Origin of the sequence: Saccharothrix tamanrassetensis, from assembly GCF_014203665.1 — a bacterium.
In the GTDB taxonomy this organism is placed as follows: domain Bacteria; phylum Actinomycetota; class Actinomycetes; order Mycobacteriales; family Pseudonocardiaceae; genus Actinosynnema; species Actinosynnema tamanrassetense.
Window position 1 is genome coordinate 112,320 of the sequence record NZ_JACHJN010000001.1, and the last position, 461,373, is coordinate 573,692.

Consider the following 461,373-nt stretch of genomic DNA (forward strand, 5'->3'; position numbering starts at 1 on the left):
TCGTCCTTGAACACGTAGCCCAGCACGCTGATCGGGACCGACCCGATGATCACGTACCAGGCCATCCGGTAGTCGTCGGTCTTCCGCGCCGCCGCGCTGAACAGGCCCTTGAACCACGCGCCGATGAAGTTGCCGATGTCGCGGGCGAAGTAGATCAGCACGGCCAGCTCGGTGCCCAGCTGGATGACCGCGGTGAACGACGCGCCCGCGTCGTTGCCGAAGAACAGCGTCGACACGATCCTCACGTGCGCCGACGAGGAAATGGGCAGGAATTCGGTCAAGCCTTGGACGAGTCCGAGGACAAGGGCCTGCAACCAGCTCAACTACCCACTCCTGCCAGATCCAGAGCTTCGGTCGCGGTGCGTAGCGCCGCGATCCCCTGATCCAGATCTTGCAGCATGGGCGAAAGGGTGAGTGTGGTGACCCCTGCTTCGGCGTACGCCCGCATCCGCTCGGCGATGCGCTCCTTGGGGCCGAGCAGCGACGTCGAGTCCAGGAACTCCACCGGCAGGGCGGCCATCGCGCCCGCGTAGTCCTTGGCGAGGTACCTGTCCTGCACCTCGGCGGCCTCGGCGGCGAAACCCATGCGCACCGCGAGGTCGTTGTAGAAGTTCTTCTCCCGGCTGCCCATGCCGCCCACGTACAGCGCGGCGTAGGGGCGCACGTGGTCGGCGCAGGCCCGCCAGTCGTCGCCGACGGACAGCGGCACGGTGGGCACGACGTCGAACCCGTCGAGCGTCCTGCCCGCTTTCCGCCTGCCCTCGCGCAACGCGTCGAGGGAGGCGGCGGAGTGCTCGGGCGAGAAGAAGACCGCCAGCCAGCCGTCGGCGATCTCGCCGGTCAGCTCCACGTTCTTCGGGCCGACGGAGGCCAGGTAAACCGGGATGTGCTCGCGGACCGGGTGCACGGTGAGGGTGAGCGCCTTGCCGGGGCCGTCGGGCAGCGGCAGGCGGTAGTGCTCGCCGTCGTAGCGCAGCCGTTCCCGGCGCAGCGCGGCCCGGACGATGTCGACGTACTCGCGGGTGCGGGCCAGCGGCTTGTCGAAGCGGACGCCGTGCCAGCCCTCGGAGACCTGCGGCCCGGACACGCCCAGCCCCATCCGGAACCGGCCGCCGGACAGCGCGTCCAGGGTGGCGGCGGTCATCGCGGCCATGGCCGGGGTGCGGGCGGGGATCTGGAGGATCGCGCTGCCCACGTCGATGCGCCGGGTCTGCGCGGCCACCCAGGCCAGCACGGTCGGCGCGTCGGAGCCGTAGGCCTCGGCGGCCCACACCACCGAGTAGCCCAGTCGGTCGGCTTCCTTGGCCAGTTCGAGGTTCGCGGAGTCGTTGCCCGCGCCCCAGTACCCGAGGTTCAGTCCCAGTCGCACGGGATCGGACCCTACCGGTGGGTAACCGGGTGCGCCAGGGCGGTCCGCGCCCACGGCGGAGGTTGTCCCCCGACCGGGTCGCCGCGCCACCCCGAGGAGCCGCTCGATCCGAATGGCCGACCGGCCCGAATACCGGACCATCGCGGAATTGCCGGAGAATGCGATCCCGGCCATTTCCCCGCTTACCCGTGCGGGTGAACACGGGCCGGCGGCGCGGCACCGCGCGCCGCCCGCCAGTCGATCGACGATTAGGCTCACCGGCGTGGAACAGCGATACCTCGGCCGCAGCGGACTGCGGGTGTCCCGGATGGCCCTGGGCACCTTGACCTGGGGTCGGGACACCGACGCGGACGAGGCCGCCACGCAGCTGCTGGCGTTCACCGAGGCGGGCGGCACGCTGGTGGACACCGCCGACGTGTACGTGGAGGGCGAGAGCGAGCGCATCCTGGGCGGCCTGCTGGGCGAGGTCGTGCCGCGCGACGAGCTGGTGATCGCGACGAAGGCGGTGGCGCGGCGCAACGACGGGCCGTTCGGCGGCGGTGCGTCGCGGGGCGCGCTGCTGGGCGCGTTGGAGGGTTCGCTGCGCCGGCTGGGCGTGGAGCACATCGACCTGTGGCAGCTGCACGCGTGGGACTCGGCGGTGCCGCTGGAGGAGACGCTGTCGGCGCTGGACACCGCGGTGGCGTCGGGCAAGGTCCGCTACGCCGGGGTGTCGAACTACTCGGGCTGGCAGCTGGCCACGGCCGCCGCGCTGCCCGGCCACACACCGATCATCTCGACGCAGGTGGAGTACTCGCTGCTGGAACGGGGCGTGGAGCGGGAGGTCGCGCCGGCCGCCGGGCACCACGGCATCGGGCTGCTGCCGTGGGCGCCGCTGGGCCGGGGTGTGCTGACCGGCAAGTACCGCAACGGCACCCCGCCGGACTCGCGGGGCGCTTCGTCGCACTTCGCGGGTTACGTGGAGCAGCACCGCACGGAGCGGGCGGCGCGGATCGTGCAGGCCGTGGCGACGGCGGCGGACGGTCTGGGCACCTCGCCGCTGTGCGTGGCGCTGGCGTGGGTGCGGGACCGGCCGGGTGTGGTGGCGCCGGTGGTGGGCGCGCGGGACACCGGGCAGCTGCTGGGGTCGCTGACCGCCGAGGACCTGACGCTGCCGCCGGCGATCCGGGCCGCGCTGGACGACGTGAGCGCGGTGGAGTTCGGCTACCCCGAACGCCCGATGGGCTGACCCGCCTCCCGCTTCCCCGCGGGCTCCGGCGCCGCGGTCGGGCGATTCAGATCAGCACCTCGTCGACCAGCCTGAACCACTCCCGCACGTCGGTGACCTGGTCTTCCAGCCAGGTCGCCACGTCGGCGGCGAGGTCGAGCGCGCGAGGTGTGCGGACGCGTTCGGCCAGGTGCTCGACCAGGCTCTGGATGCGCCGCACGGGCGGCGGGTGGCTGCCCGCGAACGGCACCGCGAGGCCGAGCTCGTCGGCGAACCGGTCGGTGATCTCGTGCAGGAACGGCACCAGCAGCAGCGCCGCGACCAGGCACGGCTCGTGCACGTCGAGTTCGCGCGGGCTGAGGTCGTCCAGGCTGTGCAGCATGACCATGGCGGCGATCCGGTCGGCCTCGTGCTCCCGGGACCAGCCGACGGACTGGGCGTCCAGCACGCCGACCGGGGTGTTGGGGTCGGTCCAGCGCCGGGAGTTGACCAGGTGCCCGGCCAGCACGTGCCCGACCTCGTGGGCGATGACGAACTGGGTGGCGCGCCGCAGCATCAGTCCCACCAGGGCCGAGCGCTGCCCGGACAGCTCGGGCAGGGGTCTGGCTTCGACGGCCCCGTTGCCGTAGAGGTAGGCGTTGAGGGCTTCGGCGAGCGTGTAGGACGCCTGCTCGGCGGTGAGCAGGGGTGGGGTGCCGTAGTTGGGCAGCGCCCCGGTCATGATCTTGAGCACGGCGCCGGCCAGGTCCGGCAGGGCGCTGTTGACCAGCACCAGCACGCCACGGCCGGGCACCGGGACGCACAGGCCGTCCAGGGTGCCGGTGGGGAACACGCCGGCGAGCACGGGCGTGGTGACCGTCCAGCCGGCGGCGCGGGCCAGGTGCAGCACCTCGGGCAGCAGGGCGTCCAGGGTGCGTTGCAGGTCGTGCAGGTGGCCGTGCCGGTAGGCGGCGGGGCGGACCCGCACGTCGGCGAGCCGGGCCACCCTGGTGGGCAGCGGTTCGGCGGCCACCTGGGTCCAGGTGTGGTAGCGGTGGCCGGTGTCGGCCACCCTGGGCACCGCGTCCAGGTGGTCCACGACACGCCTGTTCCGCAGCAGTTCCACGTGCCGCCCACGCAGCTCCTCGACCGTCATCGCGTCGCCTCCCGTTCACCTGGGATAGTCGCGAAAAGGCCGGTTAGGGTACGGGTGCGGCCCGACTACCACTCTCCTGGACCAACGACAACACCCTCCCCCCTGCGTGACGATGGTGGTTTCGTGATGGATGCTGGGAGGACTTGTCGCGTTCGGGTTAGTGGAGGTTCGACGTTGCGCCGACTGGCCGCGGTGGTGCTCACCGGAACCGCGTTGCTCTCCGGCTGCACGACCGAGCAGAACTCCGGTGACCCGTTGCAGGTGGCCGCGACGCTGGAAGCGGCGACGCCCGCCGTGTCGCCGCGGCAGTCGGACTCCCCCGCCGGCACGGTGCTGCCGCTGGCCGGGGCCACCGCCGTGGCGGTGTTCGGCGGTCAGGTCGCGGTGGCCGTGGCCGAGCCCCCCTCGGTGCTGCTCTACCCGCTGGACGCGTTGGCCGCGCCGCGGGTGGTGCCGCTGCCGGGGGTGGCGGAGCGGCTCGCCGTCGTGGGTGACGCGCTGGAGGCCCCGGTGCCGGGCCGCGGTGTCGTGGTGACGGTGCGGGCGGACGGGTCGACCGCCGAGCGGGGGGTCGACGGCGGGCCGGTGGACGTGGCCGTGGTGGCGGGCAGGACGTTGGTGGCGCGCCGGGACGCGAAGCTCGTGGGTGTGGACCACGAGGTGGTGACCGGGGTGTCCAGCCCGGACCGGGTGGTGGCGGCGGGCACCGACGCGGTGGTGCTGGACCGGCCGCGCAGCGCGGTGTTCGACGTCGACCTGGACGGCCCGGAGGGTCCGCGGCTGGGTGCGGGTTTGCGGGCGGGTGACGGCGCGACGTCGATGGTGGCCGACCGGTTCGGCCGGGTGCTGGTGGTGGACACGCGCGGCGGCGAGCTGATGGCGTTCTCGGTGAGCCCGCTGATCATGCGGCAGCGCTACCCGGTGCCGGGCGCGCCGTACGGGATGGCCTACGACGAGCGCCGCGACCTGGTGTGGATCACACTGACCGGGCTCAACCAGGTGGTGGCGTTCGACGTCGCGGGGGGCGAGCCGGTGGAGAGGTTCCGGTTCGCCACGGTCCGCCAGCCGGATTCGGTGGCGGTGGACCCAGGCAGCGGGCGCGTGTTCGTCGCGTCCGGGGACGGCCAAGGGATGCAGGTGATCGGGATATGAGCGAAGGGGTGGTCGACGGGGATTGGGAGTACCGGCCGCTGCGGCTGCCGGCCGGTGTCTCCCGTCGCACGGCGACGACGCAGCTGACCCTCCACGCCGAGTTCGCGGGCTGGGAGCTGTCCAGGACGCTGCTGTTCGGCGACGGCTCGCGCAAGGTGTGGCTGCGCCGCAAGCGGACGGCCGCGACCTTGCCCGGGGTGATCACCTAGTCCCGGACCTGCGGTGATCCGCGCCCGTCCCACGGGCGCGGATCACCACCACGCCCGTGGTACCACAGCTGTGGTACTCGACGGTCGTGTGCCGGTCGAGGTGGTCAGGTGAGTTCGGAGAACGCGGCGGCGGGGTCGCGGTCGGCGGTGCCGGTGGGGTGCCACTCGCCGGCGCGCGACCGGTAGGGGTACCAGCGGCCGTCGCGCCCGTAGCGCAGTTGCCGGTCCCGCACGGTCCACCGGTTCCGCCAGGTCTTCGCGGCGGGCAGTTCCCCGCCTTCCCAGGCCGCGCGGGCGCGGGCGGCGTCGGCCTTCGCCGGGGTCCAGGCCTCGTCGAGCACGTCGAGCCCGGCCGGTCCGCCCTGGCGCCACGCGTCGAGTTCGCGCGGGTGGGCGTCGAGCCGGTCGGCGAGCACGGGCAGGGCGGCGGCCATCCGGATGCGGTCGCGGCGCTCGTCGAGCACCGGTCGTTCGCCGGTGAGCAGCAGCTCGCGGGCTTTGCCCGCCGCGTCGGCGACCAGCAGGGCGAGCACCTCCACGTCGAGGCCGGGTGCGGGTTCGAACTCGGGCAGCGGGCCGAGGTCGGCCAGGGGCGGGTCGTCGGGCAGGTCGGCGGGTTGCCGGGCGTAGGCGTCGACGGCGAGGACCCCGGTCGACGGGCGGGCGCCGGCGACGACCTCGTCCTGGTCGCGGCCGCGCAGCAGGAGCAGCACCCACGGGTCGGCGTCGAGCAGCCAGGAGGCCTGGTGGCACAGCGCGGCGGCGTGCCTGCAGGGCAGTTCCCAGCCGGGGCAGGTGCACTCGGGGTCGAGGTCGCCGATGCCGGGCAGGAGCCCGAGGCCCGCGTCGGCGGCGGCGTCGGCGAGTTCGCGGGGCATCTCGCGGTCGAGCAGGGCGGCGAGGTGGCCGGCCTTGGCGGCGATCTGGCCGAGGAACCGGTGCCACTCGGCGTCGGTGAACGGCGCGAGCCGCACGGTGGTCTGGTAGGTGTCCTCGGTGTCGTAGACGGCGGCGGACAGCCTGCCGGGGCTGACGGTGATGGTGCCGACCAGTCCGGCGTGGGCGTACTTGCGGCCCTGCCGCAGCGGGGCCTGGTCCAGGGAGGTGTCCTCCACGGCCTGCAGCCAGGCGCGGCCCCACCAGGACCGGGCGCGGCGCACGCCCTTGCCGAACGCGGGGAAGCCCTTGACGCGTCCGCTCATGCCCTCAGCTCCACCAGGTTGGCCAGTTCGTCGTCGGACAGTTCGGTGAACGCGGCTTCGCCGTGGGACAGCACGGCGTCGGCGAGTTCGCGCTTGGTGCGCAGCATCTGCGCGATGCGGTCTTCGATGGTGCCCTCGGCGATGAGCCGGTGGACCTGGACCGGGCGGGTCTGGCCGATGCGGTAGGCGCGGTCGGTGGCCTGGTCCTCCACGGCGGGGTTCCACCAGCGGTCGTAGTGCACGACGTGGTCGGCGCGGGTGAGGTTGAGGCCGGTGCCGGCGGCTTTGAGGGACAGCAGGAACACCGGGTTCTCGCCGTCCTGGAAGCGGCGCACCATGTCCTCACGCGCGGGCACGGGGGTGCCGCCGTGCAGGAACTGGCTGGGGATGCCGCGTGCGGCGAGGTGCCTGGCGATGAGCCTGGCCATGGCGACGTACTGGGTGAACACCAGGACCGCGCCGCCCTCGGCGAGGATGGTGTCGAGCAGTTCGTCGAGCAGTTCGAGCTTGCCGGAGCGGCCGGCGAGCCGGGGTTCGGTCTCCTTGAGGTACTGCGCGGGGTGGTTGCAGACCTGTTTGAGGCCGGTGAGCAGTTTGACGATCTTGCCGCGGCGGGCGATGCCGTCGGCTTCGGCGACCTCGGCCATGAGCTCCCGCACGACCGCCTCGTAGAGGGCGGCCTGTTCGCGGGTCAGCGCCACCGGCTGGTCGGTCTCGGTCTTGGGTGGCAGCTCGGGTGCGATGCCGGGGTCGGACTTGCGCCGGCGCAGCAGGAACGGCCTGATCAGCGCGGCGAACCGGTCGGCGGCGGCGCGGTCGTGGTCGGCCTCGATGGGCTTGGCCCAGCGGGCCTTGAACCGGGGCAGGGTGCCGAGCAGGCCGGGGGTGGTCCAGTCGAGCACGGCCCACAGCTCGGCGAGGGTGTTCTCGACCGGGGTGCCGGTGAGGGCGACGCGGGCGGCGGCGGGGATGCGGCGCAGCGCCTTGGCGGTGTCCGACGCGGGGTTCTTGACGTGCTGCGCCTCGTCGGCGACGACCAGGCCCCACTCGACCTCGGCGAGCCGGTCGGCGTCCACCCGCATGGTGCCGTAGGTGGTGAGCACGAACCCCTCGTGCGCGAGTTCGCGGCGGGTGCCGTGGTAGCGGCGGACGGGGACGCCGGGCGCGAAGCGCTCGATCTCGCGCTGCCAGTTGCCCAGCAGCGACGCCGGGCACACGACCAGGGTGGGTCCGCTGTCGCGGTGCAGGTGCAGGGCGATGAGGGTGACGGTCTTGCCCAGGCCCATGTCGTCGGCCAGGCAGCCGCCCAGGCCGAGCGAGGTCATCCGGTCCAGCCAGCGCAGGCCGCGGAGCTGGTAGTCGCGCAGGGTGGCCCGCAGCGCGGCGGGCTGCCCGACGGGTTCGTCGTCGAGCAGGGCGAGCTTGGCGCGCAGCTCGTCCAGCCAGCCGGTGGCGGCGACGCGGACCTGCTCGCCGTCGATCTCGGTGACGCCGGTGAGCGCGGCACCGAGGGCGTCGATGGCGGTGACCGGCTTGAGGTCGCGTTCGCGGGCCTTGCGGGCCAGTTCGGGGTCGACCAGGACCCACCGGTCGCGCAGCCGCACCACCGGCCGGTGCGCTTCGGCGAGCCGGTCGAGCTCGTCCGGGGTGAGCGGGTCGTCGCCCAGCGCGAGCTGCCAGTTGACGGTGGTGAGCTGGTCGGGGCCGAAGAACGCGGGCCGGTCCCGGTCGTCGCCGAGGACGACCTTCGCGGACAGGTCGCGCAGCAGGTCCTTGGGCCAGTGCACGTCCACGCCGGCCGCCGCGAGCCGCACCGCGCCGTCGCGCAGCAGCTGCTCCACGTCGGAGTCGAGCAGCGCCACCTCGTCGGGCACGGGCAGGTCGAGCAGCCGTTCCAGGGGCGGGAAGGCGCGCGCGGCGCGGCGGATGCCGACCATGGCGTCGGACTGGGCCCGCCGGTCGGCGCCGGCCCACAGCAGCGCGGCGTCGACCACCGCGGTGGGGTCGGCGAGGCTGTGCACCTGGACGACGGCGCGGAACGAGTCCAGGCCCTCGATGCGCAGCGAGATCCGCACGCCCTGGTCGGCCCAGTCGCGCAGGTGCGGCACCTGCTGCGGGGCCGGGGAGGCGAACGCGGGCGCGCCGGCGGCGCGCACCGCGGCCGCGCCGCGCGGCATGGTGTCCGCGACGGCGTCCAGGAAGGCCCGGACCAGGGGTTCGGCTTCGGCGAGTTCGAGCGGGTCGCGGCCGGGCAGCGGCACGGCGCGGGCGTGCGCGGGCATGGCGTCGGCGAGGTCGCGCACCCGGCGGGCGTCGGCGGCGTCGAGCGGGCCGAGCCGCCAGGCGTCGAAGTCGCCCTCGGTGACGGCGGGCCGCACCCGGCCGCGGGCGACCAGTTGCAGCGCGACGACGACGGCCGCGCCCCAGAACGCGGCGGCCGGGTGGGCGTGCGGGCTGCGGCGGGCTCTGGACAGCACCGGCACGGCCTCGGCGACCGCCAGCCGCAGGGCGGCGACCTGCCGTTTCGTGCCGTCGGGCTGGGCGATGGAAAGTTCCCCGAAGGCCGGTGCCACCGCGTCGGGCTGCTCGCCGTCGGGCAGGTGGTCGCCGTAGAAGGCCATGGTCGACATGCGTGGCGGGTCGGCGGGTTCGAAGACGACCGCGCACCGTTCGAGACCTGTGTTCAGTGCTCCCCCTTGGCTACTCAAGTTTGAGTATAGACCAACTGCCGGGTCCGCCCGGCGAACCGCGGTCGCCCGCCATCGGGTACGCCCCTGCTTCGAGGCGTTCCAGCAGGCCGCGCGTCCACGCCACACCGCTGCCGGCGGTGTGCTCCCACAGCCCGAACAGCTCCCGCACGTGCGCCGGCTCGCCCCACCCGGCGGCCTGCTCGCGGGCGGTGTCGCGCCTGGACTCCAGGGCGGCCAGCCGCTCGTGCAGCAGGGCCACCGCGTCGGCGCGGGTCAGCGACGGCAACAGCGCCAGCCCCGCGGCGAGCATGTCGGGCCGGGTCTCCGGGCGGCGCAGCGCGTCGCGCAGCAGCCGCCGGAACTCCTGCTCGCCCTTCGCGGTGAGGACGTAGTCGGTGCGCGCGGGCGGCACGGTCTCGTCGGTGAGGCAACCGTCCTTGGTCAACTGCTTGAGCGCGTGGTAGATCGAACCCCACTTGACGTTGGCCCACTCCCCCGCGCCCCAGGACATCAGGTCGTTGCCGATCAGGTAGCCGTGCGCGCGGCCGTAACCGCGCACCACGCCGAGGACCAGCAGCCTCGTCGCCGACATCGTGCTCCTGCTCCTGCCGTATTCCGGTTCCGCGATCAGGGTAGGCCGGGCGAGGATGGGCCCGTGCCCCGGCAAGGTGATCACCGGGGCGGTGCCGTCGGAGAAGGAGTTGGTGGTAGTGATCAGCCTGCGCCCGCTGGACGACGAAGGCCTGGAGCGGCTGCTGGCCGTCGCGGTGGCCGACGCCGACCCGGAGGACGTGATGCCGCCGGGCTGGACACCGGACCGGACCGAGGAGTTCCGCGAGTTCTACCGCGGCTTCCGGCGCCACGCCTACGAAATCGTCGAACGCGACCGCACGCTGGGCATGATCCGGCTGACCGACACCGGGCAGACCGGCCTGTGGGTGGCCCGCTCGGCACGCGGCGCGGGCGTCGGCGTGCAGGCCGTGCGCCGGGTCGTCGACCAGGCGTGGGCGCGCAGCATCCGCACCATCACCGCCGAGACCACCACCGGCAACACCGCCGCGCTCAAGGTGCTCAAGCGCGCCGGCGCGACCGTCGAGGTCGACGGGGACGCGGTGCGCGCGCGGATCGCGGTGCCGGTCGAACCGGCCACCGACATCGCCGACCCGACCCGGCTGGTGCTGGAGTACCTGGACTTCTACCGCGACACCCTGCTGCGCAAGCTCGCCGGCCTGTCCGACGAGGAGCTGCGCACCAGCCGCGTGCCCTCCGGCTGGTCCCCGCTCACCCTGGTCAAGCACCTCGCCCACGTCGAACTGCGCTGGATGCGGTGGTACTTCCGCGGCGAGGACGTCGAGCACCCGCGCGGCAACCCGGCGGTCGACGACGCCGAGTGGACCGTGGAGGACGGCGACACCACGGAGAGCATCCGCGACTTCTACCTGGCCCAGTGCGCGCGGTCACGGGAGATCACGGCCGCCGCCGGGCTGTCCGACCGCGCCGCGAGGTGGACGTGGGACGGCGCGCCCACGCCCACCCTGGCCTGGATCCTGTTCCACATGCTCCAGGAGTACGCCCGGCACGTCGGTCAGCTCGACGTGGTGCGCGAACTCACCGACGGGGTCACCGGGGCGTAGTGCCGACCACGACGGTCGCGTCCACGTCGTCCGACCGCGCGACCGTCGTGGCGAACCCGGCTCGGCCGAACGCCGCCACCGTGCCCGCCGCCTGGCGTTCGCCGGTCTCCACCAGCAGCGCCCCGCCGGGCGCCAGCCACGCCGGGGCCTCCGCGATCACCCGCCGCTGCACGTCCAGCCCGTCCCGACCGCCGTCCAGCGCGACCAGCGGCTCGTGGTCGCGCGCCTCGGGCGGCATGGTGCCGATGGCCGCGGTGGGCACGTACGGGGCGTTGGCCACCAGCACGTCCACCCGGCCCTTGAGCGCGGCGGGCAACGCGGCGTACAGATCACCCTCGAACACCCTGGCGGGATCGAGGTTGCGCCGCGCGCACCGCACCGCGGCCGGGTCGACGTCCGCCGCGTACAGCTCCACCGACGCCACGGCCGCCAACGCCGCGCCCACCGCGCCCGTGCCGCAGCACAGGTCCACCACCACGGCGCCGGCACGGGCCAACGGCACGGCCTGCTCCACCAGGAACCCGGTACGGGTGCGCGGCACGAACACCCCGGGCTCGACCGCGATCCGCAGCCCCCGGAACTCCGCCCACCCCAGCACCTGCTCCAACGGCAGGCCCGCCACCCGGCGGTCCACCGAGGCCGCCAGCGCGGCGGCCGTGTCGGCGGCCTCGACCAGCAACGCGGCCTCGTCCTCGGCGAACACGCAGCCCGCGGCCCTCAGCCGCGCGACGACACCGGACAACGACGACTCATCGACGAACAAGGGAACGCCTTCCGCATCTCCACGGGCGTCCCGCCCCTCACCGGCACCCGGCACCCGGCAGGCACGACCCGACCACCACAATTACGGAAACGGGTCTCACCTCCCCGCGCTCGCGACCGACAGGCCCGCGAACCCTATCCCACCGATCGGGCGACGGCGGCCTCGATGCCGTCCAGCAGCACCTCCAGGCCGACGGTGAAGTTCCACTCGGCGTGGCGCTCCAGGTACGGCGTGCAGTCGTCGTCGGCCGCGGGCGGATCCAGCTCCCCGAGCCACGCCACCAGCGGGAACTGGCGCTCGAACGGCGCGGAGAACTCCTCCACCAGCGGCGACCGCGCGTACCACCACTCCTCGTCGGAGACCCCGGTCTCGCGGGCGGCCCGCCGCGCGTCGGCGATCACCTCCGCGGCACCGCGCACGAACTGCGTCACCACCCCGACGACCCCGCGCAGCACCGACCGCTCCAGCCCGGTCTGCCGCAGGATGCGCAGCAGCGTCTCCAGCATGGTGAACTCGTTGGGCCCCAGCACCGGCCGCGCCTGCGAGACCTGCAACACCCACGGGTGCCACAGGTAGAACGCGCGCACATCGCCCACCCACGCGGTCAGCGCCGCCCGCCACCCCTGGTCCGACGGGTACTCGGTCGGCAACTGCCCCAGCACCTTGTCGTACATGAGGTCGAGCAGCTCCGCCTTGTTCGGCACGTAGGTGTAGAGGGCCATCGCGGTGCGCCCCAACCGCTCCCCCACCGCGCGCATGGACAGCGCCGACATGCCCTGCTCGTCGGCCACCGCGATGGCGGCGTCCACGATGGCGTCCACGCTGAGCCCCGGCTTCGGCCCCGGCCGCGACCCGGCTTCCGCCGAGCGCCACAGCAGCGACATCGACCGGCGCGGGTCACCTTGTCCGGCGAACACCACCACTTGCATCTCCTTACGCCATAAACTAACCTGTCCGCGACTTTACGCCATAAACAAAGCAGGGGGAAGCAAGCGCATGGCAACGGCGGCCGACAGCCACGACCTGATCGAAGTACGCGGCGCACGCGAGAACAACCTCAAGGACGTCAGCGTCGACATCCCCAAACGACGCCTCACCGTCTTCACCGGCGTCTCCGGTTCCGGCAAGTCCTCCCTGGTGTTCGGCACCATCGCGGCCGAGTCGCAGCGCCTGATCAACGAGACCTACACCGCGTTCATCCAGTCCTTCATGCCCAACCTCGGCCGCCCCGACGTGGACGCCCTGCGCAACCTCAGCGCCGCCATCGTGGTCGACCAGGAACGCATGGGCGCCAACTCGCGCTCCACCGTCGGCACCGCCACCGACGCCCACACCATGCTCCGCATCCTGTTCAGCCGCCTGGGCACCCCGCACGTCGGCACCTCCGGCGCGTTCAGCTTCAACCTCCCCGAAGGCATGTGCCCCGACTGCGAGGGCCTCGGCCGCGCCTCCAGCATCGACCTCGACGAACTCGTCGACCGGGACAAGTCCCTCAACGAGGGCGCCATCAAGGTCCCCGGATTCCCGGCGGACAGCTGGTACGTGCAGACCTACGGCGCCTCCGGGTTCGTCGACCCCGACACCAAGCTCAGGGACTACACCGAGCAGCAGTGGGCCGACTTCCTGCACAAGGAGAACACCAAGGTCAAGATCGGCAAGAGCAACATCACCTACGAAGGACTCGTCCCCAGGGTGCAGCGGATGTTCCTGTCCAAGGACCGCGAGTCCATGCAGGCCCACATCCGCGCCTTCGTGGACCGCGCCGTCACCTTCACCGCCTGCCCCGCCTGCGGCGGCACCCGCCTCAACCAGGCCGCCCTGTCCTCCAGGATCCAGGGTGCCAACATCGCCGACTGCTCCGCCATGCAGATCAGCGACCTCGCCGACTGGGTCGCCAAGATCGACGACGACTCCGTCGGCCCGATGATCGCCACCCTCCGCGACACCCTCGACTCCCTGGTCGAGATCGGCCTGGGCTACCTCAGCCTGGACCGCCAGTCCGCCACCCTCTCCGGCGGCGAGGCCCAACGCGTCAAGATGGTCCGCCACCTCGGCTCCGCGCTCACCGACGTCACCTACGTCTTCGACGAACCCACCGTCGGCCTGCACCCCCACGACATCCAGCGGATGAACGACCTGCTGCTGCGCCTGCGCGACAAGGGCAACACCGTCCTCGTCGTCGAGCACAAACCGGAGACCATCGAGATCGCCGACCACGTGGTCGACCTCGGCCCCGGCGCGGGCACCAACGGCGGCGAGATCCAGTTCACCGGCACCGTCGCCGCACTCCGCGCCTCCGACACCCTCACCGGCCGCCACCTCGACCACCGCGCCCGCCTCCGCCCCGACACCCGCCGACCCACCGGGCACATCCCCATCACCGGCGCGAACCTGCACAACCTGCACGACGTCAGCGTCGACGTGCCCCTCGGCGTGCTCACCGTCGTCACCGGGGTCGCCGGATCCGGCAAGAGCTCCCTCATCCACGGCTCCCTGGCCACCCGTGACGACGTCGTCACCGTCGACCAGTCCCCCATCCGCGGCTCCCGGCGCAGCAACCCCGCCACCTACACCGGCCTGCTCGACCCCGTCCGCACCGCGTTCGCCAAGGCCAACGGCGTCAAAGCCGCCCTGTTCAGCGCCAACTCCGAAGGCGCCTGCCCCAAGTGCAAGGGCATCGGGCTGGTCTACACCGACCTCGCCATGATGGCCGGCGTCGCCACCGTCTGCGAGGAGTGCGAGGGCAAGCGGTTCACCCCCGAAGTCCTCACCCACCTGCTGCGCGGCCGCAACATCAGCGAAGTCCTCGCCATGTCCGTCGCCGAAGCCCGCGACTTCTTCACCGAGAAGCAGGCCAGGGCCGTCCTGGACCGGCTGGCCGACGTCGGCCTGGGCTACCTGTCCCTCGGCCAGCCCCTCACCACCCTGTCCGGCGGCGAACGGCAACGCCTCAAACTCGCCATCCAGATGGCCGAGAAGGCGTCCACCTACGTCCTGGACGAACCCACCACCGGCCTGCACCTCGCCGACGTCGACAAACTCCTCGCCCTGCTCGACCGGCTGGTCGACGACGGCAACACCGTCATCGTCATCGAGCACCACCAGGCGGTCATGGCGCACGCCGACTGGATCATCGACCTCGGCCCCGGAGCGGGCCACGACGGCGGGCGCATCGTGTTCACCGGCACCCCCACCGAACTCGTGGCCGACGCCGACACCCTCACCGCCCAGCACCTGCGCCGCTACGTCGCCGCCCGCCCCTGAACCCGGTCGGGGCATCGCCCGGCCGCCACCGGCCCGGCGATGCCCCGACCGGCACCACACCCGGTCCGACCAGCACCGACCCGAGGAACGCCGTGCCCCTCCTGCACGTCACAGCAACCCACCCGGTCACCCCGCACGTCGTGCGCGTCCGGTTCACCGGCGACGGCCTGGACGACTTCCCCACCTGGCCCGACCAGCAGCTCAAACTGCTGATCCCCAAACCCGGCCACCCCGTCCCCGACCTGCCGGCGGACCGCGACGACAAGTACGGCACGGGCTGGTACCAGGCCTACCAGTCCATCCCCGAACCCGAACGCCCCTGGATGCGCAGCTACACCGTGCGCGACCACCACCCGGACACCCACGAGATCGACATCGACTTCGTGCTGCACGCCGACGCGGGCCCCGCCACCCGCTGGGCCGCGACCGCCCGACCCGGCGACACGATCGGCCGCTACGGGCCGTCCGCCGCCTACCGCACCCGGCTCGGCAGGTTCGACTGGATCCTGCTGGCCGGCGACGAGACCGCCATCCCGGCCATCGCCGGTCACCTCGCCGCACTCCCCCACGACGCCCGAGCCGTCGTCCGCATCGAGATCAGCGACCCCGCCGAGGAACAGCCGCTGGACACCGCCGCCGAACTCGACCTCCACTGGGTGCACCGGGGCACCACTCCGCCCGGCCACGGCACCGGCCTGCTCAACGCCGTCCGGGCCGCCCCGTTCCCCGACGGCGAGGCGTTCGCCTGGATCGCCGGCGAAGCCGGCACCGTCCGCGCCATCCGCCGACACCTCATCGGCGACCGGGGCCTGGACAAGCGCCGGATCGACTTCGCCGGCTACTGGCGGCTCGCCCTGACCCAGGACGACGCCCCCACCGAGGAAGACCTCGCCGAAGCCCGCGAACGCGTCGCCGACTGAAGACGCCCCGGTCATCTCCGGTGACCGGGGCGTCGGCCTTACCGCCGGCATCCTCCTCGACAGCCCCTTGCCGGGCTCCCTTCGAGGTTCTTGCGCTACCACGACGAGCGGTTCGGGGCGGTTGATCAACTCTTCGCAGCTCAGTGCGTTGTGTGAAGTAGGAGGTCGACTTCCTGCAGGTAGATCGACGAGTGATTAATTCCAGTCTTCACTGAAGTTATGGAATAGATAGATCATCGGATGCCGAAAAGGTTGCCGCTCAGTGGAAGTCGCCCCTGTTCGCGGGGCGCCCGGTCGCGCAGGCTGCTCCCATGCGCACACAGATCGCCATCGTCGGTGCCGGTCCTGCGGGGTTGCTGCTCTCGCACCTGCTGTCGTTGCGCGGCATCGAGTCCGTGATCGTGGAGAACCGGTCACGCGCGTACGTCGAAGCCCGTATCCGGGCGGGCGTGCTGGAGCAGGACACCGTGGACCTGCTGGTGGACTCCGGCCTCGGCGACCGGCTGAAGTCGCAGGGGCTGCGGCACGACGGCATCCACCTCCAGTGGCCGGGCGAACGCCACCGGATCGACTTCCACGCGCTCACCGGCCGGTCGGTGTGGATCTACGGCCAGACCGAGGTGGTGAAGGACCTGCTCGGGGTACGTGCCGACGCGGTGCACTTCGAGGTGACGCAGACCGCTCTGCACGACGTCGACTCCGACCGCCCGAGCGTGTCGTTCGTGGACAGAGACGGCGTGGCGCACGTGGTGGAGGCCGACATCGTGGTCGGCGCGGACGGGTTCCACGGCGTCAGCCGTCCGACGATCCCCGCACCGCTGCGCCGCACCTGGGAACGCGACTACCCCTACGGCTGGCTGGGCATCCTGGCCGAGGTCCCGCCGTCCACCGACGAGCTGATCTACGCCTGGCACCCGCGCGGGTTCGCCATGCACAGCATGAGGTCGCCGCAGCTGAGCCGGCTCTACCTCCAGGTGGACCGCGCGGAGAACGTCGAGGACTGGTCCGACGACCGGATCTGGGACGAGTTGCGCACCCGGCTCGGGCTCGACGGCTGGACGCTGGCCGACGGCCCGATCGTGGACAAGGGCATCACCCCGATGCGGAGCTTCGTCAGCACACCCATGCGCCACGGCCGGCTGTTCCTGGTCGGCGACGCCGCGCACATCGTGCCGCCGACCGGCGCGAAGGGCCTCAACCTCGCGGTCGCCGACGTCGCGGTGCTGACCGAGGCGCTCGACGCGTTCTTCACCGAGCGCCGCACCGACCTGCTGGACAGCTACGAGGAGCGGGCGCTGCGCCGGGTCTGGCGGTGCACGCACTTCTCGTGGTGGATGACCTCCATGCTGCACACCTCCGGCGACGACCTGGACCAACAGCTGCAACTGGCCCAGCTCCGCTACGTCTGCTCGTCGCAGGCCGCCGCGACCAGCCTGGCCGAGAACTACGTCGGACTCCCCCACGAACTGGCCCGCTCGGGCTCCTAGTCCCGGGCACCCTGTCCCCGGGACACCTTTCCCTGGGACACCTGTCGTCGGGCACCCTGTCTTCCGGGTGCCTAGTCGACGGGGGTCACGGTGCCGAGGCCGCCGTCGACCCGGATGCGGTCGCCCGTCCGGATCCGGGTGGTGGCGTTGCCGCAGCCCACGACGGCGGGGATGCCCAGTTCGCGGGCCACGATCGCGGCGTGGGACAGCGGGGCGCCGACGTCGGTCACGACCGCCGCCGCGCGCGGGAACAGCGGGGTCCAACCGATGTTGGTCACGGTGGTCACCAGGATCTCGCCGGTTCGCAGGGCGTCGCCGTCTTCGACGGAGGCGATCACCCGGGCCACGCCTTCCGCCACGCCCGCCGCGCCGGGCAGGCCCGAGACGCTGTCTCCCGGTGGTGTGGCGGAGGCGTCGTGGACGTCCATCCGGCGGTTCGGGTCGGCCGCCCACGAGACGGGGTCGAAGTGGCCTCTGATGATCGTGGGGTACGGCGGCAGTGCCCGGTAGCGCTCGTAGGCCTCGCGCCGGGCCTGGATCGCCGATGCCGGGCGGTCGTCGCCGCTGAGCACGGCGAGGGTCTCCTCCAGGGACAGGAAGAACACGTCGTGGCCGGTCAGTTCGGCGGCCCGCACCAGGAAGGCCCGCAGGACGCCGAACCCGCGCACCATCTCGGACCGGGCGCGTTCGCGGCGTCTGGTGGTCTCGGCGAGGGCGTCGAGCCTGCGGCCGAGCCGGGCCGCCTTGGCGGGGTGGGCGGCCACCAGCCGCTGCCGGGCCGCGTCCCGTGCCGCCGCCTGCCGGGCCAGCAGCTCCCGCGGGTCGGGGGTGTCGGTGGCGAGTCGGCGGTCCAGCCAGGCGGGGTCCTCGGACGGACGCGGTGCGGACACCTCGTACTCGTCGGCGAAGCGGTGGCCCCAGTCGCGCAGGTAGGTGGCGCGGTCGATCTCGCCGCGCCGCAGGCGGGCCAGGCCGAGCAGCGGGCCGAGGCTGGCGAGGTCGCCGGACGCCCCGTGCGCGCCGGTGAGCAGTGCGGTGGTGTCCTGTTCGCCCACGAGGCGGCCGAGGTCGCGGCGCAGCCTGGCGTTCGTGCCGATGCCGCCGCGGGCTCCCGCGTCGTACATGCGGACGTCGTCGCGCAGGAAGGTGTCCAGTTCGGACTGCCACAGCGCGCGCAGTTCCGCCGTGGTCGAGGCGGCGGTGATGCGGGTGCGCAGTTCCTCGGCGCGGGCCGGTGCGGAGGCGATGAGGCCGTCGATGCGTTTGGCGTATTCGCGACTGGTCTTGACGAACGGCACGGCCGCCGCGATGGCCGCGCTCAGGGTCGCCGGGCGGTTCAGCGGCAGCCGCGGCACCTCGACGCCGTCGGGGATGCGGCCGAAGGTGTGCACGGCCAGCCGTCGCATCGTGCCGCCGAGTCCGAGGGCCGTGCCGACGGCGAACGCGGCGCTGAGGTTGAGGTAGAACCGGCCGCCGATGTTGCCCGTGGTGGGGTGGCCGCCGATCGGCGGCTGGGCGAGCACCTGGACGATGGACCAGGTGGCGGGTGTCATCACGCTGGGCACGGCTTCGCCGAGGTTGGCACACGTCCACAGGTAGTCGCCGCGCAGGCTGTCGTTCCAGACTTCCTCCAGCGCGGTGATCGGCCGGGCCTGGAGGATGGCGAAACGGCCTTCGCGCAACGCCCATTCGACGTCCACCGGCACGCCGTACAGGTCCTGGATGCGGGTTCCCAGGGCGGCCAGTTCGAGTACCTGCCGGTCGTCGAGCAGGTCGCCTCCCGACCGCACTGCACCGTGGGAGACCACGTACGTGTCCGGCGTGATCTCGCCGCCGACGAGTGCCTCGCCGAGGCCGGGAGCGGCGTTGACGACGGTCTCGTCGCGGGCTCCGGTGACCGGGTTGGCGGTGAACAGCACGCCCGCCGCGTCGGCGGGTACGAGTTCCTGCACCACCACGGCCATCGCGGTGTCGGTGATGCCGTTGCGGGCCCGGTAGTCGACGGCCCGTTCGGTCCACAGTGACGCCCAGCAGCGCTTCACCGCGTCCAGCACGTCTTCGCCGCGCACGTCCAGGAAGGTGTCGTGCTGGCCCGCGAACGACAGGTCGGGCAGGTCTTCGGCGGTGGCCGACGAACGGACCGCCAGCGGCGCGTCGGGCAGGGCGACGAGGATCGCGTCCGCGATCTCCCGCGGCATCTCCTTCGCCGCGAACCCGGCGGCGGTCGGATCGCCGGTGTCGAGGCCGTGGGCGAACACCCGGTAGGCGTGGGTGGTCACGTGGAAGCCGCCGGGCACGGGCAGGCCGGCGCGCACGAGCCGTGCCAGCGATGCGCCTTTGCCGCCCACCGTCGCGAGGTCGGCTCCGGGATCGTCCAGCGGCAGCACGAACGCGTCGGTCCCCATGCCGCGATCCTGGCAGGCCGTTGCTGAGAGCGCGTCGCGACCCTGTTGTCACGCAACACCGGACATCGGTGCGGTGTCGGTGTTCCAGGCTTGAAGCAGTCGTTCCGCTGGTTCCCGGCGCGCGGGTGGGGACGTGGAACCCCGCGCGCCGGGGTTGATTCACAGGCCGGTGGTGAACAGCAGGCGGTTGACCGTGCCGCCGGTGCCGCCGCCGTTGACGACGCCGGGTGTGGCGTTGGTGTTGAGCCAGTTGTGCACGGTCGCCGGGGACGCCTCGCCGAAGCGCGACTTGTACAGCGCCGCCACGCCCGCGACGTGCGGGGTGGCCATGGAGGTGCCGCTCATCGAGCCGCTGCCGCCGGTGCGCAGCGTGGAGGTGATCGAGCTGCCGGGCGCGTAGAGGTCGACGCAGGATCCGGTGCTGGAGAAGGAGGAACGGGCGTCGGTGCGTTCCGAGGACGCGACGACGGAGGCGGTCTCGACCTTGCGCGGCAGGCGGTCGCACGAGTTGCCGCCGGTGTTGCCCGCCGAGGTGGCCAGGAAGACGCCGGAGGAGATCATGGCGCGGATGGCGGTCTCCAGGCTGGCGGTGGCCGGGTAGTTCCAGGAGGTGTTGGCCACGGCCGGGCGCTGGGCGTTGCGGGTGACCCAGTCGACGGCGTTGAGCGCGGCGGTGGTCGTGGTGCTGCCGGCGCAGTTCATCATCTTCACGCCGTGCAGCCGGACGCCCTTGGCGACGCCGTAGGTGGTGGAGCCGATGGTGCCGGCGACGTGGGTGCCGTGGCCCTGGCAGTCGGTGTTGTCGGTGTCGATGGCGTTGTAGTCGAACGTGGCGCGGCCGCCGAAGTCGGCGTGGCCCGGCGTGATGCCGGTGTCGATGATGTAGGCGTGCACGCCGGAGCCGTTGACGTTGTAGGTGTAGCCGGCCGACAGCGGCAGGTTGCGCTGGTCGACGCGGTCGATGCCCCATGACGGCGGGTTGGCCTGGGTGATGTCGAGCGCGTCGGTGACCAGCATGTCCTGTTCGATGAGCTTGACCGACGGGTCGCGGCTGAGCTTGCGGAGCTGGGTCGGGGTGAGCTTGGCGGAGAACCCGGTGAACGCGGCGTCGTACACGTGGGTCGGGGTCACGCCCGCGGTCGCGGCGGTGGCCGGGCCGTGGGCCCCCGCTCGTCGAGGGTGACGATGTAGGTGTCCTCGACGGGTCGGGCGGTGGCGGTGGCCGCCGGGACGAGGATCGGCGCCTGGTGCGCGGCGGCGGACGCGACGCCGGTGGCGAGGCCTGCCGTGGTGACGGCGGCGGCGAGCAGGGCGAGGGTGGTGGTGAAAGGACGCACTGGTCGGCTCCTTCGGGTGATCCCCGGGCGGGTGCGCTCCGGCGCAGGGTTGACGGAGCGGACAGTCACTCGTCCGGGGTTCAATCGAGGAGCCTGACCTGCCTTTTATGCCATGGTCAACAGAGGTCGGCCGAACGGCCGCCGGTGTGCTCACGCTCGGTGGGGACGACCGGGGATCGGTGGGGTGGGCGTCCGTCTTGCGGCGGTTCGGGCGGGGCCGATCGGGTCACGGCCGCCCGGTTCGGAGCGGTTCGGTTCGGAGCGGTTCGGTTCGGGGCCGTTCGGTTCGGGGCCGATCGGGTCAGGGCCGATCGGGTCAGGGCCACCTGGGTCAGGGCGACGCCGATCAGGACCACCGCCATCCCCGCGATGATCCGCGGTGTCAGCGGTTCGCCGAGCACGATGGCGCCGAGCGCGACGGACACCACGGGCAGCAGGTAGCCGACGGTGGCGGCGCTGGTCGCGCCTTCGTCTTCGATGATGCGGTAGTTGAGCACGAAGGTGATGCCGGTGCCGAAGATGCCGAGGACGACCACGGCGATCAGCGCGGTGGCGTTCGGGTGGGCGGGGCCGGATGCCGGGAGGGCGAGCGCGCTCAGGCCGGTGGCGGTCATCAGCTGGGCGGCGGAGATCGCCATGGAGCCGCCCCTGCCGACGAGGTTGCGTCCCATGTAGGCGAACGCGACGGCGTAGCTGGCGGCCGCGCCGAGCAGGGCGAGTGCGCCCCAGCTCGCCAGGCCGTGCTGCTGCCACGGCGCGAAGATGAGCAGGACGCCCGCGAAGCCGAGGACGAGGCCGCCGACGCGGGTCGGGGTGAGCCGGCCGCGTTCGCTGCCGATGACCAGGCCGATCAGCAGTGACCACAGCGGGGTGGTGGCGTTGAGGACGCCGGCGACGCCGGAGTCCACGGTCTGCTCGCCGATGCCGAACAGCAGGAACGGCACCGCGTTGCAGAACAGCGCCGCGACGACCAGGTGCCCCCAGGTCACCGGGTCGCGCGGCAGCTTCTGGCGTTGGGCGACGGCGAGGACGAGCAGGACCGACGCGCCCAGTGCGCAGCGGATCACGGTGAGCTGCACGGGGGTCAGGCCGGTGAGGGCGAGTTTGATCCACAGGAAGCCCGATCCCCACAGCAGGGCCAGCAATCCCATCCGCACCATCGATTTGCTCGACACCCGGTCCACGGTGCCTCAGCAGTCGCGTTAAGAAAAGTGAAGGCTTGTGGAGTCACGTTAAGCGTTGCTACACGATTCGGTCGTCGGAAGCCCGGATGGCCGATTGACGGCGGTGGGAGCCTGGCTGCGTTTGTTCTTCCGGGGGAAGGGTTTTCGGATGAGACGCGTGTTCGTGGCTCTGTTGTGCGGTGTCGCCCTGCTGGTGCCGATTCCCGCTTCGGCCGGGGTCGACCGCGCGGATGCGGCGGCCGGGTGGTTGGCGCGGCAGATGGTGGCCGGCGAGCGGTTCGAGGTGGAGTTCGACGGGGTGCGCTACCCCGACCAGGGTCTGACCATCGACGCGGTGTTCGCCTTCGCGGCGGCACGGGCGTCGCGGGGCTACGCCGACCGGGCCCTGGCGTGGTTGGCGCGCCCGGAGGTCTCGGGCGGCTACCTCGGCACCGGGGGCGAGGCCTACGCGGGTGCGCACGCCAAGCTGTTGCTGGCGGTGCTGGTGGCGCGCGAGGATCCCCGGGCGTTCGGCGGGGTCGACCTGGTCGCCGGGTTGCGGGGCTTGCTGGCGCCGTCGGGGCGGTTCTCGGACCGGTCGGCGTTCGGGGACTTCAGCACGGCTTTCAGCCAGTCCTTCGCGGTGATCGCACTGGACCGGACGCGGGAGGGGGCGCCGGTCGCGGCGGTGGACTTCCTGGCGGGCACGCAGTGCTCGGACGGCGGTTTCCCGGTTCGGTTCGGGCAGTCGCCGTGCGTCGGCGATGTCGACGGGACGGCGATGGCGGTGCAGGCGCTGCTGGCGGCCGATCGGCCGGTCGACGCGCGGGAGGGGTTGGCCTGGTTGACCGGTGTCCAGCAGTCGTCGGGCGGCTTCGGCGCGCCGGCCAACGCGAACAGCACGGGGTTGGCGGCGCAGGCGTTGGCGGCGGGCGGCGAGGTGCACGCGGCGCACCGGGCGCGGTCGTTCCTGAAGTCGTTGCAGGTCGGCTGTGCGGGAACGCCTCAGACCCGGGGCGCGATCGCCTATGACGCGTCGGGGTTCGACCCGGCCACCGCGGTGCGGGCGACCGCCCAGGCGGTTCCGGGTCTGACCGGCACGCCCTTCCGCGCGTTGCGCGGCGGCGGGGTGGCCGGTGCTCCGACCCTGTCCTGCTGACCGACCGTCCTGCTGACCGACCGTCCTTCCGGCCCACCGACCTGCCGACCGGCGACCGGACCGGACCGGGGACGCCATCGGGTCCGCCGGCTGCGGCCGATCGGAGCGGGCGACCCGCCGAGGCGGCAACGCTGCCGTCGGCGGGTCGCCCGCTCCGGGACGTCAGCGGGTGTGCACCATCAGCGCGTCGACGCCGTGCACGATCGACGCGGTCCGGTACATGGGCGCCTCGTCGGCCATGCGCAGGTTCGGGAACCGTCGCAGCAGGGCCGGATAGGCGGCCCGCAGCTCGATCCGCGCCAGTTCCGCGCCGACGCAGCGGTGCGCGCCGTACCCGAACGCCAAGTGCGCGGAGACCTTCCGCGCGGCGTCGAAGTCGAGCCGTTCCAGGCCTTCCCGGTTGGCGGCGTTGAGGGAGACCACCACCACGTCGCCTTCCTTGATCTCCGTGCCGCCGATGTCCAGGTCGTGCTTGGCGAACCGGGGGAAGGCCACCTGCACCACGCTGAGGTGCCGCAGCAGTTCCTCCACCAGCGGCCCGACGGCCTTGTCGTCGTCGCGCATGGCCGTCCGCGCCGCCGGGTCGCTCATCAGCACGATCGCGCCCAGCGCCAGCATGCTCGCGGTGGTGTCGAAGCCGCCGGTCAGCACGCCGTCGGCGAGTCCGGCCAGTTCGGCGTCGCTCACCGAGTCGCCGTGCTCCCGGATGATCATGCCGATCAGGCCGTCGCCGGGGTTGCGGCGCTCGCGCCGGACGATCCGCTCCATGTACTTGAGCGACTCGGAGATCGCGCCCAGCGCCGAGCCCGCCCCGCCGAACAGGTCGAACCGCGCCGCCGCGAGCTCCTGGAACCGGGCGCGGTCCTCGTAGGGCACGCCGAGCAGCTCGCAGATGGCCAGCGACGGGATGGGCAGCGCGAACTCCTTGACCAGGTCGACCGGGCCGTCGGCGGCGGCCATCGCGTCCAGGCGTTCGGTGACGATCTCGTCGATGCGCGGCACCAGGCGCGACAGCCGGCGCATGGTGAACTCCGGCGTGAGCAGCTTGCGCAGCCGGGTGTGGTCGGGCGGGTCGGCGAAGCCGAGGCCGCCGGGAGTCTGCTCGATGCGCCCGACGGCCGCGCCCAACCGGGCGTAATCATTGCTGAACGCTTCTGTGTCGGAAAGCACCTTTTTCGCCTCGGGTTGGCCCGTGACCAACCACACCCTCACCCCGAACGGCACCGGCAACCGGTGGACCGGGCCGGACTCCCTCATCCGCTCCAACTCGGCGGCCGGCACCACCCCGTCCCGCTTGAGCGGGACCAGCGCCCGGTCCGGGAGCAGCGACAACGCGCGCGAACCGATCCTGCCCATGACCCACCGCGTGACCGAACGCCGTGCGACCCACGCCACCAAGCCGTCGCGCACCGACGCCAGAGTCGCCATCCCACACCCCTCTTCCCCAGGTTGATCCGACCGACGGTAACCGTACGGACGAGCGGGCAGCATCGCGCCACAGGCGGATTGACACGCCAGGCCCGGTGAGGAGACGATCGGCAATCGCGCACGACGCGGGGGAAGCCGGTCGGAATCCGGCGCTGACCCGCAACGGTAGGTCCGAGGACGGACGAGCCCGAACACCCGCCGTGCGCGCAACGCTCCCGACACCGTCGAGGTCCACGGGTCGGAGCCTGGGGAGGTCGGTGACGGCTGTCCGGGGTCCGCTGTGCCGTGCGCCCGGAAAGGCCGAGCCATGCCGTTGAGACGGACCGCCGCCGTGGTCGCCGTCGCCCTGTCCGCTCTCGCCGCCTCCGCCGTCCTGGCCGTGCCCGGCCACGCCGGGCCGGTCACCGCGCGGCCCGCCGAGGCGGCCGCCGGGTGGCTGGCCCGGCAACTGGTCGACGGCGAGCGGTTCGAGACCGTGATCGACCCGGACACCTTTCCCGACCAGGGGCTGACCATCGACGCGCTGCTCGCGTTCGACGCGGCCGGGGTCGCGCAGGACAACGCGGCCAAGGCGCTGGCGTGGCTGGCGCAACCGGAGGTGATCGGCAGCTACGTCACCGACGAGGAAGGCTCGCAGTACGCGGGCTCCTACGCCAAGCTGGCGCTCGCCGTGCTCGCGCAGAGCGAGGACCCCACGGCGTTCGGCGGGGTGGACCTGATCGCCGGGCTGACCGCGTTGCAGGCCCCGTCCGGCCGGTTCACCGACAAGACCTCCTACCCGAGCGACCTCACCAACAACTTCTCCCAGTCCATCGCGGTGATCGCGCTGGAGCGGCACGGCAGCGCGCCGCGGGCCGCGGTGGACTTCCTGGCGGGCAGCGCCTGTCCGGACGGCGGGTTCCCGTTGAAGTTCGCCCAGCCCACCTGCACCTCGCAGGTCGACGCCACGGCGATGGCGGTGCAGGCGCTGCTCGCGGCGGACCGCCCGGCCGTCGCCGCGAAGGGCGTGGCCTGGCTGGCCGACCACCAGCTCGCCGACGGCGGGTTCCCGGACAACGGCCTGCCCGGCGACCAGGGCACCACGAGCAACGCCAACAGCACCGGGCTGGCCGCGCAGGCGCTGCGGGTGGGCGGGCGCGGCGACGTCGCCGACACGGCCGTGGCGTACCTGACGAAACTCCAGGTGGGCTGTTCGCACGGCCCGACGACCGGCGCGATCGCCTACGACGCCAAGGGTTTCAACGCCGGCAACGCCACCCGCGCCACGGCTCAGGCGATCCTCGGTCTGGTGGGGGTGAGCCTGGCCGAGGTCTCCTCGGCGGGCGACCGGCCCGCCGCGCCCGTGCTCGACTGCCCCACCACCACTACCACCACGACGACGACCACGGCGACCACGGAGCCGTCCACCTCGGACACCACCACCACGACGACAGCCGCCGGTGTCGTCGTCTCCGGTGCCGGCGACCTGGCCCGCACCGGCGTCCCGGTCGGCCCGGCGCTGTGGATCGGCACGCTGCTGTTGGTGGCCGGCGCGCTCGCGATCGCACTGGGACACAAGCGAACCACGACGGTGAAGGAGAAGCAGCGATGATCCGCAGGCTCTTGTCGACGCTGGCCGTGCTGGCCGCCACGGGTGCCGCGCTGGTGGCGGTCTCCCCCGCCGCGCAGGCCGCGGCGTGCCCGGGCACCAGCGGGGTGACCGTGGTGGTCGACTTCACCGCCTTGGGCGGCACGGTGCAGACGGCGTGCGCGCCGGGGGATCCGGCCACCGGGTTGGCTGCGCTGACCGGCGCCGGTTTCAGCTACGGCTTCCTGCCGCGCCAACCCGGGTTCGTGTGCCGGATCAACGCCCTGCCCAACCCGTGCAACGGTGCCCCGGTGACGGCCTACTGGTCCTACTGGCACGCCCAGCCGGGCGGCACCTGGTCCTACAGCACCTCCGGCGCGGCCGGCTACGACCCCGCACCGGGCAGCGTCGAAGGCTGGGCGTTCGGCGCAGGTCAGGCCCCCGCCACCGCGCCGTGAGGCGGCGTATCCCGCTGATCGCGGCCGGTCTGCTGCTGGCGGGCACCCCGGTGCCCGCCGCGGCGGCGGCCGACTGCGCGGGCGTCACGGTGGTGGTGGACTTCGGGGCACTGGGCGGCGGGATCCGGACCGGCTGCGCGGCCGGTGACCCCGGCAGCGGCCTGGCCGCGTTGACCGGCGCGGGGTTCGGCTACAAGTCGGCACAGCGGTTCGCGGGGTTCGTCTGCCGCATCGACGAACAGCCCGCGAGCGACCCGTGCGTCAACGCCTCGCCCTCCGGCGCCTACTGGTCCTACTGGCACGCCGGACCGGGCGGGTCGTGGGCGTACAGCGACATCGGTGCGGCCGGCCACGACCCGGCCCCCGGCAGCGTCGAGGGCTGGGCGTTCGGGGCGGGCGGGCAACCCGGCGTCGCGCCACCGGCACCCGCTCCGGCGAACCCCGAACCCACCCGCACCCCGCCGCAACAACCACAACAACCAGGGCAACCGGGGCAACCTGGACAGCGAGTCCAGCCCGGTCGGACCGCGCCGGCCCAGCCCGGACAGACCGGCGAACCGACACAGACCGGCGCACCGGCCACGACCACGACCACCCCACCGGCCACGACCACGACGGTGGCGTCGACCACCGGCGAGTCGTCGGCCACCCCCACGACGCCGGGCGTCACACCGTTGGCCGCCGACCAGCGGCCGGATCCGTCCGGCGGCACGACCGGGCTGCTGGCCGGCATCGCGGCCATCGCCGCACTGGGCGGGCTGGGCTGGTGGACGGTGCGCAGGCGCCGCCAGGCCGGGTCGTGAACCGGGCACTGCACCCCGGCGCGTGGTGGCTGTGGGCACTGGGGTTGGCCGCCGTCGGCAGCCGCACCACCAACCCGCTGATGCTCGGCCTGGTGATCGCGATCGCCGGGTTCGTCGCCGTCACGTGCCGCCAGGACACCCCGTGGGCGAGTTCCTACGGGGTGTTCCTCAAGTTCGGGCTCGTCGTGATCGGCATCCGGGTGGCGTTCCACGTCCTGCTCGGCGGCATCGGCGGACCGACCGTGCTGTTCGCCCTGCCCGAGGTGCCGCTGCCGGACTGGGCACGCGGCATCCGGCTGGGCGGACCCGTCACCGCCGAAGGCCTGGTCTTCGCGCTGTACCAAGGACTCCAGCTCGCCACCCTGCTGTGCTGCGTGGGCGCGGCCAACGCCCTGGCCAACGCCAAGCGACTGCTGCGGTCGCTGCCCGCCGCCCTGTACGAGGTGAGCGTGGCGGTCGTGGTCGCCATGACCGTCGCACCACAACTGGTGGCGGGCGCCCGATCGGTGCGCCGGGCCCGGGCGCTGCGGGGCGAGGCGGTGCGCGGCATCCGCGCGGTCAAGGTGCTGATGGTGCCGGTGCTGGAAGACGCGTTCGAACGGTCCCTGGTGCTCGCGGCGGCGATGGACTCGCGCGGCTACGGCCGCAACGCCGGGCTGCCCACGTCCACCCGCCTGCTCACCGGGGCACTGGTGCTCGGCGGCCTGATCGGGCTGTGCGTCGGCGCCTACGGGCTGCTCGACGGCAGCGCGCCGACGGTCGCGGGCGTGCCGATGCTGGCGCTGGGCACGGTGCTCGCCGTCGCCGGACTCCGGACGGGGTCGCGGCGGGTGCGGCGCAGCCGGTACCGGCCCGACACGTGGGGCGCCCGCGAAGCCCTGGTCGTCGGGTCCGCCCTGGTCGCGGCACTCGCGACGGTCTTCTCCCCCGCCGGCCTGGGCGGATCCGCGCTCTCCCCCGCCACCGTGCCGCTGGAGCCGCCCCAACTGCCGCTGCTGCCCGCCCTCGGGCTGCTGTGCGCGCTGGCACCCGTGCTGACCCCCGAACGGAAGACACCGTGATCCGGTTCGAGAACGTCTCCGTCAGCTACCCGGACGCACCCGGCCCGACCCTGTCCGAGGTGGACCTGCACGTCCCGGAAGGCGAACTGTGCCTGGTCGTGGGCCGCACCGGATCGGGCAAGTCCACGCTGCTGCGCGCGGTCAACGGCCTCGTCCCGCACTTCACCGGCGGCACCCTCACCGGCCGGGTCCTAGTCGACGGCCGCGACACCCGCACCCACCCGCCGCGCGAACTGGCCGACGTGGTCGGCCTGGTCGCACAGGACCCGCAAGCCGGGTTCGTCACCGACTCCGTGGAGGACGAACTCGCCTACTCGATGGAATCACTGGGCCTGCCCAACCCGGTGATGCGCAAGCGCGTCGAAGAGACCCTGGACCTGCTCGGCCTCGCCGACCTGCGGCACCGCCCACTGGCCACGCTCTCCGGCGGACAGCAACAACGGGTCGCGGTCGGCGCGGCCCTCACCGCCCACCCACGCGTGCTCGTGCTGGACGAGCCCACCTCCGCCCTCGACCCCGGCGCGGCGGAGGACGTGCTGGCCGCACTGCACCGACTGGTGCACGACCTGGCCATGACCGTGCTCATCGCCGAACACCGACTCGAACGCGTCGCCCAGTACGCCGACCGCGTGGTGTGGCTGCCCGGCGACGCCAAGCCCGTCGCCGGCGACCCCGGCGAAGTGCTCGCCGGCGCCCCGGTCGCACCACCCGTGGTCCGGCTGGGACAACTCGCCGGCTGGCGACCGATCCCGGTGTCCATCCGCGACGCCCGCCGCCTCGCCGGACCACTGCGCGAACAACTCGGCCCACCACCCACCGACCACCCGGCACGCCACACCGCGACCCCGTCACCGGCCGGACACCGGACACGCAACGGCCGCACCGCCCCACCAGCCGACACCCACACCGGACCCGACAACGGCACACCACTGTTGCGCGCCGAAGACCTGAAGGTCCGGTACGGCACCGTGGAAGCCGTGCGCGGCATCGACCTGAGCGTCGGCGAAGGCGAACGAGTCGCCGTGATGGGCCGCAACGGATCAGGCAAATCCAGCCTGCTGTGGGCCTTGCAGGGCACCGGCAAACGCTCCGCCGGCACCGTGTCCGTCAACGGCACCGACCCCGCCGACCTCAAACCCGGCCCACGTCGCCGCCGCATCGGCCTCGTCCCACAACAACCCGCCGACCTGCTCTACCTGCACACCGTCGCCGCCGAATGCGCCCAGGCCGACCGCGAATCCGACCAACCCCGCGGCACCTGCCGGGCAGCACTCGACCGCCTCACACCGGACATCCCCGACCGGCAACACCCACGCGACCTCTCCGAAGGACAACGCCTCGCCCTCGCCCTCGCCGTGGCACTCACCCCCCGACCACGCGTCATCCTGCTCGACGAACCCACCCGGGGCCTGGACTACCCGGCCAAGACCCGCCTCGCCGAAGCCCTCCACACCCTCGCCGACGAAGGCCACGCCATCATCCTCGCCACCCATGACGTCGAATTCGTCGCCGAATACGCCACCCGCGTGATCGTGCTCGCCGAAGGCGAAACCGTCGCCGACGGCCCCACCGGCGAAGTCGTCACCGCCTCACCGACGTTCTCCCCGCAGACCGCCAAAGTCCTCGCACCCCTGCCCTGGCTCACCGTCACCGACGTCGCGACCGCCCTCGCCACCCGATGACCGCCCCCGTCCGCCTCCGACCACGCGCCACCGCCGCCCTGGTGATCTCCGGCGCGATCGGCATCGCCGCGTTCGGCTGGCCACTGCTGCTCACCCCCGACGCGGGCCTGGCCCACGGCACCGACGCCCCCTGGATCTTCGCCCTGCTCCTGCCACTGGTCCTGGCCGTGGTCCTGGCCGAGATCAGCGAAGGCGGCATGGACTCCAAAGCCGTCGCCATGCTCGGCGTGCTGTCCGCACTCGGCGCGGCGATCCGGCCACTGGGCGCCGGCACCGCCGGCATCGAGACCGTGTTCTTCGTCCTGGTCCTCGGCGGCCGGGTGTTCGGGCCCGGCTTCGGGTTCGTGCTCGGCAACACCATGCTGTTCACCTCCGCCCTGCTCACCGGCGGCATCGGACCCTGGCTGCCCTACCAGATGCTCGGCGCCGCCTGGGTCGCCCTGGGCGCCGGCCTGCTGCCACCCCTGCGAGGACGGGCGGAACCGGTCCTGCTCGCCGCCTACAGCGCGGCGGCATCCCTGGTCTACGGCCTGCTGCTCAACCTGTCGTTCTGGCCGTTCGCCCTGGGCGCCGGCAGCACCGGCCTGTCCTTCCAACCCGGCGGACCCGTCGTGGACAACCTGGTCCGACTGCTGGCCTTCAGCCTCGCCACCTCCCTGGGCTGGGACATCGGCCGCGCCGTCACCACCACCGTCCTGGTGCTGATCACCGGCCCCGTGCTGCTGCGCACCCTGCGCCGCGCCGCCCGCAAAGCCGCCTTCGACTACGACCGCGGCAGACGGGCGGCCACCTCCGCCAACGCGTCCAACACCTCCGCGCCCACCACCCCGGACACCGACTCCGCCTCGGCGATCGTGATCGTCGACCCGTCCCGGTCCGAGCCGTAGTTGCGGCCGGTGAACGCGACGTCCGCCAACTCCAGCGCGGCACCGCCCAACGGGCGCACGTCACCGCTGCCGTGCTCGTCGATCAGGCCCTTGAACCCCACCGCGTCACCCCGACTCGCGAACCCCACCCACACCACGGAGATCACCGCCGAGTTCCCGGCCCCGTCCCCCACCGCGAACAGCATCCGGTCCATCGACGCACACCGGTTGACCCGGAAGTACTCCTGCACCCGCCCGAACGACGACACCACGCACTCCGCCCGCTGCCTCGCCGTCTGCCGCAACCCCCGCATCCCGAACTTCTGCCACGCCCCCTCCGCGTCACCCCGCTTCGCCGCCTTCTGGCCCTCGGCCTTGCGCACGGACACGCTCTGACCACCCGCACCGCCACCGCCGCCCGCGCCACCGAGCCCGCCCGCGCCACCGGCGTTGACCGCGGTCAACGCGACCACCCCCGCCAACACCAACGTGCCCGCCGCACCACCGCCCTTGCCCTTGCTGCTGCCACCACCCGCGCCGCCGATCCGACGCCCACCAGACCCCGCCATCCCAGCCCCTCCCCATGAAGGGACAGGTGTAGCAACCCCGGCCCGCGACTTCTCCCTGATACAGCGGACTACCGGCAACGCGTCCGAACAGACCGCCCCGACCTGCCGGGATCAACGACGACGCGCCGCCACCAGCAGCACCAGACCCACCACCGACATGACAAGACCGATCCCGAACGCGCTGCGATAGCCGAACACCTGCGACAACGCCAACAACGGCCCGGCCAGCATCGCGCTGATCTTCGCCGTGTTCGTGAACAGCGTCGTCGCATACCCCGGACGATCCGGAACCAGGTCCTGGAAGTACGAGATACCCACCCCCATCACCGCCGCGATGACCACCGCGTGCAACGCCTGCGCCACCGCCACCTGCCACGTCGCCTGCGTCACCAACATCACCGCGTAGTACGCCAACGCCACCGCGCCACCCGCCAACACCAGCAGCCGCTGGTTGATCCGGATCGCCAGCGCCCCGAACCCCACCATCAACGGGATCTCCAACGCCGCGCACAAACCAAGGACCAACCCCGCATCACCCGTCGTGCCGTGCAGCACATCGGTCACGTACAGCGGCATCGCCAGCACGCTCACCGCCGTCGCACCCTGCAACAACACGAACGCGCACGCCGCCAACACGATCTCCCGCCGCGGCCCCGACCGGTCCGCCGCACCGTGCGTCGACTCTCCCCCGCCCAACTCCGGCAGCAACACGAACGTCACCGCCGCACCCACCAGGTACACCGCCGCCGACACCAGGAACAGACCGGTGAACCCGCTGAAATCGATCAGCAGGGCCGCCACCGGCGGACCCGCGACCCACGACACCGACACCATCATCCGCAGCGTGCTGATCGCCAACGGCGCCCGCGCCGAACCCGTGCGCTCCAACGACTGCCGCGCGTACGCGAACATCTGCGGCATCACCGACGACGCCACCGCCGCCAACGTCAACGACACCACCAGCAACAGCCAGTAGTTCCGCAACACCGCGAACAGGCCGAACGACACCCCTCCCGCCAACGCCCCGAACACCATCAGGTTGCGCCGCACCGCGCGCGCGTCGGACAGCCGGCCGATCACCGTGCTGGTGACCAACGCGGCCAACGCACTGGTCAGCAGGAACGCGCCGACCGCGAACGGACCGGCGTTCAGCTCCTTGATCAGGAACAGCGACATGAACGGACCGGCCAGGGCGTAACCCACACCGGTCAACAGGCTCACCGTCAGCAACGGCAGGAATGGCCGGGAACGGGACGGGACAGCGGTTTCGCTCGTGACAGCCACGCCCGCCATACTCCACAGCCACCCCGGCCACGGCGAAACCGATTTCCAGTACCCGGACGTGAGAGCCGACACAAGACCCGGGACCGGCCTCGTTTGGGACTTCGCCGCAGCGGGTAAGGCCCGAACGTGGACCATCAAGACGACAACAGGAACGCCGAGAACGAGCTGGACCCGCTAGCGGTCAAGCGGCACATCCGCCTGGTGATCGCCCGCCTCCGTGAACGCCTCACCACCGCGCGCAACCACGGCCTCATCGAATCCATGCGCGGTGACAGCCCGTTCTCCTCGCGTGATCAGCACCCTTCTCCGGGCCAGTGACCGGACGCTCGACGCATCGGCGGCATCGGCGGCAAGTGATGATTTTTAGTCAGCACTGAAGTAATTGAGAGAATAAAAGGTCAGCGGACGGCGGTGGCCACCAGCACCGCCATGTCCAGCGGCAGCGGGCGGATCACGGTGAGTTCGAACCCGTTGGCGCACAACAGGTTCCGGTACTCCCCCGCGGTGCGCTCCCGCCCGTGCACGTTGTTCACCATCATGTGCACGTCCCACGCCAGCGGCAGCTGTTCCAGGTGGTGCTCCGCGATCGGCCGCTCCACCAGGACCAACGTCGCGCCCGGCGCAGCCGCCGCCCGGATGTTGCCCAGGATCGCCGCGCAACGGCCGTCGTCCCAGTCGTGCAGGATCCGCGACAGCAGGTACACCGCTCCCCCGGCGGGCACTGGATCGTGGAAGAAGTCGCCCGGCACCAGGTCGACCCGGCCGCCGCACCCGTGGTCCCCCAGCACGGCCCGCGCCGATTCCATCACGTGCGGCCGGTCGAACAACACGCCGCGCAGACCCGGCGCGGACCGCAGCACGAACGCGAGCAGGTGCCCGTCCCCGCCCGCCACGTCCACCACCGTGCCCTCCGACGGCAGGTCCAACGCCCCCGGCACGATCTTGAGGAAGCTGGTGCCCGACGCCATCGCGCTCTCGAACAGCCGCGCGTCGTCCGGGTGCTCGGCGAAGTGGTCGAACGGATCCGCACCGAACACCCGGGTGAACGCCGACTCCCCCGTCCGCACGGTGTGCTCCAAGGCCCCGAACGACCGGTAGAACAGCCCGCCGTACAGCCGGGCGAGGTCGCGCTGCGAGCCCTCGACGTCGCTGCGCAGCATCGCGCCCAGCTCCGTCGACGACCACGAGTCACCGTCGAACGCGAACACCCCGAGGCTCGCCAGGAACCGCAGCACCCGCCGCAGGTTGTCCGTCCGCGCACCGGTCCGCGCGGCCAGCTCGGCGGTCGACTTCGGCCCGTCCGCCAACAGGTCCGCGACACCGAGTTCGGCGACCGCGGCCAGCGACCGCGTCCGCCATGCCCCGCTCATCAGGTGCAGCATGTCCCGCTTCACCTGATCCGGACGGCCGAGATGCCGCAGCAGCAACGGCTCCCGCTGCCCCGGCACGGTCAGCTCCATCCGCCGCGGACCCCGGAAGTGCAGGACCGTCACGTCCGCGTGCTTGTCGTAGCCGCCACCGTCCGCCGTCAGGCCCGCGTCCACCAGCGACTCGTAGATGCCGCGCAGCACCACGTCGTCGTCGCTGGTGGCACGGAACCCCAGGCGCGACTCGTCCTCCTGCCCCGGCACGTCGGGAAGACCGCCGCACAGCACGGACAACTCCAGCCGGCGTGGCCCGCCCCCGACCACGCCGTGCACGACCCGCACGTCCACGTCGTCCCGGTTCAGCCGGCGCGCCAGTCGGTCGCGCACCACGACGTTCGGCACCGGGTCGCCTGGGGCCACGCCCAGCCGCACCAGATCCGCCCCGACCCCGTCCGCGGAATCCGCCGCGAGGAGCAGGGCGCTGTGCACGAAATCCAAGTGGCGCGCCAGATCGGTGTCCGGCAGGACCGCGTCCAAGGCGTCCTGGGTGTCGGTCGCGCGGATGAACGCGATGGCGTCCGCGACACGGCGGAGGTCCTTCTCCCGCAGCGTGAAGCGCGCGCCGGAGGTCCATGAGGACACGGCTGTCCCTTTCCCGAGTGGATGACCGGACCGGCCCCCGCCCGGATCGGGCGGGGGCCCATGGGAGATCGGCCGCGGTCAGCCCATGACGCCTTCCCGGTGCGCGGGGCGCTGATCAGGCCGGTGGTCCACGTCGCACCAGCGCACCAGTCCCGCGATCCGGGGTTGGCCGTCGTGCCGCCATTGCATGCTCGCCCGGCTCATCGCGCCGGGCTCGGCGACCCGGCTGACGCCGACTCGGGCCAGTTCCCCCGCCACCCGCCAGAACTCGTCGCCCACGGCGCCCAGGCCCACGTTCTGCAAGTGCTCGGCGTACGGGCGCATCGCGTCCACCGCGGCGTCCAGGTCGGGCACGGCGACGATCCGCGAGACGCGGTTGCCCGCGCCGCTGAGCGGCAGCAGCACGTCGTCCAACACGACCGTCCACTCCAGACCGCCGGGTGCCGCCCACACCTCGCTGCCGACCGAGCTCGCCGCCCGCCACTCGGCGACCAGCCTGCGATGCTGCAACACGGTCGCGTCGTGGTTCCCGGGTGTCCCGGGTGGACAGTCGGCGGCAGCCCGGCGCATCGCGTCGGCCACGTGCTCGGCGACCGCGCGGGCGTGCTCGGCCACCACCAGGTAGACCTGCGGCGACAGGCAGGCGTGCTGGTCGAAGTCGCTGCAGTCGGCGGCGATCCGGCGCGCCACCTCCGCCGGGCCGTGCAGTCGGAAGTACGCGTCGCTGATGACGCCGAACGACAGCTTGTGGCCGTGTTCCTCGTAGACCTGGTGCGGGGCGACCTTCGCCCGGATCGCCGCGCACGCCTGGTCGCTGCCGTACGCGATGACGGCGTCGGCCTGCTCCAGCGCGGCGGACATGGTGGCGTCGTCGTCCCGGTCCCAGTAGGTCGCCACCACCGCGTCGGCCAGCCGTGGCTCCACGTCGTGCAGCGTGCGCAGGAACGCGGCGGTGAAGCCGGGCTCCTTCGCCGGGATCTTCGCGATGACGCTCGACTTCACCATCAGCGCCCGCACCAGCGAGCGGGCGGGCAGTCCGGGGACGTTGCCGGAGAACACCGCCAGCACGGTCCGGGGACCGATCGCCATGGTGTCGCCGCGGAAGCCGTCGAGCACCTCCGGGTCACCCAGTTCCCGTTCCAGGGCGGCGATCAGGGACGCCGTGCGCAGGGTGCCCACTTCGGCGTCCAGCGCGCGGTCCACCGTTTCCGACGACATCCCGGTGACCCTGGTGGCGGCGTCGACGGCCGCCCGGCGTTCCGGGAAGTCGCGTTTGGCCCACCGCTCGGCCGCCACGTCGATCGCCGCCACGATGCGCCGCACCGGCAGTTCGCGCAGTCGTCCGTGCGCCCGGCGCAGTCCTTCACCGGTGCCGGTCCAGTCGGTCGGCCGCAGGCCGCGCCACTCGTGCGCGCCGGAGGACAAGGTGAAGGACTCGGTCGCGGTGTCGCACCACTGCGGGATCCAGGACACGCTCATCGTCACCGACCTCCGGTCATCTCGTCCAGCGACAGCGAGCAGCCCCGGCTGGTGCTGCCCGCGATCCGGCCGGCGATCGCCACGCCGTCACCGGTCGCGATGCCGACGTCGCCGGTCAGCAGCACGTGCGGGCGGTCCAGCAGGGACAGGTCGGTGATCTCCAGCAGGCCCTGCCCTTCGGTGACGAACTCGCGGGTGCGCGGGTCGCGGACGCGGGGACCGCCGAACAACCGGTACGCCTTGGGCCGTTCGCCGAGCGGGCCGACCGGGACGTCCGCGGCGTCGTAGTGCTGGTTGGCCAGCTCGGTCATGCCGAAGATGTTGCCGAACTCCTCGATGCCGAACACCCGCCTGACGGCCGCCCGCAGGTCGTCCACGCCCATGACCCGCGACCTGCCCTTGAAGCCGCCGCCGTCGAACATGCGCGAACCGGGCGGCAGCTCCCAGCTGCGCCCCTCGGCTTCGAGGCGGTCGCAGATGTTGACGAACGCGAAGCTCGCACCGACCAGAACCACCGGCAGTCCTCCGGCGACGGCCGCGTCCAGGGTCTTCGCCAGCAGTTCGTAGTCGACGCCGTCCGCACCGATCACCGAGGTGCTCAACGCCGGATCGCCGCAGCTCTCCTGGATGCGGGCCATGTCGAACGCGATCGCCATGTCCGGCGCGGCTTCCTCCGTGGGCGCGAACCGGACGACGACCGGTTTGTCCGCGTCGGGGATGAGACTGCGGCGGGCGTTCGCCTTGACCGCCAGGCCTTTCAGCTCCAGGCCCAGCCTGGTGTAGCGGACGGTGCCCCGGACCGAGCCGGTCGTGCCGCTCGTGCGGAACACCCGCACCGCGGGCTCGTCGGGGAACAGGTGCGGCCCGCCGTCCTTGTAGGCCGCGTCCGGCACCCCCACCCCGGCGCCGACCTGCTTCCAGTACCGCGCCACGTCGGGCGCGTTGGCCGCGGCCAGTTCGACGAGTTGCTCGCGGATGGACTCGGGATCGCCGACCTGGTCGGTCACGAGCAGTGCCATCTCCTCGAACAGCCGTCCGATGTGCGGATCGTGGTGGGCAACGGTCATCGACTGCCTCCATGCGGTCGAGAGCATCCCGACAACGAGTCGGGCGGAAGTGGTGACACATCCCCAGATGGGTGCTGCGATGCACCCTGGTGTCCATCCCGGCCGGGCAGCGACTCCGGCACGCTAGCAACGCGGCCCCAAAGCCAACAAGCGACGTCCCCTGAACGCACTACCCCTCAGTTTGCGGATAACAGGCAGTAGCGGCTTGTCTCGCTTCGTCACAGAGAGCAGTGTTATGACCCGGTCACCGATGACCTGCTGCGACGCTTGCGGGAAATGGCATGTCAGCACCGAATTCGTCGCGGTGAGGTCGAATTACCGCGGCGATCGCGTGTGATAGCCCTCTTGGAGCCCGTTATGCCGCCGAACGCGCGGGGAGGGCCGATGTGGACTGTCCACATGCCTTACAAAGCCGGATACTCCGCACGCACATCGCCACCGAACAGCTTCCAGTAGAAACCGTTCATCCGCGCGGCGGCAGGCGCGTGCCGGATCAGGATCTCGGCCACGGCCGGCGGCACGCCGTCCGGCAGGTCACCGCCGGCGCACCGGAGTACGCATTCGTTCCGGGCGACGGGAGGTTCACCGGCCGGCACCACCACCCCGCACACCTCGGTCACCAGCCAGTTGACCAGTCGCATGGCGGCGTAGCCGGCGTCGTGCGTGGCGTTGCGCCGGACGAAGTCGCGCTCGTCGGTCGACAGGTCGAAAGCCGGTGAGGTGGCCAACCCGAAGTCGGTGAGGTAGATCCGCTCGCCCTCGGTGCGCATGTTGCCGAAGTGCCCGTCCATGTGCAGCAACTCCCGGCCACGCAGGAAGGCCACGGTCTCCGAAAGCTGCCGCTCGACCGCGGCGGCCTTGCCGGTCGGGTCCTCGGCCAGCCACTCGGCCATCGGGTGCGGGATGTACTCGCAGAACAGCACCAGGCTGCGCGATGCGGTGGCCAGCGCTTCGAGGCGGGCGCGCACGGCCGGGCTGCCGTCCAGCACGGCGACCACCGCGTCGATGTCGGCGTGCTCGGCTGCGACGGGCGGTCGGTCGGGCACGACCCGCCAGTGGAACAGCAGTGGGAACGACTCCGTCTCGCCGGCCAGCACCGCGTCGGTGACGACCACGTTCGCGGCCAGCTCGCGCCACGCGCCGAATCCGGGTCCGGCGATGCCGTACTGGCAGAACGTCGGCAGGTCGAACAGGTTCGCGGTGGAACCGGGACGGGCGAACTCCCGGTCGGTCAGCGGGATGCGCTTGACGAACACCGCCACGCCTTCGACGTCGAGCACCGCCGAACCGCCGCCGACGCCCACACCGCCGGCCCGCCCGGTGTCGACGAGCGCGGCGAGTCGGACGTCGGTGAGCGAGGCGAAGAAGGCGGAGAGTCTCTCGTGGCGCGCACGCCGGGGAGGCATCATCCCACGATCATCCCAGCGGCTGAACGTGCCTTCCGCGGTCGCGACGGTCCGCGCGGCGGGTGAGGTCCTCGACCGGCCGCCGCTCGGCGGTCGGGCGGGCCGTGGCAAAGCGCCGGCAACGGTGTGCCGACGCTGACATGCGCCTGCCCGGTCGCTGACATCCCGGACGTCGATGCTTCCCCACGAGAACGCCGAGGGAGGAACGATGAGCTATGCCTTCGAGGCCGAAGGCCTGGTCAAGCGGTACGGGAAGACGACCGCGCTGGCCGGTGTCGACCTGGCGGCGCGGACGGGCACGGTGCTGGGGGTGCTGGGGCCCAACGGCGCCGGCAAGACGACGGCGGTCCGGATCCTGGCGACGCTGCTGCGTCCCGACGAGGGCCGGGCCGCCGTGGGCGGGCTGGACGTGGTGAAGCACGCCGCCGAGGTGCGCGGGCTGATCGGCCTGACCGGGCAGTACGCGTCGGTGGACGAGGACCTCACCGGCACCCAGAACCTGGTGCTGATCGGCCGACTGCTGAACCTACGCACCGCCGACGCCAAGGCGCGGGCGGCCGAGCTGCTGGCCGACTTCGACCTGGTCGAGGCGGCCGGGCGGCCCGCCAAGACCTACTCGGGCGGTATGCGACGGCGACTGGACCTGGCCGCCAGCCTGGTGGGCCGGCCGGACGTGATCTACCTGGACGAGCCCACCACCGGGCTGGACCCGGCCAAGCGGGACGACATCTGGCACGTGGTGCGCACGCTGGTCGCCGACGGCGCGACCGTGCTGCTGACCACGCAGTACCTGGAGGAGGCCGACGCGCTGGCGGACGAGATCTCGGTGATCGACCACGGCCGGGTCATCGCGCACGGCACGCCCGCGTCGCTCAAGAGCGTGGTCGGCGGCCAGACGATCCTGGTCCGGCCCGCCGACCACGACCGGCTGTCCGACGCCGCCGCCGTGCTGGCGGCGGTGTCCGGGCACCAGCCGGAGTCACCGAGCCGGGGCGTGGTGACCGTGCCGGTGGACGGCGACACCGCGTTCACCGAGGTGGTGAAGCGGCTGGACGTGCTGGGGATCTCGGTGACCGAGCTGTCGCTGCGACTGCCCAGCCTGGACGAGGTGTTCTTCAGCCTCACCGGGCGGCACACCGGAACGGAGGAGGCGGCATGACGCTGATCGCGGAACGCACCGTGCCCGCACGGGCCGGGCACCGGCCGTTCGGGCTGGCCAGGCACAGCCTGGCGCTGGCCAGGCGGAGCCTGATCAAGACCGTGCGCACGCCCGAGCAGCTGCTCGACGTGACGCTCCAGCCGGTCATCTTCGTGGTGCTGTTCGTGTACCTGCTGGGCGGCGCGGTGGCCGGTTCGACGCACGACTACCTGCAACAGCTGCTGCCCGCGATCATGGTGCAGACCACCGTGTTCGGCGGCATGGCGACCGGCGTGAACCTCAACACCGACATCGGCAAGGGCGTGTTCGACCGGTTTCGCAGCCTGCCGATCGGGCGGTCCGCGCCGCTGATCGGTTCGGTGCTCGGCGACCTCATCCGGTACGTGGTGGCGGTGGTGTCGCTGCTGCTGTTCGGCACCCTGATGGGGTTCCGGGTGGAGACCGGGCTGCTGCCCGCGCTCGCCGCGTGCCTGCTGGTGATCCTGTTCGCGTTCTGCCTGAGCTGGGCGTTCGTGCTGGTGGGGATGCTGGCGCGGCAACCGGGCGCGGTGCAGGGCATCGGGTTCCTGGCGCTGTTCCCGCTGACCTTCGGCACCAGCATGATCGCGCCCGCCGAGACCCTGCCGTCGTGGCTGAGGTCGTGGGTGGAGGTCAACCCGGTCACGCACGTCATGAACGCGGCGCGGGGGCTGATGGTCGGCGGACCGGTGGCCGGTCCGGTGCTGTGGACGCTGCTGTGGTCGGCGCTGATCGTCGCGGTGTTCGCGCCGCTGGCGGTCCGGGCCTACCGCAGGCGGGCCTGAACGCGGCCCGCGGGTGGCCGCCGCCACCCGCGGGCCGACCGCCGACCCGGGGCGGGGCTCGGCGGGGTTCGCCGATCAGGACGCCAGAGGCGGGGCACCGGTCCGGCCGAGGCGGGCGAGGGTGATGGCGTCCTCGCGGTCGAGCGCCACCCCCGAGGCGTAGGCCAGGTCGTACGCCGCGTCGCCGATGTCGGCCCGCAGGCGTTCGGCCAGGCGCACGACCTCGGGGTTCAGCGCGTCCGGGGCCCCGCGCAGCCGCTCGGCCGCGCCCAGCAGCTTCGCGGCCCCGGTCGCGTCGTGTGCACCGGCCCTCAGCGCGGCGGCCGCCACCGCCACCTTCGCCATCACCGGCATGTCCTTGGACGACAGCGCCTGGTCACCGGCCTGCCGCACGAGGTCGGTCGCGGGATCGCCGCGGTCGATCGCCAGGTAGGCCTGGGCGCACAGCACCAGGGCGGTGAACTGCGGGATGACGAACGGCGCGTCCGCCAACGCCACGACCGCCGTCTCGTACTGCCGGGCCGCCTCCGCGAGGTCACCTTCGCGGCGGGCCAGGTCGCCGAGCAGCAGCCGGGCGAACGCCACCCCGCGCGCCGACCACGGCTGGGGTTTCGCCGCGGGCCGGGTCAGGTCCAGGCACTCCGCTCTCGCGCGGGCCACGTCGCCCTGCTGCACGCGGGCGGTGGCCAGCAGGATCCGCTCGTGCGCGGCGTCGTCCCCGGGGTCCAGCTCGCGCAGCAGCCGCACCGACTCCTCCAGCGCCTCCACCGCCCGGGCCGGGTCGCCGAACGCCAGGTGCGCCTCGGCCACCCCGGTCAACGCCTGGGACAGGCCGAACCGGTCCCCCACCTCCCGGAAGCCGGCGATGGCGACCAGGGTGTCCTCGCGCGAGCCGGCCATGTCGCCGATGTTCTCGCGCACCGCGCCGCGCACCATCCACAGCATCGCCCGCGCCCACGGGTCCGGGTGCGCCAGCCGGGCGTCGATGGCCTCCACCGCGCCCGCGGTCTCGTCCAGGAACAGGCCCACCATCGGCTCCAGCAGCACCAGCACCGGGTGCGTCGGCTCGGCGTGGGAGGCCAGTTCGCGCAGCCGCCCCGCGTGGTCGTCCAGGTTCTGGAAGCCGCCCGAGATCGCGTCGTTGACCAGCAGGAACGCCGAGACCACGTGCCGCGCGACGAGCGCGGACTCCCCCGGCACGCCGAGCGCCAGCCGGAACCAGCCGACGGACTCCGCCCGGTTGCCGCGCATGGTCCAGAACAGGCTCATCGCCGCCGCCAGCCGCACCGCGGTGTCCGCGTCCCCCCGGTCGGCGGCGAAGTGCAGGGCCGCCAGCAGGTTGTCGCGTTCGGCCTCCAACCGGGCGATCCAGGCCAGCTGCTCCCCGGAGCGCAGGTGCGGTTCGGCGGTCTCGGCCAGGTCCCGGTAGTACTCGGCGTGCTCGGCCCGTGCCGCGCCGATGCGCCCGCTCTCGCCCAGGCGCTCCAGGCCGTACTCGCGGATGGTCTCCAGCATCCGGTGGCGGTTCCCGTCGACGGCGTGCAGCAGCGACTTGTCGACCAGCGCGGTGAGCAGGTCGAACGCGTCCTCGCCGACCAGGTGCTCGGCGGCCTCCAGGTCGACGCCCGCCGGGAACACGGCGAGGCGTTCGGCGAAGTCCCGTTCGGCCTCGTCGAGCAGGTCCCAGCTCCACGCCACCACGGCGCGCAGCGTCTGGTGCCGCGGCAGCGCGGTCCGGCTGCCGCCGGTGAGCAGGCGGAACCGGTCGTCCAGGCGGGCGGCCAGCTGCTCGGGCGAGAGCGACCGCAGCCGGGCGGCGGCCAGTTCGATGGCCAGCGGCAGGCCGTCGAGCCGGCGGCAGATCTCGGCCAGCGCCGGGGCGTTGTCGTCGGTGACCGCGAAGTCGGGGCGCACGGCGGCGGCGCGTTCGGCCAGCAGCCGCACGGCGGTCGGGGCGTCCAGCGGCGGCACCGGCACGATCGCCTCGCCGAACACGCCCAGCGGCTCGCGGCTGGTGGCCAGCACGCGCAGCCCCGGGCACCGGCCCAGCAGCTCCTCGGCGAGCCGGGCGGCGGCGTCGACCAGGTGCTCGCAGTTGTCCAGCACGACCACGGACTCGGTGCGGGACAGCGTCTCCACCAGCCGGCCCACCGTGTCCAACTGCTCCAGCGGGCGGTCCACCGCGCGCTGCCCGCGCAGGCCCAGTGCGCCCAGCACGGCCGTCGGCACGTCCGCCGGGTCGGTCACCGGGGCCAGTTCGACCAGCCACGCGCCGGCCGGCAGGCGGGCGGCGGCGGTGGTGGCGAGCCGGGTCTTGCCCGCGCCGCCGGGGCCGACCAGGGTGACCAGCCGGTGCCGGGTGAGCAGCTCGTCTACCCGGTCCAGGTCGGCGGACCGGCCGACGAAGCTGGTCAGCGGCATCCGCAGGTTGCCCGCGCGGGGGCGGTCGGGCGGCTCGGCGCGCAGGATCTCCTGGTAGGTCTCGCGCAGTTCCGGTCCGGGGTCGGCGCCCAGCTCGTCGGCCAGCCGGCGGCGGACGTCCTCGTAGGCGGCGAGCGCCTCGGCCGGGCGGCCGGCCGCGAACAGCGCCCGCAGCAGCAGCGCCTGGAGCCGTTCGCGCAGCGGGTGGCGGGCGGCGAGGTCGGTGAGGTCGGCGACCAGGTGCTGGGCGGGCCCGCAGGCCAGGTCGGCCTCGGCGGTGTCCTCGAACGCGGCCAGCCGGGTCTCCTCCAGCCCGGCCACGTGGCCCACCGCGAACGGGACGCCCGCGACGTCGGCCAGTGCGGCGCCGCGCCACAGGTCCAGGGCTTCCCGGCCGAGCCGGCGCGCGGTCGCCGGATCACCGGAGGTGAGGGCACGTCGGGCGGCGCGGGCCAGCCGGTCGAACCGGTGCGCGTCCACCGCGTCCGGCGGCAGGTCCAGGCAGTAGCCGCTGTGCGCGGACCGGAGGGCGGTCGGGTCGGGCAGGGCGCGGCGCAGCCTGGACACCAGGGAGCGCACCGCACCCACCTCGTCGGCGGGCTTGTCCTCGGGCCACAGCGCGTCGGCGAGCTCCTCCACGGTGACCACGCGCCCGGCGCCCAGCGCGAGCCGGATCAGCAGGGCCCGCACCCGCGTGCCGCCGATCTCCACCGCCACGCCGTCGGCGGTCACCGCCAGCGGTCCCAACACCTCCACCCGCATGGCCCAACTGTGTCACGGCCGCCCGGCTCGACCCGCCGGGGGCGCCGGGCGCGGGCGTCCGGGCAGCAATGCGGCCGACATCGTGAACACATCCCACAATGCCCGAGTAGCTTTCAGTAACACCGCTGATCGCCACCCGATCGAGCGGCTTCACTTCACGCACAGTGACCAAAACGCTGAAATGATTCGTCTTTCGTCGGACCGGATCCGCGCGGTGTCGGCAGGTGGCGCCTCCGGCGCCCGGAGCAGGCAGGAGCACTCGAATGCGGGCCGTAGCATTCGACGTGACCAATGAAATCCACCGCGACCGACTATAAGTCGGGCTCATGATCCGCAGTAGTGCGGCTTCCGGACGAACGTCCGACCATTCTGGCCGTAACGATGTCACCAGTCGGGCTAACGAAGCGTCATAGCGCACGATATCCGCGCTATGGGGACCGATTCCACACCGGCAGTACGAGTCGACCCCCATACCCCCGACGCAAACCACCCAGCCACCTGGAGTGCCGGATGAACAGCCGAGTGGTCGAGCTCGAATCCGTCCTGTCGCGACCCGCTCCGGACCGGAGGGAGGCGCGGCACCTGGCGATCGAACTCGCCGACACGCTCGACACCACCACGGCCCGGCGGCACGTCGACCGCATCCTGCGCTGTGTCGCCGCGCTGACCCGGATCGGTTCCGCCGACGCCGGGGAGGAACTGCTGGACGCGATGCTCGACCTGATCGAACCGGGCAGCGAGGAGGCGGCCAAGGTGCGCGACCAGCGGGCCCTGGTCGCGGTCGCCCAGGGCCGGACCGACCTGGTCGGCAGGCACATCGCCGGCCCGTGGACCGGAACGCCCTCCGGCGCGATGGCCACCACGCGGATCCTCCCCGAGGGCGGCAGGTGGTCGGGTGACGGCAGCACGCTCACCCTGGCCGCCGCGATCGGGGTGGGCGTCGCCCGCGCCCGGTCGGAGCGGATGCCCGCCGCGGTCGGCGACCACGTCCCCGCCGCGCCCGAACTACTCGCCGACCCCACCGCCGACCCGGACGCGCTCGAAGTCGACCTCCACCGCAGCACCGCCCTGGTCGGTGCCGACCACCCGCGCACCCTCGCCGTGCTGATCAGCCTCCGCTCGGCGCGCTTCCAGATCGCCCGCGACCAGGGCGGCACGGAGCTGGTGGGCGAGGCGCTGGCCGACCTGCGGGAGGCCACCGACCGCGCGGTCGCCGCACTGGGACCGCACCACCCGCAGTCCCTCGTCGCCCAGTCCAACCTGGCCTCGGCCGAGTTCGAACTGGCCCGCGTGCGGCGGTCCGCCGCACAGGCGCAGCTCGTGCTGCCCCGCCTGCGCGGCGCGGCCGACCTCGCGGTGGCCAAGCTCGGACCGGACCACCCGCACGCCCTGGTCGCCCAGTCCAACCTGGCCGCCGCCGAACTGGAGGTGGCCAGGCTGGAGGGCGCGCACGCACAGGCCCGGCGCGCCCTGGACACCGTGCGCACCGCCGCCGGCCGGGCCGGCTCCCTGCACGGTCCCGCCCACCCGGCGGCCCGGCTGCTCGCCCGCCAGCTGCGGGTCTGCGAGGCGCACGCGGGCGAGTTCGGTGCCCGGCGCGCCCTGGAGGACGTGCACGTGCCGGTGGAGGAGGCGGCCCGCCTGCTCGCCCGCTCCGGCCCGGCGATCCCGCTCACCCGCAACGCGGTGCCCCGCCAGTTCCCGGTCCGGACGACCACGTCGACCGGCGCCCACCTGGCGACCGACCCCCAGTGGCCCGACGAGAGCCTGCTCGGGCGGCTGCGCGACCACACCCGGCAGGAGCTGCTGACCGTCGGCACGGTGGTCCGCTACGCCGCCGACCGCGAGCTGATCGAACAGGACGCGCACGACACGCACGCGTTCCTGCTGCTCGACGGCGTGGTCAAGGTGCAGGTCACGGACGAGGCCGGGGACACCGCCGTGCTCGCCATCCGGGTGGCGGGCGATTTGGTCGGCGAGATGGCCGCGCTGGACCACAAGCCCCGCTCGGCGACCGTCGTGACCTGCGGCGACGTCGTGGCGAAGCTGATCACCAGCGCGGAGCTGACGGCGTTCCTGCACCGCCGCAACGACATGTTCGTCGAGCTGATCAGCGTGATCGACGACCAGCTGCGCTGGGCGAACAAGCGCCGCCGCGACTTCCTCTCGCACACCGCCGCCGAACGGGTGGCGCGGGTGCTGGCCGAACTGGTCGGCTCCTACGGCCGCGAGGAACGCGGCGGGTGGACGCTGGGGATCCCGCTGACCAAGGTCGAGCTGGCGTCGATGGCCGGCATGAAGCCGCGCACGGCGGAGAAGGCGTTCAGCGACCTGCGCAAGGCCGGTGTGGTGGTCAGCCACTACCGGCGGGACGTGCTGGTGCCCGACCTGGACCACCTGCGCAGGTTCGCCCGGTTGACCTGACCCCACCCGGGCCCGGCCGTGCGCGACCCCGTGGATCCGGTGACGGCCTCCCGCACCGGATCCACCCGGGCCCTAGGTGCGCACCAGCCCCGGCACCGGCCCGAAGGTCAGGCACATGTGCAGCGGGTGCACGCCCCAGGTGTCCATCGCGTACATGGCGAGGATGCCGCCGGTCACGATCGACTCCGGCGTGGCGGGGCCGCTCAGCGACTGCCTGCCTTCCCACAGCGGGAGGTCGGCGGGCGGTGCGGGCGCGGTCTGCACGACGGACAGCTTCTCCCCCTCGTAGTCCTGCACCACGAGCATGACGAACGGCTCCTGGAGCTCACCGTCGTGCTTGCCCGGCTCGACCGTCACGCACTCACCGCGCTCGGCCGCCGCCGCACTGGCCTGACCGACCCAGCGGAACGCCTCCAGCAGGGTGTCCTCGTTCAGGCCCGCACTCGCCTCCTGACCGCTCACCCGCGTCAACCCGGCGACACCGGCCGCGATGCCGCCGTCGTCCGAGCGGTAGCGGTTGAGCAGGACGATGCCGGAGGAGGACTCGTCGAGCGCCACCAGGTCCCGGAACCTGTTCTCCGCCAACGGGGTGCGGGCCAGCGCCCCGCGGCCGAGCGTGGCCAGGACCTCGGCCGGGTCGTTCATCCGCCAGAACGTGCACTCCTCGCCGATCCAGAGCGGCAGGTAACCGCCGATCGGGATGCCGGGGACGACCGTGGTGATGGTGGAACCGACCGCCGGACCGGGTGGTGCCGGTGCGGGCGCGGGCGGTGCGGCATGGGTGGGCGGCGCGGCGTGCTGGGGTGATGCGGCGTGCTGGGGCGTTCCGGCGGGGCTTGGCGCCTGGTGCGCGGGCGGTGCGGCGTGCGCGGGTGGTGCGGCGTGCTGAGGTGGTGCGGCGTGCTGGGGCGCGGCGGCGTGGTTCGGCGCCTGGTGTGCGGGTTCGGCGGAGTCCGGCGCCTGGTGGGCGGGCGGGGCCTGGGTGGGCGCCGGTGCCGCCGGCGGCGCTTGAGGTGCGGCTTGCGGGCCGGGCGGTGGTCCTTGCGGGGCCGGGCCGGGGAACGGCGGCAGGGTGGCGAACCTCGGGTCCACGGTCGCGGTGCGGATCACGTGGTGGGCCCAGGCGCGGACCCTGGTCAGCGGGTGGTCGGCGAACTCCGGGTCGTAGCGCGGGTCGTCGCCCGCGTGGAACGGCAGCCGGCCCTTCAGGTGCGGTGCGTACGGGTGCGGCATCAGCCACTTGTCGAAGCCGATGCGGGCCACCAGCACGGCTTCCCGCACCCCGGTCATGCCGCGTTCCACCGCCTGCGTCTGCAACACCGCGCTGCAACCCGCGCGGGGCACGGTGAAAGACCCGACGAACACCTGACCGTTCTGCTGGTCGGGGATCGGCAGCTTCAGCACCTGGAACAGCGCGGGCACCCCGCCGAGCAGCAGGGTGTGCGCCTCGATGAGGCAGCCCGCCTCGCCGTAGATCACCGCCAGGTCGTGCCGGAGTCTGGGCAGGTCCTCCAACGGCGCGGGCAGGTCCGGCACCAGGTCGAAGTACTGGAGGTTGACCCGGTCGCCGGTGGCGGGGTTCAGCCAGGTGGTCGGGTCCTGCTGTTGGAGGCCGGTCGTGTCGAATGCGATGGGCACGCACTGACCCTATTGGTGCGCTACCCGGCTGTCCGACGGGTAGCGCGCATCCGGAGCCGGTGCGGCCGGATCACCGCGGACGCGGCGGGTCGGGGAGCCGGTTCGCGGGGCACGTGCGCCAACCGCCACCGGGCGGCGATCGACGCCAGTGCCAGGGTCGCTTCGACCAGGCTGAAACGGTCGCCGATGCACTTGCGGGCACCACCGGCGAACGGCAGGAACGCGATGCGCGGCGGCGCCGGTCGTCGCGCCGCGTCCCAGCGGTCCGGGTCGAACCGCTCCGGGTTCTCGTAGAGGTCGGCGCGGTGGTGGATGAGGTACGGGCTGTACACCACCACGGTGCCCGCCGGCAGGACGTGGTCGCCCAGCTCGGTGTCCGCGGTGACCTTGCGGGTCAGCAGCCAGGCCGGCGCGTACAGCCGCAGCGTCTCGGTGATGATCCGGCCGGTGAACGGCAGTCCGGGCAGGTCGTCGTAGGTCGCGATCCGCCCGCCCAGCACCGCGTCGACCTCGGCGTGCAGGCGGCGCTCCACGTCGGGGTGGCCGGCGACCAGGTGCAGCGCCCAGCTCAACGCCGTCGCCGTGGTCTCGCTGCCGGCCAGGTGGAAGGTCATCACCTGGTCGACGATCTCGTCGTCGGACAGCGTCCGGGCGTCGCCGGTGGACTCGCTGTCGCCGGCCGACAGCAGCGCGGAGAGCAGGTCCCCGCGGTCGCCGCCGACCGCGCGCCGGTCCGCGACGATCGCTCCGACGGTCTGCCGCATCCGGGCCCTCGCGCGCCGGAAGCGGCGGTTGCGCGGCAGCGGCACGCGGGTGAGCACGTCGGGCATGAACATGCGGGACAGGACGCCCTCGGCCAGGGCGTCCGCGTCCTGCTGCGACCGACGCACTTCGGCCGGCGTCAAGGTCCCGGAGAACATGGTGGCGGTCAGCACGTTCGTGGTGAGCACGGTCATCTGCGCGTACACGTCCAGGATGTCGCCGTCGCGCCACGCGTCGACCCGTTCGGTGATCTGCGCGGACATGGTCCGGGCGTACTCGGGCAACCGGCCGGGGTGGAACGCGGGCTGGAGCAGCCTGCGCTGCCGCCGGTGGTCGGCGTGGGGGCAGAACGCCAGGTTGTTGCCCACCACCTCGCGGGCGCGGTCGACGAACGGCCCGCCTTTGTCGAACGTCCTGTCGTCCACGAACACCCGGTGCGCGAGTTCCGCGTCGCACACCATGACCGCCTTCACCGGACCGAGCGCGATGCGCACCAGGTCGCCCTGCTCGGCCAGGGACGAGAGGAACCCGGCCGGGCCGCGCAGCACCGACAGGGCGTGGCCGACCAGCGGGAGCGCGCCACGGGCTACCGGGATCGGCGGTGCGACGGGGTGGCTCACGGGAACTCCTCGGCAGCGGCGGATGTCCGAGTCGTCCGTGCGGGCCCCCCGAAGCCGTCCCCCGACCCCACCGCCGGACCTCTCCGTCCAGGCTCGCACCGAAGCGCCCGCCGTCACGAGGCCCGTTGGGGTGCGCCCGCTACACGAAAGAGTGAACGCGCCTGCCGCCCCCGGGACGCGCCGGCTGTGAGGATCCGCACCCGGGCGAACGGAAACACCGCCGGTAGAATCGGTTCAGCATCTGTTCGATCGGTCGCGGTCGCTGTCGACACGGGACGTGTCCACAGGAGTGATCCCACGATGACGACAACCACCACCGCGTCCACCACCGGCCACCGGGGCGGCACCGCCGCGATGAGCGCACTGGCGCTGGGCGGGTTCGCCATCGGCACCACCGAGTTCGCCACCATGGGCCTGCTGCCGCAGATGGCGGACACGTTCGACGTCTCCATCCCCACCGCCGGCCACGCGATCAGCCTGTACGCGCTGGGCGTCGTGGTCGGTGCGCCGCTGATCGCCGGCCTCGCCGCGAAACTGCCCCGCAAAGGACTGCTGATCGGCCTGACCATCGCGCTGGCGGTGGGCAACGGGCTGTCCGCGATCGCGCCGAACGCGGGCCTGCTGGTGCTCGCCCGCTTCGTCGCCGGCCTGCCGCACGGGGCGTACTTCGGCATCGCCGCCGTGGTGGCCGCCGCGCTGGTGCCACCGGAGCGGCGCGGTACCGCGGTTTCCCGGATCATGGTCGGCTTGACGCTGGCCAACCTGGTCGGCGTGCCGGTCGTGACCGCCGCCGGGCAGCGGGTCGGGTGGCGGGCGGCGTACGTCGCGGTGGCCGTGATCGCGGTCGTGACGACGTTGGCGGTGGCCCGGTGGCTGCCGCACCTGCCCGCCGCGCGGGACGCGAGCGTGACCGCCGAGCTGCGCGCGTTCCGCCGGCCGCAGGTGTGGTTCGCGTTGGTCACCGGCATGATCGGGTTCGGCGGCATGTTCGCCGTCTACTCCTACATCTCGCCGCTCACCACCGAGGTCGCCGGACTGCCCGGCGGCGCGGTGCCGTGGGTGCTGGCCGTGTTCGGGCTGGGCATGACGATCGGCGCCGCGGTCGGCGGCCGGTTCGTGGACCGGTCGGTGATGGGCACCGTGTTCGGGGCGCTGGTCTCGGTGGCCGCCGTGCTGGCGGTGTTCGGGCTGACCGCGCGGTTCCCGGCGGCGGCGATCGGCTCGGTGTTCCTGCTCGGCTTCGCGTCCCAGATCCTCGCCTCGGCGCTCCAGGTGCGGTTGATGGACGCCTCCCCCGACGCGCCGTCGCTGGCGTCGTCGTCGAACCACTCGGCGCTCAACATCGCCAACGGCGCGGGTGCCTGGCTCGGCGGTCTGGCGATCACCGCCGGCTGGGGCTACCCCGCCACCGCCTGGGTCGGCGTCGCGCTGAGCCTGGCGGGCTTGGCGGTGGCCGGGCTGTCCGTGCTGGTCGCACGCCGCTGAAAAAATCTTCCCGCCATCGGGAACAGGAAAGTTGAGTCGCTCGTTGTCAAGGTCGAGCGGCGACGATGTCGCCCCACCCGACCTGATGGGAGTGGAAGGAGCCTGTGACGATGTTGATGCGCACCGACCCGTTCCGTGAGCTCGACCGGCTCACCCAGCAGTTCTTCGGCGCCAACGGGACCAGCACCCGGCCGGCCACCATGCCGATGGACGCGTACCGGAGCGGCGAGGAGTTCGTCGTGCAGTTCGACCTGCCCGGCGTGTCCGCGGAGTCCATCGACCTCGACGTGGAGCGCAACGTGCTGACCGTCCGGGCGGAGCGGCCCGGCAACGGCGACCGCGAGTACCAGGTCGCCGAGCGCCCGCGCGGCGTGTTCAGCAGGCAGCTGTTCCTGGGCGAGGCCCTGGACGCGGACCGGATCCGGGCGAGCTACGAGTCCGGGGTGCTGACCCTGCGCATCCCGGTCGCCGAGCGCGCGAAGCCGCGCAAGATCTCGATCAGCTCGGATCCGGAGGCCAAGCAGATCGACGCCTGACCGACCGGTGGTCCCGGAGGGTGCGCTGCCCTCCGGGACCACCGCTTCCTCAGGGCGACGCGGTCTCGAAGACCACGTCGACGAAGAAGTTCACGCCGGCCGCCACCTGGTCCGGCATCCCCGCGGTCCCGGAGCCGAACAGTCCGTTCCGCGTCCCGTCAGGGGCCGTCAGCGGAGGCGAGTCCACGCCCTGACCGCTGAAGTAACCCGTGGTCCTGGCCGGGTGGGCACTGGGCGTGTAGCTGCCGACGTAGCTCGTCCCCGCGGTCACCGGAACCGGCGTGGCGAACGTGAGCGTCTGCCACCCCCTCTCGGTCTCCCCCGTGAACGTCCCGGTGGCGAGCCGGGTGCCGTCCGACGCCCACAGCGAGCCGGTGTGCGTACCGGTGTTCCACCCGGTCTTGTAGAACCGCACCCCGGTGATCACGCCGTCGACCGTCGGGCTGAACCGGACCCCGACGTTGTAGACGTACACGTAGGGAACCCAGTCGAGATCCGGTACCAAGGCGTCGCTGAACAGCGTGCACGGACAGGTCTGGGTGGCCGTGGTGGTGAACCGCCACGTCACCGGAACCAACGTGTGGTTCGCCGTCTCGTCCGCCGCCCGCACGCTCACCGAGTGCCGCGTGTTGGCCGACAGCTTCGCCTTCGGCGTCCAGATCACCGTGTGCCCGTCGCCGGTCCGGGCCGGCGTGCCCTCCAGCCTCGCCCCACCGCCGTCGGTGACGGTGAACGTGGTGTTCGCCAGGTCGATCGGCTCGTCGAACGTCGCCGTGACCGGACCGTCCAGGTCCACCTCCGTCGCGTCGTTCAACGGCGTGTGGCTGCTGTTGACCGGCGGGACGGTGTCGCCGCTGAACGTGTAGACGACGTCCACCCAGTAGTTGTTGCCCTGGTGGGTCTTCGTCGGGAACCCGCTGCCCTCCAGGTACACGCCGTTGGGGTTGTCCCAGCTGTTCTGCGGCGCGGACAGCGGGGGCGAGTCGACCCGTCGTGGCTGGTAGTAGGAGTAGTCGACGGCGAACCGCCCGCGCGGCGCGGTGTACGAGGCCACGTAGGTCGTCCCGGCGCGGACGTCGACCGGGGCGGCGAACGTCAAGGTCTGCCAACCGGCCGCCGTCTCCCCGGTGAACGTGCCGGTCGCCATCCGGGTGCCGGTGGCGGACCACAGGGAGCCGGTGTGCGTGCCGGTGTTTCCGTCGCCCTTGTAGAACTTCACGCCGCTGATGCGGCCGTTGTAGGTTGCCTTGAACCGGACGCCCAACTCGTACGCGTTGCCGTCGGCGGCCGATGTCGTGGTCGGCACGGTCGCGGCGCTGAACAGCGAGCACGGGCAGGGCGCCAACGCCTCCGTGGTGATCGACCACGTCGCCGTGGTGGCCGTCGCGTTGCCGTTGACGTCCGCCGCGGTCGCGTGCACGGTGTACCTGGTGTTCGCGACGAGCGCGGCGCTCGGGGTCCAGACCACGGTCTTCCGGTCGTCGGACAGCACCGCCCTGCCGGTCAGCTTCACGCCGCCCGGATCGGTGAGCCACACCTGCGGCGACGCGGGGTCGATCGGCTCGTCGTAGGTCAGCGAGACGGATCCGCCCACCGGCACGCCGGTCGCGTCCGACGCGGGGGTCCTGGCCTCCAGGGTCGGCGGGGTCTGATCCCCGTTGAAGCCGCTCCGGTAGACCACGTCGACCCAGTAGTTGTTCTTGTTGTGGCTGGTCCCGGGGAACCCGCCGCCGTAGCGGAAGACGCCGTTGCCGCCGTCCACGCCGTGCGCCAGCGCCCGGATACCGCCGTAGGCGGCCTGCGTCTCGAAGAAACCGGGATTGACCGCGTAGCGGCCGTGGGGTGCGTAGTACGACACGACGTAGGTGGTGTTCGCCTGCACGCTGACCGGTGACAGGAACGTCAGGGTCTGCCAGCCGGTGGTGGTCTCGTCGGTGAACGTGCCGGTGGCCAACAGCAAGCCCGTGGACGACCAGAACGACCCGGTGTGCGTGCCGGTGTTGCCCTGTCCCTTGTAGAACCTGACGCCGAGCACCTCTCCCCGACCGTTGAACTGGACCTTGGTGCCCACTTCGACGGCAGCGGTGTCCACGGCGGCCGGCTCCACGGGCGACGCGAAGTCGTCCCACACCGTGCACGGGCACCCCGCCGGACGGGGAGAGCCCGTGGTGAACACCCAGTTGTACGCGGCGGCCTGGTTGCCCGCGGCGTCACGTACCCGCGCCGTCGCCGTGTACGACGTGCCGGCGGCCAGGGCGGCGGACGGGACGAATCGTGCCACCGTGCCGTTGACGGATGCCGTGCCCGCCACCGGGCCATCGGGGCCGTGCAGGGTGAACTCGACCGAACCCGGGTCGACGATCTCGTCGTACGTCACGCTCACCGCGGGGCTCAGCGGCACGCTGCCCGCCCCGCCGACGGGATAGGTGGACGCCAGGCCCGGCGCACGGGTGTCGGCTCCGGGCTCGGGTGCCCACACCACGTCGACCCAGTAGTTGCGGTGCTGGGACGTCGAATTCGGGAAGCCGCCGCCGCTGCGGTACACGCCGTTGCCGCCCTCGCCCGTCCCGGACTGGAGGGCGGTCAACGGTTCCAGGTGCCGGGCGGACGTGGCGAAGTAGTCGGTGTCCGCGGAGAAGTGCCCGGTCGGCGACAGGTAGGACACGACGTAGGTCCGGCCGCCGTCGACCGCGACGGGGGCGGGGAACGTCAGCGTCTGCCAGCCGCTCGCGGTCTCGTCGGTGAACGTGCCGGTCGCCAGGCGCTCTCCCGCGGTGGTCCACAGGCTGCCGGTGTGGGTGCCGGTGTTGCCCGGCCCCTTGTAGAACCGGACGCCGCGCACGTAGCCGGCGGAGGCGGCCCGCCATCGGACGCCCAGCTCCAGCGCCGAGGCGTCGGCGAGGTCGAGCGTGCTCGGGGTGTCGCTGTCGGACCACAGGCCGCACGGGCAGACCCTGGCCGCGACGTCGGGCGTGGCGGAGGCCGTGCTCACGGATTTCTGCGCGGCGTCCAGCGCGCGGACGCGCAGTTGCGCCTGCCCGGAGGCGTTCGGCGTGTACGTGTGGCTCCACGACACACCGCCGGCCTGCCAGGTGGCCGCCCGCCACAGCGAGCCGCCGTCCGTGGACACTTCGACGGCAGCGACGTCGGCGGGTTCGGTGAGCGTGCCGGAGAACGTGTAGGGCGCGCCGACAGTCGCTCCGCCGGGTACTCCGGTGAACTCGACCGCAGGCGCTGCCGCCGGCTCCGCGACCGCCGACGGCGTCGACGGCGTCGGGGCTACGAGGATTGCGGAGAGGACGACGACCGCGAGCAGCCGAGCCGACGCCGCTTCGGATCTGTGCCGGAAGGCACTGAATAAGGACATGGGATTCCTGCCTGTTCCCCGAGGCCGTGCGGCCCTGGTTCCACGCCGGGGATCGGTGGGGCGGCACGAGCCGTTACCGGGCGGCGTCGGTGCGACGACCTGTCGGAGGCCGCAGAAAATGCTTGTGCCACAACAAATTTCACCGGGGATCCCGACCGGACGGCATCGCCCGCGCCCTCGGGCACCACCTGCACGGCCCAAGCCGGACCGGTCGGTGATCCCGTTCCCGCAGTGCCCGCTTCGCCCGGCGTACCGGGCTGTTTGCCAAGCTGGACAGGTGACGATCACCACCGCACTGGCCGCCCTCACCGCCGGAGAACCCGACCGCGCCAGGGACCTCGCGTCCACCGTCGACTCGCCACTGGGCCGCGCGCTGACCGCGTACCTCACCAGTGACGCCGACGGGACCGTGTACGACCAGCCCGCCGCGTTCAAGGCGTTCATCAACGGTGGCGGCAACATCGACCTGTACGAGGCGGTCACCTCCGCGCTGGCCGACCTCTACGACCGGGCGCGGCCGGCGTCCCTGCTCGACATCGGCTGCGGCGACGGTCGGGCGCTGCTGCCCGCGCTCAACGCGTACCGGCCGTCCCGACTCACGTTGGTGGAGCCGTCCGCGGCGTTGCTGGACGTGGCGGTGCGGGGCGTGCCGGACGGCATCGAACTGGACGCCCGCAACACCACCGTCGAGCCGTTCGTGACCTCGGGCGGGCAGTTCGACGTGGCCCAGTCGACGTTCGCCCTGCACGCCCTGCCGCACGAGGTGCGCGACGAGGTGCTGTCCGCGCTCGCGCCGAAGGTCGGCGTGCTGGCGGTGGCGGAGTTCGACGTGCCGGATCTGGCGCCGGACGACCGCCTCCGGTTCCTCGCCGAGACCTACGAGCGTGGTCTGGCCGAGTACGACGCCGACCGGGACCTGGTCGCCCAGGGCTTCCTGATGCCGGTGCTGACCGGGCAGTTGCTGCCCGGGGCGGTGCGTTCCACCTGGGAGCAGCCGGCAGCCCGGTGGGTCGAGCAGGTGACGCGGGCGGGTTTCACCGACGTGCGGGTGACCCCGCTGTCCGACTACTGGTCGTCGCCCGCGTTCCTCCTCACGGCCGCCGGAGCGGCTCGACGTCGATCCACGGGCCGGTAGGCCATCCTGGACCCATGCGGAGGTCCGGCTTATCCGGCGCGGTGTGGGTGGTCCTGGGGTGCGCGTCGCTGGCGGCCGTGCTGGGCGGGGCGGTGTGGTTCCTGGCCGGCCGGACGCTGGCCGACGCCGACAGCTGGGCCAGTGTCGGCGGGCTGGTCCTCGGGCTGGCGGTCGGCGTGCCGGGACTGGTCGTGTCGATCGCCTCGCTCCGGGTGGCCCGGCGCCAGGCCCCGGCCGCGCCCGTCGACCGGCTGCTGGAGGAGCTGGCCACCGCGCTGGGCGTGGAGTGGCGGCGCGAACGGGGCGTGCGCGACCTGAACGACCTGCTGCCGGTGCGCTGGTCCGGGGTCGCGCCCGGACTGGTGGACCGGCCGGAGCGCGTGTTCGGGTTCGGGTTGGACGACCCGGGCAGCGCATCCGCACCCGACCCGACGGGTCGCGTCGACGAAGCCGTGCGGGCGTTCCTCCGGCTGCCGAACCGGCGCCTCGTGGTCATCGGCGAACCGGGCGCGGGCAAGTCCGTGGTCGCGCTCGAACTCGCGCTGGGCCTGCTGGCCGCCCGCTCCCCCGGCGACCCCGTCCCGGTGATCCTGCCGATCGCCTCCTGGGATCCGGCCGCCGAGGAGCCGGACGCCTGGATGGCGCGCCGCATCGCCGACACCTACCCGGCGCTGGGCGCGATCGAGGCCGGCACGACGTTCGCCGGGCACCTGGTCCGGACCCGCCGGGTGCTGCCCGTGCTCGACGGCCTGGACGAGATGGCGGAGCCGTCCCGCGCCGCCGCCATCCACTCCGTCAACCGGTGGGTGCCGAGGTCCGAGCCGTTGGTGCTGACCTGCCGCTCACAGGCCTACCGCGCCCTGTTCGACACCGACTCGCCCCGGCCCGCCGAACCGCTCGCGGGCGCGGCCGTCGTGGAACTGGAACCCTTGCGCACCGAGGACGTGATCGCCTACCTCCGCGACGCCACGCCGCAACGCCTGACCGCCAAGTGGGATCCGGTGTTCGAGCACCTGGAGCGCGAACCGGCGGGTCCGCTCGCCGCCGCGCTGTCCACTCCGCTGATGGCCACGCTCGCCCGATCCGCCTACAGCCGCACCAACGCCGATCCGGCCGCGCTGCTCACCGGGCGGCTCGGCAGCCGGGCGACGGTCGAGGACCACCTGCTGGAGCGCTTCGTCCCGGCGCACTACCCCGACGGCGACGCGAAAGCCCTGCGGTGGCTGCGTTCCCTGGCGTGGCAGCTCGAACGGCGCGGCCGCCAGGACATCGCGTGGTGGGAACTGCCGCAGGCGTCGTCCCGGACGGCGTTCGTCATCGTGATCGCTCTGCTGTTCACGCTCATCGGCCTGGTGGACAAGCTGTTCGTGGACGACCCGATCGTGCTCCGCGCCGCACTGGCCACCGGCCTCGCGGTGGGCGTCGGATCGGTGCTCGCCGGCCGGGCGTGTCTGCCCGCCCGCACCGGGCTGCGGCTGCCCACGACCGCCGGAGAGGCGAGCCGCGCCCTGCGGGCGATCGCCACCGGGCTGGGCGCGAGCGTCGCGGCGGGGTTCGGGTTCGGCCTGGTGTACGGCTACGTGACGCTGGTGTTCTCCGGCGACGACGCGCTCTACGACGGCATCATGGCGGGCTTCGCGATCACGACCGTCGTCGCGGTGCCGCTGTCGCTGGTGATGCTGATGACCGTGCCCGCCGACATCGCCCGGGCCGCGACACCGCGCGCCACCCTGCGCTCGGACCGGGCCCGCACGCTCCTGGTCGCCGCGACCGCCACGCTGTCGACCGGGCCGATGCTGTGGCTGGGGACGGCGCCGTGGATCGGGGTGTTCGTCGGTCCGGCCATCGGCCTGACGCTGTGGGTCAGGTCGGCATGGGGCTCGCTGGGCGTGCTGCGGGTCGCGACGCTCGCGAGGTGGCCCAGCCGCCTGCCGGTACGGGTGCTGGGGTTCCTGGACGACGCCCACCGGCGCGGGGTGCTGCGCCAGGTCGGTGCCACCTACCGGTTCCGGCACGTGCGGCTGCAGGAGCACCTGGCGCGCACGCACCCGTACCGGAGGGACCGGGCCGGTGGCCCACAGGCGGGGATGAAGTCCTTGTACGCGATCGCGGCGGCGGTCGGGCTGGGCGCGGCGGTCGTCCTGTACTTCCCGGCGTTCAGCCTGTCGGAGACGTTCCTGGTGCGCGTGGTGGCCCTGTGGCTGTTCCCGCTGGTCTTCGGGTGCTACGGCCTGATCGGCGAGTGGCTCGCGAAACACGCCGCCGGCAAGCCGCTCGGGCAGGCCACCGGCGCGCTGGTCCAGCGGCACGGGCGGTGGCTGCTGCCGTTCGTGTTCCCGTTCCTGCTCCTGCGGTGGCGCAGCCGGGTGCTGGTGACCACGGCCGTCACCGCGTACTGGGTCGTGCTGGTGCAGTTGTTCCTGGTCGCCGTGTTCCCCTGGCTGTGAGCACGGCCAGCTGAATACTGTCCGTCTGTCCGAATCACCGGTGTTCGCCGAATCGTGTCGCCCGCCGCCACCAACCGGAGTAATTGTCCACCCGGGGCGATGGACAACCCATTCGGGCGACTGTACACGGTCAAATAGCCGATGCTAGCGTCGTCCACGATCACCACCGACGAATAATACCCGCCACAAAAATCGATCCAGCCCCCGATTCGCATTCGCCGGTGATTCTGTGCGTCGACGCATTCCGTTCGCGGGAGAACACCGGACGCGCGCACCCACGAGGAGAGCCTTCGCCCATGACCACAGTCGCACCCGGTGTTCTGCGCACCGACTACCAGCGGTCCGTCGCGGCGTACTGGAACGCCGAACGCGACCCGGTGAACATCCGGCTAGGCGAAGTCGACGGCATCTACCACCACCACTACGGCCTTGGCCCTTACGACAAGTCCGTGCTGGAGGGCCCGGAGGACACCCGTGACGCGCGGGTGATCGCCGAGCTGCACCGGCTGGAGACCGCGCAGGCGGACTTCCTGCTGGACAGGTTCGGCCCGGTCGGCCCGGAGGACCGCCTGCTGGACGGCGGGTCGGGGCGGGGCGGCACGAGCATCATGGCCAACCGCCGGTTCGGCTGCCGGGTGGACGGCGTGTCCATCTCGGAGAAGCAGGTCGAGTTCGCCAACGAGCATGCCCGGCGGTGGGAAGTGGCGGACAAGGTGCGCTTCCACTTCCGGAACATGCTCGACACCGGTTTCGAGAGCGGCGCTTTCCGCGGTGTGTGGACCAACGAGACCACCATGTACGTGGACTTGTTCGACCTGTTCGGCGAATTCTCCCGGCTGCTCGAACACGGCGGCCGGTACGTCTGCATCACCGGCTGCTACAACGACGTGACCGGCGGGCGTTCCAAGGCGGTCAGCCAGATCGACGAACGGTACACGTGCAGCGTCCACGCGCGCAGCGAATACTTCAAGGCGATGGCCGCGAACAACCTGGTGCCGATCGAAGTGGTCGACCTGACCCCGGACACCATTCCGTACTGGGAGCTGCGCGAGCGGTCCTCGGTCGCGACCGGTGTCGAGTCGTCGTTCCTGACCGCGTACCGCGAGGGCAGCTTCCACTACCTGCTCATCGTGGCCGACCGCGTACGCGGCCGGGCCTGACGCACACCCGCCCGGTGGGGCCGCACGCCCGGCCCCACCGGGGCGCGAACGTCACCGGCGGACGGTCCTCGTGGGGATCGACTGGGCGTTCACCGTCGACGCGGGCGGACCGGCCACAGCGCGTCGCTCATCCACTCCAGTGGCAGCGCCCGGTTCGCCCACACCTCGAGCAGCGGCCACCGGGCGTGCACCTCGGTCGGTCTTTCTTCGACCGGACGGGAATCGCCGATCAGCGGCCCGCCTGCGCGGCGGTGGCGGTCGAACCGACGCGGTCGGACAGCAACTGCCCCGGCCACTCCCCCACTTCGAACGTGCCGACCGGCGTGAAACCGTTGCGCCGGTAGTACCGCACCAGCCGCCCGTCGCCGCCCGCGTAGCAGTCGACCCGCACCAGCTCCACACCCAGTGCACGCGCCTGCGCGCGGGCGTGGTCCAGCAAGGCCCCGCCGACACCACGACCGGTGAAAGCGCGGGAGGTGACCAGGAGCCTCACGTACAGCTCGGGTTCGCCGGCGGGCGGCACGTAGTCCGGCGCGGCCGGCGAGTGGATCAACGTCCCCGCCGGTTCGCCGTCGACCTCGGCGATCCACACCGTGTCGTCCCGCACCCGGTCCGCGATCTTCCCGGCCCGCTCCGGATCGGCCGACCACGGCCGACTGCCCCACTGCCCGGTGCGCCCGGACGCTTCCAGCCACGCCACCGCACCGTCCAGCATCGCCATGACCGCGGGCAGATCGGCCGGGCCACCTCGACGAATCTCCACCAGCTCCCCCCTCCACAACGGTTCCCCGGCCACCCTACGTCCTCTCAGGACAGGAGCCGGTGGCACAGCACTGCGATGGCCCCGGAACGGGTTCGGCAGGAAGCGCCGGATCGACACCGACAGCGGGGACTCGTTGCCGAGCACGCCCGCGCCCGCCGTCCCGTACAGGGAAGCCTTGTCCCGCACCGGATCGGCCATGCCGAGCCGCTGCGCCACCAGATCCCGCCACCCATGGAGCCCTCGACCACCCGTGCCGCGCGTTCGGCGTCCATGCGCTCGACTCCGGGGCCGCAGAACGGGTTGCGGGATCCGCCCGGTGGCTGCCATGCTCGTGCCATGTCGGAACGAAAGGGCGTTGACGCCCTCGCGCTGTGAGCGCTCGCCGCGGGCGCAAGGCCCGCACCTCCCCGGTCCTGACGGACCCGGACCACTTCATCGAGATCCGCACTGCCGAAGACCGCGCCGAAGACCGCGCGGCCACGATCCGCGCAGCCGAAACCGGCGCCGAGTGGCTGCGCCACGCGTTGTGCACCGATCCTGCCGATCGGCCTGCCGCCGAAGAAGCCATCACGGGCCTCTACCGCCTGCTCGACCGCCCACCGCCCGGGTTCGTCTGGGTGGACTCGCCGCACGCGGCCGTCGAAGTGCTCCCACCACAGGCCGACAGGGTCTCCTACCGCGGCCCGTGGCTGCTGGAGAACGAACTCGCCACCCTGGTGTCGAACCTGAAGCAACGGCTCGCCGACCGGTGCGGCGGACGCCGCCACGACCTGCCGGTACGGGACGTCCTCAGGCGGACGGTCGCCGAGTCCGTCGCGGGACTGATCCGCAGAGACCTGCCCGCACGCCTCGGTCTCCTCTGGTACGGCCAGCAGGAGGCCGACTGGATCGCGCACTACGACGCGCACCGGCCGAACGCGCGCTTCCGGCCGGGTGACGAGGCGCAGCTGGACCTGTGGGCGGCAGTCGCGCGGTCCTGCGGGTGGTGGTGGCCGCGCGAGGGCGTGTGCGTGATAGCCGAACGCCCGTCCGCGATCCACACCGAACCCCTGGACGACGGGCTCCGGCTGCACCACGACAGCGGACCGGCCGTCGAGTTCCGTGACGGTTGCGCCGTGCACGTCTGGCACGGCACCCGAGTGCCGTCATGGGTCGTCGACGACCCGAGTGCGGACCGGATCGACGCCGAGGCCAACGTCGAGGTCCGGCGGTGCGCGATCGAGCGCATCGGTTGGGAGGCCTACCTCGACCGGGCCGGCCTGCGCCTGCTCGCACGGGCACCCGACCCCGGCAACCCGGGCAGCGAACTGCAGCTCTACGACCTGTCCCAGTGGCAGGGCGCGCGGACCCGGCTGCTGCCGGCGGTCAACGGATCCCTTGAGCGGGACGGCACCCGACGCCGGTACGGGCTGGGCGTGCCGCCGTGGTTCGACGACCCGGTCGACGCGGCCGGCTGGTCGTACGGGCTCACCGGAGCCCAGTACGCCGGTCTCCTCCGCCGCACTTGACTCCCGGCATCCGCCCCTCCGCGACCACAGGTGATCCCGTGAACCTCGCAGAACTGCTGCACCGCACCGACCTCGAAGTGCTGGAACACCTCGAACGCCAGGTCGAGATCCCCGTGCTGGACGGTCTCCAGGCCCATGGCGACCTGATCGTCATCCCGCTGCACATGGTCCCGGTCGTCCGCGGCACCGTCCTGGTCGCCGACTGACCCGGTGCCGGGCGGGCCCTCGCGACGGGGTGCCCGCCCGGCGAGGGTGCCTGCGGCGGGGAGGAACGCTCGGGTAACGTCTTCGGCAAGACCTTGGACGGGGGGCGCCCATGGCCGACGACACCTTCGCACCACCCGGCGCAGCGGATCTCTTTCCGCCGGAGATCTTCGGGTGGGTGACCAAACCGATGCTGCTGGTCACCTTGTCGACCGTGATCATCGCAACGTTCTTCCGGATCACGACCCGGAAATTGGCGCTGGTGCCGAGCCGGCTGCAGTTCGCCGCCGAGTCGCTCTACGACTTCGGGCGCAACTCGATGGCGCGCGAGCAGATCGGCGGTCAGGACTTCCGCCCGTACGTGCCGTTCATCGTGTCGCTGTTCACCTTCGCGCTGGTGAACAACATCTTCGGGATCATCCCGTTCATCCAGTTCCCGACCATGGCCCACTTCGGTTTCCCGGCGGCGCTGGCGATCCTGCTGGTGTACCCGACCTACCACTTCGTGGGCATCCGGCGGCACGGCCTGCGCGGGTACCTGAAGAACCAGTTCGTGCTGCCCGGCGTGCCGAAACCGGTGCTGTGGGGCCTGCTGATCCCGACCGAGGTCATCCTCAAGTTCTTCTTCGACCCGATCACCCTGGCGATCCGGGTGTTCGCGGCGATGTTCGCGGGCCACCTGCTGGTGGCGGTATTCGTGGTCGGCGGTGAATTCCTGCTGCTGGAGGCCGGACCGCTGCTCAAGCCGGTGTCGCTGATCAGTTTCGCCCTGGCCATCGGCATCACCCTGCTGGAAGCGCTGATCCAAGTGCTCCAGGCCTACATCTTCGCCATGCTCAGCGCCCACTACATCGGCCGCGCTCTTGCCGAAAGCCACTGAAACGTCAGGTCGGCGACAGGTCGTTTCGGTACCGTGGTGTTCGGGGAGGGGTCGACGTGCAAGACGGTGACGGCTTATCGCGTGCACTCCTGGAGATGGGTGATGCGGCGGTCCTGGTGCTCGACGCCGGGGACCTCGGCGTCCGCTGGGCGTCGCCGGCCGCCGAGCGGCTGTTAGGCGGCGCGTCCGGGCCGCTGACCGGCCTGGTGGCCGCCGAGGACGCGCCGGTGGTCGGCGCGTTCCTGCGCTCGGTGGTGGGGCGACAGGGCGCGTCCCGCTGCACGTGCGCGGTGCCGGCCGACCGGCGGGTGGACCTGATCGCCCGGGACCTCAGCGACACCGAGGTCGGCGGGGTGGCGGTGGTCGCGCTGGACGTGACCGGCTGGGCCGCGTTGGCCGACGGGTCGCACCGGCCGGACACCGACCCGCTCACCGGGCTGGCCAACCGCACCGGCATCCTGCGCAGGCTGGAGCAGGCGATCCGGGACGCGCCGGCGCAGGGGCCCGGTCCGGTGCTGCTGTTCCTGGACCTGGACCGCTTCAAGGCCGTCAACCGGCACGGGCAGGACGTCGGCGACGAGGTGCTGCGGGTGGTCGCGGCACGGCTCGACGCGATGGTCGACGGCCGCGGCTCGACGGCGCGGTCGGGCGGCGACGAGTTCGTGGTGCTGCTCGACCGGACCACCGAGGACGCGGCCGTCGAAGCGGCCGGGCAGATCGCGGCGGCGATCGGCACACCGGTCCGGGTCGGCGACGTCCTCGTCACGCCGACGGTGTCGGTCGGCATCGCGCGACTGCACGGCGGACAGCGGCTGGACGACCTGCTGTGCCAGGTGGACCTGGCGCTGTTCCGCGCGAAGTCGGCCGCCGGGCCGGTGGTCTACCGCCCGGAGCTGGACGACTGGGTGCTGGCCCGCAAGCACGAGACGCAGCGGCTGGCCGAACGGCTGGAGCAGCTGCACCTGGAGAACCAGGCGCTGGCCGAGGCGGCGACCATCGACCAGCGCACCGGCCTGCCGAACGCGGCGGCGTTCGACGCCGACCAGGCCCGCCGGCACCGGGCCGGTGAGCGGTACAGCCTGCTGATCGTCGACATCGACTGGTTCCACAGCTACAACAACCACTACCGCTACCTGGCCGGGCACGAGGCGCTGCGGGCGGTCGGCGAGGCGATCCGCCGGACCGCGGGCCGCTGCTTCCGGTACGGCGGCGAGGAGTTCGCCGTGCTGCTGACCGCCACCGGGTACCGGGACGCGGTCGACGTCGGCGAACGGATCCGGGAAGCGGTGCAGCGGCTCGGCATCGAGCACCGCGCCACGCCGACCGGGGTGGTCACGGTCTCGGTCGGCGTGGTGGAGGCGGCACCCGGCGCGCTCCCGACCGACGTGGTCGAGCGCGCGAACGTCGCGCTCCTCCAGGCGAAGGACGCCGGCCGCAACCGGGTGGTCGGGTTCCGCGGCGGGTGCCCGCTGCGGGTCGGCGGCTGACCCGACGGCGGCCGACCCGCGAGCGGCCTGCCGGACGACAGCACGACAGCCGACCGGACGACAGCCGGTCGACCGGAAACAGGCCCACCGACGGCCTGGCCGGCGGCGGCCGACCGGTCGGCCGTCGGTGCTGACGGTGGCCGACCCACCGGCGCCGGGCCTACCGGTGGTCCGCCGCGTGCGGCTGCTCGGTGAACACCTCCACCTGCGGCAGGTCGTGGCCGAGGCGGTCGCGCTTGGCCGTCAGGTAGCCGATGTTGTGCCGGTTCGGGGGCATCAGCAGCGGCACCCGCACCGACACCGGGATGCCGTGCTCCTCCAACGCCCGGACCTTGTCCGGGTTGTTCGACATCAGCCGCACCGACCGCACCAGCAGGTGCCGCAGCACCCGCGCGGCCGGGCCGTACTCGCGCACGTCGACCGGCAGGCCGAGGGTGGTCGCGGAGTCCAGGGTGTCCAGCCCCTGCTCGTCCTGCAACACGTGCGTGCGCACCTTCGCGACCAGACCGATCCCCCGCCCCTCGTGGCCGCGCAGGTACACCAGGACGCCGCTGCCCTCCCGGACGATGGCGTCCAGCGCCGCGTCCAACTGCTCGCCGCACTCGCACCGCATCGCGCCGAAGATGTCGCCCGTCATGCATTCCGAGTGGACGCGGACCAGCACGTCCTCCCGCATCCGGATCACGCCGAACACCAGCGCCATGTGCTCGTGGCCGTCCGCGTGGAAGGCGACGGCGCGGAACGTCCCCCGACGCGTCACCAGGTCCGACTCGGCGACCTCGTCCTCACCGAAGGCTTGCTCGTACATCCGGCCCCCTCATCACCCGACACCCGGCCGAGAGGTCACTACGCTCGACCGGGAGTTGCACCGTAGTTCGCTCACCAGCCGGAGGTCACCCTGTTCAGCATCACAGTCCGCGACCACGTGATGGTCGCCCACAGCTTCCGCGGCGAGGTTTTCGGTCCGGCACAACGCTTGCACGGAGCAACGTTCGTCGTGGACGCCAGGTTCAAGCGGCTCGACCTCGACGGGGACGACATCGTCGTCGACATCGGACTCGCCACCCGGGAACTGCACGCGGTGCTCGCCGACCTGAACTACCGCAACCTGGACGAGGTGCCCGCGTTCACCGGGGTCAACACGTCCACCGAGTTCCTGGCGAAGTACATCGCCGACCAACTGGTCGACCGGGTCCACGAAGGAGCACTCGGCGAAGGTGCCCGCGGGCTGGCCGGCATCGAGGTCACCCTGCACGAGTCGCATGTGGCCTGGGCGAGCTACGAACGGTCCCTGTGACCGGGTACTTCGTCGTTCCCGGCGGCGTGCACGACCCCGGCGCCCCGAGCGGCGGCAACGTCTACGACCGGCGGGTTTCCCAAGGGCTGGACGTGGTCGCCGTCGCCGGGTCGTGGCCGCGTCCGGCCCCTGAGGCGCGCGCCCTGCTGCACCGGGTACTCGCCGGGTTCGAGGACGGCGCGGTGGTGCTGATCGACGGGTTGGTGGCGTGTGGCGTTCCCGACGTCGTGGTGCCGCACACCGGTCGGTTGCGGATCGCGGTGCTCGTCCACCTGCCGTTGGCCGACGAGACCGGTGTGGATCCGGCGGTGGCCGCGGAACTGGATGTCGCCGAACGGGCCTGTCTGCGTGCGGTGGACGCGGTCGTCGCGACGAGTCCGGAAGCCGCGAAACGCCTGACCCGGCACCACGGGCTGAAGCACGTGCACGTCGTCGCTCCGGGCACCGATCCCGCACCGCCGGCTCCCGGGACCGACGGGATGTCGGGCTTGCTCTGCGTGGCGTCGGTGACCCCGCGCAAGGGGCATGACGTGCTGGTCGAAGCGCTCGCGCGAGTCGCCGACGTGCCGTGGCACTGCGTGTGCGTCGGTCCGGTTCCGCCTTCGGCCCACGTGACCCGGCTGCGGGAGCTGATCGCGCGGCACGGGCTCGGCGACCGGGTGAGACTCGTCGGGCCGTTGAACGGCGAGCCGCTGGAACGGGCCTACGCGGCAGCCGACCTGTTCGTGCTGCCGTCCCGCGCCGAGACGTACGGGATGGTGGTGACCGAAGCCCTGGCGCGCGGGATCCCGGTGGTGGCGAGCGCCGTGCCGGACGCCCTCGGGGATGGTGGGCTGCTCCTGCCGCCCGGCGACGTCGATGCGCTGTCCGACGCCCTTCGGCAGTGGTTCCACTCCGAGGACCGGCGCCGCCGGCTCCGCGACGCGGCGGCGCGGCGACGGCCGGAGTTGTCCACATGGGACGAAACCGTCCGGGGCCTGGACCGGGTGCTGGCTAGTCTGCGGCCATGACCTCCTCTGGCTTCGCCCCGGAATGGCTCGCGCTGCGCGAAGGAGCGGACGCCGGCGCCCGTGCCGTCGAGCTGGCCGACCGGGTCCGCGACCTCGTGCTGAACCGGGACCCGGTCGTCATCCGTGATCTGGGGTGTGGCACGGGATCGATGGGACGATGGCTCTCCGGGCGGCTGGGCGGTCCGCAGCACTGGGTGCTGCACGACCGCGACCCGCGCCTGCTCGACGTGGCGGCGGCGACCGTGGGCGGGCCGGACGTGACGGTGGAGACGCGGGAGGGCGACCTCGCCGCGCTGAGCGCCGCCGACCTCGCGGGCACGTCGCTGGTGACCGCGTCGGCGTTGCTGGACCTGCTCACCCGTGACGAGGTGAACGGGTTGGCGGCGGCCTGCGTAGGAGCGGGTGTGCCCGCACTGTTCACGCTCTCAGTCGCCGGCCGGGTCGAGTTCGACCCGGCCGAACCGCTCGACACCCGGTGGCAGCAGGCGTTCAACGCCCACCAGCGGCGCGTCGAGCACGGCCGCCCGCTGCTCGGGCCGGACGCCGCAGCCGCCGCCGAAGAGGCGTTCACCGCGCTCGGGGCACGGGTGGAGACCCTCCCGAGCCCGTGGCGGCTCGGCCCGGGGCAGGCCGCGCTGACGGCGGAATGGCTGCGCGGGTGGGTCGGCGCGGCCGTCGAGCAGGAGCCGGGCCTGGCCGGGGAGGCTGCGGCCTACCTGGAGCGCAGGCTGTCCGACGGGCCGCACGTCGTCGTGCACCACACCGATCTGCTGGCGGTGCCGTCGTGACGCGATCTGCGGCCGTCGTGCGGGACCGGACGGTGACGGTGTGACGCGGCCGTGGCTGCGGACGGTGACAGTGTGACGCGGCTGTGGCCGTGGCTGCGGCTGGTGGCGGCGGTCGGGATCCTGGTGGTGCTGGGCCGGCGGCTGGGCACCGACGCTTTCGTGGACGGGTTGCGCGCGATCAGCCCCTGGTCGGTGCTCGCGGCGCTCGGCATCGGGCTGGTGACCACGGTCCTCAGCGCGTGGCGGTGGTGCGTGGTGGCGCGCGGGCTGGGGCTCCCGCTGACCCTGGGCGCGGCCGTCCCGGACTACTACCGGGGGCTGCTGCTCAACGCCGTCCTGCCCGCCGGGGTGCTCGGCGACGTGCACCGGGCGGTCAGTCACGGTCGTCGGTCCGGTGACGTCGGGCGCGGGGTGCGGGCGGTGGTGTTCGAACGGTTCGCCGGGCAGGTGGTGCTGGCCGGGATCGGTCTCGTGGTGCTGTGCACGCAGCCGGTCGCGATCGGCCTCCTGCCGAGCCGCGGCACGATCCTCGTGATGGCGCTGCTGGTCGCGGGTACCGCCGTGGTCGCCGGGCGCTCCGGGAAGGTGCGCCGGGCGCTGTCCCGGGCCTGGGCGGACGCGCGGAAGGCGCTGCTGTCCCGGCGCGCCCTGCCGAGGGTGGCCGTGCTGTCCGCCGCGACCGTCGTCGGGCACATCGCCCTGTTCGTGGTCGCGGCACGGGTCGCGGGCTCCACGGCGTCGCTCGGGCGACTGGTGCCGCTGGTCGTGCTCGCCCTGCTGGTGATGGCGATCCCGGTCAACGTGGGCGGGTTCGGGCCGAGGGAGGCGTTCCTGGCGGTGGCGTTCGGCGCGGCCGGGCTGGGTGCGGCGCAGGGGCTCACCACCGCCGTCGTCTACGGGGTGCTCGCGCTGGTCGCCGCGCTACCCGGTGTGCTGGTGCTGTTCCGCGGGTCAGAGCACCGCGAGGTACTGCCCGAACGACCCGGTGAGCGACCTGAGCAGGTCCTCGCCCTTGCGCGCTGAGGCGAGCGACGGTCTCCCGACCACACCCGACTCGGAGTACCGCGCCAGGCCCGTGGTCAGCAGGTGCCGACGGTCATCGGCCAGGTGGTCGCCCGTCTCGTAGCCGGGGCCGACCAGCTCGGGATCGACGTGCAGGAGGACGGACGTCTCCAGCTCGCCGGCGTGCATGTCGCTGCCCGAGGACGTCTCCAGCCCGGCGGCGGCACGGGCCGCGTGCCAGTCGGCGCGGCCGGGGAACAGCGCCAGGCCTGCGGACTCCTGCACCACGTTCGCCAGCACGTAGTTCCCGCCGTGCGCGTTGACCAGGACCAACCTGGTCACGCCGGACCGGCGCAGCGACTCGGCCACGTCCGTGACGACCGCGTACAGCGTCCGCGCCGAGATGCTCACCGTGCCCGGCCACGCGGCGTGCTCGTGCGAGCACGAGATCGTGATCGGTGGCAGCAGTTGCACCGGGTACGCGGCGGCGATCTCCCGTGCGATGGCGCACGCGATGACGGTGTCGGTCACCAGCGGCAGGTAGGGGCCGTGCTGCTCCAGGCTGCCGATCGGCAGCACCGCGACGTCCGCCGCGGCGTGTCGCACGTCGGCGGTCGTGGTGCGCGGGAACAGGTCACCGGTCATGCGCACGACCGTAGCCAACCCGGTGGCACAGGGCCGGGATCTCGCCGCCGGCCAGTTTCGGCAGCACGTCCGGCAGGTCGTCGAAGTCGCTGTCGCCGGTGATCAGGGCGTCGAACCGGGGATCGGAGAGCAGGTCGAGCGCCAACGCCATCCGCTCGGCGTAGCTGCGGTCGGGGCGGGCCACGGTGCCGACCTGGCTGCTGCGGACGGTGAGCCGGCGGGAGTGGAAGAACTCCCCCAGCGGCAGGCCGACCCGCCGTGAGCCGTACCAGCTCAGCTCGACCACCGTGCCTTCCGGCCTGAGCAGCCGCAGGGACGTCTCCAGCCCGGCGTCGGTGGCGCTGGCGTGCACGACCAGGTCCAGGCCGTCCGCGGCGTCCTCGGGCGAGGCGAAGCCCACGCCCAGCGCGTCGGCGACCGTCGACCGGGCCGGGTCGGCGTCGACCAGCTGCACCCGCGCGCCGGGGAACCGGGCCAGCACGGCGGCCACCGAGCACCCGACCATGCCGCCGCCGACCACCGCGATCCGGTCGCCGACGAGCGGTTTGGCGTCCCACAGGGCGTTCACCGCCGTCTCCACGGTCCCGGCGAGCACGGCCCGTTCCGGCGGCACCGCGTCCGGCACGGGCGTGACGGCGTCCTCGGGCACGACGTAGTGCGTCTGGTGTGGATAGAGGCAGAACACGGGCCGGCCGAGCAGTGCGGGCGGTCCCTCTTCGACGACCCCGACACTCAGGTACCCGTACTTCACCGGGAACGGGAAGTCCCCGCGCTGGAACGGCGCACGCATCGCCTGGTACTGGCTCTCCGGCACTCCCCCCTGGCCCACCAGGGTCTCGGTGCCCCGGCTGACGCCGGACCAGAGCGTGCGCACCAGGACCTCGCCGGGCGCCGGACCGGATACCGGTTCGGAACGAATCTCACTCTTCCCCGATGAAGTGAACCAAAGGGCCCGCGCGGCGCGTGTCATCCGGCAACCTCCGAAAACGCGGTCATGAAGGGCATGATGATCACACTTCCGCACAACACCGCGCCGGCCGTCCCCGAACAGGTGGCGTGGATGGGCGGTCAACTCCTCCTGCTGGGCCTGCTCGGAGCCACGGTGGGGCTCGGTCCGCCGGGCTGGATCGTCGGCCTGGCGCACGGGTCGGGGACGTGGGCGCTGCTGGGCGCGGCGATGCTGCGGTCCGGCGTGCGGTCCCCCGGTCCTGCCGACCGCGTGACGCTGGCCAGGGGCGTGCTGGTGGGTGGCGTGACGGCGCTCGTGGTCGACGGGGGCGGGACGACCGTCCTGGTGGTGTTCGCGTCCGTGGCGCTGGCACTGGACTTCGTGGACGGACGGGTAGCCCGGCGCACCGGCACCGCGTCGCCGTTGGGCGCGCGCTTCGACATGGAGGTCGACGCGTTCCTCATCCTGGTGCTCAGCGTCCAGGTCGCGTTCGCGTTCGGGCCTTGGGTGCTCGCCATCGGCGCGATGCGCTATGTCTTCGTCGCGGCGTCGTGGGTCGCGCCGTGGCTGTGCGGGGAGCTTCCGCCGAGCTTCGCCCGCAAGGCGGTGGCGGCCGTGCAGGGCGTCGTGCTGGTCGCCGCCGCGTCCGGGATCGTGCCCTTCGCTGCCGTCCTCGTCGGACTGGCGCTGGCCGCACTGGCGTGGTCGTTCGGCCGCGACGTGCTGCGGCTCCGGCGGAACAGGGTTCCAGTGGCCACCGCGGCCGTACCGGCGAAGGAGTACTCCCGTGTCTGACCAGGCGGGTGCCGCGCGTCTCGGCAACACCGGGCGCGGTCGACACCGAAGTCTTCCCGTCGGCGAACGGGGACGCGCTCCTGCCCGCGCTGCTGTCGGTGGCGGCGGCGGTGATCGCGTGGTTCCGGAGGGACACCGTCGTGGCGCTGCTCGCTCAGGTCGCGCCGGACCGCTTCGGGAAGTAGCGCAGCACCGCGACGTCGCCCAACGCGGCGACGTCCGCCAAGTGGAAGCGGCGGGCCGGTCCGCCGGGGAACTCGGCGGGCAGCACGAACCGCGGCGCGGTCGCCTGGCCGATCAGCATCGGGGCGACCGCCACCCGGATCTCGTCGGCCAGGCCCGCCGCCAGGAACGCCGTGTGGGTGCGCCCGCCGCCCTCCACCATCAGCCGGTCCACGCCCCGGTGACCCAGGTCGTCCAGCAGGGTGGCGAAGTCGATCGACGCGCCGAGCGAGACCACGTCGGCCAGGCCGGCCAGCTTCTCCGACACCAGGCAGCCGCCGGCATCCGTGGTGTAGACGAGCTTCTCGCCGCCGTGGTGCCAGAACCGGAGATCGGGCGACAGCGCGCCGGAGTGGGTGACGGTCACCTTCAGCGGGTACTCGGGGCGGCCGGCCGCGACCCGTGCGGCCCGGCGTTCGGCGCTGTTGACCAGCAGGCGCGGGTTGTCCCGGCGCACGGTCTGCGCGCCGACCAGGATCGCACCGGACTCCGCGCGCAGGCGGTCCACGTGGTCGAAGTCCTCGGCGTTCGACAGCGGGAACCGCTCGTCGCTCCGGTCGTCGATGTAGCCGTCCAAGCTGACGGCGACGCTCAGCAGAACATGCGGGCGGGTCACGGGCCCACCGTACCCACCGTTGAACCATTTGCCCCGACCGCACGTTCCACCATCGACGACCGGGGGAGGGTGTAGATGACGGCGGACCGCGTGCCGTGGCGTCGGATCGCCGCCCGCGTGCTGACCGGGCTGGCCGCGCTGCTGGTCTTGGTGGTACTCGTGGCGCCGAACGACCTGGACCGCTTCACGGTCGGCGCGTTCCTGCGCCTCCCGGTGGAGGGTCTGCTGGGTGTCGTCCTGGTGCTCGTGCTGCCCGGTCGGGCGCGGTGGGTCGCGGTGGTGGCCGGCGGGGCGTTCCTCGGGCTGGTGGCCGTGGTGAAGCTGCTGGACATCGGGTTCGACCTGGTGCTGTTCCGGCCGTTCGACCTGGTGCTGGACTGGCCGCTGTTCGGCCCGGCGGTGGAGTTCGTGGAGGTGACGGCGGGCGGTGCGGGCGCGCTCGGCGCGGTGGTCGGTGCCGTGCTGCTGGCGCTCGTCCTGGTGGTGCTGGTGACGATGGCGGTGGTGCGGCTGGCCCGACTGGTGTCCCGGCACCGGCTGGTGTCGACGCGGGCCGTCGTGGTGCTCGCGGTCGCGTGGATCACGCTGGCCGTGCCCGGTGTGCCGGTGGCGTCGAACAGCGCGGCGATGTTCGTCTACGAACACGCCAGGCAGGTCGACGCCGGGCTGCACGACCAGGAGGCGTTCGCCGCCGAGTCGGCCGTGGACGCGTTCCGCGACACTCCCGGCGACCGACTGCTGACCGCGTTGCGGGGCAAGAACGTCGTCGTCGTGTTCGTCGAGAGCTACGGACGGGTCGCGGTGGAGGACCCCGGCATGGGACCGGCGGTCGCGCAGGTGCTCGACGACGGCGCGCGCCGCCTCCGGGACGCCGGCTTCTCGTCCCGCAGCGCGTTCCTCACCTCGCCGACGGCGGGCGGCGGCAGCTGGTTGGCGCACGCCACCCTGTTGTCCGGCCTGTGGATCGACAACCAGCAGCGCTACCGCAACCTGGTGAGCAGCGACCGGCTCACCCTCAACGGCGCGTTCCGGCGCGCGGACTGGCGGACGGTCGGCGTGATGCCCGGCGTCACGCGGGCGTGGCCGGAAGGCGGGTTCTTCGACTACCAGCACGTCTACCCGGCCGCCGACCTCGGCTACCGGGGACCGCGCTTCGGCTACGCGACCACACCCGACCAGTACACGCTGGCCGCGTTCGAACGGACCGAGAGCGCCTCGGCGACGCCCGTGATGGCCACCATCCCGCTGGTCACCAGCCACGCGCCGTGGGCGCCCATCCCGAAGCTCGTCGACTGGCAGGACGTCGGCGACGGCTCGGTGTTCGGCGGCATGCCCTCCGGCGACGCCGCCCCGGAGGCGATCTTCAGCCGCGACCCGGCGCAGGTGCGCACCGACTACCGCCGGTCCGTCGAGTACTCGCTGAGCACCCTGGTGTCCTACGTGGAGAACTACGGCGACGACGACCTCGTGCTGCTGTTCCTCGGCGACCACCAGCCCGCGCAGGTCGTCACCGGGGGCGACGCGAGCCGCGACGTGCCGATCACCATCGTGGCCCGTGACGCCGCCGTGGTCGACCGGATCTCCGGGTGGCGGTGGGACGAAGGCCTCAAACCCGGGCCACAGGCCCCGGTGTGGCGGATGGACGCGTTCCGGGACAGGTTCCTGACCACCTTCGGCCCCGCGTCGGGGCCGTGAGCGACTTCAGTCCCGGGCCGGGCCGTGCCGTGAGCGTGAACGGGGCCGGTGCGATCCGGTGAGCATGGTCGGTGAGGATGGTCATCGCCACGAACGCGATGCCGGCACGCCTTTCGCCTGCCCTGGCCCCACGGTGGAGCGGCCGGTTCAGAGCCAGTCTGCTTCGATCCCGCGGGCACGCAGCGTCTCCAGCGCCTCCTCGTTGCCCGTGTAGAACAGTGTCATCGACTTCAGGTTGGGAAAGTGCCGCAGGTCGGCGAACTCGTCGACGTCGAACAGCCCGTCCTCGCCGTCCCAGTTCGGCGCGATCTCCAGGTAGATCTCGTTGCCGCCGTCCATCTCGATCTCGGTGATCTTCTCCGCGAGCTCGACGGGGACCTCGAGCGCCTCGAAGTAGGCCAGCGCCTCGGGCACCGCCTCGACGCTCCCGCCGTCGTAGGTGAAGCCCTGCTCGGCGGCGTACTCGCGCAGGTCGAACCTCGGCAGGAGGTCCTGGTTGTACATCAGCTCCTGGACGACGGCGAGCTTGAAGTTGGTGTCGGCGAACGGAATCGGCTGGCTCATGTCCGAACCATATAGGCGGTGATGACACCGCCATCCGGGGAGTCGTCTCGTTCTCGACCCACCCGGCGGTCGAGGGGTGACGGTGACGGAAATGGCTCGTTGCACAACTGGTCGCCGGCGGCAGCGCAGACCGGTCGGACACAGCAGCCGGTGCGTCAGCGTTCGACCGGCGGGTTGGCACGCGGGCGGAGGCGGCCCATCGGCAGTGGCGGGGCCGGCAGGCGTCCGCCGTGGTAGCCCTCCACCGCTCCGAAGCGGTCGGACTCCGCCTGCCACTCGTCGCGGAACCGGGCGATCTCGTCGTGGTCCCGGCCGACGAAGTTCCACCACATGACGATCTCCTCGCCGAACGGCTCGCCGCCGAGGAGCATCACGCGGGCCGGGGTGCTGCCCGGGTTCGCCACGTGCAGGGTGCCGGGGCCGGGGCCGACGTAGCCGAGTGCGGCGCGCGCCAAGCCGGTGCCGGCGAGCTCCACCCGGCCCTGGTCGACCAGGACGCCGTGTTCGAACGACGGGTCGACGTCGAGGGCCAGTCGTGCGCCCGGGTCCAGCACGAGTTCAGCGCCCAGCAGCGGCGTGAAGGTCGGCACCGGGGACGTGTCGCCGGCGAGGGTGCCGAGGAAGACGCGGGCCCTCGCACCTTCCAGGGCGATCGGTGCCGGCACGTGGTGCCGGAAGTCGCGCGCGGTGTCGCGGTGGGCGTCGGGGAGGGCGATCCACAGCTGCACGCCGTGCAGGACGGTGGTTTCCGAGCGGGAGACTTCGGAGTGGCAGATGCCGTGGCCGCCGGTCATCAGGTTCAGCTCGCCCGGTCGCACGACCGCGTGCACGCCGAGGCTGTCGCGGTGTTCGATCTCGCCGCTGAACAGCCAGCTCGCGGTCTGGAGGCCGGTGTGGGGGTGCGGTGCGACGTCCATGCCACCGCTCGCCGACACGTCGTCGGGACCGTAATGGTCGGCGAAGCACCAGGCGCCGATCATCGACCTGGCCCGCTGCGGCAGGGTGCGCCGCACGGTCATCGCGCGGGGCCCGCCGAGCGGCACCTTGCGCGGCTCCAGGACCTCGACCTCGGACTCCCGGCCCGACGTGGCGACGCACACCACTTCCGTGGGGTTGCTCTCGGCGTTGCTCATCGGGCGGGCCTCGATCGAGTCGTCACCGGACCATCGTAGGGGCTGCGATCGGGGGGACGCGCCGATGGCGCTTCCCCCCGATCCGGGGTCGTGCGGGGAACTCGACGTGTTCGGTCGGCGGGCTCGTCCTGGCGCGTCGGGAGGTCAGCCGAGCCCCCGCACCACGGTCCCCTCCGCCCGCAACCGCCGCAACGCCTCGGCGGGCGCCACCTCGCCGGGTACGGTCCGCGCCGCGATGGCCCCGCTCACCGTCGCGGTGGCGAACGAGGTGCCCTTCCACGTCGCGTAGCCGTCGAACTCCACCACGTCGTTCGACCGCAGCAGCACCTTCCCCTTCAGGTAGGTGCTCACGACGCGGTCACCGACTGCGGCACACCCCACCCAGGGCAGGTCGGGGCTGTAGGGGGCGGGGTTCCCGTCGGCCGTGGTCGCACCGACCGCGACCACCCCCGGCAGCGCGGCAGGCCACGTCGGCGAGGTGCGGGTGATCCCGTGCCGGATGCCGGGCACCGCGCCGTGGTTGCCGGCCGCCGCCACGACCAGCATGTGCGGGCTGAGCCGTTCGATCGCCCGTTGCACGACCATGGGGACGATGCCGTCGTGCGAGCGGGTGCCCATCGCGAAGTTGACGATGTCCACACCGTCCTCCAGGAACCGCGCCATCCCGACGACCGTGTCCCACGTCGTCGCGCGGCCGTCGGAGTCCAGCACCTGGCGCACCACCATCGTGGCCTTCGGGGCCTGGGCGGCGATCAACCCGGCGACGAACGTGGCGTGGCCGTCCTCCCACGGGATGGGGCCAGTCGGGTGGTCCTCCAACACAGCGGCGCTCTGCGAGGTCTCGAAGTGGCCGTCCAGGTCGGGATGCCGGTACAGCACGGTGTCCAGCACACCGATCCGCACCCCGTCGCCGGCGTCCGGGTCCACTTCCGGGCGGTCGGGCGCGGCGGCCGGCTCCGGGTCGAAGTCACCGGCCATGGACTGGGTCTGCGGGTACGCGCCGAACTGGTGGCTGAGGTGCCGGTTCTTGCCCAGCACCGGGTTCCAGCCGCCGCACTGCGCGGCCAACCGCCTGCGCAACTCGAACAGCACCGGGTCGACGTCCATGACGAGCACGGTGCCGGCTTCCGCCGAGTACCAGAGCTGCAACAGCACCAGGTCGAGCGCCCCCACCTCCGCCTTGCGGGCGTGCTCGACACCGAGCGCGTCGAGCGCGTCCTCCACGATCCCGACCTCCCGGAGGTCGACGATCAACTCGTCCGCCACGGCCGTCGTCGGCACTTCGGGCAGGTAGAAGGTCATGACGTTCCTCTCGGTCGGGTCTCCGCTCCAACTCCGATGCCGCAACCCCCCGCTCTGATGCGTTGGCAGGCGGTGCGCGTACCGGGCAGGCTGGGCACATGCCGCCGCACTCCGCCGTCCACGAGGCACGCGAGGCGGTGCGGCTGGCCGACACGGACCCCGGCCGCTCCCTCCCCGCCGCCGAACGCGCCGCCCGCCGCGCCGCGCGGGAAGCCGACCGCGAGGCGTCCGCGCTGGCCGAGCAGGCCTGGGGGCACGCGCTCCAGCAGTGCGGGCAGGTGGACGAGGCCATCGTCCACCTGCGTCGGTCGGTGCGCCATGGTTCGTCGGCCGGACTGTCCGATCTCGCCGCCGAAAGCCGTATGAAGCTCGCTTTCGCGTTGGCACAACGAGGTGACACCCGTTCCGCGCTGCGTGAGATCGACGCCGCGCTGACCGTCCTCACCGGACACGCCGGCGCGAAGGCACGCGCCCAGCGAGCGGTGATCCTCTACCACGTCGGGCGCCTGGACGAGGCCTACGCCGACTACCGGACGGCGGCCCACGTCCTGCGCCGCGGCGACGACCGCCTGGCGCTGCAACGCGTGATGATGAACCGGGGCGTCCTGCAGGCCGAGCGCTACGACTTCGACGCGGCCGAACGCGACCTGGCCGAGGCCGACGCGCTGGCCCGCGCACTGGGCCGCGACCTCGTGGTCGGGATCATCGCGGAGAACCTGGGTTTCGTGGCGGGTCTGCGCGGCGACGTCCCGACCGCCCTGGAACGCCTGGAACGGGCGGAGGACATCATCGGCCGCCACGGCGGCCAGACCGCGCCGGTGCTCCAGGACCGGGCGGAGCTGCTGTTGTCGGTCGGTCTGGTGTCCGAGGCGCGGCACACCGCCGAGCGGGCCGCCGAGGCGTTCCGCCGGGAGAACCGCAAGCTCAGGGTGCCGGAGATGCTCCTGCTGCTGGCGCAGGCGGCGCTGGTGGAACGCGACTGGGCGACGGCGGCCGAACACGGCGGCGGTGCGCTGCGCGCGTTCACCCGGCAGGGACGGCCGCAGTGGGCCGCGCTCGCGCGGTCCGCCGTGCTGCGCGCCGAACTCGGTGCGGGCGCGCGGGTCACCGTGCGCCGGGCCGAGACGATGGTGGCGACGCTGGCAGCGGGTCGTCCGCTGGCCGCCGTGCAGGCCCGCCTGGACGCCGCGCGGCTGGCGGACCTGCGCGGACGTCGCGCCGTCGCGACGACTCACCTCACCGAGGCCGCGCGGGCGCGCCGCAGGGGGCCGGCCGCCCTGCGCGCCCGCGGCTGGTACGCCGAAGCCCTGCTCCGCGAACGGGCCGGCAACCCGCGCGGCGCGTCCCACGCGGCCCGGACCGGCCTGCGCGTGCTGGACGAGCACCACGCCGCCCTGGGCGCGAGCGACCTCCGCGCCCACTCCGCGACCCACCGCGCCGACCTGGCCGACCTGGGCTTGCGGGTGGCCCTGGCGGGAGGACGGCCGGCCGCCGTGTTCGAGTGGGCGGAACGCGGCCGCGCGAGCCGCTTCCTGCACCGCCCCGTGCGGCCACCCGACGACCCCGAACTGGCGGAGCTGCTCCCCCGCCTGCGCGCGGTCACCGCGGAACTCGAACGAACCCCGGGCGGCACCCGCCTGGCGAGTCGACAGGTCGACCTGGAACGCCGGATCCGCGACCGGAGCCGCCTGCTGCGCGCGGACCCGACCTCACCCACCCGCCAGGCGTCACCCCGTGACCTCGCGGAAGTCCTGGGCGACCGCGCACTCGTCGAGTACCTCCAGGTCGGCGACTCCCTGCTGGCGCTGTCGCTGGTGGACGGCCGGCTGCGCCTGCACACCCTCGGCCCGGCCTCCGAGGTGGCCGACCTGCTCGACCGGGTGCCGTTCGCGCTGCGCCGCCTCACCCGGCCCGGCAACGCCAAGCCCGCCGAAACCCTGCTGCGCGGCACGGCGAGCCGACTCGACCGACTGCTGCTGGCCCCGACCGACGTGGGCGACCGCCCGCTGGTGGTCGTGCCGACGGGGGTCCTGCACAGCCTGCCGTGGTCGATCCTGCCGTCCTGCGCGGGCCGACCGGTCGCGGTGTCGCCGTCCGCCGCCCTGTGGCACGAGGCCGCGACCCGTCCCCCGCTCGGCGGCGACGTCCTGGTGGCCGGCGGACCGGGCCTGCCCGGCGCCCGGGAGGAGGCGACGGCCGTCGCGTCGATCCACGGCACCACCGCGCTGCTGGACGAAGCCGCGACCGTCGACGCGGTGCTGACCGCCCTCGCCACCGCAGGCACCGCGCACCTCGCGGCGCACGGCGTGCTGGCGGCGGACAACCCGTTGTTCTCGGCGCTGCGACTGCACGACGGTCGGCTCATCGTGCACGACGTCCAGCGGTTGAAGCGGGTTCCGGACACCGTCCTGCTGGCGGCGTGCGACGTGGGGCGGTCCGTCGTGTGCTCGGGTGACGAACTGCTCGGCCTCAGCGCGACCTTCATCGAACGCGGAGCAGCCCGCGTCATCGCCTCGGTGGTCCCCATCCCCGACACGGAGACGAGACCGCTGATGACCGCCGTCCACCGCCGACTGGCGTCCGGCGAGCCCCCGGCCGAGGCCTTGGCCGCCGCGCAGCGGGAGGTGTCCACCACCGACCCGGCCGCGTTCGCCGCCGCAGCGGGGTTCGTGTGCATCGGCGCGGGCTGACGACCGATCAGGCCGACGAACCGGTGACTTCGTCGATCCAGTCCCGGTAGTGGGTCACGTCGGTGAAGATCGAGGGGCCCGCGCCGCACCGGTCGGTGGTGTTCCGGCTGGACAGCCCGACCAGGGTCTCGGACAGCCGGGCGATCTGCGGGCCGCCGGAATCGCCCCGGCAGTTGCCCGAGTTGCGGTTCGGGCTGTTGGTGCACAGCTCCCCGGCACGCTGACGCCCACCGCAGTCTTCGGCGTCCAGGACCGAGGTGTTGAGCCATTGCAGGGTGACCGGGAACCCGCAGGTGGCGAGCTCGCCGCGGTCCGGGCAGGTGGAGCCCCAACCGAGGATCCGCGTCAGCTTCCGGGACTCGGCCGCTTCCTCGTCGGTCGCGATGCGGATCGGCTGCTGCGGAGCAGACCCGACCAGCTGCAACAACGCGATGTCGTGCCCTTCGGAGACGTCGTGGTACCCGGGGTGGACGACGATCTGGCCGACGTCGACCACGCTTCCACCGATCGTGCGGTCCTGGCTGCCGACCCGCACCTGCAGTTGCGCGGGCTGGTCGACCTCTACGCAGTGCGCCGCCGTGACCATCCAGTGCGGGCTGATCAGACTGGCGCCACAACTGTGCGATCCGTCGGCGGAGTACTGCAAAGAACCCATGAACGAATACAGCCGCGCGGACGGTGATCCGTTGGCGATTCTTCGCGCACCACCGGTAACACCCGGTTGCGCCGCCCCACTGCCGACCACCGTCGAACTCGAAATCGCGATGATCGAGGCGAGAACAGCCACCGACCGTCGGACCTTGCCCATGTGAGTACCACTTCCCTTTCCATGTTTCCGATCGTGTGATCAATCCGGGGATCGGCAGGGGAAGGGTAGGGGTGTGAGCGTCGTCCCGCCTCCCGGCGAGCGGTGGTCACTTCGATCGAGTGACGACCCGGACCGTTCTCAGCCGGCCGGTTGCCAGGGCGTGAACGAGCCACCGAGTCCGGTTCGGGTCGCGGTGTGCAGGCCGCCGTCCGGGCCGATGTACAGCGCCACCAGCCGATCCTCGCCGTCCACGGCCGCCGCCGGGTAGTCCAGCGGCCGGCCGCCGACCGCCGTCCACGACCCCGTCGTGTCCGTCGTCACGCCGCCATCCGCGCCACGACCGACCACGACCGGCTGCCCGAACGCGGACACCGCCGCCAACGCCCCGGGCCCACCCGGACCGGGCCCCCGCACCGGGCCCGACCACGTGCCACCCGATCGGGTTACGCGGGCGAGCTCGCCGGTGTCCGCCACCGGCACGACGACGGTCGTCCCGGCCGGTCCTCCGACCGCGACCGGCGGACCGCCGGGTGGCACGGCCGGGAACGAGGGCTGCCAGTCGCCTGCCCAGTGGACGACCGCCTTCGTCGTCCACCCGAAGACCTCCGGTGCCCCGTCGGCACCCGGCACGGCGCTCAGCCCGTCCTGCACGTCCGCGCCGCCCAGCCTCGTCCAGGCACCCCACCGACCGTCGCCGTCCTGCTCGACCCGGCTGACCCCGCCCCGGCCGTCCCGGACGAACACGGCCAGCCGCCCGTCCCGGTACGGGGCCACCGCCGGCGTGCCGACCCGGTTGTCGCCCGGATCGGGGCTGCCCAGACCGGTCCACCCCCGGTCGTCGCGGCAGGTGAGTTCCCGGTTGTCCAGCCGCCGCCCGCACACGGTCAGGCCGCCCCGACCCGCACCCACCGCCAGCCCCGCGGCCAACGGCCCGTCGGGGCGGTCCGGACCGGTGCCCTCCCAACGGTCCCCGGTCTGCCGCCAGCCCACGACCTGCCGACCCTGCACGGCGAACGCGTGCAGCCCCCCGTCCGGCCCACGACCCACCCACGAGGTGCCGCGGTCCCAGCGGTAGTACATGCGGCGCGGCCAGCGGTCGTAGGCGGTGGGGCCGTTGGCCAGCTTGTCGTGGCGCTGGTAGACGGCGAAGTGGCCGATCTTGTCGTTCTGCTGCTCCGGGCTCAGGTTCACCGGGGCGGACTCGATGTTGTAGTCGCGGTAGCCGAGCTGGGTCAGGCTCGGGCGGCCCGGCGACCGGCGGTAGACGCGGGCGGCGGCTTCGGCGAAACGCGCGCTCATCACGTGGTCGGGGTGGTCGTGCCAGGGCTGCCAGAACGGGTAGTCCGGGTCCGGGTCGCTGTCCTGGGTGCGCAGCACGGTGGGCCGGAACTCGGCCATCAGCCTGGCCAGCACGCGGATCAGGCCGTTGCCGGTGTACCGGGAAGGGGTGGTGACCTGGCCGCCGGTCGGCAGCAGGGAGTCCACCGCGTACCAGCCGCGCCGGTCCTCCCACAGCCTGCGCAGCGCGCCCCGCCCGCCGTTCGCCCGCGCGTCGGCGTCCTCCGGCAGGTTGAGGAAGACGAGTGACACCCGTGGCCGCGCCTTCAGCGCGTACCGCTCGGCCGTGCGGCCGTCGGCCAGGGGCAGCGTCGCGCCCTCCCACTCGTCCGGGACGCCCGCCATGTTCGCGTAGGCCGCGCGGGCTCCGGCCTGGCGTGACGCGGAGTAGCCGTTCGCGTCCGGCTCCTCGGCTTCGCCGGCGGTCAGGAACACCGTCATCAGCCGATTGCCCGCGCGCACCGCGTCGCGCACGTCGGGGTTCATGAAAAGCAGATCGTCGTCGTGGTGCGCCACCACCTGAAGGTGTGCGACCTCGTCGATCGCCGCAGGGGGTGCGGTAGGGTCGCCGCAGGCCACGAGCACCGCCGGCACCATTGCCACGAGCAGTGCGAACGGCCTTGTACGTGTCATAACCCGAGTGCCCCCATCGCATTCCACCCCTGCTGCGGCGGACAGGCTACCGACAGAAAGGCGACAGCGCGGAACCGGTGACGAGAATGACGCCGAGCAACGGACGAGGGCTGTGCGGCGTCGGTAACAGGGTGGGGTCCGTGTCGACGGTCGGATCGACACGGATGGGGTCTTGAGGGGTTTCGAGGGGACTTGTGCGCATCTCGGTGGTGGTCCCGTGCTTCAACGAGGAAGCCGGGCTGGAAGATCTCTACGCGGCGCTGACGCGCACGCTCCCGGCGCTCGGCGAGGACTACGAGGTCCTGCTGGTGGACGACGGCAGCACGGACGGCACGCTCCCGCTGCTGCGCCTGCTCGCCCAACGCGACCAGCGGTTCAAGTACCTCGCGCTGAGCCGGAACTTCGGCAAGGAAGCCGCCATGCTGGCCGGGCTCGGCCACGCCACCGGTGACCTGGTGGCCATCATGGACGCCGACCTCCAGCACCCGCCGGAGCTGCTGGAGCGGATGGTCGGCCTCATCGGCGCGGGCTACGACCAGGTGATCGCCCGGCGCTCCCGGCGCGGTGAGTCGCCGGTGCGCAAGCTCGTCTCGACGCTCTACTACAAGCTGATCAACAAGGTGATCGACGTCGAGCTGCAGAACGGCGTCGGCGACTTCCGGGTGCTCAGCAAGCGCGCGGTGCAGGCGCTGCTGTCGCTGGGCGAGTACAACCGGTTCTCGAAGGGGCTGTTCTCCTGGATCGGCTTCGACACCGCCGTCATCGACTACGACAACGTGCTGCGGCAGAACGGCCGCAGCAGCTGGACGTTCCGCAAGCTGTTCAACTACGGCATCGACGGCGTGGTGTCGTTCAACTCCAAGCCGCTGCGCGTGGCGATCTACCTGGGCGCGCTGGTCACGGCGGTGGCGTTCGGCTATGCGATCTGGGTGCTGGCCCACGCCGTGCGGCACGGCGTGGACGTGCCCGGCTACGTCACCCTGATGTGCGGTGTCCTCGTGCTGGGCGGCCTGCAACTGCTGTTCCTGGGCGTGATCGGCGAGTACGTCGGCCGCATCTACTTCGAAACGAAGCGCCGGCCGCACTTCCTGGTCAAGGAGTCGGCGGGCGCCGGGCACACACCGGTCACGCTGCCGCTGGGCCCCGAGGTGGCCGAGCACGCGGCCGAGGCCATGGGCAAGGTCGTGATCGGGCCGTTCACGGAGCGGACCACGCGGTGACCGGGAAGCTCGGGCGGATCGTCCGGTTCGGACTCGTCGGCGTGCTCAACACGGGCGTCTACTACGGCCTGTACCTGCTGCTGCGCCAGATCGTCCCGTACCTGGCGGCGCACGTCGCCGCCTTCCTGCTGGCCATGGTCGGCTCGTACTTCCTCAACTGCTACTTCACGTTCCGCACGAAGCCCTCGCTGCGGACGTTCCTGCTGTTCCCGCTGTCCAACGTGACGAACTTCGTGGTCACCACCACGGGGTTGTACGTGCTGGTCACGTGGCTGCGGGTGGATCAGGGGATCGCGCCGCTGCTCGCGTCGGCGGTGGCCATCCCGTTCACGTTCATCGTCGCGCAGCTGGTGCTCCTGGGGCGCCAGGAACCGGCCGCGCCACTGGTCAAGGAAGAGGAACGGACGTCGTGACGACGCTGGTCCGCCGACCGGCCCGGGGTCCGCTGGTCGCGCTCGGAGTTTGTGCCGCCGTGGTGCTGATCGCGCAGATCCCGTTCCTGCGCAACCGGCTGTTCTACGTGTGGGACGACAGCGCGGTGCAGTTCCTGCCCACCTGGCACCACCTGGGCGATCGGCTGCTGGACGGCGACTGGCCGCCGCTGCTGGACCTGGACAGCTGGATGGGCGGCAACATCGCCGCCGAGGCGCTGTTCGGCATCTGGAACCCGGTGAACCTGGCGAACTACGTGCTGGTCTCGCAGTTCGACGACCTCGCGGTGGCCGCGGTGGTGGTCAAGAGCGAGTTCCTCGCGCTGCTGGCGCTGGGCGCGTACCTGCTGTGCCGGGAGTACGGCGCGGGGCGCGGCCCGGCCGCGGCGATCGCGATCGCGCTGCCGTTCAGCGGGTTCACCCTGTACTACGACGCCGCGACGTGGGCGGCCGGGCTGATGGCGTTCACCTGGCTGCCGTTCACCTGGTGGGCGGCGCGCCGGGCGGCGCGCGGCGCGGGCAGCCCGCTGTGGGCGTTCCTGTTCGGCGCGCTCGCGGTGACCACCGGCAACCCGTACGGCCTGCTGGGCGTGTGCGTGGTGATGACGGCGCTGCTGGTCGAGTCGTGGCTGAAGCGGGACCGCGGCGCGCTGGTGCGGCTGTTCGTGGTGGGCGGGCTGGTCGCGCTGCTGGTACCACTGGTGTACCTGCCGCTGCTGGGCAGTTCGGCGGTGACCGTGCGGGCGGGCCAGGGGTTCGCCAGCGACGGCGTGCTCATGCCCCGGCTGTCCGAGCTGCTGAACATGAGCGTGATCAGCCACCAGCCGATGATCAAGGGCTTCGGGCACAGCATCCGCATGTTGACGCCCAGCGTGTTCTTCGCGTGGTTCGTCGTGCCGTTGCTGCCATGGCTGCACTGGGGGCGGATCCGGGCGCGGTGGCGTCCGCTGACCGGTGCGTTCGTGGTGGCGGCGCTGTACCTGCTGCTGGCCCTGGGGCCGTCGAACCTGTGGATGTTCCGGTTCCCCCTGCGGCACCTGGAGGTCGTCTACCTGGCGTTCGGCGTGCTGTTCGCGGTGCTGCTGACCGGTGGACCCCGGATGGACCACGTGCGGCAGCGGCTGGCGTTCACCGCCGTCGCGCTGCTGCTGCCCGCCTACCTGGCGTTCGCGGCCGGGTCGTGGCAGTGGCGGCATCACCTGATCGCCCTCGCGCTGTCGGCGGTGGGCACGTCGCTGGTGCTGTGGCTGGCCCGGCGCGGCCGGGCGGTCGGCATGTACGGCGTGCTGGTCGTCGGTGTGGCGGCCGGGTTGTTCGCGCAGACGTCGTGGTTCCCGTTCAACGGGGACGTCGCGGTGCACCACTACTCCAGGTCGATCCCCGAGCTGAAGGCGCAGACGCCGCCGCACAAGGGCACGACGTTCCCGGTGGGCACCGCGCTGCCGGGCAACGTGGGCCTGGTCGCCGGGCTGTCGTCGGTCGGCTCGTACACCGGCATGTCGTTCCGCGACTTCTCGGCGGCGGTGTGCATGGTCTACCACGGCGGCACGTGCGCGGGCAGTTTCGACCGGATCTTCGCGCCGACCACCCTGGACGGCCGGGCGCTGGTCGACCTGATCCGGGTGGAGAGCGTCGTCGTGGAGAACGCCATCCGGCCGGACGTCCAGCCGCCGCCCGGCTGGCGGGTCTCGTTCCGGTCCGCCCAGGAGACCGTGCTGAGCCGCGAGCAGCCGCTGCCGTGGCCCGGTGGACGGCTCTCGCACGCCACGGCCGGCGTGCGGGTGAGCGAGGACGTCGCGCCGGACGACCGGGACGAGTCGGTGCGGTTCACCAAGCCGCGCGGGCAGGCCGGTGCGCTGGCGTTCGCCCGGCTGGCCTGGCCCGGCTACCGCGCCGAGCTGGACGGCCGGGAGCTGACCACCCGCCAGGGGCCGGCGGGGCTGCTCGTGGTGGACCTGCCGGCGGACGTCGACAGCGGGCGGCTCACCCTCCGGTGGACGCCGCCGGGGCTGCCGCTGGGCAGCGCCCTCGCCGTGCTGAGCCTGCTGTGCGTGGTCGCGTACGCCGCGTTCACGTGGCGGCGGACCCGGCGCGACCGGATCGAAGTGCCCGAGGAACGGCCGAAGGCCGCCGAGCTGTCGTCCACGGGGGTGTGACGCGGCGCGGTGACGACCGGCGTACCCCTCGTCCGCCGGTCGTCACCGCGTCCTCCCCACACGCGAGGTCGGGCGCGGTGGCCGTGCGAAAGTACGGCGACGACGACGCGGTCGAGCGCCAGGATGCGCACCGGCACTTGTCGATCCGAGTACGGATCGAGTCCCACCGGGTACGGTGAGCCGGTCGGCACGAAGGCAGGTGACGGGTTTGACCGATTTCGCCACGAACGCCGCCAGCACTCCGCAGGACCGCCTGGAACAATTCCAGACGGTCGCGTCGAGCGCGTTCGCCCCGTTGGGAATCGTCCCGCACGACATCCGGCGATTGCGCGCCCGGATCCGCGCCGAACTCACCGGCGGGCTCCTGGTCTCGGACATCAGGTCGTCCGCCTGCACGGTGAACCGGCATTTCCGGCACATCAGCTCGACGGACAACGACGTCTACAAGATCGTGTTGCAGGTCTCCGGCCGAATGGTGGTCTCGCAGGACGGGCGGCGCAGTGAGATGCTGCCCGGCGACATCGCCATCTACGACACCACCCGGCCCTACACGCTCGAACACCGCGCCGAGACGCTCGGCCGCGAGGACGAGTTCCGCACCATCGCGATCGCCTGCCCCCGGCCGTACCTCGCACCGAACGCGGCGACGTTGCGGCAGGTCATCGCCCTGCCGGTGCCCACGCGCCGGGGCGTGCGGCGGCTCGTGGCCGGGTTCTTCACCGGTCTGGCGGACGAGTTGGGCACCGACGTGGCACTGGGTGGGATCCACCTGGCCGATTCCCTGGTCGACATGATCGCGATGACGTTCACGGGCCGGGATGTGGTGGTGGAGAACGGCCGCTCCGGGCTGGCCGACCGGATCACCGCCTATTGCGAGGCCAATCTGGCGGACCCGAACCTGTCACCCCGGATGATCGCGCGGACGCACCGGATTTCGGTGCGTTACCTGTACCGGCTGTTCGCCGAACAGGACCGGCCGCTGTCCGCGTGGATCCGGAGTCGGCGGCTGGAACGCATTCGGCAGGACCTGGAGAATCCCCGACTGGCCGGTCGCACGGTGGCCGCCATCGCGGCCCGCTGGGGGCTTTACGACGCTCCGCACGTGAGCCGGACATTCCGGGCGGCTTATGGGATCAGCCCGTCGGACTACCGGCGGCACGCGCTGAGGACCTCGGAGATCGCGACGAGACGCGCGGTCGACTGAGCCGCCACCCGTCGGGCAGGCGGGAGGTCGGTCTCACGAGGGCTGCGGGACGCTGCGGAACGCGATCGCCACGCCCAAAGCCGCCTCGGACGGCACGAAGAGGTCACCCGAGGCAGCACGCCGGGTCGGGAACCCGCCCTCGTGGAGCAGGCGCTCGACCGGCGCCTCGTCCCGCACACCGACGGTGAACGCCACCAGGGCGGGCAGCGCTACGGGCCGCTCCCCCGGCAGCAACGACCCGAGGTCGCCCTCCGTGACCAGGACCAACCGCGCCGCCCCGAGGTCGAACACCCGTGTCACGCCGTCCTGCTCGGCGGTGCGGTCGAGGTAGGCGGCGTAGCGGGCTTCCACCGCGGCCAACTCGTCGGCCGCGACGCACAGCACGGCCTCCAGCAGCGACACCGCGCCGTTGGGGTGCTCCAGGAGCCGTGTCCCCTGGATCTCCGGGTCCAGGTCCGCGACCACACCGATCCGTCCCTCGGCTTCCAGGCCCGGTCGCGCGCCGTCGATCTCCAGGTACCGCACGGCCTCCATGCGGACCCCGTCGTCGGTCTTCACCGGGCGCTGCACGGTGTTCACGCCGCCGTGCCGCACCTCTCCCCCGATCAGGCGCGCCGCCGTGGCATCGACGTCCGAGGAGGAGAACATCAGGATGTGCACGCCTTCGAACCGGTCCAGGCACACCGCGAGGTTGGCGCTGGTCGCGCCGATCCGCCCCAGCAGCACCGGCAGCACGTCCGGCGGTGCGACCAGCGGCACGAGCTTCGCGTCCTCCGGGATCCTGGAGTCCTCGCGCACATGGGTCGCCAGTTCGAGGAAGTTGCGAGGGAAGTCGGCGTGCGTGTTGGCCGCGCCCAACGGCACCGGCTCCGCACCCCCATGCGGCGCCATCGTCGGGTAGCCGGGCGGTGGCACGACGAATCCGAGCCTCCGGTACAGCGCGAGCGCTTCGGTCATGTCACGCACGACGTGCCCGACGTGGTGCAAACCGGTGATGTCGGAACCCATATGGACCAAGGTAGACGGATTCCGTCGTCACCACTGATAATTGCTACTTGCAGGACTTGCGGAGGATCGTGCCCGAGGTGCCGGGCAGGCTCACCGTGGACACCCTCCAGCCCCGTTCGTCGAGGTGGGCCTCGTCCAACTCCACCTTGACGGCGGCGGACTTGCTCGGGTTCGCGTTGACGATCACGGTGCCGCAGGTGAAGTCGCGGCGGAACACGTTGGGGGCCACCGGCCGGTAGGGCTCCGCGGCCGTGCCGATGTCCCAGTCGTACATGGGGTGGCGGGCGGTCGGGTCGCCGTAGCCGTCGGTCTGCTCCATCTCGGCGATCGCGGCCTTGTTGCCGACGGCCAGGTAGTAGCTGGCCATCGCGTACCGCAGCGGACCGTCCTGGCCCTGTCCGAAGTGCGGCTGGACCCAGGTGATCTTGCCGCGCTCCTCGTTCGAGGCGAGCTGCGCGACCTGGCGGCTCCACCCCCGGTCGTACTCGGCCAGCAGGTTGTTGTTGCCGAACACCAGCCACCACTCGTCGAAACCACCGTCGAGGTGCTCGGTGTAGGCGTCCCAGGCACCGTCGTAGAGCCGGGCGTTGGACAGGTTCGCGACCGTCGTCAGCCCGGCCTCGGCGAACCGGCCCTTCATGTTGGCCAGCATCGACGTGTAGGCGGCCTGGAACGCCTCGTTCGTCGGGTACTTCTCCGGGCACACCTTCGGGTGGTAGGCGTCGCACGGGAACAGCGCGTTGTCCATGAACACGCCGTCGAACCCGGTCTCCTTGGCGTCCGCGATCACGTTGGTGGCCCAGGCGTCCTGGTAGGCGGTGTTGCCGATGTCCATCTGCCAGTGCCCGCGGTACCCGTCGTACTCGAACCGCTTGCCGTCCGACTTGCGCAGGAACCACTCGGGGTGGTTCTTGTCGGCGACGCAGTACCCGACACCGGCGGGCAGGTACTTGTCGTCCACCCCGTTCCGGCAGGCGTAGCTGCGGGTGGAGGAGAGATCCTTGTAGACGAACACCTGGACCTTCGGGTTGCTCGCCTTCAGCTTCTTCAGCAGGTCGCCTTCCCAGGCGTTGAGCACGATGTACTTGTGCCGCTTGGCCTCGGCGGCCAACATCACGTCCAGGGCCGGCGTGCTGTTCAGGTGCAGCCAGAACGACTCCGCGTCCCCGACCCCGACGTATCCGCTCTGCACACTCGCAACGACGTCCTGCGCCGCTTGCACCGCGTCCTGACCCGCTTGCACCGCATCTTGTACCGCTTGTAGCGCGTCGCTGTGGTCCGCCTCGTGCGGTACCGCACCGACCGCCGCCGTGGGCGCGACCAGCAGCGCCGCCACCACCCCCAGCACCCCGAGCCCGCGCAGCCGTTTACGGCTGCCCCCGCCTCCGGATCCGGTTGGAAAACTGGTCATGTTCACCTCGCCGATAGCGCGTCGCACGAACCCGCCACGCGGATCCCGCGACCCGAGCCGCTCGACCGGGAGACCACCGACGAACACACCGATGACGCAGGTCGGTTCTCGCTCCTCGGTGGCAGTCATCGCAACCGACCTGCGCGGCCACCCGTCCTCTGTGGAGCGGATACCCCGCGCGCACGGACCGAAACACCACGTGACGGAACAGTCTGTCCTGGTGATCGGTGGACGGCTGTGGATCTACATTGGACTCACGGCGTCCAGCCAAGCGCGGCGGGCGACGGCGTGGGTGAACTCGCGGACGTGCAGGCCCGCTCGCAACCACGCGACGGGGAACGCATCGCCCGCGTCGCGCACCACACGGCCGAACGCGTCGCGCTCCCGGTCGCGGCAGGCCGCGGCCAGGTCCGCCAACAGGTCGGCGGTGGCGGTGAGCCCGTTGCCGGACAGGGAGTGCACCTCTCGCGACGCCGAAGAGGCGGCCACCACCGCCCGACCGCCGAGGGTCACCCGGTGCAGGACGTTCTCCAGTGGGCGCAACGGTGGCGGGACGCGGTCGGTGGGGGCGGGCCGTGGCGGCAGGTCGGCGGTGGACCGGCCTTCGACGTGCGACCGCTGCAACCGGTCCAGGCCCAGGTCCACGTGGTGGTGCAGGTCGGCGGGCAGGGCGAGGTCACCGGACACCGCCAGGGCGAGGGCCGTGCCCGGACGGTCGGGAACCAGGCGGGCCACCACGCGGAGCTCCAGCCCACCCGCTCGGGCGAGCACCCGGAGGTTCTCCCGGGCGCGTTCGCCCTCGCCGATCAGGTCCAGGTGGCCGGTGTCGGCGGCGAGGCGCAGCGCGTTGCCCGCCGGGCCCTGCACGGTTCCGGCCAGGAACAGCAGATCAGCACCCGCTGGACGGTGGGTGTCGGGGCGGGTGCCGGCCTCGAACGCGCGGGCCAGTTGGTCGCCGAGTGGTCGCGCCCACAGGTCCGTCAACGGCGAGGCGTCCCAGCCGGTCCCGGACGCCGCCACCGCGCGCACGGACTTCCCCGCGCCGAGGCGGTGGTCGGGCGAGGCCGTGCCGCCGGACAGCAGCAGGCCTCCCCTGCCCAGTCGGCGGTGGGTCAGGCCGGACTCGCCGATCGCGACCGGGCCGTCGGCGGCGGCGGTGATCCGTTCCGGTCCGCCGGGCATGATCGCCGGGACGGTCCACAGGACACCGGAGTCGTCCACCAGGTGGGTGACCACGCCGCCGTAGCCGGAGGTGGTGAGCACCGGTTCCGTGCACAGGCCGTAGAGGCGCAGGGCACCGATCGGGCGGTACTCGCGTCGGGCGGTGCCGCGCAGTTCGGTGGTGGCTTCGGTGGCGGTGCGCAGGTCGTGGCACAGCAGGAGGAGGTCCACCAGTTCGGCGGTGAGGGTCTCGCGGTCGAACGACGAGTCGCCGGTGCGCGCGGCGGTCAGCGCACTGGCGATGCGCAGGCCGCCGGCTGCCGCCCGGTGCAGGCCGGCGACCCGTGCGGTGTGCACGGCACGCAGGAGTTCCGCCCGCGCCACCGCGCCGCTGCCGGTGGCTCCGGCGCGGAGGACCGTCGTGCCCGCTTCCCAGAGGGACGTCGCGGCGGCGCGCTCGTTGGCGCGGACCCCGGTGGGAGGGTCGGACAGCGGGTCGGTGGTCGGGAGGGTCACGCCTGCGGCTGGTCTGCCGGCTGTTCCGGCGGTACCCGCGGAGTCGCCGCTGGTCGAGTTGGCGGCTGCGGGGGTGTCCGCTGTCGGTTCGCCTGCCGCGAGACCGTCTGTCGTCGAGTCGGGTGCTGCGGAGCCCGGTGCTGAGGAGTCCGGTGCTGCGGGATCCGGTGCTGTGAGGTCGGGTCCTGCGGGGTCGGCGATGGGTGCGGCTGCTGCGGCGATGCCTCGGTGCAGGCAGCGCGGTGCCAGCAGGCAACTGCACGTCAGGTCGTCGGCGGCGGTGAGCACGCCGCCGTGCAGCGTCCAGGTGAGCGCCGTGTCGGCGTCCAGCTCGGCGCGTGCCGTGCCGCCGTCGATCGTCACCTCCCAGGTTTCGGCGCGATCCAGGGATGCGTCGATGCGCTTGCGCAGTCTCGGCGGCAGGGCGTCGAGCACGTCGGCCACCACGGCGGGCGCCACCGGGGGCAGGGTCGTCCGCGTCATCCGCGCACCTTCTCCCCCACCCAGCGGGCCAGTTCCGGCGGGCTCAGCGCGGCCACCGGCATCCCGGCGGCCACCAGGGCGGACGCCACGGAGGTCGAGTAGCGCGCGGTCCCCCGGTCGTCCAGGCTCGCGCAGCCCAGCACGGTCACGCCCGCTGTCACCAGTTCGCGCACCTGTCCCACCAGCGACGCCACCGGGCCGCCTTCCTCGAAGTCGCTGACCAGCACGACCATCGTCCGTTCCGGCACGGTCACCAGGGTGCGGGCGTGGCGCAGCGCCCCCGCGATGTGCGTGCCGCCGCCGACCCGCACCTCCAACAGCAAAGACAGCGGGTCGGCCACCCGTTCGGTGAGGTCCACGACCTCCGTGGAGAACGCCAGGAAGTGCGTCGACAGCGACGGGACGCCGGCGAACACCGAGGCGGTCAGCGCGGACCAGACGGTGGAGGCCTCCATCGAGCCCGACACGTCGACCACCAGCACCAGCCGCCAGTCCGTCGCCCGGCGGCCCCGGGTCCGGAACACCGGGCGTTCCGGGACGACCACCACCCGACCGTCCGCGGCACGGCGAGCGGTGGCGAGGTTCGCCCGCAGCGTGCGGGGCAGGTCCAGCCGGCCGCCCGGCCTGCGGGTGGGAACGGGGAGCTGGATGCCGGTCAGCGCGGGGCGGATCCGGCTGGCCAGTTGCGCGGTCAGCTCGCGGACCAGCCGGTGCACCAGCGGCCTCAGCTTCGCCAGGGCCTGCTCCGACAGGCCGCCGGCGAGCGACAGCACGTTGCGCAGCAGTTCGACGGACGGCCGCACCGTGCCGGGATCGATCTCCAGCGCGGCCTCCAGTCGCCCGCCCTCGGCGGCAGCGGCCAGCACCTCTTCCCGGACGTGCTCGCCGAACAGTGCCCGCAGCTCGTCGGACCACTCCCGGACGTCGGGGAACGGCGAGGACAGGTCCGCGCCCAGACCGCCCGTGTCACCGGCTGCCGCGCCCTCGCCCCGGTCACGGCCGTACAGCTCGTCCAGCGCGGCGGCGTACCGGGCGCCACCCGCCGGGCGTTCCCCACGGGCGCCGAGCACCAGCCGCCACCTCACCGGAGCGGCGAGCGCGCCGGCGTCGTCCACTGTGGCGTCGGGCGACGGTTGGACGTGGTCTTCCGTCCGTGGCGGTGAGTCCTTTCGGGTGTCGCCCCTTTGTGCACTATCCACTGTGGACAACAGTGGTCGTGTCAGGCCGTGGGTGCGCAGCGCGTCCAGGGCGGTGTGTTCGGCGGCCAGCCACACCGCGAGGAGTTCCGGGTCCGGTGCGCCCACCACGTCCACCCGGTCACCCGTGCGTTGCTCGATCACGGCGAGCACGCGCGCCCGCGCGGCGGGGCCCACCGAGGTGAACGCGCCGCGGAGCGCGGGCAGGCGGTCCAGGAAGTCGCGGTCGGTGAGGCGTTCCACGCGGTCCAGCAGCGGGGCCAGTGCCTCGGTCGTCTCCAGCAGCGGGGTCGCCGCCGCCAGCACGCCGGTCAGGCCTCGCCGCAGCACGGTTCGCCGGTCCGGGGTGGTCGCGGTGTCGATCCAGGACGCGACCCGCTCGCCGAGTTCGCCCGGCGGTGCCAGACCGAGCAGCACGCGTGCCGCACCGGCCGCACCGGCGATCAGGGGCGCGCCGTTGTCGGCCAGTTCGCGCAGGGTGGCGGCCAGCCGCACGCCCGTGCCGTGGGCGTCGTGCCGCTGCCCCAGTTCCACCAACGCCTGGGCGTCCGCCGGGTCCTCGGAACCGGCCAGGCCGGACAGCTGCGCCACCGCCGCGGTCTCGAGTTCCCGCGCCAGCAGCGGGTGTCCGTCCAGCACGTCCGGGCCCGTACCCGGGACGTGGCCCGCGCGCAGCCGGTCCAGCAGGTCCAGGCCGGACAGCAGGTCACGCAGGGTGCCGGCGGACGGCAGCACGGTCCCCGCGTCGGCCAGCAGGTCGCCGACCAGTTCTGGCAGGCCGCACGCGGCCGCGTCGGCGAGGTCCGCCAGCACGTCGGCCGGCGTGTGCCCGCCCTCGCGCTCGCGTTCGGCCCGCCGTGCCCGGAGGCGCCCGTGGGCGGCCAGCGGCAGGGTCGCGCCCCAGAGGCCGGCCACCGGCAGGGTGGCGGCGGTGGCCGGGGTCCAGGTCACGGTCCAGCGGGTGGTCAGCGCGTCGCCGCCGCCCACGCCGGTCGTCGCGGTCTCCTCGCCGTAGGACACGCCCAGCACGGCCAGCCGGCGCAGCGTCAGCTCACGACGCGCGTCCAGCTCGGACCGCAGCGGGTCCAGGCGCAGGGCGGCCGGCTCGCGGGAGCCGGGGCCGGGTAGCCGCAGTTCGGCCAGCAGTGACTCCACCGCCGGGGCCAGGCCGGAACGCGGGGTGCCGGGGGCGAGCACGCCGGTGCGCCGCCCCACCAGGACGTCGCCGGCAGCGCGGGCCACGATCCGACCGCGCCCCAGCGGTTCGGCGTGGGTCAGCACGGTCTGGACGGCTTCGACGACCTCGCCCCGGCCGGGTGCGGGCAGGCCGCGCAGCCGGGCCAGGTCGACGGCCAGGCGCAGTGCCTCCCGCGCCTCGCCGGGACCGGCCGGGTGGCCCAGTTCCCTCACCCGTGCGCAGATCCGCACGATCACCGACGCGGCGGCGGCCTCCACGGCGGACGGGTCGCCCGCCGCCTCCAGCACGGCCTGCTGCCACTCCGGGTCGCGGATGCCCGCCGGGTAGCCGGAACGCTCGTCCAGCAAGGCGAACCCGTAGGGCACCAGGGACGTCACCACGTCGGAGCCGGCCGGGCGGTCGACCGGCGCGGTCGGGCCTTCGAGCAGCGCCGAGGCGTGGAAGGAGCCGATCACCGCCGCGCAGCGGCGGTCGCCGACGTCGGCGACCGCGTGCCGCATCCACTCCTCGCGGCGCAGGTCGAACGGGTCTACCCCGGAACCGGTCTCGGCGTCGCGGCGCAGGGCCCACCCGACCAGCAGCGCCGCGCGCCGCACCGCTTCGGCGGTCTGGCCGGGGGCCGTCGCCTCCACCAGGCGGTCCCACAGGTCCTCCCCGTCGCGGCCGGTGATCGCTTCGCGCAGGGCGTCGGCCAGCGGTGAGGAGCTGTCGCGGGACGGTTCGTAGCCCCCGCCGCGGGCGGCGAGCGGGAGGTCGCAGGGCCGGACCTCCACGCCGTTGCGGTACGCCCAGCGGATGGCCGCCAGTTCGGGCGAGAAGTCCGCGAACGGGTAGAAGGCAGGCCCTCCCCCGTCGCGGCGTGCGCCGGAGAGCGCCACCGGTGCGGTGAGGTCCGGCGCGGCCAGGTGCGGCAGCCAGCCGCCGAGCTCCTCGGGCAGCTCGACCAGCAGCACCTCGGGGTCGGCCGCCGCCAACAGGTCGGGCACCACGGCGGCGAGCGCGGGCGAGTGGTGGCGCACGCCAATCAGGAACGGCTCGCGGTGGCCGGCCAACCGGTCGGCCACCACGAGGTCCGCGTCGACCGGGTGCCCGAGCGGCCGGAGGTCGTCCGCGGTGTCCGGTTCAGGCATCGAGGACGTCCCGGAGTTCCCACAGCCTCCGCCAGGTGCGGGCGCCGGTCTCGGCGCGGCGGCGGACCGCACCGTCCCAGTAGCCGAGCAGCCTCGCCGCGTCGCTCGGGTCGTCCTTGCGGACCACGCCGAGCAGGTGGCCGGGCAGCAGGGACAGCGGGTCGCGGTCGCCGGGGAAGTAGGCGTCGGACAGGCCCAGCGCGGTGGCGACCGACACCGCTTCGGCGGTGCTCATCACGGTGGACGGCCGTTCCACCGCCCAGCCTTCCTGCGACACCCCGTTGCGCAGGTCCCGGAACGCGGTGACCAGGACCTCCAGCACCACGTCGTCCACCGCGAAGGACGCGTCGACGCGTTCCAGCGCGGCGGTGGCCTGCCGGCGGACCAGCGCGGTCTCCGCGGCCAGGTCGCCGATGGAGCCCACCGCTTCGAAGTTGAAGCGGCGCTTGAGGGCGGCCGACATCTCCGACACGCCCCGGTCGCGCAGGTTGGCCGTCGCGATCACGGTGAAGCCGGGTGCCGCGTGGACGGTCGCGCCGTCGGTGCCGGACAGCTCCGGCACGGCGATCCGGCGGTCGGAGAGGATGGACACCAGGGCGTCCTGCACCTCCGGCAGGCACCGGGTGACCTCTTCCACCCGGACCACGCCGCCGGTGCGCATGGCGGTGAGCACCGGGGACGGCACCAGGGCTCGCGGGCTGGGGCCTTCCGCCAGGAGCAGGGCGTAGTTCCAGCCGTAGCGGAGCTGGTCCTCCGTGGTGCCGGCGGTGCCCTGCACCACCAGTTGGCTGGTGCCGCAGACGGCGGCGGCCAGCAGTTCGGACAGCATGGACTTGGCGGTGCCGGGCTCGCCCACGAGCAGCAGACCCCGTTCACCGGCCAGCGTGACGACCGCGCGTTCCACCAGCGCCCGTTCCCCGACGAACTTGGGGCTGATCACCATGCGGTTCGGCAGGCCGTCGACCGGCTTCGGCAGGGCCAGCGCGTCGCCGCTGCCGGTGACGAACGTGACGGCGGCGCCCGGGGTGAGCCGCCACCCCGGCGGGCGGCGGCCCTCGTCGTAGGCGGCCAGGAACGCCAACTCCTCGGCGTGGGCGTCCTCGGCCGGGTCGACCTGGCGTGCGGCGGTCACCTGCGTCCTCCGGTCTTGAGTTCCTCGTAGGCGGGGGCGTCGCCGTCCTGCACCCGTTGCCAGGCACGGGCGAAGAGGTCGGCGACCGGTTCGCGGGGCGCGATCACCCCGACCGGCTGGGTGGTGAACCCGAACATGGGTGCCTTCCACGACTCCAGGGGCAGGTGCGGGCTCGCCAGCGCCAGCCAGCCACCGGGCAGGAACAGCGAACGGCCGGCGCGGGCGCGCTTGGCGGTGAGCACCAGGTCGGTCTCGGCCAGCGCGGCACGGGCCTTGCGCAGCCGGGCGGGTTTCCAGCCGGTCCAGCGGGCGACGTTCGCGTCCGTCGGGTCCGGCAGCGCGAGCAGTTGCAGGTACAGCAGCGCCGCGTCCTCGTCCAGGCCGAGCCTGCCGGCCGCCTCCGCCACCAGCGCCTGGTCCGGGACCTGGTGGTAGGCCGCCGGGTCGCCGGTCGCGGCCACCGCGCAGGCGGCGGTCAGGCCTTCGTCGGCCAACTCGTCCAGCGCCCGCTGGAGGTGCCAGGAGTGGGTGAGCTCCAACAGGGCGGTCAGCAGGTCGCGGTCCTGCGGGCCGATGAGGCCCGGACGGACGGCCACCCGGAAGAAGTCCGCGCGCGTGCCGATCACGTGCAGCCAGGTGCCCACGTCCACGACCGCGCCCTCCGCCGGCAGGTCCACGCCGAGCAGCCCGCGCAGGTCGTCGCGGCCCAGCCAGCCGCTCGGCTGGAGCACGAAGCCCGGGTCGGCCACGCGCTGCCTGGCCAGCGACAGCGCCGCCGGCAGGCTCGGGCGCAGCTCCGAACCCGCCGGGAGGCGGTAGGCCAGCCACCGCAGCACCTGCGGCACGGCCCGCAGCGCGGGCTCGGTGAAACCGTCGGGGTGGCGAACCGCCAGCGAGGTGCCGTCGAACCGCATCTCGGCGTCGGTGGTCAGCCACGCGGTGTGGTCGGGGTCGACCACACCGGTCACGTACTCGCCCGCGTCGGACAGCGGCAGCAGCTTCGCCGCGTCGACCAGCACCTCGTCCGGCACCGGGCGCCGGCGGCCCTGTTCGGCCACCCAGACGGCGGCGACGGCGTCCACGTCCGGGCCGGTGGTCCACAGGTCGGCCGGGTCCTCGGGCACGGCGGCGGCCAGCAGCCGGCGGCGGAACGCGTCGTCCAGCGGCCGGAGGCGTTGCTTGGCGGCCTTCGCGCCGGCGGCGGACAGGCCGAGCAGGTGGCGATCGGCGGTGCTCAGGTAGTTCGCGTCCCACCGGTCCACGCCGGGCATGCCGGCCAGCAGCACGGCCGCCTCGGCGGTGCCCAGGCCGGTGCGTTCCGACAGGGCGGTGACCGCCTCGGCGGACCACGGCACCGGGCCGCGTTCGGCGAGCACGGTCAGGAACCGGTCGACCCGGTCGCGGCCGAACGGCGCCCGCACGTCCTGCGCGAACTCGACGTGCCAGCCGCGCGGCAGGTCGAACGTGCCGGGGGTGCGGGTGAACTGCACGCCTTCATAGCGGTTGGTCACCCTGTGCCGCCACTGCTCCTTGAACACGGCGATGAACCCGTCGCGCACCGGGATCACCCGGTTCAACGGCTTCGCGTCACCTTCGGGCACGGCGAAGCCGACCACCCGCCAGTGGCCGGTGCCCTCCGCCAGGCCGCTCTCGCCCAGGCAGCGCAGCACCACCGCCAAGGTCCCCCGCCCGTTCTCCGGGACGAGCGGGGACGCCGCGCGGTACGCCAACGCGCCGAGGTGGGGCAGGGCCTTGAACCAGTCGGAGCTTCCGGACTCGGGCAGCGCACGGCCCTCCGGCTTCGGCTGCGCGGCGGTCTCGGCCAGGGCCGAGAGCAGTTCCGGCAGCGCCGTCCGGACCCCGGCCCCGGCGCGGCCGGAGCTCTGACCGCGGAACCAGCCGAGGGCCGACTCGACGTCCTCCTCGCTCACCACCGGGCCGGCCGGGGCGAACGCCGACTTGTCGACCTTCCGCGCTCCGGCGGCGATCTCGGCGTAGCCGGCGTAGTGCCGGGCCAGCTCGGCGGCGTGGCGGACCACCGCGAGCACGCCCGCGAGCAGCGCCGGGTCGGTGAGGCCGGGCAGTGCGACGGCCACCGTGGCGGCCAGGTCGTCGCGTTCGCCGCGGAGCAGCGCGGACAGCCGCTTGAGCCGGCTGCGCTTCTCCCCGTTCTCCGCGAGGGCGGCCGCGATCATCGCGTCCACGGACTTGCGGGTGACCGCGCGCAGCGCGGCGGAACCGGCCTCGTCGCGGGGCCGCAGCACGTGCCACCACTCCACGGGCACGACCAACGGCGTGCCGGCGGCGTGCTCCGGGTGCGTGCTGCCCACCGAGACCATGCCCAGCGTGGTGCCGTTCTCGTCCAGCACCGACACGGAGTTGCTGTTCCGGCTCACCGTCAGCCGCGCGCCACCGGGCAGGGCCAGCACGCCCACCGGGCAGCGGTTGCTCCTGGGCAGCCGCACCCGGCGGCCGTCCACGCCCTCGCCGAGCCAGGAGCCGTCCGCCTCGCGGCGCAGCCGCCAGCCGTGCAGGCCGTCCGCGACGCCGAACGGGCTCGCCGCGGTCGCCGGGACGGCGGGCCGCAGGTCGCTGCCGTCGAGGCTGAGCGCCGCACCGTCCGCGGCGAAGTCCTCCAGGAACCGGGGCAGGCTGGTCCGACCCGTCTCGCCGGTCGCGGGGTCGACCTCGACCCAGCGCCAGCCCTGGTCCAGGTACAGGCTGGTCCACAGGGAGGTGCCGTCGCCGAACGCCGCGTGCCCCTCGGGCACCTGGGTGTCGCCGGGGTGCACCGCGCGCCGGCCCCCGAACCGCGCTCCGTCGGTCAGGGCGATCGACGGCCGCACGCCGTCGCGCCGGTGGTAGGACTGGATGCCGCTCTGCGGGGCGAACACGCGGTCCGGCGCGTCGCTCCAGTACGCCAGCTCGTGGTCCGGGCCCGGCCACCGCACCAGCAGCCTGCCGTCGAACCACCACGCGGTCGGTTCGAAGCCCCACTGCCCGCGGGCGTCCATCGGGATCCGGGAGACGTGCCGGGCGAGCACGCCGTCCGGGCCGACCACCACGAACGTCTCGCCGCGCCGCAGCACCAGGGCGGGCCAGCCCTCGCCGCACACCACCACCTTCTCGTCGGAGGCCTTGCCCTCCGCCAGCTCGGCGACCGCCTCGTCCAGCGCGGGCCAACCCAGCTCGTCCAGCAGGCCGGCGCGCAGCGTGGCGTGCAGGGCGGCGCCGACGTCGGTCGCGGCGATCGCCTCGGCCGCCTCCGGGACGTCCGCGAACGCCTCGGGCAGCCGCACCACGGCAAGCGCGGCCAGCTGGTCCGACAGCTCGGGCAGCCCGGCGAGGTCGCGGGCGGCGCGGCGGCTGATCCACTGCCGCAACGCGATCCGCAGCCCCGGCACGGACATGAACCCGGTCAGCGTGTCGACCGTGATGTCCCTCCGGCGGGCGAGGTTGTTGGCGTAGTCGATCAAACCCTTGGCCAGCGGGCGGCCGAGCAGCTCCGACTCGGCGAGCGCGGTCAGGTCGCGCCGGCCCTCGCCCTCGTCGGCCAGCCAGTCGGCCACGTTGAGCATGAAGCCGTCCCGGTAGTGGGGCACCAGTGGCACGCCGTGGGAGACCAGCACGTCGAGCAGGTCCAGCTCGCCCTGCCGCCAGCCGATCAGCGCGCGCACCGGTACGGCGTCGGCGGCCAGCCGCGGCGCCATCGCCTCGGCCAGTTCCAGCAGCGCCCGCGACCGCTGCACCGTCCGCCAGCCGCCGCTGCGGACCGAGACCACCGACGACAGCCACTCGGCGGCGTCGACGGCACCACCCGGCTCGACCAGCGCACGGCTCGCTCCGCACGCGTCGAGGATCTCGAACCAGGTGTCCAGGACCGACGCCGATGCGGGCAGGAACGCCAGCAGGCGCGCGCGCACCTCGTCGTCCCGGGTGGCCAGCGCCACCAGTGCGTCCCGGTAGGACTTCCAGAACGCGACACCGGCACGGCTGATCGCGGAGCTGTCCAGGACCGCCCGCAGCAGCCGCTCGTCCTCGGCCTTGACGTTCCGCTTGGCGGCCTTCGCCAGCCGCCGCAGGTCCTCCGGCATCCCGGTGTACGGGGGCAGGCCACCGCGCGTGCGCTCCACGCACAGCGTCACGAACAGCTCGTAGGCGGCCTCCGGCTCGTGCTTGCGAGCCAGGCCCTTCGAGTGCGCGGACAGCGCCTTCGCGGTCAGCGCACCGGCGAACGCGAACTCCAGGAACACCTCGCGGGTCCGCTCCGAGTCGACCGCGAGGTCGTGCACCTCCTCCGCCTCGCGCGCCTTGCCGAACATGCTCGCGGCGTAGGTGGTGTTGCCGTGCTGGAGGAAGATCCGGCCCGCCTGCTCGTAGAACGTGGGCAGGAAGTGCGGCGCGGACCGGCCCAGCATGTCGCCCAGGGCGGTGAAGCCGTCCTTGGCCGCGCCCGCCCGCGACTTGGCCGTGCGGGCGAGCCGTTCGACGTCCTTGACCAGGTTGAGCGCGTGGTGGGCGTTGGCCGGGTCGTTGATCAGCGCCCAGGCCGGGAAGCCGAGGGCGCTGCGCCGCCCGGTGCCCACCTCGGCGGTCCGCGCGGGCCCGCCGAACCCGAGGTACTCGCAGGTCAGGTCCTCGGCCCGGCCCAGCACGGCGGGCACCAGCCGCACCACGACCCGGCCTTCCAGACCGGGGTGCGCGTAGTGCCGGGCGGTGATCGTGTCGCGGTCCTCGCCGGCGGCGGCCGTGCCGGGCAGCACCGCGCCGGCGGAGATCAGGGCTTTCTCGGACTCGCTCACCGGGCCACCGCTTCCTCTACGACGCGCCCGGCGTGGATCGCCGAGGCCATGCGCATCCCCTCGGACCACGCGACCGGTCCGACGTCGGACAGGGGCAGCGCGGTTCCGTCCTCCGCGGTCCACCGCAGCTCGCCGGTCCAGGTCTCGCCCTCGGGGTAGTCCGAGCCGAGCCAGAACCGCGCCTCCACCACCCGGCCGGCCTCGAACGCGGAGTACACCGCGTCGCCGCCGCGCACCGGGTAGCCCAGCGTGCGGCACCGCCCGAGCGCGTGGTTGAGCTGCTCGAACCGGCCGCCGGAGAACTCGTCCACCGAGGACTTCCCGGCCGGGTGCGGCCGGCGGTCGAACGTCTGCCGGAACAGCTGCTGCACCTTCTGCTCGACGCCCAGCTCCGCGCCGAACTCGCGCAGCTCCGCCAACTCCTCCAGGAGCACCGGGTGCGGGATCGACACGACCTCGGGGCGCAGCCGGACGGTGTCACCGTCCACAGTGACCACACCCAGGCCGCGCTCGGCGTCCGCGTCCCGCAGGAAGCCGACCTCGCCGTCCGCCACGACCACCAGGTCGCGCAACGCACCCGCCCACGCCTCGTCCGCCCAGACCTCGACGACCAACGACGTCGGCACCGGCAGCGAGCGCACCATCCAGCCGTCCACGGCGGACAGACACTCCGCCTCGTGCCGTGCCAGCCACTCCGACAACTGGCGCAGCTGCACGACTTGCGGATCGTCCTTGATGGACGCGGGCACGGAGGACAGCTCCTTGCCCTTGTTGTTGCGGGCCTGGACGCGCCCACGTTCGCCAAGCCGCACCTGGTAGCCGGAAGCGGCGTCCAGCCAGCCCACGGTTCCTCCCGGAAGTCGTTCTGGAAACTCGATTGGCGGGAGGTTAACTACGAGCACCGACAAAAACCGTGGACCAGCGGTTTCGCAACCCTGCCGTGATCAACGGTCCGGAGTCCGAACGCGACTGTCCGCTGCCCCGCGCCCGGCGCGGGACCTAGTCGGGCCGGGTGCCGCGGTAGCGGTCGCGCAGCAGCACGACGTGCTCGCGCAGGACCTCCAGCGGCATCCCGCCGGCCCACGCCGCTGGTTCGGCCGCGCACTCGTCCACCATCGCGAGCAGCCGGCCGAACTCCTCCTCGCACGTGTCCGAGCCGTTCTCCCACAGCGTGGTGACCAGGGCGAGCTGCGCGCTGACCGACTCCGCGTCCGGGCGGCCGAGCAGCTGCCCGCGCAGTCGGATCACCTCGCGGTAGCTGTCGCCGTCCCGGCCGCCGAGACCGACCTGCGTCTTGAGCTGCGCCACGTCGTGCAGGCAGGCGATGGTCAGCGGGTCCTTCTCCCCCAGTCGTTCCCGGCAGCCGTCGGCGAGCGCGGCGAACTCGTCCAGCACCACCAGCGTCGGGTGCTGCTCCCACTTCAGCCAGGCGAGCTCCCGGCGGATCGCGACCACCTCGGGGTGCCAGCGGCCGAGGTGGTGGCGGCGCACCTCGGCGGCGGCCTCGAACTGGCCCGCCGACCGGGAGTACGCGCCGGTGAGCCGGGCGAAGCGGGCCAGCTGGCAGGTGAGCTTGCTGGCCATCAGCTCCCACGCCAGCGGACGGCGCAGCGCGCCCGCCTCCTCGGCCACCCACGCCACGGTGTGCTCGCAGTGCGGGCTGAGTACCGCCCAGCAGGCCAGCTCCGCCGCCGTGGTGAAGGTCAGCCCAGAGGTGAAGCCGTCCAGCACGGACAGGCACAGCGCCAGGTAGCCGGGCAGGTCGTCGCGCACGTCGTCCTGGTGCCGGTTGGCCTCCCGGATCACCGGGTGCAGCCACACGCACTCCAGGGTCGCGGTCTCCGAGCGCGGGTCCACGAACTCGGCGCGTTCGACCAGGCTGAGGTTGACCAGACCGGCGACGGTCGCCTCCACGTCCCGCGCGGTGATGCCCCGGAACAGAGGTGTCTCGGCGAGCACGCGGGCGTCCAGCAGGAAGCACGGGATGGCGGCGGACGCGAGGCAGGACAGCCAGCGCAGCAGCCGTCGCGCCCAGTGCAGGCCGCGGTCCTCGAGCAGGTCCAGGGACAGCTCCCAGGTCCGGTTGAGCAGCCGCCGCTCGTCGGCCTCCGCGCCGAGCCGGTGCAGCCGGTCGATCTCCGGGAACCGGTCCCGGAACACGCGTTCGTACTCGACGTAGTTGCGCGGCCGGTCCAGGCCCGGTACCTCGGGGACCTCCTGCGCGGCGGTCAGGTAGCGGCCCGCCAGGTGCAGCGCGAGCGGCATGTGGCCGAGCCGGGCGGCCAGGTCGCGGGCCTGGGCGGACGAGCCCGCGGCGGGCGAGCCGGCGTTGAGCAGCTCCGCCGAGGCGGCCGGGTGCAGCGGCCGGATCTCGTGCCGGACCGCGGTCGGGCCCCACGCCTCGCGGGACTTGTCCCTGGTGGTGACCACGATCGTGCCGCACGAGCGGCGCAGTGCGCGGATCCAGCCGGTGCCGTCGCCGAACGGGCCCTGCGCCTCCAGCAGCCGCACGTCGTCGGCGTTGTCGATGATCAGCAGCCACGGTCCGGGCGCGGCCTCCAGCGTCCGGTTGAGCAGGTCCGGCGCGGACCGACCGCCCGACCAGGCCCGCAACACCTCCTCCAGGTCGGCGCCGGCGTCCAGGGCGACCTCCCGCAGCCCCGCCACCAGCCCCGGTCCGGTGGACGCGTCCACCCACCAGACGCGGAAGTCCGGGTCACGCCGCCACAGCCGCCGGGTCACGCCGAGCGCGATCGCGGTCTTGCCGTAGCCGCCCGCGCCGTGCAGCACGATGAGCGCGCCGTCCGCCCTGGTCGCGGACGCGGTGAGGTCGGCCAGGACGGCGTCGCGGCCGTACAGCCCGGAGGTCAGCCTGCCGATCGGCGGCTTGATCGACACCAGGCCCGGCTGCGGCTCGCCGTTCGGCGCGGTGCCGATCGACAGGCCGCCGTAGACGTTGCCCACCTGGAGCAGGGCGTGCGCGTTCCCGCCGGCCAAGGAGTTCGCCACCGAAGGACCGCCACCCGAATCTTCCACTACCACCCGATGTTCTCCTGCGGGCGCCGAAGCAATGGGGGACAAACGAGGAATGGACCCTGATCAAAGGGCATCCTAAGGCAGCACCGGCGCTCGGCCGATACCCCGCGGGAAAGGGAAATAAGGTAACTTCCGCAACATTGCGGAACCACCCGGTCGACACCGGGACCGATTCGGTGGTCTACGCACCTCACCGCCGTGAACAACGGGCGGAGCGGTGCCGTCGGCAGACGACAATCACCCGGCGAGACCACTCGAATGAGTGAACTGACATCGCTCGCAGATCAAGCGGGCGGCACTTCCGGCGGTCGGCAGACGGACGCACCGACGTGATCGAGGGGTGCATATCCGTGGTTCCCGCCGCCTCGCCGCACCACCGACACGGCCGACACCTGGGGAAATCCCCCTCACCGGGAAACGCATGTGCAGCCGCACACCCGGATGCACGTTCGCCGGCCGGACAGAATGATCTTGACCGGTTTATTCTGGAATTTGATGTGGAGACTCCACATAGGTCAGTCTGCGCGCCATGACGAACGCACCGCCGGCGCACGGCGCCTGGGCGGAACCGGCGAACCCGGCGACCCTGCCCGAGCCGCTGCGCGGACTGCGCGCTTATCTGCCCGACCCGATGCCGGTCGACCCCCACCTGCCCACCCGCACGCACCGGAACCTGGCCGAGACCGAGCACGCGCTCGGCAGCCTGAACGAGAGCGCGGAACGGGTGGCCGACCGGTCGATGCTGGTGCTCAGCGGCCAGATCCGCGACGCCCGCAGCTCCGGCGCGATGGCCGGCGAGAACGCGGACCTGGTGGAGGCGCTGATGTTCCAGCTGTTGTCGGTGCGTGCGGCGGGCGACGGCACGGCGATGGCCGAACTGCTCGACGAACACCCGATCGGCAGGTTCATCCTGGCCTCCGCCCACGGCTCCGCGCGGCTGGCCGCCGGGGCGCCGATCGGACCCGCCCTGCTGGGCGAGATCAGCGCCATCCTCACCAGGTCCGACCCGCGCGACCTGGACACGGGTCTGCGGCAGCACCAGGGCTGGTTCGGCGGGCGGACCGTGCGGGACGCGTACCTGCTGACCGTCCCACCCGGCGAGCCGCTGCGCGCGGCGCTCGCCGAGTGGTCGGCCGGGATCCGCGCGGACGGCCCGCTGTCCCGGGTCGCCCGGATCGCGCTCGCCCACCTGCACCTGGAGCTGATCCAGCCCTACCCGGAGGCGAACGGCCACGTGGCCAGGCTGTTCAGCTCGCTGGAGATGGTGCGCACCGGCCTGCTCCGCGACCAGATCCTGCCGATGTCGTGCTGGCTGGACACCCACTACCGCGAGTACCACGAGCGCATCCGGGCCGTGGTGCACGGCGGTCCGCTCCACGAGTGGATCGACTTCTTCGCCACGGGCCTGCGGCGGACCGCACTGGCGCAGGTCGGGCTGATCGGCGAGCTGGACGCGCTGCGCCGGTCGCACCTGGCGCTCGCGCCGCGCCCGCCGAGCCTGCACCGGGTCGCCGGCGACCTGGTGACGTCCCCGATGCTGACCCACCGGACGCTGGTCGACCGGTACGGGATCACCGTCAAGACGGCCACCCACGTCACCCGGCAGCTGGTCGACCTCGGCATCCTCACCAGCCTGGAGGACCGCGTCTACAACAAGGTCTTCGTCTGCCGGCCGGTGATCCGGTTGCTCACCACCGAACGGCCCGTGGCCGAGTCCGCCCGCGACGACGACGCGTTCTGACCCGTCACCGTTCCGGCAGGCCGGCGCGTAATCGGCGCACCCGGTCCGCCGCCGCGTCGTCCACGTCGACCAGCAGGCTCAGCGCCTCATCCAGCCGGCGCAGCGCGACGCCGTGCTCGCCGAGCCGCCACAACGCCCGTCCCAGGTCCTCCAGCACGTCGGCGCGTTCGACCGGCGAGGAGTCGGGCAGGTCGTCGTAGAGCCGCATCGCCTGGTCCAGCCGCTCCGCCGCCGCGTTGGGCCGGCCGGAGGCCAGCAGGGTCACCCCGGTCGCCGCCAGCGCCCGCGCCCGGCCGTGGCGGTCGCCCCGTTCCAGGTAGTCCGCCGACAGCTCGCGGTAGCAGTCCAGCGCGAAGTGCAGGTGGCCGGAGCGGTGGTAGATCCCGGCCCGCCGCCAGAGCGCCGCCGCGATGCCGTCCGGCGCGCCGATGCGGCGGCGGGTCCTGGACTCCCGGATGCCGTGCTGCTCGGCGGTGACGAAGTCGCCCGCGTCGGCGAACCACCGCGCGCTCGCCGCCAGCAGACCGGCCAGCGCCTCGGGCCTCCGGGCCTCGATCGCCGCCTCGGTGCTCCACCACGACAGCTCGCTGCCCCACGCCGGTCCGGCGTCGCCGGGCGGCAGCGACCACACCCGCGCGGCCAGCGCCACGGCCAGTGCGTAGCAGCCCGCCCTGGTGTTCGCCCGCACGGCGGCGGTGAGCAGCGGGCGGTGGCGGGCCAGCCAGGCGGACGCCTGGCTCCGGTCGGCGAACTCGACGGCCGGCAGCACCACGCCCGCCACCTCGTAGTCGAACTCCGCCCGCTCGACACCGGCCAGTGCCGCGCAGGTGTCCAGGGCGACCAGGAGGTCCTCACCGATGCGCCGGGCCACGACGGCGTTCCGGAAGGGTGCGGTGTCCGGTGCGGGGCGCAGCGCGAACCGGCCGTCGCCGGCGGGGACCAGCCGGGCGGGGCCGTCGTCCAGCGGAACGCCGACCAGGTCGGCCAGCACCTCGTCCACCGACCAGAGGTCCACGTCCGCGCCGACCGCGAGGACCCGGGTGGGGAGTTCGTCGGCCTCCAGCACGCGGAAGCTGTGCAGCAGATCGATGCGGATCGAGGGACTGCCCGACGTTTGGCTCACCCGCAACAACTCCTCAGCCGCCCCCGTGTCCCTCCCGTCATCGGATCCCGCCCGCCCTGATCATGCAGTCTTCCGGCGGCCCGTGGTGAGCCGATCCGGTGGTGCCCGCGCCGGGGTCATCCTGACCAGCGGTTCCGGGTCGGCGCGGTCGGGCGGGGCTCGACAACTTCAGCCATACGGGCTACCGCTTCCGGGGGACGGATCGGGACGGGTACCGCTGAACGGGCCAGGAAGCGACAGGCCGTTCGGCCGCCCTTCCGGGTGCCGCAGCCCACCGGGTCGGGTTCGCCTCGACTTCCTGGACGCGATCTGGCTGGGCCTGCCACTTCGGCCCCAGCGCCACCGGCTCAGGCCACGCGCCCCATTCCTCCAGCAGTCCCGCGACCTCCGACACGAACCGGGGCGGGAGTTCGGTCGATCTCACCGCCGCGTCGACCCGTCCGGCGTCGGTCTCGGGAGTGGTCAGGACCTCGCGGTCAGCGCTTTCCGCCTCCGACTCCCGGTACCCACGCGGAGATCGCTTCCGTGAGCGACATCACCAGGGTGAGCGAGAGGACGGCGGCGATGGATCTGGCACGGCTGGACCGGCGCGCGCCGTGGAAACGGCGTGGCATCGGGTGTTCCCCCCAGGTTGTGGCCCCGCCGGCCGGGTCGGGAAACCGAGCGGGGCTCTGTTCCGCTCACCCTGGCAGCGCTCCGCCGGGGCCGGCAGTACTCCATAAGACCGACCCCGGCACGTACGGTGGACACCGAGAGTGTCGTCGGCGGCGAGGAGCAAGAACCCATGTCGGAGCGGTCCCGGACCAAGAGCGGTCGCGTCCTGCGCACCGAGCAGCTCGCGCCCCACATGATCAGGGTCGTCCTCGGCGGCGAGGGGCTGGCCGGGTTCGCGGTGGGCCCGTTCACCGACAGCTACGTGAAGCTCCAGTTCCCGCAGGACGGCGCGGCCTACCCGGAGCCGTTCGACCTGGCGGCGATCCGCGAGTCGCTGCCCCGCGACCAGTGGCCACGCACCCGCACGTACACGGTGCGCCGCTGGGACGCCGAGGCCGGCGAGCTGTGGATCGACTTCGTCGTCCACGGCGACTCCGGTCTGGCGGGTCCGTGGGCCGCCAAGGCCCAGCCGGGCGACGTGCTGCACTTCGCCGGTCCGGGCGGCGGCTACGCCCCGGACCCGACCGCCGACTGGTACCTGCTGGCCGGCGACGAGAGCGCGTGGCCCGCGATCGCGGCGGCGCTGGACGCACTGCCCGCCGGGGCCGTCGCGAAGGTCTTCGCCGAGGTGGACGGTCCCGACGACGAGCAGGACGCGCCGTTCGACGTGGTCTGGGTGCACCGCGACGGCCGGCCGCGCGGCGAGGCCGTGGTGGCGGCGGTGCGCGCGCTGGACTTCCCGCCGGGGCGCGTGCACGCGTTCGTGCACGGTGAGGCCGCCATGGTCAAGGACCTGCGCGGCTACCTGCGGGTGGAGCGGGCGGTGCCGCGCGAGCAGCTCTCCATCTCGGGCTACTGGCGGCTGGGCAAGGACGAGGACGGTTGGCAGTCCACCAAGTCGGACTGGAACCGCCAGGTCGAACAGGAACAGGAGCGGCAGGCGTGAGCGACGCGGTCAAGGGTCCGGCGAGCTACTTCCCGTCCATCGAGGAGAAGTACGGCCGGCCGATCCCGGAGTGGCAGGACCTCATCCGGTCGTCGCCGCTGACCAAGCACATGGACCTGGTGTCCTGGCTGAAGACCGAACACGGCCTGGGCCACGGGCACGCCAACGCCCTGGTGGCCCACACCCTGGCCGAGGGCGCGAACTGAGCGCTGTCCGTGCGCCAGGACGACCAGGCCGCGCAGACCCGTCGACCCGCGCCGGTTCCGGCCGTCGGGGTCTCGGCCGTCAGGGTTTCGGGATGGCCACCGCCGTGTAGGTGGTGTTCGGCGTCGGCGTGGTGGTGAACCTGCCGTTGGGCAGGTACAGCCGGTCCTGGTACGCCGCGGCCGTGGTCGGCACGTCGAACCTCGGGTCGGTGACCCGGCGCAGCAGCGTGCCGCTCGCCCCGGTCGGGTCCAGGCTCACCGCGGCCACCCGGTTGACCCGGTTCTCCACCACGTAGAGCGTGTTCCCGTCGCGCAGCAGCCCGTCGGTGTTCACCAGCGGACCGCCGTTCACGGTCACCGTCCTGGTCACGCCAGTCGCCGGGTCGACCCGGAACAGCTTGCCGGTGTTGTGCTGGGCGATGATCAGCCCGCGGCCGTCCGGGGTGGTCTCGATGCCGTTGGCGTTCGTCCCGGACTGGTAGGCGATGTCGCCGCTGAGCCGGATCACCTCGGCTCGCGCGGGCAGCGCGCCGTCCGGCCCGAACGGCACCTTGTAGAGCACCGCCGTGAGCGAGTCGGTGAACCACGCGGCCTGTGGCGTGAGGACCACGTCGTTGACGAACGTGGACCGGGTGCCGAACCGGAACGTGGCCAGCGTGGTGCCGGTGCGGGTGTCGACCACCCGCGCGTCGCCGCCACCGCCGCCCGCGACGAACAGCCGGCCGCGCTCGTCGACCTTGAGCCCGACGGCGGCCGTGCCGGTGCCCCGGACGAACTGCTCGCCGCGTCCGGTGGTCAGGTCCGCCCGGTAGATCGCGCCGGTGCCCATCGAGCCGAAGTAGGCCCACCGGCCGCTGATCGCGATGCCTTCCGGGCGGAATCCGTCGGGGAGGGGGATGGTCGTCGGGTCGGCCGCCGCCGACGCGCCCGGAGGACCGAACGTGAGCAGGACGAGGGCGCAGGCCAGTGCACGACGAGCAGATCGCATCGGATGTCCTTTCGCCGGAGCGCCCAGTCCAGTCTCACGGGCTCCGCAGCACCACGCAGTAACCCAGCGGAACCCTTTCGCTGCGCGGCGTGGCCCACGTCGTCAGTCGGGCACCCTCGCCGCGCCCCCGGCCACCCGTCCTCAGCACCACGGCGACACGGTTGTGGCCCGGCCGCGACCTCGGGCCCCTTCCTCCGCCCGCTACCGCCGGCGCGACGCCCGGCGCGGACCCTCGGCCGGAGGATACGCGCTGGTCACTACCGCCGTCCGGGTTCACCTACACGAGTGGATTGGTCCCCGATGGACCGTTCCCGCCAGCCGGGCGAAGCCTGCTGTGCTGCACTCGAATCACAGCACGTCCCCGAGCAAGGAGAGCCGTCATGTCTGTTCACACACCAGTCCGTCCGGTCACGACACCGGAGGACATGACCGAACTGATGACCGCGGCGGTCACACCGGAAGCCGCGATCGCGGACCCGCCGCTGTGCGTCCCGTCCGCTGCCGGGCTGCTCCTCGCGCTGCTCCTGCTCTCGCCCGGCAAGCCGAAGTAGTCCGGCAGCAGTGACGGCGGAGAACAGGGTCGGTCGTCCGTCCTACGCGGACGCGGCGGCCGCACTGGCCGGCCACGTGCTCGAAGCACTCGGCGAGGGAAGTCCGGCGCACGTCGCGGGATTCCTGGACTCGTGCGCCGAGCACGTGGCCGGCCTGGGCGCGGTCAGACTGGTGGGCGCCGACGTCTTCGCGCCCCAACTGCTGCTGGGCAGTCCACTGGAGACGCGGGACGTGGACGCGGTCGCCGACGCGTTCGACGCGTTCCCGCCCGTGCACCGGCCGGCGACGCGCGAGCAGCACGTGATGGCGTGGCGCGACTGGACCACCACTCGGCTGCTCACCCGGCTGGCCGACGGTCCGTCGCCCGCACCCGGCACCGCGCAGCCGGTGGCCGACACCCCCGGTGACCCGGTCGACGTCCTGGGACCGGCCGAGCAGTGGCAGCGCTGGTCCGTGGCGGTCGCCCAGCTGTCCATGCTGGCGCTGCCCGGCGCGGACGGCCCGGTGGTGGAGGCCGTGTCCGGTGAACCGCTCGCGCTGGCCCGCGGCACGACCCGCGCGGTGCTGCGCCGCGACCACGCCACCGCCGCCCGCCTGGCGCGCTGGGTGGCGCTGCTCCGCGACATCGTCCCGCTCGATCCCGTGGCGCTGGTGGAGCACCTGAGGCTGCACGCGGGAAATGACGCGAGACTGCTGCTGGACCTGGCCGTGGCACGCCACCTGGCGAAGGGCACGTGATGGCTGTCGACCCGGTGGCGGGCACCGCGCACGAGGTGGCCGCCCGCGCCATCACCTGGCTGCACGCGAACCGCGCCCTGGGCGCCTTCGCGGACAACGCCACCGCGGACCTGGACGATCCCAACAGCGTCTACAAGCCGCTGGGCGAGGCGGCGCTCGCGGCGTCGCTCGTGCTCCGCGAGGGCGTCACCGGCGGCACGCAGTTGCGGCAGGCCCGCGAGCTGCTGGACTTCTGCTGGGACGAGCTGCGCCGCGGCGACCTGCTCTACGAACGCCAGCTGCGGCACACCATGCTCACCGATCCGCTGGAGTGCTACGCCCCCTTCGCCCGCGCCGGGCGGCGCCACCACGCGCTGGAAGAGGTGCTGGCGCACACGTCGGCGGTCGACGCCATCACCGAGCTGGTGCCGAACCGCCGACTCGCCGTGGCCAACGGGCACCGCGTCGTGGGCATCCCCCGCGACGACGACTGGGATGCGCTGACCCGGGCCACCTGGCTGGGCAGCACACCGGCGCCGTGGGCGATCGACTGGTTCACCGCGTACTGCGCGACGCACACCGTCTTCCACCTCACCGACTGGGGCGCCCGCCCGCACGGCCTTCCCGAGCACGTCGCCGACTACCTGGCCGCGTGGCTGCCGGTGTGGGTCGACGTGTGGGCCGAGGCGTGCCAGTGGGACCTGGTTGGCGAACTGCTCATCGTCGGCGCGTGCCTGCCGGAGCCCCGCGTGGACGCCGCCGAGTGGGAGGCGTTCGCCGCCGTGCAGCACGCGGACGGCCTGGTGCCCCGCGACGGCGAGCCGGTGGCCGAAGACCCGTCGGAGCGGTTCCGCGACCACCAGCACACCGCCGTGGTCGCCACCGTCGCGGGCACGGTCGCGCTGTCCCGGCTGCTCGGCTCCGACGCGTGACCGAGGTGGACTTCAGCGGCCTGCTGACCACCGCGGCGGGCACCGCCGTGGCGGTCCACCGGGACGGCGAGGACGTGCTCCTGGTCGCCGGCACCACCTCGCTGGACCGCCCACAGCCGGTCGACGCGACCACCCGGTTCGAGATCGGCTCGCTGACCAAGGTGTTCACCGCGTTGCTGCTGGCGGAGATGGCGCGACGCGGCGAAGTGCGCCACGACGACCCGGTGGACCGCTACCTGGGCACGCGCCTCGGCCCGGCCGCCACGCTGGAACGACTGGCCACCCACACCGCCGGGCTGCCCCGCCTGCCGCCCGGCCTGCTCAGGACGGCCGTTCCCGGGTGGCGCACCAACCCTTACCGCCGCTTCGGGCCGGCGGAACTCGCCACGGCACTGCACCGGACCCGTCCGACGCGGAGCCGACCCGCGCAGGGCCACCGCGTGCGGTACTCCAACTACGGCGTCGCCATCCTGGGCTTGGCACTCGCGCGAGCCGCCGACCGGCCGTTCGAGGACCTGCTGGCCGAACGCGTGACGCGCCCGCTCCGGCTGACCGACACCGGGTTCGACACCGCGCCGCAGGCCACCGGCTACCTGCGCGGCCGGCCGCGCCCACCGTGGGAGATACCCGGCCTCCCCGCCGCCGGGGCACTGCGCTCGTCCGCCCGGGACATGCTCGCCCTGCTCACCGCCCTGCTCGACCGGCGGCCCGCGACCCTGGCCGCCGCGCTGACCGACGTCGTCACACCACGCGTCGCGGTGTCCGCCGACGACCACCTGTGCCTGGTGTGGAACCTGCGCCGGTACCCCGACCACGACCTGGTGTTCCACTCGGGCGCCACCCGCGGGTTCACCGCGTTCGCCGGCTTCAGCCCCCAACGCCGCACCGCACTGGTCACCTTGACCAACGTGGGACCGACGCTGCGCTCGCCGTTCGTGCAACGCTCCTACGACGCCCTGCGCGCCCTCAGCGCCCGACCTGCCGGACAAGCCCCACCGGCGACGGGGCACGGCTCGCAACCCGCCTCGGCATGAGCACCGCGTAGCACCGGACAACCGTCTCAGAAGTCGAGGAACCCGGGCACGACGAGGGTCGCGTGTCCCTGATCGTCGAGCGCACCGTAGAAGTAGATCGCCCCGTAGCCGAACGGGTGGTCGCCGAACAGGAACTCCCCCGCCGGATGATCCCCGTGCGGCAACCCGTCGTCCTCCACCTGGAACAGGAACCGGTACCCGTCCGCCTCCACCACCGCCGCGTACGTCGGCTCGTTCTGGATCAACCGCGGCACATCCGCGATCCGCACGAACGCCGCCGCCTCGTCATCGGCTTCGACCGGCACCAGCGCCGCACTGCCCAGTCCCGGGTGGACACCGCGCCCACCGTCCCCGCGCGGAGACGGCGGGTGCAGCACCGCCTTGGCACCGATGTCCGGGTACTCCACGTCGTCGTCGCCCACCGTGAAACCACGGCGCAGCAACACCGACAGCTCACGCCCGCCCGACCACGGCGCCACACCCGCCCCGATGGTGAGCACGTAGTCGTAGCGGTCCAGCAGATCGCCTTCCAGGGCAAGGCAAGCCGGCGCCGCACCACCCGCACGCGACCCGGTGGAGGTGTCGTACGGGGCCACGTCGAGCGCAACGGGAAGCACGGCCGGAGCCTAGCCGCGGTCACCGCGGAAATCGTGAGGCAGGTCGGGCGTCCCCCTCCCGGTCGATCCGCTGTTCGGGTGGTGAACACCCGGGACATCCCGCGCCTCGGCGACCGGCGTGCATCCTGGGAGACCGAGGGATGGGGGGACGGGATGTCCTACACGGCGGGAGCGGCGAGAGTCGACCTGACCCCTCCCCTGACGATTCCGTACCTCGGCGGGATCCCCCGGCACTCGCCCTACTTCGGGGTCCACGACGCGCTGCACGCCCGCGCCGTCGCGTTCGGCGAGGTGGGCGGCGAGACCGTCATCGTGATCGCGGTCGACGCGCTCGGCATCAACAACGACATCCTCGGTCCCGGCCGCGACTTCACCGCCGAGGTGCGCAGCGCCGTCGAGCAGGCCACCGGGGTTCCACCGACGCACGTGATGATCGCCAGTTCCCACACGCACTCCAGCCCGGAGACCGGGGACGTGCGCCCGCTGCTGGACACCCCCGGCGCGGACGCCTGGCTCGCCGAGTACGCCGACCAGCTCGTCACCGCGGCGGTCCAGGCCTTCGAGGACCGGCGACCGGTCACCGCCCGACGCGGCAGCGGTGACGTGGTGCGCGGCACGCTCGCGGTCAACCGCGGCTCCTGGGCGTACCCGGACCCGGCCGCCGCGCCGGACGACCCCGAGGTGTCCGTGCTGGTGCTGGAGGCGCCGGACTGGTGCGCGGTGCTCTACAACTTCGCGACGCACCCGGTGATCGTGCAGGTGCAGCCGTACGCGTCGGCCGACTTCCCCGGCGTCTCGTCGGACTTCGTCGAGCGCAACGTGCCCGGCTGCCGCGCCGCGTTGTTCCTGCAGGGCGCCTGCGGCAACCTGGCGCCACCACCCGATCCGCTCACCCACGACGGCTGGGCGTGGCGGTCGCCGTTCGACGCGGAGTACGAACTGGTGCCCGAGAACGTCCGGGACGCCTTCGCCCACACCGAGAGGCTGGGCATGGCGCTCGGCACCAGGGTCGTGGAGATCGTCCAGGGCGCGGACGCACCGGTGTCCGGTCCGGTCGCCGCCCTGGCGGAACAGCTCGACGTCGCGTCGCGCGAGCTGCCCGAGCGCGCGCCGTTCCAGGAGGAGCTGGACGCGCGCACGCGGGCGCTCGCCGACGCCATCGCCGCCGACGCCCCGAAGGCCACCATCGTCGCGCTCACCGAGCAGGTGCAGGAGACCGAGGAACAACTCGTCGCCATCGACCGGGGCACCGACCCGATCTCGGCCGAGGTGCAGGTGCTGCGCCTCGGGGACGTCGCGCTGGCCGGACTGCCCGGCGAACCGTTCGTGGAACTGGGGCTGGCCCTCAAGGACCTGTCCCACGACGAACGCCACGTCGTGCCGGTGGGGTACGCCAACGACTACCTCGGGTACCTGACCGACCCGGACGCGTGGGACCGGCCGATCTACGAGGTCAGCCTCGGCGCGTGGACCCGCATCGGCCGCTTCGGCGGCTCCGGGCTGACCGCCCTGGCCGCGGACCTGGTCGACCGGCTCTGGTCGTGAGCCGGGGCGTCAGGCGTTGACGAGGCGGTCGACGGCTCGCGGCAGGATCGCGTGCAGGTCGTCCAGCGCGCCCTGCGGCCCGTCACCGCGGAACGTGTACACGCACGACACCAGGTTGCCGCGCGCCAGGAACGCCGCGCACATCCAGTAAACCTGGTCGGGCTTCCTCACCGACGTGCAGAAGCCCAGAAAGCCGTCGACCCCCGTCGGGCGTTCCACGGACTCCGACTGGGTGATGCGCACCTGGCGGTCCCCATCGGCCCACTCCGCGCAGTCGCGGGTCGCGGCGGTGAGCCGGGACAGCACCTCCGCGCCGGTCGCCTCGGAGTAGCCGACGACGGTCTGGCGCAGGGCGATGCGGCCCCCGTCCCACTCCCGGAACAGACCGGGGGTGTAGCCGGACTCACCGTCGACCTTCGCCGCGCACGGCTTGGGCATACCGGAGACGGCGTACCGCTGGTCCGTCGGTGCGGCGACGCCGTAGTCGGTAAGGCCGTCACGCGGGATCGCGGCGCGTTCGACCAGCGCCGGCAGGCGGTCGATCAGCGACGGCGCGCTCGACGTGGTCACCGGGGCCGAGGTCGTCGGCGCCGACGACGGAGCGGGCTCCGGTGCCGGTGTCGGACCACACACCACCAGCACGCCTGCCAGAACGCAGACTGCCGCCGGACCCCCCATGATCTTCATGTCGTCACTATCGCCAGTCCCTTGTGGACGTTTCAAGTAGTCGGCTACGTCACACGGTCAGGGCATACGTCGCCACCGGCTGTGGGCGATGGTCTGCCGGTGCAGGCGGCCGACACTGACGGTGTGGGTTGACGCAGCCGTCCACGGGAAGCCTTCACGGAGTACAGCGGGAGGTGTCCCAAGTGGATGGTGAGATCGAGCTGCGGGTCGACGGGCGTACCAGGCGCCTGCGCGTGGAGAACAGGACGACGCTGCTGGACGCGCTGCGTGACGGGCTCGGCGTGACGTCACCCAAGAAGGGTTGCGACCACGGGCAGTGCGGGGCGTGCACGGTGCTGCTGGACGGTCGGCGGGTCGTCACGTGCCTGACGTTCGCCGTCGCCCACGACGACGCTGTCATCACCACGGCGGAAGGACTGGCGGCCGACGGGCTGCACCCCGTGCAGGAGGCGTTCATCGAGCGGGACGCGTTCCAGTGCGGGTTCTGCACACCTGGCCAGGTGTGCTCGGCGGTGGGTGTGCTGGCGGAGGTTGCGGACGGTCATCCCAGCGCGGTGACGGCGGACCTGATCGGCCCGGTCGAGCTGTCCGATGAGGAGGTTCGCGAGCGGATGAGCGGCAACCTGTGCCGGTGCGGCGCGTACGTGAACATCGTCGACGCGGTCCGGGACGGTGCGCGGTGATCCCGTTCGACTACCGGCGCGCAGTGGACGTCGACAGTGCAGTCGGCGCGGTCACGGATCCCGAGGTGGCGTTCCTGGCGGGCGGGACGAACCTGGTCGATCGGATGAAGCTCGGCGTCGCCGCGCCCCGCGTGCTGGTCGACATCAACCGGCTGCCGTTGGACGAGGTCGAACAGCTACCGGACGGCGGGCTGAGGATCGGTGCGACGGTGCGCAACAGCGATCTGGCGGCCCACCCGATCGTGCGACAGTTTTATCCCGTCCTGTCCCGCGCCCTGCTCTCCGGCGCGTCCGGGCAGCTGCGCAACCTCGCGACGACCGGCGGCAACCTGCTGCAACGCACCCGGTGCTCGTACTTCCAGGACGTTTCCACGCCGTGCAACAAGCGGGAGCCGGGCAGCGGCTGTTCGGCCATCGGCGGCTTCACCCGGCAGCACGCGATCCTCGGCGCGTCGGAGCACTGCGTCGCCACGCACCCGTCCGACATGGCGGTGGCGATGGCTGCGCTCGACGCCGAGGTGCTCGTGCGCGGTCCGGCTGGTCATCGCGTGGTGCCGGTGGTCGACCTGCACCGGCTGCCCGGTGACGAACCGCAGCGGGACACCGTGCTCTCGCCCGCCGACTTGATCACCGCTGTGGATCTGCCGCCGTTGCCGCCGGGCTCCCGGTCGCTGTACCGGAAGGTCCGCGACCGGGCGTCCTTCGCGTTCGCGCTCGTGTCCGTCGCGGCCGTGCTGCGGGTCGAGCAGGGCGTCGTGCGGGACGTCCGGATCGCGCTCGGCGGAGTGGCGCACAAGCCGTGGCGGGCGCGGCGCGCCGAGGACGTGCTGCGCGGCTCGCCGGTCGGTGACGACGTGTTCCGCCGTGCCGCCGAGGCCGAGCTGGCCGATGCGAAACCGTTGGGCGACAACGCGTTCAAGGTGCCGCTGGCGCGCAACACGGTGGTGTCCGCGCTGCGTGAGCTGAGCCGGGAGGAACGATGACGGAACTGCCGCGGCCCCGCGTGCTGGGCCGGTCGCCCCGCCGGGTCGACGGGCCGGCCAAGGTCACCGGCACCGCGCCCTACGCGGGCGACCAACCGGTGCCGGATCCCGCGTACCTGCACCTCGTGCAGTCCGACGTGGCCCGCGGCGTGGTGACGTCCGTCGACACCGCTGCCGCGCTGGAACTCGACGGCGTGCTCGAGGTGCTGACCCCGGACAACGCCCCACGCCTGGCCTCGACCGACGACGCCGAGCTGGCGGCGTTGCAGTCCCACGAAGTGAGCTTCCGCGGCCAGGTCGTCGCCGCCGTCGTGGCACGCACACCCGAGATCGCCCGACACGCGGCGTCACTCGTGCGCGTGGAGATCGACCGCCTCCCCCACGACACGCACCTGAGCGCCGACCGCGACGACCTCTACGCCCCGGAACAGGTGAACGGCGGCTTCGACACCGACACCTCCCAAGGCGACCTCGAACGGGGACTGGCCGCAGCGTCGTTCACCCTCGACCAGACCTACTCCACCGCTTGGTACAACAACAATCCGATGGAGCCGCACACCACCACGGCGGTGTGGTCGGACGGCGAACTGCTCCTCTACGAATCCACGCAAGGCGTGCACACCACGCGTGAGTCCGCTGCGACGACCCTGGGGTTGGCGCCGGAGCGGGTGCGCGTCGTCTCGCCGCACGTCGGTGGCGGGTTCGGGTCCAAGGGCACCCCGCACGTGCACACGATCCTCACCGCGATGGCGGCCCAGGCGGTACCCGGCACGCCGGTGAAGCTGGCCGTGACCAGGCAGCAGATGTTCTCCCTCGTCGGCTACCGGACACCGACGATCCAACGGGTGCGCCTCGGCTGTGACGACGACGGGCGGCTCACGGCCGTCGCGCTCGACGCGGTGGGCCAGACCTCGCGCATCAAGGAGTTCGCCGAGCAGACCGCGGTGCCGAGCCGGATCATGTACGCCGCACCGCACCGCCGCACGACCCACCGGCTGGCCGAGCTGGACGTGCCGGTGCCGGCGTGGATGCGCGCGCCCGGCGAGTGCCCCGGCATGTTCGGACCGGAGGTCGCCGTGGACGAGCTGGCGATCGCCTGCGGCGTGGACCCGGTGGAGTTCCGCATCCGCAACGAACCCGACGTGGAACCCGAGTCGGGCAAGCCGTTCTCCACCCGCAACCTGGTCGCGTGCCTGCGGGAGGGGGCGGAGGCGTTCGGCTGGGCGGACCGCGACCCGAGGCCGGGTGTCCGGGAGGAGTCCGGCTGGCTGGTGGGGACCGGGGTGGCGGCGTCGCTCTACCCGGTCAACCGGTCGCCGGGTTCCAGGGCCACGATCCGCTGCACCGCGCCGGGGCGCTACCGGGTCGAGATCGGTGCGGCGGACCTCGGCACCGGCACGTGGACCTCGCTCGCGCAGATCGCCGCCGACGCGCTGGGCGTCGACTTCCCCGACGTGGAGCTGCGGATCGGCGACACGGCACTGCCGAAGGCGACCGTGGCGGGCGGGTCGTCCGGCATGACCTCGTGGGGTTCCACGGTGGTGGCGGCGGCCGAGGCGTTCCGCGCGAAGTTCGGCGACCGGGCCGGGGTCGGTGACGAGGCCGGTGCGTCGATGCCGGAGGACGACAGTTCGGACGAGTACGCGATGCACGCGTTCGGCGCGCAGTTCGCCGAGGTCCGGGTGCACGTCGACACCGGCGAGGTGCGGGTGCCCCGGCTACTCGGCGTGTTCGCCGTCGGACGCGTGGTGAACCCGCGGTTGGCGCGGTCGCAGCTCATCGGTGGCATGACCATGGGCCTGTCCATGGCGTTGCACGAACAAAGCGTGCTGGACGAGCGGTTCGGGCACGTGGTCAACCACGACTTCGCCGAGTACCACATCGCCACCAACCGCGACGTGCCGAACGTGGAGGCGCGCTGGATCGACGAACACGACCCGCACACCAACCCCATGGGCACGAAGGGCGTCGGCGAGATCGGCATCGTCGGCACCGCCGCCGCGATCGTCAACGCGGCCCACCACGCCACCGGCATCCGGGTCAGGGACCTGCCGTTGACCTTGGACCACTTCCTGCGCTGACCCGGACGACGAACGGTGGTGCGCCCCCAGCGGGCGACTACGACGGGACGACTACGACTTGGGCGGCTCCGAGGCGGGCGGCTCCGAGGTAGGTCGGGTGAGACCCAGCTCGGCCGACTCCTCCTCGTCGGCGAACTCCGGATCCCGCCACTCCTCGGCCCGCGTCGGCCCGCCGGCTCGCAGTTCGTTCTCGACCTCCTGCTTGAGCTTGTCGTCCAGCTTCGGGCCGTGCTGTGCGCTGCCTCGTTCCACTTCGACACCTCCTAGTCGGAACGCTCGGTGTACCCACACGGCGGCCGATTCCACCTCTCCGCGGGTTGCATTCGCCTGAGCGTGACCCGTCCGCGCGGAGGATCTCGGGCAGTTCGAACCTGTGTGCGCCCGCCGGGTTAGCATCGCGTGCTTACCGGGGTGGCCGACGGGGGAGGCGACGAGTGGTTCGCGGGTCGTCTGACGTCGACACGTCGGTCGCCGGGGTGGTCGAAGCCCGGTGGGGCGTCCGTCCCGAACCCGCGATCGCCCGGTACGGCGAGCCCGGCTGGCAGTGGTCGCCGATCCCGGTGGAGAAGCGGTGTCCCCGGTGTGACGGGGAGTTGTACGGGCTCTACCGCTCGCACCCGCATCGCGGCAAGCAGCAGTTGCAGGCCGCAGTGGTGTGCGTGCGGTGCCCGGCGTCGTTCACGTTGCGCGCGTTGCAGTTGTCGCAGCGGTCGGTGCTGGGCGAGCTGCGGCCGGAGGCGGTCGCCCGCCGGGCCGCCGAGGACGCCCAGTTGGCGGCGTTGGCGCGGGAGACCGTGCCCGAGGTGCGGCGCCCGGCCCCGGTCGACGAACCCCCGGAAACGCCCCCGGAACCCGAACCCGACCAACCGGAGGAACCGGAACCCGGCGAGGAACCGGACCGACCGGTCGAACCGGTGCGTCCGGAAGAACCGGCTCGACCGGAGGAAGGGCCGGCCGCACGACCGGCGCGGCGGATGTCCACCACCGTCATGGCGGCTCGGATCAGGTCGATCCTGGCCGGGTCCGAGGCGGTGCCGTCGGCCCCGGACGACCTGCCCGCGCTGCCGCCCGCCCTGGTCGACGCGGCCGGCGCGGAGCCGGTGTGGTGGTGCAAGACCACCGATCCGACGCTGAAGCCGCCCGCCGGCGTGACCGGTGGGCGCGTGATCATGCCGGACCGCCCGGAGTTCGACGGCCTGCGCGCCCTGCTCACCCAGGAGGGCGTGCCGCACCGGTCGATCCGGCACTGGCTGGAGCAGGAGACGGTCTCTTCGCTGAACGACCGCCTGCACGCCACCGCGTGGCTCTCCGAGGTCGGCGGCATCGTCCCGGAACGCTGCGAACCGGTCGGCGACGCCAAGGCGATGGCCGCCCGACTCGCCTTCGACCTGCTGTGGGACCTGCACGAGCCGACCCCGGCGAGAGCACCCGACCCGACGCCGGTGGACCGGCTGGTGCCGCCGGAGTGGCTGCCGTTCCTGCCGTTCCCGGTGCTCAACCCCGCCCAGGCGCAGGCCGCGCCGCGCATCCTGGACGACGACTCGCACCTGCTGATCACCGCGCCCACCGGAGCGGGCAAGACCGCGATCGGGATGCTGGCGGTGCTCAAGACCATCCTGGAGGAGGGTCGCAAGGCTGCGTGGCTGGTGCCGCAGCGGTCGCTGACCGACGAGCTCGACCGCGAGCTGGAGACCTGGCGCGCGCAGGGCCTGCGGGTGGAACGCCTCTCCGGCGAGTACGCGGTCGACGTGGAACGGGTCCGGGCGGCGGACCTGTGGGTGGCCACGACGGAGAAGTTCGAGGCGATCTGCCGGGCGGCGTCGCTGCAGGCCGCGCTGGGCGAGGTCGGCTGCATGGTGGTCGACGAGATCCACCTGCTCGGCACCCCCGGCCGGGGCGCGCTGCTGGAGGCGCTGCTGGCGCGGGTGCGCGGGGCGGACTCCCCGGTGCGGATCGTCGGCCTGTCGGCGACCGTCTCCAACGCCGCCGAGGTCGCCGAGTGGCTGGAGGCGGAGCTGGTCGCGACCGGCTGGCGGCCGTCCCGGGTGACCTGGCAGCTGCCGACCGTGCCCGCCGGGTCCGGGTACGCCGCGAACGCCCGCCTGCGCGAGCAGGTGGTGATCGACCTGACCGCCCGGCACACCGCCGAGCAGGGCAGCGTGCTGGTGTTCTGCGGCTCCAAGCGCAACGTCCGGTCCACCGCGATGGCGATCGCCGCCGACCGGGGCGCACCGGTCCACACCGTGGCGGCGGACGACGTGGACGGGTTGACCAAGGTGTGCGCGGAGGTCGGCGTCCGCCTGCACTACGCCGACTACGAGCACAAGCACGCCGCCGAACGGGCCTTCCGGGAACGTCAGGCGGACGTCCTGGTCGCCACCTCCACGGTCGCGGCGGGCGTCAACCTGCCCGCCCGCGCGGTCATCGTCCGCGACACGACGGTCGGCGGCGACACCATGGACACCTCGATGGTGCTCCAGATGTTCGGCCGGGCGGGGCGGATCGGGGCCGGGGAGACCGAGGGCTGGTCGTACCTGGTGGTGGACGAGCACCAGCGGGCGGCGTGGCAGACCAGGCTGGTGGCCGGGTACTCGGTCTACTCGCGGATCCACGAGAGCCTGCCCGACCACGTGCTGGCCGAGGTGTTGCAGGGCCGCATCACGAGCCTGGCGGACGCCGAGGCGTGGTGGGTGGAGACGCTGGCCTACGCGCAGGGCGACGACGCGCTGCAACCCGTGCAGGACGCGGTGTCGTTCCTGGTCGACGAAGGCCACCTGACGGCCCGGCCGGACGGCGCGCTGGCGATCACCGACCTGGGCCGCCTCACCGCCCGGATGATGGTGTCCACGCACGCCGGCCACCGGCTGCGGTACGCGCTGCGCCTGCTGCCCGTGCCGCCGGACCCGGACGCCGCCGAGGACGCGCTGACCCTGGTGCTGTCCGTCGCGGTGCGCGACCTGGCGGCCATCCCGGTGCCCGACCAGGTCCGGCCCGCCGTGGCGACGGTGATCAAGGCGGGCGGGCGCACGTCCCGGATCACCCACACCGCGTCGGTGAAGGGCCTCGGTTCGCAGACCACCACCGCACCCGGCGACCTGGCCCGCGCCGGGCTGCTGCTGGCCACCCGGTCGCCGCACCTGTTCGCGCACGCCAGGCCCGGCCGCCGGGTCGCGGCGGGCATCCCGCTGTCCACCCTGTACCCGGTGTTCGAGCAGGCCCCGCGCTACCTGTCGTGGCTGGCGGCGCAGGGCGTGCTGGGCACCGTGCACCCGTGGATCGCGATCGTCGCGGCGGACCTGGACCACCGGCTGCGCTGGCGGCACCTCGCGCCGGGGCGCGGCGGGGGCCGGCTGCTGTGGCTGTGCGAGCAGATGGCCACCCGTGCCCGCGCCCACGACCTGGTGCCGGAGATGTGGCGCTCGGCGGTGGCGCGTGGCGTCCGCTCCCCCGACTGGCCGCCCGGCCGCCCACCCGCCGAATGCGAGCTCGACCAGGCCGGTTACACGGCCCTGCTCCGGGAACGCACCACCACCGCGTCGCTGACCGTCCACGACGACCACGCGACGGTCGCCGGCACGGTCGCGGCGGTGGCCGTCACCTGGCGCGGCAAGCACCACAGCCCGCCCACCGCCACGAAGGCGACCGTGGACCTGGCCTTCCCCGATGCGCCGGACGAGCCGGACACGGGCGTCGCGGTGTTCACGCGGCGCGGCGACTACCGCGCCACCGGCTGGCTGTCCTCGTACGACGCCCTGACCGCGGACGACCCGCCACCACCGCCCAAGCCGTCCCGCCGGGGACTCGGCGCGGTACCGGGTCTCGGGGCCCGACGACCGGGCTGACAGCCGCACGGCTTCGGCCGCCTCCTGCTGCGCCGGGACGTGCTCGCCGCCACCCGCGCGGACAGCTCAGCTCGCGGGACGGGTCATCGTCGCGATCTCGGCCGACACGGTGATGGGGGTCGCCGGGTCCGGTGGTCTGACGGTCGGTGCGGACACGATGCGGATGGTCGCCACCGTGCCGGCGGTCCGGACGCAGTACAGCGACGCCCGAACCCGCACCCACGCGGTCGAGTAGCCGGCGGCCGGACAGGCGCGCGGGTCGGCGGACGTCGTCTCGGCGATCTCGGCGTCGGCGGGCAACAGGTGGCACCACGTCCAGCGACCGTTGCGGGGATCGGCTCCGGCCCGAGGACCAGCTCCAGCGGCGTCACCGGAGCAGCCGGCGGGGTGGACGTCGGCACGTTCGGCGGCAACTGCGACGGCCGTTGGCCGGGAGGCCGCTCCGCGGTCGGCGTGGTGCTCCGCGCGCGGGTCGCCGGCACGGTGGTGGTCAGCACTGGGGTAGTCGACGCAGCGGTGATCGACACAGGGCCGGTCGGCGACCGCCTCGGCGTCAGGAGCACCGGCGCGGCCGTGGTGAAGTACCACGAACGGCGGCGACGGTCATAGGTACGCCGACACCTTCGACAGCACCACGTCCGGCGGGTCGACCGCCGAGTCGACGACCAGGTGCGGCTCGTCCCAGCTCTCCCAGAGGCCCTTCATCCGCAGGACGTGCTCCCACGACACGGTCGGGTGCCAGCCGGGGATGCCCCGCACCCGACCTTCGACGCGTCCGCGCTGCGCCCGTTCGTCGGAGCACACGCACTCGACGCCCACGAACTCACCGCCCAGGCTCTCCGCCCGCAACCGCAACCGCGACCGGGTCTCGCGGCGATGGCCGGTCGCGTCCACGATCACGTCCAGCCTGAGTCCCAGCCGGCGTGCCGCCGTTCGACCGGCCCGCCCACGGCCTTTATCAGGCCCAGGACCAGGTGCTCGGGCCGCACCGCGATTTCGGCCAGCCGGTCGGCTTCGGTCGGACGACGCCGCTGTCGGCCGTGGACTCCGGCGAGAGCGGATCCGGCACGGTGGCATACCGGGAGCTGTCTGCCGCGCGCCCCGGCGACGCCATCGGCCTCGGCGAGGCGGGCCAACAGCTCACCGACCACGACCGACCGGTCTGGTGCGATCAGCGCGGCTGCCGATTCGTGCAACGGGAGGTCTGCCACCCGCCGCAGCCTAGTGTTCGACACGTCGCCGGCCGATTCCCGAGGGCAGGAGCGTTCGGCCATGGTGCGTTCATCTCGAAGTCGCTTGTATGGGTTACAAAGCGCGCGCCCATCGTCGAGGTTGGAGGCCCCGTGGCCCGTCCGGTCCGTGTGCTCGCAGGTCTGTTGGCCTGCGGCGTGAGTATGTCGGTTCTGTCGCCCGCCCAGGCGAGTGCGCCGGAACGGTTCCAACGGGTCGACACCATGTCGGTGTTCCGCAACAGTTCGGCGGGTGAGCACACCGCGGCCGAAATCGCGGCGGCCACCGCCGACGGCCGGACGGTGGTCTACACCGATTCGCCGGCCCGGCGGATCGGGTTCACGAAGCTCCGCAACGGTGAGCTGACACCGGACGGGGTGCTCGCCGTGCCGGGTGAGCCGACGTCCGTCGACATCGTGGGACGGTTGGCGTTGGTCGCCGTCAACACCTCCGAGTCGTTCACCGCGCCGTCCGGTGTGCTGCTGGTCGTGGACCTGGACGGCCGCGCGGTGGTCGCCTCGCACGACCTCGGCGGGCAGCCGGACTCGATCGACATCGCCAAGGACGGCCGCTACGCCGCCATCGCGATAGAGAACGAGCGCGACGAGGACGTGGACGACGGCGAGATCCCGCAGGCCCCCGCCGGGTTCCTGACCATCGTCGACCTCAAGGGCGCACCGACCGGGTGGACGCTGCGCAGGGTCGGGTTGACCGGCATCGCGGAGGTCGCGCCGACCGACCCCGAGCCGGAGTACGTGAGCATCAACGGCCGCAACCAGGTCGCGGTCACGTTGCAGGAGAACAACCACATCGCGATCGTGGACCTGCGGTCCGGCGCGGTCGTCAACCACTTCTCCGCCGGTTCCGCCACCGTCCACCGCGTGGACACCGCCGACGACGGCCGGATCGACCCGTCGCAGACCATCACCGCCGCCCGTGAACCGGACGCGGTGGCGTGGCTGGACGACCGCACGCTCGGCACCGCCGACGAGGGCGACTACCGGGGCGGCTCGCGCACGTGGACCGTGTTCGACGCCGCGTCCGGTCAGGTCGTGCACTCGTCCGGGAACGAGCTGGACCAGGTGGCGATCCGCCAGGGCCAGTACCCGGACGGCCGGTCCGACAACAAGGGCGTCGAGCCGGAAGGCCTCGCGGTGGCGACGTTCGGCCACCACCGGTACGCGTTCGTCGGCATGGAACGGGCCAACCTGGTCGCCGTCTACGACGTGGACGACCCGCGCCGGCCGAGGTTCGTCCAGGCCCTGCCGACCGGCGTCGGCCCGGAAGGCCTGCTGCCGATCCCGGCCACCGGCACGCTGGTGGTGTCCGCCGAGGAGGACGCGGCGAAGGACGGCGTGCGCTCCTCGCTGAGCTCCTACCGGCTGACCCGCACCCCGCCGGCCGTGTCGTTGCAGCGCAACCAGGGCGCGCCGTCGATCGTGTCCGACGGCATCGGCTTCGGTGCGCTGTCGGGCCTGTCCGGCATCCCCGGCGACCACCGCAACGTGGTGGCCGTCACCGACTCCGCGTACACCCCGACCCGCGTGCTGACCGTCGACACCCTGTCGGCACCCGCCCGGGTCCGCGCCGAACTGACCGTGACGAAGGACGGCGAGCCGGTCGGCTACGACGGCGAGGGCATCGCGGCCCGCCGGGGCGGCGGCTACTGGCTGGCGGCCGAGGGCGACGGCAAGAAGCTGCCGAACCTGCTGGTGGAACTCTCCCCGTCCGGGGCGGTGGTCCGCGAGGTGCCACTACCCGCCGCCGTCGCGGCGACGGCCACCGGCAACGGCTTCGAGGGCGTCACCACCACCGGCCGCGGTGGAAACGAGCAGGTGTGGCTGGCCGTGCAGCGGGAGTGGAAGGCCGACGCGCCCGGCCTGACGACCCTGGCCCGCTTCACGCCGGCGACCGGCGAGTGGGCGTTCGCGGCCTACCCGCTCGACGCGGCCCCGGCGGGCGGCTGGGTCGGCCTGTCCGAGATCACCGCGCTGGACGACCGCACCCTGCTGGTCCTGGAACGCGACAACCAGCGCGGTGACGCGGCGGTCACCAAGAAGGTCTACCGGGTGGACATCGCGAATCTCACCCCGACACCCGCCGGCACGCCCAAACCCGTCACGACCAAGCGCCTGGCCCGTGACCTGCTGCCCGCCCTCGGCGCGGACGGCGCGGCGATCCATGACAAGGTCGAAGGCCTCGCCGTGGTGGGCTACGGCCCGATCCGCCGCCTCGTCGGCGCGGTCGACAACGACGGCGTGGACGACGCTCCCGGCGAGTCGGTCTTCCTCCGCCTTGGCTGGATCCGCTAGGGCACCGGGGGAAGCTCGGCAGCAGGGCGGCGGCCCGGCGGTCAGGTACCCGACTTCCACTCGTCGTGGTACTCGCCGAACACGGTGTGCAGGTGGTGTCCGATCTTGAGGTAGTCCAGGTCGTCCAGGTTGGCCAGGGACACCCGGACGGACCACGCCGGGCCGTCGAAGCCGCCGCCGTTGAGGAGCACGACCGACGCGTGTTCGGCCAGCCGGAACAACGGGTCGATCGGTTCGTAGGTGGATTCGAGGTGTGCGGCGAACTCCGCGCCGTACACGCGTTCGGCTTCCGCCAGCAGGTCGAGTTCCAGGTAGTAGCCGGCCCGTTTCGGGTCGTCGGCGATCTTCATGCCGGCGCCCTCGACGAGCAGTTCCAGGCGGGTGCGGACGATCTGCTGGACCTTCGCCTTGTACGCCTTGCCCTCGTCCTGCATGGCGAACAGGGAGAACAGCGCCAGCTGCACCTGTTGCGGCAGGCCGAGGCCGGCGGTGTGGTTGAGGGCCACCCGGCGGGAGTCCGCCACGAGGCGGTCGATGAACCGGATGCCTTCGGGTCGCAGGGAAAGGGTGGCGTAGCGGGCCCGCAGCCTGGCGCGTTCGTCCTCCGGCAGGCGGGTGATCAGGTCGTCGACCACGTTGTCGTCGTGCAGTCCGATCAGGCCCAGCCGCCAGCCGGTCGCGCCGTAGTGCTTGGAGTACGAGTAGACGAGCAGGGTGTTGCGCGGGAGGTCGGCCGCGATGGTGCGGAAGCCGTTGACGAACGTGCCGTAGACGTCGTCGGTCACGATGAGCAGGTCGGGGTTGTCCTTCTCGACGATGCCCTTGATCTGGTCGCGCACCCGGTCGGACAGCGCCAGCGACGGCGGGTTGCTCGGGTTGACCAGGCACACCAGCCTGATCGACGGGTCGGACAGCTTGGCCACCTGGTCGGCCGGGTAGCGCCATTCGCGCACACCGGCTTCCACGAACAGGTCGGCGTGGATCAGCTCCACCTCGAACCGGTACTCGTCCAGGGCCGGGATCTCGATGTACGGCGTGAAGATCGGCACCATCAGCGCGATGCGATCCCCCTTGCGCAGCACGCCGTTCGCGATCAGCGAGTCGAAGATGTAGCACATGGCGGCGGTGCCGCCCTCGGTGGCGAACAGCTTCAGCTCGGCGTCGGCGGGCCGGCCGTCGAACAGCTCGTCGTGCAGGTAGGCGCGCGCCACCTGTTCGGTGTGCGCCAGGATCCGGTCGGGCACCGGGTAGTTGTCGCCGGTGATGCCGTCGGTCAGCTCGTGCACCCAGGCGTCCGGGTCGAAACCGAAGCGCTCGACGCCCGACCGCACGGAACGGTCCAGCAGGTCGATGCCGGGGAGGTCCGGGTGCGCTTTGACGAACGCCCTGAAGCGCTCGGCGATCCCGTCCCGCGCGGGCATGCCGCCCAGGTTGTCGGCCGTCCACACCCGACGGCTCTCCGCCAGCGAGAAGTGGCCCAGCGCGTAGAACGCCTCGCGCGGACCGGTGGCGATCCAGTTCGGGTTGCCCCGGCCCGCGTTCAGCATCAGCAGCGCGGACCGGGTCTGCTGGTCGTCGTGGTGGTGCTCGGCGAGCCGGATGAACTCGCCCTTGAGCTCGAACGGGCTGAGCCCGGCCAGCTTCTCCATCTCGGCCCTGGTGTAGGACGACTTCGGCATGTCTGGCGCCTTTCTGCCGGCGTGCGGTCGACGGACTCGGTGGTTCCGGTCGGGTCGGCCCGGTCGGTCGGGTCGGGTCGGTCGTTCCGGTCGGCTCCGTGGTGCGGCCGGACCGGGTGGTGTCGCGGCGGTGCGGCGGGTTCAGTGGTGCAGCAGGACGATCACGGCGCCCCAGATGGTCAGCAGCACGTTGCCGACCGCGTAGGGGATCGTGTAGCCAATGGTGGGGATCTGGCTCCTCGCGGACTCGTTGACGGCACCGATGGCGGCCGTCGTGGTCTGCGCGCCGGCGAGCACGCCCATCAGGATCGGCAGCCGGAGCTTCAGCAGCCAGTACCCGACCGCGAAACCGACCAGCAGCGGCACGACGGTGGCGACCGCGCCGAGCAGCAGCAGGCCCCACCCGGCCTGCGCCAGGCCGCTGGTGAAGCTCGGTCCGGCGTTGATGCCGACCACGGCCACGAACAGGCACAGCCCGAGGGTGTCCATGAACCACTGCGCCCCGCCCGGCACGTTGCCGAACGTCGGGTACTTCGCCCGCAGCCAACCGAACACCAGGCCCATGATCAGCGCGCCGCCGGAGGTGGACAGGCTGATCGGCACGCCGCCCGCGTGCAGCGCGGGGATGCCGATGCAGCCGCCGAGGAAGATGCCCAGGCCCACCCAGGTCATGTCGGTGGCGAAGCTGGTCGGCACGGGGGTGCCGAGTTCCTTCGCCGCCGGGACGACCAGCCTCTGCGGGCCGGTGAGCAGCAACGTGTCGCCGCGTTCGAGGCGGGTGGACAGCCGGAAGGGGTACTTCGCGCCCGAACGGTGCATCTCGGTGACGAACACGCCCACCATGAACGGCTCGCGGCGCAGCTCGGCGATGCTCTGCCCCAGGTGCTTCTTCGAGCCCGCGACCACGTGCAGCGTCTCGGTCCGGTAGCCGAGCAGCTCGACGTCGTCGGCCTCCGGCCCGATCTCCCGCTCCGGGTCGAACGCCACCACGTCGCCGCGGATGGCGCTGACCGCGACCACGTCACCTTCGGCCAGCACGGTCTGCTGGTCCTGCGGCAGCAGCGCTCCCCCGCGCCGGACCCTGGTGAGGTAGATCCGCCGGCCCAGGGACGCCTGCTGCCGCTCGAAGGCCTCGATGGTCGTCCCCACCAGCGCGGGGTGCGCGACCGTGAACGCCCGCAGCACGACCTCGTAGTAGCCCTCGCCCAGGTCGGGGTCGTCGGTGCCCGCGTCCAGCTCGCGCGCCAGGTCGGCGCTCTCCTTCGCCAGGTCCCGCCCCACCAGCCGGGGCAGCACGTCGGCCAGCAGGATCGCGCACAGGACGGTGCCCAGCGGGTAGGTCACCGCGTAGCCGATGGCGACCAGGTTCTGCTGCTCGGTGACCTGCTCGGCGGACAGGCCGGGCAGGCTCCCGATCGCGTCGCCCGCCACGCCGATGACCGCCGACTGGGTGAGCGCACCGCCCAGCAGGCCGGCGCTCAGGCCAGGCCCGTAGCCCAGGAGCGCCGCGAACAGCCAGCAGACCAGCAGGCCCGCCACGCACACCACGAGCGCCAGCAGGACCTGGGGCAGCCCGTCCTTGCGCAGGCCCCGGAAGAACTGCGGACCCACCCGGTAGCCCAGGGCGAACAGGAACATGATGAAGAACAGCGACTTCACCGTGCCGTCGACCGGGACCTCGAACGCCCAGCCCAGCGCGAGCCCGGCGAGCAGGCAGCCGGTGACCGAGCCCAGCGCGATGGCGCGTCGCCTGATCCGGCCGAGCAGGAAGCCGGCCGCGACGGTCAGGAACACCAGCAGTTCGGGATACGGCTTGAAGATCTCGTCCCTGAGAAAGCTCATGTGTCCTCCGTGGAGCGTCCATCGAGGACGCCTCTCGCAGGCTAGGTCGGAGTTCCGGGACGCGCTGAGGGCATCGCCTGTCCGGGTGAACGCCGACGGTCCCCTGCCGGCGTGATCGACGCCGCCGGGGCATAGTCCGAACGCAGCGGAACCCGACCACCGGCGGGCTGCGACCGGAACTCTCGGCGTGAGGCGGGAACCGACATGGACTGGTTGAGGCACTTGCTCCAGGCGACGCCGGAGATCGCGCTGTTCGTCTGCCTGGCGCTCGGCTACCTGCTCGGCAAGCTGCGGGTCGGCCCGATCCAGCTGGGCGGCGTCTGCGGCACGCTCATCGTCGCGCTGGTCGTCGGACTGCTCGGCGTGTCCCTCGACGACCAGGTGCGCACGATCGCGTTCGCGCTGTTCATCTTCGCGCTCGGGTTCGGCGGCGGCCCGCAGTTCTTCGCCAACCTCAACCGGTCCGGGCTCAAGCTGGGCGTGCTGTCGCTGGTCGAGGCCGTGACGGTGGTGGTGCTGGTGCTCTCGCTGGCGTCGCTGCTGGACCTCGACGTGGGCACCGCGTCCGGCATCCTGGCGGGCGCGGCCACCGAGTCGGCCGTGGTGGGCACGTCCACCGAGGCCATCGGCAAGCTCGGGTTGCCCGGCGAGGCGAGCGCGGCGCTGGCGGGCAACGTGGCCACCGCGTACACCGTCTGCTACCTGTTCGGGCTGATCACCATCGTGCTGTTCACCAGCGGGCTGGCCCCCGCGCTGATGCGGATCGACCTGCGCGAGTCGTCCCGCGGGCTGCTGCACAGGCTGGGCGGCGGTGACGACGAGCCGGGCACCTCGCCCGCCCTGCCGGGGCTGGTCGGGCGCGCGTACCGGGTCGAGCAGGCCGCCGGGTGGACCGTCGCGCGGTTGGAGGCGGAACTGCCCGCCCGGGCCACCGTGGAACGGGTGAGCCGGGGCGGCGCGGAGCCCTCGGTCGGCCCGGACCTGGTGCTGGCGGCGGGCGACCTGATCGTGGTGGTCGGTGAACGGGCGGCGTTGATCGACGCGGAGTCCAGGATCGGGCCGGAACGCACGCGGCCGGAGTCACTGGGCAAAACCACGCTGGAGACGCGGGAGGTCGTGGTGACCTCGGCCGACCGGCCGCTGGGAGAACTGCGCACGCGCGGGGTGTTCCCGACCTCGCTGGCCCGCGGCGACCACCGGATGCCGCTGGCCGACCGCACGCAGGTGCGGCGCGGCGACGTGGTGACCCTGGTCGGCCGCCCGGCCGACCTGGACGGGGCGACCGAGCGGATCGGCTACGCGGTGCCGCGCACGATCGCCACCGACTTCGTGTTCCTGGGTCTCGGTGTCACGCTCGGGATGCTGATCGGCAAGCTGACCGTCCACCTCGGCTCGGTGCCGCTGTCCCTGGGCACCGGCGGCGGCGCGCTGGTGTCCGGCCTGGTGTTCGGCTGGTTCCGGTCCCGGCACCGGGCGATCGGCAGCTTCCCGCCGGCCGCCGCCACGCTCACCAAGGACCTGGGGCTGGCCACGTTCATCGCGGCCACCGGCCTGGCCGCCGCGCCGCAGGCCGGTCCGCTGCTGGCCGAGTACGGGGTGATGCTGCCGTTCGCCGGGATCGGCATGGTGCTGGTGCCCGCGCTGCTGTCGCTGTACGTGGGCCGGAAGCTGCTCGGGATCGAGCCGCCGATCCTGATCGGGGCGATCGCCGGCCAGCAGTGCAGCACGCCCGCGATCTCGGCGGTGACCGGCGTGGCGGGCAACTCCGTGCCGCTGATCGGCTACACGGTCACCTACGCGATCTCCAGCATCCTGCTCCCGCTGACCGGTCCGGTGGTCGTCGGGCTGATCGGCTCGTGAGCGTCACGGCTCGGTCGACGCCACGACGAGGCGCACCGCCTCCGGCAGCGAGCCGAGCCGCCGGACCCCGGGCGGCACCGGGGTGGACTGCCAGCCACCGCCCGCCACCGCCGGCAACGTGTCGAACCGTTCGAGCAGCAGGGCCAGCGGCACCCTCCGGGCCAGCTCCGCGCGGTGGGCCCAGACCACCACGACGGTGGGGCGCAGTTTGTCGACCGCGTCCACCAAGGCCTGCGGCGGGACGCGGGCGCCCAGGTTGCGCCAGGTGCGGCCCCGTTCGGACAGCGCGGCGGCCAGCGCCTCCAGCGGCAGCGTGTGCTGCTCGTCCGGCGCGCACGCCAGCAGGGCGGTCAGCCGGCCCTCCCGTTCGGGGTAGGGGACGCCGCGCAGGGCGTGCACGATGCCGGCGCCGGTGACGTGCTCGACCTCGACGCCCCGGCCCCGTTCGGCGGCCTTGCGGCCGAGGTCGACCAGGATCGGCTGGAAGACCTGCCGCCACGCGTCGACCACGCCGTGCTCGGCGATCAGGCCGAGCGCCAGCTCGCGCATCAGCGGCTCGTCGAGCCGCCGCGCCGCCCTGGCGAAGCCGCGCCGCGCCGATCCGGCGGACACCCGCCCGATCCCGGCGCGCCGGTCCGCCGCGACCTCGGTCGGAGCGGCTCCGCGCAGCACCATGGCGGCCGCGGCGGCGGGTGCGAGACCGCCGGCCGTCATGACCACCATGCGCCGCAGCAGCTCGACGTCGGCCGCGGTGTAGCGGCGGTGGTTGCCCTTGGTGCGGATGGACGGGCTCAGGCCGTACCGCTGGTCCCAGGTGCGCAGGGTGGTCGGCGAGATGCCGAGCATCGCGGCCAGCGCCCGGGGCGTCCACTCCGCGCGCGGCGGAACACCGCCGTCAGTCACCACGCCTCTTTCCCGACACCGGCTCGACCCTTGTCCTCAGTGGATGGTCGCGTAGCCGGGCGCGGACCTCTCGGCACCACCCGGGTAGGTCTCGTCCGACACCCGTGACTCCCTGATCGGTCCTTCGGCGGCGGAGCCCTGTCCGGTTCGATGCGCGCCGACCAGGTGTCCCCGCGCGGAGCTGCCGCACAGGTAATTCTAAATTCGATTCAGAAGCGTTGCAACTTAGAGCAGAATGGCTGCTCACGCCGGGTAAAATGACTACCCTGTCGGGTGCGGAGGGGGTCCGGTGAGCGAGTCACCAGTTTTACGTCAAGCGGTGCGCGCGGACGTGCCGCGGATCGCCGCGTTGATGCGGCAGTCTGCCACCGGACCGGCGCGGGTGCGGGTGCGGGCGATGTTCGTGCGCGACGACTGGACCGGCCGGGGCTTGGGTCGCGCGATCCTGGCCCGGTGTGAACGGGCGGCCCGCGCCGAGGGGTTCCGGTCGCTGGTCCTGATGGCCACCCTGCCGGGCGTGCCGCTCTACCAGTCGTACGGGTTCCGCGAGGTCGGCCGTACCCTGATGCCCCTGCCCGACGGCGTCGAGCCGGCCGGTGCGTCGATGGCCTACCCGCTGGACTGACACCGGTGCTGTGCGCCATCTCGCAACGCGGGACCTGCGACAGGTTCGCAGATACACTACAAGCGTAGACAATTCGCCGTATCCGAGGAGCACGATGCCCAAGGTCATCGACCACGACGCACGTCGGGAGCACATCGTCGACGTGACCTGGGGCCTGATCGTCCGGGGTGGCCTGGAAGCCGCCACCATGCGCGAGATCGCCACCGCCGCCGGGTTCGCCAACGGCGCGCTGAAGCGCTACTTCGCCAGCAAGGACGCCTTGGTGGAGGCCACTTTCGACCGCGCCCTGTCCATGGTGCACGCGCACATCGCCGGTTCGACGGCCGACCGCTCGGGCCTGGAAGCGTTGCGCGCCATGTGCTACGGCGCGATGCCACTGGACGCCAAGCGGGTGACAGCGGGCCGGGTGCTGCTCGTGTTCTGGCAGATGTCGTTGTCCAACAAGGCTTTGCACGACCGCTACCTGGAGCACCTGCGCGGCTGGCGCGGCCTGCTGCACGAGCACGTCCAGCGGGGCCGGGAGGACGGCGACATCCGCACGTCGACGCCCGACGAGCAACTGGTGGACGAGATCGTGCTGATGAACGCCGGCGCGAACGTGATGAGCCTGGTCGGTCCGCGCTACTCGACCAAGAAGCTCCAGAAGCAGCACCTGGACTCGTTCTTCGAGCGCATCACCCAGCCGTAGCCACCCCGCGCACCGGTCCGCCCCGCCGGGTGCTCGGCGCCGGACGCTCGACGGGGCGGACCGGTGCGGTCAGAAGACGTCGGTGAGGAACGCGGTCACGTCCGCGTGGGACACCGGGGAAGCCGGCAGGTCCGTGTGGAGGCCGTAGAAGCCGTGGACCTGACCGTCGTACCGCTTCAACGTCGTTGCCACACCGGCTCTTTCCAGTCGGGCGGCGTACTGCTCCCCCTCCGTCCGCAGGACGTCGTACTCCGCGATCATCACCAGCGCGGTCGGCAGCCCGGTCAAGTCCACCGCCCGTGAGGGCAGCAGGTGGGGGTCGTTCAGGTCCGACGGCGATGAGGCGTACTGCCGGAAGAAGAACCTCATCGCGTCGGCGGTCATCCCGAAGCCCTCGGCGCAGTCCGCATAGGACCGCGACCCGTCGTCGGGGTGCGCCGTCACGGGGCAGACGAGGACCTGTGCCGTGATCCGGGGCCCGCCGCGATCCCGGCTCAGCATCGAGATCACGGTGGCCAGGTTGCCGCCCGCGCCCTCGCCGCCGACGGCGATGCGGGAACCGTCGATCCCGTACTTCCAGCCGTTCGCGGCGAGCCACGTCAGCACCGCGTAGCAGTCCTCCGGCGCGGCCGGGAACGGGTGCTCGGGGGCCAGTCGGTACTCCACCGACGCCACCGCGACGCCGCCGTCCCGGCAGACGCGGCGGTTGGGGATCTCGTTCTCCTCCAGGCTGCCCAGCGTCCAGCCGCCGCCGTGCAGCCAGACGAACAGCGGCACGGGCCCGGTCACCTCGGGCAGGTAGAGCCGGACCCGCAGGTCGCCCGCCGGTCCGGGGACGGCCAGGTCGGTGACCGAGCGGACCTCGGCCAGGTCGTCGGGCGGCACCAGCCCGGCGGCGAACGCGGCACGGAGCTCGGCGGCCGTCTGCGGCGCCGTGCCCGCGGGTGGCGCAGCCGTGGCCGAGAGCATCTCGGCGACGGCGGGGTCGAGCGGCATGGCTCGGGACCTCCTGGTGGGGTGGCTACCAGGAGCCGTCGGCGTTGACCGCGCGGTCGGTCCACAGTGGATCGAGCGCGGCGCGGAGTTCCGCGCCGTGATCGGCGGCGAGGCGGAGCGCGCCGAGGTTGTCCTCCAACTGCGACAGCCTGCTGACGCCGAACAGCACGTTGGCGACGGCGGGGTTGGTCAGGCAGAACGCGATGGCGACCTGGGCGGCGCTCGCGTCGTACCGGGCGGCGACCTCGGCCACCTTGTCGGCGGCCTCGCGGATGGCGTCGCGGATGCCACCGGGGTCGGCGCCGATCTTGCGCTCGGGGAACTTGCGCCCGGCGAGGATGCCGCCCTCGAAGATGTCGGAGGCCTGCAACGCGAGCCGGCCGGAGGAGAAGTAGCCGCCGTAGAACTCGCCCTCGGCCATGGTGCGCCGGGCGATGCTGTACTTCAACTGGGCGAACGCGGGCGGTGTCAGGCCTTCCCGCTCGGCGAACTCCAGCGCGGTCGCCAGGTCCGAGGCGACCCAGTTGTTGACGCCCCAGGTGTCGAAGCGCCCGGCGCGGATCTGCTCGGCGACGTCGGTGACGATCGACGGGATGTCCGGCGGGGACATGTAGTCGCCGACCACCACGCTGTCGGCCTTCTCGATCCCGATGCGCTCCAGCGAGGTCGTCATCTGCTGCTCGAAGCTCGTCGTGGGGTACTCCCACAGCCACAGCTTCCCGCACAGGTGGTAGTCCTCGCGGGCGATCCCGGCGGCGCGCACGGCTTCGCCGAAGATGATGTCGGTGCGTGCCTGCTCGGCGTGCGGACCCATGTTGTAGTGCGCGACGTCGAACAGCGTCACGCCGGCGTCGACGGCGCGCCGCAGCAGCGCGACGGCGTCGTCGAAGTCCATCCGGTCCCAGGTGTTCCACGAGCCGAGACCGAACAGCGGCACCTGCGGGCCGCCGGGCCCCAACTGCCGGACCGGTACGCGGGCTGCCTCACCCATGAGCACTCCTCACTGACCACGGGAAGTTTCGGTTAGTCTACATACATAGACTAAAAGCCGGGAGATCCCCTTTAGCGGTGCCTATACTGTCACCGCTTCATCTACACCTGTTGACGGAGGACCACCGTGCCCACTCCCCCGCCCGCCGACCTCGTGCTCACCGGCGGCACGGTGCTGACCTTCGACCCGGACGACCGCGAAGCCGGGGCGCTGGCCGTCGCGGACGGTTCGGTGATCGGCGTCGGCGACGTCGGGCACCTCGTCGGCCCCGACACCCGCGTGGTGGACCTGCACGGCAGGACCGTGCTGCCCGGCATCAACGACTCGCACCTGCACGCAGCGTGGCTGGGCGCGCTCTGGCCGGACACCCTGCTCGGCGGCGGGGGCATGGGCGGCGAGCAGGCCGGGGAGTCGGCCGGACCGCTGGTCGCCGACGCCGAGGCGCGGCGGGCGGCGATCCTGCGCGCCGGCGAGGTCGTCTCCCGGCTGGGCATCACCAGCTACACCGAACCCGGCCTGGGCCCGGGCGAGGACGGGGGCCGGACCGGCTGCTTCTCCGCCGCCGTGCTGGACGAGTACACCGCACTGGCCGCCGCCGGCAGGCTCAACGCCCGGGTGACCGTGCTGCGGCTGTTCGGCGAACTGGACGGACCCAGCTCCCTGGCCGACTTCGAACGCGGCCTGGCCACGCCCGCCCCCGAAGCCGATCCGCGCTGGCTCAACGTGACCGGCGTGAAGATCTTCGCCGACGGCATCCCGCCGATGCGTTCCGCGTGGACGCACCGCTGCTACCACGACGGCACCTCCGGGCACCTGTTGGTGGACGGCGCCCAGGACACCGAGCGGGAAGCCAACCTGCGTCGGATGATCGACCTCGCGCACCGCGCGGGCGCGCAGATCGGCGTGCACGCGACCGGCGACCGCTCGATCGAGACGGTGGTCTCGGCGATGGCCGACGCGATCGCCGCGCACGGCCCGGCGGGCAGGCACTACCTGATCCACGGCGACCTGGTGTCCGCCGACGTGCTGGCCCGCCTGCCCGGGCTCGGCATCGGCCTGAACACCCAGCCGGGCATCGCGGCCGCCACCGGCCCGTGGCTGGCGGCGGCACTAGGCGACGACGCGCTGCGCGAGGCGTGGCCGCTGCGCGAGGCCTTCGCGCACGGCGTGCCGGTGTGCCTGAGCTCGGACGCCCCGGTGATCGAACCGGACTGGCGGCGCTGGGTCGCGGCGGCGGCGGAGCGGATCGGCGCCACCCCCGGCCCGGAGCTGATGCGCCGGCTGCTGCGCGCCTACACCGTGAACCCGGCGGTGCAGGACGGTGCCGAGTCGTGGAAGGGCTCGATCGAGGTGGGCAAGGTGGCCGACCTCTGCGTGCTGGAGGCCAACCCGCTGGAGCTGGCGCCCGCCGACCTGCCGCACGTCGGGGTGGCGATGACCGTGGTGGGCGGCCGGACGGTGTTCGAGCAGTCCTGAGCCGCGCCGCCGGCCGGTCCTCACCTGCCCGGCCGGCCGGTCCCTGCCTAGGCCGCCGGCCGCTCCGGACCGGTGGCCATGACGACGGCGGAGCGGGTCGTCCAGCCCAGCGCGGTGTACAGCCGCTGCCCGTCGGCACTGGCGAGGAGGATCCCGGTCCGCGCACCCCGTGCGGCGGCTCCGGCCGCCAACGCGCCCATGACCACGCTGCCGAGGCCGCGCCGCCGGTGGTCGGGATGCGTCTCGATCTTGTCCGCGATCGCGTCCTCGCCGACCAGGGCCGCCAGGCCGCTCGCGGCGACCTGGCCGGACTCGTGCCGGACCTCCGCCGTGAGCACCCGGCCGTCGCCCGTGGTGACGCACCGGTAGGGCGCGGCGGCGCCGGGTGCGGGGTGGTCGGCGAGGTCGCGGATCATGAACGCCTCGCGGGTGTCGCGGACCCGGAGCCCCGCTGCCCGCAACGTCCGCTCGACGTCCTCGGGCCGGCTCGTGGGGACGGTGAGCCAGGTCGGCTCGGTCCGGGCCGCCACCTCGCGGGCGAGCACCGGCAGCGAGTCCGGGTCGTCGTCGGCGCGCAGCGCGAAGACCTCGCTGTGCCTGCCGGGCAGCCCCAGTGCGAAGCACAGGCCTCCACCGGTCTCCTGCGGCGTCTCCCAGCCGCGGCACGCCTGCCACCCCCGCGCCCAGCGGCGGACCAGGTCGGCGATGGCCGCGTCGGTGCGCGGTGATGCGTGGCTCGTCATCGTCACCCTCCCCGGCCGCCGATCCTATGGCAGCACGGGCCCGGCCGCGCGGAGGTCAGCGAGCCGGCAGGACGGCCAGTCGCCCGTGGGCGGCCCGGTCGCCGGACGCCCCGGACAGCGCCCGCCGGGCCTCGGCGAGACTGGCCCGGACCGGGCCGGTCAGGTCGGTCGACTCGGGATCGGGCACCGGCACCAGCGCGTCCAGCCCGGCCCGGAGGTCTCCCAGCACCGCGTGGCAGCGCGCGATGTGGGCGCGAACCAGGATCTCCAGGTCCCGCGAACGGGACGCGGGCGAGGCGGCGCACTGCAGTCGCAGCGAGCGGTCCAGTTCCGTCAGCGCGTTCTCGGGCCGGTGCAACGCCAACAGCGTCGCGCCGGCCAGGTACGACTGGACTTCGGGACCGATCACCAGCATCGGGTGCCTGCCGTCCGCCGCGTCGGAGCCGGGCAGGGCCCGCCAGTCGGCGAGCGCACGCCGGGCGTCGGCGTCCATCCGGGCCGCCGCCCACGCCCGCGCCTGCTGGAGCAGCAGCAGTGCGTCGAGACCGTCCGCCGCGCGGTAGGTCGTGCCGTCCACGGCGAGCTGGGCCGACTCCACGAAGTGCCCCAGCCAGTACGACTGCCGGGCCTGCACGGCGCGGACCCAGCGGCGGGCGTCGTGCCGGTCGGCCAGGTCCGCCAGGTCCCACGCCGCGGTCGCGTGGTTGTGCGCCGCCTTGCGGTCGTCGAGGTCGTCGGCCATCCACGCCAGCAGCACGCAGCTCTTGGCCGCGTAGGACAGCAGCCGCACGCGTTGCGCCGGGCGCTGCCGCCCGTGCAGCAGTTCGGCGATCCGGTCGCGGAACAGGGTGGTGCGGTGCGCGAGGGTGCTCGGCGGCACGTAGGCGTAGGACTGGCCGATCGCGGACAGCTCCGCCTCGAACCGGTCGAACGCCGCCTCGTCCACGTTGGTGGCGGCCACCTCCCGGGACAGGGTCAGCGACTCGCACGAGTGCCGCACCAGTTCGGTGTGCCGGGCGGGCGGGGCGAGGTCGGGCACCTGCGCCGGTCGCGGGGTGGGCTCGTGGCCCTCCTCGTTCTCCGGCGCGGTGTCGTCGTCCAGTCCGGTCGGCCAGATCACGCTGATGTCGATCGGCTCGTTCAGGTGCTCGGACAGGATCTCCGCCACGGCGTACGGGATCCGGCGCCGGGGATAGGCACCCTTGAGCCAGTGGTAGGGCGCTTTCGGGCTGATCGTGCCGTCGCCGCACCGACGGTTGATCTCCCTCGCCAGTTGCTCCGGCGGCCAGCCGAGGCGGTCCAGGAAGGTCCGGAGGTGGGTCGGCGTCGTCACGAGAACCCCTATTTTCACGGCGGTCACAACGGTCGGTGTCCGGTGCACCCAATGTACCGATGCACCCACGCAGGGTGAGCGATTCGGTCATCCCAGGGCTCCCGTCGCGAAGGTGCGCACCCAGCGCCGCGCACCGGGAGGGTCCGCGCCGAGCACCATCTCCGCGGTTGCCGGGCCGGCCGTCAGACCGTGCCGCTCAGCCCACGTGACCAGGGCCGGACCGCTTGCCGGCAGATCGATCCGGAGCGGTCCGCCGACGTCCCGGGCGAGGTCGGCGACCAGCGTCGCGGCCACCCGCTCGTCGACCGCTACCACAGGTCCCAGCACGTGGGACCGCGCGCCGCGCCAACTCATCCCGTACCCGAGCGGACCGTCCGGGCCGTCGACCACGCGTGCCACCGTCGCCACGGAGAAGAGGTTGGCGAGCACCGCGGGCCGCGACGCGCCCAACGCCGTGGCGTCCAACCGGACCAGCGCGGGCAGGTCGCCCACGTCCGCCGTCCGGCTGGCCGGCCGGCCGGGCACCTCCGGAGTGCCGCTGTACCGGACGTACCCGCCGACCGGGCGGAACCCGGCGGCGCGGTACAGCGGCGCGCCGGCCGGCGTCGCGGTGAGCCACACGGTCGCCGCCGTGGTCCGGTCCACCGCGGACCGGACCAGCGCCGTGCCGACCCCGCGCCCGGCGTGCCGGCGCGCGACGAGCAGCGCGCCGACCGCGGCGAGCGCGGGGCCGTACTCCACGACGGACACCGTCGCGGCCAGGCTGCCGTCCGGGTCCTCGATCCCGTACACGCGGCCGATTTCGAGCAGCAGCAGCCACGCGCGGGTCTCGGCGGCCCAGTCCCGGTCACGGGCCAGGGCCAGGCAGCGCGGCAGGTCGCCGATGCCCAGCTCCCGGACCTCGGCGGCGACCGTCACGGCACCCGTCCCACGACCGCCGCCACCAGACCGAACCACTCGGCCATGTCCCGGCCGTCCGGCGTGGCGTGGAACCGCGCCAGGTCGTCCTCGGCGAGCAACCCGTCGGCCACCAGCACCGGGCCGATCTGCTCGACCGTCGCGCGCAGCCACTCGTGGTGCTGCTCGCCCCAGCCGTCCCAGCCGGCCAGGGACGGCGCGAGCCGCACCGACACGTCGGCCAGACCGAGCCGCGCCACCAGCGCGGGCAGCCGGCGGGTCCACCGCATGTCGCCGCCCTGCGCGTTCATCCGGTCCACCACGGCCTGGACGACCTTCGCCCAGCCCGGGTTGGCCGTCTCGTCCGACGGGAACCAGTAGCCGTCCACGGTGACCAGCCACCCGCCCGGCGCGATCCAGCGCACCAGTTCGGCCAGCACCTCCTCCCGCTCCGGCAGGTGCTTGAGCGCGGAACGGGTGTGCACCAGGTCGAACGAACCCGCCGGGAACCGGTCCTCCCGCGCGTCGAACGCGAGCACCCGGAGGTTGGGCGCGGCGTCCTCGTCCAGGTAGCGCGGGTCGATGTCGGCCGCGACCACCTCGCCGCGCGGGAACCGGCGCGCCAGCCAGTAGGCCACCGAACCGCGCCCGGCGGCGAGGTCCAGGCAGCGCGGCGCGTCCGGCAGCGGCAGCCCCTCCACGGCGGACCGGCTGACCGGGTCCAGCGCCCGCTCCAACAAGAGGAGCCTGTTGTCCTCCAACGGGTTGTCCTTGCTCAGCACACCCGTGCCGTACGGGTCATGGCGCATCGGAACGAACCTCCCCAGTGGACCGCGGCGGGGTGAAGCGCACCGCGGTGACCGCCCAACTGAAACCCATCGCGCTGGTCGCGAACAGCAGCAGGTCGCCCGGCCGCAGCCTGCGGTCGTCCAGCAACGACCGCAGGGCGATGAACACGTCCACGCCGCCCATGTGCCCCAGGCGGTCGTAGTTGAACACGCTCCGCTCCGGGGGGATCCCCAGCTCACCGAGCACCTTCCGGTGCATGTCGCGGTCCCCGTGGTTGACCAGGAACCAGGCCACGTCGCCGACGCCCTGCCCGACGTCGGCCAGCACCCGGTCGGTGAGCTCGGTGAAGTGCCCGAGGTAGGCCGCCGTCAGGCCCGGCCGGTGCGGCTCGCGCCGGATCACCACCCGGTCGTCGCGGACCACGCCGTGGTAGTAGTGCGACCACGTCGGGTCGGTCCGCATCCGCGACCCCAGCACCTCGAACGACACGCCGTCCCGGCCCAGCAGCACCGCGCCGGCCGCGTCGCCGAAGTTGAACAGCTCCTTCGAGCCGGGGTCGTCGTGGTCGACCATGGTGCTGAGCCGGTCCGCGACCAGCACCAGCACCACGTCCGCCCGACCCAGCTCGATCTTGTCCAGCGCCACCGAGATCGCCGTCGCGGCGGCGTTGCAGAAGTTGGCCACCTCGAAGCAGTGCGCGTTCGCGATGCCCAACTCGGCGGCGGCGTGGGCGGCCGGCGACCAGAACGGCACGTCCCACTCCCCCGACCCGGCGTACACCACGTGCGTGATGTCGTCCGGCGCCGCGGCGGAGCGCTTGAGCAGCGCCTTGGCCGCCTCCACCGCCAGGTCGACCGACCGCTCGCCCGGCCCCAGCGCCGGGAACTCCGCGCTGTGCGTGATCCGCAGGACGTCGGGCAGCGGCAGCCCGGCCCTGCGCGCGACCGACCCCAGGTCCAGGCGACCGTCCGGGAAGGCGACCTCGAAGTCGACGACACCGGCCACGTCAGCCCACTTCGATGCTGACCCGGTGCACCGTGCGCCCGACGCCCGGCTCGACGTCGGTCGCGGCGTGCAGGGTGGTGCGGGTCTTCCAGACCACCAGGTCGTGGCGCGTCCAGCGGTGCTCGTAGACCCGCTTCTCGTCCTGGATCAGCTCGTCCAGCAGGTCGAAGAACGCGGCGTTCTCGTTGTGGTCGAAGCCGATCACCGAGTCCAGGTACTCCGGCGCGCCGTAGAGGAACTCGCGGCCGGTGTGCGGGTCGGTCTGCACCAGCGGGTGCTCGACCTTCGGGTGGTGGTGGTCGATCCACGCCTTCAGCTCGGCGACCGAGAGGCCGACGTGGTCCTCCCGGATGCGCAGTCGCTTGGCGACGCTGTGCAGCGCCGTGCGGCCGGCGATCTTCTGCTTCCACTCCTCCGGCAGCCGCTCGTAGACGTCCACCGCGCTGGCGAACAGCGTGTGGCCGCTCGTGCCGGGCACGTTGACGCCGTGCAGCATGGTGTACGGCGCGGGGTCGGCGACGAAAGTCGAGTCCTGGTGCCAGAAGTTGCCCACCCTGGCCACGCCGACCGGGCGGTTGTCGCGCACCTCGTTGGAGGAGATCATGATCTCCTTGATCTCCGGGTGCCGGTAGCGCTCCAGGACGAACGGCACCGGGGTGCCGATCCGCGACGCCAGCTCCACCTGCTCCCGCGGGGTCAGCTCGATACCCCGCACGATGACCAGTTCGTGCTGGTTCAACGCGTCCAGGAACTCGCCGAACACGTCGTCGCGCTCCAGGTCCGCGTACCCGACGCCGGTCAGCTCGGCACCGATGAACTCGGTGATGGGTTCGACTGCCACTACACCCTCCTGACATTCTCCAGCGCGAGACTCTCGTCCAGCGCGTCCACGAAGCGGATGACGTCCTCTTCGGTGCGGTAGGGCGGCACCGTGACCCGGAGTCGCTCCGAGCCGGCCGCGACCGACGGGAAGTTGATGGGCTGCACGTAGATCCGGTGGCCGACCAGCAGCCGGTCGGCCACGCCGCGCACCGCCTCGTTGCCGGGCACCAGCACCGGGATGATGTGGTCCTCACCGTCGATGAACGAGATCCGCCTGCGCCGCAGCTCGTCCTTGAGCAGCTTCGACCGCGCGGCGACGGTGGCCCGCAGGTCGGAGCCCGCCTGCACGAGGTGCAGGCCGGCGGCGGTGGCGTCCAGCGAGGACTGCGGCAGCGAGGTGGTGAAGATGAACCCCGGCGCGTGCGACCGCACGTAGTCCAGTGCGACGTCCGGCCCGGCGACGTACCCGCCGACGGTGCCGAGCGCCTTGCCGAACACGCCCTGGATGAACGTGGGGCGGTCCTCGCCCAGTTCCTCCGTGACACCGGCACCGGTCGGGCCCTTGACCCCGATCGCGTGCGTCTCGTCCAGGTAGGTCAGCGCGTCGTAGCGGTCGGCGAGGTCGCAGATCTCGGTCAGCGGAGCCAGGTCCGCGTCCATCGAGTACACCGACTCGAACACGATCAGCTTCGGCGCCTCCGGCGGGCACTCCCGCAGCGCCGTCTCCAGCGCGTCCACGTCGTTGTGCCGGAACACGTGCCGTTCCCGGCCCGAGCGGCGGATGCCCTCGATCAGCGAACGGTGGTTGGCGGCGTCGGAGAACACCACCAGGTCCGGCACCGCGGCGAGCAACACGCTGAGCGTCTCGAAGTTCGCGGTGTAGCCGCTGGAGAAGATCAGCGCGCGTTCCTTGCCGTGCCACCTCGCCAGCCGCTCCTCCAGGTCGACGTGCGTGGTGCTGGTGCCGCCGATGTTGCGCGAGCCGCCCATGCCGGTGCCGTGGCGGACCGTGGAGGCGACCTGCGCCCGGATCAGCTCGGGGTGCTGGCTCAGGCCCAGGTAGTCGTTGCTGCACCAGACCTCCACCTCGTCCCGGCCGGTGCGGCCGGGGTGCGCGGCGGAGTGCGCGGTGGGGAAGAAGTGCCGGTAGCGGCCCTCGGCGCGCAATCGGGAAATGCCGTCCGCGAAGGTGCGGAGCACCGCGGACGAACGGGTGGCCGTTCCCACCGGGCGCCGCCCGGCGCGCGAATTCGATTCGGCCTCAGCAGTCGTGGACATGTTCCGCCCGCATTCCTGGTAGTTCACCGGAGTTCCGCCGTTCAGCCCATTCCAGATCACCCGGAAAGCGGCACGGCCAGGATAACCAATGTTTCACGGAGTCCCCCTTGAATGTCCGTTCGAATAACGTTTTTACCCGCCGGCCGGACTACCCGGAAGGTGAGTGGGCCGGTCAACTCGGTCAACACCCGGGTCAACTTGGTCAGGGGCGTCCACCAGGAGGGATCGGGGAAAGAACGGCGCGACCCGGCGTCCCACCACCCGGACGGCTGACCAAATTGACCACACTGACCGGCGGAACGTGGCCGCGCGGTGGTCCGAAAGTGCGATGATCCGCCCGGACAGTCCACCGCAGGCATCCACAGAGCGGGTCCGGACGGTTTCGAATGAATGAAGAGCTCTGTTCCCGAGCTATTCCCAGGAGGTTGGACGACATGCCAATCGCGGTCTTCGCGCTGGCACTGTGCGGATTCGGGATCGGCACCACCGAGTTCGTCGTGATGGGCCTGCTGCCCGAGGTCGCGCGCGATCTGGAGGTCGGTGTCACCACCGCGGGTGTGCTGATCTCCGGCTACGCGGTGGGCGTGGTGTTCGGCGGACCGCTGCTGGTGGCCCTGGGCATCCGCGTGCCGCGGAAGCGGATGCTGCTGGCGCTGATGGCGATCTTCGTGGTCGGCAACCTGGTCTCCGCGCTCGCACCCGGCTACGCGCTGCTGATGACCGGCCGGGTGGCCACCGCCGTCTGCCACGGCGCGTTCCTCGGGCTCGCGTCCGTGGTCGCCGCCGACCTGGCGGACTCCGGGCGCACCGCCCGCGCGGTCGCGCTGGTGTTCGCGGGCGGCGCGATCGCCAACGTCGTGGGCGCGCCGCTGGGCACGTTCGTCGGGCAGAACTTCGGCTGGCGCACCACGTTCTGGATGCTCGTCGTCATCGGGTTGGTCGGCTTCGCCGGCATCGCCCGCCTGGTGCCGCACCGCACCGCGTCGACCACGGCGAGCCTGCGCGACGAACTCGTGGTGTTCCGCCGTCCCCAGGTCGCCCTCGGCCTGGCCATGACGGCCCTGAGCATCGGCGCGCTGTTCACGTCGTTCACCTACGTGGCGCCGATGCTGACCGAGGTGACCGGTTACGCGGAGTCCGCACTGACCCCGCTGCTGGTGCTGTTCGGCGTCGGCCTGGTCGCGGGCAACACCGTCGGCGGCAAGCTCGGCGACCGGATCGGCCTCATCCGGACCTTGGCGCTGGCGCTGGGCGCGCTGACCGTGGTGCTGGCCGTGTTCACGGTGACCGCCCACTCGAAGGTCCCGGCCGCGGTCACCCTGCTGCTGGTCGGCTTCGCCGGCTTCGCCACCGTACCGGGACTGATGACCAGGGTGATCGGCAAAGCGGTCGACGCGCCCACGCTGGCGGCGGTCGTCACGGTGTCGGCGTCCAACGTCGGCATCGCGCTGGGCGCGTGGCTGGGCGGCGTGGCCATCGACGCGAACCTCGGCTACACCGCGCCGAACTGGCTGGGCGCGATGATGGCCGGCGGGGCGCTGCTGCTGACCCTGCTGTCCGGAGCCCTGGACCGCCGGGCGCCGCTCGACCCGGCCGAGCCGGTCGCGGCGGAACCCCGTCCGGCGACCAGCTGAACAGCACCCGCCGACCTGTGGCGGGCGGTTCGGAGGCCCCCCAGCTCCGAGCCGCCCGCCACACCCTTGTCCGGACTCGGCACCCGAGCGCACCCGCTGCCTCGGGTGGTCATGCGTCGGACCGCCAGCGGGGCACGCACGGCGGCCGGTAGCGGGCGCACCGGCCGCCGCTGGAACCACGTGAAACTTCTTCGCAAATAGCCGGAAGCGGTCAATGTCCGACTCGGCGCGGCGCCCGGTGAAACCCCGCACTCCCGTCGGACGACGTGAACCCAAATCAAGGGAGAAATGGCGTCGATCCGGACTACGCCTCTCGCAGTAGTTCCGGTTGCTCTCGGTCAAATGACGACTTCAGGCTCTTGACGCCACTTCCGCACGTCCCCGATGATCGAGCGACCGGCCCGGATTGCACACGGCGTTATTCGCCGCCACCGCCGGATAATCAACCGATTCTTCGGAGGAGGTTCCGTGCGCGTTCTCCGCCTGCTCGTCGCGGCGCTCCTCGGGATCTCCGTCGTCGTGGGCATCCGGCTCGCCGATTCGGCCGACCATCGCGAAGCCACCGGGCAGCAGCCCCTCCTCGCGGCTCCGACCACCACGCACCTCCACCCTGACCTGGGGTTCGTGGAAGAGGCGGCACCCGGCGAACCCGTCGTCACGATGCTGCGGACCACCGTCCGCACGGTCGTCGCCGTCCTCGTGACACCGACCGCCGGCCGCGTCGAGGCGCAGGTCGCCCGCGGTCCGCCGAACGGGCGCTGAATCCTTCCCAGCCGCACCGCCGTCGAAATGAAACGCGACCGCGCGGTGTCCCTGTCGCGCCCAGAAAAGGACCCTCCGATGACCGGCCAATCACCTCGAACCCGGCATTCCGGTCGACCGCCCGCCCCGGCGACCCGCGCACTGCCCAAAGCCGACCTGAGATCCGGTTTCCTGGTCGCGCTCATCGCCCTGCCGCTGTGCCTGGGCATCGCGGTGGCCAGCGGTTTCCCACCCATCGCCGGTGTGCTCACGGCCATTGTCGGCGGCATCCTCGGCGGACTGCTCGGCGGTGCGCCGCTGACCGTCAAAGGTCCGGCCGCCGGGTTGATAGTGATCGCCGTCGGCGCGGTGCACGACCTCGGCCAAGGCGACCTCGCGGCCGGCTACCGGCGCGCCCTGGCGGCCGGTGTGGTCGCCGCGCTGGTGCAGGTCGTGTTCGGCCTGGTCCGCGCGGCGGGTGTCGGTGTGGCGATGTCGCCCTCCGTCGTGCACGGCATGTTGGCCGCCATCGGCGTGATCATCATCGCCAAGCAGGCGCACGTGGTGCTCGGCGTGAAGCCGACCTCGGAGACCCCGTTCGGGCTGCTCGCCGAGATACCGCACAGCGCGCTGCACGCGAACCCGTTCATCCTGCTGATCGGTGGGCTCTCGCTGCTCCTGCTGTTCGGCCTGCCGCTGGTGCGCGCCCGCTGGAGCAAGGTGGTGCCCGCACCGCTGGTCGTGCTCGCGGTGGCCATCCCGGTCGGCCTGTGGCTGCACCTGGACCGGCCGCACGACTACTCGTTCCTCGGTACGCACCACCTCGGGCCGGAGCACCTCGTCCGGCTGCCCGGCTCGCTGCTCGACGCCATCACCCTGCCGGACTTCTCCCAGGTGTTCAGCGCCACGTCGATCCAGTACATCGTGATGTTCGCGCTGATCGGCACCATCGAGTCCACGCTGACCGTGCTGGCGGTCGACTCCCTCGACCCGGCCAAGCGGGTCTCGAACGTCAACCGCGACCTGCTCGCGATCGGCACCGGCAACCTGGTCTGCTCGCTGATCGGCGGCCTGCCGATGATCTCCGAGATCGTGCGCAGCAAGGCGAACCTGGACGCGGGCGCGTCGAGCCGCTGGTCGAACGTCTGCCACGGCGCGATCCTGCTGCTGTTCGTGGCGCTCATCCCCGGCGTCGTGCAGACCATCCCGCTCGCCGCGCTCGGCGCGATGCTCGTCTACACCGGTTTCCGACTGGCCTCGCCGAAGGAGTTGCGGCACATCAGCCGGATCGGGTGGGACCAGCTCGCGCTGTTCCTCACCACCCTGGTCGTGACCCTCGCCACCGACCTGCTGATCGGCGTCGCCTCCGGGCTGGTGCTCAAGCTGGTGCTGCACGTGGCGCGCGGCGTGCCGCTGCCCGCCTTCGCACCCCGACCGGAGTCCACCGTGGACGGCTCGGTGCTGCGGATCCGGATCCCCGGCGCGGCGATCTTCCCGGCGCTGCTGCCGGTGCGGAGGCTGATCAGCCGGGCCGGACCGGAGATCACCGAGGTCGTCGTGGACGTGCGCGACGTGACGCTGGTCGACCACACCTTCCTCGTCAGGCTCGATGAACTGGCGCGGGAGCTGCCTTCGGCGAAGCTCACCGTCGAAGGTCTCGACGCGCTCGTGCCCGCCTCGGCCGACCCGCACGCCACCCGCCGCCGGCGGTCGCGATGACCATCACCGCACTCGTGGAGCGCGCCGCGGCACTGCTGCCGGAACAGGGCCCGCTCCAGGCCTTCGTGCACCACAACACCTTGCACGCGTTCGAGCACCTGCCGTTCACCGACGCGGTGACCGAAGCGGCCGGGGTGTTCGGCACCGAGCCGTACCAGAGCGAGGCCGCGTTCCACGCCCACCTGCGCTCCGGCCGGATCACCCCCGACGACCTGGACGCGGTGGTGGCGGCCGAGGTCGTCGACGACGGAGACCCCGTGGTGCCCGGCGGCCCGACGCTGCGCAGGTTCCACGAAACCCGCCTGCGCCACCACGTCGAGGTGCCGCACGGAGCGGCGCTGCACTGGCTGCTCGCCGAGACCGACGCGGTGGACGCCGTCGACCCGCGCTGGGACCTGCTCCGCGCGGTCGCACCCGAACCGGTCGCCCCGGCACCGCACCGACGGCCACGGGACCGGGTCCTCGCCACCACCGGCGTCGACCCGGACCACCTGGTGCACCCGCTGCTGATCCGGCTCACGGCCGCGTTCCTGGACCAGGGTGTCGCGTACTGGTCGATGCCGGCGCGCGAGCACGGCCTGCTGACCGCGTTCCGCGCCCTCTACGGCCGGGCGGGCGGCCCGCCGGACCCGTTCCTGCGCGGACTGGCGGCGTGCCTGCGCGAACAGCGCGGCCGAGACGCCGAACGCACGATCCGCTGGGCGCTGGACGAACTCGGCGTGCCCGAGCAGGACCGGGCCGACGTGATCACCGCGACCCTGCTGTCCTTGCGCGGCTGGGCGGGCATGGTGCGCCAGTTCGAGCTGCGCCCCGACCGCGCCCCCGTGGAGCCGCGCCCGGCCCGGCTGACCGACTACCTGGCCGTGCAGCTCACGCTCGACGTGTTCGCCACCCGGCACGTGCTCGCGACCGCCGAACCCGTGGCGGACGTCGTGGCACGACCGGAACTCGCACTGGTCTACGAGGCGTTCGTGCTGGCCCGGCTGATGGAGGTGCCGCTGACCGGCCGCCCGCAGGCGGCGGCGTGGCTGGCGGTGGTGGACGGGTGCGACGAGGTGGAGCGCCGCCGGCTGCTGCACCTCGCCTACGAGCGGCGGCACCGGGTCGACGTGCTCGACGGCCTCGCCGCCCACCAGCGGGTGTCCGCGCGCACCGGCACGCCCTCGTTCCAGGCGGTGTTCTGCCTGGACGAGCGGGAGGAGTCGGTGCGCCGGCACCTGGAGGAGTGCTGCCCGACCGTCGAGACGTTCGGCTTCGCGGGGTTCTTCGGCGTCGCCATGAACTACCGGGGAGTGCACGACGTCCGGTCGCGCCCGCTGTGCCCGGTCGTCGTCACGCCCCGGCACGCCGTCGTGGAGCAGCCGATCCGGCCCGGCCGGGAACCGCGCCGCATCAAGGCCCGGTGGACGCGCACCGTGTCGGTCGGCAGCCGCACCCTCGCCCGCGGCGGGGTCGCCAGTGTCGCACTCGGCGTGACCGGGTTGGCGTCGCTGGTCGGGCGCTGCCTGTTCCCCCGTGCCGCGCACCGCTGGTCGAACCGGCACGGCACTCCCCCGGCCACCCGGCTGGTGATGGGGTTCCCGGTCGACGAGATGGTGGACATCGTCGCGACCACGTTGCGCACCACCGGTCTGAGCCGCGCCCTCGCGCCGGTCGTGCTGATCGTCGGGCACGGTTCGTCCAGCCTGAACAACCCGCACGAGTCCGCGCACGACTGCGGAGCGACGGGTGGCGGCCGGGGTGGTCCCAACGCGCGGGCGTTCGCCGCCATGGCCAACGACCCGGCTGTCCGAAGTGGACTCGCCGAGCGCGGGATCGTCATCCCCGGAGGTACCTGGTTCGTCGGCGGCTACCACAACACGTCCGACGACTCGATGGCGTACTACGACGAGGACCTGGTGCCCGCCGGGCACGTGGAACCGTTGCGCGCGGCCAAGGAGGCGTTGGGGACGGCGTGCGCCCTGGCCGCCCACGAGCGGTGCCGCCGGTTCGAGTCCGCGCCACCCGACCTCGCCCTCGTCGACGCGCTGCCGCACGCCGAGACCCACGCCGTCGACCTCGGCCAGCCCCGACCGGAGTACGGGCACGCCACCAACGCGGTGTGCGTCGTCGGCCGGCGTTCCCGGACCCGCGGGCTGTTCCTCGACCGGCGGGCGTTCCTGGCCTCGTACGAACCGTCCTCGGACACCGACGACACACTGCTCGCCGGGCTGCTCGCGGCGGTCGGTCCGGTGTGCGCGGGCATCAACCTGGAGTACTACTTCAGCTTCGTCGACCCGGCCGGCTACGGCTGCGGCACCAAGCTGCCGCACAACATCACCGGGCTGATCGGCGTGATGGACGGGCACGCGTCCGACCTGCGCACCGGCCTTCCCTGGCAGATGGTGGAGATCCACGAACCCGTGCGGTTGCTGCTGGTGGTGGAGGTCGGTCCGGAACGGCTTTCCGGGATCGTGCGGGCGAACCCGGCTTTGGACCGCCTGGTGTCCGGCGGCTGGATCCGACTCGTCGCGTGGGATCCGGAAACCGACGCGATGCACGTGTTCCAGGACGGCACTTTCCAGCCGCACGCCCCGGAGCGCACGGCGTTCCCGGTGGTGGGGCGGTCGGTGGAGGTCTACGCGGGCTCGCGCGACCACCTCGGGTGCGCGCACGTGCTGGCGGAGGTCGACGTCCCGGTGCCGGTCGCGTGAACGGGGTGCTGATCGGGGCGGCCGGGGTTCCGCTCGCCGCGTTCCTGTTGCTGGGAACGGTTTCGTGGCTGGGCCCGCCGTCGGGCGAGCGGACCGTGTCGGCGGTGGTCGTGCTGTCCGCCGCCACGTCGGCCGTGCTGCTCGGCGTGACGGCGTGGACCGGGCGGGCGGAGGTCGCGCTCGGCACGTGGTTCGCCGGGTTCCCGGTCGTGCTCGTGGCCGACGGGTGGTCGCTGCCGACCGGGATCCTGGCGGCCCTGCTGGGCGCGCTGATCGGCGCGTTCTCCCGGCGCTACCTGCACCGCGACCCCGGCTACCGGCGGTTCCACCTGCTGTTGGCGCTGTTCGTGGCGGGCGTGCAGGTGGTGGTGCTGGCGGGGACGCTGGACCTGCTGGTCGTCGGCTGGGAACTCACCGGCCTGGCGTCGGCACTGCTCATCGCGTTCTTCCACCGCCGGCGCGGCCCGGTCGCGCACGGGCTGCGGGCGTTCGTCACCTACCGGGTGTGCGACGTCGGGTTGGTCGGTGCGGCCGTCGTCGCGCACCACAGCGGCCCACCGCTCGCGATCGGGTTGCTGCTGCTGTGGGGCTCGATGGGCAAGGCCGCGCAGTTCCCGGTCGGTGGCTGGCTGCCGCGCGCGATGGAGGGGCCGACCCCGTCCAGCGCGATCTGCTACGGCGCCATCTCGGTGAGCCTCGGCCCGTACCTGTTGCTGCGCACCGCTCCCACCTGGTCGCAGGCGCCCGCGATGCCGGTGCTGATCGCGGTCGTCGGCGGCGTCACCGCGCTGCACGCGACGCTGGTGGGACGCGCGCAGACCGACGTGAAGGCGGCGTTGGCGTTCGCGTCGACCACCCAGGTCGGCCTGGTGCTGGTGGAGATCGGCCTGGGTTGGCACGTGCTCGCGTTGGTGCACCTGCTCGGGCACGCGGCGCTGCGCAGCGCCCAGATCCTGCGCTCCCCCAGCCTGCTGCACGATCACCACCACCTGGAGCAGGCGTTGGGCGGGCCCGTGCCGCGCACCGGGGCGTTATGGGAACGCCTGGTGCCGCGCCCGGTCCGGCTGTGGCTGTACCGGTTCGCCCTGGAGCGCGGGTACCTCGACGCGCTCGTGGTGGACCGGGTGGTCGGCGGGTTCGCCCGACTCGTCCGCCGGTTCGCCGCGGCCGACGAGCGCTGGGTGCGACGAATCGCGGAGGCGCGGTGATCGTGTCGGCGGCCGTCGTCCTGGTGTGGGTGGTCGCGGCGGTGGTGGTCGGGGCGGAGGTCGACGCACGGACGGCTCGGCGGAAGGCGGTGTACGGGGCGTCGGCGGCGCTCGTGCTGTCGTTGGCGGCGTTTCCCGATGGGCTGGTGTGCACGGCTTTCTGCCTGGCCGGGGTGCTCGTGGCGGCGCTGAGCCCGGTCGCGTCGCACCCGCCGAAGGTGCTGGCGCGTGCGCTGGTGCTGGTCGCCGCTGCGTGCGCGTTCACGGTGGTGCGTTCGCCGGCGGTGGACGCCGTGCTGTGGGCGTTGACCGCGGTCGTCGCGTTGTCGGCGGCGCGGGACGTGCGGTTGTTCGTCGTGTACCACGCGCCGAGCGTGCTGTTGGTGGCTGCGGGCGCGGTGTTCCCCTCGGCGGCCGGCGTGCTGGTGCTGCTCGGGGTCGCGGTACGCGCGGCGGTCGTGCCGGTGCACAGCTGGTTCCCCCGGTTCGTCGCGCGCACACCGATGGGCGTGGTGGCGGCGTTCCTGCTGCCCACGGGCCTGGTCGTGCCGGACACGCCGCTCGCCGCGGTGGTGGGTGCCGTGACCGCGGTGGTCGGGGCGGTGTTCGCGGTGGTGCAGGCGGACGGGGTGCGGGCGTTGGCGTTCCTGTTGGTCAGCCTGGGCGGCGTGGTGCTGGTGGACGGCACCGGTCCGGCCGCGGTGGTCGCGGCCACCGGTCTGGCGATGACGGTGGCCGCGCTGTCGGCCCGGCGGGACTCGCTGTCGCTGTCCACCCCGGCGGGCGACCTGGCCAGGACACCCCGGCTCGCCGTCGCCTACCTGGGTTTCGGCTTGGCGTCGGCCGGTTTCCCGCTGCTGCCCGGCTTCGCGGACGTGCACCGCCTGCTGACCCACCCCGCGCCGTTCGTGGTGGCCGCCGTCGTGGTGGCCGTGGCGGTCAACGGGATCACCGTGCTGCGCGGTTTCCTGGGCCTGTTCGCCGGTCACCCGAGGGAAAACGGCGAACGCGACCTCACGTCGCTGGAGCACTACGCCGTCGCCGTGACCCTGTCCCTGCTCGCGATCGGCGGCCTGGCCCCCGGCCTGACCGGGTGGTGACGGTCGACCGGGCGCCCCTACCCACGATCGCGACGCCCGGCGCGACCGGGGCGATCACCGCAACCGTCGTCATCCGTCAGTCGCGATCGTCGGAGACCCAGTACTTGTCCTCGCCGCGGTACTCCCAGTGCCCGCGCCGATGCACGCCACCGGGCGCGGCACCCCGCCACATCACCACCAGCACGACGAGACCGAGCACGATGCCCCCCAACCCCAGCAGCGCCACCACCTCACCGCGCGCGATGGCCGCCCCGAACGTCGAGAGGGCCCCGGGAATGCCCGGCACGACCTTCACCACGATCGCGCCCAACACGAACAGCAACGCCCCCAGCATCGTCGTCATCACCACGACGAACGCCACTTTCACCCGGCAACCCCCAACTCATCGGCAACCTCCCCGGTACACCCCGGCCGGCACACCGACCGCCGCCGCAGGTACCCGCCGTCGCGCGACAGGCCCCGACCCCGACGCGGGGATCAGGGCCGGACCGCGACCGCGTCCACCTCGAACTTCATGCCCGGCAACGCGAGCGTCGCCACCCCGAGCAGGGTCTGCGCGGGCGGCTCGGCGCCCCAGACCTCCCCGACCGCCCGCGACCAGACCTCCAACTTGTCCTGGTCGTGGTCGACGATGTAGCTGCCGAGCCGGACGACGTGACCGAAGTCCAGTCCCACCGCCCGCAGCGCGGTGCCGAGATTGGCCAGTGACTGCCGGACCTGCTCGGCGAAGTCGTCGGACACGACCTGACCGTCCGGGCCCGACGCGTACTGCCCGGCGATGAACACCACGTCGCCGGAAGTCGCGGCGACGTGGCTGTACCCGAAGCCGACCGGATCGTGCAGACCCTCGGGGTTGATGATGTCGTGCGGCATGGCACTTCCCTTCGTCTCGTGCTGAACCCTACCCACGGACCGTGTGCCGGACGGCTGCTCCAGGACGTTCCACCAGGGCCGGGACGACGTCTCGCACGTCCACGACCGCGCGGAACCGGTTCGGTTCCGCGAACTGCCGGACTAATCGGGTCGACCATTCGGCATCGGGGGAAATGAATAGCCGATAACCGGTCGTGGTATGGACTCCGGGCAGCGCGGAACACCGATCAGGCGCGATCGGTGCGATTTGACGAATTCGCCCGGAACCCGCGATGATCGGTGTACTCGATTCGTCGCGCCCGACAGGGGGAACCTGCTGGTGTCGAAATTCCTGAACCGGTTTGTCGTCGACGTCAGCCCACTGCGGGAACGACCCGACTACCGGCTCATCTTCACCGGTTACCTCATCTCCGTCCTCGGCAGTCAGATGGCCACCGTCGCCATCGCCTACCAGGTCTACGTGACCACCGGGTCGTCGTGGATGGTCGGACTGCTCAGCGTGGTGGAACTGGTCCCGCAGGTGTTCGGCATGCTCCTGGGCGGTGTGGTCGCCGATCGGATGGACCGCCGCCGACTGCTGCTGGTCCTGCAGTGCGCCTCGGTGTTGACCTCGGGCGGGCTCGCGATCGTGGCGCTGGGTGCCACCACCCCGTTGACGGCGGTGTTCGTCCTGGTGGCCGTGCGGGCGCTGCTCGGTGGCCTGGCGGCGCCGGCGTACACCGCCGCGAGCGCGCGGGCGGCCGGTCCCCGGCTGCTCCCCGCCGCCGCGGCCCTCAACGCCATCGTGATCCAGGCCGGTGTGTTCATCGGACCCGCGATCGGCGGTGTGCTGATCGGGCGAACCGGCCTGCCGTGGGTGTACCTGCTGGACATGGCCACGTTCGGGGCGTTCGCGGTGCTGTTGCTGCTGACGAAACCCGCACCGCCCGAACGGGCCGAGGCCGAAGACCACGGCGCGGGACTGGCCGGTATCGGCCGATCACTGCTGCGCGGTCTCAAATTCACCAAGGACCAGCCCATTCTGCGCGGTGTGATGCTGATCGACCTGAACGCGATGGTGTTCGGCATGCCCCGGGCGCTGTTCCCGGCATTCGGCATGGCCGTGTTCGCCGCCGGGCCGGAGAGCGTCGGCCTGTTGTACGCCGCACCCGCCGCCGGTGCCCTGGTCGCGGCACTGGCCAGCGGCTGGGTCGGTCGGGTGCGCAAGCTGGGCCACCTCACCCTGTACGCGGTCGCCGCCTGGGGTGCCGCGATCGCCGTGTTCGGTCTGGTCACGTCGTTCCCGGTCGCCCTGGTCGTGCTCGCCGTCGCCGGGGCCGCCGACGTGGTGTCCGAGATGTGCCGCAGCACGCTGGTGCAGCGCTCGGTCCCGGACCGGCTGCGCGGCCGGGTCAGCGGGCTGTGGCTGGCCCAGACGAACGCGGCTCCCCGGCTCGGCGACGCCAGGGCCGGCGCGGTGGCCGGCCTGGCGTCCCCGGCGCTGGCCGCCCTGTCCGGCGGCCTGCTGTGCATCGTCGGCGTCGTGCTGTGCGCCTGGCTGCTGCCCGAACTCCGCAAGGCGGTCAACACCGAGGAGGACCCGTCGCCCCGGGCCGCCGAGCCCGCCCCGCACGAGTAGGAACCGCCGGTCGGGTTCACCCCGCCCGGTGCTCCTCCACCGCCCGCACGGCCGACGGCACGTCGCCGTAGCGCTCGGTCAGGGCCGAGATCCAGCGCTCCAGCCCCATCCCCACGCACGCCGAGTAGGCGAACCCGCTGTCCGGCAGGGTGATGTCGCACCGTTCGGCGAAGAAGTTGCGGTGGAAGTTCACCGACGCGATCGCCACCCCCCGCGCACTGGCGAGCTCCTGCTTGACCGGGATCAGCCGCTGCATCGCCGCCCTCGGCCCGTCCGAGTCGAAGAACGGGTCGGTCGCGTTGCGCAGCGCCGCGCCCAGGTCGAGTGCCTCGGCGAACGCGGTCAGCCGCTGCCGGGCCTGCTCGACGAACTCGCCCACCTCGTCGGGTCCGCCGATCCGGATGATCTCCCGCATGGTGAAGCCGAGCAGCCGGTCCAGTCCGACGTACTCGGTCTCCTGCCGGAAGCACCGACCACGGGTGGTGACCGTGACCGTACCGTCCACTGTGGACCCCGAGAGGCCGAAGTAGACGTTGTAGCAGGCCGCGGACGGCAGGACGTACCCGCTGTCGGCGAGCCGTTCGGCGCTCACCGTGTCGCGGTCCGCGGTGTGCCCGGCCATGTCGGCGAGCCCGTCGGGACGCAGCCCGGCCACCATCATGCCCAGCTGGGGAAAGTTGTCGAAGTAGTCGATCCGCTTGAGGTCGGCGACCCGCAGCAGCGGAGGGTAGGACACCTCGTCGGCCCCGAAGTCCCCCGCCCAGTCCAGGAAGCACGCGTCCAGCAGCTCCACCAGCCGGATCGCGTCCGGGCCGATCGTCGCCAGGCCGCCGGTCGCGCCGGCGACCGGCACCAGGCCCTCCCGTTGCGTGGGCACGGTCACCGCACCAGGAAGTTGTCGTTGATCATGCGGAGGGTCCGGAAGGACTCCAGCTGCACGTCGTCGGACAGCAGCGGCTCGCCCCTCAGCTCCTCCACGAACAGCAGGAGGGAGATGAACTCCAGCGAGCTGACGATCCTGCTGTCGATGATGTCCAGGTCGAGGTCGATGTCCTCCAGCTCCGGGTGCTTGTCGAGCACCCACTTGCGCAGTTCGTCGAGACCGCCGTCGTTCATCGTCGTCATCTCCTCAGCGAAGTGGTCCACCGACAGGGAATTCCGGGTCACCGGCGACGCAGCCGCACCGGGAGGCGCGGCGCCCGGCGGAAGATGTGGCCGCTGATCCGGGGCAGCGGACCGACCACCTCGGGCTCCGCGAACCGCTCCCGCAGCGCGCCCAGCAGCGTCTGGAACTCGCGCTCGGCCAGGAACATCCCCGGACACGCGTGCTGGCCGACCCCGAAGGTCAACGCCCCGCGCTCACCGCGCCCGAGCCGGAACCGCTCGGGTGCGGTGAACACCCGCTCGTCCCGGTTGGCGCTGGCGATGGACAGCAGCACCGGGCTCCGCCTGCCGATCGACGTGCCGGCGACCACCAGGTCCGTCGCGGCGAACCGCAGCACGGAGTGCAGCGGCGGCTCCCAGCGCAGGCTCTCCTGGATGGCGGGCGTGGTGGCGTCCGGATCGCGCCAGACCCGCGCCAGCACGTCCGGGGAGCCCAGCAGGCAGTGCACGATGTTCGAGATCGCCGAGACGCTGGTCTCGGTGCCCGCCACCAGCATCAGCATGATGGAGCCGAGCAGTTCCGGCTCCCCGATGCCCGCGGAGCGGGTGGTGTCGGGATCCCGGAGCCGGTCGATGATCGAGCCGGCGGGCAGCCGGTCGCGGTCGGCCAGCAGCGCCCGGAAGTAGTCCTCCACCACCTGCCTGGCCTTGTGCGCCGGTTCGACGTCCCCCTTCGGGTAGTCGAGCACCCGGACGATCGGCCGCATCTGCTCGTAGAGCCACGGCGCGTCGTCCGGCGGGATGCCCATCAGCCGGCACACCACCCCGTACGGCACGGCGACCGCGACCCGCGAGACGAGGTCGACCTCCTCGTCCTCCGGCAGGGCGTCGACCACCGAGTCCACCACCGGCTTGATCACCTCCCGCAGGTGGTCGGCCACCGCCGACGCGCCGAAGAACGGGTTGACCAGCCGCCGCAACGTGCGGTGCGCCTCCCCGTCGGTGTCGAGCATGTTCCGGCCGAACATCAGCCTGCTGGCCCGCAGCGGGAAGTCCGCCGCGAGGTCGGCGCGGGCCAGCCCGTCGCGCACGTCGGCGTGGGCGGCCACCACGTAGCAGCCGCTGGGCTCGGAGAAGTGGACGGGCTCGGTGGCACGCAGGTGCGCGTAGACCGGCCACGGGTCGAGCAGGAACTCGTCCCGGGTGAAGTCGACGGCGTGCGGGGCGCTCATCGCCCGGCCAGTGCCTGGCGCAGCCGCGAGACTTCCACGGTCGTGCCGATCTGACGGGCCAGTTCCTCCGCGAGGGCCACGTCGGCGGCGCCGAACTCCGCCTTCTTCCGCACCCCGGCCCGCACCAGGGTCAGCACCCCGAACACCTGGCCGCGCACCACGAGCGGGACCAGCAACGCCGAGAGCACCCCGCGCTCCTCCGCTTCGGCCAGTGACGCCGCCGCGACCGAGCCGGATGGGGCGTACACCGCGGTCCGGCGCGCGGCCAGGACATCGGGCGTCCGGTCGCCGCGTCCCGCCGCACCGTCGTCCAGGAAGTCGAGCTGCGAGTCGACCACCGCCGGATCGAGGCCGGCCACGTGCTCGCGGGTGGACTCGACCAGCTCTTCCCCCTCCACCAGGGAGATCCGGCCGATGTCGGCCAGAAACGCCACCGAGGCCCGCGTCACGTCCCGCAGGGCGGCTCCGAGGTCCGGGGTGCGGGTCAGCGCGGCCCCGCAGTGCGCGAGGAACCCGAGTGCCTCCTCGGCGGACTTGCGTCCGACGATGTAGCGGATCGCGACGCCCCAGGTCTCCTGGGTGCTCGACGTGCTGGTTGTGGTGGACGTGCCCGCCGTGCCTGGTGTGCCTGCCGTGCTGTTGTTCGCCATGTCCGCGCTCGCTTCCCGCTCAGTCGTTGCGTGGCCAGCCGAAACCGCTCGGCACGGTGAGTTCGGCGTCCGGGTCGTGGTCGGCGAACAGGAAGCAGCGGGTGTTCTCGAACCGGCCGTCCTTGAGCCGCAGCCCGGAGTAGATGACCACCGGCTCCACGCCGCCGTCCTTGCGCAGCAGCCGCGCCCGGAAGTTGATCACCGGTTCGCCCTCGACCAGCCTGCGCAGCAGGTCCTCCACGATCGCCTTGTTCGAGTGGATCTTGCGGACGTGGTGCCCGACGTAGTCGTCCCGGCTCTCCTGGTAGCCCAGCAGTTCGAGCTCGGCCTGGTTGGCGCGCAGGATCAGCCCGTTGAACCCGACGAAGTGCACCCCGGCGGGCGCGCCCTCGAAGAAGTCCTCCAGCTCGTCCAGGCGGGCCGGCTTCTCCTCCGGGGTGAGGCCGGCGAGCACGTCGTCCGCGTCGTGGTTGACCAGTTGCGCGCCCCAGATCGAGGCGTCCTCGTTGGTCCCCGGCTCGCCGTGCACCGCCAGGTGCGGGTTGACGCTGGGCAGCTGCGAGACCAGCCGGCGGCGCACGAACCACCGGGTCGCGGCCAGCCGGCCGTCGACGAACCGGCCGGACACGTCGATCAGCACGTCGCACGTCGAGCCGTCGGCGGTGCGCAGGGCCGCTTCGACGTTGTTCAGCCGCTCGCCGGCCGCCACCCGCTCCAGCACCGACCGGGCCAGTGCGGCGTCGTCGAAGAACTCCGCGAACGTCCTGCCGACGAACGCCTCCGGTCGGTCCAGCAGGCCCACGATCTGGAGCACCGCGATGTTCGCGGACCGGATGGTGCCGTCCTCGCCGGTGATGTGCAGTCCCAGCGGTGCGTTGACGAAGAAGTCCTCCAACTGCTGGAGCCTGGCCAGGTCCTCGGTCGTCTGCTCGGTTGCTGAGCTCACAATGTCCCCTCGTGGTCGGTCGGGTCGGTGTTCGTGGCCTGCGGCGCGTGCTCGACCGCCTCGGCGAGCGCGCGGACCGTGCGGAGGTCGAAGAAGCGCTGGAACGGGATCTCGACGCCGAGCGACTCGCGCACCCGGCCCAGCACCCGCATGGCGAGCAGCGAGTGCCCGCCCAGCGCGAAGAAGTCGTCGGCCGGGCCGACCTGGTCGGTGGCCAGCAGCTCGCCCCAGATCGCGGCGATCGCGCGCTGCACGGCGGTTTCCGGCCGGCCGGCCGGGACCGGCGGCGCCTCCCGGCCGGCCTCGGCCAGCGCCCGGCGGTCGAGCTTGCCGCTCGGGGTCGACGGGAGTTCCGCGACGACCCGGATCGCCGAGGGCACCTGGTGGGCGGGCAGCAGTCGTCCCAGGAAGTCCAGCAGCTCCCCCGGTGTCGGCGCTGCCGACGGCGCGGGCACGACCGCGCACACCAGTCGGGTGCCGCCCGGCGCGTCGACCGCGACGACCGCCGCCCGGGCCACGTCCGGGTGGGTCAGCACGGCGTGCTCCACCTCGGCCGGGCCGACCCGGAACCCGCGGACCTTCACGGTTCCGCCGTCCCGGCCCAGGAACTCGATGGTGCCGTCGTGCCGGCGGCGGCCCCGGTCGCCGGTCTCGTACAGCCGGCCGGGGGCGAACGGGTTCGGCCGGAACCGGTCGTCCGGGTCGAGGTAGCCGTCCGCCAGGGCGGCGCCGCCGACGTGGATCCGGCCCGGCATCCCCACCGGAACGGGGCGCAGCGACGGATCCAGCACGTACACCGAGGTGTTCGCGATCGGCCGCCCGATCGGCACGGTGGCCGCGTCGCCCAGGTCGGCGGTGTCGAACCAGGTGCAGTCCGCCGCGACTTCGGTGGACCCGTACAGGTTCCACAGCGCGGCACCGGGCACCTGGCGGTGGAACCGCCGCACCAGCTCCACCGGCACCGCCTCGCCGCTGGTGATCCAGTGCCGGAGCCGGGGCAGCCGGTCGCCGAGGTCGGGGAACGCGTCCAGCAGCGCGTGCAGCAGCGACGGCACCAGGGTGATCCGACTGACCTGGTGCCCGGCGAGGCTGCGGACGAGCGCTGCGCCGTCACGCACCACGTCGTCGGACAGCACCACCGTGGGCACGCCTCGGAGCAGCCCTCCGAACATCTCCCACTGCGAGTCCACGAACCCGAGCGCCGTCTTGTGGACGCACACCTCGCCCGCCTCGAAGGGCCGTTCGTCCCACATCCACGCCAGGCGGTTGACGGTGGCCGAATGCACGCCGCGCACGCCCTTGGGCCTGCCGGTGGAGCCCGACGTGTAGAGCACGTAGGCCAGTCCGTCGGGCGCGTCCGCCGGTGGCGGCGGGGTCGCGGGTCGACGTTCGAGTCCGGCCGCGTCCACCGCGATCGTCGGCAGGTCGTGTCGTGGCAGGCCGTCCCGGTCGTCCGTGGTGGTCAGCACCAACCGGACGGGTGCGTTCTCCAATGGCCACGCGAGGTGTGCCGCCGGGTAGGCCGGGTCGAGCGGCAGGTACGCCCCGCCCGCCTTCAGCACGGCGAGCACGCTGACCACCGACTCCACGGACCTCCGCTGGTGCACGGCGACCAGAACGCCGCCCTTGATCCCGTTCTCCCGCAGCAGGTTCGCCAACCGGTTCGAACGCTCGTCCACCTCGCGGTAGGACAGCACCACATCCGCCACGAGGGCGGGTGCGTCCGGCGTCCGGGTGGCCTGCTCGGCGAACAGCTCGTGCAGTAGACGGTCCGGTACCGCCAGCGGACGGCCCGCGGCGGACGACGGGACGTCGTCGGTGAGCACCAGCCGCGACAACGGCTCGTCCGGCGCGTCCAGTGCCGCGCCGATGAGGCTGTCCAGGTTGTCGGCGAACCACCCGGCGCCGTCGTCGGTGAACAGGTCCTTGCTGTACTCCAACGCGCAGCGGTAGCCGTCCGCCTCCCGCACGGACAGCGCCAGGTCGAACCTCGCCGTCTCGCGTTCCACCCGCAACGGGCCGACGTCGAGCCCGTCCAGCCGCCACGGCACCGGGTTGGCGTTCTGGTAGGTCAGCATCACCTGGACCACCGGGTCGCGCACGGGATCGCGGTTCGGCGCCAGCCGTGCCACCAGCTGGTCGAACGGCAGGTCCTGGTGCGCGAACGCGTCCACGTAGCTCGCGTGCACCCGCGTGAGCAGGTCGCGGAACGAGGGATCGCCGGAGAGGTCCACCCGCAGCACCAACGTGTTGATGAAGCAGCCGACGACCTTTTCCAACTCGGCCCGGTTGCGGTTGGCCACCACCGTGCCGACCGCCAGGTCGTCCTGCTCGCTGTACCGGTGCAGCAGCGCGAAGAGGCCCGCCAGGAAGAACACGAACGGCGAGACGTCCTCCCGCCGCACGAACTCGTCGAGCCGTGCCGCCCGGGCGCCGGTCAACGTGAACCTGGTCCGACCGCCGCGGTGGCCGCGCCGTGCGGGCCGTGCCAGGTCCGAGGGCGGCGCGCTCACCGGAGGCAGCCCCGCCAACCGTTCCCGCCAGTGCCGGACCAGCCCGTCGAGCGACTCGCCGGTCAGCGCTTCCCGTTCCCAGCGGGCGAAGTCCGCGTACCGGACGGCCGGTGCGGCCGGTGTCCCGCCCCGGTAGCTCTCGGCGAGCTCGCCGGCCAGGATGCCGAGCGACCAGCCGTCGCTGACGACGTGGTGCAGGCACAGCACGAGCGCGTGCCGGTCGGGGCCTGCCCGCAGCAGCCGTGCGCGGAACAGCGGACCCTCCGCCAGGTCCATCGGTTCGGCGACGATCTCGGCCGCGCGCCCCGCCAGGTCGGCCACCTGCTCCACCCGCAGCGGTGTCGGCCGGAACGGCGTCACCCGCGCCACCGGCTCCGAGTCGACCACGGGGAACGTCGTCCGCAGCACGTCGTGCCGCTGCACCAACGAGTTCAGCGCGACCTCCAGCGCGGTGACGTCGAGATCGCCGTCCAGCCGCAGGACGACCGGCATGTGGTACGCCCCCGCGTCCGGGTCGAGCCGGCCGAGCAGCCACAACCTGTTCTCGGAGAAGGACAACGGCCGGTCGCCGGTGTCCGGGAGGGCGCGCAGCGGCGGGAGTCCGCGCTGCCGCGCGTGCACCGCGCGGACCGCGTCGAAGAACCGCGCTCCCCGGCATTCCCGCTGGTCGCTCATCGCCGCACGTTCCTTTCCGGTCGGCGCACCGCGGACTCGAGGGTCCGCCACAGCCGGGGCCAGTCTTCGGTGAAGTACAGGTGCCCGCCCGGCAGCTCGATCAGCTCGAACGACGACGAGGTCCACGCCTGCCACCGCAGGCACGCCTCGGCGGGCACCGCGTCGTCGTCCACGCCACGCAGCGCGGTGATCGGGAAGGGCAGCGGGACGAGATCCGCCTGGTAGCCCGACAGGAGCGCGACGTCCGCGCGGAGCGTGGGCAACAGCAGTCCACGCAGTTCCGGGACCGACCACAGGTCCGACTCGGCACCCGTGCCACGGCGAACCCAGGCGACCAGGTCGTCGTCGTCCAGGGTCGCCGGGTAGGAGGGCCGGGTCGTGGCCGGGTCCGCCGCGCCGCCGACCACGAGCCGGGTCGGCCACGGAGCGTTCGCCGCGACCAGTTCCCGTGCGACCTCGAACGCCAGCACGGCCCCGAAACTGTGACCGTACAAGGCGAACGGCGATCCGCAGACCAGGTTCAGCACCCGTTCGGCGCACCGTGCCGCAGCCTCCGACATGGAGCCGTAGGGCGGCTCGGTGAACAGCTCCTCGCGGCCCGGCAACTGGACCGGCACCACGCGGAGCACGTCGGACTCGTAGTCCTGCCAAGGCCGGTACAGGCCCGCGCCGGCGCCCGCGTGCGGCAGGCACATCAGCTTCGTCCGCGTCATGGCCGGCCCAGTCCGGAGAGCCGTTCGGCGAACGCGCCGGCGAGCGCGTCGAGCCGCCCGGCCCAGCCACCGCGTTCGGGCGCCTGGAACACACCCTGCCACTGCTCGCCGTCCCGGACCTCCAGCAGCACCTCGGCGTAGCCGCCGCGCGGGCTGACCGGCCGTGAGCGCAACCGGGCCGGACCGGCGTCGTGACGGGTGCGCGGCCAGCTCTGGTAGAGCAGCGTGGCCTGGTACAACGGCATCCGCCGTCGAGTCCCGGGCGCGCAGGCCGCGACGATGTCCTCGATCGGCAGCTCGCTGTGCGTCAGCGCGTCCACGGTGGACTGCCAGGTTCGCCGGAGCCCACCGGCACGGCCCGCCCCGGTCAGCCGGATCGGCAGCATGTTGATCAGACAGCCGATCTCGCGCTCGGTGCCGGGCGGTCGGTCCGCGAACACCGTGCCCACGCAGAGGTCTTCGGCGCCGCCGACGTCGCCCAGCGCGGACGCGTACGCCCACAGCGCCACCGCGAACACCGACATGCCCGCACTCATGGCGTGCGCGCGCAACCGGTCCGTCTCCGCGACCGGGCAGTGCCACGCGTGCTCGACCACCGGACCGCGGGTCAGCTCGCGCAGACTCGTCGGTGCGCCGAAGTCGGGCAGCTCCGGCACGTCGGCCAGCCGGTCGCGCCAATGCCGTTCGAGCACGGCCCGCCGGGACGCGGCGATCACCGGCTCCGGGCGGCGGGGCAGCACACCGAGGTCGGCCCGGCCCGAGTCGAGCGCCTGCCGGTACGCCTCGGCGAGGTCGGCGGTGAACACCTGGCCGGACAGCCCGTCGAACACGATGTGGTGCACCACGACGAACAGGTCACCGCCCCGCAGGCCCGCCCGGACCAGCCCGCCCTCGGCCAGGTCGAACGGCACGGCGGTCAGCGCCCCCGGCACGTCGGCGAGGTCGAGTTCCGGTGGCAGCCGCACCAGCTTCGGGCCGTCCGGCTCCGCGTGCACCCGGCGCACCAGCGACGCGCCGTGCAGCACGAACCCGGTGCGCAACGCCTCGTGCCGGAGGCAGACCGCGCGCAGCGCCTCGCCGAGCGCGGCCTCGTCGACCAGGCCGTCGATCTCGACGTGCAGCAGCACGGACCTGGTTCCCGCGCCGAGCTGTTCGGCGAACCAGAACCTGCGCTCGCACGTCGAAGCGGGCCGCGGTGTCACGAGGCGCCCTCCTCGATCGTCTTCACCAGGTCGGACAACGTGGAGTGCCGGAAGACGTCCCGGAGCGCCACGGCGGGGTGCCCGGCCTGGTGCAGCGCGGCGAGGACGCGCACGGCCAGCAGCGAGTTGCCGCCGATCTCGAAGAAGTTGTCCGTGCGGCGCACGTCCCGCCCGAGCACCTGCCGCCAGACCTCCGCCACCGTGAGCCCGACGCCGGTGAACGGTTCCTCGTCGGGTGCCGGCGGGTCGGCCGCGGGCGTGAGCGCGTGCACGTCGAGCTTCCCGTTGGGGGTCAACGGGAGTTCACGGATCACGGTGACGGTCGACGGGAGCAGGTGGGCGGGCAGCCTGCGCTCCAGGTACGCCCTGAGCTCCGCCACGTCCGCTCCGGTCACCGCGTAGGCGTCCAGCCGGGGCGGGTTCCCGGAGGCGACCACCGCCGCCGCCGACACCTGCCGGTGCCCGGCCAGCACCGCCCGGATCTCGCCGGGCTCGACCCGGTGGCCGCGGATCTTCACCTGGTCGTCCAGCCGGCCGAGGAACTCCAGCTCGCCGTCCGGCCGGTAGCGCCCGAGGTCGCCGCTGCGGTACGAGGTGCCGCCGGGGAACCGCCGCGCGGTCAGCTCCGGCCGGTTCAGGTAGCCCGCCGCGACACCCGCGCCGGCGACGTGGAGCTCACCCGCCACGCCGACCGGGACCGGGTGCCCGGCGGCGTCCCGCACGTGCACCTCCCAGCCGTCCAGCGGTCGTCCCACCGACGGTTCGGGCCGGGCGGTGTCGGCGGCGGTGACGTCGCGCAGGGTGCAGTGGACGGTGGTCTCGGTGATCCCGTACATGTTCACCACCCGGCCGGGGAGCGGTCGCCGGTCGAACCACGGCCGCAGTGCCGTGGTGTCGAGCGGTTCACCGCCGCAGACCAGCAGCCGGACCGCGAGGTCGGCGAGCGGTGACGAGGGCAGCAGCATGGCCAGCGCGGACGGCGTCTGGCTGAGCACGGTCACCCGGTGGCGCACCAGCAGGCCGTGGAACTCGGCCGGGTCGCGGGTGGCGTACCGCGGCACGACCACCAGCCGGCCGCCGGTCAGCAGGCAGCCCCAGACCTCCCAGACGGAGAAGTCGAAGGCGAACGAGTGCGACCAGCTCCACACGTCCGAGCCGCCGAACCCGAACTCCCTGTTGGTCGCGCGGATCAGGGCGACCACGTTGCCGTGGGTGACCACCACGCCCTTCGGGTCGCCGGTCGAACCGGACGTGTGGATCACGTAGGCCGGGTCCTCCGGTGAGGCCCGCACGGGTTGTCGCGGAGCAAGGGGTTGCGCCGTGACGTCGACCATGGTCACGTCCGGCAGCACGGCCGTGCCGTCGGTGACCACCACCCGCACCCCGGCGTCGGCGACCGTGAACGCCAGCCGTTCGGCGGGGTAGTCGGGTTCGAGCGGCACGTAAGCCCCGCCGGCCTTCAGCACCGCCAGCAGCGCCACGACCAGGCCGGCCGTGCGGTCCAGGCACACGCCCACCCGGTCACCGCGGGCCACGCCCGCCTCGGCCAGCGCACCCGCGAGACGGGTCGACCACTCGTCCAGCTCGCGGTAGGTGAGGTCGCCGCTCGCCTCGCTCACCGCCGTCTTGTTCCGGAAGCGGTTCGCCCACAAGGCGAACAGCGAGACGACCGTGTCCTTCACCGGACCCACCGGCGCACCACGGCCCAATGCGAGCACCGCGTCCCGTTCCGGACCGGTCAGCGTGGGCACGTCGGCCAACGGGCGCTCGGCGTCGCGCGCGAACCCGGTGAGCACGGTGCGAACCTGCCCGGCGAACCGGCCCACCGCGTCCGGGCCGAACACGGATCGGCGGAAGACCAGCACGCCGTGCATCGAGCCGTCCGCGCGGTCCTTGACGTAGCAGGTCAACGGGAACGGCGCGGCGCCCGGACCGGGCGCGGGCACCGGTTCGCACCGGGTGGTGCCGTCGTCCAACGTCGGCAGCTCCGCTCGCGGCACGACGACCACCTGCGGCCCGCCGCCACCGTGCTCGCCCACCACCAGGGGCAGCGGGAAGTGCGAACGCCGGTAGGCGCGCAGTCCGGACTCGTGGGTGCGCCGCAGGTATCGGCCCACCGTGAGGTCCTCCCCCGCGTCGACCGGGATCAGCACGGTGTTGCCGAAGTAGCCGATCGACGCGGTGTGCCGGGGCGAACGGCCGTTGACCGTCGCGCCCACCACGGGTGTGCGTACGGCGCAGTTCCGGGACAGCACCAGCCCCACCGCCGCCAGGCACGCCGAGTACCAGCTCGCGCCCGCCGCCTCGGCGACCGACCGCACGTCGGCCCACGTCCCGGCGTCCAGGGCGAACTCGACCCGCCCGGCCCCGTCCTGGTGGTCGGGCAGGCCCCACGCGAGGTCGAGCGTGGTCGTGGCCTCGCGCAGCTCCGCGTGCAGTTCGGCCAGCCCTGCCTGGTCCCGCGCGGCGCGTTCGTTCCGGTCGGCGGACCACTCGCCGAAGGTCCCGGGCCGGGGCGGCACGCCGTCGACCAGCAGCCACCGGGCGATGTGCTCGACGGAAGCCTCGTCCACCACCAGGTGGTGCGCGCCGATGACCAGGTCGGCGGACTCCGCGGAGTACCGCAGCAGCACCAGCCGGGCCAGCGGTCCGCGCGCGAGGTCGTACGGCCCGGCGACGACGTCGTGCGGGTCGCGGTTCGGCGGACCGGCGTCGCGGACCTCCAGGCGCACCGGCCGATCGGCCGGGGCGAGGAGGAACCGTCCCCGCTCGGTGACCACCCGCGACCCGAGCACCGGGTGCCACCGGACCAGCGCGGCGACCTGGTCGGCGAGCCGTGCGTCGTCCCGCGGACCGGTCACCCGGTACACCGCGGACACCGCGTACCCGGACGGGTCGGCACCCGCCATTTCGGCCAGGTAAATGCCCACCTGGCCCGGCGACAATTGCCCGACGAAAGACACGCACGCCCCCGTGGTCGACCTGCCGAAAACACCGCTGAAAACTTCTCGGAATACCCGCGAGTCAACCTCGGGTGGAATTTGTCGAGCCCCCACTGTCCACCGGTCGCAACGCTCCGCACCCCGTTCGGCCTGCTGACGGAGCTAGCCGACCCGCTTGGAACGTAGCGACGGCGCGAAAACCTTGTCAAGCTCGTTCCCACCGGGCGAATCGGGGCGACTCCGCCCGCACCGACTCCTGGACAGCCGACGGGCTCCGTGGTACCTGTGGAATACACGGCTCCGACAATTGATCGGGGCGTCCGGGGGGAAATCGTGTCCGTCAGTTTTCCGAATTCACCGGAAACGGCCCGCGGCCATCGGCGGTCCGGCGCGGACCGGGCCTGGGCGGCGCTGGCCGCGTACCGCGACGCGTTCACCTGCTACAGCGCCGCCGTCGCGGCGTCCTCGGCGCTGTCGCGGCCCGACTGGCGCGACACGATCGACCTGCGGCTCACCCTCGCACTGACCGGGGAACCCGCCGGCCTGTTCGGGTTCGCGCACTTCGCTCCCGGGTTCGCCGGGCGCGTGCGGTTGGCCCGCGCCGGCACGGACTCCGCCGACGAGGCGCTCGACCGGATCACCGCCGCACTTCGCCGCGCCGAGCCGGTCGTGATCGCGGGGGACGCCCGGTGGCTGCCCTGGCAGCACGCGCGGGAGTCGGCGCCGCACTGGTTCACCGTGGTCGCCCACCCGGAGGGCGTAGAGGTGTTGGACGCGTTGGCGATGCGCACCGCCCACGGCGAACAACGTCCGACGCGGACCGTCGTGCCGATCGGCGACCTTCCCGGCCTGCTGCTCTCCGTTCCCGTCGGCGACCCGGTGTTCGCGCTGCGCGAACGGTTCGCGCTCGGCGACGACGCAGGCCCTCCCGTGCACCGCTACCGGTGGGCCGAAATCGGCGACGGACCGGTAGGCCCTGCGCCGCAGGGCATCCGGGGACCGGACGCGCTGCGCGTGCTGGCCCGGCACTTCCGCGAGCACGCCACCGAGCCGGACGCCTACCGGCAGGTGGACGACCTGTGGAGCGTCGCGCGCCATCGCGCGTGCGCCGTGCGCCGGGCGGCCGAACTCGGCCCCGGGTCGCACGACTGGACCCAGCGCTACGGCCGTGAGCTCGACCGGCGGTGGGCACAGGTCGCGCCAAGGGCCATGTACGCGGCCATGAGCGGCGGCGCGGGGGCGCCCGCGCTGTCGGACCTGTTGGACGACCTGGCCGAACTGGAGCAGTCGGCCGCACCGCAGCTCGGCGGGTCGACGTGACGGACCTGGTCTCGCACGTCCGCACGCTGGTCGCGGAGGGCAGGTTCGACGACGCCTGGGCGTCCCTGCGTCCCGCGCTGCGGCTCGACGGCGACTACCGGTGGTTCAACCGGGCCGCCCGGCTGCTCGCCACCGCCGCCCGCCACGGCTGGACCCCCGCCTACCGCCGCGAGGCCAGGCTCGCCGTGCTCAGCACGTACGAGACCGCCGAACTCGGCGAGCTGCTGGCGGTCGCGTGCGCGGTCCACGGTCTGCGCCTGGACGTGCACCTCCCGCCGTTCGGCCAGGTGGAACAACAACTCCTGGGGTCGGCGGACGAACTCGTGGCGTTCGCCCCGACCCACGTCCTGCTCGCGCCCAGCACGCACGACCTGTCGCTGCCGGAGCTGGTGGACCGGCCCGAGGCGGTCGTGGACGAGGTCGTGGCGCGGTGGACGGGCGCTTGGCGCAGGGTGCTGGAGTCGGGTGCCCGGCCGGTCCAGCACCTGTTCGTGGTGCCCGACAGCGCGGTGCTCGGCAACCTCGCCCTCGGCACGCCCCGGTCGCGGTCGAACGTGGTCCGCGAGATCAACCGCCGGCTGGCCGACGCCGCGACGCGGCGGCACGTGCTCGTCGTGGACGTCGACCGGATCGCCGCCGACATCGGCAAGAGCACCTGGTCCGACCACCGGATCTGGTACGCCACCAGGCAACCGGCGAGCTACGACGGCCTGGCCGCGACCGCCCGCGGCACCGGCGCGGTGCTCGCCGCCGACGCGGGCCTGGGCTGCAAGTGCCTCGTGCTGGACCTGGACGGTTCGGTGTGGGGCGGGGTGGTCGGCGACGTGGGCTGGGACGGGGTGGAGGTCGGGCCGGGCGTGCGGGGGGAGGCGTTCCGGGCGTTCCAGGACTTCCTCGCGGGCGTGCGGGAGGCGGGCGTGCTGCTGGCGGTGAGTTCCAAGAACGACGAGGCGACCGCGCGGGAGCCGTTCGAGCGCAACCCGCACATGCGGTTGCGGCTGGAGGACTTCTCGGCGTTCGTCGCCGACTGGCGGCCGAAGTCCGAGCAGGTGCGGGACATCGTGGAGGCCCTGGGCATCTCGCCGGAGGACGTGGTGCTGCTGGACGACAACCCGGCGGAGTGCCTGGAGGTCGGTCAGCGGCTGCCCGGCGTCGGCACCGTGCCGCTGACCGGTCCGGTCGCCGACTTCCCCCGGCTGGTCGCGTCGTCGGTGCTGCTCGAACCGGTGTACCGGACCGACGAGGACGCCACCCGCGCCGCGTCCTACGCCGCCCGCGACCGGGCCGAGGTCCTGCGGGCCGAAGCGGCGTCGCTGCCGGAGTTCTGGCGGTCGCTGGAGATGACCGCGCGGGTGCGGCCGGTGTCCGAGCGGACCGTGCAGCGGGCCGCCCAGTTGAGCCGCCGGACCAACCAGTTCAACCTCACGCTGCGCCGCCGCTCCCCCGCCGAGATCGACGCGCTCGGCCGCGACCCGGACTGGATCTGCCTGACCCTCGCCCTGGCCGACCGGTTCGCCGACCACGGCATCGTCGGGCTCTGCCTGGCGGGCCCCGCCGCCGACGGCGAACTGCCGGTGGACACCCTCGTGCTGAGCTGCCGGGTGATCGGCCGCACCGCCGAGCACCACCTGCTGGCCGCCCTGTCCCGGCACGCCGCCGAGCGCGGGATCCGCCGGCTGCGCGGCCACTACGTGCCCGGCCCGCGCAACGCGCTGGTGGCCGACCTCTACGACCGGCTCGGGTTCCGCCGCGACGGGGACGACTGGTGCCTCGACCTCACCGGGGCGCCGCCGATCGACAGCCCTCACATCCGGGAGCAGCCATGACCGCACGACTCCGGGAGATCCTCGTGGACCTGCTGGACCTGGACCGCGAACTCGCCGACACGGACGGGCGGCACACGGTCGAGGACTGGAACTCGTTGGCCCACGTGCGGATCGTGCACGCGTTGGAGACCGAGTTCGCGGTGCGCCTCCCGGACTGGGTGCTGACCGCGGACCGGATCACGGTCGCGGAACTGGCCAAGCTGATCGAGTCCGCATGACCGGCACCGTCCGGTTCACCGACGCGGACGTGGCCGCGTTCGCGTCGGCCTCCGGCGACCACAACCCCCTGCACGTGGACCCCGCGTTCGCCCGCTCGACGCCGTTCGGTCGGACCGTCGTGCACGGCGCGTTGGCCGCGATCACCGTCCTGCCCCGGTTGGGCGACGTCAATGGGGCCCGTTTCCTCTTCCGGGAAGCGGTTTTCACCGACGAGCCGTACCGGATCGACCGCGGCGAGGGCCGGGTGTCGCTGAGCGGCCGAGGACAGGCGGCGCTCAAGGCCACACCTCGCCTCGGCCGGCTGCGTCCCCCACCGTCGACCGGACCAACCGCGCTCCTCCACGACCCGACCACGCGCACGACACCCCGTATGCACAGGGAGATCACGCCCGGCGTCGTCCTCACCGGCAGCTACGAACCGCGGTGGGACGACCTGGCCGCCGTCGCCGGCCGTCCGGTCGGTACGGCGGACCTGGCGCTGGCCTTCGCCGGTTACGCCAGCGGCATGTTGCTGCCCGGACGCGACGGCGTGCTCGCCGAGATCGACCTGCGGGTCCACGCGCCCTCTCCCCCGCGACACGCCCTCGGCTACCGACTGCACGTCGAAGACCACGACCCGCGAAGCGGCCTCACCACGTCCTCGGCGATCCTCACCGCCGGCGGCTCGCCGTTGGCCGAACTCCGGCTGTGCTCGTTCGCCGGCCGTCGTGCGCCGCAACCGACGCTCGACCGCGTCGCCCGACACCTGCGACCGGGTTCCGGTCTGAGCGGCCACACGGTCCTCGTGGTCGGGTGCAGCCGCGGCTTCGGCGCCGCCCTGACCCTCGCGCTGCTCAGCCAGGGCGCGACCGTGCACGGCACCTACGCGGCATCACCACGAGCCGCCGTCCAACTGGCCCTGCACTCCGGACCGCACTCGTCCCGGCTGTGGCTGCACCAGGCCGACGCCACCGACCCGGCGGCGATGAGGAACGTGCTGACGGCCGCCGGCGACCTCACCGGCGTGGTCCTCAACGCCACGCCCCCGCTGCACCCGATCACGCTGTCACCCGACGCGGCGACGGAAGCGAGGCGGCACACGGACCTGGCCATCGCCGCCGCCATGGTGCCGCTGGGCTGTGCGCTGCCCGCTTTGACCCGGGGCTGGGTCGCCTTCGTCTCGACCGAGGCCCTGGCCGCACCGCCCGCGCAGTGGCCGCACTACGTCGCGGCGAAAGCGGCCATCGAGGGGCTCGCGGCCTGGCTGGAGCACAACCGACCGGACGTGGACGCGGTGGTGCTGCGCCTGCCCGCGATGCGCACCGAGCTGACCAACACCCCGGTCGGCCACCTGGACGCCCGAACCCCCGAAGAGGTCGCCGCCCGGGTGGTCCGCCGGATGCTCGATCAGGACTGGGCGACGACCTGCTGGTCGTTCCCCGAGGAGGCCACGATCCGCTGAACGGCCGGGAAATCGGCGGCCTCCAGCACGTCCAGGTAGTCCACTTCACGGGCATGGTTCTCGAACACCTGGACGGCGAACACGGTCGCCTTGAAGGAGTCCCCGCCATTGGCGAGGAAACTCGCGTCGAATCGCGCCTCCGCGCCCAACACCTCTTGCCAGAGCTCACGCAGCCCGTCGACATCCATGACATTCCCCCTCGTCTGCCACCGGATTCGATGCTATATCCCGACGAGAGCGGCCCCGTGCTCCTTTCGGCGGTCATCGCGCGGGATCGGTCAGGACGGCGCGACAGGCGTCTCAGACGATCGTGCGCCCACCGTCGACCATGAGCGTCGCGCCGGTGATGTAGCCGGCCCGGGGCGACGCCAGGAACAGCACGGCCTCGGCGATCTCCACCGGGTCGGCCACCCGGCCGAGGGCGGTGGCCGCACCCTGTTGCTCGGCCACTTCGCCGACCGTCGCCACGACCGTGTCGGTCATGGTGGGGCCGGGCGACACGGCGTTCACGCGCACGCCCCGACCGCCGAACTCGACGGCCCAGGTGCGGGTCAACGACTCCAGGGCGGCCTTGGTCGCGCTGTACACCGCCGCGCCGGACATGCCGATGGCGGTCGCTGCGGTGGAGATGTTGACGATGCTGCCGAAGCCCTTCGCGACCATCCTCGGCGCGAGCGCGGCGGTCAGGAAGAACGGCGCGCGCACGTTCACGTCGAACAGCAGCCCGTACGGTTCCGCTTCCTGCTCGAACGTGGGCGCGAACGGGAAGATGCCCGCGTTGTTGACCAGCACGTCCACCTCCCCCACCTCTTCCGCCAACCGCCGCACGGACGCCAGGTCCGCCATGTCGGCCGCGATGAACCTGGCCCGTCCGCCGTCCGCTTCGAGCGCGGCGACGACTTCCGCGCCGCGCTCGGCGTTGCGCCCGGTCACGACGACCGACGCGCCCGCCGCCGCCAGCAGCCTGGCGGTCTCCCGTCCGATGCCCGTGGTGCTGCCGGTGACGAGTGCGACCTGCTGTTCGAGTTCCATGTCCACCCCGAGGTCCAGATGTTCGTGAACTATCGAACATCAACCTAGCCGCACATGTTCGATGTTCGCAAATCATCGAATCAGCTAGACTCCGGGGGTGCGCCACAAGGACCCCCACCCGCCCGTCGAACGGCTGGTGCTGACCGACGTGATGGCCGCGCTGAGCGACCCGCTGCGCATCGGCGTGGTCCGCCTGCTGGCCGACGAACGGGAACGCACCTTCGGCGAGTTCGACGCCCCGGTGGCGAAGTCGACCCTGAGCCACCACCTGCGCACCCTGCGCGCGGCGGGCGTGACCCGCACCCGCGAGGAAGGCACCCGCTGCTACGTCCGGCTGCGCCGGGCGGACCTGGAGGCCCGCTTCCCCGGCCTGCTCGACGCCGTGCTGGCGGCAGCCGGCCGGGACGCGGTCGGCGACCGCATCCGCCTCCAGGCCGAGGGCTGAGCAGCGGGTCGGCCAGCGACCTCGGCGCCTGCGGGAGCACACCGCCCGGAGGTGTGCTCCCGCAGGCGGTGCGACCGGTCAGCAGATGTCGCCGAGCAGCGCCTCCGCCGCCTCGATGGCCTTCTCCTGGTGCGGCTGCAGTTCCTGCTGGCCCAGGTTGTCGAACCCGAACGGGTCGTCGAACGGCTCCTCCACACCCGCCAGCACCTCGACCACGGCTTGCGTGCAGAACGGCACGTAGGCCTCGTCGTACCCGCCCTCGTGCGAGCACACGATCCGCCCTCCGCACAGCTCGGCCGCCGCGTCCACCAGCATCGTGGCGATCTCGCGGTACGCGCGGGGCGTCAGCATCATCCGGGCCAGCGGGTCCATCGCGTTGGCGTCGAAACCCGCCGCGACCATGATCAGGTCGGGCCGGAACCGGTGCAGCGCGGGCAGCACCACCCGGCGCATCGCCTCCAGGTAGCCGCCCGTACCGGTGCCCGGCGGCAGCGGCAGGTTCAGCGTGTAGCCGAAACCCGCGCCCTCGCCGCGCTCGGTGACGAACCCGGAGTCCGGCGGGAAGACCCGGTCCTGGTGCAGCGACAGGGCCAGCACCTCGGGGTCCTCGTAGAACACCGCCTGCGTGCCGTTGCCGTGGTGCACGTCGATGTCCACCACCGCGATCCGCTCCACACCACGCGAGGCCCGCACGGCCTGCACCGCGACGGCGATGTTGGCCAGCATGCAGAAACCCATACCGGAATCGGGCACCGCGTGGTGGCCCGGTGGGCGCACCAGGGCGTAGGCGTTGTCCACCTCCCCGTCCAGCACGGCCTCCACACAACGGATCACGCCACCGACCGCGAGCCGCGCGATGCCCGGCGATCCCCGCCCGAACGGACTGCCACCGTCACCGGCGTCACCACCCGTGTCGTCGGCCTCGGTCAACCGCTGGAGATGACCGGGCGTGTGCACCAGCAGGAGTTCCTCGTCGGTGGCGGAGCGCGGCGCGAGCCGGGTCAACCGGTCGATCAGACCGCTCGCCACCACCAATTCGTGCGCCCGGCGCTTGGCGTCCGGGTTCTCGTAGTGCCGGAACGGCTGGATTCCCCGCCGCGGATCGGCGGGCACCAGGCCCGCGTGCGTCCCGGTGTCGTGCCACCCGTACAGCTCGTGGTACACGTAACCCGTTGCCATCACTAGATAATGTCGTCGTAACCGCCGGGCGTCTAGCGCTGTCCGAGGGACGTTGCGCAGCGTCTCGGTAGAGGGCGAACGCCGGGGTCGAGCAGACGGTACCGGCCCGTCCACCCGGATGCCCGCAGCCGACTGTCCAAGATGGACAGGATCGGATCACCTTCGAGGATGCCTCGCATAGCCCACCGCCATCACGAAGTCCGCGAACGCGACGGCGGCGTCCCGAAATCCGACTGCAAGCCTGGGCGTGCCTTGCCGGTAGGCCGACACCCGCTGAACCGGTAGTTGTCTGACGGGACGGCATCCGCGACGCTGGGTCCAGTCACCGACGCATGAGGGGGTTACCGGTGCCCACCACGGACTCGTCGTGGCACGACGGGCACAACGAGGTCCGTGACGTGCACGGCTCGCTCATCCAGGCGGGCGCGATCCACGGCGACGTGTACGTCGGGGCGGAACGCGACCACGAGGTGCCCGACATCCCGGTCTTCGTCTCGGTCACCTGTCGCGGGCACGACTGGGTGCGGGTCGACGGCGATCCACCGGAGGAGCTGCCGGTCAGCGGCGGGCACGAGATCAGGGTCCTGGTGCAGGGCTACGGCGCGCGGGCGGTGATCCTGCACGAACTCCGACCGGTCGTCGTCTCCCGGCGGCCGGCCCGACCGGCCACGAGCGTCGGCCCGGCGGCGGTCGGCGCACTGCGGCCACGCGGGTTCACCGTCCGACTCGACGATCCGCCGACGCTTGCCGCCCGGGGCCCCGAGACCTTCCCGTTCACCGTCACGCAGAGCGATCCCGAACTGTTCGTGCTGGCTCCCCACGCCGACGACGAGGTCGAGTGGCGGCTGGAGCTGGACTGGACCTGCGCGGACCGCCACGGCACTCTCGTCGTTCCCGAACAGCCGTTGCGGCTGCACCCCGGGAGGCACGGCGGTCGGCCCCGATCCCGTCCGTGAGAGCGGACGGGGTCGGGGCCGGACCGGCTCCGCTGTCGGGGTACCCGGACGGCGTCACAGCCCCCGTTGCAGGTGCTCGGACAGCAGCCGCACGAACCGGGACGCGTCGGGCAGGTCGCCGCCTTCGGCCAGCAGCGCCATGCCGTGCAGCAGTTCGGCGGTCTCGGCGAGGCCGGCGCGGTCCGGGGTCTCCTCGAACGCCTTGCGCAGGCCGGTGACCAGCGGGTGGGTCGGGTTGAGCTCGAGGATGCGCTTGACCGGCGGCAGGTCCTGGCCCATCGCCCGGTACATCTTCTCCAGGGTCGGGGTCAGGTCGTGGGCGTCGCCGACCACGCACGCGGGCGAGGTGGTGAGGCGGGAGGACAGCCGCACCTCCTTGACCTCGTCGGCGAGCGTGGTGGTCAGCCAGGCGAGCAGGTCGGCGAAGTCCTTGCGGCGCTCCTCCGCGTCGGCCTTCTCCTCCTCGGTCTCCAGGTCGACCTGCCCCTTGGCGACCGACTGGAACTGCCTGCCCTCGAAGCCGGGCACGGCCCCGACCCACATCTCGTCCACCGGGTCGGTGAGGATGAGCACCTCGAAGCCCTTGGCGCGCAACGCTTCCAGGTGCGGCGAGTGCTCCACCTTGGCCCGGGAGTCGCCGGTCATGTAGTAGATGTGCTGCTGGTCTTCCTTCATCCGGGACACGTACTCGGCGAGCGTGGTCTGCCGCTCGGCGTCGTGGGTCGAGTCGAAGGACGCGATGGCGAGGATGGCGTCGCGGTTCTCCGTGTCGACGACCAGGCCTTCCTTGACCGCCCCGCCGAACTCGCGCCAGAACGTGGCGTAGGACTCGGGCTTGTCGGCCATCATGGTCTTGACGGTGGAGAGCACCTTCTTCACCAGCCGGCGCCGCATCAGCTGGATCTGGCGGTCCTGCTGGAGGATCTCGCGCGACACGTTGAGCGACAGGTCCTGGGCGTCCACCACACCCTTGACGAACCGCAGGTACTCCGGCATCAGCTCTTCGCAGTCGTCCATGATGAAGACGCGCTTGACGTAGAGCTGCACGCCCCGCTTGCGCTCCCGCATGAACAGGTCGAGCGGGGCCTGGGAGGGGATGAACAGCAGCGCCTGGTACTCGAACGTGCCCTCCGCCTGCATGCGGATGGTTTCCAGCGGCTTGTTCCAGTCGTGGCTGACGTGCCGGTAGAACTCGGTGTACTCGTCCTCGGTCACCTCGCCGGACGGGCGGGCCCACAGCGCCTTGCGGGAGTTGAGCGTCTTCGGCTCGCCGCCGTCCTCGCCGGCCATCCTGATCGGCCAGGTGATGAAGTCCGCGTAGCGCTTGACGATCTCGGTGATCTTCGCGGTCGACGTGTAGTCGGCGAGGTGGTCCTCGGGGTCCGCCGGCTTGAGGTGCAGCGTGACCGCCGTGCCCTGCGGGGCGTCGGCGACGTCCTCGATGGTGTAGGTGCCCTCGCCGGTCGACTCCCACCGGACGCCCTCGGCCGAGCGCGGGTGGCGGGTCACCAGGGTGACCTTGTCGGCGACCATGAACGTCGAGTAGAAGCCGATGCCGAACTGGCCGATGAGGTCCTGCGCGGCGGCCTCCTGGGACGCCTTCACCCGCTCCAGGAACTCGGCGGTGCCGGACTTCGCGATCGTGCCGATCAGGGCGATCACGTCCTCGCGGGTCATGCCGATGCCGTTGTCCCGGACGGTGAGCGTGCGCGCGTCGCGGTCGACCTCGATGGCGACGTGCAGGTCCGTGGTGTCCGCGACCAGGTCCTTGTCGCGGAACGTCTCCAGCCGGAGCTTGTCCAACGCGTCGGAGGCGTTGGACACCAGTTCACGCAGGAACGTGTCCTTGTTCGAGTAGATCGAGTGGATCATCAGCCGGAGCAGCTGTCGCGCCTCCGACTGGAACTCAAACGTCTCCACGCTCTTCCTCCCTGTCGACACCTTGTCGACCCGACATCGTATCGACACCGGGCCGGTGGTCGTCGAACCGCGGCCGATCACCCGTCCGGGGGTCTCGTCGCCGCTGTCCCGGAGGGCCGGCCGAACCGCGGAGGAAGGGGTGGCGTGCGATCAGTAGGCCATGAACAGGATCTCGTCCCGGGAGTAGTCGTGGCCGGGGTGGTTCTCCTTGAGGTGCTGCTGGGTCTTCGCCACCAGGTCGTCCTCGTCCTGCCCGACGATCCGTTCCCCGCAGGGGCACGTGATGTTGCGCTTCATCGCATCCTCCGCTGCCGATCCACAGTTCGACTGTACTGACCCCGGCACGGTTGTCGACCGGAATCGCCGACTGGTGGACTGTCGGCGGCGGTGCGGCCGGGGACGCCCGACCAGCCCCAGCCCCAGCCCCTGGGTCCGGTGCCGTTCGGCCACGTCGATCACCGCGCCGAGGCCTGCGGATCGCGGCGGTGTCCGTCACATCAGGAACGACGTGATCGTCCGGGTGAACCGGGCCGGGTCGTCCAGCCACGGGAAGTGACCGGCTCCCGACTGGGTGATGAACGTGGCGGCCGGGAACAGTTCGGCGTAGTCGGCCAGGACCTGCGCCGGTCCCGCCAGGTCGAGTTCGCCGGCGAGCAACAGGACCGGCGCGCGGAACGTGGCGAGCGCCGCGCGGGTGGCTTCCGGGTCGAAGGCGCCTTCGGCACCGAACGCGGCGGCGACGTCCGGCTTCCGCCGCTGCTCCATGTCCGCGTAGTGCGCCTGCGCCGCCGCGTCCCACCGCCCGTAGGTGAACGGCGCGATGGCGTCCCAGTCGTCCTCGGTGGCGTTGCCGGCCGCGATCGACTCGAACGCCGTCGCCACCTGCCCGTACCACGGCTCGTCCTGCCGCCGCCGCACGATCTCACGCCGGTCGTCGCTGGTGGCCGTGATGCCCACGGCGATGGTGCTGGGCGTGACGAGGAGCAGCTCACCCACGCGCTCGGGGTGGCGGGCGGTGTACGACGCGGCGAGGTTCGCGCCGCCGGAGTGCGCCAGCAGCCCCATCCGTTCGAGGCCGAGGTGCTCCCGCAGCGCCTCCACGTCGTCGACCAGCTTGTCGCAGCGGCAGGAGGAGAGGTCGTCCGGCGTCTGCGACTCGCCGGTGCCCCGGGGGTCGACCAGGATCAACCGCACGCTCCCGGACAGGCCGCCGAGATCCCCGAGGTACGCCGAGTCCAGCATCGGACCGCCCGGCAGGCACATCACCGGCAGGCCCTGCCCGACCACGCGGTAGGCGAGCCTGGTTCCGTCACGTGCCAAGAGGTGGGGCATCGGCGGATCATCGCAGCGACACCCCACCAGGGCAATGACATAACGGCATGACATAACGCCGGCGTGCCCCCCGGCACCGTCGGCTGCCGGACGGCCGGCGAACCTCCGCCGGCGCGCCGCGCGGGGGTCAGCGTTCGAGCACGACGACGGGGATCACGCGGTCGGTCTTCTTCTCGTAGTCGGCGAAACCCGGTGCGTGGGCGACCATCCCGGCGTAGAGGCGGTCGCGTTCGGCGCGGTCCTGGACGACGGTCGCGGTGGCTTCGAACTTCTCGGTGCCGACCTCCACGGTGACCTTCGGGTTCGCCACGAGGTTGTGGAACCACGCGGGGCTCGTCGGTGCCCCGCCGTAGGACGCGGCGATGACGAGGCGGTCGCCGTCGCGGGTGTAGACCAGCGGCGAGAGTCGTTCCCGGCCGCTCTTGGCGCCGATGGTGGTCAGCAGCAGGAGGTTGCGGCCCTCGAACATCCCGCCGACGACGCCGCCGTTCGCGCGGAACTCCTCGACGACCTTCTGGTTGCGGTCGTTCCTCGTGTCCGTCATGTGGTCGTGCCCTCTCGTTGTGTTCTCCGGTGACCCGCTCCGGTGCGGAGACCGTCGCAGACCACGCCGATGACCGGCTCCAGCGGCCCGCCTCGGCGGGCCATGCAGCCGGTCATCAGCGCCTTGACGTCGGGGTAGGTGATGTCCGCGCGGACGGCGCCCGCCTGCTGGGCCTGGGCCAGCAGCTCGCGCGTGCGGCCGGGAACGTCGAACTCCGCGCGGCCGTCGACGCCGCAGCAGGTGCCGGCCAGCTCTTGGGCCAACGCCCGGTTCGCCGCGCCGACACGTACCAGGGTCGCGACGAACGCGAAGAAGGCGGTACCCGGGTCCGCACGCTCGGCGAGCGCGTCGGCCTCGTCGACCAGGTTCCTCAGCAGGGCGAACAGGACCTCCCCGACCAGGTCGTCCTTGGTGGGGAAATGCCTGCTCACCGTGCCGGTGCCGACCCCTGCCCGCCGGGCGATCTCGTGCACCGGCACCGCCACGCCCTCGGTCGCGAAGACCTGCGCGGCGACTTCCAGCACCCGTGCCCGGTTGCGCCGAGCGTCGGCGCGCAACGGCCGTTCGTCCACCGCGCCCCTCCCAACCGGGATACCCATCCCGATTATAGGACGCGGTCGAGCCCGGGGTCCGGGCGATCGGCGGAGGCGGCTAGAAGATCACGACGAGCAGGAGGATCACGGCGAGGGCGACGGCGATGATGGTGGGGATCGTGGCCGGCGACCTGCGGTAGTGGCTGTCGACGGTGGTGGTGCGGAACCAGCTGTGCGGCACGCGGCGGCGGTGTCGTCGAACCCAGGGCATGTCCTGCTCCCGACCAGTCGTTGTCCTCCGGACGGTGCGCCGCAACGAGAACCGGCACATCGTCGACCGCGCTTTGACCCGGTCGTGGCGCAGGTACCCCACAGCGCCGGCCGCGACACCTTTTCGCTTCGCTGCGCCATTTCCGGCCCGCCACGAGTCCCGGTGGTACCGCCGGTCGGCGGAACGGACTGCGGAATTCGCACGCCGCCGAGCACGGACCTCGGCGAGCGGTCCGACAGTGCGGTGCTCAGACGGGGACGTCGTCGTCCGTGGCGATCGGTTGGCGGTCCGCCCATGCGGTGTGCAGGGCGCGGGTGAAGGTTTCGAGGGGTTGGGCGCCGGAGATGCCGTGGCGGCCGTCGATCACGAAGAACGGCACGCCGGTCGCGCCCAGCCGTGCCGCCTCGCGTTCGTCGGCACGGACCGCGTCGAGGTAGGCGTCCGGGGTCTCCAGGACGCGTCGCGCCTCGGCGTGGTCCAGGCCGGCCCGGTCGGTGATCTCCAGCAGGGCCTCCGGGGTGAACAGGGACGCGCCGGCGCCGAAGTGGGCTTCGAACAACGTCTTCTGCAGGCGGTGCTGGAGGCCGTGGTCCTGGGCGAGGTGCAGCAGGCGGTGGGCGTCCAGGGTGCTGCCGACCTCGCGGTCCGTGCGGTAGGCGAGGCCTTCGCCGCGGGCCAGTCGCGCCACCTGGTCGTCCATGCCGGCTCCGCGCGGGCCGAACTTGTCGGTGAGCATCTTCGGCACGGGTTCGGTGCGGCCGGGCTCGCGGGTCGGGTCGAGTTCGAACGAGCGGTGCACGACCCGGACCCGGTCCCGGTGGTCGAAGCCGTCCAGGGCCCGTTCGAAGCGGGTGGTACCGATGTAGCACCACGGGCAGACGAGGTCGCTCCAGATTTCAACACGCATGGCTCGGGGTTCCTTGTGCACGGGATCGCGGTGGGCAGTCGCCACCTTACACTCACTTTTCCACAGCGCTCACTTTTCCACCGTGCTGCCGGTAGGGTGGGACCGTGACACCGGAGTTCGACGTCTTCGCCAAGGACTGCCCGTCCCGCGAAGTGCTGGAGCACCTCACCGGGCGATGGGGCGTCCTGGTCCTGGCCGGCCTGCGCGAAGGACCGGCGCGGTTCAACGCGCTGCGCCGCCGGGTCGACGGGGTCAGCGAGAAGATGCTGGCGCAGACCCTCCAAGCCCTCGAACGGGACGGGTTCGTCCGGCGCGAAGTCCTGGCCGCCATGCCGCCGAGCGTGAGCTACTCCCTCACCGACCTCGGCGAGGCCACCGCCGACCACCTGCTCGCCTTCATCGACCACCTCGAAGCCCACATGCCGGCCGTGCTCCGGGCACGCGCGGCGGCCTCGCGGTGACGGACACGACGATCTCTCCGGAAAAACGGGCAATGGCGAAACGACTGACCGCAACTGTTCTCCTGGCCGCGCTCACGGCCTGCACTCCCGCGCCGAGGACTCCGCCGTCCACCGAAGCCACGCCCACCGCAGGCCCGTCCGCCGGAGCGTCGTCCACCGCGACTCCGACGACACCCGCGTCCGACGCGGCGTTCACCGACCTGGAGAAGAGGTTCGACGCCCGGCTCGGCGTGTACGCGGTGGACACGGGGTCAGGGCGTGAGGTGGCGCACCGGCCGGACGAGAGGTTCGCCTACGCGTCCACCATCAAGTCGCTCGCGGCCGGAGCCCTCATGCTCAAGCCGCACGACCTGGACAAGCGGATCACGTTCACGGCACAGGACCTGGTGGCCAACTCCCCCGTCACGTCCGAGCACGTGGACACCGGTATGACGCTGCGGGAGGCGTGCGATGCCGCGATCCGGTACAGCGACAACACGGCCGCGAACCTCCTGTTCCGCCAACTGGGCGGACCCGAGGGCCTGAACTCGGCGTTGCGTGCGCTCGGTGACGACACCACGCACGCCGACCGGGTCGAAACGGCGCTCAACGAGGCCACCCCGGGCGACATCAGGGACACCAGCACGCCGCGTGCGCTGGCGACGAGCCTGCGGGCCCTCGCGGTCGGCGACGCCTTGCCGGCGGACGCCCGCGCATTTCTGACCGACCTGCTGCGCCGCAACACCACGGGCGACGAGCTGATCCGCGCGGGTGTGCCCGCCGGGTGGGACGTAGGCGACAAGACGGGTGCGGGCGGGTACGGCACGCGCAACGACATCGCCGTGGTCACGCCACCCGGGCGTGCCCCGATCGTGGTCGCGGTCCTGTCCAGCCGTTCCGCACCCGACGCCGAGTACGACAACGCGCTCATCGCCGAGGCCGCCAAGATCGTGGTCGCCCGCCTGCCCTGACCCGGACTCCTCGAGGAGGCACGGCTCCCGCTCCCGGAGACGGCGGACCCGACAGGCGGCCGAACGGGCTATCTGCCGTCCACATCGCGTGGCACTGTGATGAACGGGGTTTCGCCGCTGCGCAAGGGGAGTGAACGCATGGCACCGCAGGACATCTCGCGCCGCGACCTGTTGACACGCACCGGTCAGGTGGCCGCCGCACTGGGCGTCGTGGGCACCGGTGTCGGGGTCGCGGAGGGCGGGGTCGCGGGAGTCGGGGTCGCGCACGCGGAACAGTCCGCCGCAACCGGGTCCGTTCGACTTCGGCAGGGCACCAGCATCTCGGTCGCCAGGTCCCCGGACGGCAAGTGGCTGGCCACGGACCTGGTCGCCGCGATCTGGGTGCTGCCCGCCGACGGTGGCACGGCGCGCAAGCTGACCGGTGAGCTCCAGGACGCGACGCTGCCGGCGTGGTCGCCGGACGGGCAGTCCATCGTGTTCCAGTCGTACCGGGACGGGAACTTCCACCTGTACCTGGTGGACGTCGGCGGCGGTGAGCCGAGGCGGCTCACCAGCGGCCGGTTCGACCACCGCGAGCCGGTGTTCTCGCCGGACGGCAGGAAGATCGCGTTCACCAGCGACCGCGGCGGCAGCTACGGGGTCTGGCTGCTCGACGTGGCTTCCCGTGACGTCACAGGCCTCACCGGTCCGCCGGACGAGGTCGCCGCGCCGCAGTGGTCGGCCGACGGCACCCGGATCGCCTTCGCCGTCAACGACACCGCCGTCGACGTGCTCACGGTCGCGACCGGCGAACGGGTCCGCGTCGCGACGGCACCGGCGGGTGCCCGGATCTTCGGCGTGGCGTTCGGGCCCGACGACCGCACGCCCTCCTACACGCTAGTGCGCACCGGCCGCGCGGACCTGGTGCTCGGCGACCGGCAGCTGACCACGGGCGAGGACGTCTTCGGGTTCGCCGCGGTGTGGGTCGGCGAGTCCTTCCTCTACACGGCGGACGGCCGGATCCGCCGTCGAGACCCGGCCGGCGGGGTGCGGGACATCCCGTTCGAGGCGACCGTGCCGGTCGCCCCGCGGGTGTCGCACCGACAGGGGCGCGACCTGGACTCCCGGGGATCCAGGCCGGTGCGCGGGATCGCCGGCCCGGTGGTGTCGCCCGACGGCAGGAAGATCGCGTTCCGCGCGCTCAACGCCATCCACCTGGTGTCCGCGCTGGGCGGGAAGCCGCGGAAGCTCACCGACGGCTCCTACTTCGACTCCGACCCGGACTTCGCCCCGGACGGCCGGTCGATCGTGTACTCCAGCGACCGGCTGGGCGTGCCCGCGCTGCGGTTGCGGAACCTGGTCACGGGCGAGGACACGGCGCTGAGCGGGGCGCCCGGTGCCCAGACGACGCCGCGGTTCGCGCCCGACGGCTCCCGGATCGCCTACGTCGACCACGACGGGGCCGTGTGGGTCCTCGACCTGCCGACGGGCGACCGCCGACAGGTCACGCCGCCGCTGTTCATGCCGGGCAGGCCCACCTGGTCGCCGGACGGCCGAGTGCTCGCGCTGGCGGCGGTCAAGCCGTTCTCCCGCCGCTTCCGGGAGGGCACCAGCCAGATCCTCACCGTCGACCTGACCGGTGGCGGACTCCGCTACACCGAGCCGATGCCGTTCCGCTCGATCGCGACCCGGGGCGACGACGGCCCGGTGTGGTCGCCGGACGGGCGGCGGCTGGCGTTCGTCGTGGAGAGCGTCGCCTGGGTGGTCGCGGTCGACGCGTCGGGCCGGTTCCTGGGCGACCCGCGCCAGGTGACGCACGAGGTGACCGACTCGCCGGCGTGGTCGGGGTCGGACTCGTTGGTCTACCTGTGCAACGGCAGGCTGCGCCGGGTCGCGCTCGACGGCGGCGCGGTGCGGACCATCCGGCTGGACTTCTCCTGGCGCAGGCCGAAAGCGCCGGAGCGCACCATCGTCCACGCCGGCGCGGTGTGGGACGGGGAGGCCGACGACCTGCGCCGCGACGTGGACATCGTGCTGGAACGGGGCCGGGTCCAGGAGATCCGGCCGCACCGCGGGTCGGCCGGTGACCGGGTGGTCGACGCGCGGGACCTGGTCGCCATGCCGGGGCTGATCGACATGCACAACCACTGGCACCTGCGCGGTCGCCAATGGGGTGCCAGGCAGGGCCGGCTGTGGCTGTCCTACGGCGTGACGACCACCCGTTCGCCCGGCGACCCGGCGTACCAGATGGTGGAGACCAGGGAGGCGCTGGCCGCCGGGACGCTGGTGGGGCCGCGGTTCTTCGGCACCGGCGAGGCGATCGACGGTTCCCGCGTCTACTACAACTTCATGCGCCCCACGCTGTCGCGCGAGCAGCTCGACCTGGAGCTGAAGCGGGCGTTCGAGCTGGACTACGACATGATCAAGACCTACGTGCGGCTGCCGGTCGACCTCCAGCGGGCGACCGTCGAGGCCGCGCACCGCGCGGGTGTGCGGCTGTCGTCCCACTACCTCTACCCCGCCGCGAACATCGGCATGAACGGCATGGAGCACGTCGGGGCGACCAACCGGCTCGGCTACTCGCACACGGTGAGCCGGCTCGGGCGCGCGTACCAGGACGTGATCGACCTCTTCGTGCGGTCCGGCATGTCGGTGACACCGACGCTGTTCCAGGCCCGTGCGCTCTACGCCGACGACAAGTCCCTGGTGACAGACGAGCGCACGCGCGTCCTGTTCCCGCCGTGGGAGTACGAGCGGTACGTCGCCGACGCGAACGCGGCGGGCACCCCGGCATCACCGTGGTCGCGCGATGCCCTGGCGGGCTGGGTAGACCAGGTGCTGCGCGTGCACCGCGGTGGCGGTCTGGTCATCTGCGGGACCGACTCGCCGCTCGACGCGATCGCCACGTCGACCCACCAGAACCTGCGGGCGATGGTCCAGCACGGCTTCACCCCGCTGGAGGCGCTGACCACCGCGACCCGCAACCCGGCGACCTGGCTGGGGCTGTCCGGCCGGATCGGCACCCTGCGCCCCGGTGCGCACGCCGACATGTCGCTGGTGTCGGGGAACCCGCTGGCGGACATCCGGGCAGCCGCCGCCGTGCGCCAGGTGATGGTGGGCGGGGTGCTGCACCGGGTGGAGGACCTCCTCGCCCCGTTCCGCACGCCGCAGCCGACCGCACGCCGCGATCCGTTGCCGCCGGCGGCCTCCGCCGCGCACAACCACGAGCACTGGTGGCACGAGCCGGAGTGGTCCGCCCACGTGTGCTGCGGCGAGTTCTGATTCCGCACCGCCACGCGTGAACACACTGTCCCAACCCGGTGAAGGATTGCTTTTATTCCACACTGAAGTCATTGATAAAGCTGAGAATAATCGGCCGGCTCCTGCGGGCGGTGGTGGACCGTTCAGTCGTGGTCCGGCCTGCCGGTGAGGCGGTGGTCGGCCGCCTCGATCGCCTCGCCCAGGAACCGCCGCACGTGGCCGCCACGGGCGCGGTAGACGGCACGACGGCCGTCCCGTCGCATCGCGACCAGTCCGGCCAGTTTCAGCTTCGCCAGGTGCTGCGAGACCGCCGGCCGCGCGATCCCGACTGCGGAGGCCAGCGTGGTGACGTCGTACTCCGCACCGCAGAGCAGCCACATCAGCTGGAACCGCGTCCGGTCCGCGAGCATCCGGAAGCCGTCCACGGCGGCGTCCACGTGCTCGCCGGACGGTAGCTGTTGCCAGTCGCGGGTTGTTGCAACGTCGTCGCGTGCGTACATGAGCACGTATGGTGTCACCGCACCGGTCCGCACGCCGGCCGACCGCGAACGCCGGCCGACCCGGAGGGGCCACGCAATGCTCGCTGTGCTGTCCGACCGCACGTACCGCCGGTTGTTCACCGCCCAGGTGATCGCCCTGACCGGCACCGGCCTGGCCACGGTGGCGTTGGGCCTGCTGGCCTACGACCTGGCCGGGGCCGACGCGGGAACGGTGTTGGGCACGGCGCTGGCGATCAAGATGGTCGCCTATGTCGTCGTCGCCCCGCTCGCGGGCCCGTTGGCCGCACGGATCCCCCGGAAGGCACTGCTGGTCTCGCTCGACCTGGTGCGCGCGGGCATCGCGTCGGCGCTGCCGTGGGTCGACCAGGTCTGGCAGGTCTACCTGCTGATCGTCCTCCTGCAAGCCGCCTCGGCGGCGTTCACCCCGACCTTCCAGGCGACCGTCCCCGACATCCTCACCGACGAACGCGACTACACCCGCGCGCTGAGCCTGTCCCGGCTGGCCTACGACTTGGAAAGCCTGCTCAGCCCGCTGCTCGCCGCCGCCGTGCTGGTCGTGGTCGGCTACGACCGCCTGTTCGTCGGCACCTCGATCGGCTTCGTCGCCTCGGCCGTGCTGGTGGTCTCGGCGGTGCTGCCCGCGACACGCGCGCCGGCCTCCGGTCGCGGGCCGGCCGCGACCACCCGGGGCATCCGGATCTACCTGGCCACCCCGAGACTGCGCGGCCTGCTCGCCGTGCACCTCGCCGTCGCGGCGGCCGGCTCCATGGTCCTGGTCAACACCGTGGGCTACGTCCGCGACCTGCTGGGCCGGGACGAGACCGCCGTCGCACTGGCGTTGGCCGCCAACGGACTCGGCTCACTCGCCGTCGCCCTCGCGCTCCCCCGCATCCTGGACCGCTTCCCCGACCGCGCGGTGATGACCCGCGCGTCCGCGATGCTCGCGGTGGCCCTGTTCGTGGCCGCCCCGACGACCGCGCTGCTCGGCGACGGGCGTTGGCCGGCCCTCCTCGTCCTGTGGGCCGCGATCGGCGCGAGCAGCTCGCTGGTGCTCACCCCCGGCGGCCGGCTCCTGCGCCGCTCGGCGCACCCCGCCGACCTGCCCGCGCTCTTCGCCGCCGACTTCTCGCTGTCCCACGCCTGCTGGCTGCTCTGCTATCCCCTCGCCGGATGGCTCGCGAGCACCACGGACATGACCACCACCCTGGGCGTCCTCGGCGTGATCGCCACCGCCGCCACGGCGTGCGCCGCCCGACTGTGGCCCACCCACGACCCGGAGGCCGTCGAGCACGACCACCTCGACCTGGACGAGTACCACGACCACCTCGAAGGCGCGGTCCTCGTCGACGGCTGCCGGCGGCACGTCCACCCGTACCGGATCGACGAACTGCACGCCCGCTGGCCGGCGTGACCGCCACCGCCCGGTCCGGCCGGCCGTGCGGCTGCCGGGTTCCGCGCCACCGCAAGGCCGACCGGACCGAGTCCCACGAGGACCGAACCGACAGCCGAAGCCGCTGGCCTACAGGGACTTCGACAAGGTCCGGCGAGGCAAGGGCACGCGCCGGAGTCGACTCACCCGCCGTCGCCCGGCTTCACGGCCCGCACGCAGTGCAGGAACCCGCCGACCCCGCTCACCGACACGCTCCCGAAGCCCGCCTCGGCGAGCATGGGCGCGATCCGGTCCACCGGGTTGTCCCGCATCACCTCGCCGGCGGTCACCCCGACGAGGTGCCTGCCCAGGCGTCCGCGCGGCGGCCGGAAGTCGGCCAGCAGCACCCGACCGCCCGGCCTCAGCACCCGGAACACCTCGGCGTACGCCCGGCCCCGCGACTCCTCCGGGATGTGGTGCACGGCCAGGCTCGACACCACCACGTCGAACGACCCGTCCGCCGCGCCGAGCGCCTCCGCCCTGCCCACCTCGAACGAGCAGTTCGCCGTCGCCCGCGAGCAGCGCGCCTGCCCGACCATCGGCACGGACGGGTCGACGCCCACCGCACTGCCACCCGGCGACGCCGCCTGGGCCGCCAGCGCGGTCAGGTAGCCGGGTCCGGACCCCAGGTCGAGCACCCGGTCCCCCGCCCCGACGCCCGCGAGCTCCACCAGCCGCCCGAACAAGCGCCGCCGGCGACCGGCGAACACGACCTTCGAGCAGATCTCGTAGGCCAACGCGTGCTTGAGCGCGCCGGGCGCGTCCGCCTGCGGTTTCCCGTGCAGCAGCTGTCCCAGGTGCATCCGCCCACCCCTTACTTAGTCACGACTAAGAACCGTCGGCGCCGAGGTTAGTCGTCACTAAGTAGGCTGGCAAGCGCTCTAGGATGCGGGGGTGACCGAACGATCCGCCCGCCGAACCAGGATGAGCGCGCCGGAACGCCGTGAGTCGATCCTGGCGGCCGCCACCGAGGTGTTCGCCGAAGTCGGCTACCTGCGCGGCAAGACCTCGGCGGTGGCGCAGCGGGTCGGCGTCAGCGAACCCGTGGTGTTCCAGAACTTCGGCACCAAGGCGGCCCTGTTCGCCGCCGTGGTGGACCGCGCCGCCGACCACGTGTGCCGGATGCTCGATCGGGTGACCGAGAGCGCCGTGCCGGTCGCCGGCCTGCTCGAGACCATGTTGGACCCCGACCACCTGCACCACGTGCACAGCGCGGGCACCGTCGGCGCGATCTTCGCCGACGCCTCCGGCGTCACCGGCGAACCGGAGGTCGAGGCCGCCGCGCGGAGGTCCACCCAGCGCTTCGCGACGTCGATCACCGCCGTGCTGGCCCGAGGCCGGGCCGACGGCGAGCTGCGACCGGACCTCGACACCGAAGCCGCCGCCTGGTGGCTGCTGTCGCTGGTCGCCTCCCAGAAGTTCCGGTACAGCACGGCCGCCGACCCCGCCGCCGTCGAAGCCCGGCTCGCCGCCGGCACGCTCGCCTTCCTGCTCGCCTAGCGGTCGCCTGCCGGTCCGTTGCGCGCGGTTCCGGGCCGGCTCAGGGGCGCAGCACGAGGCGGATCGGGTTGCCCTCCTTGCGGATCAGCCGGTCGACCGCCTCCGGCGCCTTGTCCAGCGGCAGCACGTCGGTGATGGAACGGCCGAAGTCGATGCGCCGGTGGGCCACCAGGTTCACCAGCTCGGTCAGGTGCTGCGGCTCGGATCCGTAGTGCCCGCGCACCTGCTGCTGGAAGTAGCTGAACGCCGTGCCGTTCGTGATGGTCAACGGCTTGTCCGTCAGTCCGACCAGCACCAGCCGCCCGCGCACGTCCAGGCAGCCCACGGCCTGCTCGCGCACCGCCGCCACCCCGGCGAAGTCGAAGGCCGCCGCCAACCCCCGGCCACCGTTCGCCTCCCGCACCCGCCTGGGCAGGTCGGCATCGGCCGAGTCGAGAGCGAGATCCGCCCCGAACTCCGAAGCGCGCTCCCGGGCCGCCGGCAGCGGGTCCACCGCGATGATCGGAGCCGCCCCGGCCAAGCGCAGCAGTTGCACCGCGTGGGCACCCAGGCCGCCGGCACCCCACACCCCGACCGCCTCCCCCGCGCGAACCTGCGCGGTGGCCGTGATCGCCGCCCACGGCGTGCTGACCGCGTCCGGCAGGATCGCCGCCTGGTCGAACGGCAGGCTGTCCGGGATGGGCACGACCGTGTCCGCCGCGGCGAGCGCGAACTGCGCCCACCCGCCGTCGTAGTCCACCCCGCGCGTGAAGACGACACCCTCACGCTCCTCACCGGCCTGCAACAGCACGCGCTGCCCCTCCGACACTCCGGTGACCCCGGGCCCCAGCGCCTCGACGGTCCCGGAGACCTCGTGTCCCAGCGTGACCGTGTCACCCTGCAGGAACAACGGCGAGAGGCTGCCGTCGACCAGGTGCACGTCGGACAGGCACACACCCGCAGCGGCCACCTCGATGCGGACCTGTCCCGGTCCGGGCTCCGGCGTGGGCACCTCGTCCACGGACAACGAGTGAGTCTTCACGTTCAACCGGACAGCCAACATGCGGCGACTCCTCGAACCCGACGATCCAGCACAGGACAGCTCCGTCCTACTTTCCACAGTGGACGCCCGCAACCCGGGGCACGCGCGGCGGAACCGAACACCGCCCACACCGAATGCACCTGATCGGGCGAACCACGTCACCCCGGCGGTCCGGAGGGCGACCCACCCGCCGCGTCGATGTCGGCGGTGAGGAAACGCCCGCCGCGCAGGAACAGGAATCCGGCCACGAACGCCGAGACGGCCACCGCGACGGTCAGCGCAGCCCTCGGCCCGTGGGCGTCGGAGATCACGCCGGCGAAGACGGAGCCGAAGAACCCGCCCATCAGGAACGTGAACACCGGCATCAGGGCGAACGCCTGTGCCCGCAGCGCGCGCGGGGTGACCGACGCGACCAGCGGGTGCACCGCCACCAGGGCGATGCCCACGCACACCGAGGCGAGCACGTAGCAGGCCAGCAGCAGGGCGATCGGCCGCAACCACACACCGACCACGATCAGCGCGCCGAACGCCAGGATGGCGGTACCCGCCACGTGCACGGTCCGCTCCGGCCGCCGCCGGTAGGTCCGGTCGAACCGCCGGCCGCCGACGATCATCGCGGCGATGACCGGGATCTGGGTCAGGGTGAAGACCGAGCCCCGCGTCAACGCGTCGAAGCCGTACTCGTCGCCCAGCAGGACCGACATCTGCACCGGCACGGTGTAGAGCGCGAGGCCGAGCACACCGATGCCGAGGCACATGAACAAGAACGTCCGCACCTTCATCATCCGCCGGAACGCGGTGAGCGTCCCGACCGGAGGCTCCACCGGCGCGACTCGTGATCGGTCCGCATCGGACGGTGCGGACCGATCCGCTCGTCCCCGTTCGGGTTCCTCCAGCAGCAGCCCGGCGGCGACCGCCAGCAGCGCGTAGGGCGCGGCGAGCGCGAGGTAGGCCCAGCGCCACGCCTCCGCCGAGTCGCCGGCGGCACCGGCGACGGCACCGGCGAGCACCGGGCCGACGGCCTGGCCGAGCGGACCGCCCATCGCGTACAGCGAGAAGACCCGACCCCGACCGCCCACCGGGTAGGCGTCGGCGATCAGCGAGCCGAACACCGGGTTCGAGTAGGACGCCGCCAGGCCGGTGAAGGTGTAGGCGAGCAGCAGTTGCCAGGTGTTCTGCGCCAGGCCCGCGCCGACCAGCGCCGGCGCGCCGACCGCCGCCGAGACGACCACCAGGTGTTTTCGGCGCACCCGGTCGGCCAGCCAGGCCATCGGCAGCCCGCCCAGGGTGAGCGCGACCCCGGTGAACCCGGCGAGCGCGACCAGCAGCGCGTCGGAGATGCCGAAGTGGTCGCGGATGTCGGGGGCGAGGGTGTTGGTGGCCTCCCGGCTCAGCTGCTCCATCACCACCAGCGGCACGGCGAGCAGGCAGACCGCCCACCCGCCCTGCCGCAGGGTGTCCCGCAGCCGCACGCCCCCGGTGCGGTCGACCGGCCGGTCGTCGGGCGGGACGAGCCCCACCGCGCGGTTCAAGGCGCGGCCTCGGGACGGGGCCGTGCCGCACCGGGATGCGGCACGGCCCGGGTATCGCGGGCGCGCATCAGCGTTGCTCCTGACGGGAGAAGGGTCTGGTGCCGGGGAACCGCGCGACGGGGCGGTCAGAGCCGCCCGTCGAGCCAGTCGAGGGTGAACTCGGACGCGGTCGCCTCGGCGCCTGCCTGGCAGTGCAGCTGGGCCGTGGAGGACGCGTCGAACAGCAGGAACTCCTTGGGACAGGTCAAGGCGTCGTACAGCAGCTCGGCCTGGCCCGCCGAGTAGGCCTCCTCGGTGCCGTCCATGATCAGCGTGTCGCACTCGATGTGCCGGGCGACCTCGCTCAGGTCGCAGGCGTCCAGTTCCCGGAACAGTTCGTAGGGAGTGCTCACCCCGTGCTTCCACTGCGAGTCGCGGACGTACCACTCCACGACGGGCGCCACCGCGCTCACGGCCGCCACCGCGGCGTTGAACGCATCCGGCCCTGCCTCCAACGCGTCGGTGAGCGCGTCCGGCAGCGCCGCCTTGATCGTCGGGCCCCACTGGAGGTAGCCGGGGTTGGCGATGAGGACCCTGAGCCGCTTCTCGAAGGCCGCGGCGCGCGGTGCGAGGTAGCCGCCGAAGCTCGACCCCATCAGCCCGATGCGGTCCGGGTCGACGCCGTCGATGCCGACCGCGACGTCCACGACCGGGGTGATGACCTTCTCCCAGTCGTGCCGGAACGGCAGGCCGTTCACCCGCAGCGCCATGCCCTGGCCGGGGCACTGGACCGTCAGGCAGTGGTAGCCCCGGCGCGTCGCCCCGCGCCTTCGGGCTGCGGTACAGGTAGGACGGCAGGAAGCTGCCCTCGTAAGGGATGCGGACGTACTCGCCCGGGTAGTCGGACAGCGCGAGGTAGCGGTCGTAGCAGTGGTAGCTGTTGAGCGCGTTGGCCTTGGTCCTGGGGTCGTCGGGGTGGCCGAAGTGCATCAGCCCGGCCCGCCAGTACGTCGACGCCCGCAGGTAGGCGCTGCTCGCGCTGACCGCCCGCCCCTCCTTCTCGGCACGTTCCGCGCGCTCCTGGAGCACTTCCGCGCGGGCGGTCCACGCCCGCATCCAGCTCTCCTCGTCGTCGACGCCGATCTCCCGCAGGGCCTCCAGGCACTCGCCCAGGTCGGACATGCCGAACAGCGACATGCCGAGCTGGTGCTTGAACTGGCTGTCCATCACGTCGCTGTCGATGAACCGGAACGAGGTCCAGTGTGGACCGGGGAACAGCGGGTTGACACTGGCCGTGCCGGACGTGGTCATGCCGGTTCTCCTCCTGTGGCGGATCTGCGGTGGGGTGACGGAGGACGAACCGCGCGGTCGCTTCCGCGATCGCCGAACACAGTTCTCCGAGAAGATTCCGGGACGCCTTTTCCGGGCGCACACCGAAGACACGAAACCACCGACCGACCAGGACCTCTGTCCGGTCACGGCGGAACGGTCGTCGCCGCTCGTCCCCCACTACTTCGGAGCGTAGGAGGATCGGCCGCCCGGCACGTCACTCACCACGGGCAGATCGACTACCCCTGCGGAGTGGGGCGCACCGCCCCGACCCGGCCGCCGGGAGGTGGTACCGGACCGACGCGATCGCTGGTTGATCAACGGGTTCGCGTCGGCCCGGGCGGTCCACCTAGGCGGGCCTACCGTGTAAGACACACGTGCGCACACGGCTCACCCCGATTACCCGTTCGCGTCACAAGTACACCTCTGTTGTGACGTCGATTTCCCGGATGTCGCTTACCTGCCCGCGGAGCTTCGAATTGCCGCAACGTCACCGATGACCGAAATGTGCCGGAACGCCGGGAGCGGCACCACCGGTGGGCATGTGAAATGGGGAAGGAGGTCCCGGCCGGATTCGAACCGGCGTGGCCGCGCTGCGGGTGCGGCGCGGCCGTGCGGTTCGTCGGAAGTCGCGTCGATGGCGGGGGTCGGAGGCTGTGCCTAGGCTTGTCACATGACGGACACGGAGATCCACGCGCGGATCAGCGAGCTGGTCGCCGAGGAGCACGAGTTGCGGCAGCGGGTCGTGGCCGGCGAGCTGGCGCCGGAGGAGGAGCAGGCCCGGTTGCGCCAGGTCGAAGTGGCGCTCGACCAGTGCTGGGACCTGCTGCGGCAGCGTCGGGCCCGGCAGGCCGCAGGGCAGGACCCGGACGGGGCGGACGTGCGGCCGGCCGGTGAGGTGGAGGGGTACCGGCAGTAGCCGCTACCAGCGGCCGAAGTGCACGGCCTCCTCGAACGGACGGCGTTTGCGGGTCCAGGCCGACGTGCCCCCGGTCGTGGTCTCCTCGGCTCCGTGGCCGATCGCGACCGCGCCGATCGGCTCGTGGTCGGCGGGGACGCCGAACGCTTCGCGGACCTTGTCGAAGTCGTCCGCGCCGATGCCGAAGTACACCGCGCCGAGGCCTTCGTCGACCGCGGTCTGGAGGATCAGCAGCACCGCCATGCCGGTGTCGATGTGCCAGAACGGGACGGGCCAGTGGTCTTCGCTGCGGTCGGTCCAGCCCTTGTCGGGCTGGGCGTACCGGTCCAGGTAGGCCTCCTTCACCGAGAAGGCGATCACCACCACCGGAGCGGTCTTGACCGACTCGAACGTCCAGAGCCGGACGTATTCGTAGAACCGCGCGAGTTCCTCGCCCCGCAGCACCAGGAACGCCTGGCCCTGCGAGAAACCCGCCGACGGGCCGCGCAGCGCGTTGCGCATGATCCGCCGCACGCTCTCGTCGGACACCGGCTCGTCGGTGAAGCTGCGCACCATGCGCCTGCGGCGCACCACGTCCTGGAACTCCATCTCGTCCCCCCGGTGATCGGTCGTCCTGGTCCGATCGTAGAGCGGCCGGCTACCCCTGGAGGGTGACCGGCTGGAAGTCGTGGCCGATCGGGACGGCGGGACGGACCGGCCGCCGCCGGTCGGGAGGACCCGCCACGACCGAAACCGCATTCTTCGGGAATTTGTCCTTTCCACCGCACTGCCGGCAGCCGTCCTTCGCCTTTCCGAAGTACCGTCAACGCGCCGATACCGTCGATATGGCGCAAAACGTCGTGAACGGTCGGCGGGACCGTCTCCGGAGGCCACGTGGTAGTCCGCAGACGGCATTGTGCAGTGGCGTCGAGCCGCGGTGGTCGACCCGCAGAGCTCGTACACCGGGCAGACGGAGGGTGGCCGCCGACCGTGCGCCGACGTGGCGGAAAGCCGGCGCGCCGACGGTGCCGTCCGGGGTACTTTGCCGCATCCCGCCTGGTCGGACCGGGACGCTCGACGGCCGGCCCGACCAGGCCCCGAAGCCGCGAGGAAGACCCATGCTCGACAGCCTCGTCATCCAGAAGACCCTCCGGGTGCCGACCTCGTCCGGTCCGTCCGGTGACGGTCGTGCGGTCGCGCGCCAGCTCGACGGCGTGCTCGCCCAGGTCGGGTTCAAGGCCTCCGGGGAACTGCTGCGGCACGTGTCCGGCCTCGCCGCGCCCGCCGCGATGGACCTGGCCGTCCTGGTGATCGGCGCGGTGCGCGAACTGGTCGGCGACCACGTCGGGCACAACCCCTACTTCAAGGACTTCCCCCGGGGCGTGCCGGACACGATGGACTTCTGGGTGCGGTCGCTGCGCGAGGCGTTCGTCACGGCGGACGACGGCACCGACCGTTTCGTGCCGACCGACGCCGAGTCGGCGGATGTGCTCGGCACCGGCTGGGTCGACCTGCTCGCCCTGCCGGGGTACGGCCGCACCCGGCACACCTACGAAGAGGTGCTGGCCGCGCACGACGAGCTGATCCCCTCGGTGAAGGACCGGGTCACGGTCGTGCACCTGGGTGGCACACCTGCTCAGGAGGCCCAGGCGCTGTACTTGGCGCTCGCCGGGAGCCCGGTGCCGTTGGGCGAGACCGATCTGGCGCTGCTGGGCGAACTGGCCGCGGTCCGCCTCGACGGCGAGCAGCCCGCCACCATCCCGGTGCGCGAGAACCGGGCCGTGGTCAACGCCGCACGGCTGGCCGCCGCGCGTCCGCTGGTGGCGGTGGACACCGTGACCGACGTGCTGCGGCTGGCGTGCCACGTCTCCGACGGGGACGTGACGCTGCGGGAGCCGACCAGGTTCCGGTCGTTCCGGCGTCCGGAGCGCCGGGGGCTGATGGCCGCGCTGGACGAGGTGGTCGCGGCCGGTCCCGGCAAGCTCGGCGACATCGCGACCTACCGGCGGCGTTGGCAGCGGCTCGGGGAACGGCTGCACCCGCACGAACACGGCTCGTTCCCGCACGCGCAGGACGTGTTCGCGGTGGCACGGGGTGCAAAGCACGTCCGGTCGTCGGCGGGGAAGGTGGAGTCGGCGTTCGCGGACGGCGCCGTCCTCCGCGCGGTGGAACTGCTGTCGGTCGCGCCGGGGATGCTGCTGCGCCGGATCGACCGGGTGCTGCGCTCCTGCGAACCGCACCAGGTCGAGGACGTGCTCGAAGCCGTGGTGTCGGTGATCGGCGGGGTCTCGGGCCGGGTGTTGTGCTCGGTGCGCGAACACCTGGCCAACCGCCCGGCGTCGGGCGCGATGCGCACGTTCGTCAACCGCAACCGCCGTGCCTGGGTGACCGCCGACGAACGACCCCCGCTCGACCCGGTCGCGGCGGCCGGGCTCACCGCCGTGCTCGACGGCGAGCTGCTGCGCAGGCTGCCCGCCCACCAGCGGCTGGTGGTCGACCCCGAGGTGCTCGCACTGGCGCTCCCGTTGTCGGACAAGGAGACCGGCGACGGGTTCGGGGTGGTGCCGAGGGGCTCGGAGACTCCGGTCGACGGCGAGCTGCTGCGGTTCTTCGCGTACTGGCGGCAGCACAGCCGCAGCACCGACCACGACCTGTCCGCGCTGCTGCTCGACGACGACTTCGGCCTCGTCGACCACGTGTCGTGGACGAACTACAGCTCCGACGGCGCCTACTACTCCGGCGACCTGACCGACGCCGCCGACGGCGCGACCGAGTTCATCGACATCCCGTTGGACACGGTGTCGGCCCGCTACGTCGTGCCGCAGGTCGACGTGTTCTCCGGGGAGGGCTTCGACACGGTGGCCGAGTCGATGTTCGGGTTCATGACCCGCGACCGCACCCAGCGCGGCAGGCCGTTCGAAGCCGGCACGGTGCGGATGCGGTCGGCCATGCGCGGTTCCGGCCGGGTGGCGCTGCCGGTGGTGTTCCGCCGCGACGACGACGGCTCGTGGTCGGCGAAGTGGCTGCACCTGTACCTGCGCGGCACGTCGTGGGGCAACCGCGTCGAGGGCAACCAGGGGGTCACCGGGCTGCTGGCACGCGCCGTCTTCCAGCGCGCCTACCTGACGGTGGGGTACCTGGTGGACCGGCTGCGCGCCAAGGCCGGTTCGTACACCACGTGGGCGCCGGGCACGACCTTCACCGAGCCGGTCACGTTCATCGGGATCGAGCGCCCGGAGAACCTGCCCGCGGGCTCGGAGGTGTTCACGCTCGCCACGCTGAAGAACCTGGTGCCGCAGTAGGACCCGCCGGTGCTAGCCTGGCGGTGTGAGGCTATGGGGGAACTTCCTTCTCACCAACTTCGCACTAGTTCCCCCGCTCTCCTCCACCCCCCGCAGACTCGCCCTCCCGGGTGGTCTACCGGGCATGCCCGGGTCCGGACCACGTGGCCGGCGGCGCACAGCGAGGAGATGGGCGGCACATCGGTGCGCCGCCCATCCCCGCCCGCCTGTCGCGGCCCCGCCCGCCGGTCAGGGACGGTCGTCGAGCTCCGCGCGGATCAGCCAGAGGCGGACGGCACCGCGCCGGTCCCGTGGCTGCACCTCGTAGGGCCAGCGGCTGCCGCCCGCCCCCGGCTGGCCCGGTTCCTTCAGGTCCCGCACCCGCCACCCGTTGGCGGCGAGGAACTCCTCCGGCTCGTCGGTGCCGAAGATCCACGGTGTGCCGTCGGCGCGCAGGGTGTCCAGAAACCGCTTGGAGAACGGGCTGTGCAGCAGCCCCCGGCCCAGGATGTCCAACGCCAGCCTGCTGCCCGGCGCCGACGCGCCGCCCAGCGTGGTCAGCAGGCCCGCCGCCTGCTCCTCGGTGAGGAAGAACGTCAGCGCCTCCGCGATCCACAGCGTGGGCCTGGTCGGGTCGAACCCGGCCGTGACCAGGTCCGGCAGCCAGTCCGTGGTGAGGTCGACCGACACCGTGCGGCGTTCGGTGCGCGGCTCGGCGCCCAGCCCGTCCAGCCGCCGCTGCTTCTCCTCGACGAGGGCGCCGTGGTCCACCTCGTACACCACCACGCCGTCCGGCCAGTCCAGCCGGAACGCCCTGGTGTCCATGCCCGCGGCGATCAGCACCACCTGCTCGATGCCGTCCTCGGGCCGGAGCTCGTGCACGCTGTCGTCCAGGAACTTCGTGCGGATCGAGATGAACGGCAGCAGGCCGCCGCCGGCGTACCGGTCGATCAGCTCGAAGCCGCGCGGGGCCGCGAGATCACGGGCCAGCGGGTCGACGAACATCGCGTCGGGTCGTTCCGACTCGACAGCGCGCGCTGCGGCCATCCACTGCGCGGTGAAGGACACCGCCGGCATGGTCGGCTCGGTCACCGGTCGCACGCTCACCCCTCCCCCCGCGCGAAGAACGCCCGGTCGATCGCGGAGACCGACTGGAAGTCGGTCAGGTCGATGCGGTCGAAGTCGATCTCGACCCCGCTGGCGTCCTCGATCACGTAGACCAGCTCCACGAAGGACAGCGAGTCGACCAGACGGCTCTCGATGAGGTTCTCGTCCGGTCCGACCTCGGTGCGCTCCGGGTGCCGGCCGAGAATCCAGTCCCGGACCTTGTCGATCCCCGGTGATGGCATGACCACTCCCCTCGGCAGTGCTCGGTCAGGTGCGACGGCCGCCGCCACCGCGATGGCGTACGACTCGTCGTGGGTGATGCTGATGGCGATGTGCCCGAGTCCCGCCCGTCGGGCGAGGTGGGCCGCCCGGCCGCTGAGCCGCACTTCCGGCCAGCCGCCCGGTCCTCTCAGGATCTCCGTGGTGAGCCAGGGCATCGGCTGCCCGGCGACGTGGAACAGCTTGAAGACCGCTTCCTTGGCCGCGATGCGCCCGGCGACGCCCGACGGGTCCAGGCCGTCCGCCGTGGACGAGAGCCGGAACTCCGACTCGGACAGCAGCCGCGGCAACGCCGGGCTCGCGATCAGCCCGCGCACGCGGTCGAGCGGGACGATGTCGACGCCGATCCGACCGATCGACATGTCACGACGCCCGCTCGGCGACCGCGACCACCGCGTCGAGCGCCGCCCGGACGTCACCGTCGTGCAGGTCGGTGAGCACGGTCAGCCAGCGCTCCAGGCCGAAGGCGACGCAACCGGTGTAGGCGTGTTCCCCGGTGTCGCCCAGCCGGATGTCGCACCGCTCGCCGAAGAAGTTCCGGTGCGTGTTCACCGAGGCGATGGCCAGGCCGCCGTGCTGGAACTCGTGCTTGACCGGGGCGAGGCGCTGCAGCAGCGCACGCGGGCCCTCCGCGGCGAAGAACGGGTCGACGGCGGCCTCCTTGTCCAGCCGGAGGCCGAGCGCCGCGCCGAACTCCCCGATCCGCTCGGTGAACTCGCCGATCACCCGCTGGGTGTGCTCGTACGTGCCCAGCGCGACGATCTCCCGCATCTGGAACGCGGCCAGCCTGCGCAGCCCGCCGTAGTGGTCCTCGTTGCGGAAGCAGCGGTTCACCAGGGTGACCACTGTGGACCGGCCGACCCGCGTCCCCTCGTGGTAGAGGTAGACGCCGAAGCAGGTCGCGTGCGGCAGCCCGTACGCGGCCTCGCGCAGGTCCGCCGCGCCGAACCGGCCGCCGACCGGCTTCCCGGCGTGCTCGCCCGTCACCAGCGGCCCGGCGACCAGCGCGAGGTGCGGGAAGTTCGTGTACACGTCGAACTTCTCCAGGTCGCCGACCGGGTACAGCGGTGGCGCGCTGATCTCGCTCGCGCCCGCCGCGAGGCCCCAGCCGGCGAAGGTCCGGTCCAGCTCGCGGACCAGCGCCGTCTCGTCCGGACCGAGGATCGCGAGCGCGTCGGCCCCGTCCACACCGGTCAACCTGGTCATCGGATGATCCCGGTCTTGCGGAGGTACTTGGCCGTCTTGCGGAACACGCGCTGCTCGGCGTCGGCGAGGGCGGGCGAGTCCAGCAGGGTCCGGCGCAGCTCCAGCGGGCGCTCGATGCCCGCGTCGCGGTAGGCCTGCGGGTTGAACAGCGACTCGAAGCTGTAGGTCATGTACCGGCGGACGTAGCCGGAGACCTCCGCCAGCTCCTGCTCGGTCGCGGTCCGGCGGAAGTCCTCGAACAGCAGCTCGACCAGCTCGCGGCCGAACGCGATGTGCCGGGACTCGTCCTGGTGGTGGATCCGGTTGATGGCCCGGATCGTCTCGTGCAACCGGTCGTCCACCGCCATCCTGGCGTTGTAGTGGTCGACCAGCTCCTCGAAGATCAGGATCCGGGTGAACACCAGCAGGCTGTCCGCTTTGGACGACGACGTCGGGACCTCGATGCCGCCGGCGGGCGCGCGGTAGATCTTCCCCGCGTAGCGGAGGCAGAACTCCGCGAAGAACCACATGTGCTCGTTCTCCTCACCGATGAAGTGGTGGAAGAACTCCGACGGCGTCTCGAAGCCGGTCGTGTGGATCCGCCGGACCACCTCGATGAGCAGCTCGCGGATGCCGTGCACGTTGAGGCTGTAGAAGTTCACGCTCTCGAAGCGCGACAGCGCGAACAGCTGCTCCTCGCGCAACGACCCGGCCACCTCGGTGCCGTGCGTGGTGGTCAGCTCCGGGCTCATCCACCACATGTGCTCGGGGAGGCTGTCCGGCCACTCGAAGAGCCGGTAGGGGTTGTAGTAGTCGTCGACCGACTTCGACGACAGCCGGTCGAGGATGCCGCGGAACCGGTCGTCCTGATCGATGAGATCACTGATCATGAGTGGGATTCCCCCATCCGCACAAGGAATTCTGGTGCTGTGACCGACCCTAGGCAGCGCCGGGGAACCCCTCAATGCCCACAACCGGCGTGGCCGCTACCGGTCACACCGGGCATTCGGACAGCACGGTGGACAACCGTTGCGCCTCAACGGATCCGGAGTCGGCGAGGACGTCGAGTGCCTGGCGCAGCAGGGCCGCGGCCGCGGCCGGGCCGTCCACCCGCAGCGCGATCCGGCCGAGGACGCCCAGGGCCCGGCCCTCGCCGACCACGTTGCCGGTGCGGCGGTTCACGTCCAGCGCGGCACCGGCGTGCCTGCCGGCTTCGCCGTGGCGGCCCAGTGCGAGGTTCGCCGAGGCGAGGACCATCCGCGCCCGCGCGGTCAGCAGGGGCAGGCGGTGGCGTGCGGCGGCCTCCAGCGCGGCCTCGGCGTTCATCAGCGCGGTGTGGTGCGCGCCGAACCGGAGGTCGACGCCCGCGAGGGCCAGCAGCCCCTCGATCTCCGCCTTCGGGTAGTTGATCTCCCGGGCCAGTCGCAGTGCCCGCTCGGCGGGCGTGCGCGGTCCGGTCGACAACCCGGCGGGCACGCCGAGGGACGCCAGTGCGGCCAGCGCCGACGCCTCGGTCCGCCGGTCGCCGGTCTCCCGGGCCAGCTCCACGGCCGCCGTGCCGCACTCGGTCGCCCGGTCGAGCTCGCCGGTCTCGGCGTGCAGGGCGGTCAGGCAGATCAGCGCGGTCACCTGGCCGTACCGCCCGCCGGTCTCCTGGTGCAGGCGCAGGCCCAGCCGCAGGTGCCGGCGGGCGTCGGCCAGCCGGCCGAGGTCGGACAGCGCCTCGCCCAGGTTGGTGTGCGCGTGCGCGACACCGCTCTTCGAGCGGAGCGACTCGTGCACCTCCAACGCCTGCGTGAGGTGCTCGACGGCCTCGTGCGGTCGACCCAGCTCGCGGCACAGCGTGCCGAGGTTGTGCAGGTTCGCGCCGAGACCCGCCTGCCAGCCGGTCCGCCGGTTGAGCCGGACGGCCCTGGTCAGCTCGGCGGCGGCCTCGTCGAGCCGGCCGAGCTCCCAGTGGACGCCGCTGACGTTGCCCCTGGCCGCCGCTTCCGCCTCGGCCCAGCCCGCCGCCGCCGCGAGCTCGATGGAGGCGGTGTAGTGCTCGATCGACCTCGGGTAGTCGCCGGTGCTGCGGTACGCCTGCGCCAGGCTCTGCTCGGCGGCGATCCGGCCGTGCACCGACCCGTCCGCGATCGCGGACGCCGCCGCGGTCCGGGCGACGGCGAGCCACTCGGCCACGTACCGGCGCAACCAGAAGTAGCCCCGCAGCACGTCCGCCAGCTGCCACGAGACGGGCCGGGGGCCGTGCTCGGCGGCGTCCCGGACGACCGCCACGAGGTTGGCGCGTTCGACCTCCAGCCAGGCCAGCGCGCCGGTGTCCTCCTCGAAGTCGACCGGCGGCGCCGGTGCGGCCGGCCGGTCGGGGCGGGTCAGCCGGAGCACGTGCGGGGTGAGCTTGGCGGTCGCGGCGGCGGCCGTGTCCAGGTACCAGTCGAACAGCCGGGCCCGGGCCGCCGCGCGGTCGTCCGGGTCGTCCTCGTCCGTGGCCCGCTCGGCGGCGTAGAGGCGCAACAGGTCGTGGTACTGGTGCCGGCCGCTCGCGTCCACGTCGACCAGGTGCGCCCGGACCAGTTCCGTGAGCAGCCGCCGGGCCCTGGTGTAGCCCACCCCGAGCAGCGCGGCGGCGGCGTGCACCGAGAACTCCGGGGTCTCGACCACGCCCAGCAGCCGGAACAGCGTCCGCACGGCCGGGTCGAGCCGCCGGTAGGACAGGTGGAAGGCGGCCCGCACGGCGGTCGTGGGATCGCCGGCGACGCTGAGCCGGTCCAGCCGGTCGGCGGCGCGCAGCCCGGCGACGCAGTCCGCGATCGGGCTCTCCCCGCCGGAGGCCACCCCCGCGCCGGCCACCCGCAGGGCGAGCGGCAGCCGGGCGCAGAGCGCGACGAGCTCGTCGGCGGCCTGCCGTTCGGCTTCGACCCGCGCCGCGCCGATGATCCGTTCCAACAGCAGCCCGGCCTCCCGCGCGGTGAGCACGTCGAGGCGGGAGACGGCGGCGTCGTTGGTCACGGCGAGGCCGCGCAGGTCGTCCCGGCTGGTGATCAGCACCACGCTGCCCGGACGGCCCGGCAGCAGCGGGCGCACCTGCTCCACCGAGGCGGCGTCGTCCAGCAGGACCAGCATCCGCCGGCCGCCGATCGTCGAGCGGAACAACGCGGTCAGCTCGTCCAGGCCGGCCGGTATCCGCTCGGCGGGCACGCCCAGCGCGCGGAGGAACCGGACCAGCGCCTCGGCGGCCGACACCGCCGCCGTGGGCGCGTACCCGTGCAGGTTCACGTACAGCTGGCCGTCCGGGAAGCGGTCCAGCGCCCGGTGCGACCAGTGCAGTGCCAGTGCGGTCTTGCCGACGCCGGCGGTGCCCGAGACCACCACGACCGGCACCCCGCCGCGGTCCGCCGCCGCGTCGAGGTCGCGCAGCAGCTCCGCGCGGCCGGTGAACGTGGCGACGTCCGGCGGCAGCTGGGTGGGACGGGTCGGCGCGGCCCCGGCGGCACCCGGTTCCAGCGCCGGGTCGGCCCGCAGGATCGCCTGCGCCAGTTCGCAGACCTCCGCCCCCGGCTCCAGCCCGAGGTCCTCGGCGAGCACCCGGCGGACCTTCCAGTACACCTCCAGCGCCTCGGCCTGCCGGCCCGACCGGTACAGCGCCAGCATGAGCTGGGCGTGCAGCCCTTCCCGCAGCGGGTGCTCCGCCACGAGTTCGAGCAGCTCGGCCACCAGCTCCCGGTGCCGGCCGAGCCGCAGCTCGGCCTCCACGCACATGCTGGTCACCACCAGCTTGCGCTCCAGCAGCCGCTCGGCCTCCGCCTGGAGCAGGCGCACCTCGTCCGCCAGCCCGCAGAACGGCGTGCCCCGCCACAGCGCGATCGCCTGTCGCGCCAGGGTGCCGGCGGTGCGGAAGTCCGCGCGCTCGTGGGCCAGCCGGGCCTGGCCGGCGAGCGCCTCGAAGCGTTCGGCGTCCAGTTCGTCGGGGTGCACCTCCAGCGCGTAGCCGGGGCTGCGCAGCGCGACCCGTTCCGGCTCGCCCAACGCGCGCCGGAGCTGGTGCACGTACAGCTGGAGGTTCTTCGCGGCCGAACGCGGTGGGTCGCCCCGCCACAGACCGTCGATCAGCACGGTCGCGGGCACCACCGCACGCGGCCGGCACAGCAGCAGGGCCAGCAGGGTGCGCACCTTGGGTGCGAGCAGCAGCTCCCGCACTCCTTCTTTTGTCACCAGCGGGCCGAGAACCCTGAATTCCACCGCGTTCGACCCCCGGGTTTCCCAGTGAGGCGGAATTTCGGTTATCCGCATTCGTCGCGGCCTGGTCCATACCAAGCCTATACCGGCCGTCAGCACCATTCCGACGTCCGGACTGGGAATGAGCGGAGAACCGAACGCCACAGGGGGAATTCCGTGATCATCGGTAATCGGCGCGAAGACTTCGGGACGACGGGGAACGTCGAACGCACCAGGCTGCCGGACCTGCTGCGCGGAGCGCGCCGGGAGGTGCTGTCCACCCTCACCGGCGCCACGCCGGGGCTCGACACCGGCCTCGCCGAGGCCGTCCGGTCCCTCGCCTATCGCCCGGACCTGCGGGTGCGACTGCTCTGCGCACCGCCGGACGACCGCACCCGCGACCGGGTCAAGGAGCTGATCAGGAGCGGGGTGCAGGTCAAGGTGGCGGGCGACCGGCTGCACGAGTCGCTGCTGATCGACCGGAAGCTGGCCGTGGTGGGCGCGGCGAACACCCGGTCGGCGGACGTGCTGGTGGTGCTGACCGCGCCGTCGGCGGTGTCCGCGATGGTCGAGTCGTTCGCGCCGCGCTGGGCGGCGGCGATGCCGTGGGCGCTGGTCAGCGGCGAGCCGGGCGACTTCGAGCGGTCGATCCTGCGCTGCCTGGTCGCGGGCATGACCGACGACGTGGTGGCGGACCGGCTGGGGGTGTCCGCGCGCACCGTCCGGCGCTACGTGAACGTGCTGATGGACCTGGTGGGCGCGCGGAGCCGGTTCGAGCTCGGTTTCCGCGCGGCCGAGTCGAGCTGGCTGGAACCGGACACCGGCACGCATTTGCGGGTCCGGTTCCAGCCAGACGACCGATTAGTCCCGGTGGACGCCTGACCCCCGGTCTCCGGCGAACCGGCACAGCGCGGCGGTGGCGTCGTCGTGCCGCTTCCCGACGAACCGCCCGTGCGGTGTCCGCCGCTCCGCCTGCCTGGTCAGCGAGATCACCTCGGCGGGCCCGGTCTCGTCCAGCGCCGAGACCAGGTCCCGCCACGACCAGTCGTACCGCTCCACCAGCCTGGTCACGCCGTCGGTGAGCAGGGCGGCGCGCCGGAGCCCGGCCACCGGCACCGTGCCGACCAGCGCGTGCCCGGCCGCCGCCGGGTTGTTGCCCGCCACCCAGAACCCGCCGGGGACGTTGCGGCTGTGGCGCATGTCGGCCCAGGTGCCGGTGTACCGGGCCAACCGGTCGTCGGCGACCGTCGAGACCGTGCCGTCGTCCGCCTCCAGCACGATGGGCGAGTCGCCGAGCACGAGGTAGTCGGCGTGCCGGTCGCGGTGCCGGAGGATGGCCGCGGTCGCCGAGGGGCTGCACAGGTTGGTCAGGTCGCAGGTGTCGGCGTGCGACCGCCCGACGGCGTCGAGGGCGTCGTGCAGGACGTCCGCCAGCGGGCGCGCCGCCGACGCGTCGAGCGCGAGCCGTCGGGCCAACGCGCCGGTCAGCTGCCGGGCGAACCAGCGGACGCCGTGCACGCAGCCGGTGTCCGTGTCGGGCTCGGCCGTGGCGCCGTCCAGGACCACCGCGAAGTCCGCCCCGGCCACCACCGAGTCCTCGTTGACCCCGCTGTCGCCCGCGTCGGTGGCGAAGATCGTCTCCATGGTCAGTCCGCCTCGTAGGCCAGCCACTGGGCGACGGTCCGGATGCCGTCCGCCAGCCGGGCGGACGGCCCCGTCCCGCTCGGCGACGGTTCGCCCGGGTCCGGCAGGTCGATCTCGACCTGCCGGACCACCCGTGCGATCAGCTCCGCGAGTTGGCGGAGGGTGACCGGAGGGTCCACCGCCAGGTCCACGACGCCCGGTGGCCCGGGTGATTCGACCAGCGCCTCCAACGCGTTCCCGATGTCCCAGACGTGGACGAACCGGTACGGACCCAGGACCGGTCCCGTCACCCGCATCGGCTGCATCGTCATCGACCGGAGCACCAGGTCGTTCAGCGGTGAGCCGTCGACCAGGCCCGGCCCGTACGGCACCCCGAAGCGCAGCACCGATCCCCGCACCCGGATCCCGTCCTCGACGGCCTCCACGACCACCTCGTCCGGCTCGACGGCGCCCACCTCGGAACTCACCCGGACCCGGTGTCCCCGGTCGGTCAGGTCGTCGACCAGGGACCGCTTGAGCGGGCTGTCCGCGCCGGCGAAGACGACCCGCCGGCCCGACGTGGAGCGCGCCGGCGCCCGTGCCCCCGCGAACAGGGCTTCCCCGGCCGCCTCCCGCAACGGCACCTGGAGCCGCCGGAGCTCCGCCGCACCGAGGTCGGTGCACAGCCCGCCGGGGCCGAGCGAGTCGAGTGCCCTGTCCACCAACGGGTCCTCCCGCCAGTCCACCCGCGACCCGTGCCGGGCGCCGAGGAGTCCCAGCGCGTACCCGGTGCGCCAGAACGCCTCCAGCGCGTCGTCCGCGACCGCGCCGTCGGCGCGCAGCCGCTCGACCGCCGGGGCGGCGTCGAACTCCTTCCGGCAGTCCTCGGCGTCGACTCCCAGCAGTCGGGAATACCGTTCGTAGCCGATCGTCCGCCACCGGTCGCCGCGCCGGACCGAGCACAGCGCGAGGCCGTACTTGAAGAACGGCACGGCATCGGGTCGCAGGACGTCGTCCGCGCGCCACCGCGCGTCGGGCGCGGGCGCGGCGAAGCACGCGGACATGCGCAGGCCGTGCCGGTCGTTGCCGGAGATGCTGGGGAACTCGCCGTGCTCCACCAGGTTCGGCACGGCCAGGTAGGTGGACGCTCCGACGGACCTGAGGTAGCGCGCCAGGATCACGTCGTCCGGCCACGTCCCGCCGTGCTCGCGGGCGTAGGCCGGGAACCCCGCGGCGATCCCGACCGGCAGGATCAGCGCCACGTTCGCGGTGTACTCGTCGGCCGGGGCGACCCACCGGACGCCCGCCAGCGCGCCCAGCCGGACGGCCGCGCCGTTGCGCGAGTTCCAGGCGTTGAACAGCACGACCGCGGCGTCCGGCATCGCCGCGACGGCCCGTTCCGCCTGCTCGCGGAACCCGTCCGAGAGCCGGGCGTCGTCCTCCAGCACGAGGTGGTGGGTCGAGCCGGCGGGCACCTCCGACCACGCCCTGATCGACGTGCGCAGGCCGGTCGGCGGGCCGTCCGGGTCCGGGTCCGGCACGAGGGTCAGGAAACCCGGCGGCGCGGAGGCGATCAGCGAGCGGGCGGCGTCCAGTCGGCGCGGGTGCGCCATCACCGCCCCGGTCAGCCGGATGGGGCTCATGACGCCGACCACGCCCCTTCGAGGTCCAGCATCCTCCGCAGCTCGTCGATGGACAGCCACGCGTCGTTGGTGTCCGAGCGGTAGGTGAACCCCAGCGACACGGGCAGGCAGTAGCCGGCCGCCGTGTACCCGGTCACCCCGACCGTGGGCAGCACGATGTAGCGGTCCTCCAGCTGCAACGTCCGGTAGCTGTCCTCGGCCGCGATCATCTCCTCGTGCAGCTTCTCCCCCGGCCGCATGCCCACCTCGTAGGTCGGCATGCCGGGCGCGACCGCCTCCGCGAGGTCGGAGATCTTCATGCTCGGGATCCGGGGCACGAACAGCTCGCCGCCCCGCATGGTGGCGAAGCTGTCCACGGTGAACCTCACCGCCTGCTCCGGGGTGATCCAGAACCGGGTCATCCGCTTGTCGGTGATCGGCAGCGTGCTGCCCTCCGCCACCAGCCGCCGGAACAGCGGCAGCACCGAGCCCCGGCTGCCCATCACGTTGCCGAAGCGGACCACCGAGAACAGCACCCCGCGCTCGGACGCCCAGGCGTTGGCCGACGTGAACAGCTTGTCCGCCACCATCTTGGTCGCGCCGTACAGGTTGGTCGGGCTGGACGCCTTGTCGGTGGACAGCGCGACGACCTTGCGCACCCCGCACTCGACGGCGGCCTCCAGCACGTTCTGCGAGCCCTCGATGTTGGTCTTCGCGAACTCGAACGGGTGGTACTCGGCGGTGTCGACCTGCTTGAGCGCGGCGGCGTGCACCACGTGGTCCACGCCCCGCATCGCGCGGATCACGCTGTCCCGGTCCCGGATGTCCCCGAGGACCCACCGCACCCGGTCGTCGGCGCCGAACTCCTGGCGCATCTCGTACTGCTTCTGCTCGTCCCGGGAGAAGACCACGATCCGGTCGGGCTCGTGGTGGGCCAACAGGTGCCGGGCGAAGGCCCGACCCAACGAGCCCGTGCCGCCGGTGACGAGAACGGACGAATTCCGCAGGACACTCACTCTGACCCCCATCGATATCCAGGACGGTCCACTCGGCCCCTCAGCTCCTCAGCCCGCGTCCGGGGCGGTTCGCGCGGTGATCTCCGCCGCGTGCTCGTGGATCCGGCGGACCACCTCGCAGATCCGGTCGACCAGGTGTTCCGGCAGGTGCGAGTACAACGGCACGGCGAGCGCCCGGCCGGCGAGCTCCTCGCTGTGCGGCAACGACTTCCCGCTCGCGGCGAACCGCCGGTACGCGGTCTGCCGGTGCAGCGGCGGATCGAAGTACGCCCTGGTGGCCACGCCCTCGGCGCGCAGCGCGGCGGCCAGGGTGTCCCGGTCGAGCCCGAACCCGGACGCGGAGACGGTGAGGCAGAGGTCCTTGTAGGTGCTGCGCGCGCCGGGCGGGACGCGCTGGAACCCGATCCCCGGCAGGCCGGACAGCCCGGCCCGGTAGCGGTCGGCCAGCTCCTGCCTGCGTTCGATCAGCGCGGGCAGGAGCGGCAGGTGGTGCCGGCCCAGCACGGCGGACAGCTCCGGCATCCGGGCGTTGAGGCCGACGAACCGGCTGTCGTAGTCGCCGGCGTTGCCGTAGTCGCGCCCGACCCGCAGCTCGCGGGCGAGTTCGCCGTCGTTCGTGGCGACGATGCCGCCCTCGCCGGTGGTGAACGGCTTGGTGGGGCTGAGGCTGAAGACCTCCGCCGTGCCGCGACCGCCGACCGGCGAACCGTCCGGGTACCGGCCGCCGAACGCCGCCGCCGCGTCGACCACCAGCGGGACGCCCCGCTCGGCCGCGATCTTGGCCAGCGCGTCGACGTCGCAGGGCGAGCCGAACGTGTGCACGGCGAGCAGCGCGGCCGTCCGGTCGGTCACCTCGTCGGCCACCCGTTCCGGGTCCACCGCGAACGTGTGCGGGTCGATGTCGGCGAACACCGGCTCCAGCCCGTTCCACACCACCGCGTGGCCGCTGGCCATGAACGTGAAGCTGGGCAGCACGACCTCGCCGTGCAGGTCCAGGCACCGCAGGGTCAGCATCAGACCGCTGGTGCAGCTGGACACCAGGACCGCGTGCCCGACCCCGAGGAAGTCCGCCACCTCGCGTTCCAGCTCGGCCAGGTGGCGGCCCTTGGTGACGATCCCCGAGGACAGCACGTCGCGGAAGGTGGCCAGCAGGTCCGGGTCGGCGTCGAGAGTGGGCCGGGCCAGCGGCACCGGGTCGGTCAGGATCGGCGCACCGCCGAGGATGGCCGGTCTGGTCAGCTGCATGGAGGTCCTCCGGGTGATGGGTCACCGGTCGGGGCGGGCTCGTTCGGTGAGGGCTCGTTCGGGACAGGCTCGTTCGGGACAGGCTCGGGCCGGGCTGGCCCGTCCGGAGTGGACTCGTTCGGGTCGGGCTCGTTCTGGGTGGGCTCGTTCGGGGTGGGCTCGACCAGGCCCGCCTTGGCGGCGGTGACGCCGGCCTGGAAGCGGCTGTCCGCCGACATGTCGCGCATGATGACCGCGATGTGGCGGCGCAGCGTGCGCTCGGAGATGCCGACCCGGCGGGCGATGGCGTTGTCGGTGAGGCCGGACGCGAGCAGCGCCAGGATGCTGGTCTTCAGCACGTCCAGCGCGTCGCTGTAGCCGGGCTGCCGGGGGCTGAACCGCATCGCGGACTGCCACGCGTGCTCGTGCACCCGGCAGAGGAACCCGCTGATCGCGGGTTCCTCCACCACCGCCACCGCGTGGCCGTCGCCGTCCTCGTCGCCGGGGGTGAGGATGAAGGCGATCCGGCGGTCGAACACGATGAAGCGCTCGAAGATGTCGCTGGAGGTGCGCACCTCGCCGCCGGCCTCGACCACGTCGCGCAGGTAGGAACGGGTGACGGTGTCGCCGCGCCCGGTGTGCGGGTAGAGCAGCCGCACCCGCGCGCCCCGGCGGACCGCGTCCAGCATGAGCGGTCGGGCGTACCTGGCCTCCGGCGGCTCCTGCGCGATGCAGGTCTGCATCATCAGCACCTCGGATTCGCACTCGTGCGCGGCTTTGGCGAGTCGGGCCCGGATGTCCCGGATGTCCCGGTAGACCCCGGTGGTCGGCCGTGCGGAGGACCCGCGCCGCGCCCGGCCGAAGGCGTCGGTGAACGGCAGCAGTTGCCGCTGGGCGCGTCGCAGGGGCAGGAACAGCTCCACCTGGGCCGTCTCGGGGCTGACCGCGACCAGCGGGTCGCCCTCCTCCAGCAGCCTGAGCCGACGCAGCACGCGCACCGCCCGCTCGAAGTCCGACCGCCGCGCCGCGAACTCGTCGGCGACCGCGGCGAACGCGACTCCGGGGTCGGCGAGGACTCGTTCGTAGACTTCGACGACGAAGGCGTCCACCTCGTCGGGCACGGGTTCGCTGTCCGTCGGGACTCGCATGAGCGCTCCTCGCATCAGTTCACGCGGCGCAGGTTCCTGATGGCGGGCACGGCGAGCAGCAGCCCGGTGCACACCAGCCCCAGCACGGTCGACAGGGCCATCAGCTGCCGTGCGCCGACCAGTTCCGCCAGCGGTCCCGCCAACGAGCGGCCCAGGGCCAGCGCCAGCAGGGAACCCGCGACGTCGTAGGCGTAGACGCGGTTGAGCAGGTCCGACGGGATCTGCGTCTGCACCGTGGTCGACCAGAGCACCTGCCAGTAGGCCAGGCCGAACCCGGCCACCAGCCAGCCCGCGTAGAGCAGCAGCTCCGGCGGACGCAGCGCGGGGACGAACGGGTAGGCCACGAACAACGCCCACCCCAGCGACCCGGCCAGCAGCGGCCGGGCCGCCTTGGTCCGCATCGCCAGCGCGCCGCCCAGCACACCGCCCGCGCCGAACAGGGCCATGCCGATCCCGAGCGCGGTCGAGCCGTGGTCCGCGACCACCAGTTCGGCGGCGACCGGCAGCGAGACGCCGGGCACGAAACACCCGTACACCAGCCAGATCGCGATGACGCCCCACAGCCAGGTGCGGGAACGGAAGTCCTGCCAGCCCTCCACGAGCTGGCGCCAGTACGACTCCGCGGTCCGCACCGCCTCCGCGCGGTCCATCCGCATCGCGACCAGGCAGACCGCGCTGACCCCGTACGTCGCGGCGTAGATGAAGAAGACCGTGCCCGCACCGAACGCGGTCACCAGCGCACCGGCCAGCGCGGGCCCGAGCACGCCCGCGAGCGCCTCCGAGATCCGCAGGACCCCGTTGGCCCGCTGCACGTCGGTGGCGATCTTGGGGATCATGCTCGCCACACCGGGCTGGAACAGGGCGGTCGCGGCACCGCTGATGAACTGGAGCACCACGATGGTGACCAGGTCGGACGCGCCGAGCACGAAGGTGATCGCCATCGTGGCCTGCACGACGACCCGGACCACGTCGGCCAGCACCATCATCCGGCGCGGCGTGAACCGGTCCGCCAGGACCCCGCCCGCGAGCATGAACAAGGTCAGCGCGGCCATCCACGCGCCCAACGCGTACCCGACCCCGGTGATGCCGTGCCCGGCGGCCAGCACGCCCACGGACAGCGCGACCGGCAGCATCCCGTCGCCGAGCATGGACGTGGTGCGGGCGCCGAAGTAGAGCCGGAAGTTGCCGGACCACAGGGACTTCGTGGCCGGATCGGTGACCGGCGTGGTGTCCGAGGTCATCGCGGCCCACCCCGTCCGCTGCTGCTGGAGACGACCAGGCGGGCGCGCCAGCCGCCGGCGTCGGCCGGGTCGTCGGGCGGGCTCGCGCAGACCACGTACTCGTGCGGGGTGATGGCGGTGACCCGTCCGGGCAGCCGTTCCACGCACTGCCGGTGGACGTCCTCGGGGTCCGCCGGACCGGTCAGGTAGCACACCAGCCGGTAGCCGGCGGCCTCGTCGGGCACCGCCTCCACGAAGTGCGGCCGATCGCCGAGGACGTCGGCGAGCAGGCCGCGCACCGCGTCGATCTCGATCCAGCACGAGTCGGCCGGGTACCAGCCCTCGCCGCGCGTCACCGGTCGGAGCGCGGTCGAGCCGGCCACCTCCTTGAGCGGTAGGTCACGTTCGGCGGCGGCGCGCAGCAGCCGCAGGAGGGCGCGGCCGAACTCCGTCACCTCGTCCCGGTCCAGGCACACCGGGTCGACCAGGAACGTCACGTCCAGCTCCTCGTCCAGCCGGTAGACGTAGACCACGAACCGGGACGGGACGTTCTCCGGCGGCAGCCACTCCAGGCTCGCGTCGAGCTCGGCGTCGTCGGTCTCGAGGTCGGTGCCGCCGGGGATCCACACCCAGGGCAGGCGGTTGAGGGCGGACCGCTCGACGTCACCGGTTCCCGTCAACGGGCTCATGTCGTTGAACACGACGTCACGGGCGTAGCTCGCACCGCGTTCCGCCGTGACCCGCGTGATGACGTCCCAGACGACCGCCGGGTCGTACCAGGCGGCACGGTAGGCGGCCAGGGACTGCGCGCGGACGTCGTGCACCAGTTCGTCGAAGGTTCCGGTCTCCGGCACGGGCACGGACAGCAGGGCGTCCTGGGAGATCGTGCCGAACAGGTCGGCCAGCTGTTGGAACGCGCGGTTGCCGTACAGGGAGGTCGTGACACAGGTCGACTGCCCGGTGCGGTGGCAGACCAGCGCGTTGACGGCGGCCAGCAGGATCGTCGAAGCGCTCGCGGCGGTCCGTTCGGAGACGGCCGCGAGGTGTGCCATCACGGCGCGGGACCGGATGCGCAGGCCGGGGTGGTGCCAGTCGGTCTTGGCCGAGGTCTTCGCGGCGGGCACGGGGAACATCGCCTGCGGCACCTCGCGCAGCCGGGCCTCCCAGTACCGGGCCGAGGCCTGCGCGAGTCGCCGCACGAACGGCTTCTGCTCGAACTCCACCACGTCCAGCGGCTGCGGCCCGGCGGGTGGGAGCTCCCGGCCCGCCGTCAACGCCGACCACTCCCGCAACAGGATCTCGCACGTGGCGACGTCCATCGCGGTGTGGCTGACCACCCACACCAGGTGGCGCGCGACGCCGTCCACGGTCACGACCGCCACCCGCAGCGGTGGCGCCTCCTGGAGGTCGAACCACCGGCCGCGGAACCGCTTCGCCGTCCGTTCGGCGGTGGCCCGCGCGTCGCCGTCGGCTTCGACCAGCTCGACCAGCAGCTCACCGGAACCCGCGACGTGCTGTGTCACCTCAGGTCCGAGCCGGTAGGTGGTGCGCAGTGACTCGTGCCGCCGGAGGAGCACTTCGACGAATCCGACGACCTCGGCCGGCGGCAGGTCCGGCACGGGGAACACCATGGCGAGGTTGTTGCGCGTCGGGTCGTCGTCGACGGTGATGGCGCGCAGGATGTTCGCGTGGCCGAAAGCCAACGGCCCGCTCCGTTCCCGCTCGCCCGAGTAGCACGCCGAAAGTCGGTGCATTTCTCACCTCATGAGTGGAGCCGCGGATGACGTCGATGCGTTCGCGTCGCCGAACCAGGCCGAAACTATGGGCGGCCGGTACCGGTCAACCAGCGATTGACAGGTAACGGACGCCCGCGAATGGCCGTACCGGTCCCCACCTGGGGAAATCCGACCTCGATCGTCCACAGTGGAGTACCCGCGTGACCGGAACCGGCCACCGCCGCGACCGACTCCGCGCGGGCTCTGCCGGCCGGGTGTGGTGGGCGGGTGCGGTCGCGCGCGACCGTCCTGGCGCGCGGTTTCGCAGCGCCGGGTGAAGGTAGCTGCCGTTGTCGATCATCCCGCCCGCGCGGCGGAAACCACGTCGCCGGCGGTCGCTTCACGCGGGCGGTGGCTGCACGGGGGCGGAACTGTACGGGGGCGGAACTGTACGGGGCGGAGCTGAACCGGGGGCCGGCCGATCTTCGGGGGCGGAGCTGCACGCGGGCCGGTCGCTCTACGGGGCCGAGGAGCGAGGTCCTCCAGGCGTCACCGGAGCGTCAGGCGGCGCATCAGTCGGCGCATCGAACGCGACGACAGGATCGGTGCGAACGAGGTTCCGTTCGCACCGATCCTGTCCCGCCGGGGGCTACGAGTAGACCAGCGCCGGGACGTCGAAGATCCCGCGCTCGTCCACGTGGCCGCCTTCGGGGGCGACGCGCGAGCCGCCCCAGAACCGCTGGACGGCGGCGAGTTCCTGGGTGTTGGGCCGGGAGTTCTCACACCGCCCGCCGGCCATCACCTTGTCGCAGTTGCCGATGTCCTGCGGGTGGCGCAGGCCGAGGATGTGGCCGAACTCGTGCACGATCACGCGCAGGGTGCCCGCACCGGACTGCTTGATCTGGTTGCGGTAGAAGTTGATCGTGCCCCGCGTGCACCCGACGCAGCTGGCCGTGCCCGGCGCGGACCCGCTCTGGCTGGTGATCACCGTGATGCCGGCGGTGCCCTTCTCCAGCCGGACGCTCGTGACACCGGAGTTCCAGATCTGGGCGGCCTCGTCGACCAGGGGCGCGAGCTCGGCCGACCGGCTCGAGTCGTAGTAGATCGTGCGAACCGCCGAGTCCTGCTGCGACACGGCGGTGGCGGTCGGCATGCCGACCAGGACGAACGCGGCGACGCTGCCGGCGATCGCCATGACGATTTTCGCTCGGAACAAAGGAGCAACTCCTTTTCTCATGCGTGCTGTCCGAACGCCGGCACGCCGTCGCGCCGATCCCGGCAACGGCTCCGACTGATCCGAACGTAACCGCACCGACCGACCTCGGCCAGATAACACCTGCGCATAACGCTCCCCCGACCAACGGACCCGGCGGCCCGGCTTCCCCACGCAGGCGCGGGATTCAGCCCGGAGCCGGGTTTCGCCTCCCGGGGATCACCCACTTGGGGTGGCGTCACACCGGGGAGTCACCGGGTCCGGGTGACCGGTCGCTCAGCCGAAGATCACGTACATCTCGAACGTGCCGGGGCGCCTGGCCGTCGCCTTGTACTGGAAGGTGAACGCGCCACCGGCAGGCCGGGTGGCGGCGGCGGGACGTGGTGACCGAAGGTCTAGACCATTGTCGCGGCACGGCGGGTGGTCGTGGTACCTCCGATCGTCGGATGTCGGTGACTGCCGAATAGCCGCAGCGCCGGTTCCGGGAGACGGCACGGACCTCGCCAAGCCTGCCGGAACCCTTGAACAGCACCGCCTCGGCGGCTACCGCCGCCAACCGGCGGATGCGGTCACCACGTGCTGCGCAACGTGCCCGGCGGGTTACGCCGGGTTGCGCGGGGTGTGGGTCAGGGCTTCTTCGACCGAGCCGGCAACGGTCAGGATCTGGGTCAGGGCCGTGGTCCAGAGCAGGCGGGTCAGGTGGTGGTCGGGATTGACCACCACGACCAGTTCCAGACCTTCGTCCCGCGTCTGGTGGTGCGCCCTGATCAGGGAGGACAGCCCCACCGAGGCCAGCATGCCCACCTCCTGCAGGTCGACCACCAGCAGCAGGGCCTCGGCGCCCTTCGCCTGCTTGATGCCGTCGTCCAAGCCTTCGTCAAGCTTCGCAACGGTGCTCTGGTCGATGTCTCCACCGACGCGCACGAGCACTGCCTGGCCTTCGGCCAGGGTTTCGACCCGTGTCCACGGGCCCGCTTCCTCGGATGTCACGAAGCTACCTAATCACGCCGTGCGGCCGTTGGCAGATCCGTTCAGCCGCCCGATCGGGCACTCGTGCGGTCCTGTCACGCGTAGTCGTGGGCCGGGTGCGGTCGGTACAGGTGCGGGCCGGACCGTCCAAGAGGCAGTTTGCCGAGGTCAGAGCACTTGCGAGGGGGTAAACGGGGCGGTGTCCGGTGTTGTTCGGACGGCGGGCTCGACCGGAGCCGTCGAGCGACGTCGGACCACGCGTCCCGACTGGTCGGGTGGTGGGCGACCACCATCGGCTGATCAAACCGCTGGGCGGTGGAGAGCCTGTCCCCGTTCCACCGCCACTACGCCGTCCGGGCGACCTGAGTGTGCGGAGGGCTCGGCGCGGGAACTGCATCCGTGTTGCCCGGCACGTGGGGAGGCGGTCGTGCGCAGACTACTGGTCACCGCGGTGGTACCCCTGCTGGTGGTCTGCGGGTGCGGCGGGCTGGGGTCGAGCGGTGCCGACGCCCCGAACACGTTGGTGACGATGGGTTTCGGCCTGCCCGACGAGCACGCGACGGCACGGGTGGCGGTGTTCCGCGACGCCAACCCAGGGGTCGACGTGCGGGTCAACGAGGGAGCTTTCGACGAACAGCAGTTCCTCTCCGCGGTCGCGGCGGGCGATCCGCCCGACCTCATCTACGCCGAACGGCGCAAGCTCGGCAGCTACGCGGCCAGAGGAGCGGTGCAGGGCCTGGGCGACTGCGTCCGTGAGCACGGTGTGGACCTCGGCCAGTTCCGGGACGCGGCGCTGCGCCAGGTGACCTACCAGGACGAGGCGCACGGGCTGCCGGACTTCTCCGTCGTCCGACTGCTGATCATCAACAACCCGGTGGTGCGCGCCGCCGGCCTCGATCCCGCCGCGCTGTCCACAACGGACTGGTCCGCCGTGTCCAGCCTCACCGATCGGTTGGCGGTCCTGGCGGACGGGAGACCCGAGCGCATCGGCTTCGACCCCAAGGTGCCCGATTACCTGCCCATGTGGGCCAAGGCGAACGGCGCGGAACTGGTGACCGGCGACGGGTTCGACGTCCGGCTCGACGACCCGCGCGTGGTGGAAGCGGTCCGCTTCACCGCGGACCTCGTCCGGCGGCAGGGTGGCTGGGCCTCGTTCAAGGCCTTCCGGGACACCTTCGACCAGTTCGGGGCGAACAACGCCTACGCCACCGGGCAGCTCGCCGCGATGCCGATGGACTCGTGGTACATCAACACCCTCGCGACCAACTCCCCCGACGCCGACGTGACGATCGCCCCGTTCACCGACCGGCAGGGCGCGCCGCTGACCGAGGCCGGCGGTCAGGCGTGGGCCATCCCCAAGGGCGCCAGGCACCCGGAGCTGGCCTGCCGGTTCCTGGTGACCATGACCGACGCCGACACGTGGGTCGCCGCCGCGACCGCGCGCCGCGACGCGCTGGCACGGACCGGGAAGCCCTACGGCGGCACGTTCACCGCCAACCGGGTGGCCGACGAACGGATCTTCCGCGAGGTGTTCGACCCGAGGGGGAACCGCATCCTCGAACGTGGCGTGCCCCAGGTGTTGTCGTTGCAGGACAAGACCTTCGCGGTGGCACCGAGTCCGGCGGCGAGCGAACTCGTGCGCGCCTGGGAGGGCGGCGTGAACCGCGTGCTCACCGGGCGGCAGAGCCCCGACGAGGCGATGGCGCAGGCCCAGCGGGAAGCCGAACAGGCGCTCAAGCGCGTGGGCGGGAGGTAGTGCCGTGACGACGGTGAGCCGACGCGAGTCGCGGGCCGGGCTGCTGTTCCTGCTGCCGTGGGTGATCGGCTTCCTGGCGTTCACGGCGGGCCCCATGCTGTTCAGCCTCTGGCTGTCGCTGACCCACTACGACATGCTCAAGCCGCCCGACTTCATCGGGTTGGAGAACTACCGCGAGGCGTTGGTCGACGACCGGGTCGCGACGGCGCTGTGGAACACGCTGGTCTTCACCGCCCTGCACGTGCCCGCCCAGATCGTGCTGGCACTCGGCCTGGCGGCGCTCCTGCGCCGGGCGGGGCGGTCGGCGGGCTTCTTCCGCACCGTGCTGTACCTGCCGGTGATGACCCCGCCGGTGGCGCTGGCCGCGATGTTCCTGCTGCTGCTCAACGGGCAGAACGGCGCGATCAACGAGTTCCTCGGCTGGTTCGGCTTCACCGGGCCGAACTGGACGACGGACCCGGCGTGGATCAAGCCCGGTCTGGTGTTGATGAGCCTGTGGACGGTCGGCAGCACCGCCGTGCTGTACCTGGCGGCGCTCACCCGCGTGCCGGTCGAGCGGTACGAGGCGGCTCGATTGGACGGCGCGAGCCCTTGGCGGCAGTTCTGGCACGTGACGCTGCCCGGCATCAGCGGCACGGTGTACTTCACGGTCGTGGTCAACACGATCGCGTCGCTCCAGGTCTTCACCGAGGCGTACACGATGTTCTTCGGCGCCCGCGCGAAGCAGTCCAGCGACGGCGACGCGGCGCTGTTCTACGTGATCCACCTCTTCCGGGAGGCGTTCGAGTCGCTGCGGATGGGCTACGCGTCGGCGTTGGCGTGGGGCTTGTTCGTGGTGATCGCGGTCATCACGGCGGTGCAGGTGCGGTTGTCCCGCCGTTACGTCCACTACGAAGGCGAGCGGTCGTGAAGCGCGTGGCGACGGGGCTCGGGCTGCTCGCGGTCACCGCGGCGTTCCTCTACCCGTTCTGGTGGCTGGTCAGCGCTTCGCTCAAGGACCGGGCGCACGTGTTCGACAACTCGCTGCTGCCGAGCCCCTTCTCGCCGGCCAACTACGTCGAGGTCTGGCGGGCGGTGCCCCTGCTGACCTGGATCGCCAACAGCGTCGCGGTCGGCGTGGCCGCCGCGGCGGCGGCCACGGTCGCGAGCGCGCTGGTGGCGTTCGGTTTCGCGATGTTCCGCTTCCCCGGCCGCAACCTGCTCTTCGGCGTGGTGCTGGCGACCATGATGCTGCCCGGCGCGGTGACCATGGTGCCGGTCTACCTGGAGTGGCACGCGCTGGGGCTGGCCACCACGCAGATCCCGTTGTGGGCGCAGAACCTGTTCGGCGCGGCGTTCTACATCTTCCTGCTGCGCCAGTTCTTCCTCGGCCTGCCCCGCGAGGTGTTCGACGCCGCCAAGGTGGACGGGGCGAACGCCTGGCGGCTGTTCGTCAGCATGGCGCTGCCGCTGGCCCGTCCCGGTCTGATCGTGGTGTTCGTGTTCGAGCTGAAAGCGGCCTGGACGGACCTGATCAAGCCGCTCATCTACCTGCGGGAACCGGAGCTCTACACCCTGCCGCGCGGCCTGAAGACGGTGCTCGACCGGTTCGGCGAGGGCGGTGAGGCGCAGTGGGAACTGGTGCTCGCGGCGAGCACGGTCGCCACCGTGCCGATGATCCTGCTGTTCCTGGTGGCACAGCGGTACTTCGTGCGCGGCACGGTCACCCAGCACGTCGAGCAGTGACACCCGGCGGCCGACTCGGCCCACCGGCCGAGCCGATGGCGCCAGTGCGGAACCCCGCCCGATCGATTCGGGCTCCGACAGCCCGGCCGTCGAAGCCGTCGGCGCCCGGTGGGCCCGCTCCCGCGGGCAGGCCCGCAGGAGGACCGCCACCGGGCGGCCGACAGGGTTCGTCCGCCGTCAGGCGGTGCAGTTCTTCTGGGCGTCCACCCGCACCTTCCGGCCGGTGAACTCCTCCAGGACCGCGATGTTCTCCGGGGCGTAGTTGGTCGCGGTGATCTTGTCGGCGTTGACGCTGCCCAGCTTGCCGGTGTAGGGCGCGGACTTGTCCAGCCAGTAGGCGGTGCGCAGGAACTGGGTCAGCACCAGGTCCCGCAGCTTCGGCTCGTTCTTGATCTTCGCCCAGTAGGTGGGGTGCCGGTCCTTGGCGACGCGCAGGTAGAGCAGCAGGTACCGCAGGTTGGTGGCGGCGATGTCACGGGCGTTGCTGGCCCCGACGCCCTTGATGTACTCCTGCACCACGGTGGCCGCGGGCAGGCCGGTCAGTCCGGCGTTCAGCTCGGCCGTGACGCCCTGGAGCTGGTAGTTGCCCTGCGTCTGGTCACGCAGGTAGATGCCGTCCATGGAGTCGCTGAACTTGTCCTTGATCAGCGGCAGGATCTCCTTGCGGGGGAAGCCGCCGTGCAGCGGGATGGTGGTGACCTGCCGGGAGGCGTCGATCCAGGCCGCGGTGTGCGTGTTCCACCTGGTGCGCGACGGGTCGAGGTCCCACATGTGGGTCTCCTCGTGGATCGCCACCATCATCGACTCGGCGAACGCCTCGAAGCTGTTCTTCTTCACGAACTGGTTCCAGTAGGGGTCCTTGGCCTGGGCGATGGCCAGCGCTTCCCCGCTGGGCCAGCGCCGCTTGTACATGGCCTGGAGGGTCTGCATCCAGTTGGCGGAGTTGAAGGACGCCTTCAGATCGCTCAGATCCGCCCGTGGCTGCCAGGGTTCCTCGTAGCAGTAGGGCTCGGCGGCGGTCGGGAGCGCGGTCGGCGCGGCGGCGGCCGCGGTTCCCGTTCCCAGGGACAGGGCGAGCAGCACGGCCACCACGCGCGCAGTGCGGGTTCGACTCACAGGGACCTCGTTTCGGAGCGAGTGTGCCCGGGCATGACAGGGGGCCCGGCACGGCTCTTTCGTGTCGTCATCGCGGACCGTAGCGACGGTCGTCCCCGGTACCTACTCCCACTACGCCATAACACCGGCGGCGGTCGGGCCGCTCGCCGAGGTCGGCTCACCCGAGCGGGTGGTCCGATCATGACCGAGATCACCCGGACCGGGTATCCACAACGAGGCTCGGACCGCTAGCTTAGGGAAGCCTAAGCAAAGTCAAGTCGGTAAGGGGGGCGTCGGTGGCCTCGACAGCGCACTGGGATCCGGGGATCGAGGGCAAGGTCGCGCTGGTGACCGGAGCCGCCCGCGGTATCGGGGCGGCCGTGGTGGACGGACTGGTCCGCGCGGGAGCCAAGGTCGCCGCCGTCGACATCGACGCCGCCGGGTTGCGACAGGTCGCCGCGGAGTCGGACGGCCGGGTGTGGCCGTTCGCCGCCGACGTCGGGAACTCCGCGGCGGTCGTGCGGGTCGTGGACGACGTGGAGCGCGAGGTCGGCCCGATCGGCATCGGGGTGTCCGTGGCGGGCATCCTGCGGCCGGCGTCGGTGTGCGAGACCACCGACGAGGACTGGGCGGCCACGTTCGCGGTCAACACCACCGGGGCGTTCACCGTGCTGCGGGAGGTGGCCCGCCGGATGGTGCCGCGCCGGAGCGGGGTGCTGGTGACGGTCGGCTCGAACGCGTCCGGCGTGCCGCGGGTCGGCATGGGTGCGTACGCGGCGTCGAAGGCGGCGGTGACGATGCTGACCCGCTGCCTCGGACTGGAACTGGCCGGTTCCGGCATCCGGTGCAACGTGGTCTCGCCCGGATCGACCGACACGCAGATGCAGCGCCTGCTGTGGACCGACGACGAGGGGCCCGCGCGAGTGGTCGCGGGCGATCCGGAGCAGTTCCGGGTCGGGATCCCGCTGGGCCGGCTGGCCGATCCCGCCGACATCGCCGAGGCAGTGCTGTTCCTGGCCTCGGACCGGGCACGGCACATCACCATGCAGAACCTGTTCGTGGACGGCGGTGCGACGCTCCGCGCGTGATCCGCGCGCAGCGGGCGTTGGACTGTTAAGACGAACAAGCGGCCACGCGTCCGTCGCAGTGGCCATGGCGGACGGACGGCAGCGGAGTCGTCCGCCCGGTCGGCGCGCACTTGGTGACAGTGCGGCCGACCAGACGCTTCCGCTGTGCCCGAGAATAAGGTTAGGCTACCCAAAGTTGGAGACGGTGGCGTTCGATCCCACCGCCTGCCGCCCTGCGGTGGGCATCGGAGGCCGGTGGCCGACCTCCGCGGGACCGGCACTTCGTCGCGCGCCCGCGCGGCCGCGTCTCCACCTGCCGCAAGGACTTCGGCCATCCGCCGCCGCGACCGCTCCGACCTCCACGCCGAAAGGGAACCTCGACGTGTCCCCACCTGTTCTGGTTCGACCCCGGCCCGTGCACCGGGCGGCCGACCTGCTGGCCGCGTACCTGCCGGGGTCGTTCTACTACTCGTCGGCACGGGGATCGCTGCTGGCCGACGGCGTGCACGCGACCGTCCGGGCGCACCACGGCACTCGCGCCCACGCGGCGGCGGAGGTCCTCGACGCGGCGGCGGCGGCCGGCCTGGTCGAGCCGGTGGTGACCGGTGCGATCGGGTTCCGGCCCGACTCCGAGACCAGCCTCGTCGTGCCGGCCGTGGTGCGCCGGGCGGGTGCGCCCACCGCCGACGCCGACGCGCCGCCGGCCTCGTGGTCCACCTCCTGGTCGATCACGCCGAAGCCCGAGTCGGCGGGGTACGCCGACGCCGTCCGCCGGGCGCTGGCCCTCATCGACGACGGGGAGCTGCGCAAAATCGTGCTCGCCCGCTGCCTGGAGCTGACCGCGGACGGCCCGGTGCCGGTGCCGAGCCTGCTGGCGCGGCTGGTGCGGGCGGACCCGGCCGCGCAGGCGTTCGCGGTCGACGTCAGCGCGCCGGGCGACCCCGCGCCGCGCACGCTGGTCGGTGCGAGCCCGGAGCTGCTGGTGTCCCGGCACGGCGGCGAGGTGGTGGCCAACCCGCTGGCCGGCTCGCTGCCCCGGGTCGCCGACGAAGCCGAGAACCGGCGGCGGATCGCGGCGCTGCTGTCCTCGGAGAAGGACCGGGCCGAGCACGCGCACGTGCGGACCCAGGTCGCCGAGGTGCTGGGCCGGTTCTGCGTCGACCTGGCGGTGCCCACCGAGCCGGTGGTGATCGGCACGCCGACGATGTGGCACCTGTCGACGCGGATCACCGGGCGGGTCGCGAACCCGGCCGATCCCGGCTCGTCCGCGCTGGCCCTGGCCGAAGCCCTGCACCCGACGCCCGCGGTGTGCGGCGTGCCCACCGCCCGGGCCCGGACCGCGATCGCCGACCTGGAGTCGGAGGACCGGGGCTACTACGCCGGGCTGGTCGGCTGGACGGACCTGTACGGCGACGGCGAGTGGAGCGTCACGATCCGCAGCGCCGAAGTGTGCGGCCGGACGGTGCGGCTGTTCGCGGGGGCCGGGATCGTCGCGGGTTCGGACCCGTCGGCGGAGCTGGCCGAGACGAGCGCGAAGTTCCGCACCCTGCTGCGCGCGCTGGGGCTGGAAGGTGCGGTCGCGTGAACCCCGGCACGAACCCCGGTGTGGACCACGTGCCGTGGCCGGCGGAGGTCGCGGCCCGGTACCGGGCCTCCGGGCACTGGCGCGGGCAGACCTTCGGCGCGTGGCTCACCGCGCTGACGGCCGCCTACGCCGACCGCACCGCCGTGGTGGGCGAGCGGGACGGGAACCCGGTGCGGTGGACGTTCGCCGAACTGGACGAACGGGCGCACCGGATCGCCGCCGGCCTGGTCGGACGGGGCATCCGCGCGGGTGACCGGGTCGTGGTGCAGCTGCCCAACGTGCCGGAGTTCGTGCCGGCCGTGTTCGGCCTGTGGCGGGCGGGCGCGTGGCCGGTGTTCGCGCTGCCCGCGCACCGCCACAGCGAACTGCGGCACTTCGCCGCGCAGAGCGAGGCCGTCGCGATCCTCACCGTCGACCAGCACGAGCGGCACGACCACGCGGCCACCGCGCGCGCCGTGGCCGGCGACGTGGCCTCGGTGCGCGAGGTGCTGGTCGTCGGTTCCCCGGAGTTCGACGACCTGGCGGCAACAGCGCCGCGCGAGCTGCCCGACCCCGACCCGGCGGGCGTGGCGTTCCTCCAGCTGTCCGGCGGCAGCACGGGCCTGCCGAAGCTGATTCCCCGCACCCACGACGACTACCTCTACAGCGTCCGGGAGAGCGCGCGGATCTGCGCGCTGCGCCCGGACAGCGTGTACCTGGCCGCGTTGCCGGTGTCGCACAACTACCCGCTCAGCTCGCCCGGCATCCTCGGCGCGCTGCACGCGGGCGCGGCGACCGTGCTGGCGCCGCGACCCGACGCGGACACCGCGTTCCGGCTGATCGAGTCCGAGGGGGTGACGATCACCGGCGTGGTCCCGCCGCTGGCCGCCGCCTGGGTGCAGGCCGCGGGGCGCACCGAGCGGGACCTGTCCACGCTGGAGGTCCTGCTGGTCGGCGGCGCGAAGTGCGGCCGCGAGCTGGCCGAGCGGATCGGGCCCGCGCTGGGCTGCCGGTTGCAGCAGGTGTTCGGGATGGCCGAGGGCCTGGTCTGCTACACCCGGCTGGACGACCCCGACGAGATCGTGCTGAGCACCCAGGGACGGCCGATCTCGCTCGACGACGAGATCCGCGTGGTCGACCCGGACAACCCCTCGGCGTCCTCGGCCGACGTGGTGGCTCCCGGCGAGGTCGGCGCGCTGCTGACCCGCGGCCCGTACACGATCCGCGGCTACTACCGCGCCGCCGAGCACAACGCCACCGCGTTCACCCCGGACGGCTTCTACCGGACCGGGGACCTGGTGCGGTGCGCCCCTTCCGGGCACGTGGAGGTCGTCGGCCGGGCGAAGGAGCAGATCAACCGGGGCGGCGAGAAGGTGGCGGCCGAAGAGGTGGAGAACCACCTGATGGCCCACCCGGCGGTGCTCGACGCCGCCGTCGTCGCGGTGCCGGACGAGTACCTCGGCGAACGGACCTGCGCCTACGTCGTGCCGGCCGCGGGGTCCACGCCCACCGCCGCCGAGCTGCGCCGGTTCGTGCGGGAACGCGGTGTCGCCGCGTTCAAGGTGCCCGATCTGGTCGAAGTGGTGGCAGCGTTCCCGGTGACCGGTGTCGGCAAGACGAGCAAACGCGAGCTGAGGGCGGCCCTCGCCGCCCTGGCCGAGAAGGGGTGAGGGCGTGTCCCTGCCGAAGATCCAGCCGTACCCACTGCCCACCGCGGCCGAGCTGCCGGCGGGCCGGGTGGCCTGGCGGCCCGACCCGAGCAGGGCGGCGCTGCTGGTCCACGACACGCAGCGCTACTTCCTGGCCCCGTACCAGGGTGCGCCCGTCCCGGAGATGACGGCCAACATCGCCGCCCTGGTCGCGGCGGCCCGCGCGCACGGCGTGCCGGTGTTCTACACCGCGCAGCCGGGACACCAGGAGGCCGCCGACCGGGGGCTGCTGACCGAGTTCTGGGGACCGGGCATCGGCGCGGTCATCGACACCGACCCGCGCGCCGCGGACATCGTCGCCGACCTGGCTCCCGAGCCGGACGACACCGTGCTGGTCAAGTGGCGCTACAGCGCGTTCCAGCGCAGCACGTTCGGCGAGCAGCTCGCCGCGCGGGGCCGCGACCAGCTGCTGATCACCGGCGTGTACGCGCACATCGGCTGCCAGGCCACGGCGGTCGAGGCGTTCATGCGCGACATCCGGCCCTTCCTGGTCGGCGACGCCGTCGCCGACTTCTCCCGCGAACGGCACGACCAGGCCTGCGAGTACGTCGCGCAGCGCTGCGGGGCCGTCACCACCACCGCCGACGCGCTGGCCGCGCTGTCGGCGCCCGTCCCGGCAGGAGCACCACGATGAGCAGCACGTCCCCCTTGTCCGCCGACCAGGTCCGCGCCGATGTCGCGGACCTGCTGGGGTGCGACCCCGCCGAGCTCGCGCCGGACGCGGACCTGCTCGACCTCGGGCTCGACTCGGTGCGCATCATGGGCCTGGTCGAGCGCTGGCGGGCGGCCGGGGCGACCCGGCTGGAGTTCGCCGACCTGGCCGAGCAGCCCGAGCTGGGGCACTGGACGGCGCTGGTCACCGGGGCGGGGGAACGCGTGTGAGCCGCGTCGACCACCGCCACCGGCACCTGGAGCGGATCGCCGAGGTGCGGGCGGGCCGGAGCGCGGAGAAGGTGCCCTACCCGATCCGCATCCGCGAGACCGCCGTGGTGCGCAAGGAGATGGTCGGTTCCGGGCTGCTGCGGGTGACGCTGGGCGGGCCGGGCGCCGCCGGGTTCGAGGCCCACTCCCCCGACGAGCACGTGAAGCTGGTCTTCCCGGATCCCGACGGGACGCTGCGCCTGCCGGAGCCGAACGGGCAGACGCTGCGCTGGCCGCGGCCTTCGCCGACCTCCCGCGAGTACACCGTGCGCCGCTACGACCCGGCCGCCGGCGAGATCGACATCGACGTGGCCCTGCACGACGGCGGGCTGGGTTCGGAGTGGGCGCTGACGGTCGAACCTGGCGAGGTCGTGCACGTCGCGGGACCGCCCGGCGGGCTGATCGTCCCGCACGGCTACGACCGGTACCTGCTGGCGGGCGACATCACCGCGCTGCCCGCCATCGCCCGGTGGCTGGAGGAACTGCCCCGGACCGCCGCGGGCTGGGCGTTCATCGAGGTCGCCGACGCCACGCAGGAGATCCCGCTGTCCGCGCCCGAGGACGTCGAGGTGCACTGGCTGCACCGCGGGGACGTGCCGCCCGGGGTGGGCGGCGTGCTGGAACGCGCCGTGCGCACGGTGTCCGTGCCGGAGGGCGAGCGCGTCTACGCCTGGATCGCGGGCGAGGCCGGTGCGCTCAAACCGCTGCGCCGCTGGGTGCGCGACGAGCTGGGCCTGGCCAAGGAGGACCACGACATCACCGGCTACTGGAAGCGGGGCGTCGCCGACTTCGACGACGACCACGACCACTGACCCCGACCCCGATCCCCGACGCCTGTCCCCTACCCCTGTCCGACCGCCGATCTCCGCCGAATCACGAGGAACACGCATGTCCATCGTCAGATCACCCCGACTCGCCGGCGCGCTGGTGCTCGCCCTCGCCGTGGCCACCGGTTGTGGCTCCGGTTCCGGTGACACCGGCGCCGCCCCCGAAGGCAAGGCCGAGACCAGGGTCTTCAAGGCCGACAACGGCGACATCACCATCCCGGTCTCGCCCAAGCGCGTGGTGGCCACCGGCTACGCGGTGCCCGCCCTGCTGGAGGCGGACGCACCCCTCGTGGGGATCTCGACGTGGAAGCGCGGCCTGCCGCTGATGACCGCGGAGGACCTGGCCACCTACGAGAAGCTGGCGAAGGTCGCGGGCGAGTCGGCGGCCGAGACCAACTACGAGGCCATCGCCGAGGCGCAGCCCGACCTGATCGTGATCGGGGTGCCCAAGCCGGTGCTCGCCGACATCGACCTGGCCCGGCTGGAGAAGGTGGCGCCCGTGGTGGCGATCGGCCCGAACGTGCCGTCCGCCTGGCGCGACCTGTCCCGCAAGCAGGCCGACGCGGCGGGCGCGCTGTCCAAGTTCGACGCGACCCGCGGCGAGTACCAGACCAAGGCGGAGTCGATCAAGAAGAAGTACGCGGACGTGCTGCCCAAGCTCAAGCTCGCCCACGTCGGCGCGTACGGCGAGGTCGCCAAGGGCAACTTCCAGCGTGAGTTCAACGGCTCGTGGGGCACCAACGTCGCCCAGGACGCGGGTGCGAACTACTACGGCCAGGTGAAGGTCAAGGGCGGCGGCGGGCGCGACGTCAGCGAGTACCCGTCGATCGAGGAACTGCCGACGGCGCTCGCGGAGGCCGACGGCATCTCGTACTCCGTCAACGCCGACGGCTCGGTCCCGCCGAACGTGAAGTACGTCCTGGACTCCGAGCTGTGGAAGAACCTGCCGGCGGTCAAGGCGGGCAAGACCTACCCGTTCCGCTACACCGAGGCCGCCACCTACCAGGCCGCCATGAAGACGTTGGACGCGGTCGACCAGGCGTTCGCGCCGCTGCTCACGAAGTGAACACCACGCGCCGCGGCCGGGGCACGCGCGTCGTGCTGCTGGCCGCCGCGCTGGTCCTGCTGATCGGGGTGGCGGTGATCAGCGTCGGGATCGGCGCGCACACCGTCGCCCCCGCCGAGGTCGTGCGGGCGCTGCTGGCCTACGACGGCTCCGGCGACCACACGGTGGTCCGGGACGTCCGGGTGCCCCGCGCGGTGCTGGCGGTCGGCGCGGGTGCCGCGCTGGCCGTGGCGGGCACGCTGGTCCAGGTGCTGTCCCGCAACCCGCTGGCCGAGCCGGGCGTGCTCGGGGTGACCGCGGGCGCCGGGTTCGCGATCACCCTGGGCTCGGCCCTCGGGCTGGCCGCCGCCCCGGCCGCCGAGCTGGGGCTGGCGGTGGCCGGCGCGGTGGCGGCCGCGGTGCTGGTCTACTCGGTCGGGCGCCGCTCGCCGCTGCGGCTGGTGCTCACCGGCGTGGCGCTGAGCGCGGTGCTGGCCGGCGTGTCGCTGGGGCTGCGCCTGCTGATGCCGACCGTGTTCGACCGGTACCGCTTCTGGGCGGTCGGGTCGCTGGCCGGGCGCGAGCAGGCCCCGACCACGCTGCCCATGGTGGCGATCGGCCTGGCCGTGGTCGGCGCGCTGCTGCTGAGCAGGCAGCTCAACGCGGTCACGCTGGGCGACAACGTGGCGCACACGCTGGGCGCGAACGTGGCCCGGGTCCGGCTGTCCGCGCTGGTGATCATCACCGTGCTGGCCGGGGCGGCGACCGCGGTGGCCGGGCCGATCCTGTTCGTCGGCCTGATGGTGCCGCACCTGGCGCGGCGGGCGGCCGGGGCCTCGGTGCCCTGGCTGACCGCCTTCGCGGCGGTGCTGGGCCCGGTCCTGCTGCTGGTCGCGGACGTCGCGTCGCGCGTGCTGCTGCCCACCGGCGAGGTGCCGGTCGCCATCGTGACCGCGTTCCTCGGCGGCCCGGTGCTGATCTGGGCGGTCCGGCGGTACGGGACGGTGCCGCTGTGACCGCCGTGGTGCTGCGCCGGGGCGTGTTCTCGGTGCGGGTCAAGCACCGCACGCTGGTGCTGGTCGGGGTGATGGCCCTGGTCATCGCCGGCGTCGGGCTGCTCGGCCTGAGCTACGGCCCGACCTGGGCGAGCCCGGCGAAGGTGTTCGCCGCGCTGACCGGCTCGGGCGGCGGCTCCGGGGTGGTGATCCGGGAGTGGCGGCTGCCGCGGGTCCTCGCGGGCCTGGTGTTCGGCGCGGCGCTCGGCGTGGCCGGGGCGATCTTCCAGAACATCACCCGCAACCCCATGGGCAGCCCGGACATCATCGGGCTCGACGCGGGCGCGTACACCGGGGCGCTGGTCGCGATCACCGTGCTGTCCGGCACGTCGGCGCAGCTGACGACCGGCTCGGTGGTGGGCGGCGTGCTCGCCGCGGCGGCGGTCTACCTGCTCTCCCTGGGCGGCAGCCAGTCCGGGCTGCGACTGGTCGTGATCGGCATCGCGGTCAACGCGATCCTGACCGCGGTCAACTCGTGGATCGTGCTGCGCGCCGAACTGGAGATCGCCATCGCCGCCGTGGGGTGGAGCGCGGGCTCCCTCAACGGCGTCGACTGGGAGGACCTGCGGATCCCGTTCGCGGTGATCACCGTGCTGCTGGCGGTGCTGGCCACCCGCGCCCCCGCGCTGCACCAGTCCGCACTGGGCACGGCCGTCGCGGTGACCACCGGGGTCCGGGTCGAGCGGCTGCGGCTGCAACTGGTGCTGATCGGCGTCGGCTGCACCGCGACGGTGACCGCCGTGGCCGGGCCCATCGCGTTCATCGCGCTGGCCGCGCCGCAGATCGGTCGTCGGCTGGCCGGTGCGCCCGGCGTGCCGCTGCTGCCCGCCGCGCTGGTCGGCGCGGTGCTGCTGCAGGGCGCCGACCTGGTCGCCCAACTGCTGCTGGCGCCCGTCTCGCTCCCGGTGGGCGTGGTCAGCACCGCGATCGGCGGGTGCTACCTGATCTGGTTGCTCGCCAAGGAGGTGCGGCGATCGTGACCGCACCTCCCGCCGGGGGCTTACCCCTCGACGACCGCCGGAGTGCGCCGGCGGCCCATGAGGGCGCCGGTCCGGCCGCCCGGCACCCCGGCCTGCGCCGAGGACGTCCGGATCCGGCCGCCGGCCGCCGCCTTCCCCCAGTCGCCGCTGTCCACCCGGTCACCGACGCCCTACCGGTCGCCGCTGTCCACCCGGTCGCCGCTGTCCACCCGGTCACCGCTGCCCACCCGGTCACCGCTGCCCACCCGGTCACCGCTGCCCACCCGGTCGCCGCTGCCCTGCCGGTCGGCGCTGCCCTGCCGGTCGGCGCTGTCCACCCCGGTCGGCGCGGACCGCGTGGCCGAACCCCTGAGAACCTAGGAGCGTGAGTTGAGCACCGCCCACGTCCAGCCCCGCACCACCGCGGCCGCACCGGTCGACACGGTCTTCGAGCTGACCAGCGCCCAACTGGGCATCTGGCACGCGCAGCGACTGGAGCCGGACTCGCCGTACTACCTGGTCGGCGACGTGGTGGAGATCTCCGGCCCGGAGCCGGTCGACACCCGGCTGCTGGCCGAGGCGATCCGCGCCACCACCGAGGAAGCGGAGAGCCTGCGGCTGCGGGTCTTCGACACGCCGGCCGGGCCGCGCCAGGAGGTCCGCGACGATCCCGTCGGGCTGCCCGGGGTGGTCGACCTGAGCGGCGAACCCGATCCGGTCGCCGCCGCGCACGCGCTGGTGGACGCCGAACGGCAGCGCGTCGCCGAGGAGTGCCGGGGGATGGTGGACCGGGAGCTGTTCTCGCACACCGTCATCCGGCTGTCCGACCGCGAGGTGTGGTTCACCCAGCTGGGCCACCACCTGGTCTTCGACGGCTACACCGCCGCCATGCTGGCCCGCCGCACCGCCGCGCACTACACCGCCCTGGTCAACGGCGACCCGCCGCCGCCGTCCACCTTCGGCCGGTTCGCCGACCTGGTCGACGCCGACCGCGCCTACCTCGGCAGCGAGCGGTTCGAGCAGGACCGGCAGTACTGGCGCGACCGGCTGACCCCGTTGCCCGAGTTGGCCGACGGCGATGCCGCGACGGCCGGTCCGCCGGAACGCACGCTGACCGCGCGCGCCGTGATCCCGTCCGACGAGGTGGACCTGCTGCGCGCGCTCGCGGAACGCGAAGGCACCACCTGGGGTGAGGCGCTGATCGCCTGCTACGCCGCGTTCCTGCACCGGCTGGAGGGGCGCACGGACGTCGTGTTCGCCCTGCCGTTGATGTGCCGCACGGGCTCCGCGCTGCGCACGCCCGCCATGGCGGTGAACGTGCTGCCGCTGCGGGTCGAGGTCCGGGGCGGCGACGGGCTGGGCGAGCTGAGCAGGCGGGTCGCGGTGGCGATGCGCGAGATGCGGTCCCACCAGCGCTACCGGGGCGAGAACCTGCCGAAGGACCTGGCCGTGCCCGGCGCGGGCGCGCTGCTGCACGGACGGGGCGTCAACCTCAAGGCGTTCGACCTGGCGATCGACTTCGCGGGTGCGACGGGTGTGCTGCGCAACGTCGCGGGCGGGCCGCCGGAGGACATGGGGCTGAGCGTGCTGCCGACCGGGGACGGCGGTCTGCTGCTGGGTTTCGAGGTCGACGCGCGCACCCACGACCAGGCCGCGGTCGAGCGCAAGCTGACCGCGCTGCGCCGGCTGCTGGTCGCGTTGAGCGGACCCGACTCCCCCGCCATCGGCCGGGTCGAGCTGGTCGGGCGCGACGAGCGGGCCGCGCTGCTGGCCCAGTGGGCGACGCCCGCGCTGCCCGGCGTGCCGCGGGACGTGCCCGCCCTGCTGGACGAGCTGGTCACCGCCCGGCCGGGGCAGACCGCGCTGGCGCACGGCGCCGACCGGCTGACCACCGAGGACCTGGTCGGACGGGTGCACCGGCTGGCGAGGTTGTTGCGGGACAGGGGGATCGGGCCGGACGACATCGTCGCGCTCGCGCTCCCCCGCTCGGTCGGGATGGTCGTCGCCCTGCTCGCGGTCCTGGACGCCGGCGCGGCCTTCCTGCCGCTGGACGTCGAACACCCGCCCGAGCGGCTGCGCGAACTGGTCGCCGACGCCGGTTCGGCCCTCGTCCTGGCGGTCGGGGCAACGGCCGACATCGCGCCCGAGACCGTTCCCCGCGTCCTGCTCGACGCCCCCGACACGTCCGCGGAACTGTCGTACCTGTCCGACGCGCCACTGTCCACTGTGGAGCTCGCCGCGCCGCGCGACGCCGAGCACCTCGCCTACGTCATCCACACCTCCGGGTCGACCGGCCGCCCCAAGGGCGTGCTGGGTCGGGCCGGCGGCCTCGCCGCACTGCTGCACCACCACCGGTCGACCACGGTCGCCGAGGCGGAACGGACCGCGGGCAGGCGGCTGCGGGTCGCCCACACGTACTCGTTCGCCTTCGACTCGGCGCTCGACCAGCTGATGTGGCTGCTGTGCGGGCACGAGCTGCACCTCTACGACGCCGAGCTGACCCGTGACGCCGAGGCGCTGCTGGCCGCCTACACCCGCGACCGGATCGACGTCGTGGACACCACGCCGTCGATGGCGGCCCCGCTGGTGGAGGCGGGTCTGCTGGACTCCGACCACCGCCCGGTGCTGCTCGTGCTGGGCGGCGAGGCCACACCGCCCGCGCTGTGGCGGCGCGTCGCCGCGTCCGGTGTCACCGCGCGCAACATGTACGGCCCCACCGAGGCCGCCGTGGACAGCACCACCGCCCGCATCGACGGCGACGCGCCGACCATCGGCTTCCCGTTGGCGGGCACCCGGATCTACCTGCTGGACAACGCCTTGCAGCCGGTGCCGCCCGGCTCGCGCGGCGAGCTGTACCTGGCCGGGCCGCACCTGGCCCGCGGCTACCTGGGACGGCCGGCGGCGACCGCCGAGCGGTTCGTGCCGGACCCGTTCGCGGGCCGCGGTGCGCGGATGTACCGCACCGGCGACCTGGCCCGGTGGGTGCCCGGCCGGGGCGTGGAGTTCCTGGGACGGCACGACGGCCAGGTCAAGATCCGCGGCCACCGCGTGGAGGTCGGCGAGGTGGAGGCCGCGCTGGGGGCGCTGGCCGGGGTGAGCGCGGCGGCGGCCGTGGTCCGCACCGACGCCGGGACGCCCCGGCTGGTCGGGTACGTGGTGCCGGCGGCCGGTGTCGTGGTCAGCCCCGAGTCGGTGCGGTCCACGCTCGCCGAGCGGCTGCCCGACCACCTCGTGCCGGCGGCGGTCGTCGTGCTGGACGAGCTGCCGGTCACGGTCAACGGCAAGCTGGACCGGGCCGCGCTGCCGGCACCGCGCCGGACGGAGACCGGCCGGGCTCCGGGCACCGAACGGGAGCGGCTGCTGGTCGAGACCGTCGCCGACGTCATGGGCACCGAGCAGGTCGGCGTGGACGACGACTTCTTCGCCCTGGGCGGGGACAGCATCACCGCCATCAGCGTGAGCAGCCGGTTGCGCGCCCGCGGCCTGGAGCTGCGACCGCGCGACCTGTTGGCACGCCGCAGCTTCGCCTCGCTGGCCGCGGCCGGCAAGGAGATCGGCGCGGGGCCCGTCCTCGCGCCGGACGAGCCGACCGGACCGGTGCCCGCGCCGCCGATTGTGCGCGCCCTGCTCGACCCGCACCCCGACCTCGGCGTGGTGGCCGGGTACGCGCAGTGGACCGCGCTGCGGGTGGACGAGGACCTCGCCTTCGACGACCTGGTCCGGGGCGTGGGCGCGGTGCTGGAGCACCACGACGCGCTGCGGCTGCTGGTGGGTTCCTCCGCCGAGCTGGTCGTCCGCCCGCGCGGCGCGGTCCCCGCGGGCCCGGTGGTGGGCGAGTTCGTCGCCGACAGCGCCCGCGACCTGGAGGACGAGGTGACCGCGCTGGCCGGGCAGCTGGCCGGCGCGCTCGACCCGCGGTCCGGCGACCTGGTGCGGGTGGGCCTGCTGCGCACCGCGTCGGACCTGCCGGACCGGTTGGTCGTGGTCGCCCACCACCTGGTGGTGGACGGGGTGTCGTGGCGGGTCCTGCTACCCGACCTGCGCGCGGCCTGCGCCGGGGAGGCGCTCGCCCCGGTCGGCACGTCGTGGCGGCGGCACGCCGCCCTGCTCGCCGAGCAGGGCGGGAACGGTGCCCGCCGCGGCGAACTGGACCACTGGCGGCGCACGCTCGACCGCACCCGCCTGGGCGACCGGCCGCTGGACCAGGCCGTGGACACGGTGGCGACCGCCGACCGGACCACCACGACGGCCTCGGCCGAGGTGACCGCGGCGGTCCTCGCCGCACTGCCCGCGGCCTACCGCGCCGGCGTGGACGAGGTGCTGCTGGCAGCGCTCGTGCTGGCGGTGCGGATCTGGCGGCGGGGCGGTGACGCGGTGACCGTCACCGTGGAGGGCCACGGGCGCGAGCAGCTCGCGGCCGGGACCGACCTGTCCCGCACGGTCGGCTGGTTCACCAGCGAGTACCCGGTGCGCGTGCCCGCCGACGCGGTGCGTGCCGACGCCGACCTGGCCGACGCGCTGGCCGGGGGCGACGCCGCCGGGCGGTTGCTGAAAGCGGCGAAGGAGGCCAAGCGCGCGGTGCCCGACGGCGGCATCGGCTACGGCGTGCTGCGCCACCTGGACCCGGTCGCCGGGCCGGAGCTCGCGGCCACCCCGCCGCCCGACGTGCTGCTGAACTACCTCGGCCGGTTCGCCGCGCTGCCCGGCACCGGCTGGCGGCTGCCCGAGCGCGACGCGTTCGCGGTCGTCGAACCGGTGGGCAAGGCACTGGAACAGGTGCTGGCGCTCAACTGCTTCGTGCACGAGGACGACGAACCCCGGATCGCCGTGGAGTGGACGGCCGCCCGCGAGGTGCTGCCGGCCGACGCGGTGGCGGGCCTGCAACGCGCCTGGGACACCGCGCTGACGGCGCTCGCCGCGCACGCCGCGCGGATCGGCCCCGACGGCGGCGGGCTCACCCCGTCGGACCTGCCGCTGGTCGACCTCGACCAGGCGGCCGTCGACGCGCTGGAACGGACCGGTCCGATCGCCGACGTCCTGCCCGCCACGCCGTTGCAGGTCGGGTTGTCCTTCCACAGCCTGGTGCGCGGCGACCTGGACACCGACGTCTACGTCGTGCAGGCGCAGACCCTGCTGCAAGGGGAGCTGGACGCGGGCCGGATGCGCGCCGCCGCCGGGGAACTCCTGCGCCGGCACTCCTCGTTGCGGGTGTTCCTGCACACCACGGCGGCGGGCGATGTCGTCCAGGTGATCCCGGCCGGGGTGAGCCTGGACTGGCGGCAGGTCGACCTGTCGGGGCACGACCAGGCCGAACGCGACGACCTGTTCGAGGAGCACGCCCGCGCCGACCTGGCCCGCCCGTTCGACACCGGCGAGCCGCCGCTGATCCGCTTCCTGCTGTGCACGTTGGGCGAGGACCGGCACCGGCTAGTCATCACCAACCACCACGCGCTGCTCGACGGGTGGTCGATGCCGCTGGTCGGCCGCACCCTGCTGGGCCTCTACGCCGAGCTCGGCGGCGGCCCGGCGGTGCCCGCCGCACCGCCGTTGGCGGAGTACCACCGGTGGCTGGCCGAGCGCGACCACGACGCCGCGCTGGGCGCCTGGCAGGAAGCGCTGGCGGGTGTCGACGAGGGGACGCGGCTGGCTCCGGCCGGGTCGGCGGCCTCGGTGGACCGGCCCGAACGGGTGTGGGTCGGCCTCGGGGTGGAGTTCAGCGAACGGCTGCGCGCGTTCGCCCGCGACCGGGGTGTCACGCCGACGACGGTGTTGCAGACCGCGTGGGGCGTGCTGCTGGGCCGGCTCACCGGTCGGCGGGACGTGGTGTTCGGCTGCCCGGTCTCCGGCCGCCCCGCCGAGGTGGCCGGGGTCGAGTCGATGATCGGCCAGCTCGGCGGCACCATCCCGGTCCGGGTCCGGTGCGCGCCGGCGGACACCGCCGCGCACCTGCTCGACCAGGTGCACGAGGAGAGCGTGGCACTGGCCGACCACCACCACGTGGGACTGCCGGACATCCAGCGGGCGACCGGCGTGGGCGACCTGTTCGACACCATGCTGGTGATGGAGAACTTCCCGCTCTCCAGCAGGCAGCGCACCACGCTCGCGCCCGGCCTGGACCTGGTGGGCGTGGACATCACCGACGCCACGCACTACCCGCTCACCGTCATCGTGATGCCCGAGGACGAGATCTCGCTCGGCCTGGGCTACCAGCCGCACGCGTTCGACGAGGCCACCGTGCGGGGCTTCGGCCGCTGGCTGCGCAACCTGCTGCACGAGATCGTGGTCGACCCGGATCGGCCGATCGCCCGGCTGCGGGCGCTCGACGACGAGGAGCGGGACCGGTTGCTGCGCATGGGCGACGGTCCCGCGCACACCAAGCCGAGGGGCGGCTGCCTGGACGAGTTCGCCGGCTGGGTGGGGCGGCGGCCGGACGCCGAGGCGGTGGTCTGCCGCGACCGGGCGCTGACCTACGCCCAGCTGGACCGGCGGGCGAACCGCCTCGCGCACGCGCTGCTGGCGCGCGGGGTGGAGCCGCAGGACGCCGTCGCGGTCCTGCTGGGCCGTGACGTGGAGATGGTGGTGGCGCTGTTCGGCGTGCTCAAGGCGGGCGCGGTGTACGTGCCGATGGACGCGAGCTACCCGAAGGACCGCCTGGCGTACATGTTCGAGGACATCACGCCGGCGGCGGTGGTGACCACCGGTGAGGCGCTCGCGGTGTTCGGCGGCGCGCTGCCCGCCGAGGTGCCGGTGCTCGGGCTGGACGACCCGGAGACGGTCGCCGGACCGTCCACCTGGGACACCGATCCGGTCGACGCCCGCCGTGACCTCACCGAGGACTCGCTGGCCTACGTCATCTACACCTCGGGCACCACCGGCAAGCCCAAGGGCGTCGCGGTGCCGCACCGGGGTGTGCCGGACCTGATCGCCCTGCAGGAGGACATCGTCGGGGTCACCGAGGGCGAGCGGTACCTGCACTTCGCGTCGACCAGCTTCGACGTGGCGTTCTGGCAGTTCATGGTGCCGCTGCTGTCCGGCGGCACCTCGGTGATCGCGCCGGAGGAGGTGCGGGTGCCCGGCGACGAGCTGCTGGACTACATCGTCGAGCACCGGGTGACCGGGGTGAACCTGCTGCCGTCGTTCCTGGCCGCCATGCCCGACGACCGCACGGTGTCCCCCGACGTGTTCTTCATGGTCGGCGCGGAACGCCTGGACCCCGAACTGGCCCGCCGCTGGGGCGACCGCCGGGCGCTGTTCAACGCCTACGGCCCGACCGAGGTCACCATCAACGCGACGATGTGGCGGTACGAGGCGGACGACCCCGGTCCGCTGCCGATCGGCCGGCCGGACCCCGGTGTGCGGGCGTACGTGCTGGACGGCGGCCTGCTGCCGGTCGGCGTCGGGGTGACCGGCGAGCTGTACCTGGGCGGGCCGAAGGTGGCGCGCGGCTACGTCAACCGCCCGGACCTGACCGCCGAGCGGTTCGTCGCCGACCCGTTCGGCGCGCCCGGCGACCGGATGTACCGCACCGGGGACCTGGTGCACTGGCGCCCGGACGGCCAACTGGTGTTCCTGGGCCGGGCCGACCACCAGGTGAAGATCCGCGGCTTCCGGATCGAGCTGTCGGAGATCGAGACGGTGCTGACCCGGCACCCGGACGTGCGGGCGTGCGCGGTGGTCGTCCGCGAGGACCGGCCCGGTGAGCGCCGGCTGGTCGGCTACGTCATCCCCACCGACGGCGCCGACCCGGACCGCGAGCAGGTGCGCCGGCACCTCGCCGGTGAGCTGCCCGACCACATGGTGCCGACCGCGCTGGTGGTGCTGGACAGCCTGCCGCTCGGCCCCAGCGGCAAGCTCGACCGGGCCGCGCTGCCCGCGCCGGAGGTCCGTGCCGGCGCCCCGGCGCGCGAACCCGCCACGCCCGCGGAAGCCGTGCTGCTCGGGGTGTTCCGGGAGGTGCTGGGCATCGAGGACGTCGCCTTGGACGACGCGTTCTTCGACATCGGCGGCGACAGCATCGTGTCCCTGCGGGTGGTCTCCCGCGCCCGGCGCGAAGGGCTGAGCCTTTCCGCGCGGGACGTGTTCGAGGGGGTCACCGTCGCCGGGATCGCCGCGCGCTGCGGCGGTGTCGACCAGGTCGAGCAGTCGCCCGCGATCGGCGACGCGCCGCTCACCCCGGTCATGCGGGACCTGTTGCGCCGCTGCGACGCGGCCGGCGCGTCCGCCGACGGGTTCTGCCAGTGGGTCGAGGTCTGCGTGCCCGCCGGCGGTGAACCGGCGACGTGGCGCGCGGTGCTCGACGCCGTGCTGGCGCGGCACGACGCCCTGCGCGCCCACCTGGCGGACGCGGGCGAGCCGGTGCTGCGCATCCCCGCGGTGGGTGCGGTGACCGGTGCGGACGTGCTGATCCACGTGCCCGCGACGGAGTCCGACGACCTGCGTGCCGTGGTGGACGCCCACATCGCCGACGCCCGCGCCCGGATGGACCTGCGCACGGGGCCCCTGCTGCGGGTGGTGTGGGTGGACGCCGGTTCCGCCCGTCCCGGCAGGCTTGCCCTGGTCGCCCACCACATGGTGGTCGACGCGGTGTCGTGGCGGGTCCTGCTCGACGACATCGCGCACGCCTACCGCACCGCCACCACCGACGGGGTGGGGCGCGTCTCCGTGCCGGCGCTGCCGAGGCACGGGCAGTCCTTCCTGGGCTGGGCGCGGTCGTTGCGCGAGGCGGTGCCCCACCGGCGCGCGGAGTTGCCGCACTGGCAACGGGTGGCCGACGCGCCCGTCGCACGGCTGGCGGCGTCCGCGCCGGACCCCGTCCGCGACACCGTGGCCACCGCGGTGCACCACCACCTCCGGTTGGATCCCGAGACGACCCGGACGGTGCTGACCACACTGCCCGCCGCCTACCGCACCACGCCGGACACCGTGCTGCTCACCGCGCTCGCCGAGGCGGTGAGCGCGTGGCGCGGCGGTCCGGCGGACCTCCTGGTCGCGTTGGAGGGCCACGGCCGCCCGGAGCACACGCCGGACCTGTCGGGTCCGGTCGACCTGTCCCAGACCGTCGGCTGGTTCACCGCCATCCACCCGGCGCGGATCTCGTTGCCCGACGCGGGCGTGCCGGAGGCGTTGAAGTCGGTGAAGGAGAGCTTGCGCGCGGCCGGCGACGGCCTCGGCCACGGCATCCTCGCCGACGACGGCCCACCGGTCCGGGAACCGGAGATCAGCTGGAACCACCTCGGCCGGTTCCCCGCGCCGCCGGCCGGGGAGACGCCGTGGCAGGCCCCGCCGGACGCCGATCCGCTGGGGTCCGGCGGCGGTGACGACCTGCCGCTGCCCTACCCGTTGATGATCAACTCCCTGGCGCGCGACGACGGCGACGGCGACGCGCTCGGAGTCCGGTTCAGCTGGCCCTCGGCGCTGTTCACCGAGGCGGAGATCGAGGAGTTGGCCGAGTGCTTCCGCCGGGCGGCGGTGCGGATCGCCACCGACGCCGCCGTGCGCGAACGGGCCGGTCTCACGCCGTCCGACCTGCCGCTGGTCGCGTTGGACCAGGCCGCGATCGACGCGCTGGAACGGGACCGCGCGGTAGCCGACGTGCTGCCGCTGACCCCGTTGCAGGAGTTGATGTTGCGGCACTCACGGGCGCACGGCGACGACCCGTACACGGTGCAGGCGGCGTTCTCGCTGTCCGGGGCGCTCGACGTCGAGGCGCTGCACGCGGCCGGGGCCGATCTGCTGCGCCGGCACCCGAACCTGGGCGCGGTGTTCCCTCCGTCCCACGACGTCCAGGTGATCCCGGCCGATCCCCGTCCGGACTGCCGGGTCGTCGACGTGTCCGCCGTGGACGCTGCGGACGTTGCGGACGCCGTCGAGCGGGTGCTGGACGCCGACCTCGCGGAACCGTTCGACCTGGCGGTCGGACCGCCGGTGCGGCTGACCGTGGTCCGGCGCGGTGCCGAGCGCCACGAGTTCGTGATGACCAGCCACCACGTGCTGTCCGACGGCTGGTCGGCGCCGCGCATGCTCACCGAGCTGTTCACCCTCTACGCCGCACGGGTGCGGGGCGACGCACCGGAACGCGCGCTGCCCGCGCCCGTCCCGTTCGCCCGGTACCTGAGGTGGCGGGCCGCCCGCGACCACGCCGCCGACCTGGGCGCCTGGCGCACCGAACTGGCGGGGCTGCCCGAGGGCGACTACCTCGTCGGTGACCGGCCCGAGGCGGTCGGCGCGGCGGACCCGGTGCTGCTGGAGGTGGACGCCCCGACGGTCGCCGCCCTCACCAAGGCCGCCGCGCAACGCGGGCTGACGCCGAACACGGTGCTCCAGGGCGCGTGGTCGGCGGTGCTCGCGGCGCGCTCCGGCCGCCGGGACGTCTGCTTCGGCGCGATGGTCTCCGGTCGTTCCGCCGATGTCGACGGGATCGAGGACATCATCGGGTTGCTGGCCGGCACCGTGCCGGTGCGCGCCCGGTTCGCGGGCACGGTCGGCGACTCGCTGGCCGACCTCCAGGCGCGGCAGCAGGCGATGGTGGAGCACCACCACGTCGGGTTGCCCGCGCTGGAGGAGCTGACCGGGCGCCGGCGGCTGTTCGACAGCCTGGTGGTCTTCGAGAACTACCCGGTGGACCCGGACCGACTGCGCGAACCCGCGCCCGGCCTGGTCGTCACCGGCACCAGGTTCCGGGAGCGGACGCACCACCCGCTGACCCTGACCGTCGTGCCCGAAGGCGGCGGCTGGGCGGGCGTGCTGGGCTACCAGGCCGGGCTGTTCCACGCCGACGAGGTGGCGGCGCTGGCCGCCGACCTGCAGGCGGTGCTCCGGGAACTCCCCGGGCGCTTCGACGAGGACGCCGCCGACTTCCTCGGCCGACAGGCGGGACGGACATGAGCGGGGCAGAGGTGCGGGCCGCCCGCCCGGTGGACGCGGCCCTGTGGCGCACCGCGTTCGTGCTGGTGCTCGGCACGTTCATGGCGACGTTGGACAGCACGATCGTGGCGGTCGGCATCGACGCGCTGGTCGACCGGTTCGACGCCTCGGTCACCGACATCCAGTGGGTCAGCACCGCCTACCTGCTGGCGGTGGTGGCCGCCGTGCCCACGTCGGGCTGGCTGGCGGACCGGTTCGGCGGTCGCCGGACCTGGCTCGTCGCGGTGGCGGTGTTCCTGCTCGGCTCGGTGCTGTGCGCGCTGGCGTGGTCGCTGCCCAGCCTGATCGCGTTCCGGGTGCTCCAGGGCCTGGCCGGCGGGCTGCTCCCGCCGACCGGCCAGGCCCTGCTCGGGCGGGCCGCCGGTCGGGACCGGATCGGCCGGGTGATCAGCGTGGTCGGCATGGTGCCGCTGCTGTCCCCGGCGCTGGGGCCGCTCGTCGGCGGCTCGATCCTCGCCGTCGCGGACTGGCCGTGGCTGTTCTACGTCAACGTGCCGATCGGGGTGGTCGCGCTGCTGCTGGCGCGCCGGCACGTCCCCGTGGTGCCGCCGGCGGAACGGCGCTCGCCGTTCGACTTCCGCGGCGCGGCGCTGCTGTCGCCGGGACTGGCCGTGCTGGTCTTCGGCCTCACCGGGATCGGCCACGGCCGGGCGATCCCGCCCGCGGTGGCCGTGGCTACCGTGCTGGTGGGCCTGGGGATGCTGGTCGGGTTCGTGGTGCACGGGTTGCGCACCAGGCGGACCCCGCTGATCGACCCGCGGCTGTTCGCCCGGCCACCGTTCGGGGTGGCGGCGTTGGCGCTGGTCGTGCTGGGCGCTTCGGTGTTCGGCACGATGTTCCTGCTGCCGCTGTACCTGCAGACCGGCGGAAGCCTGTCGCCGTGGGAAGCCGGGCTGCTGCTCGCACCCCAGGGCCTGGGTGCGGCGGCGGGCTCCGTGCTGGTCAACCGGGTCGTCGACGCGGTCGCCCCGCGCACCCTCGTGCTGACCGGCATCGCGCTCGTCGCGGTCGGCACGGCTCCGTTCACCCAGCTGGGACACGCGCTGCCGGACTCGGTGATCGCCCTGTCGCTGCTGGTGCGCGGCGTCGGCGCGGCGATGATCGGCGCACCCGTGATGAACATCGTCTACAGCAGGATCGAACCCGCCCGACTCCCCCAAGCGGCCGGCGCGCTGAACATGCTCGGCACGGTGGGCGGCTCGATCGGTACGGCGGTCCTCGCGGTGGTCCTCCAGCAGAGGCTCACCGCGCGCGGACCGGACATCCCCCTGGCGTTCGCCGACACCTTCTGGTGGGTGCTCGGCTTCGCCCTCGTCGCGGCCGCCGGCGCGACGAGACTCCCCCGCCGCCACCCGGCCGAGTCCACAGTGGACCGGCAGCACGATGACGAGAAGGGCTCAGCGGATGCCTGACCTGGACACCCTGCCCACACCCGCCGAGGTGGCGGCGGGGCACACGCAGCCCACGCCGGTGGCCGAAGCGGTGGCGCGGCACCGGGAGACCGTCGCCGCGGTGCTCGGCCGCCGCGACCCCCGACTGCTCGTGGTGGTCGGTCCGTGCTCGGTGCACGACCCGGCCGCGGCACTGGACTACGCGCACCTGCTCAAGGCCGCGGCCGAGCGCTTCAGCGACGACCTCGTGGTGGTCATGCGCGCCTACCTGGAGAAGCCACGCACCGTCTCCGGGTGGACCGGCCTGCTCCCCGACCCCACGCTCGACGGCAAGGGCGACCTCGCGACCGGCCTGCGCCGGGGGCGGTCGTTCCTGGCGCAGACGGCGGAGGTCGGGCTGCCCCTGGCCTACGAGTTCGTCGACCCGATGCTGGCGCACTACGTCGCCGACCTGGTGACCTGGGGCGCGGTGGGTGCCCGCACGGTCGCCAGCCAGCCGCACCGCCACCTGGCGTCGTGGCTGCCGATGCCCGTGGGCATGAAGAACTGCGTCTCCGGGCGCATCGACACCGCCATCGACGCCATCCACGCCGCCGGCCTGCCGCACTCGTTCCCCGGCGTGGCGGCCGACGGCCGGCTGACCACCCTGCGCAGCACCGGCAACCCCGACGCCCACCTGGTGCTGCGCGGCGGGCCCACCCCCAACTACGACGCCGCGAGCGTGGCCGCCGCCGTGGCCACCCTGACCGCCGCCGGTCTGCCCGCGCGCGTGGTGGTCGACGCCTCGCACGGCAACAGCGGCAAGGACCACAACCGCCAACCGGCCGTCATCGAGGACCTGGCGAACCAGGTCGCCGACGGCGACCACGCCCTGGTCGGCGTCATGATCGAGTCCTACCTCGCCGACGGCAGGCAGGCCCCGACGATGGTCCCGCTGTCGCCGGACCTCAGCATCACCGACGCCTGCCTGAGCTGGGAACGCACCATCCCCAACCTGGAAACCCTCGCCCGCGCCGCACGCCGGCGGCTGACGGGACGGGGGTGGTGACGGCGTTGGTGACGGCGGCCCTCCGCTGCCGGGTACCGGACTACTGCCCGGCGTCATAGCCGAGCGGGCCGACTCGACGTGCGCGATGTCGTCGCGGGTCCGGTCGCGGATGCCGGTGGCCGGTGACGAGCAGGGCCTCTCCCGGCGCGGTGACTACTGTGGTCCCGCGCCGGTGAGGCCCGCGCGCTGCCGGCGGGCCCGCCGCCGTCACCGGGCAGTGCCACCGCCGGGCAGAACCGTCACCGGGCGGGGGACGTCAGCCTGCCCAGCGCCCAGCGTGCCCAGTCGAGTTCCATGAGGTGGTAGCGCAGGCCGAACTCCGCGGCGAAGTGGCCGAACAGCGGCGGGCCGTCCGCGTCGCCGATCCCCTCGACGTCCGCGACGACCTCGCGCATGTGCGCGACCTCCCGTTCGGCCGTGTCGATGATGCGGCCGAGCAGGTGTTCGGCATCCGGCCTGTCCAAAGAGGACAGCAGGAACAGGCGCAGCGCGTCCTCGTTGCGCACCACCGCGTTCGTCGGCGGCGAGAGCATCCAGTTCCGCAACTCGGTGCGACCGGAACCGGTGATCGCGTACGTCCGCCTGCCGCGCAAGCCCTCGTCGACCACCTCCACCAGGCCTTCGGCCGCCATCCGCTTGAGCTCGGGGTAGATGTGGCTGTGGCTGGCGTGCCAGGCGTACCTCTTCATCGACAGCTCGAACTTCTTGGTCAGGTCGTAGCCGCTCTGGGCCCGCTCGGCGAGCAGGCCGAGCAGCGCGTGACGCAGGGACATGACCACCTCCGCGATTCACTTTAACTGACGGCAGGTACATGTACCGATTGACACGTCAGAACGTACCTGTCAGCGTTGCGCATCCACACCACGAGGGGGACACATGGACGAGCGCACGCCCGCATACCTGAGCGGGCACCTGGCACCCGTGCCCGACGAGATCGACGCGGTGGACCTGCCGGTCACCGGAGCACTGCCCGCCGAGCTGGTCGGCAGGTACTTCCGCAACGGCCCGAACCCGCTGCCGGGCGAGGTCAGCCCGCACTGGTTCGCCGGCCACGGGATGCTCCACGGCCTGCGGCTGCGGGACGGCCGCGCGGAGTGGTACCGCAACCGCTGGGTGCGCACCTCCCGACTGGACGGCGTTCCGCCGGTCGACGAGCGCGGCAACCGCGACCTCGCCGCCGTCACCGCCAACACCCACGTCATCGAGCACGCCGGACGCCTGCTGGCGCTGGTGGAGAACGGCCTTCCGCACGAGGTCGGCCGCGAGCTGGAGACCGTGGGGCCGTGCGACTTCGGCGGTCGGCTGACCACGGCCATGACGGCGCACCCGAAGCAGGACCCGGTGACCGGCGAGCTGCACTTCTTCGGGTACGGCGTGCGGCCCCCGTACCTGACCTACCACCGGCTTTCCGCCGCCGGCGAGCTGGAGCTGAGCCTGCCGGTCGACGTGCCGGGGCCGACGATGATGCACGACTTCGCCATCACCGAGCACCACGTCGTGTGGCTGGACCTCCCGGTCGTGTTCGACATGGCCCTGGTCGGGCGCGCGCTGCCGTACCGCTGGGACGACGACTACGGCGCCCGGATCGGCGTCATGGCCAAGGACGGCGGTCCCGTCCAGTGGTTCGAGGTCGAGTCCTGCTACGTCTTCCACGTCGGCAACGCCCGGGAGGATGCCGCCGGCCGGGTCGTGCTCGACGCGGTCCGCTACGACCGCACGATGTGGGACGGCTTCTGGCCGACGCTCGGCAGCGGTCAGGAGGCGGTGGACACGGCGGCGGCCGGCGGCACGAGCACCCTCCACCGCTGGATTTTGGACCCGGCCTCCGGCTCGGTCGCGGAGGAGCGGATCGACGAACGGGGCGTGGAGTTCCCGACGCTCAACGACGCCCTCGTGGGGCGGGACAACCAGTACCTCTACACCGTCGGCGAGCGGACGATCGTCAAGTACGACACCCGCACCGGCGACGGCGACGAGCACGACCTCGGCGCGGGGTGGCACGCGGGAGAAGCGGTGTTCGTGCTGGCCGCGGACGCGCGGGGCGAGGACGAGGGGTGGCTGCTCTCGTTGGTGACCAACGAAGACACCACCGTGCCGTCCGAACTCCGCGTGCTCGACGCGACCGACGTGAAGGCCGGTCCGGTGGCATCGGTGCACCTTCCGCGCCGCGTCCCGACCGGCTTCCACGGCTCGTGGTTCCCGGACGCCTGAGCCGCCTTCGGGACGACAGCCGACGCACCGGGCGCGGCCGGCCCGTACCGCTGTCCGGTACGGGCCGACCACGGTTCACGGATCCGCAGGGTGCGAACCCTTCGGGATCAGTGGCAGCCGGTCAGGTTCTCCAAGGGAACCCAGCCGGTGGGGTCGTTGTTGCCGTGGCCCTGCGCCCAGTTGTGACCGGCCTTCCACTCGATCTTGCCCGTGAGCCGGAAGCCACCACCTCGCGGAATGGTGTAAAGGATCCGCGTGAATCCGGAATCCTCCCGCACCCAGGTGTTCTGGTTGGTGTTGCAGAGCGACTGGACCGACGGACCGGCGGTCACGGTCGGGGCCGCCGATGCGGTGCCTGCCGCGACGAGAACGCCGGAACCGGCCACCGCCACGGCGGCGAGCGTCACGGCCGCGGACCGGTACGCCCCTTTCACCCACGACATGCGCTTCTCCTCTTCGAGTTCGACTGACAAGGTGTGCCTTTCGATCGATGTCGACCAACTTGGTGGTTCCGCGCCGGAAAGCGCGTCGGTGGCGGTGCGCCCCGGACTGTCACGGGACGGGCACCGCGTCCTCGCCGGTCAGTTCAGGCAACCGCGCGGGAAGAAGCCCCACGCGATGCCGGCGACGAAGCGGTTGTCGTTCCACTTCGCCATCACCCACTGGCGGTCTTTCGTCACATAGCGGACGTCGATGCGCGACGGGGCGCCGGTTTTCGGGTCGATCACGGGAACCGTGCCGAGTCGGTGCCGCGGAATGGCGGCGCCATCGGCTCCGTAGACGGCCGCCGCGCCGATGTTGCCGTAGACCGGGCATTCCGCCCGAGGCGTGGTCGCCTTGAGGCCGCCGCCCTTGTTCGTGCTCCACACCCCGTACTGGTTGCACAGGTTGTCGCGCGGCCGGCCGTCTACGGTCGTGCAGAACACCTGTTCCGAGTGCCACCAGCGCAACGCGTCCGGCGCACCGCCGGGGCGCGCGGACCCGGGGAAGGACGGCCCGTTCGCGCACCGCGTGCTGCTGAAACCGGTCCGCTTGAGGCCCAGCTTGCGAGTGCCGTAGATGTAGGCGCACCCGTCGAAAGAGCCGCCGGAGTAGCCCCACGGCCATCGGGTGATCCCGTCGGTGTTGCCGGCCGAGCCCTCGGCGATGCCGCGCACGTCCGTGTGGTCGGGACCGGGTTTGCGGGTGCCGTCCGCGAAGGTGAAGCCCTCCGCGAACAGGTAGCCCACCATCGGCCCGTTCGCCTTGTAGCTCGCCATCACCCAACCCGGTCCCATACCGGTCTGCGCGTGCGAGTCGGTGGCCGCCGGTTTGACCGCGTTGACGCCGACTCCGGCCGCACCGGACGTGGGCGCCGACAGCACCACCGCCGCGATCCCGGCGGTCACCGCCATGACGAGTCGTGGTGTCCCGATCCGCACCGTCGTTCCCCTTCCGTCGGCCGTGGCTGGTCCGCCGCGGGTTCCCGACCACCGTGTCGGCTGCGACCAGCGGCGTTCCAGAGCCGTGAACACCCCGCGAACAGGACGTGCGCAGACCGCGAACGCCGTGCACGGTGTGTGAACGGTCGTGTGCGGGCAGTACGTCAGAATGACCTTCGTGCGCAATGACGACAGCAGGACGAGACTCGCCCGGTTCGCCCACGAGTTACAGGACTTACGCAGGCAGCGCGGCGGTATCCCGGTCGCCGAACTGGCCCGGCAGGCGGGCTACGGTCGGACCGTCGTGTCGCAGGCCTTCAACGGGAGCAAGCTGCCGACGTGGGAGGTCATCGAGGACCTGGTGCACGCCCTCGGCGGCGACAAGGAGCTGTGGCGCGAGAAGTGGGCCTACGTCAAGGCCGACCCCCAGGCCCCGTTGGGGCACGACGCGGCAACGCCGCCACCCCGGACGGACGACGCGCCTGCGGTACGGCGGCATCGGTGGCCCCTGGTGACCGGGACGTTGGTCGCCGCCGCCGCCGTGGTGGCCGCGTTGTTGCTCATCCGCCCCTGGTCGCGGTCCGGCTCGGAGACCTCCGGGGACGGCGACATGCGGTGCATGGAAGTGGTGGCGCGCGACATCCGCGTGTTCCGCAGCGCCGACAGCGACGAAGCGTGGACGAACTGGCCGCAGGGCACCAAGTTCCGCGCCGACACCCGGAACCGGACGGACAAGCGCTACCGGACCGTGCTGCCCGATGGTCGCGACGGGTGGGTCACCGCGGACAGCAAGTTCATCAGAGCGGCGCAGAACTGCCCTCCCGGACCCTGATCCCGAGCGGTGTTCGCGATCCGAACGACCACGCGGCGGGTGCGGACGGAGTCAGCGGCCCCGTCCACTCGAGACGCGACGCCGACCTCCCGCTCTCCCGCGGCCTCCCCGAGGTTGACTTCGGCGGGCAGGGGCTACCCCGACACGGACCGGTGCGGTGCCGGCCGGGGGCGACCGGCGGGCCGTCCGCACGTTCACCCGGAAGGTGGTTGTCGTGAACAGCGCAGGACCAGGTCAGGACCTCGACCGGACCCGAGCGGGTGACGACGTGCGCTGGCACGCGGTGCTCGGCGGGATCATCGATGCCTCGCACGTGGCGAGCGCCGACGAGTTGGCGGGTATCCTCGGGGAGGCCACCGCCCGGGTCGGGATCTCGGTCCGGCTGTACCTCGTCGACCTGGCCCAGCAGCAGCTGCACCCGGTGGACGCCGGGACCGGGCCGTCGCTGCCGGTCGCCTCGTCCGACGCGGGCCGCGCCTACCGGGAGCTGGAGATCGTGGCCGCCGACGCGCCGCCGCAACTGTGGCTGCCGGTGCTCAACGGCACCGAACGGCTGGGCGTGGTGCACCTGACGCTGCCCGCCGGCGCCGATCCGACCGACCACGGGCTGCGCGCGCGGTGCTGGACCCTGTCCGGCCTGATCGGGCACCTGGTGCAGTCGAAACTGCACTACAGCGACCTGTTCCACGTCGTGCGCCGCACCAGGCCGCTGACCGTGGCGGCCGAACTGCTGTGGCAGCTGCTCCCGCCGCAGACCTTCGCCTGCGACCGGCTCGTGGTCACCGCCTCGCTGGAACCGTACGACCAGGTCGGCGGCGACGGCTACGACTACGCGGTGGACGCCGACCGTGCGCACCTGGCCATCTTCGACGCCATGGGCCACGACATGAACGCCGGCCTGACCACCACCATCGCCCTGGCCGCCACCCGCAACGCCCGCCGCACCGGCCTGGGCCTGGTCGAAGCCGCCGCGCTGGCCGACCGGCACATCCTCGCCCAGAACCCGTCCGGCCGGGTGCGCTTCGCCACCGCCGTCCTCGCCCGGCTGGACCTGGCCACCGGCCGGCTGGAGTACGTCAACGCCGGTCACCCGCCGCCGCTGCTGTTCCGCGACGGGAAGGTGGTCGGCCTGCCCGACGGCCCGGTGCGCCCCCCGCTCGGCCTGGGCCACCTCGTCCCGTCCGAACCGCGCACGGTGACCGGGCAGCTCCGCCCTGGCGACCGGGTGCTGCTCCACAGCGACGGCATCACCGAGGCCCGCAGCCTGGACGGGGAGCCCTTCGGGCACGACCGCCTGGTCGAACTCACCGAACGCCACGAGGCCGCCGGCCTGCCCGCGCCCGAGACGCTGCGCCGCATCACCCGGGCCGTGCTCCAGCACCAGCGCGGTCGGCTCCAGGACGACGCCACCCTGCTGCTGGTGGAGTGGAGCCCCGACCGGGTGCGCGCGCTGCTCCCGACCGTGTGAACAGGGACCGAAATCGGTGTACGCCCGGCCGGCGAGAGGTTATGGCGGTGGCGCACGGGTATTCGACCGGGACGTCGAACGGTCGCCGCTTGGCACCGGGTGCCGGCCGAGGGGAAGGCCGGCGTCAACTCCCGAAGGGACGCTGCCATGACTCACCCATCCCAGCCCCGTCGTGGTGCGATCGTCACCTACCTGAACCCCAACGTCCTCGATCCGGTGGTGTTCGCGCACGGCCTGATCACCGGGCCGCACGTGGTCGACCCGGAGACGCACCGAAACTGGGTGCCCGTGCTGCGGCCCGACCACTCCACGGTCGTGCTGGACACGGCGAACATCGTGGAAGTGCTGCCATCCCGCGACGACCGGGCCGAACCCGGCACAGCCGCCTGACCGACGCCGGACCGCGCGGTCCGCGGCGGTCGGCACCGTCATTCCCGATCGGGTGACATACGCACGGCCAGGTCTGCCCGCCCTACAACGGGTTACTCCGAATACGACGTACCGGCGGAAGCGAACGGGCGAGCGCATCGGAGGAGCGAACATGGTCAATCGACACGCATTCGGGTTCCGCGCGGCGGCGGTGGCGACGGGTCTGGTGTTGTCGACCGCCTTGTGCGTGGCCGTGCCGACCGCATCGGCCGCGCCTCCGACGCCGGACTTCGGGGCGGAGATCGACGGGTACGCGCCGCACGACCCGCAGAACACCTGCGACCCCACGGACAAACCCGGTGTGGTGGAGTTCAAGGACCTCCTGGCCGCCACCTACGGCAACCGCCACTGGGGGATCAGCCGCGCCTGCGACCAGGGGGCGACGAGCGAGCACAAGGAAGGCCGCGCGCTCGACTACGCCTTCAACGTCACCGACGCGACCGAACAGGCGCAGGCGGACGACGTGCTGAACTGGCTGATGGCCACCGACCGGCACGGCAACGCGCACGCTCTGGTGCGCCGGCTGGGGATCATGTACATCATCTGGAACAACCAGATCTGGTCGGCCACGGACCCGCGCTGGACCCAGTACAACAACTGTTCGGGCGACAGCGGCGACCCGACCGCGTGCCACCGGGACCACATCCACTTCAGCTTCAGCCGGCAGGGTGCGAACAAGGAGACCTCCTGGTGGACCGCGCAGGGCGCACCACAGGCGGAACAGGGGCGTTGACCCGTCGCAGGAGCGGTACCGGGGCCGCGAACCCCCGTCACACCTGGGATTCGGCGAGCAGCCGCAGCGCCAGTTCCTTGAGCCGGGGATCGGCGTGCGCGGCGTTGCCCGAGTCGAACGGCGGCTGCGGGTCGTACTCGACGGCCAGTTGGATCGCCTTCGCCACGGTGTCCCCGGCGATCAGCGAAGCCAGGTGCAGAGCCATGTCCACGCCGGCCGACACCCCGGCCGCGGTGATGATCTTCCCGGAGCGCACGTAGCGCTCGGGCCGGTAGGTCACGTCGAACCGGGACTCCAGGTAGTCGGCGGAGGCCCAGTAGGTCGTGGCCTCCCGGCCGTCCAGCAGGCCCGCCGAGGCGAGGACCAGCGATCCGGTGCACACCGACGTCGTCCACCTGCTGTGCCGGTGGATGCGGCGGATCCAGTCCAGCAGCACCTGGTTGCCCATGGCCGCGATCGTGCCCCGGTTGCCCGCGCCGGGGACGAGGAGCACGTCCAGGGCGCCGACCTCGTCGATCGACCGGTCGGCCACGACCGCCACGTCCCCGGTGTCCGTGCGGACCGGGCCTCGCCGTTCGGCGATCATGGTGACCTTCGCGCCGGGCAGCCGGGACAGCACCTCCGCCGGGCCGGTGGGGTCCAGCAGGCTGTAGCCGTCGTACAGCAGGATGCCGATGTTCGGACCGCTCCCCTGCCGCTCGGCGTGCGCGGTCCCCGCGGCGGCCGTGCCGGCGGTGGCGAGGACGGCGGTGGCCACGGATCCCCGGAGCATCGCCCGGCGTGTCGTCGAATGCGTCATGGCGCCGAAGTCTCGTGGCCGGAAGGGGTTCGCGGGCGCGGCATGTCCGGCATCCTGCGGATCGTGTCCCCGCCGACCCCGTAGTGGTCCAGGAACGCCTGCCGGAGCGTCTGCGCCGACCGGAACCCGCAGCGGCGGGCGATCGTCTCCAGCGACAGTTCGCTGGAGCGCACGAGGTGCACCGCCGCTTCGGTGCGCGCCGCCCGGACGGCACGTGCCGGGGTCGTCCCGAGGTGTGCGGTGAACAGGCGCGTCAGGTGGCGGGTGCTCACCCCCGCGCGGGCCGCCAGCGCCGCCGGCGTCAGGTCCTCGGCCAGGTTCCCGGCGATGTGGCCGGCGAGGTCGCCGACCAGCCGGTCACCCGGCGGTGGGGCGGCCAGGAACATGCTGATCTGGGCCTGGTCGGCGGGCCGGTGCAGGTACGACACCAGCTCGCGGGCCACCGCACGCGCCAGCGTCGGTCCGTGGTCGTCCTCGATCAGGGACAGCGTCAGGTCGAGCGCGCTGGTGACGCCGGCGGCGGTGTAGACGTCGCCGTCACGGATGTAGAGCGGACCCACGTCCACGGCGACTCTGGGGTGGCGGGCGGCCAACTGCTCGCCGTACCCCCAGTGCGTGGTCACCCGCCGGTCGTCCAGCAGCCCCGCGGCGGCGAGCACGTAGGTGCCGGTGCAGACCGAGGCGATGCGCCGGCTCCGTTCCGCCAGCCGCCGCACCTGCGCCAGCAACCGCGCGTCCGCCGCCGCCTTCTCGTACCCGACACCGCCCACGACGATCACCGTGTCCAGCCGTCCGGTCACCTCCTCCAGCCCGCGTCCGGCGCCGAGCGCGATCCCGGCCGAACTGCGGGCCGCCCGACGGCCGAGGGTGCCCAGCTCGATCGTGTAGGGAGGGGTCGCGCCGTACCGGTTGGCGATGTCCAGGGCCCCGCTGGGGCAGGCGATGTCGAGGATCTGCGCGTCGTCGTAGGCCACGATGAGCACGCGCCGCCGATTGTCCATGACACCGATGATCACGCACCGCGGAAGACCGGGGCTCACGGTACGGGAGCGGCGCCGGGTTTCGGCAGGAGGAACATGAGCGCGGCGGCGAGGACGAACACCGCGACCTCGCAGTAGAGGACGGTGACGAGCGCGTTGGTGTGGTCGCCGCTCCCGGCGGCGCCGAGGGTGCCGAAGAAGGCCGCGCCCAGCCCGGCGACCCCGAAGGCGCCCCCGAGTTGCCCGGCCGTGCTGACCACCCCGGAAGCGGAACCGGCGTGGGCGGTGTCGACGTCCCGGAGCGAGACGTCCACGAGGGTGGGCGCGACGAGCCCCATGCCCACTCCGGCGACGAACAACCCGGGAACGAGCGCCCACGGGCCGATCGCGGGACCGGACAGGCTCACCGCGAGCACCAGTCCGCTCACGCCCAGGGCCATGACGAGCGCACCGGCGATGGCGCGTCGGCGACCCGGGAACGACGCGAGTGCGCCGGCGGCTCCGGACGCGACGGCGATGCCGGCCGACCACGCCACGAACGTCAGCCCGGTGCGCAACGCGGTGTACCCCTGTCCCGACTGCAACGCGATGGCCAGCACGAAGAAGAAGCCGGTGACTCCGGCGTACAGCGCGACCTGCGCGCACACGCCGCCGGTGAAACCACGGTGGGCGAACAGGCTCAACGGCACCAGCGGGGAGGCGCTGCGGCGTTCGCGGTGGCGCTGGTGTGCGACGAACAACCCGAACACGGGCATCGCGGCGGCCAAGGCCAGGACCGCCCACCAGGGCCAGTCCTGCTGCGGACCCTGCACCAGCGGGTAGAGCAGCAGCAGCAGACCGGCGGTGAGCAACGCCATCCCGGTCGGGTCCGGCCGATCGGCGCGAGGGGCCCGGGAGTCGGGCAGCGTGACAGCCGCCACCGCGAGCGCGGCCAGGCCGATCGGGACGTTGATCAGGAAGATCGACCGCCACCCGAGCCCGAACAGGTCCGCCGTGACCAGGACTCCCCCGAGCAGCGGCCCGGACACGGTGCCGATCGCGGCGGTGGCCCCGTACGCGGCGAACGCCTTCGACCGCTGCCCGACCGGCACCGCGACCTGGATGACGGTCAGGATCTGCGGGATCATGACCGCCGCCGCTGCGCCCTGCGCCACCCGCGCGGCGATCAGCACTCCGGGGCCCGGTGCGAGACCGCAGGCCAGCGACGCGAGCAGGAACCCCGCCACGCCGGCGAGGAACACCGGACGCCGTCCGTAGCGGTCGCCCATGCGGGCACCGGTGATCAGCCCGATGCCGAACGTCAGCGCGTACGCCGCGACGGACCACTCGACCTGAGCGGTGCTCGCGCCGAGATCCGCGCGGATCTCGGGCAGCGCGACGTTGACGATCGTGGTGTCGATCAGGTCCATCGCGGCGGCGGCCAGCATCGCGGTCAACGCCCACCACAGCCGGCGCGGTATCCGCTCCCCCGGCACCTCGTCCCCTTCCGGCACGGCGCCCCTCCCCTCAGATCGTGTAGAGCTAAACAGTACAGAGCTTCACCGTTCAGGTCGAACCGTTTCCGGTAGACTCGACGCCATGGCGCAGGACGACAGGCGGATCACGGGCGAGATCGCCGAACTGGTCGACGACGGGTTCTTCGCCTGGATGGCGACCTGGAAGGCGCAGTCGCTGGCGGCGCGCCGGATCGAGAACGTCATGCGGGACCGCGCCGGGCTCTCGCTGACCTGGGGCGAGGTCCTCTCCCGGCTCGGCGCGGCGGACGACAACCGGCTGACCATGAACGAACTGGCCCGGCAGGTGTTCGTGTCGCGCAGCGGGATCAGCCAGGTCGTCACCGCCATGGCCAAGCAGGGCCTGGTCGAGCGGCGCGGCGACCCGGACAACCTCCGCATCACCTACGCCGTGCTCACCGACCACGGCCGCGCCGTCCTGCGGAACTCCACCACGACGTTCCTCGAGGCCATCCGCGAACACTTCGCCCGCCACCTCAGCCCCGACGAGGCCCGCGCCATCACCGACGCCATGAACCGGGTGACCCGGATCCTCGGCGGCACCCCGGAGACCCCGGACACGACCTCCGCGATCGAGAACCTCCACCGCGTCGTGGGGGCCGATCCCGAAGGCGCCGAGCACCACCGTTGACCGGCGACCTCACCACAGGCACAGGCACAGGCGCCCGCGCCACCGGAACCGGCCGGGTTCACGCCCGCTGCGCACCCGCGTCCACCAGGGTCCGGGTCGTGGGGTGTTCCGGACGGCCGAGCACCTCCGCCACGCTCCCCTCCTCCACCACCTTCCCCTCGCTCAGCACCACGACCCGGTCCGCGTTGCGCGCGATCACCGCCAGGTCGTGGGTGATCACCAGCACCGCCAGGTCCAGCTCGCGCCGCAGGCGGTCCAACAGCGCCAGCACCGACGCCGCCACCCGGACGTCCAGACTGGACGTGATCTCGTCGCACAGCAGCACGTCCGCCCCGGCGGCCAGGGCGCGGGCGATCGCGACGCGCTGGCGCTGCCCGCCGGACAGTTCGCGCGGGAGGCGGGTGGCCAGTTCTTCGGGCAACCCGACCAGGCCCAGCAGCCGATGCGCCTCGGCGCGGGCCTGATCAGGGGTCATCCGCCGCGCGATGCGGGCCACCCGCGCGATCGCCCCGCCGACCGGGCGGCGCGGGTTCAGGGAGCCGGTGGAGTCCTGCGGGATCAGTTGCACGCGGCGGCGCTGGTCGACGGGTCGACACCGCAGGCCGGGTTCCAGAGCCTCGCCGAACAGCGACACGCGACCGGAGTCCGGCCGCAGGACGCCGGTCACGCACCGCGCCAGAGTCGTCTTGCCGCAGCCCGAAGTCCCCAGCAGCGCGAGGGATTCGCCCTCGTGCAGCCGCAGCGACACGTCGTCCAGCACGACCCGCCCGCCACGGGACGCGGTCAGCCCCGACACCTCCAGCGCGACCCGGCCGACCGGCTTCGTCGTGCGCCGGTCCAGCTCGACCCGCAGGTCCGGTGCGGCGGCGAGCAGTTCCCGCGTGTAGGGCGCCGACGGCGCGCGCAGGACCTGGTCGGTCGGTCCGTGCTCCACGACCACGCCTCCGCGCAGCACTACGAGACGATCGGTCATCCGGGCCGCCGCGTCGAGGTCGTGCGTGATGAACACCAGGGCGAGGCCTCGGTGCGCAGCCAGGTGTTCGAGCTGGTCGAGCACCAGTCGGCGCATCGGTCCGTCCAGGCCGGTGGTGGGCTCGTCCAGGATGAGGCCGCGCGGGTCGCCGGCCATCAGCCTGGCCAGCGCCAGGCGCTGCTGCTGGCCGCCGGACAGCTGGTGCGGGTACCGGCGGCGGAACGGCCGATCGCCCGGCAGCCCCACCTCGGTCAGGGTCCGTGCCACGGCGGCGTCCGACCGGTCCGCGGACAGTTCGGTGATCTGCCGTTCCACCCTCAAGGTCGGGGTCAACGCGGACGGCGGGTCCTGCGGCAGGTAGGCCAGGACGCGCCGGCGCAGTCGCCGGATGTCGGCAGGAGACGCCCTCAGCACGTCCTGCCCGGCCACCCGCACCTGTCCGCGCACCACCCGGAGCCCCGGACGCACCGCGCCGACCAGCGCGAGGCCCAACGTGGTCTTGCCCGCGCCGGACTCCCCCACGACGCCCACGCGCTCGCCCTCGGCGACCGACAGCGTCAGGTCCGCCAGCACCGCCGCGCCGGACGCGTCCTCGATCCGCAGCCCCTCGATCGCGATCACCGCAGCACCCGGCCCACGACGCGGTCCAAGCCGAGGTTCGCGGCGACGGTCAGCACGCCGAGCAGCACGGCGGGCACCGCCACGCCCCACGGCGTGAGCCGGATGCCTTCGACGTTCTGGCTGATCATGGCACCCCAGTTCGGTCCGCTGGAGCCGAAGCCGAGGAACCCCGCCGCAGCGGTCAGCGTCACCGCGATCGCCAGCCGGGTGCCGAAGTCGGCCAGCACGGGACGGACGATGTTCGGCAGGATCTCCCGGACGATCACCGACAGGTGCGAATCGCCGGTGGCGTAGGCGGCGACGACGTAGCCGTCCTCCACCGCGCGCATGGTCTCCGCTCTCGTCACTCGCGACACGAACGGCGTGCCCGTCAGGACCACCACCACGGTCATGGTCGCCGCGCCGTAACCCCAACCGTGCAGCAGCACCAGCAGGACCAGTACCGGCGGCAGGCCGAGCAGGAGGTTGTCCAGCCGGGACACCACGGCGTCGGCCACCCCGCCGAAGTAGCCGCCGACCGCGCCGAGCACGAGCCCGAGCAGCGTCGCCAGCACGGTGGCGACGATCGGCACCAGCAGCAGGGGCTGCCCGCCCGCCAGCACCCGGTCGAGCACGTCGCGCCCGGAGTGGTCGGTGCCCAGCGGGTTCGCGGCCGAGGGGCCGGTGTAGGGCAGGCCGACGATCAGCTCCGGATCGGCGGCGAGCGCGGGGCCGAACACCGCGACGCCGAGCACCACGGCCACCACCGCCGCCGCCAGACCCGTGAGGACCCGCCGGAGCGACGAGCGGGCGCGGACCTCCGGCACCCGCACCGGCACGCTCATCGGGCCGCCGCCCGCAGGCGCGGGTCGACCGCCATCACGAGCAGGTCGGCCAGGACGAACGACACCAGGATGATCGCCGCGAGCAGCAGCCCCACCCCTTCGAGCACCGCCGTGTCGTGCTTGCGGACGGCCGCGACCAGGGTCTGCGAGAGGCCCGGGTAGTTGAAGACGATCTCCACCACCGCCGTGCCGCCGAACAGACCGCTCAGCAGCCACGCGAAGGTGTGCGCGCACGGCGGGAGGGCGGCGGGCAGCAGGTGGCGGAACACGACCACCCGCTCCGGCAGACCGGCCAGGCGGGCGGCCTCCACGTGCGGCATCCCGTCGGCGTCGATCACCGCCGCCCGCACGATCCGGCCGGCCCACGAAGCGCCGAACAGCGTCAACGCCGCCACCGGCAGCACGAGGACTTCCGGCCGGTCCAACGGGGTTCCGCCCAGCGGCGGCAACGAGATCGCGGGCAGCACCGGCACCAGGTCGGCGAACACCAGCACCAGCAGCCCCGCCGTGACGAACTGCGGGATGGACACCGCCACCACGGAGAACGCCGACAGCGCCCGGTCGGCCCGGCCACCTCGGCGCAGCCCCGAGATCAAGCCGACGGCCATCGCCAGCGGCACGGTCACCGCGGCCGTGACACCGACCAGCAACGCGGTGGCGCCCAACGGTTCGGCGACGATCTCCACCACCGGCTGCCGGGACACCGCGCTGGTGCCCAGGTCGAGCCGCAGCGCGGCGAACGCCCACTCCGCGAACCGCACCGGCCACGGGCGGTCCAGCCCCAGGGCGGCCCGCTCCCGGGCGACGTCCTCCAGGGTGGCGTCCGGGTCGAGCGAAGCGGTGGCGGCGTCACCCGGCAGCACCTCCGAGGCCGCGAACAGGACCACCGCGACGGCGAACAGCGTCGCCGCGGTGGCCGCCACCCTGCGGGCGAGGAACTTCAGCGCGGTCACGCCGGGCCGGTGGCCTGGTCGAACAACTGCACCGACTGCACGACCCGCACCCCGCCGATGCCCTTGCGCGCCGCGTCCAACTGCTCTTGGAAGCCCCACACGACGTCGCCGCCCTCGTCGTAGAACTCCTTCTGCAACGCGCGGAAAGCCTGTTCGCGCGCCTTGTCGTCGGCCATCGCCTGCGCGGCGGCCAACCGGGTCTGGTAGCCGGCCGGCGGGCCGGTGACGTTGAACGGCGCCTTGGCGTTGGTCACGGCGGCCAGGTGCACGGACGCGGGTCGGTTGACGTAGTAGAACGCCTGGAACGGGTGCTTGGTCAACGTCGTGAGGTCGGCGTAGTACGCGTCGGGAGCCGACTCCTGGAGCGTCAGCTCGACGCCTGCCTCGGCCAACTGCTGGGCGAGCAGCTTGCTGGCGTTGAGCATGCCCGGCACGATCTCGCCGGTGCGCAGCGTCAGCTTGGTGACACCCGCCTCGGCGAACAGTCGTCGCGCCTGGTCGAGGTCCCGGCCGCGGGCGGGCAGGTCGGCGTAGCCTGGCAGCGTCTTGCCGACCACGTCGTCCGCCGGTGATCCCAGCCCCAGCAACGCGTTGTCCACCAACGCCTGCCGGTCCACCGCCAGTCGGACCGCCTTGCGCACCTTCGGGTTGTCGAACGGCGCCAGCTGCTGGTTCATCGCGAACGACAGCGCGTTGGAGTTGGCCGCGCCGCCCCGCCGGATCTCGATGTCGGCGCTGCCCGCCTCGGTCTTCGCACCGGTCGCGCTGACGCTGATCGCGTAGTCCACCTGGCCCGCTTTGAGCGCGGACAGCCGGGCAGCCGCGTCGAGGATGCCGACGACCTGCAACTCGCCCACGGTCGGCTTGCCGCCCCAGTACTGCTCGTTGGCGACCAGTGTGGTGGTGGTTCCGTTGCGCCCCACCATCTTGTAGGGACCGGACCCGATCGGCTTCGCGAACTGCGCGAGGCCGTCCGGGAAGACCGGTGAGAAGACGACCAGCACCGACTCCTTGAAGTCGCCGCGCGGCACCAGCAGCGGCACCTTGACCGTCCGGTCGTCCACCGCCGACATGTTCGCCAGGTCCACCACGCCGTAGACCGACGCGCGGTTGCTGGGCTTGCTGCCCACGGTGCGCAGGCTGTGCACGACGTCGGCGGCCTTGAGCGGCTTGCCGTCGTGGAAGGTCACCCCCTCGCGCAACCGGATCGTCCACGCCGTGGCGTCCGCGTTGGGCTCCACCGACTCGGCGAGCTGGTACCGGTACTCGCCGTTGTCCAGCACCATCAGCGAGTCGTAGACGTGGCGCAGGACGAGCAGCGTCGCACCGATGCTGGACGTGAGCGGGTTGCCCGGCTCGCTGTCGGTCACCTGGTGCGGCGCGCCCACCTTGAGCGTGGCCAGCGGTTTGCCGGCCCCGCCGGACTGCCCCGCGCCGGTGGACGTGCCCCCGCCGCCGCAGGAGGACAGCACGGGCGCGCCGACCGCGGTCACGCCCGCGAGGAGCCCGAGCCTGAACACCGAACGACGATCGAATTCCTGCGCCACTGTTCCTCCAAGATGCCGGTCACGTGGAGCGGTGACTTCGGGAAGACGATCGCCCAGCGGCGTCCGGACCACCGCTCAAAAGGGATCAACCGGTGGCAGCCGGGCTCGCCATCAACGCCATCAGCTCCGGCGTGTACAGCTCGCGCAGCCCCACGATGCCCGCCACCGCGTCGAAGTACCGGGTGGTCAACTCGGGGCTGGTGCCGACCGCACGCAGCAACGCCCGCCGCTTGTCGCGCGCTTCCGCCTGCGCCACCAGCAGAGTCGCGTGGTAGTTCTCCGTCAGCCGGGCGTCGCGCGCGCGCTCGAACTCGGCCAGGGCGGCGTCCAGCCGCACCGGGTCGGGCAGCGCGTCGCCCACGGTGTCCGCGAGCAGGTCCGCCTGCATGAAGGCGTCCGTGATGCCGCGCGCGGTCAGGGAGTCCTTGTGGTGGCCCGCGTCCCCGACCAGTGCCCAGCCGGGACCGTGGGCGCGGCGGAAGTAGTTCTGCTGGTCGCCGGTGCCGTTCAGCCTGCCGACCTGTTCGGCGTCCTCGATCTGCGCGTAGAGCTTGGGCGCGTTGGTCCGGACGTTCGCCAGGTAGGAGTCGAACGCGTTGTGGCGGACCTCTTCGAACCGCTGCTGCGGGTGGTACGCGGCGATGAGGACCGCGTCGTCGTTGGTCGGCACCGCCGAGACCCAGCCCGTGTCGCCCTCGTACATCTCGAAGTGCGTCCTGGGTCCGTGCCAGATCGTGTAGTAGGCGCACGTGAGCGGCGGGTGCTCGACGGTCTTCGGCGCGCCGACCAGTTCGGCCACCGTCGACCGCATCCCGTCCGCGCCGACGACCAGCGCGGCGTGCTCGTCGACCGGTCCGTCCGGTCCACCGCACCGCACACCGACCACCCGTTCGTCGTTCCACAGCAGGTCCAGCACCCGGCAGTCGTCGCGGAACTCCGCGCCCGCCGCGACCGCCGCGTCGACCAGGATCGGGTCCAGCACGGACCGGCGCGGCGCGTAGGCCTCGCGGATGCCGTCGACACCGCTGGCGCAGCCCTCCACCCGGACGTCGCCCAGTTCGTAGACCACGTGGTCCAGGGGCGGGCAGCCGCTGGCCTTCACCGCGTCCAGCACGCCCCACGCGGCCAGCCGCGCGACACCGGGCTGCTGGATGTAGAGCGTGGAGAGCTTGTCGGCCGGGAACTTCCCCCGGTCCAGCAGCAGGACCCGGTAGCCCTGCCGGGCGAACCGCAGTGCGGTCGGGGCTCCGCCGCAGCGCGCGCCGACCACGATGACGTCGTACATGTTCCCTCACCCTCCATCGACGGCACGAGCGAAGACGACGGCGGAGTTGATGCCGCCGAAGCCGAAGCCGTTGGACAGCGCGCGACGCAGCCCGGCGGGCTGCGCGACCGCGCCGACGAACCGGGTGCGGTCGTCGACCGGCCGGTCCAGGTTCACGTTGGGGTGCGCGAAGCCACCGGTCAGCTGGGCGACGGTGGCGACCGCTTCCACCACCCCGGCCGCGCCGAGGCAGTGCCCGGTCAGGCCCTTGGTCGAGTTCACCCACGGCCGCGCCGGCCCGAAGACCGCGTGCAGCGCGGCGACTTCGGTCTCGTCGCCGAGCCGGGAAGCGGTGCCGTGCGCGTTGACGTAGTCGATCCCGTCCGGCTCGACCCCGGCCGCCCGCAGCGCGCGGCCCATCACCCTCGCCTCTCCCGCCGCGCTGGGATCGGCGAGCCGGTTGCCGTCCAGCCCGAGCGCGCAGCCCTCCACGGTCGCGAGGACTTCCGCGCCACGCCGGGCAACCGACTCCGGAGACTCCAGCACCAGCGCGGCGGCGGCCTCTCCGGGCACGAAGCCCCGCCGGTCCCGGTCGAACGGCCGGCACGCGGCAGCGGGGTCGCCGTCCGCTTCGGCCAGCGCACCGAGAACCGCGAAACCCTTGCGGTGCAACGGGGTCATCTCGGTCAGCGCACCCACCAGGACGCAGCAGTCGACCGCGCCGGACGCCACCAGCCGGGTCGCGTGCACGATCCCGACGTTGCCGCTGGCCGACGCGCCGCCCACGGTGAACCCCTCGCCGGTCGCCGCGAACACCTCGCTGAGGGTGCCGACGTGATCGGTGTCCCAGGCGTGCAAGGCGAAACGAGCGGGCAGGTACGCCGGGTTGTCCACGAAGGACCTTCCCAGGTCGTACGCGTACCGGGCGGTCAGGTTGTGACCGGCCACCACCACGCCGATCCGCTCGCCGGGCACCGGGGCCTCCGACAACCGTGCCGCCGTCCACGCCTGCAAGGCCGCGGCGACAGCGGCCTGGACCGGCGGCGGGGCGCGCCTCGCCGAGCGCAACGCCCTGGCGCGCAACGGTCCTTCGTCGAGCGCGTCCGGGAAGGACCACCCGCTGATCGGCGCACCCAGCCCGTCCTCGTCGGCGACGATCCCGCTGCGCCCCGCGCGCAGGGCGGCGGTGAACGACGGGACGTCCGCGCCGATCGAGCAGACGATCCCGGTGCCGACCACCGCCGCCCGGCTCACACGTGCTTCCGGAGCAGGTCGACGATCGCGTCGATGTTGTTGACGTCGCGGAACTCGCCGATCGGCACCACGATCCCCAACCGCTCCATCGCCAGGGTCACCACCTCGGCGCGGTCGATGCTGGTGCAGCCCAGGTCGGCCAGCGAACGGCCCGCGGTGACCTGCTCGGGGTCGACCTCCGGCACGACCTCGATCAGGCTGTCCTTGACCGCGTCGAAGACCGTCACGCCCCCGACACCCCCGCCCCCGGACGGACCCGGCGGGTGAACGGGTGGCCGAGCGTGGTCTCGGTGGCCATCCGGTTGGCCGGGTTGTCGTTGTCCCCGCAGACCAGCACGGAACCCCACCGCTCCAGCGACACCGTGCCGCCGTACTCCTCGATGACCTCGGTGTCCGGGTAGACGTCGACCGACGTGGGCACGTACCGGCCGGCGAAGCCGAGCCGCATCTCCTCGGTGCGGCCGGCGTGCGGCAGCGACGCGTGCATCAGCGTCGACCAGAACATGATCGCCTGGCCGGGGCGCATCACCATGGACACGGCCTTGGACTCGTCCGGCTTCCAGTCCGGGTCGACCTGGAGCTCGCGGTAGTCGTAGCCGAAGAAGCCGCGCCGGACGCCGTCCTTCTCCTTCGAGTTGATGTTGTCCGGGTCGTAGTGCATCTTCTTGGTCTCGTCGTAGAACATCGTCTGGTGGGTGCCCGGGATGAACTGGAGGCACCCGGTCTCCTCGTTCGCCTCGGTGAACGCGGTCCACACGGTCAGCGTGCCGCCGAAGTCCTCGGCGTCGCCGGGCCACAGGATCTGCGGCTTGCCCGAGGCGTTGGCGAACGTGTCGGCCTGGTGCCAGTCGGTGCCCTCGTCGCCGGGGTACTTCGGGAAGAACTCCGAGCGCCAGCACTGCACGTTCGGCCCGAGCACGCTCGCGACCCGGTCCACGACCCGCGGGTGGCAGATGTGGTCGGCCAGGAACCCGTTGTCCAGGTGCCGGTCGTAGTTGGAGATGTTGGTGTTGCCGGACTCGGCCGCCTCGTCCTGGTAGACCGCGTGCGTGCGGTCCAGCAGCCGCAGGCGTTCCCGGCGCCACCGGGCTTTCATCTCGTCGACCTCGTACACCGTGAACGGACCGAAGTACCCGTTCCGGTGGAAGTCGGCCAGCTCCTGCGCACTGAGCGAGAAGTCGTCCATGTCAGCCTCCTACTTCCTGAAGGGCACCGTCCCGGCGCATGGCCCCGGCCACGTCGGCGAGGCAGGTGATCGTGGGTTCGTCCAGCTCGCCACCGGTCAGGGCGCAGCCGAAGCGGTCGTTGACCATCGCGATGATCCGGGTCAGCGCCAGCGACGTGGCGCCGAAGTCGAACAGGTCGCCGTCCACCGGGACGTCCCGGCGCAGCACCTCGTCCGCGATCGCCTTGACCGCGAGCAGCGCGGACCCGTCGGTGGGGCCCGCGCCCGGCGCGGGCGCGGAGGTCAGCTCGCGCAGCGCGTCGAGGTCCGCCTTGCCCTGCGCGGTCATCGGCACGTCGGCCACCACGTGGAAGGCCGACGGGCGCAGGTACCCGGGCAGGTCGGCGACCGCCTCGGCGAGCAGCGCCTCGGTCACCTCGGCGACGTCCCGGCCGGGCGGCGGCGCGACGTAGGCCACCAGCCGCACGTCGCCCTCGCCGAAGTCCTGGGCGGTCACCACGGCGGTACCGACGGCGGGGTGCGCCAGCAGCCGGGTCTCCACCTCGCCGGGCTCGACCCGGTAGCCGCGCACCTTGAGCTGGCGGTCGATGCGGCCCAGGTAGACCAGCTCGCCGTCGCGCACCGCGGCGCGGTCGCCGGACCGGTACCACCGCTCGCCGTCGATCTCGACGAACCGCTCGGCGGTCAGCTCGGGGCGGTCGAGGTAGCCGCGCGCCACTCCCGTGCCGGCGACGTACAGCTCACCGGGTTCACCGTCCGGAACGGGTCGTCCGGCCTCGTCCCGGACCTCCACCCGCACACCGGGCAGTGCCCGGCCGATCGGGCTGACCGACGGGTTCTCCAGGTCCGCGGCGGTGATCCGGCGGTACGTGCCGTGCACCGTGATCTCGGTGATGCCGTACATGTTGACCAGCCGGGGCGACTCGTCGCCGCGCCGGGCGAACCACGGGGCGAGCACCGGCACGTCCAGCCGTTCGCCGCCGAACACCACCAGGCGCAGCGCGAGTTCGACCGGGGCGGGTGCCGCCAGGTCCGCGGCGATCAACTGGCGGAACGCGGACGGCGTCTGGTTGAGCACGGTGACCCGTTCCCGGCGCAGCAGCTCCAGGAACAGCGCCGGCCTGCGCGTCACGTCGGCGGGCACGACCACCAGCCGGCCGCCGAACAGCAGCGCGCCCCACAGCTCCCACACCGAGAAGTCGAAGCCGGCGGAGTGGAACAGCGTCCACACGTCCAGGTCGTCGAACTCGAACAGCCTGCCCGACTCCCGGAGCAGCGCCACCGCGCTCCGGTGCTCGACCTCGACCCCCTTGGGCGTGCCGGTCGAACCGGAGGTGTAGATGACGTAGGCCGGATCGCCGGGTCGGGAAGTGGCGGTCGGGCCGCCGTTCACCACCGGATCGCCGTCCTCGTCGGCGTCGGCCCACAGCACCGGCCCGGACCACTCGGCGAACGCGTCGGCGGTGCGGGTCACCGCCACGGTCAGCGGCACCCCGCTGTCGGTCAGCACGTCCGTGATCCGCTTGGCCGGGTGGTCGGGGTCGACCGGCACGTACGCGCCGCCGGCCTTGAGCACGGCGAGGATCGCGACGACCAGGTCCGCCGACCGGTCGACGACGACACCGACGCGCACCCCCCTGGACACCCCGCACCGGCGCAGCCGGGTGGACAGCGCGGTGGCCCGGACGTCCAGTTCGCCGTAGGTGACGTGTTCCGACCCGCAACTCACCGCGACCCGGTCGGGGACCTCGGCGGCCCGTTTCGCGAACGCGGTGTGCAGGCACTCGGTGACGGCCATGCCTCAGTCCCCCGTCTTGGTGGCGTACATGCCCCAGTGCTGCGGCGTGAGGGCCATGTCGGCCAGGCTGCCCTGGACGAACATGCGGTCCCAGCCGCCGCCGCCCTTCTCGTCCGGGATCCACTGCTTGGTGAAGACCTCGCGGGTTTCCGGGTCGCTCATCGCCCGCACGCCCATCAGCGTGTAGTAGGAGCTCAGCGACTTGAGGTGGATGAAGTGGTGGATGCGGTCGGACTGGCCGAACGCCTCCTCGTACAGGAAGATCGTGGCGTGCCCGGCGAGGGCCTTGTTCCAGCTCTCGCACAGCGCGCGGGAGAACGCCCGCCCCTCGGCGCGGAACTCGTACTTCAGCTCGCCGACGCGGTGCATCACGATGCCGGAGTTCGCGGAGTGGAGCTGCTGCTCGACCGGGACGACCGTCTGCTGCTGCGCGACCGGCACGGTGAACGTGGCCGGGCCGTCGGCGTCGGTGCTCACGCCGTCCGGAGTGGACTCGCTGGTGCCGTACATGCCGAAGGCGGACGGGATGAGCACCGTCTCGTGCAGCGCGCCGTCCAGGAACAGCCGGTCCCACGAGCCGCCACCGCGTTCCGCCGGGATGCGCTGCTTCATGATGATGTCCCGCCACCCGGTGTCCTGGGTGCCCATCCGGATGAGCGTCTCGTAGGCGTGCAACGACTTGATGTGCAGCAGCCAGTGCAGCCGGTCCTTGGTGCCGAACGTCTCCTCGTACACGAACACGCTGACGATTCCCGCGTAGTTCGTGTTGATGTAGTCGGAGAGCTCGCGGGCGAACTGGCGTCCTTCGGAGCGGAACTCGGCGCGCAGCTGGCCGACCCGCTCGACGATGACGCCCGCGTTGCCCGAGTGCAGGATGGCGTCGCGGGCGAGCGACGTCTGGTCCTGCGCCGTCGGCAGGGCGAACGGCGGGCTCGATGTCGCGGTCATCGCGGACTCCTTCGCTGGGTCTGGTTCGACGGGCGCCCGGCCACGCTAGCCACGCCCCGGTTCCTCGTTCTGCTCATTACTGGTCACTCCGTCGGCTCGCGACGATGTCCGCCGCCCGGCGCATCAACAGCTCGGCGATCACGTCCACGTGCCGCAGCCGCCAGTCGGCCAGCTCGGTGCCGTGCACGAGGCGGTTGAACGCCCCGATCGCGGGTCCGGTGTGGACCTGGAAGTTCGCCCGCTCCTCCGCATCGCCGCGCAGGGCGGCACCGGTGGTGTGCGCGAAGTACCAGCGGAACGCCAACGCCATGCGGCGCTTGGCGTCGGCGTCCGCCACCAGCCCGGCCCGACCGGTGTCGCGGTAGTGCCGTTCGGTGTCGCGCCACACCTCGTCGAACGGCTTGCGGAACGTGGTGCGCTCGATGCCCCGCCTGGTCGGCTCGGGCACCTCGTCCCAGCCGCCGTAGCGCTGGTACACCTGGAGGAGCTGGTTGGCGCGGGCGGCGAACATGGTGCCCCGGCGCAGGACCTGCACGCGGGAGCCGAACTCGAACATGTCGCCCGCCGGGGCGTAGGCGGTGTCCTGGACGCCCGCCTGCGCCAGCATGTCCTTGACCTCGTCGGACGTGCCGGCTTCCGGGGTGCACTGGTTGATCGACCCCGTGACGACGAAGTCCGCGCCGAGCACGAACGCGGCGGCGATGGCGTGCGGTGTGCCGAGTCCACCCGCCGCGCCCACCCGGACCGGCTTCGGGTACGGGTACCGGTCGCGCAGCAGCACCATGTCGGGGATCAGGGTGACGGCGTTGCGCGCGTCGGTGTGGCCGGCCGAGTCGGCTTCGGCGCAGAGGTCGCCGGCGACCGGTAGCCGTGCCGCCGCGCGGGCCTCCTCGGCGGTGAGCCCACCTCGGGCGACCAGCTCGTCCAGCACCTCCCGCGGCGGTGGGCGCAGGAACGCCTCGGCGACCTCGGGCCGGGACACCTTGGCCAGCACGTGCCTGGTCGCGGTGGGCGTGCCGTCGGGTGCGGTGTACGCGCCGGCGAACCGGAAGCGCACCAGCGGTGCGGTGATGCCCGTGTAGCCGGCGGCTTCGACGTAGCGGACGTCGTGGCGGACGTACAGGTCGGCGAGTCGGGCTTCGAGGGCCGGGTTGTCCGGCATCGCGAGCAGGTTCATGCCGAACCGGCCCGGACCGGGGTCCGCGGTGAGCTCCCGCAGCACGGTCGCCACCTCGTCGAACCCGAGGCCCCCGGCGCCGAAGAAGCCGAGGAGGCCCGCCTTGCCCATCCGGGCGACGAGGTCGACGGAGCTGATGCCGTGGTACATGGAACCCGCCAGGTAGGCCCGGTTCACGCCGTAGTCGGCGCGGAAGGCGGCGCTGCCCAGGCTCTCCGGGGTGACCGTCCGTTCGGGAACGGGCGGAGCCGCTGCCAGTACGGGACGCCAGAGGCCTGCCAGCACCTTGCCGGGCCCCAGTTCGCGGACCTCCCGCACGTCGTGGTCGACCAGGTACCGCATGGTCTCGCGCCATCGGACCGGCGTGCGCACCTGCAACGCCAGCAGGTGCCCGATCAGGGCCGGGTCGTGGGGGCGCGCGGTCACGTTCGAGATCACCGGGACGCGCGGCGGCGCGAACCGGACGTCCGCCAGCACGTCCTCGAACTCCCGCGCGGCCGGGAGCATGTAGCGGGAGTGGAACGGAGCCGCGACCGCCAGCGGCACGCACCGGCCCGCGCCGGCGGCCCTGATGGCTTTCGCGGCCGTGGTCAACGAGTCGTCGGGACCGGCCAGGACGACCTGGTCGTCAGCGTTGTCGTTGGCGATGTCCACGTCGGTCAGGCCCGCGTCGGCCAGCAGTCCCGGCAGCACGGAGAGATCCGGGCCGAGGACGGCGACCATGCCGCCGGCGACCGTGGTCCGGGCCATCACGTCGCCGCGGCGGCACACCAGCGCCAGTGCCGTCCCGAAGTCCAGGCACCCGGCCGCGAACAGGGCGTTGTACTCGCCGAGGCTGTGCCCGGCCAGGAAGTCCGGCGGACCTTCGTCGTGGACGGCCAGATAGCTCAGCGCGTTCACCACGAACAGGGCGGGCTGCACGTAACGGGTGTCCCGGAGCGCGCTCTCCGAGGCGCACAGCTCGGCCACCGGCACACCGATGACCCGGTCGGCGACCGCGCACAGGTCGGGGAAGCGGTCGAACAGGTCGCCGCCCATCCCCTTGCGCTGTGCGCCCTGACCGGGGAACACCCACGCGGACTTCGGTTTCGCGGACACACCTCACTGTCCGACCGCGACCGGCCCGGCTGCTGCCCAGAGTTGAGCATGGCCGGCGTCGGGCAATCCCGGAGCCGAGCGTGCCCCGAGTCGGGCACGCCCGGGGTTGAGCGTGCCCGGAGTCGAGCGTGCCCGGAGTCGGGCACGCCCGGGGTTGAGCGTGCCCGGGGTTGAGCATGGCCGGAGTTGAGCATGGCCGGCGTCGAGCATGCCCAGAGTTGAGCAGCACAGCCCGCAACCGCCCGCTTAGCGTGCGGCGACACCGTCAGCCGTCGGAGCGAGGGGCCCATGGGCGAGCAGACCGATGCCACCGGCACGATCCTCGGCGTACTGGCCGAGGTGCTGCCGCCCGGTACCACCGTCGACCCCGACACGTCCTTCACGTCGCTGGGGCTCAGCTCGCTGGCCGCCGCGCGGCTGCTGCTGGAGGTCGGCACGGCGCTGGACGTCGAACTGCCCATGGACGCGATCCGGACCTGCGCGAACGCCCGCGAACTCGCCGCGCTGGCACAGGCCGCCACCACCGGGGGCGGGCTCCTGCCGTCGGTGCACGCCGAGCCGGACCGGCGGCACGAGCCGTTCCCGCTCACCCCGTTGCAGGAGGCCTACCTGCTCGGCAAGAGCCTCGGCCCGGACGCGGCCGGGTGCCACGTCTACCGCGAGTTCGACGTCCCGGACCTGGACGTGGACCGGCTGCGCGCGGCGTGGGCGAGGCTGATCGACCACCACGACGCGTTGCGGCTGAGGATCACCCCGAACGGAAAGCAGGAGATCGCCGCGAAGGCCCCGACCTGGACGCTCGTGCAGGGTGACGATGCCGACGAGGTCCGGAACACGCTCTCGCGCAGGGTGTACCAGCCGAACGACACTCCACTGTGGACTCTGGGAGCGACGAAGAACGTCGTACACCTGAGCATCGACGCGTTGATCACCGACGGCACGGGCCTGGAGCTGCTGGTCGAGCAGCTGTGGGCGTGCTACGAGGACCCCGACCACGAGCTGCCGACGAGCGAGTACGGCGTGCGCGACCTGGTGGTGGCACTGGCCGAGCACCGATCCGGAGACGGGTACCGCGCGAGCCTGGACTACTGGGTCGAACGGCTGCGCGACATGCCCGCCGGTCCGGCACTCTCCGCCGCCGAACCCACCGACGACACCCGCGTGCCCCACACCGCCTCGTTGACGCCGAAGGAGTGGGCGGCCGTGACGTCGTTCGCCGGCGTCGCCGGGGTCTCGCCGACCTCGCTGGTGTTGACCGTGTTCATCGAGGCGTTGCAGCGCGCTTGTGCCGACCCGGACTTCTCCCTCGTCCTCACCACGAACAGCAGGTTGCGGCTGCCCGGTGCGGCGGACACCGTCGTCGGGCCGTTCACGTCGACCTCCGTGTTCATCGCCCGCCCCACCACGGCCATGCCCTTGGCCGAGGCCGCGCGGTCCGTGCACGACCGGCTACGCGCCGACCTGGACCACGCCGGCGTGCCGGGGGTCGCGGCGCTGCGCGAGTTGCGGGCGAGGAAGCTGCCGGCCCCGTCGTCGTTGCCCGTGGTGTTCACCAGCCTGCTCGACGTCGGCGGCGGACGGGCCGACGGCCGGTACGCGCTGAGCCAGACCACCGGCGTGACGCTCGACGCGCAGCTGTGGGAGCGCGACGGTGGGCTGCACGTGCGGTGGGACGTCCTGGAGAGCGCGTTCCCGCCTGGGGTGGTGGCCGGTGTGTTCGCCTGGTTCGTCAACGCCCTCCGCTGGCTGTGGCCGGGCGGGACGACCGGTGCCCGACCGCTCAACGACCTCCAGCAGGCGTACTTCGTGGCGCGTTCCACCGAGGGCGTCGGCCCGTGGAGCGGGTGCCAGGTGGTGCACGGGTTCCGGGTCGCCGAGCTGGACCCGCCCCGGCTGGAGCAGGCCTGGCTGGGGATGCTCGCGGACCACGAGGTGCTGCGCACGGTGGTCACCCACGACGGGACGTTGGTCGTCCACGACACCGTGCCGGACCGCTGGCACATCCCGGTGTCGTCCGGGTGGCCGCAGCGGGACATGGTCGGCCGGGCCTACCCGCTGGGCCGGCTGCCGCAGGGCGAGGTGCGGGTGAGCCGCGACGAGGAGGGTGAAGCCACCGTCCACGTCGCGTTCGACCTGTTGGTGGCGGACGGCCGCAGCATCCACCTGATGCTGCGCGAGCTGATGCACCGGTACGCCGACCCCGACCGGCCGGTCGCCGGGTCCGCGCCGTACGCGGAGTACCTCGCCGAACGGCGGGGGTCGGTGGCCGCGGCCCGGCAGCACTGGCGCGACCGGCTCGCCGAGCTGCCGGCCGGCCCCGTGGTGCCGGACACCACCGGCCCGCGCAGGAGGTTGACGGGCACCGTCACCGGGTGGGCGCAGTGCCGAGAGCACGCCCGTGCCCGTGGCGTGAGCCTGGACGCGGTGATCCTCGCGGTCCTCACCGATGCGTTGAGCGCCCACTTCACCGAGGACTTCGCCGTCCCGCTGGTGCGCTGGACGCCCGCGACCGAACGGTTCCGACCGGCCGAGCTCACCGCGCTGAGCTGGGTGCCCCGCGCCGAACCGGGCTCGCCGGTGGAGGTCGCGGCGGCCCGTATCCACCGGCAGCTGACCGAGGACGCCGAGGCGGACGCCGTGTCGGGCCTGACCGAACTGCGCAAGGCGGTGCTGCGCCGCCGCCGGTCCGGCGTCGAGTCCGGCTACCCCGTGGTGTGCACCGGGCTGCTGGAGCTGGCGGACGTGCCGCTGCCCGAGGGCGTCACCGCCGGGCCGTGGCTGACCTGCACGCCGGACGTGGCGCTGGACTGCATCGCCATCGACGAGGGCGACGAGCTGCGGATCTTCTGGGACGCGGCGGAGAGCGCGTTCCCGGAGGCAGTGGTGACCGGGCTCTTCGACGACTACCGCCGGGGGTTGCAGCGGCTGGTGGACGACGCCGAGTGGTCCGCCGACCGTCGCACGGACAGCGAACTGGACCTGGTGGTGCACCGCTGGAACGACACCGCCGCCGAGTTCCCGCACGACGGCCCGGTGCACCTGCTGTTCGAGGACCAGGTGCGCCGACAGCCGGACGCGATCGCCGTGCGCGGGCGGGCCGGCACCACGACCTACGCCGAGCTGAACGCTGCCGCGAACGGCATCGCCGTGCGGTTGCGGGAACTCGGGGTGGGAGCCGGCTCGGTCGTCGGCATCTCGGTGCGACGCGGTCCGATGATGGTCGCGGCGGTGTTCGGCGTCCTCAAGGCGGGCGGTGCGTACCTGCCGGTGGAGCCGTCGCTGCCACCCGCGCGGGCCGCGACCATGCTCGCCGACGCGGGCGCGACCGTCCTCGTCACCACGTCGAACCTGGCTGCGCCCGTCGACGGCTTGGACGTGGTGCACGCGGACCGGCTCGACGGCTCGCTCGCCGACCCCACTCCGGTGACGGACGAGAACGCCACCGCGTACGTCATCTTCACGTCCGGGAGCACGGGCCGGCCGAAGGGTGTCGCGGTGACCCACCGCGCGGTGCACAACCTGCTGCACTGGGCGCGGAAGACGTTCGGCTTCGGGCCTTCTGACGTCGGGCTGTGCGTGACGTCGCTCGGGTTCGACCTGTCCGTGTTCGACGTGCTCGGGCTGCTCGGCTACGGCGCCTCGGTCTACGTGGCCGACGAGGAGCAGCAGAAGGATCCCGCGCTGCTGCTGGACGTGCTGCTGGACGAGCCGGTGACGTTCTGGAACTCCGCACCGACGACCCTGGCGCACGTCGTGCCGCTGATGCGTCCCGGCCCCGGCACCGGGGACCTGCGACTGGTGTTCCTCAGCGGTGACTACACGCCGTTGACCCTGCCGGACGAGCTGCGGGCGTCGTTCCCCCGGGTCGACCTGATCAGCCTGGGCGGGGCGACCGAGGCGACCGTGTGGTCGAACTGGTTCCGGGTCGGGGCGGTGGACCCGACGTGGCGCAGCATCCCGTACGGCCGGCCGATCGACAACGCCCGGTACTACGTGCTGGACGCCGACCTGCGGCCGTGCCGGATCGGTGTGGAGGGCGACCTCTACATCGCGGGCGAGGTGCTCAGCCAGGGCTACCGCAACCGGCCGGAGCTGACCGAGGAGCGGTTCGTGCCGTGCCCGTTCGGGCCGCCGGGCGAGGTGATGTACCGGACCGGCGACCGGGCGGGCTTCCTGCCGGACGGCAACATCAGCTTCCTGGGCCGGGCCGACCACCAGGTGAAGATCCGGGGGTTCCGGGTGGAACTGGGCGAGATCGAACACCGGCTGCGCACGCACCCGGACGTGAAGGACGCGGTGGTGCTGGCACGGGACGAGGGCGGGGAGCGCAAGCTGGTCGCGTACGTCCTGGCGGCCAACGGATCCGCGCCGGGCGTGCGGGAGCTGCGGGCGCACGCGGCCGAGGTGCTGCCGGACTACATGGTGCCCAACCACGTGGCCGTGCTGGACCGCTTCCCGGCCAGTGCCAACGGGAAGCTCGACCGGGAGCGATTGCCGTGGCCGTTGTCCACCGCCGTTGCCCCGATCCCGCCGAACGGTGATCTGCGCCGGACGTTGATCGAGCTGTTCGTGGAGCTGGTGGGAGAGGACATCGACCCGGCGGTCGATCTGTGGGACCAGGGCGCGACTTCGTTCACGATGGTGCAGGTGTCGACGCGGCTGCAGAAGGAACTGGGCGCACGCGTGCCGGTGGCCGTACTGCTGGACAACCCGACGGTCGACGGAATCGCCGCGCACTTCGCCGCCAACCTCGCGCCTTCCACCGCACCGGACGAGCCCGCCGAGCCTTCCGAGCCTTCCGAGCCCGCCGTGCCTTCCGTGCCGCAGCCGGTCGACGTCGACATCCTCTCGACCGAGGCGAAGGCCGAGTTCACCGCCGCCCGCTGGGACCTCCGCGACGAAGGCACAGCCCTACCGCTACCCGACCGGCACCTCCCCACGCCCCTCTACCGCTGGCGCGGTGCACGGCGTGACTTCCTCGACCGCCCAGTCGACTTCGACGACCTCGCCTCCCTCCTCGACCTCCTCCGCCCCGTCACCGACGGGGACCGCAGCCGCAGGCTCTACCCTTCGGCGGGCGACACCTACGGCGTGCAGGTCTACGTCCACGTCCTGCCGGACCGGGTCTCCGGCCTGGCCGAAGGCGTGTACTACTACCACCCCGAAGAGCACGCCCTCCGACTGCTCTCCAACGGCGGGACACTGGACCGCACGGCACACTTCGTCTACAACCGACCGGTGTACGAACGTGCCGCGTTCGAGATCTTCCTGGTGGGTCAGGCGAAAGCCGTGCGTCCCCTCTACGACCAGGACGCGGACCGCTACCTCGCCCTGGAAGCCGGTTACCTGGGCCAACTGCTGATGAGCGGTCAGGCGGCGCGCGACCTGGGCCTGTGCCCGATCGGCGGTGTAGCCGCCGCGCCGATGCGGGAAGCGCTGAAGCTCGACCCGGACCACGTGTTCCTGCAGGCGTTCCTCGGCGGCCCGGTGGAACACGAGAAAGGCGACAAACCCCTCGCCCCCACCGACATCGCCGTGGTGGGCATGGCCGGTCGCTACCCCGACGCCGATGACCTCGACGCCCTGTGGCGCAACCTGTCCGCGGGCCGGTGCGCCATCGCCCCGCCGCCGGCCACCCGCGCCGACGGACCGCCCGGGGGCTACCTGCACGACGTGGACACCTTCGACAGCATGGTGTTCGGCATCGCACCCGCCGAGGCCGCCACCCTCGACCCGCAGCTGCGCCTGCTGCTGGAGGTCGTCTGGGCCTGTCTGGAGGACGCGGGCCACACCAAGACCACCCTCGGCCGCGTCGGCGTGTTCGTCGGCCTGATGTGGCACGACCACCGCCTCGTCGGATCGGACGACTGGCGGGCCGGCGGAGCGGCCCGGATCTCCGGCACAGGCTCGGAGATCGCGAACCGGGTTTCCCACGTGTTCGACTTCCGCGGTCCGAGCCTGGCCGTCGACACCTCGTGCTCCTCTTCCCTGACCGCCCTGAACCTCGCGGTGGACAGCCTGCGCCGGGGTGACTGCGACGCGGCCGTCGTCGGCGCGGCCAACCTGCTCCTGCACCCCTACCACGCATCCGTCCTCAAAGGACTGGACCTCATCGCCGAAGCGCCACCCAGGGCGTTGGACGCCGCGGCGGGCGGCTGGTCACCCGGCGAAGGCGTCGGTGCGCTGCTGCTGCGCCGACTGGACGACGCGAAGCGGGACCGGGACGTCGTGCACGGCGTGGTGGAGAGCGCCTGGGTCGGCCACTCCGGCGGCAGCAGCCGGTTCGGCACCCCGGACGTCGCGACCCTGACCGGCACCCTCGCCGAGGCCGTCCGCCGAGCCGGCCTCACCCCCGCCGACATCGGCTACGTGGAGTGCGCGGCGTCCGGAGCGGCGCTGTCGGACGCGGCGGAGGTCGAGGCGGTCGGACGGTTGTTCGACGCCGGCGCGCACATCCCCATCGGTACGCTCAAACCGAACCTCGGCCACGCCGAGGCCGCCTCCGGGCTGGCCCAGATCACCAAGGTGCTGCTGCAACTACGCGCCCGGCGGCTGGCCCCGACCCTCGTGGCGGACCAGCCGAGCGCACTGGTCGACCTGGACGGACTGCCGGTGCACTTCGTGGACCGTGCCCAACCCTGGACCGACACCCCGTTGCGGGCACTGGTGAACGCCGTGGGCGCGACCGGTTCCGTGGGACACGTCGTCATCCGGGCCGGAGAGGAAACCGCATGACCAGCCCCTGGCTCAAACCGCCCACCACCGACGCACCGGTCCTGCTCTACTGCGTCGCGCACGCGGGCGGTGGCGCGGCGTTCTTCCGACCGTGGCGTGACGCGCTGGCCCCCGACGTCGGCGTGTGCCCCGTGGTGCTCCCGGGCCGCGAAGCCCGGCTGCGGGAAACGCCCTGCACGGCGGTCGACCAGATCGTGCCACCGCTGGCCGCGGCCATCAGCGCCCACGCCGACCGACCGTATGCGCTGTTCGGCCACAGCATGGGCGCCGTCATCGCCTACGAGGTCGCCAGAACGCTCTCCACGCTGCCGGACGGACCGTCCCACCTCTTCGTCTCCGGCCGGCGAGCACCCCACCTGCCCGCCCGGCGTGACCCCCTGCACCCGTTGCCGCACAAAGAGTTCATGCCCGCCGTGGCGGCGATGGGCGGCACCCCCGCGGAGGTGCTGGACCAGCCCGACCTCATCCGGATGTTCCTGCCGGGCCTGCGCGCCGACTTCACCGTCAACGAGACCTACGAACACCGCCCCGGCCCGGCCCTGGACTGCCCGGTCACCGGCCTCACCGGGGACACCGACCCCGAGGTGGACCTGGCCGAGATGCGACGCTGGAACGACATCACCACCGGCCCGTTCCGCCTGCGCGTGTTCCGCGGCGGCCACTTCTACCTGACCGGCCCTCCCGCCGAAGTGGCGAACGCACTGCGCACCGACCTGGCAGCCGCCTGCTGATCTGGTCCGCGGGCTGTTGACCGAGCATGTAGTCGCGAACCCCTTTCGTCCTGGCCACCAGGGTGGGGTCATCGGCCGGCCGGCACGCCTCGCCTTCCCTTTTCCTTTTCATACGGCAAAGCGGTCACGCCCACCGGGATCGGGGCGTGACCGCTTTTCGGACCGGAAGGTGCTACGAGGCGAGCGATCCGACGACGTCCCGCGTGGCCTGGAGGAGGATGCCCATCATGGTGCGCAGCTCCTCGTCGGTCATCGCCAGCGGCGGCACGATGACGATGGTGTCGTTGGGCGCCGAGTGGATGATCAGGCCCAGTTCCTTGCAGCGGTCGGTGATCCGGCCCGCTACGCCGACGTCCCAGGGGAACGGCTCGCGGGTCTCCTGGTCCTCCACGAGTTCGACCGCGGCGAGCATGCCGCACTGCCGGATGTCGCCGACGTGCGGCACGGGGCGGAACTTGGCGAGTTCCTCGGCCAGGATGACCGACATCTCCTGGGCGCGGCGGACCACGTCGTCCTTCTCGAACAGCTCCAGGCTGGCCAGGGCGACCGCGACGGAGAGCGGGTTGCCGGAATAGGTGTGGCCGGACAGCAGCATCTTGCCGTCGCCGCGGAAGGCGTCGAACACCTCCGCGGTGGCCATGGTGGCCGCCAACGGCATGTAGCCGCCGGTGAGGCCCTTGCCGACGCACAGGATGTCGGGTGTCACGCCGTCCGCTTCGCAGGCGAACATCTTGCCGGTGCGGCCGAAACCGACGCCGAGTTCGTCGGCGATCAGCAGCACGCCGTGCTTCTTCGCGATCTCCGCCACCCGGCCCAGGTGTCCGTCACGGGCCACGATCATGCCGCTGACGTTCTGCACGCGCGGCTCGATCAGCACGGCGGCCACCTGGTCGCCCTCGCGCTCCAGCACCTCCTCCAGGGTGTCCGCGCACGCGAGGGTGCAGTTGTCCTGGCACAGGGTGCAGCGGTAGCAGTACGGCTGCGCGAACGCGCTCGTCTCGCGCAGCAGCGGCTGGTAGAAGTTCTTCAGGATGGTCATCTGGCCGACCGACAGCGCGCCCATGGTGTCGCCGTGGAACGCGCCGGTCATCGACACGAACTTGTTGCGCTGCGGCGCTCCCTTGAACACCCAGTACGAGTAGGCCATCTTCATGGCCGTCTCCACCGCGCTCGACCCGGTCTCCAGGAACAGGACCTTGTCGATCCCCTCGGGTGCCAGCCGGACCAGTCGTTCGGCCAGCTCCGCCGCGCCGGGGTGGGTCATGCCGTAGAGCGTGGTGTGGGCGACCTTCGCGGCCTGCGCCGCCAGTGCCTCGTTGAGCTCCGGCCGCTGGTGCCCGTGGATGTTGACGCCCAGGGAGGAGCCGCCGTCCAGGTAGCGGTTGCCTTCGGAGTCGACCAGGTACACGCCCTCGCCGTGGTCGATCACCAGCGGCTTGGTCTTGAGGTAGTCGTCGGTCGGGGTATACGGGTGCCAGACGTGCTGCTGGTCGAGCGTCTGCAGCCGTTCGGTGTCCGTCATCTCCATGTCCATGCGTCGGCGCTCCGTGGGTGGGTGTCCGGGTCGAGACGCCGCAGTCCACCAGTCGCCGGGGGTCCGCGTCTGCGCAGGAGTGCGCAGGTCCGGCTCTGCTCAACTCTGAGCAGAGCCGGCGGCGGGGCGTCGCGATGCTCTTCGGGACCGGGGGTGCGCCCGGCGAGACGAAAGGGGACGCCGTCGTGACGACCTCGGAACACCTCGACCTGATCTCGGCCGAGTCGCGGGCCACGGCTTACGAGACCTACGCCGGACTGCGGTCGGACGCCCCGATCTCCCGGGTGAAGATGCCGACCGGGCAGGACGTGTGGCTGCTGACCGGCTACGAGGAGGGCGTCGAGCTCCTCACCGACTACAACCGGTTCAAGACCACCGCGACCGTCGTGCCGGAGGGCGTGGAGATGCCCGCCGTGCCGGACGCGGTGCTGCGGCTATTGGGTGGCAGCATGGCGGCCCTGGACCCGCCGGACCACACCCGGCAGCGCCGGCTCGTGCAGGCCGCGTTCACGCCGCAGTACGTGGAGAAGCTGCGCCCCGTCGTCCAGGCGATCACCGACCGCCTGGTGGACGACCTGCTGGCCCGCCCGGACCGGAGCGTCGACCTGGTCGAGGAGTTCGCGGTGCCGCTGCCGCTGACCGTGATGTCGAACATGCTCGGCATCCCGCCGACCGACCGCGACCGGTTCCGGCTGTGGTCGGAACTGCTGCTGGGGCTGGACCCCACCTCGGCCCAGTCCGCGCCCAACGGCATGAGCCCGATGGACGTGATGGCCGAGATCGAGCGGTTCGTCGGCTACATCGACGCGCTGATCAAGGCCAAGCGGGCCGATCCCGGCGAGGACCTGATCTCCGGCATGGCGCTGGCCGAGGCCGACGGCGAGCGGATGACCGACGACGAGGTGCTGAAGATGGTGGCGCTGCTGGTCGTCGGCGGCCTGGGCACCACGCAGCACCTGATCGGCAACATGGTGCTGGCGCTGTTCCGCAACCCCGACCAGCTGGCGCTGCTCAGGGCGCAGCCCGAGCTGGCCGCGAACGCGGTGGACGAGATGCTGCGCTACCACGGTTCCATCGAGATCAGCTTCCCCCGCTTCGCCGCCGAGGACACCGTGCTCGCGGGCGAGTCGATCGCCAAAGGCGAGATGCTCATCGCCGTGCTCGCCGCCGGCAGCCGTGACCCCCGCAAGTTCACCGACCCCGACCGGCTCGACATCCGGCGGCACGGGGCGAGCCGGCACCTCGGGTTCGGCCGCGGCGCGCACATGTGCCTGGGCGCGCCGCTGGCCCGGGTGGAGGGCCAGATCGCGCTGAACACCCTGCTCAGCCGGTTGCCCGAGCTGCGCCCGGCGATCAGCCTGGACGACGTGACCTGGCGTGCCGGCATGACGCTGCGCGGGGTGACGGCACTGCCCGTGGCGTACTGACCCCAACGGCCGCCGCCCACCGCCCTCCTGTTCCGGAGGGCGGTGGGCGGTTTCGTGAGCGGCCTCAGGTCCGGGCGTCGATGAAGCGCACCGCCAGCTCCACCAAGTGCTCCTCCGCGCGGAACAGCGACAGGTGGTCGCCGTGCGCGGTGACGTGCAGGGTCGCGTCGGCCAGTCGCCCGGCGACGGCGTGCGACCCGGCGGGGTGGGCGGTTTCGTCGTCCTCGCTGGTCACGACCAGCGTGCGGTGCGGTACGTCGGGCAGGTACGGGCGCAGGTCGGTGGCCATGATCTCGCCGTTGAGCCGGCAGTACAGGTGCAGCAGTTCGGGCGTGGCGTAGGGGTAGACCACGAGGTGCGCCAGTCGCGGCGGGGTGACGCCGAGCATGGTGTGGGCGAGGACCGCGTGGACTCCCGCCGCCTTGTCGGTGCCCCGCGCGGCCATCGCCATGAGTGCCTGGAGGTTCCGCTGGTGGTCGGTCTTCGGGCTTTCGTCGCCGAGGTCGAAGTCGCCGTGCCACAGGCTCAGCGACGACACCCGCTCCGGCTCGCGCGCGGCAGCCACCACGCCGAGGACCGCGCCGCCGCACAGGCCCAGCACGTGCGCCTGGTCGAGTTCGAAGTGGTCCAACAGCGCGAACAGGTCGTCCACCTGCGCCGGGACGTCGACCGCACCGGTGAAGTGGTCGGTGAACAGCCCGCGGGTCTCCCACACCAGGACGAAGTGGTCGCGCGCCAGCGGGCGCATCCAGCCCTCGCACAGGCGCGCGGGCATCCCCGGCGCGGGCACGATCACGACGGCGGGCTTCGTCCGGTCGCCGGCGGCGTAAGCGGGCAGTTCGGCACCGTCGGGCGCACGCACGACCACGCGCGACGCCCACGCGTCGAAGTCCTGCGCCCGCGCGGCTTCGACGTCCGCAGCGGACACTGCGACCGGCTCCGCCAGGTCCAGGTACGCGCTGAGCACCCGTTCGAACGGCCCCAGCCCGTCCACGTCCCCCACGGGCGTGATCGGCGGCAGCCCCAACCGCTCGGCGAGCGCGCCGAGGCCGGGGTCGCCCGACCGGACCCGCACCGGCTGCGGCAGCGCCGACAGCAGGGGTCCTGCCGCGAGGAGGGCTCGCACCAGCTCCACCGGGTTCATGCCGCTCCTACCGTGATCCAGTCGTACTTGCGGTGGTACCCGGTGACCCCGGTGCAGGCGAGCAGCGTGCGGCGCGCACCGACCCGGTCCAGCACGCCGGCGTGGCGGTCCGGGTCGATGCTCTTGTCGGCCACCGGGACGAGGCAGGTCGCGTTCTCCGCCACCAGGTTCTTGTACTCGTCGAAGGTCAGCTCGCAACGCGCGGCCAACTGCTCACCGATCCGCATCCGTCCGACGGCCGCGGTGGACCCCGCGTCGACGACGCCGCTGTAGAACTCCGAGGCGCAGCCGGAACCGTAGGAGTACAGACCGACGCGAACCGGAGCGGTCGGCCGGAGGTGGTCGATCAGGCTGGCCAGCGCCAGGTACACCGAGCCGGAGCAGAGGTTGCCGACCCGGCTCGGGTACTCCAGCGCGGGTGCCACCCGGCGCGCGAAGTCCTCCGCGATGTCCGGGATCCGGTGCTCGCGCGCGAGTTTGCGGTGCGCGGCGCGGACGATCCCGGCGAACGGCGTGTGCATGGCCAGACCGGCGAACGTGGTGGCGAAGTCGACGCCGGAGACCTTGTCCGAGTAGTCGCGGAACGAGTTGGTCAGGCAGTCCAGGTACGCGAACAGCGACCGGTCGGCGTCGGCGATGTCGAACGTCGGCGTGGGCCGGGCGGAGTCGAGGGTCTCGTAGCTGTGGCTGCCGGACGCGCCGAGGTCGAGCGCGAGCACGTGCGGCCGGTCGCTCAACAGCAACGCCGCGCTGCCGGTGCCCATGGCGGGCTCGGTGTACGCCGCCCCCTCGTCGACCAAGGACACATCGGTCGCGATCACCAGGGCCTTGGCACCGGGCGACACACCGGCAGCCAGGTAGCCGCACGCCAACTGCAACGCGCCGGTGGCGGCGTAGCACGCCTGCTTCACCTCGAACACCCGGCAGCGCCTGCTCAGCCCGAGGTGCTCGTGCACGTACGAAGCGATGGACTTGCTGTAGTCCACGCCCGACTCGCTGGACGTCACGACCAGCTCGATCCGGTCCCGCTCCGCCGGGTCCAGCGCGTCCACGATCGGCTTGGCCGCGTTCACCGCGTGCGTCACCGGGTCCTCGAACGGCAGGGCGACGGACTTCTCGGACATCATCAGGTTGTCCAGCCGCGCCGGGTCCAGGCCGCGGCCCGCGAACAGCGCGGGCACCGCGATGCGGGCCACCCCGCAGTAGGTGTTGAGCGCCTCGATCCCGACGTTCATCGCGCCCCCAGCTCGGTCAGGAACGCCACCAGGTGGTCGATGTCGCGCAGGTCGCTGAAGCTGGCCAGCGGTTCGGCCAGGCCCAGCCGCTCCCGGACGCCGAGGATGATCTCCACCCGGTCCACCGAGTCCGCGCCCAGGTCCCGCAGGTGCTGCCGACCGGATATCCGGTCGGCCGGCACGGTCGGCAGGATCTCGGTGATCACCTCGTGGACCACGTCCCGCACCGCCTCGCTCATCCCGCCACCCCCGTCTTCACCTGTTGCACCGCGACGGCGATCAGCCGTCCCGTGGTCCGGTCCGCGAGCACGGCCCGGACCGTCTCGTCCGCGTCCGGCAGCTCGCCGCCGCTCTGGTGGGACAGCTCGACCCTCAGCACGGTGCCCGCGTCGGCGTTGCCCAGGTAGCACACCTTCTGGTCGAGCACGATGCGGTCCAGGAACCCGGTGTCCGTCCCGCCCCGGTGCCGCCACAGCCGCAGCAGGGCCCAGTCCACGATGGAGAAGTAGGCCGCGAAGTACAGCAGCCCCACGCCGTTGAGGTCGCGGGTGACGTCGACCGGGTAGTCCACGGTGAGCCGGGCCCGCTCGTCGGCCGGTGGCGACAGCGCACCGAGCGAGCGGATCTCGTTGTACGCGCGGCGCGGCGAGTACTCGGCGGGCAGCACGGGCAGGTGCTCGTGCCGGAAGTCGGCGGGCGAGGCGCTGCGCAGGTCCTCGTTGCCGCCGGACGCTCCGCGTGCCACCCAGCGGTTGAAGTTCTGCGCGTACAGGCATTCCGGGTCCGGGTGCGCGTAGAACTCGTCGGGGTCGACCCGCCGGGCCGGTCCGCCGCGCCGGATCTCGTGCAGCGTCAGGACGGACTCGCTGCCGAACCCGAACACCCGCGAGTCGACGCGCAGCATGTCCCCGAACGTCAGGCCGCGCACGTGGAAACCCGGGCTGGCGCGCACGTGGTAGTAGTAGAACGCCAGGTAGGTCGGCGCTCCCCCGCCGTCCCGGGCGGTGTAGACGTTGGTCCCGCACAAGGCGCTGACGGTGTCCCACGTCCAGTCGCCGATCTGGCCCACGAACAGCGAACCCGGTCCGCACATACCGGGTCGCACGACCGTCGTGCGGGTCGTCGAGTCGCTGTCGAGCACCTCCAGGTCGCGGGTGGTCAACGCGGTCACGAGGGCACCTCCTGTGTGTCGTGCTCGGCGACGAACGCGGCCAGCACGCTGTTGCACTGCGCCGGGCTGGTCAGGTACGGGAAGTGGCCCGCGTCGGGGATCTCGGTGTAGCGGGCGTCGGTGATCGCGCCGTGCAGCAGGTGCGCGGTCTTCAACGGGATGACGGTGTCGCTGCGCCCCTGCACGACCATCGTCGGAACGTCCACTTCGGACAGCCGGGCGAGCAGGTCCGGTCGGGCGGCGAACACGTCCAGGTAGCGCAGACCGATCTGCGGGTCCATGCTCTCACAGCGCAACAACAACTGCTCGATCCCGGCACGGTCGCGCGCGAGCCGCTCGGACCCGCTCTCCCCGATCGTCCGGTCCAGGTCCTCGGCCGCCACCACGGCCAGCCGGTTGATCTCGCCGACCCGGTTGCCGATCTTGTAGGAGCTGCCGAGCAGGGTCAGGGACGCGGTGTCGCGCGGGAAGTCCAGCGCGTAGGTCAGCGCCACCAGGCCGCCGAACGACGCGCCGACGACGTGCACCGGGCCGGTCACGCCCAACGCGTGGAGCGCGTCCCGTTCCAGGGCGGCGAGGCCGGCGAGCGTGATGTCCGGTGCGGCCGTGGTGCTGCCGACGCCGGGGTGGTGGATGCTGATCACGCGGTGCCGGTCGGCGAGTTCGGCGAACTGGTGGGCGAACACGCCCGCACCGATGTTGAACGGGTGCATGAGCAGCAGGGGCGACCCCTCGCCGGCGGTGAAGACCTCCACCTCCGCACCACCCGCCGGCACGACGTGCCGCCGGACGTCCGGCCGGTGCTCGCGCAGCACCTGTTCGTTGTCGTCACTGGGCTTCTGCCCCTCGCTGAGGGCTCGGCGCACGTCCTCGGGCACCCGTTCGACCGGCTGGTAGACCGCGCGGGCCGCTTCCCCGGCGGTGCGGACGCCGCCGGTGACGAGTTCGACCGCCGTGCCCCCGGCGGCCAGCTCGGCGATCCGGTCGGCGATGGGCTCGACCTCGGCCGGGCCGTACCCGACCGGCACCGCGAGCCGCACGCAGCCCGACAGCTCGCCGACCGACAGGTGCGGCGCGCCGCGGACCCCCGCGCCCCGGTAGAGCCACGCCAGGCAGGACATCACCGGGTGCTCCTGGCCGGCGAACGCGGGCATCCGGGCCACGTCGAGCAGCACGCAGTGCCCGGCGACCGGTTCCACCACCGGCACACCCCGGTCGCGCAGCCCGCTCCACAGCGCCCGCACCGCGGCCATCCGCCGGCGCACCTGCGCGGCCACGCCGTCCCGGTCGGCGACCGCGTTCGCGATCACGTTCCGGGTGGCCAGGTCCACCTCCCACCCGCGCCGCGCCACGTCCTCGCGCAGCCGGGCCGCCAGCGCCTCGTCGTTCGTGGCCAGCAGCCCGCCCGCACCGACGCCGAAGTCCTTGGACAGGCTGAACGTCGCCGTGTCGGCGAGCGCCAGCATCTCGCGGACCACCGGCCACGGGTCGCCGCCGTCGGCGAGGAACATCGCGTTCTCCACGATCCGACTGGCGTCCAGGACCAGGTCGACCCCCCGCTCACGGGTGATGCGGCGGACCTCGCGGAGTTCGTCGAGCCCGATCGGGTAGCCGCCGCCCGCGTTGTTGGACGCCTCCACGACCACGAAGGCCGTGCGGTCGTCGACGGCGCGGGCGATGTCGCCGGGGTCGAGCGTGCGGCCGTCACCGACCTGGACCGGTTCGTAGCCGACGTCGGTCAGCGCGAGCAGCCAGGTGGGGAACACGGCGGTGTGCAGCACGACCCCGCGCCTGCCCGGCCGGCTGCGGCACAGCATCGCCTCGGCCGAGCGCCCCGACCTGGTGGGCAGGACTTCGGCGAACGGCAGCCAGTCGTGCGCGGTGAGCTTCGGCGCGGCGGGGCGTTCGGCGAGGTCCCGCATCCGGCGCGCGATGAAGGCGTCGGCACGTTCGGCCCACGAGTCGGTGAGCAGGTCGACCGGGACGAGGTCGTGCGCCAGGGTGAGCGGGTTGTAGCCGTGCCCGGCGAGGATCGCGCTGCGCCCCGGTTCCGTCGTGGGGTCGGGCGGCGAGCCCGCGGCCTTCACCGGCGCGGCCACCGGAACCTCGGCCCTCACCGGGGCCTGCGGCGGGACGGGGACCGGGCGGGCGGCTGTGCCGCGACCGGCAGGCCGCTCCGGGGCGACCCCGGCCGCCTTCGCCACGGGCGCGGGCGGCGTCACGTCCGGGAACAGGTCGGGGTTGGCGATCATCAGGATGATGTCGGTGACCGACGTGCGGTCCTCGGCGGCGGTCCGGCACAGGTAGATCGGGGTGTTCGTGGGCCGGAACTTGTTCTTGAACCGGAAGTTCCCCTCGCCGAAGATGCCGACCGAGTGCAGCTCCTCCAGCGCCTCCGCGACCTCGGGGTCGGCGTTGGGCGACTTCGCGATCGCCACTCCGAAGCTCGCGCCGAAGCTGAACGCCGTGCAGCCTTCCGCCTTCGTCTTCTCGATGATCTTGACGATGGCGTACTCCAGCCCGCCGGCGGGCATGGTGGGCGGGTAGAACTCCAGGTCCAGCAGGTAGCAACGCTCGGACGGCAGCTTGGTGACGATGATCGCGTTGACCATCTCGTCGTCCACGTAGGTCAGGAACACCCGGTGCCGGGAGTCGAGCCGGCCGGTGCGGATCTCCTCGCGCACCACACCGACGTACGGGTTCACCATCTGCTTGTGGTCGCCCCACGAGTCCATCAGGCCGACGATCCGCAGGTCGACCGCGGGGTCCTCGCCCACCCGGTACTCGTCCACCCGGCACGCGCCGGCCCGCTCGAACCGGCCGAGCAGGTTGCGCAGCCGCTGCATCCGGCCGCCGGCGGTGGTGAAGGACGACAGGTCGTCCAACCGCTGCACCGCCCCGAACGGGGTGGCGGTGATCGGTTCCCCGGCGACCTCGGTCAGGTGCGCGAGGGACAGGAAGTTCGGCCGCAGACCGTTGCGCCGGGCCCAGGCCATCCAGTCCGCCACCAGGTCGTGGAAGTGGTCGGGGTGGCCGACGAAGCTCCAGGCGAACAGGTCGTCGCCGCGCGTCGAGAAGTTGACGTAGCCCTCGCGGGGCGTGTCCACGAACGCGAACGGCGCGATGTCGCGTCCGGCCAGGCCGCCTTCCTTGGCGTAGCGGCGATCCAGGTCGGCCATCAGCTCGCGCAGCGCGGGCCGGTCCGCCAGCGCCCGTTTGCGCACGACCACCGGCTCGCCGTCGACCTCGCCGGGCGTCTCGATGTCCCCCGTGCCCCGCCGCACCGGAGCCGGGGCCGGGGCCGACCCGGCCTGGCCGGACAGGAAGCCGGTGAGCTCGGCCATGGTCGGCCGGTCGAACAGCAGCGTCTTGGGCAGTGCGCCGTACCGCTGCTCCAGTGCGCCGATCACGCGCAGCATGTCGAACGACGTCAACCCGTTGTCGGCGAACGACCGGTCGGGGTCGAGCGGTCGGTCCAGGGCCTCGGCCACGATCCCGCCGACCGGGTCACCGGGTTCGACGATCTCGCCGACCGGGCCACCGGAATCAGCCGGTGCGGCTGAACGCTCCGGTGCAACGGATTCGGCGGGCTCGTCGACCGGATCCAGAGCGTCCACTGTGGACTTGCTGCGAGAAATGAGCGCAACCAGAGCATCCACCGTGTCGTGCTCGTACAACTCGGCCGCGGTCAGCTCGACGTCGAACCGGGCCATCAGCGTCCGGGCCAGCTCCATCCGGAAGATCGAGTCCAGTCCCAGGTCGGAGAACGCGCTGCCCGCGGCGATGTCGCCGGGCTCCGTGCCCAGTACCCGTGCCACGGACTCCCGGATCACCTCGGCCACCGACGTGCCGTTCGAGGTTTCGTTCGAGGTCCCGTTCGACGTGCGGGTCGAGGTCTCGTTCGACGTGCGGTTCGGGGTGCCGTTCGACGGCTTGACAACCCGGGCGGACGCCACCGGGGCGGCTTCCACCACCGGCTCGGGCGCGAACTCCCGCGAGGCCGGCGAACTCCCGTTCGCCCGGATCACCGCCGGGTCGCGCAGCACCAGCTTGCCGGGGGCGACCTGTGCCGGCGCGGCCACCGTCATCGGCACCGGCTTGCCCGCGGTGGCCTTCGGCAGCTGGTCGAACCAGAACGGTGTCCTGGCGAACGGCGGCGCGGGAGCGGAGATCCGCACCGGCCGCACGGACCAGGAGGTGGCCCAGTCGACATCGGAACCGTCGAGCCAGGACCGGGTCAGGGCGTCGTGCACCGGATCGGTGTCACCGAGCAGCACGGACACCGCCTCGGCGTGATCCGCGACCACGGCCGCGAACCGGTGTGCCAGCACCTCGCGGCCGGTCTGCAGGGTGTACGTGACCCGATCGAGGTCCGGGCCGCCCATCAGGAACCGGGCCACCCGCTGCCGGTACTCCGCCAGCGCCGCCTCGGACGACGCCGACAGCACCAACCGCCACGGCCCGGTGCCCACCCCGGCCACCTGTTCCGCCGCGGACTCCAGCACGACGTGCGCGTTCGTCCCGCCGAAGCCGAAGGAACTGACGCCCGCCACGCGGGGCCCGGTCCACGGCTCCCGCTCGGTGACGATGCGGAACGGCGTCCCGTCCAGCCGCAGGAACGGGTTGGGTCGGTGCTGGTGGATCGTCGGCGGCAGCTCGCCGTGCCGCATCGCCAGCAGCACCTTGAGCAGACCCGCGATCCCGGCCGCCGCTTCGAGGTGGCCGATGTTGGTCTTCACCGCACCGACCGCGATCTCCGCGTCCACCCCGGCGAACGCCTTCTTCAGGCCCTCGATCTCGATCGGGTCGCCGAGCCTGGTGCCCGTGCCGTGCGCCTCGATGTAGGACACGCGGGCCGGGTCCACGTCGCCGGTCCGGTACGCCTGCGCGACGACCCTGGCCTGCGCCTCGGGGTTGGGCGCGGTCAGCGACGGTCCGCGCCCGGCGTGGTTGACCGAACTGCCCCGGATGACCGCGATGACCTGGTCGCCGTCGGCCAGCGCGCGGCTCAGCGGCTTGAGGACGACCGCGCCGCACCCCTCGCCGCGGCCGTACCCGTCGGCGTCGGCGTCGAACGTCTTGCACCGGCCGTCCCGGGCGAGCATCCCGGACGAGTCGAACGCCACGAACAGCCCGGGGCTCAGCAGCACGTTCACCCCGCCCGCGAGGGCCATTTCGCACTCCCCGGAGAGCAGCGCGCGCACCGCCCGGTGCACCGCGACCAGCGAACTGGAGCACGCGGTGTCCACGGCCTCGCTGGGACCACGCAGGTCGAACAGGTAGGACACCCGGTTGGCCAGGATGCAGTCGGCCAGGCCGCTCGCGGTGTGCGCCTCGACCGGGACGTCGTGGTCGCGCAGCAGGTCGTCGTAGTCACAGGCGGACACGCCCACGAACAGCCCGGTCTCGGTGCCCGCCAGGTCGGCCGGGCGGTAGCCCGCGTCCGCGACGGCCTGCCAGGCGGTTTGCAGGAACAGCCGCTGCTGCGGGTCCATCAGGGACGCCTCGCGCGGCGAGATCCCGAACTTCGCGGCGTCGAACGAACGCACGTCGTCCAGGAACCCCGCCCGGACGTCCGCCGTGGCCGCGTTGTCGCGCAGGTCGGTCCGGTCCTCGGGCACCGGGCGCACCAGGTCTTCACCGGCGCGCAGCCGGCGCCAGAACGCGTCCAGGTCGGGTGAGCCGGGCAGCACGCCGGCCATGCCGATCACCGCGATGGCGTCGGCGGCGGGCTGAACCGTCACGGGCACGACTTCCTCCTCGGCGACGGGAACCGCGGCGCGCAGGTGGTCGGCGAACGCGGTGAGCGTCGGGCACTCGTAGAGCACGGTCGGCAGCAGGTCCGTGCCGAACCGCTCGTTGACCTGGTTGATCAGCTCGGTCAGCGAGATCGAGTCGAAGCCGAGGTCCAGGAAGGCGGTGTCGGGGTCGACCTCGCGCTCGTCCACGAGCAGGAAGCCGGCGGCGAGCCTGCGCAGCTCGGTGTCCAGGTCCCCGGTGACGACGGCGGCCCGCGGCCGGCCGGACTCCACCGGCCGGACCACCGCGACGATCGGCTCACCGGCCGTGATCGCCCGGTCGAACGCGTGCAGCGCCTCGGCGGTGCCGAGCGGTCGGCTGCCCCAGCGACGGGCGAAGAGCTCCCGCGTCGCATCGTCCACCCGCATCCCGCCGTCCTCCCACAACGGCCAGCAGATCGACACCACACCCGGCGTCGCGGCGGCGTACTCGTCCAGGAACGCGTTGGCGTAGGCGTAGTCGACCTGCCCCAGGTTGCCGGTCCGCGCCGCCACCGACGAGAACAGGACGAAGAACTCCAGCGACTCGTCCCGCAGTGCGCCGGCGAGGTGCCCGACGCCCCGCACCTTCGGCGCGAGCACCGCGTCGATCCCGGCGGCGGACTTGGTGACGGCTCGCGCGTCGTCGTGCACCCCGGCCGCGTGCACCACACCGTCGATCCGGCCGTACCGCGCCTTGACCTCGGCCACCAACCGCCGCACGTCGGACTCGACGGTGACATCCGCCCGGTCCCGTCCGACCACGACAACGGCCTCCGGGTCACGAGTCGCCCGCAGGTGGGCCGTGATGTGCCGCCCGATCGCCCCGCTGCCGCCGAAGATCACGTACACGCCGTTCGTCCGGCGTCGCGGGGCGGGAGGCTCGAACGACACCAGACGCCGCGTCGACCGGGCGCCGTCGGCGTACCGGACCTCGGTGACACGGTCCTCCGGCTTGCCGTCGACGTGCCGCAGGTCGTCCGGCTGCGGTGTGCCACGTACCACCGCGCCCGAGAACCCGCTGTGTTCCAGGGCGAGCGTCCGCAACGCGGCCGACACCGCGACGTACGCGGGCCGGTCGTCGGGGCAGGCGACGACAACCCGGAGCCGCGTGCCACCGTCGTTCGCCAGGACGGCTGTCGCGGCGCGCAGCACGTCGTGCAGCGCGTGCCCGACTTCGTCCGCGAGCCCGCCGGACGCGACCGGCAGGTGCACCACCACGGCGTCCGGTGCCGGCTCGTCGACCCGACCTCCGAAGTCGGGACCGGTGCCCAGGACACGGACGCGCGACGGCATCGGCCCGGTTCGGGGAGACGGCTCCGGTTCCCACTCCGGCCGCAGGTAGACACACGGGTCACTCGGCTCCGGATCGCGCACGGCCGTCCCACTCGGGTCGTCCGCGATGTCCGTGCCGTGTCGATCATCGGTGCCGGCCACGCTCGTGCCGTCCGTGGGGGCCGTCACGCGTAGGTCGTCGACGCTGACGACCACACGGCCCTGGTCGTCCGTGATGCGCAGCGCGAACCGGCGCGTGGCCCCGGTCGCTGTCTCCACCGCGTGCACCCAAGCCCGCGTGGGCAACGGCCCGGCGACGGCCAGCGTCCCCAGACCCACCGGAAGCTGGGCGGTGTCCGGGCCCGGCAGAGCGGCGAGCGCCTGCAACGCCCCGTCGAGCAGCAACGGCAACGCGCCATCGGCCGCGTCCACCAAGGCCAGGCACTCGCGATCGCCCACGTGGACCTCGCGCAGCACCCGCATCCGCTCGCCGTGCTCCAACCCCGCCGCACGCATCCCCGCGTACAGGTCCGCGGGGTCCGCCGAGCCGGGGCAACGGCGCCGGACCTCCATCACGTCGAGCACGTCGGACGACGCACTTCCCTGCTCATAGCGGCCCGAGGCGAACTTGGTCGTGCCATCGGTCACGGAGAAGACGCCGTCCCGCAGCTCGGCACGCGGTGAGTGGTCGTCCGGAAGCACCGGCGCGAGCCACCGAACGTCCCGAAGCACCACCCGGTCACCCAGCTCCGCGCAGACCATCGCCAACGACGCCGCGCCCGGCAGCACGCGCCGCCCGCCGACGCGGTGATCCGTCAGCCAGGGTTCCGCCACCGGCTCCGGCAGCCACAACCGCTGCCGCTCGAAGGGGTACGGCGGCAGCGTCACGCGCTCCGGCCGCACCGGCCACAGCCGCGCCCACTCCACCGGAACGCCGAGGACCCACAGCGCGGCGAGCTTGTCCAGGCGGCGGCGTTCCAGCAGCCCGCCGACGAGTTCCGCCCCGTCGTCCCCGTCGAACAGGGCGCGCTCGGGCGACTGCGCCCCGACCGTGCCGTCGACCACGTCCCCGGATCGCAGTCGCCGCACCAGCTCACCGACATCCGACACGACCACCGCGAGCCGGTGCGCCAACTCGGCCCGGCCGACCTGCGTCGTGTACGCCAAGGACGCCAAGGACGGCGACCGTTCCTCCACGAAGTCGGCGACGTCGGACGCCAAGGTCCGCAACTGCGCCGGAGTCCGAGCGGACAGCAGCACGACCTGCTCGCCCTGATCCGGGATTTCTCGTGGCACAGCGGAGAACTCCTCCACGACCAGGTGCGCGTTCGCCCCGCCCGCGCCGAACGAGCTGACGCCGGCCAACCGGGGCGAGGCCCACGGCGTCGCGGAGGTCGGCAGGGAGAACGTCGGCGGCAGGTCGATGCGCGGGTTGACGGTGTCGAGGTTGGCGCAGGGCGCGATCGTCCCGTGCTCCAGCTGCAACAGCACCTTGGTCAGCCCGGCGATCCCGGCCGCGCCCTCCAGGTGCCCGATGTTCGCCTTGACGGAACCGATCGCGCACCGCGCGTCCGGCAATGCCTTGCGGAGTCCGGAGATCTCGATCGGGTCACCCAGCGCGGTGCCGGTGCCGTGCGCCTCCACGTAGCCGACGTCGCCCGGTGCGACCCCGGCCGCCGCCAACGCCCGGACCACCAGTTCGGCCTGCGCGGACGGGTTCGGCACGGTGTAGCCGGCCGTCTTGCCGCCCGCGTTGACGAACCCGCCCCGGATGACGCCCCGGATCCGGTCGCCGTCCCGCACGGCCGCCGCCAGCGGCTTGAGCAGCACCGCGCCCACGCCCTCGCCCGGCACGAACCCGTCGGCGCGCTCGTCGAACACCTTGCAGGCGTCGTCCTGCGCCAGCATCGTCATGGACGACAACGCGATCAGGTGCGCCGGGTGCAGCACGAGGTTCACCCCGCCCGCGATGGCCATCGAGCACTCGCCCCGCCGCAGGCTCTCGCACGCCAGGTGCACGGCGGTCAGCGAGGAGGAGCAGGCCGAGTCGACCGCGAAGCTCGGCCCGGTCAGGTCGAGCGCGTAGGACACCCGGTTCGCGATGGACCAGTACGCCGAGTGGCCGTCGGTGAACCGGCCCCGGGGCCAGCCCTGCGCGGCGGCGATCCGGCCGTACGAGCCGTACATCGTGCCGACGAACACGCCGGTGTCCCGTTCGCGCGCCGACCCGAGGTAGCCGGCGTCCTCCAGCAGCAGCCACGCGGTCTCCAGGAACAGCCGTTCCTGCGGATCGATCGCGGCGGCGTCGCGGGGCAGGATGCCGAAGAACGCCGGGTCGAACCGGTCCACGTCCTCCAGGAACCCGCCCCACCGGCTGTAGGAGCGCTGCGGGCGACCCTTGCGCGGGTCGAAGTGCTCCCGCCAGTCCCAGCGGTCCGGGGGGACCTCGGTGATGGAGGACGTGCCGGACACCAGGTTCCGCCAGAACTCGTCGACGTCCCGTGCGCCGGGGTAGCGACCGGTCAGGCCGACGACGGCGATGCCGTCCGACTCCGGTACCCGCTCGACCACCCGGGCCGGACCGGTCACGACGGCTGGTGCCGGTGCGATCTGTTCCGGCGCGAACTGTGTCGGTGCAATCTGCGCCGGTGAAGTTTGTGCCGGTGCGGTCTCCGCGACAGCCCGTCGCGAGTCGGTGCCGGCAGTGGTCCCGGCAGCAGGTTCGGCGGGGGCGAGGACCGACGCGAGTTCGGCGGACCGCTCGGCCGCCAGGTGGTCGGCCAGGTCCCCGATCGTCAGGTACTCGAACAGCAGCGTCGCGGGCAGTTCGCCCAGGTCGGCCTCGAACCGCCGCACGATCCGCTGGCTCACCAGGGAGTCGACGCCGAAGTTCTCGAACGTGACGGTCTCGTCCAGGTCGGCGGGCCGGAACTTCAGCACCTCCGCGAACACCTCGCGCACGTACCGGCGCACGGCCGAGCGCGACTGCCCGACACGCGGCGTGGCGACCAGGACGCACTGCTCCTGCTCGTCGTCCGCGACCCCCGGCATACCGACGATCCGGGTGGACAGGCCGACCTCGGCCAGCGCGGCCCGCCACTGCGCCGGTGACAGCAGCGGCGAGTGCGGCAGCCTCCGGTGCGCGTCGGTGAACCGCCACCAGCCGGGCAGCAGACCGAACGTCGCGGTGAGGAAGTCCGACTGCCTGGTGACCTCGTTCACCAGCAGCACACCGCCGGGGCGCAGCAGGGAGCGGGCGTGCCGCAGGCTGCGGACGACGTCCTCCGTGGCGTGCAGGACGTTGGTGGCGAGCACGACGTCGTACGACCCGACCTGGAAGCCCTGCTCCGCCGGATCGCGCTCGATGTCGAGCACCCGGAACGTCGCGGTCGGGAACTCCTCCTCCACCTGCCGCAGGAACGCCGTCGAGACGTCGGTGTAGTCGTAGTGCGCGCCGCCCGCGGCAGGCAGGGCGAACGCCGTCCCGGCTCCGGTTCCCGCGCCGATCTCCAGCACTCGCGGGTTCTCCGCGCCCCGTACGGCCCGGGCCACCTGCTCCGCCAGCAGGCGGTGGTAGAAGTCGGACACGGCCTGCCCCCGGTAGACCGCCGCGACCAGGTTCGTGGAGCCGCCGGGGAACAACACCTCGGTGGGCGGTGTGCGGCCGTCCAGGACGCCGGTCACCGCGTCCGTGCACCGCAGCAGCAGTTCCACGTGCGGGGCCAGGTCCGGGTACCGGCAGAGCACATCCTCGGCGGACGTGTTCGTCGCGGGCTCGGCGACCGCAGCGGCCACGGCGTCCCTCAGCGGTGCGGTGACGGCGGGCAACGCCTTGTCCCGCAACAGCTCTCGGGCCAGCGCGTCCAACTCCCGGAACCCGGCGCTGGACCTCGCGTGGTCGTCGCGCGCGGCGACACCGAGTTCCGCCAAGCCCGCCGGGGTGCCCTTGAGCACGGCGACCTGCGGGTGGTCGCCGGCCAGCACCCGTTCGAGCGCCGCGATCCCGTCGGCGGGCTCGATCGACCCGATGCCCATGGCCTCGAACCGGGTGGCGTAGTCGGCGCGGGCGACCACGCCGACACTGCCCCAGTAGCCCCAGTTGACCACCCGCACGGGAACGCCCGCCCGGTGCAGGGCCAGGCCGTACGAGTCCTCGAAGGCACTCGCGGCGGCGTAGTTCGCCTGTCCGGGCGCCGGTGCGAAGGACAGCGCCGAAGAGAACAGCGCGAGGAAGTCCAGCGGCTCGCCCTTCAGCGCGTCGGCGAGCACCGCGACCCCGGTCACCTTGGGTCGCAGCACCTCGACCAGCGCTTCTTCGTCCATTGTGGACACAGTCCGGTCGCGGAGCGTGATAGCGGTGTGGAAAGCACCGTTGACCGGTCCGAACCGGTCGTGGACCTCGGCCACCGCCCGTCGCACCGCCTCGGGGTCGCCCACGTCGGCGCGCAGGTAGACCACCTTGCCGCCGGACGCTTCGACATCGGCGGCGAGACCGCGGATCCGGTCGTCCTCCGGCGAACGGCCGATCCACGCCAGCCGCGCCCGCCGGGTCCTGGCGAGGTGGCGGCTCACTTCGAAGCCGATCCCACCGGCACCGCCCACGAGCAGGTACACACCGCCGTCACGCAGTGGCGCGGCGGTGGTCGGGTCGGCGACGGGTTCGAGGACGCGCACCATCCTCCGGTCGCCGCGCAGCGCGACGAGGCGGTCGGTGCCGCGTTCCCGCCGGATCGCTCCCGCCAACGCGGTCGCGTCGCCGACACCGACGTCCACGCAGGTGACGGACCACTCCGGGTACTCGGCGGCGAGGGCGCTGGCCAGTCCGACCAGTCCGGCGGAGTGCGGGTGGACCGGCTCGCCGTCCACCGCGACCGCACCCGCCACCACGAACGTCAACGTGAGCCGGCGGCGGCCGGCGCCGTGCCGGAGCAGGTGGCGGACCAGCCGGAACGCGTGCAGCGTCGAATCGTCCCGCTCGGCCGGAGCTGTCGGGTCGTCCGGTCGGGCCAGCACGTAGACGGTGTCGAACTCGCCCTGCGGCAGGTCGCCCAACCTCACTGTGACGGCGTTCGGCTGCGGGACTATCGAACACAGCGCCTTCGCCAGCGGCGCGTCGGCGGCGGTGTGCACCACGACCGTGTCGACGACTGGGTTGGCGGCTAGGTTGGCGACCGGGTTGACGGCGAGGCGACCGGCGTCCGGTTCGGTGGCCGGCGCGGGCCTCTCACGCCAGACCGGGACGTGCAGCAGCCCCGAACGCGCGGTCAGCGGCCGCAACGCCACGCCGTCGAGCCGCGCGCGCACCTGGCCGCCGAGATCGGTCAGCGTCACGTCGAACCGGTGGGCGTCCCGCCGCTCGACGTGCACCCTGGCCTGCTCGGGCAAGGGCCCGTCGACCTGCGCCGAATCCACTGCGAACGGCACCACGGGACGGGTGTCGTCCTGCGGGACGAGCGCCACTATCGCTTGGATGGCCCCGTCGATGATCTGCGTATCGTCGCCGGGACGCGCGGTCAGGGTGGCGATCGCCTCGTCCCCGCCGACACGCAGATCGGTCAGCACGCGGTACGACGGGCCGTAGTGGACTCCGGCGCGGGCGAACGCGGCGTATACGTCCGCGACCGGTCGGGTGCACCGGGCGTCGATCGCCGCGAGGTCCACGGTGGCCCGTGGCGCGGCGGTTTCCCGGCGCCAACCGACAGCGTGCGTCTCGTCGGACTTGAGCGTGAGCTGTTCGTCCGCTGTGAAGGTGAGCGTCCGCGGCTGCGTGACGACGACCGGGCGCAACCAGGTGACCCCGCCGATCCGGGCCGGACCGGCGCCCAGGGCGAGGCACAGGAAAGCCGCACCGGGCAGCACCGGCGTGCCGTCGAGCACGTGGTCGGCGACGACCGGGTCGGCCGGGTCGAGGCGCAGTTCGGTGCCCTCACGCCCGACCCAGAACCGGTCCCGGGCGAACGGGTAGGCGGGCAGCGGGACGCGGCGGCCGTCGGTGGGCCAGGAAGCCTCGCCACCCGCGACCCACTCGTCGGCCTGCTTCCGGAGGTCGGCCGGGGCGGTGTCGTCGGGCGCCCCGCCGCGCAGTTGCCGCACCAGGTCTGCCGTGTCCGCCGCGACGAAGGCCCTGCGGACCGCGAGGTGCGCCCGGCCGAGGGTCAGCGTCGTGGCGACGTCGTGCACGTCCGGCGCGGTACGTTCCATGTGGTCGGCGAGTCGGTCGAGCTGCTCGCCGAGCGCGGTGGGCGTGCGCGCCGACACCGGGACGACGACGTGTCCAGTGCTCGCGCGGTGTTGCCGCACGGGTGCCTCCGCGACCACGAGGTGGCAGTTGGTGCCGCTGAAGCCGAACGAACTGACGCCCGCGACGCGCGGACCCGTCCACTCGGTGAGTTCGCGGACGACGCGGAGGCCGGGGATGGGGTTCTCGACCCGGGGTGTCGGCGGGAGCTGCCGGTGCTTCAGCGAGAGCAGCACCTTCAGCAGTCCGGCGATGCCCGCGCTCATCGTGGTGTGTCCGATGTTGCCCTTCACCGAGCCGACGGCGCAGTCGTCGCCCACGGTCCGGCTCAACGCCTTGACCTCGATGGGGTCGCCGAGCGCGGTACCGGTGCCGTGCGCCTCGACGTAGTTGACCTTCGCGTTCGCCTTGTCGTGCACGCGGCGCAGCAGATCGGTCTGCGACACCGCGCTGGGCGCGGTGATGCCGTTCGTGCGGCCGTCACCGTTGATTCCGCCGGCGAGGATCACGCCGTGGACGTGGTCGCCGTCCGCGAGCGCCTGGTCCAACCGCTTCAGGACGACCACGCCGACGCCTTCGCCGAGCACGATGCCGTCCGCGGACGTGTCGAACGGCACGCAGCGGCCGGTCGGCGACAGCATCCCGGCCTGACTGGTCCACACCTGCATCTGCGGCGTGCACATGACCGCCACGCCGCCCGCGAGGGCCGTGTCGCACTCGCCGGAGCGAATGCTCTCGCACGCCAGGTGCACCGCGGTGAGCGACGACGAGCACGCCGTGTCGATCGCCATCGTCGGGCCGGTGAGGTCGAGGTGGTAGGCGATGCGGGCCGGCAGGATGGAGCTCGACGTGCCGAGGAAGGCCTCACTCGTGCCGCCCTGCCCGGCCTGGTCGAGCAGCCGGGGGTAGTCCCCCGCCGCACAACCGACGAACACACCGCACCGCATCGGCCGGCCGGCGTGCCCGGCGTCCTCCAGCGCCGCCCAGGCCTGTTCGAGGAACAGCCGCTGCTGCGGGTCCATCGCCTCCGCGTCCAGCGGCGACAGCCGGAACAGACCCGCGTCGAACGCGTCGACGTCGTCCAGCAGCGCGGCGGTACGGCAGTAGGTCCTGCCGGGCGCGGCGGGGTCCGGGTCGTAGTGGTCGGTCAGGTCCCACCGCTCGGCCGGGACCTCGCGGATGGCGACGTGGCCGGCGGCGAGGTTGCGCCAGAAGGCGTCCAGGTCGGGAGCGTCGGGGAACCGCCCCGCCATCCCGACGACCGCGATCGCGTCCCCGTTCGGGGGCTTCGGGTCGGGGCTCCGCAGCGTGACGGTGGCGGCCGGCGCGTCCGACTCCGGACCGCGCAAGGTGACCGTCGTCGCTTCCCGCTCGGAGGTCGGCAACGCCACCGTGACCGCCGGGGTTTCGGTCTCGGCGGTCGGCAGCGTCACCGTGACCGCCGACGACTCGGACTCGGGAGTCGGCAGCGTCACCGTCACCGCCGGCGTCTCCGGTTCGGCCGACGCGACGGTCAGGGTGAGTTCCGCCGGCTCGGTCGCGGGCTCAGCCGGCGTGGACCCCGGAGTGGCGGACGAGGTGGACATGGACAAGGGAACCGTGGACTCCGGCGTGGTGGCCTTGTGGGTCACTTCGATCCGCACCGAGGCTTGGTCCGCCGTGGCCTGTTCCCGCATCGCCACCGACTCCCCCGCCGCGCGCAGCACCTCACCGGCCAGCTCCGGCACCGTGGGGTGGTCGTAGACGGCCACCGAGTCCAGGTCCGTGCCGAACCGCCGGTTCAGGTCGCGGACGAGTTCCACCGCGCCGATCGAGTCCAGTCCCAGGTCGGAGAAGCTGCTCTCCGGCCCGATCTCGTCCGGCCGCAGGTACAGCACCGCGCTCAACACCTGCTCGATCGCCGCCCGCACGGCCGCCACGTCCACCCCGGCCTCGCCCCGATCCGGCGCCGTGGCGCGGACCTGAGCCGTGACCTCGACGGGGATCCGAGCCGAGACCTCGGTGTGCGCCGGTGCAGGAGTGGGTGCGGGTGCGGGTGCGCGAGTGGCTTCGGGAGTGGGCGCGGGAGTGTCGCCGGTGGCGCGGAAACCGTCGACCTTCGCGAAGTGCGTGCGCACCAACGCGGCCGAGTCCTCGCCCAGCACGCGCTCGTGCATCCGCACCTCGCTGGCGATGATCTCCGGCAGCTTGCGCAGCATCCGACCGGCCAACTCGTCCTTGAGCATCCGCACGGCCGACGCGGGCTTGTCCGCGATGGACCGCGCCAAGTCCAGTGCCGTCGGGAGCACGTCGTCCTGCGGCACGACGGTGACGTTCGCGCCGCGCCGACGCAGTTCCTCGCCCGTCAGGGACCGCCCGGTCAACAGCATCTCGGTGGACAACGCCGCCCCGAACCGCTGTTCCAACACGTAGGTCGCACCCATGCCCGGCGTGAAGCCGTACTTGGTGAAGTTCGCGCTGTAGACGGCTTCCTCGGCCAACACGACCACGTCGCCGTAGCACGCGAACGCCAGTCCGCCCCCCGACGCGTGCCCGCTCGCGGCGGTCACCACAGGACGGGTGCAGCGCAGCATCCCCTCGTACACGAACGACGCGTCGGTGAACGTGCCACCGCCCTCGGCCAGCGTCTGCAACGCCTCGGGCGTCCCGCCCATGCTGAACACCGAACCGCTGCCGGTCACCACCACCGCGCGGACGTCCTCGCGCCGCTCGATCTCCGCGAACACCTCGCGCAGACCGTCGAGCAAGCCCGCGGTGAACATCGGCGACTTCATCGCGACGAGTGCGACACCGTGGTCCAACACCCGGAACTCCAACTCAGGCCCGTCCACGACGTGCTCCTCGATGACATGCTCCTGGACCGGTTGTCGGACAGGCGTCGGTGCCGCTGCGGGATTCCCGCCGGCCCAGCCGCCCAGCCAGCACCGCTCCTCCGGCAACGGGTAGCCCGCCAGCGGCACGCGGTGCGGTCGGGCCTCCGGGTAGCAGCGCTCCCAGGGCACATCGGCGCCACCGACCCACTGCCGCGCCACGTCGTGCAGCCGTCCGGCGCGGAACAGGGCGACACAGTCCTCACCCGTCGCCGCACCATCCACCACCACATCGGGCCCCGCCTGCTCACCGCGCGCGAACCGCTCCAGCGCCGCCCGCAGCTCCACCACACCCCGCACCACCAGAGCCATCCGCACCGGCATCGCGGTCCGGCCGACCTGTGCGGTGTAGGCGATGTCGAGCACGCCACCGTCCACCGGGACCTCGTCCAGCCGAGTCTCGAGGCTCAGCCCGTCCGGGTCACCGACCAACTCCACCAGGTCGGCCGGCGTCAGTCCCAGGTCTCCGAGCGTGGTCGACGGGTCCAGCGCCTGCTCGGGGACGCCGAGCAACCGGGCCGCCTCACCGACCACAGTGGACTGCCGGGGCAGTCCCCGCGCGAACGCGGCGGCCGACTCCCGCAGTTCCTCGGCGGTACGCGCGGAAAGCACCACGAGCGCCGGTTCGCGCGGCGACGAGCGCGGCGCCGGAACGAACTCCTCCAGCAGCACGTGCGCATTGGTGCCACCCGCTCCGAACGCGCTCACGCCGGCGCGGCGCGGCTCGCCGTGCCACGGTTCGACCGTGCGCTGCACCCGGAACGGTGTGGCGGCGAAGTCGATGTGCGGGTTGAGTTCGTCGGCGTGCAGCGAGGGCACGAGCCGTCGGTGCCGGAACTGGAGCAGGACCTTGGTGAGTCCCGCGACGCCGGCCGCGCCTTCCAGGTGGCCGATGTTGGACTTCACCGAGCCGATGGCGCACGTCCCGGTGCTGCCCTCGAACGCCTGGCGCAGACCTTCCACCTCGATGGGGTCGCCGAGCGACGTGCCGGTGCCGTGCGCTTCGACGTAGCCGACGGTCGCCGGATCCCAACCGGCCTCGGCCAACGCGCGGCGGATCAGGGCGGCCTGCGAACCGGGACTGGGCACGGTCGCGCCCGCCGTGCGCCCCGTGTGGTTGAGCGCGGTCGCCTTGATCACGCCGTGCACGTGGTCGCCGTCCGCGATCGCCTTGGACAGAGGCTTCAGCAGCAGCGCACCGACGCCCTCACCGGGCACGTACCCGGTGCCGCCCTCGCCGAACGCCCGGCACCTGCCGTCCACCGACAGCCACTGGCCCTGGGCGAGCTGGAGGTACTTCTGCGGGTGGACGGTGACGTTCACCCCGCCCGCGAGCGCCATCGTGCACTCACCGCGCCGGATGCTCTCCACCGCCAGGTGCACGGCGGTGAGGGACGACGAGCAGGCGGTGTCCACGGCCAGGCTGGGACCGATCAGGTCGAACGTGTGCGAGACGCGGTTGGCGATGGAGCAGTGCATGGCGTGCGGCGCGACCCCGTCCTCCGCGCCTTCCACCAGCTGGTAGTGGTTCCACATGGTGCCCGCGTAGACACCGACCACCTCGCCGCGCAGCCGCTCCGGCGGGTAGCCGGCGTCTTCGAGGGTGCGGTGGCAGGTGGTGAGGAACAGCCGTTCCTGCGGGTCCATCCGCTCGGCGTCACGGCGGGAGATGCCGAAGAACGCGGGCGCGAACCGGTCGACCCCGTCGATGAACCCGCCCCACCGACCGTAGGTGCGCCCTGGTGTCCCCTTGGCGGGGTGGTAGAGCGCATCGTGGTCCCACCGGTCGGCGGGTACTTCGGTGATGCCGTCCCGGCCGGCCGCGAGGTTGGCCCAGAACTCGTCGAGGTCCGCCGCTCCGGGATACCGGCCGGCCATGCCGATCACGGCGATGGGCTCGTTCGCTGTCGGTTCGGCAGGTCGTTCGACGGGTGCCTGCGTCGACTCCGCGACGACTGGTGCGGGCTCGACCGCGTGCACGGGCTCGACGGCTGTCGCACCTGCCGACTGGTCCACGACTCCGGGCACCAGGGTACGGACGCGGTCCCTGTCGCCGTGCAGCACCAGAACGGTGCGGTGCGGACTCGCCAACAGGCGTGGCAGCAGGTCGAAGCCGGTGGCGGTGGGCATGGGGGTCTGTCCGGTCGTCTCGGCGACCCGGCGGATGACCTCCGGCGGGACGTTCATGCCGCCCTCGGCCCAGAACGGCCACCCGATGACCACGGTCCGCGCCTGGCCTTGCACGTGCTCCACGCACGCGTTGGCGTAGGCGTACGCGCTCTGACCGGGGTTCGGCACGGCCGCCGACGCCGACGCGAACACCGCGACGAAGTCGACGTCGTCCCCGGCAATCGCCTCGTGCAGGTTCCGCAGACCGGCGAGCTTCGGCGCCACCACCGCATCGAGATCGGGTGCACTCCGGAAGAACAGGCCATCGCGGGTGATGCCGGCGCAGTGGAACACACCGTCGATCCGCCCGAACCGCTCCCGCGTGCCGGCCACTGCCCGGCGTACCGCCTCGGGTTCCGTGACGTCCGCCGTGATGACATGAGCCCCGGGCACCGAATCGGCCGCACGACGGGACATCAAGGCGACCCGTGCGTCGTACCGGGAGACCAGGTGACGGGCGAGCAGTCCCGCCAGGCCGCCCGAACCGCCCGTGATCAGGTAGGCCCCGCCGCGGCGCAATCCGTCGCCGTCCTCCGGCGACACCTCCCGCCACCGCCGCACCAGCCGACGCCCGCCGACGTGGCGGACCTCGTGCTCGACACCGGGTGCGCCCAGTTCGGCCTGGACGGCCGCCGCGATACCACCGGGTTCCGCCACGTGCAGGAACCGACATCGCAGGCTGGGCACCTCGGCGGACATCGTCCGCGCCAGCGCGCCCACCGCGTCGTGCTCGGCCGAGTGCTCCGTCGAGACCACGAACACGTCCCGCGGCCCGAGGTCCACCAACTGCCTGGCCAACGACCACAACGCGGTTGCCGGATCCGACGCGACGAGCACAACGGCGGTCGGAATCGACGGCAGGGCGCGCAGATCGGTGGCCAGCGGCACGGCAGCGGTCAAGCCGGGCGGTGGTGCGTCGGCAACCAGCAGGAAGTCCTTCGTGGACTCCGGAGTCACCGCTTGCGGAACCCACTCGTCCACCAGGCACACCGCACCGTCCGACACCGGGATCTCCACGGTGTGGTTGGCCGACAGGTGTCCGGCGAGCGCGTCGATGGTGCTGTGCTCGAACAGCAATGTCGGGTACAGCGGGGTGCCCACCATGTCCTCCAGCTGGTTGGTGAGCTGGAGCAGCGCCACCGAGTCCAGGCCGAGGTCGTAGAAACCGGTGGTGGTCGCGACGTCGGCAGCCGGACGGCCCAGCATCGAGGCCACCGCCGCCCGGAGGTGATCGGTCAGACCGTTCGGCGAAACCGACCCGGGCAGTGTCGAAACCGGTGCCGGCGGTGCGGGTGGCGTCTGCGGTGCGGGGAGAAGCCGGTGGACTTGGCCGGACTCCCGGATGCGCTTGCAGGTCAAGCCGGTGAAGCCCACCAGGAACCGGCCTTGCGCGTCGCGGACCGTGTAGTCGGTCGTGATGACGTCACCGGAGGGCGCAAGGCGTTCCGGTTGGGCCACGTGGACGTAGCAGGTCTCCGGCAACGGCGACGGCGCGCGCAGCTCGCGCACGAACATCGGGACGAACGGGTCGTCGGTGGGCATCGGGACCTGACCGAACCCGGCCAGCGTGGTGGCGTCCAGCGACGCGGGGTGCAGGTGGAACCCGGGGTCCGGGGCCTCGCGGGTCAGCTCGGCCAGCAACTGGCCGCCACCGGTCGACAGGGTACCGCGACAGCGCATCGGGCTGCCGTGCCGGATCTGCTCGCGCAGGGCGCGTTGGTACAGGACGGAAATGTCCTCGCGGTGCACCGCGACCGCCCGCACCGCGTCGAGGTCGATCGGCGGAGGCACCGGGTCGTCGGTGAAGCACACCAGGCCGTGCGCGTTGTCCCGCCAGTCCGACGCCGGTTCGTCGCCGCGCAGCCAGCGACTGCGCACGGTGAACGGCCGGACGCCGTCGCGTTCGTCCTCGATCGACACCAGCACTTCGCGGTCGTGGCCCTCGGTGGTGACGATCGCCTCGGCCAGCACGGTGTCGCGCACGCACAGCCGCCGATGGTCCCACCCGGCCGCCATGGCGGCCCGGTACACCAGGTCGAAGAACACGACCCCCGGCATCACGGACACGTCGTGGAGCCGGTGGTTCTGCATCACGAAGTCGGTGTGGGTGAGCCGCACCCGGCATTCGATCCCAGCCATGTGGTCGCGCCCTTCAGCCGCGTGTGACGAGAGAAAGTCGCATCAGCGAGGCGTCCAACGGTTCCTGCCGCGGTGCGGCAGGAGGAGCCTCGGACGTCGCCTCCAGCCAGAGCCGTCGGCGACGGAACTCCGGCGGTGCCAGCGGAACCCGGCGGGAGGCCGTGGCGGGCGCGGCGCTGACGACCATGTGCGCATTGGTGCCGCCGAGACCGAAGGAGCTCAGCCCGGCGACCCGTTCCACGCCCGCCGGCCAGTCCACCGCCTCGGTGGTCGGGTGCAGCGGCGACCGCGCGAAGTCGAACCTCGGGTTGGGCCGGTCGCAGAACAACGTCGGCGGGATCCGGCCGTGCTCCAGCGACAGCACCACCTTGAACAGCCCCGCCATGCCCGCCGCGCTGAGCAGGTGACCGAGGTTGGACTTGACGCTGCCGACCTCGATCCGCCCGGACGACAGCCCGCCGAACACGTCGTTGAGCCCGCGCAGCTCGATCGGGTCGCCGATCATCGTGCCGGTGCCGTGGGCTTCGAGCATCCCCACCTCCGCCGGCGCGCGACCGGCCGCGGCCAGCGCCTGCCGCACCACGTCCGCCTGGGCGACCGGGTTCGGCGTGGTGACGCCCATGGTGTGCCCGTCGTTGTTGACCGACACCGCCTCGATCACGGCGTGCACCCGGTCGCCGTCCGCGATCGCCGCCGCCAACGGCTTGAGCAGCACCACGCCACAGCCCTCGGCGGGCACGAACCCGTCCGCGCGTTCGTCGAACGTCCGGCACCGCCCGGTGGGCGACAACGCCCGCGCAGCACTCAGGTCCAGGTAGACGTGTTCGTCGAGCAACACCTCCACACCGCCCGCGACCGCCAGCTCCGACTCGCCCGCGAGCAGGCTCCGGCAGGCGGTCTGCAACGCCACCAGCGAGGACGAGCACGCGCTGTCCACGACCAGGTTGGGGCCGCGGAGGTCGAACTGGTGCGCCACCCGCGCGGCGATGAAGTTCTGGTCCGAGCGCAGCACGTCGGCTCGCACCGGCACCCGCCGGCCGTAGTCCGACAGCCGCGCCCCGGCGACCACCGCCACCCGCCGCCCGCGCAGCTCGGCTTGGTCGTACCCGGCTTCGGCGATGCACTCGGCGGTGCCCTCCAGGAACATCCGGATCGCCGGATCGAGGCAGCGGGCCTCGTCGTCGTCCATGTCGAAGTACTCGGGGTCGAACAGCTCGATGTCGTCGACGAACCCGCCCCACTTGCTGATCGTGCGGCCCAGCGCGATTTCCGGCGACCACCAGCGACGGTGGTCCCACCGCGAGGCCGGGATCTCGGTCACCGCGCACCGGCCGTCGAGCAGGTTGTCCCACAGGGTCGGCAGGGTGGTCGCGCCGGGGAACCGACAGGCCATGCCGATCACCGCGATCCGCCCGTCGGCGACAGGCGCGGGCCCCGGCACCGGTCGACTCGTGACCGGGAGTTCCTGCGCCACAGTCGCAACCGGTGACCGCTCCACCGCCGGAACAGGCGGGTGCTCCGCTGCCGGAACGGATGGCTGTTCCACCGCCGCGACCGGCTGCTGGTCCACCACCGGAACCGGCTGCTGGTCCGCCGCCGGAGCCGGTTGCGGTTCGGCGGTCAGGCCCAGGTACTCGCTGAGCCGGTCCAGAGTCGGGTGCAGCAGCAGCGTCGCCGGATCCAGGTGCGTGCCGAGTTGCTCCTCGATGCGCACCAGCAGCTCGCCCAGCAGCACCGAATCCACCCCGAGGTCGCCGAACTCCACCGTCGGGTCCAGATCCGGCACCGGGATGCCCAGCGCCTCGGAGAACAGCCCCACCAGCCACGCCGGCGGTCCGGTCTCCGGCGCGGGAACCACGCCGGGGCGGACGCTCAGCAGCGCCTCGGGATCGGGGGGCGCGCCCAACGGCGGGCAGGGCAGCACGACGGCCCCGGTCGGCAGTGCCAGCACCCGGTCGACCACCCGCAACCCCGCCGCGTCGTCCAGCGGCCCGATGCCCGCCGGCGCACACGGGTTCGGGACGTCCTTCGTAGACCCGGTTTGCGACCACTGCGGCCAGTCCACCGCCCGGAACTCGGTGCGCCCGTCCCGGACGTACGAGCGCACCAGCTCGTCGACCGCCGTGTTCGCCGCCGCGTAGTCCGACACGCCGGCCGCGAGGGCGGGCACGGTGGCACAGACCGACGAGAACACCAGGAAGAACGCCAACCGGTCGGTGGCACACAACCCGGCCAGCGTCTCGAACCCGTCGAGCTTCGGCGCGAGGACCGCACGGACGTCCGCCGGATCCTTGTGCACGAACGCGGGCGCACCCTGACCGGCGACCCCGGCGCAGTGCACGACACCGCGCAACGGCCCCAGCTCGGCGCGGACCCGGTCCAGGAACGCCTCCACACCCGCGAACCCGCCGCTGTGCAGGAGCACCCGCACGCCACGGCTCTCCAGCGCCCGGACGGCGTCCTCGGACCGGCGCACGCCGATCAACGCGATCGCCCGTGCACCGTGGTCGGCGAGGTGCCGCGCGACCAGCGCACCGGTTCCCCTGGTCCCGCCGGTGACGAGGTAGGCCGCGTCCGGATCGCACCGCAGCGGCACGTACGGCGCAGTGACCAGGTCGAGCCGCGGCCGGTACCGCCGCCCCTCCCGGTAGCGGACTTCGCCGAACGGGTCGGGCCGCCCCCATTCCGCCCGGATGTCCGTCTGGGGCCGCCGTGGCGAGTCGGTGTCGAGAACGGTCGCGGTGACCCGTGCGTACTCCGCGCCGAGCATCTTGACGAAGCCCGCCGTGCGGACGTCGTCACCCGCCACGTGGATCACGCGCAGGGGCGAGCGCGGTCGGGCGAGGAGCAGGGCACGCAGGATCGCCAGCCGGGTCTCCCAGTCGGGACCGTCCGGCAGGCTCAAAAGCCCGTTCACCTCGGGCGTGCGGGCGAGGACGGCGGCCAACTCGGCCTCGTCACGCACCGGCAGGCCGCCGAGTTCGGAGATGACCGCAGGGTCACCGCCGACACAGACGAATGGGCCGAGCGGTGCGCCCGGCGAAGGCATGGGGTCCAACTCCCACACCTTCTCGTAGAGCGGGGTTTCACTGGGCGGAACGGGTCCTGCCATCACCGGAGCCACCACCGGCTGCGCCGGCACAGGCTGTGCCCGAAGTACAGGTTGAGGCTGGACCGCAGGTTCGGTCCGGAGCACGGGCTGTGCCTGATGCACAGGTTGGGCCTGCAGCGCGGGCGGGGCAGCAGTCGCGAGTTCCGGCAGCCAGCAACGAACCCTGGCGAACGGGTAGGTCGGCAGATCCACGATGGAGCGTCCCGCCTCGTGCAGCCGTTCCCAGTCCACGGCACCGCCTTCGATCCAATGCCGCGCTATCTCCTCCAGCGACTCGCCCGCTCCCGGCAACACCACGCCCGTCGGGTCCACCGCGGCCGGCGCACGCCCGAGGAGGACCCGAGGATCGGTCCGGTAGTTCTCCAACCGGTCGCACAGCGCAGCGACGTCGTCCACCACGACCGCCAGCCGCTGCCGCAACGGTTCCCGGCCCACTTGCAGGGTGTACGCGATGTCCGCCAGGGACACCCCGGTCCCGGCCAGCAGCCCGGCGGCATACTCGGCGGCCGGGCCGGCATCGCCGGAAGCGATCCGGCGCAACGCCTCCACCAGGTCGACGTGCGAGGGCTCCCGCCGCAGGAACGCCACCAACCGGTGGACGACCTCGGCCAAGCGCTCCTCGTCGTAGCCGGACAGCACCACCAACTGCGGCCCTGGGGACGGGGCAGAGCGGCGGACCGGCGGAGCGGCCACCACGGCGTGCGCGATCGTCCCGCCCGCGCCGAACGAGCTGACACCGGCCACCCTCGGTCCGCGCCACTCGGCGCGTTCCCGCTGCACCCGGAACGGCACGCGGTCCCACTCGACGTTGGGGTTCAGCTCCTCGGCGTGCAGGGACGGCGCCAGGACACCGTGCCTCAGTTGGAGCACGACCTTGGTCAACCCGGCCAGTCCGGCGGCGGCCTCGGCGTGGCCGATCGTCGACTTGACCGACCCGATGGCCACGCTGCCCGCGGGCAGATCACCGTAAGCCCTGGTGAGACCGTCGATCTCGACCGGGTCGCCCAACGCGGTGCCGGCGCCGTGCGCCTCCACGTAGCCCACCTCGGCCGGTTCGGTGCGGGCGGCGCGGAGAGCCCGGCTCACCACTTCGGCCTGGGCGACCGGGCTGGGCACGATGTAGCCGTTGGTGCGGCCCGCGTGCACGACCGCCGTGCCCCGGATGACCGCGTGCACCGGGTCTCCGTCCGCGAGCGCGCGGTCCAGTGGTTTCAGCACGACCACGCCGACGCCCTCGGAGGGCACGAACCCGTCGCCGTGCGCGCCGAAGCTGCGGCAGCGCCGGTCGGACGAGGTGAGCGTCATCCGGTGCTGTTGGATGAACTTGTTGGGGTGCAGGGACAAGCTCGCCGCGCCGCTGATCGCCAGTTCGGTCTCGCCGCGTCGCAGGCACTGCACCGCCAGGTCCAGGGCGACGAGGGCGGAGGAGCACATGGTGTCGACGGTCAGGCTGGGACCGTGCAGGTCGAAGAAGTACGACACCCGGTTGGCGATGCCGCCCAGCGTCGCGCCGGAGTCCTGCGGCGAACCCAGGAGCGTCTGCTCCGCGCCGAAGATCGGGTACTCGTTCCACATCGCGCCCGCGTAGACGGCCACCGACGACCGGTGCCGGTCGCGCAGGCGGGTCCGGGTGTAGCCGGCGCTCTCCAGCGCTTCCCACGTCACTTCGAGGAACAGGCGTTCCTGCGGGTCCATCAGGGCGGCGTCGCGGGGCGTGATGCCGAACAGCAACGGGTCGAACCGGTCCACCTGGTCCAGGTAGCCGCCCTCCATGAGGTGCACCGGCCACCCCGGCCGGGCCCGGTCCGCCGGGTGCGGGGTCACGCAGTCGTTGCCCTGCACCAGGTTCTCCCAGAACCGGGCCAGGTCGGGTGACTGCGGGTACCGGCCGGAGATGCCGATCACCGCGATGTCCGTGCTTTCGTGATCGTCGCGCCGGGACACCGTGGCGGCGGGCTCTTCCCGACGCCGCAGGGTGACCGTTGCGGGTTCTTCCTTCCGCGCCACGGGAACCGGCATCTCCGGACGTGCGGCCGGAACGGTGACCGTCCGTCCGCGCGCGGAGAGGGCGGCGGCCAGTCCGGCGATCGTGGCGTGCTCGAAGAAGAGCGTGCGCGACCGCTCCCCCAGGTCCTGCTCCAGCCGCACGTTCAGCTTGCCGATCAGGTACGACGTCAAGCCCTGGTCGGTCAGCGGCAGGTGGGCGTCGACCGACGCCGCGGGCACACCGGACACCTCGGCGTACACGTCGACCAGGTAGCGCGACAGGACCGACTCGGCCGTCGCCCCGGCCGCAGCGCCCACCGGGGCCGATCGCGGCGCGGGCTCCGACTCGCGGAACGGGTAGGTCGGCAGGGACACCCGGCGGCCGGGCGTCGGCCAGTACCGCCGCCAGGCGATCTCCCGACCGGCCACCCACGCCACGGCCGCGTCCCACTCCGTCGCCGGGTCGGGCCCGTCGACCGCCGGGGAGGCGACCCCGTGGCGCACCCCGTCGTCCGACCCGCCGCGCAGGAACGCGTCGAGCCCGGCGAGCAGTTCGCGCGGATCACGGCAGCGCACGGCCAGCCGGTGGGCCAACGGCATCCGGCCGACCTGCGACGTGTAGGCCACGTCCGCCAGGTCCTGGCCGACCGCGGCGACGTGGTCGCGAAGCCTCTCGGCGGACCGGCGAAGCTGCGCGTCACCGGCCGCGGAGAGGACGACCGCGTGGGCGTTCTCCGTAGGTTGCGTCACGACACCCGCCTGCGTGGGAGGGATTGCGGGCCGACTGATCGCGACCCTCGCCCCACGCTAAGCGGCTGCCCCGCCGCAGGCCGCTCAACTCTGAGCAGCCCCCGGTCAGCCGAGCAGCTCCCGCAGCTTCAGCACCGTCTTCCAGTTGCGCGTGGTGCCGGCGACACCGGTCTTCTTCTCCACGAACGCGTTGGTCAGCTTGCTGCGGCCGTAGCCGTCCGGCACGTGGACGTAGACCTCCCGCCCCACCTGCTTCAGCACACCGGTCTCGCCCTTCGGCGACGCCAGCGCGTCCTGCTTGTCGCCGGGATCGGCGTCGAGGAAGGTGACCAGGAGCTTGGTGAAGTCGGCCTGTCCGGGGAACGGGTTCCCGTCGATCACCGCGTCCAGGTCCTCGGCGCTGCGCAGCACCACGGGGAGATCCCGGCCCAGGTCGGCCGACAGCCCCCGGCGGATGCCGGCCAGCACCGCGTCCTCGTCGGAGGAGTCCGCGCCGAAGACCACGTTGCCGCTCTGGATGTAGGTCCGCACGTCCTGGTGGCCGAGGTTGTCGAACACCCGGCGCAGGTCGGCCATCGGGAGTGAGGTGTTGCCACCGATGTTGATACCGCGCATCAGCGCGACGTACCGCGTCATGACGCCGAATCGTAGTTGGCCCGCGCCGGGGCGCCATCCGACCGAGGCTCAACACTGAGCAGATTCCGCCCCCGAGCGCACGTAGAACCGACGTGTTCGCGGATCGCCGAGGGAGAGGGAAGCGATGACCACCACGCTCGGGCCCGTGCAGGCGCTGCACCAGTCGGGACTGCCGCTGGAGCGGGTCCTGCACTCCACCAACTCCGGGTTCACCCTGCACCGGGTCGGCCAGCTGGCCTACGAGTTCGCCGCCGAGGGCCGCCGGTTCAGCGTGGACCTGCTGAAGTACATCAACACCTCCCAGGAGGGGGTGGCCACCTCGTTCGCCTACGAGGAGGCGTTCGGGACGCGGGACCGGCTGCACTGGTTCATCCACCTGAAGACCCCGGCGGACTACAAGATCCTGCTCGACATGGTCGACCACGACCTCGAGTTCCGACGGATCTCCGACGACGACCGGCTGCCGCACAAGGGCGGCGGCAACTGGGACCGGATGTTCGTCCACCGCAGCCTGCACGAGGACGTCCTGGTGCCGCAGCACGGCATGCAGGGCGAGGACGACGACCACGACACCGGCACGTTCGTCCCGCCCGCCTCCTCGCAGCTGAACCAGAAGCCCGAGGACCAGATCAACTCCGCCACGGCGGGCGCGATCGTGATGCGCACCTCGGACGTGAAGTACGAGTTCCGCGAGGAAGGGCGCATGTACGCCGCGCACTGGCAGCACTACGTCAACGAGAAGCTCGCGGGCCGGGTCACCGCGACGCTCTACGAGCAGACGTGGGGCCAGCAGGACCGCCTGTTCCAACTCGTCCACCTGCGTTCGCCGGAGGACTACCACGCGCTCGCCGCGCTGGAGCGGAGCAAGGAGATGGCCGAGGAGGTCTTCGCCCGGCCGCGGGTGCACGAGTCCAAGGGCGGCGGCACGTGGGACCGGCTGTTCATCCCGGCCAGCATCAAGGACACCCTGCTCCTGCCGCACGCCACCAGCAGCGATGGCTGAGCCGGTCGGGATCGAGGACGTCAACGTCTACGCCGGGCGGGCCTGCCTGGACGTGAAGGCGCTGTTCGAGGCGCGCGGGCTGGACCTGACCCGGTTCGCGAACCTGATGATGGACCGGCGGTCGGTCAACCTGCCCTGCGAGGACCAGGTGACCAACGCGGTCAACGCGGCCAAGCCGCTGGTCGACGCCCTCACCCCGGCCCAGCGGGACGCGGTCGAACTGGTCGTGGTGGCCACCGAGTCCGGCCTGGACTTCGGCAAGCCGATCAGCACGTACGTCCACCACCACCTCGGCCTCCCGCCGGGGTGCCGGTCGTTCGAGGTCAAGCACGCCTGCTACGGCGGCACGGCGGCGCTGCAGACGGCCGCGGCGCTCGTCTCGGCGAGCCCGCGGCCGGACGCGCGGGCGCTGGTGATCGCGACGGACATCGCCGGTCCCGCGTCGGGCGGCAGCTACTGGGAGCCGTCCGAGGGCGCGGGGGCGGTGGCGCTGATGGTGGGCGCGGACGCGGCGGTGCTGCGGCTGGACGTCGGGGCCAACGGCTTCCACACCATGGAGGTCATGGACACGCTCCGGCCGCGACCGGACGTGGACGTGGTGAACTCCGACCTGTCCCTGCTGGCGTACCTGACGTGCCTGGAGGAGTCGTTCGCCGGGTACCGGCGGCGGGTCGCGGGCGCGGACATCGTGGACACGTTCGACTACCTGGCGTTCCACATCCCGTTCGCGGGCATGGTCAAGGGCGCGCACCGGACGTTGTTGCGGCGCACCAAGGGCATGGCGCGGGCGGCGATCGACGCGGACTTCGAGGCGCGGATGGCGCCGTCGCTGGCCTACACGTCCCAGGTGGGCAACCTCTACTCCGGGTCGCTGTACCTGGCGCTGTGCTCGCTGATCGACCACGCGGACTTCCGCACCGCGAAACGGGTGGGGCTGTTCTCCTACGGGTCGGGGTGCGGCTCGGAGTTCTTCAGCGGCGTGGTGTCGGCGCGGGCGTCGACCCGGCTCGCGGCCAGGTCGATCGAGAAGTCGCTGGCCGAGCGCCGGGAACTGACCGTCGACGAGTACGAGCTGTTGAACCGGCACATCGGGTCGCGCGCGTTCGGCGTGCGCGACGCGGTGGCGGACACCTCGCCCTACCAATCCATAGTGGACAGTCACGGTGCCGGTCTGCTGCTGCTGGACCGGATCGAGGACTTCCACCGAAGCTACCGGTGGAGCTGACCGATGGTGCACCGGACGATCGAGGTGCGGGCGGAGGCCGGGTTGCTGCGGATCGCGCTGGCCCGGCCCGAGCGGCGCAACGGCATCGACGACGTGGTGATCGGCGAGCTGAACGCGGCGCTGGACGTCGCCGAGGCCGATCCGGACTGCCGGGCGGTCGTGCTCCGGGGCAGTCCCGGCGTGTTCAGCGACGGCATGAACCTGGAGGCCGCGGCGGGCGGCGGGGCGTCCGACGGCGGCAAGGCGTTCTTCGGGTTGCTGGAGCGCTTCACCACCATTCCGCGCGTGGTGGTCGTCCAGGTCGACGGCCAGGTGGCGGGCGGCGGGGTGGGGCTGGTGGCGGCCGGGGACTTCGTGCACGCGACCGAGCGCAGCACCTTCGCGCTGCCGGAGGCGTTGTGGGGGCTGCTGCCGTGCTGCGTGCTGCCGTTCCTCGTGCGGCGGGTGGGGTTCCAGAAGGCCTACACGGCGACGTTGAGCACGCAGGCGGTGTCGGCGCGGGAGGCGCACCGGATCCACCTCGTGGACGAGCTGACCGAACAGCCCGAAACCGCGCTGCGGCAGTTGGTCTTCCGGCTGACCCGGCTGGACGGCGTGGTCATCGGCGACGCCAAGCGCTACTTCCGCGGCCTGTCCGTGGTGGACGCGCGGGCGGGCGAGAACGCGGTGGCCGAGTTCAGCCGGCTGATGTCGTCGCCGGTGGTGCGGCAGCGGATCTCGGACTTCGTGACCCACAAGCGATTCCCCTGGGAGCGGTGACGTGACGCGCGCGTGGCTCTTCCCGGGCCAGGGCTCGCAGCACCCGGACATGGGCGCCGAGCTGTTCGCCCGGTTCCCCGACCAGGTGGCCCAGGCCGACCGGATCATCGGCGTCCCGCTGCGCGACCTGTGCCGCGACACGGCGGGGACCTACCTCAACCAGACCCGGTACGTGCAGCCGGCCGTCTTCACGGTGTCGGCGCTGGCCGCCCGCGCGGCGCTGGAGTCCGGGACGCCCGACGTGCTGGCCGGGCACAGCCTCGGCGAGTACGCGGCACTGCACGTGGCCGGGTGCCTGGACTTCGAGACCGCGCTGCGGCTGGTCGTGCGCCGGGGCGAGCTGATGGGCGCGGCCACCGGCGGCGGCATGCTCGCCGTGCTCGGACTGCCGCTGGAACGGGTGGAGGCCGTGCTGGCCTCGGTCGACGGGGTCGACCTGGCCAACCACAACCTGCCGGACCAGGTGGTCCTGGCCGGCACCACCGAGGGCGTGCGTTCGGTGATCGAGGCCGTCCGGGCCGGCGGGACCGGTCGGTGCGTGCCGCTGGCGGTGAGCATCGCGGCGCACTCGCGGTTCATGGCCACGGCGGCGGCCGAGTTCGCCGAGGTGCTGCGCGGCGTGCGGTTCGCCGAGCCGCGCATCCCGGTGATCAGCAACGTGACCGCGCAGCCGCACGACCTGGCGGGGCTGCCGGAGCTGCTGCACCGGCACTTCACCCGTCCGGTGCGGTGGTGGGACACCCTGTGCCACCTGGCTCGGACCGGCGTCACGGAGATCACGGAGATCGGGCCGGGCGAGGTGCTGACGAAGATGTGGCACCGGGCCGCACCCAGGCTCCCGGCTCCCGAACCGGTCCCCGTCGCAGCTCGGCGCCTCGCTTCCCACCGCGACGCGACCCCGCCGACCGCGACCCACCGCAGCGCGACCATGCCGACCGCGACCCATCACGCCGCAACACCGCCGACCGCGACCCGGCCCGTCGCGACCGTGCCGACCGCGACCCTGCTCGCCGCGACCGTGCCGACGGCAACCGATCACGCCGTCACCCCGCCGACCGCACCGAAGCAGGCCGCGACCCCGTCCAGTGCGATCAGGCATTCCCCACCCCCGCAGCCCGCAACAGCACCACCCGCGCGCTCCGGCACCGCGCCCGACCCCGGCCGGCTGGGCTCCCCCGCGTTCCGCGCGGGCTACGGCGTCCGGTTGGCCTGCCTGGCGGGCTCCCTGGACCACGGCGTCACCTCGCCCGCGCTCCTCCGCCGCCTGTCCGACGCCGGTCAGCTCGGCTTCCACGGCACTCGCGGCCTCGGCCTCGCGGAGGTCCGCGCCGTCCTGGCCGACCTGCGGGGCACCCGGTTCGGCATGGCGTGGATCGACGACCCGGACATCGCCGACCTCTACCTGGCCCACGACGTCCGCCACGTGGAGGTGACCGACCGGCAGGCCGGCCCCCACCTACTCCGCTTCCGCTTCGACCGCGGCGAACGCCAGGTCCTGCTCCGCACCGACGACCCGAACACCGCCGCCAAGTTCCTGCGGGACCGCGTGGCCACCGACATCGCCGTCGAGGAGGACTCCGCGCTGCCCGCCATCGCGGCGATCCGCGACGCACTGGCCCCCGGCGTCCGGATAGGCAGAGCCGGGGTCGGCACGCCCGAAGCGGTGGCCGCCGCGTTCGTCCTCGGCGCGGACTTCGTCCTCACCACGTCGGTCAACCAGTGCACCCCCGAGGCGGCCACGTCGGACGCCGCCAAGGACCTGCTCGCCGACCTCGACGTCACCGACACCCGACCGGCACCGGACGCCGACCTCTTCGAGTTGGGCGGTCGCAGCCGGGTAGTCCGAAAGGGCAGTCTTTTCGCCGCTCGCGCCGAACAGCTCTACCGGCTGTACGTCAAGCACGACCGGCTCGAAGACCTGCCGGCGCGGACCCGCGAGGAGGTCGAGCGCAACCACTTCGGCCGTTCGCTGGAGCAGGTCTGGGCCGAATCGGCGAGCACCGCCCGCGATGCCAAGCACCGGATGGCGCTGGTGTTCGCGGCGTACTGCCGGGAGGCCACCGCGGCAGCGCTGAACGGAGCAACCCCGCAAAGGTTGAACTATCGGGTGCCCAGCGGCCCGGACATGGGTGCGTTCAACCGATTCACCGCCGGTGGGGCGTTGCGAGACTGGCGACGCCGTAACGCCGACGTGCTCGCGGAAGAGCTCATGGGCGGTGCCGCGGACCGACTGGGCCGGCTCCGCCCCCTGTCCTGATCCCGTCAACCCAGTGAGGAGGTCCCATGGGAGTGCCGGCAACGTCACTCGTCGTCCCGGACCTGCTCCGCCGCCGGGTGGAGCAACAGCCGGACCAGCAGGCGATCAACGTCGAGGGCAAGACCGCCATCACCTACGGCGACTGGGACCTCCGGTCCAACGCCGTGGCGCGCGGCCTGCTGGCACGCGGCCACGGCCGCGGCACGCGGATCGCCCTGCTGTTCGGCGGCAGCGACTGGATCGACTACGCCATCGCCTACCTGGGCGTGCTCAAGGCGGGCGCGACCGCGGTGCACACCAACGACACCTACCCCCAGGCCGAACTGGACCGCAGGTTCGGGCAGTGCGGGGTGGCGGGGATCATCCAGGGATCGGCGCTGCCGCTCCAGCGGGCCGCGCCGGAGCGCTGGGTGGCCACGCTGCGGGACTTCGAGCCGTTGTCCACCGGACCGGTCGACGTGGACGTCCGCCCCGAGGACATCTCGGACATCCTCTACACCTCGGGCACCACCGGCCCCGCCAAGCCGTTCACCAACCCGCACGGCACGCTGACCCACGGCCGCGGTTCGGCGGCGCTGGGCAAGCTGGAGAACCCCGAGCCGCTGCTCGCGCCGATGCCGCTGGGCACCACGTCCAGCTCCACGACGGTCGCCGTGCTGGCCACCACGACGCCGGCGCCGCTGATCGTGTGCCGGCCCGACGAGCCCGACCGCCTGCTCGAACTGTTGGCCGACCACGGCTGCGGCACGCTGATCCTCACGCCGCACACGGCGATCCGGCTCACCGCGCTGCGCCCGCAGGACCGCTACGACCTCGGTACCGTCAAGGTGATCGGCAACGCCTCGGCGCCGATGCCGCCGCGCGTCGCCCGGCAGCTCAAGGAAGCGATGCCGAACGCGGAGGTCTCCAACGCCTACGCGCAGTCCGAGGCGGTGCCCGCGATCGTCATGGGGGTCTGCGACCCCGACCGCCCGATGGCCGTCGGCAAGCCCGCGAAGGGCACGGAGCTGCTGATCGCCGACGAACGGGGCGAGGCCGTGGCGCCCGGCGAGCTGGGCGAGGTCTGGATGCGCAGCCCCGCGCCCAAGCGGCTCTACCTGGACGAGGAGTTGAACCGACAGGTCCACCGGGACGGCTGGACGCGGACCAGGGACCTGGGCCGGGTCGGCCCGGACGGCGAACTGCTGCTGTTCGACCGCATGGTGGACGCCATCGCCACCGGGGGCCGGCTGGTGTCCTCGCTGGAGGTCGAGGCCGCGGTGTACGACCACCCGAAGGTGCGGGAGGCCGCGGTGATCGGCCTGCCCGACCCGGACCTCGGCCGAGCCGTCACGGCGGTGGTGGTCGCCGAGGGCGGGCTCACCCAGGCCGAACTGTCCGAATTCCTCACCGGACGGCTCGAACCGCACCAACTGCCGACACGGGTCCATTCGGTGGAAAGCCTCCCCCGAGGGGGTACCGGCAAGGTGCTCAAGTTCCGGCTGCGACAGGAGCTGGGATGACCCGGCCGGCGCGTTGTCCGCGCAGCGCGGAACAGCGCTGCGCCCGGCCGGCGCAGCGACTCCGGAGCAGGTCCGGCGGTGGCGGCCGAAAAGAAGCGCACCACCACCGGCCGAAGAGGCAGTGAACGCACGACTTCGTCACCGCAGTTTCCGCCGCGATTCACCTGGGGGCACACTTGCCGATTACCGGTATTTCCCGCGTGTTCTGTACCCACCTCCACGACGCCATCCGCAGCGAGCCCTCGTTCGCCGTGCGCACGCACATCCCCAGGGGTGACGCGGTGTACAACCTCGGTGACCAGGACCTGCGCATGTACATCGTGGAGGTCGGGCAGCTGAAGACCACGACGTCGTCGGCCGACGGCAAGGAGTGCCTGCTGTCGATCCACACCAGGGGCGACACGTTCGGCGAACTGGGCCTGCTCGGCGGACCGCGGCAGGAGACCGCGATCGCGATGAGGGACAGCGTCATCCGGCGGATCAACGCGGCCCGGTTCTTCGACATCCTGGTCAACGACGACCACCTGAACTGGCAGTTCACCCAGTTCCTGATGTCCAGGCTGCTCGACCAGCAGCAGACCATCACCCAGCTGGTGACCATGGACAGCGAGCACCGGCTGGCCGCCACCCTGCTGCGGATCGGCCAGAAGCTCGGCCGGCCGCTGCCGTCCGGGCTGCGGATCGAAGCCCGGATCACCCAGGAGGACCTGGCCGGCATGGTGGGCACCACGCGCTCCCGGGTGGGCCTGTTCCTCAAGCACTTCCGGCAGGCCAAGCTGGTCGACCAACTGCCCGGCGGCCACCTGCTGATCAACGAGCCGGCGCTGACCGCCTACGTGGAAAAGAACATCGGCGGCTGCGGTATCTTCGGCGGCGGATCGGCCCGCCCGAGGATCGCCCGGTGCCAACACGTCCACAGTGGACACGGAATCCCGGCGTGAACCATCCGGAATCCCGATCCGGCAACACGCCGCGGCTTGGCCGGCGGTCCGGTGCTTGGTAGGGTTTCCGAGCCCGAGAACTATTTTCGTATTTTCCCGAACCAAGGGGGATGAATGGCTGTCGGACGTCTGGCCGCTGTCACACTCGACTGCGCGAACGTCGAAGAACTCGCCGCGTTCTACGTGGCGGCCGCGGGACTCGAAGCGGTCGAGGTTTCCGAGAAGGGGGCGTTCCTGAGCAACGGCGACGGCGTCGCCGTCGCGTTGCAGCAGGTGGAGGGCTACCGCGCGCCGGAATGGCCCGGACAGACCGTTCCCCAGCAGCTGCACCTGGACCTCGCCGTCGAAGACCTGGCCAAGGCTGAGGCCGAACTGCTCGAACTCGGCGCGTCCAAGCCCGCGGAGCAGCCCGCCGAGGGCAAGTACCTGGTGCTGCTGGACCCGGCCGGCCACCCGTTCTGCGCCGCCGTGTGGTAACCAGCCCGCTCGACGCCGACGCCCTCCGCCGAGGGTGGTCGGACCCTGAAGGGTGGCACGCAACCCCCAGTCGTGCCACCCTTCGCCTTTCCCGCGCGGCGACGCCCGGGTGAGCGCACGACGCGCGCCGGTCGATCACGACCGGCGCGCGTCGCGTTCACGGGCTCACCCGTCCGACCTCACCCGCCGGAGGGAGCCACCTCGGCCAGTCGCGGTCGGAGGTACCTCTTGAGCACCTTGGCGTTGACGCTGCGGGGCAACTCGTCCACGAGCAGGTAGCGGGTCGGGACCTGGTGCGGTGCGAGCGTGCGCGCGGCCAGTGCCTGGACGTCGGGCAGCGCGGTCGGGTCGTCCAGCGCGAGCGCGGCGCCCACCGCGTCCGTCCCGTCCGGCTGCGGCACGTTCATCACCGCCGCCTCCATCACCGCGGGGTGTTCGTAGAGCGCGTACTCCACCTCGATCGTCGAGACGAGTTCGTCGCCGACCCGGATAGCGTCCACCGCGCGGTCGAACAGCATCAGGTCGCCGTCCGGTCCGATCCGGCCGAGGTCTCCGGTCCACGTCCAGTGGCCGACCTGGACGCGCGCGGTCTGCGCGTGGTCGAACAGGTACTTGCGCTTGGGCGCCTGGCTGCCGACCCAGATCCAGCCCAGCTGCCCGTCGGGCACCGGCCGGCCGTGCTCGTCGGTGACCCGCAGCTCGCTGCCGGGCGCGGGCCTGCCGAGCGAGGTCGGCTTGGCCGGGTCGAACGTGTTGACGATGACGCCGGTGTAGGCCTCGGCCGCGGTGAAGGCCGAGTTGACCTTGGCTCCCGGGAACATCTCCAGCAGCTGTCGGGCGATGCGCGGCGGCAGCGGCGCGGCGGCCGTGCCCAGCGTGTCCACACAGGACAGGTCGTACTTCTCGTGCACGTTGGTGCGCACCAGTTTGTGCGCGATCGCCGGGTTGATCATCACCGACGCGATGCGGTACTCCTCGACCAGCTCGGCCATCCGCTCGATGTCCCCGGGCGGGCTGAGCACCAGCGTGGCCGGGGTGGACAGCACGATGCTGGACGTGGTGACGCTCGGCGTGGTGCACACCGGGATCGGCACCATCAGCGGCAGCGGGTCGCCCAGGTGCTTGAAGTTGTCCGGCGCACGGCCGAAGGTCAGGTTGCCGTGCGGCACGCCCAGCGCCTTGCCGCGCCCGGTCGTGCCGGAGGTGTAGAGGATGTCCGACAGGTCCTCGGGCCCGATGCCCACGGAGAGCGGCGAGTCGTCGTGCCCGCCCGCCAGGTCACCCGGCCGGACGACCCAGCCGTTGAACCCCTCCGGGGCGGTCCGCCCGCGGCCGAGCACGACGCCGACCGCGTCGGTCTCCTCCAGCCGCCGCAACGCCTCGGCCGGCTCGACCTGCTCGCCGAGGTGGATCGTGGTGCCGCCGGCGTTCTGCACGGCGAGGTAGGACATGACGTAGTCGATCCAGTCCATGCCACCGAAGACCAGGCCCACCCGCTGCCGGGGCTTGAGCCCCAGCTCGATCAGGCCCCGGGCCCGGGCGTACGCGCCGCGTTCCCAGTCCCGGTAGGTCAGCTCGGTGCGGCCGTCGACCCGCAGCGCCACCTGGTCCGGGTAGTACTTGGCGCGCAACCTCAGCATGTCGGGAACTACAAGTGGCCGCTCCAGGTCGGTCATGCTCGCTCCATCTCACCTCTGGGTCGCCGGATTCTCAGCCGGACGCGGGCGAGGTCGAGCATGGTCGCCCGACGGCGGGGTGTCTGCGCAATTGTGCCCAGCGGACCCGGGAGACCGTGCGGAGCAAGGAGAACGGCCCTCGGCGTCAGCCGACCAGCTCGCGCTCCAGCGGGGTCGGGAAGCGGGTGCGGACGCGGGCGTCGCCGATCCGCTCGCCCAACCGCGCGGCCAGCGCACCGACCTGCTCGGCGCCGTCCGCGCCGATGTCCTCCAGCAGCCGGTAGGCGATCTCGCCGTCCAGGCGGTGGCCCCACGCACCCACGATCCGGCCGTCCCACCAGATCGTGGGGCCGATGTTGCCCGACCGGTCGAACAGCGGGGCCGCGTGCGGCCCGAGGTACCAGTCCCGTTCGACCCAGCCCATCGGCGTCGGGTCCAGCGAGGGCAGCAGCACCGCCCGCGGCTCGCTCTCCGGCACGTCGTCCAGGTCGTCGGCGAGCACGAACCCCGTCCCACCGGCCAGCTCGACCTCGGCCGGTTTCACGGCGGCGACGGCCTTCTTGGTCTCGCCGACCGTCCACCCGGTCCACCACTTGACGTCGGCCATGGTCGCCGGGCCGAACGCGGCCAGCCAGCGCCGCAGCAGCTCCGCGCGCGCCTCCGCCGGGTCGAGCTCGGGCAGCCCACCGGGCAGCCAGCGGTCCATCGGCGCCCAGCGGTAGGTGTTCGTGGTCCACGAACCGGTCGGCCTGCCGCGCACGATCCGGGCGTCGATCGCGAGCATGAACAGCACCCGCGACGAGACGCTCTGCTTGGCCTCGTAAGGCTTCCCGGCGGCCATCACGATCTGGGTGCGCAGCCGGGGCTCGTCCTCGGACAGCTCGGCCGCGGTGGCCTCGCCACGGGCGACCAGGGCGGCGAACGTCGCGTCCTCCACGTCGGCCAGCCAGCTCGCGGCGTCCTTGATGCCCGCGCCTTCCTCCAGCTGCTTGACCAGCCGGCGGCGCTGCGCGACCGCGATGCTCCGGGAGCACGCCGCCTGCACCACGGGCGCGAGTTCGCGCGAGACCACGAACATGGTGCGGCGCATGCCCAGCAGCCGCACCAGGGTCCGCTCCTCGTACAGCGCCTTGCTGATCAGGTCGGTGTCCGACCCGGGCACCCTGGCCAACACGGACAGGTACACGGTGGACGGGTCGGTCGCGTGCAACGCCACCAACGAGTCGACCACGTCCGCCACGTCGGCGGTGCCGAGCGATCCGTCCAACCCCTGCCGCGCGTTCAGCCGCGCTCGCCGCTGCGCGTCCCCCACCCGTCGCATCGAACCCCTTCCGGACCCGTCGCACTCCACTGGGCGAAAGGCACTCTAACGCGTGGTGACGCGCCGCGTGCGCGGCGTCAGCGCAGTGGCACCCTCGCTTCGATCAGGTTGACCATGCTCTCCGTCGGGGTGATGCCGACGAACTCCAGGCCCGCCCGCTCGAACAGCTCGGCGAAGTCCTCCTCGGTGCGCTCGCGGCCGGGCACGATGAGCATCATCTGGAGGTCCATGATCATGGTGAACGCGGCGTCCGGCCCGTCGCCGCGCACCACCTGCTCGATCACCACGACCCGGCCGCCCGGCGCGGCGGCCGCCGCGACGTTGCCGAGCAGCCGCACGCAGTCCTCGTCGTTCCACTGGTGGACCATGTGCTTGAGCAGGTAGAGGTCGGCGCGCACCGGGATCGAGTCCAGGCAGTCCGCGACGACCGCGCTGAACCGGTCGCTCAGCGAGCCGGCGGTCAGCTCGGGGTCGATGCGGGGCAGCACGTCGGCCAGGTCGACCACCATGCCGGTCACGTCGGCGTGCCGCTCCAGCACACCGCGGATGAGGGTGCCCTCGCCACCGCCGACGTCGGCCACGGTGCGCACGCCGGTCACGTCGAGCCGGTCGACCACCGGGCCGACCAGGCCGTCGGTGGCGGCGGCCATCGCGGCGTCGAAGATCACGTGGTCCTCGGGCGCGTCCTCGGCCAGGTAGCTGTAGAGGTCCTTGCCGAACTCCTCGGTGGCCACGTCGGTGCCGCGCACGGCGTCGGCCAGCCTGCGCCACAGCCGCCAGTTCCAGTCCCGCGCGGCCAGCAGGACGACGTCCCTCATGCCTCCCTCGGCGTCCGCGCGGAGCACCCGCGAGACGTCGGTGTGCGCGTAGGTGTCGACGTCGGTGGCGTGGAAGACGCCCAGGGTCGCCAGCGAGCGCATCAGCCTGCGCAGCGCGGTGCGGTCCGCGCCGACCTTCTCCGCCAGCTCGGTGACCCCGACCGGCTCCTCGCCGATCGCGTCGGCGAGCCCCAGCTGTGCGGCGGCCTGCACCACCGCGCTGATGGACATCCCGGAGAGCATCTGGGTGAGGTGGTCGGCCGTGCCCGTGCCGGTGAACACCGCGTCCGCGTGTCCCGCGGGGTCGTTCACTACCTGTTCGGTCACGTGAATCCTCCTATGGCCGGGGCGTCCAGGACACACCGCCGTCGATGGGGGTGAGCAGCCGCCCGCCGGCGCGGACCGCCCTGGGTCGCGCGACGCGGTTCCGGCGGTCGCCGGGGTTCTCAGCCGAGGTCGTAGTCCAGGGTGATGACGCCGGCGCGGGTGCCCTCCGACCGGTACTCGCCGTCACCGGACAGCCCGGCCAGCTCGCCGGTCGCCGAACCCGGCACCACGCTCACCTCGCCACGCACCGCGCCGCTCTCGAAGACGGCGTTGTTCCGCAGCACGAACGTGCCCGACCGGCCGGCGATGCTGCCGGTCACCCGGAACATGCCCATGATGCCCGCGTAGGTCTCGCCGGCGTGCGCCATCAGCAGCTCGGCCACCGCCTCGCCCTCGATGTCCCCGCTCAGCCGGTGGCGCGAGGTCGTCCTGGTGGCCATCACACCGCCGTCCGCTCCGGGCAGCGCGTCCTGGTCCCACGTCAAGATCTCGAAGTCGCTCTTGGCCTGCGTTCCCACTTGTCCCACCCCAACCTCGGTCGGCCTCTGGCGGAGACGAACGTTAGGCCGGTGGTGCCGGCCGGACCGCTCAACAGTGAGCACGACCGGTGTGGCCCGCCGCCGCCCGGGACATTGCCACCGGGTCTACCCGAAATGAATGCACGGCCCCGCCCACGGTTGCCAATGACCGTCATCGGATATTCAAATTAGCCCGATCGGGTGATTGTGGGCGAACCCGCCCGCAGCCCATGAAGCTCCGCCGAGAATGCGTCGTCCGTCACGTTTAGCAACACCCACAACTCGCCTCCGTGACAATTCGGCGACACAGCGCGACGCGTTGACAGGGCCAAGTTGCGCCTGGTAGTCATGGATGTGCCGGTGAAACACGGGGGCTGCTCGGGAGTATCCGACGCATGGTTTCAACCGCACATTTCGGACACGCAATGCGTGTAGAAACCACAATTTACCAAAACCCCGGCCTGAATATTTAGGGGGCAGGCAGTGGAACCGTCGTGCTTGCGCGACCAGATCAAGAGCGACCTCGCCGCGGACAATCACCACCATCCATTGCGGGCCGGCACGACCGGCTATCCGATGACCGCGTTGACCATCCGGGCGGAACTCGCGGACGCCGCGTGCCGGGCGGGTACCGCCGGACCGCAGCACACCGTCCCGCCCGCCGTGCCACAGCCACGACGGGCCCAGGACCAGACCGAACAGCCGCGCACGGCGTCGTGCCGGCCGGGCTCGGAGCGGCGCGAGTCGCTGAGCGCCCGGCTGTACCGATGTCTGCGCTCGATGGAGGCCTCGCTACCCGCCCTGCACATTCCCCAGCACGACAGCCTGTACAACTGGGGGGAACCCGGTGACCAGCTCTACATCGTGGAGTCGGGCTACCTGAAGACGATGACCTACTCCCCGCTGGGGAAGTCGTGCCTGCTGGACATCTACACCCCGGGTGACATCGTCGGCGAATCCTGCCTGTTCAGTTCGGTGCGCACCGAAACAGCGACCGCCATGCTGCCGGTGACCTGCCGCAAGGTGCGCCGCGAGCACCTGCTCGAATCCATGGCCGACAACGGGCTGCGCGAAGAACTGATTCGGCACCTGGCCGGCCGGATTCTGGAGCAGCAGCGCACCATCTCCCTGTTCGTGACCGTGGACAGCGAACGGCGGCTCGGCGCGACGCTGCTGCGGCTGGGCCGCAAGCTGGGCGTCCGCCAGGGCGATCTGCTGCACATCTCGCACCGGATCACGCACGAGGAGCTCGGCGACCTGGTGGGGACGACCCGCTCGCGGATCGGCTACTTCCTCAAGAGGTTCCGGGACCTGGGGTTGATCGACGCGCGGCGGCCCCGGTCGCTGGCGGTGCACGAGCACCGGATGGCCGAGTACACCGAGGACACCGACGCCTGAGCGGTCAGCGCTGGAACAGCTCCAGCGCGATGGCCGGCCGCCCGCCGAACCGCGCGCCGACGTGGTTGGCGAAGCCGGTCATCGGTCCCCGCACGTCGGTGATCGGCGGGTTCATCCCGGACAGGTACGAGGCGTGCGCCTCCAGCGAGGCGATCCCCGCCTCCAGCGTGTCGGTGATGTCCACCGCGTGCGTGGGGTGCGGGGACTGGGCGATCGCGACGTAGCGGACCTGCCACGGTTCGAGGCCCAGGTCGGCGAACACCCACCGGTTGCCCGCGTCGCCCACCGCGTCGATCAGCGCGACACCCGCGTTGCGGTGGTCCGGCGAGTTCCACTTGCCGCTGATGGTGAACTCGTGGTGGTTGAACCCCACCACCACGTCCGGCCGGTGCCGGCGGACCGCCTCGGTGATGTCCCGCCGCAGCAGCAGGCCGTACTCCACCACGCCGTCGGTGTAGTCCAGGAACTCGACGTCGGTCACGCCGACGATCGCCGCGCTCGTCCGCTGCTCCTGCTCCCGCACCAGCGCGGCCTCCGCCGGCTCGACCCCGTCGATGCCCGCCTCTCCCCTGGTGAGCAGCAGGTAGGAGACCTTCTTGCCGGCCGCGGTCCACGCCGCGATCGCACCGGCGGCGCCGAACTCGATGTCGTCGGGGTGCGCCACGACGACCAGCGCCCGCTCCCAGTCGTCGGGCATCGGCTGCAGTTGGTCGGACGAAGGACTGGACATGCTCGCCTCCAGCAACACCGGAACAGCAGGGACAGCGCGACCCGACCGACCTGTCGAACCACCTCCCGGTGGCACGCCGCCCGGCCCGGTCACGTCGCCCGACTCTACGAAGCACACCGCCACGACGCCGCTCAAGGTTGATCGGTCCCCGGCCGGCCGCGTGATCCCGCGTGGCCGTCGTCCTCGTCCGGAGCGCCCGACCGGGTGACCTTCGGACACGCCGAAGGGGCCGGTCGACGACCGGCCCTCCTCGACGTGGCGGTGCTCAGATCAGCCCGGCGTAGAAGTTCCGGATGTCGGCGACCAGGACGTCGGTCGCCTCGTGCGCGGCGTAGTGCCCACCCGCGTCGTTCGCGCCGCCGCCGGCGGTCGCGCCGCCGTAGGAGTTCCAGCTGACGATGTTGGCGTGGTCCCGCTCGGCGAAGCGGCGGATGGACTGGAAGTCACCCGCGAACATCGCCAGGCCGGTCGGGGTGGTGGTCGGCCCGGACGGCTGCTCGGTGGCGTGCGCGTCCTCGTAGTAGAACCGGATCGAGGACGCGCCGGTGCGGGTCAGCCAGTAGATCGCCACGTTGGCCACGACGAACTCGTCGTCCAGGCTCTCGCCGAACAGCTGGGCGTTCCACCCGAGCAGGCCGACCGGGGAGTCGGCGAGCGCGAAGGCCAGCGTCTGCGGCTGCTGGCTGTGCAGTGCGTTGAACGAGAACTTGTTGGCGTAGAACCACTCCAGGTGCTTCAGCGCCGCCAGGTCGGCCTCGTCGAGGCCCTCGAACTCGGCCGGGTCACCGGACGGGAACGAGAAGAGCTGGGTGACGTGCACACCGATGACGCCGTCGGTGTCCAGCCAGCCGACCTCCGGGGAGATCATCGAGCCGCCGTCGTTGCCGACCGCGCCGTACCGCCGGTAGCCGAGCCGGTGCATCAGCTCGACCCAGGCGCGGGCGGTGCGGTGCCTGCCCCAGCCGGTGCTGCGGGTGGGGCCGGAGAACCCGAAACCCGGCAGCGACGGGATGACCAGGTGGAACGCGGGCTGGTCGGCCGACTCCGGTTCGGTCAGCGGCGCGATGACGTCCAGGTACTCCACGATCGAACCCGGCCACCCGTGGGTGAGCACCAGCGGCGTGGCGTCCGGACGGGACGACCGGACGTGCAGGAAGTGGATGTCCTCGCCGTCGATCTCGGTGACGAACTGAGGGTGGGCGTTCAGCCGCGCCTCGAACGCACGCCAGTCGAACGAGTTCAGCCAGTAGTCGGCGAGCCGGCGCACGCGCTGGTTGGGCACGCCGTACGAGTCCGCGACGCCCGGCAGCTCGTCGGGCCACTGCGCGGTGCGCAGGCGGTGCGCCAGGTCCTCCAGCGCGGCCTGCGGGACGTCGACGCGGAACGGGCGGATCTCGGTGCCGGGCATGACCACTCCTCTGGAACGGAATACTTTGTTCCGTTTCAACATAGCGGACCGGAACGATCCGTTCCAGTGCTAATCTGGTGACCATGTCGTCACCCACCGAAGCCGCGGGACTGTCCGGCCGCCGCCGGCAGGCCGCGCTCAACGACGAGGCGATCCTCAACTCCGCGCGCGAGGTCTTCCTGGCGGACCCGAAGTCCCCCATCTCCGACGTCGCCAAGCACGCGGGCGTGGGCATCAGCGCCCTCTACCGCCGCTACCCCGGCAAGGAGGCACTGCTCCGACAGCTGTGCCACGACGGGCTGCGCCGCTACCTCGCCGAGGCGGAGGCGGCGCTGGCCGACCCGGACGGCTGGACCGCGTTCACCGGCTTCCTGACCAGGGTGGTCGACGCCGACGTGCACTCGCTGACCGTCCACCTGGCGGGCACCTTCACCCCGACCCCGGAGATGGGCGCGGACGCCGAACGCGCCGGGCGGCTCGCCGAGGACCTGGTCGAGCGCGCCCGCGCGACCGGGAAGCTGCGCGGCGACATCGTCCTGCAGGACATCGCCCTGGTGCTGGAGAGCTGTGCCGCCATCCGCGTGCCGGACCGGCGGCGCACCACCGAACTGCGCCGCCGGGTGCTCGCCATGCTGATCGACAGCATCTCCCGGACGGGGGCGCCGGACCTGCCGGGCCCGCCGCCCGAAGCCGGGGAGTTCAACTGGCGCTGGCAACGACGACCCTGAACCACCGCGGTCGAATCGACGTCGCCTCCGACCGGTCACGCCTGCGCCCGAAGTCGTGGGCACGACGAGTGGCCGACGCGTGGCGCCCGGGTCGCGCCGTCAGCTGTCGGCGAGGCGGTGCAGCAGGTCGAGCACTCCCGCGCCGGACTGGCCGAGCAGGTCGCGCTCGACCTCCTCCACCTTCACGGCGAGGCGCTTGTGCAGCGTCCGACCACGTGGACTGAGGTACACCCGGACCTTGCGGCGGTCCTCCGGGTCCACTTCGCGGTACACCGCCGCGATGCTGACCAGCTTGTCCACCACCCGGGTCACGGTCGGGCCGCTGGCGGGCGTCCGGGCGGTCAGTTCCGTCATGGTCAGGCTGCGCTGTTCGGCCAGGGCGGCGAGCACCAGCCACTGGTCGAGCGTGAGGCCCTCCGGGCGCAGCACCTGCTCGACGTGGCCGGTCACCGTGCGGACCGCCCTGGTCAGCGCTCTGGTCAGCGGGTCCGGCACCGGCCCTCCTCTTGCGGAACTTGGCACCGATTGTAAGACTTCCAGCTGAAAGTAAAAACCGAGGGTCGAGAGTGTCCGGATGGCAGGAGTCGCCTCGCGAGACGCCCACGCCGACTGGCGTGTCGCCATGGTGATCCCTCTCCAGGGCCCGGCCGGTCTGTTCGGGCCGTCCTGCGAGGCGATCGCCGAACTCGCCGCGCGCGAACTCAACGCCGAGGGCGGCATCCTGGGCCGCGAGGTGTCGTTCGAGGTCGTGGACGGCGGCGGCGAGCCCGCGCGGGTCGCGGCGGAGCTGCGCGACCTGGTGGACACCGGACGGGTGGACGCGGTCAGCGGCTGGCACATCTCCTCGGTGCGCAACGCGATCGCGCCGGTCGTGGCGGGACGCCTGCCGTACGTCTACACGTCGCTGTACGAGGGCGGGGAACGCCGTCCCGGCATCTTCTGCACCGGCGAGACGCCCCGGCTGCAGCTCGCTCCCGCGCTGAAGTGGTTGCGGGACAACATGGGTGCGCGGCGCTGGTTCGTGGTGGGCGACGACTACGTGTGGCCGCACACGTCCGCCGCCGCGGTCCGCCGGTACGCGCAGCAGCTCGACCTGCGGATCGTGGGCGAGGCGTTCGTGCGCCTGGGTGTCGGCGACGCGACCCCGCTGGTCCGGCAGGTCGAGCGGTCCTCGTGCGACGGCGTGCTGATGCTGCTGGTCGGGCAGGACGCGGTCGAGTTCAACCGGCGGTTCGCGGCCCGCGGCCTGCACGAGCGGCTGGTGCGGTTCAGCCCGCTGATGGAGGAGAACATGCTGCTGGCCAGCGGCCTCGGCGCGACCCGCAACCTGTTCGTCTCGGCGGCGTACTTCCGGTCCATGGTGAACGCCGACGCCATGGACCTGCTGGGCCGCTACGTCGGCCTGCACGGGACATCGGCGCCCGCGCTGAACAACGCCGCGGAGTCCTGCTACGAGGGGCTCCGCACGCTCGCGAGCCTGGTGCGCCGGGCGGGCACCGCGCGCCTGCCCGAGCTGAACGCGGCCATCGACGGCGTCGCCTACCACGGTCCACGCGGGACGGTGGAGTTCCGCGGGCAGCAGGCCGAGCAGTACGTGCACCTGGCCGTCGCCGACGGCTACGACTTCGACGTGATCACCCGCCTCTGATCGGCCGGCCGGGCCCCTTGACGAGCCCCTTCCGGCCATTTACCTTCACTTGAAAATATTACAAGTGGAGCAAATACGGAGGCGCGATGAGCAACGTCGGCCTGCTCTACGTCGGTGCCGTGCTGCTGGTCAACGGCATGGCGCTGCTCGGCAAGGTGCCCGTCCGATCCGCCGCCGCGCTGAACCTGTTCGTCGGCGCCCTCCAGTGCGTCATACCGACCGTGCTGATCATCCAGGCGGACGGCGACGCGGACGCCGTGCTCGCCGCGTCCGGCCTGTACCTGTTCGGCTTCACCTACCTGTACGTCGGCATCGTGAACCTGGCCGGGATCGAACCGGAGGGCATCGGCTGGTTCTCGCTGTTCGTGGCGGCGGCCGCGGTGGTGTACGCCGGGATCTCGTTCTTCCGCAACGGCGATCCGGTGTTCGGCGTGATCTGGCTGTCGTGGGCGCTGCTCTGGGCGTTGTTCTTCCTGGTGTTCGGCCTCGGCGAGGAGAGGCTGACCCGGTTCACCGGGTGGGCGGTGGTGCTGCTGAGCCAGCCGACCTGCACCTTGCCGGCGTTCCTCGCACTGACCGGCTCGCTGCGCTCGGACACCGGCACCGGACTGCTCGCCGCCGGGCTGGCCGTCGCGCTGGTCGCACTCGCCGCCGTGCTGGCGGCGCAGCGCAAGTCGTTCGTCCCCCAACCCGTTCTGGCCAAGGAGAGCTGATGCGACACGGAGACATCTCTGCCAGCCCCGACACCGTCGGCGTCGCGGTGGTGAACTACAAGATGCCCCGGCTGCACACCAAGGCCGAGGTGCTCGACAACGCGCGCAAGATCGCCGAGATGGTGGTGGGCATGAAGACCGGCCTGCCCGGCATGGACCTGGTGGTGTTCCCGGAGTACTCGACCCAGGGCATCATGTACGACCCCGGCGAGATGTACGACACCGCCGCCTCGATCCCCGGTGAGGAGACCGAGATCTTCTCCGCCGCCTGTCGCGAGGCCGACACGTGGGGCGTCTTCTCGATCACCGGCGAACGGCACGAGGAGCACCCGCACAAGCCGCCCTACAACACCCTCGTGCTGATCAACAACGCCGGCGAGATCGTGCAGCGGTACCGCAAGATCCTGCCGTGGTGCCCGATCGAGGGCTGGTACCCCGGTGACACCACCTACGTCACCGACGGCCCGAAGGGCCTGAAGGTCTCGCTGATCATCTGCGACGACGGCAACTACCCGGAGATCTGGCGGGACTGCGCGATGAAGGGCGCGGAGCTGATCGTGCGCTGCCAGGGCTACATGTACCCGGCCAAGGACCAGCAGGTGCTGATGGCCAAGGCGATGGCGTGGGCCAACAACTGCTACGTGGCGGTGGCCAACGCCGCCGGCTTCGACGGCGTGTACTCGTACTTCGGCCACTCGGCGATCATCGGCTTCGACGGCCGCACCCTCGGCGAGACCGGCGAGGAGGAGTACGGCATCCAGTACGCGCAGCTGTCCGTGTCGGCGATCCGCGACGCCCGGCACTTCGACCAGTCCCAGAACCACCTCTTCAAGCTCCTGCACCGCGGCTACTCCGGCGTGCACGCGGCCGGCGACGGCGACAAGGGCATGGCCGACTGCCCGTTCGACTTCTACAAGACCTGGGTGAACGACGCCACGAAGGCCCAGGAGAACGTGGAGTCGATCACCCGCGACACGGTCGGCGTCGCCGACTGCCGCGTGGGCGACCTACCGGTCGAGCAACGCAGGCAGTCCTAGGCTTCCCCGCCGTCCCGGTACCGCCCTGGTACCGGGACGGCGGTCCCCCGTGCTGCTCGTGCCGGCGACGGGTCCGTTCGAGGCCTACCCGCCGGCCGTGCTCCGGTCGTTCAGGCTCCGCCCCACACGCGGTCCGGCAGCAGCGTCGGGAGCGAGACAGCGTACGTCCCGGTCGGGTAGCACCGCGTTGCCCGCAGGCACCGCTCCTTGTTCCCCTGCTCGCCGGGGGTGCGGTGAGGTGCCGGAACCAATCGGTGCCACCCGGCGGCCTGGTCCCTCAGCGCTTCCAGAACCGCGCCCGACGCGGTGCGGTGAGCCCTTCCAGGGTGGTGATCGCCTGCTGGAGGCGTCGAGCCGGCTCGGTGGTCGGGGTGGCCAGGGTCTCGGCCAGTTCCCGCAGGGTTCGCACGTGCTCCACGGGTTCGCCCGCCGTGGTCCAGGCCGGGTGGAGGCGGTTGATCTCCGCGGCCAGGTGGGCCAGGGCGCGGTCCGCGTCGGTGGCGTCCGCGCGGCGCAGGACCTCCAGTTCACGAACCACGAACCGCGCCAACGGCTCCGCCGGCGCGGGCCGCACGGGCTGCGGCGGCACGGGCATCGGGCTCGGCGACCGTGGGGGCTGGGCGGGCGTCGGCTCCAGGAACGCGGGCACGTCCGACTCGTGCGGAGCAGGCGCCGTGTCCGCGCGCTTCGCCACTGCCGGCGCCTCGGCGGACACGCTCATCCGGCGCGGCGCGGGAGCCGGCCGGCCGGCGGCGGGCGCACCGGCAGGCGGGGCGAAGTGCGCCGGAGCGGACATCGCGACCGGCGGGGGCGGCGCACCGTAGCCTCCACCGCCGAACACACCGCCGGTCGGAGCCCAGCCGTCGGGTGATTCCACCGGCTGCGTCACGCGGTGGACCTGTCCGGACTCGTTGACCACGCGGGAGTCGACGGCCACGAACGCGGTGAACCTGGACAGGACGCCGAACTCCAGTGACGTCGCCACGATCCGGCGTTCCAGCTCCGCCAGGTCGCCGCGACCCACGACGTACCGGTCTTCCAGGTCGCGCACACGGGCCCGCGCCCACAGCGCGGCCAGGCTCGGGTTGTCACTCGCCACGGCCGTCAACTGCTGCCGCCACCCGTGGTCGCCGGACAGCTCCACACCGCCCGCCTCGCCGGTGTAGCGGCCGGTGACCACCACGGGCGCACCGTGGAACAGGTCGGGAAGCGGCCACGGCGCCAGTGACCCGGCGTCCAGGCCCAGGCCGGCGGACCGCACGGTCAAGCCGGTCAGGACCGGTGCGCCGATGCGCCGGTGGATGCCGCGCATCGCCTCGTCCAGCCGGTCCTCCGACTCGACCAGCTCGAAGCGGCCCGTGGTGCCGGCCAGCCGGTGCAGGAACGCCTCGTTCACCGCCCGGTCGATGCCCACGGTGTGCACGCGCACGCCGGAGAGCGGGGTCGCCAGCTCGCGCAGCAACCGGTCCTCGTCGCCGACCTGGCCGTCGGTCACCAGGACGAGCACGCGTTCCCGTTCCCCGGCCACGCCCAGCAGGTCGGCGGCCTGGTGCAGCGGCGCCGGCATCTCCGTGCCGCCACGGGCGTCCAGGCCCGCCAGGAACTCCACGGCCCGGTAGCGGTTGCGGTCGGTCGCGTCGACCAGACCGGCCGGCAGTCCGCCGGGTGTGTCCACCACGTTGTCGAACGCGAGCACCGCGAACCGGTCCCCCGTCGTCAGGCTGTCGACGATCCGCCCCGCCGCCCGGCGCGCGGCCACCATCTTCCAGCCGTCCATCGAGCCGGAGCGGTCCAGCACCAGCACCACGTCCCGCCCGCGCGTGGCGGCGTCGGACCTGGGCGGCAGCACGGTCAGCGCGAACGTCCCCGCCGTCCCGCCCTCGTCCGGCCGCACGGCCAGCGACGTGCGGACCGCGTCGTCATCGGCGAACTCCAGCCGCAGCAGGAAGTCCCGGTCCACCCGGGAGCCCGGCCGGACCTTCACCCGGAACCCGCTCGCGGTCTGCTCCGTCACGGTGGCGTGCAGGCTCGCCGAGGGCGTCGCGGGAGGCAGGCCCGCCGTGTCGACGTCCACCTCCAGCGACAGTCGCACGGGGTTGGGGAATCCGGGCAGCAGCACCGGCGGGCTGATCCGCGACGCGTCCGGCACCGCGTCGGTGTCCACGGCCACGCCGTCACCGACCTGGCCGCCTTCCAAGGGCGTACCGGGGATGTAGCGGGGCGCGACGACCAGAGGCAGCCGGAACGTCGCCGCGTCGTCCTCGTACGCCAGCGTCCCGGCCAGCGTCAGCCGCACGGTGATCCGCTCCCCCGGCATGACGTTGCCGACGCGGGTGGTGAACACCCCCGGCCGTTCCTCCTCGGCGATGGCGGCGCGCTTGCCCGTGGCGATGGCCTGGTCGTAGTCGGCACGCGCCTCGCCGCGCTCCTTGAGCACCCCTTCGACCACCCGGTCGTCGGCCTCCATCCGCAGCGCGGTCACCGCGGAGCGGGACGGCAGCGGGAAGATGTAGGTCGCTTCGAGGGGCTGGTCGTGCGGGTTGTGGAAGGTCTGCGTGATCGTGGTCTGCGACGCGAGGCCGGTGATCGAGGCGCGCACGTCGACCGCTTCCAGCGGCAGGTTGCCACGCTCGGTGCGCAGACAGCCGAGGCCGTCGTCGGCGGCGGCAGCGGGCCGGGCCACGGCGTCGATCACCTCGATGGGGGTGCTCATTGGTCGTCCTCTCCGGTGGTCGGGTCCAGGCCCAGGCGGGCGAGCAGGTCCAGCAGGGGTGCCGCGGCGGCTTCGATCTCGGCCAACTCCTCCGCGTCGGGCAGCCGCCCGGCGGAACCGAGCACCACGGTGACACTGTCATTCAGGCGGAAGCTCGGGACCACCTCGACAGTGCCGGCGGGGCGCGGTGGCGCGATCGGCGCGGCAGCCGGCCGCTCCTTCCAGAACCCCCCTCCCGCCCGCGCGGGCGGACCGTCCACGCCGGCCAGTCCGGCGAGCTTCGAGTCCGAGGCGCCGAGCGTCAACGACTGGATCTCGGCCAGTGAGTGCCCGGCCGCCTGCAGCTTCTTCACCGCGACGATCTGGAGCAGCTGTCGCCGTCCGTACAGGGCGGTCCGCCCCTTGTGGGCGGTCGGGCGGTCGACCAGTCCGATGGTCGTGTACCACCGGATGGCGCGACCGTTCGGCAACTCCCGCACCCGGCCGCTGCGCTGCCCGTCGTAGTTCTCCGCCAGCAGCGCGGCGACCCGCTCCGGAAGCTGCTCGATCGTCCACAGCTCGTCGTCCACGTGCCCATCGTGCGCGCCCGAACTGACACTGTCAATGTTGCAGTGTCAGACAACAGTCGGTTCGTGAGTGGCGTAGACCGGTCGGCTGACCGACGATCGGAAGACCATGAACACTCGACGTACCAGTCCGTGGGCCGCGCTCAGTGCGCTCTGCCTGGGCTTCTTCATGATCCTGCTGGACACCACCATCGTGTCCATCGCGGTGCCGGACATGCTGCGCGAGCTGGACACCGGGCTGAACTCGGTGGTCTGGGTGATCAGCGTCTACCTGCTCACCTACGCCGTGCCGATGCTGTTCACCAGCCGACTGGGCGACCGGTTCGGCCCCAAGCGGGTGTTCCTGGCGGGGCTGGTGGTGTTCACGTTGTCGTCGCTGTGGTGCGGTCTGTCCGGCACCGCGGAGATGCTCATCGTCGCCCGCGCCGTGCAGGGCCTGGGCGCCGCGCTGATGACCCCCCAGACGCTGGCGTTCATCACGCACCTGTTCCCACCCGCCGAACGGGGCACGGCCATGGGCCTGTGGGGTGGTGTGGCGGGTCTGGCGACGATCACCGGCCCGCTGCTCGGGGGCTTCCTGGTCGACCACCTCGGCTGGGAGTGGATCTTCTTCGTCAACGTGCCGATCGGCGTCGTCGCGGTCGTGTTGACCGTGCTGCTGGTGCCCGACTGGCAACCGCGCAACTCGCACTCGTTCGACGTGCCGGGCATCCTGTTGTCGGCGGCGGGCCTGTCCTGTGTGGTGTTCGGCGTGCAGAACGGCCAGCACCACCAGTGGGGCACCGTCGTCGGCGGCATCACGGTCTTCGAGATCATCGGCGCGGGGGTGGTGCTGCTCGTCGCGTTCGTGCTGTGGCAGCGCTACAACAAGCGCGAGCCGCTGTTGCCGCTGGCCGTGTTCGGCGACCGCAACTTCTCCGCGGGCACGCTCACCGCCGCCACCGTCGGCTTCACGATGACCGGCATGTTCCTGCCGTTGATCATCTACATCCAGACGGTGCTGGGGCTGAGCCCCACCATGGCCGGCCTGCTGACCGCGCCGATGTCGCTGCTGTCCGGGATCGCCGCGCCGTTCGTGGGCCGCGCCTCGGACCGGGTCGACGGCCGCTACCTGGTGATCGCCGGACTCGCCCTGCTCGCCGCGGGCATGGGCATCATCTCGCTCCAGGCCCGGCCGGACACCAGCCCGTGGGCGCTCATCCCGGCGCTGCTGGTCAGCGGACTGGGCATCGGCTGCATCTTCTCGCCGATGAGCAACCTGACGATGAGCAGCGTGCCGCCCCGGCTGGCCGGCACCGCGTCGGGCATCTTCAACACCTCCCGCCAGGTCGGCGGTGTCCTGGGCAGCGCCGCGATCGGCGTGCTGCTCCAGGCCCGGATCAGCACGTCGACCGCGCACGAGGCGGCCGTCGCCGCCGAGCAGTTGCCCGAGCCCTACCGGGCGCCGTTCACCCGGGCCATCGCCGAGGCGGCGGCGGGTGCGGGCGAGTTCGGCTCGACGGGCGGGCAGACCGCCATCCCCGGCCTGCCACCGGACGTCGCCGCGCAGGCCGCCCGCCTCGCCTCCCAGGCCGTCGAAGCGGGCCTGACCGACGCCGTCCGCGCCACGCTGCTCCTGCCGATCGCGGTGCTGCTGCTCGGCATCGTGTCGGCCGCGATGCTTCGCCGCGTCACGCCCCAGCCGGAGACCGCCGGTCGACGGTGACCGTTGCGGCGACCGTCGAGCAGGTGTCGCCGGACCACCGCCGGCCCGGCGACACCGTGCGCACCGACCGCTCAAGCCCGAGGCGTGAGGCCTGACGGTTCGGGTTCGGGCTCGGCGGTTCAGACCGGACGGACCGCCGGGCAGCTCATCATCGTCGTCAGCACTCGCCAGGCGTCGGCCCGCCGTCGTGGCGACCGCGCCCACAGGGCGGTGAAGACCGCCATCCACATCGGAAAGGCGAACAGCGCGAACGAAACCGCGGAATCACAGCACACCATCGTCCTACTTTCGTGGTAGCGGAAGGAAAAAGCGATCGGCTGACCTAGGCGGGCAGCCCGGACCGGCAGCTCGCACCGTGACCGCCGTCCCACAGCGGGAGCTCCGAGTCCAGGACCGCCGAGCAGACCGTCACCCTCGCCGCGTGTTCGAGGAACCTCCGGCGTTTGACGGCCTCGTCGCAATCGCAGTGACGACCCGATCCGGTGGGGCGTTCGTCATGGGCCAGGCCCATGTACCCCTTGGGCACGCCGAGGCCTTCGGCGATCCGGCACAGCGTGTCGTAGTCCCGCACCGGCCGGCCGTCGATGGCCGCCGAGACGTCCTGCGGCGACTGCCCGGTCAACGCGACGATGCGCTCGACCGACACGCCCTGGCGGCGCAGCAGCCGGTAGACCGGGCCGATCTCGCGGCGTGCCAACGCGTCGCGCATCAGGTTCTGCTCCCACAGCTGGGCAGCACACCACTCGGCACCGCCGCGTCGGCCCGTGCCGCGCTTTCGAGCAGGGCGGGACCGGGAACGGTCACGGCGAGCCACTCCCCCCACGCCCACTCCGGCTCACCGCGCCAGCCGGTGCCGCCGACCTCGACCGCCGACAGCCGCACGCCACGCACTCCGTTGTCGGGCAAGGCGTACCCGACGGCGGACGTGTCCGGGATGCGGCAGCACGAGTCGGCCAGGATCGCCGCGATGACCTCGCCACGCGGACCGCCACGCCAGTACAACTCCGCCGAGTCGGGTCGCACCACCGTGGTCAGCCAGGCGGCACCGCTCAACAGCGGCAGCCGCCGCAACACCCCGCTGAGCACCGGCACGGGAAGGCGGTCGTCCGGCTCGGCGCGTTCCCGGTCGTGCCGCTCGTGCCGGGCGTCGCGCCACACCGGTTCACCGTTGCCCGCGAGCTGCCCCGCCACTTCACGCCACCGGGACCTGGTCACGCCGAGCAGCCGGACCGCGGCCCGGCCGTCCAGCACGCGCAGGTCCAGGTGCTCCCGGCCGGGAGCCGGGCGGACCCCGGCGATCCCGATCAGCTGGTCGCCCACCACCGCGGGCAGCACCTCGGCCAGCAGGTCGCCGACCGCCGCCGCCGGCACCTCCAGCGCGAGCGGACCGCCGTCCACCCGCACCCGTCGCACCAGCAGCGTCGGCCGCAGCGCCCGAGCCCGACGGCGCATCCCGGCCATCGTCCGCGTCACCGCCGACAGCACCGCCGCTTCCAGCTCGGCCTGCGCGCGGCTCGGCGCGGACGGCACGAGCAGGTCGCCCGGGCCGCGCCGCCCCTGCCGGCGCACCATGTTGGGCCTGCTGCCCAGGCACCAGCCGAGCTTCTCGTCGTGAGCGGCCGAAGCGCCCACCACTTCCATCGACACGAGAACCCTCCGCGAGCATCGCCCGGCCGACGCTGCCGCACTCCGGGGTTCGACGCAGCTCGACTGTCGTCACGATCGCGGTGGACGCCGTTCGGCGAGCTTCGGAGGCACCCACTCCGTCCGGGCCGGAGGAGCCTCAGCGGCGGCCGCAACCGCCGGACGAGAAGCTACCCCCAAACATGACCCACCCACACCACCACTCGGCCAAGGGTCACCCGATCGTGCGACGTCCCGCCCTCCGAACGCCTCGGTCACCGACCGGACGACCGGAAAGCACCTGATGGCCCAGGACCGTCACCGCTACGGAGACCGAACACTGACTGTGTGTCACCACAACAGCTGTTGCGCACGCACTACATGACCGCCCACCTGCCAGGTCGTGCCCCGCCAAGGTTTCCCCAAACCCCGCCGGTGCACGATCGGGGCGGGTCGGACGTTCCAGAGGGGTACACCCGACTCGGGTCGGGACCGGGTGAGGCCGTGCCGTCCGGAGGGCACCGCCTTCCCGGTCCCCCGCCCCAGTGCGGGTGTGGCCGCCGCCGGCGGAGCCGGGACCATCCACTAGCCCGACAGCGCCGGCCGCCGAGCCGGCACCACCGCGTCCCCCACCGCCACACGACCAGGCACGACGACCGAGGCGTACACGCCGAGCGTCATGTCGTGGTGGGCCGCGATGGTCCGCAGCACCGACGAGTCGCGGCGGCCGGTGTCCGGGTCTACCGACACCACCCCGCACCGCCTGTCCTTGCGGTCCACGCGCAGCACGACGTCCCCGATCGTCACCGTCGTGCCGACCCACGCGTCCTCCGGGAAGTCGCCGGCGGCGTCGATCAGCACGTTCGGTCGGAACCGGCGGGCGTCGGCGGAACCCACGGCCGCCGCGCTCTGGACGGTGAGCAGCGACACCGCCGCCGAGTCGAACACGCCCCGGTCCAGCTTCATGGCACGGCCGCCGAGCAGCGCGGCCAGTCCGGGATCCGCGACGTCGTACTCCGCGCCCGCGGGTGTGCGCACCACGACGTCCGACCTGTCCAGCAGGCGCGGGCGGTACAGCACCAGTTCGGGGCGCCGGCGCAGCGTGAGCCACGGGAAACCGTTGCGCACCTGGCCGTCCCGCACGAAGCCCCACCGGCGGTCGTCCGCCAGTCCGTGCCACGACACGTCGGCGTGTTCCAGGCTCTCGCCCGCCATCGACTTCACCGGGTACCGGTGCACAGCAACCACTCGACCAACCACAGTGGACACTACGCCTCCGCTCGACTGGAGGCGCCCTTGTGCCACGTGCTGGGGTCGAGCGTGGCGGACCAAGTCCGTCGCAGCGCCTCTCGACCCCGTCGCCGGATGCTGGCACACGCCACCGAGCGCGGTCAACCCGGTAAGTGTCACGAGTGCCGGAAGTATCGGACGCCGATACTCCACTGTGGACCGAGTTGGCACGTGAAAAGCAACGCCACGGGGAACCACCGAAGACAAGACGCACAGTTCCGAAAAAAAGGGGGGGTGCGGACCCGGAAGCCGCTTGCGTATGGCCTCCGGGGTCCGCACCACCTCACGGGAAACTCGTGCCACTGAAGTGATCGGCGCCTTGGAGGTCGCCGTCCGCACCCGGCACGGTTTCCCGTCCGGCCCGTCTCGTGCCCGGAGAATCGGGCGAACACCCGGTCGGGAGCGGAACACCGTGAGCGGAGACCCTGCTCTCCGCACGGCACCGCGACCGGGACGAGTACGGACCGTCGAGTGGACGTGCTCAGCCGCTACAGGCCGCGCCGTGGAACAGACCGAAGTCGATGTGCCGACGGGAGCACAACAGCGGGGTGCGGGACCGGACCACCGTTCTCCACCTCCGGCTTCTCCCGGTGCCACAAGCGACCTTATGGCGTGCGAGCCAACCGTAGGCAAGGCCGGTGCCGGGGCACAAGGGCGGTCGGTGAACGTCCACTCCTTGGAAGCCGTTGACATCCCATCCCCCCGCGCACAACAAAAGCAGATCCCGAATCAAGTCGTCGCGACATGGACGATCACGGTCTCCCGATTCTCCACATCACCCGGAATTTCCGCGCCGACCGCGCTGGAATGCTTCGTCACGGCTTTGTCGCGGACCCGCCTCGTCCTGCGCCACCATGGGTGCATGAGCATCCGAGCGATCCTCGCCGGCACCGCCCTGATGACGACCACCCCCGCCGCCCCCGCCGTCCCCGCCGCAGCGACCGCCCTGCACCCGTGCGCTACCGCCGAGCAGCGGTGCGACGGGACGATCCAGGTCCCGTTGGACTGGTCCGACCCGCACTCGGAACGGATCCCGGTCACGTTCGCCCGGGTGCCGCACACCGATCGCGGTGTGCCGTCCGCCGGCACCGTCGCCGGGCTGGCGGGCGGCCCCGGCCCGTCCGTGGTGGCCACCCCGGCGTTCGAACGGACGCTCGGCACCCGACGCCGGACCCACGACCTGCTGGTGGTCGAACGCCGGGGTTTCGGTGGGGCGAACCCCTGGGTGTGCCCGGACATCACGCTCGCCGACCCGGACACGATCAGCCGGTGCGCCGCCCGGATCGGACCACGCACCAGGTTCTTCACCACGGATCAACGGGTGGCCGACATCGAGGCGGTCCGCGCGGCGCTCGGCGTTCCGGCGCTGACGTTGTACGGCTACTCCTACGGCACGGTCGACGCCCAGGCGTACGCGGCGCGCTATCCCCGGCGGACCGCCGCTGCGCTGCTGGACAGTCCTCTGCTCACCGACGCGAACGGTTACGTCACCGGGATCTCGTTCGGCGCCAAGCAGAACGCCGAGGTCGCGCTGTTGTCGGTGACCTGCCGGGAGTCCTTCTCCTGCCGTGCACTACCCGGAACCCCACCGTCCCGAGTGGACGACCTGGTCACACTGCTGAAGCGACACCCGGACCCGAAGGTGCCCCTGTTCGCGGTGTACGGCCTGCTGCGCCAGTCCTCCCCCGTGCTCGGTCGCGAGACCAATGCCGCGATCGCCGCCTACCTCGCCGGCGACCCCACCCCGTTGCACCGGCTGGTGCCACCGCCCGGGGGTGTCGGCGGCGGGCAGGACGCCATCTACCGGCAGGCCACCGCGTCACTCGCCTACCTGTGCGCCGACACCGCGTTCCCGTACGACCGCCTGGCCACGACCGAGACCCGCCGCACGCAGCTCGCCGAGTACCGGCGTGCCCACCCGGAACGACCGCCGCCTCCGAGGCCACCCCCGGTGGTGCGGGCTACATCGAGGACTGGTGCGCCCACTGGCCCACCCCGCGCCCGTCCCCGCCCGTGCCGTCCGGGAAGCCGTACCCGGACATCCCGGTGCCGGCCATCGGCGGCACGCTGGACAGCGACTTCGCGGCCGACGCCAGGGCACTCGCCGGGAAGTTCCCCCGCGGCAGGGCGATGGCGGTGCCGTTCGGCGGTCACTCGGCCACCCTGTACGGCGTCGGCCCCTACGGGGAATGCCTCGCCGAACGGGCCCGCACCTTCATCGCGGACCCGTCGCGCCCCGTCCATTCGACCTGCAGCGCCGAGACCTACCGCGCCCTCGGGCGGTTCCCCCGCACCAGTGACGAGCTGCCGCCGACCCACGTGCCCGGCCTGGCCACCGCGTACGCCACCGCCGCCGACGCCACCGCCCGTCGCAATCCCGGCATCACCCCGCCGCCCACCGCACCACCCCAGCCCGGACTACGCGGCGGTACGGTCACCTTCGACGACCCCGGTCGACGGATCGTGCTCGACGCCGACCGCTACACCGCCGACATCGCGGTGTCCGGCGAGATCCGCCTCCCCGACCCGTCGACCGGCGGCTCCGCGACCGCCGACCTCACCACCTCGGACGGCCACACCTTCCAGCCGGCCTGGCGACCGTTCGAACCGAGGGACGTCGTGGTGGTCACCGGAACGGCGGACGGCGTGCCGTTCACCGCAGCGCTGCGGAACTCGTGAGCCGGCCGGGACACCGGCGCGTGGTGCGAACGCCTCGGCTGACACGTCGGCCAGGACCGCAGCGGCGAAACCGCGGTCCTGGCCGTTCACACCAGGTCGTCAGGCGCCCTTGCGAGCGTTGGCCTCGATGGTGTCGAGGACCTCCGGCCACAGGGGACGCGGCAGGTCGTGGCCCATGTCGGGGAGTTCGAGGTAGGTCGAGCCGGAGATCTCACGATGGGTGGCCTGGCCGCCGCTGACGTTGATCAGGCTGTCCTCGACACCGTGGATGACGGCGGTCGGGATGTCGAGTTCGCGCAGCTTCGGGGTGCGGTCCACGGCGTTCGCGATCGCGGCGAACTGGCGTTTGGCGCCCTGTGGGTGGAAAGCGCGGTCGTAGGAGGCCTCGGCGGACTGCCGGCGGTAAGGCTGCTCGGTGTCGGCGTGGGTCTTCGAGCCGATGATCCGGTAGATGTTCGCGATGTGGTCGATGGCCGCTTCGCGTTCGACGGGCGTGGGTTCCAACAGGGCCAGGGCGGCCTCGAACGTCGGTTGGCCGACCCTGCGGTCGCCGGTGGTGCTCATGATCGAGCACAGGGTGGCGACCCGGTCCGCGTGGTGGATGGCGACGAGCTGCGCGATCATGCCACCCATCGACGCGCCGACCACGTGCGCCCGCTGGATGCCCAGGTGGTCGAGCAGTCCGACGGTGTCGGCGGCCATGTCGACCAGGTGGTACGCCGGTTTGCCACCGGGCTGGATGGTGCCCGCGATCTTGTCCGACAGCCCGCAGTCCCGGTTGTCGAAGCGGATCACCCGGAAGCCCCGCTCGCCGAGCGCCGCGACGAACTCGTCGGGCCACAGGATCAGCTGGGAGTTCAACCCCATGATCAGCAGCAGCGGATCTCCGTCGGCGTCACCCTCGTCGCGGTACCACAGCCGGATGCCGTTGGTGGGTGCGTAGTCACCGGGTTCGTCGGGCATGATCGGGCAGTTCCTCTCGCAGGCGGGATCCACATCGGACGGGCGCACTCGGGGGCTCCTGCTCCGTGACCGGCAGCACCGCCGCTCGATGTCGGCGCTTGCCGCGACTGCACCCCCGCACGCCTTCCGATCAGAGCCTGACGGCAGGACCCGACGGCGACCATGCCCCATCGGGGTGAACTGTCCGTAACCGAAGTACTACCCAGAGCAGTCCCTTGTGGAGCCCCGCGCTTCGGTTCTTCGCGCGTTTAAATCAGTCGCTTGACTTATATCGACGGCCTCGTTTCACTGGCGAGGACGCAAGCCCGCTGCGAGGAGGCCGTCGGTGGAGTCCGAGGAAGTGCCGAGCTACCCCCTTGCCAACCCGACCGCGCTGGAACCGCCCGCCGAGTGGACCGGGTTGCGGCAGGGCCGCCCGGTGGCTCCGGTGACCCTGCCCAGCGGCGACCGGGCGGTGCTGGTGACCCGGTACGCGGACGTCAAGCAGGTGCTGGCGGACCCCCGGTTCTCCCGCACGCTGTCCGCCCCCGACGCCGCGCGGATCTCCGCCGACGAGTCCGGCGGCGTGTTCAACGCGGTTTCGGTCCTCCCCGACTCGGGCGAGGGGCACCGGAAGTGGCGGCAGGCGGTCGCGCGGTGGTTCACCGTCAGGCGGATGAACGCGCTGCGCCCGGAGATCGAGGCGATGGCCGACCGGCTCGTCGACGCGATGGTCGCGAGTGGACAACCCGCCGACCTCAAGGCGGCACTGGGTTTCCCGCTGCCGGTGTGGGTCATCTGCCACCTGCTCGGCGTCCCCGACGCCGACCGCGACCGGTTCTCCCACGTGGTCGGGGGGCTGCGCGACGTGCCGGTACGGTGGTGACCGTGGTGACCGACGTCGACAGGACCCCACGGGCCGAGCAGGTCGGCGCCACCCGCCGCCAGATCCTGGACACGGCCGAACGACTGTTCGCCGAGCAGGGGCTGTACGCGGTGTCCAACCGCCAGATCAGCACCGCCGCCGGACAGGGGAACAACGCCGCCGTCGGTTACCACTTCGGCACCAAGGCAGACCTCGTGCGCGCCATCGTGCGCAGGCACTCGCACCACATCGAGGCGTTGCGCACCGAGCTGGTGGACGCCGCCGGCAGTTCGGCGGACCTGCGCACCTGGGTGGGCTGCCTGGTCCGCCCGGTCACCACCCACCTGGCCTCGCTGGGCGACCCCACCTGGTTCGCGCGGTTCGGCGCGCAGGTCGTGACCGATCCCGCGTTCCGGGGCGTCATGGTCGAGGAGGCGCTGTCGACGCCGTCGCTGCGGCGCGTCGTGGAGGGTCTGCACCGCTGCCTGCCCGACCTGCCCGCCGAGGTGCGCGCGGAACGCGGTGACATGGTCAGCACCCTGATGGTGCACGTCTGCGCCGAACGGGAACGCGCCCTCGCCGACGGCGGCACCACGCCCAGGGCGTCCTGGGAGGAGACCGCGACCGGCCTGGCCGACGCCATCACCGGTCTGCTGACCGCCCCGGTCGTCGGGCGTCCGTAGCGGTTCCCCACGCCCTGCCACCGAGTTGGGCGGATCCGGCGTGCTCCGCGCGAGATGGCCGAGGGTGTGCTCCGCGCAATGACTAAGTCAGTTGCTTGACTCAATTTCCGGCAATCGGTTAGCTGGATTCACCGGCACCGACTCCAGGAGGACGCAGTGGCACGCGGTCAGGTCGACCACGAACCCGATCACCGGATCCCGGTGCCGCACCCGATCGGCTTATCCGTGCGGACGGGCGGACCAGTCGCCGGACCGGCGCGTTGACGTGACGGGGGTCGGGCGGGTGTCGGTGGCCCGTGAGTCGGTCCTGACTTCGGCGGAGCGGCTCTTCGCCGAACGCGGCGTGTCCCGCTGCCCGTGCGCCGGACCGGAGAACCCGCCGGCCGGGGCGACGGGCTCAACCGGTGCCTGCCCTCCCTGCCGCTGCCGGTGCACCTCGAACGCGGCGACATGACCCGCAACCTGCTGTCGCACACCTGCGCGCAACGCGAACGGGCACTCGCCGAGGGAGCCCCGGTGCGCGGGAACACGTGGGAGGACATGGGCGCCGGCCTGGTCGACGCGATCACCGGGCTGTGGCCGGCCCCGGTCACCGCGACCGGCGGGTGACCACCAGCGGCGGGTGACCACGAGCGCAACGGAGAGGAACGTGGGACATGAAGATCACCGTGGACGAGGACAAGTGCTGCGGCGCGGGTTCGTGCGTGCTGACCGCCCCCGACGTGTTCGACCAGCGAGACGAGGACGGTGTGGTGCTGCTGCTGGACCCTGAGCCCGCCGAACACCTGCACGCCGCGGTGCGCGACGCAGCCAACGTGTGCCCGGCGGCGGCGATCACGCTCGACGGGGGCGCGTGAGCCTTCTGTCGAAGGCAGGTTCCCGGAACCGCACCCAGACATCACCGGGAGGAAACCATGACCAGCACGTCGGACCGCACCGCCGAGAGCACGGCCGGACTCCCCCGCTTCCCGATGCCCAGGGCCCGGGGCTGCCCGTTCGACCCGTCGCCCGTCCTGCGCGAACTCCAGCGGGAGACCCCGCTGGCCCGGGTCGAGTTATGGGACGGCAGCACGCCGTGGTTGGTCACCCGGTACGCCGACCAGCGCGCCCTGCTCGCCGATCCCCGCGTGAGCGCCGAGATGGCCCACCCCGACTACCCGCGCCAAGCGCCCGGCATCGGGTCGTTGGGCTTCATCGGCCTGGACGACCCCGAGCACGCCCGGCAGCGCCGCATGGTCGGCGCCGCGTTCACGGTGAAGAAGGTCGAGGCCATGCGCCCCGCCGTGCAGCGGATCATCGACGAGGCGGTCGACGCGCTGCTCGCCGGTCCCAGGCCGGTGGACCTGGTCCAGGCGTTCGCCCTGCCGGTCCCGTCCCTGGTGATCTGCGACCTGCTCGACGTGCCCTACCGCGACCACGGCTTCTTCCAGCGCAGCACCAGGACGCTGGTCCACCGCGGCTCCACGGGCGAGCAGCGCGCGGAGGCGCTGGGCGCGCTGGCCGAGTACCTGGGCCGGCTGCTGGCGGCCAAGCTGGACGACCCGGCCGACGACCTGCTGTCCGGCCTGAGCGCGCGGGTCCAAGCCGGTGAGCTGACCCACCGGCAGGCCACCGAGATGGCGGTGCTGCTGCTCGTCGCGGGGCACGAGACCACCGCCAACATGATCGCGCTGAGCACCCTGTTGCTGCTGCGCCACCCCGACCAGCTGGCCCTGCTGCGCGACTCCGCCGACCCGACCGTCGTCACCCGGGCGGTCGAGGAGCTGTTGCGCCTGCTCAACATCACCCACGGCGGGCGCCGCCGGTTCGCGACGGCGGACATCGAGGTCGCCGGGCAGGTGGTGCGGGCGGGCGAGGGCCTGGTCATGCCCAACGACATCGCCAACCGCGACCCCGCCGCCTTCCCCGACCCGGACCGGCTGGACATCACCCGCGACGCCCGCCACCACATCGCGTTCGGGTTCGGCGTCCACCAGTGCCTGGGCCAGCCGTTGGCCCGGCTGGAGCTGGAACTCGTCTACCGCACCCTGTTCCGACGCCTTCCCGGCCTGCGGCTCGCCACCGACTTCGAGCAGGTCCCGTTCAAGCACGACGGCTTCGTCTACGGCGTGTACGAGTTGCCCGTGACGTGGTAGCGCGGTACGGCAGCGCGCGTCCATCGCCTGCCCCTCGGTGTGGTCGGACCACAGAACCTAGGGTGGACGTCGTGAGAGTCGCGTTGTTCGTCACGTGCCTGGTGGACGGGCTGTTCCCGGAGGTCGGCAAGGCCACCGTCGCCCTGCTGGAGCGGCTGGGCCACGAGGTGGTCGTGCCGGGCGGGCAGACCTGCTGCGGCCAGATGCACGTCAACACCGGCTATGCCCGCCAGGCGCTGCCCGTCATCCGCAACCACGTCGAAGCGTTCGCCGACGCCGACGTCGTGGTGACGCCGTCGGGTTCCTGCGCCGGTTCGATCCGCCACCAGCACGCCGACGTGGCCCGGTCGCACGGCCAAGCGCGCCTGGCCGACGCCGCGGACCGGGTCGCGAAGCGCACCTACGAACTCTCGGAGTTCCTGGTCGACGTCCTGGGCGTGACCGACGTCGGCGCGTACTTCCCGCACCGGGTCACCTACCACCCCACGTGCCACTCGCTGCGGGTGCTGCGCGTCGGCGACCGGCCGTTGCGGCTGCTGCGCGCGGTGCGGGGCATCGACCTGGTCGAACTGCCGGCCGCCGACACGTGCTGCGGGTTCGGCGGCACATTCGCGATCAAGAACGCCGACACGTCCGCCGCCATGCTGGCCGACAAGATGTCGGCGGTGCTCACCACCGGGGCGCGCGTGCTCACCGCCGGCGACTCGTCGTGCCTGATGCACATCGGCGGCGGGCTGAGCAGGCTGCGCGCCGGTGTCCGCCCGCTGCACCTGTCGCAGGTCCTGGCCGGTACCGCGGACCACCCGGCGGAGGTGGCGTCGCGGTGACGTTCCTCGGCATGCCCGCCCGCAACCTGGTCGGCGAACCGTTCCCCGTCGCCGCGCGCGCCGCCCTGGGCGACGCCCAGCTGCGTCGCAACCTGGCCAAGGCCACCGGCACCATCCGCGCCAAGCGCGCGTCCGTGGTCGCGGAACTGCCCGACTGGGCGCAGCTGCGGGCGTCCGGGGCGGCGATCAAGGACGCGGTCCTGGCCGACCTGGACACCTACCTGCTGCGGTTCGAGGCCGCGCTGGTCGAACGCGGCACCACCGTGCACTGGGCCCGTGACGCCGACGAGGCCGCCCGCGTGGTCACCGGTCTGGTGAAGGCCACCGGCACCGCGGAGGTCATCAAGGTCAAGTCGATGGCGACCGCCGAGATCGGCCTGAACGACGCCCTCGCCGACGCCGGCGTGCGGGCGGTCGAGACCGACCTCGCCGAATTGATCGTCCAGCTCGGTGACGACAAGCCCAGCCACATCCTGGTGCCCGCCATCCACAAGGGCCGGGCCGAGATCCGCGACCTGTTCCGCCGCGAGATGCCCGGCGTGGACCCGGACCTGACCGACGACCCGCGCGCGCTGGCCGAGGCCGCGCGCCGCTACCTGCGGCACAAGTTCACCACCGTCGACGTGGCGGTCTCCGGCGCCAACTTCGCCGTCGCGGACAGCGGGGCGCTGGTGGTGGTCGAGTCGGAGGGCAACGGCCGGATGTGCCTGACCCTGCCGCGCACCCTGGTCAGCGTCGTCGGCATCGAGAAGCTGGTGCCCACCTGGCAGGACCTGGAGGTGTTCCTGCAACTGCTCCCCCGCTCCTCCACCGGTGAGCGGATGAACCCCTACACCTCGGTGTGGACCGGCCCCGCGGAAGGCCAGACCAGCCACGTCGTCCTGGTCGACAACGGCCGTACCGCCACGCTCTCCGACCCGGCCGGGCGCGCCGCGCTGCGCTGCATCCGCTGCTCGGCCTGCCTGAACTCGTGCCCGGTCTACGAGCGGACCGGCGGCCACGCCTACGGCTCGGTCTACCCCGGCCCCATCGGCGCGGTGCTGTCCCCGCAGCTCACCGGCGTGCGGCACAACCAGACGCTGCCGTTCGCGTCCTCGCTGTGCGGCGTCTGCTACGACGTCTGCCCGGTCGCCATCGACATCCCGTCGATGCTGGTGCACCTGCGGGAGAAGGTAGTCGACGTCAGAGCCGCAAACGCGGAGTCGGCCGCCATGCGCGCGGTGGCGTGGGCCATGTCGGACTCCGGGCGCTGGAGCCGACTGCTGCGCGCGGGCAGGCTCGGCCGTGCCCTGGGCCGCCGCCGCGACCGCATCGGACGACTCCCGCCGCCGCTGTCCGCGTGGACCGACACGCGGGACCTGCCGCGCCCGCCGCAGCAGACCTTCCGCGACTGGTGGGAGTCCCGATGAGCACCGCCCGCAGCGAGATCCTCGCCCGCATCACCGCCGCGCTGGGCCACCGCCCGCCCGCACCGCCCGTCCCCCGCGACTACCGCCGCTCGGGCAGCCTCGGACCCGGTGACGTCGAACGGTTCGCCGACCGCCTGCGCGACTACCGCGCCGTGGTCCACTTCACGTCCGCCGCGGGCCTCGCCGACACCATCGCCGAGGCCCTCCGGCGCCGGGGCGCACGGCACGTCGTGGCGGCACCGGGTGTTCCCACCGCCTGGGCACCGGACGCGATCCGGTCCGGAGTGGACAGTGCCGCCCTGGAGGGCACCGACGCGGTGATCACCGCCTGCCACGTCGCCATCGCCGAGACCGGCACCATCGTGCTGGACCACGACGCACCGGACCAGGGCATCCGCGCACTCACCCTGCTGCCCGACTACCACCTGGTCGTCGTCCGCCGGCAGCAGGTCGTCGCCGGCGTCCCCGACGCCGTCACCGCCCTGGCCGGCGTCCGGACCCAGACCTGGATCAGCGGCCCTTCGGCGACCAGCGACATCGAACTGGAACGCGTCGAAGGCGTCCACGGCCCCCGTACCCTCGAAGTGGTGGTGACCCGCTGACCGGGTGAGGAGTCGACGTGGCTGTCGGGAGTGGCGGTCTGCTGCTGGGCATCGACATCGGCACGTCCAGCTCCAAGGGAGTGCTGGTGACGCCGCGCGGCGAGGTGTTGGCACGGGCGAGCCGGCCACACCGGACCTCGATGCCGCGCCCCGGCTGGGTCGAGCACGACGCGGAAACCGTGTGGTGGGCGGACTTCGTGGCGCTGAGCCGGGAGTTGACCACCGCCGCGGCGGGCCGGCCACTCGCCGGGCTGGCGGTCAGCGGGATCGGTCCCTGCCTGCTGCCCGCCGACGGTTCGGGCACCCCGCTGCGCCCGGCGATCCTGTACGGGGTGGACACCCGCGCCGAGGTGGAGATCGCCGAGCTGACCGGGGAGCTGGGCGCCGAGGAGATCCTGCGGCGCGGCGGCACCCCGTTGTCCAGCCAGGCGGTGGGGCCGAAGATCCGCTGGCTGGCCCGGCACGAGCCGGACGTCCACCGCCGCACCGAACTGCTGCTGATGGCCGGTTCCTTCCTGGTGCACCGGCTGACCGGGCGCTACGTGCTCGACCACCACTCGGCGAGCCAGTGCGACCCGATGTACGACCAGCGGGCGCTGACCTGGGCGACCGACTGGGCGCGGGTGGTGGCTCCGGGGATCCGGCTGCCCGAACTGCTCTGGCCGACCGAGGTGGCCGGGGTGGTGACCGCGCGGGCCGCCGCGGAAACCGGCCTGCCCGCGGGACTTCCGGTCACCGCGGGCACGATCGACGCTTGGGCCGAGGCGACCGGGATCGGCGTGCGGGAACCCGGCGACGTCATGGTCATGTACGGCACCACCACGTTCCTGGTCCAGGTGCTCGACTCCGCCCGGCCGCACCCCGGCCTGTGGACCACCAGCGGCGTCTTCCCCGGCACCCGGACCCTCGCCGCCGGCATGGCCACCTCCGGCGCGGTCACCGACTGGCTCCGCGAGCTGGTGGGCGCGGACTTCACCACCTTGACCGCCGAAGCCGCCGAGGTGCCGGCGGGCAGCCGCGGACTGCTCGTCCTGCCGTACTTCGCCGGCGAGCGCACGCCCGTCTTCGACCCGTCCGCACGTGGCGTCATCGCCGGGCTGACCCTCTCGCACGGCCGCGCCGAGATCTACCGGGCCGCGCTCGAAGGCACCGCCTATGGCGTGCGGCACAACCTGGAAACCATGCGCGGCACCGGAGCCGAGCCGAAACGGATCTTCGCGGTCGGCGGCGGTACCCGCGGCGGGCTGTGGACCCGGATCGTCTCGGACGTGACCGGGCAGACGCAGTACATCCGCGAGGAGACGATCGGCGCGTGCTTCGGCGACGCCCTGCTCGCCGCCCTGGCCACCGGCCACGAGGTGGACCACGAGACCTGGAACCCGGTCGCGCACACCGTGCGGCCGGATCCGCGGCAGCAGGACCGCTACGACGCGTTCTACCGCCACTACCGCGACCTGTACCCGGCGACCGCCGACATCGCGCACTTCCTGGCCGCCGAGCAGCACGCCGCGGGACCGGGCTGACCGGCGGCCGGTGGACGGCCGATGTGCGGGTCGACGGCCGGCGAGCCGTCCACCCGCACATCGGCGAGGGTGTGCACCCTGCTACCCCCGGAGCCGCCCGAGGGGTGGCACCGGGCACCCGATCCACCCTGTAGGACCGGACATCCCGCTCGTCAGGTCCGTCAGGACGCCACCGGCACGGCGGCCGGGGCCGGCCAGGAGTCCACCGACCACTCGGTGGGCTTGCCGGAGTCCGCGGCGCGGAAGCCACCGGCGAAGCTCCGGTTGACCCAGTCGGCCTCGGCCGCGCTCGGGTTGGGGTTGCGGCAGGCCGTGCCCGCGCTGCCGCCGGACATCAGGATGGTGCAGCTGCCGTTGTAGTTGTCCCGCAGACCGAGCGAGTGCCCCATCTCGTGGGCGACGACGCGCAGCGGGGAGTAGCCCTGGTTGATCTGCAACCGGTCCAGGTAGATGGTGCCGGAACCGTGGCCGATGGAGGCCCGCGAGCCGCCGCCGCTGACCACGTAGATGCGGATGTTGCCGCCGCTGGTGACCTGGCTCATCCGGATGTTGGGCACGTGGCTGTTCCAGATCTGGATCGCCTGCGGCACGTAGGACGAGTACTCGCCGCCGCCGCTGACCGTGATGGACCGGGGCGCCAGGCTCGACGCGGAGGCGGGCGAGGCGGAGGCGGGCGGAGCGGTGAAGGCGACCAACGCGAACGCGACACCGGCCGCCGCAGTGAGAATTCTGCGAAGCAATGCCAACTCCGTTTCTTGGGCAGGGGAAGTCGACCTGCGAACTCTTCGGACGATCGGCCGGGGATTGCAGGGCCACCGGCCGACCGGCAGGACAGGCCCCACCGTACTGCGCGGACGTCCCGCCACAAGGCGATGTCCGCGGTGCGGCAGGGGTCGCCGTACGGTGCGCCGGACCGCGCGGGGTCGGCGCTGGTGGGATGACCGGGACGGGGGTCCGCCGAACCGACTCTGGAAGAACTCTGTATTTCCGGGGAGTGCGCTTGGTACAACTGGGCGTGCCGGAGGTGCGACATGGAGTCAGACGCCCGCACGACGTTCAGCGCTGCGCTGCGATCCGCCATCCGGGGCAGCGGCCTCACCCTGCAAGCCGTCCGGGCTCGCCTGGCCCGCCGCGGGGTCGCGGTGTCCGTGGCGACGCTGAGCAGCTGGCAGTCGGGTACCAACCGCCCGGAGCGCCCCGGTTCGCTGCACGCCGTCACCGAACTGGAAGACCTGTTCGGCCTCCCGCCGGGCGCCCTGATCACCCTTCTGGGACCGCGCCGACCGCGTGGCCGCCGTGCCGGGGACCAGGTCGGGCAGCCGAGGAACGACCTGCTGCCGGAATCGGACGCGGTCGCCCGGATCGTCCAGGAGATCAGCCCGGAGAAGTTCGACGGCATCCGCCTGCTGTACGTGGAGGAGAACGTCCGGGTCGGTTCCGACCGGACGCTGCGCGAGGTGCGGACCCGTTCCGTGGCCGAAGTCCTGCGGGACGGGGTGAGCCGGTGCTTCTCGCTGAACTACGCGGACTCGGCGGACGACCTGGACCTGGTCCGCACGACCGCCGTCGACCGCTGCCGCCTGGGCCGGGTCCGCCGCGACCACGACCGCCGGCTGATCGGCGCGGAACTGCTCCTGGAACGCGCCTACCGCTCCGGCGAGGTGTTCTCCATCGAGTACAAGACCACCACTGGCCAACCGGTCTTCGACGACGAGTACTTCCGCGCCTTCACCACCCCGGTCACCCTCTACGTGTTGCAGGTGACCTTCGACCAGGCCATGCTCCCGGTCCGCTGCCACCGCTTCGAAACGCCGTCCTGGGCCCACCCCAGGGCCGACCGCGAGATCGACCTGGTGGACCGGAGAACCGCCCTGGTGGCGGCGCGCGACGCCCAGCCGGGCATGTACGGCATCCGCTGGGAATGGACCTGACCACACCGCCCGGCACCACCATTCGTCCACTGTGGACAGCGATGCCGGGCGGGGTGGGCGGTCATGCCCAGGGCTTGGCCTTGTCCAGTTCCTCGTTGACCAGTTGCAGGAAGGCCCTGACCTCGGTCTCGCCGTACGGCGGCTCGATGTCCGCCGTCACCGGGTCCGGCTGCCCGAGGGCCTGGGTGATGGCGCGCGAGTACGCCTCGGGACCGTCCACGAAGTACTCGCGGGCGAGCATGGCCTCCACCATGCTCGCCGCCGTGTCGCGGTCCAGGGCGGGTGCCCGGAACAGGCCGTAGATCACCGAGTTCAGCTCGGCGCGGTGGTCGATCGTCATGGTGCTCCCCTTCGGGGTTTCCGGCGACGTGCGCTAGGCGAACATCGGGCGGCCACCGGGCCGCGGACCCTGGAAGTCCCAGATCGGCGGTCGGATGCCGTTGCGGGAGAACTCCTGGGCGAGGTTGGACATGTGCTCGGGGCCGGGCTGGTAGTGGCCGCTCGCCGCGGTGGCGTAGTTGACCCGGCCGTTGGTGACCGACAGCTCCCCCGCCGCCGCCACGGGATGACCGCCCGCCAGCGACGAGTGGTGGAACTGGCCCGGCGCGTGGTGGTTGGAGGCGTACATGTTGCCGTTGCCGTCCATGACGAAGATCGCGCGCTGGCCGCCCCAGGCCGAGGTGCCCGACTGCGTGTCGTACAGCGAGCCGTCACGTGCCCTGCGCAGGTTGCCGTTCGGGTCGACGAACACCCGGTGCGCCTCGCGCTCCTGCGGCGACAGGCGGCGCACCGACCGGCCGGGGAACGGGTTGGCCGGGTGGTTCGGGTCCGTCTCGTGGCGGTACTTGTCCAGCATGGGCTTCTGCCGGTGGTAGCGCGGCACGGTGTGCGGGCCGGGCGTGTTCGGACGTCCGTGGTGCCCGGACGGCCTGGTCCCGCCGCCACCACCGCTGCCGCCGCGGGTCGACCGGCGCAGCCACTGGAGGATCGGCCGGAAGATCCCCGCGTTGCCGCCACCGCCACCGCTGCCGCCGCGGCCACCTCCGCCGCGCCTAGCCATTGAGCACCGCGTTGATCGCGATGTCCAGCGCCTGGTCCAGCAGCAGCTTGGTGATCTGGCGGAAGATCGGGATCTCCAGCAGCGACGCGCCGAAGGTCACCACGGCGGTCGCGATGGCCTGGGCGATCTGGATGGCCAGCACGACGAGTTGGGCGATCACCGCGACCTTCAGCGCGATGAGCGCCCCGGCGCAGACGTAGAGCCCCGCGCCCACCATGGCGGCGGCGGTCGCACCGTCGTCCAGGTTGTTCTTCGGCGCGTCGTCGCCGTCCCAGAACGACCGGAACCGCTCGACCGCCTCGGCCTTGTTCTGCGACCACACCACCTCGGCTTGGCCGTGCGCCTCGCCCACCGAGCCGCTCAGGCGGTCGCCGAACGCGATCCACTCGCCCGCCATGTCGAACAGCTTGCCCTCGTCGCCCTCGGGCCAGTTGAAGCCCAGGGTGTTGAGCAGCCCGGAGAGCTCCGCGGGCAGCATGATGCCGGTCGTCACTGGCCGAGCCTCCCCAACAGGTCGGTGAACAGCCCTTCGTTGGACTGCTCCACACCGGCGTACTCCGCGCCCATCTCGACCAGCTTCCCGCCGGTCTCGGCCAGCACGGCGGCGTTGTCGTCGAAGCACTCCATCGCGGCCGTGGAGATGGCGTCGTAGACCATCTGCATGGCCGAACCCAGGTCGTCACCGCCGAACGCGTTCTCGAACCCGGCCAGCCGCCCGCCGAACGACGCGATCTCGCTCGTCAGGCGCTCGGCCGTGCCGGTGAGCTGTTCTCCCGACTGGCCGATCGTGCCACCCGAGAGGTCTAGATTCCCGGACACCTTCCCCCGCTTCCCGAGCCTACGGCTCGCCGATGCTCCCCATGATCGACTTCAGTTTCGTGGTGTACCCGCGCAGCTGGTCCAGGCTCTGCGTGCGCAACGCGTCGGCCTGCGCGGCCAGCCGCCCGAAGTCGGCTCCCGCGGCGTCCGGCGGCGACTGGTCGCGCCGCTTGGCGGTCCAGTCCTCCAGCGCGGCGTTGACCGCCTGCCGGGCGCGGTCGTTGAACTGCCGGCTCGTCATGTCCCTGACCGCGCCGGACAGCTCCACCTTGGACACGGCGCCGTCCACGCCGATGGTGACCCACACCTCGTGGTCCTCGTCGGAGCCGTTGCCGGTCACCTGAGGCCCCTGGAACCCGGCGAGCGAGTCGCGCGCCGTGCGCAACGCCGTCGCGGCGTCGGAGAACAACGCGTCCACCCCGCTCGGCGACGGGTCACCGTGCATCCCGGTACGTGGCCCCACCTTGGCGATCACGTCGTCCAGCGCCGACCCGACCTGCCGCATGAACCGACTGCTCTGCTCACCGACCGAGTTGAGCCGGTCCAGCAGGACGTCCAGGTCCGGCAGCGGATCGGTGGCCGCGGGCACCACGCCCCTGGCCGACGCCAACGCGGCGTCGACCGCCGTGGCGAGGTGGTCGCCCAGGTCGCTCGTCGGGATTTCGGCCGGCGACAGCCGCACCGCCACCGACGCGACGCGGCCCGCCGCGACGGTCACCTCCACCAGCCCGTCCGCGGACCGCCCGACGAACCGACCGTCGTCCTCGGGCAGTTCGCCCAGGTCGTCGCTGTCTTCCCCGAGCGACCGCCGGTACTCCTCCAGCCGCTGCTCGGGGCTCGGGCCCCTGTCCACAGTGCACCTCCGACCGCCTTGAGTTGCGTCCGAGCGTACTACCCGCTGCACGGCCCGTAGTCGTTTTCGGAATTCACGGCCGGCCCGCCTCCGTCCACCCTGGACAGACCGCGCGGCTCAGCGCGCGGAGAGCTCCTGCCGCCAGTGCTCCGCCGCCTGCGCCATGTCGTGGCCGAGGTGCTCGAAGAACCTGCTGGTGGTGTGGAACCGGGCGCCGGCGGGGGTTCCCCGGCCGAGCACGTCGGCCCCCCGCCGGGTGGTCGCGGCCCACATCGCCATGGACCGGGTGCTCGCCAGCCACGCCCGGTACCAGACGTCCTCGTCGATGAGATACCGCTCACGCCGATGACCGGGGTCGCGCTCCCGTTTGACCATTTCGAGCGGTTCGAGGTAGTTGACGGCTTTGGAGATCGACGCCGGGCTGACCTGGAGCCGCCCGACCAGTTCGGCGGCGGTGAGGCTGCCGGTGTCGCTGGTGAACAGGCAGGCGAGCACCCTGGCCATCATCGGCGGGAGCCCGGTCCGGATCATCATCGCGGCGAACTCCCGCTCGAACTCCCGCACCGCGCCGGGTCCGCTCCCGTGGCCGTCGGTCGGCACCGGGGCGTCCGGGCGCACTGCCGGCTTGCGGCGACGGGCCCGCCACGCGCTGGCCCGCTGCGCCCGGTTGGCCCGGTAGCCGTGCGGTCCGCCGTTGCGCGCGATCTCCCGGCTGACGGTCGAGGTCGGCCGCGCCAGGCGGCGGGCGATCTCGGCGTACCCGAGTCCTTCCGCGAGCCCCTCGGCGATGTACCGGCGGTCCTCGTGACTGAGGCGCCCTCCGGGCATCCGTCCTCCCCTGTAGGTGCGGTGTCGTACCTCCAGTGTGCGTTCAAGGGCAAACCCATTGCAACGCGGTGCCACCGGTCGTTGCATTCGCGGGCAGGGTCATCACAACAATCGAGTGCCTTTCACCTGGGAGAACATCGTATCCATATCAACATCGCGTTGACCGTCCAGGAATCCGTTCATAGCTTTTTCCCGAACGTGAACGAACGGCATCTCGCGTTGCACGACGACCGATCCGGAAGGAAATCGACGTGACCTCGTCACCCCTGGTTCCCGCGCTGCCGACCGAGCGGGCTCCCGATCGCCCCTTCGACCCGCCCGGTGGACTCGCCGAACTGCGCGAGCGGAGTCCGCTGAGTCGCCTGACCTACCCCGACGGGCACCAGGGCCGGCTCGTGACCAGCCACGCCCTGGTCCGCGAGGTGCTCGCGGACCCGCGCTTCAGCGCCCGGGCGGAACTGCGGCACATCCCGATCCCCGGCGTGCCCTCCGCCGAGCATCCACAACCGGCGCCACCGGGCAACTTCAGCGCGATGGACCCGCCCGGGCACACCCGCTACCGCAGGCTGCTCACCGGCCAGTTCACCGTGCGCCGGATGCGTCGGCTCACCGAGCGCCTCCGGGAGATCACGGCCGAACACCTGGACGCGATGGACCGGCACGGCCCGACCGCGGACCTCGTGGAGGCGTTCGCGCAGCCGATCCCGGCGCAGATGATCTGCGAGCTGCTCGGGGTTCCCTATGCCGACCGCGCGCGCTTCCAGGCCCACACGGTGGAGCTGAGCCGCCTGGGCGCCTCGCACGAGGAGATGACGGCCGCCTACCTCGCGGTGCTCGAATTCGTCCGCGACCTGGTCGCGGCCAAGCGCTCGTCGCCCACCGACGACATGCTCAGCGACCTGTCCACCACCGAGCTGACCGACGAGGAACTGGTCAACATCGGCTTCACGTTGCTGGGCGCCGGTCTCGACACCACGGCCAACATGATCGCCCTGAGCGTCTTCGCCCTGCTGCGCCACCCCGACCAGCTCGCCGCCCTGCGCGCCGAACCGAACCTCACCGACCACGCCGTCGAGGAGATGTTGCGCTACCTGAGCATCATCCCGTTCACCGTCCGCGTGGCGCTGGAGGACGTGGAACTGGCCGGTGAGCTGATCAAGGCCGGCGAAACCGTCACCGTCTCGATCCCCGCGGCCAACCGCGACCCGGAACGCTTCCCCGACCCGGACACCCTGGACCTGCTGCGCCCACCCGGCAGCCATGTGGCGTTCGGCCACGGCATCCACCAGTGCCTGGGCCAGCAACTGGCACGTGTGGAGCTCCAGGTCGCGCTTCCGGCGCTGCTCACCAGGTTCCCGGGCCTGCGCCTCGCGGTGCCGGCCGAGGAGGTGGCCATGCGCGCCGACATGCTCATCTACGGCGTGCACCGGCTTCCCGTCACCTGGGACAGGTGACCCGTGGCAGCCAAGGTATGCCTGGTCACCGGGGCGTCGTCCGGCATCGGCCACGCCACCGCCCTCGAACTCCTGCGCGCGGGCCACACCGTCTACGGAGCCGCACGACGGGTGCGGAAGATGGACGCCCTCCGTGCCGCCGGCGGTCGCGTGCTGGCGCTGGACGTCACGGACGAGGAGGCCCTCACGCGTGCCGTGAGCACGATCGTCGAAGAACAGCACAGGATCGACGTCCTGGTGAACAACGCGGGAATCGGCCTGCACGGCGCCATCGAAGACGTGTCGCTGGAGCAGGCACGCACCCAGTTCGAGGTCAACGTCTTCGCCCCGGCCCGACTGGTCCAGCTGGTCCTGCCGCACATGCGTGAACAGGGATCGGGCACGATCGTCAACGTGTCCTCGATCGGCGGCGAGATCGCCCTGCCGCTGGGCGCCTGGTACTACGCCTCCAAACACGCTCTGGAGGCGTACTCGGACACACTGCGCCAGGAGGTCAAGCCATTCGGCGTCGACGTCGTGCTCATCCAGCCCGGCATCATCCAGACCGAGTTCGAAGACGGTACGGCGCAGGAGTTGCGTGACATCTCCGGCAGAGGAGCGTACCGGGCAGTCGCCGAGGCGATGGCACGCCGAGCAGAGACACAACTGGGTGCGAACACCAAGGCGTCGCCTCCGACCGTCGTCGCGAACATCATCCGCAAGGCCATCGAGTCACCGACCACGAAACCGCGCTACGCCGTGGGCTACCTGGCCCGGACCCTCCTGCTGCTCAACAGACTCCTCCCCGACCGCACCTTCGACCGCCTGGTGACACGCACGCGCGACTAGCCGCCGACCGGTGCCGCACTCGAACGCCCCACGTGCGCCGGTCGGCGTGTTCCGGTTGTGGCGAGCTGGGCTGAGCGGTCGGTGTGGGTCTTCGTGGTCATCAGGAATTCCGCGAGGTGGCCGTCGTGCGGCAGGACGGGGTCGTGGGCTGTGGTGGGAGTCGGTCCCCAGTGGACTGTGGGGATCGTGGGCTCGTGCAGGCACTCCGCTACGAGGTCGCGTCGGGTCGTCAGCAGGGTCAGCGCCAAGGTGTTGCGCAACGGCGCGATGCCGTCCGTCCCACGCCACGGGATGACCCACACGCAGGGGAATGGCATCTCTACGGCAGGTGCGGCGGTGCTCGGGCCAACGACGACAGGACGCAGTACCGCGCTGTCGTCACCGAGGTATGTTGGCGCGTAAGCAATAGCGGTGTGCGCGGTGAACGTATTGGCGATTCGGCCGGCGTCGGGAAGTGCGGCCACGGGCACGGTCGCGTCCGGGTGCTCCGGCGGCAGAACGGGCAGGCGGGTAAGACGGTCGGCCAGTGCCTCGGCGAGCCCGTCTGCGTCGCCCTCCACCAACACGGTGGTGGCGTTCAGGCATTGCGTGCCACCGTCGCCCGCCACCGAAGCCACCAGCACATCCAGCTCGGCGTGCCAGTCGACCTCGGCGGTGACCAGGATTTTGCTGTGCCCCGGCCCGAAGACCCGGACGCGGGGATCGCCCTGGTGGTGAGCGACGGTGTCGGCCGAGCCGAACACGAACCCGAGGTCGGCCGCGGCGAGGAGCGCACCGCCTGCCTCGTGCGGACCGGGTAGCAGAGCGCAGTATCCGGGGTTCAGACCGGCATCGTGCAGAGCCATCACCAGCCGGGCGGGCGTAAGCGGGTCACGGGTGGACGGGCGGACGGCGACGCGGTAGCCGAGGGCGATCGCGGCCGGCCACAGCGTGTGCGGCAAGGGGTGGTTGCCGGGGGCGAGAACGCCGAGCACGTCGCCGCGTCGCACCCACACCGTGCTGCCACCGACGCCGAGTGGGCGTTGGGCGCGGACGGCCTCGTCCATGCGTTCGGCCGCCTCGCGTACGGCGGTCAGGGCGCGGGTCGCTGCCCGGATGGGCACGCCGGACAGGCGGGCGTGCGTCCGGCAGTACTCCTCCGGAGTTTCGCCGTCCACGTCGGCTTCGGCGAACAACGCGCCGGCGCGGGCGATGGCCGCAAGGCGGTCCGCGTGGGACTGCCCGTCCGCCGCGCGCATCCGCCGGACGATCCGGTTGACCAGCAACGGTGGGGCGAGCCCGAGTTCCAGAATGGGCTCGCCGCTCACGTCGGAGAGGACCTGTCGGTCACGCGACCGGTACACCCCGTCCGGGCCGATCGGGTCGATGGCGCGCACGTCAGTACACGCCCTGGGCGAGCACGCCGTCCGAACAGACCGCGGAGGTCACGTCGGACAGCCCGTCGGGGCCGCCGGGCCGACTGGGCGGGCAACGGGTCGCGAGGTCGCGTTCCACCATGTTCGGCAGGAACATGTCCGCCGACATGTGGTGCACGCGTACTCGGCCACGTTCGCCGTACGGCACGGCACGGCCATCCGGATCGACGACCTCGATCACGCTGTGCGGCGAGAACGGCTCGAACACGCACCCCTCCCCCGGCCGTTGCGGCGCGGCGCCCATGACCGTGTTCCCGTACACGCCGACGAGGCGTACGTCCGGGAACACCTCGTGGTCCAGCAGGTGCAGGGTTTCCGCGCTTGCCGCGACACCGGACCACACGATGGTGTCCACTGTGGACGAAACCAGGTCCACCAGGTCCGGGCGGTCGGCGAGCGCCACCAGCAGCGGCGGCGTCGCCCACAGCACGGCGATCCGCTGCGTGCGCAACGCCCACTCCGCCTGCTCCAGCACGTAATCCAGGTACGCGACGATCTGCCGGGGGTTGCGCTTGACCCATCGCGGGTCGAAGTCGACGGTGCAGAACGGGCCGCCGCGCAGCGCGGCGACCGTGCCGAACGCGTACCCCGCCACGTGCGGTCCGGTCGGGCCGAGGTAGAGCCACGGGCCGGCGCGCGGGACGCCGTGCTCGTCCAGGCAGCGGTCGATCCAGTGCGCGGTGCGCCGCCAGAAACCCAGTTCGACGATCCGCTTCGGCGCGCCCGTCGTGCCGCCGCTCTCGAACACCAGCGGCACCGCGGACGCGCCGAACCCCTTCGGCACCAGGTCCCGGACCGGAACGGTCCGCAGGTGGTCGCCCACGTCGGGGAACCTGACCAGGTCGGCCGCACCCGCCACGTCGGCGACCGGGTCGAACGGCAGCGACCGGGCCAGGTCCTGCCAGAACGGCGAGCCCGTGCGCGGGTCGAAGTGCCAGCGCACAGCGGCCCGCACCATGGTGTCCACGTCCGGCAGCGCGTCGAACGGTGCGCGCAGCGCGTCCTCCGGCGACGACGGCGGCACGTCAGGCCGAGGGCGGGCGGCCGGTGAGCCAGTTGCCCGGAGCGCCCGGGTCGTCGCTGAAGTAGTACTCCAGGACGGCCTCGGTCATCTCCTCGCGGGTGAGGTGCCCGTTGCCGTCGCGGTCGACGTGGTGGAAGGCCTCGGCGGCCTCCTCCGGCGGGATGCTCATCAGCGCCGTGTGCCACTTGACGTACTCGCCGACGCCCAGGCGGCCGTCGCCGTCCTCGTCGGCGATGTCCAGCATCGCGTCGATGAACGGCTGGTACGCGGCGGCGTAGGCCTCCTTGTCCGCCAGCACGTGCCGGGCGAACGCGGCCTTGTACTCGTCCAGCGTGATGCGGCCGTCGTGGTCGGCGTCGGCGGTCTCGGCCAGCCGCTCCCAGACGCCCAGCACCACCACGTCGAGCCGGACGATCCGGGCTTCGTGCGCGGGCAGGCCGAACGCGGCGGCGACCCGCCGGGCGACGAGCTCGAAGTCGCTCCGGTCGATCACGCCGTTGCCGTCGAGGTCGTAGGTCCGGAAGCGCCGCTCCAACTTGGACTCGACGAGCGGGGAAACCGTGGTCATGCCTTCTCCTGTGTTCGTGTCGTCCGGCCGGCCTCAGCCGACCGTTGCCCAGCCCAGTTCGTCCGCGGACGGCACCAGGCCGCCCGGCAGCAACGGCCGGCCGGGCACACCGCCCGCCTGGATCCGGCTCCCCTCGGTCATCACTTCGCGCACCACCGGGGTGCGGAACAGCGTGGCCATCCGCTCGCCGGACGGCGTCTGCGCCGGACCGGTCGCGGCGATCCCGGCCGAGAGTTCGTGGCCCGCCGTGACCAGGCGTCGGCGGGCGGCGGCGAGCCCCGTGTCGCCGGAGGCCATGCCACCGACGAGGGTGGCGAACGCCTCCAGGTCGGTGTCGCCGATCCCGGTCGCCTTGCGGGCCTGCCAGAAGTAGGTGTCCTCGTGCTGCTGCACGTCGTAGAACGCGGTCAGGAACTCGTGGAACACGCTGTACTCACGCCGGTAGCGGCCCTCGAACTCGGCCATCGCGATGGCCTCGGGCAGGTCACCGGACAGCACGCTGTTGATCGACCGCGCCGCGAGCAGCGCGCCGTAGGTGGCCAGGTGCACGCCGGTGGAGAACACCGGGTCCACGAAGCACGCCGCGTCGCCGACGAGCAGCATCCCGTCGGCGTGGAACCGATCCGTCGCGTAGGAGTAGTCCTTGCGGACCCGGACCTGCCCGTGCACGCCCTCGGTGACCCTGGTCGCGTCCGCCAGGTGGTCGGACACGATGTCGCACCGGCCCACGAGGTCCAGGAACGCCTGCACCCGGTCGGCCTGGACCGCCGACGCCCGCGAGTGGTCGACGACCGCGCCCACGCTGGTCAGTTCGTCCGACAACGGGATGTACCAGCACCAGCCCTCGTCGAACGCGGCGCACAGGATGTTGCCGCGATCGGGGCCCGGCAGCCGCTTGCCACCGTGGAAGTAGCCGAAGACGGCGATGTTGCGGAAGAAGTCCGAGTAGTGGCGGCTCCCGCCGATCGCCGTCCACAGCCGACCGGTGCTGCCGGAGGCGTCCACGACGTACCGCGCGCGGACGGTCCCGGCCACACCGCGATCGGCGTACCGGACACCGCGGACGCGGCCGTCCTCGTCGCGCAGCACACCGGTCGCCGGGCATTCCTCCCGGACGTCCACGCCGTGCCGGGCGGCGTTGCGCAACAGGATCCGGTCGAACTCCATCCGGTCCACCTGGTACGCGTGCGAGCTGGGCCCGGCCAGCCGCGGCGAGACGGCGAACAGGAAGTTCCACGGTTCCTTGCCCGCGCCCCAGCGGAAGGTGCCGCCGCGTTTGACCTGGAAACCGGCACCGGCCACCTCGTCCTCCACCTCCAGCAGGCGGCACAGGCCGTGCACGGTGGCGGGCAGCAGCGACTCCCCGATCCGGTACCGGGGGAACCGCTCCTTCTCCAGCAGCAGCACCGAGTGCCCGCGCCGGGCCACCAGGGTCGCCACCGACGAACCGGCGGGCCCGCCGCCCAGCACGACCACGTCGAACCGCTCGTCACCGGTCATGCCCGCGCCCGCCGGCCGGCGAGATCGGCCCAGGCCGCGATGGTCGGCGTCTCCGCCAGGTCCACGAACTCCGCGTCCACTCCCGACTCGCGCAGCCGCTCCACCAGGTGCATCAACCGGATCGAGTCCACCCCGCGGTCGAGCAGGTCCTCGTGGTCGTCCAGAGATCCGGCGGGTTGGCCGAGCACCTCGGCCACGTGCTCGCGGACGGCGTCCCTGCCTGTCATCGATCCTCCCCGTGCGCCCTGGCGGCCGGCGCGGCACGCAGCGCGCGTCTGTTCGTCCTGCCCACTCCGGTGACGGGGAACCGGTGGGTCCCGCACGAACCGGCGCAACTCGTGCGGCGACAGTGCGGTGTCCGTACCGGGCGGCCAGTTCCGTCGCCGGCGCGCCGAACGCCCGGCCGCGCCAGTGACCGGCGGCGCGGTAGCGGGGACGCTGTCGGCGGGCCACGGTACGTGGTCCGCGTATCCCGTTTCGCTCAACGCCGACTCCTCGCGAAGGGCGATGTGCCCGATGCCGCGAGCCTGCCACACCGTGCTCAAGTGTTGTCAGCACAGGGAAACAAACACAACTCGATCGTGTATTACCGGGCATTCGCACCCGTGGTGAGGACCTTCGCCGAGGCTTCGGCGTGACGTTCCCGGAAGTGGTCCCGTGCGGCGGCCCGGCACGCCATGCTGATCGTCATGACCGACGATGGAGGGCGGTCCGGCTTCGGTTGGCACCGCTGGACGGATCTGGACGAAGTGCGAGCGCGGTTGGCGGAGGGCGCGGACCCGTCGCGGGGCATGATGTCGGGTTGGTCGCCGGAACGGTCGGCTCTCGCGAGCGAAGCGTCTGACCTGTTCGACCCGGGCGCCTCGCTGGCGCCGGAGGAGGCCGCGGTGGTGGCGGAGAGCCGGCGGCTGATCGGCGTGATCGGCGACCTGCACACCGAAGGGCTCGGGATCGCGTGCGTCGCGGACATCGACGTCGCCGAAGCGTTGTCCAGGCTCGACGCGCACATCGTGGCCGGTGATCTCGACCGGATGATGGCCACGTGGGCGGAAGATCCGGTCGGTGACGACACCATCCTGACCATGTGGGCCACCGACGTGCCCGGCGGGTGCGTGCTCGCGCAGCCGTGGGGGTACGGGCCGACGATGCACGGTGTGACGAAGGCGTTGTCGGTGCGGACGACCTGCTATGCCTTGTACGCCAACCCCAAGAGCGGCAATCAGGGCAGCATCATCCGCGACGGTGAGATCATCGCGTGGGACATGAGCCCCGGTGGTCAGCCCGACGAACAGGGCGATGTGCTGATGTCCCACCTGTACCGGCACCACGCGGTCGCGTACTGCTTCGCGTACGTGGGGCTGCGGCCCGTGGACAACCGCGCAGTCACCGGCCCGCCGGACGCGTGGATCCGCCTTCCCGTGCGCGACTACTGGAGCTGACGACCGGCGGCACCGACCCGTTGCGGTCACGTGAGAACCGGTGAGGGTTCTCCACGCGGTGCGGACCGGGCGCGGTGGGTCGCCAGGTTGTGGGCCAGCAGGGATTGGGAGGCGGCTACACCGATCGAGTCCGCCGACAGCCGGCCGTCCGCGTCGCGGAGGCGGGTGAGGGCGTCGTCCATGGCCTGGTGGGCGGCGAACAGGCACGGGGTGCTGTAGATCGCCACGTCCACGCCCAGCCCGGCCAGCTCGGTCAGCGACAGCGCGGGTGACCGACCGCCGGCGATCTGGTTGAACACCAGCGGTGTGCGGCCGGTCGCGGCGGCCACCCGGCGGATCGCGCCGGTGGACGGGATGCCGTCCACGAGCACGGCGTCGGCGTCGGTGCCGGCGAACGTGGCGGCGCGGTCGACCATCTCCGACTCGTCCGTGGCGTCGGTGCGGGCGACCACGAACAGATCCGCGCGGGTGGCCAGCACCGCGTTCAGCTTGTCCAGGTAGTCCTGCTTCGGGAGGATCTGCTTGCCGTCCACGTGACCGCAGCGCCGTGGCCGCCGCTGGTCCTCCAGCACCACACCGGAGGCGCCCACCTGCTCCAGGCTGCGCACCACGTGGCAGGCGACCTCGACGTCCACGTACCCGTCGTCGATGTCCACCAGCAGGTGATGTCGCGGGAACGCCAGGCGCAGCCGCTGCACGAAGGCGATCACGTCCGGCCAGGCGATGAACCCGATGTCCGGCAGGCCGTAGTGGGACGCGGCGACACCGAGGCCCGAGACGAACAGGGCGTCGTAGTGCCGTGCCGCGATCGAGGCCGACAGCATGTCGAACACGCCCACCACCGGCGTCGTGCCGCCGGGAACCGCCACGGCCTCGCGCAGAGCCTTCCCGTATGCCATGCGGCGAACCTGCCACCCGTCGCCCGCCCGGTCGAGATATCGGAAGGATGACCCTCCGCCACGTTCGAGTCGACGGTCCGGCGGCCGGTGGCGCCCCGGTGCCACTCCCGACCGGTGCCGACCTCGGCCGGTGCCACTCGCAGCGGTGCCATTCGCAGCGGTGCCATTCGCAGCGGTGTCATTCGCGGTCGGTGAACACCGCCAAGGCGGCCTCCCGGACGTCCGGGTCGTCGTGCCGGCGCAGTTCCCGCAGCAGGTCGCGCCACTCGCCGGGCCAACCCGCGCCACGGCCGACGACCTCCACCACCGCGAGGGCCAGCGGCGGGCACTCGGCGGCCAGTGCGGTCGCGACCTGGTGCAGCCTGCGCCGGGACAGCCGGGGCAGCAGGCGGTTCAGCACGTCGGCCAGTTCACCGGAGGCCTGCCACCGCAGGGTCGGCCGCACCGCGAACCGCGCCACCTCGCGCAGGGCGTCCAGTTCGGCGCCCTCCTCCCACGGCACGGCGAGCGTGGCCAGGGTGACCGCCGACGAGTGGTGGCCCGCCGCGGCGAGGTCGGGAGCGAGGACCCGTGCGGTGGCGCGCCACCCGATCGCGTCGCGGCGTTCGACCACGTGCCGCACCAGGGCCGTGATCCGCTGCCGGCCCGGCAGGTCGCGGAACGGCTCGGTCTCGTGCCGGTCCGCCACGGCCAGCAACCCGGCCACGGCGCGCCGCAGCGGCTCCGGGTCGGACGCGGTGGCCGACGCGCGCATCAGCGCGGCCAGGGCGGACTCCCACGTCGCCGTGTTGTCCAGGTCCACCACCAGCCCCACGAGGAGGTCGGCGGTGCCGTCGGCCCAGCGGATCCACTGCGGCAACGCCTCCAGGCCGCGGCGGGCGGTGTCCGGGTCGGTCGACGCGGCCACCGCCCGCACGAGTTCCGCGTACCGGTCGCGATGACGGCGGGCCACGGCCGTCGGCGGCAGGTCGAGCAGCTCGGTGGCCACCTCGCGCTCGTCGGCGGTCGCACGGGCCAACAGGTCCCACGCGGCCTCGTCGTCCAGGAACCACCGGGTCGCCGACACCAACGCCCGCTTCACGTCCCGGTGCGCCCCGTCCCACGCCTCGGACAGTGCCGCGGCCGCGCCGGGAGTGCGGTGCCGCGCGATCAACCGGACGGCTTCCTTCCGCGCCGTCACCTTCCGACCCGTCAACACGGGTGCGAGCAGGGCACCGAGCCGGTCCGGCGGCGTGAACAGGGCACACCGGGACAACGCGTACACCGCGACCCGCGCCCGGTCGGTGTCCACGTGCGCGAGCAGGTCCGGCAGCACGGCCGACGGCTCGTCGGTCCACGCCAAGGCGGCCAGCGCCGCCTCCACCACCGGCACTTCGCGGTCCTCCAGGAACCCGCGCACCACGTCCACCGCGCCCGGCACGTGGCCGAGCGCGCGCACCGCCGCCGCACGCTCGTACACGTTGGCATGACGCGACTTGGCCAGCTCGTGCAGCTCGGCGGTGTGGGCGGCGACCTGGCGCGGCAGCCAGCGGTGGAAGCAGTTCCCGAACGGCGGCACGTACCGCGTGCCGAGCCTGAGGAACCGGCCGCGCAGCGGCTTGCCGATCACCCGGTCGAGCAAGTCGGTGCGGCGGCGGGCGACGGTCTCGCGCACGCTGTGCAGGGTGATGGTGGACAGGTCGCCGGCGAGGACGCGGGCCACCCGTTCGTCACGGGTGCGCGGCGGCGCGAGCCACAGGTCGACCGCGGTGGCCACCACGCCGTCGTTCTTGGCCGAACGCGCCCGGTCCAGCAGGTCCTGCACCCCGGGCAGGTACCAGGCGCGGCGGCCGAGGCCGGCGGCGAGGCCGAGCAGCAGGGCGTAGCGCCCGCGCCGCGCGTCCTTGGCCAGGCGCGGTTCGAGTGCGGCGAACACCCGGTGCTCCGCGCCGCGTGGCAGCGACCGGTCCAGGCCCCGCAGGTCGATGTGGGGTGCGTTGCGGGACAACCGCTCCAGCGCGGTGAGAGCGGCGTCGACCAGCTCGGGCCGCCGCGACAGCGCGCCCTCGCGGAGCAGCACGCCCGCGAGCGCGCGGGTGGCGTTCGTGGTCTGCCAGGACGCGTCGCGGGCCTCGGTGGCGTCGATCATGACCCTGGTGAGGGTGTCGGCCTCGTCGGCGCGGAACAGCCACCCCGGGACGTCGGCGAGTGCGGCGAGCGCCCGAGCGCGCACCGGGTCCTGCTCGTTGGTCAGGCGCGCGAAGCTCGCGACCACCTCGCCGACCGCGACGGGGTCGCGGGTCGCGACGGCGGCGCGCACGTACAGCTCGTAGCCGGTGGCGCGGTCGTCCGCGGTGGCGCGGCGGGTCGCGGCGCGCAGCGCTTCGCGCGCCTCGGTCCACGGCAGCATCGAGGTGGCCGCCAGCCGCCGCACCGGGTCGTCGGTGACCTGTGGCCGCGCGAGCAGCCGCCGTGCCACCACGGCCCGTGCGGCGGCCGGCAGTTCGCCCAGGACGTCGAGCGGCACGTCGGCGCGGTCGCCGAACACGCCCGCGACCACCGCCGCCCGCCGTGACGGGGCGACGGCGTGCAGGAACCGCACGCGGGCGGCACCGTCGAGCACCCGGGCCACCGTCACCAGGTCGGCGTCGGAGACCACGGCGAGGGCACGCCACAGCGACCGCCGGGCCGGGATCCGCCCGGTGCGGCGCGGGTCGGCCAGGATCGCGACCACCCGTTCCGGCGCGTGCCGGGCCAGGCAGGCGAGGACCCGGTGCAGGTTCCACGGCAGGTGCGCGTGCGGCAGCACCCGTTCCACCAGGTCGAGCACGCGGTCCGGAGCGGCCGGCGCGGCGGCGACCACGCCTTCGCCGAAGCGGTGCCAGGTGGTCGACCACCAGGCGGGGGCGGTCGCGGACAGCTCGGCGTCCACGAAGTCGAGCAGCACCTCCGGGTGACGCCGACCGAGCGCGGTCGAATTGGTCACCGAGTGCTCCAACTCGGGCAGCGCCGCCCGGACCACGTCCGCCGAGCAGGCGTGCAACAGGGCGGTGGCCTCGTCGTCGCCGTACGCGGCGCGCACCGCCGGCAGCAGCGCGTCCGCCAGGGTCCGGCGGTCGCCGCGACGGACCGCCCGGTAGAGCCTCCGACGCAGCTCGGTCGGCAGGTGCGGCAGCCGGTCCAGGAAGACCCGCGCGGGCAGGTCGAGCCGGATCGCCACGCCGAGCGCCCGGCCCGCCAACGAGGTCTGCGGCGCGGACAGGCAGTGCCCGACGAACTCGCCGTGCCCTGCGACGTAGGCGATCTGCAACGCGACGCGGCGCTCGAACAACCCGCCCCGCCCGTCGAGATCGCGCAGCAGCGCGTCCAGCTCCGGCGTGCCGACCAGTTCCCGGGCGGTGCGGGCGAGCAGCTGTTGCCGTGCGCCGAAGGGCAGCGGGTCGAGGGAGCGGAGAAGGCGGCCGGCGGAGATCGTCACGGCCGCGAGTCTGACCCGCCGGGTACCCCGCCGCCAGCGATTTGGGAAACGGTGGCGACCCGGGGTCGCGCTGGCGCGCCCGGTGCGCCTTCAGTTCTCCATCACGGTCGGCGGCACGTTCCTGCGGGCACGGAGGACGGTGTCGCGCATGGCGATCTCGCGGCCGTCGTGGCCGGTGACCGATCGGGACCTGGCCTCGGCGACGACGACCTCCCACCGGTCGGGGTCGAGACCGGCCGCGACCTCCTCGGCGGTGAAGTGCACGTTCGGCGCCGGGTTGTGCGGATCGGCGTCGTGCAGGTCGGCGCCGTGCAGGTCGGCGCCGTGCGAGTCGGTCGTGTGCCGGCCGGTCGTGTGCGGGTCCGACGGGTGGTGGCCGACGACGAGCAGCGTGCCGCCCGGCGCGACGGATGCGGCCAGCCGGTCGAACAGCGCCTCACGTGAACCCGCCGGGTGCACGTAGTGGGTGGAGACCAGGTCGAACTGCTCTTCGGCAGGTGTCCACCCGGTCAGATCGGCCTGTACCCAGTCGATCCGGGACGTGATGTCGGTGCCGAGGGCCTCGGCGTGCTGACGCGCACGGCGCAGCGCGGTGGCGGCGATGTCCACCGCCGTGACCCGCCAGCCGCGCGAGGCGAGCCAGAGGGCGTCGGCCCCTTCGCCGCACCCCGCGTCCAGCGCCCTGCCGGGCGCGAGACCTGCCGCCTCCGCCACCAGCTGCGGGTTGGGCTCGTGGAGGCCGGCCGCCGCGCGGCCGCGGTAGCGCTCTTCCCAGAACTCCCGGTCGAATTCCTCGGGCACGACGGTTCCCTTCCGTTCACAGGCCATGGCAGCGGCCACCCGCCACCGGTTCGACGCGACCGGCACGCGCACCGCCGTGACCACCATGCGAGTCGATGGGCCGTCGCGGCAAGCTTTGTTGCCGATATGGCAACTCGTGCCGTGAACGACGACCACGGTCGGAGTTCAGTCGCAGTTGGCCTGGTTGCGGTTGATCGCACCCGCAGACGCCGAACGCGCGCACCCCGCTCGACGTGAGCGGGGTGCGCGCGTTCCGGACGTGCCGCTGTCGGTGGAGACCTCCACCGGCGGGTCAGTCGTTGCCGGCCTCCAGGGCGGCGTGGTCGAGCAGCTCGTCGTCGGCGACCTCGCCGCGGGAGGCGATCACCTCGGCGCCGCCCTCGTCCATCGCGCCGATCAGCTTGGTCGGGGCCACCCGGGTGGCGCCGATCAGCGACGACTGCCGGCTGCCGACCATGCCGAGGCCAGCGTACTGCTCCAGCTTCGCGCGGGAGTCGGCGATGTCCAGGTTGCGCATGGTCAGCTGGCCGATCCGGTCGACCGGCCCGAACGCGGAGTCCTCGGTGCGCTCCATGGACAGCTTGTCCGGGTGGTAGCTGAACGCGGGGCCGGTGGTGTCCAGGACGGAGTAGTCGTCACCGCGCCGCAGCCGCAAGGTCACCTCGCCGGTGATCGCCGTGCCGACCCAGCGCTGGAGCGACTCGCGCACCATCAGCGCCTGCGGGTCCAGCCAGCGGCCCTCGTACATCAGCCGCCCCAGCTTGCGCCCCTCGTTGTGGTAGGCGGCGAGGGTGTCCTCGTTGTGGATCGCGTTGACCAGCCGCTCGTAGGCCACGTGCAGCAGCGCCATCCCCGGCGCCTCGTAGATGCCCCGGCTCTTGGCCTCGATGACCCGGTTCTCGATCTGGTCGGACATGCCCATGCCGTGCCGGCCGCCGATGGCGTTCGCCTCGAGCACCAGGTCGACGGCGGACGCGAACGGCTTGCCGTTGATGGTCACCGGCCGGCCCTGCTCGAAGCCCAGCGCGACGTCCTCGGTGACGATCTCGACGTCGGGATCCCAGAACCGCACGCCCATGATCGGTTCGACGATCTCGATGCCCGCGCCGAGGTGCTCCAGCGCCTTGGCCTCGTGCGTCGCGCCCCAGATGTTCGCGTCGGTGGAGTACGCCTTCTCCGTGCTGGCCCGGTACGGCAGGTCACGGGCGAGCAGCCACTCGGACATCTCCGTGCGCCCGCCCAGCTCGCTGACGAAGTCGGCGTCCAGCCAGGGCTTGTAGATCCGCAGGGAGGGGTTGGCCAGCAGGCCGTAGCGGTAGAACCGCTCGATGTCGTTGCCCTTGTAGGTGGAGCCGTCGCCCCAGATCTGGACGTCGTCGTCGAGCATCGCGCGCACCAGCATGGTGCCGGTGACGGCCCGCCCGAGGGGGGTGGTGTTGAAGTAGGCCCGGCCGCCGGACCGGATGTGGAACGCCCCGCAGGCCAGCGCCGCGAGCCCCTCCTCCACCAGGGCCGCCCGGCAGTCGACCAGCCGGGCGAGCTCCGCGCCGTACGCCATGGCGCGGCCGGGCACCGAGGCGATGTCCGGCTCGTCGTACTGGCCGATGTCCGCCGTGTACGTGCACGGCACCGCGCCCTTCTCGCGCATCCACGCGACGGCCACCGAGGTGTCGAGACCACCGGAGAAGGCGATGCCGACGCGTTCACCGGCGGGGAGCGAAGTGAGTACCTTGGACACGGGCAGAATTATGCACAGCGGTGCATTGTGATTCAAAGCCGGGGTCGGCAGGGCTGCCCGGGAGGGCCCGCCTCATGGGACGCGTCGAACGGTCGTCACAGGCTCGGCAGCGTGGTCGACACGCCGACCGCCGCACTCACCAGGGGGGTCGCGCCCATGACCGGTCCGGTCGAAACCGTGCGCCCAGTACAAAGTAGAGGGCGCCGACGGACATTGACCGACCCCCTCGCCGAACCTACGTTCCGACCACGACGCCTGGAAGGACGGACATGGTCGACGAGGTCTCCCCCGCGCTGTCACTGGCCGACTGGCAGAGGATGGAGCCGTCCGATCGCGCCCGCCACCTGTCCGAGGCCGTCGGGAAGGCCGAAGCCTCCGTGCACGGCGACTGGATCAGCGTCACCCGCGCCATACCGTCCGGTGAAGGGGTCCTGGCGGGGATCCCGTTCTCGGTCAAGGACAACATCGACGTCCAGGGTGACGCCACCACAGCCGGCAGCCCACTGCTGCGCAACTCCCCCGCCGCTGTCGACGCCGGTGTGGTCGGTGCCCTCAGGGACGCCGGGGCGGTCGTGGTCGGCAAGACGAACCTGCACGAACTCGCGTTCGGGATCACCAGCAACAACAAGGCGTTCGGGCCGGTGCGCAACCCGGTCGACCCGGCGCGTTCGGCCGGCGGGTCGAGCGGGGGCAGCGCGGTCGGCGTCGCCCTCGGGGTCGTGCCGTTCGCGCTGGGCACCGACACCGGCGGCTCCGTCACCATCCCCGCGTCCTTCTGCGGCGTGGTCGGGTTCCGCCCGTCCACCGGCCGGTACCCGGGCGACGGCGTGGTGAACCTCTCCACCAGCCGGGACACCATCGGCGTCCACGCCCGCACCGTGCGGGACGTGCGGGTCGTGGACGAGGTGATCACCCGCGAGCCGGCGGACTTCACGCCGGTCGCTCTCACGGGTCTGCGGATCGGCCTGCCGCGCAGCCGCTTCCAGGACCTGGACCCGGAAGTCGCCAGGGTGGTCCAAGAGGCACTGTCCGCAGTGGAACGGGCCGGTGCGCAGCTGGTCGACGTGGACCTGGGCGACGACCTGGCCGTGGCCGCCGGGCCGGGCAACGACCTGGTGTTCTTCGAGGCCCCGCGGCTGCTGGCGCACCGCGTCGGGTCCGCTGTGGAGCACTGGGCCGACGAGATCGCCTCCCCCGACGTCCGCGCCCTGGTCGAGACCCTGTCCTCGTCGCCCCTCCCCGTCCAGGCGTACCAGGACGCGCGAGCCGCACGTTGGCGGTTGCAGCGCTCCTACGCCGAACTCTTCACCCGGGTGGACGTCGTCATGGGGCCGACGGCCCCGGTGCCACCGCCGTTGATCGGCGAAGACGACGTGATCCCCCTCAACGGGCGGCAGGTGCCGATCTTCCCGACCGTCACGCGTAACGCCGGCCCCGGCACCGTGGCCGGTCTCCCGATGATCTCGCTACCGGCGGGTGACACCCGGGACGGACTGCCGGTCGGCCTGTGCCTGGAAGGCCACGCCTTCGGCGACTCCCGCCTGCTGCGCATCGCCGACGCGGTGCAGGCCGCGCTGACCGGAGCCTGATCCCGACCGGGCAGGCGACCACCCGACCGGCGTCTACGCAGAAATCGGGCTCGGCCCCCGCCGCTAACCACCCGGAATTGCCGGGTTACGCCCGGTCTGCCGATCCACGTTGTCCGGACAGCAGGAAGACTCACCGCGCAACCGCCTTACGGGTTGTCTTCGATCCCGCGTGGATATGCATTCCCACTGGTGGCGGCTGGCCCGACCGGACAGCGGTCATTAACCTCGGCCGGACATGACCCCAGTTTCCCGGAGAATGTCATGACCACGGCACAAGAATTACCGGACATCCTGTCCCAGGATTTCGCCGCCGACCCGTACTCCGCATATCGGGTACTGCGCGAGCAAGCGCCGCTGGTATACCACGAGGCGACCCGGAGTTGGCTCATCTCCCGCTACGAGGACGTCGAACGGGCCTTCCGCGACCCGGTCTTCACCAGCGACAACTACGACTGGCAGGTCGAGCCGGTGCACGGCCGCACGATCGTGCAGATGAGCGGCCGGGAGCACTCCGTGCGGCGCGCCCTGGTGGCGCCCGCGTTCCGCGGCAGCACGCTGGAGAGCAAGTTCCTCCCGGTCATCGAGCGCAACGCGCGCGACTTGATCGACCGCTTCCGGCACACCGGCCGGGCGGAACTGGTATCGCAGTTCGCCTCGCACTTCCCCATCAACGTCATCGTCGACATGCTCGGCCTGGACAAGTCCGACCACGAGAAGTTCCACCGCTGGTACACGTCGGTGATCGAATTCCTGAGCAACCTCGCCGGCGATCCCGAGGTGGCCGCCAACGGGCGGCGCATGCACGAGGAGTTCTCCGCCTACATGATCCCGATCATCCGGCATCGCCGGGAGAACCTCGGGGACGACCTGCTGTCCACGTTGTGCCGGGCCGAGATCGACGGCACGCAGATGTCCGACGAGGACATCAAGTCGTTCTGCTCGCTGCTGCTCGCCGCCGGCGGGGAGACCACCGACAAGGCCATCGCGGCGATCTTCCGCAACCTGCTGGAGCACCCCGACCAGTTGGCTGCGGTCCGCGCGGACCGGTCGCTGGTGGCGCGGGCGTTCGCGGAGACGCTGCGGTACACCCCACCCGTGCACATGATCATGCGGCAGACCGCGGCGGACGTGGAGCTGTCCGGCGGCGTGGTGCCCGCGGGCGCGACGGTGACCTGCCTGATCGGTGCGGCCAACCGGGACGGCACGCGCTACGACCGCCCCGACGAGTTCGACATCTTCCGCGAGGACCTGAGCACGACGCGCGCGTTCTCCGCAGCGGCGAACCACCTGTCGTTCGCGCTGGGCAGGCACTTCTGCGTCGGCGCGCTGCTGGCGAAGGCGGAGGTGGAGGTCGGGGTGGGCCAACTGCTGGACGCGATGCCCGACGTGCGCCTGGTGGAGGGCTTCCGGGCGGGCGAACGCGGGGTGTTCACCAGAGGCCCGGCCGAGCTGTGGGTGGAGTTCACCCCGGTCGGCTGACCGACGCGGACGGTCGACCGGACGCGGCCGGACCCTCCGGGGCCCGGCCGCGACACCGGCTCAGCGGGAGACGTAGGCCGGGGTGAACTCCACCGGCAACGCCACCAGGCCGCGGATCCACACCGACTGCCGCCACACCAGCTCATCCGGCGCGACGGCCGGCACCACGTCCGGCAGCCGGTCCAGCAGCACCTCCACGGCCGCCTTGGCGATCACCTCGGCGATCTCCGGCGCGGGGAACGGGCAGCGGTGCTCGCCGTGGCTGAACGACATCTGCGCGTGGTTCCCGGACGAGCCCGAGTGGGGGTCCGGCCGCACCTGCGGGTCGGTGTTGGCCGCCGCCAGCCCCATGATCACCAGGTCGCCCGGCATGATCCGGTGGCCGCCCAGCTGGGTCGCCTGGGTGGCCCAGCGGCCCACGAAGTTCTGGGTCGGCGTGTCCTCCCACAGCACCTCGTTGAGCGCCTGGCCCGCGCTGCGACGTCCGCCGGACAGGGTGACCGCGAACCGGTCGTCGGTCAGCATCAGCCGCAACGTGTTGCCGATCCAGTTCGCGGTCGGCTGCTGCGCGGCGGCCAGCACGACCAGCAGGTCCCGGGTCAGTTCCTCCTCGGTCAGGCCCGCCGGGTGCGCCAGCATCCGCGACGGCACGTCCGGGCCGGGCGCGACGGACTTGCGGTGCACCAGCTGCCGCATCGCCACCGCGACCCGGCCGTAGGCGGGGATGGCGTCCTCCCCGCCGTCCACGGACAGCGAGATGTCGCGCACCAGCGGTGGCAGCTCCCGGTCGGACAGCCCGAACAGCTTCGCCACGACCAGCGAGGGCATCGGGTTCGCGAACTGCGCGATGAGGTCGGCCTGGCCGGATACCACGAACGCGTCGATCAGCTTGTCGGCGACGTCCTCGCAGCGCTGCCGCAGCTCGAACTGGTCGATCGCGCCGAGCGCGTCGCTGATGGCGCCCGAGCGGCGCCGGTGCTCGACGCCCTCGGCGAACATCACCGACGGCTGGTGGCCCACGTAGGGCATCAGCGGCCAGTCCGGCGGGATGCGGTCCCACTGGTTCCAGCGGCGCGAGTCCCGCGCGAACAGCTGGTCGTTGGTGAGCACGTGGTGCAGCTCGCGGTAGCCGATGACGTACCAGGCGGGCACGCCGCCCTCCAGCTCCACCGGCGCGACGGGGCCGTGCTCGCGCCGCAGCTGCCGGTACAGCTCGGCGGGCCGCTGCTGGAACAGCGGGCCGTGCAGCGCCACCACGGGTTTCGCGTGGGCCGGGCACCCCGGCGGTGGGATCGGGTTGCCGTGGGGCGGCGTCAGCGCGGTGAGGTCGGTCGGGTGGGTCACGGGGTGGTCTCCCTGGCGAAGGACAAGGCGAAGAGGTGGTTCACCAACGCGACCAGCACGGCCTTGCTGGAGTCGCGCCGACGGGCGTCGCAGTCGACCAGCGGCACGTGCGGCGGCAGGTCGAGCGCGTCGCGCAGCTGGTGGCGGGAGTGTTGCGGAGCGCCGAAGTTGTTGCGCGCCACCACGAACGGCGTGCCGTGGTGCTCCAGGCGGTCGATGGCGTACCACGAGTCCTGCACGCGCCGGGTGTCGACCAGCACCACCGCCCCGAGCGTCCCGGCGAACAACCGGTCCCACAGGAACCAGAACCGCTCCTGGCCGGGTGCGCCGAACAGGTAGAGCACCAGCTCGTCGTCGAGCGTGATGCGGCCGAAGTCGAACGCGACGGTGGTGGTGGTCTTGCCCCGCACGGCGGTGGTGTCGTCGACACCGATGCCCGCGCGGGTCATGGTCTCCTCGGTGGACAGCGGCCTGATCTCGCTGACCGAGCGCACCATCGTCGTCTTGCCCACGCCGAACCCGCCGACCACGACGATCTTGAGTCCGTGGTGGGCGGTGGCGCGCAGTGGCGCGCGTGGTGCGGTGTCAGAGTTTCTGGAGGCCAAGGAGCACCCGCTTCAACAGTTCCGGGGACGGCAGTGCGTCCGGCGAGTGGGAGGTCCGGGGGTGGCGGGCGGTGACCACACCCGCGTCCAGCAGGTCGCACAGCAGGATCCTCACCACGCCGACCGGCAGCTCCAGGTCGGCCGACAGCTCCACGACGGCGGTGGGGCGGCGGCAGATCCGCAGGATGCGGGCGTGCTCGGACTGCATGCCCGCCGACGGCTCGCTCTCGCTGACGATCAGCGTCACCAGGTCGATCGACCCGTCGTCGACGACCCGGCTGCGCCCGCCGGTGATGGTGTACAGGCGGTCCGGGTTCTCGTCGTGGAGGCGCGGGCTCATGCCGGTCGCGGGCTGTACGGCGCCTGGCGCGGTGGCGTCGACAGGTAGTCGCCGAGCTGCTCCACCAGTTCGTTCATGTTGTGGCCGATGACGCCCGCGTCGGCGTCGTCCACGGCGACCACGGCCAGGTGGGCGCCCTGCCCGGCCTCCACGATGAACAGCAGGCCGCCGTGGAACTCGGTCATCGACTGGCGCACGCCGCCGGTGCCGTCGCCGAACTCGATCGACGCGCCGTAGGCGAGGCTCTGCATCCCGCAGGCGATGGCGGCGAGCTGGTCGGCCTGGTCCACCGAGAGGCCGCGGGTGCGGCAGAGCTTGAGTCCGTCCTTGGACAGCACCAGGGCGTGCCGGGAGCCGGGGGTTCTGTCGAGGAGGTTCTCCAGCAACCAGTCGAGGTCGCGGTCGGTGGTGTTCATCCGGGCTGTCGGGGCCGAGGTCCTGGGCCTGCGTTGCTGCCGGGGGCCGCGCCCCTGCCTCCAATCTGTCGGGTGTTCGCGGTGCCTGGTGGGGCGGGACGCCTCAGGACGGCCAGCGGGGCGGCTGGCCGCGCAGCGGCTCGGGTCGCGGCGGGGTCTCCGGCTCGGTGAAGCCGCCGGGCTCGAACCGGCTCTCCGGCTGCCGCTTGTCCGCACCGAAGAGTTCGGAACCGCGGAGTTCGGAACCGAGGGACGCCGTGCCGCTGTGCTCGATCACAGGGGGCTCAACGCCGCGGTGCTCGATCACCGGGTGTCCGGTGTCGTGAGGTTCGATGCCACCGGGTTCGTCACCGTGCAGTTCATCACCGTGGAGTTCGACACCGGAGAGTTCGGTGCCGTGCAGTTCGATGCCGTGAAATTCGGCGTCGTGGAATTCGGCGCCATGGGATTCGGCGCCGTGGAGGTCGGTGCCGGGGTTGCGCGGACCGTGGTTCTCCGGCGGGTCGACCTCGGGGCGGGCGTCCCGGCCGAAGCGCCCGGCCCTGCGGAACGCGCTGAACCGGCTCCCCGCGTCCACGCGCGGTGCGGCCGGCTCCGGGAGGTTCGACGGCAGGACCGGGAACGCGGACCCGAGCGTGCTGCCCCGTTGCCGGCGTGGCAGCACGACCTGCTCCTCCGGCGGTTCCCGGTCGACCGCCGGCTCGGTGGACCGCCGCGTGGCGTGGTCCTGCGGCGCGGGGATCACCAGCGGCTCGATCGCCGGGATGACGCGTTCGGAGTACGCCTCACCGGAGTCCATCGGCCCGGCGGAGGACGGGGAGCGCCGCTTGCCGCCGCTCGGACGGGACTCGGTGACCAGCGTGCGCGGGATCATCACGATCACGCCCGTGCCGCCCCGCGAGGACGGGCGGAACGACACGGTGAGGCCGTGCTTGCGGGCCAGCCGGCCGACGACGGCGAGGCCCAGCCGGGTGCCGGACAGCCCGGCCAGGTCGAACGACCGGCCGGAGACGGTCTGCTCGGCGCGGCGCAGCGCCAGGTCGCCCATGACCAGGCCGCCGTCCTCGATCGTGACGACCACGCCCGCCTGCACCTCCTCCACGTACACGTGCACCTGCTCGGAGGGCGGCGAGAAGCTGCACGCGTTGTCGATCAGCTCGGCGAGCGCGTGCATCACGCCCTCCGCGGCGTAGCCGACGATGGCGGAGGAGCTGGCGGAGTGCGTGCGCACCCGCTGGTAGGCGCTGACCCGGCCGACCGCGCCGCGCAGGATCGACTCCATCACGATCGGCTTGGTCCAGCGGCGGCCGGAGCGCGAGCCGGTGAGCACCGCGATGCTGTCCGCGAGGCGGCCCGCCTGGGCGGTGCTGTGGTCGAGTTGGAGCAGGTCCCCCAGCACCTCTTCGCCGTGCCGGTCCTCCATCTCGCGCAGGTCGGCGAGCATGCTGGTGGCCAGGGCCTGCATGCGGCCGGCGGCGTTGCCGCAGGCGGCCATCGCGGCGGCCCTGGTGCGCTCGCCGCGGCCGACCTCCTCGGCGAGCAGGCGCAGCACGCGGTCGTGGTCGGGGTTCACCGGCCGTTCGACCTCGGTGAGCGCCGTCTCCGCGGACGAACCCGCGCGCAGCCGTTCGACGAGGGCGGGCGCGAGGCGTTGCGCGAGGTCGGCGGACTCCGCGGCGAGCGCGGCGGCCCGCCCTCGGAAGTGCCGGGCGGCGGACCGCTGCCACACGGCGAAGGCCACCGCGACGACGAGCGCGAGCGCGGCGGCCGAGGCGCACAGGCCGACGGTGGTCCGCGCGTACTGCGGGGCGACGAGCGCCGCCCAGGCGACCAGTGCGCTCGCGACCACCAACGTGCTCGCCGCGGCGATCACGACCGGCCACGCCGGAGGGCCCGCCAGGGAATCACTGGACGGGGTGTGTGCTGACATCAATCAGATCCTCGCGGGCGATCGGGGAACATGCGTGCGCGCTTTCCCGGCCGGTGTTCCGCGCTATTCCCGGTGACCGGGAACAGGCCTGCACTGCCGACCGTTCCGGGTACTGATCGGCGGAACATCTGCTTCTGTGGCCGCACGGCGGATCAGCCTGCCCACGGCCGTTCGGACTGTCAAGGCTGGGCGGAAACGTTCACCCGTGCGTACGCCGAATAGTGCAGCCCTCACGGAAAACCGCAGTTCAGGGCCTTGCCCGCAGCAGGGGAAGGAAACCGGGGGATGCCCGGCCGTGCTCTCCGTATTCCCATTCATTCTTTCGTGGCACGACGCCGGACGTTTTCGCAGATGGCAGCCGATTCGCCGGCACCGCACCGGAGCCGGGCGATTCTTTCCGCCGAGTCGCGCGGAAGATCAAAGCCGGCCCGACCGGCGTCGTCCGGGCCGAGCGCTTCAGACGCTGCGCAGCACCGACACGACGGCGCCCAGCACGACGGCCTCGTCGCCGTCGATGACGTCGTACGCCGGGTTGCGCGGCTCGAGGAAGACGTGGCCGTCGCGCCGCCGGTACACCTTCACGGTGGCCTCGCCGTCGATCATCGCGGCGACGATCTGGCCCGAGTGGGCCTCGTGCTGCTGCCGCACCACGACGATGTCCCCGTCGCAGATCGCGGCGTCGACCATCGAGTCGCCGCGCACCCGCAGACCGAAGACGTTCCCCCGCCCGGTGAGTCCGCGCGGCAGCGTCAGGACGTCGTCGACGTGCTCCTCGGCCGCGATGGGACTTCCCGCGGCGATGTGGCCGACCACCGGCACCGGCACCGAGTCGCCGGCGGACTCCCGTTCCGAGGGCTCGTGCAGGAACACCCGCACGTCGATCGGCCGGGACATCGTGCTGCCGCGCCGCAGGAACCCCTTCTCCTCCAGGCTCGCCAGGTGTTTCGACACCGAGGACGACGACCGCAGCCCCACCGCGTCGCCGATCTCCCGGGTGCTCGGCGAGTACCCGTACCTGACCACCCAATCCCGGATCGCGACCAGGATTCGCTGCTGGCGTACCGGGAGCGTCGAAGTGTCCAGGTGCTCGAACGCACCAAGATCGTCATAGGCGGCCACCTGCCGGATGATAGAGGTAGGCACCCCGGACACCGCTGATCGGCCACCGAGTGCAGTACCACGACGAGCGCCACGAGCCGGGCGAGCGCGCACAGCGCCGGCGCATGACCGCCGGACTACACCTGCGCCGGGGAGCCGGCCCCACCGCGCTCGTCCCCCGGCCCCGCCGGTGGTAAGTCGGGTGCCCGGTTCGCGGCTTCTTCCCCGGGACCGACGGCGGCCGGTGCGGCAGTGGCCGGGCTTCGCCCGGACAGCAACGCCCGGACGCGGTCCTCGTCCGGTAGGCCGAGTTCGCCGTAGATGGCGAGTGCCTCCTCCCACGGTCCGACCGCCCGGTCCGCGGAACCCAGGCCCTCCAGCGCGCGCGCCTCCTCGTACCGGTCGCCGATCGCCCTCGCCACGGCCAGCGCCTCGGCGTGGTGGGCGCGGGCCAGGTCGGGCGCACCGGCCGCCAGGTACGCCGGACCGAGGTTGTTCAGCACCTCGGTCTCGATGCCGCGGGCGCCGATCCCCCTGGCCAGTTCCAGCGCCCGGCCGAAGAGTTCGAGCGCCTCCTCGATCCGGCCGCCGAGCCGGTGCACCTCGGCGAGGTTGCCCAGGGCGCGCGCCGTGCCGCCGGGGTCGGCGAAGATGTCCAGCGCCTCCCGGAGGTCGCGCAGGGCCCGGTCGTGGTCGCCCAGCCGGGTGTGGACGACGCCGAGGTTGGTCAGCACGACGGCGCGCCCCTTGGCGAACCCGAGGTCGTCGGCGAGGGCGAGCGCCTCGCGGTAGTGCGCCAAGGCCTCCCCGTACCGCCCCAGCCGCTCGTAGAGGTTGCCCAGGTTGTTCAACGCGCCGGCCTCGCCCAGGCGGTCGCCGGCCCGCCGGCACACGTCGAGAGCCAGGCCGTGGTGGTGCATCGCGTCCTCGTGCAGGCCGAGCCGCAGGTAGGCCACGCCGAGGTGGTACAGGGCCGCGCCCTCGGCCGGCTTGTCACCGGCGGACCTGGCCGCGTCCCGCACATGACCAAGCACCACCAGCGCGTCGCTGTGCCTGCCGCCCTGGTCCAGGTGGCGCTGGAGGGTCTCGGCCAGCCTCGCGGTCGCCGTCGACCACCCCCGCCGGGCGGTGAACGCCACCAGGGCCAGCAGGGACTGCCACTCCCGGTCCACCCACTCGCGGGCGTCGCCCACCGGCATCGGCGAGTCCGCTGCCGGACCGGGGTGCAGTGCGTCCATCGCCTGCCCGGCGGTGACGGCGAAGTGGTCGACCAGCCGGACCAGGGCCCCGTCCAGCACCTCCTCGTCGGTCACCTGTTCACGGGCGTAGGCCCGCACCAGGTCGTGCATGTCGAACCGGTCCGCGGACGAGCGCTGGATCAGGTGGGCGCGGACCAGGACGTCGAGCCGCCGGGTCGCCGTCCGCACGTCCGTGCCGAGCAGCGCGGCGGCAGCGGGCAGGCCGATGTCGTGCGCCGGGTGCGCGCCCAGCAGCCGGAAGTCCTGCCGCGCTTCGTCGTCCAGGTGCCGCAGCGACCAGGAGAACACCGTCCGCACGGCGGTGTCGGGATCGCCGACGTCGAACAGGTCCAAGCCCTGGACTCTCAGGTCGTCGACCAGTTCGGCGAGCGGCTGGGCGGGTCTGCCGTGCGCGCGTGCCGCCACGATGCGCAGGGCCAGCGGGAGGCCGCCGCAGCGTTCGGCGAGTTCGCGCGCCGCGTCCGAGGACCGGTCGACCTGGCCGCCGAGCTGCGCCCGCAGCAGGTCCAGCCCCTCCCCGGCGGAGAGCGGGCGCAGGTCGACGCGGTGGGCGCCCGGCCGGACCTGGAGGCCGGCGAGGTCGGTCCGACTGGTGACCAGGACGAAGCACAGCGGTTCGGCGGGCAGCAGCGGCCGGACCTGGTTGACGTCGAGCGCGTTGTCGAGCACCACCAGCACCCGCTTGCGGGCCAGCAGGCTGCGCAGCCGGGCGGCCCGCTGGTGCACGTCGGCGGGGATGTCCGGGTCGTCCAGGCCGAGGCTGCGCAGGAAACCCGCCAGCACCTCGGCCGGGTCGTGCGGCTTGACCGGCGAGTAGCCGTGCAGGTCGGCGTACAGGCAGCCGTCCGGGAACCCGTCCGCGACGCGGTGCCCCCAGCGCACCGCCAGGGCGGTCTTGCCCACCCCCGCGGGCCCGGCGAGCACCACGATCGGCACGCCGTCGGCCCGCGCCCGGTCCAGGGCCGCCAGTTCCCGCTCCCGCCCGGTGAACCCGATCGGGTCGGCGGGCAGCTCGGCCGGCACCGGCCGGGCCTTGCGCGTCGGGCCCGCCGCTCCCCGTGGCCGTTGCACGGAGTCGCGGAGCGTCGCCAGGCGCCGGTGCTCGTCGGCCGGCACGGCCAGTTCGTTCAGCAGGTCGTCCAACGCCTCGCTGGACGGCAGCGTCGTGCCGGCCAGGTAGGCGTAGAGCGTGCTCTGCGAGATCCGCAGCCGCCTGGCGAGCGCGGCGACCTTGACCGGCCCTCCCGGACCGTGCCGCAACCAGTGCTTGAGCGCCCGACCCAGGTCCGCAGCGGTGCCGACGGCGGTTGCGGACATTCCAGAGTTTCCGAACTTGTCCAGCGGTGGCGGTACTGACACTCCACACATGATGCGCTACTGCGCGTACACGGGGCTACTGGGGAGTAGTGGGGGGATCTCGTGCGGTTCGCCGGCCACGTCGTCCCAGAAGCCGCCCGGACCGACCGCATGGAGGACATACCGTGAAACGCTCCACCTCTCGAAGTCGCGCTCTCGCGCTGGTAGTGGCCCTGTTCGCGACCCTGATCACCGCCACGGTCGGGTCGCCCGGCACCGCGGCCGCGTTGCCACCCGCCTTCTCATCAGGGCACGGCATCGAGGTCCGCAACGTCATGCAGACCACACCCCGGACCTACGTGGTGAACATCCACACCAACTCGGTGGACACCCGCGCGCTCGCGTGGACCTACCACGACGTGATCATCACGTTGCCGTCGAACTACAACCCGCACGTCGCCTACCCGGTGCTCTACCTCTACCACGGCCGGGCGCAGGGTCCAGGGGCCTGGCACCGCGAGGCGAACATCGAGGCGGTCACGCACGGGTACCCGATCATCACCGTCGCCGCCGAGGCGGGCTGGGCGGGCTGGGGCACCAACTGGGTCAACCAGTCCGCCGGCGTCCAGCAGTGGGACCGGTTCCACCTGGACGAGCTGATCCCGTGGGTCGACCAGAACCTCAACACCGTCCGCGACCGCGAAGGCCGTGCCATCGCGGGCTTCTCCATGGGCGGCTTCGTGGCGATCCGGCACGCGACGCACCGCCCCTGGCTGTTCCGGATGGCGATCGGCATGTCCGGCGGCTACAACCTGGAGGACCAGCGGATGCGCGTGGCCGTCACCGGCCCGCTGCCGGAGAAGGGCCTGCCGCTCGACGGCCCGTTCGGCGCGCCGTGGGACGGGTCGTGGGGCTTCAACAACCCGTGGCACCGGGTGGGCGGCCTGAGCGGAGTGCACACCGTGCTGTACGCGGGAACCCGGCACGACGACCTGCTGGAGGGGCAGGCGCACCGGCTGACCTACGAGTTCCACCAGCACCTGCTGGCCAACGGGATCTCCAACAGCTGGATGGTCGAGTACGACTGCGGCCACTGGATCGACTGCGTGGCGAGGAACGGCATCGGCCGTGAACTCCCGGTGATGATGGACGTGCTCCGCCACCCCTGACGATCCGACGACCTTCCACCAACCGGCGTTCCGCGCGCGGAACGCCGTCACCACCTGGGGTGCCGATGACCTCGCTTGGATCCCGCGCGGCCAGACCTGTCACCGTCGTGCTCGCGATCGTGCTCGCGGTGGCGGGCGCCCTCGTCCCCACCTCCCCCGCGGTCGCGGCGTCGGACCGGGGCGGGCCCATCACCAGGAGCGAGGTCATCCGGCGCGCCCAGTACTGGGTCGACCACCAGCCCGGCCCCTACAACCAGGGCGGGAAGTCGCTCGGACCCGGCGGTGACCACCACTACCGCACGGATTGCTCCGGGTACGTGTCGATGGCGTGGCACCTGAACGCCAACCCGTGGACGGGAACCCTGCCCGACTTCTCCCACGAGATCCCGCGCAACGAGTTGCGGGCAGGGGACGTCCTCAACTCGTACCGGGACCACGTGCTCATCTTCCACGAGTGGACCGACGACCGCGGCGGCTTCTCCTACTACTCGTTCGGCTCGACGCCGGTCAGTCACCTACGGCGAACATCAACGACCGGTATCTCGACGGGCACCCCAACGGCGACTACAAAGCGCTGCGGTACAACAAGATCGTCGAAGAGACCGCCGCCCGACCACATCCCTACGCCAGTGGTCGGGTGGTGTCGGCGAGGTCGGCGGACGGCCGGTTGGAGACGTTCGCGGCCGGAGCGGACGGCATCTACCACTCGTGGCAGACCGCGGTGAACGGCGGCTGGTCGGACTGGCACTTCAAGGGTGGCCCATCGGACGCGCAGTTGGCCATCGCGTCCAACAGCGACGGTCGGCTGGAGCTGTTCGCGTTGTCCGGCAACACCTTCGACCACATGTGGCAGACCACCGCGAACGGAGAGTGGTCCGGCTGGGCCAACTTCGGCGGCGGCGGATACCGCGTGGCGGCCGGTAGCAACGCCGACGGCCGCATCGAAGTCTTCGCCTCCAACACCAACGGCGTGTTCCACAAATGGCAAACCGGACCAGGAACCTGGTCGAACTGGGAAGGCCTCGGCGGCCCGGCGGGCTCACGGCTGGCCATGGAGTCCTCTGTAGACGGGCGATTGGAAGTCTTCGCTTTGTCCGACACGACTTTCGAGCACCTGTACCAGACCGCCCCCAGTGGTGGCTGGTCCGCGTGGGAAGGCTTCGGCGGCGGTGGCCACGACCTGACGGTCAACCACAACACCGACGGCAGGCTGGAAGTGTTCGCCTCCAGCTCGGCGGGCGTGTTCCACAAGTGGCAGACGAGCGGCACCTCGTGGTCGAACTGGGAGGGCACCGGTGGGCCGGTCGACGCGCAGCTGACCAGCGGCCGTTCGGTCGACGGCCGGGTGGAGGTGTTCGCCGTCAACGCGGACACCGCGGCACACATCTGGCAGACCGATCCCAACGCGCCGTACTCGGCGTGGGAGACCTTCGGCACCGGCGGCACGGAGATCACAGCCGGCAACAACGCCGACGGCCGCATCGAGGTGCTCGGCACCAGCCACGCCGGCGTCTACCACAAGTGGCAGACCGGCTTCACCACCTGGTCCGACTGGGCCTGGCTGAACAACTCCGCAGGCCCGGCGATCCGCTGACCGCCCGAAGAGGACTGGAACACCATGGACATCACAAGACCCGGGTACCGGCGTGCGCTCCGCAGACTCGGCGCCGTCCTCGGCATCCCCGCGACGGTCACGGCACTCACCGCATCGGTGGCGCTGGCCGCCGGTCCGGGCGGGCAACCGGCGGACCCGGACGAGATCTGGCCGCAGGAGGTGAGGGCACAGATCGCGTCCGCGCCGTGCGACCCGGCCGGCCCCTCCGGATCGGACGCCACCCTGGCGGCACAGCTCAACCCGCAGCTGGCCGACAAGATGGCGGGCCACCTGAACGCCTATCGCATGTCGTGCGCGAGGGTCGTCACCCAGGCGGTCCGCGATCGCGGGCTCAACCCGCGCGCCGCCGCCATCGCGATGGCCACGGCGATCGTGGAGAGCGGCATCATGAACTACTCCGAAGCCGTCGACCACGACTCGCTCGGGCTGTTCCAGCAGCGACCTTCGATGGGCTGGTGCTCGCCGGCGCAGTGCGTCGACCCGGTGTACGCCACCAACAGGTTCCTCGACGCGATGGAGCGGGAGTTCCCCGGCGGGTCGTGGAACACCACGCCGATCGGTGACGTGGCCGCCGAAGTGCAGAAGCCCGCAGCGCAGTACCGCTACCGGTACGGGGTGGAAGCGCGCGACGCGACCGTCATCGTCGATGCGTTGTGGAGCGGCATGGGCCGTACCGCGCACCCGTACCCGAGCGGTCTGGTGGTGTCGGCGCGGTCGGCGGACGGCAGGCTGGAAACGTTCGCCGCCGGGTCGGACGGGATCCACCACTCGTGGCAGACCGCGGTGAACGGCGGCTGGTCGGACTGGCGGTTCGTCGGCGGGCCACAGGACGCCCAACTCTCCATAGCGTCCAACAGCGACGGTCGGCTTGAGCTGTTCGCGTTGTCCGGCAACACCTTCGACCACATGTGGCAGACCACCGCGAACGGAGAGTGGTCCGGCTGGGCCAACTTCGGCGGCGGCGGATACCGCGTGGCGGCCGGTAACAACGCCGACGGCCGCATCGAAGTCTTCGCCTCCAACACCAACGGCGTGTTCCACAAATGGCAAACCGGACCAGGAACCTGGTCGAACTGGGAAGGCCTCGGCGGCCCGGCGGACTCACGGCTGGCCATGGAGACTTCGCCGGACGGCAGGCTGGAGGTGTTCGCGCTGTCGGACACCACGTTCGGGCACCTGTTCCAGACCGCGCCCAACGGCGGCTGGTCCGCGTGGGAGGCCTTCGGCGGTGGTGGACAAGACCTCGCGGTCAGCCACAACCAGGACGGCAGGCTGGAAGTGTTCGCCTCCAGCCCGGCGGGCGTGTTCCACAAGTGGCAGACCAGCCGCACCTCGTGGTCGGACTGGGAAGGCACCGGAGGTATCGGCAACGCCGAACTGGCCACCGGACGGTCGGTGGACGGCCGGGTGGAGGTGTTCGCCATCAACTCCGACGTCGCCGTGCACACGTGGCAGAGCCGGCCGAACGCGTCGTACTCGGCGTGGGAGACCTTCGGCACCGGCGGCACGGAGATCACAGCCGGCAACAACGCCGACGGCCGCATCGAAGTGCTCGGCACCAGCCACGCCGGCGTCTACCACAAGTGGCAGACCGGCTTCACCACCTGGTCCGACTGGGCCTGGCTGAACGACTCCGCAGGGCCGGCCGTTCCGTAGCGGCCGGACAGCCTCACGGGCGACGGGCGGCACCAGCGGATTCACACCACAGGTGCCGCCCGTGGCAGCTCGAAGAGGACGCGTCTCGTGTCCTCGTCCCGAGTCCCCGAACCCCCGGCCGTATTCAAGGTGCGGGCTGTCGGCGCGGTGGTGTGTGATCGTGGGTATGGCGATCGTGTTGGGCAAGCCGGAAGTCGACGAGCTGAGCGAGGCTGTGGGCGTGCTGCGGGCGTGGCAGGACGACGGGGCGCCGATGCAGCTGCATCCGGGGGACCTGGGCTGGTTCTGGCGGAACGGTGCCGAGGCGACGGCCGAGGCGGTCCGGACCTGGAGCCGGGACGGGCGGATTCTCGCCGTCGGGCTGCTGGACGAGCCGAGGCTGTTGCGGCTGACGATCGCGCCGGACGCCCAGCGGGACGAGGAGCTGGCGCGGCAGCTGGTCGAGGACGTGTCCGAGCCGGAGCGAGGCGTGCTGTTAGAGGGGAAGGCGAACGTCGAAGCGCCGGTGGGCACGCTGGTCCAGGACCTGCTGTCCGAGGACGGCTGGGACGTCGACGAGCCTTGGACGCCGCTGCGCCGCGACCTCACCGAGCCGGTGCGGGACCTCGGCGTGCGGATCGAGGTGGTCAAGCCGGAGCAGGCGCACGTGCGGGCCGCGGTACAGCGTGCGTCGTTCGACGGTTCGACGTTCACCGAGGAGCGCTGGCACGCGATGGCGGCCGGATTGCCGTACGCCGACGCCCGGTGCCTGGTCGCCTACGACGACCAGGGCGACGCGGTGGCGGCGGTGACGGTGTGGTCGGCCGGTCCGGGCAGGCCCGGGTTGCTCGAACCGATGGGCGTGCACCGGGAACACCGGCGCCGCGGCTACGGCAGGGCGGTCACCGAAGCCGCGGCGGCCGCACTCCGGGAGCTGGGTTCGTCGAGCGCACTCGTCTGCACCCCGAGTTCCAACGTCGGCGCGGTCGCCACCTACGAGTCGGCCGGCTTCCGGCCGCTGCCCGAGGTCCGGGACCGGTACCGGGACGCCTAGCGGGGCCACCCCACCGGCAGGGTGAACGCCCAGTGGATCCGCACGGGGTGCTTCGGCAACCCGTCCTGCGCGTCACCGGCGATGCCGGCCGCGACGATCCGGTCCAGCGTGTCCATCCCGTGCACCACGCGCCCGAGCACGCTGTACACGGGCGCGATGTGGGCGTGCGAGTGCACGATGAAGAACTCGCTGCCGTTGGTGCCCGGACCCTGGTTGCCCATCGCGACGGTGCCGCGCGGGTAGGTCTCGCGGCCGGTCACCTCGTCGGCGAACCGGTAGCCGGGGCCGCCCTCCTCCGCGCGGTGGATGTCCCCGCACTGCAACACGCCGAGTCGCGCCGAGTTCGTGAGCCGGAAGCACTGGGTGTCGTGGTAGAAGAGGTTGCGCACGAGGTGGGTGAAGCTGTGCACCGCGCAGGAGGCGTTCGAGCGGTCGAGTTCGATGACCACCGTGCCGTAGTTCGTGCCGAGGACGGCGGTCGCGGTGCCCCTGGTCGACGCCGTGGGGCGGGGCGGGCTGACCGGCTTGGCGGCCGGGTTGTCCGGGGTCGGGGTGAACTCGCAGCGTTTCGTCGGCCTGGTGTCCTCCGGCGCGGCGCCGGCGGCCGGTGCCGCGACGCCGAAGAGGGCTGCGAGCAGGACAACGGCTGATACCGCAAACCTTCCCATGTGCAGATGCTAGTGCGTCGTCAGCGGAACGGGCGTCCCACTTGGCGGTCCGAGGGAAGGCGGGGCCCGGTGCCCGCTCTCGACTGCCGGCGGCGGTGGCCTGTCCCCCTTTTCGGCCACCGCCGACCGGGTCACCTCGCGGAGACGTGCAGCCGTGCCGATGCGGCGATCGCGCGCAGGGTGCCCACCAGCGTGTCGTAGCGCCGCTGGGCGTCGTCGCGCGACGTGCCGATGGCGACCACGCCCAGCTTGCCGAACTCCGGCAGGGCGCCCAGCGCGTAGTAGAACGCGCCGGTGCGGGTCGCCGGGTCGTACGCCATGTCCTCCCGTGCGGCGATCTCCACGAGGTCGGCGCACGACAGGGAGCGGAAGGCGTCGTCCTGGATCCGGTCGCTGGTGACGTAGTAGCGCGGCGAGCCGTCCGGGACCAGGTAGGTCCCGGTCTCCTCGTCGTACCGGCCGTCGAGCAGACCGTGCGAGAACATGTACGGCGCGGTCGCGCCGCCCATCCGCAGGTTGATCTCCAGGGCGTACACGCGCTCTGGCTCGTCCTCGTCCACCACGAAGTCGACGCTGAGCTGCCCCACCACGCCCGCCCGCGCCAGCTCCCGGCCCGCCGACGTGGCCAGTTCCTGCACGCGCAGGCGGTACGCCTCGCGGGCCGGGAACAGGCAGCCGACGAAGGTCTGGCCGGACGCCCCGCCGAGGACCTGGTCATGTGTGGACAGGATGCGCACGCCGCCGCGCGGGTCGAGTTCCAGTTGCGCCGACGGCGAGCGGAGCACCCGGGCGTCCAGGAAGCACTCGACGACGCCGCCCATTTTCCGGAATTTCTCCCGGAACGTGAGCCAGGTGTCGCCGGGGGCGGTGAGCTGGGTGGCCATCCGTTCGGCGATCCAGCTTTCCAGGTCGGTTTCCGGTGCGCCCTCGTAGGAGAAGATCGCGTTTCCGGCACCGGCGAAACTGTCGTTGAGTTTCACCACCGCTTTGCGCAGCCCCGGGTTGCCGGATTTGAGCCGGGTCAGTGCGCGGACGAGGTCCTCCTCGCTCCCCAGGTCCTCGAACCCGTCGAGTACCGGAACGCCCGCGCCCTTGAACAGCTTGCGCCCGCCGCTCTTGGTGCCCAGCCCCGCCAGATCCGGGTCGCAGGCGAACAGCGGGATGCCCAACCGCACCGCCAGCTCGCGTTCCAGCGGGGTGCTGTTGAAGACCACGAGATAGGCGCGCGCCGGGTCGGGAATGGCCGCCCTAACCCGCCGGATCAGGTCCGGCCGCCGCAGGATCTTCTCGCTCAGCGGCAGCGCCGAGTCGTCGCCGCAGTCCAGCAGGCAGAGCCGGTCCGTCACGTCGGCGCTGCTCAGCGGAGGCACCAGGCTCATCGCGTAGTCGACGATCTCCGGGCTGACCGGCCGGCTGGTCGCGTAGACCAGCCGGGTGCCGGGGCGTCGCAGGAGCTGGAATTCGAACAGCAGGCGCTGTTCGAAGTGCACGGCACCGGGAATCTTGCGAAGCTCGTCGGCGTGCAGCGTCAGACTGGGCACCACGACGACGGTCACCGGGCCGTCCGACGCGTCCTCGAACATGGTTTCGAGGCGCTGCTGCAATCGGCGGAAGTCCGCCATTTCCGGGGGGTCGGTTTTCACTGATGCAGCGTACTGAGACAACAGCTGCGGCGAAGCGCACAAACAGGTGACCTTGTTGAACCGGAGTGATGACATTTACTGTGCAGCTGTAACGATCCGTAGCAAGTGAAGGTCATTCCTCTTCGAAACTCGCCGGCACCCCGACACTCTATGCGGCTCGCTCATTCAGAGTATGCATCGTGCTCATTCCGGCGCGGCGAAGCCACGGGCCAGATCCGCGACGATCGAGGCCGCCGGTTCGGTCGTGGTGGCCAGTCCGACGCCTTGTCCCGCGTACATGGCCATGGCCTCGACGTCACCGACGTGGTCGGCGAGCGGGACGACGTCGGCGTAGCGCCGGACGGGCCCGAGTTCACGGTGCTCGGCGATCACGTCGTGCTCGCCGGGGCGTGCACCCGCGGCGGGCCGGCCGGCCGCCTCCCAGCGGGTCAGCGTCGTGTTGCGCAACGCGCGGTGCGGGGCGTCCGGCCAGCCGTCCGCGAAGACCGTGGTGTGCACGGTGTCCTCGGCGGTCGCCGCGACGAGCCGCCGGCGGAAGTCGGGGTGCGTCCCGGCCTCCTCGGCGAGCAGGAAGCGGGTACCCACCCAGGCGCCCCGCGCCCCCAGCGCGAGCACCGCGCGCACGCCCCGTGCATCGGCGATGCCACCGGCGGCGAGCACCGGTACCGGGGAGACGAGGTCGACGACCGCCGGCACGAACGCGAGGGTGGCGGTCGTGCCGCGGACGTGCCCGCCCGCGTCCCAGCCCTGCGCGACGATCACGTCGACGCCGAGGTCGGCCGCGGCGCGCGCCTCGGCACGGCTGCCGACCGTGTGGAAGTGGACGGCACCGGCGGCCTGGATCCGTTCGCGGTACGGCGCCGGGTCGCCCCAGAACGTCGAGATCGCCGGCACGCCGTGGTCGAGCGCCGTCGCCAGCCTCTCGTGCTGGGGCCATTCGAGCACCAGGTTCACCCCGAACGGGCGCGCGGTGGCCCGCTGGACGGCGCGGATCTGATCGGTCAGCGCGGCCCGGGGAAGCCACGACCCGGCCAGCATCCCCAGCGCGCCCGCGTCACCGACCGCCGCGACCAGGGCGGGAGTGCACGCGCCGCCGATCGGGGCCTGCACGAGCGGGAGGCCGACGCCGAGCCGCTCCCACCCGGATCGGGTCGGCAGGTCTTGCCCGGTGGCGTCACCGGGCGGGCGCGGACCGGTCATGGACGACGACCTCCGTACCGCCGGGGTGCTCCGAGCATGCCGCTCGGCCACGCCCCACCGCCAGTGCCCGGCGGAGATCAGCCTGCTTGCGTCAACGGCTGCCCGCCGCCGCGTCCACCTTCTCCCGCCGGCCCGAGCGGGTCCGGCTGACCAGGATGCCCGCGATCACCATGGCCGCGCCGACGAAGGTGTTCCAGCTCAACGGCTCGGACAGCAGGACCGCGCCGATCAGGGTCGACCACAGCGGCACCACGTAGGTCACCGTGGACGCGACCGTGGGGCCGGCGTCCCGGATGATGCGCAGGTTGAGGATGTACGCCAGGCCCGTGCCGAGTGCGCCCAGCACCAGCAGCGCGATCGCCGCGTACCAGCCCGGCCAGGTCGGCGCGAGTCCGGCGGCTGCCGTGACCACGCCGAGTTCGAGCGTGGCGCAGCCGATCTGGACCGCCGACAGCGCCGTCACCGAGCCCGGCCGCTGCGAGAAGAACCTCCGGGTGTAGGCGAACCCGGCGCCGTAGCAGGCCGTCGCGGCCAGGCACGCCAGCCCGCCGACCAGCGTCCCGCCGACCAGCCCGTTCCACACGCCCAGCACGACCAGCACGCCGAGGAAGCCCAGCCCCAGCCCGGCCACCCGCCGCCCGGTGAGCCGCTCGTCGTTGACCATGAGCAGCACGAACACCAGGGTCAGCAGCGGCGTGGTGGCGTTGAAGATGCCGGCCAGCACCGAGTCGACGTACTGCTCGCCGTAGGCGAACAGGGCGAACGGCGCGGCGTTCAGCAGCGCCGCGACGACCAGGGCGTGCCCCCAGGTGGCCTTGTCGCGCGGCAGCGGCAGCCGCTGCACCGCGCAGACCACCAGCAGGGTCACCGCGCCGAACAGGCAGCGCCACAGGGCGACCCACATCGGCGAGACACCGGCGTCCACCCCGATCTTGATCAGCGCGAAGCTCGAACCCCACAGCGCGGACAGCGCCACGAAGGCAGGCATCCACCGCGCAGCGTCCCGACGCTCGGTAGGCGTGGCCATGTCCGGAAATCCCCCTTCTGGCGGTGTTCAGCTCCCGCCCCACTGGACGCTATGGTCGCCACTCGTCCATCATGAGTCCAATTAGAAACACTCAGACACGCATGAGGGGTTCTCATGACGATTGGCCTCCCGCAGATCCGCGCGTTCGTCGCCGTGGCCGACACGTCGAGCTTCTCGCTGGCCGCCGCGCGGCTCGGGGTCAGCCAGTCCGCGGTCTCCCACGCCGTGGCCGCGCTGGAGCGGACCACCGGCCGGCCGGTGCTCACCCGGGGCAACCCGGTGCGGCCCACCGTGCTCGGCGAGCAGCTGCTGGCCCACGCGCGCACCGCACTGGCCTCGATGGCGTCCCTGGAGGAGCTGGCGAACCAGCGGGACAGCGGGTTGCACGGCAACCTCGTGCTGGCCGCGCCCCCGACCATCTGCCACAGCCTGGTGCCCGAGCTGCTGGAGACCTGGCAGGCCGACTTCCCCGACGTCACGGTCTCGCTGTTCGAGGGCGACGACGACGAGATCTCCGGCTGGCTGGACGCCGCCAGCGCCGACCTCGCGATCGTGGTCGACCCGGTCGACATGCCCTCCGGCGCGGTCGTGATCGGCGACGACCGGTTCTACGCGGTGCTGCCGCACGACCACCCGCTGGCCGGGAACGCCACGGTCGACATCGCCGACCTGGAGGACGACCCGTTCCTGCTGTCGCTGGGCGGCTGCGAGCGGCACATCCAGGAGCTGTACCGGATGAGCGGCACCCCGTTCCGGCCGGTCCACCGGGTGCGCCAGCTGGGCACCCTGTTCGCGATGATCCGCGCCGGCATCGGCGTGTCGGTGGTGCCGGGGCTGGCCGCCGGGATGGAGGGCAACGACCTCGTGCTCATCCCGACGGCCCAGCGGATCAGCCGCACCCTCGTGCTCACCGGCCCCCGCAACCGACCGTGGCACCCGGCCACGGTCGCGCTGCTCAGCGCCATGCAGAGCCAGCGGGCCGCCTGACGGGTCGGCTCGCCCGGCTCACGCCCCCAGTCCCGCGCCCCCAGTCCCGCGCCGCCCCCCGGTCCCGCTCAGCCGACCCGACTCGCCCGGTCCCCTCGTCCCCGTCCGCACGCCCGACCCGGCTCCCCGCCTGGCCTACCTTTGCCGCACTCACCAGGCCCTGCCCACCAGGACCTGCCCACCAGGACCCGCTCGCCCCGTCCGCTCGTCCGGCCGCACTCACCCGGTTCCGCTCGTCCGGCCCTGGCTCACCCGGCCCCGCTCACCCGGTCCCGCCCGCCCGTCTCGGCCAGGAAGGCGGTCACCGCCGCGGCCACCGCGGCCGGGGCCTCCTCCTGCGGGAAGTCCCCGCAGTCGGGCAGCAGCGTCAGCCGCGAGCCGGGGATCAGTTCGGCGAACCGGTGGCCGGTCGACGGCGGCACGAGCCGGTCGGCGGCGCCGAACAGCAGCAGCGTGGGCACCGCGAGCCCGGCGATCGGCCCGGCCAGCGCGTCGAACGACTCGCCGTAGCTCAGCCGCACGCCCAGGCCGAACCGGGCCATCACCGCACCCCGGGAACGCAGCTGCCGGTGGTAGGCCCGGACCGCGGTCGGGTCGGGTCGGAAGCCGGGACCGTGCGCGGCCGCCCACTTCTCGGCGAACGGCCGGTACGGGAACAGCCGGGCGAGCACCGGACCCAGGCCCGGCGCGGCGAGCGCCCGGTACAGGCCCAGGTTCGCGGCGGCCTCCCCGAGCACGCCGGCCGCCATCACGACGAGCCGGGACACCCTGCCCGGGTGGGTGGCCGCCAGCCACGCCGCGATCGACCCTCCCATCTGGCTCCCCACGACCGCCGGCGCGTCCAGGCCGAGGGCGTCGAACAGGTCGACGAGCAGGCCCGCCGCCCGATCCGCCGTCCACCGCCGGGCCTTCGGGGCGGGCGACCCGCCGCAACCGGGCAGGTCGACCAGGGTGACGCGGTGCCGCTCGGCCAGCGCCGGGTAGACCTCGCGCCAGGTCAGGGCCGAGGTGAGGAACCCGTGCAGCAGCACGACCGGCGGGCCGCTGTCCGGCCCGGTCTGGTAGACGTGCAGGTCCGCGTCGCGCAGCCGGACCGTGCGCCCCTCGCCCAGCGCTCCCGGGCCGCTCATGACCGCGTGCCCCCGAAGACCTCGACCACCAGCTCGTTGAACTGCTGCGGCGCCTCCACCGGCGGGATGTGCGCGGCGGGCAGCAGCTCCGTCCGCGCTCCCGGCACCAGGCCGGCCAGCCCCTCGGTGAGCACCGGCGGGAACAGGATGTCCTCGGCGCCGCCGACGACCAGCGTCGGGCACCGCAGGCCGGCCAGCCACGTCCGGCTGTCGTGCTCCAGCGCCTGGGTGTAGATGCTGCTCAGCGCGGCCACGTCGTACTGGTCGAACATCGCCCGGCGCAGGGCCGCCTCGCGGCGGAGCATGGCCGGCGCACCCGCCGCGGAGAACAGCATGCTCTTGAGCACCTCCCAGAACCCGGGGAGGTCGTCGCGTTCCAGGAAGCCGTTCAGCATCCGCAGCAGCAGCTGCGTGGGGCCGTGCGGCGCCGCGAACGTGGCGACCAGGCCGAGGCCGGACAGCCGGTCGGTGTGCTTGGCCGCGAAGTGCTGCGCGACCAGACCGCCGTGGGACATCCCGATGACCACGGCGCGGTCGATGTCCAGGTGGTCGAGCAGCGCGGCGAGGTCGTCGGCGTGCTGCGCGTTCGTGGGGAAGCCCGTGTCGGACGGCGAGTCGCCGAAGCCGCGCATGTCGTAGGTGAGGATGGTGAAGTGTTGGCTCAGCGCGGGCAACTGGCGCATCCAGCTGCCCGCGAGCGTGGCCAGCAGGACCAGCGGCGGGCCGTTCCCGCGCAGCCGGTACCCGATGCCGCCACCGTCCAGGTCGATGTGCTCCACGGTCCGCACCTCCTTCTCCCGCCCGGTGACGGACGGTGCTCCGGTCAGTTCGCGTGCTCGGACGGCGCGTCGGGGCGCCGCCAGCGCGCCGTGCGGCCGTGGACCTCGTCGATCACGTGCCGACGGGGCTTGGTCGTCTCGGTCAGGCAGCCCTCCTCGATCGTCGGCATCCGCCCGACGACCGCGTACGACTTCACCCGTTCCCACGGGTGCAGGTCCCGGTTCACCCGCCGCACGGCGAGGTCGACCTCGGTGTCCGGGGGGATCGCGTCGGGCTCGAAGAAGATCAGCGCGCCCAGCTTGCCGTCGGGCCGGATGGTGACCTGGCACAGGCCCGCGCCCACCGCCTCGGCCAGCGCGGTCTCGATCGGGGTGACGAAGACCTTCTCGCCGCTGGGCAGCACCATGAAGTCGCGCAGCCGGCCGAGCACCCGCAGGAACCCGTCGGCGTCGATCTCGCCGACGTCCGCGGTCGGCTCGTACCGGTCCGGATCCCACTGCCGGGGCTCCACCCGGCCGTCGACCAGCCGGCCGTGCAGGAACGGGGTCGGCGTGCGGACCAGCACCTCCCGGCTCTCCGGGTCGAGCCGGACGTCGCCCCACGGGATCGGCTTGCCCACCGTGCCGGGCCGCCGCGCGACGGGGGTGTTGAGCGCGATCATCCCCAGCTCGGTGGTCCCGTACACCTCGAACACCGGCACGCCGGCCGCCAGCAGTTCGGTCATCAGCGCCGGGTCGGTGGGCGCGCTGCCGACGAACACCGACCTGATCGCCGAGCCGAAGATCGCCCGGTAGGCCGCCGCCGCCGCGCCGGCGGGCGCGTTCGCGCCGCGCAGCTTCGCCTGGACCCGCCAGCGGATGTGTTCGAGCACGCGCGGCACCGTGACGTGCAGGGTGGGCTGGTGTTCGGCGCCGTCGGCCGCCAGGTGGGCCGGGTCCGACAGCACGAAGTCCAGCCCGGTCCGCAGGCCCCAGTAGAGCATCATCCGCTGGGGCAGGTGAGACAGCGGCAGGTACAGCAGCAGCCGGTCGCCGCGCCCGATGCCGTAGATCTCGGCGAACCGGTCCATGGTGTACAGCAGCGGCGCGGCCTCGACGGCGAACAGCTTCGGCTCGGAGAGCGTCCCGCTGGTGGACACCACGGTGAACGGGCCCCGGCGCGGCACGGCCGGTTCGTCGCGCCCGCCGGGGTGGGCGGCCACCAGGTCGGCGACCGAGGCGATCCCGGCGGGCCCGCCGGAGCCGAGGAACAGCACGTCGAAGCCCGCCGACCGGAACGCCTCGGCCGCGTCCGCGCGGTCGGTGAACACGGTGCGGCAGCCGCTCTCCGCGGCCACCGCCACCGCCCGCGCCAGCGGCGCGCTGGGGTACAGCGCGACCGACAGCGCCCCGGTCAGCACGCACGACAGGTCGGCGACCACCCACTCGTAGCCGGTCGACCCGTGGATGGCGACCCGCGACCCCGGCCCGACTCCCCGCTCGCGCAGCGCGGCGGCAACGGCTCCGGCGTCGGCGCGGCACCGCGCGTGGCTGACCCGGACCGACGCGCCGTCGCGGCGGAAGATGAAGGAGGAGGTCTCGTCGCCCGCCATCGCGTCGAGCACGGCGGGCAACGAGCACGCCTGCGGCGTCGTGGTCGCCGTGCTCATGCGTCGACCTTCGCCTTCGCCGCGCTCAGCGCGTCGGTGAACAGCTGGCCGTAGGCCCTCAAGGTGTACGTCCAGGTGGTGACCATCAGGTCGTAGCGCTCCTGGCTGGTCACCGCCGCGCGGTCGAACGCCTTGCGCACCATAGCGATGTGCTCCTGGTCCTCCTCGGCGTGCACCTTGAGGAAGGTCAGGGCCCGCTCGGCGAACGGGTAGCCCACCATGGCGGCGGACACCTTCGGCCCGAGCGTGGCGCCGAGGCCCTCGGTCGCGGCGGCGAAGCCGAGCAGCGCCGCCGGGTCCTTCATGGACACCGTCCAGTGGTTCTGCCCGACCATCGTCCAGGTGCCCAGGCCGGGCAGGCCCGCCAGGTAGGTGTCGGTGTCGTAGCCGAGCCGGCGCAGGTCCTGCACGCACAGCCGGTCGTGGTGGCGCTCCTCGATCGCCAGGTTGAGGAAGAAGTCCTGGAGCCAGCCCTCGGTGCTGCGCGACGCCGCCGCGGACAGGAAGTACGGCGTCTGGGTCACCAGGTGGAAGGTCTCGCGCAGGTACGCGGCGTAGACCTCCTCGGTCAGGTCACCGCGCAGGATCACGTCGATGAACGGGTGCTCGATGATGTCGGTCCGGAGGGTCGAGTCGGTCTCCGCGAGGGCCTTCTCGTAGGGGCTGGTCATGTCACGCGTCCTCCTTGATCCCGATCTTCGCCATCACGTCGTCGAACCGCAGGCGGGTGCGGTCGAGGTAGTCGGCCGAGACGAACCCGGCCTCCATCGCCCACGCGATCGACTCCTTGAGCTGGCCGCCGAGGTAGCCGTCCATGTGCTCGCGGTACCACTTGCAGTGCTCCACCGCCCGCTTGCGGGCTTCCGCGTTGCTCTCCAGCACCTGGTTGGCCACCGTGATGCCGAACGCGACGTGCCGCCGCTCCTCCCGCTCGATGCGGTCGAACTGGTAGAAGTACGGCGTTTCGCTGCGGGCGAGCTGGGCCAGCTCCTCCATCGCGAGCACGCCCTCGGCGTAGAGGTTGAGGCCGATCAGCACCTCGACCTCGTCGTCGCTGTAGAACAGCTTGGCGAACCGGTCGCCGATGTCGTCGATCCGGTAGGCGTCGTGGTCGAAACCGTGCCAGGGCTGGCCCAGCCGCTCGACGCCCTCCCGGAACAGCCGGGCGTGCACCACCTCGTCGGCCGCGTGCCGGATCAGGAAGTTCTTCTCCCGCAACCCGTGCCGGCGCGGCAGCCAGCGCGCGCACAGGTCGATGATGTCCAGTTCGGAGTAGTAGAAGTTGACGTACACCGTCAGGATCAGGTCCCACGCGGGTCGCCCGTACTTCTCGATGATCTCCTGCTTGTGCGTCATCGAGGGGTCGTGCTCCACGATCGTCTCGGTCATGCCGCTCTCCTTCAAGCGGTGGAGGGATGCGAAGCCGCCGCGTCGAAGATGCTCTCGACGTTGATGGACAGCGCTTTGAGGAATCGGCTCGTGAGGTTGTACATCCCGATCGCGAGCACGATGTTGACGATCTCGGCGCTACCGAACTCGGTCGTGAGGCGGTCGCGCAGTTCGTCGGTGACGCCGTCGGGATCGCGGGTCAGGGCGTCCGCGGTCTCCAGGATCAGCGCCTCGCGCGGGTCGAACGTCTCCCGCACGCTGATCACGTTGCCCACTGCGGAGATCTGTTCCTCCGCCACCCCTGCGCGCCGTGCCGACGCCGTCATGTGCGCCACGCAGTAGGTGCAGTCCTGTGCCTTCGCCGTGCCCAGCGCGGCGAGCGCGCGCAGCCTCGCCCCGATGGTGGGCGACCGGTAGACCTCCGCCCACAGCGGCACGAAGACCGTGAGCAGCTCGGGGACGTGCGCCATCGCGCGCAGGATGTTGGGTACGAACCCGTACTCCTTCCGGACCACCTCGAACACCCGCGCGACCTCCGGCGGGACGTCGTGCTCGTCGAGCAGTTCCACCATGGTCATGCCGCGTCTCCTCTCGGTCCGTCAGTCGGTGGGCCGCAGGAGGCCGTAGCTGACCGCCTCGTGGACCAGGCTCTGCGCGCTCTCGTGGGACGGCGCCTGGCCGCGGGCGAGCTCGTCGACCAGTTCGGCGCTCGTGCGCGCGCCGTCGACCAGGGCGAACAGGCCCTCCAGCTGTGGGGTCACCGGCAGCGTCGTCCCGCTCGGGGTCACCACCGACCGGGCTCGCCGCAGGTACGCGCCGTCCACCGCGAGGTCGTCGACGTAGGTGATGTCCGGCGACAGGACGACGGGCTGGTGGAGGTCGACGCCCACGCCGGTCGACTTGCCCTCGAAGATCTTCTCGATCGTGGTGCGCAGCTCCTCCGGCACCTCGAGCTGCCGGAGGTAGCGGCTGTACCAGGACCGGTGCTGGAAGGCGCCCGCGATGAGCGAGATGAACGCCTTCTCCGGCTCGATCTCCGGGACCTCGAACTGGCTGCGCGCGTGCCAGAAGTAGGAGTCCTTGCTGCTGCCGTGGCCGCCGTAGAGGAAGTAGACCTGTGCCCGCAGCCGCTCGAACTCCTTGCGGTAGGTCGACTCGTAGAACGCCAGGACCTCGTCCCGGTCCATCTCCGGCCGGTCGAGCACGGTGTTGACGGTGACCGCGGCGAGGAACCCGCTGAGCATCGCCAGGTGCACGCCGGTGGAGAACAGCGGGTCGATGAAGCACGCGGCGTCGCCGACCGCGATGTAGCCGTCGCCGCTGAACTTGTCGTAGGTGTAGGACCAGTCCCGCGCGACGTGGATCTCGTCGGTCCGCTGCGCGCCCGCCAGCCGCTGCGCCAGCTCCGGGGTGCGGGCCAGGCAGTCGGCGTAGTAGGCCTCCATGCCCTTGCCGCGGTTCTCGTGCAGCACCTTGCTGTCCACGACCATGCCGACGCTGGTGATGTCGTCGCGCAGCGGGATGAACCACCACCACCCCTCGTCGAACGCGGGGAGGAAGGTGTTGCCCGCGTCCAGGCCCGGCGGGCGCTCGGCGCCGGTCCAGTAGGTCCACACGGCGAGGTTCTTCAGGTACGGATCCCAGTGCTGCTCGTGCAGCCGCTTGGTGACCAGGCCGCCCTGACCGGAGGAGTCCACGATCCACCGGGTGCGGACGGTGGTGCTCACACCGTCGGCGTTCTGGAAGGTCACCGTCGAGACGCCGTCCTCGCCGATCTCGAAGTCGGTGACCCGGTGCTGCTCGCGCACCTCGCAGCCGTGCTCGCGGGCGTTGTCCAGCAGGAGCTTGTCGAACTCGCCGCGCTCGACCTGGTAGCCGTAGTCGTAGGGCATGGCGAGCGCGTCTTTGAAGTAGACGGTCCAGGGGACGCGGTTCTCCCCCCAGACCCACTCGACACCGTGCTTCTTGATGTACCCGTCGCTTTCCAGGCGGTCCAGGACGCCGATCCGGTTCAACAGGTCGGCGGTGCCCGACAGCAGCGACTCGCCGATGTGGTAGCGGGGGAACTTCTCCGCTTCCAGGATCAGCACGCGCTTGCCGAAGTCGGAGAGCAGGGTGCCGGACATCGAGCCGCCGGGCCCCCCTCCGATCACCACGACGTCATAGAGATCAGGTTCAGCGGACACGGTTCTCCCTCAGAATCCGGGCGGGCACTGGGTGATCAGCTGCGGATCAGCTGTAGACGGCGATCCGGGCGTCGGGCTCCATCAGGTAGCGGTAGAACGGGGTGGAGCAGCGGAACGACCGGGAGAAGAGTTCGCCGATGTGCAGGAGCAGGGCGACGCTGCGGTCGGGCTCGTCGAGTTCGCGGTCGACGAACTCGATGCCGGTCTCGGTGAAACCGAGTGACAACAGCGGCTTCATGGGTGTCGTGGCGGTACTGCGGAACAGGTCGGCGACGATGTGCGAGTAGCTGTTGCGCAGGCACCAGTGCAGGCAGCCCTTGATCAGCGCCGCGAACACGCCGTAGGGCATCCCGGGCACCCGCCTGTTGCGGTACTCGCCGAGGACCATCAGCCGCTGGCACTCGATGAGCCGCCGGTCGTCGTCGCGCAGCTCGTCGATGGCGGTGAACTGCTCGATGGGCAGGCGCCGTTCCGAGTCGACCACCAGCCGCATGGTGCCGACCGCCCGGCCGCCCGCGGAGGCGAGCAGGTAGGTCGAGTGCGGGTGGAACGCGTCCTTGTGCAACGCGGGTGCGTCGGCCGGCAGCCAACCGTATTCGCGCCCGTACACCTCCCGCCATATCGCGTCCACGTCGTCGAAATCCGACTCGGCGCCGGCCAGGTAGATTGCGGAATCACCAGGAGGCGGCGGGGAATCCTCGATGAAATGCCAATTCACAATGAACCCCCGAAGAAACGGCGACTCGGCCACCGATCAGCTCGGCTGTGGTGTGCCACTTTTCGCAGCGTATGGGCGGCCGGTGGAACGTGTCAACGCGGGCACCGGTCCACGGAAATCCGCGGTCACCACGCCGGCGGACAGCCGTCGCCGGCAGTCGACCTCGGCCGGACCGGCCGGATAAATTGAGCCGCGCACGCGGGGACGCGGCGGATCGCCCCCGCGGTGCCACGGCTACGCACCTTGTCGGGCGACCCGATTCGCGAAATCGAGCCAAGTGCGGGCGCACTCGGCGGCGAGGTGGGCCACCGACTCGACCCGGTGCGGCGGCACCGTTTCCAGCAGCCGTTCCCACTCGCGGACCCGGACCAGGTGCAGATCCAGCAGCCGGAGCAGGAAACGGCCCGTTTCGGACATCCGGAGCGAAGGGTCCTGGCACAGCAGCCGGTAGGTCCGCTTGAATTCTTCGGAGGTGAGCTTCCGGGGCACCGCGGTGTCCGCGCGCGAGCAGGGCTTCGCATCGCGCTGACGCGGCACCAGGAGCGGGTCCGGTTCGTCGGGCGGTTCCGCGTCGACCGCCTCGTCGTCGGGCGGGGACACGGCCGTGGGCTCGGGTGCGCGGGGGCCGCGCACGCGACCGTCCCGGCCGATGCGCGCTGTCAAGCGAGGAATATCCTCAGTTGACCGGCGCACCGCACCCACTGTCTTCGGCGAGAGCCCGATCATCCCGGCGATCATCCGGTCCGACCACTCCGCGTGCGCCCGCAGCACCCGCGCCGCCGCCGCTCGCCGGTCCGCCAGGGTGAGCGGCAGGCCGTGGGCGATGTTCGACCGGACGGCCTCGACGAACGCTTCCTCCTCGCTGCCCCGGAAGAACCGGACCGCGATCGTGTCCCGCCCCCGCAACCTCGCGGCGGCCAGCCGGTGCATTCCGTCGACCACCCGCATGGTGGCCCGGTGCACGACGATCGGGGGCAGTTCCTCGTCCAGCTCGGCGAGCAGCTTCACGTGTTCCGCGCTTTCACCGTCCAGTCGCGGTGAATCGGCGTCGCGGATGGAGCTGATCGGGATCAGTGCCACTTCCTCCTCGGGCTGCCCACCCCGGTTACGGCCGAACGGATGCCCTTCGCTGTCGGGAACCCGCACACTGTCGGCGTTCTGGGTTTCCACCTTTCTTCCCTTCACAGGGCGGCCCGCCAGGGCCACGTCGACCGAATTACCCGTCCCGAGCTCCTCGCACCGGTCCGGCGGCGGCAGACCGCGACCCGGCGGGCAACTCGACCGCGCCGGGTTTTTTGGTGATCGCGAGGTGGATCGTGGTGCGGCCCGGCCGGGCTCGGCAGCGCGATCCGCCGCGTTGCCCGGAACCCGCGTGGCGCGCACCCGGCTGCCGTCGGCGGCGATCAGCCGGGCCGCGACCTGCCGCGCCGGCGGACGCCGACCGAGCAGAAGATGGGGTCGCTGTCCGCGCCGTCGGCGCTCAACGCCCTGCCGAGGTCGGACACGGCGCCGTCGCTCAACACGAACTCGATGTGATCGCACTCCTCCGGTGGGGATCCCAGCGCGCCGATGGCCACCCGGAACGAGACCCGGCCGTCGTGGTCGCGGTACACCCGCACGAACCCGTCGACGAGCCCGGCGACGACCGATTCGAGCGCGTTTGCATTGTCCACTGCGCTCATTTCCCCCTTTGATGATCGACTGGACGACCGTTGGCCCCGACTTCAGCCGCGTCCGAGCCCGTTGCTGCCAGTCTGCCTTACGTCGTACCAGATCGTATGAGCTGACGCCATCAAGGTATGAAGTGTTCTCACCCGGATGGCGGGCGATCATCCCGGTATTCCATACCAGCGGCGAAACAATGTCCGCGCCCGGTAGCCTGAAGACATTGTTGCAGTCAATCGGCCGAGCCCGGCCGCGGACCGCGGACGACTTTTCCGACTACCCCTGACAGCGGTACCCACACGTGTCGGAACCGGGCTCCGCACCCGGCGCCCGGTCGCGCCGATCCAGCATCGGCACCGATGGGTCGGATTCCCTCGGGACCGCGAAGCGTTGTGGTCGAACACCTCCGTGATGGAGTCCGCCCGGCCGTGCACCGTGATTGTCGGCACCGCATCCGATCGTCCGGTTCGGACGCGGTGGTGTCGATGTGGGATGGACGGTCTCGGCAATGCCGTCGACAATGCCCGTCCGCATTGGCGTCGATCGGCTGTGCCGCGTCGAGTCGCCGTGGAACGGTCGGCCCGTCCAGTTCGGATCGTCCACTGTGGCCGCCCACGATCCGGTCGCCCCTGCCGGCCGTCGACGATCTCGGACCGGAGGCAGCCCGGACCGTCGTCCGGGACCGACACGCGGAACGACCTGGCGACCGAAGGCTTCGGTCGCACACTTCGAAACTGTGGACGCCACGACCGCGCCTTCGCGCCGACAGACGCACTTGGCCAGGTCAACCGCCTGTTCGGCGAATCACGATCGACCGGGAGTCGGTTCGACGGACCACTACAATTCCCCCGATCGGAGGTATGCCAACCTTCGCTCACTTCATCGGTTCCGGTAGCACCTGCTGCTTGATGTGCAAGAGTTGTCAAGCAACGGTTCAGACCGCGTGGAGGTGGGCTTTGAACCACGATTGGCCCAGCGGCAGCCTGCTCGGTCGGCTGCGCGACGCAACCAGGCAGGAACTGCTCAGCCTCGGCACGCCGGTCCGCTACGCGCCCGACTCCGAGATGGTCCGCCAAGGCGCGAAGGACAACCACGCGCTGCTGCTGCTCCGCGGCGCGGCCAAGGTGCGGACCATCGACGAGGCCGGGGCGACGGCGCTGCTCAGCATCAAGACCGGGGGCGACTTCGTCGGCGAGATGGCGGCGCTGGACGGGAACCCGCGGTCGGCCACCGTGATCGCCTGCGGCGAGATCACCGCCAAGTTCATCACCCGGCCCACGCTGATGGCGTTCCTGGCCCGCCGCAGCGACGCCTTCGTCGAACTGATCAACGTCGGGAGCGCGCACCTGCGGTGGGCGAACGAACGACGCCGCGAACTGCCCCAACCGTCGACCACCCGGATCGCGCGCGTGCTCGTCGACCTGGTGCAGGCGCACGGGCGCCGGGCGCTCGGCGGCTGGGTGCTGGGATTCCCGCTGACGAAGGTGGAACTGGCGTCGATCGCGGGCATGAAGCCGCGCACCGCCGAGAAGTCCTTCAGCGACCTGCGCAACGCCGGGGTCGTGGTGACCGGCCTGCGCCGCGACGTCTTCGTCCCGGACCTCGAACGCCTGCGGGAGTTCAGCGCCGTCCAGGTCGGCCTCCCGCCCCGACGTCACCTCTGATCCACCCGGATCGTCCCGCACCCGGCCCGCACTAGGCTTCGGCTGATGACCGAGAAGGCGCTGACCACGGCCGGGCAGGACTGGGAAGAGCAGGCGCGGAACTGGATCGCCTGGGTGCGCGAACCCGGCTTCGACTCGTACTGGCGCTATCGCGACGCGTTCTTCGCGCTGGTGCCGCCCGCCGGCCGGGCGACCCTGGACCTCGGCTGCGGCGAGGGCCGGGTGTCCCGCGACCTCGTCGAGCGAGGGCACCGGGTCACCGGCATCGACGCCTCGCCCACACTGCTGGAAGCGGCGCGGCAGGCCCACCCCGAGGGGCGGTACCTGCCGGCCGACTCGGCGGACCTCCCCTTCCCGGACCGCAGCTTCGACCTCGTCATCGCCTACAACGTGCTGATGGACGTCGACGACCTGCCCGGCACCGTCGGCGAGATCGGCCGGATGCTCGAACCGGGCGGCCGGCTCTGCCTGTCGATCACCCACCCGATCACCAACACCGGCAGCGTCCGGGACGGCCTGTTCGTCCTCGACCGCCCCTACTTCGGTCGCCACCGCTTCGAGGCCGAGGTCGAGCGGGACGGGATGCGGATGAAGTTCCACGGGTGGAACCACCCGCTGAGCGCCTACACCACGGCCTTGGAAGACTCCGGCCTGCTCGTCGAGGCCCTCCGGGAACCGCAGGTCGGCGACGACACGTTCCCGTGGCACATGTGGATCAGGGCAGTGCGCCCGCGATAAACGCCTGTCAGCGTGCCGGAAGGTTCGACCACCATTCCGGCGACACCGCATCCGCCATCGCGATTCCCCGCCGAACAATCCACGCGACATGCACGCCGATGCGTCTAATCCAACAGCGGTCCAGGAAACCCGCGAACGGCCGGAAGGAATGGCGCCGGGCGCGGTGACGGGCCGGAGATGCCGGTTGCGCTCACCCTGCGACTGTTCTCCGGCCGCTTGGTGGCCGCCGCTCCCAGGGCGTCCGGGCAGCCGTCCACCCAGCGGTCGGCACAGTCGGAGTCAGACGTCATCGCACTCGCCGTAACTCACCGTTCACATGGAGTGAACGGTGGGTGAATGTTCTCGCCGCAACGCGGTCCGGCGGATCGGTGCACACCGGAGAAGCTGTTATCGCTCGTTCCCGGCCCGACGAGCCGGCGGTGAACGATCACAACGCGGCGGCGGGGAAACGAACGGCCGTTGTCCGCGATCGCGGGGGCGCGCACGGTGTTGCTCAGCCGGCCAGTCCGCTAGCGGCTGACCGGCATGTATTCGTTTCCCTTCCCTGCAAGGAGAATACTCGTGGATCGGAAATCAACCCGACGGCGCCTGCCCTGCCTGGTCGCCATCGCCGCCGCCTTCGCCACCGCGGTCGCGCTGCCGGCCCCGGCAATGGCCACCGGTGATCAGTCCACGCCCCACGGGCTGATCAAGACCGAGGAGCACACCCAGGTCAAGGAGGTCGCACCGGCACGTGCCCCGCTGAGCGCCACACCGCTGGCGACGAAGAAGCTCAACTACACGCAGCAGGTGCAGCAGCAGAACCAGTGGTGCTGGGCCGCGACCGGCGCCAGCATCGAGCAGACCCTCGGCGTGACCGTCAGCCAGCAGGCGTTCTGCGCCGCCGGCAAGGGCTCGTCGGCGGGCTACTGCCCCAACCAGGCCGCCCAGATCCCGGAGATCGTGCGCGGCTTCCGGGGCACCGGCTTCAACGCCCAGGACGCCCGCGGGCCGATCGGCTTCGCCTCGATCACCCAGCAGATCGACGCCGGCATCCCGCACCTCACCGGCATCTACTGGACCTCCGGCGGCGGGCACGCCGAGGTGATCTACGGCTACGACAGCACCAACCAGTCCGTCTTCATCGGCGACCCGTGGCCGAGCTACCAGCGTTACCAGACCTGGACCTACAACCAGTACCGCAGCAACAGCCGGTTCCGCTGGAACGACACCATCGTGAACATCACCAAGGCTTAAGGAGTCGTGGTCGTGGTCTGCCGGAAGTCGTCCGTCTTCGCGCTGGTCGCACTCGCCATGGTCGCGTTCTCCATGGCCCTCTTCAGCTCCTCGGCTTCGGCGCGGGAGGCGGTGTCGCCGCCGTCCCCGGAGGACTTCGCCGCCGCGCTCGGTGCCGCGAAGACGCCCGCGGCGATCAGTTTCGCGAAGACCAACTTCCGGCAGGTCCACGGCGTGGAGCCGAGCACGGTGACCGTCGCCGACCACGGCGTGGCGGCCTACGTGCTCAACCCGGACTTCGTCCGGGGCGTCGCCGGTGCACCGGCCGGGGTGTTGCAGTACATCGCGGTGACCGCCGTCGCGGACAACGGGGTCCGCGCCACCCTGCGGGCCAACCCGGAGGACGGCGGGGACTGGGTGGTCGGCAGCGTGTTCTCCGGCGACGACGAGGAGGTGCTGAGCCAACGGCTGCGGCCCGGTTCGGTGCTGCTGAACGAACCGCAGATCAACGGCTGGTACGAGCTGACCCCGACCGGGGTGGCGCTGCTCCAGGCGAGCCTCCCGCAGTCGGAGGTGGGCGAGTTCATCCCGATCGCGGAGTACCGGAAGCAGGTGCGGGCACGCTACGGGGACAAGCTGCCGGGCTCGGACTACGAGAAGAACCGGGGTCTCGGCTTCACCCGGCAGGACGACGCCGCCGCACCGCCGACCGATCGCGGGCCGTCGGCGGCGGAGCTGGGGCTGCCGATCGCCGGTGCGGTCGTGCTGCTGGCGTTCGCGGTGGTGGTGTTCCGGCGGTACCGCTACTCCCACAGGAAGTCCACGCCCGCCAGCGAGGGGTCCAGGGCTTCGAAGTAGGCGCAGGCGAACCCGTCCGGCCCGCACAGCAACGGCTCGCTGACCGTGGGCGTGAGACCCTCGCGCGCCCGCTCCACCCGCGTGCAGCGGACCGGCAGCATCGCCGGGTCGAAGTAGAGCCGGATCAGGTAGGTCTGCATCCGCCCCCGGATCACCCGGTAGAACGTCGGTGCCCGGACCGGCGTGGTGCAGACCAGGGTGAAGCTGAAGATGTGCACGTCACCCTCGGTGAGCTTGCGGTCGAAGAGGAGCTCGAACACCATCCCCGCCGAGGACCGCTGCTTGCGCACCCGGCCGACCCGGCACCCGTCGCCGGCGCGGAGCCGAACGGTGTCGATGTCGGCCTCCGGCTCGCTCTGGTGGGTCACCACGAAGCCGTCCGGCCCGGACCGCCGGGCCCGCACCGCCATGGTGGACGTCATCTCCGCGATCTCGCCGGTCGAGGTCAGCCGCACGTCGTCGAAGACGGTGACCACTTCGAGGTCGGAGTTGCACGGGCTGCCGGAAACGCCGTCGAACTCGTCCAGCAGCGCCCCGGTGGGCGCCCAGCTCTGGCTCAGCTCCGCGATCGACAGCACCCGCCGGTCGAGGCCGGGGGCGCGCTGGTGGGGCCCGGTGAGCACCACCAGGCTGTCCTCCGGGAGCTGGAGCACGCGTTCCAGGGCCCGCACGGTGTCCAGCGCGCGTGGTACCGCCGGGTGCCGCAGCCCGCGCTGCCAATAGCTCAGGGTCGACTGGGCGATGGTGATGTCGTGCGATCTCAGGTGGGCGCGCAACCGGGACAACGACAGCCCCCGTCGCCGGATGGCCGCGGCCAACGCGCGGTCGAACGGCCCGTAGCGCAGCGCCTGGGCCAGATCGCCCGGCGGAACGGGAGCGGGTTGGGCACCTGCGAGCACCTGAACGTCATGACGCATGGGTTACCTCACGCTGCCGCGGCATCGCGGCCTGGGTACCGATGATCAGGCGGCTGCACGCACTCTAAGTCACGAGCCGGGTGGCCGGCCAACCTGCGAAAGTCGGTTGCGACGCCCCTGCGGGGTGGCGGGCCGGGCGCGGCGGCGGTTCAGGCCGGTGCCGGAGCGTCGTCGCACCGGTCGATGGCACGCAGGTCCCGCTTGTGCGTCTCGCCGCCCACGAGGCCGAGCAGGGCCGGCACCCCGGTCGCGATCATCAGCGTCAATGCTCGGTGACTCTGCCGGACCGGGGCCCCCGGGAGTGGTGATCCGCGCGTGCGCGGGACGAGTCGACATTCGTCCCGCGCACGCGACCGCGCCGTCCGGGCGCACCAGCGGTCTCGCCGCGTCCACCGAGAACGCGCGACAAGGTGGCCGCGCGACAGGGTGGCCGCGCGGCCGTCGGCTACAGCGGGGTCTCGGCCTTGCCGCCGCGGACCGCGATGGAGCCGGCCACCGCCACCACCGAGAGGATCGCCGCGAGCAGGATCGCCATGTGCACGCCACCCATCTCGGCGCTCGCCGCGGACTGGCCGGACGTGGCCAGGTCGGCGGCACGCGCGCTCATCACGCTCACCAGCAGGGCCACCCCCGCCGCAGCCGCCAACTGCTGGGTCGTGCTGAAGATCGCACTGCCGTGGGAGTAGAGCCGAGCCGGCAGGGCGCCCAGACCGGCGGAGAACAGCGGCGTGAACGAGAACGCCAGGCCCAGGCTCAGCACCAGGTGGAACACCAGCACCAGCGCGGCGGGCGTCGAGCTGCCGAAACCGGTCGCGAACCAGAGGGACGCGCTGGTCGCGACCGTGCCGATGATGAGCAGGATGCGCGGGCCCACCCGGTCGTAGAGCCGGCCCACGAACGGCGACAGCAGGCCCATCAACAGGCCGCCGGGCAGCAGCAGCAGGCCGGTGGCCAGCGGGTCGAGCTTCAGCACGTTCTGGATGTAGATCGGCAGGACCGTCGCGACACCGAGCAGCAGCGCCATCATCACCATCATGAGCCCGCTGGCCAGGGTGAACGTGCGGGAGGCGAAGGTCCGCAGGTCGAGCAGGGCGCGCTCGTGGCGCTGCAGGGAGACCTGCCGCAGCACGAACGCCGTGATACCCGCCGCGCCGACCGCGAGCGACGCCCACAGGGTGGCGGTGGACCCCTCGCCGGTGTGCCCGATGCTCGACAGGCCGTAGACCAGCCCACCGAAACCGAACACCGACAGCACGACCGACAGCACGTCGATCGGCGTGCTGCTCGTCTCGCCGATGCGCTTCACCCGGCGCAGGCCCAGGGCCAGCGTCGTCAACGAGATCGGCAGCACCACCCAGAACATGGCGCGCCAGCCGAACAGGTCGAGCACCACACCCGACACGGTGGGGCCGATGGCGGGCGCGACGGAGATCACGATGGAGATGTTGCCCATCACGGCACCGCGGCGGGCCGCCGGCACGAGCGTCATCACGGTCGTCATCAGCAGCGGGAGCATGATCGCGGTGCCGCACGCCTGCACGACGCGCGCCGTGAGCAGCACCGGGAAGCCCGGCGCCAGGGCCGCCAGCAGGGTGCCCGCGCTGAACAGGCTCATCGCCACGCCGTACAGCACGCGCGTCGGCACCCGTTGGATCAGGTAGCCGGTGATCGGGATGACCACCGACATGGTCAGCAGGAAGCCGGCGGTGAGCCACTGCCCCACGGCCGCCGTGACGTGCAGATCGGTCAGCAGGACCGGAAGTGCGACGCTCATGATCGTTTCGTTCAGGATGACCACGAACGTGGCCACCAGCAGTACACCGATCACCAAGCGATCGCTGCGGCTCAGTGCGGGCGGCGACGCCACGGCGTCGGACACACCTGCGGAAGTCATGCGGAATCCCCCAGAGAAGAAAAACGGGCGCGAGAAAGGGCAGCGGCGCCCCGAACCCCGTCCACCCTACCTGCGCACCTCACGCCGCATACGTGCATTTTCGGTGCCGCCGGCCCTGAGGTAAGCGCGCTCACAGTGGCGAAACCACGAGCGCGGAGCGGAGTTCGGTGCCACGCTGCCCGGCGTCGGCGCCCCTGCCGGAGTGCAGGGTCGTGGCCTCACAGACGGCGGGGTGGGGTGGTGGCCGCCCGCGAACGCGCACGGTCGAGCAGCGACAGCAGGGGTCCGGTCAGGGCTGTGGTGACGAGGGCCATCACCACCAGCGCCAGGAACATCGGCGGCGTCACGATTCCCGCGCTGTAGCCGACCTGGAGGACGATCAGCTCGGTGAGCCCCCTGGTGTTCATCAGCACTCCGACGCGGACGGAGGTCCAACGGGACTCGCCACCGAGGCGGGCACCGAGGTAGCCGCCGCCGACCTTGCCGAGGATGCCGAGTCCGGTGGCCAGCCCCAGCAGCGCCCAGGGCGCCGCCCCGAACCCGGCGGTGAGCACGGTCACCCCCGTGACCACGAAGAACACCGGCACGAGCGACCGGCCACCCCTGGTCACGGTCGCCACCACGGCGTCCCACACCGGCGAGTTCGCCGGGATCGCGAGTCCGAACAGGACCGCGCCGAAGATCATCGTCACACCGACCGCCTCCGCGGTCAGTGCCGCCGCGATCGAGGCCACCGCCACGGCGACCGTCGCGGAGCGCGGATACCCGCCCGCCCACGCGCCCGCGGCCCGGGTGCGCAGGATCCGCCCGAGCACCAGCACCACCAGGACCGCCGCGACCATGGTCGCCAGCATCTGCAGCAGGCCCGCGAGGCTCCTGGTGTTGAGCCCGAGCACGACCGACAGCAGCACCCAGCCGGCGGCGTCGAGGATGATCGCCCCGGTGAGGGCCAGTCGCCCCTCTCGCGATCCGGTCAAGCCCTGGTCGGCCAGGATGCGCGCCAGCACCGGGACCGCCGTGATGGACAGCCCCACCGCGATGAACAGCACGAACGCGGGCAGCGGCGCGGTTCCCCGCAGCGCCGGGTCGTCGACGAGCAGCACCCAGCCGGCCAGCAGCCCCCCGGCGCACAGCGAGGGCACCAGCGAGCCGGCCACGATGCCGGCGACCACCCGGCGGCCGAACCGGACCGGCCCGGTGCGCAGCTCGTGGGTCAGGCCCAGCAGGAACAGCGCGAGCCCCGCCTCACCGAGCAGCTTCAGCCCGTGCAGCACGTCGCCGGGCAGCAGCACGGCGAAGGCGTCCGCGCCGGCCAGGGCGTGCAGGGCCGGGCCGACCAGCAGCCCGCCGGTGATCTCGCCGACCACCTCCGGCTGGCGCAGGCGCCTGGCCGTGATCCGGCCGAGCCAGGCCAGCAGGAGCACGATCGCCGTCCACGCGAGCAGGTGCCCGAGGAACAGCGCGACACCGCCGACGCTCATCGATCGCCACCTGTGTCCGTGGAGGCCGGTTCGGCGGGGTGGCTTTCGGCGTACGTCCAGACCCGCACCGAGGGGGACGCCTCGCCGGAGGGCCGTGGACGCTGCCGGGCGCTCTCGGGCACCGTGCCGAGGTAGACGAAGCCGACCACACCGTCGTGCTCGCCGAGGCCGAGTGCGCGCTTGACGGCCGGGTCGGTCGCCGCCGCCCCGGTCACCCACTTCGAGCCGAACCCGCACGCGGTCGCGGCGAGCAGCAGGTTCTGGGTGGCCGCCGCCACCGCGGCGAACTGCTCGTGCACCGGGATCCGCCCGTCGAGCCGAGGGCGGCAGGCGACGACGAGGCACACCGGCGCACGGGACGCCTTGGCGCGTTCCTTCGCCAGCCGTTCCGGGTCGACCGGTTCACCGGTCTCCCGACAGCGGCGTGCGTACGCCGAGGCCAGCACGTCGCCGAAGGCCGCGGCGCTCTCCGCCGGGATCAGGGTGAACGACCACGGCCGGCAGCGCCCGTGGTCGGGCGCCTGCGCCGCGGCCTCCAGCATCCGGCCCAGCTGCACCGGGTCGGGCCCCGGTCCGACCAGCCGGGCCGCGGACCGCCGCGCGGCGATCACGTCCAGCGTGCTCATCGTCTGCTCCACCGGTTCCTCCTGTCCCGGATCGGCGGCCAGGCCGCACTGGTCCGGTGTGTGCCATGAAGTCCTCCGCTACCGGTAACAGCGCGTCCCCCGGGCGGAACAGCGAAATGTGATCACCGGCCACGTCGTACGGTGATCGACCTGTCCACGGTCATGTCGCGGGGCGGTGGCGGGGGCTTCACGACCCGGAGGCGGTCGGGGCTCCCCCGTCGGCCTTCCGCTGCCAGTGGGTGCGGTTGTCGCGGGTGGTGACGGTGTGGGGGTGGTCGGGGCCCAACACGCGCTCGCAGTCGGCCGCCAGCGCCTTGAACGCGGACGCCGCACCGACCGCGTCACCGGCCGTACCCCGCCAGTGCGCGAGGTTGTTGCGGGCGGTGAAGGTGTCGGGGTGGTCCGGCCCCAGCACCCGGAGGAACTCGGTCAGCAGCGCCTCGTACTCCGCGACCGCGCCGGCGACGTCACCGGCCGCACCTCGCCAGCGGGCGACGTTGCTGCGGGTGATCAGCGTCTCGGGGTGGTCAGGGCCCAGCACGCGCCGGCAGTCGGCCAGCAACGCCTCGAACGCGGACACCGCGCCCACCACGTCACCGGCCGTACCCCGCCAGTGCGCGAGGTTGTTGCGGGTCGTGAGGGTGTGGGGGTGATCGGGGCCCAGCACCCGCAGGCGGTCGGCCAGCAGCGCTTCGAACCCGGCGACCGCGCCGGCCGCGTCACCGGCCTCGCCCCTCAGGTCGGCGAGGTTGTTGCGGGTGGCGAGCGTGTCGGGGTGGTCGCGGCCCAGCACCCGCAGGCAGTCGACCAGCAGCACGTCGAACGCGGACACCGCACCGGCCACGTCACCGGCCTCACCCCGCCAGCGGGCGAGGTTGTTGCGGGTGGCGAGCGTGTCGGGGTGATCGGGGCCGAGCACCCGCAGGCAGTCGGCCAGCAACACCTCGTAGTCGGCGACCGCGCCCGTCGTGTCGCCGCCCGCGCCCCGCCAGGACGCCAGGTCGTGGCGGGCCACCAGGGTGTCGGGGTGGTCGGGACCGAGGTGTGCCCGCGCCTGGCGGTGGAGGTGGTCGAAGTGCGAGATGACGGCGGTGACCTGGCCGGTCTCGCCGAGGGATCGTCCGCTGCGGAACAGCAGCGGGTGGCACTCGGGGGACCAGAGCGCCGGGGTGGTGCGGGCGTGCAGTGCGTCGGTGGCCGAGCGCAGCGCCTGCGCGAGGTCGGGGTCGGTGGTGTCGATGTCGGGCCAGATCGCCAGCAGGGCGTCGGCTGCGACGTGCGCGAGCCGGTGGAGGCCGCCGGAGGTCAGGGTGTCGCGGACGGCGCGCTGGACCAGGGTGTGGACGGTGACCGTGCGGGCGGGACGTGTCGTGTCCAGGTCGATCAGGTTGAGGCGGTGCAGGCACCCGAGGCCGTCCTCCACCGTGCTCGGGCCGACCTCGCCGCCGGCTGTCGTCGCCAGGTGCCGGCGCACGGACGCGCTGGTGAACAGCACGAGCGGGGTGCCGTTGGGATCCAGCAGGCTCGCCAGTTCCAGCAGCGGCCGGGCCAACCCCTCCGGTGGTAGCCGGTCGGCGCACTCGACCGACAGCGACCACGTGGCCGCCACGGTGGCCTGGTGCTCGTCGGGCAACTCCGCCGCCGGGGGCACCACGTCGGCCAGCGAGTTCCGCCGCCCGGCCAGCCTCGCCCGGTATCCCGACACGGTCAGCAGCGGTTTGTGCGTGATGAACGCCGCCGCCTGCGCCAGCGCCAACGGCAGGAACCCCAGGTCCGCCGCCAGGCCCCGCACCTGCTCCGCACCCGCCGTGTCGACGGCGCGGCGCGGCAGCGCCCTCGTGAGGTAGCCCAGCGCCTCGCCCTCGGTGAACACCCCCAACTCGACCACCCGGCACCGCCCGCAGGCGGACACCGCGTCACGCCGCCGGGTGGTCACCACCACCTGCCCCGACGAGCTGCCGGGTGGCCACAGGTCCCTCAGGTCCCAGGGGTCGCGCACGTCGTCGAGCACCACCAGCCACCGGCGTCCGGTCGCCGCCAACCACGACCGCAGCGACTGCGCGGCCTCCTCCGGCACCCGGTCCGCGATGCCGGGATCGTCCCCGCACAACACCTTCCGTGCCGCCTCCGCATACGCGGTCACCACACCGTCCCGGGTCGACGCGGACACCCACACCGCCACATCGACCGAGGCGTCCCGCCACGTCCGCCAGGCGTGGTGTGCCGCGAGTTGCGACTTCCCGACCCCGCCCAGTCCCGACACCACCGCGGGCGAACCGGCCCCGACCAGCACGGCGGACTCGCCCGCCGCCAACGCCCCGGCCAACTCCGCACCAGCCGCGCGGTCCTGGAAGTGGTCGACCCCGCGCGGTGGGACACCGACTCTCACCGGCCACGACACCCGACGCGGCGCGGGTGGGCGGTGGACGTGTAGATCCTGCCCGGCCTGGAAGACGATCGCCGATCCCGAAGCCACACCGACCTGGCCGACTCCTCCTGCGCTGCCGTCCCGTCCCGCGCTCACCGAAAGCCGTCCACCCTCCGACACGATCAGGCGCGTGCCGACCGTTCCAGTGGCCCGGCCCGTCCACTAGAACGCGAATCGGCCCCGGCATCAACGCACGAATGCGGTTATCCGGTCGACCGGAACGCGGCTCGCCCGAACGTCCGCCGTGCCGCCGGACGGATGTGCCAACCGGGTTGGTCCGGGTGCAGGCTTCGGTGTTCTCGTCAGAGCCGCGGCACAAGAAGTCCACAAAGGACGGTTGTGTCGAACTCGGCGGCCGGTACCGCCGACCACCGCGATAGGCGGCGTGGAATCGGTCGCACGGGCCTAGCGTGGTGGTGCTGTACGGGCTCGGGAGGGTGGCGATCGTGGTGGACGTGGCACGCGGGGAAGCGACGACCGTGGTGGTCGTCGGCGCGGGGGTGGCGGGGCTCACGGTGGCGAACCTGCTGCACCGGAACGGAATCGGGTGCGTGGTGCTCGAACGGCACAGCCGTGCGCGCGTGGAGCGGCGGCAGCGGGCGGGAGTGCTCGACTTCGCCGCCGAGCAGGTCTACCTGCGGTCCGGTCTGGGCGACCGGCTGCTGTCGGGAGCGCCCCGGTCCGGACTGCTCGAATTCCGGGTGGACGGCGTGCCCCGGCTGTTCGACGCCGACCTGCACACCGACGGGCGGGCCGGTCGGCTGATACCGCAACAGCTGCTGGTGCGGCGACTCGTCTCGACGCTGCTCGACAACGGCGGGGAGGTGCGCTTCTCGGCGGCCGACGTGGCGCTGCACGACGTCGACGGCGCTCGGCCGCACGTCACCTACCGCGACCCGGACGGCGTCGCGCACCGACTCGACGCCGACTACGTCGCCGGGTGCGACGGCTTCCACGGCGTCAGCCGGGCCCGCATCCCGCCGGAGGTGCTGACCACCTACCGGCACTCGGACGACGTCGGCTGGTTCACGGTGCTGGCCGACTCGCCACCGCCGCGCCACCCGCTGCTGGCGATCAACCGGCACGGGTTCGCGGCGCACTTCGGGCGCGGGCCGGGGGCGAGCCGGTTCTACCTCCAGTGCCCGCCCGGCGACGACCTGGGTTCGTGGACCGATGAACGGGTGTGGCGGCAGTTGCGGTTGCGGCTGGCCGACGACGGTCTGCCGGACGGCCCGATCGTCGACAAGGCGGTCGTCGACGCGCGCAGCTTCGTGGTCGACCCGATGTCCCACGGCAGGCTGTTCCTCGTCGGGGACGCGGCGCACATCGTCCCCCCGATGGGCGGCAAGGGCATGAACCTCGCGATCGCCGACGCCGACGTGCTGGCGCGAGCGCTGACCGCCGCCGTGCGCGACGGCGACGACGGCCGGTTGCGCGAGTACTCCCCCACCTGTCTGCGCAGGGTGTGGAACGACCAGGAGTTCTCGCGGTGGATGACCGAGATGGTGTTCCACGGCGCGGACGAGACCACCGCGGGCCCGTTCCGCCGGCAACTCGCCCGGTCGCGCATCGACCGCCTCTTCACCTCCTCCGCCGCCGCCAGGGCTTTCGCGGAACTGATGGCCGGCACGGCATGACGCCAGGCGGCGCGCCAGCCTCGGCACGAGCCCGGGTGTGTCGGCCGCCGGGTGGCACCCGGCTCAGTCGGTGGCGCCCGAGTCGCCCTGCCCGTCGAGTGCGTCCAGTTGCCGCTGCACCCGTTCGACGTCGGCGTCGCGGCCTTGGGCGCGGTACAGCTCCAGCGCCTCCCGCCAGACCGCGCGGGCCTCTTCGGGTCGGCCGAGGGCGGCGTGGGGGTGGCCCAGGTCGGCGAGCGCGTCGGCGGCGAAATAGGTGTTGTCGTGCCGGCGGTACAGGGCGAGGGCCTGTTGGTAGTGCCGGATGGCCTCGGCGTGGTGCCCGGTGTGGTGGGCGATGTAGCCGAGGCTGTCCAGGGAGGCGGCCTCGCCGGCGGGGTCCTGGTGGCGGTGGTAGAGGGCGAGGGCGGCCTCGCAGTGTTCGCGGGCGGTCTCGTACTCGCCCATCCGGGCGGCGTACCAGCCCACGTCGTTGAGCGCGTCGGCTTCCCCCACCGGCCGGGCCAGGGCGCGGAAGAGGTCCAGGGCCCGGATGGAGTGGTCCAGGGCCTTCCGGTCGTCCCCGGACAGCTCGAATGCCCCGGCGAGCACCCGGTGGGTCTCGGCCTGCTGCAACAGGTCCTGGTGGTGTTCGGCCAGGGCGATCGCCTCGCGCAGGTGCCCGATCGCTTCCTCGTGCCGCCTGAGGTTGGTGTAGGCGAGGCCGAGGTGCCGGTGGGCGACGACGCGGGTGGCCGGGTCGGGCAGGTGGGCGGCGGCGGCCAGCCCGGTCCGCCACCCGGCGAGCTGGTCGTAGAGGTGTCCCCGCCGCTGGTAGAAGGTGCCCAGGGTCCACGCCAGCTGCCACACCGCGTGGTGCCAGTGGTGGGTCGTGGCGGTGTGCTGGGCGGCCAGCAGGTTGGGGTACTCGGCGTCGAACCAGGCCATCGCCGCCGGGACGTCGGGCAGCGGGTGGGGCCGGACGCCGGGGACGGGCGGGTCGAGCCGGATCGGCGGTCGGTCGGGGTGCAGGAGGCGGGCGGCGGCGTAGGCGGTGTGCGTGTAGAAGTCCAGCAGTCGCCGCAACCCCGCCTCCCGCGCCTGCTCGGTCAGTTCACGGCGGGCGGTGGTGGTGGCGTAGGAGCGGATCAGGTCGTGCATGTGGTACCGGCCGCGGTTGTCCCGGGTGAGCAGCGAGGCTTGTTCCAGTCCGCGCAGCACCGTCATGGTCTCCCTGGGGGACAGGCCGGTGAGGCCGGCGACCGCGGGCAGGTCGATGTCGGGTCCGGTCGCCATGCCCAGCAGGGCGAACGCGGTGGCCTGGTCGGGTGGCAGGGCGCGGTAGGACCAGGACAGGACCGCGGGCAGGCTGGCGGTGGGGTCGTCGTCGTCCAGCGCGCCGAGGCCCAGGTCGCGCAGTTCCTCCGCCAGGGTGGCCATGGGTTGGTCGAGCCGGGTGTGGGCGCGGGCCGCGACGATGCCCAGGGCCAGCGGGAACCCGCCGCACAGGCGGATCAGTTCCGCCACCGCGGCGGGCTCGGCCCGGACGCGTCCGGCGCCCAGGCGGGCGCTCAGCAGGGCGCGGGCCTCGTCGTCGGACAGCACGTCCAGGGGCACGTGGTGGGCGCCGTGCCCGGCTGTCAGGCCGGCCAGCCGGCTGCGGCTGGTGACCAGCACGGTGCACGAGGCCCCACCGGGCAGCAGCGGACCGACCTGGCCGGCGTCGGCGGCGTTGTCGGCCACGATCAGCACCCGCTTGTCCGCCACCAGGCTGCGGAACAGGGCGGTCTGGGCGTGCGCGTCGACGGGCAGCCGGGCCGGCTCCACGCCCAGGGCGTGCAGGAACCCGCGCACCACCACCGCCGGGTCCATCGGCGCGCTGTCGGGGCTGAACCCGCGCAGGTCGACGAACAGCTGGCCGTCGGGGAAGCGGTCGGCGTGCCGGTGCGCCCAGTGCAGGGCCAGCCACGTCTTGCCGATGCCGCCGGTGCCGGCGATCGCGGAGATCACCACCGTGCGCCCGGCCGCCGCGTCGTCCAAGGCGGTCGTGAGGGCGGCGAGTTCGCGGTCGCGACCGGTGAAGTGCTGGGGCGCCGCGGGCAACTGCCGGGGTACCGCCACCGGCTCGGCCGCCCGTCCGCCGGGCGGGCCAGGCCAGGTGGGATCGGACGGGGTGGGGCCGGACAGGGCGGGGTCGGCGGCCACGATCCGTCGGTGCAGCTCGCGCAGCGGCGCACCGGGGTCGGTGCCCAACTGCTCCGCCAGCCGTTCACGGAGCCGCTCGTAGTGCTCCAGGGCGTCCGCCGACCGCCCGGCCCGGTGCAGCGCCAGCAGGTACTGGCCGGCCACCCGCTCGTCCGACGGGTACCGCGCGGTCCGCGCGGACAGCTCCACCACCAGCTCCCCGCCCTCGCCCGCGCGCAGCCTGGCGTCGACCAGGTCGTGCTCGGCGGACAGCTGCTCCTGCCGCAACCGGACGCGTTCGGCCTCCGCCCACTCGCCGGTCAGGCCGGTCAACGGCTCGCCGCGCCACAGTCCCAGCGCCTCGGTCAGCAGCGCCACGTCGTCGGCACCGCTGCGGGCGCACAGGTCGCGGAACCGGTGCAGGTCCACCGCCGGTTCGGGCTGGTCCACGACCAGGGCGTAGCCGCCCGACCGGTGGACGATGTCCACCGTGTCCGCGACCGCGAGCACCCGACGCAGCCGGGAGACGTAGCTGTGCAGCGTCGCCGCTCCCCGGCGCGGCACGGCAGGCGCCCACACCCGTTCCACCAGGCGGTCCACCGACACCACGCGGCCGACGTCCACCGCCAACGCCGCCAGCACGCAGCGCTGCCTGACCGGCCCGAGGTCCACCGCCCGCCCGTCGACGCGCGCGGTCACCTCGCCCAGCAGACCGAACTCCACCCCCATGGTCCGTCGCTCCTTCGCACGCGCGGAAGTCACCCGGTCACTTCTCGCCTCGGGAGCCACGCCCCGGTGCCGGCGTGGCCGGTGCTGCGCCCTCAGCCGTCGACAGCGGAGTCTTCCGTTCGGGCTGCCCGCAGTCCCCACGCGGCGGCGGTGAGGGCCGTCAGACGCACCAGGTTGCCGCGGTGCCAGGTCCTGACCAGGTTGCGGCGCTCGATCGCGTCCAGCGGCTTTCCGCCGCGCAACAGTCGCAGGTTGACCGTTCTCGCGAGATAGGCGGTCAGCGCCACCGCCGACGCCGTGCCCGCCGCAGCCGTGGCGATCGCACCTCGGTCACCACCGGATCGCCGGCTGCCGACCAGCGCGGCCGCGGTGGCCACCAGGGTTACCGGCGCGACCGGCAGGTAGTAGCGGAGCGGACTTCCCGCGCCGAGGAGTCCGGGCTTCCGGTCGGGTTGCGCGTCCGCGAGGAGTTGCGGCATGTCCACCACGGCCTCGTAGACGTTGCCGAAGAACCACTGGGCCTGCCCCACTCCGGCGACCGCGGCCCACCGCCCCCGCGTGGTCTTGTTGCTCGAACGGTTCCGCATCTCGCCAGCTTCCCAGACACTCCGGGACCGGACCGCCAAAAGCGCCAGGAGACAACGGCCGGCAGGCTGTCGCCCCATGAGCGCATCCGGCTACCAGGGCCTGTCACGCCTGCTCATCGGGCTGGTCCCCCGGACGCTCCCGCGTTGCCGGTCGCCGGAGCCGCCGGGGTGGTGGACGCCTGGCTCGAACTCGGCCGCCTGCCGGCGCACGGGCGGCGCCTTGGGCGCCCTACCCGGAACGGGATGTCGACGGCGCTCTCGACCGGGATGGGTCTGTCCCGCCGCGGCCCTGCCACGTCCTGACCGGTTCGTGCGGGTCGACGAGGTAGCAGGGTTCCAGATTCGGATCATACGACAGCAATGGAGGCGTGATGAGAAACAACGGCCCCGGACCGGGACAGGTCCGGGAGTTCGCCGAGAAGATCCAGTACTGGACCCGGGAAACGAAGAGAATCGAGGGTGTCAAAGCTGCCATCGCGTGGGTGATGGACGGCGACACGAAGAATCCGATCACCGGCCGATCGGGATCCCAGCCGCCGGACATGAAAGCCATTGCGGAGACTGTCAAAAAGGCCGATGGCGAGCCACAGGCGGATGATCGGATGAGTTCCGAGTACTGCGCCGGGGTGAGGGAGTGCTTGGAGTGGATCGGGGGCGCGGGCGCGGAACCCGAGGAGTGGCAGTGATCCTTGGCTGAGCCTTCCAGCAGGCACGACGTGAAGTCGACACCAATCGCAACGTTTGCTTCAGGTCAGCCGCAGTGAAGGCCCCGTCGCCCTTCGCCCAACGTCCGGCGCGTCGCACCGGGGCGCGTGCGGTGCACGCCGCACGCGCCCCCGGTCCGGCTCACGACTTCGGTCGGGGGAAGTAACCGCGGTCGGTGAAGAAGTCGACGTGGCGGACGAAGTGGGACGGGGTCGCGGGTGGGCAGGTGATGTCGGTGCCCGCCAGGGCGGCTGTCGTCTCCTTGTCGTCGATCGGGGGGTAGAACGCGGCCGGTGCGGCGGACATGACGTCGAAGGCGTCCAGCAGCGGCACCAGGGCGTTGGTCTGGTCGGACAGGATCCGGGCGCGGAACGCCTCGGCGTCGAGCGGGTCCAGGCGGTGGCCCCGTCGCCTCAGTTCGGCGAGCATGTCGGCCAGCGGGAACGTGGTGTGGCCGCTGACGTGGAACGTCCGGGAGTGCTCGGTGCGGGAGATGTGCAGGATCGCCGCGCTGGCGTAGTCGACCGGCATCAACCGGAAGTCGACGGCGGGCTCCGCCGGTGCCGCACCGGCCTGGAGCATCCCCTTGAGGCTGAGCCAGACGAAGTCCCGGGTCTGGCACGCGCCGGTGTGCCGGTCGCCCGCGATGAGGTCGATCCGGTAGACCGACACCGGCAGGCCGCGTTCCCGCGCCAGGTCCACGACCTGTTCGGCGACCCACTTGCTCTGCGTGTAGCCGGTGGGCAGGGCCGTGCCGGGACCGGTCGGGTCGCCCACCGCGATCCCCCGGCCACCGGCGTCGGACGCGCCGTCGAGGAACACGCCCAGGGTGGAGACGTGGTGCAGCGGCACGGTGCGGTGCCGGGCGGCCAGCCGCAGGAGTTCCTTCACCGCCAGCACGTTCGCACCGCGCACGGCCGCGTACGGCCGGACCCAGTTGACCTCGGCGGCCGGGTGGTAGACGGCGTCGACCACCCGCGCCAGCGCGTCGAACCGGTCCGGGTGCAGGCCCAGGGACGCGGCCGCGAGGTCGCCGGGCAGGACGGTGATCCTGGACCGGTCGACCTCGGCGCCGATGCCGTACCAGTCCAGGGTGGCGTCGAGCCGGGCGCGGGCGGTGGGCTCGTCGGCGGCGCGGACCAGGCAGTGCACGTGGGCCCGGGTGGTCCTGAGCAGGTCGCGCAGCAGGTACGCGCCGAGGAAGCCGGTGGCCCCGGTGAGCAGGACCTCCGCCGGGTCGGCGGCCACCGGCACGACCTCCGCGGCGGGCCGGATGTCCGGGTCGAGCCCGATGTCGGCGGCCAGCGCGGCGGCGAGGTCCGAGCCCTCCTCGGCGGTCGGGGCGCCGAGCAGCGCGCCGAGCAGGTGATCGGCCAGCGCGGCGAGCGTCGGGTGGTCGAACACCAGCGTGGTGGGCAGCCTCAGCCCGGTGAGCTCGGCGAGCCGGTTGCGCAGTTCGACGCCGGTGAGGGAGTCGAAGCCGAGGTCGGCGAAGCGCTCGTGCCCGCCGATCACGTCCGGGTCGGCGTGGCCCAGCACGCCGCCCACCTCGCCGCGCAGCAGGGCGAGCAGCCGGTCCCGGCGGGCCGCCTCGTCCAGCCCGGCCAGGTCGGCCGCGAGCGAGTCGACGGTGACCGCGCTGTTGCGGGCGGTCGGGCGGGACGGCACCCGCACCAGGGCGGTCAGCACGGGCGGCACCTGGCGGGGCTGGGCGCGCAGCGCGGCGGTGTCCAGCGGTGCCGCGGTGAGCGCGGGCAGGCCGGTGCCGACGGCCAGGTCCAGCAGCGCCGGGCCGGTGTCGGACGCGATGGGCGGGTAGCCGGCGCGGGCGATGCGGTCCACGTCGGCCGCGCCGAGGTCGCCGCCCGCCACGGTGGCGGCCCACAGGCCCCACGCGACGGAGGTCGCGGGCAGCCCGGCCGCCGCGCGGTGCTCGGCGAGCCCGTCGAGGAAGGTGTTGGCGGCGGCGTAGCTGGACTGGCCCGCGCCGCCGATGACGCCCGCCAGCGAGGAGAACAGCACGAACGCCGTCAGGTCGTGGTCGCGGGTCAGCTCGTGCAGGTGCCAGGCGGCGTCCGCCTTGGGCCGCAGGACACCCGCCAGCCGCCCGTGGTCGGTGCCGGCGATGAGCCCGTCGTCGATGACGCCGGCCGCGTGCAGCACGGCGCGCAGCGGGCGTTCCGGGGGCACGCTCGCGACCAGTTCGGCGACCGCGGCGCGGTCGGTCAGGTCGCACGCGGCGACGGTCACCTCCGCGCCGAGCGCGGCCAGTTCGGCGCGCAGTTCGGCCACGCCGGGCGCGGACGGCCCCCGCCGTCCGGCCAGCAGCAGGTGCCGGACGCCGTGCCGGGTGACGAGGTGGCGGGCGAACAGCGCGCCGAGCGTGCCGGTGCCGCCGGTGACCAGCACCGTGCCGGTCGGGTCGAACCGGTGGGCCGGGCCACGCGGCACGCGCCGCAGCCGGGGTGTCAGCACCCGGTCGCCGCGCACCGCGACCTGGGCCTCCCCGGAGGCGACGACGGCGGCGACCGGGTCGTCGGTGCCGGCGTCGAGCAGCACGAACCGGCCGGGGTTCTCCGACTGGGCGGACCGCACCTGGCCCCACACGGCGGCGGCGGCCGGGTCGGTGACCGGCTCCCCCGCGACCGACACCGCGCCGGTGGTCCGGAACACCAGCGGGGCGTCGGCCCGGTCGTCGGCGAGGTGGCGGTGGGCGAGGGTCAGCACGGTGCCGGTGAGCCGGTGCAGCGCGGCGGGGACGTCCTCGCCGGGCTCGGTGGCCAGCGGGACCACCAGGACCTCCTGCCCGAGCCCGGCGACCGCGGCGGGCAGCCGGATCGGCGTCCACTCGGTGCGCAGCAGGGCTTCGTGGTCGCGGCCCGGCGGGGTCGCGGCCGGGCCGACGACGAGGTCGGCCGACACCACCGGCTGACCCGCCCGGTCGACGGCGCGCAGCCGCAGGCCGTCGCCGTGCCGGACGAGGGTGGCGTGCACCGCGACCGCGCCGACCGCGTGCACCCTGGCCTCGCGCCAAGTGGTCACGTGCGCGTGCGGTCCGGCGGCGGCCTGGACGACGCTGTCGAGCAGCGCCGGGTGCAGCGCGTACCCGTCCGGGCGGTGCGCCTCGGCCAGTTCGGCGTCGACCTGCGTGGCGTCGTCGGCCGGCTGGTCGCCCGGCTCGGGCCGGACGCCGCGCGGGACGAGCGTGCCGGTGGCGGCGGCGCTCCACAGCTGGTCGCCGTCCTCCGGCCGGGTGTGGACGGACACCGGGCGCGAGCCGTCGTGGTCCGGCGGTCCGACCCGGACCTGGAGGTGCAGCCCGCCCTTGGCGGGCAGGGCGATCGGGGCGTCGACCCGCAGTTCGGCCACCGCCGGGCAGGCGACCTCGTCACCGGCGCGCAGCACCACCTCCAGCAGCGCCGCCGACGGGAGCACGACCGTGCCCTCGGCATCGGCCGTCGCCCAGGGCGCGGTGCGGGCGGACACCCGGCTGGTGAACAGTGCCTCGTCCGTGCCCGCGAGGTGCACGACCGCCCCGAGCAGCGGGTGCCCGGCCGCGGTGAGGCCGAGGGCGGCGGTGTCGAGCGTGTCGGAGCCGGCGACGTGCCAGAACCGCTCGCGCTGGAAGGCGTAGGTGGGCAGCTCGACCCGGCGAGCGCCGGGGAACGCCGCCGGCCAGTCGATCCGCACCCCGCGGCAGTGCAGCAGCCCGAGCGCCCGCAGGAACGTCTCCGGCCCGCCCTCGTCGCGGCGCAGCGTCCCGGTGAGCACGGCCTCGTCGCCGACCAGCTCCTGCACCGAGACCTGGAGCACCGGGTGCGGGCTGACCTCCACGAACACGCCGTAGCCCGCGTCGGCGAGCGCGGTGACCGAACGGGCGAACTCGACCGTGCCGCGCAGGTTGCGGTACCAGTAGTCGGCGTCGAGCCCCGCGGTGTCGACCCAGTCCGCGGTGACGGTGGAGAAGAACGGCACGGTCCCGGTGCGGGGCTCGATCGGCGCGAACGCGGCCAACAGCTCGTCGCGCACCAGTTCCACCTGCGGCGAGTGCGACGCGAAGTCGGTGTCGAACCGCTTGACCCGCACGCCTTCCGCCTTGCACCCGGCCAGGAACTCGTCCAGGGCGTCGCGATCGCCGCCGACGAGCACCGCGTTGGGCCCGTTCTCCACGGTCACCGACAGCTGCCCCGGCCACGCGGCGAGCCGTGCGGTCACCTCGGCGCGCGGCAGCGCGACCGCACCCATACCGCCGACGCCCTGCAGCTCGCACGCGATCCGGCTGCGCAGCGCGACGACCCGGGCGGCGTCCTCCAGCGAGAGCGCGCCCGCGACGTAGGCGGCGGCGACCTCGCCTTGCGAGTGGCCGACGACGGCGTCCGGCCGCACGCCGCGGGCCTGCCACAGGGCGGCCAGCGACACCATGACCGCGAACAGGACGGGCTGGACCACGTCGAGCCGGTCCAGCGCGGGCGCGCCTTCCCGACCGCGCAGGACGTCCTCCAGGGAGAAGTCGACGAACGGCTCCAGCGCCTTGGCGCAGGCGGCGATCTGCTCGGCGAACTCGGGCGCGCTGTCCAGCAGCGGCACCGCCATGTCGGCCCACTGGCTGCCCTGGCCGGGGAAGACGAACACGGTCCGGCCGACCTCGCCGGCCGTCCCGCGCACGACCGACGCGCTGTCCTCGCCTTCCGCGACGGCGGCCAGCCCGGCGACCAGCGCGGCCCGGTCGGAGCCGACCACGACCGCGCGGTGGTCGAGCGCGGCGCGCGTGGTCGCCAGCGAGTGCGCCACGTCGTACGGGTCGGCATCGGCGGACAGGGCCTCGGCCAGCCGTGCGGCCTGGGCGCGCAACGCGGCCGGGCTGCGACCGGACAGCACCCACGGCACGGCGGCGGGTGCGGGACGAACCGCCCGACCGGAGTCCACATCGGACAGTGGCCGCCCCGCATCGGTCAAGGCGGGCCCCGCACCGCCGGCCGGCGCCGTTCCGACGACGGCGGGGGTGGCGCGGCCCACCGGGACGGCGTCGGCCTCCGGCGGTGCCTGCTCCAGGATGACGTGGGCGTTGGTGCCGCTGGCCCCGAACGCCGACACCGCACCCCGGCGCGGCGCACCGGTCTCGGGCCAGTCGCGGGCCTCGGCGAGCAGCGCGATGTCGCCGGACGACCAGTCCACGAACGGGCTGGGCTCGTCCAGGTGCAGGGTGCGCGGCAGGTGGGCGTGCCGGATCGCCTGCACCATCTTGACCAGTCCCGCGATACCGGCCGCCGCCTGGGCGTGGCCGATGTTCGACTTGAGCGAACCGAGCAGCAGCGGCCGGCCCGCCGGGCGGCCCTGGCCGTAGGTGGCCAGCAGCGCCTGCGCCTCGATGGGGTCGCCGAGCCGGGTGCCGGTGCCGTGCGCCTCCACCGCGTCCACTTCGGACGGTCGCAGTCCGGCGTCGGCCAGGGCGGCGCGGATGGCCCGTTCCTGGGACGGTCCGTTCGGCGCGGTGAGCCCGTTGGACGCGCCGTCGGAGTTCACCGCGCTGCCGCGCACCACCGCCAGCACGCGGTGGCCGTTGCGGCGGGCGTCGGACAGCCGTTCCACGACGAGCACTCCCCCGCCCTCGGACCACCCGATGCCGTCGGCGGCCGCCGAGAACGGCTTGCACCGGCCGTCGGCGGCCAGGCCGCGCTGCCGCGCCCCGTCGATGTAGCCGCCGGGGTGCGCGGCGATGTAGGCCGCGCCCGCGAGCGCGAGGTCGCACTCCCCGGCCCGCAGCGCCTGTGCCGCGAGGTGCAGCGCGACCAGCCCGGACGAGCAGGCGGTGTCGATCGACACCGAGGGGCCCTCCAGACCGAGGGTGTAGGAGATCCGGCCGGACGCCATCGAGCTGAGCTTGCCGGTCATCTGGTAGCCCTCGAACTCCGGCGGGCTGTCCAGGTCCAGGTAGCTCTGCTCGACCAGCCCGGCGTACACGCCGGTGCGGCTGCCGCGCAGCGTCCCGGCGTCGATGCCCGCGTGCTCGATCGCCTCCCACGCGGTCTCCAGCAGGACCCGCTGCTGGGGGTCCATGCTCAGCGCCTCGCGGGGTGAGATGCCGAAGAACGCGGCGTCGAACTCGCCCGCCGTCTCCAGGAACCCGGCTTCGCGGATGTAGAACTTGCCCAGCGCGGCGGGATCGGGGTCGTAGAGCGCGTCGAGGTCCCAGCCCCGGTCGTCCGGGAACGGGCCGATGGTGTCGCGCCCGTCCACCGCCACCCGCCACAGCCCGTCGGCGTCGGCCGCACCGGGGTAGCGGGCGGACATGCCGACGATGACGATCGGGTCGGCATCGCGGGACGCCTCCAGTTCGGCCACCCGGCTGCGGGCCCGGCGCAGGTCGGAGGTGACCCGCTTGAGGTACTCGACCAGCTTGGCCTGGTCGCTCGGCGCGGCGGTCGGCTGTTCGGCCATGGCGCGTCTCCTTGCTGGTCGGTCGGGCTGGTCGGTGCGTCGGTCGGTCTGGCTGGCTGGTCTGTCCGTCGGTTGGTCGGCCGGTCGGGCCGGTCGGTCGGGCTGGTCGGTCAGTCGGCGACACTGCCGAACTCGTTGTCGATCAGGTCGAAGATCTCGGTGACGGACGCCGCCGCGATCTCCTCGTCCACGGCGGTGCGGTCGGGTTCCAGCACGGCGAGCAGGTCGCGCAGCCGCCGCGCCAGGGTGTCGGCGCGCGCGCCGTCGAGCCGGCTGCCGGCGACCGCGTTCTCCAGCTCCGCCAGGTGCGCCAGCGGGCCGGTCGCCGCGTCCAGCCGGTCCAGCACGAACCGGGTGAGCGCGGCGGGGGTGGCGTGGTCGAACACCGCGGTCGCGGGCAGCGCGACGCCGAGCGCCGCGCCGAGCCGGTCGCGGAACTCGACCGCCGTCATCGAGTCGAACCCGGCGTCGTGGAACGCCCGGTAGAGGCTGATCGCCGAAGGGTCGCCGTGACCGAGGACGGCGGCGGCCTGGGTGCGTACCGCGTCCAGCACGGCGCGTTCACGGGCGTCGCCGGCCAACCCGTCCAGGTCGAGCCGCGCGGGCGGCGGCGTGGCGGCCGGCGGCACGAGTTCGCGGAACAGGGCGGGCACGCCTTCGGCACGGACGGCTGCGGCACGCACCGGGCCCGCGACGACCAGCGTCTCGTCCACCCCCAGCGCGGCGTCGAGCAACAAAGCCGCCGTGGCGGGGTCGACCGGGCCGACCACGTCGTCGGGACGACCCCAGGCGATCACGGTGGCGCGCCCGCCCGCCGCCCGCCGTGCTTCGGCGAACGCGATCAGCGCGGTGGCTTCGTCGTCCGGGGTCGGGTGCACCGCGCCGATGTCGGTGAACAGCACGAACAGCGCGTCCCCGGCGACCTCGGCCAGCGCGTGGACGAGGTCGGCGCCCGCGTCGGCGAGCACCACCGCCGCCACCTCCTGCCCGGCGAGGGCGGACGGGTCCAGCGGGACCGCGGCCACCTCACCCGGCAAGTCGCCCGGCACCGGACCGGCCACCAGCGACCGGGTCACGCCGGGACGCCCGGCCAGGTGCCGGGTCAGCCACTCGGGGCCGGACACCAGGACCGGTCCCGCGAGCACCGGCACCGGGCCGGGTACGGCGGGGGTCAGCCGCGGCACGGTGAGCACCCCGTCCCGCCACGCGGCAACGGGTTCGTCGCGGGTCGGGAGGCCGGGCGGCGGGGTCGCGCCGTCGGTGTGCAGCAGGGTGATCCGGCCCGGGTTGCGGGCCTGCCACTCCCGGACCGCACCCGCCGGGGCGTCCGCGACGACGAGCCGCACGCCGGCGGCACCCGGCTGTGCCGTCCACTCGGCCAGCACCCGGTCGACGGAGTCCGGGTCCGGCCTCAGCAGCACGGCGTTCGCGGCCGGGTCGTCGGGGCCCCAGGTCGCCGGCGCGGTCGCGGTCTCCACCCAGCGCAGGGCGAACAGGGCGTCACCCGGATCGGGCGTGATCCGGTCGGCGGCCACCGGTACCGACCGGGCCTCGTCCACCGCGAGCACCACCGCGCCCTCGGCGTCCAGGAGCGACACGGACGTCCCGGTGACCACAGCGCGTTCCGGGACACCGCCGGGGAACCTGCGCACACCGCGCCAGTGGGCGAACCAGCCGGCGTCGTCGGAACGCGGGAGCACCCCGTCGACCGCGACCGGGGGCAGTTCGGGGGGCACCTCGGACGGGAGCGGCACGCCGGCGCCCGCGGACGGCGGTGGCGGTGCGCTCGCGCCGGTGAGCACGCCCGACGCGATCCCGGTCCACGGGCCGTCAGCCCGGACGCGGGCGTGCGCCGTGACCTGCCGGTCGCCGCCGTCGTCGGGAACGCCGACCTTGACCTGGTAGGAGATCGCGCCCCGGGTGGGCACGGCCAGCGGGTCCGCCAGGTCCAGTCCGGCCAGTACCGGCGCCCCCACCGCCTCGCCCGCGCGCAGCGCGAGCCCGACCACCGCCGCCCCGGACAGCACGGGCACGCCGTGCACGGTGTGCCGTTCCAGCCACGGGTGGGCGTCAGTGGACAGCTCTCCGGCGAGCAGCACGCTGCCGTCGGCGAGGACCACCGGGGTGCCGAGCGGGTTCCGGTCGGTCCGGCCGGTGTCGGCGGCCAGCCAGTACCGCTCGTGCTGGAAGGGGTAGGTGGGCAACGGGGTGGTGCGGGCTCCGCTGCCCGCGAAGTACGCGGACCAGTCGACGTCGACGCCCAGGGCGTGCGCGGTGCCCAACGCCGACACCAGGGTCTCCGGCTCGGACCGGTCACGGCGCAGCAGCGCGACCGCCGGCACGTCGACCGAGTGCCCCACGAGCGAGGCCAGCACGGCGTCCGGGCCCAGTTCCACGAACCGGCCGGTGCCGCTCGTCGCGGCGGTGCGGACGGCGTCGTCGAACCGGACCGTCCGCCGGACCTGCCGGACCCAGTACTCCGGGTCCGCGAGTTCCTCCCCTGTCACGACTTCGCCGGTCACCGTGGACACCAGTGGGACGTGCGGCGACCGGATGTCCAGGCCCGCCACCACATCACGGAACTCCGCCAGCATCGGTTCCATCCGAGCCGAGTGGAAGGCGTGTGACACGGCCAACCTCGTGACGCGGACCCCGTCCGCCGCGAGCCGGTCCGACACGGCCGAAACCGCGTCGTCCTCCCCCGACAGCACCACCGACCGCGGCCCGTTCACCGCCGCGATCTCGACTCCGTCCACCAACAGCGGCGCCACATCGGCCTCGCCCGCACGCACCGCGACCATCGCGCCACCGCCCGGCAACGCCTGCATCAACCGCGCACGAGCCGACACCAACGCCACCGCGTCGTCCAACGACAACACGCCCGCGACGTGAGCCGCCGCGACTTCGCCGACCGAATGACCGATCACGAAGTCGGGGCGCACACCCCACGAGCCGACCAAGCTCGCCAACGCGACGCCCAACGCGAACAGACCAGGCTGCGCACGGCCCGTGTCGTCCAGTCCGACCCCGCACTCGACGGCCTCACGCACACCGTCGAAGCGGTCCAACAGGCCGAAGTACACCTCACCGAAGACCGGGAACTCCGCGGCCAGGGCGACACCCATACCCGTCCGCTGCGAACCTTGGCCCGGGAACAGGTACCCGGTGCCACCCGCAGTCGGCTCGACCACCGGTGTGCGCCCGTCGACGAGAGCGCGCAGTCCGTCGACGAGAGCCGCGCGGTCGGCCCCGGTCACCACGGCCCGGTGCGGCAGAACGGCTCGTCCGGTGGCCGATGAGGCGGCCAGGTCGAGCGGTTCGACATCGGGGTCGCCGGCCGGCTCGACCATCCGGGCGGCCAGTTCGTTCAGGGCCGTCGGCGTGGCGGCGCGCAGCACCAACGGGAGCACGGCCGGTGCGGTCCTCTCGCGGGTAGTGGCCTGCTCGGCGGTCGCGGCCTGCTCGGCGGGCTCCTCGATGATCACGTGCGCGTTGGTGCCGCTGATGCCGAACGACGACACCCCTGCCCGGCGCGGACGGTCGCCCGGTTCCCAGGCCCGCGCACCGGTCAGCAGGCTGACCGCGCCACTGTCCCAGTCGACGTGCGGTGACGGCTCGTCGGCGTGCAGGGTCCGCGGCAACATGTTGTGCCGCATCGCCTGTACCACCTTGATGATCCCGCCCACGCCCGCCGCGGCCTGTGTGTGACCGATGTTCGACTTCAAGGAACCCAGCCAGAGCGGGCGGTCCCGGTCCTGGCCGTACGCGGACAGCAGCGCCGTCGCCTCGATGGGGTCACCCAACGCGGTTCCGGTGCCGTGCGCCTCCACGGCGTCCACATCGGACGGTCGTAGACCCGCATCGGCCAACGCGGCGCGGATCACCGCTTCCTGCGCGGGACCGTTGGGCGCGGTGAGACCGTTGGACGCCCCGTCGGAGTTGATCGCGGAACCCCGGACGACGGCGAGCACGCGGTGCCCGTTGCGGCGCGCGTCGGACAGGCGTTCCACCACGAGCACGCCGACGCCTTCGGCCCAGCCGGTGCCGTCCGCACCCGCCCCGAACGCCTTGCACCGCCCGTCCGGCGACAACCCGCGCTGCCGCGAGAACTCCACGAACGCGGTCGGGGTCGCCATGACGGCCGCGCCGCCGGCGACGGCCAGCTCGCATTCGCCGCGCCGCAGCGCCGCGGCCGCCAGGTGCAGGGCCACCAGGGACGACGAGCAGGCGGTGTCGACGGTGAGCGCGGGACCGGTGAGGCCGAAGGTGTAGGCGACCCGGCCGGAGGCGACGCTGCCCGCGTTGCCCGCCGCCAGGTAGCCCTCCACGCCGTCGGGCAGCCGGTCGGTCCCGCTGCCGTAGTCGTGGTACATCACGCCGGTGAACACGCCGGTCCGGCTGCCGCGCAAGGAGTCCGGGGCGATACCCGCCGACTCGAACGCCTCCCAGGTGGTCTCCAGCAGCAGGCGTTGCTGCGGGTCGGTGGCCAACGCCTCCCGTGGCGACATCCCGAACAACCCGGCGTCGAAGTCGGCTACGTCATCCAGGAAACCACCGGAACGCGTGTAACTGTGACCCACCCGATCCGGATCCGGATCGAACAACCCCTCCACATCCCAACCACGATCAACCGGAAACGGACCCACCGCATCCACACCACCCGACACCAACCGCCACAAATCCTCCGGCGACCCCACACCACCCGGAAAACGACACCCCATACCGACGATCGCGATCGGCTCGGTGGTCGCCACCGCCGTCACTTCGGCGGCGGGAGCGGCGCCCGCGAGTTCGCGGTCGAGGTGGGCGGCGAGTGCGGCGAGGTCGGGGTGGTCGAACACCACGGTGGCGGGCAGCCGCACACCGGTCGCGGCGGCCACCCGGTTGCGCAGCTCCACCGCCGTCAGCGAGTCGAACCCCAGGTCGCGGAACGGTTTGCGCTCCGCGATGCCGGCCGGGTCGGGATGCCCGAGCACGGCGGCGACCTCCGTGCGCACCAGGTCGCGCAGCGCCCGACCGCGTTCCTCCGGTCCGAGGCCCGCCAGCCGGTTCGGCGCGGCCGGTGGGGTGACCGGCGCGGCCGACACCGGGCGCAGCAGGGCCGGGGTCGCGGCACCGAGCGACGCGGCGGCCGTCCGGTCCAGGTGGGCGGCGGCCAGCACCGGTTCCGCCGTGGCCACGGCGCGGTCGAACAGCGCCAGGCCCTCCGCCGTGGACAGCGCGCGCACGCCGACGCGTTCGAGGCGGGCGAGATCCGTCGTGCCGAGCCCTGCCCGGAACGCGCTGTCCTCGGCCCACAGGCCCCAGGCGATCGAGACGGCGGGCAGCCCGGCCGCCACCCGGTGCGCGGCGAGGGCGTCCAGCGCGGTGTTGGCGGCGGCGTAGTTGGCCTGGCCCGCCGTGCCGAGCAGGCCGGCGAGCGAGGAGTAGAGCACGAACGCGGTCAGGTCGCGGTCGCGGGTCAGCTCGTGCAGGTGCCAGGCGGCGTCGGCCTTCGGGCCGAGCACCGGGTCGAGCAGTTCCGCGGTGAGGTCGGTCAGCACGCCGTCCGCCGCGACGCCCGCCAGGTGCACGACCGCCCGCAGGTCGGGAACGTCGGCGACGACCGAGGCCAGCGCGGCGCGGTCCTCGACGTCCACCGCCAGCAGCCGGACCCGGGCACCCGCCGCGGCCAGCTCGGCGGTCAGCTCGGCCGCTCCGGGTGCGTCGGGACCGCGTCGGCCCAGCAGGACGAGGTCGCGTGCGCCGTGCGCGGTGACCAGGTGCCGGACGAGGGCCACGCCGAGCGCGCCGGTCGCGCCGGTGACCAGGACCGTGCCGTCGGACCACACGGGTGGGGTCGCGGGGGCGGCGGACGCGCGCACCAGTCGCGGGACGAGCAGTGCGCCGTCGCGAATCGCGACCTCCGGCCGCCGTGCACCCGCCGCGAGCCGGGTGTCGACCGTGCCGTCGCTGTCCACCAGCACGAACCGGTCCGGGTGTTCCGCCTGCGCCGAGCGCACCAGGCCCCACACGGGCGCCTGCGCCAGGTCGGTCGGCGGTCGACCGCCCACGGCGACCGCGCCACGGGTGAGCACCACCAGCGGGCCGGGTCGGTCGTCGGCCAGCCGCTCCTTCAGCCGCGCCAGGGTGTCCCGGACCGGCCCGCGGTCGGTGGGATCCTCGCCCGTCGGGACGGTGAAGACCTCGACGTCGGCCGGGTGGTCCGGCACGGGCACCGACCGCCACTCGACGGCGTGCAGGCCGTCCGGTCCCGGGCGGGTGAGCGGGCGCAGGGTGAGCGAGTCGACGGTGGCCACCGGCCTGCCCCCGGCGTCGGTGAGCAGCAGGGCGACCGTGCCGTCCGGGGACGGGGTGAGGCGGGCGCGGGCCGGGGTCGCGGTCGGGTCGACGACCTCGACGCCCGTCCAGGCGAACGGCACCCGCGGCTCCGGGTCGTCCGGGATCAGCACGTGCAGGACCGCGTCGAGCAGCACGGGGTCCAGCACGGTGCCGGTCGGCCGGTCGGGCAGCGCCACCTCGGCGTGCCGTGCGTCCGCCGACCGCCAGGCGCGGACCAGGCCGCGGAACGCGGGCCCGTAGTCCAGCTCCGCGGCGGCGGCATGTCGGTAGACCTCGGCCACGTCCACCGGTTCCCCCTCCGGCGGCCACACCGACAGCCCGGCGGGCTCGGCGCGGCCGGACGGGGCGAGGTTCCCGGTGGCGTGCGTGGTCCACGTGTCGGTGGCGTCCACGCGGGCGTGCACGGCGACCGCGCCGTCGCCGGACACCTCGACCTGGACCTCCAGCCCGGACGGTCCGATCACGAGCGGTGTGGTGAGGGTCAGGTCGCGGACCTTCGGCGCACCCACCTCCGTGCCCGCGCGCAACACCCAGTCCAGCACGGCCGCGCCCGGGACGACGACAGCCGCGCCCACCCGGTGGTCGGCCAGCCACGGGTGGGACCGGGTGGACACCCGGCCGGTGAGCAGCGCGCCGCCCTCCGCGGTGTGCACGACCGCACCGAGCACCGGGTGTCCGGTGGCGGTCAGGCCGAGATCGCGCGCGTCGGCGGCGGTGGGCACGAGGTCGATCCAGTACCGCTCGGTCTGGAACGGGTAGGTGGGCAGCGGCACCGTGCGGGCCCCCGCGAAGAACGCCGCCCAGTCGACGTCCGCGCCTCGTGCGGCGAGGGTGCCGACACCGGCGACGACGGTGGTGGCGTCGTCGCGGTCCGGACGTAGCAGCGGAACGGCCGCCACATCGCCCGGCAGTTCGGCGGTCGCCACCAGGGTGGTGAGGGTCGCGGCCGGCCCGAGTTCGACGAACCGGGTCACGTTCTGGGTGGCGGCGGTGCGGACGGCGTCGCCGAACCGGACCGTCCGCCTGACCTGCCGGACCCAGTAGTCCGGGTCCGCGAGTTCCTCGTCCGACGCGATCCCACCGGTCACCGTGGACACCAGCGGAACACTCGGCGACCGGATGTCCAGGCCCGCCACCACGTCCCGGAACCGGGCCAGCACCGGCTCCATGCGCGCCGAGTGGAAGGCGTGCGACACCGTCAGCCACGTCACCCGCACGCCGTCCGCCACCAGGCGGTCGACGACCTCCGAGACCGACTCCTCCTCGCCCGACAGCACCACTGATCGCGGACCGTTCACCGCCGCGACTTCGACACCCGGCCGCAGCAACGGCACCACGTCGCCTTCAGCCGCACGCACCGCGACCATCACCCCGCCACCGGGCAAGGCCTGCATCAGGCGCGCACGAGCCGAGACCAGCACCACCGCGTCGTCCAGCGACAACACGCCCGCGACGTGAGCCGCCGCGACTTCACCGACCGAATGGCCGATCAGGAAGTCCGGTCGCACACCCCACGAACCCACCAACCCGGCCAAGGCCACACCCAACGAGAACAACGCCGGCTGCGCGAAGCCCGTGCCGTCCAGTCCGACCCCGGACTCGACGGCCTCACGCACACCCTCGAAGCGGTCCAGCAAGCCGAGGTACGCCTCGCCGAAGGCGGGGAACTCCGCGGCCAGCGCGACACCCATGCCCGCCCGCTGCGCGCCCTGGCCCGGGAACAGGAACCCGGTGCGGCCGGGAACACGGGTGAGGACCGGCCCGCCGTCGGCGATGGCCCGCAGGCCCGCGACGAGTTCCGCCCTGTCCCGGCCCGCGACGACCGCCGACGTGGCGAGCACGGCCCGGCCGGTGGCCAGGGTGCGGGCGACGTCGGCGGGGTCGTGCGCGTCCACCGCGGCCAGCAGCCGGGTTGCCTGGTCGCGCAAGGCGGCTGGGCTGCCGGCGGACACCAGCCAGGGCAGCGCCGGCGGGGCGGCGGCGGCCGGGGCGGGTTCGGGCTGGAACTCCTCCACGATCACGTGCGCGTTGGTGCCGCCGAAGCCGAACGACGAGACCCCGGCCCGGCGCGGACGGTCGCCCGCCGGCCACGGACGTGCCTCCGTCAACAGCCGCACCGGACTGCCGTCCCAGTCCACGTGCGGGCTGGGCTCCTCGGCGTGCAGCGTCCGGGGCAGCACACCGTGCCGCAACGCCTGCACCACCTTGATGATCCCGCCCACCCCCGCAGCCGCCTGCGCGTGACCGATGTTCGACTTCAACGAACCCAGCCACAACGGACGATCACGATCCCGCCCATAAGCAGAGATCAACGCATTCGCCTCGATCGGATCACCCAACGCCGTACCCGTACCGTGACCTTCCACAGCGTCCACATCGGACGGTTCCAGCCTGGCATCCGCCAACGCGGCCCGGATCACCGCCTCCTGGGACGGGCCGTTCGGAGCCGTCAGGCCGTTGGACGCGCCATCGGAGTTCACCGCCGAACCACGCAGCACCGCCAACACCCGGTGACCCGAGCGCAGTGCGTCGGACAGCCTGGCGAGGACGAGCAGGCCGACGCCTTCGGCCCAGCCGGTGCCGTCCGCACCCGCCCCGAACGCCTTGCACCGCCCGTCCGGCGACAACCCGCGCTGCCGCGAGAACTCGAGGAACGGCATGGGGGTGGCCATCACCGCGGCGCCGCCCGCCAACGCCAGGTCGCACTCGCCGCGCCGCAGCGCCGTCATCGCCAGGTGCATGGCCACCAGCGACGACGAGCAGGCGGTGTCCACCGCGACCGCCGGCCCGACCAGGCCGAACACGTACGCGAGTCGACCGGCGGCGACGCTGCCCGCGCTGCCGCTGTACAGGTAGCCCTCGAACTCGCCGGGTGACGGGCGGCTGCCGTAGTCGCTGTACATCAGTCCGGTGTAGACACCGACGCGGCGGTCGCGCAGCCCGTCCGGGCGGATTCCCGCGTACTCCAGCGCTTCCCACGCGGTGTGCAGCAGCAGGCGTTGCTGCGGGTCGGTGGCCAACGCCTCCCGTGGCGACATCCCGAACAACCCGGCGTCGAAGTCGGCTACGTCATCCAGGAAACCACCGGAACGCGTGTAACTGTGACCCACCCGATCCGGATCCGGATCGAACAACCCCTCCACATCCCAACCACGATCAACCGGAAACGGACCCACCGCATCCACACCACCCGACACCAACCGCCACAAATCCTCCGGCGACCCCACACCACCCGGAAAACGACACCCCATACCGACGATCGCGATCGGCTCGTGCCGGCTGTCCTGGACCTCGCGCAGCCGGTCCCGTGCGTCCTTGGCCTCGGCGACGGCGCGCTTCAGGTAGTCGCGGAGCTTGTCCTCGTCTGCCACCGTTCCCGCTTTCCTTCGTGCCACTGGTGCCTGGTCGGTCATGCCGGTCCGCCGAAGCCGTCGACGAGGGCGAACAGCTCGTCGTCGGACGCGGTGTCCAGCGCGTCGCGCGGCTGCGCGGTCGCGGCGTCGGTGAGGTCGAGCAGGCCGCGCAGCCGCGCGCCGAGCTCCACCGGGTCGGCCCCGTCGGCGAGCACCGCCCGCACGGCCTGCTCCAGCCGGGTCAGCTCGGCCTGCGCGGGCGGGGGCGGGGCGGGCAGGCCGGCCACCAGGAGGTCGGCGACCGCGCCGGCGGTCCGGTGGTCGAACACCAGCGAGGTGGGCAGGCGCTGCCCGGTGGCCGCGCCCAGCCGGTTGCGCAGCTCGACCGCCGTCAGCGAGTCGAACCCGAGCCCGCCGAACGCCGCGTCCTCGGCGATGCCGGCCGGGTCGGGATGCCCGAGCACCGCCGCCACCTCGCCGCGCACCAGGTCCACCAGGACCTGCCTGCGGCGGGCGGGCGGGAGCGCCGCCAGGCTCTCCGGGTCCGGCCCGGCCGGCACCGCCCGCACCGGTTCGCGACGGGCGGGGGCCAGTGCCGCCAGCAGGGGGTGCGGGTCGGCCGCGGCGGTGTCGAACCGGGTGAGCACGGCCAGCGGGTCGGGACCGGCGACGGCGGCGTCGAACAGCGCCATGGCGCGGTCCTCGGTCAGCGGCACCAGCCCGACGCGGCGCAGCCTGGTCCGGTCGGCGTCGGTGAGGTGCCCGGCCATCGTGCCGGGCTGGTCCCACACGCCCCACGCCAGCGAGGTCGCGGGCAGGCCGTGGGCGGCCCGGTGCGCGGCGAGCGCGTCGAGGAACGCGTTGCCGGCGGCGTAGTTGGCCTGACCCGCCGTGCCGAGCAGGCCGGCGACCGACGAGTAGAGCACGAACGCGGCGACGTCACCGGCGAGTTCGTGCAGGTGCCACGCGGCGTCCGCCTTCGCCCGGAGCACGGTGGCGAGCCGGTCCGGGGTGAGGCCGGTGATCGCACCGTCGTCCAGCACACCCGCCGCGTGCACGACCGCGTGCACCGGGTGGCGGTCGAGCAGGGCGGCCAGCGCGGCACGGTCGGCGGCGTCGCACGCCTCCACCGCCACCCGCGCGCCGAGGGCGGTCAACTCGTCGCGCAGGCGGTCGGCGCCCGGTGCGGCGGATCCCCGCCTGCTGGTGAGCAGCAGGTCGCGGGCTCCGTGCACGGTGACCAGGTGCCGGGCGAGCACCGCGCCGAGCGCACCGGTCCCGCCGGTGATCAGCACCGTCCCGCCGGTCCACGGGTCGGCGGGCGCCGGGGTGCCGTCGACGCGAGACGAGCCATCCGGCGGCGGGGTGCCGTTGACGCGGGACGGATCGCCGGACGGCACGGTGCCACCGACGCGAGATTCGCCATCCACCGTCGGGGTGTCACGGACCAGGACCGGGGCGAGCGGTGTCCCGCCGCGCACGGCCAGCTGGCCGCCGGCCGCGACGAGCGCGGCGACCTCGTCGTCGGACAGGTCGCTGTCGGGCTCCAGGTCGACCAGCGCGAACCGACCGGGGTGCTCGGTCTGGGCGCTGCGCACCAAGCCCCACACGCCCGCGTTCGCCAAGTCCGGCACGTCCTCCGCCCCTGCGGCCACCGCACCGCGCGTGACCACGGCCAGCACGCCCGACGACCGGGCCAGCCAGTCCTGCACCACGGCCAGGGCGTCGGCCGTCCGCTCCCCCGGCGTACCCGGACCCACCAGTCGGACCACGGTGTCGGCGCGTTCACCGGTCGGGGGCCCCGCGGGCCGCCAACGCAGTCGGTGCAAACCGACTGCGGTAGCGGCTTTCGGCCGCAACGCGAGTGTCGCCGCAGCGACCGGAATACCGTTGTCGTCCGCCACCAGCAGGGCGAAGGCGTCCTGTCCGGCCGGGGTGAGGCGCACGCGCAGCGCGGCGGACCGGGCGGACGTCGGGCGGACGGACACATCGGTCCACGTGAAGGGGACGCGCGCCGCGACGTCCGCACCGACGACTCCAGGCAGCAGCGGGTGCAAGGCCGCGTCCAGCAGAACGGGCGGGAGGACGTGCGCGCCCGTGTCGGCATCGGACGACACCTCGGCGTACAAGGTCCCACCGTCGCGCCGGACGCCGCGCAGCCCGCGGAACGCGGGCCCGTAGGCATAGCCGTGGTCGGCGAGCCGGTCGTAGGCCCCGGACAGGTCGACTTCCTCGGCGTCCGGCGGCCACTCGGTCCAGGCGGGCACCGGGGCTGCCTCCGGCGACACCCGCCCGGTCGCCACGGCCGTCCACGACGGCTCGTCGGCGCGGGCGAACACGTCCACCGGCCGCGTGCCGTCGGCGGCCGGACCGCCCACCACGACCTGCACCCGCACGACCCCGTCGTCGGGCAGCACCAAGGGCGCACCGAGGGTCAGCTCGGCCACCGCCGGGCAGCCCGCGGCGGCTCCCGCGTGCAGCGCGATGTCGAGCAGCGCGGTGCCGGGCACCAGAGCCACCCCGTCGACCCGGTGCTCGGTCAGCCACGGATGGGTGCGTGCGGACAGCGCGCCGGTGAGCAGCACGCCGTCCCGGTCGGCCAGCGGCACCGCCGCGCCGAGCAGGGCGTGCCCGGCCGGGTCCACGCCCAGCCCGGCGGCGTCCGGGGAGGCGGGTGGGGCGTCCAGCCAGTACCGGGTCCGGCGGAACACCGGGCCGGGCAGGTCGGTCGGCCGGCCGCCCGGGTTGAGCCCGGTGACGGCTCCTCCACGGGCGGCGCGGGCGGCCAGCGCGGCGGTGAACACGACCGGCTCGGGGCGGCCGGGACGCAGCACCGGCACGATCAGACCGGGTTCGCCGGGCACGCCCTCCTCCGCCATGACGGCGGGTGAGGCGTCCGGGCCGACCGCGAGGAACTCGGTCACGCCCGCGCCGGCCAGGGTGCGCAGGCCGTCGTGGAAGCGGACCGCGGCGCGGACGTGCCGGGCCCAGTAGTCCGGCGAGCACAGCTCGGCGGTGGTGGCGAACCCGCCGGTCACGTTGGACACCACGGGAATCCGCGGTTCGTGGAACGTCAGCGAGGCGGCGACGTCCCGGATCTCGGCGAGCACGTCGTCCATGTGCGGCGAGTGGAACGCGTGGCTCACGGTGAGCAGCCGGGCGCGGTGGCCAGCGGACCGCCACCGCTCGGCGATCGCGGTCACCGCGTCGGCGTCGCCGGAGAGCACGGTGGAACGCGGGCCGTTGAGGGCCGCGACGGCCACCCCGGCGTGGTCGCCGATCAGGGCGCGGGCCTCGTCCTCGTCGGCGCGCAGGGCGACCATGAGGCCGCCGGACCGCGCCGCGCCCATGAGCCTGCCCCTGGCCGCGACGAACCGGCAGGCGTCCGGCAGGTCGAACACCCCGGCCAGGTGCGCCGCGGCGACCTCACCGACCGAGTGGCCCAGCAGGTAGTCGGGCGTGACGCCGTGCGCGGCGAGGGTGCGGGCCAGCGCGACCTCCACGGCGAACAGCGCCGGCTGGGCGAACGCGGTGTGGTCCAGCGCGCCGGCGTCGGACCCGGCGACCACCTCGGAGAGGGGGCGCGGCAGGTGCCGGTCGAGTTCGGCGGCGACTTCTGCGAACGCCGCGGCGAACGCCGGTGACGCGGCGGCCAGCTCCCGGCCCATGCCGAGGCGCTGGCTGCCCTGCCCGGCGAACAGGAACGCGGTGTGCCCCGGCTCGGCGTCCGACACCGGCAGCACGGCGGGGTGGGCGGTGCCGGCGGCCACCGCGTCCAGCCCGGCGAGCAGGTCGGCGCGGTCCCCGGTGAGCACCACCCGGCGCGGGCGGCGGGTGCGGGCGGCGAGGGTGTGGCCGACGTCGGCCGGGTGCGCGGTCTCCGCGGCGGGCCGCAGGCGGGCGGCCTGCGCGCGCAGGTCCTCGTCGTCCCGTCCGGTCAGCAGCCACGCGGCCGGCCCCGGCGGCGGGGTGTCCGATCCCGGTTCCGGTTCCGGTTCCGGTTCCTCGATGATGACGTGGGCGTTGGTGCCGCTGATGCCGAATGACGAGACCCCCGCCCGGCGCTTGCGACCACCCGCCGGCCAAGGCCGGGCACCGGTCAGCAGGCGGACCGCACCGCTGTCCCAATCCACGTGCGGGCTGGGCTCCTCGGCGTGCAATGTCCGCGGCAACAAGTTGTGCCGCAACGCTTCCACCACCTTGATGATCCCGCCCACCCCCGCAGCCGCCTGCGCGTGACCGATGTTCGACTTCAACGAACCCAGCCACAACGGACGATCACGATCCCGCCCATAAGCAGCAATCAGCGCGTTCGCCTCGATCGGATCACCCAACGCCGTACCCGTACCGTGCCCCTCCACAGCGTCCACATCGGACGGTCGAAGACCGGCGTCCGTCAACGCGGCCTGGATGACCCGCTCCTGGGACGGGCCGTTCGGGGCGGTCAGGCCGTTGGACGCGCCATCGGAGTTCACCGCCGAACCACGCAGCACCGCCAACACCCGGTGACCGTTGCGCCGGGCGTCGGACAGCCGTTCGACCAGCAGCAGACCCGCGCCCTCCGACCAACCGGTGCCGGACGCGCCGGCGCCGAACGACCGGCAGCGGCCGTCCTCGGCCAGACCGCGCTGGCGGGAGAACTCCACGAAGGTGTCCGGCCCGCACATCACGGTCACCCCGCCCGCCAGGGCCAGGTCGCACTCGCCGCGCCGCAGTGCCCCGGCCGCCAGGTGCAGGGCGACCAGCGACGACGAGCAGGCGGTGTCGACGGTGACCGCCGGGCCCTCCAGGCCGTAGGTGTAGGCGAGCCGGCCGGACACGACGCTGGACAGGTTGCCGGTGAGCAGCAGCCCTTCGACCTCGGTCGGGGTGGCGGGCAGCCGGGAGGCGTAGTCGTTGTACATCGCGCCCGTGAACACCCCGGTCCGGCTGCCGCGCAACGAATCCGGCGGCACGCCCGCCGACTCGAACGCCTCCCACGCGGTCTCCAGCAGCAGCCGGTGCTGCGGGTCGGTGGCCAGCGCCTCGCGCGGGGACATGCCGAAGAAGCCCGCGTCGAACAGGTCGGCGTCGTGCAGGAAGCCGCCGTGCCGGGCGTAGGAGGTGCCGGGGTGGTCCGGGTCGGGGTGGTAGAGCCGTTCCAGGTCCCAGCCCCGGTTGTCCGGGAACCCGGAGACCGCGTCCACGCCGTCGGCGACCAGCCGCCACAGGTCGGCCGGCGACTCGACGCCGCCGGGGAAGCGGCAGGCCATGCCGACGATCGCGATCGGCTCGTCGGTGCGGGCGGTCGGTGGCGCGGCGGCGACCGCGGTCCGGGTACCGGCGACCCGCCCGAGCAGGTACGCGGCCAGCGCGCCCGGCGTCGGGTGGTCGAAGGTGGCGGTCGCCGGGAGCCGCAGGCCGGTGCGCTCGGCGAGCCGGGACCGCAGTTCCAGCCCGGCGAGCGAGTCGAACCCGAGGTTGCGGAACGGCCGGTCGGCGGTCACCGCGGCCACGTCGCCGTGACCCAGCACCGCCGCGGCCGTGGCGCGCACCAGGTCGAGCACGGCGGCGCTGCGGGCGTCCTCGTCCAGGGCGGCGGTCCTGGCCCGCCACGAACCGTCCCCGGCGGCCGGCCGGGGCTGCCGGCGGGTCGCCGTGCCGCGACGGGTGAGGCGGGCGGCGACGACCGCGGGCCGCCGACCGGCGAGAGCGGCGTCCAGGAGGGCCAGACCCGATACGGGGTCCAGCGGCTCGATGCCTGCTCGGGACCAGCGGGTGCGGTCCGCGTCGCCGAGCGACGCGCCCATGCCGACCTCGGCCCACAGGCCCCACGCCACGGCGGTGGCGGGCAGGCCCAGTCCCGCGCGGTGCACGGCGAGGGCGTCCAGGTAGGCGTTGGCCGCGGCGTAGTTCGCCTGACCGGCCGTGCCGAGGACCCCCGAGACCGAGGAGAACAGGACGAACGCGGTGAGCGGCAAGTCGCGGGTCGCCTCGTGCAGGTGCCACGCCGCGTCGGCCTTCGGCCCGAGCACCGCGCTGATCCGCTCGTCGGTCAGGTTCGCGACGGTGGCGTCGGCGAGCACGCCGGCCGCGTGCACGACGGCGCACAGCGGCCGGTCGGCCGGGACGGCGGCGAGCACACGGGCGACCTCTTCGCGTCGGCCCAGGTCTGCGGCGACCACGTCGACCCGCGCGCCGTGGGCACGGAGTTCGGCGGCGAGTTCGGCGGCTCCGGGCGCGTCGGGGCCGCGTCGTCCGGCCAGCACCAGTGCGCGCACGCCGTGCGCGGTCACCAGGTGCCGGGCCACCAGTCCGCCGAGTCCACCCGTGCCGCCGGTGACGAGCACGGTGCCGGGGAACTCGACGGCGGGCCCTTGAGTCGCGGACTGTTCAGCGGCGGCCTCGATCCCCTCCGCCGTCCCCTTCCCGAGCGCCGCCTCCCGCTCGCCCGCAGTGTCGCCGTGCGCGGCACCGTCGACAGCGGCCCGTCCGGCGGCAACCCGTTCGGCGACCCGTTCCAAGCGTGGGACGGCAAGCGCGCCATCCCGCACCGCGAGCACCGGTTCGCCGGCGGCGAGGGCAGCAGGCAGCAGCTCCGCGTCACCCGGCGTGGCGAGGTCGATCAGCGCGAACCGGTCCGGGTGCTCGGCCTGGGCGGCGCGCACCAGGCCGAGCACCGCACCGGCGGCGGGCGCGTCGCCGGTGACCGCACCGGTCGTTACGACGGCGAGCCGCGCACCCCCGGTCCAGTCCGAGGCGAGCCACTCGCGCAACAGGCGCGCGGCCCGGTGCAGCACGGCGTGGTCGGGTGCGGGCCCGGTTACCGGCACCCGCCACACCACGTCCACCGCCGTGTCGTCCACAGTGGACAGGTCCGCTTCGGCGCCGAGCTCGGCGTGGTCGGCGGGCGGTGTCGCCGGCACCGCGACCGGCCGCCACAGCAACTCGTGCAGGCTCCCCCGGGTGGCCACGAGTGCGCTCCGGTCGACCGCGCGCAGCGTCAGCGAACCCACCGACACGACCGGCGCCCCGGTGGTGTCGGCGATCAGCAGTGAAACCCGGTCCGGTCCCGCCGGCAGGACGCGCACCCGCAGCGGGCCATCGGCGGCGGCGTGCCGGTGGACGTCCGCCCACGCGAACGGAAGACGGGTGTCGGAACCGTCGAGCACGGCCGGGTGCAACGCGGCGTCCAGCAGCGCCGGGTGCACGCCGTACCCGGACAGGTCCACCCCCGCCGGGGCGATCTCGGCGTACACGGCATCATCCGCGCGCCACAGCGCCCGCATCCCGTTGAACGCGGGACCGTACCGGTACCCGGCGTCCGCGAGCCGCGAGTAGGCGTCGGCGACGTCCTCGGGCTGCGCGCCGGGCGGCGGCCACTCGGTCAGGTCGCCGGGAGCGGCGGCCGGGGTGTCGGCCAGCACTCCGGTCGCGTGCCTGGTCCACGGGTCGGTGTCGGTCTCGCGGGCGTGCACGGCGACGTCCCGGCCGGTCACCACCACCTGAACGGTGACGGTGGCCGCGTCGGGCAGCGGAAGCGGTGTCTCCAGCACGAGTTCGGCCACCCCGGTGGCGCCGACCCGAGCCGCCGCCTCCCCCACCAGCTCCACGAACAGGGTCGCGGGCACCAGCACCGCTCCCCCGATGCGGTGGTCCGCCAGCCACGGGTGGGTGCGGACGGACAGGTCGGCGGTGAGCACGGTCTCCTCCCGCCCGGCGACGGCGACCGCCGCCGACACCAGGGGGTGCCCGTCGCGCGCCGCACCGGGCGCGGCGGGGGCGAGCCAGAACCGCTCCGGCCGGAACCGGTAGGTCGGCAGGTCGGTCAGCCGGGCGCCGGGCGACAGCGCGGCCAGGTCCACCGGGGCGCCCGCGACGTGCAGCCGCGCCAGGCCCTCGGCCAACGCCACCGGCTCGGCGCGACCGGCCCTGGCCAGCGGCACCGCGCCGGGGACCAGCGGGGCCAGCACGGCGTCCGGACCCACCTCCACCGGCAGGTCCGCGCCCAGTGCGGGCAGCGCGGCGACCGCGTCGTGGAAGTGGACGGTGGCACGGATCTGCTGCACCCAGTACTCCGGGTCGCGCAGGTCGGCGGCGGTCGCGCCGGCGACGGTCGGGACGACCGCCGACTCGGGCTCGCGGTACTCCAGGCCGGTCGCGACGGCGCGGAACCCGGCCAGGGCGTCGTCCATGTGTTGCGAGTGGAACGCGCGGCCGACCCGCAGCCGCCGGGTGCGGCGACCGCGTCGGGCCCACTCGTCGGCCAACGCCAGGGTCGGCTCGGCATCACCGGACACGACCACCGACCGCGGCCCGTTGACCGCGGCGAGCGCCACGCCAGGCGGGAGCTCGACCTCGTCGGCGGACGCCTCCACGGCGACCATCGCGCCGCCGGACCGCGCCTCGCCCATCAGCCTGCCCCTGGCGACGACCAGCCGCGCCGCGTCCGGCAGCGACCACAGCCCGGCGACGTGCGCGGCGGCCAGTTCGCCGACGGAGTGCCCGACCAGCGCGGCGGGGACGATCCCGAGGTCGCGGAGGAAGCCGGCCGCGGCGACCTCGAAGGCGAACAGCGCGGGCTGGGTGTACTCGGTGCGGTGCACGTCCTCGGTGCCGACGACCTCGCGCAGCGGTCGGTCGAGGTGCCGGTCGAGCTCCTCGGCCACCCGGTCGAACCGCGCCCGGAACCCGGGGTGCGCCTCGGCCAGGCCGGCACCCATGCCGACGCGTTGCGCGCCCTGCCCGGAGAACAGCCACGCCAGGCCGGGTGTGCCCGCCACGGCCCGCGCCACGCCGGGCGCGTCCCCGTCGCCGGCCACGGCGTCCAGCCCGGCCAGCAGCTCCTCCGGTCGGATCCCGACCACGACCGCCCGGTGCGCGAACGCGGTGCGGCGGGCCAGCGTGTGCGCCACGTCGTCCGGGTCCGGCCCGGCGGCCCGGACGCGTTCCGCCAGCGCGGCGGCCTGGTCGCGCAGGGCGTTCGCGTCGACGCCGGAGACCGCCCAGGCGCGCACCGCGTCCGGCCGCGGCTCCCGTACCGGCTCGGGCTCCGCGGGCGGCTCCTCGATCACGACGTGCGCGTTGGTGCCGCTGATGCCGAACGAGGACACCCCGGCGCGACGGGGCCTGCCCGCGCGCTCCCACGGCCGGGCCTCGGTGAGCAGCTCGACGCCGCCCGCCGTCCAGTCCACGTGCGGGGTCGGCTCGTCCGCGTGCAGGGTCGCGGGCAGCAGGCCGTGGCGCATCGCCAGCACCATCTTGACCACGCCGCCTACGCCGGCGGCGGCCTGCGCGTGCCCGATGTTGGACTTGAGCGAGCCCAGCGCCAGCGGGCGGTCCCGCTCGCGGCCGTAGGTGGCGGCGATCGCCTCGGCCTCGATGGGGTCGCCGAGCCTCGTGCCGGTGCCGTGCGCCTCCACCGCGTCCACTTCGGACGGTCGCAGTCCGGCATCCGCCAGGGCGGACCGGATCACCCGGCGTTGGGCGAGGCCGTTGGGCGCGGTGAGCCCGTTGGACGCACCGTCGGAGTTGACCGCCGTGCCGCGCACGGTGGCGAGCACGCGCCGCCCGTTGCGCACCGCGTCGGAGAGCCGTTCGAGCAGCAGCACGCCGACGCCCTCCGCCCACGACGTGCCGTCCGCCGCCGCGGAGAACGCCTTGCTCCGGCCGTCGGCGGCCAGGCCGCGCTGGCGGGAGAACTCCACGAACATGCCCGGCGTGGCCATGACGGTCACCCCGCCCGCGATGGCGAGGTCCGATTCACCCGACCGCAGCGACCGCACCGCCAGGTGCAGGGCCACCAGCGACGACGAGCAGGCGGTGTCCACCGTGAGGGCCGGGCCGTGCAGCCCGAGGTGGTAGGCGACCCGCCCGGACAGCACGCTCGGCGTGGTACCGGTGAGCACACCGCCGTCGACGTCCGCGTGCCCGTCGTGCATCCGCGGGCCGTAGTCGAGTGCGGTGGCCCCGACGAAGACCCCGGTGGCGGTGCCGCGCAGCGCGGTCGGGTCGACGCCCGCGTGCTCGACGGCCGACCAGGCGGTCTCCATCAGCAGCCGCTGCTGGGGGTCCATGGCGAACGCCTCGCGCGGCGACACGCCGAAGAAGCCCGCGTCGAAGCGCGCCACGTCGTCCAGGAAGCCGCCCCTGGCCACCGTGCTGTGGCCGGTGCGGTCCGGGTCGGGGTGGAACAGGTCGGCGGGCCAGCCCCGGTCGGCGGGGAACGGCCCGATGGCGTCCACCCCGTCGGCGACGACCCGCCACAGGTCGTCCGGCGAGGCCACGCCGCCGGGGTAGCGCACGGCCATCCCGATGATCGCGATCGGCTCGTCCGCCGCGCCGGGCCGCCCGACTGGTCCGTCCACAGGGGACTCGTCGTGGCCGGCGGCGAGCGCGGTCAGGTGATCGGCGAGCGCGGCCGGCGTCGGGTGGTCGAACAGCAGGCCGCTGGGCAGCGCGACACCGGTCACCGCGGCCAGCGCGTCGCGCAGCTCGACGGCCATCAGCGAGTCGAACCCGAGCGCCTGGAACGTCCGGTGCCGGTCGACGCGGCCCGCGTCGGCGTGCCCGAGGACCGCGGCGATGTGCGCGTGCACCAGGTCCGCCAAGGCGGGGCCACCGGCCGGACGTGACACGGCGGAGCCGACGACGCCGTTTCGGGCGGCCGAGCCGGGGAGAGCGGTCGGCGCGGTGGCGTCCGGAAGTCCGGCCGGCGTGGTGGCACCGGGCGGAGCCGTAGCCGCGGTGGAGCCGGTGAGGTCGGGCGGGGCGGCGTGGTCGGTGTCGGGTGAGTCGGACGCCCGGCTGCCGTCGAACCAGTGGCGCTCGCGCTGGAACGGGTACGTGGGCAGGTCGACCGCCCGGACGTCGGCGCCCTCGAACGCACGGCTCCAGTCGACCGCCCCACCCCGGCTGAACACCGCGGCGAGCGCGGTGGTGAACGCCTCGGGCTCGGGCCGGTCGCGGCGCAGCGCGGGGACCGCGACGCAGCCGGACTCGGCAGCCAGGGCGGACAGCGCCCCGTCCGGCCCCAGTTCCAGCGCGGTGACCACACCCCCGTCGGCCATCGCGCGGACCGCGTCGGCGAACCGCACCGGCGCGGCGATCTGGTCCACCCAGTAGTCCGGAGTGGACATCGCGTCGGTGACCGTCCCGGTGACCGTGGACACCACCGGCAGCCGGGCCGGGTGGAACGCCAGGTCCGCCACCACCTCGCGGAACCGGTCGAGCACCGGGGCCATCAGCGGCGAGTGGAACGCGTGCGAGACCGGCAGCCGCTTGACCTTCCGGCCGAGGGAACGCAGCCGCTCGACGACCTCGGCGCACGGCCCGGCCGCGCCGGACACCACCACCGACCGCGGCCCGTTCACCGCCGCGATGCCGACGTCCGGCACCCCGGCGAGCAGCGGCAGCACCTCGTCCTCGGCCGCGGCGACCGCGATCATCACGCCGCCCGCGGGCAGCGCGCCCATCAGCCTGCCGCGCTCGGTGACCAGCCGGGCGGCGTCCGGCAGCGACAGCACCCCGGCGACGTGCGCGGCGGCGACCTCCCCGACCGAATGGCCCACCAGGTGGGTCGGCCGCAGCCCCCAGTGCTCGGCGAGCCGGTGCAGCGCGACCTCCAGCGCGAACAGCGCGGGCTGGGTGAGCGCGGTGTCGTCGAGCCCTTCCCCGGTGGCGACGGCGTGCCCGACGGCGGCCGGCAGCAACGCGCTCACCTCGGCGTACGCGTCGGCGAACACCGGGTGGGCGGCGGCCAGCCCGGCGCCCATCCCGGCGCGCTGGCTGCCCTGCCCGGTGAACAGCACGCCCAGACCGCCCGGCAGGGCGGTGCCGGTCACCAGGTCCGGGTGCGGCACACCGCCGGCCAGCGCGGCGAGCGCCGCCGACCGGCGGGACGGGTCGGCGGTCGGCACGACGGCCCGCTCCCCCAACGTCTCCCGCGTGGCCACCAGGGAGTAGGCGATGTCGGCCGGTTCCCCGGACACCTCCGCGAGGTCGCCGGCACGGGCCCGCAGGGCGGCCGGGGACGCGGCGGTCAGCACCCAGGGCGCCACGGCCGGCAGGTCCCCGCGCGGGGGCACGGGCACGGCGGGCGGCTCGGCGATGACGACGTGGCAGTTGGTCCCGCCCATGCCGAACGCGCTGATCCCGGCCACCAGCGGACCGGGGCCGGTCAGCGGAACCGGTTCGGCGGCCACCGCCAGCCCCAGCTCGGCGAACGGGATGTCCGGGTTGGGCGCGGCGAAGTTCAGCGTGGCGGGCAGTTCCCGGTGGGCGACCGCGAGCACCGCCTTGAGCAGGCCCGCGATGCCCGCCGCGCCGCCGAGGTGGCCGATGGTCGGCTTCACCGAGCCGATGAGCAGCGGGTCGCCGGCGGGGCGGCCCGCGCCCAGCGCGGCACCGAGTGCCCGCGCCTCCACCGGGTCGCCCACCGCCGTGCCGGTGCCGTGCGCCTCCACGAACCGGACCGCGCCCGGCTCGACCCCCGCGCGGCGCAACGCGGCGCGCACGACCCTGGTCTGGGCGTCGGCACTGGGCACGGTCAGACCGGGTGCCGCGCCGCCGTGGCCGACCGCGGTGCCGCGCACCACGGCGTACACCCGGTCCCCGTCGGCGAGCGCCCGCGCCAGCGGCTTGAGCACCACCACCGCCGCGCCCTCGCCGGGCACGAACCCGTTGGCGCCGGCGGCGAACGCCCGGCTGACCCCGTCCGGGCTGACCCCGCCGAACCGCTCCTCCACCACCCTGCCGCCGGGCAGCAGGCCCAGGTGCACCCCGGCGGCCAGCGCCAGGTCGGACTCGCCCGCCTCCAGGCTGGACACCGCCAGGTGCACGGCGACCAGCGACGATGACTGCGCGGTGTCGACGGTCATGCTCGGGCCGGTGAGGTCCAGCGCGTAGGACACCCGGTTGGCGATCAGGCCGCGGCTCAGACCGGTCATCGAGTGCGGGGTGACGGCGGCGGGTCCGCTGCGGTGCACCAGGGCGGCGTAGTCGTCGCGCAGCGCGCCCACGAACACCCCGGTCCGGCTGCCGCGCAGGGTGCTCGGCACCACGCGGGCGTCCTCCAGCGCCGTCCACGCCAGTTCCAGCACCAGCCGCTGCTGGGGGTCCATCGCCGCCGCCTCGCGGGGGGACACGCCGAAGAAGCCGGCGTCGAACCCGTCGACGCCGTCGACGTACCCGCCCCGGGCCCCGTCGCGGCCGGTGGTGATCGCGCCGGTCCCGGACCGCAGCAATGTCCAGAACCCGGCCGCGCCGGCCGCCATCGGGAAACGGCACGCCACACCGACAACAGCGATTTCAGCCACCGGTCAACCCCTTTAGCGTTGCCGAAAAAAATTCCGTCCGAAGCCTGCGCCGGATCGTCGTCGACCAGTATCGCCAGGTGGGGACAACCGCTGGTCACGTCGCGGTAACCGCACGCGGAACGGGGTGCCGGCCGGACCGGCACGACCGCCGCGACCACCCCGGAAACCGGGTGGGTCACCAGGCCGGACCGCCGTGATTCGGGCGTGGTTACCCGTGCTCGCCGGGCTCGGTCCGGGGCACCGCGCCCACCCCGGCGCCGGTGCCCGCACCGATACCCCGATTAACGCACTTTGGAGTAAGTACTTGATGTATCCGACAAGTCGCCGATAAAGTGGCACTCGACGGAAACAATCAGCCGCGCCGGGCGCGCGCCGAGCGGCGCAATTCCGTTCGACCATTCACGTACGCAAGAAGGAGTTGTTATTGTGGTGACCGAGGCAAGTCCTGCGCCCGTCTCCGTGATCGGCTTGGGGTTGATGGGCGCAGCGCTGGCCGGCGCCTACCTCAAGGCGGGGCACCAGACCACGGTGTGGAACCGTTCGGCGGGCAAGGCGGACGCCCTCGTCGCGCAGGGTGCCACCAACGCCGAGGACATCTCCGAGGCCGTGGCGGCGAGCGACGTCCTGGTGGTGTGCGTGTTCGACTACGCGGCGCTCTACTCGATCCTGGAGCCGGTGAAGGACTCCCTGCGCGGCAAGGTGATCGTCAACCTCACCTCGGGCCTGCCCGAGGACGCGCGCGGTGCGGCCGAGTGGGCGCAGGGCGTCGGCGCCGAGTACCTGGACGGCTACATCATGTCCGTCCCGCCGGGTGTCGGCCAGCCGCAGACGCTGCTGTTCTACGCCGGTGACGCGGACGTGTTCGCCAAGCACGAGGCCACCTTGAAGGTGCTCGGCGGCAACAGCGTCCACCTGGGCACCGACCCCGGTATCGCCGCGCTCTACGACCTGGGCCTGCTGACCATCCTGTGGACCTCGCTGGCGGGCGCCCTGCACGCGTACGCGCTGGTCGGCAGCGAGAAGGTGCCGGCCGCCGCCCTGGCGCCCTACGCCGAGGCGTGGATCACCCACGTGGTGCTGCCGAGCGTCAAGGGCGCGGCGGCGGCGGTCGACTCGGGCCAGTACGCCACCAGCGTGTCCACCACCGCGCTGAACGCGATCGGCCTGGGCAAGCTGGCCGAGGCGAGCAAGGCGGCGGGCATCCGGCCCGACCTGGTGCTGCCCATCAAGGAGTACCTGGAGAAGCGGGTGGCGGACGGCCACGGCGACGAGGCACTGGCCGGCATGTTCGAGGTCATCCGCTCCCCCGAGTAGCGAGGCCGTCCGTCCGGCGGAACCCCCCAGCCGTCGGACGGACCCGACCCGGCGACGGCGCTGGTGCCGACCGGGACTCCCGGCCCGCGCCCGCCCACCCCCCTGGGCACCCGGTGCGGGCCGGGAGTATTTCTCCATCGGACGAGCGGAGTCCCCGGTGTCGACACCGCTTCGGCCCCGGCACCGTTCCTCGTCCCGGGTTCGTCGGCTCCGGCACTGTCCCGGAGGCACTGTCCCAAGGGGCACTGTCCCCGGGCGGCCTGGCTCCGACGTCCACGACTCGGCGAACTGCCGCCGCACCGAGGTTCCGGTGCGGCGGCAGTTCGCCGTCAGTCCTTGATCTCGCACAGCGGCGCACCCGCCGCGACCGAGTTGCCGACCTCCACCGCCAGGCCCTTCACCGTGCCGGAGCGGTGCGCGGTCACCGGCTGCTCCATCTTCATCGCCTCCAGCACGGCGACCGGCTCGCCCTCCTCCACCCGGTCGCCGTCGGACACCAGCAGCTTCACGATCGTGCCCAGCATCGGCGCGGTCAGGGTGTCGCCCTCGACCACCGCGACACCGCCCGCCGGACCCCGGCGCCTCGGCGGCACGGGTGGAGCCGCGGCCGACCCGGGCCGCGCCGCCAGGGACGCGGGCACGGTGATCTCGATCCGCTTGCCGCCGACCTCCACCACCACGCGCTCCCGCGACTCGGCGGGCGGGGCGGGCTCGGGGACGGCTTCGTGCGGCGGGATGTCGTTGTGGAACTCGGTCTCGATCCATCGCGTGTGGACGGTGAACGGCCCCGCCGACCCGGACAGCTCCGGCGCGAACGCCGGGTCGACGACCACCTTGCGGTGGAACGGCAGCGCGGTCGCCAGACCGTCCACCCGGAACTCGCCGAGCGCGCGGGCGGCGCGCCGCAGCGCCTGCTCGCGGGTCGCGCCGGTGACGATCAATTTGGCCAGCAGGGAATCCCACTCCGGCCCGACGACCGAACCCGCCACCACACCGGAGTCCACCCGGACACCGGGGCCCGCGGGCGGCTCGAACACGACGACCGTGCCCGGTGCGGGCAGGAAGCCCCGCCCCGGGTCCTCGCCGTTGACCCGGAACTCCAACGCGTGGCCCCGCACCGGCGGGTCGTCGTAGCCGAGCGGCTCGCCGTCGGCGATGCGCAGCATCTCGCCCACCAGGTCGATGCCGGTGACCTCCTCGGTGACCGGGTGCTCCACCTGGAGCCGGGTGTTCACCTCCAGGAACGACACGGTGCCGTCCGCGCCGACGAGGAACTCGCAGGTGCCCGCCCCGACGTACCCGGCGGCGCGCAGCACCGCCTTGGACACCCGGCGCAGCTCCGCGTCCTGCTCCGGCGTGAGGTAGGGCGCGGGGGCCTCTTCGACCAGCTTCTGGTGCCGCCGTTGCAGCGTGCAGTCGCGGGTGGACACCACGACCACGGCGCCGTACCGGTCGGCGAGGCACTGCGTCTCCACGTGCCGGGGCCGGTCCAGGTAGCGCTCGACGAAGCACTCGCCACGGCCGAACGCCGCGGCCGCCTCGCGCACCGCCGCCTCGTACAGCTCCGGGATCTCCGCCAGGGTGCGGGCCACCCTCATGCCGCGCCCGCCGCCGCCGAACGCCGCCTTCACCGCGATCGGCAGGCCGTACCGCTCGGCGAACGCGACCACCTCGTCGGCCGACGTGACCGGGTCGGCGGTGCCGGGCACCAGCGGCGCGCCGACCTCCGTCGCCACCCTGCGGGCGGCGACCTTGTCGCCCAGGGCCCGGATCGCGTCGGGCGGGGGGCCGATCCAGGTCAGCCCGGCGTCCACCACCGCCTGGGCGAAGTCGGGGTTCTCCGACAGGAACCCGTAGCCGGGGTGGAGCGCGTCCGCCCCGGCGGACTCGGCGGCGGCCAGCACGGCCGCCCCGTCGAGGTAGCTCGTCGCCGGGGTGTCGCCGGGCAGCCGGTACGCCTCGTCGGCGGCGCGCACGTGCGGCGCGTCCCGGTCCGGGCCCGCGTAGACCGCCGCACAGGCGATCCCGGCGTCCCGGCAGGCACGGGCGATCCGGACCGCGATCTCGCCCCGGTTGGCGATCAGCACCTTGCGCACAATGACCCTCCTCGGATCGGCATAGTCCAGTGGTTCGCCGGCGCTACAGCCGGGTGCCGCGCCGCCACGGGCCGCGGTTCAGCGGTCCGCGCAGCCCGCCCACCCGGGACCAGCCGTCCCGTGCCGGCGTCCCGGAGTCCCGGACCGGCTTCCCGGCGCCCGGTGCGGACAGCGCCCGCACGACCACCAGCACGACCGCCAGCTCCTCCGGCGTCGGGTTGCCCGCGACGGCCACCACCTCCGACGGCGTCACAGCGGGATGTTCCCGTGCTTGCGGGGCAACCGGTCCACCCGCTTGCCGCGCAGGGCGGCCAGCGCGTCGGCGATTTCCCGGCGCGTCTCGCTCGGCACGATGACCGCGTCCACGTAACCGCGGTCCGCGGCGATGTACGGGTTGCACAGCTGCTGCTCGTACTCCGCGCGCAGCCGTTCGCGCTCGGCCTCCGGGTCGTCGGCGGCAGCCAGTTCGCGGCGGTGCAGCAGGGTCACCGCGCTGTCCCCGCCCATCACCGCGATCTCCGCGGTCGGCCAGGCGAGGTTCACGTCGGTGCCCAGGTGCTTGGACCCCATGACGCCGTACCCGCCGCCGTAGGCCTTGCGGGTCACCACCGTCACCATCGGCACGGTGGCCTCGGCGTAGGCGTAGATCAGCTTGGCGCCGCGCCGGATGATGCCGTGGCGCTCCTGCTCCAGGCTCGGCAGGAACCCCGGCACGTCCACGAAGGTCACCACGGGGATGTGGAACGCGTCGCACAGCCGGATGAACCGCGCGGCCTTCTCGCTGGCGTCGATGTCCAGCACGCCCGCCATGAACGCGGGCTGGTTGGCCACCACCCCGACGCTGTGCCCGTCGACGCGGCCGAACCCGCAGACGATGTTGCGGGCGAACAGCGGCTGCACCTCCAGCAGCTCGCCGCCGTCCAGCACCGTCCGCACGACCTCGGTCATGTCGTAGGGCTGGTTGCGCCCGTCCGGGATCACCGCGTCCAGCGCCAGGTCCGCCGGGCGCGGGCCCGGGTCCTCGGTGGCCGCGTAGACCGGCGGGTCGGCGGTGTTGTTGGAGGGCAGGTAGCCCAGCAGCAGCCGCACGTACTCGAACGCGTCCTTCTCGTCGCGCGCCAGGTAGTGCGAGTTGCCGGAGACGGCGCTGTTGCGGTGCGCGCCGCCCAGCTCCTCGGGGTCGACCTCCTGCCCGGTGACGGTGCGCATCACCTCCGCGCCGGTCACCTGCATGTTGGAGATGCCGTCCACCATGACGACGAAGTCGGTGATCGCGGGCCCGTAGACGGCACCGCCCGCGCACGGCCCGACCATCAGCGATATCTGCGGCACCACACCGGAGGCCTCCACGTGCCGCTTGATCAGCTCGCCGTAGCGGGCCAGCGACACCACGCCCTCCTGGACCCTGGCGCCACCGGAGTCGTTGATGCCGATCACCGGGGCGCCGATGCGCAGCGCGAGGTCCATCAGCTTGACGATCTTGCCGCCGTTCACCTCGCCGAGCGAGCCGCCGAGCACGGTGAAGTCGTAGGCGTACAGGCAGACCCGGCGGCCGTCGACGGTGCCGTGCCCCACCACGATCCCGTCGCCGGCGGGCCGGTGGCGGTCCATGGCGAAGTCGTGCGTGCGGTGCCGGGCCAGGGCGTCCAGCTCGGTGAACGAACCGGGGTCGAGCAGCGCCTCCACCCGCTCGCGGGCGGTGAGCTTCCCGTTCTCCCGCTGGCGGCGCACCGCGCGGCTGTCCTCCGGCGCGACCAGTTCGGCGCGCCGGGCCAGCAGGGCGTCGATGCGTTCGCGGGTGGTGCCCGCGCCGTGCGTGCTCACGTCCGGTCCCCCGCGCCGACCGGCCGGGACGCCGAGACGTCCGCCAGCTCGCCGGCCTCGTAGCGGGCCAGCGCCGCGCGGCGCTGGATCTTGCCGCTGGACGTCTTCGGCAGCGCGCCGCGGCGCAGCACCAGCACGTCGTCGGGGACCAGGCCGTGGTTCTCCGCGACCACGTCCCGCACCCGGCCGCGCAGTTCGTCCGCGCCGAGCGCGCGCAGCACCCGCCCGTCGGCCTCGACCGCGACCACCAGCCGCTCGGCCACCCCGTCGTCGACCGAGAACGCGGCCGCGCAGTTGGGGTGCAGGCCGTCCGCGACGGACTCGGCGGACAGCTCGATGTCCTGCGGGTAGAAGTTGCGGCCCTTGCGGATGATGACGTCCTTGAGCCGGCCCGCCACGAACAGCTCGCCCCGGTGGAGGAAGCCGAGGTCGCCGGTGCGCAGGAAGGTCCGCCGGTCGCCGGGGGCGTCGGCGAGCCGGGCGCGGAAGGTCTCCTCGCTCAGCGCGGGCCTGCCGTGGTAGCCGGCGGCGACGCACGGTCCGCTGATCCAGATCTCGCCGACCTCGCCGGCTGCGCGGCGGTTCGCCGTCAGCGGGTCGACGATCTCGATCGTGGTGCCCAGCACCGGTACGCCGGCGCCGACCAGCACGGTCGAGCCGTCGGTCGCCGGGTCCACCTGCTCGACCCGGCCGAGGCTCAGCGCGGCGGCCGACACCCACAGCGGGCTCGGCTCCTGGTACGGGCCGCTGCCGGTCGCCTTGAGGGTGTTCTCCGCCAGGCCGTAGCCGGCCGACATGGCCCGCGGGTCGAACCCGTTCGGCGCGAACGCCTCGGTGAACGCCCGCACGGTGTGCCAGCGCACCGGCTCCGCGCCGTTGGCCGCGACCCGCCAGCGGGACAGGTCGCCGACGTCCCCGGTGGCGCCCGACTCGTGGGCGCGCACGCACAGGTCGTAGGCGAAGCTGGGGGCGGCGGCGTGGGTGCCGCCGTACTCCGACATGGCCTCCAGCCAGCGCGCCGGCCGGCGGATGAACGCGTCCGGGGCCATCAGGTAGGCGGGCCGGCCCGACCACAGCGGGATCACGATGCCGAACAACATGCCCATGTCGTGGAACAGCGGGAGCCACGACACGAACACCGAGTCGGACCCGCACTGCCACAGCGCGTCGGTCTCGACCGCGTTCTCGATGAAGTTGCGGTGCGTGATCATCACGCCCTTGGGGTCGCCGGTCGACCCGGAGGTGTACTGGAGCATCGCGATGTCGTCCGGCGTCGGCCGGACCGGCCCGGCGGTGGGGGTGCCGTCGGGGGCGAGCCCGGTGTCGGCGGCCGGCGGGGTGTCGGCGGCGAGCCCGGTGTCGGTGGCGACGAAGGTCAGGCCCGCCAGCTCCGGCAGGTCGCCGAACCGGTCCGCCAGGTCCTGCTTGACGGCGGCGGTGGTGAGCACGGTGGTGGTGCCGGCGTCGTCGGCGATGCGGCGCAGCCGCGTGAGGCCCTGCCGCCGGCGCGGCACCTGGGCCGGCGCGCCGGCCACCCCGGCGCACATCGTGCCCAGCAGGGTGCGCACGAACTCCAGGCCGGAGGGGTAGAGCAGGACGGCGGTGCGGCCGGCCAGACCGGCGGCGGTGAACGCCGCCGCCCTGGCCCGTGCCGCGGCGTGCATCCCGGCGTAGGTGGCGGAGTCCGCCGGGACCTCGCCGTCGCGCAGGAAGACGTAGGCGACCTCGTCCGGCTGCCGGGCCGCGCGCTCGGCCAGCACGTCGGGCAGGGTGGACGCCGGTCCGGTGCGGTGGTCGGGAGTGCTGGCCATGTCAGGTGTTCTCCTTGCCGTGGGGCCTTGAGGGGAAGCGGACCAGACCTCTGGTTGGCGGGGAGCGCCGCGGCGACTCGACCCGGTGTGCCGAAGGTATTGGCGACCGGTGCCCCGGCCTCCAACCCGCAGTCACGCAGCGGTAACACGCGGTGGTGGGGGCGTCCCGGCCCCGGTGGGCGGCGAGCCTTCCCGGGGCCGGGACGCGGCCTAGCCGGCGTGCGCCCCGGCGGGCACGTCCGCCACCGGGCGGTCGATGGCCAGCCGCCACTCGCCGTCGGCGTTGCGGACCAGCACGTCGGTGCACACCCCGTGCACGCTGATCATTTCCCCGTTTTCACCCGGGATGTCCAGGTGGTAGTCCACGATGAGCAGCGAGGTGTCCCCCGTGGTGAATGCCTGGACGACCTTGGAGTCAATCTTCGGGCCGCCCGCGAGGAAATCCTTGAAGAACCGCGTCCGGGCCTCGCCGGTCAGCGGTCCGCCGGAGATGTTGGAGATCCCGTCGGGGGTGTACATCGAATCGTAGAGGGTGCCGTCGCCGTGGTTGAAAAGCTGGACGAACAGCTCGTTCTGCTTGTGCGGGTCGTCGGGGATATCGAATCCGGAGCCGAAATCCATGTGTGTGCCGTCACCTTCGCTGGACGGGGCCGCCCGTACCGGACAGACCGAGGAAAGGGGCAGCCACCAGCGTAATTACGGTGCGCCCACACCCCGGTAACCCACTCGCGCGGCACTCGGCACCCTGGCGGTTACCGCTCGGTGTGCCCCACCGGCCACGGTGGGAGACGTGTACCACGACGCGGAACACCCGACAGTGCGGCTTTCCCCCTTGACTCGCGCAGGTCACCGCTTACTTTTTGGTAAGCGCCCGCGGGGCACTTACCTCCTTGCCAACCATGCCGGGTGATGTATAGTGGATTGGCGAAGATTCTGCCATTCGGGGGACGCGTAGTGCGGAGTCGCCAGCACAATGAAGTGTACGGCCCGTCGCATGGTTTTGAGTTCTTCTCCGCACCTGCGGTGGGACCGGCCCCTCGACCGACGCCGGAACCCGGTTGGCAACCACTTCACCGAGGGGGATCGGGCACATGGGGGAACTTATCCGATTTCGACTGCTGGGGCCGCTGGAGGTGCTGGGCAAGCGACAACCGGTGGGTCTCGGCGGCACGAAGCAGAAGGCGACGCTCGCGTACCTGTTGTTGCACGCCAACCGCGTGGTCTCGATCAGCCAGCTGCTGAACGCGCTGTGGCCGGCCGACAGCGCGCCGCTGTCGGCGCGCAAGATCCTGCAGAACTCCGTGTCGAGCCTGCGCCGCGGTCCGGTGCCGGGCGACCGGACCGACGGCACGCCGGCGCTGGTGACCCAGGCGCCCGGCTACAAGCTGTGCGTCGACCACAAGGACATCGACCTGTACGTGTTCCACGACCGGGTCGCCGAGGGCCGGCGCCGGCTGGCCGACAACCAGGTGGAACCCGCCGCGCGGGTGCTGCGCGAGGCGCTCGCGCTGTGGCGCGGGCCGGTGCTGTCCGACCTGGCCGAGGCCGGCATCAGCTGGCTGGAACTGGCCGTGCTGCAGAACGCGCGCTGGGACGCCATGGAGGACTACTTCGAGGCCGAGCTGGCCTGCGGGCGGCACATGGCGGTGCTGGGCGACCTGGAGGCGATGGTCGAGACCAACCCGGTGCGCGAACGGGCGGCCGGCCAGCTGATGCTCGCGCTGTACCGCAGCGGCAGGCAGGCCGACGCGCTCAACACCTACAGCCGGGTGCGGGTGGCGCTGGTCGAGGAGCTGGGCCTGGAACCGGGCCGTGAGCTGCGCACCCTCCAGCAGTCGATCCTGGCCCACGACCCGGTGCTGCTCACCCCGCGCGGCGCCACCCCGGTGCCGGGACCGCGCGGCCACACCGGCACCCCGGTCGACCTCGGCCTCGGCGAACGGACCTCCCCCGATCCGACCTGGCACCGCAACGGCGAGGTGAGCACACCCCTCGACACCGAGCCCGCGCAGACCCGGCCGACCCCGTGGCCCACCGACCCGCACCAGCGACCGGCCGCACCCGCGCGCCGCCCGGACCTGGTCCCGGTCCACGACGGACCGGCGCCCGACCTCTCCGCGCCCCCGCCGGCACCCGCCCCCGACGAGCGCAAGACGGTCAGCCTGCTGCTGGTCCGCACGGTGATCGGGGGCGGTCGGGACCACGCCGACACCCCCGACATCGACCGGATGCTCGCCGAGACCGCCCGGCTGGTGCGGGCGAACGCCGAGCACTTCGCGGGCACCGTGAGCGCCACCATCGGTTCGGTGTCGCTGACCGTGTTCGAGCCGTGCCCGGACTGGGGCGACGCCGCGAAGCGGGCGGTGCTGGCCGCCCTGTCCATCGGCGAGGACCTGCGGCCCGGCCGGGACTCCGGAGCGCTGCCCGCGGTGTCCTTCCACGCCGCGGTCGTCACCGGCGAGGTGCTGGTCCGCCGGCCCGCGGGCGGCGACGGCCCGGTCACGGTCACCGGCACGCTGCTCGACTGGTGCCACGGGCTGCTGCTGCGCACCGGGGCCGGCGAGATCCGGGTGTGCGACACCACCCGGGAGGCCACCGAGCCGCTGGCCGTGTACCAGCCGGGCGACCCGCACGACCACCGGTTGCAGGGCATCCGCAAGGACTACGCGGGCGCGGCACCGGGGCTGGCCACCGAACGCGAGTTCGAACTCGGCCTGCTGCTGGGCATGCTGGAGCGCACCCGGCTCCGGTCGACCCCGCACCTGGCGACCCTGCTCGGCGACGCGGGCACCGGCAAGACCCGGCTGCTCGACGAGTTCGAGCGCCGCACGAAGGGCCAGGCGCACATCGCCCGGTTCCGGGTGCCCCGGCGGCCCGCCGGCGAGTCGGGGGTGCACATCGACGCCATCCACGACCTCCAGCGCGAGCTGATCCACACCATCTGCGGCATCCGGGTGGGCGAGGCGCCGGCGACCGCGATGGCCAAGGCCGCCGAGGTGATCAACCGGCTCATCGACGACCCGGTGCGGGTGGAGAGCCTGCTCACCTGCGTCGCGCCGTACCTGGACCCGGAGCTGTCGTTCGTGATGAACGACCCGGTGCGGGAACTCCGGGCGTGGCAGCGGTTCCTGGCCATCACCGAGTTCAGCCGGCCGTTCGTGCTGATCGTGGACGACCTGCACCGGGCGGACGAGAGCCTGCTCGACTTCGTCGGCGAGCTGGCGGACTCGGCGTGCGGCCCGCTGCTGGTGGTCGCCTCGGCGCGGTCCGAGCTGCTGGGCCACCGCCCGACGTGGGGCGGTGGCAAGCGGCACGTCACCACGATCACCCTGGAGGCCCTGGGCGACGCCGCGGTGGACGAGCTGGTCGAGCACCTCGTGTCGCCCGGCGAGGACAGCAGGACGCGGGAGCCGGCGCGGCTCTCCGCGGCCCGCTCCGACGACGACCTCCTCCCCCGTCAGACGGGGTGGCGGCGCTACATCCGCGGCCTGCTGGACATCGGCACACCGCAGCGGGCCACCCGGCCGCTGCCGGCCGAGCCGGACGGCGAGGAAGCCGCCGTGGCCCGGCTGCGGTCGTGCGGCTCGGCCGAGGTCAGTCCGGTACGCGCTTGAGCGCCGCCGCGAGCACCTGGTCCCCGCCGCGCGCGGCGGGGACCAGGTGCTCGCGGCCCCACGCGCCCAGCGGTGCGAGCGCCTCGAACAGCGCCACGCCCATGCCGGTCAGCGAGTAGCCGACGCGGGGCGGCGACACCGCGTCGTCCAGTTCGCGGCGCACGACCCCGTCCGCCTCCAACTGGCGCAGCTGTTCGACCAGGACCTTGTCGCTCACCCCCGGCACGCTCTTGCGCAGCTCGCCGAACCGGCGGTCGCGGGTGTGCAGCTCCCACAGGATCAGCACCTTCCACTTCCCGCTGATGACCTCCATCGCCGCGTCCAGCCCGCAGTGCCTCGGTCGTGTCCGGACCGTCATCGCCACTCGTCCCCCATCCGCCGCGCAGCGCTTCACCCCACCGCCGCACAGGCCGACGCGGCGGTCCTGGTACCCGACCTGGCAGCGCGGCGCCCCGTGACGGTGCGCCGTTGCCAGGCTACTCCAAGCGACCGGGCATCGACGGGTGCTATCGGTCAGCCGGCGGTGAACGCCTCCTCGTCCTGGTCGCGCAGCACCGCGGCGAGTGCGCGCAACGCGGTGTCCAACCGGGCGATCTCCGCGTCGGTGAGCAGCACCGACGGCTCGAACCGGAGCGTGGTCGTGGCGCTGGCGGTCGGGAAGGTGCGGATCCGGTGCACCCGGAACAGGTAGCCCGCCACCGCGTAGCCGAAGGTGTCGGTCAGCGCCGCCTGCGCGATCGACGGCGCGGCGGAGGCGGACTGGTCGTGGAACTCCAGCCCGAGCATCAGGCCTTTGCCCCGGACGTCCTTCACCACGTCCGGGAAGTCCGCCCGCAGCGCGGTGAACAGCGCGGTCAGCCGCTCGCCGAGGTCCGCCGCCCGCCGGTAGGCCGCGCCGCCGTCGGCCTCCAGCAGCTCCAGCGTCGTGAGCGCCAACGTGCTGGAGAACGTGTCCTTGGCGAACGTGGAGCTGTGCACGAGCTCGAACTCGGGGCGGTAGCGCCCACCGCGCACCAGCGTCACGGCGGCCTTCGCGATCCCGCCGCCGAGGCCCTTGGCGAGCGTGACGTAGTCCGGGACGAGACCGATCAGCGAGCCGGCGAAGAACGCCCCGGTGCGGCCCATCCCGCTCTGGATCTCGTCCACCACGACCGGGCAGTCCACCGCGGCGCACGCGGCCTTGATCCGGTCCGCCGCGGCGCGGTCCACCACCCGGATGCCGCCCTCGCCCTGGATCGCCTCCAGCACGAACGCGCTGAACACCGGGAAGTCGCGTTCGACGACGGTCACCACCCCGTCGTCCACCACCAGGTCCGGCACGGTGGCGCGTTCCTGCGCGATCACCTCGTCCAGCGCGTCGAGCCGGTCGAGCGGCACGAACCGGGCCTGCGGCGCCATGGTGGCGAACGGCGTGCGGAACGCCGGGTTGTGGGTGAGCTGGACGCTGCCCACCAGCTTGCCGTGGAAGCCTCCCGCCAGCGTGATGAACAGCGACGGCCGGGCGGCGAGCGCGGCCACCCGCCCGCCCACCTCGGCGGCCACGGCGTCGATCCCGCTGCCGGGGGCGAGCCCGAGCGCGGCGGCGA

336 protein-coding genes, 4 pseudogenes and 1 riboswitch (2 of these 341 running past the window's edge) are annotated in these 461,373 nt (G+C 72.8%); of the genes and pseudogenes, 144 read left to right on the forward strand and 196 right to left on the reverse strand.

The genetic code is table 11. The features are described 5' to 3' along the window. Together FHS29_RS00570 and FHS29_RS00575 are read right to left on the reverse strand one after the other, a co-directional pair. Positions 1-323 carry the beginning of an undecaprenyl-diphosphate phosphatase gene (locus FHS29_RS00570; protein WP_184687184.1) on the reverse strand. Its footprint begins 502 nt before the window's first position, so 323 of the gene's 825 nt are visible here — the first part of the coding sequence; it begins with the start codon at positions 321-323; its stop codon lies off the left edge, out of view. Then, positions 320-1,369: an LLM class F420-dependent oxidoreductase gene (locus tag FHS29_RS00575; RefSeq protein WP_184687185.1), complete on the reverse strand. Its 1,050-nt coding sequence runs from the start codon at positions 1,367-1,369 to the stop codon at positions 320-322. The genes FHS29_RS00570 and FHS29_RS00575 overlap by 4 nt, the downstream gene beginning before the upstream one ends. 262 nt (positions 1,370-1,631) lie before the next feature. Here FHS29_RS00575 and FHS29_RS00580 point away from each other — a divergent pair, with 262 nt between their 5' ends. Beyond that, a complete protein-coding gene (locus tag FHS29_RS00580; RefSeq protein ID WP_184687187.1) occupies positions 1,632-2,597 on the forward strand; it encodes an aldo/keto reductase in 966 nt (321 codons plus the stop codon). Between the two features lie 46 nt (positions 2,598-2,643). Here the strand turns inward: FHS29_RS00580 and FHS29_RS00585 are convergent, their stop codons facing one another. After that, complete coding sequence (locus FHS29_RS00585) at positions 2,644-3,711, reverse strand: M48 family metalloprotease (protein ID WP_184687189.1); 1,068 nt, start codon at positions 3,709-3,711, stop codon at positions 2,644-2,646. A gap of 174 nt (positions 3,712-3,885) precedes the next feature. Here FHS29_RS00585 and FHS29_RS00590 point away from each other — a divergent pair, with 174 nt between their 5' ends. After that, on the forward strand, positions 3,886-4,863 hold the full coding sequence (locus FHS29_RS00590; RefSeq protein WP_184687191.1) for a YncE family protein: 978 nt from the start codon (positions 3,886-3,888) through the stop codon (positions 4,861-4,863). Further along, positions 4,860-5,072, forward strand: coding sequence for a DUF5703 family protein (locus FHS29_RS00595; RefSeq protein WP_184687193.1), 213 nt, complete (start codon positions 4,860-4,862; stop codon positions 5,070-5,072). The genes FHS29_RS00590 and FHS29_RS00595 overlap by 4 nt, the downstream gene beginning before the upstream one ends. A 104-nt stretch (positions 5,073-5,176) precedes the next feature. Here FHS29_RS00595 and FHS29_RS00600 read toward each other — a convergent pair whose 3' ends face one another. From FHS29_RS00600 to FHS29_RS00610, 3 genes are read right to left on the reverse strand one after another with little or no spacing between them, the layout of a single operon-like run. Then, entirely contained in the window at positions 5,177-6,274 is a 1,098-nt protein-coding gene (locus tag FHS29_RS00600) for an SWIM zinc finger family protein (protein ID WP_184687195.1), read from the reverse strand. Next, positions 6,271-8,961 carry an SCO1167/SCO6262 family helicase gene (locus tag FHS29_RS00605; protein WP_512700864.1) on the reverse strand — a complete coding sequence of 897 codons (2,691 nt, stop codon included), beginning with the start codon at positions 8,959-8,961 and terminating at the stop codon, positions 6,271-6,273. Before FHS29_RS00605 ends, FHS29_RS00600 begins: the two co-directional genes overlap by 4 nt. A gap of 13 nt (positions 8,962-8,974) precedes the next feature. Next, positions 8,975-9,556 carry a PadR family transcriptional regulator gene (locus tag FHS29_RS00610; protein ID WP_184687199.1) on the reverse strand — a complete coding sequence of 194 codons (582 nt, stop codon included), beginning with the start codon at positions 9,554-9,556 and terminating at the stop codon, positions 8,975-8,977. Between the two features lie 55 nt (positions 9,557-9,611). Here FHS29_RS00610 and FHS29_RS00615 point away from each other — a divergent pair, with 55 nt between their 5' ends. After that, on the forward strand, positions 9,612-10,598 hold the full coding sequence (locus FHS29_RS00615; RefSeq protein WP_221455248.1) for a GNAT family N-acetyltransferase: 987 nt from the start codon (positions 9,612-9,614) through the stop codon (positions 10,596-10,598). Here FHS29_RS00615 and FHS29_RS00620 read toward each other — a convergent pair. Both FHS29_RS00620 and FHS29_RS00625 read right to left on the reverse strand, forming a co-directional pair. Continuing rightward, positions 10,585-11,361, reverse strand: a complete 777-nt coding sequence (locus tag FHS29_RS00620) for a putative protein N(5)-glutamine methyltransferase (protein WP_184687201.1) — start codon at positions 11,359-11,361, stop codon at positions 10,585-10,587. The genes FHS29_RS00615 and FHS29_RS00620 overlap by 14 nt on opposite strands. 134 nt (positions 11,362-11,495) lie before the next feature. Further along, a complete protein-coding gene (locus FHS29_RS00625) occupies positions 11,496-12,284 on the reverse strand; it encodes a TetR/AcrR family transcriptional regulator (RefSeq protein ID WP_184687203.1) in 789 nt (262 codons plus the stop codon). A gap of 73 nt (positions 12,285-12,357) precedes the next feature. On the opposite strand from FHS29_RS00625, the gene FHS29_RS00630 reads away from it, so the two are divergent. The 3 genes from FHS29_RS00630 to FHS29_RS00640 all read left to right on the forward strand — a co-directional run bounded on the left by FHS29_RS00630 (position 12,358) and on the right by FHS29_RS00640 (position 17,032). After that, positions 12,358-14,625: an ATP-binding cassette domain-containing protein gene (locus tag FHS29_RS00630; RefSeq protein ID WP_184687205.1), complete on the forward strand. Its 2,268-nt coding sequence runs from the start codon at positions 12,358-12,360 to the stop codon at positions 14,623-14,625. 92 nt (positions 14,626-14,717) lie between these two features. Beyond that, entirely contained in the window at positions 14,718-15,545 is an 828-nt protein-coding gene (locus FHS29_RS00635; protein WP_184687207.1) for a siderophore-interacting protein, read from the forward strand. A gap of 311 nt (positions 15,546-15,856) precedes the next feature. Next, positions 15,857-17,032, forward strand: coding sequence for a 4-hydroxybenzoate 3-monooxygenase (locus FHS29_RS00640; RefSeq protein ID WP_184687209.1), 1,176 nt, complete (start codon positions 15,857-15,859; stop codon positions 17,030-17,032). A gap of 71 nt (positions 17,033-17,103) precedes the next feature. Here FHS29_RS00640 and FHS29_RS00645 read toward each other — a convergent pair whose 3' ends face one another. From FHS29_RS00645 to FHS29_RS00655, 4 genes are all read right to left on the reverse strand, one after another. Then, on the reverse strand, positions 17,104-19,437 hold the full coding sequence (locus FHS29_RS00645; RefSeq protein ID WP_184687211.1) for a PEP/pyruvate-binding domain-containing protein: 2,334 nt from the start codon (positions 19,435-19,437) through the stop codon (positions 17,104-17,106). A gap of 159 nt (positions 19,438-19,596) precedes the next feature. Continuing rightward, entirely contained in the window at positions 19,597-20,568 is a 972-nt protein-coding gene (locus tag FHS29_RS00650; RefSeq protein WP_312864674.1) for a S8 family peptidase, read from the reverse strand. Beyond that, the gene (locus FHS29_RS36480; protein WP_246439747.1) at positions 20,565-20,774 is read right to left on the reverse strand and encodes a hypothetical protein; all 210 of its coding nucleotides are present in this window, start codon (positions 20,772-20,774) and stop codon (positions 20,565-20,567) included. Before FHS29_RS36480 ends, FHS29_RS00650 begins: the two co-directional genes overlap by 4 nt. Before the next feature lie 116 nt (positions 20,775-20,890). Beyond that, positions 20,891-21,925 carry a DMT family transporter gene (locus FHS29_RS00655; protein WP_184688523.1) on the reverse strand — a complete coding sequence of 345 codons (1,035 nt, stop codon included), beginning with the start codon at positions 21,923-21,925 and terminating at the stop codon, positions 20,891-20,893. A gap of 181 nt (positions 21,926-22,106) precedes the next feature. Between FHS29_RS00655 and FHS29_RS00660 the strand changes: the two genes are divergently transcribed. Beyond that, the gene (locus FHS29_RS00660; RefSeq protein WP_184687214.1) at positions 22,107-23,096 is read left to right on the forward strand and encodes a prenyltransferase/squalene oxidase repeat-containing protein; all 990 of its coding nucleotides are present in this window, start codon (positions 22,107-22,109) and stop codon (positions 23,094-23,096) included. 162 nt (positions 23,097-23,258) lie between these two features. Here the strand turns inward: FHS29_RS00660 and FHS29_RS00665 are convergent, their stop codons facing one another. Next, a complete protein-coding gene (locus FHS29_RS00665; protein WP_184687216.1) occupies positions 23,259-24,524 on the reverse strand; it encodes a cytochrome P450 in 1,266 nt (421 codons plus the stop codon). A 104-nt stretch (positions 24,525-24,628) separates the two neighbouring features. Further along, a riboswitch (cobalamin riboswitch) is annotated at positions 24,629-24,741 on the forward strand. 90 nt (positions 24,742-24,831) lie between these two features. Here FHS29_RS00665 and FHS29_RS00670 point away from each other — a divergent pair. Genes FHS29_RS00670 through FHS29_RS00695 form a run of 6 tightly spaced genes read left to right on the forward strand, consistent with a single transcriptional unit; the run spans position 24,832 to position 30,982 of the window. Further along, positions 24,832-26,115, forward strand: a complete 1,284-nt coding sequence (locus tag FHS29_RS00670) for a prenyltransferase/squalene oxidase repeat-containing protein (protein ID WP_184687218.1) — start codon at positions 24,832-24,834, stop codon at positions 26,113-26,115. Continuing rightward, positions 26,112-26,549 (forward strand): SCO2322-related protein, encoded by a 438-nt coding sequence (locus FHS29_RS00675; protein WP_184687220.1) that lies wholly within the window; start codon positions 26,112-26,114, stop codon positions 26,547-26,549. Before FHS29_RS00670 ends, FHS29_RS00675 begins: the two co-directional genes overlap by 4 nt. Beyond that, positions 26,546-27,352, forward strand: a complete 807-nt coding sequence (locus FHS29_RS00680; RefSeq protein ID WP_184687222.1) for a hypothetical protein — start codon at positions 26,546-26,548, stop codon at positions 27,350-27,352. Before FHS29_RS00675 ends, FHS29_RS00680 begins: the two co-directional genes overlap by 4 nt. Next, entirely contained in the window at positions 27,349-28,413 is a 1,065-nt protein-coding gene (locus FHS29_RS00685; RefSeq protein WP_184687224.1) for a CbiQ family ECF transporter T component, read from the forward strand. The genes FHS29_RS00680 and FHS29_RS00685 overlap by 4 nt, the downstream gene beginning before the upstream one ends. Further along, complete coding sequence (locus FHS29_RS00690; RefSeq protein WP_184687226.1) at positions 28,410-30,095, forward strand: ABC transporter ATP-binding protein; 1,686 nt, start codon at positions 28,410-28,412, stop codon at positions 30,093-30,095. The genes FHS29_RS00685 and FHS29_RS00690 overlap by 4 nt, the downstream gene beginning before the upstream one ends. Next, positions 30,092-30,982, forward strand: a complete 891-nt coding sequence (locus tag FHS29_RS00695; protein ID WP_184687228.1) for an ECF transporter S component — start codon at positions 30,092-30,094, stop codon at positions 30,980-30,982. The genes FHS29_RS00690 and FHS29_RS00695 overlap by 4 nt, the downstream gene beginning before the upstream one ends. A gap of 659 nt (positions 30,983-31,641) precedes the next feature. On the opposite strand, the gene FHS29_RS00700 is transcribed toward FHS29_RS00695, so the two are convergent. Then, complete coding sequence (locus FHS29_RS00700) at positions 31,642-32,823, reverse strand: sugar efflux transporter (protein WP_246439748.1); 1,182 nt, start codon at positions 32,821-32,823, stop codon at positions 31,642-31,644. A 117-nt stretch (positions 32,824-32,940) separates the two neighbouring features. Here FHS29_RS00700 and FHS29_RS00705 point away from each other — a divergent pair, with 117 nt between their 5' ends. Further along, the gene (locus FHS29_RS00705) at positions 32,941-33,132 is read left to right on the forward strand and encodes a hypothetical protein (protein ID WP_184687231.1); all 192 of its coding nucleotides are present in this window, start codon (positions 32,941-32,943) and stop codon (positions 33,130-33,132) included. A gap of 80 nt (positions 33,133-33,212) precedes the next feature. On the opposite strand, the gene FHS29_RS00710 is transcribed toward FHS29_RS00705, so the two are convergent. From FHS29_RS00710 to FHS29_RS00725, 4 genes are all read right to left on the reverse strand, one after another. Then, a complete protein-coding gene (locus tag FHS29_RS00710) occupies positions 33,213-34,823 on the reverse strand; it encodes a methyltransferase (RefSeq protein WP_184687233.1) in 1,611 nt (536 codons plus the stop codon). A 78-nt stretch (positions 34,824-34,901) separates the two neighbouring features. Next, on the reverse strand, positions 34,902-36,302 hold the full coding sequence (locus FHS29_RS00715) for an acyl-CoA reductase (protein ID WP_184687234.1): 1,401 nt from the start codon (positions 36,300-36,302) through the stop codon (positions 34,902-34,904). Between the two features lie 2 nt (positions 36,303-36,304). Further along, positions 36,305-37,369 carry a LuxE/PaaK family acyltransferase gene (locus FHS29_RS00720; protein WP_184687236.1) on the reverse strand — a complete coding sequence of 355 codons (1,065 nt, stop codon included), beginning with the start codon at positions 37,367-37,369 and terminating at the stop codon, positions 36,305-36,307. Positions 37,370-37,773: 404 nt separating this feature from the next. Then, on the reverse strand, positions 37,774-38,775 hold the full coding sequence (locus FHS29_RS00725; RefSeq protein WP_246439749.1) for a serine/threonine protein phosphatase: 1,002 nt from the start codon (positions 38,773-38,775) through the stop codon (positions 37,774-37,776). Between the two features lie 208 nt (positions 38,776-38,983). Here FHS29_RS00725 and FHS29_RS00730 point away from each other — a divergent pair, with 208 nt between their 5' ends. Both FHS29_RS00730 and FHS29_RS00735 read left to right on the forward strand, forming a co-directional pair. Next, positions 38,984-39,934, forward strand: a complete 951-nt coding sequence (locus FHS29_RS00730; RefSeq protein ID WP_184687239.1) for an ATP-binding cassette domain-containing protein — start codon at positions 38,984-38,986, stop codon at positions 39,932-39,934. Next, complete coding sequence (locus FHS29_RS00735) at positions 39,931-40,737, forward strand: ABC transporter permease (RefSeq protein ID WP_184687240.1); 807 nt, start codon at positions 39,931-39,933, stop codon at positions 40,735-40,737. The genes FHS29_RS00730 and FHS29_RS00735 overlap by 4 nt, the downstream gene beginning before the upstream one ends. A gap of 75 nt (positions 40,738-40,812) precedes the next feature. On the opposite strand, the gene FHS29_RS00740 is transcribed toward FHS29_RS00735, so the two are convergent. Further along, on the reverse strand, positions 40,813-43,920 hold the full coding sequence (locus FHS29_RS00740; protein ID WP_184687242.1) for an AfsR/SARP family transcriptional regulator: 3,108 nt from the start codon (positions 43,918-43,920) through the stop codon (positions 40,813-40,815). A gap of 510 nt (positions 43,921-44,430) precedes the next feature. On the opposite strand from FHS29_RS00740, the gene FHS29_RS36485 reads away from it, so the two are divergent. Beyond that, positions 44,431-46,344, forward strand: a complete 1,914-nt coding sequence (locus FHS29_RS36485; RefSeq protein WP_246439750.1) for a cyclic nucleotide-binding domain-containing protein — start codon at positions 44,431-44,433, stop codon at positions 46,342-46,344. 72 nt (positions 46,345-46,416) lie between these two features. On the opposite strand, the gene FHS29_RS36195 is transcribed toward FHS29_RS36485, so the two are convergent. Beyond that, positions 46,417-47,982, reverse strand: a complete 1,566-nt coding sequence (locus tag FHS29_RS36195; protein ID WP_221455250.1) for a hypothetical protein — start codon at positions 47,980-47,982, stop codon at positions 46,417-46,419. Between the two features lie 20 nt (positions 47,983-48,002). Next, entirely contained in the window at positions 48,003-49,364 is a 1,362-nt protein-coding gene (locus FHS29_RS00755; protein ID WP_184687244.1) for a cytochrome P450, read from the reverse strand. 300 nt (positions 49,365-49,664) lie between these two features. On the opposite strand from FHS29_RS00755, the gene FHS29_RS00760 reads away from it, so the two are divergent. Further along, positions 49,665-50,849, forward strand: a complete 1,185-nt coding sequence (locus FHS29_RS00760; protein WP_184687245.1) for an MFS transporter — start codon at positions 49,665-49,667, stop codon at positions 50,847-50,849. A 110-nt stretch (positions 50,850-50,959) separates the two neighbouring features. Next, positions 50,960-51,385: an Hsp20/alpha crystallin family protein gene (locus FHS29_RS00765; protein ID WP_184687247.1), complete on the forward strand. Its 426-nt coding sequence runs from the start codon at positions 50,960-50,962 to the stop codon at positions 51,383-51,385. A 49-nt stretch (positions 51,386-51,434) separates the two neighbouring features. Here FHS29_RS00765 and FHS29_RS00770 read toward each other — a convergent pair whose 3' ends face one another. Beyond that, positions 51,435-54,752, reverse strand: a complete 3,318-nt coding sequence (locus FHS29_RS00770; RefSeq protein ID WP_184687249.1) for a DUF4082 domain-containing protein — start codon at positions 54,750-54,752, stop codon at positions 51,435-51,437. A 277-nt stretch (positions 54,753-55,029) separates the two neighbouring features. Between FHS29_RS00770 and FHS29_RS00775 the strand changes: the two genes are divergently transcribed. The 3 genes from FHS29_RS00775 (at position 55,030) to FHS29_RS00785 (ending at position 59,494) form a co-directional block, all read left to right on the forward strand. After that, positions 55,030-55,887 carry a class I SAM-dependent methyltransferase gene (locus tag FHS29_RS00775; protein ID WP_312864675.1) on the forward strand — a complete coding sequence of 286 codons (858 nt, stop codon included), beginning with the start codon at positions 55,030-55,032 and terminating at the stop codon, positions 55,885-55,887. A gap of 14 nt (positions 55,888-55,901) precedes the next feature. Continuing rightward, the gene (locus FHS29_RS00780; RefSeq protein WP_184687252.1) at positions 55,902-58,334 is read left to right on the forward strand and encodes an NACHT domain-containing protein; all 2,433 of its coding nucleotides are present in this window, start codon (positions 55,902-55,904) and stop codon (positions 58,332-58,334) included. Between the two features lie 296 nt (positions 58,335-58,630). After that, positions 58,631-59,494, forward strand: coding sequence for a geranyl diphosphate 2-C-methyltransferase (locus FHS29_RS00785; protein ID WP_184687254.1), 864 nt, complete (start codon positions 58,631-58,633; stop codon positions 59,492-59,494). 229 nt (positions 59,495-59,723) lie between these two features. Here the strand turns inward: FHS29_RS00785 and FHS29_RS38005 are convergent, their stop codons facing one another. After that, a complete protein-coding gene (locus FHS29_RS38005) occupies positions 59,724-60,473 on the reverse strand; it encodes a GNAT family N-acetyltransferase (RefSeq protein WP_312864676.1) in 750 nt (249 codons plus the stop codon). A 155-nt stretch (positions 60,474-60,628) separates the two neighbouring features. On the opposite strand from FHS29_RS38005, the gene FHS29_RS00795 reads away from it, so the two are divergent. The 4 genes from FHS29_RS00795 to FHS29_RS00810 all read left to right on the forward strand — a co-directional run bounded on the left by FHS29_RS00795 (position 60,629) and on the right by FHS29_RS00810 (position 64,336). Continuing rightward, positions 60,629-61,765 (forward strand): DUF6745 domain-containing protein, encoded by a 1,137-nt coding sequence (locus tag FHS29_RS00795; protein WP_312864677.1) that lies wholly within the window; start codon positions 60,629-60,631, stop codon positions 61,763-61,765. Positions 61,766-61,803: 38 nt separating this feature from the next. Next, positions 61,804-61,971 (forward strand): hypothetical protein, encoded by a 168-nt coding sequence (locus tag FHS29_RS00800; RefSeq protein ID WP_184687256.1) that lies wholly within the window; start codon positions 61,804-61,806, stop codon positions 61,969-61,971. A gap of 110 nt (positions 61,972-62,081) precedes the next feature. Next, positions 62,082-62,849 carry a F0F1 ATP synthase subunit A gene (atpB, locus tag FHS29_RS00805; RefSeq protein ID WP_184687258.1) on the forward strand — a complete coding sequence of 256 codons (768 nt, stop codon included), beginning with the start codon at positions 62,082-62,084 and terminating at the stop codon, positions 62,847-62,849. Positions 62,850-62,944: 95 nt separating this feature from the next. Beyond that, positions 62,945-64,336 carry a diguanylate cyclase domain-containing protein gene (locus FHS29_RS00810; protein ID WP_184687259.1) on the forward strand — a complete coding sequence of 464 codons (1,392 nt, stop codon included), beginning with the start codon at positions 62,945-62,947 and terminating at the stop codon, positions 64,334-64,336. Positions 64,337-64,496: 160 nt separating this feature from the next. Here the strand turns inward: FHS29_RS00810 and FHS29_RS00815 are convergent, their stop codons facing one another. After that, positions 64,497-65,144, reverse strand: coding sequence for a GTP cyclohydrolase II (locus FHS29_RS00815; protein ID WP_184687261.1), 648 nt, complete (start codon positions 65,142-65,144; stop codon positions 64,497-64,499). Positions 65,145-65,234: 90 nt separating this feature from the next. Between FHS29_RS00815 and FHS29_RS00820 the strand changes: the two genes are divergently transcribed. The 4 genes from FHS29_RS00820 (at position 65,235) to FHS29_RS00835 (ending at position 68,454) form a co-directional block, all read left to right on the forward strand. Further along, positions 65,235-65,633, forward strand: a complete 399-nt coding sequence (locus FHS29_RS00820; protein WP_184688533.1) for a 6-pyruvoyl trahydropterin synthase family protein — start codon at positions 65,235-65,237, stop codon at positions 65,631-65,633. Next, entirely contained in the window at positions 65,630-66,643 is a 1,014-nt protein-coding gene (locus FHS29_RS00825; protein WP_184687263.1) for a glycosyltransferase family 4 protein, read from the forward strand. The genes FHS29_RS00820 and FHS29_RS00825 overlap by 4 nt, the downstream gene beginning before the upstream one ends. Beyond that, positions 66,640-67,431: a class I SAM-dependent methyltransferase gene (locus tag FHS29_RS00830; protein ID WP_184687265.1), complete on the forward strand. Its 792-nt coding sequence runs from the start codon at positions 66,640-66,642 to the stop codon at positions 67,429-67,431. The genes FHS29_RS00825 and FHS29_RS00830 overlap by 4 nt, the downstream gene beginning before the upstream one ends. A 72-nt stretch (positions 67,432-67,503) precedes the next feature. Then, a complete protein-coding gene (locus tag FHS29_RS00835) occupies positions 67,504-68,454 on the forward strand; it encodes a lysylphosphatidylglycerol synthase transmembrane domain-containing protein (RefSeq protein ID WP_184687267.1) in 951 nt (316 codons plus the stop codon). Here the strand turns inward: FHS29_RS00835 and FHS29_RS00840 are convergent. Beyond that, positions 68,383-69,078 (reverse strand): creatininase family protein, encoded by a 696-nt coding sequence (locus tag FHS29_RS00840; protein WP_184687270.1) that lies wholly within the window; start codon positions 69,076-69,078, stop codon positions 68,383-68,385. The two genes, FHS29_RS00835 and FHS29_RS00840, sit on opposite strands and share 72 nt — an antisense overlap. Further along, on the reverse strand, positions 69,068-70,048 hold the full coding sequence (locus FHS29_RS00845) for a zinc-dependent alcohol dehydrogenase (protein WP_184687272.1): 981 nt from the start codon (positions 70,046-70,048) through the stop codon (positions 69,068-69,070). Before FHS29_RS00845 ends, FHS29_RS00840 begins: the two co-directional genes overlap by 11 nt. A gap of 33 nt (positions 70,049-70,081) precedes the next feature. Here FHS29_RS00845 and FHS29_RS00850 point away from each other — a divergent pair, with 33 nt between their 5' ends. Both FHS29_RS00850 and FHS29_RS00855 read left to right on the forward strand, forming a co-directional pair. Then, positions 70,082-70,822, forward strand: coding sequence for a CDP-alcohol phosphatidyltransferase family protein (locus FHS29_RS00850; RefSeq protein ID WP_446689055.1), 741 nt, complete (start codon positions 70,082-70,084; stop codon positions 70,820-70,822). 8 nt (positions 70,823-70,830) lie between these two features. Then, a complete protein-coding gene (locus tag FHS29_RS00855) occupies positions 70,831-71,007 on the forward strand; it encodes a hypothetical protein (RefSeq protein WP_184687276.1) in 177 nt (58 codons plus the stop codon). Here FHS29_RS00855 and FHS29_RS00860 read toward each other — a convergent pair. Further along, on the reverse strand, positions 70,977-71,660 hold the full coding sequence (locus FHS29_RS00860) for a RibD family protein (RefSeq protein ID WP_184687279.1): 684 nt from the start codon (positions 71,658-71,660) through the stop codon (positions 70,977-70,979). The genes FHS29_RS00855 and FHS29_RS00860 overlap by 31 nt on opposite strands. 75 nt (positions 71,661-71,735) lie before the next feature. Here FHS29_RS00860 and FHS29_RS00865 point away from each other — a divergent pair, with 75 nt between their 5' ends. Beyond that, positions 71,736-73,355 (forward strand): alkaline phosphatase family protein, encoded by a 1,620-nt coding sequence (locus tag FHS29_RS00865; RefSeq protein ID WP_184687281.1) that lies wholly within the window; start codon positions 71,736-71,738, stop codon positions 73,353-73,355. 147 nt (positions 73,356-73,502) lie between these two features. On the opposite strand, the gene FHS29_RS00870 is transcribed toward FHS29_RS00865, so the two are convergent. The 3 genes from FHS29_RS00870 to FHS29_RS00880 all read right to left on the reverse strand — a co-directional run bounded on the left by FHS29_RS00870 (position 73,503) and on the right by FHS29_RS00880 (position 76,354). After that, positions 73,503-73,919, reverse strand: a complete 417-nt coding sequence (locus FHS29_RS00870; RefSeq protein ID WP_184687283.1) for a DUF6892 domain-containing protein — start codon at positions 73,917-73,919, stop codon at positions 73,503-73,505. A 155-nt stretch (positions 73,920-74,074) separates the two neighbouring features. After that, complete coding sequence (locus FHS29_RS00875) at positions 74,075-75,052, reverse strand: pirin family protein (protein ID WP_184687285.1); 978 nt, start codon at positions 75,050-75,052, stop codon at positions 74,075-74,077. Positions 75,053-75,196: 144 nt separating this feature from the next. After that, entirely contained in the window at positions 75,197-76,354 is a 1,158-nt protein-coding gene (locus FHS29_RS00880) for a S8 family peptidase (protein WP_184687288.1), read from the reverse strand. A gap of 98 nt (positions 76,355-76,452) precedes the next feature. Here FHS29_RS00880 and FHS29_RS00885 point away from each other — a divergent pair, with 98 nt between their 5' ends. Then, positions 76,453-79,044 carry a CHAT domain-containing protein gene (locus FHS29_RS00885; protein ID WP_184687290.1) on the forward strand — a complete coding sequence of 864 codons (2,592 nt, stop codon included), beginning with the start codon at positions 76,453-76,455 and terminating at the stop codon, positions 79,042-79,044. A 7-nt stretch (positions 79,045-79,051) separates the two neighbouring features. Here the strand turns inward: FHS29_RS00885 and FHS29_RS00890 are convergent, their stop codons facing one another. Together FHS29_RS00890 and FHS29_RS00895 are read right to left on the reverse strand one after the other, a co-directional pair. After that, a complete protein-coding gene (locus FHS29_RS00890) occupies positions 79,052-79,852 on the reverse strand; it encodes a S1 family peptidase (RefSeq protein ID WP_184687292.1) in 801 nt (266 codons plus the stop codon). Positions 79,853-79,990: 138 nt separating this feature from the next. Next, positions 79,991-81,823 (reverse strand): PIG-L family deacetylase, encoded by a 1,833-nt coding sequence (locus FHS29_RS00895; protein WP_312864679.1) that lies wholly within the window; start codon positions 81,821-81,823, stop codon positions 79,991-79,993. Between the two features lie 194 nt (positions 81,824-82,017). Here FHS29_RS00895 and FHS29_RS00900 point away from each other — a divergent pair, with 194 nt between their 5' ends. The 4 genes from FHS29_RS00900 to FHS29_RS00915 all read left to right on the forward strand — a co-directional run bounded on the left by FHS29_RS00900 (position 82,018) and on the right by FHS29_RS00915 (position 86,834). Continuing rightward, positions 82,018-83,043 carry a glycosyltransferase family 2 protein gene (locus tag FHS29_RS00900; protein ID WP_184687296.1) on the forward strand — a complete coding sequence of 342 codons (1,026 nt, stop codon included), beginning with the start codon at positions 82,018-82,020 and terminating at the stop codon, positions 83,041-83,043. After that, entirely contained in the window at positions 83,040-83,456 is a 417-nt protein-coding gene (locus FHS29_RS00905) for a GtrA family protein (protein WP_184687298.1), read from the forward strand. Before FHS29_RS00900 ends, FHS29_RS00905 begins: the two co-directional genes overlap by 4 nt. Further along, complete coding sequence (locus FHS29_RS00910; RefSeq protein WP_184687300.1) at positions 83,453-85,630, forward strand: hypothetical protein; 2,178 nt, start codon at positions 83,453-83,455, stop codon at positions 85,628-85,630. The genes FHS29_RS00905 and FHS29_RS00910 overlap by 4 nt, the downstream gene beginning before the upstream one ends. A 208-nt stretch (positions 85,631-85,838) precedes the next feature. Further along, the gene (locus tag FHS29_RS00915; RefSeq protein WP_184687302.1) at positions 85,839-86,834 is read left to right on the forward strand and encodes an AraC-like ligand-binding domain-containing protein; all 996 of its coding nucleotides are present in this window, start codon (positions 85,839-85,841) and stop codon (positions 86,832-86,834) included. 33 nt (positions 86,835-86,867) lie between these two features. Here the strand turns inward: FHS29_RS00915 and FHS29_RS00920 are convergent, their stop codons facing one another. The 8 genes from FHS29_RS00920 to FHS29_RS00955 form a co-directional block, all read right to left on the reverse strand. Beyond that, on the reverse strand, positions 86,868-87,842 hold the full coding sequence (locus tag FHS29_RS00920) for a VOC family protein (RefSeq protein ID WP_184687304.1): 975 nt from the start codon (positions 87,840-87,842) through the stop codon (positions 86,868-86,870). A 43-nt stretch (positions 87,843-87,885) separates the two neighbouring features. Further along, a complete protein-coding gene (locus FHS29_RS00925) occupies positions 87,886-89,253 on the reverse strand; it encodes a putative glycoside hydrolase (protein WP_184687306.1) in 1,368 nt (455 codons plus the stop codon). A gap of 243 nt (positions 89,254-89,496) precedes the next feature. Further along, complete coding sequence (locus tag FHS29_RS00930; RefSeq protein ID WP_184687307.1) at positions 89,497-91,413, reverse strand: hypothetical protein; 1,917 nt, start codon at positions 91,411-91,413, stop codon at positions 89,497-89,499. Further along, positions 91,410-94,937, reverse strand: a complete 3,528-nt coding sequence (locus FHS29_RS00935) for a DUF5682 family protein (protein ID WP_184687309.1) — start codon at positions 94,935-94,937, stop codon at positions 91,410-91,412. The genes FHS29_RS00930 and FHS29_RS00935 overlap by 4 nt, the downstream gene beginning before the upstream one ends. After that, complete coding sequence (locus FHS29_RS00940; RefSeq protein ID WP_184687310.1) at positions 94,930-96,069, reverse strand: ATP-binding protein; 1,140 nt, start codon at positions 96,067-96,069, stop codon at positions 94,930-94,932. Before FHS29_RS00940 ends, FHS29_RS00935 begins: the two co-directional genes overlap by 8 nt. Beyond that, the gene (locus FHS29_RS00945; RefSeq protein ID WP_184687312.1) at positions 96,066-100,871 is read right to left on the reverse strand and encodes a hypothetical protein; all 4,806 of its coding nucleotides are present in this window, start codon (positions 100,869-100,871) and stop codon (positions 96,066-96,068) included. The genes FHS29_RS00940 and FHS29_RS00945 overlap by 4 nt, the downstream gene beginning before the upstream one ends. After that, the gene (locus FHS29_RS00950) at positions 100,868-101,716 is read right to left on the reverse strand and encodes a DUF4132 domain-containing protein (RefSeq protein ID WP_184687313.1); all 849 of its coding nucleotides are present in this window, start codon (positions 101,714-101,716) and stop codon (positions 100,868-100,870) included. The genes FHS29_RS00945 and FHS29_RS00950 overlap by 4 nt, the downstream gene beginning before the upstream one ends. Before the next feature lie 154 nt (positions 101,717-101,870). Next, a complete protein-coding gene (locus FHS29_RS00955) occupies positions 101,871-103,880 on the reverse strand; it encodes a tetratricopeptide repeat-containing protein (protein WP_184687315.1) in 2,010 nt (669 codons plus the stop codon). A 556-nt stretch (positions 103,881-104,436) separates the two neighbouring features. Between FHS29_RS00955 and FHS29_RS00960 the strand changes: the two genes are divergently transcribed. Continuing rightward, positions 104,437-105,648 (forward strand): Fic family protein, encoded by a 1,212-nt coding sequence (locus FHS29_RS00960; RefSeq protein WP_184687316.1) that lies wholly within the window; start codon positions 104,437-104,439, stop codon positions 105,646-105,648. A gap of 4 nt (positions 105,649-105,652) precedes the next feature. Here FHS29_RS00960 and FHS29_RS00965 read toward each other — a convergent pair whose 3' ends face one another. Beyond that, positions 105,653-106,771 carry a tetratricopeptide repeat protein gene (locus FHS29_RS00965; protein WP_184687318.1) on the reverse strand — a complete coding sequence of 373 codons (1,119 nt, stop codon included), beginning with the start codon at positions 106,769-106,771 and terminating at the stop codon, positions 105,653-105,655. Between the two features lie 784 nt (positions 106,772-107,555). Here FHS29_RS00965 and FHS29_RS00970 point away from each other — a divergent pair. Then, positions 107,556-108,371 (forward strand): siderophore-interacting protein, encoded by an 816-nt coding sequence (locus tag FHS29_RS00970; RefSeq protein ID WP_184687319.1) that lies wholly within the window; start codon positions 107,556-107,558, stop codon positions 108,369-108,371. Beyond that, positions 108,368-108,577 carry a DUF4287 domain-containing protein gene (locus FHS29_RS00975; protein ID WP_184687321.1) on the forward strand — a complete coding sequence of 70 codons (210 nt, stop codon included), beginning with the start codon at positions 108,368-108,370 and terminating at the stop codon, positions 108,575-108,577. The genes FHS29_RS00970 and FHS29_RS00975 overlap by 4 nt, the downstream gene beginning before the upstream one ends. Before the next feature lie 79 nt (positions 108,578-108,656). Here FHS29_RS00975 and FHS29_RS00980 read toward each other — a convergent pair whose 3' ends face one another. Beyond that, complete coding sequence (locus FHS29_RS00980; RefSeq protein WP_184687322.1) at positions 108,657-109,565, reverse strand: SMP-30/gluconolactonase/LRE family protein; 909 nt, start codon at positions 109,563-109,565, stop codon at positions 108,657-108,659. A 425-nt stretch (positions 109,566-109,990) separates the two neighbouring features. Here FHS29_RS00980 and FHS29_RS37520 point away from each other — a divergent pair, with 425 nt between their 5' ends. From FHS29_RS37520 to FHS29_RS00995, 4 genes are read left to right on the forward strand one after another with little or no spacing between them, the layout of a single operon-like run. Further along, positions 109,991-110,116: a hypothetical protein gene (locus tag FHS29_RS37520; protein ID WP_281391483.1), complete on the forward strand. Its 126-nt coding sequence runs from the start codon at positions 109,991-109,993 to the stop codon at positions 110,114-110,116. 10 nt (positions 110,117-110,126) lie between these two features. Then, complete coding sequence (locus tag FHS29_RS00985) at positions 110,127-110,855, forward strand: hypothetical protein (RefSeq protein ID WP_184687324.1); 729 nt, start codon at positions 110,127-110,129, stop codon at positions 110,853-110,855. Beyond that, positions 110,855-111,766, forward strand: a complete 912-nt coding sequence (locus tag FHS29_RS00990; RefSeq protein WP_184687326.1) for a DUF6895 family protein — start codon at positions 110,855-110,857, stop codon at positions 111,764-111,766. The genes FHS29_RS00985 and FHS29_RS00990 overlap by 1 nt, the downstream gene beginning before the upstream one ends. Next, positions 111,763-112,800: a serine hydrolase domain-containing protein gene (locus tag FHS29_RS00995; RefSeq protein ID WP_221455253.1), complete on the forward strand. Its 1,038-nt coding sequence runs from the start codon at positions 111,763-111,765 to the stop codon at positions 112,798-112,800. Before FHS29_RS00990 ends, FHS29_RS00995 begins: the two co-directional genes overlap by 4 nt. A 26-nt stretch (positions 112,801-112,826) precedes the next feature. Here FHS29_RS00995 and FHS29_RS01000 read toward each other — a convergent pair whose 3' ends face one another. Then, on the reverse strand, positions 112,827-113,417 hold the full coding sequence (locus FHS29_RS01000) for a hypothetical protein (RefSeq protein ID WP_312864680.1): 591 nt from the start codon (positions 113,415-113,417) through the stop codon (positions 112,827-112,829). Positions 113,418-113,495: 78 nt separating this feature from the next. On the opposite strand from FHS29_RS01000, the gene FHS29_RS01005 reads away from it, so the two are divergent. Continuing rightward, on the forward strand, positions 113,496-114,962 hold the full coding sequence (locus FHS29_RS01005) for a hypothetical protein (protein WP_184687327.1): 1,467 nt from the start codon (positions 113,496-113,498) through the stop codon (positions 114,960-114,962). Between the two features lie 9 nt (positions 114,963-114,971). Here FHS29_RS01005 and FHS29_RS01010 read toward each other — a convergent pair whose 3' ends face one another. After that, positions 114,972-115,532, reverse strand: coding sequence for a hypothetical protein (locus FHS29_RS01010; RefSeq protein ID WP_184687329.1), 561 nt, complete (start codon positions 115,530-115,532; stop codon positions 114,972-114,974). 299 nt (positions 115,533-115,831) lie between these two features. Here FHS29_RS01010 and FHS29_RS01015 point away from each other — a divergent pair, with 299 nt between their 5' ends. The 3 genes from FHS29_RS01015 to FHS29_RS01025 are packed head-to-tail and all read left to right on the forward strand — an operon-like array spanning position 115,832 to position 119,396. Further along, positions 115,832-116,332: a 2Fe-2S iron-sulfur cluster-binding protein gene (locus tag FHS29_RS01015; protein ID WP_184687330.1), complete on the forward strand. Its 501-nt coding sequence runs from the start codon at positions 115,832-115,834 to the stop codon at positions 116,330-116,332. After that, positions 116,329-117,315: an FAD binding domain-containing protein gene (locus FHS29_RS01020; RefSeq protein ID WP_184687332.1), complete on the forward strand. Its 987-nt coding sequence runs from the start codon at positions 116,329-116,331 to the stop codon at positions 117,313-117,315. The genes FHS29_RS01015 and FHS29_RS01020 overlap by 4 nt, the downstream gene beginning before the upstream one ends. After that, on the forward strand, positions 117,312-119,396 hold the full coding sequence (locus tag FHS29_RS01025) for a xanthine dehydrogenase family protein molybdopterin-binding subunit (RefSeq protein ID WP_184687334.1): 2,085 nt from the start codon (positions 117,312-117,314) through the stop codon (positions 119,394-119,396). The genes FHS29_RS01020 and FHS29_RS01025 overlap by 4 nt, the downstream gene beginning before the upstream one ends. 51 nt (positions 119,397-119,447) lie before the next feature. Here the strand turns inward: FHS29_RS01025 and FHS29_RS01030 are convergent, their stop codons facing one another. Next, positions 119,448-119,648: a hypothetical protein gene (locus FHS29_RS01030; RefSeq protein ID WP_184687336.1), complete on the reverse strand. Its 201-nt coding sequence runs from the start codon at positions 119,646-119,648 to the stop codon at positions 119,448-119,450. Positions 119,649-119,830: 182 nt separating this feature from the next. Here FHS29_RS01030 and FHS29_RS01035 point away from each other — a divergent pair, with 182 nt between their 5' ends. Continuing rightward, positions 119,831-123,238 carry a DEAD/DEAH box helicase gene (locus FHS29_RS01035; protein ID WP_184687338.1) on the forward strand — a complete coding sequence of 1,136 codons (3,408 nt, stop codon included), beginning with the start codon at positions 119,831-119,833 and terminating at the stop codon, positions 123,236-123,238. A gap of 66 nt (positions 123,239-123,304) precedes the next feature. Here the strand turns inward: FHS29_RS01035 and FHS29_RS01040 are convergent, their stop codons facing one another. From FHS29_RS01040 to FHS29_RS01050, 3 genes are all read right to left on the reverse strand, one after another. Then, entirely contained in the window at positions 123,305-123,538 is a 234-nt protein-coding gene (locus FHS29_RS01040) for a hypothetical protein (RefSeq protein WP_184687340.1), read from the reverse strand. 303 nt (positions 123,539-123,841) lie between these two features. After that, positions 123,842-124,138: a P-loop nucleotide/nucleoside kinase family protein gene (locus FHS29_RS01045; RefSeq protein ID WP_184687342.1), complete on the reverse strand. Its 297-nt coding sequence runs from the start codon at positions 124,136-124,138 to the stop codon at positions 123,842-123,844. Then, entirely contained in the window at positions 124,135-124,512 is a 378-nt protein-coding gene (locus FHS29_RS01050; protein ID WP_184687344.1) for a hypothetical protein, read from the reverse strand. The genes FHS29_RS01045 and FHS29_RS01050 overlap by 4 nt, the downstream gene beginning before the upstream one ends. A gap of 120 nt (positions 124,513-124,632) precedes the next feature. Between FHS29_RS01050 and FHS29_RS01055 the strand changes: the two genes are divergently transcribed. Then, a complete protein-coding gene (locus tag FHS29_RS01055) occupies positions 124,633-126,780 on the forward strand; it encodes an esterase-like activity of phytase family protein (protein ID WP_184687346.1) in 2,148 nt (715 codons plus the stop codon). 41 nt (positions 126,781-126,821) lie between these two features. Here FHS29_RS01055 and FHS29_RS01060 read toward each other — a convergent pair whose 3' ends face one another. Both FHS29_RS01060 and aspT (FHS29_RS01065) read right to left on the reverse strand, forming a co-directional pair. Continuing rightward, a complete protein-coding gene (locus tag FHS29_RS01060; RefSeq protein ID WP_184687348.1) occupies positions 126,822-128,459 on the reverse strand; it encodes a bifunctional aspartate transaminase/aspartate 4-decarboxylase in 1,638 nt (545 codons plus the stop codon). A gap of 141 nt (positions 128,460-128,600) precedes the next feature. Continuing rightward, positions 128,601-130,301 carry an aspartate-alanine antiporter gene (gene aspT / locus FHS29_RS01065; protein WP_184687350.1) on the reverse strand — a complete coding sequence of 567 codons (1,701 nt, stop codon included), beginning with the start codon at positions 130,299-130,301 and terminating at the stop codon, positions 128,601-128,603. Between the two features lie 204 nt (positions 130,302-130,505). On the opposite strand from aspT (FHS29_RS01065), the gene aspT (FHS29_RS01070) reads away from it, so the two are divergent. After that, complete coding sequence (aspT, locus tag FHS29_RS01070) at positions 130,506-132,161, forward strand: aspartate-alanine antiporter (protein ID WP_184687352.1); 1,656 nt, start codon at positions 130,506-130,508, stop codon at positions 132,159-132,161. Positions 132,162-132,164: 3 nt separating this feature from the next. Here aspT (FHS29_RS01070) and FHS29_RS01075 read toward each other — a convergent pair whose 3' ends face one another. Continuing rightward, positions 132,165-133,064, reverse strand: a complete 900-nt coding sequence (locus FHS29_RS01075) for a MerR family transcriptional regulator (RefSeq protein WP_312864681.1) — start codon at positions 133,062-133,064, stop codon at positions 132,165-132,167. A gap of 319 nt (positions 133,065-133,383) precedes the next feature. On the opposite strand from FHS29_RS01075, the gene FHS29_RS01080 reads away from it, so the two are divergent. Together FHS29_RS01080 and FHS29_RS01085 are read left to right on the forward strand one after the other, a co-directional pair. Next, a complete protein-coding gene (locus FHS29_RS01080; RefSeq protein ID WP_312864682.1) occupies positions 133,384-133,689 on the forward strand; it encodes a GNAT family N-acetyltransferase in 306 nt (101 codons plus the stop codon). A gap of 94 nt (positions 133,690-133,783) precedes the next feature. Continuing rightward, complete coding sequence (locus FHS29_RS01085) at positions 133,784-134,377, forward strand: TetR/AcrR family transcriptional regulator (RefSeq protein WP_184687353.1); 594 nt, start codon at positions 133,784-133,786, stop codon at positions 134,375-134,377. A gap of 69 nt (positions 134,378-134,446) precedes the next feature. Here the strand turns inward: FHS29_RS01085 and FHS29_RS01090 are convergent, their stop codons facing one another. Next, a complete protein-coding gene (locus tag FHS29_RS01090; protein WP_184687355.1) occupies positions 134,447-135,373 on the reverse strand; it encodes an alpha/beta hydrolase in 927 nt (308 codons plus the stop codon). A 25-nt stretch (positions 135,374-135,398) separates the two neighbouring features. Beyond that, entirely contained in the window at positions 135,399-136,364 is a 966-nt protein-coding gene (locus FHS29_RS01095) for an aldo/keto reductase (RefSeq protein ID WP_184687357.1), read from the reverse strand. A gap of 126 nt (positions 136,365-136,490) precedes the next feature. On the opposite strand from FHS29_RS01095, the gene FHS29_RS01100 reads away from it, so the two are divergent. Continuing rightward, the gene (locus FHS29_RS01100) at positions 136,491-137,840 is read left to right on the forward strand and encodes an amidohydrolase (protein WP_312864683.1); all 1,350 of its coding nucleotides are present in this window, start codon (positions 136,491-136,493) and stop codon (positions 137,838-137,840) included. Positions 137,841-137,887: 47 nt separating this feature from the next. Here the strand turns inward: FHS29_RS01100 and FHS29_RS01105 are convergent, their stop codons facing one another. From FHS29_RS01105 to hemA, 7 genes are all read right to left on the reverse strand, one after another. Beyond that, positions 137,888-138,583: a GNAT family N-acetyltransferase gene (locus FHS29_RS01105; RefSeq protein WP_184687359.1), complete on the reverse strand. Its 696-nt coding sequence runs from the start codon at positions 138,581-138,583 to the stop codon at positions 137,888-137,890. Positions 138,584-138,638: 55 nt separating this feature from the next. After that, positions 138,639-139,916: an NsdA family TPR-like regulatory protein gene (locus tag FHS29_RS01110; RefSeq protein WP_184687361.1), complete on the reverse strand. Its 1,278-nt coding sequence runs from the start codon at positions 139,914-139,916 to the stop codon at positions 138,639-138,641. 87 nt (positions 139,917-140,003) lie between these two features. Then, positions 140,004-140,834, reverse strand: coding sequence for a GNAT family N-acetyltransferase (locus FHS29_RS01115; protein ID WP_184687363.1), 831 nt, complete (start codon positions 140,832-140,834; stop codon positions 140,004-140,006). After that, positions 140,831-141,622 (reverse strand): class I SAM-dependent methyltransferase, encoded by a 792-nt coding sequence (locus FHS29_RS01120; RefSeq protein WP_184687365.1) that lies wholly within the window; start codon positions 141,620-141,622, stop codon positions 140,831-140,833. Before FHS29_RS01120 ends, FHS29_RS01115 begins: the two co-directional genes overlap by 4 nt. Continuing rightward, positions 141,612-142,607, reverse strand: coding sequence for a 3-oxoacyl-ACP synthase III family protein (locus tag FHS29_RS01125; RefSeq protein WP_184687367.1), 996 nt, complete (start codon positions 142,605-142,607; stop codon positions 141,612-141,614). The genes FHS29_RS01120 and FHS29_RS01125 overlap by 11 nt, the downstream gene beginning before the upstream one ends. 1 nt (position 142,608) lies before the next feature. Beyond that, on the reverse strand, positions 142,609-143,448 hold the full coding sequence (locus tag FHS29_RS01130; RefSeq protein WP_184687369.1) for a TauD/TfdA dioxygenase family protein: 840 nt from the start codon (positions 143,446-143,448) through the stop codon (positions 142,609-142,611). Further along, positions 143,448-144,629: a 5-aminolevulinate synthase gene (hemA, locus tag FHS29_RS01135; protein WP_221455255.1), complete on the reverse strand. Its 1,182-nt coding sequence runs from the start codon at positions 144,627-144,629 to the stop codon at positions 143,448-143,450. The genes FHS29_RS01130 and hemA overlap by 1 nt, the downstream gene beginning before the upstream one ends. Before the next feature lie 512 nt (positions 144,630-145,141). Here hemA and FHS29_RS01140 point away from each other — a divergent pair. The 6 genes from FHS29_RS01140 (at position 145,142) to FHS29_RS01165 (ending at position 153,802) form a co-directional block, all read left to right on the forward strand. Beyond that, entirely contained in the window at positions 145,142-146,341 is a 1,200-nt protein-coding gene (locus tag FHS29_RS01140; RefSeq protein ID WP_184687373.1) for an MFS transporter, read from the forward strand. A 468-nt stretch (positions 146,342-146,809) separates the two neighbouring features. Then, positions 146,810-147,103, forward strand: a complete 294-nt coding sequence (locus FHS29_RS01145) for a hypothetical protein (RefSeq protein ID WP_184687375.1) — start codon at positions 146,810-146,812, stop codon at positions 147,101-147,103. Positions 147,104-147,181: 78 nt separating this feature from the next. Continuing rightward, entirely contained in the window at positions 147,182-148,801 is a 1,620-nt protein-coding gene (locus FHS29_RS01150) for a SulP family inorganic anion transporter (protein WP_184687377.1), read from the forward strand. Beyond that, positions 148,798-151,494, forward strand: a complete 2,697-nt coding sequence (locus FHS29_RS01155; protein ID WP_184687380.1) for a YbcC family protein — start codon at positions 148,798-148,800, stop codon at positions 151,492-151,494. The genes FHS29_RS01150 and FHS29_RS01155 overlap by 4 nt, the downstream gene beginning before the upstream one ends. After that, complete coding sequence (locus tag FHS29_RS01160; RefSeq protein WP_184687382.1) at positions 151,491-152,702, forward strand: proton-conducting transporter transmembrane domain-containing protein; 1,212 nt, start codon at positions 151,491-151,493, stop codon at positions 152,700-152,702. Before FHS29_RS01155 ends, FHS29_RS01160 begins: the two co-directional genes overlap by 4 nt. Next, positions 152,699-153,802: a hypothetical protein gene (locus tag FHS29_RS01165; RefSeq protein WP_184687383.1), complete on the forward strand. Its 1,104-nt coding sequence runs from the start codon at positions 152,699-152,701 to the stop codon at positions 153,800-153,802. The genes FHS29_RS01160 and FHS29_RS01165 overlap by 4 nt, the downstream gene beginning before the upstream one ends. A 76-nt stretch (positions 153,803-153,878) precedes the next feature. Here FHS29_RS01165 and FHS29_RS01170 read toward each other — a convergent pair whose 3' ends face one another. Both FHS29_RS01170 and FHS29_RS01175 read right to left on the reverse strand, forming a co-directional pair. Further along, positions 153,879-154,169 carry a hypothetical protein gene (locus FHS29_RS01170; RefSeq protein WP_184687385.1) on the reverse strand — a complete coding sequence of 97 codons (291 nt, stop codon included), beginning with the start codon at positions 154,167-154,169 and terminating at the stop codon, positions 153,879-153,881. A gap of 110 nt (positions 154,170-154,279) precedes the next feature. Further along, a complete protein-coding gene (locus FHS29_RS01175; RefSeq protein ID WP_184687387.1) occupies positions 154,280-154,675 on the reverse strand; it encodes a RidA family protein in 396 nt (131 codons plus the stop codon). Between the two features lie 319 nt (positions 154,676-154,994). Between FHS29_RS01175 and FHS29_RS01180 the strand changes: the two genes are divergently transcribed. Beyond that, the gene (locus FHS29_RS01180; protein WP_184687388.1) at positions 154,995-156,293 is read left to right on the forward strand and encodes an MFS transporter; all 1,299 of its coding nucleotides are present in this window, start codon (positions 154,995-154,997) and stop codon (positions 156,291-156,293) included. A 16-nt stretch (positions 156,294-156,309) separates the two neighbouring features. Here FHS29_RS01180 and FHS29_RS01185 read toward each other — a convergent pair whose 3' ends face one another. From FHS29_RS01185 to FHS29_RS01225, 9 genes are read right to left on the reverse strand one after another with little or no spacing between them, the layout of a single operon-like run. Then, the gene (locus FHS29_RS01185; protein ID WP_221455256.1) at positions 156,310-157,170 is read right to left on the reverse strand and encodes a class-II aminoacyl-tRNA synthetase family protein; all 861 of its coding nucleotides are present in this window, start codon (positions 157,168-157,170) and stop codon (positions 156,310-156,312) included. A gap of 2 nt (positions 157,171-157,172) precedes the next feature. Then, positions 157,173-157,418 carry an acyl carrier protein gene (locus FHS29_RS01190; protein ID WP_184687391.1) on the reverse strand — a complete coding sequence of 82 codons (246 nt, stop codon included), beginning with the start codon at positions 157,416-157,418 and terminating at the stop codon, positions 157,173-157,175. Positions 157,419-157,456: 38 nt separating this feature from the next. Continuing rightward, positions 157,457-158,629 (reverse strand): cytochrome P450, encoded by a 1,173-nt coding sequence (locus FHS29_RS01195; protein WP_184687393.1) that lies wholly within the window; start codon positions 158,627-158,629, stop codon positions 157,457-157,459. Further along, on the reverse strand, positions 158,626-159,279 hold the full coding sequence (locus FHS29_RS01200) for a GAF domain-containing protein (RefSeq protein ID WP_184687394.1): 654 nt from the start codon (positions 159,277-159,279) through the stop codon (positions 158,626-158,628). Before FHS29_RS01200 ends, FHS29_RS01195 begins: the two co-directional genes overlap by 4 nt. A 19-nt stretch (positions 159,280-159,298) precedes the next feature. Then, positions 159,299-160,225 carry a PAS domain-containing protein gene (locus FHS29_RS01205; RefSeq protein WP_184687396.1) on the reverse strand — a complete coding sequence of 309 codons (927 nt, stop codon included), beginning with the start codon at positions 160,223-160,225 and terminating at the stop codon, positions 159,299-159,301. Beyond that, positions 160,222-163,413 (reverse strand): non-ribosomal peptide synthetase, encoded by a 3,192-nt coding sequence (locus FHS29_RS01210; protein WP_184687397.1) that lies wholly within the window; start codon positions 163,411-163,413, stop codon positions 160,222-160,224. Before FHS29_RS01210 ends, FHS29_RS01205 begins: the two co-directional genes overlap by 4 nt. Next, positions 163,410-164,126, reverse strand: coding sequence for a thioesterase II family protein (locus FHS29_RS01215; protein ID WP_184687399.1), 717 nt, complete (start codon positions 164,124-164,126; stop codon positions 163,410-163,412). The genes FHS29_RS01210 and FHS29_RS01215 overlap by 4 nt, the downstream gene beginning before the upstream one ends. Beyond that, the gene (locus FHS29_RS01220; protein ID WP_184687400.1) at positions 164,123-165,328 is read right to left on the reverse strand and encodes a condensation domain-containing protein; all 1,206 of its coding nucleotides are present in this window, start codon (positions 165,326-165,328) and stop codon (positions 164,123-164,125) included. The genes FHS29_RS01215 and FHS29_RS01220 overlap by 4 nt, the downstream gene beginning before the upstream one ends. After that, on the reverse strand, positions 165,325-168,291 hold the full coding sequence (locus FHS29_RS01225; protein ID WP_184687402.1) for a non-ribosomal peptide synthetase: 2,967 nt from the start codon (positions 168,289-168,291) through the stop codon (positions 165,325-165,327). The genes FHS29_RS01220 and FHS29_RS01225 overlap by 4 nt, the downstream gene beginning before the upstream one ends. A gap of 312 nt (positions 168,292-168,603) precedes the next feature. On the opposite strand from FHS29_RS01225, the gene FHS29_RS01230 reads away from it, so the two are divergent. From FHS29_RS01230 to FHS29_RS01245, 4 genes are read left to right on the forward strand one after another with little or no spacing between them, the layout of a single operon-like run. Then, positions 168,604-169,590: a hypothetical protein gene (locus tag FHS29_RS01230; protein WP_184687404.1), complete on the forward strand. Its 987-nt coding sequence runs from the start codon at positions 168,604-168,606 to the stop codon at positions 169,588-169,590. Continuing rightward, positions 169,587-171,416, forward strand: coding sequence for an HAD-IIIC family phosphatase (locus FHS29_RS01235; protein ID WP_184687405.1), 1,830 nt, complete (start codon positions 169,587-169,589; stop codon positions 171,414-171,416). Before FHS29_RS01230 ends, FHS29_RS01235 begins: the two co-directional genes overlap by 4 nt. After that, on the forward strand, positions 171,413-171,634 hold the full coding sequence (locus tag FHS29_RS01240) for an acyl carrier protein (protein ID WP_184687407.1): 222 nt from the start codon (positions 171,413-171,415) through the stop codon (positions 171,632-171,634). Before FHS29_RS01235 ends, FHS29_RS01240 begins: the two co-directional genes overlap by 4 nt. After that, positions 171,631-173,076 carry an SDR family NAD(P)-dependent oxidoreductase gene (locus FHS29_RS01245; RefSeq protein WP_184687408.1) on the forward strand — a complete coding sequence of 482 codons (1,446 nt, stop codon included), beginning with the start codon at positions 171,631-171,633 and terminating at the stop codon, positions 173,074-173,076. The genes FHS29_RS01240 and FHS29_RS01245 overlap by 4 nt, the downstream gene beginning before the upstream one ends. Here FHS29_RS01245 and FHS29_RS01250 read toward each other — a convergent pair. Next, positions 173,022-173,264, reverse strand: a complete 243-nt coding sequence (locus FHS29_RS01250) for a phosphopantetheine-binding protein (protein ID WP_184687410.1) — start codon at positions 173,262-173,264, stop codon at positions 173,022-173,024. The two genes, FHS29_RS01245 and FHS29_RS01250, sit on opposite strands and share 55 nt — an antisense overlap. A 112-nt stretch (positions 173,265-173,376) precedes the next feature. Next, positions 173,377-174,108 carry an SDR family NAD(P)-dependent oxidoreductase gene (locus tag FHS29_RS01255; protein ID WP_184687412.1) on the reverse strand — a complete coding sequence of 244 codons (732 nt, stop codon included), beginning with the start codon at positions 174,106-174,108 and terminating at the stop codon, positions 173,377-173,379. A gap of 97 nt (positions 174,109-174,205) precedes the next feature. On the opposite strand from FHS29_RS01255, the gene FHS29_RS01260 reads away from it, so the two are divergent. Beyond that, positions 174,206-174,553 carry an ArsR/SmtB family transcription factor gene (locus FHS29_RS01260; protein WP_312864684.1) on the forward strand — a complete coding sequence of 116 codons (348 nt, stop codon included), beginning with the start codon at positions 174,206-174,208 and terminating at the stop codon, positions 174,551-174,553. Positions 174,554-174,631: 78 nt separating this feature from the next. Here the strand turns inward: FHS29_RS01260 and FHS29_RS01265 are convergent, their stop codons facing one another. Continuing rightward, on the reverse strand, positions 174,632-175,732 hold the full coding sequence (locus FHS29_RS01265) for a histone deacetylase-like amidohydrolase (RefSeq protein WP_184687413.1): 1,101 nt from the start codon (positions 175,730-175,732) through the stop codon (positions 174,632-174,634). Positions 175,733-176,079: 347 nt separating this feature from the next. Here FHS29_RS01265 and FHS29_RS01270 point away from each other — a divergent pair, with 347 nt between their 5' ends. Then, positions 176,080-176,688: a hypothetical protein gene (locus FHS29_RS01270; protein ID WP_184687415.1), complete on the forward strand. Its 609-nt coding sequence runs from the start codon at positions 176,080-176,082 to the stop codon at positions 176,686-176,688. A 54-nt stretch (positions 176,689-176,742) separates the two neighbouring features. Here the strand turns inward: FHS29_RS01270 and htpG are convergent, their stop codons facing one another. The 7 genes from htpG to FHS29_RS01305 all read right to left on the reverse strand — a co-directional run bounded on the left by htpG (position 176,743) and on the right by FHS29_RS01305 (position 182,195). Then, positions 176,743-178,608 (reverse strand): molecular chaperone HtpG, encoded by a 1,866-nt coding sequence (gene htpG / locus FHS29_RS01275; RefSeq protein ID WP_184687417.1) that lies wholly within the window; start codon positions 178,606-178,608, stop codon positions 176,743-176,745. Between the two features lie 150 nt (positions 178,609-178,758). Continuing rightward, positions 178,759-178,905 carry a DUF1059 domain-containing protein gene (locus FHS29_RS01280; protein WP_184687419.1) on the reverse strand — a complete coding sequence of 49 codons (147 nt, stop codon included), beginning with the start codon at positions 178,903-178,905 and terminating at the stop codon, positions 178,759-178,761. A 195-nt stretch (positions 178,906-179,100) separates the two neighbouring features. After that, complete coding sequence (locus FHS29_RS01285; RefSeq protein ID WP_184687421.1) at positions 179,101-179,940, reverse strand: alpha/beta fold hydrolase; 840 nt, start codon at positions 179,938-179,940, stop codon at positions 179,101-179,103. 127 nt (positions 179,941-180,067) lie between these two features. Further along, positions 180,068-180,484 (reverse strand): nitroreductase family deazaflavin-dependent oxidoreductase, encoded by a 417-nt coding sequence (locus FHS29_RS01290; protein WP_184687423.1) that lies wholly within the window; start codon positions 180,482-180,484, stop codon positions 180,068-180,070. After that, positions 180,481-181,083: a TetR/AcrR family transcriptional regulator gene (locus tag FHS29_RS01295; RefSeq protein ID WP_221455257.1), complete on the reverse strand. Its 603-nt coding sequence runs from the start codon at positions 181,081-181,083 to the stop codon at positions 180,481-180,483. Before FHS29_RS01295 ends, FHS29_RS01290 begins: the two co-directional genes overlap by 4 nt. Positions 181,084-181,135: 52 nt before the next feature. Next, positions 181,136-181,288, reverse strand: a complete 153-nt coding sequence (locus FHS29_RS01300) for a hypothetical protein (RefSeq protein WP_184687425.1) — start codon at positions 181,286-181,288, stop codon at positions 181,136-181,138. 247 nt (positions 181,289-181,535) lie between these two features. Next, entirely contained in the window at positions 181,536-182,195 is a 660-nt protein-coding gene (locus tag FHS29_RS01305) for a DsbA family oxidoreductase (protein WP_184687427.1), read from the reverse strand. Positions 182,196-182,299: 104 nt separating this feature from the next. Between FHS29_RS01305 and FHS29_RS01310 the strand changes: the two genes are divergently transcribed. The 3 genes from FHS29_RS01310 (at position 182,300) to FHS29_RS01320 (ending at position 186,867) form a co-directional block, all read left to right on the forward strand. Then, on the forward strand, positions 182,300-182,656 hold the full coding sequence (locus FHS29_RS01310) for a winged helix-turn-helix transcriptional regulator (protein WP_184687429.1): 357 nt from the start codon (positions 182,300-182,302) through the stop codon (positions 182,654-182,656). 32 nt (positions 182,657-182,688) lie between these two features. Continuing rightward, positions 182,689-183,606, forward strand: coding sequence for a class A beta-lactamase (gene bla, locus FHS29_RS01315; protein ID WP_184687431.1), 918 nt, complete (start codon positions 182,689-182,691; stop codon positions 183,604-183,606). A 138-nt stretch (positions 183,607-183,744) separates the two neighbouring features. After that, positions 183,745-186,867 (forward strand): amidohydrolase family protein, encoded by a 3,123-nt coding sequence (locus FHS29_RS01320; RefSeq protein WP_184687433.1) that lies wholly within the window; start codon positions 183,745-183,747, stop codon positions 186,865-186,867. Between the two features lie 122 nt (positions 186,868-186,989). On the opposite strand, the gene FHS29_RS01325 is transcribed toward FHS29_RS01320, so the two are convergent. Beyond that, complete coding sequence (locus FHS29_RS01325; protein ID WP_184687435.1) at positions 186,990-187,346, reverse strand: ArsR/SmtB family transcription factor; 357 nt, start codon at positions 187,344-187,346, stop codon at positions 186,990-186,992. A 76-nt stretch (positions 187,347-187,422) separates the two neighbouring features. On the opposite strand from FHS29_RS01325, the gene FHS29_RS01330 reads away from it, so the two are divergent. Then, positions 187,423-188,757 (forward strand): MFS transporter, encoded by a 1,335-nt coding sequence (locus tag FHS29_RS01330; RefSeq protein WP_184687437.1) that lies wholly within the window; start codon positions 187,423-187,425, stop codon positions 188,755-188,757. A gap of 161 nt (positions 188,758-188,918) precedes the next feature. Here the strand turns inward: FHS29_RS01330 and FHS29_RS01335 are convergent, their stop codons facing one another. After that, positions 188,919-189,578 (reverse strand): class I SAM-dependent methyltransferase, encoded by a 660-nt coding sequence (locus FHS29_RS01335; RefSeq protein WP_184687439.1) that lies wholly within the window; start codon positions 189,576-189,578, stop codon positions 188,919-188,921. Between the two features lie 91 nt (positions 189,579-189,669). Between FHS29_RS01335 and FHS29_RS01340 the strand changes: the two genes are divergently transcribed. Beyond that, positions 189,670-190,275: a TetR/AcrR family transcriptional regulator gene (locus FHS29_RS01340; protein WP_312864685.1), complete on the forward strand. Its 606-nt coding sequence runs from the start codon at positions 189,670-189,672 to the stop codon at positions 190,273-190,275. 40 nt (positions 190,276-190,315) lie between these two features. Here the strand turns inward: FHS29_RS01340 and FHS29_RS01345 are convergent, their stop codons facing one another. The 3 genes from FHS29_RS01345 to FHS29_RS01355 all read right to left on the reverse strand — a co-directional run bounded on the left by FHS29_RS01345 (position 190,316) and on the right by FHS29_RS01355 (position 193,577). Beyond that, on the reverse strand, positions 190,316-191,317 hold the full coding sequence (locus FHS29_RS01345; RefSeq protein ID WP_184687441.1) for a zinc-binding dehydrogenase: 1,002 nt from the start codon (positions 191,315-191,317) through the stop codon (positions 190,316-190,318). 137 nt (positions 191,318-191,454) lie between these two features. Then, positions 191,455-192,828, reverse strand: a complete 1,374-nt coding sequence (locus FHS29_RS01350; RefSeq protein ID WP_184687443.1) for an MFS transporter — start codon at positions 192,826-192,828, stop codon at positions 191,455-191,457. Positions 192,829-192,953: 125 nt separating this feature from the next. After that, a complete protein-coding gene (locus FHS29_RS01355; RefSeq protein WP_184688550.1) occupies positions 192,954-193,577 on the reverse strand; it encodes an alpha/beta hydrolase family protein in 624 nt (207 codons plus the stop codon). A 1,232-nt stretch (positions 193,578-194,809) separates the two neighbouring features. Here FHS29_RS01355 and FHS29_RS01360 point away from each other — a divergent pair. Next, positions 194,810-195,055 carry a DUF2630 family protein gene (locus FHS29_RS01360; RefSeq protein ID WP_184687445.1) on the forward strand — a complete coding sequence of 82 codons (246 nt, stop codon included), beginning with the start codon at positions 194,810-194,812 and terminating at the stop codon, positions 195,053-195,055. A 3-nt stretch (positions 195,056-195,058) separates the two neighbouring features. Here FHS29_RS01360 and FHS29_RS01365 read toward each other — a convergent pair whose 3' ends face one another. Continuing rightward, positions 195,059-195,643, reverse strand: coding sequence for a nitroreductase family protein (locus FHS29_RS01365; RefSeq protein ID WP_184687447.1), 585 nt, complete (start codon positions 195,641-195,643; stop codon positions 195,059-195,061). Positions 195,644-196,152: 509 nt separating this feature from the next. Between FHS29_RS01365 and FHS29_RS01370 the strand changes: the two genes are divergently transcribed. Beyond that, entirely contained in the window at positions 196,153-198,336 is a 2,184-nt protein-coding gene (locus FHS29_RS01370) for a hypothetical protein (RefSeq protein WP_184687449.1), read from the forward strand. A 228-nt stretch (positions 198,337-198,564) separates the two neighbouring features. Here FHS29_RS01370 and FHS29_RS01375 read toward each other — a convergent pair whose 3' ends face one another. From FHS29_RS01375 to FHS29_RS01400, 5 genes are all read right to left on the reverse strand, one after another. Further along, on the reverse strand, positions 198,565-199,407 hold the full coding sequence (locus FHS29_RS01375) for an SAM-dependent methyltransferase (protein WP_312864686.1): 843 nt from the start codon (positions 199,405-199,407) through the stop codon (positions 198,565-198,567). 11 nt (positions 199,408-199,418) lie between these two features. Then, positions 199,419-200,063 (reverse strand): 4'-phosphopantetheinyl transferase superfamily protein, encoded by a 645-nt coding sequence (locus tag FHS29_RS36490; protein ID WP_246439754.1) that lies wholly within the window; start codon positions 200,061-200,063, stop codon positions 199,419-199,421. A 1-nt stretch (position 200,064) separates the two neighbouring features. Then, positions 200,065-200,907 carry a class-II aminoacyl-tRNA synthetase family protein gene (locus FHS29_RS01390; RefSeq protein WP_184687451.1) on the reverse strand — a complete coding sequence of 281 codons (843 nt, stop codon included), beginning with the start codon at positions 200,905-200,907 and terminating at the stop codon, positions 200,065-200,067. Beyond that, positions 200,904-201,776 (reverse strand): diiron oxygenase, encoded by an 873-nt coding sequence (locus tag FHS29_RS01395; RefSeq protein WP_184687452.1) that lies wholly within the window; start codon positions 201,774-201,776, stop codon positions 200,904-200,906. The genes FHS29_RS01390 and FHS29_RS01395 overlap by 4 nt, the downstream gene beginning before the upstream one ends. A gap of 103 nt (positions 201,777-201,879) precedes the next feature. Beyond that, entirely contained in the window at positions 201,880-205,098 is a 3,219-nt protein-coding gene (locus FHS29_RS01400; RefSeq protein ID WP_184687454.1) for an AfsR/SARP family transcriptional regulator, read from the reverse strand. A 180-nt stretch (positions 205,099-205,278) separates the two neighbouring features. On the opposite strand from FHS29_RS01400, the gene FHS29_RS38010 reads away from it, so the two are divergent. Then, positions 205,279-205,983 (forward strand): helix-turn-helix transcriptional regulator, encoded by a 705-nt coding sequence (locus tag FHS29_RS38010; RefSeq protein WP_184687456.1) that lies wholly within the window; start codon positions 205,279-205,281, stop codon positions 205,981-205,983. Here FHS29_RS38010 and FHS29_RS01410 read toward each other — a convergent pair. From FHS29_RS01410 to FHS29_RS01450, 9 genes are all read right to left on the reverse strand, one after another. Then, on the reverse strand, positions 205,963-206,772 hold the full coding sequence (locus tag FHS29_RS01410) for a protein phosphatase 2C domain-containing protein (protein ID WP_221455258.1): 810 nt from the start codon (positions 206,770-206,772) through the stop codon (positions 205,963-205,965). The two genes, FHS29_RS38010 and FHS29_RS01410, sit on opposite strands and share 21 nt — an antisense overlap. Then, positions 206,748-208,367 (reverse strand): NAD-dependent epimerase/dehydratase family protein, encoded by a 1,620-nt coding sequence (locus FHS29_RS01415; protein ID WP_184687458.1) that lies wholly within the window; start codon positions 208,365-208,367, stop codon positions 206,748-206,750. Before FHS29_RS01415 ends, FHS29_RS01410 begins: the two co-directional genes overlap by 25 nt. Continuing rightward, positions 208,364-209,362, reverse strand: a complete 999-nt coding sequence (gene pseB / locus FHS29_RS01420) for a UDP-N-acetylglucosamine 4,6-dehydratase (inverting) (RefSeq protein ID WP_312864687.1) — start codon at positions 209,360-209,362, stop codon at positions 208,364-208,366. The genes FHS29_RS01415 and pseB overlap by 4 nt, the downstream gene beginning before the upstream one ends. Before the next feature lie 48 nt (positions 209,363-209,410). Continuing rightward, positions 209,411-210,607, reverse strand: a complete 1,197-nt coding sequence (locus tag FHS29_RS01425; protein ID WP_184687461.1) for a DegT/DnrJ/EryC1/StrS family aminotransferase — start codon at positions 210,605-210,607, stop codon at positions 209,411-209,413. Beyond that, a complete protein-coding gene (locus FHS29_RS01430) occupies positions 210,598-211,734 on the reverse strand; it encodes a LuxR C-terminal-related transcriptional regulator (protein ID WP_184687462.1) in 1,137 nt (378 codons plus the stop codon). Before FHS29_RS01430 ends, FHS29_RS01425 begins: the two co-directional genes overlap by 10 nt. Positions 211,735-211,748: 14 nt before the next feature. Next, positions 211,749-212,975 (reverse strand): MFS transporter, encoded by a 1,227-nt coding sequence (locus FHS29_RS01435; protein WP_184687464.1) that lies wholly within the window; start codon positions 212,973-212,975, stop codon positions 211,749-211,751. Beyond that, complete coding sequence (locus FHS29_RS01440; RefSeq protein ID WP_184687466.1) at positions 212,972-214,708, reverse strand: condensation domain-containing protein; 1,737 nt, start codon at positions 214,706-214,708, stop codon at positions 212,972-212,974. The genes FHS29_RS01435 and FHS29_RS01440 overlap by 4 nt, the downstream gene beginning before the upstream one ends. A gap of 610 nt (positions 214,709-215,318) precedes the next feature. Continuing rightward, positions 215,319-215,885 carry a snapalysin family zinc-dependent metalloprotease gene (locus FHS29_RS01445; RefSeq protein ID WP_184687467.1) on the reverse strand — a complete coding sequence of 189 codons (567 nt, stop codon included), beginning with the start codon at positions 215,883-215,885 and terminating at the stop codon, positions 215,319-215,321. A gap of 597 nt (positions 215,886-216,482) precedes the next feature. Then, on the reverse strand, positions 216,483-216,872 hold the full coding sequence (locus tag FHS29_RS01450; RefSeq protein WP_312864688.1) for an STAS domain-containing protein: 390 nt from the start codon (positions 216,870-216,872) through the stop codon (positions 216,483-216,485). A 406-nt stretch (positions 216,873-217,278) separates the two neighbouring features. Here FHS29_RS01450 and FHS29_RS01455 point away from each other — a divergent pair, with 406 nt between their 5' ends. The 3 genes from FHS29_RS01455 to FHS29_RS01465 are packed head-to-tail and all read left to right on the forward strand — an operon-like array spanning position 217,279 to position 220,332. After that, positions 217,279-218,607 carry an extracellular solute-binding protein gene (locus FHS29_RS01455; protein ID WP_312864689.1) on the forward strand — a complete coding sequence of 443 codons (1,329 nt, stop codon included), beginning with the start codon at positions 217,279-217,281 and terminating at the stop codon, positions 218,605-218,607. Between the two features lie 4 nt (positions 218,608-218,611). Continuing rightward, positions 218,612-219,517 carry a carbohydrate ABC transporter permease gene (locus tag FHS29_RS01460; protein WP_184687471.1) on the forward strand — a complete coding sequence of 302 codons (906 nt, stop codon included), beginning with the start codon at positions 218,612-218,614 and terminating at the stop codon, positions 219,515-219,517. After that, a complete protein-coding gene (locus FHS29_RS01465) occupies positions 219,514-220,332 on the forward strand; it encodes a carbohydrate ABC transporter permease (protein WP_184687473.1) in 819 nt (272 codons plus the stop codon). Before FHS29_RS01460 ends, FHS29_RS01465 begins: the two co-directional genes overlap by 4 nt. A gap of 177 nt (positions 220,333-220,509) precedes the next feature. On the opposite strand, the gene FHS29_RS01470 is transcribed toward FHS29_RS01465, so the two are convergent. After that, positions 220,510-221,448 (reverse strand): hypothetical protein, encoded by a 939-nt coding sequence (locus FHS29_RS01470; protein ID WP_312864690.1) that lies wholly within the window; start codon positions 221,446-221,448, stop codon positions 220,510-220,512. Positions 221,449-221,723: 275 nt separating this feature from the next. Here FHS29_RS01470 and FHS29_RS01475 point away from each other — a divergent pair, with 275 nt between their 5' ends. The 9 genes from FHS29_RS01475 (at position 221,724) to FHS29_RS01515 (ending at position 230,595) form a co-directional block, all read left to right on the forward strand. Continuing rightward, entirely contained in the window at positions 221,724-222,515 is a 792-nt protein-coding gene (locus FHS29_RS01475) for a 2,3-dihydro-2,3-dihydroxybenzoate dehydrogenase (RefSeq protein ID WP_184687475.1), read from the forward strand. A 361-nt stretch (positions 222,516-222,876) separates the two neighbouring features. Further along, the gene (locus FHS29_RS01480) at positions 222,877-224,079 is read left to right on the forward strand and encodes an isochorismate synthase (protein WP_312864691.1); all 1,203 of its coding nucleotides are present in this window, start codon (positions 222,877-222,879) and stop codon (positions 224,077-224,079) included. Further along, positions 224,076-225,728, forward strand: coding sequence for a (2,3-dihydroxybenzoyl)adenylate synthase (locus FHS29_RS01485; protein ID WP_184687478.1), 1,653 nt, complete (start codon positions 224,076-224,078; stop codon positions 225,726-225,728). The genes FHS29_RS01480 and FHS29_RS01485 overlap by 4 nt, the downstream gene beginning before the upstream one ends. Positions 225,729-225,732: 4 nt before the next feature. Continuing rightward, on the forward strand, positions 225,733-226,401 hold the full coding sequence (locus FHS29_RS01490) for an isochorismatase family protein (RefSeq protein ID WP_184687480.1): 669 nt from the start codon (positions 225,733-225,735) through the stop codon (positions 226,399-226,401). Further along, on the forward strand, positions 226,398-226,649 hold the full coding sequence (locus tag FHS29_RS01495; RefSeq protein WP_184687482.1) for a phosphopantetheine-binding protein: 252 nt from the start codon (positions 226,398-226,400) through the stop codon (positions 226,647-226,649). The genes FHS29_RS01490 and FHS29_RS01495 overlap by 4 nt, the downstream gene beginning before the upstream one ends. Continuing rightward, complete coding sequence (locus FHS29_RS01500; RefSeq protein WP_184687485.1) at positions 226,646-227,500, forward strand: siderophore-interacting protein; 855 nt, start codon at positions 226,646-226,648, stop codon at positions 227,498-227,500. The genes FHS29_RS01495 and FHS29_RS01500 overlap by 4 nt, the downstream gene beginning before the upstream one ends. Before the next feature lie 76 nt (positions 227,501-227,576). Then, positions 227,577-228,581, forward strand: coding sequence for an ABC transporter substrate-binding protein (locus FHS29_RS01505; protein WP_184687487.1), 1,005 nt, complete (start codon positions 227,577-227,579; stop codon positions 228,579-228,581). Continuing rightward, positions 228,578-229,576 (forward strand): FecCD family ABC transporter permease, encoded by a 999-nt coding sequence (locus FHS29_RS01510; RefSeq protein ID WP_184687489.1) that lies wholly within the window; start codon positions 228,578-228,580, stop codon positions 229,574-229,576. The genes FHS29_RS01505 and FHS29_RS01510 overlap by 4 nt, the downstream gene beginning before the upstream one ends. Further along, entirely contained in the window at positions 229,573-230,595 is a 1,023-nt protein-coding gene (locus FHS29_RS01515; protein ID WP_184687491.1) for a FecCD family ABC transporter permease, read from the forward strand. Before FHS29_RS01510 ends, FHS29_RS01515 begins: the two co-directional genes overlap by 4 nt. A 170-nt stretch (positions 230,596-230,765) precedes the next feature. Here the strand turns inward: FHS29_RS01515 and FHS29_RS01520 are convergent, their stop codons facing one another. Continuing rightward, positions 230,766-230,912: a hypothetical protein gene (locus FHS29_RS01520; protein WP_184687493.1), complete on the reverse strand. Its 147-nt coding sequence runs from the start codon at positions 230,910-230,912 to the stop codon at positions 230,766-230,768. A 52-nt stretch (positions 230,913-230,964) separates the two neighbouring features. Between FHS29_RS01520 and FHS29_RS01525 the strand changes: the two genes are divergently transcribed. Genes FHS29_RS01525 through FHS29_RS01535 form a run of 3 tightly spaced genes read left to right on the forward strand, consistent with a single transcriptional unit; the run spans position 230,965 to position 243,936 of the window. Continuing rightward, entirely contained in the window at positions 230,965-241,458 is a 10,494-nt protein-coding gene (locus tag FHS29_RS01525; RefSeq protein ID WP_184687495.1) for a non-ribosomal peptide synthetase, read from the forward strand. Continuing rightward, positions 241,455-242,909 carry a DHA2 family efflux MFS transporter permease subunit gene (locus FHS29_RS01530; RefSeq protein ID WP_184687497.1) on the forward strand — a complete coding sequence of 485 codons (1,455 nt, stop codon included), beginning with the start codon at positions 241,455-241,457 and terminating at the stop codon, positions 242,907-242,909. The genes FHS29_RS01525 and FHS29_RS01530 overlap by 4 nt, the downstream gene beginning before the upstream one ends. Beyond that, positions 242,902-243,936 carry a 3-deoxy-7-phosphoheptulonate synthase gene (locus FHS29_RS01535; protein WP_184687499.1) on the forward strand — a complete coding sequence of 345 codons (1,035 nt, stop codon included), beginning with the start codon at positions 242,902-242,904 and terminating at the stop codon, positions 243,934-243,936. Before FHS29_RS01530 ends, FHS29_RS01535 begins: the two co-directional genes overlap by 8 nt. 239 nt (positions 243,937-244,175) lie before the next feature. On the opposite strand, the gene FHS29_RS01540 is transcribed toward FHS29_RS01535, so the two are convergent. Then, on the reverse strand, positions 244,176-244,709 hold the full coding sequence (locus FHS29_RS01540) for a PadR family transcriptional regulator (RefSeq protein WP_184687502.1): 534 nt from the start codon (positions 244,707-244,709) through the stop codon (positions 244,176-244,178). Positions 244,710-244,812: 103 nt separating this feature from the next. On the opposite strand from FHS29_RS01540, the gene FHS29_RS01545 reads away from it, so the two are divergent. Then, positions 244,813-246,147, forward strand: coding sequence for a carotenoid oxygenase family protein (locus tag FHS29_RS01545; RefSeq protein WP_184687504.1), 1,335 nt, complete (start codon positions 244,813-244,815; stop codon positions 246,145-246,147). A 107-nt stretch (positions 246,148-246,254) separates the two neighbouring features. Here the strand turns inward: FHS29_RS01545 and FHS29_RS01550 are convergent, their stop codons facing one another. Together FHS29_RS01550 and FHS29_RS01555 are read right to left on the reverse strand one after the other, a co-directional pair. Next, complete coding sequence (locus tag FHS29_RS01550) at positions 246,255-246,554, reverse strand: hypothetical protein (protein ID WP_184687506.1); 300 nt, start codon at positions 246,552-246,554, stop codon at positions 246,255-246,257. 174 nt (positions 246,555-246,728) lie between these two features. Beyond that, positions 246,729-247,568, reverse strand: a complete 840-nt coding sequence (locus tag FHS29_RS01555; protein WP_184687508.1) for a hypothetical protein — start codon at positions 247,566-247,568, stop codon at positions 246,729-246,731. Positions 247,569-247,746: 178 nt separating this feature from the next. On the opposite strand from FHS29_RS01555, the gene FHS29_RS01560 reads away from it, so the two are divergent. From FHS29_RS01560 to FHS29_RS01575, 4 genes are all read left to right on the forward strand, one after another. Then, entirely contained in the window at positions 247,747-248,400 is a 654-nt protein-coding gene (locus FHS29_RS01560; RefSeq protein ID WP_184687510.1) for a helix-turn-helix domain-containing protein, read from the forward strand. Positions 248,401-248,614: 214 nt separating this feature from the next. Further along, positions 248,615-249,868, forward strand: coding sequence for a PP2C family protein-serine/threonine phosphatase (locus FHS29_RS37525; RefSeq protein WP_312864692.1), 1,254 nt, complete (start codon positions 248,615-248,617; stop codon positions 249,866-249,868). Between the two features lie 147 nt (positions 249,869-250,015). Further along, positions 250,016-250,258, forward strand: a complete 243-nt coding sequence (locus FHS29_RS01570) for a hypothetical protein (RefSeq protein WP_184687512.1) — start codon at positions 250,016-250,018, stop codon at positions 250,256-250,258. A 151-nt stretch (positions 250,259-250,409) separates the two neighbouring features. Further along, a complete protein-coding gene (locus FHS29_RS01575) occupies positions 250,410-251,030 on the forward strand; it encodes a VldE C-terminal domain-containing protein (protein WP_184687514.1) in 621 nt (206 codons plus the stop codon). 37 nt (positions 251,031-251,067) lie between these two features. On the opposite strand, the gene FHS29_RS01580 is transcribed toward FHS29_RS01575, so the two are convergent. Genes FHS29_RS01580 through FHS29_RS01590 form a run of 3 tightly spaced genes read right to left on the reverse strand, consistent with a single transcriptional unit; the run spans position 251,068 to position 254,302 of the window. After that, positions 251,068-251,829, reverse strand: coding sequence for a DJ-1/PfpI family protein (locus FHS29_RS01580; RefSeq protein WP_246439760.1), 762 nt, complete (start codon positions 251,827-251,829; stop codon positions 251,068-251,070). After that, positions 251,826-252,830: a GlxA family transcriptional regulator gene (locus FHS29_RS01585; RefSeq protein ID WP_184687517.1), complete on the reverse strand. Its 1,005-nt coding sequence runs from the start codon at positions 252,828-252,830 to the stop codon at positions 251,826-251,828. The genes FHS29_RS01580 and FHS29_RS01585 overlap by 4 nt, the downstream gene beginning before the upstream one ends. 35 nt (positions 252,831-252,865) lie before the next feature. Then, positions 252,866-254,302 carry an MFS transporter gene (locus FHS29_RS01590; protein ID WP_184687519.1) on the reverse strand — a complete coding sequence of 479 codons (1,437 nt, stop codon included), beginning with the start codon at positions 254,300-254,302 and terminating at the stop codon, positions 252,866-252,868. Positions 254,303-254,387: 85 nt separating this feature from the next. On the opposite strand from FHS29_RS01590, the gene FHS29_RS01595 reads away from it, so the two are divergent. Next, positions 254,388-254,954 carry a MarR family winged helix-turn-helix transcriptional regulator gene (locus FHS29_RS01595; RefSeq protein WP_221455259.1) on the forward strand — a complete coding sequence of 189 codons (567 nt, stop codon included), beginning with the start codon at positions 254,388-254,390 and terminating at the stop codon, positions 254,952-254,954. Positions 254,955-255,012: 58 nt separating this feature from the next. Here FHS29_RS01595 and FHS29_RS01600 read toward each other — a convergent pair whose 3' ends face one another. The 11 genes from FHS29_RS01600 to fabD (FHS29_RS01650) form a co-directional block, all read right to left on the reverse strand. Then, a complete protein-coding gene (locus FHS29_RS01600; RefSeq protein WP_184687520.1) occupies positions 255,013-256,548 on the reverse strand; it encodes an ABC transporter ATP-binding protein in 1,536 nt (511 codons plus the stop codon). Beyond that, positions 256,545-257,372 carry an ABC transporter permease gene (locus FHS29_RS01605; RefSeq protein ID WP_184687522.1) on the reverse strand — a complete coding sequence of 276 codons (828 nt, stop codon included), beginning with the start codon at positions 257,370-257,372 and terminating at the stop codon, positions 256,545-256,547. Before FHS29_RS01605 ends, FHS29_RS01600 begins: the two co-directional genes overlap by 4 nt. Continuing rightward, positions 257,369-258,325: an ABC transporter permease gene (locus tag FHS29_RS01610; protein ID WP_184687523.1), complete on the reverse strand. Its 957-nt coding sequence runs from the start codon at positions 258,323-258,325 to the stop codon at positions 257,369-257,371. Before FHS29_RS01610 ends, FHS29_RS01605 begins: the two co-directional genes overlap by 4 nt. Further along, a complete protein-coding gene (locus tag FHS29_RS01615) occupies positions 258,322-259,845 on the reverse strand; it encodes an ABC transporter substrate-binding protein (protein ID WP_312864693.1) in 1,524 nt (507 codons plus the stop codon). Before FHS29_RS01615 ends, FHS29_RS01610 begins: the two co-directional genes overlap by 4 nt. A 112-nt stretch (positions 259,846-259,957) precedes the next feature. Then, complete coding sequence (locus tag FHS29_RS01620; protein WP_184687525.1) at positions 259,958-261,157, reverse strand: NAD(P)/FAD-dependent oxidoreductase; 1,200 nt, start codon at positions 261,155-261,157, stop codon at positions 259,958-259,960. 6 nt (positions 261,158-261,163) lie between these two features. Beyond that, positions 261,164-262,390 carry a beta-ketoacyl synthase N-terminal-like domain-containing protein gene (locus tag FHS29_RS01625; RefSeq protein ID WP_184687526.1) on the reverse strand — a complete coding sequence of 409 codons (1,227 nt, stop codon included), beginning with the start codon at positions 262,388-262,390 and terminating at the stop codon, positions 261,164-261,166. Then, a complete protein-coding gene (locus tag FHS29_RS36505) occupies positions 262,387-262,617 on the reverse strand; it encodes a phosphopantetheine-binding protein (RefSeq protein ID WP_184687527.1) in 231 nt (76 codons plus the stop codon). Before FHS29_RS36505 ends, FHS29_RS01625 begins: the two co-directional genes overlap by 4 nt. Further along, entirely contained in the window at positions 262,614-263,576 is a 963-nt protein-coding gene (locus FHS29_RS01635; RefSeq protein WP_184687528.1) for a chlorinating enzyme, read from the reverse strand. Before FHS29_RS01635 ends, FHS29_RS36505 begins: the two co-directional genes overlap by 4 nt. A gap of 1 nt (position 263,577) precedes the next feature. Continuing rightward, positions 263,578-265,374, reverse strand: coding sequence for an amino acid adenylation domain-containing protein (locus tag FHS29_RS01640; protein WP_184687529.1), 1,797 nt, complete (start codon positions 265,372-265,374; stop codon positions 263,578-263,580). Positions 265,375-265,377: 3 nt separating this feature from the next. Beyond that, the gene (locus tag FHS29_RS01645) at positions 265,378-266,322 is read right to left on the reverse strand and encodes a DUF6039 family protein (RefSeq protein WP_184687530.1); all 945 of its coding nucleotides are present in this window, start codon (positions 266,320-266,322) and stop codon (positions 265,378-265,380) included. Positions 266,323-266,398: 76 nt separating this feature from the next. Further along, positions 266,399-268,597: an ACP S-malonyltransferase gene (gene fabD / locus FHS29_RS01650; RefSeq protein WP_312864694.1), complete on the reverse strand. Its 2,199-nt coding sequence runs from the start codon at positions 268,595-268,597 to the stop codon at positions 266,399-266,401. 288 nt (positions 268,598-268,885) lie between these two features. On the opposite strand from fabD (FHS29_RS01650), the gene FHS29_RS01655 reads away from it, so the two are divergent. Together FHS29_RS01655 and FHS29_RS01660 are read left to right on the forward strand one after the other, a co-directional pair. Next, positions 268,886-275,332 (forward strand): non-ribosomal peptide synthetase, encoded by a 6,447-nt coding sequence (locus FHS29_RS01655; protein ID WP_184687531.1) that lies wholly within the window; start codon positions 268,886-268,888, stop codon positions 275,330-275,332. Then, positions 275,329-276,063: a thioesterase II family protein gene (locus FHS29_RS01660; RefSeq protein ID WP_184687532.1), complete on the forward strand. Its 735-nt coding sequence runs from the start codon at positions 275,329-275,331 to the stop codon at positions 276,061-276,063. The genes FHS29_RS01655 and FHS29_RS01660 overlap by 4 nt, the downstream gene beginning before the upstream one ends. A 172-nt stretch (positions 276,064-276,235) precedes the next feature. On the opposite strand, the gene bioA is transcribed toward FHS29_RS01660, so the two are convergent. Then, positions 276,236-277,585, reverse strand: coding sequence for an adenosylmethionine--8-amino-7-oxononanoate transaminase (gene bioA / locus FHS29_RS01665; RefSeq protein WP_246439761.1), 1,350 nt, complete (start codon positions 277,583-277,585; stop codon positions 276,236-276,238). A 197-nt stretch (positions 277,586-277,782) separates the two neighbouring features. On the opposite strand from bioA, the gene FHS29_RS01670 reads away from it, so the two are divergent. After that, complete coding sequence (locus tag FHS29_RS01670) at positions 277,783-279,024, forward strand: cytochrome P450 family protein (protein ID WP_184687536.1); 1,242 nt, start codon at positions 277,783-277,785, stop codon at positions 279,022-279,024. Positions 279,025-279,088: 64 nt separating this feature from the next. Here FHS29_RS01670 and FHS29_RS01675 read toward each other — a convergent pair whose 3' ends face one another. From FHS29_RS01675 to FHS29_RS01705, 7 genes are all read right to left on the reverse strand, one after another. Further along, positions 279,089-280,168, reverse strand: a complete 1,080-nt coding sequence (locus FHS29_RS01675; RefSeq protein ID WP_184687538.1) for an alpha/beta fold hydrolase — start codon at positions 280,166-280,168, stop codon at positions 279,089-279,091. Further along, the gene (locus tag FHS29_RS01680) at positions 280,165-281,403 is read right to left on the reverse strand and encodes a hydroxymethylglutaryl-CoA synthase family protein (RefSeq protein ID WP_184687540.1); all 1,239 of its coding nucleotides are present in this window, start codon (positions 281,401-281,403) and stop codon (positions 280,165-280,167) included. The genes FHS29_RS01675 and FHS29_RS01680 overlap by 4 nt, the downstream gene beginning before the upstream one ends. Next, positions 281,400-281,642, reverse strand: a complete 243-nt coding sequence (locus tag FHS29_RS01685; protein WP_184687542.1) for a phosphopantetheine-binding protein — start codon at positions 281,640-281,642, stop codon at positions 281,400-281,402. The genes FHS29_RS01680 and FHS29_RS01685 overlap by 4 nt, the downstream gene beginning before the upstream one ends. Then, positions 281,639-282,574 carry an LnmK family bifunctional acyltransferase/decarboxylase gene (locus FHS29_RS01690; RefSeq protein ID WP_184687544.1) on the reverse strand — a complete coding sequence of 312 codons (936 nt, stop codon included), beginning with the start codon at positions 282,572-282,574 and terminating at the stop codon, positions 281,639-281,641. Before FHS29_RS01690 ends, FHS29_RS01685 begins: the two co-directional genes overlap by 4 nt. Then, on the reverse strand, positions 282,571-303,042 hold the full coding sequence (locus FHS29_RS01695; protein ID WP_184687546.1) for an SDR family NAD(P)-dependent oxidoreductase: 20,472 nt from the start codon (positions 303,040-303,042) through the stop codon (positions 282,571-282,573). Before FHS29_RS01695 ends, FHS29_RS01690 begins: the two co-directional genes overlap by 4 nt. A 13-nt stretch (positions 303,043-303,055) precedes the next feature. Continuing rightward, positions 303,056-308,890, reverse strand: coding sequence for an SDR family NAD(P)-dependent oxidoreductase (locus FHS29_RS36510; RefSeq protein ID WP_184687548.1), 5,835 nt, complete (start codon positions 308,888-308,890; stop codon positions 303,056-303,058). Positions 308,891-308,995: 105 nt separating this feature from the next. Then, positions 308,996-309,526, reverse strand: coding sequence for a DUF1697 domain-containing protein (locus FHS29_RS01705; RefSeq protein WP_184687550.1), 531 nt, complete (start codon positions 309,524-309,526; stop codon positions 308,996-308,998). A gap of 124 nt (positions 309,527-309,650) precedes the next feature. Here FHS29_RS01705 and FHS29_RS01710 point away from each other — a divergent pair, with 124 nt between their 5' ends. From FHS29_RS01710 to FHS29_RS01740, 7 genes are all read left to right on the forward strand, one after another. Then, complete coding sequence (locus FHS29_RS01710) at positions 309,651-310,529, forward strand: DUF6039 family protein (RefSeq protein WP_184687551.1); 879 nt, start codon at positions 309,651-309,653, stop codon at positions 310,527-310,529. Next, the gene (locus FHS29_RS01715; protein ID WP_184687553.1) at positions 310,522-311,754 is read left to right on the forward strand and encodes a hydroxymethylglutaryl-CoA synthase family protein; all 1,233 of its coding nucleotides are present in this window, start codon (positions 310,522-310,524) and stop codon (positions 311,752-311,754) included. The genes FHS29_RS01710 and FHS29_RS01715 overlap by 8 nt, the downstream gene beginning before the upstream one ends. A gap of 3 nt (positions 311,755-311,757) precedes the next feature. Then, on the forward strand, positions 311,758-312,513 hold the full coding sequence (locus FHS29_RS01720) for an enoyl-CoA hydratase-related protein (protein WP_184687555.1): 756 nt from the start codon (positions 311,758-311,760) through the stop codon (positions 312,511-312,513). A 1-nt stretch (position 312,514) separates the two neighbouring features. Further along, positions 312,515-314,770 (forward strand): ACP S-malonyltransferase, encoded by a 2,256-nt coding sequence (fabD, locus tag FHS29_RS01725; RefSeq protein ID WP_184687557.1) that lies wholly within the window; start codon positions 312,515-312,517, stop codon positions 314,768-314,770. 26 nt (positions 314,771-314,796) lie between these two features. After that, positions 314,797-316,272, forward strand: coding sequence for a class I adenylate-forming enzyme family protein (locus FHS29_RS01730; RefSeq protein ID WP_184687559.1), 1,476 nt, complete (start codon positions 314,797-314,799; stop codon positions 316,270-316,272). A 200-nt stretch (positions 316,273-316,472) separates the two neighbouring features. Continuing rightward, positions 316,473-317,213 (forward strand): Crp/Fnr family transcriptional regulator, encoded by a 741-nt coding sequence (locus tag FHS29_RS01735; protein ID WP_221455261.1) that lies wholly within the window; start codon positions 316,473-316,475, stop codon positions 317,211-317,213. A 114-nt stretch (positions 317,214-317,327) separates the two neighbouring features. Beyond that, positions 317,328-317,690 (forward strand): VOC family protein, encoded by a 363-nt coding sequence (locus FHS29_RS01740; RefSeq protein WP_184687562.1) that lies wholly within the window; start codon positions 317,328-317,330, stop codon positions 317,688-317,690. Between the two features lie 179 nt (positions 317,691-317,869). Here the strand turns inward: FHS29_RS01740 and FHS29_RS01745 are convergent, their stop codons facing one another. From FHS29_RS01745 to FHS29_RS01760, 4 genes are all read right to left on the reverse strand, one after another. Continuing rightward, positions 317,870-319,366, reverse strand: a complete 1,497-nt coding sequence (locus FHS29_RS01745; RefSeq protein ID WP_184687563.1) for a class I adenylate-forming enzyme family protein — start codon at positions 319,364-319,366, stop codon at positions 317,870-317,872. Positions 319,367-319,511: 145 nt separating this feature from the next. After that, a complete protein-coding gene (locus FHS29_RS01750; RefSeq protein WP_184687564.1) occupies positions 319,512-320,687 on the reverse strand; it encodes a winged helix DNA-binding domain-containing protein in 1,176 nt (391 codons plus the stop codon). Positions 320,688-320,764: 77 nt separating this feature from the next. Beyond that, on the reverse strand, positions 320,765-321,832 hold the full coding sequence (locus FHS29_RS01755) for a methyltransferase (protein WP_184687565.1): 1,068 nt from the start codon (positions 321,830-321,832) through the stop codon (positions 320,765-320,767). Positions 321,833-321,951: 119 nt separating this feature from the next. Continuing rightward, positions 321,952-322,350, reverse strand: coding sequence for a DUF3224 domain-containing protein (locus tag FHS29_RS01760; protein ID WP_184687566.1), 399 nt, complete (start codon positions 322,348-322,350; stop codon positions 321,952-321,954). 483 nt (positions 322,351-322,833) lie between these two features. Here FHS29_RS01760 and FHS29_RS01765 point away from each other — a divergent pair, with 483 nt between their 5' ends. After that, positions 322,834-323,748 (forward strand): Crp/Fnr family transcriptional regulator, encoded by a 915-nt coding sequence (locus FHS29_RS01765; protein ID WP_221455262.1) that lies wholly within the window; start codon positions 322,834-322,836, stop codon positions 323,746-323,748. 4 nt (positions 323,749-323,752) lie between these two features. On the opposite strand, the gene FHS29_RS01770 is transcribed toward FHS29_RS01765, so the two are convergent. Then, positions 323,753-324,478 (reverse strand): PIG-L deacetylase family protein, encoded by a 726-nt coding sequence (locus tag FHS29_RS01770; RefSeq protein ID WP_184687568.1) that lies wholly within the window; start codon positions 324,476-324,478, stop codon positions 323,753-323,755. 265 nt (positions 324,479-324,743) lie between these two features. Beyond that, positions 324,744-325,886: an epoxide hydrolase family protein gene (locus FHS29_RS01775; RefSeq protein WP_184687570.1), complete on the reverse strand. Its 1,143-nt coding sequence runs from the start codon at positions 325,884-325,886 to the stop codon at positions 324,744-324,746. Positions 325,887-325,969: 83 nt separating this feature from the next. On the opposite strand from FHS29_RS01775, the gene FHS29_RS01780 reads away from it, so the two are divergent. Next, on the forward strand, positions 325,970-326,614 hold the full coding sequence (locus FHS29_RS01780) for a TetR/AcrR family transcriptional regulator (protein ID WP_184687571.1): 645 nt from the start codon (positions 325,970-325,972) through the stop codon (positions 326,612-326,614). A gap of 99 nt (positions 326,615-326,713) precedes the next feature. Here FHS29_RS01780 and FHS29_RS01785 read toward each other — a convergent pair whose 3' ends face one another. Then, positions 326,714-327,109, reverse strand: coding sequence for a MarR family winged helix-turn-helix transcriptional regulator (locus tag FHS29_RS01785; protein WP_312864696.1), 396 nt, complete (start codon positions 327,107-327,109; stop codon positions 326,714-326,716). A 79-nt stretch (positions 327,110-327,188) separates the two neighbouring features. On the opposite strand from FHS29_RS01785, the gene FHS29_RS01790 reads away from it, so the two are divergent. The 3 genes from FHS29_RS01790 (at position 327,189) to FHS29_RS01800 (ending at position 330,012) form a co-directional block, all read left to right on the forward strand. Further along, positions 327,189-328,262, forward strand: coding sequence for a substrate-binding domain-containing protein (locus FHS29_RS01790; protein ID WP_246439763.1), 1,074 nt, complete (start codon positions 327,189-327,191; stop codon positions 328,260-328,262). An 86-nt stretch (positions 328,263-328,348) separates the two neighbouring features. After that, on the forward strand, positions 328,349-328,975 hold the full coding sequence (locus FHS29_RS01795; protein ID WP_184687575.1) for an AmiS/UreI family transporter: 627 nt from the start codon (positions 328,349-328,351) through the stop codon (positions 328,973-328,975). Beyond that, complete coding sequence (locus FHS29_RS01800) at positions 328,975-330,012, forward strand: aliphatic amidase (protein ID WP_184687576.1); 1,038 nt, start codon at positions 328,975-328,977, stop codon at positions 330,010-330,012. The genes FHS29_RS01795 and FHS29_RS01800 overlap by 1 nt, the downstream gene beginning before the upstream one ends. A gap of 277 nt (positions 330,013-330,289) precedes the next feature. Here FHS29_RS01800 and FHS29_RS01805 read toward each other — a convergent pair whose 3' ends face one another. Both FHS29_RS01805 and FHS29_RS01810 read right to left on the reverse strand, forming a co-directional pair. Next, positions 330,290-332,725 carry a VIT domain-containing protein gene (locus FHS29_RS01805; RefSeq protein WP_184687577.1) on the reverse strand — a complete coding sequence of 812 codons (2,436 nt, stop codon included), beginning with the start codon at positions 332,723-332,725 and terminating at the stop codon, positions 330,290-330,292. Continuing rightward, positions 332,722-333,294, reverse strand: a complete 573-nt coding sequence (locus tag FHS29_RS01810; protein ID WP_312864697.1) for a MerR family transcriptional regulator — start codon at positions 333,292-333,294, stop codon at positions 332,722-332,724. Before FHS29_RS01810 ends, FHS29_RS01805 begins: the two co-directional genes overlap by 4 nt. Before the next feature lie 106 nt (positions 333,295-333,400). Here FHS29_RS01810 and FHS29_RS01815 point away from each other — a divergent pair, with 106 nt between their 5' ends. Then, positions 333,401-334,996 carry a DHA2 family efflux MFS transporter permease subunit gene (locus tag FHS29_RS01815; protein WP_184687578.1) on the forward strand — a complete coding sequence of 532 codons (1,596 nt, stop codon included), beginning with the start codon at positions 333,401-333,403 and terminating at the stop codon, positions 334,994-334,996. 322 nt (positions 334,997-335,318) lie between these two features. Here the strand turns inward: FHS29_RS01815 and FHS29_RS01820 are convergent, their stop codons facing one another. From FHS29_RS01820 to FHS29_RS38015, 3 genes are all read right to left on the reverse strand, one after another. Continuing rightward, complete coding sequence (locus tag FHS29_RS01820; protein ID WP_184687579.1) at positions 335,319-335,705, reverse strand: hypothetical protein; 387 nt, start codon at positions 335,703-335,705, stop codon at positions 335,319-335,321. Then, positions 335,705-336,643, reverse strand: coding sequence for a hypothetical protein (locus tag FHS29_RS01825; protein WP_184687580.1), 939 nt, complete (start codon positions 336,641-336,643; stop codon positions 335,705-335,707). Before FHS29_RS01825 ends, FHS29_RS01820 begins: the two co-directional genes overlap by 1 nt. 561 nt (positions 336,644-337,204) lie before the next feature. Beyond that, a complete protein-coding gene (locus tag FHS29_RS38015) occupies positions 337,205-337,867 on the reverse strand; it encodes an MOSC domain-containing protein (RefSeq protein ID WP_312864698.1) in 663 nt (220 codons plus the stop codon). Between the two features lie 940 nt (positions 337,868-338,807). Here FHS29_RS38015 and FHS29_RS38415 point away from each other — a divergent pair. Then, positions 338,808-339,365, forward strand: a pseudogene (locus FHS29_RS38415) (alpha/beta fold hydrolase); the annotation flags it as partial. A 557-nt stretch (positions 339,366-339,922) separates the two neighbouring features. Beyond that, positions 339,923-340,588 (forward strand): hypothetical protein, encoded by a 666-nt coding sequence (locus FHS29_RS36515; protein WP_246439765.1) that lies wholly within the window; start codon positions 339,923-339,925, stop codon positions 340,586-340,588. A gap of 99 nt (positions 340,589-340,687) precedes the next feature. Here FHS29_RS36515 and FHS29_RS01840 read toward each other — a convergent pair whose 3' ends face one another. Continuing rightward, the gene (locus FHS29_RS01840; RefSeq protein ID WP_184687581.1) at positions 340,688-341,551 is read right to left on the reverse strand and encodes an alpha/beta fold hydrolase; all 864 of its coding nucleotides are present in this window, start codon (positions 341,549-341,551) and stop codon (positions 340,688-340,690) included. A gap of 325 nt (positions 341,552-341,876) precedes the next feature. Between FHS29_RS01840 and FHS29_RS01845 the strand changes: the two are divergent. The 9 genes and pseudogenes from FHS29_RS01845 to FHS29_RS01885 form a co-directional block, all read left to right on the forward strand. Next, a pseudogene (locus FHS29_RS01845) lies at positions 341,877-342,377 on the forward strand (cytochrome P450 family protein); the annotation flags it as partial. Between the two features lie 41 nt (positions 342,378-342,418). Continuing rightward, complete coding sequence (locus FHS29_RS01850) at positions 342,419-343,078, forward strand: TetR/AcrR family transcriptional regulator (RefSeq protein ID WP_312864699.1); 660 nt, start codon at positions 342,419-342,421, stop codon at positions 343,076-343,078. Positions 343,079-343,435: 357 nt separating this feature from the next. Further along, positions 343,436-343,687 carry a hypothetical protein gene (locus FHS29_RS01855; protein WP_184687584.1) on the forward strand — a complete coding sequence of 84 codons (252 nt, stop codon included), beginning with the start codon at positions 343,436-343,438 and terminating at the stop codon, positions 343,685-343,687. Positions 343,688-343,734: 47 nt separating this feature from the next. Further along, positions 343,735-343,935 (forward strand): ferredoxin, encoded by a 201-nt coding sequence (locus FHS29_RS01860; RefSeq protein WP_184687586.1) that lies wholly within the window; start codon positions 343,735-343,737, stop codon positions 343,933-343,935. Positions 343,936-343,992: 57 nt separating this feature from the next. Beyond that, a complete protein-coding gene (locus FHS29_RS01865; protein WP_184687588.1) occupies positions 343,993-345,213 on the forward strand; it encodes a cytochrome P450 in 1,221 nt (406 codons plus the stop codon). A gap of 71 nt (positions 345,214-345,284) precedes the next feature. After that, positions 345,285-346,040 carry a (Fe-S)-binding protein gene (locus tag FHS29_RS01870; protein WP_184687589.1) on the forward strand — a complete coding sequence of 252 codons (756 nt, stop codon included), beginning with the start codon at positions 345,285-345,287 and terminating at the stop codon, positions 346,038-346,040. Between the two features lie 11 nt (positions 346,041-346,051). Then, positions 346,052-347,449 carry a lactate utilization protein B gene (locus tag FHS29_RS01875; RefSeq protein ID WP_184688569.1) on the forward strand — a complete coding sequence of 466 codons (1,398 nt, stop codon included), beginning with the start codon at positions 346,052-346,054 and terminating at the stop codon, positions 347,447-347,449. Then, positions 347,446-348,051 (forward strand): LutC/YkgG family protein, encoded by a 606-nt coding sequence (locus FHS29_RS01880; protein ID WP_184687590.1) that lies wholly within the window; start codon positions 347,446-347,448, stop codon positions 348,049-348,051. Before FHS29_RS01875 ends, FHS29_RS01880 begins: the two co-directional genes overlap by 4 nt. Before the next feature lie 17 nt (positions 348,052-348,068). After that, positions 348,069-349,574 (forward strand): FGGY-family carbohydrate kinase, encoded by a 1,506-nt coding sequence (locus tag FHS29_RS01885; RefSeq protein ID WP_184687591.1) that lies wholly within the window; start codon positions 348,069-348,071, stop codon positions 349,572-349,574. A 161-nt stretch (positions 349,575-349,735) separates the two neighbouring features. Here the strand turns inward: FHS29_RS01885 and FHS29_RS01890 are convergent, their stop codons facing one another. After that, positions 349,736-350,314 carry a snapalysin family zinc-dependent metalloprotease gene (locus FHS29_RS01890; protein WP_246439767.1) on the reverse strand — a complete coding sequence of 193 codons (579 nt, stop codon included), beginning with the start codon at positions 350,312-350,314 and terminating at the stop codon, positions 349,736-349,738. A gap of 291 nt (positions 350,315-350,605) precedes the next feature. Here FHS29_RS01890 and FHS29_RS01895 point away from each other — a divergent pair, with 291 nt between their 5' ends. Beyond that, a complete protein-coding gene (locus FHS29_RS01895; RefSeq protein WP_184687592.1) occupies positions 350,606-351,505 on the forward strand; it encodes a hypothetical protein in 900 nt (299 codons plus the stop codon). Between the two features lie 61 nt (positions 351,506-351,566). Here the strand turns inward: FHS29_RS01895 and FHS29_RS01900 are convergent, their stop codons facing one another. From FHS29_RS01900 to FHS29_RS01925, 6 genes are all read right to left on the reverse strand, one after another. Further along, positions 351,567-351,845, reverse strand: coding sequence for a hypothetical protein (locus tag FHS29_RS01900; protein WP_184687593.1), 279 nt, complete (start codon positions 351,843-351,845; stop codon positions 351,567-351,569). 33 nt (positions 351,846-351,878) lie between these two features. After that, on the reverse strand, positions 351,879-352,565 hold the full coding sequence (locus FHS29_RS01905) for an IQM protein middle domain-containing protein (protein WP_184687594.1): 687 nt from the start codon (positions 352,563-352,565) through the stop codon (positions 351,879-351,881). After that, entirely contained in the window at positions 352,558-353,058 is a 501-nt protein-coding gene (locus tag FHS29_RS01910; RefSeq protein ID WP_312864701.1) for a WXG100-like domain-containing protein, read from the reverse strand. The genes FHS29_RS01905 and FHS29_RS01910 overlap by 8 nt, the downstream gene beginning before the upstream one ends. Then, positions 353,055-353,384, reverse strand: a complete 330-nt coding sequence (locus FHS29_RS01915) for a hypothetical protein (protein ID WP_184687595.1) — start codon at positions 353,382-353,384, stop codon at positions 353,055-353,057. The genes FHS29_RS01910 and FHS29_RS01915 overlap by 4 nt, the downstream gene beginning before the upstream one ends. A gap of 19 nt (positions 353,385-353,403) precedes the next feature. Further along, positions 353,404-354,237 (reverse strand): YbaB/EbfC family nucleoid-associated protein, encoded by an 834-nt coding sequence (locus FHS29_RS01920; protein WP_184687596.1) that lies wholly within the window; start codon positions 354,235-354,237, stop codon positions 353,404-353,406. Positions 354,238-354,354: 117 nt separating this feature from the next. Continuing rightward, entirely contained in the window at positions 354,355-355,065 is a 711-nt protein-coding gene (locus FHS29_RS01925; protein WP_184687598.1) for a GbsR/MarR family transcriptional regulator, read from the reverse strand. A 251-nt stretch (positions 355,066-355,316) separates the two neighbouring features. Here FHS29_RS01925 and FHS29_RS01930 point away from each other — a divergent pair, with 251 nt between their 5' ends. Then, a complete protein-coding gene (locus FHS29_RS01930) occupies positions 355,317-356,519 on the forward strand; it encodes a cytochrome P450 (protein ID WP_312864702.1) in 1,203 nt (400 codons plus the stop codon). 3 nt (positions 356,520-356,522) lie between these two features. Further along, positions 356,523-357,347 (forward strand): oxidoreductase, encoded by an 825-nt coding sequence (locus FHS29_RS01935; protein ID WP_184687600.1) that lies wholly within the window; start codon positions 356,523-356,525, stop codon positions 357,345-357,347. Here FHS29_RS01935 and FHS29_RS01940 read toward each other — a convergent pair. The 5 genes from FHS29_RS01940 to FHS29_RS01960 are packed head-to-tail and all read right to left on the reverse strand — an operon-like array spanning position 357,344 to position 362,081. Beyond that, positions 357,344-358,723: an aldehyde dehydrogenase family protein gene (locus FHS29_RS01940; RefSeq protein ID WP_184687602.1), complete on the reverse strand. Its 1,380-nt coding sequence runs from the start codon at positions 358,721-358,723 to the stop codon at positions 357,344-357,346. The two genes, FHS29_RS01935 and FHS29_RS01940, sit on opposite strands and share 4 nt — an antisense overlap. Before the next feature lies 1 nt (position 358,724). Beyond that, the gene (locus FHS29_RS01945; protein WP_221455263.1) at positions 358,725-359,786 is read right to left on the reverse strand and encodes a class I adenylate-forming enzyme family protein; all 1,062 of its coding nucleotides are present in this window, start codon (positions 359,784-359,786) and stop codon (positions 358,725-358,727) included. 1 nt (position 359,787) lies between these two features. After that, complete coding sequence (locus FHS29_RS01950; RefSeq protein WP_184687604.1) at positions 359,788-360,354, reverse strand: EF-hand domain-containing protein; 567 nt, start codon at positions 360,352-360,354, stop codon at positions 359,788-359,790. 33 nt (positions 360,355-360,387) lie between these two features. Continuing rightward, the gene (locus tag FHS29_RS01955) at positions 360,388-361,854 is read right to left on the reverse strand and encodes a tryptophan 7-halogenase (protein WP_184687606.1); all 1,467 of its coding nucleotides are present in this window, start codon (positions 361,852-361,854) and stop codon (positions 360,388-360,390) included. Next, positions 361,851-362,081 (reverse strand): phosphopantetheine-binding protein, encoded by a 231-nt coding sequence (locus tag FHS29_RS01960; protein ID WP_184687608.1) that lies wholly within the window; start codon positions 362,079-362,081, stop codon positions 361,851-361,853. The genes FHS29_RS01955 and FHS29_RS01960 overlap by 4 nt, the downstream gene beginning before the upstream one ends. A gap of 462 nt (positions 362,082-362,543) precedes the next feature. On the opposite strand from FHS29_RS01960, the gene FHS29_RS01965 reads away from it, so the two are divergent. Then, on the forward strand, positions 362,544-363,293 hold the full coding sequence (locus FHS29_RS01965; RefSeq protein WP_246439769.1) for a hypothetical protein: 750 nt from the start codon (positions 362,544-362,546) through the stop codon (positions 363,291-363,293). Positions 363,294-363,319: 26 nt separating this feature from the next. On the opposite strand, the gene FHS29_RS01970 is transcribed toward FHS29_RS01965, so the two are convergent. The 4 genes from FHS29_RS01970 to argG form a co-directional block, all read right to left on the reverse strand. After that, the gene (locus tag FHS29_RS01970) at positions 363,320-364,192 is read right to left on the reverse strand and encodes an isocitrate lyase/PEP mutase family protein (RefSeq protein WP_184687610.1); all 873 of its coding nucleotides are present in this window, start codon (positions 364,190-364,192) and stop codon (positions 363,320-363,322) included. 178 nt (positions 364,193-364,370) lie between these two features. Next, positions 364,371-367,649 (reverse strand): HEAT repeat domain-containing protein, encoded by a 3,279-nt coding sequence (locus FHS29_RS01975; RefSeq protein ID WP_184687612.1) that lies wholly within the window; start codon positions 367,647-367,649, stop codon positions 364,371-364,373. 90 nt (positions 367,650-367,739) lie between these two features. Next, complete coding sequence (locus FHS29_RS01980; protein WP_312864703.1) at positions 367,740-368,450, reverse strand: class I SAM-dependent methyltransferase; 711 nt, start codon at positions 368,448-368,450, stop codon at positions 367,740-367,742. A gap of 292 nt (positions 368,451-368,742) precedes the next feature. Continuing rightward, a complete protein-coding gene (argG, locus tag FHS29_RS01985; protein ID WP_184687613.1) occupies positions 368,743-370,188 on the reverse strand; it encodes an argininosuccinate synthase in 1,446 nt (481 codons plus the stop codon). Between the two features lie 269 nt (positions 370,189-370,457). Between argG and FHS29_RS01990 the strand changes: the two genes are divergently transcribed. Together FHS29_RS01990 and FHS29_RS01995 are read left to right on the forward strand one after the other, a co-directional pair. Continuing rightward, the gene (locus FHS29_RS01990; RefSeq protein ID WP_184687615.1) at positions 370,458-371,777 is read left to right on the forward strand and encodes an amidase family protein; all 1,320 of its coding nucleotides are present in this window, start codon (positions 370,458-370,460) and stop codon (positions 371,775-371,777) included. Between the two features lie 261 nt (positions 371,778-372,038). After that, positions 372,039-373,256 (forward strand): cytochrome P450, encoded by a 1,218-nt coding sequence (locus FHS29_RS01995; RefSeq protein ID WP_184687616.1) that lies wholly within the window; start codon positions 372,039-372,041, stop codon positions 373,254-373,256. Between the two features lie 60 nt (positions 373,257-373,316). On the opposite strand, the gene FHS29_RS02000 is transcribed toward FHS29_RS01995, so the two are convergent. From FHS29_RS02000 to FHS29_RS02030, 7 genes and pseudogenes are all read right to left on the reverse strand, one after another. Then, on the reverse strand, positions 373,317-374,549 hold the full coding sequence (locus FHS29_RS02000; protein ID WP_184688582.1) for a cytochrome P450: 1,233 nt from the start codon (positions 374,547-374,549) through the stop codon (positions 373,317-373,319). A 47-nt stretch (positions 374,550-374,596) separates the two neighbouring features. Continuing rightward, on the reverse strand, positions 374,597-375,166 hold the full coding sequence (locus tag FHS29_RS02005; protein ID WP_312864747.1) for a GTP-binding protein: 570 nt from the start codon (positions 375,164-375,166) through the stop codon (positions 374,597-374,599). A 19-nt stretch (positions 375,167-375,185) separates the two neighbouring features. Next, the gene (locus FHS29_RS02010; protein WP_184687619.1) at positions 375,186-375,545 is read right to left on the reverse strand and encodes a DUF742 domain-containing protein; all 360 of its coding nucleotides are present in this window, start codon (positions 375,543-375,545) and stop codon (positions 375,186-375,188) included. Next, complete coding sequence (locus FHS29_RS02015; protein ID WP_184687621.1) at positions 375,542-375,961, reverse strand: roadblock/LC7 domain-containing protein; 420 nt, start codon at positions 375,959-375,961, stop codon at positions 375,542-375,544. Before FHS29_RS02015 ends, FHS29_RS02010 begins: the two co-directional genes overlap by 4 nt. 847 nt (positions 375,962-376,808) lie before the next feature. Then, positions 376,809-377,891, reverse strand: a pseudogene (locus FHS29_RS38420) (sensor histidine kinase); the annotation flags it as partial. A 456-nt stretch (positions 377,892-378,347) separates the two neighbouring features. After that, positions 378,348-379,010 (reverse strand): transcriptional repressor LexA, encoded by a 663-nt coding sequence (lexA, locus tag FHS29_RS02025; RefSeq protein ID WP_184687624.1) that lies wholly within the window; start codon positions 379,008-379,010, stop codon positions 378,348-378,350. A 116-nt stretch (positions 379,011-379,126) separates the two neighbouring features. Then, entirely contained in the window at positions 379,127-381,565 is a 2,439-nt protein-coding gene (locus tag FHS29_RS02030) for an ATP-binding protein (RefSeq protein ID WP_184687626.1), read from the reverse strand. Positions 381,566-381,729: 164 nt separating this feature from the next. On the opposite strand from FHS29_RS02030, the gene FHS29_RS02035 reads away from it, so the two are divergent. Continuing rightward, entirely contained in the window at positions 381,730-382,713 is a 984-nt protein-coding gene (locus FHS29_RS02035) for an alpha/beta hydrolase (protein WP_184687628.1), read from the forward strand. A 292-nt stretch (positions 382,714-383,005) separates the two neighbouring features. Here the strand turns inward: FHS29_RS02035 and FHS29_RS02040 are convergent, their stop codons facing one another. After that, positions 383,006-383,158 carry a hypothetical protein gene (locus FHS29_RS02040; RefSeq protein WP_184687630.1) on the reverse strand — a complete coding sequence of 51 codons (153 nt, stop codon included), beginning with the start codon at positions 383,156-383,158 and terminating at the stop codon, positions 383,006-383,008. A 9-nt stretch (positions 383,159-383,167) separates the two neighbouring features. On the opposite strand from FHS29_RS02040, the gene FHS29_RS02045 reads away from it, so the two are divergent. The 3 genes from FHS29_RS02045 to FHS29_RS02055 all read left to right on the forward strand — a co-directional run bounded on the left by FHS29_RS02045 (position 383,168) and on the right by FHS29_RS02055 (position 387,017). Beyond that, positions 383,168-384,307 (forward strand): PLL family lectin, encoded by a 1,140-nt coding sequence (locus FHS29_RS02045; RefSeq protein ID WP_221455264.1) that lies wholly within the window; start codon positions 383,168-383,170, stop codon positions 384,305-384,307. Between the two features lie 24 nt (positions 384,308-384,331). Beyond that, entirely contained in the window at positions 384,332-385,984 is a 1,653-nt protein-coding gene (locus tag FHS29_RS02050) for a PLL family lectin (protein ID WP_184687632.1), read from the forward strand. 166 nt (positions 385,985-386,150) lie between these two features. Continuing rightward, positions 386,151-387,017 (forward strand): GNAT family N-acetyltransferase, encoded by an 867-nt coding sequence (locus tag FHS29_RS02055; RefSeq protein ID WP_184687634.1) that lies wholly within the window; start codon positions 386,151-386,153, stop codon positions 387,015-387,017. On the opposite strand, the gene FHS29_RS02060 is transcribed toward FHS29_RS02055, so the two are convergent. From FHS29_RS02060 to FHS29_RS02075, 4 genes are all read right to left on the reverse strand, one after another. Continuing rightward, positions 387,014-387,685: a peptidylprolyl isomerase gene (locus FHS29_RS02060; RefSeq protein WP_184687636.1), complete on the reverse strand. Its 672-nt coding sequence runs from the start codon at positions 387,683-387,685 to the stop codon at positions 387,014-387,016. The genes FHS29_RS02055 and FHS29_RS02060 overlap by 4 nt on opposite strands. A 131-nt stretch (positions 387,686-387,816) precedes the next feature. Beyond that, complete coding sequence (locus tag FHS29_RS38020) at positions 387,817-389,328, reverse strand: peptide ligase PGM1-related protein (RefSeq protein ID WP_184687637.1); 1,512 nt, start codon at positions 389,326-389,328, stop codon at positions 387,817-387,819. A 183-nt stretch (positions 389,329-389,511) separates the two neighbouring features. Continuing rightward, complete coding sequence (locus FHS29_RS02070; RefSeq protein WP_184687639.1) at positions 389,512-390,528, reverse strand: NAD(P)H-dependent flavin oxidoreductase; 1,017 nt, start codon at positions 390,526-390,528, stop codon at positions 389,512-389,514. Positions 390,529-390,619: 91 nt separating this feature from the next. Beyond that, positions 390,620-391,516, reverse strand: a complete 897-nt coding sequence (locus FHS29_RS02075) for a DMT family transporter (RefSeq protein WP_246439771.1) — start codon at positions 391,514-391,516, stop codon at positions 390,620-390,622. A gap of 153 nt (positions 391,517-391,669) precedes the next feature. Here FHS29_RS02075 and FHS29_RS02080 point away from each other — a divergent pair, with 153 nt between their 5' ends. Continuing rightward, the gene (locus tag FHS29_RS02080) at positions 391,670-392,542 is read left to right on the forward strand and encodes a LysR family transcriptional regulator (RefSeq protein WP_184687642.1); all 873 of its coding nucleotides are present in this window, start codon (positions 391,670-391,672) and stop codon (positions 392,540-392,542) included. A gap of 248 nt (positions 392,543-392,790) precedes the next feature. Here FHS29_RS02080 and FHS29_RS02085 read toward each other — a convergent pair whose 3' ends face one another. From FHS29_RS02085 to FHS29_RS36525, 10 genes are all read right to left on the reverse strand, one after another. Continuing rightward, complete coding sequence (locus FHS29_RS02085; RefSeq protein ID WP_184687644.1) at positions 392,791-393,672, reverse strand: alpha/beta fold hydrolase; 882 nt, start codon at positions 393,670-393,672, stop codon at positions 392,791-392,793. Further along, the gene (locus FHS29_RS02090; protein WP_312864704.1) at positions 393,669-394,451 is read right to left on the reverse strand and encodes an alpha/beta fold hydrolase; all 783 of its coding nucleotides are present in this window, start codon (positions 394,449-394,451) and stop codon (positions 393,669-393,671) included. The genes FHS29_RS02085 and FHS29_RS02090 overlap by 4 nt, the downstream gene beginning before the upstream one ends. A gap of 44 nt (positions 394,452-394,495) precedes the next feature. Next, entirely contained in the window at positions 394,496-396,100 is a 1,605-nt protein-coding gene (locus tag FHS29_RS02095; RefSeq protein ID WP_184687645.1) for an AMP-binding protein, read from the reverse strand. Further along, a complete protein-coding gene (locus tag FHS29_RS02100; protein WP_184687647.1) occupies positions 396,097-396,771 on the reverse strand; it encodes an iron-containing redox enzyme family protein in 675 nt (224 codons plus the stop codon). The genes FHS29_RS02095 and FHS29_RS02100 overlap by 4 nt, the downstream gene beginning before the upstream one ends. Before the next feature lies 1 nt (position 396,772). Then, on the reverse strand, positions 396,773-397,489 hold the full coding sequence (locus FHS29_RS02105) for a hypothetical protein (protein WP_184687649.1): 717 nt from the start codon (positions 397,487-397,489) through the stop codon (positions 396,773-396,775). An 11-nt stretch (positions 397,490-397,500) separates the two neighbouring features. Beyond that, positions 397,501-398,067 (reverse strand): carboxymuconolactone decarboxylase family protein, encoded by a 567-nt coding sequence (locus FHS29_RS02110; protein WP_184687651.1) that lies wholly within the window; start codon positions 398,065-398,067, stop codon positions 397,501-397,503. Positions 398,068-398,088: 21 nt separating this feature from the next. Further along, positions 398,089-399,675, reverse strand: a complete 1,587-nt coding sequence (locus FHS29_RS02115) for an NAD(P)/FAD-dependent oxidoreductase (RefSeq protein ID WP_184687653.1) — start codon at positions 399,673-399,675, stop codon at positions 398,089-398,091. A gap of 46 nt (positions 399,676-399,721) precedes the next feature. Beyond that, positions 399,722-400,393, reverse strand: coding sequence for an N-acyl amino acid synthase FeeM domain-containing protein (locus FHS29_RS02120; RefSeq protein WP_184687655.1), 672 nt, complete (start codon positions 400,391-400,393; stop codon positions 399,722-399,724). A 234-nt stretch (positions 400,394-400,627) separates the two neighbouring features. Next, entirely contained in the window at positions 400,628-401,776 is a 1,149-nt protein-coding gene (locus tag FHS29_RS36210; protein ID WP_312864705.1) for a ParB/RepB/Spo0J family partition protein, read from the reverse strand. A 20-nt stretch (positions 401,777-401,796) separates the two neighbouring features. Beyond that, complete coding sequence (locus tag FHS29_RS36525; protein WP_184687657.1) at positions 401,797-402,075, reverse strand: hypothetical protein; 279 nt, start codon at positions 402,073-402,075, stop codon at positions 401,797-401,799. Positions 402,076-403,014: 939 nt separating this feature from the next. Here FHS29_RS36525 and FHS29_RS02135 point away from each other — a divergent pair. The 4 genes from FHS29_RS02135 (at position 403,015) to FHS29_RS02150 (ending at position 406,533) form a co-directional block, all read left to right on the forward strand. Beyond that, entirely contained in the window at positions 403,015-403,722 is a 708-nt protein-coding gene (locus FHS29_RS02135) for a Crp/Fnr family transcriptional regulator (RefSeq protein WP_246439773.1), read from the forward strand. 45 nt (positions 403,723-403,767) lie between these two features. Further along, positions 403,768-404,460, forward strand: coding sequence for a class I SAM-dependent methyltransferase (locus FHS29_RS02140; RefSeq protein ID WP_184687660.1), 693 nt, complete (start codon positions 403,768-403,770; stop codon positions 404,458-404,460). Positions 404,461-405,021: 561 nt separating this feature from the next. Continuing rightward, positions 405,022-405,696 carry a papain-like cysteine protease family protein gene (locus FHS29_RS02145; RefSeq protein WP_312864706.1) on the forward strand — a complete coding sequence of 225 codons (675 nt, stop codon included), beginning with the start codon at positions 405,022-405,024 and terminating at the stop codon, positions 405,694-405,696. Between the two features lie 12 nt (positions 405,697-405,708). Continuing rightward, positions 405,709-406,533 carry a hypothetical protein gene (locus FHS29_RS02150; RefSeq protein WP_184687664.1) on the forward strand — a complete coding sequence of 275 codons (825 nt, stop codon included), beginning with the start codon at positions 405,709-405,711 and terminating at the stop codon, positions 406,531-406,533. On the opposite strand, the gene FHS29_RS02155 is transcribed toward FHS29_RS02150, so the two are convergent. The 5 genes from FHS29_RS02155 to fxsT all read right to left on the reverse strand — a co-directional run bounded on the left by FHS29_RS02155 (position 406,479) and on the right by fxsT (position 413,840). Continuing rightward, entirely contained in the window at positions 406,479-407,450 is a 972-nt protein-coding gene (locus tag FHS29_RS02155; RefSeq protein ID WP_184687666.1) for an XRE family transcriptional regulator, read from the reverse strand. The genes FHS29_RS02150 and FHS29_RS02155 overlap by 55 nt on opposite strands. 445 nt (positions 407,451-407,895) lie before the next feature. Then, a complete protein-coding gene (locus FHS29_RS02160) occupies positions 407,896-409,344 on the reverse strand; it encodes a DHA2 family efflux MFS transporter permease subunit (RefSeq protein ID WP_184687668.1) in 1,449 nt (482 codons plus the stop codon). A 218-nt stretch (positions 409,345-409,562) separates the two neighbouring features. After that, a complete protein-coding gene (locus tag FHS29_RS02165) occupies positions 409,563-410,825 on the reverse strand; it encodes a cation:proton antiporter (RefSeq protein ID WP_184687670.1) in 1,263 nt (420 codons plus the stop codon). Next, entirely contained in the window at positions 410,822-411,451 is a 630-nt protein-coding gene (locus FHS29_RS02170; RefSeq protein ID WP_184687672.1) for a nitroreductase family protein, read from the reverse strand. Before FHS29_RS02170 ends, FHS29_RS02165 begins: the two co-directional genes overlap by 4 nt. Positions 411,452-411,638: 187 nt before the next feature. Further along, the gene (gene fxsT, locus FHS29_RS02175; protein ID WP_184687674.1) at positions 411,639-413,840 is read right to left on the reverse strand and encodes an FxSxx-COOH system tetratricopeptide repeat protein; all 2,202 of its coding nucleotides are present in this window, start codon (positions 413,838-413,840) and stop codon (positions 411,639-411,641) included. 449 nt (positions 413,841-414,289) lie between these two features. Between fxsT and FHS29_RS02180 the strand changes: the two genes are divergently transcribed. After that, positions 414,290-415,516, forward strand: a complete 1,227-nt coding sequence (locus tag FHS29_RS02180; protein WP_312864707.1) for a 4-hydroxybenzoate 3-monooxygenase — start codon at positions 414,290-414,292, stop codon at positions 415,514-415,516. Between the two features lie 63 nt (positions 415,517-415,579). On the opposite strand, the gene FHS29_RS02185 is transcribed toward FHS29_RS02180, so the two are convergent. Together FHS29_RS02185 and FHS29_RS02190 are read right to left on the reverse strand one after the other, a co-directional pair. Then, on the reverse strand, positions 415,580-418,408 hold the full coding sequence (locus FHS29_RS02185) for an AfsR/SARP family transcriptional regulator (RefSeq protein WP_184687675.1): 2,829 nt from the start codon (positions 418,406-418,408) through the stop codon (positions 415,580-415,582). Between the two features lie 92 nt (positions 418,409-418,500). After that, on the reverse strand, positions 418,501-418,995 hold the full coding sequence (locus FHS29_RS02190) for a DUF1772 domain-containing protein (protein ID WP_184687676.1): 495 nt from the start codon (positions 418,993-418,995) through the stop codon (positions 418,501-418,503). A gap of 371 nt (positions 418,996-419,366) precedes the next feature. On the opposite strand from FHS29_RS02190, the gene FHS29_RS02195 reads away from it, so the two are divergent. Continuing rightward, positions 419,367-419,681 carry a hypothetical protein gene (locus FHS29_RS02195; RefSeq protein WP_184687677.1) on the forward strand — a complete coding sequence of 105 codons (315 nt, stop codon included), beginning with the start codon at positions 419,367-419,369 and terminating at the stop codon, positions 419,679-419,681. A 160-nt stretch (positions 419,682-419,841) separates the two neighbouring features. On the opposite strand, the pseudogene FHS29_RS02200 reads toward FHS29_RS02195, so the two are convergent. The 3 genes and pseudogenes from FHS29_RS02200 to FHS29_RS36530 all read right to left on the reverse strand — a co-directional run. Next, positions 419,842-426,099 (reverse strand): annotated as a pseudogene (locus FHS29_RS02200) (thioester reductase domain-containing protein); the annotation flags it as partial. A gap of 149 nt (positions 426,100-426,248) precedes the next feature. Continuing rightward, on the reverse strand, positions 426,249-435,851 hold the full coding sequence (locus tag FHS29_RS02205) for a type I polyketide synthase (protein WP_184687679.1): 9,603 nt from the start codon (positions 435,849-435,851) through the stop codon (positions 426,249-426,251). 38 nt (positions 435,852-435,889) lie between these two features. Beyond that, positions 435,890-449,128 carry an SDR family NAD(P)-dependent oxidoreductase gene (locus FHS29_RS36530; RefSeq protein ID WP_312864708.1) on the reverse strand — a complete coding sequence of 4,413 codons (13,239 nt, stop codon included), beginning with the start codon at positions 449,126-449,128 and terminating at the stop codon, positions 435,890-435,892. Between the two features lie 429 nt (positions 449,129-449,557). Here FHS29_RS36530 and FHS29_RS02215 point away from each other — a divergent pair, with 429 nt between their 5' ends. Then, positions 449,558-450,442: an NAD(P)-dependent oxidoreductase gene (locus FHS29_RS02215; RefSeq protein WP_312864709.1), complete on the forward strand. Its 885-nt coding sequence runs from the start codon at positions 449,558-449,560 to the stop codon at positions 450,440-450,442. A gap of 329 nt (positions 450,443-450,771) precedes the next feature. On the opposite strand, the gene FHS29_RS02220 is transcribed toward FHS29_RS02215, so the two are convergent. From FHS29_RS02220 to FHS29_RS02240, 5 genes are all read right to left on the reverse strand, one after another. After that, complete coding sequence (locus tag FHS29_RS02220; RefSeq protein ID WP_184687682.1) at positions 450,772-452,538, reverse strand: acetyl/propionyl/methylcrotonyl-CoA carboxylase subunit alpha; 1,767 nt, start codon at positions 452,536-452,538, stop codon at positions 450,772-450,774. A 43-nt stretch (positions 452,539-452,581) separates the two neighbouring features. After that, a complete protein-coding gene (locus FHS29_RS36535) occupies positions 452,582-452,791 on the reverse strand; it encodes an acyl-CoA carboxylase epsilon subunit (RefSeq protein WP_184687684.1) in 210 nt (69 codons plus the stop codon). After that, a complete protein-coding gene (locus FHS29_RS02230) occupies positions 452,788-454,362 on the reverse strand; it encodes an acyl-CoA carboxylase subunit beta (protein ID WP_184687685.1) in 1,575 nt (524 codons plus the stop codon). The genes FHS29_RS36535 and FHS29_RS02230 overlap by 4 nt, the downstream gene beginning before the upstream one ends. Then, on the reverse strand, positions 454,359-456,173 hold the full coding sequence (locus FHS29_RS02235) for a fatty acyl-AMP ligase (RefSeq protein WP_184687687.1): 1,815 nt from the start codon (positions 456,171-456,173) through the stop codon (positions 454,359-454,361). The genes FHS29_RS02230 and FHS29_RS02235 overlap by 4 nt, the downstream gene beginning before the upstream one ends. 210 nt (positions 456,174-456,383) lie before the next feature. After that, positions 456,384-456,794 (reverse strand): YybH family protein, encoded by a 411-nt coding sequence (locus FHS29_RS02240; protein WP_184687688.1) that lies wholly within the window; start codon positions 456,792-456,794, stop codon positions 456,384-456,386. Positions 456,795-457,264: 470 nt separating this feature from the next. Here FHS29_RS02240 and FHS29_RS02245 point away from each other — a divergent pair, with 470 nt between their 5' ends. Then, on the forward strand, positions 457,265-459,787 hold the full coding sequence (locus tag FHS29_RS02245; protein ID WP_184687690.1) for an ATP-binding protein: 2,523 nt from the start codon (positions 457,265-457,267) through the stop codon (positions 459,785-459,787). Here FHS29_RS02245 and FHS29_RS02250 read toward each other — a convergent pair. Together FHS29_RS02250 and FHS29_RS02255 are read right to left on the reverse strand one after the other, a co-directional pair. Next, the gene (locus FHS29_RS02250) at positions 459,768-460,145 is read right to left on the reverse strand and encodes a winged helix-turn-helix transcriptional regulator (RefSeq protein ID WP_184687691.1); all 378 of its coding nucleotides are present in this window, start codon (positions 460,143-460,145) and stop codon (positions 459,768-459,770) included. The two genes, FHS29_RS02245 and FHS29_RS02250, sit on opposite strands and share 20 nt — an antisense overlap. Positions 460,146-460,300: 155 nt before the next feature. Next, positions 460,301-461,373, reverse strand: the 3' portion of a protein-coding gene (locus FHS29_RS02255; RefSeq protein WP_184687693.1) for an aspartate aminotransferase family protein. 502 nt of this gene lie beyond the right edge of the window; 1,073 of the gene's 1,575 nt are visible here — the last part of the coding sequence; its start codon lies beyond the right edge, outside the window; its stop codon occupies positions 460,301-460,303.

Bases quoted from the DNA above. Each gene is read 5' to 3' on its own strand.
- FHS29_RS00585 (WP_184687189.1), bottom strand. From the start codon at position 3,711: ATGACGGTCGAGGAGCTGCGTGGGCGGCACGTGGAACTGCTGCGGAAC.
- FHS29_RS00595 (WP_184687193.1), top strand. From the start codon at position 4,860: ATGAGCGAAGGGGTGGTCGACGGGGATTGGGAGTACCGGCCGCTGCGG.
- FHS29_RS00600 (WP_184687195.1), bottom strand. From the start codon at position 6,274: ATGAGCGGACGCGTCAAGGGCTTCCCCGCGTTCGGCAAGGGCGTGCGC.
- FHS29_RS00610 (WP_184687199.1), bottom strand. From the start codon at position 9,556: ATGTCGGCGACGAGGCTGCTGGTCCTCGGCGTGGTGCGCGGTTACGGC.
- FHS29_RS00615 (WP_221455248.1), top strand. From the start codon at position 9,612: ATGGGCCCGTGCCCCGGCAAGGTGATCACCGGGGCGGTGCCGTCGGAG.
- FHS29_RS00630 (WP_184687205.1), top strand. From the start codon at position 12,358: ATGGCAACGGCGGCCGACAGCCACGACCTGATCGAAGTACGCGGCGCA.
- FHS29_RS00640 (WP_184687209.1), top strand. From the start codon at position 15,857: ATGCGCACACAGATCGCCATCGTCGGTGCCGGTCCTGCGGGGTTGCTG.
- FHS29_RS00645 (WP_184687211.1), bottom strand. From the start codon at position 19,437: ATGGGGACCGACGCGTTCGTGCTGCCGCTGGACGATCCCGGAGCCGAC.
- FHS29_RS00655 (WP_184688523.1), bottom strand. From the start codon at position 21,925: ATGGGATTGCTGGCCCTGCTGTGGGGATCGGGCTTCCTGTGGATCAAA.
- FHS29_RS00660 (WP_184687214.1), top strand. From the start codon at position 22,107: ATGAGACGCGTGTTCGTGGCTCTGTTGTGCGGTGTCGCCCTGCTGGTG.
- FHS29_RS00665 (WP_184687216.1), bottom strand. From the start codon at position 24,524: ATGGCGACTCTGGCGTCGGTGCGCGACGGCTTGGTGGCGTGGGTCGCA.
- FHS29_RS00670 (WP_184687218.1), top strand. From the start codon at position 24,832: ATGCCGTTGAGACGGACCGCCGCCGTGGTCGCCGTCGCCCTGTCCGCT.
- FHS29_RS00675 (WP_184687220.1), top strand. From the start codon at position 26,112: ATGATCCGCAGGCTCTTGTCGACGCTGGCCGTGCTGGCCGCCACGGGT.
- FHS29_RS00695 (WP_184687228.1), top strand. From the start codon at position 30,092: ATGACCGCCCCCGTCCGCCTCCGACCACGCGCCACCGCCGCCCTGGTG.
- FHS29_RS00700 (WP_246439748.1), bottom strand. From the start codon at position 32,823: ATGGCGGGCGTGGCTGTCACGAGCGAAACCGCTGTCCCGTCCCGTTCC.
- FHS29_RS00715 (WP_184687234.1), bottom strand. From the start codon at position 36,302: ATGAGCGTGTCCTGGATCCCGCAGTGGTGCGACACCGCGACCGAGTCC.
- FHS29_RS00720 (WP_184687236.1), bottom strand. From the start codon at position 37,369: ATGACCGTTGCCCACCACGATCCGCACATCGGACGGCTGTTCGAGGAG.
- FHS29_RS00725 (WP_246439749.1), bottom strand. From the start codon at position 38,775: ATGCCTCCCCGGCGTGCGCGCCACGAGAGACTCTCCGCCTTCTTCGCC.
- FHS29_RS00730 (WP_184687239.1), top strand. From the start codon at position 38,984: ATGAGCTATGCCTTCGAGGCCGAAGGCCTGGTCAAGCGGTACGGGAAG.
- FHS29_RS00735 (WP_184687240.1), top strand. From the start codon at position 39,931: ATGACGCTGATCGCGGAACGCACCGTGCCCGCACGGGCCGGGCACCGG.
- FHS29_RS00740 (WP_184687242.1), bottom strand. From the start codon at position 43,920: ATGCGGGTGGAGGTGTTGGGACCGCTGGCGGTGACCGCCGACGGCGTG.
- FHS29_RS36485 (WP_246439750.1), top strand. From the start codon at position 44,431: ATGAACAGCCGAGTGGTCGAGCTCGAATCCGTCCTGTCGCGACCCGCT.
- FHS29_RS00760 (WP_184687245.1), top strand. From the start codon at position 49,665: ATGACGACAACCACCACCGCGTCCACCACCGGCCACCGGGGCGGCACC.
- FHS29_RS00765 (WP_184687247.1), top strand. From the start codon at position 50,960: ATGTTGATGCGCACCGACCCGTTCCGTGAGCTCGACCGGCTCACCCAG.
- FHS29_RS00770 (WP_184687249.1), bottom strand. From the start codon at position 54,752: ATGTCCTTATTCAGTGCCTTCCGGCACAGATCCGAAGCGGCGTCGGCT.
- FHS29_RS00780 (WP_184687252.1), top strand. From the start codon at position 55,902: ATGCGGAGGTCCGGCTTATCCGGCGCGGTGTGGGTGGTCCTGGGGTGC.
- FHS29_RS00785 (WP_184687254.1), top strand. From the start codon at position 58,631: ATGACCACAGTCGCACCCGGTGTTCTGCGCACCGACTACCAGCGGTCC.
- atpB (WP_184687258.1), top strand. From the start codon at position 62,082: ATGGCCGACGACACCTTCGCACCACCCGGCGCAGCGGATCTCTTTCCG.
- FHS29_RS00810 (WP_184687259.1), top strand. From the start codon at position 62,945: ATGGGTGATGCGGCGGTCCTGGTGCTCGACGCCGGGGACCTCGGCGTC.
- FHS29_RS00815 (WP_184687261.1), bottom strand. From the start codon at position 65,144: ATGTACGAGCAAGCCTTCGGTGAGGACGAGGTCGCCGAGTCGGACCTG.
- FHS29_RS00830 (WP_184687265.1), top strand. From the start codon at position 66,640: ATGACCTCCTCTGGCTTCGCCCCGGAATGGCTCGCGCTGCGCGAAGGA.
- FHS29_RS00840 (WP_184687270.1), bottom strand. From the start codon at position 69,078: ATGACCGGTGACCTGTTCCCGCGCACCACGACCGCCGACGTGCGACAC.
- FHS29_RS00845 (WP_184687272.1), bottom strand. From the start codon at position 70,048: ATGACACGCGCCGCGCGGGCCCTTTGGTTCACTTCATCGGGGAAGAGT.
- FHS29_RS00850 (WP_446689055.1), top strand. From the start codon at position 70,082: ATGATGATCACACTTCCGCACAACACCGCGCCGGCCGTCCCCGAACAG.
- FHS29_RS00865 (WP_184687281.1), top strand. From the start codon at position 71,736: ATGACGGCGGACCGCGTGCCGTGGCGTCGGATCGCCGCCCGCGTGCTG.
- FHS29_RS00870 (WP_184687283.1), bottom strand. From the start codon at position 73,919: ATGAGCCAGCCGATTCCGTTCGCCGACACCAACTTCAAGCTCGCCGTC.
- FHS29_RS00875 (WP_184687285.1), bottom strand. From the start codon at position 75,052: ATGAGCAACGCCGAGAGCAACCCCACGGAAGTGGTGTGCGTCGCCACG.
- FHS29_RS00880 (WP_184687288.1), bottom strand. From the start codon at position 76,354: ATGACCTTCTACCTGCCCGAAGTGCCGACGACGGCCGTGGCGGACGAG.
- FHS29_RS00885 (WP_184687290.1), top strand. From the start codon at position 76,453: ATGCCGCCGCACTCCGCCGTCCACGAGGCACGCGAGGCGGTGCGGCTG.
- FHS29_RS00890 (WP_184687292.1), bottom strand. From the start codon at position 79,852: ATGGGCAAGGTCCGACGGTCGGTGGCTGTTCTCGCCTCGATCATCGCG.
- FHS29_RS00895 (WP_312864679.1), bottom strand. From the start codon at position 81,823: ATGACACGTACAAGGCCGTTCGCACTGCTCGTGGCAATGGTGCCGGCG.
- FHS29_RS00920 (WP_184687304.1), bottom strand. From the start codon at position 87,842: ATGGGTTCCGACATCACCGGTTTGCACCACGTCGGGCACGTCGTGCGT.
- FHS29_RS00925 (WP_184687306.1), bottom strand. From the start codon at position 89,253: ATGACCAGTTTTCCAACCGGATCCGGAGGCGGGGGCAGCCGTAAACGG.
- FHS29_RS00930 (WP_184687307.1), bottom strand. From the start codon at position 91,413: ATGACGCGGACGACCCTGCCCCCGGTGGCGCCCGCCGTGGTGGCCGAC.
- FHS29_RS00935 (WP_184687309.1), bottom strand. From the start codon at position 94,937: ATGCCTGAACCGGACACCGCGGACGACCTCCGGCCGCTCGGGCACCCG.
- FHS29_RS00960 (WP_184687316.1), top strand. From the start codon at position 104,437: ATGACGAACGCACCGCCGGCGCACGGCGCCTGGGCGGAACCGGCGAAC.
- FHS29_RS00970 (WP_184687319.1), top strand. From the start codon at position 107,556: ATGTCGGAGCGGTCCCGGACCAAGAGCGGTCGCGTCCTGCGCACCGAG.
- FHS29_RS00980 (WP_184687322.1), bottom strand. From the start codon at position 109,565: ATGCGATCTGCTCGTCGTGCACTGGCCTGCGCCCTCGTCCTGCTCACG.
- FHS29_RS37520 (WP_281391483.1), top strand. From the start codon at position 109,991: ATGACCGAACTGATGACCGCGGCGGTCACACCGGAAGCCGCGATCGCG.
- FHS29_RS00990 (WP_184687326.1), top strand. From the start codon at position 110,855: ATGGCTGTCGACCCGGTGGCGGGCACCGCGCACGAGGTGGCCGCCCGC.
- FHS29_RS01025 (WP_184687334.1), top strand. From the start codon at position 117,312: ATGACGGAACTGCCGCGGCCCCGCGTGCTGGGCCGGTCGCCCCGCCGG.
- FHS29_RS01050 (WP_184687344.1), bottom strand. From the start codon at position 124,512: ATGGCCGAACGCTCCTGCCCTCGGGAATCGGCCGGCGACGTGTCGAAC.
- FHS29_RS01055 (WP_184687346.1), top strand. From the start codon at position 124,633: ATGTCGGTTCTGTCGCCCGCCCAGGCGAGTGCGCCGGAACGGTTCCAA.
- FHS29_RS01060 (WP_184687348.1), bottom strand. From the start codon at position 128,459: ATGCCGAAGTCGTCCTACACCAGGGCCGAGATGGAGAAGCTGGCCGGG.
- aspT (WP_184687350.1), bottom strand. From the start codon at position 130,301: ATGAGCTTTCTCAGGGACGAGATCTTCAAGCCGTATCCCGAACTGCTG.
- aspT (WP_184687352.1), top strand. From the start codon at position 130,506: ATGGACTGGTTGAGGCACTTGCTCCAGGCGACGCCGGAGATCGCGCTG.
- FHS29_RS01085 (WP_184687353.1), top strand. From the start codon at position 133,784: ATGCCCAAGGTCATCGACCACGACGCACGTCGGGAGCACATCGTCGAC.
- FHS29_RS01090 (WP_184687355.1), bottom strand. From the start codon at position 135,373: ATGCCGCTCGACCCCGCCGTCGCCGAGATGCTCTCGGCCACGGCTGCG.
- FHS29_RS01095 (WP_184687357.1), bottom strand. From the start codon at position 136,364: ATGGGTGAGGCAGCCCGCGTACCGGTCCGGCAGTTGGGGCCCGGCGGC.
- FHS29_RS01105 (WP_184687359.1), bottom strand. From the start codon at position 138,583: ATGACGAGCCACGCATCACCGCGCACCGACGCGGCCATCGCCGACCTG.
- FHS29_RS01120 (WP_184687365.1), bottom strand. From the start codon at position 141,622: ATGCGCCATGACCCGTACGGCACGGGTGTGCTGAGCAAGGACAACCCG.
- FHS29_RS01140 (WP_184687373.1), top strand. From the start codon at position 145,142: ATGCCAATCGCGGTCTTCGCGCTGGCACTGTGCGGATTCGGGATCGGC.
- FHS29_RS01150 (WP_184687377.1), top strand. From the start codon at position 147,182: ATGACCGGCCAATCACCTCGAACCCGGCATTCCGGTCGACCGCCCGCC.
- FHS29_RS01155 (WP_184687380.1), top strand. From the start codon at position 148,798: ATGACCATCACCGCACTCGTGGAGCGCGCCGCGGCACTGCTGCCGGAA.
- FHS29_RS01175 (WP_184687387.1), bottom strand. From the start codon at position 154,675: ATGCCGCACGACATCATCAACCCCGAGGGTCTGCACGATCCGGTCGGC.
- FHS29_RS01190 (WP_184687391.1), bottom strand. From the start codon at position 157,418: ATGACGACGATGAACGACGGCGGTCTCGACGAACTGCGCAAGTGGGTG.
- FHS29_RS01195 (WP_184687393.1), bottom strand. From the start codon at position 158,629: ATGAGCGCCCCGCACGCCGTCGACTTCACCCGGGACGAGTTCCTGCTC.
- FHS29_RS01200 (WP_184687394.1), bottom strand. From the start codon at position 159,279: ATGGCGAACAACAGCACGGCAGGCACACCAGGCACGGCGGGCACGTCC.
- FHS29_RS01210 (WP_184687397.1), bottom strand. From the start codon at position 163,413: ATGAGCGACCAGCGGGAATGCCGGGGAGCGCGGTTCTTCGACGCGGTC.
- FHS29_RS01215 (WP_184687399.1), bottom strand. From the start codon at position 164,126: ATGACGCGGACGAAGCTGATGTGCCTGCCGCACGCGGGCGCCGGCGCG.
- FHS29_RS01240 (WP_184687407.1), top strand. From the start codon at position 171,413: ATGACCGCACGACTCCGGGAGATCCTCGTGGACCTGCTGGACCTGGAC.
- FHS29_RS01245 (WP_184687408.1), top strand. From the start codon at position 171,631: ATGACCGGCACCGTCCGGTTCACCGACGCGGACGTGGCCGCGTTCGCG.
- FHS29_RS01250 (WP_184687410.1), bottom strand. From the start codon at position 173,264: ATGGATGTCGACGGGCTGCGTGAGCTCTGGCAAGAGGTGTTGGGCGCG.
- FHS29_RS01255 (WP_184687412.1), bottom strand. From the start codon at position 174,108: ATGGAACTCGAACAGCAGGTCGCACTCGTCACCGGCAGCACCACGGGC.
- FHS29_RS01265 (WP_184687413.1), bottom strand. From the start codon at position 175,732: ATGGCAACGGGTTACGTGTACCACGAGCTGTACGGGTGGCACGACACC.
- FHS29_RS01280 (WP_184687419.1), bottom strand. From the start codon at position 178,905: ATGAAGCGCAACATCACGTGCCCCTGCGGGGAACGGATCGTCGGGCAG.
- FHS29_RS01285 (WP_184687421.1), bottom strand. From the start codon at position 179,940: ATGCCCCACCTCTTGGCACGTGACGGAACCAGGCTCGCCTACCGCGTG.
- FHS29_RS01290 (WP_184687423.1), bottom strand. From the start codon at position 180,484: ATGACGGACACGAGGAACGACCGCAACCAGAAGGTCGTCGAGGAGTTC.
- FHS29_RS01295 (WP_221455257.1), bottom strand. From the start codon at position 181,083: ATGGGTATCCCGGTTGGGAGGGGCGCGGTGGACGAACGGCCGTTGCGC.
- FHS29_RS01300 (WP_184687425.1), bottom strand. From the start codon at position 181,288: ATGCCCTGGGTTCGACGACACCGCCGCCGCGTGCCGCACAGCTGGTTC.
- FHS29_RS01305 (WP_184687427.1), bottom strand. From the start codon at position 182,195: ATGCGTGTTGAAATCTGGAGCGACCTCGTCTGCCCGTGGTGCTACATC.
- bla (WP_184687431.1), top strand. From the start codon at position 182,689: ATGGCGAAACGACTGACCGCAACTGTTCTCCTGGCCGCGCTCACGGCC.
- FHS29_RS01320 (WP_184687433.1), top strand. From the start codon at position 183,745: ATGGCACCGCAGGACATCTCGCGCCGCGACCTGTTGACACGCACCGGT.
- FHS29_RS01325 (WP_184687435.1), bottom strand. From the start codon at position 187,346: ATGTACGCACGCGACGACGTTGCAACAACCCGCGACTGGCAACAGCTA.
- FHS29_RS01330 (WP_184687437.1), top strand. From the start codon at position 187,423: ATGCTCGCTGTGCTGTCCGACCGCACGTACCGCCGGTTGTTCACCGCC.
- FHS29_RS01335 (WP_184687439.1), bottom strand. From the start codon at position 189,578: ATGCACCTGGGACAGCTGCTGCACGGGAAACCGCAGGCGGACGCGCCC.
- FHS29_RS01345 (WP_184687441.1), bottom strand. From the start codon at position 191,317: ATGTTGGCTGTCCGGTTGAACGTGAAGACTCACTCGTTGTCCGTGGAC.
- FHS29_RS01355 (WP_184688550.1), bottom strand. From the start codon at position 193,577: ATGGCGCTGCGGGTGAACGGCCTGCCGTTCCGGCACGACTGGGAGAAG.
- FHS29_RS01360 (WP_184687445.1), top strand. From the start codon at position 194,810: ATGACGGACACGGAGATCCACGCGCGGATCAGCGAGCTGGTCGCCGAG.
- FHS29_RS01365 (WP_184687447.1), bottom strand. From the start codon at position 195,643: ATGGAGTTCCAGGACGTGGTGCGCCGCAGGCGCATGGTGCGCAGCTTC.
- FHS29_RS01370 (WP_184687449.1), top strand. From the start codon at position 196,153: ATGCTCGACAGCCTCGTCATCCAGAAGACCCTCCGGGTGCCGACCTCG.
- FHS29_RS36490 (WP_246439754.1), bottom strand. From the start codon at position 200,063: ATGTCGATCGGTCGGATCGGCGTCGACATCGTCCCGCTCGACCGCGTG.
- FHS29_RS01390 (WP_184687451.1), bottom strand. From the start codon at position 200,907: ATGACCAGGTTGACCGGTGTGGACGGGGCCGACGCGCTCGCGATCCTC.
- FHS29_RS01395 (WP_184687452.1), bottom strand. From the start codon at position 201,776: ATGATCAGTGATCTCATCGATCAGGACGACCGGTTCCGCGGCATCCTC.
- FHS29_RS01415 (WP_184687458.1), bottom strand. From the start codon at position 208,367: ATGAGCCCCATCCGGCTGACCGGGGCGGTGATGGCGCACCCGCGCCGA.
- FHS29_RS01425 (WP_184687461.1), bottom strand. From the start codon at position 210,607: ATGCAGCTGACCAGACCGGCCATCCTCGGCGGTGCGCCGATCCTGACC.
- FHS29_RS01430 (WP_184687462.1), bottom strand. From the start codon at position 211,734: ATGCGAGTCCCGACGGACAGCGAACCCGTGCCCGACGAGGTGGACGCC.
- FHS29_RS01435 (WP_184687464.1), bottom strand. From the start codon at position 212,975: ATGACCTCGGACACCACGCCGGTCACCGATCCGGCCACGAAGTCCCTG.
- FHS29_RS01440 (WP_184687466.1), bottom strand. From the start codon at position 214,708: ATGCACCGACTTTCGGCGTGCTACTCGGGCGAGCGGGAACGGAGCGGG.
- FHS29_RS01495 (WP_184687482.1), top strand. From the start codon at position 226,398: ATGAGCAGCACGTCCCCCTTGTCCGCCGACCAGGTCCGCGCCGATGTC.
- FHS29_RS01505 (WP_184687487.1), top strand. From the start codon at position 227,577: ATGTCCATCGTCAGATCACCCCGACTCGCCGGCGCGCTGGTGCTCGCC.
- FHS29_RS01530 (WP_184687497.1), top strand. From the start codon at position 241,455: ATGAGCGGGGCAGAGGTGCGGGCCGCCCGCCCGGTGGACGCGGCCCTG.
- FHS29_RS01535 (WP_184687499.1), top strand. From the start codon at position 242,902: ATGCCTGACCTGGACACCCTGCCCACACCCGCCGAGGTGGCGGCGGGG.
- FHS29_RS01540 (WP_184687502.1), bottom strand. From the start codon at position 244,709: ATGTCCCTGCGTCACGCGCTGCTCGGCCTGCTCGCCGAGCGGGCCCAG.
- FHS29_RS01545 (WP_184687504.1), top strand. From the start codon at position 244,813: ATGGACGAGCGCACGCCCGCATACCTGAGCGGGCACCTGGCACCCGTG.
- FHS29_RS01570 (WP_184687512.1), top strand. From the start codon at position 250,016: ATGACTCACCCATCCCAGCCCCGTCGTGGTGCGATCGTCACCTACCTG.
- FHS29_RS01575 (WP_184687514.1), top strand. From the start codon at position 250,410: ATGGTCAATCGACACGCATTCGGGTTCCGCGCGGCGGCGGTGGCGACG.
- FHS29_RS01580 (WP_246439760.1), bottom strand. From the start codon at position 251,829: ATGACGCATTCGACGACACGCCGGGCGATGCTCCGGGGATCCGTGGCC.
- FHS29_RS01585 (WP_184687517.1), bottom strand. From the start codon at position 252,830: ATGGACAATCGGCGGCGCGTGCTCATCGTGGCCTACGACGACGCGCAG.
- FHS29_RS01595 (WP_221455259.1), top strand. From the start codon at position 254,388: ATGGCGCAGGACGACAGGCGGATCACGGGCGAGATCGCCGAACTGGTC.
- FHS29_RS01605 (WP_184687522.1), bottom strand. From the start codon at position 257,372: ATGAGCGTGCCGGTGCGGGTGCCGGAGGTCCGCGCCCGCTCGTCGCTC.
- FHS29_RS01620 (WP_184687525.1), bottom strand. From the start codon at position 261,157: ATGTACGACGTCATCGTGGTCGGCGCGCGCTGCGGCGGAGCCCCGACC.
- FHS29_RS01635 (WP_184687528.1), bottom strand. From the start codon at position 263,576: ATGGACGACTTCTCGCTCAGTGCGCAGGAGCTGGCCGACTTCCACCGG.
- FHS29_RS01640 (WP_184687529.1), bottom strand. From the start codon at position 265,374: ATGGCCGTCACCGAGTGCCTGCACACCGCGTTCGCGAAACGGGCCGCC.
- FHS29_RS01645 (WP_184687530.1), bottom strand. From the start codon at position 266,322: ATGACCGCGACATCGAGCCCGCCGTTCGCCCTGCCGACGGCGCAGGAC.
- FHS29_RS01655 (WP_184687531.1), top strand. From the start codon at position 268,886: ATGGGCGAGCAGACCGATGCCACCGGCACGATCCTCGGCGTACTGGCC.
- FHS29_RS01660 (WP_184687532.1), top strand. From the start codon at position 275,329: ATGACCAGCCCCTGGCTCAAACCGCCCACCACCGACGCACCGGTCCTG.
- bioA (WP_246439761.1), bottom strand. From the start codon at position 277,585: ATGACGGACACCGAACGGCTGCAGACGCTCGACCAGCAGCACGTCTGG.
- FHS29_RS01675 (WP_184687538.1), bottom strand. From the start codon at position 280,168: ATGAACCCGGTGGAGCTGGTGCGAGCCCTCCTCGCGGCAGGACCCCTG.
- FHS29_RS01680 (WP_184687540.1), bottom strand. From the start codon at position 281,403: ATGAACGTCGGGATCGAGGCGCTCAACACCTACTGCGGGGTGGCCCGC.
- FHS29_RS01685 (WP_184687542.1), bottom strand. From the start codon at position 281,642: ATGAGCGAGGCGGTGCGGGACGTGGTCCACGAGGTGATCACCGAGATC.
- FHS29_RS01695 (WP_184687546.1), bottom strand. From the start codon at position 303,042: ATGGCTGGGATCGAATGCCGGGTGCGGCTCACCCACACCGACTTCGTG.
- FHS29_RS01705 (WP_184687550.1), bottom strand. From the start codon at position 309,526: ATGACGCGGTACGTCGCGCTGATGCGCGGTATCAACATCGGTGGCAAC.
- FHS29_RS01710 (WP_184687551.1), top strand. From the start codon at position 309,651: ATGACCACCACGCTCGGGCCCGTGCAGGCGCTGCACCAGTCGGGACTG.
- FHS29_RS01715 (WP_184687553.1), top strand. From the start codon at position 310,522: ATGGCTGAGCCGGTCGGGATCGAGGACGTCAACGTCTACGCCGGGCGG.
- FHS29_RS01720 (WP_184687555.1), top strand. From the start codon at position 311,758: ATGGTGCACCGGACGATCGAGGTGCGGGCGGAGGCCGGGTTGCTGCGG.
- FHS29_RS01730 (WP_184687559.1), top strand. From the start codon at position 314,797: ATGGGAGTGCCGGCAACGTCACTCGTCGTCCCGGACCTGCTCCGCCGC.
- FHS29_RS01740 (WP_184687562.1), top strand. From the start codon at position 317,328: ATGGCTGTCGGACGTCTGGCCGCTGTCACACTCGACTGCGCGAACGTC.
- FHS29_RS01745 (WP_184687563.1), bottom strand. From the start codon at position 319,366: ATGACCGACCTGGAGCGGCCACTTGTAGTTCCCGACATGCTGAGGTTG.
- FHS29_RS01750 (WP_184687564.1), bottom strand. From the start codon at position 320,687: ATGCGACGGGTGGGGGACGCGCAGCGGCGAGCGCGGCTGAACGCGCGG.
- FHS29_RS01770 (WP_184687568.1), bottom strand. From the start codon at position 324,478: ATGTCCAGTCCTTCGTCCGACCAACTGCAGCCGATGCCCGACGACTGG.
- FHS29_RS01775 (WP_184687570.1), bottom strand. From the start codon at position 325,886: ATGCCCGGCACCGAGATCCGCCCGTTCCGCGTCGACGTCCCGCAGGCC.
- FHS29_RS01780 (WP_184687571.1), top strand. From the start codon at position 325,970: ATGTCGTCACCCACCGAAGCCGCGGGACTGTCCGGCCGCCGCCGGCAG.
- FHS29_RS01790 (WP_246439763.1), top strand. From the start codon at position 327,189: ATGGCAGGAGTCGCCTCGCGAGACGCCCACGCCGACTGGCGTGTCGCC.
- FHS29_RS01795 (WP_184687575.1), top strand. From the start codon at position 328,349: ATGAGCAACGTCGGCCTGCTCTACGTCGGTGCCGTGCTGCTGGTCAAC.
- FHS29_RS01800 (WP_184687576.1), top strand. From the start codon at position 328,975: ATGCGACACGGAGACATCTCTGCCAGCCCCGACACCGTCGGCGTCGCG.
- FHS29_RS01805 (WP_184687577.1), bottom strand. From the start codon at position 332,725: ATGAGCACCCCCATCGAGGTGATCGACGCCGTGGCCCGGCCCGCTGCC.
- FHS29_RS01815 (WP_184687578.1), top strand. From the start codon at position 333,401: ATGAACACTCGACGTACCAGTCCGTGGGCCGCGCTCAGTGCGCTCTGC.
- FHS29_RS01820 (WP_184687579.1), bottom strand. From the start codon at position 335,705: ATGCGCGACGCGTTGGCACGCCGCGAGATCGGCCCGGTCTACCGGCTG.
- FHS29_RS01840 (WP_184687581.1), bottom strand. From the start codon at position 341,551: ATGCCCGACGAACCCGGTGACTACGCACCCACCAACGGCATCCGGCTG.
- FHS29_RS01860 (WP_184687586.1), top strand. From the start codon at position 343,735: ATGAAGATCACCGTGGACGAGGACAAGTGCTGCGGCGCGGGTTCGTGC.
- FHS29_RS01865 (WP_184687588.1), top strand. From the start codon at position 343,993: ATGACCAGCACGTCGGACCGCACCGCCGAGAGCACGGCCGGACTCCCC.
- FHS29_RS01875 (WP_184688569.1), top strand. From the start codon at position 346,052: ATGCCCGCCCGCAACCTGGTCGGCGAACCGTTCCCCGTCGCCGCGCGC.
- FHS29_RS01880 (WP_184687590.1), top strand. From the start codon at position 347,446: ATGAGCACCGCCCGCAGCGAGATCCTCGCCCGCATCACCGCCGCGCTG.
- FHS29_RS01895 (WP_184687592.1), top strand. From the start codon at position 350,606: ATGGAGTCAGACGCCCGCACGACGTTCAGCGCTGCGCTGCGATCCGCC.
- FHS29_RS01900 (WP_184687593.1), bottom strand. From the start codon at position 351,845: ATGACGATCGACCACCGCGCCGAGCTGAACTCGGTGATCTACGGCCTG.
- FHS29_RS01905 (WP_184687594.1), bottom strand. From the start codon at position 352,565: ATGGCTAGGCGCGGCGGAGGTGGCCGCGGCGGCAGCGGTGGCGGTGGC.
- FHS29_RS01925 (WP_184687598.1), bottom strand. From the start codon at position 355,065: ATGCCCGGAGGGCGCCTCAGTCACGAGGACCGCCGGTACATCGCCGAG.
- FHS29_RS01950 (WP_184687604.1), bottom strand. From the start codon at position 360,354: ATGACCACGGTTTCCCCGCTCGTCGAGTCCAAGTTGGAGCGGCGCTTC.
- FHS29_RS01955 (WP_184687606.1), bottom strand. From the start codon at position 361,854: ATGACCGGTGACGAGCGGTTCGACGTGGTCGTGCTGGGCGGCGGGCCC.
- FHS29_RS01960 (WP_184687608.1), bottom strand. From the start codon at position 362,081: ATGACAGGCAGGGACGCCGTCCGCGAGCACGTGGCCGAGGTGCTCGGC.
- FHS29_RS01965 (WP_246439769.1), top strand. From the start codon at position 362,544: ATGACCGACGATGGAGGGCGGTCCGGCTTCGGTTGGCACCGCTGGACG.
- FHS29_RS01970 (WP_184687610.1), bottom strand. From the start codon at position 364,192: ATGGCATACGGGAAGGCTCTGCGCGAGGCCGTGGCGGTTCCCGGCGGC.
- FHS29_RS01990 (WP_184687615.1), top strand. From the start codon at position 370,458: ATGGTCGACGAGGTCTCCCCCGCGCTGTCACTGGCCGACTGGCAGAGG.
- FHS29_RS01995 (WP_184687616.1), top strand. From the start codon at position 372,039: ATGACCACGGCACAAGAATTACCGGACATCCTGTCCCAGGATTTCGCC.
- FHS29_RS02010 (WP_184687619.1), bottom strand. From the start codon at position 375,545: ATGAGCCCGCGCCTCCACGACGAGAACCCGGACCGCCTGTACACCATC.
- FHS29_RS02015 (WP_184687621.1), bottom strand. From the start codon at position 375,961: ATGAACACCACCGACCGCGACCTCGACTGGTTGCTGGAGAACCTCCTC.
- FHS29_RS02030 (WP_184687626.1), bottom strand. From the start codon at position 381,565: ATGTCCGCAACCGCCGTCGGCACCGCTGCGGACCTGGGTCGGGCGCTC.
- FHS29_RS02040 (WP_184687630.1), bottom strand. From the start codon at position 383,158: ATGAGCACGTGGTCCCGGTACGAGTTGAGGACGTCCCCTGCCCGCAAC.
- FHS29_RS02050 (WP_184687632.1), top strand. From the start codon at position 384,332: ATGGACATCACAAGACCCGGGTACCGGCGTGCGCTCCGCAGACTCGGC.
- FHS29_RS02055 (WP_184687634.1), top strand. From the start codon at position 386,151: ATGGCGATCGTGTTGGGCAAGCCGGAAGTCGACGAGCTGAGCGAGGCT.
- FHS29_RS02060 (WP_184687636.1), bottom strand. From the start codon at position 387,685: ATGGGAAGGTTTGCGGTATCAGCCGTTGTCCTGCTCGCAGCCCTCTTC.
- FHS29_RS02070 (WP_184687639.1), bottom strand. From the start codon at position 390,528: ATGACCGGTCCGCGCCCGCCCGGTGACGCCACCGGGCAAGACCTGCCG.
- FHS29_RS02075 (WP_246439771.1), bottom strand. From the start codon at position 391,516: ATGCCTGCCTTCGTGGCGCTGTCCGCGCTGTGGGGTTCGAGCTTCGCG.
- FHS29_RS02080 (WP_184687642.1), top strand. From the start codon at position 391,670: ATGACGATTGGCCTCCCGCAGATCCGCGCGTTCGTCGCCGTGGCCGAC.
- FHS29_RS02085 (WP_184687644.1), bottom strand. From the start codon at position 393,672: ATGAGCGGCCCGGGAGCGCTGGGCGAGGGGCGCACGGTCCGGCTGCGC.
- FHS29_RS02095 (WP_184687645.1), bottom strand. From the start codon at position 396,100: ATGAGCACGGCGACCACGACGCCGCAGGCGTGCTCGTTGCCCGCCGTG.
- FHS29_RS02100 (WP_184687647.1), bottom strand. From the start codon at position 396,771: ATGACCAGCCCCTACGAGAAGGCCCTCGCGGAGACCGACTCGACCCTC.
- FHS29_RS02105 (WP_184687649.1), bottom strand. From the start codon at position 397,489: ATGACCGAGACGATCGTGGAGCACGACCCCTCGATGACGCACAAGCAG.
- FHS29_RS02110 (WP_184687651.1), bottom strand. From the start codon at position 398,067: ATGACCATGGTGGAACTGCTCGACGAGCACGACGTCCCGCCGGAGGTC.
- FHS29_RS36525 (WP_184687657.1), bottom strand. From the start codon at position 402,075: ATGAGCGCAGTGGACAATGCAAACGCGCTCGAATCGGTCGTCGCCGGG.
- FHS29_RS02140 (WP_184687660.1), top strand. From the start codon at position 403,768: ATGACCGAGAAGGCGCTGACCACGGCCGGGCAGGACTGGGAAGAGCAG.
- FHS29_RS02155 (WP_184687666.1), bottom strand. From the start codon at position 407,450: ATGCGTCATGACGTTCAGGTGCTCGCAGGTGCCCAACCCGCTCCCGTT.
- FHS29_RS02160 (WP_184687668.1), bottom strand. From the start codon at position 409,344: ATGACTTCCGCAGGTGTGTCCGACGCCGTGGCGTCGCCGCCCGCACTG.
- FHS29_RS02165 (WP_184687670.1), bottom strand. From the start codon at position 410,825: ATGAGCGTCGGCGGTGTCGCGCTGTTCCTCGGGCACCTGCTCGCGTGG.
- FHS29_RS02170 (WP_184687672.1), bottom strand. From the start codon at position 411,451: ATGAGCACGCTGGACGTGATCGCCGCGCGGCGGTCCGCGGCCCGGCTG.
- FHS29_RS02185 (WP_184687675.1), bottom strand. From the start codon at position 418,408: ATGGGGGTGGAGTTCGGTCTGCTGGGCGAGGTGACCGCGCGCGTCGAC.
- FHS29_RS02190 (WP_184687676.1), bottom strand. From the start codon at position 418,995: ATGCGGAACCGTTCGAGCAACAAGACCACGCGGGGGCGGTGGGCCGCG.
- FHS29_RS02195 (WP_184687677.1), top strand. From the start codon at position 419,367: ATGAGAAACAACGGCCCCGGACCGGGACAGGTCCGGGAGTTCGCCGAG.
- FHS29_RS02235 (WP_184687687.1), bottom strand. From the start codon at position 456,173: ATGGCCAGCACTCCCGACCACCGCACCGGACCGGCGTCCACCCTGCCC.
- FHS29_RS02240 (WP_184687688.1), bottom strand. From the start codon at position 456,794: ATGGATTTCGGCTCCGGATTCGATATCCCCGACGACCCGCACAAGCAG.
- FHS29_RS02245 (WP_184687690.1), top strand. From the start codon at position 457,265: ATGGGGGAACTTATCCGATTTCGACTGCTGGGGCCGCTGGAGGTGCTG.
- FHS29_RS02250 (WP_184687691.1), bottom strand. From the start codon at position 460,145: ATGACGGTCCGGACACGACCGAGGCACTGCGGGCTGGACGCGGCGATG.